Origin of the sequence: Nitrospirillum guanabarense, assembly GCF_034653355.1 — a bacterium.
Lineage (GTDB): Bacteria > Pseudomonadota > Alphaproteobacteria > Azospirillales > Azospirillaceae > Nitrospirillum.
Genome location: NZ_JAYEER010000001.1, coordinates 140001 through 601373 on the forward strand (window position 1 = coordinate 140001; position 461373 = coordinate 601373).

378 protein-coding genes, 3 tRNA genes, 1 rRNA gene, 8 pseudogenes and 2 riboswitches (1 of these 392 cut by a window edge) are annotated in these 461373 nt (G+C 67.7%); of the genes and pseudogenes, 210 read left to right on the top strand and 180 right to left on the bottom strand.

The genetic code is table 11. The annotated features are described in order from the left end of the window. Positions 1 to 47 precede the first annotated feature (47 nt). The 3 genes from UAA55_RS00555 to UAA55_RS00565 form a co-directional block, all read right to left on the bottom strand. Positions 48 to 123 (bottom strand) — tRNA-Ala (locus tag UAA55_RS00555). A gap of 28 nt (positions 124 to 151) precedes the next feature. Further along, positions 152 to 228 (bottom strand) — tRNA-Ile (locus UAA55_RS00560). 135 nt (positions 229 to 363) lie between these two features. Continuing rightward, positions 364 to 1861, bottom strand: a 16S ribosomal RNA gene (locus tag UAA55_RS00565). A gap of 702 nt (positions 1862 to 2563) precedes the next feature. Between UAA55_RS00565 and UAA55_RS00570 the strand changes: the two genes are divergently transcribed. From UAA55_RS00570 to UAA55_RS00575, 3 genes and pseudogenes are all read left to right on the top strand, one after another. Beyond that, positions 2564 to 2639: transfer RNA gene (locus UAA55_RS00570), tRNA-Glu, on the top strand. A 70-nt stretch (positions 2640 to 2709) separates the two neighbouring features. Further along, a pseudogene (locus UAA55_RS31125) lies at positions 2710 to 2916 on the top strand (DUF6538 domain-containing protein); the annotation flags it as partial. Between the two features lie 15 nt (positions 2917 to 2931). Beyond that, positions 2932 to 3312: a hypothetical protein gene (locus tag UAA55_RS00575; RefSeq protein WP_322950723.1), complete on the top strand. Its 381-nt coding sequence runs from the start codon at positions 2932 to 2934 to the stop codon at positions 3310 to 3312. A gap of 65 nt (positions 3313 to 3377) precedes the next feature. Here the strand turns inward: UAA55_RS00575 and UAA55_RS00580 are convergent, their stop codons facing one another. The 7 genes from UAA55_RS00580 to UAA55_RS00610 form a co-directional block, all read right to left on the bottom strand. Beyond that, on the bottom strand, positions 3378 to 4628 hold the full coding sequence (locus UAA55_RS00580; RefSeq protein ID WP_322950724.1) for a D-amino acid dehydrogenase: 1251 nt from the start codon (positions 4626 to 4628) through the stop codon (positions 3378 to 3380). Positions 4629 to 4668: 40 nt separating this feature from the next. Beyond that, positions 4669 to 4770: riboswitch (glycine riboswitch) on the bottom strand. Between the two features lie 2 nt (positions 4771 to 4772). Next, positions 4773 to 4861: riboswitch (glycine riboswitch) on the bottom strand. Positions 4862 to 4874: 13 nt separating this feature from the next. Beyond that, entirely contained in the window at positions 4875 to 6095 is a 1221-nt protein-coding gene (locus UAA55_RS00585; RefSeq protein WP_322950725.1) for an amino acid deaminase/aldolase, read from the bottom strand. 75 nt (positions 6096 to 6170) lie between these two features. Then, positions 6171 to 6887 (bottom strand): TetR/AcrR family transcriptional regulator, encoded by a 717-nt coding sequence (locus tag UAA55_RS00590; protein WP_322950726.1) that lies wholly within the window; start codon positions 6885 to 6887, stop codon positions 6171 to 6173. Positions 6888 to 6948: 61 nt separating this feature from the next. Beyond that, a complete protein-coding gene (locus tag UAA55_RS00595; RefSeq protein WP_322950727.1) occupies positions 6949 to 8145 on the bottom strand; it encodes an MFS transporter in 1197 nt (398 codons plus the stop codon). Positions 8146 to 8167: 22 nt separating this feature from the next. Further along, on the bottom strand, positions 8168 to 10468 hold the full coding sequence (locus tag UAA55_RS00600) for a TonB-dependent receptor (protein ID WP_322950728.1): 2301 nt from the start codon (positions 10466 to 10468) through the stop codon (positions 8168 to 8170). Positions 10469 to 10738: 270 nt separating this feature from the next. Next, entirely contained in the window at positions 10739 to 11977 is a 1239-nt protein-coding gene (locus UAA55_RS00605) for an NAD(P)/FAD-dependent oxidoreductase (protein ID WP_322950729.1), read from the bottom strand. A 48-nt stretch (positions 11978 to 12025) separates the two neighbouring features. Then, positions 12026 to 12877, bottom strand: coding sequence for an SMP-30/gluconolactonase/LRE family protein (locus UAA55_RS00610; protein WP_322950730.1), 852 nt, complete (start codon positions 12875 to 12877; stop codon positions 12026 to 12028). 208 nt (positions 12878 to 13085) lie between these two features. On the opposite strand from UAA55_RS00610, the gene UAA55_RS00615 reads away from it, so the two are divergent. Beyond that, positions 13086 to 13583 carry a VOC family protein gene (locus UAA55_RS00615; RefSeq protein ID WP_322950731.1) on the top strand — a complete coding sequence of 166 codons (498 nt, stop codon included), beginning with the start codon at positions 13086 to 13088 and terminating at the stop codon, positions 13581 to 13583. A 65-nt stretch (positions 13584 to 13648) separates the two neighbouring features. Here the strand turns inward: UAA55_RS00615 and UAA55_RS00620 are convergent, their stop codons facing one another. Together UAA55_RS00620 and UAA55_RS00625 are read right to left on the bottom strand one after the other, a co-directional pair. Beyond that, positions 13649 to 13963 carry an SCP2 sterol-binding domain-containing protein gene (locus UAA55_RS00620; RefSeq protein WP_322950732.1) on the bottom strand — a complete coding sequence of 105 codons (315 nt, stop codon included), beginning with the start codon at positions 13961 to 13963 and terminating at the stop codon, positions 13649 to 13651. 24 nt (positions 13964 to 13987) lie between these two features. Next, positions 13988 to 14815 carry an SDR family NAD(P)-dependent oxidoreductase gene (locus tag UAA55_RS00625; protein ID WP_322950733.1) on the bottom strand — a complete coding sequence of 276 codons (828 nt, stop codon included), beginning with the start codon at positions 14813 to 14815 and terminating at the stop codon, positions 13988 to 13990. A gap of 229 nt (positions 14816 to 15044) precedes the next feature. On the opposite strand from UAA55_RS00625, the gene UAA55_RS00630 reads away from it, so the two are divergent. Beyond that, the gene (locus UAA55_RS00630) at positions 15045 to 16511 is read left to right on the top strand and encodes a coniferyl aldehyde dehydrogenase (RefSeq protein ID WP_322950734.1); all 1467 of its coding nucleotides are present in this window, start codon (positions 15045 to 15047) and stop codon (positions 16509 to 16511) included. Between the two features lie 77 nt (positions 16512 to 16588). Here UAA55_RS00630 and UAA55_RS31130 read toward each other — a convergent pair whose 3' ends face one another. From UAA55_RS31130 to UAA55_RS00680, 11 genes and pseudogenes are all read right to left on the bottom strand, one after another. Next, a complete protein-coding gene (locus UAA55_RS31130; RefSeq protein ID WP_416235148.1) occupies positions 16589 to 16942 on the bottom strand; it encodes a DUF3325 domain-containing protein in 354 nt (117 codons plus the stop codon). Further along, a complete protein-coding gene (locus UAA55_RS00635) occupies positions 16935 to 18533 on the bottom strand; it encodes a PepSY-associated TM helix domain-containing protein (protein ID WP_322950735.1) in 1599 nt (532 codons plus the stop codon). Before UAA55_RS00635 ends, UAA55_RS31130 begins: the two co-directional genes overlap by 8 nt. Then, on the bottom strand, positions 18530 to 18796 hold the full coding sequence (locus UAA55_RS00640; RefSeq protein ID WP_322950736.1) for a hypothetical protein: 267 nt from the start codon (positions 18794 to 18796) through the stop codon (positions 18530 to 18532). The genes UAA55_RS00635 and UAA55_RS00640 overlap by 4 nt, the downstream gene beginning before the upstream one ends. A gap of 98 nt (positions 18797 to 18894) precedes the next feature. Beyond that, a complete protein-coding gene (locus UAA55_RS00645; RefSeq protein ID WP_322950737.1) occupies positions 18895 to 21066 on the bottom strand; it encodes a TonB-dependent siderophore receptor in 2172 nt (723 codons plus the stop codon). A 19-nt stretch (positions 21067 to 21085) separates the two neighbouring features. After that, complete coding sequence (locus UAA55_RS00650; RefSeq protein ID WP_322950738.1) at positions 21086 to 22441, bottom strand: lysine N(6)-hydroxylase/L-ornithine N(5)-oxygenase family protein; 1356 nt, start codon at positions 22439 to 22441, stop codon at positions 21086 to 21088. Positions 22442 to 22444: 3 nt separating this feature from the next. Then, a complete protein-coding gene (locus UAA55_RS00655; protein ID WP_322950739.1) occupies positions 22445 to 23509 on the bottom strand; it encodes a GNAT family N-acetyltransferase in 1065 nt (354 codons plus the stop codon). Then, positions 23506 to 25239 carry a cyclic peptide export ABC transporter gene (locus UAA55_RS00660; protein ID WP_322950740.1) on the bottom strand — a complete coding sequence of 578 codons (1734 nt, stop codon included), beginning with the start codon at positions 25237 to 25239 and terminating at the stop codon, positions 23506 to 23508. The genes UAA55_RS00655 and UAA55_RS00660 overlap by 4 nt, the downstream gene beginning before the upstream one ends. Then, complete coding sequence (locus UAA55_RS31135) at positions 25236 to 25493, bottom strand: phosphopantetheine-binding protein (protein WP_416235161.1); 258 nt, start codon at positions 25491 to 25493, stop codon at positions 25236 to 25238. Before UAA55_RS31135 ends, UAA55_RS00660 begins: the two co-directional genes overlap by 4 nt. 20 nt (positions 25494 to 25513) lie before the next feature. Further along, a pseudogene (locus UAA55_RS00670) lies at positions 25514 to 28375 on the bottom strand (AMP-binding protein); the annotation flags it as partial. Positions 28376 to 28424: 49 nt separating this feature from the next. Beyond that, positions 28425 to 29852: a diaminobutyrate--2-oxoglutarate transaminase gene (locus tag UAA55_RS00675; RefSeq protein WP_322950743.1), complete on the bottom strand. Its 1428-nt coding sequence runs from the start codon at positions 29850 to 29852 to the stop codon at positions 28425 to 28427. A 58-nt stretch (positions 29853 to 29910) separates the two neighbouring features. Further along, on the bottom strand, positions 29911 to 30129 hold the full coding sequence (locus UAA55_RS00680; RefSeq protein ID WP_322950744.1) for an MbtH family protein: 219 nt from the start codon (positions 30127 to 30129) through the stop codon (positions 29911 to 29913). A gap of 366 nt (positions 30130 to 30495) precedes the next feature. On the opposite strand from UAA55_RS00680, the gene UAA55_RS00685 reads away from it, so the two are divergent. The 5 genes from UAA55_RS00685 (at position 30496) to UAA55_RS00705 (ending at position 48003) form a co-directional block, all read left to right on the top strand. Continuing rightward, a complete protein-coding gene (locus UAA55_RS00685) occupies positions 30496 to 31536 on the top strand; it encodes a TauD/TfdA family dioxygenase (protein ID WP_322950745.1) in 1041 nt (346 codons plus the stop codon). Positions 31537 to 31561: 25 nt separating this feature from the next. Further along, the gene (locus UAA55_RS00690; RefSeq protein ID WP_322950746.1) at positions 31562 to 40291 is read left to right on the top strand and encodes a non-ribosomal peptide synthetase; all 8730 of its coding nucleotides are present in this window, start codon (positions 31562 to 31564) and stop codon (positions 40289 to 40291) included. After that, positions 40291 to 41682, top strand: a complete 1392-nt coding sequence (locus tag UAA55_RS00695) for an amino acid adenylation domain-containing protein (RefSeq protein WP_322950747.1) — start codon at positions 40291 to 40293, stop codon at positions 41680 to 41682. Before UAA55_RS00690 ends, UAA55_RS00695 begins: the two co-directional genes overlap by 1 nt. Further along, positions 41658 to 42077, top strand: coding sequence for a phosphopantetheine-binding protein (locus tag UAA55_RS00700; protein ID WP_322950748.1), 420 nt, complete (start codon positions 41658 to 41660; stop codon positions 42075 to 42077). Before UAA55_RS00695 ends, UAA55_RS00700 begins: the two co-directional genes overlap by 25 nt. Before the next feature lie 184 nt (positions 42078 to 42261). After that, positions 42262 to 48003, top strand: coding sequence for a non-ribosomal peptide synthetase (locus UAA55_RS00705; RefSeq protein WP_322950749.1), 5742 nt, complete (start codon positions 42262 to 42264; stop codon positions 48001 to 48003). Positions 48004 to 48143: 140 nt separating this feature from the next. Here UAA55_RS00705 and UAA55_RS00710 read toward each other — a convergent pair whose 3' ends face one another. After that, positions 48144 to 49085: a glutaminase gene (locus tag UAA55_RS00710; protein ID WP_322950750.1), complete on the bottom strand. Its 942-nt coding sequence runs from the start codon at positions 49083 to 49085 to the stop codon at positions 48144 to 48146. A gap of 540 nt (positions 49086 to 49625) precedes the next feature. Between UAA55_RS00710 and UAA55_RS00715 the strand changes: the two genes are divergently transcribed. The 8 genes from UAA55_RS00715 to UAA55_RS00750 all read left to right on the top strand — a co-directional run bounded on the left by UAA55_RS00715 (position 49626) and on the right by UAA55_RS00750 (position 52858). Further along, the gene (locus UAA55_RS00715) at positions 49626 to 49820 is read left to right on the top strand and encodes a cold-shock protein (protein ID WP_322950751.1); all 195 of its coding nucleotides are present in this window, start codon (positions 49626 to 49628) and stop codon (positions 49818 to 49820) included. A gap of 94 nt (positions 49821 to 49914) precedes the next feature. Continuing rightward, positions 49915 to 50172: a hypothetical protein gene (locus tag UAA55_RS00720; RefSeq protein WP_322950752.1), complete on the top strand. Its 258-nt coding sequence runs from the start codon at positions 49915 to 49917 to the stop codon at positions 50170 to 50172. Between the two features lie 30 nt (positions 50173 to 50202). Continuing rightward, on the top strand, positions 50203 to 50886 hold the full coding sequence (gene trhA / locus UAA55_RS00725; RefSeq protein ID WP_322950753.1) for a PAQR family membrane homeostasis protein TrhA: 684 nt from the start codon (positions 50203 to 50205) through the stop codon (positions 50884 to 50886). A 119-nt stretch (positions 50887 to 51005) separates the two neighbouring features. Continuing rightward, the gene (locus UAA55_RS00730) at positions 51006 to 51293 is read left to right on the top strand and encodes a hypothetical protein (RefSeq protein WP_322950754.1); all 288 of its coding nucleotides are present in this window, start codon (positions 51006 to 51008) and stop codon (positions 51291 to 51293) included. A gap of 53 nt (positions 51294 to 51346) precedes the next feature. Next, complete coding sequence (locus tag UAA55_RS00735; RefSeq protein ID WP_322950755.1) at positions 51347 to 51577, top strand: hypothetical protein; 231 nt, start codon at positions 51347 to 51349, stop codon at positions 51575 to 51577. Positions 51578 to 51657: 80 nt separating this feature from the next. Beyond that, positions 51658 to 51975: a hypothetical protein gene (locus tag UAA55_RS00740; protein WP_322950756.1), complete on the top strand. Its 318-nt coding sequence runs from the start codon at positions 51658 to 51660 to the stop codon at positions 51973 to 51975. A gap of 141 nt (positions 51976 to 52116) precedes the next feature. After that, a complete protein-coding gene (locus tag UAA55_RS00745; protein ID WP_322950757.1) occupies positions 52117 to 52587 on the top strand; it encodes a hypothetical protein in 471 nt (156 codons plus the stop codon). 28 nt (positions 52588 to 52615) lie between these two features. Beyond that, a complete protein-coding gene (locus UAA55_RS00750) occupies positions 52616 to 52858 on the top strand; it encodes a hypothetical protein (RefSeq protein WP_322950758.1) in 243 nt (80 codons plus the stop codon). 37 nt (positions 52859 to 52895) lie between these two features. Here UAA55_RS00750 and UAA55_RS00755 read toward each other — a convergent pair whose 3' ends face one another. Further along, positions 52896 to 53738, bottom strand: a complete 843-nt coding sequence (locus UAA55_RS00755) for a transglutaminase-like domain-containing protein (protein ID WP_322950759.1) — start codon at positions 53736 to 53738, stop codon at positions 52896 to 52898. A 302-nt stretch (positions 53739 to 54040) separates the two neighbouring features. On the opposite strand from UAA55_RS00755, the gene UAA55_RS00760 reads away from it, so the two are divergent. Together UAA55_RS00760 and UAA55_RS00765 are read left to right on the top strand one after the other, a co-directional pair. After that, positions 54041 to 54832 carry a sterol desaturase family protein gene (locus UAA55_RS00760; RefSeq protein WP_322950760.1) on the top strand — a complete coding sequence of 264 codons (792 nt, stop codon included), beginning with the start codon at positions 54041 to 54043 and terminating at the stop codon, positions 54830 to 54832. Continuing rightward, on the top strand, positions 54829 to 55959 hold the full coding sequence (locus tag UAA55_RS00765) for a GNAT family N-acetyltransferase (RefSeq protein ID WP_322950761.1): 1131 nt from the start codon (positions 54829 to 54831) through the stop codon (positions 55957 to 55959). The genes UAA55_RS00760 and UAA55_RS00765 overlap by 4 nt, the downstream gene beginning before the upstream one ends. A 6-nt stretch (positions 55960 to 55965) precedes the next feature. Here the strand turns inward: UAA55_RS00765 and UAA55_RS00770 are convergent, their stop codons facing one another. Both UAA55_RS00770 and UAA55_RS00775 read right to left on the bottom strand, forming a co-directional pair. After that, positions 55966 to 56931, bottom strand: coding sequence for an NAD-dependent epimerase/dehydratase family protein (locus UAA55_RS00770; protein ID WP_322950762.1), 966 nt, complete (start codon positions 56929 to 56931; stop codon positions 55966 to 55968). Then, on the bottom strand, positions 56928 to 58682 hold the full coding sequence (locus tag UAA55_RS00775) for a fatty acyl-AMP ligase (RefSeq protein ID WP_322950763.1): 1755 nt from the start codon (positions 58680 to 58682) through the stop codon (positions 56928 to 56930). Before UAA55_RS00775 ends, UAA55_RS00770 begins: the two co-directional genes overlap by 4 nt. A gap of 317 nt (positions 58683 to 58999) precedes the next feature. Here UAA55_RS00775 and UAA55_RS00780 point away from each other — a divergent pair, with 317 nt between their 5' ends. The 3 genes from UAA55_RS00780 to UAA55_RS00790 are packed head-to-tail and all read left to right on the top strand — an operon-like array spanning position 59000 to position 61722. Then, a complete protein-coding gene (locus UAA55_RS00780; RefSeq protein WP_322950764.1) occupies positions 59000 to 60127 on the top strand; it encodes an inositol-3-phosphate synthase in 1128 nt (375 codons plus the stop codon). Then, entirely contained in the window at positions 60124 to 60840 is a 717-nt protein-coding gene (locus tag UAA55_RS00785; protein WP_322950765.1) for a phosphocholine cytidylyltransferase family protein, read from the top strand. The genes UAA55_RS00780 and UAA55_RS00785 overlap by 4 nt, the downstream gene beginning before the upstream one ends. Positions 60841 to 60843: 3 nt before the next feature. Then, a complete protein-coding gene (locus UAA55_RS00790) occupies positions 60844 to 61722 on the top strand; it encodes a CDP-alcohol phosphatidyltransferase family protein (protein WP_322950766.1) in 879 nt (292 codons plus the stop codon). Here UAA55_RS00790 and lptG read toward each other — a convergent pair. After that, positions 61697 to 62806: an LPS export ABC transporter permease LptG gene (lptG, locus tag UAA55_RS00795; RefSeq protein WP_322950767.1), complete on the bottom strand. Its 1110-nt coding sequence runs from the start codon at positions 62804 to 62806 to the stop codon at positions 61697 to 61699. The two genes, UAA55_RS00790 and lptG, sit on opposite strands and share 26 nt — an antisense overlap. Continuing rightward, complete coding sequence (lptF, locus tag UAA55_RS00800; RefSeq protein ID WP_322950768.1) at positions 62793 to 63944, bottom strand: LPS export ABC transporter permease LptF; 1152 nt, start codon at positions 63942 to 63944, stop codon at positions 62793 to 62795. The genes lptG and lptF overlap by 14 nt, the downstream gene beginning before the upstream one ends. Before the next feature lie 242 nt (positions 63945 to 64186). Here lptF and UAA55_RS00805 point away from each other — a divergent pair, with 242 nt between their 5' ends. Beyond that, entirely contained in the window at positions 64187 to 64438 is a 252-nt protein-coding gene (locus tag UAA55_RS00805; RefSeq protein ID WP_322950769.1) for an acyl carrier protein, read from the top strand. A 3-nt stretch (positions 64439 to 64441) separates the two neighbouring features. Then, positions 64442 to 65677, top strand: a complete 1236-nt coding sequence (spt, locus tag UAA55_RS00810) for a serine palmitoyltransferase (RefSeq protein ID WP_322950770.1) — start codon at positions 64442 to 64444, stop codon at positions 65675 to 65677. Here the strand turns inward: spt (UAA55_RS00810) and UAA55_RS00815 are convergent. Continuing rightward, entirely contained in the window at positions 65671 to 66201 is a 531-nt protein-coding gene (locus tag UAA55_RS00815) for a DUF2141 domain-containing protein (RefSeq protein WP_322950771.1), read from the bottom strand. The two genes, spt (UAA55_RS00810) and UAA55_RS00815, sit on opposite strands and share 7 nt — an antisense overlap. Positions 66202 to 66301: 100 nt before the next feature. On the opposite strand from UAA55_RS00815, the gene UAA55_RS00820 reads away from it, so the two are divergent. The 3 genes from UAA55_RS00820 (at position 66302) to UAA55_RS00830 (ending at position 69353) form a co-directional block, all read left to right on the top strand. Continuing rightward, on the top strand, positions 66302 to 67438 hold the full coding sequence (locus UAA55_RS00820) for a glycosyltransferase (protein ID WP_322950772.1): 1137 nt from the start codon (positions 66302 to 66304) through the stop codon (positions 67436 to 67438). 70 nt (positions 67439 to 67508) lie between these two features. Further along, a complete protein-coding gene (locus UAA55_RS00825; RefSeq protein ID WP_322950773.1) occupies positions 67509 to 68252 on the top strand; it encodes a hypothetical protein in 744 nt (247 codons plus the stop codon). 66 nt (positions 68253 to 68318) lie between these two features. Further along, positions 68319 to 69353: a radical SAM protein gene (locus UAA55_RS00830; protein WP_145620647.1), complete on the top strand. Its 1035-nt coding sequence runs from the start codon at positions 68319 to 68321 to the stop codon at positions 69351 to 69353. Here the strand turns inward: UAA55_RS00830 and UAA55_RS00835 are convergent. Further along, a complete protein-coding gene (locus UAA55_RS00835; RefSeq protein ID WP_322950774.1) occupies positions 69346 to 70785 on the bottom strand; it encodes an oligosaccharide flippase family protein in 1440 nt (479 codons plus the stop codon). The two genes, UAA55_RS00830 and UAA55_RS00835, sit on opposite strands and share 8 nt — an antisense overlap. Beyond that, positions 70782 to 72068 carry a glycosyltransferase gene (locus UAA55_RS00840; protein WP_322950775.1) on the bottom strand — a complete coding sequence of 429 codons (1287 nt, stop codon included), beginning with the start codon at positions 72066 to 72068 and terminating at the stop codon, positions 70782 to 70784. Before UAA55_RS00840 ends, UAA55_RS00835 begins: the two co-directional genes overlap by 4 nt. 284 nt (positions 72069 to 72352) lie before the next feature. Between UAA55_RS00840 and UAA55_RS00845 the strand changes: the two genes are divergently transcribed. From UAA55_RS00845 to spt (UAA55_RS00855), 3 genes are all read left to right on the top strand, one after another. Then, positions 72353 to 73480 carry an inositol-3-phosphate synthase gene (locus tag UAA55_RS00845; protein WP_322950776.1) on the top strand — a complete coding sequence of 376 codons (1128 nt, stop codon included), beginning with the start codon at positions 72353 to 72355 and terminating at the stop codon, positions 73478 to 73480. 153 nt (positions 73481 to 73633) lie between these two features. After that, positions 73634 to 73885 carry an acyl carrier protein gene (locus UAA55_RS00850; protein WP_322950777.1) on the top strand — a complete coding sequence of 84 codons (252 nt, stop codon included), beginning with the start codon at positions 73634 to 73636 and terminating at the stop codon, positions 73883 to 73885. Between the two features lie 3 nt (positions 73886 to 73888). Beyond that, entirely contained in the window at positions 73889 to 75277 is a 1389-nt protein-coding gene (gene spt, locus UAA55_RS00855) for a serine palmitoyltransferase (RefSeq protein WP_416235149.1), read from the top strand. Positions 75278 to 75500: 223 nt separating this feature from the next. Here the strand turns inward: spt (UAA55_RS00855) and UAA55_RS00860 are convergent, their stop codons facing one another. The 11 genes and pseudogenes from UAA55_RS00860 to UAA55_RS00910 form a co-directional block, all read right to left on the bottom strand. Next, positions 75501 to 76226 (bottom strand): SDR family oxidoreductase, encoded by a 726-nt coding sequence (locus UAA55_RS00860; RefSeq protein ID WP_322950778.1) that lies wholly within the window; start codon positions 76224 to 76226, stop codon positions 75501 to 75503. Positions 76227 to 76270: 44 nt separating this feature from the next. After that, positions 76271 to 77416, bottom strand: a complete 1146-nt coding sequence (locus UAA55_RS00865; RefSeq protein WP_322950779.1) for an aromatic ring-hydroxylating oxygenase subunit alpha — start codon at positions 77414 to 77416, stop codon at positions 76271 to 76273. A gap of 55 nt (positions 77417 to 77471) precedes the next feature. Continuing rightward, on the bottom strand, positions 77472 to 78608 hold the full coding sequence (locus UAA55_RS00870) for a serine hydrolase domain-containing protein (RefSeq protein WP_322950780.1): 1137 nt from the start codon (positions 78606 to 78608) through the stop codon (positions 77472 to 77474). 7 nt (positions 78609 to 78615) lie between these two features. After that, complete coding sequence (locus UAA55_RS00875) at positions 78616 to 79161, bottom strand: ABC transporter permease (protein ID WP_322951908.1); 546 nt, start codon at positions 79159 to 79161, stop codon at positions 78616 to 78618. After that, positions 79100 to 80401 (bottom strand): FtsX-like permease family protein, encoded by a 1302-nt coding sequence (locus UAA55_RS00880; RefSeq protein ID WP_322950781.1) that lies wholly within the window; start codon positions 80399 to 80401, stop codon positions 79100 to 79102. The genes UAA55_RS00875 and UAA55_RS00880 overlap by 62 nt, the downstream gene beginning before the upstream one ends. Then, the gene (locus tag UAA55_RS00885; RefSeq protein ID WP_322950782.1) at positions 80365 to 80751 is read right to left on the bottom strand and encodes an ABC transporter permease; all 387 of its coding nucleotides are present in this window, start codon (positions 80749 to 80751) and stop codon (positions 80365 to 80367) included. The genes UAA55_RS00880 and UAA55_RS00885 overlap by 37 nt, the downstream gene beginning before the upstream one ends. Before the next feature lie 372 nt (positions 80752 to 81123). Next, the gene (locus UAA55_RS00890) at positions 81124 to 82350 is read right to left on the bottom strand and encodes an MFS transporter (RefSeq protein WP_322950783.1); all 1227 of its coding nucleotides are present in this window, start codon (positions 82348 to 82350) and stop codon (positions 81124 to 81126) included. Positions 82351 to 82410: 60 nt separating this feature from the next. Further along, positions 82411 to 83046: a DUF5825 family protein gene (locus UAA55_RS00895; protein WP_322950784.1), complete on the bottom strand. Its 636-nt coding sequence runs from the start codon at positions 83044 to 83046 to the stop codon at positions 82411 to 82413. A 13-nt stretch (positions 83047 to 83059) separates the two neighbouring features. Further along, the gene (locus UAA55_RS00900) at positions 83060 to 84916 is read right to left on the bottom strand and encodes a RiPP maturation radical SAM C-methyltransferase (RefSeq protein ID WP_322950785.1); all 1857 of its coding nucleotides are present in this window, start codon (positions 84914 to 84916) and stop codon (positions 83060 to 83062) included. Positions 84917 to 85106: 190 nt separating this feature from the next. After that, entirely contained in the window at positions 85107 to 85862 is a 756-nt protein-coding gene (locus UAA55_RS00905; protein ID WP_322950786.1) for a ferritin family protein, read from the bottom strand. Positions 85863 to 86139: 277 nt separating this feature from the next. Beyond that, positions 86140 to 86348: pseudogene (locus UAA55_RS00910) on the bottom strand (IS66 family transposase); the annotation flags it as partial. A 783-nt stretch (positions 86349 to 87131) separates the two neighbouring features. Here UAA55_RS00910 and UAA55_RS00915 point away from each other — a divergent pair. The 9 genes from UAA55_RS00915 to UAA55_RS00955 are packed head-to-tail and all read left to right on the top strand — an operon-like array spanning position 87132 to position 102773. Further along, complete coding sequence (locus tag UAA55_RS00915; protein WP_322950787.1) at positions 87132 to 91220, top strand: amino acid adenylation domain-containing protein; 4089 nt, start codon at positions 87132 to 87134, stop codon at positions 91218 to 91220. Beyond that, a complete protein-coding gene (locus tag UAA55_RS00920) occupies positions 91211 to 91885 on the top strand; it encodes a glycosyltransferase (protein WP_322950788.1) in 675 nt (224 codons plus the stop codon). The genes UAA55_RS00915 and UAA55_RS00920 overlap by 10 nt, the downstream gene beginning before the upstream one ends. Further along, positions 91882 to 93702, top strand: a complete 1821-nt coding sequence (locus UAA55_RS00925) for an efflux RND transporter periplasmic adaptor subunit (protein WP_322951909.1) — start codon at positions 91882 to 91884, stop codon at positions 93700 to 93702. The genes UAA55_RS00920 and UAA55_RS00925 overlap by 4 nt, the downstream gene beginning before the upstream one ends. Further along, a complete protein-coding gene (locus UAA55_RS00930; protein WP_322950789.1) occupies positions 93699 to 95321 on the top strand; it encodes an efflux RND transporter permease subunit in 1623 nt (540 codons plus the stop codon). The genes UAA55_RS00925 and UAA55_RS00930 overlap by 4 nt, the downstream gene beginning before the upstream one ends. Next, positions 95300 to 96874 (top strand): efflux RND transporter permease subunit, encoded by a 1575-nt coding sequence (locus UAA55_RS00935; protein WP_322950790.1) that lies wholly within the window; start codon positions 95300 to 95302, stop codon positions 96872 to 96874. The genes UAA55_RS00930 and UAA55_RS00935 overlap by 22 nt, the downstream gene beginning before the upstream one ends. A gap of 5 nt (positions 96875 to 96879) precedes the next feature. Then, positions 96880 to 99960, top strand: coding sequence for an efflux RND transporter permease subunit (locus UAA55_RS00940; RefSeq protein ID WP_322950791.1), 3081 nt, complete (start codon positions 96880 to 96882; stop codon positions 99958 to 99960). A gap of 13 nt (positions 99961 to 99973) precedes the next feature. Beyond that, positions 99974 to 101269 (top strand): glycosyltransferase, encoded by a 1296-nt coding sequence (locus tag UAA55_RS00945; RefSeq protein WP_322950792.1) that lies wholly within the window; start codon positions 99974 to 99976, stop codon positions 101267 to 101269. 10 nt (positions 101270 to 101279) lie between these two features. Further along, positions 101280 to 102569 carry an MFS transporter gene (locus tag UAA55_RS00950; RefSeq protein WP_322950793.1) on the top strand — a complete coding sequence of 430 codons (1290 nt, stop codon included), beginning with the start codon at positions 101280 to 101282 and terminating at the stop codon, positions 102567 to 102569. A gap of 3 nt (positions 102570 to 102572) precedes the next feature. Continuing rightward, positions 102573 to 102773 (top strand): MbtH family NRPS accessory protein, encoded by a 201-nt coding sequence (locus tag UAA55_RS00955; protein ID WP_322950794.1) that lies wholly within the window; start codon positions 102573 to 102575, stop codon positions 102771 to 102773. Between the two features lie 71 nt (positions 102774 to 102844). On the opposite strand, the gene acpP is transcribed toward UAA55_RS00955, so the two are convergent. Next, positions 102845 to 103078 carry an acyl carrier protein gene (gene acpP / locus UAA55_RS00960; RefSeq protein WP_322950795.1) on the bottom strand — a complete coding sequence of 78 codons (234 nt, stop codon included), beginning with the start codon at positions 103076 to 103078 and terminating at the stop codon, positions 102845 to 102847. Between the two features lie 46 nt (positions 103079 to 103124). Continuing rightward, complete coding sequence (locus UAA55_RS00965; protein WP_322950796.1) at positions 103125 to 103595, bottom strand: acetyl-CoA carboxylase biotin carboxyl carrier protein; 471 nt, start codon at positions 103593 to 103595, stop codon at positions 103125 to 103127. 358 nt (positions 103596 to 103953) lie between these two features. Between UAA55_RS00965 and UAA55_RS31140 the strand changes: the two are divergent. From UAA55_RS31140 to UAA55_RS01120, 32 genes and pseudogenes are all read left to right on the top strand, one after another. Next, a pseudogene (locus UAA55_RS31140) lies at positions 103954 to 104751 on the top strand (LysR substrate-binding domain-containing protein); the annotation flags it as partial. A 133-nt stretch (positions 104752 to 104884) separates the two neighbouring features. After that, on the top strand, positions 104885 to 105883 hold the full coding sequence (locus tag UAA55_RS00970; RefSeq protein WP_322950797.1) for a penicillin acylase family protein: 999 nt from the start codon (positions 104885 to 104887) through the stop codon (positions 105881 to 105883). Next, positions 105835 to 107199 (top strand): penicillin acylase family protein, encoded by a 1365-nt coding sequence (locus tag UAA55_RS00975; RefSeq protein ID WP_322950798.1) that lies wholly within the window; start codon positions 105835 to 105837, stop codon positions 107197 to 107199. The genes UAA55_RS00970 and UAA55_RS00975 overlap by 49 nt, the downstream gene beginning before the upstream one ends. A 316-nt stretch (positions 107200 to 107515) precedes the next feature. Further along, positions 107516 to 108562: a hypothetical protein gene (locus tag UAA55_RS00980; protein WP_322950799.1), complete on the top strand. Its 1047-nt coding sequence runs from the start codon at positions 107516 to 107518 to the stop codon at positions 108560 to 108562. Positions 108563 to 108611: 49 nt separating this feature from the next. Then, positions 108612 to 108764, top strand: a pseudogene (locus UAA55_RS00985) (transposase); the annotation flags it as partial. A 17-nt stretch (positions 108765 to 108781) separates the two neighbouring features. Next, a complete protein-coding gene (mgtA, locus tag UAA55_RS00990) occupies positions 108782 to 111313 on the top strand; it encodes a magnesium-translocating P-type ATPase (protein ID WP_322950800.1) in 2532 nt (843 codons plus the stop codon). Positions 111314 to 111592: 279 nt separating this feature from the next. Continuing rightward, positions 111593 to 112018 (top strand): DUF3775 domain-containing protein, encoded by a 426-nt coding sequence (locus tag UAA55_RS00995; RefSeq protein WP_322950801.1) that lies wholly within the window; start codon positions 111593 to 111595, stop codon positions 112016 to 112018. A 17-nt stretch (positions 112019 to 112035) separates the two neighbouring features. Then, complete coding sequence (locus UAA55_RS01000) at positions 112036 to 113211, top strand: patatin-like phospholipase family protein (protein WP_322950802.1); 1176 nt, start codon at positions 112036 to 112038, stop codon at positions 113209 to 113211. 9 nt (positions 113212 to 113220) lie between these two features. After that, positions 113221 to 114012, top strand: coding sequence for a polysaccharide deacetylase family protein (locus UAA55_RS01005; protein ID WP_322950803.1), 792 nt, complete (start codon positions 113221 to 113223; stop codon positions 114010 to 114012). Next, the gene (locus UAA55_RS01010; protein ID WP_322950804.1) at positions 114009 to 115271 is read left to right on the top strand and encodes a putative glycoside hydrolase; all 1263 of its coding nucleotides are present in this window, start codon (positions 114009 to 114011) and stop codon (positions 115269 to 115271) included. Before UAA55_RS01005 ends, UAA55_RS01010 begins: the two co-directional genes overlap by 4 nt. Positions 115272 to 115279: 8 nt before the next feature. Next, complete coding sequence (locus tag UAA55_RS01015; RefSeq protein ID WP_322950805.1) at positions 115280 to 117091, top strand: serine hydrolase; 1812 nt, start codon at positions 115280 to 115282, stop codon at positions 117089 to 117091. Beyond that, positions 117084 to 117551, top strand: a complete 468-nt coding sequence (locus UAA55_RS01020; RefSeq protein WP_322950806.1) for a DUF1343 domain-containing protein — start codon at positions 117084 to 117086, stop codon at positions 117549 to 117551. Before UAA55_RS01015 ends, UAA55_RS01020 begins: the two co-directional genes overlap by 8 nt. A gap of 121 nt (positions 117552 to 117672) precedes the next feature. Continuing rightward, entirely contained in the window at positions 117673 to 118239 is a 567-nt protein-coding gene (locus UAA55_RS01025) for a nitroreductase family protein (RefSeq protein ID WP_322950807.1), read from the top strand. A gap of 141 nt (positions 118240 to 118380) precedes the next feature. Then, positions 118381 to 118605, top strand: a pseudogene (locus UAA55_RS01030) (hypothetical protein); the annotation flags it as partial. Between the two features lie 341 nt (positions 118606 to 118946). Continuing rightward, positions 118947 to 119681 carry a DUF4198 domain-containing protein gene (locus UAA55_RS01035; RefSeq protein WP_322950808.1) on the top strand — a complete coding sequence of 245 codons (735 nt, stop codon included), beginning with the start codon at positions 118947 to 118949 and terminating at the stop codon, positions 119679 to 119681. Between the two features lie 28 nt (positions 119682 to 119709). Next, the gene (locus UAA55_RS01040; protein ID WP_322950809.1) at positions 119710 to 120090 is read left to right on the top strand and encodes a hypothetical protein; all 381 of its coding nucleotides are present in this window, start codon (positions 119710 to 119712) and stop codon (positions 120088 to 120090) included. Between the two features lie 83 nt (positions 120091 to 120173). Then, entirely contained in the window at positions 120174 to 120851 is a 678-nt protein-coding gene (locus UAA55_RS01045; protein WP_322950810.1) for a HupE/UreJ family protein, read from the top strand. Position 120852: 1 nt separating this feature from the next. Next, entirely contained in the window at positions 120853 to 121437 is a 585-nt protein-coding gene (locus tag UAA55_RS01050; RefSeq protein ID WP_322950811.1) for a hypothetical protein, read from the top strand. A 52-nt stretch (positions 121438 to 121489) separates the two neighbouring features. Continuing rightward, a complete protein-coding gene (locus UAA55_RS01055) occupies positions 121490 to 122689 on the top strand; it encodes an acetyltransferase domain-containing protein (RefSeq protein ID WP_322950812.1) in 1200 nt (399 codons plus the stop codon). Between the two features lie 241 nt (positions 122690 to 122930). Beyond that, positions 122931 to 125057, top strand: a complete 2127-nt coding sequence (locus UAA55_RS01060; RefSeq protein WP_322950813.1) for a TonB-dependent siderophore receptor — start codon at positions 122931 to 122933, stop codon at positions 125055 to 125057. A gap of 90 nt (positions 125058 to 125147) precedes the next feature. Further along, on the top strand, positions 125148 to 126224 hold the full coding sequence (locus tag UAA55_RS01065; RefSeq protein WP_322950814.1) for a PepSY-associated TM helix domain-containing protein: 1077 nt from the start codon (positions 125148 to 125150) through the stop codon (positions 126222 to 126224). After that, positions 126221 to 127147: a 2-hydroxyacid dehydrogenase gene (locus tag UAA55_RS01070; protein WP_322950815.1), complete on the top strand. Its 927-nt coding sequence runs from the start codon at positions 126221 to 126223 to the stop codon at positions 127145 to 127147. Before UAA55_RS01065 ends, UAA55_RS01070 begins: the two co-directional genes overlap by 4 nt. 261 nt (positions 127148 to 127408) lie before the next feature. Then, positions 127409 to 128077 carry a haloacid dehalogenase type II gene (locus tag UAA55_RS01075; RefSeq protein ID WP_322950816.1) on the top strand — a complete coding sequence of 223 codons (669 nt, stop codon included), beginning with the start codon at positions 127409 to 127411 and terminating at the stop codon, positions 128075 to 128077. An 8-nt stretch (positions 128078 to 128085) separates the two neighbouring features. Beyond that, positions 128086 to 129375 carry an NAD(P)/FAD-dependent oxidoreductase gene (locus UAA55_RS01080; RefSeq protein ID WP_322950817.1) on the top strand — a complete coding sequence of 430 codons (1290 nt, stop codon included), beginning with the start codon at positions 128086 to 128088 and terminating at the stop codon, positions 129373 to 129375. Between the two features lie 145 nt (positions 129376 to 129520). After that, positions 129521 to 130927, top strand: coding sequence for an ABC transporter substrate-binding protein (locus UAA55_RS01085; protein WP_322950818.1), 1407 nt, complete (start codon positions 129521 to 129523; stop codon positions 130925 to 130927). A gap of 3 nt (positions 130928 to 130930) precedes the next feature. Continuing rightward, a complete protein-coding gene (locus tag UAA55_RS01090; protein ID WP_322950819.1) occupies positions 130931 to 131920 on the top strand; it encodes an ABC transporter permease in 990 nt (329 codons plus the stop codon). Between the two features lie 29 nt (positions 131921 to 131949). Continuing rightward, positions 131950 to 132810: an ABC transporter permease gene (locus UAA55_RS01095; protein WP_322950820.1), complete on the top strand. Its 861-nt coding sequence runs from the start codon at positions 131950 to 131952 to the stop codon at positions 132808 to 132810. 1 nt (position 132811) lies between these two features. Continuing rightward, positions 132812 to 132973 (top strand): annotated as a pseudogene (locus UAA55_RS01100) (hypothetical protein); the annotation flags it as partial. Positions 132974 to 133028: 55 nt separating this feature from the next. Then, on the top strand, positions 133029 to 134696 hold the full coding sequence (locus UAA55_RS01105; protein WP_322950821.1) for an ABC transporter ATP-binding protein: 1668 nt from the start codon (positions 133029 to 133031) through the stop codon (positions 134694 to 134696). Continuing rightward, the gene (locus UAA55_RS01110; protein ID WP_322950822.1) at positions 134693 to 135001 is read left to right on the top strand and encodes a (2Fe-2S)-binding protein; all 309 of its coding nucleotides are present in this window, start codon (positions 134693 to 134695) and stop codon (positions 134999 to 135001) included. Before UAA55_RS01105 ends, UAA55_RS01110 begins: the two co-directional genes overlap by 4 nt. After that, positions 134983 to 136359 (top strand): FAD/NAD(P)-dependent oxidoreductase, encoded by a 1377-nt coding sequence (locus UAA55_RS01115; RefSeq protein ID WP_322950823.1) that lies wholly within the window; start codon positions 134983 to 134985, stop codon positions 136357 to 136359. Before UAA55_RS01110 ends, UAA55_RS01115 begins: the two co-directional genes overlap by 19 nt. Continuing rightward, positions 136356 to 137513, top strand: a complete 1158-nt coding sequence (locus UAA55_RS01120) for an NAD(P)/FAD-dependent oxidoreductase (protein WP_322950824.1) — start codon at positions 136356 to 136358, stop codon at positions 137511 to 137513. The genes UAA55_RS01115 and UAA55_RS01120 overlap by 4 nt, the downstream gene beginning before the upstream one ends. A gap of 22 nt (positions 137514 to 137535) precedes the next feature. Here the strand turns inward: UAA55_RS01120 and UAA55_RS01125 are convergent, their stop codons facing one another. After that, complete coding sequence (locus UAA55_RS01125) at positions 137536 to 139008, bottom strand: aldehyde dehydrogenase family protein (protein ID WP_322950825.1); 1473 nt, start codon at positions 139006 to 139008, stop codon at positions 137536 to 137538. 255 nt (positions 139009 to 139263) lie between these two features. On the opposite strand from UAA55_RS01125, the gene UAA55_RS01130 reads away from it, so the two are divergent. From UAA55_RS01130 to UAA55_RS01160, 7 genes are all read left to right on the top strand, one after another. Further along, positions 139264 to 140121, top strand: coding sequence for a GNAT family N-acetyltransferase (locus UAA55_RS01130; RefSeq protein ID WP_322950826.1), 858 nt, complete (start codon positions 139264 to 139266; stop codon positions 140119 to 140121). A gap of 32 nt (positions 140122 to 140153) precedes the next feature. Then, the gene (locus UAA55_RS01135) at positions 140154 to 141626 is read left to right on the top strand and encodes an NAD-dependent succinate-semialdehyde dehydrogenase (RefSeq protein WP_416235162.1); all 1473 of its coding nucleotides are present in this window, start codon (positions 140154 to 140156) and stop codon (positions 141624 to 141626) included. Continuing rightward, positions 141623 to 142702, top strand: a complete 1080-nt coding sequence (locus UAA55_RS01140) for a tartrate dehydrogenase (RefSeq protein ID WP_322950828.1) — start codon at positions 141623 to 141625, stop codon at positions 142700 to 142702. Before UAA55_RS01135 ends, UAA55_RS01140 begins: the two co-directional genes overlap by 4 nt. 104 nt (positions 142703 to 142806) lie before the next feature. Then, on the top strand, positions 142807 to 144219 hold the full coding sequence (locus UAA55_RS01145; RefSeq protein WP_322950829.1) for an aspartate aminotransferase family protein: 1413 nt from the start codon (positions 142807 to 142809) through the stop codon (positions 144217 to 144219). 121 nt (positions 144220 to 144340) lie between these two features. After that, entirely contained in the window at positions 144341 to 144832 is a 492-nt protein-coding gene (locus UAA55_RS01150) for an Lrp/AsnC family transcriptional regulator (protein ID WP_044559651.1), read from the top strand. A gap of 33 nt (positions 144833 to 144865) precedes the next feature. Further along, complete coding sequence (locus tag UAA55_RS01155; protein WP_322950830.1) at positions 144866 to 146017, top strand: M20 aminoacylase family protein; 1152 nt, start codon at positions 144866 to 144868, stop codon at positions 146015 to 146017. A 20-nt stretch (positions 146018 to 146037) separates the two neighbouring features. Further along, positions 146038 to 147117 carry a DMT family transporter gene (locus UAA55_RS01160; protein ID WP_322950831.1) on the top strand — a complete coding sequence of 360 codons (1080 nt, stop codon included), beginning with the start codon at positions 146038 to 146040 and terminating at the stop codon, positions 147115 to 147117. Positions 147118 to 147123: 6 nt separating this feature from the next. Here the strand turns inward: UAA55_RS01160 and chrA are convergent, their stop codons facing one another. From chrA to UAA55_RS01175, 3 genes are read right to left on the bottom strand one after another with little or no spacing between them, the layout of a single operon-like run. Beyond that, positions 147124 to 148518, bottom strand: coding sequence for a chromate efflux transporter (gene chrA / locus UAA55_RS01165; RefSeq protein WP_322950832.1), 1395 nt, complete (start codon positions 148516 to 148518; stop codon positions 147124 to 147126). A gap of 4 nt (positions 148519 to 148522) precedes the next feature. After that, complete coding sequence (locus tag UAA55_RS01170) at positions 148523 to 149494, bottom strand: chromate resistance protein ChrB domain-containing protein (protein WP_322950833.1); 972 nt, start codon at positions 149492 to 149494, stop codon at positions 148523 to 148525. A 15-nt stretch (positions 149495 to 149509) separates the two neighbouring features. Further along, complete coding sequence (locus UAA55_RS01175) at positions 149510 to 149656, bottom strand: hypothetical protein (protein WP_322950834.1); 147 nt, start codon at positions 149654 to 149656, stop codon at positions 149510 to 149512. 164 nt (positions 149657 to 149820) lie between these two features. On the opposite strand from UAA55_RS01175, the gene UAA55_RS01180 reads away from it, so the two are divergent. From UAA55_RS01180 to UAA55_RS01205, 6 genes are all read left to right on the top strand, one after another. Continuing rightward, a complete protein-coding gene (locus UAA55_RS01180; RefSeq protein ID WP_322950835.1) occupies positions 149821 to 150312 on the top strand; it encodes a chromate resistance protein ChrB domain-containing protein in 492 nt (163 codons plus the stop codon). 61 nt (positions 150313 to 150373) lie between these two features. Continuing rightward, entirely contained in the window at positions 150374 to 151267 is an 894-nt protein-coding gene (locus UAA55_RS01185; RefSeq protein WP_322950836.1) for a DUF1259 domain-containing protein, read from the top strand. Further along, positions 151264 to 152265 (top strand): YncE family protein, encoded by a 1002-nt coding sequence (locus UAA55_RS01190; protein ID WP_322950837.1) that lies wholly within the window; start codon positions 151264 to 151266, stop codon positions 152263 to 152265. The genes UAA55_RS01185 and UAA55_RS01190 overlap by 4 nt, the downstream gene beginning before the upstream one ends. Before the next feature lie 81 nt (positions 152266 to 152346). Further along, entirely contained in the window at positions 152347 to 152613 is a 267-nt protein-coding gene (locus UAA55_RS01195) for a metal-sensing transcriptional repressor (protein ID WP_322950838.1), read from the top strand. Between the two features lie 7 nt (positions 152614 to 152620). After that, on the top strand, positions 152621 to 153775 hold the full coding sequence (locus UAA55_RS01200) for a nickel/cobalt efflux transporter (protein ID WP_322950839.1): 1155 nt from the start codon (positions 152621 to 152623) through the stop codon (positions 153773 to 153775). 23 nt (positions 153776 to 153798) lie between these two features. Beyond that, entirely contained in the window at positions 153799 to 154026 is a 228-nt protein-coding gene (locus tag UAA55_RS01205; RefSeq protein ID WP_322950840.1) for a hypothetical protein, read from the top strand. 116 nt (positions 154027 to 154142) lie between these two features. Here UAA55_RS01205 and UAA55_RS01210 read toward each other — a convergent pair whose 3' ends face one another. From UAA55_RS01210 to UAA55_RS31145, 6 genes are all read right to left on the bottom strand, one after another. Beyond that, positions 154143 to 168116 carry a hypothetical protein gene (locus tag UAA55_RS01210; protein WP_322950841.1) on the bottom strand — a complete coding sequence of 4658 codons (13974 nt, stop codon included), beginning with the start codon at positions 168114 to 168116 and terminating at the stop codon, positions 154143 to 154145. Positions 168117 to 171244: 3128 nt separating this feature from the next. Then, positions 171245 to 171487, bottom strand: coding sequence for a hypothetical protein (locus UAA55_RS01215; protein WP_322950842.1), 243 nt, complete (start codon positions 171485 to 171487; stop codon positions 171245 to 171247). A gap of 339 nt (positions 171488 to 171826) precedes the next feature. Further along, entirely contained in the window at positions 171827 to 173521 is a 1695-nt protein-coding gene (locus tag UAA55_RS01220; protein WP_322950843.1) for a methyl-accepting chemotaxis protein, read from the bottom strand. A gap of 156 nt (positions 173522 to 173677) precedes the next feature. Beyond that, the gene (locus UAA55_RS01225) at positions 173678 to 174136 is read right to left on the bottom strand and encodes a hypothetical protein (protein WP_322950844.1); all 459 of its coding nucleotides are present in this window, start codon (positions 174134 to 174136) and stop codon (positions 173678 to 173680) included. A 13-nt stretch (positions 174137 to 174149) separates the two neighbouring features. Beyond that, positions 174150 to 176078 carry a TonB-dependent receptor plug domain-containing protein gene (locus UAA55_RS01230; RefSeq protein ID WP_322950845.1) on the bottom strand — a complete coding sequence of 643 codons (1929 nt, stop codon included), beginning with the start codon at positions 176076 to 176078 and terminating at the stop codon, positions 174150 to 174152. Positions 176079 to 176448: 370 nt separating this feature from the next. Then, on the bottom strand, positions 176449 to 176724 hold the full coding sequence (locus tag UAA55_RS31145; protein WP_416235150.1) for a response regulator: 276 nt from the start codon (positions 176722 to 176724) through the stop codon (positions 176449 to 176451). A 167-nt stretch (positions 176725 to 176891) separates the two neighbouring features. Here UAA55_RS31145 and UAA55_RS01235 point away from each other — a divergent pair, with 167 nt between their 5' ends. The 3 genes from UAA55_RS01235 to UAA55_RS01245 all read left to right on the top strand — a co-directional run bounded on the left by UAA55_RS01235 (position 176892) and on the right by UAA55_RS01245 (position 179894). Beyond that, on the top strand, positions 176892 to 177365 hold the full coding sequence (locus tag UAA55_RS01235; RefSeq protein ID WP_322950846.1) for a cache domain-containing protein: 474 nt from the start codon (positions 176892 to 176894) through the stop codon (positions 177363 to 177365). Between the two features lie 44 nt (positions 177366 to 177409). Then, a complete protein-coding gene (locus UAA55_RS01240) occupies positions 177410 to 178483 on the top strand; it encodes a HAMP domain-containing protein (RefSeq protein ID WP_322950847.1) in 1074 nt (357 codons plus the stop codon). Positions 178484 to 178676: 193 nt separating this feature from the next. Further along, positions 178677 to 179894: a nucleotidyl cyclase domain-containing protein gene (locus UAA55_RS01245; RefSeq protein WP_322950848.1), complete on the top strand. Its 1218-nt coding sequence runs from the start codon at positions 178677 to 178679 to the stop codon at positions 179892 to 179894. 125 nt (positions 179895 to 180019) lie between these two features. Here UAA55_RS01245 and UAA55_RS01250 read toward each other — a convergent pair whose 3' ends face one another. After that, entirely contained in the window at positions 180020 to 181468 is a 1449-nt protein-coding gene (locus UAA55_RS01250; protein ID WP_322950849.1) for a methyl-accepting chemotaxis protein, read from the bottom strand. 497 nt (positions 181469 to 181965) lie between these two features. Between UAA55_RS01250 and UAA55_RS01255 the strand changes: the two genes are divergently transcribed. The 6 genes from UAA55_RS01255 (at position 181966) to UAA55_RS01280 (ending at position 187422) form a co-directional block, all read left to right on the top strand. Continuing rightward, positions 181966 to 182190 (top strand): hypothetical protein, encoded by a 225-nt coding sequence (locus tag UAA55_RS01255; protein ID WP_322950850.1) that lies wholly within the window; start codon positions 181966 to 181968, stop codon positions 182188 to 182190. A 10-nt stretch (positions 182191 to 182200) separates the two neighbouring features. After that, a complete protein-coding gene (locus tag UAA55_RS01260) occupies positions 182201 to 183184 on the top strand; it encodes a DUF6976 family protein (RefSeq protein WP_322950851.1) in 984 nt (327 codons plus the stop codon). A gap of 353 nt (positions 183185 to 183537) precedes the next feature. After that, a complete protein-coding gene (locus UAA55_RS01265) occupies positions 183538 to 185751 on the top strand; it encodes a copper-transporting P-type ATPase (protein ID WP_463667839.1) in 2214 nt (737 codons plus the stop codon). Between the two features lie 365 nt (positions 185752 to 186116). Beyond that, a complete protein-coding gene (locus UAA55_RS01270) occupies positions 186117 to 186470 on the top strand; it encodes a Spy/CpxP family protein refolding chaperone (protein ID WP_322950852.1) in 354 nt (117 codons plus the stop codon). A 26-nt stretch (positions 186471 to 186496) separates the two neighbouring features. Continuing rightward, entirely contained in the window at positions 186497 to 186763 is a 267-nt protein-coding gene (locus UAA55_RS01275) for a DUF2933 domain-containing protein (protein WP_322950853.1), read from the top strand. Further along, a complete protein-coding gene (locus UAA55_RS01280; protein ID WP_322950854.1) occupies positions 186760 to 187422 on the top strand; it encodes a methyltransferase family protein in 663 nt (220 codons plus the stop codon). Before UAA55_RS01275 ends, UAA55_RS01280 begins: the two co-directional genes overlap by 4 nt. 164 nt (positions 187423 to 187586) lie before the next feature. On the opposite strand, the gene UAA55_RS01285 is transcribed toward UAA55_RS01280, so the two are convergent. Next, positions 187587 to 189317: a chemotaxis protein gene (locus UAA55_RS01285; RefSeq protein ID WP_322950855.1), complete on the bottom strand. Its 1731-nt coding sequence runs from the start codon at positions 189315 to 189317 to the stop codon at positions 187587 to 187589. A 500-nt stretch (positions 189318 to 189817) separates the two neighbouring features. On the opposite strand from UAA55_RS01285, the gene UAA55_RS01290 reads away from it, so the two are divergent. The 9 genes from UAA55_RS01290 to UAA55_RS01330 are packed head-to-tail and all read left to right on the top strand — an operon-like array spanning position 189818 to position 199504. Beyond that, positions 189818 to 190180, top strand: coding sequence for an STAS domain-containing protein (locus UAA55_RS01290; RefSeq protein WP_322950856.1), 363 nt, complete (start codon positions 189818 to 189820; stop codon positions 190178 to 190180). Beyond that, positions 190180 to 190548, top strand: coding sequence for a response regulator (locus tag UAA55_RS01295; protein WP_322951911.1), 369 nt, complete (start codon positions 190180 to 190182; stop codon positions 190546 to 190548). Before UAA55_RS01290 ends, UAA55_RS01295 begins: the two co-directional genes overlap by 1 nt. Next, positions 190545 to 192689, top strand: a complete 2145-nt coding sequence (locus UAA55_RS01300) for a chemotaxis protein CheA (RefSeq protein WP_322950857.1) — start codon at positions 190545 to 190547, stop codon at positions 192687 to 192689. Before UAA55_RS01295 ends, UAA55_RS01300 begins: the two co-directional genes overlap by 4 nt. Before the next feature lie 15 nt (positions 192690 to 192704). Next, complete coding sequence (locus UAA55_RS01305; RefSeq protein ID WP_322950858.1) at positions 192705 to 193205, top strand: chemotaxis protein CheW; 501 nt, start codon at positions 192705 to 192707, stop codon at positions 193203 to 193205. Between the two features lie 14 nt (positions 193206 to 193219). Further along, complete coding sequence (locus UAA55_RS01310) at positions 193220 to 194959, top strand: methyl-accepting chemotaxis protein (RefSeq protein WP_322950859.1); 1740 nt, start codon at positions 193220 to 193222, stop codon at positions 194957 to 194959. Positions 194960 to 194974: 15 nt separating this feature from the next. Beyond that, a complete protein-coding gene (locus UAA55_RS01315) occupies positions 194975 to 195556 on the top strand; it encodes a chemotaxis protein CheW (protein WP_322950860.1) in 582 nt (193 codons plus the stop codon). Continuing rightward, the gene (locus tag UAA55_RS01320; RefSeq protein WP_322950861.1) at positions 195547 to 197529 is read left to right on the top strand and encodes a HAMP domain-containing methyl-accepting chemotaxis protein; all 1983 of its coding nucleotides are present in this window, start codon (positions 195547 to 195549) and stop codon (positions 197527 to 197529) included. Before UAA55_RS01315 ends, UAA55_RS01320 begins: the two co-directional genes overlap by 10 nt. Continuing rightward, entirely contained in the window at positions 197530 to 198414 is an 885-nt protein-coding gene (locus tag UAA55_RS01325) for a CheR family methyltransferase (protein WP_322950862.1), read from the top strand. Positions 198415 to 198421: 7 nt separating this feature from the next. Continuing rightward, entirely contained in the window at positions 198422 to 199504 is a 1083-nt protein-coding gene (locus UAA55_RS01330; protein ID WP_322950863.1) for a protein-glutamate methylesterase/protein-glutamine glutaminase, read from the top strand. On the opposite strand, the gene UAA55_RS01335 is transcribed toward UAA55_RS01330, so the two are convergent. Next, positions 199482 to 200777, bottom strand: a complete 1296-nt coding sequence (locus UAA55_RS01335) for an MFS transporter (protein WP_322950864.1) — start codon at positions 200775 to 200777, stop codon at positions 199482 to 199484. The genes UAA55_RS01330 and UAA55_RS01335 overlap by 23 nt on opposite strands. A gap of 111 nt (positions 200778 to 200888) precedes the next feature. Between UAA55_RS01335 and UAA55_RS01340 the strand changes: the two genes are divergently transcribed. Then, positions 200889 to 201782 carry a LysR substrate-binding domain-containing protein gene (locus UAA55_RS01340; RefSeq protein WP_322950865.1) on the top strand — a complete coding sequence of 298 codons (894 nt, stop codon included), beginning with the start codon at positions 200889 to 200891 and terminating at the stop codon, positions 201780 to 201782. Between the two features lie 115 nt (positions 201783 to 201897). On the opposite strand, the gene UAA55_RS01345 is transcribed toward UAA55_RS01340, so the two are convergent. The 3 genes from UAA55_RS01345 to UAA55_RS01355 form a co-directional block, all read right to left on the bottom strand. Beyond that, the gene (locus UAA55_RS01345; protein ID WP_322950866.1) at positions 201898 to 203580 is read right to left on the bottom strand and encodes a GMC family oxidoreductase; all 1683 of its coding nucleotides are present in this window, start codon (positions 203578 to 203580) and stop codon (positions 201898 to 201900) included. Then, positions 203577 to 204236 carry a gluconate 2-dehydrogenase subunit 3 family protein gene (locus UAA55_RS01350; protein WP_322950867.1) on the bottom strand — a complete coding sequence of 220 codons (660 nt, stop codon included), beginning with the start codon at positions 204234 to 204236 and terminating at the stop codon, positions 203577 to 203579. The genes UAA55_RS01345 and UAA55_RS01350 overlap by 4 nt, the downstream gene beginning before the upstream one ends. Before the next feature lie 62 nt (positions 204237 to 204298). Beyond that, on the bottom strand, positions 204299 to 206587 hold the full coding sequence (locus tag UAA55_RS01355) for a TonB-dependent receptor (protein WP_322950868.1): 2289 nt from the start codon (positions 206585 to 206587) through the stop codon (positions 204299 to 204301). Between the two features lie 580 nt (positions 206588 to 207167). Between UAA55_RS01355 and UAA55_RS01360 the strand changes: the two genes are divergently transcribed. Beyond that, a complete protein-coding gene (locus tag UAA55_RS01360; protein ID WP_322950869.1) occupies positions 207168 to 207956 on the top strand; it encodes a TetR/AcrR family transcriptional regulator in 789 nt (262 codons plus the stop codon). Positions 207957 to 208001: 45 nt separating this feature from the next. On the opposite strand, the gene UAA55_RS01365 is transcribed toward UAA55_RS01360, so the two are convergent. The 3 genes from UAA55_RS01365 to UAA55_RS01375 are packed head-to-tail and all read right to left on the bottom strand — an operon-like array spanning position 208002 to position 212099. Beyond that, on the bottom strand, positions 208002 to 210404 hold the full coding sequence (locus UAA55_RS01365) for a beta-glucosidase (protein WP_322950870.1): 2403 nt from the start codon (positions 210402 to 210404) through the stop codon (positions 208002 to 208004). Positions 210405 to 210432: 28 nt separating this feature from the next. Continuing rightward, positions 210433 to 210993, bottom strand: a complete 561-nt coding sequence (locus UAA55_RS01370) for an NADPH-dependent FMN reductase (RefSeq protein WP_322950871.1) — start codon at positions 210991 to 210993, stop codon at positions 210433 to 210435. Beyond that, on the bottom strand, positions 210990 to 212099 hold the full coding sequence (locus UAA55_RS01375; RefSeq protein ID WP_322950872.1) for an LLM class flavin-dependent oxidoreductase: 1110 nt from the start codon (positions 212097 to 212099) through the stop codon (positions 210990 to 210992). Before UAA55_RS01375 ends, UAA55_RS01370 begins: the two co-directional genes overlap by 4 nt. Before the next feature lie 299 nt (positions 212100 to 212398). Between UAA55_RS01375 and UAA55_RS01380 the strand changes: the two genes are divergently transcribed. From UAA55_RS01380 to UAA55_RS01390, 3 genes are all read left to right on the top strand, one after another. Further along, the gene (locus UAA55_RS01380; protein WP_322950873.1) at positions 212399 to 213634 is read left to right on the top strand and encodes an MFS transporter; all 1236 of its coding nucleotides are present in this window, start codon (positions 212399 to 212401) and stop codon (positions 213632 to 213634) included. An 83-nt stretch (positions 213635 to 213717) separates the two neighbouring features. Beyond that, the gene (locus tag UAA55_RS01385) at positions 213718 to 214485 is read left to right on the top strand and encodes a hydroxypyruvate isomerase family protein (protein WP_322950874.1); all 768 of its coding nucleotides are present in this window, start codon (positions 213718 to 213720) and stop codon (positions 214483 to 214485) included. A 24-nt stretch (positions 214486 to 214509) separates the two neighbouring features. Next, positions 214510 to 215892 (top strand): MFS transporter, encoded by a 1383-nt coding sequence (locus UAA55_RS01390; protein ID WP_322950875.1) that lies wholly within the window; start codon positions 214510 to 214512, stop codon positions 215890 to 215892. Between the two features lie 68 nt (positions 215893 to 215960). Here UAA55_RS01390 and UAA55_RS01395 read toward each other — a convergent pair whose 3' ends face one another. From UAA55_RS01395 to UAA55_RS01420, 6 genes are all read right to left on the bottom strand, one after another. Beyond that, positions 215961 to 216353, bottom strand: coding sequence for a C-glycoside deglycosidase beta subunit domain-containing protein (locus UAA55_RS01395; protein ID WP_322950876.1), 393 nt, complete (start codon positions 216351 to 216353; stop codon positions 215961 to 215963). Positions 216354 to 216367: 14 nt separating this feature from the next. Further along, on the bottom strand, positions 216368 to 217378 hold the full coding sequence (locus tag UAA55_RS01400; RefSeq protein WP_322950877.1) for a sugar phosphate isomerase/epimerase family protein: 1011 nt from the start codon (positions 217376 to 217378) through the stop codon (positions 216368 to 216370). 237 nt (positions 217379 to 217615) lie between these two features. Beyond that, on the bottom strand, positions 217616 to 218668 hold the full coding sequence (locus tag UAA55_RS01405) for a sugar phosphate isomerase/epimerase family protein (RefSeq protein WP_322950878.1): 1053 nt from the start codon (positions 218666 to 218668) through the stop codon (positions 217616 to 217618). A gap of 44 nt (positions 218669 to 218712) precedes the next feature. Continuing rightward, positions 218713 to 219864, bottom strand: coding sequence for a Gfo/Idh/MocA family protein (locus tag UAA55_RS01410; RefSeq protein ID WP_322950879.1), 1152 nt, complete (start codon positions 219862 to 219864; stop codon positions 218713 to 218715). Between the two features lie 17 nt (positions 219865 to 219881). Further along, positions 219882 to 221309 carry an MFS transporter gene (locus UAA55_RS01415; RefSeq protein ID WP_322950880.1) on the bottom strand — a complete coding sequence of 476 codons (1428 nt, stop codon included), beginning with the start codon at positions 221307 to 221309 and terminating at the stop codon, positions 219882 to 219884. Between the two features lie 35 nt (positions 221310 to 221344). Continuing rightward, the gene (locus UAA55_RS01420; RefSeq protein ID WP_322950881.1) at positions 221345 to 221788 is read right to left on the bottom strand and encodes a hypothetical protein; all 444 of its coding nucleotides are present in this window, start codon (positions 221786 to 221788) and stop codon (positions 221345 to 221347) included. 443 nt (positions 221789 to 222231) lie between these two features. On the opposite strand from UAA55_RS01420, the gene UAA55_RS01425 reads away from it, so the two are divergent. Continuing rightward, positions 222232 to 223821: a carboxylesterase/lipase family protein gene (locus tag UAA55_RS01425; RefSeq protein WP_322950882.1), complete on the top strand. Its 1590-nt coding sequence runs from the start codon at positions 222232 to 222234 to the stop codon at positions 223819 to 223821. Positions 223822 to 223885: 64 nt separating this feature from the next. Here the strand turns inward: UAA55_RS01425 and UAA55_RS01430 are convergent, their stop codons facing one another. Further along, the gene (locus UAA55_RS01430) at positions 223886 to 225379 is read right to left on the bottom strand and encodes an HAL/PAL/TAL family ammonia-lyase (RefSeq protein WP_322950883.1); all 1494 of its coding nucleotides are present in this window, start codon (positions 225377 to 225379) and stop codon (positions 223886 to 223888) included. A 253-nt stretch (positions 225380 to 225632) separates the two neighbouring features. Here UAA55_RS01430 and UAA55_RS01435 point away from each other — a divergent pair, with 253 nt between their 5' ends. Both UAA55_RS01435 and UAA55_RS01440 read left to right on the top strand, forming a co-directional pair. Beyond that, on the top strand, positions 225633 to 227672 hold the full coding sequence (locus tag UAA55_RS01435) for a tetratricopeptide repeat-containing sulfotransferase family protein (RefSeq protein ID WP_322950884.1): 2040 nt from the start codon (positions 225633 to 225635) through the stop codon (positions 227670 to 227672). Between the two features lie 97 nt (positions 227673 to 227769). Then, complete coding sequence (locus tag UAA55_RS01440; RefSeq protein ID WP_322950885.1) at positions 227770 to 230172, top strand: TonB-dependent receptor; 2403 nt, start codon at positions 227770 to 227772, stop codon at positions 230170 to 230172. A gap of 72 nt (positions 230173 to 230244) precedes the next feature. Here the strand turns inward: UAA55_RS01440 and hutC are convergent, their stop codons facing one another. After that, entirely contained in the window at positions 230245 to 230955 is a 711-nt protein-coding gene (gene hutC, locus UAA55_RS01445) for a histidine utilization repressor (RefSeq protein WP_322950886.1), read from the bottom strand. Continuing rightward, the gene (locus UAA55_RS01450) at positions 230952 to 232328 is read right to left on the bottom strand and encodes a formimidoylglutamate deiminase (protein WP_322950887.1); all 1377 of its coding nucleotides are present in this window, start codon (positions 232326 to 232328) and stop codon (positions 230952 to 230954) included. Before UAA55_RS01450 ends, hutC begins: the two co-directional genes overlap by 4 nt. Positions 232329 to 232417: 89 nt before the next feature. Between UAA55_RS01450 and hutI the strand changes: the two genes are divergently transcribed. From hutI to UAA55_RS01510, 13 genes and pseudogenes are all read left to right on the top strand, one after another. Next, positions 232418 to 233641 carry an imidazolonepropionase gene (gene hutI, locus UAA55_RS01455; protein WP_322950888.1) on the top strand — a complete coding sequence of 408 codons (1224 nt, stop codon included), beginning with the start codon at positions 232418 to 232420 and terminating at the stop codon, positions 233639 to 233641. A gap of 1 nt (position 233642) precedes the next feature. Then, on the top strand, positions 233643 to 234467 hold the full coding sequence (hutG, locus tag UAA55_RS01460) for an N-formylglutamate deformylase (protein ID WP_322950889.1): 825 nt from the start codon (positions 233643 to 233645) through the stop codon (positions 234465 to 234467). Further along, positions 234464 to 236131, top strand: coding sequence for a urocanate hydratase (hutU, locus tag UAA55_RS01465; RefSeq protein ID WP_322950890.1), 1668 nt, complete (start codon positions 234464 to 234466; stop codon positions 236129 to 236131). Before hutG ends, hutU begins: the two co-directional genes overlap by 4 nt. Continuing rightward, complete coding sequence (locus UAA55_RS01470; RefSeq protein WP_322950891.1) at positions 236128 to 236529, top strand: HutD/Ves family protein; 402 nt, start codon at positions 236128 to 236130, stop codon at positions 236527 to 236529. The genes hutU and UAA55_RS01470 overlap by 4 nt, the downstream gene beginning before the upstream one ends. A gap of 23 nt (positions 236530 to 236552) precedes the next feature. Continuing rightward, complete coding sequence (locus UAA55_RS01475) at positions 236553 to 236714, top strand: hypothetical protein (RefSeq protein WP_322950892.1); 162 nt, start codon at positions 236553 to 236555, stop codon at positions 236712 to 236714. 91 nt (positions 236715 to 236805) lie between these two features. Beyond that, positions 236806 to 237612: a transporter substrate-binding domain-containing protein gene (locus UAA55_RS01480; RefSeq protein WP_322951912.1), complete on the top strand. Its 807-nt coding sequence runs from the start codon at positions 236806 to 236808 to the stop codon at positions 237610 to 237612. Beyond that, positions 237609 to 238319: an ABC transporter permease gene (locus UAA55_RS01485; protein ID WP_322950893.1), complete on the top strand. Its 711-nt coding sequence runs from the start codon at positions 237609 to 237611 to the stop codon at positions 238317 to 238319. Before UAA55_RS01480 ends, UAA55_RS01485 begins: the two co-directional genes overlap by 4 nt. Positions 238320 to 238324: 5 nt before the next feature. Next, positions 238325 to 238936: pseudogene (locus UAA55_RS31150) on the top strand (ABC transporter permease); the annotation flags it as partial. A 115-nt stretch (positions 238937 to 239051) separates the two neighbouring features. Next, positions 239052 to 239822, top strand: a complete 771-nt coding sequence (locus UAA55_RS01490; RefSeq protein ID WP_322950894.1) for an amino acid ABC transporter ATP-binding protein — start codon at positions 239052 to 239054, stop codon at positions 239820 to 239822. 147 nt (positions 239823 to 239969) lie between these two features. Next, positions 239970 to 241439 (top strand): sensor histidine kinase, encoded by a 1470-nt coding sequence (locus UAA55_RS01495; RefSeq protein WP_322950895.1) that lies wholly within the window; start codon positions 239970 to 239972, stop codon positions 241437 to 241439. Beyond that, positions 241424 to 242803: a sigma-54-dependent transcriptional regulator gene (locus UAA55_RS01500; protein WP_322950896.1), complete on the top strand. Its 1380-nt coding sequence runs from the start codon at positions 241424 to 241426 to the stop codon at positions 242801 to 242803. Before UAA55_RS01495 ends, UAA55_RS01500 begins: the two co-directional genes overlap by 16 nt. Positions 242804 to 242892: 89 nt before the next feature. Beyond that, positions 242893 to 243582, top strand: a complete 690-nt coding sequence (locus UAA55_RS01505; RefSeq protein WP_322950897.1) for a hypothetical protein — start codon at positions 242893 to 242895, stop codon at positions 243580 to 243582. Positions 243583 to 243604: 22 nt separating this feature from the next. After that, positions 243605 to 244855: an MFS transporter gene (locus UAA55_RS01510; protein WP_322950898.1), complete on the top strand. Its 1251-nt coding sequence runs from the start codon at positions 243605 to 243607 to the stop codon at positions 244853 to 244855. Between the two features lie 75 nt (positions 244856 to 244930). Here the strand turns inward: UAA55_RS01510 and UAA55_RS01515 are convergent, their stop codons facing one another. Next, positions 244931 to 245419 carry a MarR family winged helix-turn-helix transcriptional regulator gene (locus UAA55_RS01515; protein ID WP_322950899.1) on the bottom strand — a complete coding sequence of 163 codons (489 nt, stop codon included), beginning with the start codon at positions 245417 to 245419 and terminating at the stop codon, positions 244931 to 244933. 120 nt (positions 245420 to 245539) lie between these two features. On the opposite strand from UAA55_RS01515, the gene UAA55_RS01520 reads away from it, so the two are divergent. Then, positions 245540 to 247027, top strand: coding sequence for a S41 family peptidase (locus UAA55_RS01520; RefSeq protein WP_322950900.1), 1488 nt, complete (start codon positions 245540 to 245542; stop codon positions 247025 to 247027). A gap of 30 nt (positions 247028 to 247057) precedes the next feature. On the opposite strand, the gene hypF is transcribed toward UAA55_RS01520, so the two are convergent. From hypF to madL, 25 genes are all read right to left on the bottom strand, one after another. Further along, the gene (gene hypF, locus UAA55_RS01525) at positions 247058 to 249415 is read right to left on the bottom strand and encodes a carbamoyltransferase HypF (protein WP_322950901.1); all 2358 of its coding nucleotides are present in this window, start codon (positions 249413 to 249415) and stop codon (positions 247058 to 247060) included. Beyond that, the gene (locus tag UAA55_RS01530; RefSeq protein ID WP_322950902.1) at positions 249415 to 250869 is read right to left on the bottom strand and encodes a nickel-dependent hydrogenase large subunit; all 1455 of its coding nucleotides are present in this window, start codon (positions 250867 to 250869) and stop codon (positions 249415 to 249417) included. The genes hypF and UAA55_RS01530 overlap by 1 nt, the downstream gene beginning before the upstream one ends. Next, the gene (locus UAA55_RS01535) at positions 250866 to 251321 is read right to left on the bottom strand and encodes a hypothetical protein (protein WP_322950903.1); all 456 of its coding nucleotides are present in this window, start codon (positions 251319 to 251321) and stop codon (positions 250866 to 250868) included. Before UAA55_RS01535 ends, UAA55_RS01530 begins: the two co-directional genes overlap by 4 nt. Further along, positions 251318 to 251890: an NADH-quinone oxidoreductase subunit B family protein gene (locus UAA55_RS01540; RefSeq protein ID WP_322950904.1), complete on the bottom strand. Its 573-nt coding sequence runs from the start codon at positions 251888 to 251890 to the stop codon at positions 251318 to 251320. Before UAA55_RS01540 ends, UAA55_RS01535 begins: the two co-directional genes overlap by 4 nt. Then, entirely contained in the window at positions 251874 to 253223 is a 1350-nt protein-coding gene (locus tag UAA55_RS01545; RefSeq protein WP_322950905.1) for a sensor histidine kinase, read from the bottom strand. Before UAA55_RS01545 ends, UAA55_RS01540 begins: the two co-directional genes overlap by 17 nt. Positions 253224 to 253226: 3 nt before the next feature. Next, positions 253227 to 254717, bottom strand: coding sequence for a sigma-54-dependent transcriptional regulator (locus UAA55_RS01550; RefSeq protein WP_322950906.1), 1491 nt, complete (start codon positions 254715 to 254717; stop codon positions 253227 to 253229). A 12-nt stretch (positions 254718 to 254729) separates the two neighbouring features. Next, positions 254730 to 255758, bottom strand: a complete 1029-nt coding sequence (gene hypE / locus UAA55_RS01555; protein WP_322950907.1) for a hydrogenase expression/formation protein HypE — start codon at positions 255756 to 255758, stop codon at positions 254730 to 254732. Continuing rightward, positions 255755 to 256897, bottom strand: coding sequence for a hydrogenase formation protein HypD (hypD, locus tag UAA55_RS01560; RefSeq protein WP_322950908.1), 1143 nt, complete (start codon positions 256895 to 256897; stop codon positions 255755 to 255757). Before hypD ends, hypE begins: the two co-directional genes overlap by 4 nt. After that, positions 256894 to 257166, bottom strand: coding sequence for a HypC/HybG/HupF family hydrogenase formation chaperone (locus UAA55_RS01565; RefSeq protein ID WP_322950909.1), 273 nt, complete (start codon positions 257164 to 257166; stop codon positions 256894 to 256896). Before UAA55_RS01565 ends, hypD begins: the two co-directional genes overlap by 4 nt. A gap of 9 nt (positions 257167 to 257175) precedes the next feature. Continuing rightward, positions 257176 to 258093: a hydrogenase nickel incorporation protein HypB gene (gene hypB, locus UAA55_RS01570; protein ID WP_322950910.1), complete on the bottom strand. Its 918-nt coding sequence runs from the start codon at positions 258091 to 258093 to the stop codon at positions 257176 to 257178. Continuing rightward, the gene (hypA, locus tag UAA55_RS01575; RefSeq protein WP_322950911.1) at positions 258093 to 258434 is read right to left on the bottom strand and encodes a hydrogenase maturation nickel metallochaperone HypA; all 342 of its coding nucleotides are present in this window, start codon (positions 258432 to 258434) and stop codon (positions 258093 to 258095) included. The genes hypB and hypA overlap by 1 nt, the downstream gene beginning before the upstream one ends. Next, positions 258434 to 259396, bottom strand: coding sequence for a hypothetical protein (locus tag UAA55_RS01580; protein ID WP_322950912.1), 963 nt, complete (start codon positions 259394 to 259396; stop codon positions 258434 to 258436). Before UAA55_RS01580 ends, hypA begins: the two co-directional genes overlap by 1 nt. Next, on the bottom strand, positions 259393 to 259923 hold the full coding sequence (hybE, locus tag UAA55_RS01585) for a [NiFe]-hydrogenase assembly chaperone HybE (RefSeq protein ID WP_322950913.1): 531 nt from the start codon (positions 259921 to 259923) through the stop codon (positions 259393 to 259395). The genes UAA55_RS01580 and hybE overlap by 4 nt, the downstream gene beginning before the upstream one ends. After that, complete coding sequence (locus UAA55_RS01590; protein ID WP_322950914.1) at positions 259920 to 260144, bottom strand: rubredoxin; 225 nt, start codon at positions 260142 to 260144, stop codon at positions 259920 to 259922. Before UAA55_RS01590 ends, hybE begins: the two co-directional genes overlap by 4 nt. Beyond that, positions 260141 to 261007 (bottom strand): hydrogenase expression/formation protein, encoded by an 867-nt coding sequence (locus UAA55_RS01595; RefSeq protein ID WP_322950915.1) that lies wholly within the window; start codon positions 261005 to 261007, stop codon positions 260141 to 260143. The genes UAA55_RS01590 and UAA55_RS01595 overlap by 4 nt, the downstream gene beginning before the upstream one ends. Positions 261008 to 261017: 10 nt before the next feature. Beyond that, entirely contained in the window at positions 261018 to 261395 is a 378-nt protein-coding gene (locus UAA55_RS01600) for a thioredoxin domain-containing protein (protein ID WP_322950916.1), read from the bottom strand. A gap of 61 nt (positions 261396 to 261456) precedes the next feature. Next, complete coding sequence (locus UAA55_RS01605) at positions 261457 to 261774, bottom strand: HypC/HybG/HupF family hydrogenase formation chaperone (RefSeq protein ID WP_322950917.1); 318 nt, start codon at positions 261772 to 261774, stop codon at positions 261457 to 261459. Continuing rightward, entirely contained in the window at positions 261774 to 262466 is a 693-nt protein-coding gene (locus UAA55_RS01610; protein ID WP_322950918.1) for a HyaD/HybD family hydrogenase maturation endopeptidase, read from the bottom strand. The genes UAA55_RS01605 and UAA55_RS01610 overlap by 1 nt, the downstream gene beginning before the upstream one ends. A 241-nt stretch (positions 262467 to 262707) precedes the next feature. Next, a complete protein-coding gene (gene cybH / locus UAA55_RS01615) occupies positions 262708 to 263415 on the bottom strand; it encodes a Ni/Fe-hydrogenase, b-type cytochrome subunit (RefSeq protein ID WP_322950919.1) in 708 nt (235 codons plus the stop codon). 13 nt (positions 263416 to 263428) lie between these two features. Continuing rightward, positions 263429 to 264010: a HupE/UreJ family protein gene (locus tag UAA55_RS01620; RefSeq protein ID WP_322950920.1), complete on the bottom strand. Its 582-nt coding sequence runs from the start codon at positions 264008 to 264010 to the stop codon at positions 263429 to 263431. A gap of 18 nt (positions 264011 to 264028) precedes the next feature. Further along, complete coding sequence (locus tag UAA55_RS01625; protein ID WP_322950921.1) at positions 264029 to 265828, bottom strand: nickel-dependent hydrogenase large subunit; 1800 nt, start codon at positions 265826 to 265828, stop codon at positions 264029 to 264031. Further along, positions 265828 to 266928: a hydrogenase small subunit gene (locus tag UAA55_RS01630; protein ID WP_322950922.1), complete on the bottom strand. Its 1101-nt coding sequence runs from the start codon at positions 266926 to 266928 to the stop codon at positions 265828 to 265830. Before UAA55_RS01630 ends, UAA55_RS01625 begins: the two co-directional genes overlap by 1 nt. A 279-nt stretch (positions 266929 to 267207) precedes the next feature. Beyond that, positions 267208 to 267909 carry a GntR family transcriptional regulator gene (locus UAA55_RS01635; RefSeq protein ID WP_416235163.1) on the bottom strand — a complete coding sequence of 234 codons (702 nt, stop codon included), beginning with the start codon at positions 267907 to 267909 and terminating at the stop codon, positions 267208 to 267210. Further along, positions 267906 to 268670, bottom strand: coding sequence for a malonate transporter subunit MadM (gene madM / locus UAA55_RS01640; protein WP_322950924.1), 765 nt, complete (start codon positions 268668 to 268670; stop codon positions 267906 to 267908). The genes UAA55_RS01635 and madM overlap by 4 nt, the downstream gene beginning before the upstream one ends. A gap of 12 nt (positions 268671 to 268682) precedes the next feature. After that, positions 268683 to 269108, bottom strand: coding sequence for a malonate transporter subunit MadL (gene madL, locus UAA55_RS01645; RefSeq protein WP_322950925.1), 426 nt, complete (start codon positions 269106 to 269108; stop codon positions 268683 to 268685). Positions 269109 to 269279: 171 nt separating this feature from the next. On the opposite strand from madL, the gene mdcA reads away from it, so the two are divergent. The 8 genes from mdcA (at position 269280) to UAA55_RS01685 (ending at position 276775) form a co-directional block, all read left to right on the top strand. After that, positions 269280 to 270926 (top strand): malonate decarboxylase subunit alpha, encoded by a 1647-nt coding sequence (gene mdcA, locus UAA55_RS01650; protein WP_322950926.1) that lies wholly within the window; start codon positions 269280 to 269282, stop codon positions 270924 to 270926. An 11-nt stretch (positions 270927 to 270937) separates the two neighbouring features. After that, positions 270938 to 271252 carry a malonate decarboxylase acyl carrier protein gene (mdcC, locus tag UAA55_RS01655; protein WP_322950927.1) on the top strand — a complete coding sequence of 105 codons (315 nt, stop codon included), beginning with the start codon at positions 270938 to 270940 and terminating at the stop codon, positions 271250 to 271252. Beyond that, a complete protein-coding gene (locus UAA55_RS01660; RefSeq protein WP_322950928.1) occupies positions 271249 to 272160 on the top strand; it encodes a biotin-independent malonate decarboxylase subunit beta in 912 nt (303 codons plus the stop codon). The genes mdcC and UAA55_RS01660 overlap by 4 nt, the downstream gene beginning before the upstream one ends. After that, the gene (locus UAA55_RS01665) at positions 272147 to 272869 is read left to right on the top strand and encodes a biotin-independent malonate decarboxylase subunit gamma (protein WP_322950929.1); all 723 of its coding nucleotides are present in this window, start codon (positions 272147 to 272149) and stop codon (positions 272867 to 272869) included. Before UAA55_RS01660 ends, UAA55_RS01665 begins: the two co-directional genes overlap by 14 nt. Beyond that, positions 272862 to 273488 (top strand): malonate decarboxylase holo-[acyl-carrier-protein] synthase, encoded by a 627-nt coding sequence (gene mdcG / locus UAA55_RS01670; RefSeq protein ID WP_322950930.1) that lies wholly within the window; start codon positions 272862 to 272864, stop codon positions 273486 to 273488. The genes UAA55_RS01665 and mdcG overlap by 8 nt, the downstream gene beginning before the upstream one ends. Beyond that, positions 273485 to 274351, top strand: coding sequence for a triphosphoribosyl-dephospho-CoA synthase MdcB (mdcB, locus tag UAA55_RS01675; RefSeq protein ID WP_322950931.1), 867 nt, complete (start codon positions 273485 to 273487; stop codon positions 274349 to 274351). Before mdcG ends, mdcB begins: the two co-directional genes overlap by 4 nt. Next, the gene (locus UAA55_RS01680) at positions 274348 to 275292 is read left to right on the top strand and encodes an ACP S-malonyltransferase (protein ID WP_322950932.1); all 945 of its coding nucleotides are present in this window, start codon (positions 274348 to 274350) and stop codon (positions 275290 to 275292) included. Before mdcB ends, UAA55_RS01680 begins: the two co-directional genes overlap by 4 nt. Positions 275293 to 275509: 217 nt before the next feature. Beyond that, entirely contained in the window at positions 275510 to 276775 is a 1266-nt protein-coding gene (locus UAA55_RS01685; RefSeq protein WP_322950933.1) for an MFS transporter, read from the top strand. 64 nt (positions 276776 to 276839) lie between these two features. On the opposite strand, the gene wrbA is transcribed toward UAA55_RS01685, so the two are convergent. After that, positions 276840 to 277442, bottom strand: coding sequence for an NAD(P)H:quinone oxidoreductase (gene wrbA / locus UAA55_RS01690; protein WP_088874388.1), 603 nt, complete (start codon positions 277440 to 277442; stop codon positions 276840 to 276842). Positions 277443 to 277657: 215 nt separating this feature from the next. Here wrbA and UAA55_RS01695 point away from each other — a divergent pair, with 215 nt between their 5' ends. Beyond that, the gene (locus tag UAA55_RS01695) at positions 277658 to 278515 is read left to right on the top strand and encodes a TauD/TfdA dioxygenase family protein (RefSeq protein ID WP_322950934.1); all 858 of its coding nucleotides are present in this window, start codon (positions 277658 to 277660) and stop codon (positions 278513 to 278515) included. A gap of 116 nt (positions 278516 to 278631) precedes the next feature. Next, on the top strand, positions 278632 to 279513 hold the full coding sequence (locus UAA55_RS01700) for an oxidoreductase (protein ID WP_322950935.1): 882 nt from the start codon (positions 278632 to 278634) through the stop codon (positions 279511 to 279513). Positions 279514 to 279583: 70 nt separating this feature from the next. Here UAA55_RS01700 and UAA55_RS01705 read toward each other — a convergent pair whose 3' ends face one another. The 7 genes from UAA55_RS01705 to UAA55_RS01735 all read right to left on the bottom strand — a co-directional run bounded on the left by UAA55_RS01705 (position 279584) and on the right by UAA55_RS01735 (position 288981). After that, on the bottom strand, positions 279584 to 280297 hold the full coding sequence (locus UAA55_RS01705; protein ID WP_322950936.1) for a cysteine hydrolase family protein: 714 nt from the start codon (positions 280295 to 280297) through the stop codon (positions 279584 to 279586). Continuing rightward, entirely contained in the window at positions 280297 to 281127 is an 831-nt protein-coding gene (locus UAA55_RS01710; RefSeq protein WP_322950937.1) for a TauD/TfdA dioxygenase family protein, read from the bottom strand. Before UAA55_RS01710 ends, UAA55_RS01705 begins: the two co-directional genes overlap by 1 nt. A gap of 6 nt (positions 281128 to 281133) precedes the next feature. Next, a complete protein-coding gene (locus tag UAA55_RS01715) occupies positions 281134 to 282243 on the bottom strand; it encodes an LLM class flavin-dependent oxidoreductase (protein ID WP_322950938.1) in 1110 nt (369 codons plus the stop codon). Positions 282244 to 282261: 18 nt separating this feature from the next. Continuing rightward, on the bottom strand, positions 282262 to 284565 hold the full coding sequence (locus tag UAA55_RS01720) for a TonB-dependent receptor (RefSeq protein WP_322950939.1): 2304 nt from the start codon (positions 284563 to 284565) through the stop codon (positions 282262 to 282264). Between the two features lie 252 nt (positions 284566 to 284817). Next, positions 284818 to 286098: an MFS transporter gene (locus UAA55_RS01725; protein ID WP_322950940.1), complete on the bottom strand. Its 1281-nt coding sequence runs from the start codon at positions 286096 to 286098 to the stop codon at positions 284818 to 284820. A gap of 187 nt (positions 286099 to 286285) precedes the next feature. Next, positions 286286 to 287683 carry an amidohydrolase family protein gene (locus tag UAA55_RS01730; RefSeq protein WP_322950941.1) on the bottom strand — a complete coding sequence of 466 codons (1398 nt, stop codon included), beginning with the start codon at positions 287681 to 287683 and terminating at the stop codon, positions 286286 to 286288. Next, on the bottom strand, positions 287680 to 288981 hold the full coding sequence (locus UAA55_RS01735) for a zinc-binding metallopeptidase family protein (RefSeq protein WP_322950942.1): 1302 nt from the start codon (positions 288979 to 288981) through the stop codon (positions 287680 to 287682). Before UAA55_RS01735 ends, UAA55_RS01730 begins: the two co-directional genes overlap by 4 nt. Before the next feature lie 274 nt (positions 288982 to 289255). Here UAA55_RS01735 and UAA55_RS01740 point away from each other — a divergent pair, with 274 nt between their 5' ends. From UAA55_RS01740 to UAA55_RS01755, 4 genes are all read left to right on the top strand, one after another. After that, entirely contained in the window at positions 289256 to 290335 is a 1080-nt protein-coding gene (locus UAA55_RS01740) for an acetamidase/formamidase family protein (protein WP_322950943.1), read from the top strand. Between the two features lie 65 nt (positions 290336 to 290400). Further along, complete coding sequence (locus tag UAA55_RS01745; RefSeq protein WP_322950944.1) at positions 290401 to 291588, top strand: aromatic ring-hydroxylating oxygenase subunit alpha; 1188 nt, start codon at positions 290401 to 290403, stop codon at positions 291586 to 291588. A gap of 146 nt (positions 291589 to 291734) precedes the next feature. After that, on the top strand, positions 291735 to 292526 hold the full coding sequence (gene ygiD, locus UAA55_RS01750; protein ID WP_322950945.1) for a 4,5-DOPA-extradiol-dioxygenase: 792 nt from the start codon (positions 291735 to 291737) through the stop codon (positions 292524 to 292526). 15 nt (positions 292527 to 292541) lie between these two features. Then, positions 292542 to 293522 (top strand): PDR/VanB family oxidoreductase, encoded by a 981-nt coding sequence (locus UAA55_RS01755; RefSeq protein ID WP_322950946.1) that lies wholly within the window; start codon positions 292542 to 292544, stop codon positions 293520 to 293522. An 80-nt stretch (positions 293523 to 293602) separates the two neighbouring features. Here UAA55_RS01755 and UAA55_RS01760 read toward each other — a convergent pair whose 3' ends face one another. Continuing rightward, positions 293603 to 294628 carry an AraC family transcriptional regulator gene (locus UAA55_RS01760; RefSeq protein ID WP_322950947.1) on the bottom strand — a complete coding sequence of 342 codons (1026 nt, stop codon included), beginning with the start codon at positions 294626 to 294628 and terminating at the stop codon, positions 293603 to 293605. Positions 294629 to 294874: 246 nt separating this feature from the next. Between UAA55_RS01760 and UAA55_RS01765 the strand changes: the two genes are divergently transcribed. From UAA55_RS01765 to UAA55_RS01780, 4 genes are all read left to right on the top strand, one after another. Beyond that, on the top strand, positions 294875 to 295228 hold the full coding sequence (locus UAA55_RS01765; protein ID WP_322950948.1) for a hypothetical protein: 354 nt from the start codon (positions 294875 to 294877) through the stop codon (positions 295226 to 295228). A gap of 107 nt (positions 295229 to 295335) precedes the next feature. Next, positions 295336 to 296607 carry a TolC family protein gene (locus UAA55_RS01770; RefSeq protein ID WP_322950949.1) on the top strand — a complete coding sequence of 424 codons (1272 nt, stop codon included), beginning with the start codon at positions 295336 to 295338 and terminating at the stop codon, positions 296605 to 296607. Then, entirely contained in the window at positions 296604 to 297878 is a 1275-nt protein-coding gene (locus UAA55_RS01775) for an efflux RND transporter periplasmic adaptor subunit (protein ID WP_322950950.1), read from the top strand. The genes UAA55_RS01770 and UAA55_RS01775 overlap by 4 nt, the downstream gene beginning before the upstream one ends. Further along, complete coding sequence (locus tag UAA55_RS01780; protein ID WP_322950951.1) at positions 297875 to 300991, top strand: efflux RND transporter permease subunit; 3117 nt, start codon at positions 297875 to 297877, stop codon at positions 300989 to 300991. Before UAA55_RS01775 ends, UAA55_RS01780 begins: the two co-directional genes overlap by 4 nt. 76 nt (positions 300992 to 301067) lie before the next feature. Here the strand turns inward: UAA55_RS01780 and UAA55_RS01785 are convergent, their stop codons facing one another. From UAA55_RS01785 to UAA55_RS01795, 3 genes are read right to left on the bottom strand one after another with little or no spacing between them, the layout of a single operon-like run. Next, positions 301068 to 301295 carry a hypothetical protein gene (locus UAA55_RS01785; protein WP_322950952.1) on the bottom strand — a complete coding sequence of 76 codons (228 nt, stop codon included), beginning with the start codon at positions 301293 to 301295 and terminating at the stop codon, positions 301068 to 301070. Positions 301296 to 301298: 3 nt separating this feature from the next. Further along, a complete protein-coding gene (locus tag UAA55_RS01790; protein WP_322950953.1) occupies positions 301299 to 302888 on the bottom strand; it encodes a phytoene desaturase family protein in 1590 nt (529 codons plus the stop codon). A 29-nt stretch (positions 302889 to 302917) separates the two neighbouring features. Continuing rightward, positions 302918 to 303760 (bottom strand): SDR family NAD(P)-dependent oxidoreductase, encoded by an 843-nt coding sequence (locus tag UAA55_RS01795; RefSeq protein WP_322950954.1) that lies wholly within the window; start codon positions 303758 to 303760, stop codon positions 302918 to 302920. 148 nt (positions 303761 to 303908) lie between these two features. On the opposite strand from UAA55_RS01795, the gene UAA55_RS01800 reads away from it, so the two are divergent. Then, a complete protein-coding gene (locus tag UAA55_RS01800; RefSeq protein WP_322950955.1) occupies positions 303909 to 304397 on the top strand; it encodes a winged helix-turn-helix transcriptional regulator in 489 nt (162 codons plus the stop codon). A gap of 120 nt (positions 304398 to 304517) precedes the next feature. Here the strand turns inward: UAA55_RS01800 and UAA55_RS01805 are convergent, their stop codons facing one another. Next, complete coding sequence (locus UAA55_RS01805; RefSeq protein ID WP_322950956.1) at positions 304518 to 305471, bottom strand: helix-turn-helix domain-containing protein; 954 nt, start codon at positions 305469 to 305471, stop codon at positions 304518 to 304520. 266 nt (positions 305472 to 305737) lie between these two features. Between UAA55_RS01805 and UAA55_RS01810 the strand changes: the two genes are divergently transcribed. From UAA55_RS01810 to UAA55_RS01835, 6 genes are all read left to right on the top strand, one after another. Further along, entirely contained in the window at positions 305738 to 306931 is a 1194-nt protein-coding gene (locus tag UAA55_RS01810) for a 4-hydroxybenzoate 3-monooxygenase (RefSeq protein WP_322950957.1), read from the top strand. A 90-nt stretch (positions 306932 to 307021) separates the two neighbouring features. Then, positions 307022 to 307474, top strand: coding sequence for a MarR family winged helix-turn-helix transcriptional regulator (locus UAA55_RS01815; RefSeq protein WP_322950958.1), 453 nt, complete (start codon positions 307022 to 307024; stop codon positions 307472 to 307474). Positions 307475 to 307501: 27 nt separating this feature from the next. Next, positions 307502 to 308218: a DUF899 family protein gene (locus tag UAA55_RS01820; protein ID WP_322950959.1), complete on the top strand. Its 717-nt coding sequence runs from the start codon at positions 307502 to 307504 to the stop codon at positions 308216 to 308218. Between the two features lie 380 nt (positions 308219 to 308598). Beyond that, entirely contained in the window at positions 308599 to 308877 is a 279-nt protein-coding gene (locus tag UAA55_RS01825) for an NHLP leader peptide family RiPP precursor (RefSeq protein WP_322950960.1), read from the top strand. A 141-nt stretch (positions 308878 to 309018) separates the two neighbouring features. After that, on the top strand, positions 309019 to 309777 hold the full coding sequence (locus UAA55_RS01830; protein WP_322950961.1) for a pentapeptide repeat-containing protein: 759 nt from the start codon (positions 309019 to 309021) through the stop codon (positions 309775 to 309777). A gap of 16 nt (positions 309778 to 309793) precedes the next feature. Then, complete coding sequence (locus UAA55_RS01835) at positions 309794 to 310186, top strand: GFA family protein (RefSeq protein WP_322950962.1); 393 nt, start codon at positions 309794 to 309796, stop codon at positions 310184 to 310186. Between the two features lie 57 nt (positions 310187 to 310243). Here UAA55_RS01835 and pcaG read toward each other — a convergent pair whose 3' ends face one another. Both pcaG and pcaH read right to left on the bottom strand, forming a co-directional pair. Continuing rightward, positions 310244 to 310834, bottom strand: coding sequence for a protocatechuate 3,4-dioxygenase subunit alpha (pcaG, locus tag UAA55_RS01840; RefSeq protein ID WP_322950963.1), 591 nt, complete (start codon positions 310832 to 310834; stop codon positions 310244 to 310246). Between the two features lie 3 nt (positions 310835 to 310837). Next, positions 310838 to 311566 carry a protocatechuate 3,4-dioxygenase subunit beta gene (gene pcaH / locus UAA55_RS01845; RefSeq protein WP_322950964.1) on the bottom strand — a complete coding sequence of 243 codons (729 nt, stop codon included), beginning with the start codon at positions 311564 to 311566 and terminating at the stop codon, positions 310838 to 310840. A 150-nt stretch (positions 311567 to 311716) separates the two neighbouring features. Between pcaH and UAA55_RS01850 the strand changes: the two genes are divergently transcribed. Beyond that, positions 311717 to 312661, top strand: a complete 945-nt coding sequence (locus UAA55_RS01850) for a LysR family transcriptional regulator (protein WP_322950965.1) — start codon at positions 311717 to 311719, stop codon at positions 312659 to 312661. Positions 312662 to 312670: 9 nt separating this feature from the next. Here the strand turns inward: UAA55_RS01850 and UAA55_RS01855 are convergent, their stop codons facing one another. The 7 genes from UAA55_RS01855 to UAA55_RS01885 form a co-directional block, all read right to left on the bottom strand. Next, the gene (locus tag UAA55_RS01855; protein ID WP_322951913.1) at positions 312671 to 312925 is read right to left on the bottom strand and encodes a carboxymuconolactone decarboxylase family protein; all 255 of its coding nucleotides are present in this window, start codon (positions 312923 to 312925) and stop codon (positions 312671 to 312673) included. Continuing rightward, entirely contained in the window at positions 312871 to 313059 is a 189-nt protein-coding gene (locus tag UAA55_RS01860) for a carboxymuconolactone decarboxylase family protein (RefSeq protein ID WP_322950966.1), read from the bottom strand. Before UAA55_RS01860 ends, UAA55_RS01855 begins: the two co-directional genes overlap by 55 nt. 13 nt (positions 313060 to 313072) lie before the next feature. Further along, on the bottom strand, positions 313073 to 313852 hold the full coding sequence (gene pcaD / locus UAA55_RS01865) for a 3-oxoadipate enol-lactonase (protein ID WP_322950967.1): 780 nt from the start codon (positions 313850 to 313852) through the stop codon (positions 313073 to 313075). Positions 313853 to 313864: 12 nt separating this feature from the next. Then, entirely contained in the window at positions 313865 to 315217 is a 1353-nt protein-coding gene (locus UAA55_RS01870; protein ID WP_322950968.1) for a 3-carboxy-cis,cis-muconate cycloisomerase, read from the bottom strand. Positions 315218 to 315355: 138 nt separating this feature from the next. Continuing rightward, positions 315356 to 315667, bottom strand: coding sequence for an antibiotic biosynthesis monooxygenase family protein (locus tag UAA55_RS01875; RefSeq protein WP_322950969.1), 312 nt, complete (start codon positions 315665 to 315667; stop codon positions 315356 to 315358). 8 nt (positions 315668 to 315675) lie between these two features. Then, entirely contained in the window at positions 315676 to 316629 is a 954-nt protein-coding gene (locus tag UAA55_RS01880) for an NAD-dependent epimerase/dehydratase family protein (protein WP_322950970.1), read from the bottom strand. Then, complete coding sequence (locus UAA55_RS01885) at positions 316566 to 317714, bottom strand: LysR family transcriptional regulator (protein ID WP_322950971.1); 1149 nt, start codon at positions 317712 to 317714, stop codon at positions 316566 to 316568. The genes UAA55_RS01880 and UAA55_RS01885 overlap by 64 nt, the downstream gene beginning before the upstream one ends. Positions 317715 to 318053: 339 nt before the next feature. Here UAA55_RS01885 and UAA55_RS01890 point away from each other — a divergent pair, with 339 nt between their 5' ends. Beyond that, positions 318054 to 319076: a rhamnan synthesis F family protein gene (locus UAA55_RS01890; RefSeq protein ID WP_322950972.1), complete on the top strand. Its 1023-nt coding sequence runs from the start codon at positions 318054 to 318056 to the stop codon at positions 319074 to 319076. Between the two features lie 135 nt (positions 319077 to 319211). Then, positions 319212 to 320282 (top strand): rhamnan synthesis F family protein, encoded by a 1071-nt coding sequence (locus UAA55_RS01895; protein WP_322950973.1) that lies wholly within the window; start codon positions 319212 to 319214, stop codon positions 320280 to 320282. A gap of 34 nt (positions 320283 to 320316) precedes the next feature. Here the strand turns inward: UAA55_RS01895 and UAA55_RS01900 are convergent, their stop codons facing one another. The 5 genes from UAA55_RS01900 to UAA55_RS01920 all read right to left on the bottom strand — a co-directional run bounded on the left by UAA55_RS01900 (position 320317) and on the right by UAA55_RS01920 (position 326981). Next, the gene (locus UAA55_RS01900; RefSeq protein ID WP_322950974.1) at positions 320317 to 321906 is read right to left on the bottom strand and encodes a tetratricopeptide repeat protein; all 1590 of its coding nucleotides are present in this window, start codon (positions 321904 to 321906) and stop codon (positions 320317 to 320319) included. A gap of 115 nt (positions 321907 to 322021) precedes the next feature. Further along, complete coding sequence (locus UAA55_RS01905) at positions 322022 to 323389, bottom strand: HlyD family type I secretion periplasmic adaptor subunit (RefSeq protein WP_322950975.1); 1368 nt, start codon at positions 323387 to 323389, stop codon at positions 322022 to 322024. Next, positions 323349 to 325166: a peptidase domain-containing ABC transporter gene (locus UAA55_RS01910; RefSeq protein ID WP_322950976.1), complete on the bottom strand. Its 1818-nt coding sequence runs from the start codon at positions 325164 to 325166 to the stop codon at positions 323349 to 323351. The genes UAA55_RS01905 and UAA55_RS01910 overlap by 41 nt, the downstream gene beginning before the upstream one ends. Next, positions 325163 to 325525 carry a cysteine peptidase family C39 domain-containing protein gene (locus UAA55_RS01915; protein ID WP_322950977.1) on the bottom strand — a complete coding sequence of 121 codons (363 nt, stop codon included), beginning with the start codon at positions 325523 to 325525 and terminating at the stop codon, positions 325163 to 325165. The genes UAA55_RS01910 and UAA55_RS01915 overlap by 4 nt, the downstream gene beginning before the upstream one ends. 217 nt (positions 325526 to 325742) lie before the next feature. After that, entirely contained in the window at positions 325743 to 326981 is a 1239-nt protein-coding gene (locus UAA55_RS01920) for a glycosyltransferase (protein WP_322950978.1), read from the bottom strand. A 219-nt stretch (positions 326982 to 327200) separates the two neighbouring features. On the opposite strand from UAA55_RS01920, the gene UAA55_RS01925 reads away from it, so the two are divergent. Next, positions 327201 to 329009: a class I SAM-dependent methyltransferase gene (locus UAA55_RS01925; RefSeq protein WP_322950979.1), complete on the top strand. Its 1809-nt coding sequence runs from the start codon at positions 327201 to 327203 to the stop codon at positions 329007 to 329009. Positions 329010 to 329206: 197 nt separating this feature from the next. Here the strand turns inward: UAA55_RS01925 and UAA55_RS01930 are convergent, their stop codons facing one another. Next, complete coding sequence (locus UAA55_RS01930) at positions 329207 to 330238, bottom strand: zinc-binding alcohol dehydrogenase family protein (protein WP_322950980.1); 1032 nt, start codon at positions 330236 to 330238, stop codon at positions 329207 to 329209. Between the two features lie 118 nt (positions 330239 to 330356). On the opposite strand from UAA55_RS01930, the gene UAA55_RS01935 reads away from it, so the two are divergent. After that, on the top strand, positions 330357 to 331241 hold the full coding sequence (locus tag UAA55_RS01935) for a LysR family transcriptional regulator (RefSeq protein ID WP_322950981.1): 885 nt from the start codon (positions 330357 to 330359) through the stop codon (positions 331239 to 331241). Here the strand turns inward: UAA55_RS01935 and UAA55_RS01940 are convergent. Then, positions 331238 to 331765, bottom strand: coding sequence for a MarR family winged helix-turn-helix transcriptional regulator (locus UAA55_RS01940; protein WP_416235151.1), 528 nt, complete (start codon positions 331763 to 331765; stop codon positions 331238 to 331240). The genes UAA55_RS01935 and UAA55_RS01940 overlap by 4 nt on opposite strands. 253 nt (positions 331766 to 332018) lie before the next feature. Here UAA55_RS01940 and UAA55_RS01945 point away from each other — a divergent pair, with 253 nt between their 5' ends. After that, positions 332019 to 332441, top strand: coding sequence for an organic hydroperoxide resistance protein (locus UAA55_RS01945; protein ID WP_463667841.1), 423 nt, complete (start codon positions 332019 to 332021; stop codon positions 332439 to 332441). A 200-nt stretch (positions 332442 to 332641) separates the two neighbouring features. Here the strand turns inward: UAA55_RS01945 and UAA55_RS01950 are convergent, their stop codons facing one another. Next, positions 332642 to 333682, bottom strand: coding sequence for a Gfo/Idh/MocA family oxidoreductase (locus UAA55_RS01950; protein WP_322950983.1), 1041 nt, complete (start codon positions 333680 to 333682; stop codon positions 332642 to 332644). Between the two features lie 324 nt (positions 333683 to 334006). Between UAA55_RS01950 and UAA55_RS01955 the strand changes: the two genes are divergently transcribed. From UAA55_RS01955 to UAA55_RS01970, 4 genes are all read left to right on the top strand, one after another. Next, on the top strand, positions 334007 to 334363 hold the full coding sequence (locus tag UAA55_RS01955) for a DUF4870 family protein (RefSeq protein ID WP_322950984.1): 357 nt from the start codon (positions 334007 to 334009) through the stop codon (positions 334361 to 334363). A gap of 268 nt (positions 334364 to 334631) precedes the next feature. Beyond that, entirely contained in the window at positions 334632 to 335966 is a 1335-nt protein-coding gene (locus UAA55_RS01960) for an MHYT domain-containing protein (protein WP_322950985.1), read from the top strand. Beyond that, positions 335936 to 336694, top strand: coding sequence for an ATP-binding protein (locus tag UAA55_RS01965; RefSeq protein WP_322950986.1), 759 nt, complete (start codon positions 335936 to 335938; stop codon positions 336692 to 336694). Before UAA55_RS01960 ends, UAA55_RS01965 begins: the two co-directional genes overlap by 31 nt. Continuing rightward, entirely contained in the window at positions 336684 to 337748 is a 1065-nt protein-coding gene (locus UAA55_RS01970) for an HD domain-containing phosphohydrolase (protein WP_322950987.1), read from the top strand. Before UAA55_RS01965 ends, UAA55_RS01970 begins: the two co-directional genes overlap by 11 nt. Before the next feature lie 61 nt (positions 337749 to 337809). Here UAA55_RS01970 and UAA55_RS01975 read toward each other — a convergent pair whose 3' ends face one another. Continuing rightward, complete coding sequence (locus tag UAA55_RS01975) at positions 337810 to 339384, bottom strand: hypothetical protein (RefSeq protein ID WP_322950988.1); 1575 nt, start codon at positions 339382 to 339384, stop codon at positions 337810 to 337812. 366 nt (positions 339385 to 339750) lie between these two features. Continuing rightward, positions 339751 to 341376 carry a fumarate hydratase gene (locus UAA55_RS01980; RefSeq protein ID WP_322950989.1) on the bottom strand — a complete coding sequence of 542 codons (1626 nt, stop codon included), beginning with the start codon at positions 341374 to 341376 and terminating at the stop codon, positions 339751 to 339753. 236 nt (positions 341377 to 341612) lie between these two features. Here UAA55_RS01980 and UAA55_RS01985 point away from each other — a divergent pair, with 236 nt between their 5' ends. From UAA55_RS01985 to UAA55_RS01995, 3 genes are all read left to right on the top strand, one after another. Continuing rightward, positions 341613 to 343328 carry a thiamine pyrophosphate-dependent enzyme gene (locus tag UAA55_RS01985; protein WP_322950990.1) on the top strand — a complete coding sequence of 572 codons (1716 nt, stop codon included), beginning with the start codon at positions 341613 to 341615 and terminating at the stop codon, positions 343326 to 343328. Between the two features lie 276 nt (positions 343329 to 343604). After that, positions 343605 to 347918: a beta strand repeat-containing protein gene (locus UAA55_RS01990; RefSeq protein WP_322950991.1), complete on the top strand. Its 4314-nt coding sequence runs from the start codon at positions 343605 to 343607 to the stop codon at positions 347916 to 347918. A 130-nt stretch (positions 347919 to 348048) separates the two neighbouring features. Next, positions 348049 to 349020: a hypothetical protein gene (locus tag UAA55_RS01995; RefSeq protein ID WP_322950992.1), complete on the top strand. Its 972-nt coding sequence runs from the start codon at positions 348049 to 348051 to the stop codon at positions 349018 to 349020. Positions 349021 to 349032: 12 nt separating this feature from the next. Here UAA55_RS01995 and UAA55_RS02000 read toward each other — a convergent pair whose 3' ends face one another. Continuing rightward, positions 349033 to 349734: a hemerythrin domain-containing protein gene (locus tag UAA55_RS02000; protein ID WP_322950993.1), complete on the bottom strand. Its 702-nt coding sequence runs from the start codon at positions 349732 to 349734 to the stop codon at positions 349033 to 349035. Between the two features lie 317 nt (positions 349735 to 350051). On the opposite strand from UAA55_RS02000, the gene UAA55_RS02005 reads away from it, so the two are divergent. The 10 genes from UAA55_RS02005 (at position 350052) to UAA55_RS02050 (ending at position 360213) form a co-directional block, all read left to right on the top strand. After that, positions 350052 to 352262, top strand: coding sequence for a TonB-dependent receptor (locus UAA55_RS02005; protein WP_322950994.1), 2211 nt, complete (start codon positions 350052 to 350054; stop codon positions 352260 to 352262). A gap of 37 nt (positions 352263 to 352299) precedes the next feature. Further along, positions 352300 to 352980: a Fe2+-dependent dioxygenase gene (locus UAA55_RS02010; protein WP_322950995.1), complete on the top strand. Its 681-nt coding sequence runs from the start codon at positions 352300 to 352302 to the stop codon at positions 352978 to 352980. Between the two features lie 4 nt (positions 352981 to 352984). Then, complete coding sequence (locus UAA55_RS02015; protein ID WP_322950996.1) at positions 352985 to 354193, top strand: PepSY-associated TM helix domain-containing protein; 1209 nt, start codon at positions 352985 to 352987, stop codon at positions 354191 to 354193. Between the two features lie 68 nt (positions 354194 to 354261). Further along, entirely contained in the window at positions 354262 to 355071 is an 810-nt protein-coding gene (gene exbB, locus UAA55_RS02020) for a tonB-system energizer ExbB (RefSeq protein WP_322950997.1), read from the top strand. A gap of 5 nt (positions 355072 to 355076) precedes the next feature. Beyond that, on the top strand, positions 355077 to 355502 hold the full coding sequence (gene exbD / locus UAA55_RS02025) for a TonB system transport protein ExbD (protein ID WP_322950998.1): 426 nt from the start codon (positions 355077 to 355079) through the stop codon (positions 355500 to 355502). A 19-nt stretch (positions 355503 to 355521) separates the two neighbouring features. Then, positions 355522 to 356226 (top strand): energy transducer TonB, encoded by a 705-nt coding sequence (locus tag UAA55_RS02030; protein ID WP_322950999.1) that lies wholly within the window; start codon positions 355522 to 355524, stop codon positions 356224 to 356226. 129 nt (positions 356227 to 356355) lie between these two features. Continuing rightward, a complete protein-coding gene (locus UAA55_RS02035) occupies positions 356356 to 357132 on the top strand; it encodes an FCD domain-containing protein (RefSeq protein WP_145616531.1) in 777 nt (258 codons plus the stop codon). 160 nt (positions 357133 to 357292) lie between these two features. Beyond that, positions 357293 to 358684 carry a hypothetical protein gene (locus tag UAA55_RS02040; protein ID WP_322951000.1) on the top strand — a complete coding sequence of 464 codons (1392 nt, stop codon included), beginning with the start codon at positions 357293 to 357295 and terminating at the stop codon, positions 358682 to 358684. Between the two features lie 96 nt (positions 358685 to 358780). Continuing rightward, entirely contained in the window at positions 358781 to 359551 is a 771-nt protein-coding gene (locus tag UAA55_RS02045) for a hypothetical protein (RefSeq protein ID WP_322951001.1), read from the top strand. Positions 359552 to 359643: 92 nt separating this feature from the next. Then, the gene (locus UAA55_RS02050; protein ID WP_322951002.1) at positions 359644 to 360213 is read left to right on the top strand and encodes a histidine phosphatase family protein; all 570 of its coding nucleotides are present in this window, start codon (positions 359644 to 359646) and stop codon (positions 360211 to 360213) included. Between the two features lie 27 nt (positions 360214 to 360240). On the opposite strand, the gene UAA55_RS02055 is transcribed toward UAA55_RS02050, so the two are convergent. Then, positions 360241 to 361113: a DUF2306 domain-containing protein gene (locus UAA55_RS02055; protein ID WP_322951003.1), complete on the bottom strand. Its 873-nt coding sequence runs from the start codon at positions 361111 to 361113 to the stop codon at positions 360241 to 360243. A gap of 167 nt (positions 361114 to 361280) precedes the next feature. Here UAA55_RS02055 and UAA55_RS02060 point away from each other — a divergent pair, with 167 nt between their 5' ends. Beyond that, complete coding sequence (locus UAA55_RS02060; RefSeq protein WP_322951004.1) at positions 361281 to 363188, top strand: acyl-CoA synthetase; 1908 nt, start codon at positions 361281 to 361283, stop codon at positions 363186 to 363188. Positions 363189 to 363376: 188 nt separating this feature from the next. Here the strand turns inward: UAA55_RS02060 and UAA55_RS02065 are convergent, their stop codons facing one another. Further along, positions 363377 to 365026 (bottom strand): lactate permease LctP family transporter, encoded by a 1650-nt coding sequence (locus tag UAA55_RS02065; protein WP_322951005.1) that lies wholly within the window; start codon positions 365024 to 365026, stop codon positions 363377 to 363379. A gap of 497 nt (positions 365027 to 365523) precedes the next feature. Between UAA55_RS02065 and UAA55_RS02070 the strand changes: the two genes are divergently transcribed. The 6 genes from UAA55_RS02070 (at position 365524) to UAA55_RS02095 (ending at position 373675) form a co-directional block, all read left to right on the top strand. Further along, positions 365524 to 366315 carry a (Fe-S)-binding protein gene (locus tag UAA55_RS02070; protein ID WP_322951006.1) on the top strand — a complete coding sequence of 264 codons (792 nt, stop codon included), beginning with the start codon at positions 365524 to 365526 and terminating at the stop codon, positions 366313 to 366315. Continuing rightward, positions 366305 to 367540, top strand: coding sequence for a LutB/LldF family L-lactate oxidation iron-sulfur protein (locus UAA55_RS02075; RefSeq protein WP_322951007.1), 1236 nt, complete (start codon positions 366305 to 366307; stop codon positions 367538 to 367540). Before UAA55_RS02070 ends, UAA55_RS02075 begins: the two co-directional genes overlap by 11 nt. Further along, positions 367537 to 367785, top strand: a complete 249-nt coding sequence (locus tag UAA55_RS02080; RefSeq protein WP_322951008.1) for a lactate utilisation protein LutB domain-containing protein — start codon at positions 367537 to 367539, stop codon at positions 367783 to 367785. Before UAA55_RS02075 ends, UAA55_RS02080 begins: the two co-directional genes overlap by 4 nt. Next, complete coding sequence (locus UAA55_RS02085) at positions 367782 to 368450, top strand: LutC/YkgG family protein (RefSeq protein ID WP_322951009.1); 669 nt, start codon at positions 367782 to 367784, stop codon at positions 368448 to 368450. Before UAA55_RS02080 ends, UAA55_RS02085 begins: the two co-directional genes overlap by 4 nt. Before the next feature lie 164 nt (positions 368451 to 368614). Further along, positions 368615 to 371308, top strand: a complete 2694-nt coding sequence (locus UAA55_RS02090) for an FAD-binding and (Fe-S)-binding domain-containing protein (RefSeq protein WP_322951010.1) — start codon at positions 368615 to 368617, stop codon at positions 371306 to 371308. Between the two features lie 171 nt (positions 371309 to 371479). After that, positions 371480 to 373675, top strand: coding sequence for a malate synthase G (locus UAA55_RS02095; RefSeq protein WP_322951011.1), 2196 nt, complete (start codon positions 371480 to 371482; stop codon positions 373673 to 373675). 230 nt (positions 373676 to 373905) lie between these two features. On the opposite strand, the gene UAA55_RS02100 is transcribed toward UAA55_RS02095, so the two are convergent. Next, complete coding sequence (locus UAA55_RS02100) at positions 373906 to 374661, bottom strand: hypothetical protein (protein ID WP_322951012.1); 756 nt, start codon at positions 374659 to 374661, stop codon at positions 373906 to 373908. Next, on the bottom strand, positions 374658 to 375254 hold the full coding sequence (locus UAA55_RS02105) for a hypothetical protein (RefSeq protein WP_322951013.1): 597 nt from the start codon (positions 375252 to 375254) through the stop codon (positions 374658 to 374660). Before UAA55_RS02105 ends, UAA55_RS02100 begins: the two co-directional genes overlap by 4 nt. A gap of 389 nt (positions 375255 to 375643) precedes the next feature. Between UAA55_RS02105 and UAA55_RS02110 the strand changes: the two genes are divergently transcribed. From UAA55_RS02110 to UAA55_RS02135, 6 genes are all read left to right on the top strand, one after another. Further along, positions 375644 to 376285, top strand: coding sequence for a GNAT family N-acetyltransferase (locus UAA55_RS02110; protein WP_322951014.1), 642 nt, complete (start codon positions 375644 to 375646; stop codon positions 376283 to 376285). 327 nt (positions 376286 to 376612) lie between these two features. Continuing rightward, a complete protein-coding gene (locus UAA55_RS02115) occupies positions 376613 to 378865 on the top strand; it encodes a TonB-dependent receptor (RefSeq protein ID WP_322951015.1) in 2253 nt (750 codons plus the stop codon). Between the two features lie 29 nt (positions 378866 to 378894). After that, a complete protein-coding gene (locus UAA55_RS02120) occupies positions 378895 to 380292 on the top strand; it encodes a tetratricopeptide repeat protein (protein ID WP_322951016.1) in 1398 nt (465 codons plus the stop codon). Between the two features lie 13 nt (positions 380293 to 380305). After that, positions 380306 to 382864 (top strand): ABC transporter substrate-binding protein, encoded by a 2559-nt coding sequence (locus UAA55_RS02125; protein WP_322951017.1) that lies wholly within the window; start codon positions 380306 to 380308, stop codon positions 382862 to 382864. Then, positions 382861 to 383709 carry an ABC transporter permease gene (locus tag UAA55_RS02130; protein WP_322951018.1) on the top strand — a complete coding sequence of 283 codons (849 nt, stop codon included), beginning with the start codon at positions 382861 to 382863 and terminating at the stop codon, positions 383707 to 383709. The genes UAA55_RS02125 and UAA55_RS02130 overlap by 4 nt, the downstream gene beginning before the upstream one ends. A gap of 4 nt (positions 383710 to 383713) precedes the next feature. After that, positions 383714 to 385315: an ABC transporter ATP-binding protein gene (locus UAA55_RS02135; RefSeq protein ID WP_322951019.1), complete on the top strand. Its 1602-nt coding sequence runs from the start codon at positions 383714 to 383716 to the stop codon at positions 385313 to 385315. Here the strand turns inward: UAA55_RS02135 and UAA55_RS02140 are convergent. Then, a complete protein-coding gene (locus UAA55_RS02140; protein ID WP_322951020.1) occupies positions 385303 to 386331 on the bottom strand; it encodes a P1 family peptidase in 1029 nt (342 codons plus the stop codon). The genes UAA55_RS02135 and UAA55_RS02140 overlap by 13 nt on opposite strands. Before the next feature lie 112 nt (positions 386332 to 386443). Here UAA55_RS02140 and UAA55_RS02145 point away from each other — a divergent pair, with 112 nt between their 5' ends. Then, the gene (locus UAA55_RS02145; protein ID WP_322951021.1) at positions 386444 to 387319 is read left to right on the top strand and encodes an alpha/beta fold hydrolase; all 876 of its coding nucleotides are present in this window, start codon (positions 386444 to 386446) and stop codon (positions 387317 to 387319) included. Here UAA55_RS02145 and UAA55_RS02150 read toward each other — a convergent pair. The 4 genes from UAA55_RS02150 to UAA55_RS02165 all read right to left on the bottom strand — a co-directional run bounded on the left by UAA55_RS02150 (position 387316) and on the right by UAA55_RS02165 (position 393530). Beyond that, the gene (locus tag UAA55_RS02150) at positions 387316 to 387792 is read right to left on the bottom strand and encodes a Cif family virulence factor (protein ID WP_322951022.1); all 477 of its coding nucleotides are present in this window, start codon (positions 387790 to 387792) and stop codon (positions 387316 to 387318) included. The genes UAA55_RS02145 and UAA55_RS02150 overlap by 4 nt on opposite strands. Positions 387793 to 387860: 68 nt before the next feature. Continuing rightward, positions 387861 to 388640 (bottom strand): winged helix-turn-helix domain-containing protein, encoded by a 780-nt coding sequence (locus UAA55_RS02155; protein WP_322951023.1) that lies wholly within the window; start codon positions 388638 to 388640, stop codon positions 387861 to 387863. 39 nt (positions 388641 to 388679) lie between these two features. Beyond that, the gene (locus UAA55_RS02160; protein WP_322951024.1) at positions 388680 to 391103 is read right to left on the bottom strand and encodes an ABC transporter permease; all 2424 of its coding nucleotides are present in this window, start codon (positions 391101 to 391103) and stop codon (positions 388680 to 388682) included. 12 nt (positions 391104 to 391115) lie between these two features. After that, the gene (locus UAA55_RS02165; RefSeq protein ID WP_322951025.1) at positions 391116 to 393530 is read right to left on the bottom strand and encodes an ABC transporter permease; all 2415 of its coding nucleotides are present in this window, start codon (positions 393528 to 393530) and stop codon (positions 391116 to 391118) included. Positions 393531 to 394122: 592 nt separating this feature from the next. Between UAA55_RS02165 and UAA55_RS02170 the strand changes: the two genes are divergently transcribed. Further along, positions 394123 to 394287 carry a hypothetical protein gene (locus UAA55_RS02170; RefSeq protein WP_322951026.1) on the top strand — a complete coding sequence of 55 codons (165 nt, stop codon included), beginning with the start codon at positions 394123 to 394125 and terminating at the stop codon, positions 394285 to 394287. Further along, positions 394284 to 395657, top strand: coding sequence for a helix-turn-helix domain-containing protein (locus UAA55_RS02175; RefSeq protein WP_322951027.1), 1374 nt, complete (start codon positions 394284 to 394286; stop codon positions 395655 to 395657). Before UAA55_RS02170 ends, UAA55_RS02175 begins: the two co-directional genes overlap by 4 nt. Here UAA55_RS02175 and UAA55_RS02180 read toward each other — a convergent pair. From UAA55_RS02180 to UAA55_RS02240, 13 genes are all read right to left on the bottom strand, one after another. After that, on the bottom strand, positions 395644 to 398088 hold the full coding sequence (locus UAA55_RS02180) for a hypothetical protein (protein WP_322951028.1): 2445 nt from the start codon (positions 398086 to 398088) through the stop codon (positions 395644 to 395646). The genes UAA55_RS02175 and UAA55_RS02180 overlap by 14 nt on opposite strands. Before the next feature lie 117 nt (positions 398089 to 398205). Next, positions 398206 to 398874, bottom strand: coding sequence for a hypothetical protein (locus tag UAA55_RS02185; RefSeq protein WP_322951029.1), 669 nt, complete (start codon positions 398872 to 398874; stop codon positions 398206 to 398208). A gap of 19 nt (positions 398875 to 398893) precedes the next feature. Then, positions 398894 to 399943 (bottom strand): hypothetical protein, encoded by a 1050-nt coding sequence (locus UAA55_RS02190; protein WP_322951030.1) that lies wholly within the window; start codon positions 399941 to 399943, stop codon positions 398894 to 398896. 23 nt (positions 399944 to 399966) lie between these two features. Beyond that, positions 399967 to 400317 carry a hypothetical protein gene (locus UAA55_RS02195; protein ID WP_322951031.1) on the bottom strand — a complete coding sequence of 117 codons (351 nt, stop codon included), beginning with the start codon at positions 400315 to 400317 and terminating at the stop codon, positions 399967 to 399969. Positions 400318 to 400367: 50 nt separating this feature from the next. Continuing rightward, positions 400368 to 400940: a RebB family R body protein gene (locus tag UAA55_RS02200; protein ID WP_322951032.1), complete on the bottom strand. Its 573-nt coding sequence runs from the start codon at positions 400938 to 400940 to the stop codon at positions 400368 to 400370. Continuing rightward, the gene (locus UAA55_RS02205; protein ID WP_322951033.1) at positions 400937 to 401164 is read right to left on the bottom strand and encodes a RebB family R body protein; all 228 of its coding nucleotides are present in this window, start codon (positions 401162 to 401164) and stop codon (positions 400937 to 400939) included. The genes UAA55_RS02200 and UAA55_RS02205 overlap by 4 nt, the downstream gene beginning before the upstream one ends. Positions 401165 to 401239: 75 nt before the next feature. Then, positions 401240 to 401518, bottom strand: a complete 279-nt coding sequence (locus UAA55_RS02210) for a RebB family R body protein (protein ID WP_322951034.1) — start codon at positions 401516 to 401518, stop codon at positions 401240 to 401242. Positions 401519 to 401593: 75 nt separating this feature from the next. Continuing rightward, positions 401594 to 401860, bottom strand: coding sequence for a RebB family R body protein (locus UAA55_RS02215; protein ID WP_322951035.1), 267 nt, complete (start codon positions 401858 to 401860; stop codon positions 401594 to 401596). Between the two features lie 92 nt (positions 401861 to 401952). Then, positions 401953 to 402222, bottom strand: a complete 270-nt coding sequence (locus UAA55_RS02220; RefSeq protein WP_322951036.1) for a RebB family R body protein — start codon at positions 402220 to 402222, stop codon at positions 401953 to 401955. Between the two features lie 168 nt (positions 402223 to 402390). Further along, on the bottom strand, positions 402391 to 402684 hold the full coding sequence (locus UAA55_RS02225) for a RebB family R body protein (protein WP_322951037.1): 294 nt from the start codon (positions 402682 to 402684) through the stop codon (positions 402391 to 402393). Positions 402685 to 402988: 304 nt separating this feature from the next. Then, the gene (locus UAA55_RS02230; RefSeq protein ID WP_322951038.1) at positions 402989 to 404017 is read right to left on the bottom strand and encodes a LacI family DNA-binding transcriptional regulator; all 1029 of its coding nucleotides are present in this window, start codon (positions 404015 to 404017) and stop codon (positions 402989 to 402991) included. A gap of 197 nt (positions 404018 to 404214) precedes the next feature. Continuing rightward, the gene (locus tag UAA55_RS02235; protein ID WP_322951039.1) at positions 404215 to 404688 is read right to left on the bottom strand and encodes a DUF1203 domain-containing protein; all 474 of its coding nucleotides are present in this window, start codon (positions 404686 to 404688) and stop codon (positions 404215 to 404217) included. An 86-nt stretch (positions 404689 to 404774) separates the two neighbouring features. After that, the gene (locus UAA55_RS02240; protein ID WP_322951040.1) at positions 404775 to 405011 is read right to left on the bottom strand and encodes a hypothetical protein; all 237 of its coding nucleotides are present in this window, start codon (positions 405009 to 405011) and stop codon (positions 404775 to 404777) included. A gap of 184 nt (positions 405012 to 405195) precedes the next feature. Between UAA55_RS02240 and UAA55_RS02245 the strand changes: the two genes are divergently transcribed. From UAA55_RS02245 to UAA55_RS02260, 4 genes are all read left to right on the top strand, one after another. Continuing rightward, the gene (locus UAA55_RS02245) at positions 405196 to 406134 is read left to right on the top strand and encodes a LysR substrate-binding domain-containing protein (RefSeq protein ID WP_322951041.1); all 939 of its coding nucleotides are present in this window, start codon (positions 405196 to 405198) and stop codon (positions 406132 to 406134) included. Between the two features lie 82 nt (positions 406135 to 406216). After that, complete coding sequence (locus UAA55_RS02250) at positions 406217 to 407047, top strand: class I SAM-dependent methyltransferase (protein ID WP_322951042.1); 831 nt, start codon at positions 406217 to 406219, stop codon at positions 407045 to 407047. A 352-nt stretch (positions 407048 to 407399) separates the two neighbouring features. Continuing rightward, positions 407400 to 410432 carry a TonB-dependent receptor domain-containing protein gene (locus UAA55_RS02255; RefSeq protein WP_322951043.1) on the top strand — a complete coding sequence of 1011 codons (3033 nt, stop codon included), beginning with the start codon at positions 407400 to 407402 and terminating at the stop codon, positions 410430 to 410432. Positions 410433 to 410565: 133 nt separating this feature from the next. Continuing rightward, positions 410566 to 411081, top strand: a complete 516-nt coding sequence (locus UAA55_RS02260; protein WP_322951044.1) for a hypothetical protein — start codon at positions 410566 to 410568, stop codon at positions 411079 to 411081. Between the two features lie 70 nt (positions 411082 to 411151). On the opposite strand, the gene UAA55_RS02265 is transcribed toward UAA55_RS02260, so the two are convergent. Next, complete coding sequence (locus UAA55_RS02265) at positions 411152 to 412744, bottom strand: S10 family peptidase (protein ID WP_322951045.1); 1593 nt, start codon at positions 412742 to 412744, stop codon at positions 411152 to 411154. Positions 412745 to 413205: 461 nt separating this feature from the next. Here UAA55_RS02265 and UAA55_RS02270 point away from each other — a divergent pair, with 461 nt between their 5' ends. Both UAA55_RS02270 and UAA55_RS02275 read left to right on the top strand, forming a co-directional pair. Continuing rightward, positions 413206 to 414018, top strand: a complete 813-nt coding sequence (locus tag UAA55_RS02270) for a MipA/OmpV family protein (protein WP_322951046.1) — start codon at positions 413206 to 413208, stop codon at positions 414016 to 414018. 132 nt (positions 414019 to 414150) lie between these two features. Continuing rightward, positions 414151 to 416595 (top strand): S8 family serine peptidase, encoded by a 2445-nt coding sequence (locus tag UAA55_RS02275; protein WP_322951047.1) that lies wholly within the window; start codon positions 414151 to 414153, stop codon positions 416593 to 416595. Positions 416596 to 416604: 9 nt separating this feature from the next. Here UAA55_RS02275 and UAA55_RS02280 read toward each other — a convergent pair whose 3' ends face one another. Together UAA55_RS02280 and UAA55_RS02285 are read right to left on the bottom strand one after the other, a co-directional pair. After that, positions 416605 to 416943 carry a P-II family nitrogen regulator gene (locus UAA55_RS02280; protein WP_004271938.1) on the bottom strand — a complete coding sequence of 113 codons (339 nt, stop codon included), beginning with the start codon at positions 416941 to 416943 and terminating at the stop codon, positions 416605 to 416607. Between the two features lie 152 nt (positions 416944 to 417095). Then, the gene (locus tag UAA55_RS02285; protein WP_416235164.1) at positions 417096 to 418475 is read right to left on the bottom strand and encodes an ammonium transporter; all 1380 of its coding nucleotides are present in this window, start codon (positions 418473 to 418475) and stop codon (positions 417096 to 417098) included. Positions 418476 to 419183: 708 nt separating this feature from the next. Here UAA55_RS02285 and UAA55_RS02290 point away from each other — a divergent pair. Both UAA55_RS02290 and UAA55_RS02295 read left to right on the top strand, forming a co-directional pair. Further along, the gene (locus tag UAA55_RS02290; RefSeq protein WP_322951050.1) at positions 419184 to 420512 is read left to right on the top strand and encodes a porin; all 1329 of its coding nucleotides are present in this window, start codon (positions 419184 to 419186) and stop codon (positions 420510 to 420512) included. A gap of 301 nt (positions 420513 to 420813) precedes the next feature. Continuing rightward, positions 420814 to 422022 (top strand): PAS domain-containing sensor histidine kinase, encoded by a 1209-nt coding sequence (locus tag UAA55_RS02295; RefSeq protein WP_322951051.1) that lies wholly within the window; start codon positions 420814 to 420816, stop codon positions 422020 to 422022. A gap of 23 nt (positions 422023 to 422045) precedes the next feature. Here UAA55_RS02295 and UAA55_RS02300 read toward each other — a convergent pair whose 3' ends face one another. The 3 genes from UAA55_RS02300 to UAA55_RS02310 form a co-directional block, all read right to left on the bottom strand. Further along, complete coding sequence (locus tag UAA55_RS02300; protein WP_322951052.1) at positions 422046 to 424889, bottom strand: response regulator; 2844 nt, start codon at positions 424887 to 424889, stop codon at positions 422046 to 422048. Further along, the gene (locus tag UAA55_RS02305) at positions 424873 to 425265 is read right to left on the bottom strand and encodes a response regulator (RefSeq protein WP_322951053.1); all 393 of its coding nucleotides are present in this window, start codon (positions 425263 to 425265) and stop codon (positions 424873 to 424875) included. The genes UAA55_RS02300 and UAA55_RS02305 overlap by 17 nt, the downstream gene beginning before the upstream one ends. 215 nt (positions 425266 to 425480) lie before the next feature. Next, entirely contained in the window at positions 425481 to 426239 is a 759-nt protein-coding gene (locus UAA55_RS02310; protein ID WP_322951054.1) for a response regulator transcription factor, read from the bottom strand. A gap of 179 nt (positions 426240 to 426418) precedes the next feature. Here UAA55_RS02310 and UAA55_RS02315 point away from each other — a divergent pair, with 179 nt between their 5' ends. Beyond that, complete coding sequence (locus tag UAA55_RS02315; RefSeq protein ID WP_322951055.1) at positions 426419 to 428764, top strand: S9 family peptidase; 2346 nt, start codon at positions 426419 to 426421, stop codon at positions 428762 to 428764. Positions 428765 to 428872: 108 nt separating this feature from the next. On the opposite strand, the gene UAA55_RS02320 is transcribed toward UAA55_RS02315, so the two are convergent. After that, a complete protein-coding gene (locus UAA55_RS02320) occupies positions 428873 to 429073 on the bottom strand; it encodes a (2Fe-2S)-binding protein (RefSeq protein WP_088874301.1) in 201 nt (66 codons plus the stop codon). Between the two features lie 146 nt (positions 429074 to 429219). On the opposite strand from UAA55_RS02320, the gene UAA55_RS02325 reads away from it, so the two are divergent. Further along, the gene (locus UAA55_RS02325) at positions 429220 to 430479 is read left to right on the top strand and encodes a hypothetical protein (RefSeq protein WP_322951056.1); all 1260 of its coding nucleotides are present in this window, start codon (positions 429220 to 429222) and stop codon (positions 430477 to 430479) included. Beyond that, positions 430451 to 430897: a hypothetical protein gene (locus UAA55_RS02330; protein ID WP_322951057.1), complete on the top strand. Its 447-nt coding sequence runs from the start codon at positions 430451 to 430453 to the stop codon at positions 430895 to 430897. The genes UAA55_RS02325 and UAA55_RS02330 overlap by 29 nt, the downstream gene beginning before the upstream one ends. A gap of 51 nt (positions 430898 to 430948) precedes the next feature. Here UAA55_RS02330 and UAA55_RS02335 read toward each other — a convergent pair whose 3' ends face one another. Both UAA55_RS02335 and UAA55_RS02340 read right to left on the bottom strand, forming a co-directional pair. Continuing rightward, a complete protein-coding gene (locus tag UAA55_RS02335) occupies positions 430949 to 431557 on the bottom strand; it encodes a DNA-3-methyladenine glycosylase I (protein ID WP_322951058.1) in 609 nt (202 codons plus the stop codon). A 42-nt stretch (positions 431558 to 431599) separates the two neighbouring features. After that, entirely contained in the window at positions 431600 to 432538 is a 939-nt protein-coding gene (locus tag UAA55_RS02340) for a hypothetical protein (protein ID WP_322951059.1), read from the bottom strand. A 139-nt stretch (positions 432539 to 432677) separates the two neighbouring features. Between UAA55_RS02340 and UAA55_RS02345 the strand changes: the two genes are divergently transcribed. Further along, positions 432678 to 433223 carry a flavin reductase family protein gene (locus UAA55_RS02345; protein ID WP_322951060.1) on the top strand — a complete coding sequence of 182 codons (546 nt, stop codon included), beginning with the start codon at positions 432678 to 432680 and terminating at the stop codon, positions 433221 to 433223. A 9-nt stretch (positions 433224 to 433232) separates the two neighbouring features. On the opposite strand, the gene UAA55_RS02350 is transcribed toward UAA55_RS02345, so the two are convergent. The 4 genes from UAA55_RS02350 to UAA55_RS02365 all read right to left on the bottom strand — a co-directional run bounded on the left by UAA55_RS02350 (position 433233) and on the right by UAA55_RS02365 (position 437790). Beyond that, on the bottom strand, positions 433233 to 434630 hold the full coding sequence (locus tag UAA55_RS02350) for a carbohydrate porin (protein WP_322951061.1): 1398 nt from the start codon (positions 434628 to 434630) through the stop codon (positions 433233 to 433235). A 9-nt stretch (positions 434631 to 434639) separates the two neighbouring features. Continuing rightward, positions 434640 to 435158 carry a hypothetical protein gene (locus UAA55_RS02355; protein ID WP_322951062.1) on the bottom strand — a complete coding sequence of 173 codons (519 nt, stop codon included), beginning with the start codon at positions 435156 to 435158 and terminating at the stop codon, positions 434640 to 434642. Between the two features lie 179 nt (positions 435159 to 435337). Then, positions 435338 to 435814 carry a bacterioferritin gene (gene bfr / locus UAA55_RS02360; protein WP_322951063.1) on the bottom strand — a complete coding sequence of 159 codons (477 nt, stop codon included), beginning with the start codon at positions 435812 to 435814 and terminating at the stop codon, positions 435338 to 435340. 80 nt (positions 435815 to 435894) lie between these two features. Next, on the bottom strand, positions 435895 to 437790 hold the full coding sequence (locus UAA55_RS02365) for a potassium transporter Kup (protein WP_322951064.1): 1896 nt from the start codon (positions 437788 to 437790) through the stop codon (positions 435895 to 435897). A 300-nt stretch (positions 437791 to 438090) separates the two neighbouring features. Between UAA55_RS02365 and UAA55_RS02370 the strand changes: the two genes are divergently transcribed. Continuing rightward, positions 438091 to 439032: an ion channel gene (locus UAA55_RS02370; RefSeq protein ID WP_322951065.1), complete on the top strand. Its 942-nt coding sequence runs from the start codon at positions 438091 to 438093 to the stop codon at positions 439030 to 439032. 13 nt (positions 439033 to 439045) lie between these two features. Here UAA55_RS02370 and UAA55_RS02375 read toward each other — a convergent pair whose 3' ends face one another. Next, on the bottom strand, positions 439046 to 440719 hold the full coding sequence (locus tag UAA55_RS02375) for an alkaline phosphatase family protein (protein WP_322951066.1): 1674 nt from the start codon (positions 440717 to 440719) through the stop codon (positions 439046 to 439048). 218 nt (positions 440720 to 440937) lie between these two features. Here UAA55_RS02375 and UAA55_RS02380 point away from each other — a divergent pair, with 218 nt between their 5' ends. Together UAA55_RS02380 and UAA55_RS02385 are read left to right on the top strand one after the other, a co-directional pair. Beyond that, positions 440938 to 441687 (top strand): ABC transporter ATP-binding protein, encoded by a 750-nt coding sequence (locus UAA55_RS02380; RefSeq protein ID WP_322951067.1) that lies wholly within the window; start codon positions 440938 to 440940, stop codon positions 441685 to 441687. Continuing rightward, positions 441684 to 443168 carry a hypothetical protein gene (locus UAA55_RS02385; protein ID WP_322951068.1) on the top strand — a complete coding sequence of 495 codons (1485 nt, stop codon included), beginning with the start codon at positions 441684 to 441686 and terminating at the stop codon, positions 443166 to 443168. The genes UAA55_RS02380 and UAA55_RS02385 overlap by 4 nt, the downstream gene beginning before the upstream one ends. 137 nt (positions 443169 to 443305) lie before the next feature. On the opposite strand, the gene UAA55_RS02390 is transcribed toward UAA55_RS02385, so the two are convergent. Continuing rightward, a complete protein-coding gene (locus UAA55_RS02390) occupies positions 443306 to 444634 on the bottom strand; it encodes an MFS transporter (protein ID WP_322951069.1) in 1329 nt (442 codons plus the stop codon). Between the two features lie 408 nt (positions 444635 to 445042). Here UAA55_RS02390 and UAA55_RS02395 point away from each other — a divergent pair, with 408 nt between their 5' ends. Then, positions 445043 to 445210 (top strand): YdcH family protein, encoded by a 168-nt coding sequence (locus tag UAA55_RS02395; protein WP_081486311.1) that lies wholly within the window; start codon positions 445043 to 445045, stop codon positions 445208 to 445210. 105 nt (positions 445211 to 445315) lie between these two features. Here the strand turns inward: UAA55_RS02395 and UAA55_RS02400 are convergent, their stop codons facing one another. The 5 genes from UAA55_RS02400 to UAA55_RS02420 all read right to left on the bottom strand — a co-directional run bounded on the left by UAA55_RS02400 (position 445316) and on the right by UAA55_RS02420 (position 450856). Beyond that, positions 445316 to 446221, bottom strand: a complete 906-nt coding sequence (locus UAA55_RS02400; protein WP_322951070.1) for an alpha/beta fold hydrolase — start codon at positions 446219 to 446221, stop codon at positions 445316 to 445318. A gap of 11 nt (positions 446222 to 446232) precedes the next feature. Further along, the gene (locus tag UAA55_RS02405) at positions 446233 to 446763 is read right to left on the bottom strand and encodes a DUF2087 domain-containing protein (RefSeq protein ID WP_322951071.1); all 531 of its coding nucleotides are present in this window, start codon (positions 446761 to 446763) and stop codon (positions 446233 to 446235) included. A 227-nt stretch (positions 446764 to 446990) separates the two neighbouring features. Continuing rightward, the gene (locus UAA55_RS02410; RefSeq protein WP_322951072.1) at positions 446991 to 448532 is read right to left on the bottom strand and encodes a malonate--CoA ligase; all 1542 of its coding nucleotides are present in this window, start codon (positions 448530 to 448532) and stop codon (positions 446991 to 446993) included. Between the two features lie 51 nt (positions 448533 to 448583). Then, the gene (locus UAA55_RS02415) at positions 448584 to 450083 is read right to left on the bottom strand and encodes a malonyl-CoA decarboxylase (RefSeq protein ID WP_322951073.1); all 1500 of its coding nucleotides are present in this window, start codon (positions 450081 to 450083) and stop codon (positions 448584 to 448586) included. Between the two features lie 50 nt (positions 450084 to 450133). Further along, positions 450134 to 450856, bottom strand: a complete 723-nt coding sequence (locus tag UAA55_RS02420; RefSeq protein WP_322951074.1) for a GntR family transcriptional regulator — start codon at positions 450854 to 450856, stop codon at positions 450134 to 450136. A gap of 388 nt (positions 450857 to 451244) precedes the next feature. Here UAA55_RS02420 and dctP point away from each other — a divergent pair, with 388 nt between their 5' ends. From dctP to UAA55_RS02435, 3 genes are all read left to right on the top strand, one after another. Next, positions 451245 to 452315 carry a TRAP transporter substrate-binding protein DctP gene (gene dctP, locus UAA55_RS02425; RefSeq protein ID WP_322951075.1) on the top strand — a complete coding sequence of 357 codons (1071 nt, stop codon included), beginning with the start codon at positions 451245 to 451247 and terminating at the stop codon, positions 452313 to 452315. 97 nt (positions 452316 to 452412) lie between these two features. Further along, entirely contained in the window at positions 452413 to 452907 is a 495-nt protein-coding gene (locus UAA55_RS02430) for a TRAP transporter small permease (protein ID WP_322951076.1), read from the top strand. After that, positions 452894 to 454240, top strand: coding sequence for a TRAP transporter large permease (locus UAA55_RS02435; RefSeq protein WP_322951077.1), 1347 nt, complete (start codon positions 452894 to 452896; stop codon positions 454238 to 454240). The genes UAA55_RS02430 and UAA55_RS02435 overlap by 14 nt, the downstream gene beginning before the upstream one ends. Positions 454241 to 454393: 153 nt before the next feature. Here UAA55_RS02435 and UAA55_RS02440 read toward each other — a convergent pair whose 3' ends face one another. Further along, positions 454394 to 455890, bottom strand: a complete 1497-nt coding sequence (locus UAA55_RS02440; protein ID WP_322951078.1) for a methyl-accepting chemotaxis protein — start codon at positions 455888 to 455890, stop codon at positions 454394 to 454396. Between the two features lie 142 nt (positions 455891 to 456032). Further along, complete coding sequence (locus UAA55_RS02445) at positions 456033 to 456380, bottom strand: ribbon-helix-helix domain-containing protein (protein ID WP_322951079.1); 348 nt, start codon at positions 456378 to 456380, stop codon at positions 456033 to 456035. 195 nt (positions 456381 to 456575) lie between these two features. Here UAA55_RS02445 and UAA55_RS02450 point away from each other — a divergent pair, with 195 nt between their 5' ends. Continuing rightward, positions 456576 to 457364 carry a helix-turn-helix transcriptional regulator gene (locus UAA55_RS02450; protein WP_322951080.1) on the top strand — a complete coding sequence of 263 codons (789 nt, stop codon included), beginning with the start codon at positions 456576 to 456578 and terminating at the stop codon, positions 457362 to 457364. Between the two features lie 156 nt (positions 457365 to 457520). Here UAA55_RS02450 and rfbA read toward each other — a convergent pair whose 3' ends face one another. The 3 genes from rfbA to rfbB are packed head-to-tail and all read right to left on the bottom strand — an operon-like array spanning position 457521 to position 460438. Beyond that, positions 457521 to 458405, bottom strand: coding sequence for a glucose-1-phosphate thymidylyltransferase RfbA (rfbA, locus tag UAA55_RS02455; RefSeq protein WP_322951081.1), 885 nt, complete (start codon positions 458403 to 458405; stop codon positions 457521 to 457523). 57 nt (positions 458406 to 458462) lie between these two features. Beyond that, positions 458463 to 459332 carry a dTDP-4-dehydrorhamnose reductase gene (gene rfbD / locus UAA55_RS02460; protein WP_322951082.1) on the bottom strand — a complete coding sequence of 290 codons (870 nt, stop codon included), beginning with the start codon at positions 459330 to 459332 and terminating at the stop codon, positions 458463 to 458465. 35 nt (positions 459333 to 459367) lie between these two features. Continuing rightward, a complete protein-coding gene (rfbB, locus tag UAA55_RS02465) occupies positions 459368 to 460438 on the bottom strand; it encodes a dTDP-glucose 4,6-dehydratase (RefSeq protein ID WP_322951083.1) in 1071 nt (356 codons plus the stop codon). 412 nt (positions 460439 to 460850) lie between these two features. Between rfbB and UAA55_RS02470 the strand changes: the two genes are divergently transcribed. Beyond that, positions 460851 to 461081: a hypothetical protein gene (locus UAA55_RS02470; RefSeq protein ID WP_322951084.1), complete on the top strand. Its 231-nt coding sequence runs from the start codon at positions 460851 to 460853 to the stop codon at positions 461079 to 461081. Positions 461082 to 461093: 12 nt separating this feature from the next. Here UAA55_RS02470 and UAA55_RS02475 read toward each other — a convergent pair whose 3' ends face one another. Next, positions 461094 to 461373 carry the end of a methyl-accepting chemotaxis protein gene (locus UAA55_RS02475; RefSeq protein ID WP_322951085.1) on the bottom strand. It continues 1388 nt past the right edge of the window, so the window shows 280 of its 1668 coding nt (coding positions 1389–1668); its start codon lies off the right edge, out of view — the gene reads right to left on this strand; its stop codon occupies positions 461094 to 461096.

Genomic DNA, 461373 nt, shown 5'->3' on the forward strand with positions numbered 1-461373 from the left:
GTCTTATCAACAGACCCTTGCTGCTCTCTCCCGGCCTCAACACCAGATGGTGGAGGCGATCGGGATCGAACCGACGACCTCATGCTTGCAAAGCACGCGCTCTCCCAACTGAGCTACGCCCCCGATCTGACATCGGATGCTGGGGATAGAGTGGTGGGCCAGGCAAGATTTGAACTTGCGACCTCACGCTTATCAAGCGCGCGCTCTAACCAGCTGAGCTACTAGCCCACGGGACCGAGGGTTAACCTCGTGCCGTTCAAAGGGTCTGGAGAAGGGATGCGCCGACGGCGGCTCCTGCGGGCCGGTTAAAGCCACGCTCGTCTATGATTAGACAAGCCGTGGACCCAGCGCGGGCGTCCTTAGAAAGGAGGTGATCCAGCCGCAGGTTCCCCTACGGCTACCTTGTTACGACTTCACCCCAGTCGCTGACCGTACCGTGGTCGGCTGCCTCCTTGCGGTTAGCGCACCGGCTTCGGGTAAAGCCAACTCCCATGGTGTGACGGGCGGTGTGTACAAGGCCCGGGAACGTATTCACCGCGGCGTGCTGATCCGCGATTACTAGCGATTCCAACTTCATGCACTCGAGTTGCAGAGTACAATCCGAACTGAGATGGCTTTTGGAGATTAGCTCCCCCTCACGAGGTCGCCGCCCACTGTCACCACCATTGTAGCACGTGTGTAGCCCAGCCCATAAGGGCCATGAGGACTTGACGTCATCCCCGCCTTCCTCCGGCTTGTCACCGGCAGTTTCTCCAGAGTGCCCAACCAAATGATGGCAACTGAAGATGGGGGTTGCGCTCGTTGCGGGACTTAACCCAACATCTCACGACACGAGCTGACGACAGCCATGCAGCACCTGTCTTACCGTCCCCGAAGGGAAAAGTGCGTCTCCGCACCGGTCAGTAGATGTCAAGAGCTGGTAAGGTTCTGCGCGTTGCTTCGAATTAAACCACATGCTCCACCGCTTGTGCGGGCCCCCGTCAATTCCTTTGAGTTTCAACCTTGCGGCCGTACTCCCCAGGCGGAGTGCTTAATGCGTTAGCTGCGACACCGAAGTTCTAAGAACCCCAACGTCTAGCACTCATCGTTTACGGCGTGGACTACCAGGGTATCTAATCCTGTTTGCTCCCCACGCTTTCGCGCCTCAGCGTCAGTATCGGTCCAGTGAGCCGCCTTCGCCACCGGTGTTCTTCCCAATATCTACGAATTTCACCTCTACACTGGGAATTCCACTCACCTCTCCCGAACTCAAGCCGCTCAGTCTCAAACGCAATTCCCAGGTTAAGCCCGGGGATTTCACGCCTGACTTGAACAGCCGCCTACGCGCCCTTTACGCCCAGTAATTCCGAACAACGCTAGCCCCCTTCGTATTACCGCGGCTGCTGGCACGAAGTTAGCCGGGGCTTCTTCTCACGCTACCGTCATCATCGTCGCGTGCGAAAGAGCTTTACAACCCTAAGGCCTTCATCACTCACGCGGCATTGCTGGATCAGGGTTGCCCCCATTGTCCAATATTCCCCACTGCTGCCTCCCGTAGGAGTTTGGGCCGTGTCTCAGTCCCAGTGTGGCTGATCATCCTCTCAGACCAGCTACCGATCGTCGGCTTGGTGAGCCGTTACCTCACCAACTACCTAATCGGACGCGGGCCCCTCCTTCGGCGATAAATCTTTCCCTGACAGTCTCCACAACCATCAGGCTCATCCGGTATTAGCTCCAGTTTCCCGGAGTTATTCCGAACCAAAGGGCAGGTTCCCACGCGTTACTCACCCGTGCGCCACTAAGGCCGAAGCCTTCGTTCGACTTGCATGTGTTAGGCATGCCGCCAGCGTTCGTTCTGAGCCAGGATCAAACTCTCAGGTTCAATGCGGTTCCGGTAGCGGGCTCGCGCCCACCAGAACCTCGACGGAAACCAACCTCAGTCGGCACCTCAAACCCAAGTCCGTTCCTGTTCCCCTCATCGCTGAAGGGACATATTCAGAGCATGTTCTTAAGATGCGCTTCGATCGTTTCCATGTTGTGCCCGTACTGGACCCAGCATCGGAACCGCCGTCTGCGCATCCCTTCTCAAGACGTTCACTTGTTCAAGAACCCGTGGCCCAAACGCGAACAGCGCCCAAGGCCACAACCCCGTCCCCGGCCGATCCCCCGTGAGGATCAACCCAAACCCGGACAGGAAGGGCGAATTCCATGTCGTCCAGCGGCCTCGCCGCCAGAACCGCAACCCCTCAGTCCCCAACGTCAACCGCCAGAACTCAGGGATCGCTTCGCCGTCGCGCCGTTCGTTGTTGCCCGCCGCGTCGGTGAACGGGGTTATAGTGACCTCACCCCGGGGCTGTCTACAGGAATTTTGCAGTCACATGACGTTTTTTACCAAACCCCAGGAGCCCCTATGTATGCTCGCGCACACGCGTGGATAAGAGGGCCCGCCACCAGATTTTTTGCCGGCCCGTGCCAGCCGCCCGCCCCCGCCCGCCCGCAGGCCACCCCGCCTCGCCCCCACACCCCAACAAACCCCTTGACCTCCCCCCGCCGCTCGCGTACATCACCGCCCTCACACGGCCTCGTCCCCTTCGTCTAGAGGCCTAGGACACCGCCCTCTCACGGCGGTAACAGGGGTTCGAATCCCCTAGGGGACGCCATACTTCGGCTTAAGTGTTTGAGATAATTGGCAAAATAGGCACCTAGCCCGGATCGGTGTGACACACGTCTGTGACACACAAGGGCGACGCCATCTTGGCCAGCATCCCATACATCGTCCAACGTCGTCAGCGACTCTACCTGCGCGTCCGTCAACCCGCCGACGTCGCCGCCCTCACCGGCCGAACCCATTATGTCCGATCGCTCCGCACCACCGACCCTCGCCAAGCCCGGGCCACCGCGGCTAAACTCCTGGTCGGGGCACACCACCTTTGGGGCGAGGTCAGGCGGACCATGCTTGCGGCGCTGCTGGGCAAACCGGTCGAGGACCTGACGGTCGGCGACCTCCAGGCCATGGACATGGCGCAATACGCAGCCATGGTCGGCCAGATCGAGGCGCTGCCCGAAACCGAACGCCAACGTGTCGTCGCCCACTGCAGCAGCCTTTACGCACAGTGGGAACTGGCGCGGAAGCAGGGCGAGTTGGAGGTGGACCGGACGGAATTCAGGGCCGAACAGCTCAACCACAGTACGCGCTCCCTCCAGGAGGCGATGGATGACTTGAACCACAGCCAAGCCGCCAGGTGTAAATCGGCGCGATCAATTGACTCCGCCGACTTCAATAGAATCAAACGGATACCGCGCCGATCGGCGTCCAAGCCGCACGCCGATTAATAGTCCAATGGTTTCGTGTGGCACTGTCTGGAGTTCCAGTTGGATGCTGTTTCACACTGGAGCCCTCACCTCCCCTCACGATGCGCCGCCACAAGCTGAGCCGTCATCCACGCCGTCATGGCCGACAAGGTCCAACCGAGATGCCCGTGGCCTGTGTTGTAGTAGACGCCCGCGCGTCCGCCGGGTTGAACGCGCGGCATCATGTCCGGCATCATGGGCCGCAGCCCGGCCCATGGAACCACGCTTTCCACGCTGACCCCAGGGAACAAAGTACGGCACCAGCGTATCAGCGGAGCGATGCGATCGGCCCGGATATCGCGGTTCTCCCCATTGTATTCCGCGGTGCCGGCGATACGGAACCGTCCGACGCCCAACCGGCTTGTCACAATTTTCGTGGCATCGTCCAGCAAGCTGACCCAAGGGGCCGCCTGTTGGCTCTCGGCATCCGGCAGGTTGACGGTGATGGAATAACCCTTCACCGGATAGACGTTGACACGGTCTCCCAACTGCGATGCCAGCCATCGCGATCCCACGCCTCCGCACACGACAACCCGGTCGAAGCGCCCCTCCTCTTCGCCGACCGCCCCTCGCCACCGGAGTTCGACACCATCGCGCCGCGGCTTCAGGCCGGTAATGACGGTTTCAAAACACAACTGTCCACCGCGCCGGGCAACAGCCTGGGCCAAGCCGGTGGTATAAAGGTGGATGTCCCCGGTAAAGTCGCTAGGCGTGTAGAATCCGCCTAGGAAACGCTGCTGTAGAGCGGGTTCCAACGCCTGGATTTCGTCGGCGTCGACGGGCCGCCGGTCGAGGCCACCCTCGCGTAAGAGGGCGTTGACACGGGTTGCGTGCGTCAACGCCGGCACATCCCGGTAAATGTGCAGAATACCACGCTGCTCCAAGGCGAAATCGATGCCTTCCCGATCAGCCATATCAAGCAGGTGCCGGCGCGCCGCGATGGCCAAGCGGGTGGTGGCGATGGTGTTGTCACGGTAGGACGGCAGGGCCGCCAGGAACTCCGCGAACCAGCTATATTTGTGCCAGGACGGTCCGGGATTGACCAGCAAAGGCGCATCCCGGCGCAGCATCCACTTAAGGCCTTTCACGACCGTGCCCGCCTGGTTCCAGACCTCGGCGTTCGAGGCGGACAATTGCCCCCCGTTCGCGTAGGAGGTTTCCATGGCGGCATAAGGATGCCGGTCGAATACGACGACGTTCTCCCCGATTTCCTGCAACTGATACGCCGTGGTGATGCCGGTGATGCCGGCCCCGATCACGGCGGTGCGCGATGATGATGTTTCAGCTGTCTGGGACATGGTACGGCTCCATCCGCCGGGCATCCGGCGGAATACGCCCCATCCGTGTTTGGGCCTGAGAGCTTCACGGGCTTTCCCCGGGATGGGGGTCCGCTTTCTCCTGCGGCGGGCCGGTTCCAAAAGGATGGCCACTCTTCGGATGTTGGGCCTGGCGCGGTCCGGGTGCCTGAGAGATTCCGGGGCGGTTGCTCCTTCGGCGATGGCCCTTGGCCATGCTCTCCCGCGCGAGGCACAATGAAAATTACTCTACAGGAAGCAGTGGCCCTGTCCACGATACGTTTTGGCCCGCTCCACCACCTGCCCGTTCTCGATCAGCAGCAGTTCATTGAAGCGCTCGCACAGTTCGCCCGCTTTGGCGTGCCTGAATAATACCGGGTCGCCGATCCGGAGTTCTTCAGGTCCATCATAAACCACAGGTGTCTGAACCTCACCGGCCCCCTCGTCGGGGATCAGCCGGCTTCCCTCCGGCAACCAAGGGATCGGGGCCCGGTTCAAGCCACTGGGGCCGGAGGCCGGGTAACCGCCCCCGCTACAGGTGAAGACATCCCTTTTGGGCTGACGGGCGATGCGGACGGCAAAGCCTGCGGCAGGCTCAAGCTTGAAATCACGATAGTGATCAAAGAGGGCGGGTGCGTAGAGCGCCGATCCGGCCGCCAATTCCGTCACGCTGGGATCGGTCCGCGTGCTTTCAAAGCTGCCCGAGCCCCCGCCATTGACAAATCGCAGGTGGATCCCGGCCTTCTTCAACATGTGCACGCTGTCGTCCCGGCGGGCGTTCACCTGGGGGCCCGACCGGGCTTTCAGCCTGCGCAGGATCAGATTTCGCAAGCCCTGTCCCGGAACGTCGTCCATAAGTCCGGCGATTTGACCTTCGTAGCCCATCAACCCCATGAGGCGCACCCCGGTACATCCATCAATGCGGCGGGCCAGGGCCAGGACATCCGACGGCGTCCTCAAGGGAGAACGACGGACGCCGAAATGAAGCCCCGGCAAGTCCGATGACATGTCCAAATCGATGGCAACCCGGAAGACAGCGGCGCTTTCCCGGGCCATACGGTCCAAGTGGTCCACCTGCACCGGACTGTCGACCATCAAGACGATGTTCCGACCGAGCCGCAATTGCCGGATGACCCCCGCTAGGTCGGCGGCTTCCGCGGACGGATAGGCGACCAGGAGATCGTCGAAACCCTCCTCCGCCAACCAGGCCGCTTCAGCGGGTGAATAGCACATGAGGCCGGAGAGAAACGGGCCCTTGCCATAATATCGGCGCAGGATGGAAAGGCATCTCACCGACTTTGTCACCAACCGGATGGGTAAGCCCGCCGCCCGCTTGGCCAGCGCGTCAACATTGCGCTGCATCACCTCAAGGTCGACGAAGGCCACGGGCAGCCGTTCCCGCGCCAATATCGCCTTGTATCGTTGGTATTGATTGCCGGCCGTATTGGCCGCCGCATGAAAACCATCCATGAGCATTCCCCGTTAAGCGCCAGCACAGGACTGGCGTCTCCGGGAATGTTACTCTGGACAGAAAAATAGTAAATACTATATTTTTGTCTCTTCGGTGCGGACCAACCCATCCATCAGACCGCTGATCAGATACGCAGCTTCCCGGAAAAGAACGTCCGAAGGCAGGCGATCCTCCTCCAATGCCAATTCGTCGATGACATAGCCGAATTCGGCGCCAATGCGCAGGCGATACCAGAGAAGGTCGGGAGGAACCTGTGGCCATAACCGGCGCGCGAGCTCGCACATTTGATCCGTGAATTGCCTTTGAGATTTCAAACGGATATGCGCCAGATTTGGCAATGCGCGCAGGGCGCGGATGGTCCAGATTCCTCCGGGCTCTTTGGCGACAATATCGGCAGCGGTCCTGAACCAGGCTTCAAGGGCAGCCACGCGATGCGCGGGCTCCCCCCAAGCCCCACCACGGAAAAGCCAGACGGCAAAGGCGTCATTCTGCTTCTTCAGCAGACGCTCCGCCAGTTCCTCCAACACCTCGTATTTATCGTTGAAATATCGGTAGAAGGCCGGCGGCGTCACCTGTACCCGCGCGCAGACGGCGTTGGACGTCAGGCGCTCGAAGCCGACTTCAGCCAGCAGCTCTCCCGCCGCCGCCACCAGCTTCTCATATGTTTCCAACGCCCGCCCGGCGGTGGGGCGGGGCGGACGGGGCTTCGCTTCCAGGGCTTCGCGCCTTTCCGCGGACTTGATGCGGCGGGAAACAGGGCCAGCGGATTCAGTATTGCTCACGTCGATCATCGTAAAGCTATGGACGGCGCGAGATAGTAGACATTATCGGCGCCGATCCCAAGCGCTATCCTCAGGCGGCACGCCGCTGGGACCAGGCGAAAAGAAAAAATGTCACACCCAGGCCTGCCATCCCGAGAAACGCGGCGGGCCGCGCATCCACGTCGCCGACCAGGAATGAGGCCAGCAACGGCCCGCCGGCGCTGCCCAAAAGCTGGGCGGCAGGGAGTTGCAACGCCGCCCGGCGGCTATCATCGACCTTCACCAGAAGAAGCAGTTGGTAGGGCAACGCGAACAACCAGACGAAGCCGAAGATGGCCGCCCCCGCCAGGAAGGCCCCTGGTGATGGCGCGTATGCGAGGATGAGAAATCCGAGAATGCCAAGCAGGCTCGCTCCCCCGAGGACTGGCAGTAGTGGCGGACGCGACCCCAGCCATGTCGCACCGGCCCCACCCGCCACCTGGAAAGCGAGAAATACGGACATCGCCGTTCCCACGACCGTTGCCGGCAAATTCAACTGGGCCCCCAGCTGATCCAGATAGACCCAGGTGGCGCTCATCGCGGCCAGAAAAACAAACACACCCAACAAGGCAATCAACGGTTCCATCGGCAGACGACTACCGGGGATCGCATGCTGCGGCACAAGCGGAGGGTAGTTATCAAGGTTCAGTGAACTGGACAGCGCGGCCATGGCCGAGAGTACAGCCATGCCAGCCAGGGCGCCGTTCGCACCGAAGCGCGGGACGACCAAGGTGGACAAGGTGGTCACGACGATAAGCTGGAAAAGCGTTTCACCTGTCAGGAACGAGCCGGACCATCGTTCCGGCTGGCTGGTTCGCGTTATCATGCCCATGGCTATCCACAACAGGATGCCCGCGGCAAGCCCAGCGATCGCCCGGCTGATGACGATCTCAAGACCAGACGCGGCCATGGCGGCCACGCTGGCGAGCGCGTGGACGATGCCCGCCGCACCGCCGATCATGCGCAAATATCGAGGCTTGAATATCCAGCCCGCGACGGCCGCCCCAATACCGACCATCAGCAGTTCCGCCATGGCCGTCAGCCCGATCTCGGAGGCCGTCAGGCGCCCCTCTTGCTCAAGTTGCCCCAATACCAAAGGCTGCAAGCCGGTGATCAGCAACGCGATGGCGCCACCATAGAGCGCGGCAAACGCTTGTAACGGCTTGGGACGTACAAGGGCCATATCCTCCCGCCCCTCCATCTCCGAAACGTCGATTGCCGCAGAGTCCCGCAAAGGTAAATCCGCCATGTTGGTAACCCCGCCCATGAAGCTAGAAATGGAGGGTGGCTTGAATGCCAACCGTCCGGGGGGCGCCCGCGACCTGCTGGATGAAGCCGAAGGGATTGGACAGGTCAGCACCATAGGTTATGTATTTGGTCCCCGTCAGGTTCTTGGTGAAGACGCCCAAACTCCAGCGATCGCCGGGGCTGGAGTAACGGACTTGAGCGTCCAAAAGCCAATAGGCCCCTTGCACCAGCAATGGATTGTTACGAATATCGAAGAACTGCCGCGTGCGATACGAGGCTGAAGTCCCGATGGTCACCGTCGCTTGGTTTGCCAAGGGAATGGCGTAGTCAGCCATCGCAATCGCGGTGACCCGGGGTGACGAAGGCAGGCGATTACCGGTCAGGTTCTCCAAACTGGTGGTGACGCCGCCGAGGTTAAAGTTCCCCATACGGGCGTCCAGATACCCAAGATTCACGCTGGTGGTCAGGCCGGCCAAAGGCTTCGCGCTCAGTTCAAGTTCCACCCCCTTGATGGTTGCCGTGGGGGCGTTCACCAGGACGGAAACCGGCAGGTCGCCGGGACTGCTGGCCGGGGTCAAGTTATAGACCTGCATGTTGGTGTAGTCATAATAGAAGGCCGCACCATTGAACCGCAGGCGACGGTCCAGCAAATCGGTCTTGAAACCCACCTCATACGCCGTGACCTTCTCCGGTTGGATAGGCCGCAACTGGATTGCCGCGTCCACCGGATTTGATGCCAGGAACCCGCCATTGTAGCCGCCGCTTTTGAAGCCGGTCGCAACGCTGGTATAGACGTGGATGTCAGGCTCCACCTCATAATCGAGAGCCGCGCGCCACGAGGCCGCGTTATTCTCCAGCTTCTCGTTCGCCGCATAAATCGGCGTGGCGGCGGGAAACGCTCCATTCGTCTCCAGACTGAGCGCCCCGACCGTGGCGAAGGTCTTTTCCTCGTGGGTAAAGCGTCCGCCCAACGTAAGACGGAGCCCGTCGGCGACATCGAAGTCCGTTTGCCCGAACGCGGCGTAGGCCGATGTCCGCTGCCGGCTTGTATCACCGCCCACCAGCGCCACCCCCTCGCCAGCGCCGGGGCCAAAAACCAGATCAAGATCCTGGAAAGCACGGCTGGTCTGGTTCTGCCAAAGTATCTCATTCATGTAATACAGGCCACCGACCCAATGCAGCGCGGCATCCCCGCCAGCAGCACGAAATTCCTGCGAGTAGCTCTTGGATGTGACACCCCAGTCGATCTCCAGCAGGCGCAGCGGCTCACTGTCGGAGTCCTCCGGATCGGTCCGACGGCTGCTTTCATAGGCCGTGATCGAGGTCAGGGTTACATCTTCCAGGGAGTAATCGGCCCGCAATGATGCGCCGTTGGCAGCGACCGTCGTTTCCTCGGTGCGGTTGTAGTTACCCTTATAGAGGTTGGATGGACCATGGTAGCCGTAGGCGTCGACACAACTGCTCGCCTGCACTTGGGCCGTGGAGCAAAAGCCTCCCGTCGAAGGATCAAGCGTCCCCACCTCATGATAAGGGGTTGCCAGTGTCTGCTGTCGCCCCCAATGAAGGTTCAGCAGCAGCGTCAGGTCATCAGACGGTTTGATTTCAAACAAAGTTCGCACCGCATAATCATCAGTGCCCCCCTGGCGCTGGCCGGTTTGGAGATTCTTCATGAATCCATCCGAACCGTTGTGATTAAAGGCGATCCGGGCGTTTACACGATCGTCCAATGGGCCATTCACAAATCCATCGACTTGGTAGGTATTGTACGATCCGTAGCTGGCATGAACACTGGCGCTTGGCTCATCCGTCGGCCGGGCCGAGATATAGCTGATGGCGCCACCGGTGGTGTTCCGGCCATACAAGGTTCCCTGGGGGCCTTTCAGCACCTCCACCCGCTCCAAGTCAAAGGTCTGGAAGCTTTGAGAAGCGGGAGAGCTCATATAGACATCATCAATATAAACGCCATTCGGTCCCGCGTTATTGGTACTCACGTCATTCAATCCGACACCTCGGATTGTTATGATGGGCTGACTGCCGACGCCATAAGGTAAGCTGATCTGCAGATTAGGGATGAATTCCGCAATATCCTCGCTGGAATTCACGCCACGATTTTTTAAAGTCTGGCCATCAAGCGCGTTAACGGCAATAGGAATATCCTGAATGTTCTCGCTGCGATGCTGGGCTGTCACCACAATATCCTGCAGAACTTCTTCCGAGCCGGATCGAGCCTCGCCCGAGGCTGCATTCTGAGCTTCCGCCGAGTTCGCGGCAAGCAACACCCCCAGCGCGACCGTGCGCATCAGCACATCATTGTACCGCATCATCTCTCTCCCAGGCCCCCTGTCGTGGCCTATCGTGGTTACATTGTTATTTTACTTGCATGCGATCGAGCACATTCTTGACGTTGCTTCCGATCGCGAAATAAAATATGGGGATCGGGCTTGTGTGCCCTTAGCAGGCCTTCACTATTTCTAAATGGTGGACAAGCTGCGGAAAGGACAAAGGGCAGACGGGGCCGTTCCGCCACGGCGTAAACGCACCCTGCGAGCCGAGCGCGAGTTAGCCTTGCTGTAATCAGGCCGAACCCCAACCATTCAAAATGATCGAGAGTCGGCGTCCCTGGGTTGCCCGGTGTAATAGTTGGCGTACTGCAACCGGCACCGCTCCAGCAATTCGAGCGTCGGTATTCCTTGGGTAAAGCGGGCTGGAGACATTACCGACATATCCAGGTCCGGCGATTCACCTTCAGCAATCCAGTCCGCCAGTACTTCTCCCAACGCGGGAGAGACTGACAAACCGCCGACATTGCAACCGCCGATGATATACAGACCCGAAATTCCGGGGGCCGGGCCCACAAGATGGAAGCCGTCCGGGGTCATCGTCGGTAGGCCACCGCGATGCTCGCGTACTGGCGCGTCCTTCAGTAACGGAAACTGACCTTCGACTGATTTTATAAGCCGTCGCAGAACAGCTATATCCAACGCTAGGTCATCAATCCGGAATTTCGGTCCTCGTTCGGCCAAATCCACAGTTACCGGATCTTGCTCGTATCCCCCGAACATCAAGCCGCCCCTGCAGGGACGCACATAGGCATTGGCGTCAATGACCCGCGCGGTGGGCATGTCCGGGCGTGCGGCCCGCATGGGTTCGGTGATTAGAAGCTGATGGCGAGTGGGCACCACCGGAAGCGATACACCGGCCATATTTCCCACCAGGCGCAGCCAGCCGCCGGCCGCGTCCACCACGGCAAGGGCGTGCAGCTCACCACGTTCAGTGAGCACCCGATTGACGCGGCCGCCTTCCACCACGATGCCCGTCACCCTTGTATCGGGCATGAGGGAGCACCCCAGCGACGCAGCCGCGTTGGCGTAGCCCAAGGCGATCTGCTCCGGCTCCAGATGGAGGTCCGTGGGTGTGAATGAAACGGCATGAATGCCGTCCATCTCCAGAATGGGCATACGGTCCCTGGCCGCCTCCGGGCTTATCATCGCCACGTCCAGACCAAAGCGCCGACCATTCTCGACAGCCAAGTTCAGTCCGGCCGCATGTTCAGGGGTCCGCGCGATGATCAAACTGCCGGCCTGGACATACTCGATGGGCAGCCCCGTTTCCGTTGTGAAGTGCACCATCTTGTCGACGGAACGGCGGGCGAGCTCCATCATGATGTCGGTACGGCGCAACTGACCCGTCAAGCCTGCAGCCCGCGGCGACGTCTGTGACCCCAAGGCCGCTTGGTCCACCAACGCCACGCGGCGCCCCGCCTTGGCGAGATGGAACGCGGTACTGGCACCAAAGGCCCCCGACCCAACGACGACGACATCGAACGTGTCCATTTCAACCCCTTTTTATGCTACGTCAGCGGCAATAATGATCCTTGGGGCTTACGGCCAACCCGCGCCGGGGACATCGACGTTTATCGCCAGCAGGCGCGCGGTATGGTGCTCCCGGCAAAATGCGGGTTCGGTACTCTCGGCGGTAAAGACATACAGCGTCTTGCGGTCGACACCGCCCAAGACACAGGCAATCGCTTGCTGATCGGTGGCGATGCGCTCCAGCACCTCGCCGCCCTGTCTTATACGCAGCACCTCATTGGTAGGTGGCGAGGCCACCCAGATCGCCCCTTCGGCGTCCAGACAAATTCCATCAGGAAGCGCGCCATCACCAAGAGCCGCCCATTCCGTGCGGTTGCTCAAGCCACCATTGTCGGCGATGTCGAAAGCGGTCAGGCATTGCCCCCCACTCTCCCCCACAATTAAAGTCCGGCCATCGGGAGTGATGACCATGCCGTTGGGGAAGAACAAGTCTTCCGCCGCGACGGTGACGTGACCGTCGGGTGCCACCGCCGCCAGCACCGCCAACTTGGGCGGTTCCGGGGGAAAGAGGGAAAAGCCGAAGTTTCCGACATAGGCCACCCCTGTCGGCCCTACGATCATGTCGTTGGCGGGGCCGGTCGCCAGTTCGGAGAGATCGGCATGGACCGTCGTCGCACCGTCCGGCTCCAGGCGCAGCACACGCTTGTCCAGCATTGAAACCACGAGCATCCGCCCATCCGGCAACCAGCCCAGCCCCGAAACCGGCCCCGAGGCGCTCATGGCGGTTTCGAGGCGCCCGTCACCTCGCAACACCATGACCCTGTCGGCATGAACGTCGGAGAAGTAAAGCCCGTCGGCACGCCAGCGCGGCGCTTCACCGAACGATAAGTTATTAATAACTATATTCTGATCTCTCGCCACGTCATGGCCTCCCGTCCGTTATGTCTAGAAGCGGAGATTTTCCAGGCAATTCCTCGCCCATCGTCCCGCCACAGACACCAGCTCGCCTTCGATGTTATAGGATAGTTATTGCTATGCAAAGTGCATTGTTGGATAGTCCCCCGCGCTATCCCCACCGCAGGTGCCAAGGGGTGATTTCCAACAATCTTTGAGAACGAGGACTCCGGGTATGGACGAAACCACGAGTGAAATGACCGATCCTGAGCAAAGCGCCGACAACGCGCTGGTGCGCCCTTTAGCCTTGTCCCACGTCGGGATTCACGTAAGCGATTTGCCGCGATCCATCGATTTCTACAGCAAGGTGTTTGGATTCAGAGCGCTCTATGACAATCAGGAAGGGCCCGGGAAAGACCGCGTCGTCATTGGATTGATCGCCAATATCGCGGTGGAACTCATTAAAAAGGCCAAACCGACGGCAACGGAGCCGGATGGGGCGTCGGTCGGCCAAACTCCGCCGTCCACCTACGTCGCCCTTACCTTCAGCGTGCCCGATGTCGATATCGCCTATGGCGAATTATTGGCCGCAGGCCTGGCGAACATGGGTCCGCCCACGGCCATGCCGCCGGACATCCGCATGGTCTTTTTGCGTGATCCGGATGGAACCCTGCTGGAATTGATCGACCTCGGGGGCCCAAAGTCACTGGCGGAGATGGTTGGCTTGGCCTAATCGCCGGGGCGCGAGGATTTGGCCCCATTCCAGCAGTCGGCCGGGAATGGGGCCGGAACCAAATATTAAGAGACCTTCCCCTGAATAAACGGCAGCCACTGCAGGGCGGCGGCGGGATCGCCCTCGATCTTGATCTTGCCCTGCAGATAGGCCATTTGAGGATTTAGCTTTCCCGACGCCAGATTTTCGAAGTCTGAACGGGACACGGTGATGACGGTATCCGCCGCCCCCTCTTGGGCCTCGACGGTCGCGGCATTCGCCAGCACGATACCGACATCCTTGATCTTTATCTTGAGACTCTTGGCAGGCGCAGGCTTTGCTGCTATCGCCGTTTTCAGTTTTCCAACGACGCTTTCGATGAAATCTTCGACAGGTACCATGTTTTATTCCTTCTATTGTACAGATTAGTGAGAGTTAGGATTGTGGGACTGGCGACGCTCATGCTGAGCACTGCGCCCAATTTCTTCCATCTGGGCATAAAGTTTACGCATCCGCGGGGCATCTGTTCCCAGCAAACGGATAACCTTCGCCTGCTCCGGCGGCATGAAGACTTCAATCGATTTCCGCCGGATTGCCGTCACCACCGTTTCAGCGACAACCTCGGGCGATACCGGGTCGGCAAGAAAAGCGAAGCCGCAGGCGTCGTCCCTTTCCTCCTGCTCCAGCATCGGCGTTTCGGTGGCCGTCGGGTGAACAATGGTGAAGTCGACACCCGAATTCCGCTCCTCGAATGCCAGGGCGTGATGGAAGGCTCTCAAAGCCTGTTTTGAGGCGCCATAACTGGCGATGCCAGGGAAGGGCATGAAGGAGGTCATGCTACAAACGGTGACGACGTGGCCGTGCCCCTGTGCACGGAAGCGCTCCAGCGCCGCCAGAGAGCCGGTCAGGGGGCCCATGAAGTTGATATTGATGGTGCGCTGGTGGTGCGCGACCGGGACATCGCGCGCGTTCCCGGTCACCACAATGGCCGCGTTGTTGATCAGCACATCCAAGGTGCCGAAACGGCTGTAGGTGAGGTCGAGCGCCGCCTCCCAAGCGGCCGGTGATGTGATATCCAAAGCCACCGCATCGGCATTGGGGCCGAGGCTGGCGGCCACGTCCCTGACACCTTTCGCGTTGATATCCGCCAGCATGACGGCATGGCCTTGACTGGCCAGCAGCCGGGCGGTGGCGGCACCAATGCCGCTGGCTGCTCCGGTGATGAAAAATACCTGTGGCTTTTTCTTTTTCATGATCGCCCCGAGATGCAAGCCGGCCCTCAGCCGGATAAAATAGTAATGACTATATTATCATTGTCGTCAAGCCCCGGCTGAGACCAAGGCGATGGAGCCGGGAAGTTGCACATTCCGGGCAATCCAGCGCGAGCAAGGCGCATGATCCAGCGCTAGACAGTTCGCCATATATAGCTAATATTATATTCCGAACAGAAACAAAGCCGCCGGCAAGAATGGGAGAATCTCAATGTGCAGCGACACCTTAGCGCCGACCAGGGTCCCCGAACCCGACAGCGCCGACACGTTGCGGGCATTGCTCGAAAGGCAGCGAAGCGCGCAAATTCAAGCGGGGGCGCCCTCCGCCGCGACGCGGATTGACCGCCTGAGCCGGTGCATCGACCTTCTGCTGAGCAACACCAAGGAAATCACCCAGGCCTTGGCACAGGATTTCGGAACGCGATCGACGGAGGTCAGCCTGTTGATGGACCTTGCGGGGCCGCTGGCGGCACTTAAATTCGCGCGCCGCAACGTCACGCGCTGGATGAAGCCGGAAAGGCGGTGGACCAGCCCTTGGATACTATCGCTGCTGGGGGCGAAGGCGACCCTTCATTATCAGCCGAAGGGCGTTGTGGGCATTGTCAGCCCATGGAACGTCCCATTCCATTTGGTGTTCGCCCCTCTTGCCGGAGTGCTGGCCGCCGGCAACCGGGCAATGATTAAGCCTTCCGAACTGACCCCGGCAACCTCCCTGTTGATGGCGCGGTTGGTCGCCAATGCCTTCTCACCGGATGAGGTGGCGGTATGCACCGGCGGCCCCGACGTTGCCAAAGCGTTTTCTCATCTCCGATTCGACCATCTGGTTTTCACGGGTGGTGGCACCGTCGCGCGTGATGTTATGCGGGCGGCGGCGGAGAACTTGGTGCCACTAACTCTGGAGTTGGGTGGCAAGTGTCCAGCGATCGTCTCCTCCACCGCCGATATTTCTTTGGCGGCGCGACGCATCATGAACGGCAAGCTGCTGAACGCTGGCCAGACTTGCTTAGCCCCGGACTATGTATTGGTGCAGAAGGACAAGTTGTCAGTCTTCGTCCAGGAAGCCGCAGCGGCGGTCCAGCAATTCTTCCCCACCCTCCGGGACAACCCAGACTATGGCTCAATCATTTCCGACCGGCACGCCAGTCGTCTGCGCGGCTATATTGCTGATGCGCGGGTGGGCGGCGCCACGGTGCTGGAACTGATCCCGCCGGGCGAAGCCCCACTACCGCTGCCTAGCCGGAAAATCGCCCCCACCTTAATCGTCAACCCAAGCCAGGATATGGCAGTCCTCCGTGAAGAGATATTTGGCCCGATCCTCCCTATCCTCCCCTACAAGGCCCTGGATGACGCCCTCCGATATATCAATCAACGGGAACGACCGCTTGGCCTCTACTGGTTCGGAACAGACGCAAGCGAGCAGGAGACGGTTTTGGCGAATACCACCAGCGGCGGCGTGACCGTCAATGACGTCCTCTACCATGTCGCCCAGGACGAGCTTCCCTTTGGGGGCGTTGGGGGATCCGGCTTCGGCGTCTATGGTGGACGGGAGGGGTTCCTGGAATTCAGCCACCGCAAGGCTGTCTACCAGCAACTTGGCCGGGACATTGCCCCGCTGCGCGCGTTGCGCCCACCGTATGGCCGTGGAATCCGCGCCTATTTGGCAAGCCAAATCAAATAGCCGTCCATGAGGAGATGTCGGGGGGGGCCATGAACTCGCGGAGACACTGGCGTCTCCTAACGCCAGTTGATCAGCCTTTATTCGTCACACCCGGAAGCCATTCCGTTCGGCGCCTCCGCCACTCGCTGGACAGGTCGGCGCGGCTTCCGCATGGACAAGATCGCAAGTGTAAGGGTGACCGTGGATGCGCCGACGGTTAGAGCCGCGATTCCGAGCAAAGTACCAATGCCTGCTCCCTCTTCCCGTACCGCCAGGATGAACGCACCGCCCCAGCAAGCGACGGCAATCAAACGTAGGGTCTTGGTCCAGGGACGGCTGGCAGCCCAACGCGGACCCACGAGATCGCGCCAGTGGCGGTCCAGGCCCAATGCCGCCGAGGCCATCCCCAAGGTAGCCAAGGCGAATACGCCGACCTCCGACCCATTAGCCATTTTCCAACCCCGTCGAGACGACCGCCAAGCGATCGGGCCCCCATGCCTTGCCCCGACGGCCCTGCGCCCGGCGTGCCAGCCGCCACGCGGCGAAGAAAGCCGTCAGGGCCGTCACCGCCAGGCCGGCATCCACGCCCAGCACGGCGCCATGGCCGGCCGCCCAGGCATGGAAGGGGTGGTCGGCGGTGGTGATCCAGTTGGCGACCATGGCCGTCAGCGCCAAGCCCCCCACCAGAACCGCCTGGGCCCGCCAGGGTGGCCCCGGATGCCGGCGCAGGTGCAGGCCGGCGTGCAGGGCCGTGCCGATCCAGCTCAGAAAGAACACCGCCACCTCCGCCAGCTCACGGCTGGGCAGTGCCGCCGGCAGCAGGCGGTTGGCCACCAGCATGGCCAGGGTGGCGATGACAACCCCGGTGGTGGTGGCGCAGGCCGTGGCCGCGACCACCCGCCACCCTCGGCCCCCATGCCGGACCCGCCGCTTCTCCAGCCAATACAGCAGGCCGGTGGCGATCAGCGCGCAGCCCCCCAGCCCTTGCAGAAAGTAAAGCCAGCGCAGGGTCCAATGGTCGAACCGGACCTCATGCAGCCCGGCGATGACGCGCTGCGCCCCCACCACTGGCCCTGGCAGCCCCCGGGCCAGCAGGACGCCGGTGATCCCATCGAAGTAGAGCGGGTCGTTGTGCAGGGTCACCCGGTCGTCGTTGACACGGGTGACGCGGACATAGGCGCCGGCATCGCCGGGATGGACCACGCCGATCTGCGCCACCGCCACCGGCCCGCCCGTCTCCGCCGCCCACAGCTGGCGGGCACGCTCCACCAGCGGGTCCAGCGGCGACAGCGGTACCGCGACGCCCGCCGCCGGCCGGTCGTAGGTGGCGACGGCGTCGGCGTAGAAGCGGTTCATGTCGCCGCCGTACAGCAGCGTGGTTCCGGCGGGAAAGACCACGGGCAGGACGATGACGACGCCGCTGAACGTGATCATCAGATGGAAGGGCAAGACCAGCACGCCTATGAGGTTGTGCAGATCCAACAGCGACCGTTGCGGATGGGCCCGGGGGCGGAAGGTGAAGAAGTCCTGGAAGATGCGGGCGTGGATGACCACCCCGGACACCAGCCCCGCCATCATCGCCACCGCCGCCAGGGCCACGATCCAATAGCCGACGAAGCCCGGACGCAGCAGCAGGCAGTAGTGCAGCGGATAGAAGAAGGAGGAGGCGCCCAGGGTCCCGGCAGGCGGCAGGCGCCGGCCCGTCGCGGTCGCCATCATGCCGGCGGCGCCGGCACTGGTACGGACGCGCAGTTGCAGGACGGGGGTGCGGGCATCCGGCATTTCCACCAGCCAGTCGCGCACCGTGGCGCCCCCGGTCGCGCGCTGAGCGGTCAGCTGCTCCAGCAACGGCCGGGCGACGGCGTCCAGCGACACCGGCGCTTCCGGCACGGCCACCCGGGTGGCCGGCATCATCCAGCGGTCGATCTCCGGCATGAAGACGGTCAGCGATCCCATGAAGAAGATGACGATCAGCAACCCGCCCAAGGCCACGCCCATCCAGGTATGGGGCCACAGTAGGGCCGCGCGCAAAGCCCTGCTCATGTCCCGCTCCCCGGGACCAGGCCCCGCACCAGATAAGCCAGCGCGACCTGGACCGTGGTCCCGACGGCCAGCGCGGCCCAGACCCGGCCGACACGGCCCGCAGACAGCGCCCACAGGGCGATGACGGGCATGGCCAGCAGCGCCAGCAGGCCGAACAAAGTTGAGGCTTCCGCCGGGGCCATCCCCAGCCGCGTGCCGACCACGGCCCCCAGGGCGCCGAAGCCCCAGGCCAGGGCGTAGGTGCCGATGATGGCGGCCAGCACCCGGGCCAGGATGTGCCATCGCCCCCGCGGTGGAGCGCCGGCCCCCCGTTTGGGGGACCGGGTCCGCCGTGACGACCCAGGTGGGAACGCTGGCGCCGTCACAGCTTGGCCTGCAAGGTCACCAGCACCGACCGGGGCTCACCATAGATGTTGCCGGACTGCGGGGTGCCGACGCGCTGATAATAGGTGCGGTCAAACAGGTTCTTCAGGTTGGCGGCGACGCTGATCCTCTCCGTCACGTCGAAGCCGACGCGAGCGTCGAACACGGCGTAGCCGCCTTGGGTCAGCACGGCGTTGCCCAGGGTGGGGAAGGTGTTGGACATGGACGACTGCACCGTGGCGCCGCCACCGACGGTCCAGCGCTTGTCCAGGCTTTCCGGCAAGCGGTAATTGGTCCACAGCTTGAAGGAATGCTTGGGCGCGATGGCGCTGAAGGCGCTGCTGTCAGACACGCTGCTGTCCAGGTTTTCCGCGAAGGTGTAGGCGTAGCCGGCGGTGACGGTCCAGCCGGGCAGCACCTCGCCCGTCAGGTCCAACTCCACCCCCTCGCTCTGCGCCTTGCCCTGGGCCAGATAGATGGACTGGTTGGGATAGCGCGTGTCCGCCTGGGCGCGGTTTTCCTCATCGACATGGAACAGGGCCAGGCTGCCGTGCAGGCGGCCGTCGAGGAAATCCACCTTGGTGCCGACCTCGTACTGCATGCCCTGCAGGGGCTTCAGCACCTTGCCGCTGGCATCGGTATAGGACTGCGGCTGGAAGACCTGGGTGACGCTGGTGTACAGCGCCACGGCCGGGTCCACCTCATAGACCAGGCCGGCGTTGGGCGTAACCTTGCCATCGATGGAGGCCGTGCTGCGCGGGGTCTTGGCCGGGACGACGGTGTCGACCGCCGTATCCCACCAGGTGGCGCGTACACCCGCGATCAGGCGCAGCGGGTCCAGCAGACGCAGGCGCACCGCGCCATAGGTGCTGTAGGTCTGGGTCAGGGTGGTGTTGTCCCGCTGCCACGGGGCCCACACCGGCTCCGCCGCCGTCGCCACGGGGGAGTAGACGTTGACGGTGGACGACCAGGTGCTGCCGTTGGCGTTGTAGCCGTTGGCCGACCGGGCACGGAACTCCGTCCGTTCATAGCTGGCGCCGATCACCGCCTCATGCACCTGCCCGAACAAGGTGAAGGGACCGGAGGCGGAAAGGTCAGTGCCGGCCTGCGACTGGTCGTATCGCACCTTCTGGGCGTACAGGGTGGTGGTGTTCTGGCCCACGACCACGGGGGTGTAGGCGTAGGCCATGACCCGGTCCATGACGTTATCCAGGTACTGCGTGCCCAGGTTGACGTGCCAGCCGTCGCCGAAGCGATGCTCCACATTGGCGAAGGCGCCGGTGGTGGTGAACTCATCCTCGTTCCACTTCTCCCCCAGAGAGGTGGAGCGCGGCACGTCCAGCAGGCTCAGCACATACTTGCCGCCCACCACATTGACCCGGCCCGGCAGGTTCCAGCCGCCCTTGTAGTCGTTCTCCTGCCGGTACACGCCGATGGTGGCCGTGGTGTCGGGCGTCAGGTCGGCACCCACGGTGCCGTAGCCCAGCAATCGCTTCTGGTGCGTCCAGTCCTGGAAGGTGTCGCGCTCCTGGAAGGTACCGACCAGACGGCCACGCACGCTGCCGGACTGGTTCAGGGGGCCGGTGAAATCACCCTCCAGGCGATAGTTGTCCCACGACCCGACGGTCAGGTTGGCATAGCCTGCCGTGGTGCTGAGCGGCACCTTGCGCACGAGGTTGATGGCGCCGCCCGGGCCGCCAAAGCCGGCCAGCAGGCCCGCCGGGCCCTTCAGCACCTCCACCTTGTCGAACACCACCAGGTCGGGCGGCGAGAAGATACGGTCATCCATGGTGGTGGGAATGCCGTCGAACTGCAAGTTGGTGATCTCGAACCCGCGCGAATAGAAGTTCACCCGGTTGCCATCGATGGGCTCCACGATCACGCCGGGGGTCTGGCGCAGCGCGTCATCCAGGGTGACCAGCTTTTGCTCCTGCAACTGCTCCGATCCCAGGACCGAGAGCGACTGCGGCAGCTCGTGCGGCGTCATGGGCAGCTTGGCCGTGACGGTTCTGTCCTTCTCCCGATCCGCTGTCACGATCACCGTGGTGGCGGTGTCGCTCTCGGCAACGGCGCCATCCGGCGCCGCCCAGCCCGCCGCGGGCAGCAGGGCGATCATCGCCACGGTCCCCATGAGTTCCCACAGACGCGCCGGATTCCCGACCTTGTTCATTTCTCGATGTCTCCAGTTTTCAGAAAGCGTGCGCCACGGTCCGGCGCTCCGGCGCCCCCGCGCCGGAATAGGGGGCGGCCAGGGCCGCCGTGATCTCGCGCGCCCTGATGGGCAGGACGGAAAGCAAGGTGTCGCTGAGGCCGTGCGTCGGTTCGCAGCAGCCCTGAAGGAAGATGCCGGCCGTGCAGGCGTCGGTGGTGGCCAGGCGGTAGTCGCGGCGCACCCCCTCCCCCGTCTGCCAGGCCCCCGTCAGCCAGGGCGTCAGCGGTTCCAGCAGGCGGTGGTGTTGCTGACGGTGATATCCGGTGGCCAGGACCACGCCGCCATAGCGGCGGATGTGCCGCTCGCCATCATCCAGGGACAGAAGATCCAGCAGCACGCCCTCCGGCCCGCTGGCCGGCCCGCCGGTCAGGCGCACCTCGCGCACCTCATGCCGGGGCAGCAGGCGGTGCCGATCCACCCGCTCCACCCTCTGCTGGTAGAACAGGCCGTAGACCGTCTCGATCAGGTCGGGGTCGACGACGGCGTAGTTGGTGTTCTGGAATTCCCGCAGGATGCGGTCCCGCTCCTCCGCCCGCCGGCCATAATGATAGTCGGTGTAGGCGGGGTCGAAGATCTGGTTCACGAAGGGGCTGCTGTCCGCCGGCCGCATGGCGGGCGACCGGGCGATCAGGTCCACCGCCACGCCCCGGGCGTGCAGGTCCAGGAAAATCTCCGCGGCACTCTGACCGAAGCCGATGACCGCCACGCGGCCCGCGCGCGCCAGGGTTTCCACCGCCGCCAGATAGGTGCTGGAATGGATGACGCGAGCATCCGTCAGGGCGCCGGTGAAGGCGTCGGGGACGCGCGGCGTGGCACCCACGCCGATGACGACGTTGCGCGCCAGCCAGGCCCGTTCCCGCCCCGCCCGGTTGCGGGCGCGCACCCGCAGACGATGGACCCGGCCGTCCTGCACGTCGGGCTCCAGCGCCACCACCTCCTCGCCATAGTCGCAGCGGTCGCTGAAATGGCCGGCCACCCAGGCCAGGTAGTCGTTGAACTCCCGCCGGGTGGGATAAAAGGTGCGCAGGTTGATGAAGTCCTGCAGCCGGCCATGGACGTGCAGGTAGTTCAGGAAGCTGTAGGGACTGGTGGGGTCGCGCATGGAGACCAGGTCCTTCACGAACGAGATCTGCATGCGGCTGCCGTCCAGCAGCATGTTGCCGTGCCAGACGAAACCGTCTTGGCGTTCCAGGAAGCGGCAGGCGAGATCCGGCCCGCCTTCACGCCCCACCTCACGCAGCGCGATGGCCAGCGCCAGGTTGGAGGGACCGAAGCCGACGCCCAGCACGTCCAGCGGGCGGGACGCCTCGTTCAGGCTGACGGTGGCGCCCATGGCTCAGGCCCCCGCCTTGGGGGCCGGGTCCGCGCGGGGCAGCCACAGCCGGTCATCGAAGAAGCGCTCGCGCAGCAGCATCACCAGCAGGGCGCGCTTGTGGGGAAAGTTGAATTCCTTGACCTTGGCGAAGCCGGAACGGTCCAGGTTCCGGATCTGCTGATGATGGTCGGCCCTGGGTTCACCCACGATGCGCTGGGTGCGCACGTCGTCCAGGAACATGAAGTGAACCAAGGACGGCAGCCAGGCGCTGACATAGGCTTTGCCCCGGATATTTTCGTCGCCGATCAGGACGTGCCAACCCCGGTCGTAGTCCTGGGCGTCGTAGAAGGCGCCGATGCGGTTTTCCTTGGCCCAGTACACCTCGAAATAGCCGAAGGACGCGCCATCCAGGCTGGCGATCAGCGGCAGGGTGTGCGGATCCTCCAGCTGGTTTTCCAGATAAGCCCGATGCTGGGCGAGGTCGCCCTCCTCCTGCCAGAAGGCGGCCACGCGGGGGTCGTTCATCCAGGTGTGGAAACGGGTGAGGTCGCGGTCCATGTCGGCCAGACGGAAGGACAGAACCCGGTCCAGCCAGGGGATGCGGCGTTCGTAGAGGACGCCCGGCGCCTTGGCCGGCCGGCGCGGGTGGTAGCGCCCGTGGCTGAGCGTGTGGATCTGGGGATGCCGGCTGCCGCCGGGCCCACGCAGCCACAGGTCGGGCTTCTGGTACAGGGCGGCGGCCAACACCCGGACCACGCCGCCGGGCGCCATCACCAGGACGCCCTCCGCCTCCAGTACCGTTTGCAGGTCGGCGGGCAGCGACAGGCGCAGGGCCGCCGGATCGCCGGCGCGGGTCAAGGCGCCGTCCAGCGCCGTAAGCGCCGCTACGGTGCGGGAGCCCGTTCCGCCGCCATCGTGCGTGAAGACCAGGACGGGCTCGCCATCCGTCCGTTCCAGCACCCAGCGCTGACGGACGGTGCCACCCACCTTCACGACCAGGGTGTCGCCTTCCCACAGGCAACGCGGCGCGGTGCCGGACAGATAGGGAATGGTCTCGGCGGAACGGTTCTGGGTATCGCCTGTCATTGCTGTCGCCCTCCCGGCGGCGCCGACACGCGCGGCGCCCCGTCGTTGAAAGTGGGGCCCAGGGAATGGGCGGGGCCGGCATCGGCCGGCGTTGCCTGCCAGGGGGTCAGCACGCCGGCATCGCAGCGCAGCACCCTGTCGGCAAGGTGGAAGAAGCGGTCGTCATGGCTGACGGCAATGATGGTGCGGCCGCCTCGCTTCAACTCGGGCAGCAGCTCCTCATAGAAAAAGCGGCGGAAGGCCGGATCTTGGTCGGCGGCCCACTCGTCCAGCAGCAGGATGGGCCGCCGCTCCACCACGGCGGACAGCAGCGCCAGGCGCTTGCGCTGCCCTTGGGAGAAGCGGGTGTCGGAAAAACGGTCCTCGGCGATGGTGACCTTGTGGTCCATGCGCAATCGGCGCAGGAAATCCTGGGCCAGATCCTGGTCCAGCCGGCCGTCCGGCCCCACCAGATGCTCGAAGACATAGGCCGGGGACAGCACGGCGCTGATTTGTTCACGGTGCCAGCCGCGCAAATCGTCCGTCACCTCCACCCCGCCCAAGCGCAAATGGCCTCCGGCCGGGCGGCGCAGGCCCGCCAGCAGGGCCAATAGCGTGGACTTGCCGCCGCCATTGCCCCCGACGATGAACAGCGTCTCCCCCACCGGCACGGTCAGATCGACGGGACCCAGGTGGAAACCCGCTTCACCATCCTGACCGGGATGGTCGTAGGTGACGCCCGACAGGTCGAACAAGGGCGGCGGCACGGCGGTGGCGCCGGCCGGGGCGGCCGTCACCAGGATGGGGCCATCAGGCACATCGAAACCGGCGCGGTGCGGCGCCAGGTTCAGACTTTCCACCTTGGCCAGCGCGACGCCGCCCGCCATCAGGATAGGCAGCGTGCCCACCAGATCATTCAGCGGCATGCGCAGGAACAGCAGCACCAGGACGAAGCCCGCCACCTGTTCCCGCGCCAGGCCCAGGCCGGTGCCGACGATGAACAGGCCGACGATCAGCCCCAGGATGACCAGGGACGTCCAACTGAGGCTCAGCACCCAATAGCGGTCGGCACGGGTTTCGGTGGCGCGGGCGTGCTCCGCCGCCGCCTCCACGTCCAGGCGGTGGAAGACGGCGCGGCGGGCGGCGTTCAACGCCAGCTCCGCCCGCCCCTCGATGGCGCCCCGATAGCCGGCGAACAGCCGGTCGTCCGTGGCGCGCACCTCCATCATCAGGCGGCGCATGGCGAAGACCCAGCCCTGGGCGCAGACCACCGCCAAACCCAGGACCACGGCGCTCATCAGGAACAGCTGCCACGACAGCCAAGCCAGGTAAGCGAAGCCGCCGCCCAGCAGGATGCCGTTGTAGAAGATGAAAGGCAGGCGGTTGAAGGCCTGGCCCACCGCCGTGATGTCCTTGGTCAGGGTGGCGTAGAGGGCCGGCGCGCCGATGCCCTCCAGCCGGTCGATGTCGGTGTCCAGCAGGCGCTTCACCGTGGTGGTCCGCATGTCACGCACCACGCGGTGGCCCAGCGCCGTCAGCAGGGACTGGGAGGCGAAGCCGCAGCCGAACACCAGGACCAAGGCCAGGCCCAGGCCGGCGAAGGTGGCGGCGTTGGCGGCCAATGTGCCGGCGATCAGGCGGTTGACCAGGGCGATGACCGCCAGGCCGGCCACGGCGCCGATGGCGCCCAGGCACAGGGCCAGCGGCAGGCGGGCGCCGAAGCGCCGCATCAGGGTGGACAGCAATCTCATAGCGTATCCAGCAGCTTGGCCATGAAGGCGATGTCCTCGGCCTCATCCACCGCGCCCAGGGCGTCGACGCGGGCCGCCATGGCGCCCAGGGCCGGAACCTGGAACAGCTCGGCCAGGGGGATTTCGCGGCCGAAGGCGGCGCGGATGCGGGTCTGCAGCCGCACCAGGCGCAGCGAATGGCCGCCCAGCAGGAAGAAATCGGCATCCAGGCTGGCGACCGGCTGGTCCAGCACCTCCGCCCAGAGGCCTGCCAAGGTGGCGGCCGTGCCCGTCAGAGGGGGGGCATCGGCGGCGGGCGGCGGGGCCGACAGGTCTGGCAGCGGCAGGGCGCGCCGGTCCAGCTTGCCGCTGGCGTTGAGCGGCAGCCGGTCCAGCCGGACATAAACGGTGGGCACCATGTAGGCCGGCAGGCGGGCGGCCAAGAAGGGCCGCAGATCGGGCGGGTCCCCATTGGTCACCAGGTAGGCGCACAGGATGGCCTCCCCATCCGCCGGCACATGGACGATGACGGCGGCCTGGCGCACCTGCGGATGCGCCTCCAGCGCGCCCTCCACCTCCGCCGCCTCGATGCGGAAGCCACGGACCTTCAGTTGATGATCGGCACGGCCCAGGAATTCGACGGCGCCGTCGGGCCGGCGGCGGGCGCGGTCCCCGGTGCGGTAGATACGGCTGCCGGCGGCCCCGGCGGGAAAGTCCGCGTCGGGGAAGGGATTGGGCGCGAAGGCCGCCGCCGTCGCCGCCGGCTGGCCGGCATAGCCGCGCGCCAGGCCGACGCCGCCGATCCACAGGTCACCCACGGCGCCGGGCGGCAACGGTTCCAGATTGCCATCCAGGATGAACAGGCGGTTGTTGGCGATGGCGCCACCGATGCCCACGGACGGCGCCGCCCCGTCCTCCACCGTCACCACATGGGCGGCGGACCAGACGGTGGTCTCGGTGGGGCCGTAAACGTTCCACAGGCGCACACCCCGGTCCAGCAGGCGGCGGGCCAGGTCGCCGCGCAACGCCTCCCCCCGCACAGGGCGCGCAAGCCCGGCCAGCGGCTGTCCGTGGCATCCAGCAGCATACGCCAGGTGGCGGGCGTCGCCTGCATTAGAGTGATACCCTGGTCCCGGATCAGGCCGTGCAAGGCGGCCGGGTCCAGAGCCTGCGCCCGGCTGGCCAGCACGATGGTGCCGCCGGTGGTCAGGGGCAGGAACAGCTCCAGCCCGGCGATGTCGAAGCCCACGGTGGTCACGGCCAACAGCCTGTCGTCCGGCCCCGCCGCGACGGGTGATGCCATTGCCCGCAGCAGGCTGGAAATGGCTTGGCGGTCGATCTCCACCCCCTTGGGCACACCGGTGGACCCGGAGGTGTAGAGGCGATAGGCCAGTTGCCGGGGATGGACGGGCAAACCCAGGTCGCTGTCGTCACCGTCCTGATCCGGCACGTCATCCAGCACTAGGCGGGGGCGGGCATGGGCCAGGATGGCGTCGGTGCGGGCGGCCGGCTGGTCCGGGTCCAGCGGCAGATAAGCGCCGCCGGCCTTCAGCACGGCCAGCAACGCCACCACCAGCGCGGGTCCCCGGGGCAGGCGCACGCCCACCACAATGTCCGGCCCCACCCCTTGAGCCGCCAGGCGGCGGCCCAGGCGGTTGGCGCGCGCGTTGAGATCGCCGTAGCTGAGGGGGGCGTCCTCGAACACCAGGGCGGTGCGGCCGGGCGCCTGGCGGGCCTGCGCCTCGAACCGAACCACCACATCGTCCGTCGGGCCGACATCCAGCGCGGTGTCGTTGCCTATGGTCAGCTCGTGCGCGCGGCCGGCCAAGTCCAGCAGCGGCAGCGTGTCCAGGGGAGCGTCTGGGTTGGCGAGCAGGCCGGCCAGCAGCGTGCCGAAGGCGCCGGCCAGGGCGGCGATGGTGGCCGAGCCGAACAGGTCGGTGGCGTAGTCGATGGCGCAACGGATGGCGTCGGCGGTCACCGTGACCTCCAGCGCCAGGTCGACCTTGGCGGTCATTTCCCGCACCGGCACGGCCTCGATGGCCAGGCCGGCCAGCCGCATGGCCGCCGGGGGCCCCATCTGCACGTTCACCATGGTCTGGAACACGGGCGCGCGGCCGGGGTCGCGCGGCGGCGCCAGCCGGGCCAGCACCTGGTCGAAGGGGGCCGTACCATTGCCGATCAGGGTGCGGGCGGCGTCGCGCAGGCGGCGGCATAGGGCGCGGCCGGTCAGGCCGGCCCCGATGTCGGCAGGGAAGACGACGGTGTCGACGAAGAAGCCGATCAGCCCCTCCGTCTCCTCCTCCTCACGACCGCCGAAAGGGACACCCACGGCGAAGCGCCGCTGCCCACCCCAGCGGGACAGCACCGCCTGCCAGGCGGTCAGCACCAGGGTGAAGGGCGTGCAGCCCTCCGCCCCACCCACAGCCTTGATCACCGGCAGCAGGTGAAAGGGCAGGTCGAAGGTGTGGCGGGCGCCTCGGCCGGACCAGACCGCCGGGCGCGGCCGATCGGTTGGCAGGTCCAGGGCCGGCGGCAGGCCGCCCAGCAGTGCCACGGCCCCATCCACCGCCCGCGCTATCCGCGCCTGCGCCACCGGTTCGCGCTGTGCGGTGGCATAGTCGGCATATTGCAGATCCAAGGACGGCAGCAGGCGGGCGGCCTCCTTGTCCTCATCCGCCAATGCCGCCTGATAGGCGGTCATCAGGTCACTGGCCAGGATGGGGTTGGATGCGGCGTCGGAAACGATGTGGTGCAGGGCCAGGATCAGGGTGTGGTCATTGGCGGCGGCCGTCACCAGCGTGGCGCGGATGGGCGGGGCCGCCGCCAGATCGAAGGGCCGCAGCGCCTCCGCCGTCGCCCGCGCGACCGGGTCGCCGTCTTCCTCCACCACCAGGCGCAGGGTAGGCGCGCGCTGCACCAGCTGGACCGGCGCGTCCTCCCCCTCCGTGAAGCGGGTGCGCAGGATGGCGTGGCGCCAGGCCACTGCTTGCAAGGCCCGCCCCAGCGCCGCGACGTCCAGGGGGCCGCGCAGCTGGAAGACGCGGGTCAGATTGTAGGCGGTGTCGGCGGGGTTGAAGCGGTGCAGCAGCCACAGGCGCTCTTGCGCATGCGACAACGGTGCCGTCCGTTCCACGTCACTCACCAGGCCATCCATCGCACCCACCCTATCCGCTAATCAGACTTAGTCGCGACTCTAGGTCGCGCTATTCCGCCGCCAGGGCGGCGCCCGGCCGGTCGGCCAGCGCCGCCTTCAGTCCCGCCTGGAAGCGGGCGGCGATCTCATCCACCTCGTCGGCGGTGACGATCAGGGGCGGCAGGAAGCGCATGACGGCGCCATAGCGGCCGCCCACCTCAAGGATCAGTCCCTGTTCCAGGCAGCGCCGCTGGATCGCCCGGGCCAGGTCGCCGTCGGCCGGGCGGGCGCCCAGGCGCAGCTGCGGCCGGCGCTCATCCACGATCTCCACCCCGATCATCAGGCCCAGGCCGCGCACGTCGCCCAGGCAGGCATGGTCGGCTTGCAACGCTTCCAGGCGCTGAGTCAGGCGCCGGCCCAGCAGGGCGGCCTGTTCATCCAGGCGGTCGGCGCGGATGCGGCGCAGGGTTTCGACCCCGGCCGCCATGGCCAGCTGGTTGCCACGGAAGGTGCCGGCATGGGCGCCAGGGGCCCAGCGGTCCAGGTCCTGGTGATAAACCACCACCGACAAGGGCAGGCCACCACCGATGGCCTTGGACAGCACCAGCACGTCGGGCTCGATGCCGGCATGTTCGAAGGCGTACAGGCGGCCGGTACGGCCCAGGCCGGTCTGCACCTCATCCACCACCAGGGCCACGCCATGCTCCCGCGTCAGGCGGCGCAAGCCCTGCAACCAGCGCGCCGGCGCCGGAATGACGCCGCCCTCACCCTGCACCACTTCCACCACCACGGCGGCGGGCGGCAGCACACCGGATTCCGGGTCGGCCAGGATCTGCTCGATCAGCGACAGGCCGGCGTCCACCCCCGCCTCCCCACCCAGGCCGAAGGGGCAGCGGTAATCATAGGGGTAGGGCAGCATCTGCACGTCCGCGCCCATGGTGCCCAGCGGTTCCTTGGGCCCGCGGTTGCCCATCAGCGCCAGGGCGCCCTGGGTCATGCCGTGATAGGCGCCGGAGAAACCCAGCACCACGCGCCGGCCGGTGGCGGTGCGCGTCAGCTTCAGCGCCGCCTCGATGCCGTCGGCGCCGGTGGGGCCGCAGAACTGGATGCGCGCCTTGGCGGCGAAGCCGGCCGGCAGGCTGGCGAACAGATCCTCGACGAAGCGGTCCTTGACCGGCGTCGTCAGGTCCAGCGTGTGCAGGGGCAGGCCGGAATCCAGGATGTCGCGCAGGGCCGCCACCACATCGGGATGGTTATGGCCCAGCGCCAGGGTGCCGGCGCCGGCCAGGCAGTCGATGTACAGTTGCCCCGCCCCGTCGCGGACATAGATGCCGCCCGCCTGCCTCAGCGCCAGGGGAATACGGCGGGGATAGGAGCGGGCGTTGGATTCCCGCGCCGCCTGCCGGCGCAACAGGGGATCATCCTGCAGCCGGATGGGTGGCTGGCCGCGAAAGCCGGCCAAGGTCAACGGCGCAGCACCCAGGGGGTCGCTGGACATCGTGCATCTCCCGTTGTTGCGCTAAGGCGCCGGCAGGCAAGGGCCGGCGGCGGCGAGATCAGGTCGGCTGGCCGGCGACTTCCAGCGCGCGGCGCAGGCTCAACGGCCGCATGTCCGTCCACACCGTCTCGATGTGGGCCAGGCACTCATCCCGCGTGCCGCTGACACCGACGGCCTGCCAGCCGGCGGGCAGCGGTTTGTGGTCCGGCCAGATGGAATATTGCTCTTCCCCGTTGATCACCACGTGGAAGCGGGTGTCAGGGCTATCCCAGCTCATGTGTGGTCCCCCCATGGTCTGTGGCCCACGCCGGGCCTAACAATTTCTTTAATATTGATATTGATTCTTATTTGCAAGTCGTTTCAGGCTGGGGTAGCGTTACCCACGTTCGGGGACGATCAGTACGTCAACGATCGAGAGGATGGATCGCACCGCCGGGCAGCGCCACGCGCTGGAGAAAGACCACCGGTGATAGCAACGGCGACCGGAGGTTTTACGGAAATCCGTGCCCCGGTCAACTACTGAAAGTGATTCTCATTCCTATGACATAGGCCCGGACACATCCCTTCGGCGGGACGGGGCGGGCAGATTCGAGGCATCCGCGACGATGCCCAGGAAGCAAGCAATCACACGGAATGGATTGAAATGGATACACTTCCCCCCCTCGCCGCTCCGCCCGCCACGGCCGAGGCCTCGCCCCTGCGGCTGGTCCCCTTGCTGGGGGACCGGGACGCCCCTCTGCCCTTGCTGGTCACGCCCAAGGCGCCGGGCACGGTTTGGCGGGATGTCTTCACCGACATCAAAAGGGTTGTGGCCCAGGTCCTGCCCACGGTGGGCGGTATGGTGTTTCGAGGATTGGACATCCAGGGCGACGCCCCGTTTCGCGCCTTCGTTGAAGCCTTCGGCCGCCCGCTGCTGGATTATGACTTCGGTTCCACCCCGCGATCGGTGGTCGAACGGGGGGTCTACACCTCCACCGAATACCCGGCGCACCAGTCCATCCCCCTGCATAACGAGCAGTCGTACACCCTGCAGTGGCCGGGCACGATCTGGTTCCATTGCGTGACGGCGTCGGAGACCGGCGGCGCCACCCCCATCGCCGACAGCCGCGCCATCTACCGCGCCCTTGATCCGGACGTCCGCCAGCGCTTCGCGCAGCGACGGCTGATGTATGTGCGTAACTACGGCAACGGTCTGGATCTGCCCTGGCAGCGCGCCTTCAACACCGATGATCCGGCGGCGGTGGAGCGGTTCTGCCGCGCCAACGCCATCGAATGGGAATGGAAGGAGGACGGCGAACTGCGCACCCGCCAGGTCTGCCAGGCGGCGGCCCGCCATCCGATGACGGGGGAGACGGTGTGGTTCAACCAGGCCCACCTGTTCCACGTCTCCGGCCTGCCCCATGCCGTGCGCGACACCCTGCTGGCGGTGGTGGAGGATGAAATGGACCTGCCCCGCCACGTCTTCCATGGCGATGGCGGCCCCATCGCGGAGGCCGACCTGGCCCATATCCGGGGCGTGCTGGACGCCTGCACCGTGTCGTTTCCCTGGCGGGCGGGCGACGTGATGATGCTGGACAACATGCTGGCCGCCCACGGTCGCGCGCCTTTCACCGGCGCCCGCAAGGTGGTGGTGGCCATGGCCGACCCCATCCGCGCCCCGGAATTGCCCGTCGCCGCGCGCTGACCCCGTCCCTTCTATGGATACTTCCATGACCACGACGCGCACCGCGCCCACCGCGCCGGACTGCCCGCCCGACCACGCCCCGGCTTCAGCCCATCCCCTGGGGGAAGAGCAGCGCGCCCTGTGGGCGGCCTATCGCGCCGCCCCGGACGAGGCGGGCTACATCATGGCCTACGCCGGCGCCCTGCTGCCGGGAATGGATGCCCATCACCTGGCCGCCGCCTTCACCCACATCATCGCCGGGCATGAGACGCTGGCCAGCGCCTATGGCGAGGACGCGGCCGGCACCCCGGTGATGCGCCCACTACGTACCGTCGCACCCGATGTGGCCGTCGTCACCAAGACCTTCCCGGATGACGACGCCCGCGCCGCCTGGCTGGCGGCCCAGGCTGACGCCCCCCTGGATCTGGAAGCGGGCCGGGTCTGCCGCGTGCGGATTCTGGTGGAGGATGCCGGCGCCCATCTTGTCGTGGCGGTACACCACATCGCCGGTGATTTCCTGGCCATGGAAGCCCTGACGGAACAGGCGATGGAGGCTTATGAGCGCCTGGTCCAGGGGCAGGCGCCAGCCCCCGTCCCCACCGGGCGCTATTGGGCTTGGCTGGAACGACAACGCGCCACGCTGGCGGGACCGCGCGGCCTGAAGCTGGAGGCCTTCTGGCGCGGGCTGCTGGCCGATCCGCCACCGGCATTGGAATTACCATCGGATGGCGGCGATGGCGGCGGCGCGCACGAGTCCGAGATCGACCTGTCGTCCGAAACCACGGCGGCGCTGCGGACCCTGGCGGGGCGCCTGGACATCGGCCTGTTTCCCCTGCTGACCACCCTGTACCACGTGTTCCTGGGACGCTGGAGCGGGCAGGAGCGGTTCCTGACCGGCACGCCCGTGTCCGGCCGCATGGGGGCGGCTGACCGCGACCTGATTGGCTGCACCCTGAATGTCCTGCCCTGGCCTGTTGATCTCCGGCCCGCGGACTTGGGGGACGACCCTGTCTTCGCCGACCTGGCCCGGCGGACCCAGGGCACGTTCATGGCCATGCTGCGGCACCACCGCCTGCCCCTGGCGCGCATCGCGGCGGCCATCGGCGGGGGCGGCGCCCTGTTCCAGCACATGACGACCTATGTGCCGGTGGGGGAACGCCGGCTGTTGGACCATTACATTCCCCATCTGCGGTTCGCCACCCAGCGCGGCGCCGCCAATGACCTGAACCTGCGCTGGGTGGATGACGGCGACCGCCTGACCCTGCAATGGCGCCAGGACACCGGCCGCTACCGCCCCGCCACCATCGCCCGTATGCAGCGGGGTTTCCTGGCATTGATGGACCAGGTGCTGGCGGCCCCCGACACCCGCCTGTCCTCCTTGCGCGCCCATGCCGAGGAAGACGCGGCGGCGCGGCACGGGCCGGCGGCGACACCAGACAGCGCCCTGGCCCTGTTTCATCGCCACGTGAGCCGGACGCCCGAGGCCATTGCGGTCGAACATGGCGCGGACGGCGTGAGCTACGCCGTCCTGGACGCCCGTGCCGCGACCCTGGCCGGCCGGCTGGCCGCCGCCGGCGTGGCGCCGGGGGATACCGTCGGCCTGCACCTGCCGCGCAGCATCGACCTGGCCGTCGCCATGATCGCCGCGTGGAAGGCGGGGGCCGCCTACCTCTGCCTGGATCCCGCCCTGCCAGTCGCCCGCCTGGCCTTCATGGCCGCCGACGCCGACGTCCGCCTGATCGTGGGCGAGGACGCGCCGGCCGAGTTGCCGCAGCCCCGACTGGCCGTGGACGGGCCTGAGGCTGGCGCCGCCCCGCCGCCGCCGGCGGTACCCACCCTGCCCGCCTACGTCATCTACACCTCCGGCTCCACCGGCACGCCCAAGGGCGTGGTGGTCACGCAGGGCAACCTGGCCAACTACGCCCTGGGCGTGCTGGACGCGCTGGACCTGCCCGCGGGGGCCAGCCTGGCCACCCTGGCCGCCATCACCGCCGACCTGGGCTACACCGCCTGGTTCGGCGCTCTGCTGGGGGGCCGCACCCTGCGTATCATAGCCCCCGCCCTGGCCGACGACCCGGACGCCCTGGCCCGCCACCTGGCCGAGCGGCCGGTGGACGCGCTGAAGATCGTGCCGTCACACCTGGCGGCCCTGATGGCCGTGCCCCAACCGGAACGCCTGCTGCCCCGCCGGCGCCTGGTGCTGGGGGGCGAGGCCCTGTCCGCCGACTTCGTGGCCCGGGTGCGGGCCCTGGCGCCCGGCTGCCGGGTGGTGAACCACTACGGCCCCACGGAAACCACGGTGGGCTGCCTGACCTGGACCGCCGACAATGCAGATGAGGACGGCGTTCCTGTAGGCCGGCCACTGGCGGGCGTGCATGTGGCGGTGCTGGACCGCCATCTGCAACCACTGCCCGTGGGCGTGCCCGGCGACCTGGCCGTGGGCGGCGCCGGCGTTGCCAGCGGCTATCGCGGCCGGCCAGCCCTGACCGCGCAGCGCTTCGTGCCCGACCCAGCCGTGCCTGGCGGCCGGCTGTACCTGACCGGCGACCGGGTGGTGATGGCGCCGGACGGCGCCGTCCGTTTCCTGGGCCGAGCCGACGACCAGGTGAAGATCCGGGGATTCCGCGTGGAACTGGGCGAGGTGGAGGCGCTGCTGCGCCGCCTACCCGGCGTGACGGAGGCGGCGGTGGTCGCCCGCCCCGCCCCCGGTGGTGCCGGCCTGCGGCTGGTGGCCTTCATCACCGGCCGCGATTTGGCTGAACCCGCTGCGCTGCTGCGCACGCTGGCCGGCCAGGTGCCGGACGCCATGGTGCCCGCCACCCTCGCGGTGCTGCCGTCCCTGCCCCGCCTGCCCAACGGCAAGATCGATCGCGCCGCCCTGCCGGCGGACGCACCGCAGAACATGGCACAACCCACCCCATCCACCGGTCTGTCGCCGGTGGAGGCGACCTTGGCCGCGCTGTGGGCGGAGGTGCTGGACCGGCCCACCGTGGCGGTCACGGACGACTTCTTCGCCATCGGCGGCGATTCCATCCTGGCCCTGCAGGTCATCGCCAAGGCCCGGCCCCAAGGCCTGGCCCTGACGCCCAAGATGCTGTTCCAGAAGCGCACCGTGGCCGCCGTGGTGGCGGCTCTGGCCACGGCGCCGGCCAAGGCGCCCACGAAGGTGGCCCCGCCACCGGTCGACCAGCCCTTCAGCGTGAGCGGCCTGGACACCGACGCGCTGGCGGACCTGCGGGCCGACCGGCCGGACGTGACCGACGCCTACCCCCTGTCGCCGCTGCAGCAGGGCCTGCTGTTCCACAGCCTGCTGGACCGGGAGAGCGGCGCCTACGTCAACCAGCTGGTGTTGGACGCCGCCGGTCCCTTCGCGCCCGAGGCCTACGCCCATGCCTGGCAGGCCGCGGTGGATGCCCACCCCCTGCTGCGCACCGCCTTCCGCTGGGAAGGGCTGGACGCGCCGCTGCAGCTGGTGCAGCGCGCCGCGACACTGCCCATCACGCGGCACGACTGGCAAGGGCGGAATGAGGCGGCGCAAGAGGCGGCGCTGGCCGATTTCCTGGCCACCGACCGGACCCAGGGTTTCGTGCTGGAGGCTGCACCCTTGATGCGCCTGGCCGTGATGGACCGGGGCGAAGGACGCTGGTGGCTGGTGTGGAGCCGCCATCACCTGGTGGTGGACGGTTGGTGTTCCGTCCTGTTGCTGGATGAGGTGCTGGAACGCTACCGCGCCCAACTGGCAAGCGAGGCGCCGACGCTGCCTCGGCGGCGCCCCTTCCGCGACCATATCGCCTGGCTGGCCCGCCAGGACGGCGCCCAGCCCTTGGCCTTCTGGGACGGTTTCCTGGCCGGTGTCGGGGACGCCACGCCCCTACCCGTGCTGCGCCCCACCCGGCCGGGGCCGGTCGCACCCCTGAACCGCACCCTGATGCTGGACCGGGCCGAGACGGCGCGTCTGACGGCCACCGCACGCGAGCTGGGCGTCACCCTGAACACGCTGGTGCAGGGCGCCTGGGGCCTGACCCTGGCCGCCCTGTCGGGCCGCGAGGACGTGGTGTTCGGCGTGACCTCCGCCGGACGGTCCATGGATTTCGACGGCGCAGACGCCATGCTGGGCGTCTTCATCACCACCTTGCCGTTGCGGGTGAAGCCGGCGGCCGGGCGACGCCTGGGCGACTACCTGCGGGCGGTGCAGGCCGACAACGTCGCCATGCGCGAGCATGAGCATGCCGCCTTGGCCGATATCCAGAAGCGCCTGGGCGTCGGGGCGCTGTTCGACACGCTGCTGGTCTTCCAGAACCTGCCCATGCTGGAGGGCCGCCGCCGCCGCGTGGGCGCCCTGGACCTGCGTCAGCGGGAGAATGTGGAGCGCACGCACTACGGCCTGACGGTGGAGGTCTTTCCCGGTGAGGAACTGGGCGTGGCGCTGGACGCCGATGCCCGGCGCATCGACGCCGCGGCATTGGCCCGGGTGGCGGACGGCTTCCGCGCCGCCCTGCTGGGCCTGGCGCGCGGCGCCAACACCCCCCTGGGCGCCATCCCCCGCTTAGGCGCGGCGGAGGCGGCGCTGCTGCGCGGCTGGCGCACGACGCCGGCCAATTACGCCCTGCGGCCCGACTGGGTGGCCCGGGTGGCCGACCGGGTGGCCCGCCACCCCGACCGTGTCACCGCCCGCTGCGATGGCGCCAGCCTGACCTACCGGCAACTGTGGGACCGATCGGAAAGCCTGGCGCGCGGCCTGGTGGCCGCCGGCCTGCGGCCGGACGGCGTCGTCGCCCTCCTGCTGCCCCGGGGGTTGGAGCTGCTGACCCTGATGGTGGCGGTGCTGCGCGCCGGCGGCGCCTGGCTGCCCCTGGATCCGGCCCATCCGCCTGCCCGTTGGGCCCAGGTGACGGCTCAAGCCAAGGCCTTGCTGGTGCGCGACCCGGCCATCGCCTGCGATCTGCCGGCCCTGACGCCGGTCAACCTGCTGGACCGGGCGGAGGCGGGCGACTTGCCGACATCCCCGGCGGAGGGCCGCCAGCTGGCCTATGTGCTGTTCACCTCCGGCTCCACTGGCATACCCAAGGGGGTAATGGTCACCCGCGACGGCATGCTGAACAACATGCTGGCCAAGGTGGCGCCCCTGGGCCTGGCCGAAAGCGACGTCATCGCCCAGACGGCCCCCGCCTGCTTCGACATTTCCGTCTGGCAAACTCTGACGGCGCCGCTGCTGGGTGCCGTGGTGGAGATCATTCCCGACGCCGTGGTCAAGGACCCGGATGCCCTGCTGCACCGCCTGCGCACCACCGGCGTCACGGTGTTCGAGCCCGTGCCGTCGCTGATGCGCGCCCTGGTCGACATTGGTGGGGCGGACAGCGGCCCCTTCCCCCTGCCCGCCGTGCGCTGGGTGCTGCCGACGGGCGAGGCGCTAAGCGCCAACGACGCCCGCGCCTGGTTCGCCGCATATCCCGGCATCCCGCTGATGAACGCCTACGGCCCGGCGGAGTGCGCCGATGACGTGGCCTTCCACCCCCTGCGCCAGGCGCCGGAGCCTGGCGCCGTCATCCCCATCGGCCGCCCCACCGCCAACGCCGACCTGCGGGTGCTGGACGCGGACCTGTCGCCGGCGCCCGTGGGCGCCACGGGGGAGATCGTGGTTGGCGGTGTCGGCGTGGGTCGGGGCTACAGCGGCGACCCACGCCGCACGGCGGCCGTCTTCGTGCCCGACCCCGACGGTCCGCCCGGCGCCCGTGTTTACCTCACCGGCGATTTGGGCCGCTGGACGGCCGAGGGTCTGCTGGAATGGGCCGGTCGCAAGGATTTCCAGGTCAAGGTGCGGGGCTTCCGCATCGAACCGGGGGAGGTCGAGGCCGTGCTGGAGCGCCACCCGGCCGTGCGCCGCGCCGCCGTGGTGGCGCGTGGCGACCGGCTGGTGGCCTATTGGCAGGCGGCCGGCGACGGGACGCCCGACGACCTGGCCCGCCACGCCGCCGCCCACCTGCCGCCCTACATGGTGCCGACGCGATGGGTATCCGTGACCACCTGGCCCCTGAACGCCAACGGCAAGCTGGACCGCCAGGCCCTGCCCGAGCCCCTCGCCAACGACGGTGCTGGTGAGGAGCCGGCCACGGAGACGGAACAGCGGCTGGCCACCCTGTGGCGGGAGCTGCTGCCCGGCGCCGCTGTCCACCGCGACAGCGACTTCTTCGCCCTGGGCGGCCATTCCCTGCTGGCGGCCCGCCTGGTGGCGCGGCTGCGGCGCATGGGATGGGATGGCTTGGCCCTGCGCACAGTGTTCGAAGCGCCAGGCCTGTCCCACCTGGCAGCGCGGCTGGACGCGGGCGATATGGCAGAAGGGGTCGAGCCCCTGCCCACCTTGGCGCCCGTGCCGCGCGGCGGCCCCCTGCCCCTGTCGCCGGCTCAGCGGCGCCTGTGGCTGGTCGACCGGCTGACCGGGGGTGACACCGCCTACACCATGGCCGCCACCCTGGACCTGCACGGGGACCTGGATGCCCGGGCACTGGAGGGCGCGCTGAACGCCGTCATCGCCCGGCATGAAATCCTGCGCACCGCCTACCCCGAAAACGACGCCGATGAGGACGGGGAACCGATCGCCTGGCCGGCGGCGACCCTGACGCTGTCTCTGGCCATGGACGACCTGTCCCCCCTGCCGGCGGAGGAGCGGGAGGCCTGCGCCCTGGCCATGCGGGAGGCGGAAATGGGCCGGCCCTTCGACCTGGCCCAGGGCCCGCCCCTGCGCGCCCGGCTGCTGCGCCTGGCACCGGGTCATCACCAGCTGCTCTTCGCCATGCACCACATGGTGGCCGACGGTTGGTCGGTGGGCATCCTGACCCGCGACTTGTCCACCGCCTACCGCGCCGCCCGGGCCGGTACACCGCCGGACTGGCCAGCCCTGCCCGTGCAGTACGCCGACTATGCCGTGTGGCAACAGGCCTTGCTGTCCGGGGAGGGACTGCGGTCGCGCGTCGCCTTCTGGCGCGGCCACCTGGCCGGCGCCCCGACGCGGTTGCGCCTGCCCACCGACAGGCCGCGCCCGCCTGTGGCGCAGACGGCGGGCGGCGTCCTGCGCTTCGCCCTGCCGCCGGATCTGCTGGCCCGCCTGGGCGTGTGGGCGCGGTCGCGCGGCGCCACCCCCTTCATGGCCCTGCTGGCCAGCTTCCAGGCCCTGCTGCACCAGGTGACGGGCGACGATGACCTGGTGGTGGGCACCGACACCGCCGGCCGCCCCGTGCCGGAGGTGGAGGCGCTGATCGGCTTCTTCGTCAACGTGGTCCCCCTGCGCTCCCGCCGCCGCGCGGGCATGACCCCGGCCGATATGCTGGACCAGACCCGGCACACCGCGTTGGCCGCGTTCGACCAGGATGCCCTGCCCTTCGACCGTATCGTCGAGGCGGTGGGCGTGCCCCGCGACCGCAGCCGCAACCCCCTGGTCCAGGCCCTGTTCGTCCTGCAAAACGTGCCGGAAGGCCGCTTCGATCTGCCAGGCCTGACCGTCACCCAGCTGCCCGCCCTGGAGCGGCGCAGCAAGTTCGACCTGGCCCTGTTCCTGGAGCCGGAGGCCGACGGCATGGCGGCCGACTGGGTCTACGCCGCCGCCCTGTTCGACCCCGCCACCATCACCCGCTTCCACCACGACTGGATCGCCCTGCTGCGCCGGACGGTGGAGGCGCCGGACCAGCCCCTGCCCCTTTCGACCCCGCCCGCCCAAGCGCCCGAGGCATCACCCATGACCATCCCCGCCCGCCTGGCCCCCGCCCGCCTGGCCCCCAAGCCGTCCCATGAGGCCGTCCGCCAGTCCTTTCTGGCGGCCGGCGGCACCTTCCCCGTGGTGTTGGAACCGGTAACCGGCGGATTGGATCCCGCCGCCTGGGCGGCGGCCAACCGCCCCTTCATCGACGGGCTGCTGGCCCGCCACGCGGGCATCCTGCTCCGGGGCTTCGACCTGCCCGGCCCGCAGGCCTTCGAAGGGTTCGCCGAGGCCATGGAGCCCGGCGGCCTGTTCGGCGGCTACGGCGACCTGCCCAAGAAGGAAGGGGGGCGCAACACCTATCGCTCCACCCCCTATCCGGAGCGGCAGATGATCCTGTTCCATAATGAGAGCGCCCATCTGGACCGCTGGCCGCGCAAGCAATGGTTCTTCGCCGAACAGGTGGCCCCCGTGGGCGGTTGCACCCCCATCGTGGACTGCCGGGAAATGCTGCGCCGCCTGCCGCCGGACCTGGTGGCCGACCTGGAGCGGCGCGGCCTGCTGTACGTTCGCACCTTCACCCCGCGCCTGGATGTGGGCTGGCGCGACTTCTTCAAGACCGATGACCGCGAAGTGGTGACGGCCCGCTGTGCCGCCGGCGGCATCGACTGCCGCTGGCTGGACCCGGAGACGCCGCAGACCCGCAGTCGGGGGCCGGCCGTCATCCGCCACCCCCTGACCGGCGACCGCAGCTTCTTCAACCAGGTGCAGCTGCACCACCCCTATTGCCTGGAGGCCGACGTGCGCGACGACCTGCTGGACCTGGTGGGCATGGACCGCCTGCCGCGCAACGTCCTCTATGGGGACGGTATCCCCATCCCCGACGAGGTCATGGCCCTGATCGGCGACGTGTATGAGGCCTGTGCCGTGCGCTTCGACTGGCGCGATGGCGACGTGGTGATGCTGGACAACATGCTGGCGGCCCATGCCCGCGACCCTTACGAAGGGCCGCGCCGCGTCGTCGTCGCCATGGGCGCCATGACCGACCGCGCCAGCTTGGATACCAGCGCGACCGAGGTGGCGTGATGACCACCCCCCCGCCCCTGCTGGACAAACGCGCCCGTCAAGCGCATGCGGCCCTGGACCGACGAGAAAAGGCGACCGCCGCCTCCGGCGTGGTCGATCTGCTGCTGCGATGGTCCGGCGACCAGCCAGCGGCACCGGCACTATCGGACGGCGAAACCGTGCTGAGCTATGCCGAATTCCGCCGCCAGGTGGACCATCTGGCCCGTCATATGCGCCACGAGGGTGTGGCGGCGGAACGGCGCGTGGCCCTGGTCATGCCGCGCGGGACGCCCCTGGTCCTCGCGCTGTGGGCCGTGCTGCGCGCCGGGGGCGCCTACGTGCCCATCGATCCCGACTGGCCCGAAGCGCGGCGCGAGGCCACCCTGGCGGCCGCCCAACCCCACCGGGTGATGATGGCGGCGGATGTGACCCGCCTGCTGGACCGGCCGGCGCCGGATACGGCCCTGCCCCCGCCGGATGGGCGGGATGCCGCCTACGTCATCTTCACCTCCGGCTCCACGGGCACGCCCAAGGGGGTGGTGGTGGAGCATGCCCAGCTGGCCGCCTATGTCGCCGGCGTCACCCAGGCCCTGGATTTGGCCGGCAACCGGCGCTTCGCCCTGTCCTCCACCGTCGCGGCCGACCTGGGCAACACCACCCTGTTCGGCGCGATGGCCGTCGGCGGCTGCCTGGTGGTGGCGGACGAGGCGGCCATGACCGATGGGATGGCCTTCGCCCGCTTCATCGCCGGCCAGGACATCGACTGCCTGAAGATCGTGCCGTCGCACCTGGCGGCCCTGCTGGACACAGCCACCCCCCGCCTGCCGCGCACCCTGGTGCTGGGCGGGGAACGGGCATCCGCCACGTTGCTGTCCACCATCCGGGTGCTGGCCCCCGGCGTGCGCGTCTTCAACCACTACGGCCCCACCGAGACCACCGTGGGGGTGATGGTGCACGCCCTGGAGGCGGAGGCTCCCATTCCGGACGGCCTGCCGCTGGACCGCGTGCTGCCCGGCAGCGTGGTGCGCCTGCTGAACGCCGCCGGACACCCCGTTCCGCTGGGGGCGGTGGGGGAGGTGCACATTGGCGGCGCCCAGGTCAGCCGGGGATATCTCGACCGGCCGGACGACCCCGCCTTCGTCGCCGACCCGCTGGCCCCCGGCCAACGCCTCTACCGCACCGGCGATCTGGCCCGCCTGCTGCCCGACGGCGGCCTGCGCCTGGCCGGCCGGGCGGATGACCAGGTCAAGATCCGTGGCTTCCGCGTGGAACCGGCGGAGATCGAGGCGGCGGCTCTGGCCCAGCCGGGCGTGCGGCAGGCGGCCGTGCGCCCCTGGGGGGCGGCGCCGATCTGCGGCTGGTGCTGTACGTCACCGGCGCAGTCGACGTGGATGCACTGCGCGCCGCCCTGAAGCAACGCCTGCCCGACGCCTTCGTCCCCGCCCAGGTGGTGGTTCTGCCGGCGCTGCCCCGCCTGGGCAATGGCAAGGTGGACCGGAGCAGCCTGCCGCCGCCCGAGGCGGCCCCCGTGGCAGCGCCGGAGACCGCAGGGGATGTGCTGGAGGATATGGTGGCCAGCCTGGTGGCCGCGCTGCTGGAACGGGACGCGGTGGGGCGGACGGACAACCTGTTCGATCTGGGGTTCCATTCCCTGCTGGTCATCAAGCTGGTCGCCCGTTTGCGCCGGCGCCTGGGTGTGGAGATCGCCCCAGCCCTGGTCTTCGACCATCCCACGGCGGCCGCCGTGGCGGACCAGTTGCGCACGCTGGGCGCCGATCCGGATGCCGCGCGGCAGGCCGTGGCCTGACACCCCCCTTCCCCTATTCATTGACGGTCTTGTTCCCCATGGCCCAGACGACCTTGGACATCGCCCAACGCTTCGCCCAGCTGCCGCCCGAGAAACGGCAGGCGTTCCTGGAGGCGCTGGCCGACCGGGGACTGCCCTTCACCCGCCTGCCCATTCCCCCCGCCCGAACGGGGCGCCGTCGGCGATGTCGGCGGCGCAGCGGCGGCTGTGGGCCCAGGCGCAGCTGGAACCCACGTCCACCGCCTACACCATGCCGGGCGTCTTCCGCCTGCGCGGCGCGCTGGATGTCGCGGCCTTGCGGGTCGCGTTGAACAGCCTGGCCGCCCGGCACGCCATCCTGCGCACCGTCTACCAGCCCGACGGCAATGGCGGGGCCCAGCCGGTGACCCTGCCCCCCGGCACGGTGGCGCTGGAGCATACGGATCTCAGCGCCCACGCGGACCCGGAGATGGCCGCGCGAGCAGTGGCGGACCATTTCATCGGCCGGCCGTTCGTCCTGGCGGTCGAGGCGCCATTGCGCGCCCATCTGCTGACCCTGGCGGCGGACCATCACTGGCTGGTGGTGGCGCTGCACCATGTCGCGGCCGACGGCGCCTCCCTGCCCCTGGCCATGGCGGACTTGGCGGCGGGATATGCGGCGGCTCGGCACGGAGAGCCACAAGCGGAACCAGCGGCCCTGCAGTACGCCGATGCCGCCGCCTGGCAGGCCCTGTGGCTGGAGGGGGGCGAGGCGGATCGGCAACGGACGTATTGGCGCGCCAGGATGGCGGACCCGCCCCCGCCCTTGGCCCTGCCGGCGGATGGCGCCCGGGGTGGCGGGCCGGCGGAGGGTCGGATGGCTGGTGCGGAATGCGCCGTGACCCTGCCACCAACCCTGGCCGACGATCTGCGCCGCTTGGCGCGGGACAACGGGCATACGCCGTTCACCGCGCTGCTGGCGGCCTATGCCCTGCTGCTGGCCCGCCTGGCGGGGCAGGACGACGTGATCGTGGGCATTCCCGCCGCCGGCCGCCGGCAGCGGGAGGCGGAGGGCCTGATCGGCTGTTTCGTGAACACCCTGCCGGTGCGTGTGCGCTTGGAGGACCGCGCCGGCTTTTCCGCCCTGGTGACCCAGGTGGCCGGGGCGGTGGCGGCGGCGCTGGACCACCAGGACCTGCCGCTGGAGGACATCACCGCCCTGGCGCCCGCGCGTGACAGCCAGCCGCTGGTGCAGGTCATGTTCGACCACGCCCCCGCCCCCCTGGGCGCGCTGGCCATGGACGGCCTGGCGGTGGAGATTCTGCCCCTGCCCGTCCGCACCGCCAAGTTCGACTTGGCGCTGGGCAGTGTGGAGCGGGCGGATGGCGCCATCCTGGCCCGGCTGGCCTATCGTACCGCCTTGTTCACGGACAAGTCCGCCCAACGGGTGGCGGAGCGCTGGCGGGCCCTGCTGGCCCAGGCGGTGGCATCACCCAACCAGCCCATCGGGGCCCTGGACCCGCGCACCCCGGCGGAGGTGGCGGCCATCACCGCCTGGCACCGCGATCCCGCCTGGGCCCTGCCGCCGCCTCCGGCCGTGCCGCTGCTGATCGCCCGCCATGCCGTCACCCGGCCGGACGCCCCGGCCGTGCTGTTCGGCGAGACGGTGCTGACCTTTGGCACCCTGAATCGCCGCGCCAACCGCCTGGCCCGCCGCCTGCGCGCCCTGGGCGCGGGGCCGGAGGTGCGGGTGGGTGTCTGCCTCAACCGCACGCCCGACCTGATCGTCACCCTGCTGGCGGTGATGAAGTCGGGCGCCGCCTTCGTGCCCCTGGATCCGGATTATCCCCTGGAACGGCTGCGCGCCATCCGTGCCGCCGCCGACCTGTCGGTGATGGTGGGCGCCACGCCCCTGGACGGCCTGCCCACCCTGGCTGGACCCGATGACGGGACGGAGGGCGAGGACGACGGCGACCTGGGCCTGACACCCCACCCGCGCGGCCTCGCCTACATCATCCACACCTCCGGCTCCACCGGCGTGCCCAAGGGGGTGGCGGTGGAGCATGGGGCGTTGGCCATGCACTGCGTTGCCACCGCCGCCCTTTACGACATGACGGCCGGCAGCCGTGAACTGCACTTCCTGTCGTTCACCTTCGACGGCGCGCATGAGCGCTGGATGACCGCCCTGACCCAAGGCGGCAGCCTGGTGCTGCGCGACGACAGCCTATGGACGGTGGAACAAACCTATGAGGCCATCCGCCGCCACGGCGTCACCCATGCCGGCTTCCCGCCCAAATACCTGCAGCAGCTGGCCGCCTGGGCGGAAGCCCAAGGCGATCCACCCCCTGTCCACCTCTATTCCTTCGGGGGCGAGGCCATGCCCCGCGCGGGGCTGGAGCGGCTGTTCGCCGCCCTACGCCCCCGCCGCGCCATCAACGGCTACGGCCCCACGGAAACGGTGGTGACGCCCCTGGTGTGGAAGGGGAACGGCGCCACCCTGCCCGACACGCCCTACGTCCCCATCGGCCGGCCGGTGGGCGATCGCAGCGCCCATGTCCTGGATGGCGACTTGCGGCCGCTGCCCATCGGCGTGGCGGGGGAACTGTGGATCGGCGGCAGCGGCCTGGCCCGGGGCTATGTCGGCCAGCCGGCGGCCACCGCCGCCCGCTTCATCCCCGACCCCTTTGGCGATCCCGGTGCCCGGCTGTACCGCACCGGCGACCTGGCCCGCTGGCGCGAGGATGGCACGGTGGAGTATCTGGGCCGCCGCGACACCCAGGTGAAGGTGCGCGGCTTCCGCATCGAGCCGGGAGAGATCGAGGCGCAACTGACCGCCCAGGCCGGCATCCACCAGGCTGTGGTGGTGGCGGACGAGACGGGCGGCGTCACCCGTCTGGTGGGTTATGTGGTGCCGTCCGCCGGCGCCACGGTGGACGTGGCGGCCCTCACCGTCCGGCTGGCCGAGGTGCTGCCGGCCCACATGGTGCCGGCCCGGCTGATATCCATTCCCGTCCTGCCGGTGACCACGGCCGGCAAGCTGGACCGCGCCGCCCTGCCCGCCCCACGGTGGGAATCCACCGGCAAGGTCGCCCCCCGCGACGCGCGGGAGGCCACCCTGGCCCGGCTATGGGCCGACGCCCTGGGCCAGGCCACGGTGGGCGTCACCGACAACTTCTTCGAGATCGGTGGCGATTCCATCCTGGCGCTGCAGATCGTGGCCCGCGGCCGGGCCCTGGGTTTGCGCTTCACGCCCAGGCAACTGTTCGACCGCCAGACCATCGCGGCCTTGGCCCCGGTGGTGGAGATGGTGGCCGAGAACGCACCGGACCTGCCAATCCCGGACGGTCCCTCCCCGCTCACCCCCGTCCAGGCCTGGTTCTTCGGCCAACCCATCCCCCGCCGCCGGCGCTGGAACCAATCGGTGTTGCTGGCCTGCGAGAGGCCGCTGGACCGGGATACCCTGGCGGACGCCCTGGCGGCGCTGGGCCGCCACCATGACGCCCTGCGCCTGCGCTTCCATCAGGACGCCGACGGCGCCTGGACGCAAAGCCATGCCGCCGGGGCGGGCATCGTTGTGGATGAGGGGACGGCGCGAACGGCGGCCGACATCACCCGCCTGTGCGATGAGGCCCAGGACGGTCTGGATCTGGCGCAGGGGCCCCTGATGCGAGGCCGCCTGATCCATCTGCCGGACGGCGGCCAGCGCCTGTTCCTGGTGGCGCACCATCTGGTGGTGGACGGCGTGTCCTGGCGCGTCCTGCTGGATGATCTGCGGGCACTGACCACGGGCCCCTGCCTGGACCGAACGCTGCCCGCCCGCACCACGCCCTTCGCCGTGTGGGCGCGACGGCTGGCGGAGTTGGCCCAGGCGCCGGCAATACGGGCGCAGCTGCCCTTCTGGCGGGCGGCGCTGGACACATCGCCCCTGCCGGTGGACCGGCCGGGCGCGCCCAACACCCGCCGCCACGCCGTGACCCGCACCCTGCGGCTGGATGCGAGCCGCACCCGGGCCCTGCTGACCACCGCGCCCGCCGCCTATCGCACCCGCATCGATGTGCTGCTGCTGGCGGCCCTGGCCGAGGCGGCGCGGCGCACCTGGAAGCGACCGGCCGTCACCGCGCATCTGGAGGGACATGGCCGCGAGCCCCTGTTCCCCAATCTGGATCTAGAGCGCACGGTGGGCTGGTTCACCTGTGTCCATCCCGTGCGACTGGAGGCCGATGGCGGATGGGACAGGACGGTGCGCCAGGTGAAGGAGGCCGTGCGCGCCGCGCCGAACGGCGGCATCGGCTTCGGCCTGTTGCGCCACCTGGCCGACGATGGCGCGACGCGTGACGCGCTGGCGGCCCCCGTATCCCTGTCCTTCAACTATCTGGGCCAATTCGACGGGGTGACGCGCGACGGTCCCTGGCGGGCGGCACCCGAGGATTGCGGCGCCGGCACCGACCCGGACGCCCCCTTGGGTGCCCTGCTGTCGGTGGACGGCCAAATCATGGACGGGACGCTGGCCCTGCATGTACGCCACAGCGCCGCGCTGTTCCGCGAGGACACCGTGGCGGCCTTCGTAGCGGCATACGAGGATGCGCTAACCGGCGTCATCGACCATTGCCTGGCGACGGGCGCCGGCCAAGTGACGCCGTCCGACTTCCCCTTGGTCGGCCTGACCCAGGCGCAACTGGACACCCTGCCGGCGCCGGCGCCCGACATCACCGACATCCTGCCTGCCACCCCTCTGCAGGCCGGAATGGCCCGGCATCGCCGCGACCATCCGGACAGCGACGCCTACACGGTGCAGGTCTGGGCCCTGATCGACGGGCTGAACCCGGCGCGCATGGTGGCGGCGTGGGAGGCGATGGCGGCGCGTTGCGATATCTTGCGGGCCAGCTTCGCTTGGCCGGGCGGGGGGACCGAACCACCGGTGCTGGTCGTGTGCCGGGCGGTGGAGTTGGAGGTCCAGCAGCCGGACTGGCGGAACGAAGCCGATATCGACGCCGCCTGGAACGCCCACCGCGACGCGGAATGGCGCCGGGGCTTCGCGCTGGAGCGGGCGCCGCTGATGCGCCTGACCCTGGCGCGCACGGGCGCGCGGCAATACCACTTCCTCTGGACCTGGCATCATGCCTTGCTGGATGGGTGGAGCATGTCCCGCCTGCTGGGCGATATCCTGCGGCTGTACGATGGGGAAACGCCCCCCATCCCCGCCGGCCGCCTGCGCGACGTGGCCACCTGGAAACAGCGCCAGGACGCCGGCGCCGCCGAGGCCTTCTGGAATGCCGAGCTGGCGGCCCTGCCCGCCCCGACCCGGCTGCGCGACCATCTGGCCCCGCCGGCCGCAGCCGAAGCCAATGGCGCGGTGGAGCGGGAGCTGGATGAGGATACCGTGCGCCGGCTGAACGCGGCGGCGGCGCGGGAGCGGGTGACCCTGAACACCCTGGTGCAGGCCGGCTGGCTGCGGGTGCTGTCCCGGATGACAGGTCAACGCACCGTGGCCTTCGGCGCCACCATGTCGGGCCGCACCCTGGATGTTCCTGACATCGACAGCGTCATGGGCCTGCTGGCGGGCACCTTGCCCGTGGTCCACACCCTGACCGAAGGGTTGACGGAGGGGAAGGACGCCGGCGACGCCCTGCGCCGGCTGTTCGACCAGAACCTGCGATTACGCCAGTTCGAGCACGCCCCACCGCCCGCCCTGCAATCCTGGAACGACCCGGCCGGCGCCCCCTTCGACAGCACGCTGGTGTTCGAGAACTATCCGGTGGACCAGGCCTTGCGCCACGAGGTGCGCGGCGAGGTCAGCTTCACGGATGTCGGCAACCGGGGCCGCCTCAGCTATCCCTTGGCCCTGGTGATCGTCCCGCGCGCCACCCTGGTGCTGCGCCTGGAATACTGCGGCCGGACGGTCGGGGCGGCGAATGCCTATGCGCTGGTGGACGATCTGGCGGCCGAGATCATGTGGTTCTCAAAATAAAAAATATTCAGGCCACCGCATGAAACTTCGCCTGCGTCACATGGCAAGCTGGTCCCAGCAATGGAGCAATCTCTGTGGAATGCGCCCCTTGGGGTGGACGCTGCGGGTGCGGCGCCCCTTCCGGCCGGCAGGATGCCGCGTCATCGATGTGACAGGCGACCTGGGTTGAACAGGCTCCACCCCGTGGCCTCGGCCAGGCGCTCCAGGGCGAGGCTGCCCAGCTGGGAGTTGCCGTTGGCGTTCAGGCCGGGGGACCAGACGGCGACGGAGGCCCGGCCGGGAACGATGGCCAATATGCCGCCGCCGACGCCGGACTTGGCCGGGATTCCGACGCGGAACGCGATATCGCCGCTGGCGTCATAATGGCCGCAGGTGAGCATCAGCGACAGGATGCGGCGGGCTCGTATGGACGAAATGGTGCGGCCACCCCCCGGATGGCGGCCATCCAGCATCAGGTAGCGTCCGGCGGCGGCGAGCTGGCGGCAGGTCATCTCGATGGCGCAGGCATGAAAATAGGTTCCCAACACCAGGTCGGGCGCATGCCGGAGCACGCCATAGGATTTCATGAAATGGGCCAGGGCCCGGTTGCGCTCGCCTGTGCGCTCCTCCGAGCGGGCGACCTCTTCATTGATGGCGATGGTTTCATCCTCCGCCAGATAGCGGACGAACTGGACCAGTTCGCCGATGGTCTCACGGGGCGAATGCCCCGCCAGATTCACATCCGTCACGACGATGGCGCCGGCATTGATGAAGGGGTTCCGCGGAACGCCCCGCTCCGCTTCGAGCTGGACGATGGAATTGAACGCTGTGCCGGATGGCTCGCGCCCCACCCGTTCCCACAGCTGGTCCCCCGCCTTGCCCAGGGCCAGCGTCAGGGAAAAGACCTTGGATATCGACTGGATGGAAAAGCCGACCTCGTCATCCCCGCCGGCGTGGCATTCCCCATCGACGGTATAGACCGCCATGCCGAACCTGGCGGGGTCGACCTTGGCCAGGCTGGGGATGTAGGTCGCGACCTTGCCACGATCGGGCGCGGCCCGCATCTCGTCGACGATGTCCTGGATGATACCTTTGAGATTCACGGCGCTGCCACATCACACGGCGGGAAAAGGGCCGGGGCCCCGGCGGTTGGGGCAGGTTAGCAGTCACGCCCAGCAGCGTCACGCCCGCCGCCGGGCCCGTCCGTGGATGTAATCAGGACGCGGTTTGGACGCCGATCAGCACAGCAACAGCCCGATGCTATTGAAACAGCAGGGTCATTTGATCGCGCCGATTCACAATCAGAAAATCAGCTCGAAGGGAATCCTCTTGGCAAGAGTCGCTATCTCGCTGGTATAACGCCCAAATCGATGAAAATATCATCCTCACCAAAAAAGCTTTCTGTGAAACGAAGAGACGCTTCAAAAAAGCAGCTTCTTAAAATAGATAAATAAAAATACGATAGCGCTCACAAAATATTAGGCCTTGCAATGCGGCCGACTGGAGCCCATATTGGCGAAGTCGACTTTGCCTCTGGGTCATTGACCGGCTGGCGCCGGCCTTTTCCCGTCGTGACTTTTGATGCCCGTGCCGCGCTCCTGCGCCGGGCGGTTCCGACTGGGAATATCCCCGGAGAGGCCTCCATGGCTATTGGCATCATCAAGTGGTTCAACGGTGCCAAGGGATTCGGCAAACTGGCCGAAGACCAGAAGGTGAGCTTCAACGCCGTCCACGATCCGCGCCAGGGCAAGTCTTCCGCCGAAAACCTGCGCGCTGCTTGGCCCATCCGCCAAAACGCCCGGGAGCGGATGGCATGGAAGCCTCGCCACCTTTTTTAGCTCTGCGGGAAGGCCTCGTCGGCGACAGACGGCAGGGCCGACGAAAGCCCCCCGATGGTCGTCTCAAGGACGAAAAGTCCGGTAGCACCATCGTTTGCCGCCCACCCCCAGCGCCGTCGCTGACGCCGCGCCGGCGATGAGAAGGAAAACAAGCATTTCGCGTCGTCACAAATTCAGCGTCGGTCAGACCCTGGACTTCACGCCCCACCGGTTGGAGGAGATGCCCGCCGATGGCCGCTATGAGGTGGTTTCGCTGATGCCGTCGCAAGGAAAGGAATTCCTGTACCGGATCCGCAGCACCACCAGTGGACAGGAACGGATGGTGCGTGAAACCCAGCTTCAGGAGCCATGACGCGGCCCCGACCGGATAGGAGAGCGTGCGATGAACACCGCCGTCTTACGGACGGGCAACTCCGTCCCGCGCTACGCCGGTTTGGAATACAAGGCCGACGCCGCCGTGCATGCTGTTGGCGTCAGCGCGGCGCTGGTCGGCGGCGTCTGGATTTTCGCATCCCGGGCATTCCACGGGCCCGCGTACGACGCCATCGGTTTGGCCGCCTACGCGATCGCCATGACCAGCATGCTGACCTTCTCCGCCGCCTATAATTTGAGCCGGCACCGGCGCCAAAGGGAATGGCTGCGGCGATTGGACCATGCCGGTATCTTCCTCGCCATCGCCGGCACCTATACGCCTCTGCTGTTGCGTCTTCCAGCCACGCCAACCTTCGCGACGCCCGCGATCGCCCTGACGGTGGTCTGGATGATCGCGGGGGCCGGCATCGCCTTGAAGCTTTCAACACCCCGCCGGTACGAGCGGCTTGGCCTGGCCTTGTATCTGAGCCTCGGCTGGATCGGCCTCCCGCTCATTCCCATCCTTACAGGGCGGCTTCAGGCTGGTACGGGCTCGCTGATCGGCATCGGCGCACTGATCTACACGGTCGGGGTCGGGGCTTATCTCCTGGAACGGGTGCGTTATCACAACGTGGTTTGGCACCTCATGGTGCTGGCGGCCGCGGCCTGCCACTACATGGCGATGTTGGAAGAGTTCCGGCCCGGTCTCTCCTAGAGCGGGTCGCGCGTTAGACAAAGCGTGGAGCACGGCGCGTTTCAGATTAAACGCGCCGTGCTCCACGTCCCCCACCCCCGCAACGGCCAATGGGCGTGCCGCCCCTTTCGGAGATCTGGATGCTTCCGCACAAATTCAAAGTCGGCCAGAACGCGCTCATGCGGCCAGCCGTGGCCGAAAACCGCGCCGCCAGCACCACCGTCAGCGTCACGCGCCTTCTGCCGGTCGAAGGGGGAGAGCCGCTGTATCGAATCCGGCTCGACCTCAGCGGCCAGGAAAGGGTCGTCCGCGAAAGCCAGCTGGGCACCGCGGGTACCGTGGGTGTACCGGAGCGGCCACCGACCGCCATGACGGCAATCCCGGGATCGAAGGAAGCGCGCTCCAAAGCCGGACGGAAGAAATCCTGACTTCCGATCCATTCTTCTTGGCCCCATTCCCCTGAGCCATTGGGAAACACATCATGAGCGAGATCGATCAGTCCAAGAATAATGATGAAGCCCTAGCGCCCTTATCCGACGTGCCGCTACCCGAAACGCCCAGGCCCCCCGAGGTGCGGCACCTAAAGGAATCCGATTTGTCGGAAGAAGCACGGCGGCGGATCTTCAATTGCCTGGCGGCACCGCCCTCCCCTTACCGATCCAACAGCGGCAGGCCACAGTTCCCGGCGTGGAAAAAGCACAAGCCGACCTGAGCATCGATGTCAGCGGGAATAAGGGCCCCTGACCACGAGCGCGCCCGCCACCAGCCCGGCCTCCATACAGGAAATTCGCCATGACAGACACCAAGGAGGCCCATGCCCTGGCTGAGAAACTTTATGAAGCCAGCAACACGACGGGCATCCCCTGGAACCGCCGCGGGCGCCTGGTTCACGACGCCTGGCTGGCCACCGCGATACGCCAGCTCGCCTTTCCAGGTGTGTCCAATGAACCGGCGCCTTCGGCAAAGACGGACATGGCGGCCCTTCCAACGCATGCCATCGCGGTGAATGTTGAGCGTCCCGACAAAACCGGGATCGAGCCTGCCTTGAAAAGCTCCTCGGAGCCTGGCCAACGGCCCGCTGAACATCCAGCGCAAACGCTGGAGGAATAAGGGGATGCCTTGCACGCGGGTCATCCCTGTCGCCCCGGCCTCTTCAAATCCGCAACGCATGTCCGGAACCAGCCCAGCACCCGTCATGGTACGGCGCATCCCGTTTTCGGCCAGTCAACCAACGAACGACAGCGGCCTTCCATGCCCCGCCAACAAGGAACCATCATGACAAGTCCAAATTTCCGTCAGCATGACGCCAGTTCCCACCACCGCGGCCCGGCGACACACATCTTCGCGGTGGGACAATTCGTTCATCTGAAGCTCAGATTCGGACAACCGCTGCGGTTCGCGGACATCTATCGCATTACCGGCACACTCCCGGCGCGGGATGAGTCACCGCAGTACCGCATCCGAAGCGACAGTGAACCTCATGAGCGCATGGTCGCGCAAAATGGCCTCCTGCCGGCCGGCTCCGCCCCAACCAAGGACAGCCCCTGGCCGCCGAACGGCGTCGCCTTGTCCAAGGAAAAGAGGCGCGGCAACCGGGAAATCCGCAAACCCAAGCAGCGAGAGACTCCGCTGTCCGCGCCGGAGAGGGCCGCCGGCAAGCCGAATACGGCGCCCAAGGTCCCCGACGCATCGCCCCGCAAGGGTATATATCGTCAGGCATGACGGGTTCACAGCAACCGCGGGAACCGCCATGAAAGCCGTCATTGAGTTCTATCGCACCCGGCCCCAGGACGATGCCCATGCGGTGGTCGGACGCGAAATTGTCGACGTGGTCGACTTTCAGGATGCGGTGAAATTGGCATGGTCCATGGCACGCACTCTTGATATGCCCCAGCGCCCCGATTTCCTGGCGGTTAGCGACACGGACGGCAAGACCCTTTACTCTTGCCTTATCGGCCTTCCTCCGACGGCGGGGGATCAATTCCCGCAATGAGTGGTCACGATGAAGCGGTCGCGTGGGCAGGCCGCAATCACGCCGAATGTGGACCAAGAGGCGCCGCCACCTCTTCGACCGTCACCTGGAAGCCCGTGAGAGTATGTTGGCCGAAGGTAAGCGACAGCGGCACATCCCCGGCGTCCCGGCCCCTGGCCATCAATATGCGACCGATGCGGGGATCGTTGTTGCGCGGGTCGAAGGCATGCCAGCGTCCGCCGGACGAGCCATCCAGAAAGACCTCGATCCAAGCCGCGAAATCCTGGGGGGCGTGAGGCTGCGGCAAGCCGATGTCGCTTATGTATCCCGTGCAGTACCGTGCGGGAATGTTCAGGCAACGGCAGAAGGTCAGCGCCAGGTGCGCATAATCGCGGCAGACACCGCGCTTTTCCTCAAAGGCCTCGGCCGCTGTGCGCGTGGCCCGCGAATGCTCATAACCGAAGGCGATGTGGTCATGCACATAATCGCAAATGGCCTGCACCCGCGCCCAGCCGGGGGGTGATTGCCCGAACAACGTCCAGGCGGTCTCCGACAGAAGGTCGGTTTCGCAGTAGCGGCTGCCCAACAGGAAAACCAAGGTTTCCGGAGTGAGATCCGGGATCGCGACTTGGCGGGCGTCCACGTCGGGGGTTTCCCACTGGCCGCTGTCACGGATTATGCCATCGGTCTGGATGGTGAAACGGCCGGCCGGCGCCACCAACCGCGTGCACCAGTTGCCGAAGCCATCATGATATCCGGCCATCGGCACCGGCGGGGTTGTCACCACCGTGTCCGGTCGCGTCAAATCAGCCACGCGCGACGCATGGACGTTCAGCATCAGGATTATGGGCGTCACCTGCGCGAATTCGTAGGTCATCAGGCAACCGACGCGAATTTCCACCCATTGCCTCCGGCTGAGATGCTGATCATCGCCGGAGGAGATGTGCTCCCGCCGGGATCGCCATCAGCATGGGCGCGCCTCCGATCCCACGCAACGTTTATTCCCGCCCTTTGTTGCGCCGCATCAATCATAGCGCCGCGGCCCATTTCCTGGACCGGTGGAACAACGCGCGCTGTGACGCCGCCCATAGCGGATATGCGTTGCCGCTGCGATGGATGCGGGGATTTACCCCGGCCGATTCATGACTAGAACTAGGCCGGGCGCTGAGGGTAATCGGCGTTGGGGACTTTGAGGTTAAGGAAATGGCACAGAAACTCGCCTGGGGCCGTGCCTGGCATGGGCGCAGTTACGATCTCGGCCGCATGACCCTGGCGGATCTCTGGCGGGCGTACCTCACCTATCCGGCGATCCAGATCTACGGCTTGCTGGCCGTGGCCGCCGCGGTCTACGCCATCGCCACGGCGCGGCAATGGCAGGGGCCGGCGCTGGCCGTCCTGGCGGTCTTCTTCGTCTATCCCATGGCCTGGTTCCTGATCCACCGCTACATCCTGCACGGCCGCTGGCTGTACCGGATGAAATGGTCGGCCGGCCTATGGAAGCGCATCCATTTCGACCATCACCAGGACCCGCACCTGCTGGAGGTCCTGTTCGGCTCCCCCGCCAACACACTGCCGACCATCGCCCTGGTGTCCATGCCAGTTGGCTATGTCATCGGCGGCTGGCCGGCCGCCGGCGCGGCCCTGGCGACCGGCCTGGCCACCACCTGCGTCTATGAATTCATCCACTGCATCCAGCACCTTAACTACAAACCCAAGAGCCGCTTCATCCAGAAGCTGAAGCGCGATCACCTGATCCATCATTTCCATAATGAGGATACCAACCTGGGGATCGTCAGCTTCACGCCCGATCGGCTGTTCGGCACCTATTTCGCCTCGGCCCGCGACTGCCCGAAAAGCGCCACGGTCTTCAACCTCGGCTATGACCTTGACGAGGCCCGCCGTTATCCCTGGGTAATGGAGGTGACCGGCTCGCCGCCGCGTGACCGTCCGCCAACCGCATTCGCAACTTCTGACACAGGTGGTGCGGCCTCGTGACCGCGATCGACATCGTCCCCGTAACGGGGCCCGCCCTTCTCGACCGTTTCATTCGCCTGCCCGAAAGGTTGCACACGGACGATCCGCACTACATCGCGCCGCTGCATCTGGAGCGTAAAGAGGCGTTGACGGCCAAGAACCCTTTCTTCGGCCATGCCGACGTGCAGTTCTGGCTGGCCCGGAAGGACGGGCGGGACGTGGGCCGGATCAGCGCCCAGATCGACCACCACGCCCTGGAACTGCGGCCGGATGGAACCGGGCAGTTCGGCCTGATCGCCGCGGAGGACGATCCGGCGGTCATCAAGGCGCTGCTGGACGTGGCCGCCGACTGGCTGCGGACCCGCGACATGACACGCATGCAGGGCCCGCTGAACCTGAACATCAATGAGGAGATCGGGCTGCTGGTCGACGGCTTCGGCACGCCGCCCATGCTGCTCATGGGGCACGACAAGCCCTACATGGGCCCCCGCCTGGAAGAGCAGGGCCTGCGCAAGGAAAAGGACGTCTACGCCTATCTTTACGACATCACCAAGGATCTGCCCGCCGGCGCCCGCCGCCTGATCGACCGGCCGCTGCCCAAGGGCATCACGGTGCGGCGGATGGACTTCAAGCGTTACGATGACGAGATCAAGGCCGTCACCTCCATCTTCAACGACGCCTGGCGGGACAATTGGGGCTTCGTCCCTCTGACGGAAGTGGAGACCGACTATCTGGCCAAGTCGCTGAAGCCCTTGCTGAACCCGCGCCTGGTGCGGTTCGTGGAGCAGGACGGCGAGGCGGTCGGCTTCATCGTCTGCCTGCCCAACCTGAACGAGGCCATCCGCGACCTGAACGGCAAGCTGCTGCCCCTGGGCTGGGCCAAGCTGCTGTGGCGGCTGAAGGTCTCGGGCCTCAAGACCGCGCGCGTGCCGTTAATGGGCATCCGCAAGGCGGCGTCCCAGGGCATGATCGGCAGTCTGCTGCCCTTCCTGCTGATCGACGCCGTGCGCACCGACGCGGCGGCCATGGGCTTCCAGCACATCGAGCTGTCGTGGATTCTGGAGAACAACCTGCCCATGCGCCGCATCAACGAAAGCCTGGGCGGCGTGGCCTACAAGACCTACCGCATCTATGAGAAGGCCCTCTGAAACGGCTCATGGCAGCCAGCCGGCGGACCTGTACCAGCCGACGGTGTCGCGGAACCCCCGCGCCAGGCTCACGGTGGGCTGGTAGACGCCCGCGGGCAGCAGCTCATCGGGCGTGACCGTCCAGTCGGGGTGCAGGATCTCCCGCGCCTTGCCCACGGTGAAGATGGGGGCGGTGCCGCGCACCTTTGCCCACCAGGATGACGCCTGCCCGGCCGCCAGCAGCAGGCGGCTGGGCACCCGCAGGAACCGGGGCCGCGCGTCGCCGCGCACGGCCAGGGCGGCCTGCCACATCATCTCCGCCATGGCGTACCCGGCCGGTTCGGTATCGGCCAGGGCGTAAATGCCCCCATATGGGATTCCGGTGCCGGTCACGACCGCGCTCAAGGCCCCGGCCGCGTCGCTGACGTGGACCGCCGCCAGGCGCCCGTCGTTCACCAGCGGGATGAGCGGCCGCGACGCCGTCCTGAAAATCGCCAGCGTCTCGCGGTCCCAGGGGCCGTAGATCATGGGCGGGCGCAGGACGGCCAGTTGCCCCGGCGCGTCCGCGTAAGCCTGCCGTGCCGCCTCCTCACCCGCCCGCTTGCTGGCCGCGTAGTCCGACAGCTGCGGTTCGCGCGCGGCCAGGGAGGAGACGACGATGAGGCGGGCCTGGGGCGCCAGGCGGCGCAACGTTGAGGCCACCCGGGCGGTGCCATCCCGGTTGGTGGCCATGAAGGTGTTCCGGTCCGGCGCCTTGATCAGGCCGGCGGCGTGGATCAGCACCTGCGCGCCCCCGGCCAGCCGCGCCAAGGCGTCAGGGTCCTCCAGCCCGCCCCGGACGGTCTCGAAGGTGAGGCCAGTCCAGGCCGGGTGGTCCGGCGGCCGGCGGGCCAATATCCGCAACCGTGCGCCCGACCGCGCCAGGGTGGCGACCAGATGCAACCCGAGAAAGCCCGTCGCGCCCGTGACAGCGACGATGGGCCGCCCGTTCATGCCAGGACGGGCTCCACCGGCGCGGAGACGCCCAGGATGGGCATGTCGCCCGCCTGGTACAGGGCCTTCGCCCGGCTGCGGCTGAGCTTGCCTGACGTGGTCTGCGGCAGGCTGTGCGGCGGCACCAGGACGACGCGGGCCAGCACACCATAGCGGCTGCGGAAGACCTGGCTGATTTCGCCGGCCAAGGCGTCCCGTGCGGCCTGGTCCGGGCTGCGGCACTGCACCAGCGCCACCACCTCCTCCTCGTCGCCGCTGTCGACGGAGAAGACCGCGACGTCGCCGCTGCGCAGGGCGGCGATTTCCGCCTCCGCCGTCCATTCCAGATCCTGCGGCCACAGGTTGCGGCCATTGACGATGATCAGGTCCTTGGCCCGCCCAGTGAGGACGATCTGGTCGTCCAGCAGGTAGCCCAGGTCGCCGGTATCCAGCCAGCCGTTCCCGTCCAGGACCCGGGCGGTTTCTTCCGGCGCATCGAAATAGCCGCTCATCAGGCTGGGGCCGCGGACGAAGATGCGCCCAACGTGGCGCTGCGGCTGCGGCTGGCCGGCGCTATCGCGCACCTCGATGGCGTGGTCCGGCAGGATGTGGCCGCAGAGCACGAAGGTGCGGCTGCGCTCGGCGCCTGACGCGGCCGGCACGGCGCGGTGCTCCTTCTCCAGCAGGATGCTGTCGACCACGTCGTGGCGCACGCCCTGGCCCTTGGGCGTGAAGTTCAGGGCCAGCGTCGCCTCGGCCATGCCGTAGCTGGGCACGAAAGCGCGGGCGTCGAAGCCGTTGGCGGCGAAGCGCGACGCGAAATTGGCCAGCACGTGCGGGCGAATCATGTCGCCGCCGATGCCGGCGCTGCGCCAGCTGGAAAGGTCGATCCCCTCGGTCGACAGCGTCTCCGCCCGGCGGGCGCACAACTCATACCCGAAGGATGGGCTGTAGGAGATGGTGCCGCGGTTGCGGCTGATAAGGTCCAGCCACATCAGGGGACGGCGGGCGAATTCCCGGGTGGGCAGCGTGTCCACCGATACCTGGCATGCCATGGGGATCAGCAGGAAGCCGACCAGGCCCATGTCATGGTAGAAAGGCAGCCAGGAGATGCAGCGGTCGCCGTCGTCGATGGCCAGGCCAGTGCGGCCCACGTGGGCGGCGTTGCTGAGGAAGGCGCGCTGAGTCACGGCGACGCCCATGGGGAAGCGTGTGCTGCCCGATGAGAATTGCAGATAGCTGATGCTGTCGGCCGACTGGGTCGGCAGATCGCCCGCGAACGGCGCCACGTCGTCCAGCAGGGCCAAGGTGCCGGAAATCTTGAGGCCCAGACCCTCGACCGACTGCGCCAGCCAGTCGTTGAACATGGCCGGCCCGAAGGCGGCGGTGGCGCCGCAGCTTTCCAGCATGCGCCGGATATGGGCGATGTAGGTGTCCTTGCCCCCGAACGCCGAGGGCAGCGGCATGGGCGCCGGCACCAGCCGGGCGTATTGGCACGCGAAGAAGGCGCGGACGAAATCACCGTCGCTTTCCGCGATCAGGCCGACGCGGTCGCCGGGGGCCAGGCCCATGCCCAACAAGCGGCGGGCCAGATCGATCGCCTGCTCTCGCAGCGTGGCGTAGGGCAAGGCCTCGCTGAGGACACCCTTGCCGGAATAGAAATTGTAACCCGTGGGACCCTGGGCGGCGTAATCCAGCGCGTCGGCCACGGACACGAAATCCGCATGGCGAGTCGGGAGCCCGGGATGGTGGGAGGGCGTCGGAAACGTCATTTTTACGTGTAACCCTAACTCTCTATGGCTTTACGCCGAGGGGATTGGAAAACAGGTATGCAAATTGATGACAGAAAGGCAAATGTGCCGTCGTTGAGGCTGATGCGCCGAACGCGGCGCTTGTGGCCGGCCCGACGCCCCGGTAGATGTGCAAGTGGCTTTGCAGGTTCATGTCAATGCTGTTTCCGATCTATGTCATGGGCTATCGTGACCTGTGCGGGCCAAGCTCCTTACCGCGGACACGACGGCACGGTCTGTGACCGAAGCCCGGCGGTGTGCTGAAAATTTTTTGCAACTAGCAACTCACAGGTTACGTCATGCAGAGGGCCAAAATCCGTATCGCCATCGCGGGCATCGGAAACTGTGCGAGCGCGCTGATCCAGGGCATTCATTACTACACCCCTGAGCGCTGCCGCGACGGCGTGGTCGGCCTGATGCATCGTGAGATCGGCGGCTTCCTGCCCTGCGACATCGCGGTCGTCGCCGCGTTCGACGTGGACGCGCGCAAGGTGGGCACCGACGTCCATCGCGCCATCTTCGCCAAGCCCAACTGCACCAAGGTTTTCCAGGCCGACATTCCCGACAGCGGCGTGACCGTCAAGATGGGCCAGGTGCTGGACGGCATCTCCGACCACATGGCGGACTATTCGGAAGACCGCACCTTCGTGCGCGCCGACGCGGCCGAGCTGAGCAAGGACGAAATTGTCGCCGAGCTGAAGCGCACCGGCGCCGAGGTCCTGCTGAACTACATGCCCGTGGGCTCCGAACGGGCCGCCCGCTTCTACGCGGAATGCGCGCTGGAGGCCGGCGTCGCCTTCATCAACAACATGCCGGTGTTCATCGCCAGCGACAAAGCCTTCGCCGACCGCTTCAAGGCCCGCAACCTGCCTATCATCGGCGACGACATCAAATCCCAGCTGGGCGCCACCATCACCCACCGCGTGCTGACCGACCTGTTCGCCAAGCGCGGCGTCAAGCTGCTGCGCACCTACCAGCTCAACACCGGCGGCAACACCGACTTCCTCAACATGAAGAACCAGCACCGCCTGGTCTCCAAGAAGAAGTCAAAGACCGAGGCCGTGCAGGCCGTCGCCCACAAGCGCATCGAGGACGACAACATCCACGTCGGCCCCAGCGACTACGTGCCCTGGCAGAACGACAACAAGCTGTGCTTCATCCGCATGGAGGGCCACCTGTTCGGCGACGTCCCCATGGATATCGAGCTGCGCCTCTCGGTCGAGGACTCGCCCAATTCCGCCGGCGTCGTCATCGACATGATCCGCTGCTGCAAGCTCGCCCTCGACAACGGCATCGGCGGCATCCTGGAAGGTCCCAGCGCCTATTTCTGCAAGCACCCCCCGGTCCAGTACACCGACGACATCGCCTACCAGATGACCGAGACCTTCATCCGCAGCACCACCCTGAAGCTCGCCGTCGCCAAATGAAGTGCCTCATCGTCGCAGCCGGGCAAGGAACCCGGCTGCGGGAGCGCGGCCTGCTGAAGCCGCTGATTCCCATCAAGGGCAGCCCCCTGATCGAGCGCGTGATGGAGCGGGGGCGTGCCGCCGGCGTCACGGAATTCGTGGTGGTCAGCGGCTATCGCGGCGAAGATCTGCGAGCCGCCGTGGATGTCCTGGCGGCGCGGGTGGGCGTTGCCGTCTCCCATGTCGTCAACGACGAATGGGAACGGGCCAACGGCGTCTCGGTCCACAAGGCGAAGGCCCTGCTGACGGAGCCCTTCCTGCTGACCATGTGCGATCACCTGGTGGATCCCGGCATCTTCCAGGGCCTGATGGCGCTGCGGCCGGAACCAGGCACCGTGACCCTGGCCGTCGACTTCAACATCGAACGGCCGCTGAACGACCCGGAAGACGTCACGCGGGTGAAGTGCGTGGACGGCCGGATCGTGCACATCGGCAAGGTGATCCGCGACTTCAACGCCTTCGACACCGGCGTCTTCCTCTGCACGCCGGGCATGTTCGCGGCGCTGGAGGAAAGCCAGGCCAAGGGCGACGACAGCATCTCGGGCGCCATGAATGTCCTGGCGGGGTGGAAGAAGGCCTGCGTCCACGACATCGGCGACCGGTTCTGGATCGACGTCGACGACCCGATCGCGTTCGAGAAGGCCGAGAAGCTTCTGGACGCCGGCCAGCTCTGAGCCATGCAAACCACTGAACCGGTCAAGCGGACCTCCGAAATCGAGGAGGTCACCAACCTGTACGTCATCCATCCCATCTCAAGCTGGCTGACCCCCAGGTTCGCCGCCCTGGGGATACCGCCGAACGCGGTGTCCCTGGCCGGGATGGCCTTCGGCATCGCCGCCGGCGTGGCCTACACCCATTACCAGACCCTGGCGTGGACGGTGGCGGCCTTCGTCCTGATGATCGCCTGGCACGTCATGGACGGTGCCGACGGCCAGTTGGCCCGGCTGACCAACGCGCAGTCGGAAACCGGCAAGATCCTGGACGGCATCTGCGACTACGTCACCTTCATCGCCGTCTATGTCGGCCTGGCCATGACGCTGGCGGCGGAGCACGGCGGCTGGGTATGGATCGTCATCGTGGCCGCCGGTGTGGCCCACGCGGTCCAGTCCGCCGCCTATGAGATGCAGCGCCAGTGCTACAACTTCTGGGGCTGGGGACGGAAATCCGCCGAACTGGCCAAGCTGGACACCCCGGCGGCGCATCGCCCGGGCGTGCTGGGCGCGCTCTACCGCCTGTATCTGCGCCTGCAGTACCTGACGACGGGCGTCACCGTGGATTTCCACGACGAGTTGGCGCGTGCCTTGGCAGCCGACGCGGCCCGCGCGCCGAAGATTCGGGAGGCGTACCGGGCCGCCTTCGCCCCGGCAGTGCGGCGCTGGTCCATCCTGTCGGCCAACTATCGCACGCTGGGCATTTTCATCGCCGCCGCGGCGGGCCGGCCGCTGCTGTATTTCTGGTTCGAGCTGGTGGGTTTCAGCCTGATCCTGGCCGTCCTGCTGTCGCGCCAGGCCGCCCGCTCCACCCGCTTCCTCAAGAGCTTGCGACAGGCGGCATAGCCGGCACCGGGCGCGTCCTATGCGCCCGGTGGAAAAGATAGGCGGCCAGCCCGATCAGGATCAGCGACGGGCCCAGGGCCGTCACGGCGGGGCTGAGGTTCAGCAGCAGGTCCAGGCGATCGGAAATCTGCTGCGTCAGGGAAAAGACGATGCCGATCACGGCGCCGATGGTGATCTGCTGGCCCGTGGACTGGGACCGCGGCGGCCCGAACACGAACGGCGCCGCGATCAGCGCCATGGCCAGCATGGTCAGCGGCAGGCTGAGCTTGGTCCACAGTTCCTGTTCATAGCGCACGGCGTGCTGCCCCTGCCGCCCCATCTCGCGGACATAGCGATAAAGGTCCGTCGGCGACATGTTCTCCGGCACCGGCATCAGGTCCTGCACACGCTTGCCCGGCAGGAAGGATGCCCAGGACAGGCTGTCCAGATGCTCAGTATGGATCTGCTTGGCGTCCACGGTCTTGCGCGTCACGTCGCGCAGTTGCCAGGGCCCCTCCGCCTGGATTTCGGCGCGGTCGGCATGAATGAACGTCTCCAGCCGGCCATCCTGGGAGAAGGTGTAGACGTTCACGCCGCGCAGGACGTTCTTGCTCTCGATCCGCAGCACGTTCAGGTATTGCCGCGCGCCGCCGGCCCAGAAGCTGTCGCCGGTGTCCGCCAGGGGGGAGTCGGCCAAAGCGGCGGATCGCAGGGTCAGGGCCAAATGTTGCGCTGGCGGAATGACAAATTCGGCCACTAGGAACAGCACGAGGACGACCGGCGGCAGCAGCTTGAGCACCGACCCGATGATGCGCACTTCCGATAGGCACAAGGCGCGCATGGCCGTCAGTTCCGAGCCCTTGCCCAGGCTGCCCAGGGCCAGCAGGGTGCCGATCAGCATGGCAACGGGCGCCACCTGCAGAAGGCGCGACGGGCTGGTCAGCAGCACATAGACCAAGGCGTTGACCACGTGGTATTGGCCCTCGCCCACCGACTTCAGCTGTTCGACGAACTCCAGCAGGCTGAACAGCGCCACGACTCCGCCGGCGACCGTCAGGAAAGCCTTCAGTGTCGCGCCGCCGATATACCGATCAAACTGGGTCATGGCGGACAGTGTGTTCCCGCGGCACCTCAAGGCTGCCGGACAGCCGCTTGACCAGGGCCCGGACTCGGAACTCCACGTTCCACTGCGGCCAGTACAGCGCCACGACCAGCAGCACCGCCAGCAGCGCCGGCGCCCACCAGATACCGGGAATGGCGCCGACGGAGCCATGCTGGACCCAGGTGCGGGCCGACGTGCACAGCAGGTAATAGCCGGAATAGACCAGGATGGCAGTGCCGAACTTGGCGTAGCGCCCCCCCTGCCGGGGATTGACGCGGCTGAGGGGCATGCCCAGCAGGCCCAGCAGGAGGGTGGAGAGGCAGGTGGACAGCCGCCACTGGAACTCCGCGATGTCGGCAGGATCGCTGGAGCGGGCCAAACGGGCACTGCTGACGCCTGTGGCGCTGTATTCCTGCGGGGCGATGTTGTGGTTGGCGGGATCCAGCGTGACGCTGCCCACATCCATCATACGGTCCTGGGTCGAGTTGTCGCGGCCCAAGAAATAGACGTGCGCATCATCCAGCCGCACGTTCGATCCGCCGTCCCGCTTCGGCGGCAGGGCGCGGGCGCTCTGCGCCATGATGATATCGGTGGTGGTCGGATGCTGGATCTGGATGAAGACCTCTTTCGCCGGGCCCCGGACGCCCTCCCGCCGGGGGAAGAAGATGACCCGGCCACCATGCTTGTTGAGGTAGAAGGTGCCCGATTCCATGGCATCGACGTTCATGGAAAGCTGGGCGCGATACGTGATGTCGTGCGACTTCTCATAGGCCCAGGGGCGTACGAACAGGGAAAGCGCCAGCACCAGCACCGCCAGACCGCCCGACAGCATAAACAGCGCGCGCAACACGATGCCGGGACTCACGTGCAGGGCAAACATGGCCGTGATCTCGGAGTCGCCGTAGAGCTTGCCGAAGGCCATCACCACTGAGACATACAGCGAAATGGGAATCAGAACCTCTAGCGAGATCAGGAGCTTGAGCCCGACCAATTCAGCGATGGCGCCGGTCGGCAACAGGCCGTTGACCGCGTCTGCCAGCAGGCCCGCGGTGCTGTAGCCCACGAACAGGGCCGCAAGGATGCCCAGCACGGCCGCCAGCGGCTTCGCGACTTCCCGGATCAGGTAGCGTTCGATGATCAAAGTTCCACGCCATCCCGCGCTTGGTTCGTCAGGGGATTACCCTATCCGGCCGGGTGCCCACTAACTCCCCCCGGCGTTATCGCACCGGCCGTCCGCACATGGCATACGACATCTTGCATTAATGTCTATGACAATCCGACGACAGCCTTCTATAAAGGTTACGGCGGATATATGAAGCCTTCGCTAAATTGCGAGTGGGTAGAATGGCAGCTCCGCGATGGTGGCATAGCTAATATAGAAGCATGGCTAACTCAGAAGAGCAGATCCGGTCGCTTGTATTCGACGCCCTCCGCGCCTCTCTGGAACGGCCCGTCGAATTATCGGATGATACGAACATCACCGAAGGCCTCGGTCTGGATTCGGTTGCCGTTATGGATTTCGTGATGGAGATCGAGGACGCGCTCGACATCTCCATCCCGCTGGACCGGATCGCCGAGGTGAAGACCGTTGGTGATCTTATCGCTACGGCATGTGATCTTAAGGGTGGCCGCTGACCCATGGCTCTTTTCGATAAGTTCGCGCCGCTGATGAGGCAGTTCGAGAGCCTGGAATCCACCGGCTACAACCCCTTCAACGTCAGCTTCGACCGGGTGCTCTCACCAACCGAGGGGATAATCGCCGGCCGGCGCATCCTGTTGCTGGGCACCAACAACTACCTGGGGCTGACCTACGACCCCGCCGTGATCGACGCCGCCGCCGCCGCGACCCGCAGCCTGGGCGCCGGCACCACCGGCTCGCGCGTCGCCAACGGCAGCTACGGCGGCCACCGCCAGCTGGAACGCCACCTGGCCGACTTCTACGGCCGGCGGCACTGCATGGTGTTCTCCACCGGCTACCAGGCCAACCTGGGCATCCTCTCCGCCCTGGCCGGCAAGGACGACCATCTGATCCTGGACGCCGACAGCCACGCCAGCATCTATGACGGCTCCCGCCTGGGCCACGCCCAGGTCACCCGCTTCCGCCACAACGATCCCGACGACCTCGACAACCGCCTGCGCCGCCTGGCCGACACCCCCGGCGACAAGGTCATCGTCGTCGAGGGCATCTATTCCATGCTGGGCGACACCGCCCCCCTGCGCGAGTTCGTCGAGGTCAAGCGCAAGTGGGGCGCCTACCTGGTGGTGGACGAGGCCCATTCCCTGGGCGTCCTGGGACGCACCGGGCGCGGTCTGGCCGAGGCCGCCGGCGTCGAGGACGAGGTCGACTTCGTCGTCGGCACCTTCTCCAAGAGCCTGGGCGGCATCGGCGGCTTCTGCGTCAGCGACATGGACGGCTTCGACATCCTGCGCGTCGCCAGCCGGCCCTACATGTTCACCGCCTCCCTGCCCCCGGCCGTGGTGGCGGCGGTGACGGAGGCGCTGAACCAGCTGCGCCACCGCCCGGCGCTGCGCCAGCAGCTGATGGACAACGCCCGCCGCTTCCACGCCGGCCTCGGCGACCTGGGCTTCCATGTCGGGCCCGAGGCCAGCCCCGTCGTCTCCGCCATCATGCCCGATCCCAAGACCGCCTTCGCCTTCTGGACCCACCTGCTCGAGGCCGGCCTCTACACCAACGTCAGCCTGCCTCCCGCCACGCCCAAGGGCCTCGCCCTGCTCCGCTCCAGCGTCAGCGCCGCTCACAGCCGCAGCCAGATCGACCACGCCCTCTCCCTCTTCGCCACCACAGGACGCGAACTGGGCCTCATCCCGGCAGAACCGGTCGCCCAGCCCGAAATCCGCGCCGCCGCTCAGTAGTACTTCATCAGCACGGAAACGGGATTGTCCCCGGCCTGGACGGGGATGCGCACCTTGCCCAGGTCCGGCGGCCCCAGGTACAGCGTCGGATTGTTGGAGAAGCCGTACCCCTCCGCCGGAATGCCGAGCATCGTCGTATCGAAATGGCCATTGTCGTTTTCATCATGGAACAACGCCACCGCGTAATGGCCGGCCTGGGGCAGGACGATGCAGGCCTCTGTCACGGGCAGGACGACCGGCAGGATCTGGCGGGCGACCTTGTAGGCGCCATCCAGGAAATGGTTGGCATCGTCCGGATAGATGGTGATGGTGACATTGCCCTTGCCCGAGTGCATGCCGGTGACGTTGAGCCGCAGCCGGACCTGGGCGGTATCGTCCGGGTCGCACGGCGGGCCGGGCATGGCCACCGCCTTCTCCGCCCGGGCCACCGTGGGCAGGGCCAGGACCGCCGTCACCGGGGCCGCCACCGCCGCCAGAGACCAGATGCCCGCCAGCACGGCGCGGGCGTCAAGCTTGACTCGCATCACCAACACGTCCCTCACCAGTCCTTTTTTCCGGGCGCGCCCGTACGCACCATGTACGGGCGGGGACGGACGGACTTCAAGCCCTGTGAAGACCTCGCGCATGCGTGACGTGGTCATCTTCCGGCACAACCTGTTCCGCGTTTCCGAGACCTTCATCACGGAGCAGGCGCGCTTCCTGCGCCGCCATGCGCCGCTATACGTCGGGCGCCTGCGCTACGGCCCGCCGCCGCCGGGCGCCGCCTCGCTGGCGCTGGCCGATCTCTGGCCACGCTTCACCCTGCCCCGCATCGGCTGGCAGATGCTGACCCGCGATCCGGCACCGTATGAGCGCCTGCTGGCGGGACGGCGGCCGGCCCTGGTCCATGCCCATTTCGGGGTGGAGGGCGTCTATGCCCTGCCGATGGCGCGGCGCCTGGGCCTGCCGCTGATCACCACCTTCCACGGCTTCGACGCCACGCTGTCGACCGCGGCATTGATGATGTCGCCCGCCTGGGTGAACTATCCCCTGTTCCGCGGCCGCCTGGCGCGGCAGGGGGACCTGTTCCTCTGCGCCTCCGCCTTCATTCGGGAGCGGGTGCTGGCCATGGGCTTCCCGGCGGAGCGGACGCGGGTGCACTACATCGGCGTCGACTGCCAGGCCATCCGCCCCCGCGACCCGGAGGAGGAAACGCCCACCATCCTGCACGTCGCCCGCCTGGTGGAGGTGAAAGGGGCGGAATATCTGATCCGCGCCTTCTCCCTTCTTGCGGATTGGCATCCCAAGGCCCAACTGGACATCATCGGCGACGGGCCTTTGCGCAAGCCGTTGCAACGGCTTGCGGGAACGCTGGGATTGAGCAGTCGCATACGCTTCTTGGGCGCCCTGCCCCATACCGAGGTTCTGGCGCGGATGCGCCGGGCGGCAATGCTGGTCCTGCCCAGCGTGCGCACCAACACCGGGCGCGTCGAGGGCTTGGGCATGGTCATGCTGGAGGCCGCCGCCACCGGCGTCCCCGTGATCGGCAGCCGCATCGGCGGCATTCCGGAAGCCATCGTGGAGGGCCGCACCGGCCTGCTGGCACCGGAGCGTGACGCCGAGGCCCTGGCCCGGCATATGGAAACCCTGCTGGACAACCGCGACCTGCGCCGCCGCATGGGATTGGAGGCGCGCGCCCACGTGGGGGCACGGTTCGACATCGCCCGCCAGACGGCGGCGCTGGAGGATATATACGACCAGGTGGCCGGCCATGCGGCATGACGGCGGCGCAGGCCCCCAAGGCGCGCCCGGACAGGGGGCGAGCGACCAGAGGACGGCCGGGCGGGCGGTCGTGGTCGCGCATCCGGATGACGAGATCCTGTGGCTCAGCTCCGCCCTGGCCAGTGCCGACCGGGTCGTCTTCTGCTTCGGCGATCCCTTCGGCCGGCCGGCCAAAGCGGCGGCGCGGCGGCACGCGGTGGCGGCCCTGGCCCTGCCGGGTCTGATCGACCTCCGCATTCCGGAAAGCGGTGCCGGCTTCGCCGTCGACCGGGCCAACCCGGTGACCACGCCCCAGGGGCTGCAGATCACCGACGCGGCGGCCCGCCCCCGCTATGAGGTGAACTTCCCCCGCCTGGTGGCAACCCTGCGCCCGGTCCTGGCGGGATGCGCCGAGGTCTACACCCACAATCCCTGGGGTGAGTACGGCCACGCCGAGCATGTGCAGGTCCACCGCGCCGTCACCGCCCTTCAGGCCGAGCTGGGCTTTCACGTCTGGTTCAGCAATTATGTGGACGCCAAGAGCTGGCCGCTGGCCATCCGGCTGGCCGGCGCCCCATGCTGGACGGAGCGGCGCCGCGTCCGGCCCGACGTCGCCCTGGCGCGCGGCCTGATGAAGACGTATCGGCGCCATGGCGCCTGGACCTGGACGCCATTCCATCGCTGGCCGGCGCAAGAAACACTTTACGGCCAGGCGCCGGAGGCCGAAGGTCGCCACCCCATGGCGGGGGAGGAGATGCTGGACGTGGCCGGCCTGCGCTGGTGGCCTCCGCCCTGGCGCCGGGCGCGGCGGCGCCTGACGGCCCTTCCGGTTTGATCCTTTGTCCCTTCGCTTTGAAACACGGCCTGCTGCGAAACACGATCTGCTGCGCGGAATGTCCCTATGACCTCGACGACTGACACCACCCGTCCCGGCCGCCTGGAAAACCTGGCCGCCGGTCTCCGCTTCGCCGCCCGCGCCGTCGGGCAGCGGTACACGCCGCTGCTGGCCCAGGTGGTGGTGACGCGCCGCTGCAACCTGGCCTGCGGCTATTGCAACGAATATGACGACTTCTCCCCGCCCGTGCCGCTGAAGGACTTGCTGGCGCGCGTCGACCATCTGGCGGCGCTGAAGACGTCCTCCATCACCTTCACGGGCGGCGAGCCCCTGCTGAACCCCGACCTGGACAAGGCCGTGCGCCATGCCCGGCAGAAGGGGATGATCGTCACCACCATCACCAACGGCTTCCGCCTGACCAAGGAATGGATCGACCGCCTGAACGCCGCCGGCCTTCAAGGCATGCAGATCAGCATCGACAACCTTGAGCCCGACGAAATCTCGATGAAGAGCCTGAAGTCGGTCGAGGGGAAGCTGGAGCTGCTGTCCAAGCATGCGCTGTTCAAGGTGAACGTGAACTCCGTGCTGGGCGTCACGGGGGAGCGGACGCAGGACGTGGTGACGGTGGCGGAAACGGCGGCCAAGTTCGGCCTGCAGCATTCCGTGGGCGTGCTGCATGACGGCAGCGGCACGCTGAAGCCCCTGAGCCCGGCGCAGATGCTGGCCTATGAGAAGGTCACCCAGATTTCGCCGTCCCTGGTGCACACCCTGAACTACCGGCTGTTCCAGAAAAACCTGATGAACGGCCAGGCCAACGACTGGCACTGCCGCGCCGGCGCTCGCTACCTGTACGTCACCGAGGACGGGCGGGTGCATTGGTGTTCGCAGCAGCGGGGCTATCCCAACAAGCCGCTGCTGGACTACACGCTGGAAGACATCAAGCGGGAATATCACACCGAAAAGGGCTGCGCCCCGACCTGCACGCTGAGCTGTGTGCATCAGATGAGCATGTTCGACCGGCGGCGCCAGTCCATTCCGGACCCCACGGCCCGGCCCGCCGGCGCACCGCCGGCGGATGGTGCGGCCAAGCCGGTCAGTTGACCGGCTTTTCCCGGTCGTACCGGAACAGCCCGCCATAGGCGACCGCCATCGCCACCGCGACGATGGCGACGCTGACGGCGGGCCGGTCGCCCCCGGGCAGCAGGCGCAGGGTCCAGACCACGGCGGCCATGACGGCAACGCCGGCCGCGGGCAGCAGGAAGGCCCGGACGACGCTGGCGGCGCCGATGGCCCATGTCCGCTCCAGATAACGGGCGCCCCACGCCAGCAGCGGCGGATAGATCGCCAGCCACACCGCCGCGACGGCGATGATTCCGCCCTCGGCCGGCAGCAGGGCGCCCACCGCCACGATGCCGGCGCTCAGCAGGGTCAGCGTGGCGGCCGACAGCTGGGCCGCCAGCCCCGGCCGGCCCGACGCCATCATCAGCGGCGTCAGCAGTTGCGAGGTCACCCGCAGCAGGGCGGCCGCGGCCAGCAGCTTCAGCGGCAGGGCGGCGGCGGCATAGCTGAGGCCGTGGTCGTCATGGATCAGGGCGGTCAGAGGATCGGCCGCCAGGATCAGGCCCACCATCAGGGGGGCCGTCAGCAGGGCCAGCCGGCGCAAGGACCAGGTCAGCGATTGGGTCAGCCCGGCCCTGTCGCCAGCCAGGCGGGCGAAGACGGGCAGCGCCGTGCGGTTGATGAGCGTGCCCACCGCCATCACCGGTTCCATGGCGATGTCGAAGGCGACGCGGTACAGCGCCAGGGGGGCGGGGCCGTAGAACCAGCCCACCAGCAGGAAATCGATATTCTTGAAGATCTGCTCGAACAGGTTCACCGCCGCGGCGCGGAAGCCGAAGCGGACCAGGCCCCGGATGTCGTCCAGCCGGAAGTGCGCGCCAGGGCGGAAGGGGCGCGCCAGCGTGGCGCCGATCAGCGTGTAGAGGCCGCTGGAAACATAGCCCGCCACCAGGGCCCAGGCCCCGGCGCCGGCCATGGCCAGGCCCAGACGCGTCAGCGCCGCCCCCAGCGTGGCCGCCACGTTGACGACGGCGATCCGCTCATATTTCAGGTCGCGGTTGAGCAGCGCCAGCGGGATCACCGCGGCGGCGACCATCGGCTGCTTGGCGGCCACGGCGGTGAAGTAGGCCGCCATCCCGGTGACGCCGTACAGGGCCTCCAGCCCCGGCGCCACCGCCAAGGTCACGGCACCCATGAGGAAGGCGGCGCCCAGGATGAACCAGAAGAGGCTGTCCAGCTGACGCTTGGCCATCGTGGGGGCCTGGACCAGGGCGTCGCCCGTGCCCAGCCCGTCGAAGGCCTCGATCACCATGCCGGTGGAGATGACCAGCGAGGCCACGCCCACCTGTTCCTTGCTGAGGAAGGTCAGCACGGCGAGGATGGTGGAGAAGTCAATGATCTTGGCCAGGACGGTGGCGCCGCCCAGCCAGTTGAAACCCCGGCGCAGATGGCGCTGATGGTCGCCGTCGCTCACGTCGTCCTATCCATTGTCCTATCCATTGTCCTATCCATTCCGAGGGGGGCCTCGGGACGGGGCGGCAGCACCCAGGCGCCCTTGTTGACCAGGTGGGCCAGCCAGTGGCGCGACTGCTGGCGCCACGCCCGGAATTCCCGCCCGCCCCAGGTGCCCGCCCTCACCGGGGCGGCATTCATGCGCTCCTCCACCAGGGCATGGATGCGCTGCGCCCGCTCGGCCCAGGTGTAGTCGCGGCTGTCGGCCAGGGCCGTTTCCGCCAGGCGGGCGGCACGGGCCGGATCGCCCAGCAGCGCGTCGATGCCGGCGACCAGGTCGGGCACGGAATCGGGCGGGCAGAGATGGGCGTTCTCATCGTGGCGCAGGACCTCGCCCACGTCGGGCGTGCGCCCGGCCAGGATGGGCCGGCCGGAAGCGAGGTAGAAGAACACCTTCAGCGGCAGAACCGTCGACCCGAACTCCGCCAGCGGCAGCCAGGACGGCGGAATCAGCAGGATGTCGGCGGCGTAGACGTAGTCGGCCAGCTTGTCCGCCGGCTGATAGGGGACGATGCGCACATTGGGCACGTCGCGGGCCATGGCCTCGATCGGCCCTTCCCCATACGATCCCACCAGGATGAACAGGACGTCCGGCCGCTCCTTCGCCGCCTCGACCGCCAGGGCCAGGCCCTTCTTGTGATTCACCCGGCCGGTGTAGACGACCGTCTTCTGACCGGGCTCGACGCCGATCCGCCGCTTGGCCTCCTCAAGGGGGATGCGGGCCTGGAACCGTGCCGGCTCATAGCCGTTGCGGATGCAGCGCACCTTGTCCTCGGGAATTCCCAAGGCCAGGTATTTGCGCCGGGTGTAATCGGAATGGCAGATCTTGACGATGAAGCGCGGGTGGCAGAGCAGGCGGTACAGCCAGAACTGCAGCGGCGGGATTTGGTCGGGCCACGGGCGGTAGTGATCGAAGGCGACCTTCTGCCCGAACAGGATGGCCATCCAGGCGACCCAGAGGTTGCGGGTGTAGACCACGTCGGCCCGGCGAAACTCTTTCCGGAAAGGCAGGGTGAGCCCGCAGAGGAAATGCCGCAGCGCCGCCGGCGTGATCGGAGCGCGCGCGTCGACCACCGGCATGCCGGCCAGGGCCGCCGCCGCCGCCCGCCCCGCCGCGTCCTTCAGGGGGACGTGCAGCCACGCCCCTTCCGTCAGCGGGGCCAGATACCGGGCCGTGGTGGTAAATACTTCAGCATCCGCTTCGGTGCTTGGTAAAGGGTTCTCGAAGGTGAATAATATTCGCATCGAAAACTGCACCATGGGAGGGCGGAGGGGTGCCCGTTTCTTTCATAGGTGACAGCCGGATTCAATAGCGACGACCCCCACCGTTCCTCTCACCGGGCATGCTGAATGGCCGGTTGGAATCCGGCCCCGGCACACCGTTTATGGGGCTGCGGGCGGAAATGGCGCCGATATGGTGTGTCGGCCATCATTTCCGTCACAAAAGTGTGAGGGTGCTCACATCCTTTTGGCGCGCCTTGCCCGACTTTCATCTACTATTTTGCAACCAGCAACTCACAGGTTATGTCATGCAGAGGGCCAAAATCCGTATCGCCATCGCGGGCATCGGAAACTGTGCGAGCGCGCTGATCCAGGGCATTCATTACTACACCCCTGAGCGCTGCCGCGACGGCGTGGTCGGCCTGATGCATCGTGAGATCGGCGGCTTCCTGCCCTGCGACATCGCGGTCGTCGCCGCGTTCGACGTGGACGCGCGCAAGGTGGGCACCGACGTCCATCGCGCCATCTTCGCCAAGCCCAACTGCACCAAGGTTTTCCAGGCCGACATTCCCGACAGCGGCGTGACCGTCAAGATGGGCCAGGTGCTGGACGGCATCTCCGACCACATGGCGGACTATTCGGAAGACCGCACCTTCATGCGCGCCGACACGGCCGAGCTGAGCAAGGACGAGATCGTCGCCGAGCTGAAGCGCACCGGCGCCGAGGTCCTGCTGAACTACATGCCCGTGGGCTCCGAACAGGCCGCCCGCTTCTACGCGGAATGCGCGCTGGAGGCCGGCGTCGCCTTCATCAACAACATGCCGGTGTTCATCGCCAGCGACAAAGCCTTCGCCGACCGCTTCAAGGCCCGCAACCTGCCTATCATCGGCGACGACATCAAATCCCAGCTGGGCGCCACCATCACCCACCGCGTGCTGACTGACCTGTTCGCCAAGCGCGGCGTCAAGCTGCTGCGCACCTACCAGCTCAACACCGGCGGCAACACCGACTTCCTCAACATGAAGAACCAGCACCGCCTGGTCTCCAAGAAGAAGTCAAAGACCGAGGCCGTGCAGGCCGTCGCCCACAAGCGCATCGAGGACGACAACATCCACGTCGGCCCCAGCGACTACGTGCCCTGGCAGAACGACAACAAGCTGTGCTTCATCCGCATGGAGGGCCACCTGTTCGGCGACGTCCCCATGGATATCGAGCTGCGCCTCTCGGTCGAGGACTTGCCCAATTCCGCCGGCGTCGTCATCGACATGATCCGCTGCTGCAAGCTCGCCCTCGACAACGGCATCGGCGGCATCCTGGAAGGTCCCAGCGCCTATTTCTGCAAGCACCCCCCGGTCCAGTACACCGACGACATCGCCTACCAGATGACCGAGACCTTCATCCGCAGCACCACCCTGAAGCTCGCCGTCGCCAAATGAAGTGCCTCATCGTCGCAGCCGGGCAAGGAACCCGGCTGCGGCGCACAGGGCCTCCCCTCTACTCCCGTGCCGGACCATTGATCCTGATCACGGGCCGCCCAAGCGATCGAGTCCCTCGTAGCGTCCCCCCCATAACGTTTCCGATGCCAAGATATGCAGAACTCAGCAGAGCAGATCCGGTCGCTTGTCTTCGACGCCCTCCGCGCCTCGCTGGATAGACCTGTCGAATTATCGGATGATACGAACATCACCGAGGGCCTCGGTCTGGATTCGGTCGCCGTTATGGATTTCGTGATGGAGATCGAGGACGCGCTCGACATCTCCATCCCGCTGGACCGGATCGCCGAAGTGAAGACTGTCGGCGATCTTATCGCCGCGGCGCAGGACCTTAAGGGTGGCCGCTGACCCATGGCTCTTTTCGATAAGTTCGCGCCGCTGATGAGGCAGTTCGAGAGCCTGGAATCCACCGGCTACAACCCCTTCAACGTCAGCTTCGACCGGGTGCTCTCACCAACCGAGGGGATAATCGCCGGCCGGCGCATCCTGCTGCTGGGCACCAACAACTACCTGGGGCTGACCTACGACCCCGCCGTGATCGACGCCGCCGCCGCCGCGACCCGCAGCCTGGGCGCCGGCACCACCGGCTCGCGCGTCGCCAACGGCAGCTACGGCGGCCACCGCCAGCTGGAACGCCACCTGGCCGACTTCTACGGCCGGCGGCACTGCATGGTGTTCTCCACCGGCTACCAGGCCAACCTGGGCATCCTCTCCGCCCTGGCCGGCAAGGACGACCATCTGATCCTGGACGCCGACAGCCACGCCAGCATCTATGACGGCTCCCGCCTGGGCCACGCCCAGGTCACCCGCTTCCGCCACAACGACCCCGACGATCTCGACAACCGCCTGCGCCGCCTGGCCGACACCCCCGGCGACAAGGTCATCGTCGTCGAGGGCATCTATTCCATGCTGGGCGACACCGCCCCCCTGCGCGAGTTCGTCGAGGTCAAGCGCAAGTGGGGCGCCTACCTGGTGGTGGACGAGGCCCATTCCCTGGGCGTCCTGGGACGCACCGGGCGCGGCCTGGCCGAGGCCGCCGGCGTCGAGGACGAGGTCGACTTCGTCGTCGGCACCTTCTCCAAGAGCCTGGGCGGCATCGGCGGCTTCTGCGTCAGCGACATGGACGGCTTCGACATCCTGCGCGTCGCCAGCCGGCCCTACATGTTCACCGCCTCCCTGCCCCCGGCCGTGGTGGCGGCGGTGACGGAGGCGCTGAACCAGCTGCGCCACCGCCCGGCGCTGCGCCAGCAGCTGATGGACAACGCACGCCGCTTCCATGCCGGCCTCGGCGACCTGGGCTTCCATGTCGGGCCCGAGGCCAGCCCCGTCGTCTCCGCCATCATGCCCGATCCCAAGACCGCCTTCGCCTTCTGGACCCGCCTGCTCGAAGCCGGCCTCTACACCAACGTCAGCCTGCCTCCCGCCACGCCCAAGGGCCTCGCCCTGCTCCGCTCCAGCGTCAGCGCCGCCCACAGTCGAAGCCAGATCGACCACGCCCTCTCCCTGTTCGCAGACACTGGACGCCAACTGGGCCTTATCCCGGCCGAGCCGGCGATCCCCACCTGGGTCAAACGTCCCGCAGCGAACCTCGCCCACGCCGAGCCGCAGGACGCCCTCGCCATCGGCTTCCGCGGCCAACTGCTGGCGCGGCTGGCCGCCCCCAGCAAGGCGGTGGCAAAGTGCTATTCCGCCTTCCGCCGCCAGTCCCCCGGCCGCACGCGCATCGTGGGCGAGAAATAGGGTGCGCCTGAAAGCCTGGCGGGCCGGCCCTAATCCTCGAGCATGGTGGGGCCCCCGTCCAGACGCAGGTTGACCACGGGATCAACCGTGGGAGACGGCCCCGGGCCGGTGGCGTCCGCGGCGGCGGGCGTCCTCACGCAGAGGCCCGCCTGGGGTGAACCGCCATGAAGGCGAGGTTCCATCTGCTATTCGCATCCGATATGTGATGACGTGCAAATAATACTCAAACACCAAGATGATGTCCGCCATTTACCATTAAATTTACACCCGTGATAAATGCCGCTTTCTCGTCCGCCAGGAACATCACCGCGTGCGCGACCTCCTCGGGGGTGCCCAAGCGCCCGACAGGAATGTTCTGCCGGATACGGTCTAGAATCTTGTCCGGCACGTTTTTGATAAGGCCCGCGTCTATATAACCGGGCTCCACGACATTGGATGTGATGCCGAAGGGCGCGCCTTCCATGGCGATCGCTTTGGAAAGCCCATTAATCGCGGCCTTGGAGGCGACGTAATTGCTTACTCCAATAGCACCGGCCCTTCCAACGACCGACCCGATGTGGATAATTCTGCCGAACCGCCTTTCTTTCATCTTACCGAAGACGGACTTCGTCATATTGAAACAGCCGCCGGTGTTTGTCGCCATCACTTCGTTCCATTGTCGGGGCTGCATTCTCAGAAGCGAATTGTCCGAATTTATCCCCGCATTGTTGACCAAAATATCGCAATGCCCAATCTCGGCAGACAGCCTGCCCATCCCTTCCTCACAGGCCTCCGCCGACGACACGTCCCACCGCCGTATCAGACACCCGGTTTCATCGTTGAATCTTTGAGCCGCGTCGTCGTTGCGCGCATAAATGGCGACGACGACGTGTCCAGCCCTCGCAAGCGTCTTGCTTATTTCCGCGCCAATCCCGCGCGTTCCCCCAGTGACAACCGCAAGACGTGCCATTGCTTTCCCCATATGCCCGGCCCCATATGCCCGGATCGTCGGTATCAGATTTTTTCCACCGTATGACCGGCGAGCGCATCGACCAGCCATCGCTGCCACAGCCAACTGCCGCGTTCAGAGGAGGCGAAAGGGCCCGGTCGGGCTCCCCCTGCCCTCAGTCCGGCCCAAACCGTTTCGAAACTTTCCTGGTCTTCCCCCTCCACCCGGAGCACGCCGTTCCGCACGCCCAGGACCTGGGCTGCAAAATTGGGAAGTTCCTTCACAGCGGGATGCCCCAGAACCCACATGACGTTTGTGCAGCGGTCGTAGCCGTGGATCAACTGGTGCTGCCAGACGACGAAGTCGTCCGTGACCACGAAGATGTGGTTGGGAAATAAGTTATAGGACCAGCTTCCGTTGAAACCCGCCGGCACCCAGGCCGGCCGCTCACCGAACACGGGTTGAATGGCACCGCTGGCGGAAGGGAATTCCGATTTCACATAGGTCTTCAGATCGGAATAGAAGGCGGAATCCTGCGGCCTGACATAGGGGGCGACGGACTGCGCGTGGGGCCCGATCAGATGATAACTTTCCCCCTGGTTGTCGCAGACGATCTTCCAATTGTAGTTCCCCTCGAAGACTATGGGGTCGCACAGGGGCACCATGGCCCCGATATTCCAGGGATTGATTTGGCCGGAGATTTCGGCCGTCGTTTCGGCCAACGGCGGCGCCCTGCCATCCAGGTTCACCATGATCCAGCCGTGCCAGATTTCGCAGGCGAAACTCTGGAGATCCAGATCGCGCGCCAATTCTCCCTGAATTGCCATCAGCGGGGTGGCGATCAGCCGGCCCTCAAGATCGTAGACCCATTTGTGGTAGGGACATTGCAGGCGCGTCACGGTACCGGTTTCGCAGGTTATGAGGGAACCGCGGTGACTGCAGACGGGGGACAGCACGCGGATGGCGTCATGGCGCGCGCGGATGGCGATCAGCCGCTGCCCCAGCAGTTCGACGCAAAAGTGGTCCCCCACCTGGGCCAACTGGCTTTGCCTGCCGATACAAAGCCACTGGTTACGGAAAACCCGTTCCAGCTCAAGGTCAAAGACAGCGGGGTTGGTATAAAGGTCCGGCGACAGGGAGCGAGCGCCGGGCAATTCATTCCCCAATAAAATTCGCGAGCGCTTCACACTGTCGACAATGTCATGGCTCATGAACACCCCCGGTTCAAGTATTTTTCCTTTTGAAAATAGGAGAACGGCGCCACCCTTAATAGTCCAAGGCGGAATAGGACAGGAATTTTACCGATTCAATAATTTCACGGCTCTCATCCGGCCGCTGCATCATCAGAACACCGGCGATCCGGTTCGCCGGATCGCCCCAGAACGCCGTCCCCCAGCTGCCCCACCAACCGAACTCCCCCACCGCCGCAGGGGCCGTCGAGAGCCCAGGCTGGACGCGCGTGTAAACCCCCATGGCATAGCTGTAGGCGGGCTGCAAGGGAAAGCCCGGCTCCATCCTCAGACGGCCGATATGGTCGCTCAGCATGTAGCCCGCGGTGTGTCGGGAAATTATTCCAGGGTTTCGCCGCAGCGAGAGCACATGGTCGACCAGGCGCCCCCAGTCCTCCGCCGTCGACGTCAGTCCCTCGCCTCCTGACAGGAAGTCCTCCTGCTCGCCGCTGTCGCCCTCATGCGTCAAAATCTTGTGATGCCGGGGAATCTGCACCAGACGGTCCTGAGCCCTGGCGCCGGGACGGAAGCTGGTGCTTTCCAGACCCAGGGGTCCCAGCACGGTATCGGCGAAAACCGTATCCAGTGGCGCATCATGGATGATCTCGAGCACGGCCCCCAGGACATCGCTTCCCCAGCTGTATGCCCACCGGGTCCCAGGTTCGAACGCCAGTGGCAGGGTCGCCAAGCGCGCCGCCAGCTCCTGCGCCGTCAACGGGGTCTTGAAGTCGATGTCGAAATAAAGCCCCGCGTCCTTATAGTGCCGTGTCACGATCGGATGCCCCTGGCCATAGGTCATCCCGGAGGTGTGGGTCATCAGATCGTAGATCGTGATGGGTCTGCCCGCCGTGGAATAATGAACCTCTTGCCCGTCGTCACGCAGCACGCGCGGGTTGGCGAAGGCGGGAAGATAGCGGGCCAACGGCTCCAGCAGTCCCAACCGGCCGGCCTCCACCGTCCGCAGCACGGCGAGCGTGGTCACCAGCTTGGTCATCGACTTGACGCGGAACAGGGCGTCGGTCCGCATCGCCCGGCCGGTGTCCACATTGCTGAACCCATGGGCTTCGAAGAACAACGGCTCGCCATCGCGAGACAGTCGGAACACGGCTCCCGGCACATGCCCACTGGCGCATATGGTTCGTAAGTAGGTTCGCAGGCCGTCGAAGGCAGGCATGTCCGCCTCAGTCGTGGCGCAGCATGAGGATGGGCCGGGAGCGCGCCACCTTGAGCGTCTGCAGGCCGATGGCGGCGGCGGCCACCGCCAGCGCGGCCAGGCTGGCGCCAATGAAGGCGAGAACGGGGATGTCGATGCGATAAGCGAAACCATCCAGCCAATGGCGGGCCAAAACCCAGGCGACCGGCCAAGCCGCCAGATTGGACAGCAGCACCGGCTTGGAAAACTGCCAGGCCAGCAGGCCAAGGATGTCGCGGTTCCGCGCCCCCAGGACTTTGCGGATGGCGATTTCCTTGCGTTGCCGCTGGGCCGAGAAGGCCGCCATGGACACCAGGCCCAGGCACGACAGGACGATGGCGACGCCGGCGAAGATCCCAAGGGCCGCGGCTTCGCGCTCCTCACGGTTGTAGAGCGTGGCCAGCGTATCAGCCAGGAACTCGCGATTGGGCGGGGAATCCGAGATGCGGACCCTCCAGCTCTCGTCTATCGCCTCAAGGACCGATTTGGAGGCGCGCGCGTCCAGCCGGACCGTCAAGGCGGCGCCAGGTGTCATGCTCAAGGCGTACAATTCGTCGCGAATGGGCTGATGGATCGGCCGATACCGAATATTTGGAACGACGCCGACGATAAGGAAGGCCTTGGTCCCCGCGGGTCCGAATGGTCTGTCCCACCGCGCTCACCGGCGAGGAAAAGCCCAGGCGCGTGACGGCGGCCATGTTGATGACGGCCGGCTGAACGGGGAGTGCCGCCTCGGCCTGGTCCGCCGTCAAGGTCGCCGTCACCCGCCCGGCCGAGGGGGCGACGCCATAGGTGGCGAAGAAATCGGCATCCACGACGTGGTAACCGACCGCCACTGGCTTGGCCGCCCCCGGCAACGCGATCGATATATTGTCCTCGGCGGGGTCGAAGGGAACGGCCGAGGACAGGCTGGCGTCGGCCACACCCGGGATGCGGGCCATGGCCTCCTTCAACGCCAGGCCCACATGGGACCGGTTGGCATCGTCGGGAACCCGCAGGATGACGAGGTTGTCGGGTCTAAAGCCTAAATCCACGTTGCGCGCGAAATGAAGCTGCATGGAAACGGTCGCCGTGATGGCGATGAGGGCGATGGACACGGCGAACTGGCCGATCACCAGGAGGCTGCGGACCGAATTCGTGCGCCGCCGCCCGGCCTCACGATTCAAGGCCTGGGCCGGCTTGGTCCGGGAGACCGCCGCCGCCGGGTACCCCCCCGACACCAGCGCGGTGAAGGGCACCAGCAGGCCAACCCCAGCCCACAGGCGCCAATCGGTCAGACGCAGGGCGGCGGACTCCAGTCCCAGGCGGGCCGTCAAAGTCGGCCGGGCCAACTCGATGGCCACCAGACCGACGAAACAGCCGATCACGGTCAGCAACATGGCCTCAACCAGGAACTGGGCCATGACCTGGACGGCGGACGCGCCCAGGACCTTGCGCAACGCCACCTCGCGTGTCCGGACCATGGACCGGGCCATGGCCAGGTTCGCGAAGTTGATGGCGGCGATCGCCAGGATCAGCAGCGCCACCACCGTAAGCGCCAGCAGCGTGGCGCGGCTTTCCGGCGGCTTCATCGCACCGATCTCGCCACCATCGAAATGCACGTCCGTCACCGGGATCAAGCGGAAGCGGTAAAAGTCATGTGGGGCCCCCTTCAGAAGCCGGGTCAGCGACGACGGCAGCGTGCGATCAACGAAATCCGGCAGGCGCTCCTCGATGGACGCGGCGTCGGCCCCCGGCTTCAAGCGGACATAGGTGAAGAAATAGGATCCCCCCAATCGTCCGGTATGGCGCGAATCTCATCGGGCCCCGAAGCGAAATAGGCGTCGAACGGCACAATGACGTCAACGTCCATATGACTGGTTTCCGGCAGCGTCTCGAACACGGCCTGGACGATGAAGTCCCGGGCTTCCTGCAGGCGCACCGTGATGCGTTGGCCAACTACGTCACGCCGGCCGAAGTACTTCTCCGCCATGCGGACGCTGAGCGCGATGGAACCCGTTCCATCCAGCGCATCCGCGGCGGTGCCGGACACGAGGGGAAGGCGGGTCAGGCTCAGGAAGTTGGCATCCGCCACCAACACCTTTTGAGTGAAGGGCGTGCCATCGCGCAGAACGGTTCCCGGCACCGGGAAGGCGCGCGATATCCCCCCACCTCGGGAAAGGCCGCAGCCATCGCCTGCCGCATCGGGCCCGGGGCCCGCGCTATCTCCACCGCCTCGCGGCCAGGCGTCGTCTCCGTCGTATCCAACTGGAACAGGGTTTCATGGCCAGGCAGCCAACGGTCGTAGCTCAGCTCATGCGCGACGTGCAGCAGCAGGAAGCAGACGGACGCCATGCCGACGGAAAGGCCCAGGAGGTTGACGCCGGCAAAAAACCGTCCGCGAGAAGTGCGCGGATGCCGGTTTTCAAATAATGCTGCAGCATATCGTCTCCTTCAGTTCGGCCGGGGATGCCGCGCAGGTTCCGCCGTTACACGTCCAAGGGCGTCGCCGCCCGTCTCAATCCGACTGGGAAAGCTCGGCCGCCATCACGGCTTCGCCTTCCTTGCGACCAGTGGCGCCAGCCCACACGGTTAGCACCGATAAAGTCGACAGCACACAGCCGACGACGACGCCCCGCTCCGGGGAAAGCGTCGTCAGGCTGGCCATGACGCTGCCGGATATCATGGCGAAATATCCGAACACGGAGACCATGGATGCGGCGCGCCCCTGAAGGGTCGCGGGGGTGATGTTCTGCCGCATCGTGGTCAAGCCCACGCTGAAAACCGCGAAGGAGAAGCTGAACAGGGCCTCATAACCAAGCAGCAGCGGGACGGGAGGGCCGAACCGCGCGACCACCAGCAGCCAGGTGGCCGCAACGGATACGCAAAGGAAAAGCCGGGTCATCGCCCATAGCCCATGGGCCCGTGTCAGCCGCGGGGAGAGCATCGCCCCCAAGGTCGAGGCGATGTGGCCGCAGGCGAGCATCAGGCTGATCTGGGCGGGGCTGACCATCAGGACCCGGTAGGCGTAAACGAGGAAGAACGCCACGATGAACGCGCCGGCGAAACTGGATATGCCTTGGGCGGCCAGGAATTGGAGGAGGATAGGCCGCTCCCGCAACAGAAGGAGGAAGACCCCTGGCGTGTCCCGCTGGCCTGTCCCCTGGGGGGGCGCCTCGGCCTTGAGGCCGCCGGGACTCAGACGTAGGATCACGGCGGCGCGCACCAGCCGGAGGACGCCGTCGGCGGCCACGGCCCCGGCACCGGCGGCCAGGCCGATCAGCCGGCTGCAGACGAGTTGCCCGGTGGCTTCCGCCGCGGCGCGCGACACCGCCAATCGCGCATTCGCCTGATGCCGCCTGGGGGGCGGCAGCACGTCCGGTATGATGGTGGCGGCGGCAACCGCATAGAAACATCCGGCGGTGGCCGCGGTGATCAGCAGGGGATAAAGCGCCGCAGTCGTCAGGCCGCGCCGCAGCATGCCGACGACCAGGACGGCCGCAACCGCCGCCGCCGCCAGATCGGCCGCGACCATCAACCGCGTGGCCCCTTGCCGATCGGCGAAATGACCAGCGGCAAGCCCGAACAGGAAAGGGGGCAACCACTGGCTGAGATAGATCAGGCTTACCCCGCCGACGGACATGCCCATGACTTCGATGGCATAGGTCGGCACCGCTATGAGCGACAATTGCGCCCCGAAGCTGCCGGCGAAGTCACCGATCAAGAAGCGACGAAAGGTGGACACGGGCAGCATGTCCGGCGCGCGCGCGGAAGGGGGGGACCAGGACCGGAACATCGCTGCCCCTCAAATGGCGGTGAACGGCACAGGCCAATGCCGCATTCGGAAGGGCAAAGCCAACGCGGAGCCATGCAGGACAAGGACGAGTTTTTCCTCCACCAGTTCCGTCAGGGCGTCCTGTTCGGCGGCGTCGAAGCCATCCAGGGGGGCAACCGATTGACATTTGCGGAACGCACTTTCGTGCGCGGTCCCCTCAAGCAGGAACTCCGCGCCATTTTCGGGATCGCGGCGGTCCTTGATGAGGATGAAGTTCGGTCCGAAACGGCTGTAGCAGGTGCCGAACCGATGCAGCACATGCCAGCGGTCGAAGGCCCCGGCCTCTTTCCGGGGCGGCACGATATGGCATAACTGCGCCACCCGGCCGGCCAGTTCCGCGGCCGCCGGCCAATCGACCACCACGCCGCAGGCGGTGAAATCCCGCAGGCATTCGATCCAGCGGAGAGTCCTTTGGCTTTCTGCGGCATCGGCCGGCTCTGGCAACGAAGGGCCGGTCAATTTAGCGAAGGACAAGCCGCTCTGGCAGAACGCTTCGATCTCCCGCAGGGAGGGCGGCGGATCGTCCAGCAGCCGCAGGTGGAGCTCCCTGGCGGAGAGGGAGGGTGCCCCATCATCGGGGAAAAAGCCGTCGACGGGAGCAAGCATCGGTGTCGTCCCCTCAAGCCGCCAATCGAAGGCGGAACGGAATTGGCCGCGTCGCCAGGGCGATGACGACACCAGCGTCTTCGAAGACCAGCCCCTTGTCCAACCAGTCGCCGACCAGCGCATCCACCACCCCGCGCCCCTCCCCCATGGCGGCCGCCCTTTGGGCAAGGTCCTGCCGTTTCATGGGACGGTCCAGCAAGGCGTGAAGGTTCCGTTCAAGCCGGCTGGCCAGCATATGGTCGCGGGGGGGCCAGCCATGCCGACGATCTTCGATGAGGATGCCGTCCCGGCTCTCGGACCAAGTCAACGTGCTGCCCCGCAGATAAGCATCTTTCCAAGACACGACGGCCGCTTGCATGTCGTCGATCACGTCGTCTGCCACGCCATATTTCCCGTCGTCGAAGATGTAGACGATGTCCATCAACTCCGCTTCCGGCAGCCCGTACGCGATCGCATAGGGAAGGGCCGGGCGCCTTTCAACGAAGCCAAGAGACAGATCGTCGAAGAAGGGGCTGAAACGCTCAAGGGCCAACCGCGTGGCGCCCGATGGCGGCTGCAGATGGGCCAAAGCGGGAATCTGGTGTTGCACCGCCCGGTAATCCTGGTCCGTTTCACCGGGAAAGCCGGCCAGGATGTTCCAGGTCGTGGTGAGGTTCAGTTCCTCGCACTCGCGCAGAAGCCGCACATTCTGGGGACCGGTGATGCCTTTGCGCATCAGACGCAGCACGTTGGTCGACAGGCTTTCGATGCCGGGCTGGATGTGCCAGACACCGGCATCCCTCAGCGCCGTCAACTGGGCGCGGTTCAAGTTTCCTTTTATTTCGTAATGCAGGCGCACATCCCAGTTCTTAGCGCTCATTTCCGGTATGAACGTCTTGAGGTAGGACATCTCAAGAATATTATCGGCCAGAACGACATCAAGGGACCGGTGGCGCCGGACGAGGTATTCTATCTCCGCCATGAATTGGTCGGCGGGTTTGCTTCTGAAAGACATGCCCATTCCGTTAAGACCGCAGAAGGTGCAATGGTGTTTCTGTCCCCACCAGCATCCGCGGGCGGATTCGGCCACGATGTTCGGCTCGATGTGCCGGTTCATGGGCGAGGCCTGTATTTGATCGAAATAATGGTCGTGCATCGGCACGACGAAGTCCTCTCCTTGAGGCAGGGGGCCGGGTGGGTTGCTTGCCGTGTGCCCATCGCCCCGCCGCCAGCTCAGGCCCGCGACGTCTTCGGCCGGGATCTCCCCATCGACATGCCGCAGGAATTGCAAGTAGGAGTAATCGGCCTCTCCTGAGATCACGAAATCCAGGCAGGGGAAGTTCCGGTGAAGGGCCGGCCCCTGCACCCCGTCGCAATTCGCGCCGCCCATGATGGTGATGAGCGCGGGTCGAATTTCCTTCAGGCGCCGGGCAAGCGCGAGGCACGGGATGTTCTGCTGGAACACGCTGGACAGGCCAATGACGTCCACGTCCATTTGGGCGATCCGCTGCGCCATTTGGTCGATGAAGCCCGGGGCGTGGCTTTGGGCCTCCAAAGCCAATTCGAAACTGGCGGCGTCCCCCTGGAACGCGTCCCGATATCGGTCGACCTGATACTGGGATACGCCGTAGAGGGCGGAGGAGAATATCCATTCCCCCGTCGCCTGGAAAAAAAAGTCCTCGCCGAGAAGCGTGTACTTGTCCGGCGGTATACGGCCCCCGGTCGCCGTTTCCAGGTATTCCGCCCAAAGGATGTTGGCATACAGCGCCTCTGCCCGCCATGCCGGTGCGCCGTTCCGCGTCAGCTCAATTAACAGACCCGATGCCAGAGAAGGAAGGTGCAGGGAATGCCAGGGCATCACCACAAACAGAATTCGCTTCTCTTTGGACATCAAACACACTCCATCGTGTCACGAATTGTTTATGTGATGCCCTGGGTCAGGTTATTACTTCACAATTTGCCCTTCTTCTGGGCGATTTTGATCAATTTCTACTTACTGACCTTTTCCGGCGCCTCGGGCTGGGACGGCGGCTTAATGTACATCAGGCCGACTTTGCAACCCGGGGAAATTTCACGCTTCTTCATTGTCGAACTCCTTTCCAAATGCGTTGGAGGCGTGCTTGATGATTTTTCTCAAACACGTGGGCGATGTCGGCGGCAGGCGCTCCCGAAATCTCCGATAACCAGGTCATCAATTCAGAATTGACGAAACCGATCATGCGGATATTTGCTTCGCACCATTGAATTTCATTGAGAGCTTGCTCCGACAGTCCTTGATGCAAAGCAAATACAAGGTATTCAATACCTAAATTAATGTGCCTTACCTCATCTTTTAAAACATATTTATATATGTCATGAAGAGTATCGCCACGAAAAGCGCGCATTAAGAAGGAAAACTGATCGCTGGCGAACCCCTCCAGAGCGGTATGGACAAAAAAAAGCGCCTCTGGAGTACGGATGGAACTCAAATCATCGGAGATTTTTTTGATACTCTCCGTCGGAGGGGGCGGCTCCTCACCGAAATTGACATGTATGTAACGTGTAAAAACTTCGCTATGCTTCGCCTCATCCGATATTTGCAATGCCAACGCATAACGTGCCGGCAAGTCATCAATTTCCTGCAAAAGTCTCGCGCAAACAAATAGACCTATCTCTTCCGTGTAGGTTCCAGTACAAGCTATTTTATGCGCAAGCTCTCTTTTATTGCCCTTTAGGATACTTGGTTTTTCCCAGTCTATATCAACATCCGGCCGCCAAGTTGATTTAGACCTAGCCTTTTCGTACAGGCGAAGCCGTTCTGTGAAATCTCTTGCAGCACGGCCTCGTCCAAACTTCATGGTGCCCCCCGCGATAGAGGTGATTGCCATATATGTGGTTGCACATGCTATCCCGACAAAGTTTGCGCGGGATAAATTTATAGTCAATGAGTATTTTTTGGATCAAATCGCGTCTAGATCTTTGGCATACCTAGGTATGCTGAATGTTCGATCCAAGGCATCGCTGTAAAATAAGCGCCGCCTGATGGCCGCGTTGTAAAGGGGGGGCGATCCCCGAGCTTGGGTCAGGATGCTTGGTCAATATACCAGGGCAGCAGGTCGGTGATGCGAGTGATTGGCGTCTTCCGACGACCAAGGGTCTAACAGTCCGCTCCGCAGCGTTGTTGGAGAGTTCCAGCCGGCCACCGTCCGCATAGCGCGTCAGCGCGCCGCCCACAGCGAGCGGGCGTAGCGGATGGCCGCAGCCAGATCGCCTTTGCCGGGGATGCGCAGGAGCGCGACATCGAGGAAGACTGCCAGTTCATCCAGGGCCGGCCGGGCCTTGACCGGGCGGAGCGGGCGCTTCGCTGAGGCAAAGGCATCGGTTTCGGGCCGTCAACGAGTGGACTCTCCGCAAGCGGCGCGCGAAGGGGCAAGGTCCAGGACATACCCCCTCTGTACATGCCAGGGGGAACCCCACCCTTCTTTTGATAGGGGGTGTATTAAATAATAATGCAATCATGAAGGGCGCCTACGAATCCACTGGCGGCGGCGGATTGGGTGGATGCCAGGGAAATTTAAAAAAATTCCTCAATAATATGATATTGTTCCATATTTCTCGTATATCACCCAACGCGGACAGCAAGCCACTCCTCAGTCGGATTGCATTATAGATTTAAATTACATCAATTAGGCTGATTGACGCCGTCAACACTTCTCACTTGTTGCGGCTATGAAATTTTCTGAATAATCCGGTTAATCCGAACCGCCCCCACCAAGCCGGCCGGTCACAGAAAAAATCAAGCATCACCAATAACAAGAACGGCAAGCCCGCTATCCATTCTGCGGCTATCGCCTGGTGCGCAATCAAAGGGAACAAATCAGCGCTGTCTTCAGCGCTCGCCTCATCCTTTCCTTTTTTTGACGGGGTTGGACATGAACATACACCTATCTCCCGACGGCAAAATTCCGTCATCAGACGGCATCATCCACGGCAAAGACAATAATTCGAAAATTTTAAAAGAAATATATGACAGTTTAAAAATAGATCAGTCAGCGTACATTCCCGTCGGTATCACCGCAGAGCCCGGAAGCGCAGACATACGCGCCTTTGCCGCCGACCAGGGGGGCGTGGGCGCCAAGGATGCCAAGGATGCCAAGGATAAGGCGGCAGCCCCCTGCGAAGGGGTCAAAATACCGCTGACCACCGCGCAGCGGGGCCTGTGGTTCGGTGAAAAAATGGGCCGTGCCGGCACTGTGTTCAATCTGGGCGAGGCCATTGAGATCCACGGCCCGGTCAATCCCGCGCTTTTCCTGAAGGCCCTGCGCCAGCTGACCACCGAGGCTGAAACGATCCGCGTCAAGATCGTCGAGGACCAGGATGGCCCGGCCCAGATCATCCGCCCCACCTTTGACGACGTCTTCCCCTATATCGACGTCAGTGACCAGCCCGACCCGCGCCTGGCGGCGGAACGCTGGATGATGGAAGAGCTGAATTGCCCGGTCGATTTCGACCGCGACCCGCTCTGGGTCTCAGCGCTTTTCAAAGCCGCCGATGACCGCTTCTTCTGGTACCACCGCGCCCACCACATCATGCTGGACGGGTTCACGGGCGGCATGGTGGCGCGCCGCGTCGCCGAAATCTACAGCGCCTACGTGGAAGGTCGCGAGCCCGCGCCCCACGGCTTCCTGCCCTTGGTCGGGCTGGTGGACCATGAGGCCGCCTATCGCGCCTCAGACCGGCTGGAAAAGGACCGGGCGTTCTGGACCGAGCGGCTGGCCAACCTGCCCGACGCCGTTTCATTGGCCAAGCGCCGGGTGCAGGGCCCCAATGGGCTGTTCCGCCAGACGGTGCACCTGTCCCCGTTGACCAGCACGCGCCTGCACGAGATCGCCAAGGGCGCGTCCGCCAGCCTTCCCCAAATCCTGATCTCCCTGGCCGCCGCGTTCTACTACCGCTCCACCGGAGCGGCGGACCTTGTGTTCGGGCTGCCGGTGACGGCCCGGCCCAACGGGCAGTTGCGGCGCACGCCGGGCATGGTCGCCAATGCCGTGACCATCCGCCTGGACATGTCCCCGGATCTGACGCTGGAGGAATTGGTCCAGCAGGTGTCCGGCGTGATGCGCCAGACCCTGCGGCATCAACAGTACCGGTATGAGGATCTGCGGCGGGACATGGGGCTGGTGGGCCATAATCAGCAGATCGCGTGGATGAGCGTGAACATCGAGCCGTTCGACTACGATCTGCGCTTCGGCGGCCATCCCGCCACCACGCACAACCTGTCCAACGGATCGGTCGAGGATCTGACCATCTTCATCTACGACCGCGACGACGGCCGCGGGCTGCGTGTGGATTTCGACGCCAACCCCGCCTTGTACACCCGGGACGAGCTGGCACGGCACCAGGCCCGCTTCCTGCGCCTGGTGGATACCATCATGGAGGACCCCACCCTGCGCATCGGCCGCATCGACCTGCTGTCGGCGGACGAGCGGCGGCAGGTCCTGACCGACTGGAACGCGACAACCCAGCCCCCCTCATCCGCCAAGCTGACCGAATGGTTCGAGGCCCAGGCCGCCGCGACGCCCGACGCCCCGGCCATCGGCTTCGCGGGCGAGGTCGTTTCCTACCGCGTCCTGAACGCCGCCGCCAACGCCTGGGCGCGGGCCCTGATTCAGCATGGCATCGGCCCCGGCCAATTGGTGGCGGTGGCGACCCAGCGTAGCGCCCTGTTGCCGGTCGCCTTGCTGGCCGTGCTGAAAACGGGGGCCGCCTATGTGCCGATCGATCCGGACATGCCGGCCGCCCGTCTGGCCTTGGTGTTCGAGGATGCCCAACCCGCCGCCCTGCTTACCACGCCGGACGTCGCGCCCGGCCTGCCGGACAGCGCCATTCCCCGCCTTATGGTGGATCTGCCGCCCGATGGCGTGGACCTGGACTGGCTCAACTCCCTGGACCCGACGCAGCGGGAACGGCGGCGCCCGTCGCGGGCCTCCGATCCCGCCTACGTCATCTTCACGTCGGGATCGACCGGACGGCCCAAGGGCGTCGCCGTGTCCCAGGGGAACATCGTGAACTTCCTCTCTGCCATGAAGGCGGCGTTCCCGTTGACCCCACGGGATCGCCTGATGGCCGTCACCACGGTGTCCTTCGACATCGCCGCGCTCGAACTGTTCCTGCCCCTGCTGGCGGGCGCGCGTATCGACATCGCCCCCCGCGCCGTCGTGCGGGACGCCCCCGCCCTGGCCCAGGCGATGCGTATGGCCGGCACCACCATCATGCAGGCCACGCCGTCCCTCTGGCAAAGCCTGGTGGAACAGGCGTCGGACATCTTCCCCGGTTTGCGCGTGCTGGTGGGTGGCGAGGCCCTTCCCCCCTCCCTGGCCCAGGCCATGATGGATCGCGGGGCCGTCGTCACCAACCTGTACGGCCCCACCGAAACCACGGTGTGGTCCACCGCGCGGACGCTGAATTGGGCGGACCTGGATGCCCCGCCCATCGGCGGGCCCATCTGGAACACCCAGGTCTATGTCCTGGATCCGGCCCTGCAACCGGCGCCCGTCGGGGTGGCGGGCGACCTGTACATCGCCGGCGACGGTGTCGCCATCGGCTATCTGAACCGCCCCGGCCTGACAGCCGACCGCTTCGTCGCCAACCCGTTCGGCCCGCCGGGAAGCTGTTTCTACCGCACCGGCGACCTGGCCCGTTGGCGTGAAGACGGCATGCTGGAGTTCCTGGGCCGAACCGACCACCAGATCAAAATTCGTGGCTTCCGCGTCGAACTGGGGGAAGTCGAGGCCGCGCTGGCGGCCTGCCCCGGCGTGGCGCGGGCCGTGGTCGCGGCTTGGGACGATCCCTCGTCGGGCGCGAAGCGGCTGGTGGGGTATGTCGTCCCGGCGATGGAGACCTCCCTGGATGCGGCGGTCCTGCGGCGCGATCTGGCCGGGCGGCTGCCCGATTACATGATCCCGGCGCTTTTCGTGACGCTGGACGACCTGCCCCTGACGGCGAACGGCAAGGTCGACCGCCGCGCGCTGCCGGCACCCGAACGCGCTGCCGTGTCCAGCTATGCCGAGCCACGGACAGCCACCGAACAAGCCCTGACCATTCTTTGGGCCAAGGAATTGGGCGTGCAGCGCGTGGGAATCCACGACAATTTCTTCGATCTGGGCGGGGACTCCCTGATGGCCACCCGCCTGCTGACCCGCATACAGAACATCTTCCCCGGCAAGATATCGCTGGGCACCTTGTTCGAGGGGGCGACCATCGCCGAACTGGCGGCCCAGCTGGAACACAATTCCACCGGCGATCCGCTGGGCGTCCTGCTGCCCTTGCGCACGCAGGGCCAGGGCGCGCCGCTGTTCTGCGTCCACCCCGTGGTCGGCTTGGGCTGGGCCTATGCCGGACTGCTGCGCCACATCGGCCCCGAGCATCCCGTCTACGCCCTGCAGGCTCGGGGATTGGCGGACGATGCCCCCCTGCCCCGGTCGGTGGAGGAGATGGCGGACGAATACCTGACGCACATCCGGCGGGTGCAGCCGCACGGTCCCTATCACCTGCTGGGCTGGTCTTTCGGCGGACTGGTGGCGGTGGCGATCGCCCACAAGCTGCAACGCGCGGGGGAAAAAATCGAGCTGCTGTCGCTGCTTGACGCCTACCCCTTCGTGCAGAACCACGCCGGCCAGGAGCCGTCCGAAGCGGAACTGGCCACCGCGGCGCTGGGCTTCTTGGGATACAGCCCCACGGACGTGGCCGGCACGGGGGAAGATCGTCTCTTGGACATGGCCGCCGTCGCCGATTTCCTGTGTCGTGAATACGACGTGCTATCCATGCCGCTGGTCGAACAGATGAGGCAGGAAAACAAGGACATCGTCTCATCGGTCCTGAGGGTCATCCAGAACAACCTGACCATCGCGCGGAAGTTCAAGCCCCAACCACTGAACACCGGCCTGCTGTTCTTCAGGGCCACCCACCTGACCGGCCCGTCGCTGAAGGGCCTGCTGATGCATGAGACCGAGGCGTGGACCCCCCACGTGCGCGGCCCCATCCAGGAACACCGCCTGGCCTGCCACCACCAGGCCATGATGGACCCGGCGCCGTTGGAGGAAATCGCCCGCATCGTGACCCGTGAATTGGCCGCCGGCGGGAAGGAGCCCCCCGTCCCCGGCCCTTCCGGTCACCGCATGACGCGGCAGGAATTCGAGGTCGTCCCGTGCGCGTGACCATCTTCACCGTCGGCACCCAGGGCGACATCCGTCCCTTCATCGCCCTGGGGCGCGGCCTGACGGAGGCGGGCCATGCCGTCCGCGTCGCCACCGGCCAAGCGTTCCAGCCCATGATCACGGGGGCCGGGCTGGACTTCGCCCCCCTGGCCCCCGACTTCCGCCACCTTATGAGCAGCGAACCGGACACGATGAACCGAGCGCTGAACCCCCTGGTGGTGGCCCGAACGGCCCGCCGCCGTTTCAGGGAAGCGGCGGCACCCTGGGTGGAGGCCGGACTGGCCGCCGCCCGGAACAGCGATCTGATCATCGCCAGCGGCATCGTCACGCGCCTGGCCACCGCCGTGGCGGAGGCAACCGGGACCGCGTACGTGCAGGCGCAGCTGTTGCCCATGACACCGGCGCCCGACCTGCCGCCCATGATGCTGACGCCCCCCGCCGGCCCCTGCCCGGCATCGTCAACCTGGCGCTTTATCACGCGCTGCGCTTCGCCACATGGCAGGTCATGGCGCCGGCCATCAACGAGGTCCGCAAGCGCCTCGGCCTGCGCGCCCTTCCCTGGTACGGGCCCTACTTCGACGACGCCACCAACAACCGCATCCTGTACGGCTTCAGCGCCCATGTGGTGCCCAAGCCCAAGTCCTGGGGCGAGGGGGAGGTGGTGACGGGTTATTGGCACCATGACGAGGCCGACTCATGGACTCCGCCCGCCGACCTGGAACGCTTCCTGGCGGACGGTCCCCGGCCGATCTACCTCGGCTTCGGCAGCATGTTGAGCCATGACGCGGAATCCTTCACCCGCACCGTCATGCGCGCCCTGGCGCTCAGCGGCCAGCGGGCCGTCCTCGCCCGGGGGTGGGGCGGCCTGGCGCCGCCGCCGGACCTTGACGACCGCGTCCTGGTCATAGACCACGCACCGCACGATTGGCTTTTCCCGCGCGTGGCCCTGGCCGTGCACCATGGCGGCGCCGGCACCACGGCGGCGGCCCTGCGCGCCGGCATTCCGTCGGTCGTCGTTCCCTTTTTCGGCGACCAGCCCTTCTGGGGATGGCGCCTGAACCAGTTGGGGGTGGCGCCACCGGCCCTGCCCCGCGCCCGTCTGACGGCCGAAACCTTGAGCGGCGCCATCACCGCCGCCAGGGGGGATGCCATGCGGCGGCGGGCCGAGGCCCTGGGCCGGCAATTGCGGACCGAGGACGGCGTGGGGCGGGCGATCCAGACCCTGAACGGCTGGGGATTGTTATCGGACCGCCGGCCTGGAAGCCGGAAGGGCGATGCCCAAAAGGGCAACGCGCCGTTGCCGCCGCGCCGGCTTATCGACGCCGCGGGGGCTGCGGCCCTGGTGTTGACATTGTCGTTGCCCGGGATCGCCATGCCCCCGATATCCGCCGGGGCGCGGGCGGCGGAGGCGTTCGGCGAGCCCGCCGTTCCCGTCGTGGTGGCCCCCGTCCGCGCGGAGGACGTTCCGCTGTATCTGGGCGGGATCGGGTCGGTTCAGGCCTACAATACCGTTGCCATCCGCAGCCGCATCGATGGGCAGCTCATGGACCTGCGCTTCCGGGAAGGCCAGGAGGTGGCGAAGGGCGCGGTGCTGGCGATTCTGGACCGCCGCCCGCTGGAAGCGAACCTCAAGCAGGCCGTGGCCACCCTGGCCAAGGACCAGTCGCAACTGATGAACGCGCAGGCGGATTTGGCGCGGTACCAGGGCATGAAGGAATATGCCAGCCGCAAGACCCTGGATACGCAACAGGCGCAGGTGGCGCAGTACCAGGCGCAGGTGACCGCCGACGAGGCGCAGGTCGACTATGCCCGGGCGCAGTTGGACTACGCCACCATCACATCCCCCATCGCCGGGCGAACCGGCATTCGCCAGATCGACCCGGGGAACATCGTCCATGCCGGGGACACGGCCCCCATCGTCACGGTCACCCAGTTGCACCCCATCTCGGTCATCTTCACCGTGAACGCCGACGACCTGCCGGCGTTCAACCTTGGCTCCTCCGGGGGCCCTTCCGGACAGCCTGCCGCCCTGCCGGTCCAAGCCTATGCCAAGGACAACAAGACCTTGCTGGCGGATGGCAAGCTGGAGCTGGTGGACAACCAGATCGACCAAAGCACCGGCACCGTGAAGCTGAAGGCAAGCTTCCCCAATGAGGACAATCGGCTGTGGCCCGGGCAGTTCGTCAACGCCCGCGTTCGCGTGTCGGTTCGCCGGGGCGGTCTGACGGTCCCGGCCACCGCCGTCCAGCAGGGGCCGGCGGGCGCCTATGTCTGGGTGGTGTCCGCCGAAGGCCGGGCCGCCATGGCGCCGGTCATCGTGGTGCGAACGGACGAAGGGCGCGCCCTGATCGACACGGGCTTGACCGCCGGCCAACTGGTTGTGACCGACGGGCAGTACAACCTGAAGCCCGGAGCCCGTGTGGCGGCGCAGCCGCCAAGGTCGGCCGACGGTCGCTCCGGAACGGGGGCCGGGCCGGCATGAACGTTTCGGGCCCCTTTATTCGGCGACCGATCGCGACCACCCTGCTGGTGGTGGGGGTCCTGCTGCTGGGGTGCCTGGGATATCGCCTGCTGCCGGTGGCGGCGTTGCCGTCGGTGGACCTGCCCACCATCCAGGTTTCGGCGCAGTTGCCCGGGGCGGGCCCGGACGTCATGGCCTCATCGGTGACGACGCCGCTGGAACGCCCGCTGGGCGCCATTTCCGGCCTTACGGGCATGAATTCGATCAGCGCCTATGGCACCAGCCTGATCACCCTGCAGTTCAGTCCCGGCCGCGACATCGACGCCGCCGCCCAGGACGTGCAGGCGGCGCTCAATGGTGCCGCGGGCCTGCTGCCCCTCTCGTTGATGCCCAGCCGCCCCAGCTACAGCAAGGTCAACCCGGCCGACACGCCGATCCTGATCCTGGCGCTGACCTCCGACGCCCTGCCCCTGAACACGGTGGGCGATTACGCCGACACGGTGCTGTCCCAAAAGCTGTCGCAGATCAAGGGCGTGGGCCTGGTGACCCTGGAGGGGGGCCAGAAGCGCGCGGTGCGGCTGCAGGTGAACCCCACGGCGCTGAGCGGCCTGGGGCTGTCGCTGGCGGATGTCAGAACCGCCATCGCGGCGACGACCGCCGATCTGCCCAAGGGCAGTCTGGACGGCCCCCGCCAGTCATACCAGATCGACGCCGACGACCAGCTGTTCGACGCCGCCGCCTATCAGGACACCATCATCGCCTACAGCGACGGGGCGCCCGTCCGCGTGCGCGACGTGGCCCGGGCCGTCGACGGGGTGGAAAACGACACGCTTGCCGGCTGGTACAACGGCAAGCCGGCCATCATCCTGGACATCCGCCGGCAGCCGGGCGCCAACATCATCGACACGGTCGCGGCCATCCGCAAACAGATGCCGCAGTTGCAGGCCGCCCTGCCACCATCGATCGGCATCGCCGTCGTGGCCGACCGCACGGAAACGATCCGCGCCTCGATCGCGGAGGTGCAGACGACCCTGGTGGTCACCATCGCCCTGGTGGTGATGGTGATCTTCATCTTCCTGCGCAAGTTCTGGGCGACGGTCATCCCCAGCGTCACCCTGCCCGTCTCGCTGATCGCCACCTTCGGTGTCATGGCCATCGCGGGTTTCAGCATCGACAACCTGTCCCTGATGGCTCTGACCATCGCGTCCGGCTTCGTCGTGGACGACGCCATCGTCATGATCGAGAACATCGTGCGGCATATGGAGGCGGGGCATCCGCCGCTGCACGCGGCGCTCAAGGGCGCCCGCCAGATCGGCTTCACCATCGTTTCCCTGACCGTCTCCCTGGTGGCCGTCTTCATTCCCCTGCTGTTGATGGGGGGCATCATCGGCCGGCTGTTCCGCGAGTTCGCGGTGACGCTGAGCGCCGCCATCATCATCTCCGCCCTGGTGTCGCTGACGCTGACACCGATGATGTGCGCCCGGCTGTTGACAGGGGGGCCGTCCGACGGGCGCCCTGCCGATGTCCCTGCCGCCGATGGCCGTCCCAACGCCCTGTTCCGGTGGAGCGAGGGCGTCTTCACCCGCGCGGTCGGGGGTATGAGCGGGGGCTGCTGTGGGTGTTCCGGCACCGGCGGCTGACCCTGGCGGCAACCCTGGCGATGCTGGCGGGGGCCGGCCTGCTCTACGGCGTGGTGCCCAAGGGCTTCCTGCCGCAACAGGATACGGGCCTGATCATCGGCGTGATGGACGCCGCGCCGGGCATGTCCTTTTCCGCCCTGTCCGACCGGCAGCGCCAGATCGCCGACATCCTGGGGCGCGACCCGGCGGTGGCGGCCGTCGCCGCCGTGACGGGCGGCGGCTCGTTGAACACCAGCGGCAATGCCGGACGCCTTTTCATCGGCCTGAAACCGCGCGGCGAGCGGCCGGCGGCGGATGCCGTGGCGCGGCGCCTGGCGGCCGCCACCGCGGGCGTCGGCAACGTGCGGCTGCACCTGCAACCGGCCCAGGACATCCAGGTGGACGACCGCGCGGCGCGCGCGGGCCATGTCCTGACCCTGCACGGGGCCGACCGGTCGGACCTGGCCACCTGGGCGCCCCGGCTGGTCCAGGCCATGGAACGCCGGCCGGAGCTGGCGGACGTGGCGGGGGAACCTCTGGGTGGCGCCCCGCAAGCCCGGCTGCGCATCAACCGCGACGCCGCCGCCCGCGCCGGCGTCAGCCTGCAGGCCATCGACGACGCGCTTTACGACGCCTTCGGCCAGCGGCAGATCGCCACCGTCTATGGCCAGCAAAACCAATACCATGTGATCCTGGAGGTTGATCCCCGGTTCCGCGATGGTCCCGCCACCTTCCAGCTTCTGCGCCTCAGGTCGGCGTCGGGGGAGATGGTGCCGCTGTCGGCCCTGGCCACGGTGGAGATGGGGGACGCGCCGCCAGCCTTGATCCATGAGGGCCTGTTCCCGGCGACCACCATCGCCTTCAACATCGGTGATGGATACGCCCTGGACCAGGCGCTGAAGGCGCTGGACCAGGCCATCGGCGTCGTTGGGCTGCCCGCCACCATCACCACCAGCCTATCCGGCGTGGCGGGTGAGTTCCGCGGCTCGCTGGGCAGTCAGGCCGGCCTGGTCCTGGCGGCGCTGGTCACCGTCTACATCGTGCTGGGCGTCCTGTACGAAAGCTACATCCACCCGGTGACCATCCTGTCCACCCTGCCCTCGGCCGGCGTGGGCGCCCTGCTGGCACTGATGATGACCGGTCACGACCTGAACCTGATCTCGCTCATCGGCATCGTGCTCCTGATCGGCATCGTCAAGAAGAACGCGATCATGATGATCGACTTCGCGCTGGAGGCGCAGCGTGGCGGGCTGTCCGCCCAGGCGGCCATCCATCAGGCCTGCCTTCAACGCTTCCGGCCCATCATGATGACGACCCTGGCGGCCCTGCTGAGCGCCCTGCCCCTGGCGTTGGCCGACGGGACGGGGGCGGAGTTGCGGCAGCCGCTGGGCATCGCCATCGTCGGCGGGCTGGTGGTTTCCCAGGTCTTGACGCTCTACTCCACCCCGGTCGTGTACCTGGCCTTCGAAAGGGTCAGGGAGGCGTTTGGACGCAAGCCAAAAGGGCGGCGGCGGGACGGTGGCAGGCCCCCCATGCCTGCGCGCCCGGCGCCCGCGCGGCAAGTGGCGGAGTAGCGGGCATGGGCTTCTCCTCCCTCTTCATCCACCGTCCCGTGGCCACCGGCCTTTTGGCCGCCGGCCTGCTGTTGCTGGGGGCCGTCGCGTACCGGTCGTTGCCGGTGGCCTCCGTTCCCGCCGTCGACCTGCCCACCCTGTATGTCCGCGCGGATCTGCCGGGGGCCAGCCCGGAGACGATGGCGGCCACGGTGGCCACACCCCTGGAACGCCAGATCGGGGTCATCGCCGGCTTGTCCGAACTGACCTCGGTGAACACGGTGGGCGGCACCACCATCGTGGCGCAGTTCGACCTGACGCGTGACGTGGACAGCGCCGCGAGGGACGTGCAGGCCGCCATCACCACCGCCGGCGGCATGCTGCCCTCCAGCCTGCCGGCCCCCCCGTTCTACGTAAAGGCCAACCCCAGCGCCTTCCCCATCCTGACCCTGGCGTTGACCAGCGACACCCTGCCGGGCAGCCGGGTCTATGACTACGCCAACACCGTGGTGGCCCAGGCGTTGATGGAGATCGACGGCGTCGCCCAGGTGGAAATCAGCGGCGCGGAGAAGACGGCGGTTCGCGTCCAGGCGAACCCCGGCGCCCTGGCCGGCCGCGGCCTGGGGCTGGAGGACGTGCGCCAGGCGCTGGCCAAGGCCACGGTCAACCTGCCCAAGGGCAGCCTGGACGCGGGCGACAGAAGTTTCCTGGTGGCGGCGAACGACCAGGTTCTGGATCCGGCGGCCTTTCGCGACCTGGCCATCGCCTACCGGGAAGGCGCCCCGGTGCGCCTGGGTGACGTCGCGACCATCCAATCCGGCACGGTGAACAACAAGCTTGCGTCCTGGTGGAACGGCCGCCCGGCCATCATCGTGCAGGTCCGCAAGCGGCCCGGGGCGGACATGGTGGCGACCGTGGACCGGATACGCGCGGCGCTGCCCCGGTTGGCGGCCTGGCTCCCGCCGTCCGTGGCGCTTCATGTCACGGGGGACCGCACGCGGGTGGTCCGCGCCGGCATCGGCGACCTGCATGTCACCTTGGGCCTGACCATGACGCTGGTCGTCCTGGTCATCGCGCTGTTCCTGCGCCGGCTGTGGGCGGTGGTCATTCCGGGGGCCACCATCGCCGCTTCCGTGGCCGGCACCATCGCCGTCATGGCGGCGACGGGCTGCGGCCTGAACAACCTGTCCCTGATGGCCATCACCGTGTCCATCGGCTTCCTGGTCGATGACGCCATCGTCGTCATTGAAAACATCACCCGCCTCGTCGATCAGGGCGTGCCGCCGCTGACGGCCGCCCTGCGCGGCACGCGGCAGATGACCTTCACCGTGGTGTCCATCACGGCGGCGTTGCTGGCCGCCCTGATCCCGGTGGCGTTCATGGACGGGGAACTGGGCCTGTTCTTCCGCGAATTCGGCATCACGCTGTGCGCCGCCATCATCGTTTCGGCGGTCGTGTCCCTGAGCCTGACACCGGCGATGTGTGCCCGCCTGCTGACGCCGTCTCCGAAGCGCGGCCAGCCGGAAACATGGGCGGAGGCCGCCAGCCGCCGGTACGGGGCGGGGCTGGAGCGGGCGTTGCGCCATCCCCGGCTGATGCTGCTGGGCGTGGGGTTGAGCGTGGCCGCCACCCTGGCCCTGTTCGCGGCGCTGCCCAAGGGCCTGCTGCCCAGCCAGGACACCGGCGTCATCCGTGGCGTGACCGAGGCCCCGCCCGACATCTCCTTCGCCGCGATGCGTGACCGCCAGCGGGCGGTCGACGCCCTGCTGCGCGCCGACCCGGCGGTTGAGAGCGTGACCTCGTCCATCGGCGTCGGACTGTGGAACGCGATGAACACCGGAACCCTGTCCATCACCCTGAAACCGCCCGGGAAGCGCCCAGGGGAACGCGAGATCGCGACTGATGAGGTGGCGGCCCGCCTGCGCCACGCCCTGGCCCGCGTCCCGGACCTGGCGGTCTACCTGTCCGCCGTCGATGACTTCGGCGTTGGGGGACGGATGGGCCGGGCGCGGTACCAATACACCCTTCGCGGTCCCCGGCTGGATGACCTGATGGCTGTCGCCAGCCAGTTGCGCGACCGCATGCGCGCCCTGCCGGAATTGACCGACGTCTCCACCGACCAGGAAGCCAACGGCCTGCAGGCCAATTTGGCCATCGACCGGGCCAGCGCCGCCCGCCTGGGCGTTTCCACCGAGGCCATCGACCAGACGCTGTACGACGCGTTCGGCCAGCGGCAGGTCGCGACCCTGTTCACGGAATTCGACCAGTTCAAGGTCGTGCTGGAGGCGGACACCGATCAGACGGACGGCCATTCCCTGATGCAGCTGCGCGTGCCGTCCAGTGCCGGCCCGCAGGTGCCGCTGTCGGCAGTGACACGGCTGGGCAGCGGATACGCCCCCCTGCTGCTGAATCATGAAGGACAGCTGCCGGCCATCACCCTGGGCTTCAACACCCGCGACGGCATCGCCATCGGCCAGGCGATCACCGCCATCGACGCTGTCGCGCGGTCCCTGCGCCTGCCTCCCGGCGTCACGGCGGGGTACGCGGGAACGGCCAAGGCCGCGAACCGGTCCAATGCCAACCAGGGATGGCTGCTGCTGGGCGCCGTCGTCGCGGTCTATCTGGTCTTGGGCATCCTCTATGAGAGCGTCGCCCATCCCCTGACCATCCTTTCCACCCTGCCGTCCGCCGGGCTGGGCGCGTTCCTGGCCCTGTGGATCACCCGGACCGAGGTGTCGGTGATCGCCATGATCGGCCTGATCCTCCTGATCGGCATCGTCATGAAGAACGCCATCATGATGGTGGATGCCGCGCTGATGGCGGAACGGGTTCTGGGCCTGGCGCCGCGCGCCGCCATCGTGCGGGCGGCCACCCTGCGTTTCCGCCCCATCGTGATGACCACCCTGACGGCGGCGCTGGGCGCCCTGCCCCTGGCCTTGGGGCTGGGCACCGGCGCGGAACTGCGCCAGCCCCTCGGGATCGCGGTGGTGGGGGGCCTGCTGCTGTCCCAGGGGGTGACCTTGTACACCACCCCCGTCGTCTATCTGGCCGTGACCCGCCTGCGGGGCCGCAAGGCGGCGCTGCCCATCCTGCAACCGGCGGCATGAGGAAGGGGGAACCATGCGCATCGCCATCGTGATCCCGGGTACGCAAGGGGACGTGCGCCCCTTGGTGGCGTTGGGACGGGGCCTGGCCGCCCGGGGGCACGCCGTGCGCGTCGTCACCGTTGGCGAATTCCGGCCCATGGTCCAGGGCGCGGGGTTGGAGTTCGGCATGCTGTCGGGCGACCTGAAGGCCACGGCCGCCCAGCACCAAGAAGCCTTCGAACGCGGCCAGGGCATCGCCACCATGCTGCGCACCGCCCAGCGGGTCATGCGCGCCATGGTCGCCCCCTGGGTGGCCGAGGGACTGACCGCCTGCCAGGACGCCGACCTGGTGATGGCCGGCGGTGGCGCCGTTCCCCTCGGGGCCTCCCTGGCGGAAGCCCTGGGCCGCCCGTTCGTCCAAGCCTATCTGCAGCCCACCGTGCTGTTCGGCCACCTGCCGTCACCCCGACTGCCCGTGCCGGCGCGTGCCCTGCCGTCCCCGGTCAACCGGTCGCTCAATCGCGTGTTGGATCTGCTGGCGTGGCAGGCGCAGCGGCCGGCCGTGAATGACGTCGTGCGGGAGGGGCTGGGCCTGGCGCCCTATCCTTGGCCAGGCCCCGGGGCGCAGATGCGCACGGCGTGGCCGATCCTGTTCGGTTTCAGCCCCACCATCGTTCCACCCCCGCCACACTGGCGGGCACGGGCCCGCGTGACGGGCTATTGGCCCCTGCCCACGGACGCGGCGTGGACGCCGCCCGCCCGGCTGGTGGACTTTCTGGAGGCTGGGCCGGCACCGCTGTATATCGGTTTCGGCAGCATGGCGAACCGGCAGGCGCCGGCGCGGGCGGAACTGGTGGTCCGCGCCCTGGCGCTGACCGGCCAGCGGGCGGTGCTGGCGACGGGATGGGGCGGCTTGCCCCCCGGCATCGATGCACCGGAAGACCGGCTGATGGTCATCGACGGCGCGCCGCACGACTGGTTGTTCCCCCGCGTTAGCGCCGCGGTGCATCACGGGGGTGCCGGAACCGTCGCCGCCGCCCTCTCCGCCGGCATTCCGTCCATCATCATCCCCTTCCTGGGTGACCAGTTCTTCTGGGGCTGGCGGATGCGGCAGCTGGGCGTCGCCCCGGCCCCCTTGTCGCGCAAAACCATGACGGCGGAGGATTTGGCGGCCGCCATCCGGTGCACGGGGGATGCCGGCATGCGGGCCCGGGCGCGGGCTTTGGGTGACCGCATCGCGGCGGAACGGGGCGTGGAGGCCGCTGTGACGGCGCTGGGCGATTGGGGGCTGCTGCCCAACGCCACGCTGCCGGCGCTGGATGTCGCGTAGGGGGACCGGAATGCCACATAACGTTCGCGAGGCCCTCATCCTGCTGGTTCTGCTGTTAGACGCCCTGGGCTGCGGGGTGGTCACGCCCGTGCTGCCCACCCTGGTGCTCAGCTTGTCGGGGGACGAGGCGGCGGCCGGGCGTGACATCGGCCTGCTCAATGCCGCCTATGCGGCGGCCTTGTTCCTGTCCTCACCCTTGCAGGGCCGCCTGTCGGACCGTTTCGGCCGGCGCCCCTTCATTCTGCTGGGCTTGATGGGCGGCCTGGCGCATTACGTCACGGCGGCATTGACGCCGTCCCTCTGGCTGCTGTTCGCCGCACGCCTGCTGGGTGGCCTCTGCGGCGCCAACGCCGCCGCCGCCAACGCCTACATGGCGGACATCGTGCCGCCGCGGCGGCGCACGGCGATGTTCAGCTGCATGGGGGCGGCCTTCGGTCTGGGATTGGGCCTGGGACCAGGGCTGGGCGGGCTGCTGGGCGGTCTGGATCCGCGTCTTCCCTTCTGGACCGCGGCGGCGCTGGCCGGCGCGACGGCCATCCTGGGCTGGGTCCTGCTGCCGGAAAGTCTTCCGTCCGGCGCCCGGCGCCCTTTCGACTGGACCGCCGCCAACCCCTTGGTCTCCCTCCTATCGCGGGGGCAGACCGCAACGGCCCGTGACTTGCTGGCCGGGATTTTCCTTTATATCGCCGGGCAAACCGCCTTGCAGACCACCTGGGTTCTATTCCTGCGCCAGATCCTTGGATGGGGTGCGGCGGAGGTGGGCTTGTCCCTCACCGCGCTGGGGTTGGTTTGGGGAGTCGCCCAGCTGGGGCTGACCCCCCTGGTCACGCGTTGTCTGGGGGACGGGCGCGCCCTGCTGCTGGGCCTGACCATGACCATCGTGGCCTACGCCTTGTATGGCTTCGTCCAGGAAGGGTGGCAGCTTTACGCCGTCATGGCGGGCACCGCGGCCGCCTTCGTCACTGGCCCCACCGCGCAAGGCGTGCTGTCACGCCAAGCCCCACCCGACCGGCAAGGCGAACTGCAGGGCCTGGCGACCAGCATGACCAGCCTGGGCGCCATCGCCGGCCCCATTTTGGGCGGCGCCAGCTTCAGCTACCTGACGGGTCCCGAAAAGCCCATGGCCATGCCGGGTGGCGCGTTCGTGGTCAGCGCCCTGCTGACCCTGATGACCCTTGGTTTCGCGATCCGCGCGCTGTCGCGGGAGCGGCGCCAGGACGGCCGCATGACAGGCGGCGATACCGGGCTGATGGAGGTCCAGTTGGCCTCCGCCCTCGATCACATCAGCAATGGGAGATAGATCATGGCGTTTGAAGACGATGCCCCGTGCCAGGTTCTGGCCAACCTGAGCGGGCGGTATTCCCTATGGCCCGTCAACCACGCGATACCGGACGGCTGGCGCGCCGTCGGCTTCTCCGGCCCCAAGGCCGATTGCATGGCCTATGTGGACGACGTCTGGACCAACATCCTGAGGAACCAGGACATGCCGGCCCCTTGCCCCTGACGGAAATGCGTCATCGCGCAAGGCAAAGCGGCTCCCGCCGCCAGGCTGGACCCATGGCGGCGGGACCGTCCTCATCGGTTCGCCGCGATGTAGGAAGCCGCGTCTCGGACGGTGATCATTTTCCGGATCGCCTCGTCCGAGATGGGGCAGCCGAACTCCCCTTCGAAGGCCAGCACCATTTCCATGGCGTCCAGGCTGTCCGCGCCCAAATCGTCCACGAAACTCATGTCATTGCTGAGCGCGTCCTCAGGAACACCCAGTTGGCGCACGACAATTCTTCTGATCCGCGCAGGAATATCGTCCATTTTCGGCCCCTCTCGTAATCAAAGGTTAAAGTGAAGGCGTTGAAGTTCACTCGATCATGAAAAGCGGCTGGTCGAATTCGACGGGCTGCCCATCCTGCACCAGGAATTGCGCCACCCGACCGGCCCGCGGCGCGGGAATGGCGCGCCGGATGGTCATCATTTCCACCGTCATGACAGTCTGTCCCCGCCGGACATGGACGCCGGTGAGGATGTGGCCGCCGGCCTCATCAGCGGGGGCCCCCAGGCGCGCCACCCCGACAAAGGGGCATTTTACCGTCATCATCGGCGCGGGCGGCGGATCGGCCATTTCAACAAGCGCGTCGGATGGCGCCGGTGCGGCAAGGGCGATCCCCATGTCCGCTTGCACTCCGTCGCGACTGATCCGCAACCGCCGATTATGCCAACTGCATTCCATCTCCCCCAATTCCGTCTGCTGCATCAGTTCTGCCATTTGGCGCACCATCGTCGAGATGACGGCCAGTTCCTGAGGCGCCGTGGCCCGATAGCTTTCAACCATATGCCCCCCTTTCCTGGCCTATTCCTTCCGGGATCGTTGATTTATGGATGAAGAAAGCCAGTTGACCTTTCGATACATCTCCATGTCGCTCAGACAAGGCTGTCACTATACTAAAGTATATAGAAGAATAAAAATTTATGCATTGTGCCTTAAGTAAAATTTACGACGGCGCTGCACGATGTAGCCGAGTACGACAGAAATATATAATCAATGTGGGTGTCAATTTTCCGAAACGCCCTCACTGGAATCGCATAAAATTTTATTTTTCTGCATTCCATGGTATGATTATTTATTTTTTTCTATTTCGCACAAGCGAAAAGAGTTGAGATGAAAGATAAGCTATGTTGATATGTCAATTATGCGCCCATCTCTCGAACTCGATCTGTTGCAAACCCTGGTCGCTATCGCGGATAGCGGTAGCTTCGCCGCGGCCGCGGCGCGGGTGCATCGAACCCAGTCCGCCGTCTCCATGCAAATGCGGCGGTTGGAGTTGGTCGCCGGCAAACCGCTGTTCGATCGGGATGGACGTCGGGCACGCCTGACGCCGACTGGCGAGACCTTGCTGGCCTACGCGCGTCGCATCCTTAACTTGCAGGATGAGGCATTCTCGCTACTGAATGAGGTGGAGATCGCAGGGACGGCGCGGCTGGGCATCGACGAGGTCTACGCCGACCCCCTGCTGCCCTTGATCCTGACGCATTTCGCGCGCAACCACCCGCTGGTGGAAGTGATGCTGCGGTGCGAACCCAGCGCTATTTTGCGCGATCTCGTCATGTCAGGCGACCTTGACATGGCCTTGGTGTCCAAGAAAAGTGCCGCCTGGCTGGATGTCGAGACTCTGCGACATGAACCCTTGGTCTGGATAGCGGCCCCCACCTTCGACCATACCGCGTCGCCTCTGCCGCTGGCCTTGCCCGAATCCGGCTGCCCCACCCGGGACCATGCCTTGAAAGCCCTGGCACGCAGCGGGCTGGCTCATCGGGTGGCCTACAGCAGCCCGAACTTTTCCGGCCTGCTCACGCCTGTGCGGGCGGGCCTAGCGGTCACGGTCGTGGCACAGTTCAGCGCCCCGCAGGACTTGCGCATCCTGGAGGAGCGGCACGGCTTCCCCCGCCTGCCGAACATAGAGATCGGACTGTTGCGCGCGCAAAACCGGGGAAGCCGGCCGACGCGCTGGCCGAGTGCATCACCGGCAATATTGAGCCACCGGTGTGGTGGCCGGAACCCCGGCACCGCGTCGCCGCCCTTCCCGTTTTCATGGACGCCATATGCAATCCGGAAGACTGAAAATGGTGGCCGATATGCTGTGGGGCGGCGGGGTCGCCGCCGCGCTGTTGGCCAAGGGGCTGTTCCAGCGGCTTCCCGCCGTATCAACGGAGGAACGTCTGGCGAGCCTGCCCACCCGCGGTTTGCCGGTCGCGCGACCCGTAACGATCCACTGGAACCAATACCAGGTTCCCTTCATCGAGGCGGAGACGGACGAGGATTTGGCGGTCGCGCTGGGCCTGGTCCACGCCCACCTGCGCCTGGGGCAGATTGAGATCATGCGCCGCGCCGCGTTCGGGCGGGTGGCGGAAATGATCGGCCCCCTGGGCGTCGAAATCGACCGGTCCCTGCGGCTGCTGGACGTCGGCCGCGCCGTGCCCAAGATCGCCGCGGCCTTGGCCCCGGACGACCGGCGCTGGATCCAGGGTTTCGTGACGGGGTTGAACCATTACCTGTCCAACGCCCCCACCCTGCCGCCGGAATTCACCTTGCTGGGCCTAAGGCCCGAACCCTGGACATTGGAAGACCTGCTGACCCTGATGCGCTTCAACTCGGCCGACATCAGCTGGCTGATCTGGGTGCGGCTGCTGCCCATCCGGGCGCGGATGAGGCAAGGGGATTGGCGCCAACTATGGCAGCGCCTGTTGGCGGGCGGGGCCCCGCCATCGCTCGCCGCGGCCACCAGCGGCCAGATGGAGCGCGCCGTGGCGGAGACGGTCCTGGCGGCCGCCACCCGTAGCGGCAGCAATTCCCTGGCCGTGGCCGCCGGCCGCAGCGCCAATGGCGGAGCCATGATCGCCAGCGACCCGCACCTGCCCCTGGGCCTGCCCAACCCCTGGCTGGCGGCGGGGTTCAAGTCCCCATCCTATCACGCCGTGGGCCTGATGATGCCGGGCCTGCCCTTCGTGGCGCTGGGCCGAAACCCCTGGATGGCCTGGGGGGAACCAGCCTGCACGCGCAGGGAAGCGATCTGGTGGATGTCAGCGGCCTGCCCGCCACCGAATTCCGCGATCGACCGGTGACGGTGCGCGTGCGGGGCGGCCGGCCACGGCAGTTGCGCCTGAGGGAAAGCCCACTGGGCCCGGTGGTGTCGGACGGGCCGCTGATGGCCAATTCCCGGGCCACGGCATTGCGGTGGGTGGGGCATCGGCCCAGCGACGAGATCGGCGCCATGATGGCCGTGGCGCGCGCCCGGGATTGGGACGGATTCTGCACGGCGCTGTCCGGCTTCGCCGTCTCGGGACTGAACATGGTGTATGCCGGGGGCGACGGGCGGGTGGGGCATTTCCTGGCGGCTCATTTGCCCCGCCGACGGGATGAGCGGCCACCGGACCTGATCATACCGCCGGACGCGGCCGACCACTGGCACGATGTCGTCGATGGCCGACAGCTGCCCCTGCGGGTCGATCCCGTCGATGGCGTGATCATTTCCGCGAACGACGCCCCCGACACTGCCCAGGATGCCGCCTCCGGTACGGGCGCGTTTCCCATCGGTTTCTTTTTCGCCCCCCCAGACCGCGCCACCCGCATTCGGCAGTTGCTGGGCGCGCGCCCGCTGCTGTCATCCCTGGATCTGCAACGCGTCCAGGGCGACGTGATTGTGCCCGGCGCTCTTTCCCTCCGCGATCTATTGCTGGCCCATGCCCCCCTGGCGCCCGCGCGCCAGGCGGTGCGCGCCCTGGTGGACACGCTGCGACAGTGGGACGGCAGTTACGATCAACGGCAACCGGGCGCCTTGGCCTTCGAACTCGTGCTGGCGGGCGTGGCCAGGGAATTGGGCAGGACGCGCCTGGTGAAGCCATACCAGATCGTCTGGCACGCCCAGTCCCTGTTGCTGGAGGATTTCCAGCGGGCGGAACCGGCGGCGCTGCGTCGGGGGGTGGAACGGTCACTGGGGCGGGCCGCCCACACGCTGGCCCGCCTTGGGACGTGGGGTCGCTTCCATCAGTTCCGGCTGCAGCATCCCTTTGGGCGGCTGCCACTCCTGGGACGGCGCTTCCGCCTGCCGCCCTTCCCGGCGGATGGGGGCAACAATTCCGTCTACAAGGCGGGGCACGCGATCACCGACAAGCCCCATGCCGTCAGTTTCGGCTCTTGCGCCCGGCATATATCGGAACTCAAGGATCCGGACGCCAACCGCTTCGTGCTGCTGGGCGGCCAGGATGGCTGGCTGGGCAGCGCCAATTACGCCGACCAGATCGGCCTTTGGCGGCAGGGGGGATATATGAACCTGCCTTTGCGCCCCGAAACAGCGCGCGCGTCCTTCCCGCACAAGACGTATTTGCGGCCCCTGTCGGCGGGCGAAGCGCCGCCCGCCCCGGCACGGCGTCCGGATTGACGTCTATTGCGTATGCGTCTGGCCCGCCCCGTCCACACGTGGTGTGACGATCCAGCCTGAGCCTTCTCCGAATTGGTGGACACCAGCCTCCGACAGTCTTTGACAGATCGCCGCGCGGAACTGTCACGCTTGCAGGCGCGATCCTTGCCGCGCGCCCAGCGAGCATGGCCAAGTTCGATACCTCTTCCTTGCGCTAGGTCAATGTCGCCAACCAACGATTGCCCCTAAGATGCTTAATGATGGCCGCCGTCGATGACACGTTGATCGGCCCCCTCAGCCTCCGCATTGCCTGCCCCTCGACCCGATGGAGGAGAGCATGCCAGAACCGTTGCCTTTGCCGCGTGACATTCCGCAGGCCGCAGGCGGCTTCGCGGAGGAAATCCTGCGGGATGGCGCGTTCGCCCGCTTGGTGCGTTTCCACGCCCCTGGCGACAACGAACCGGCGCTCCGGCCGCGCACTCTGCTGGTCGCGCCGTTGTCGGGCGTCAACCCCCGCCTCCTGTACGACATGGTCGCGGATTTGGTGGCAGGGACCGACCTGCACCTGCTGGAATGGCGGGACGCGGCGGAAGTGCCCGCGGCATGCGGAGGCTTCGGCCTGGCCCATTGCTTGTCGCAGGTGCTGGAAGCTGTCGAGGACCTGGGCGAAGAGGTCACCCTGATCGGCCTGTGCCAGTCGGCCTTGCCGGCCCTGGCCGCCGCCGCCCTGCTGGCATCCAGCCGGACCTTGCCCAAGCCGCGCAGCCTTATCCTGATCGGCGGCAAGATCGACCCCCGCATCAATTCCACCCCCGGCGACCGCTTCGCCATGGCCCATTCCCTGGATTGGTTCCGCGAGCACGCGATCACGGCCGTCACAGCCGGGCGCCCCGGCGCGGGGCGCCCGGTCTATGCCAGGACGACGCAGGAAAAGGTGCTGTGGTCCTACGTGAACCGGCATCTGGCCGACGGATGCGACATCATCACGAAGGCGCTGCACGATGATGGGAGGGATCCCGAGGGACACCCCTTCCTGCCCAGCCTGGGGTCGCTGATCGACGTGCCGGCGGAGTTCTTCCTGGACGTGATCGGCACCGTTTATCACGCCCACGCCCTGCCGGAAGGCAGGATGACCTGGTTCGATCTGCCCGTGGACACCAAGGCTATCCGCGACACCGCCCTGCTGACCGTCGAGGGCGGCCGGGACGATATCGCCGGCCCGGGACAATGCCGGGTGGCCCATGACCTGTGCCCCCGCATTGACCGGGACAAACGTCGACATCGCCTTTTGCCTGGGGTCGGGCATTTCGATCTTTTCCACGGCACTGTCTGGCGTGAGCGGGTTCGGCCGATGGTCAACGAGTTCCTGCATCAGCGCCCGTGAATGTGAGGTGGAGTTACGGTCGGTGGTGCAGGCGATCTTCTACCTGCTGGAGGGCGGTGGCGTGCGTGGCTATGACGCGGGCAAGAAGGTGAAAGGCCGCAAACGCCATATCATCACCGATACCAATGGTTTACTGGTCGGTGCCGTCTTTCATGGCGCCGATATCCAGGACCGGGATGGCACTCCCTCGGTGCTGGCGTCCGATGCTGCGGGGGACCCATGCTGAACACCCCGTCACCCACCACCTGGACCCTGCCACTGGCTGATCTGCTGGCGAGGCTTCCAGCCAATGCCGCCGGCCTCACGACGGCGGAGGCGGAGCAACGGCAGCGGCGATGGGGTCTCAACCAGGTGGTGGGCCGGCGTCGGCGGTCGGCGTGGCTGGACTTCCTGGCCCGTTTCGCCAATCCACTGGTCGTGATCCTGCTGTTCGCCAGCGCCCTGTCGGCGGCCACCGGCAACACCTCCAGCTTCGTCATCGTCTCCGTGGTCGTCTTGCTCAGCGTGGTGCTGGACTTCATCCAGGAACGGCAGGCGGAGGCGGCGGTGGAAGCCCTGCGCCGGACGGTGGCCGTGCGGATCCGGTTGTGGCGCGACGGCCAGGAGACGGCCGTGCCGCTGGAACAGTTGGTGCCGGGCGATGTGGTGCGGCTGGCGGCCGGCGACCTGGTCCCCGCCGATTGCCGCCTGCTGGAGGCGCGCGACCTGTTCGTGAACCAGGCCATCCTGACGGGAGAGCCCTACCCGGTGGAGAAACGGGCTGAAGAAGGTTCCCTACCTGCAAGCCCCCCTGGGGAGGCGACCGCCTGTCTGTTCATGGGCACGTCCGTCCTCGCCGGCAGCGCCACGGCCATTGTCTGCCAGACGGGGGGCGCCACCCTGTTCGGACAGATGAGCCGCAGCCTGCAATCAACCCCATCGCCGACGGCTTTTGAAATCGGGGTCCGCCGGTTCGGTTTCCTGATCCTGCGCCTGACCTTCTTCCTGGTCTTGTTCGTGCTGGTGGTGAATACCCTTTTCCACCGCCCCTGGTTGGATTCCCTGATGTTCGCGCTGGCGCTGGCGGTGGGGCTGACGCCCGAGTTGCTGCCCATGATCGTCACGGTGACACTGGCGCGCGGCGCACTGCGGCTGGCCAAGCGCCGGGTGATCGTGAAGCGGCTGGCCTCGATGCACAATGTCGGCGCCATGGATGTGTTGTGCACCGACAAGACGGGAACGCTGACCCAGGCCGCCATCCACCTGGTGCGCACTCTGGATTGCGACGGCGAGGACGCCCCCGGCGTTTTCGAGCTGGCCTATGTCAACAGCCGGTTCGAGACGGGCCTGCACAGCCCCATGGACGACGCCATCCTGGCCCAGGGCCAGATCGACATGACCGCCTGGAGGAAGTGCGACGAGGTGCCCTTCGATTTCGAGCGCCGGCGCGTGTCGGTCCTGGCGGAAAACCATGGAACCAAACTGCTGGTGGTCAAAGGCGCGCCGGAGGACATGGTGCGGCTGTCCGGCCAGTGGCGTGGACCGGGGGGAACGCTTCGCGCCTTGGATGAGGAAGCCCGGGCACAGCTGGACGAACAGTTCCAATCGCTGGGCCGCGACGGCTATCGCGTGCTGGCCGTCGCCACCAAGCCCCTGCCACCGGACCGCCAACACATCGACCGCGCCGACGAACGCGACCTGGTCTTCGAAGGGCATCTCGCCTTCCTGGATCCGCCCAAGGCCAGCGCCACGGCCGCCGTGACCTCCCTTGCGCGATCCGGCGTCGACATCAAGATACTGACCGGTGACACCGAGGCGGTTACCCGGCACCTGTGCGCTCAGCTGAACCTGCCCATCACCGGACTGTTGACGGGCGAGGAACTGCAGGCCCTGACCAGTGAGGCATTACACGCGCGGCTGAAGCAGGTGAACGTCTTCTGCCGCGTGACGCCGCAGCAGAAGGAGCGTGTGCTGTCGGCCTGCCGCTGGGCGGGGCACGTCGTGGGTTTCATGGGGGATGGGGTCAACGACGCCGCCGCCCTGCACGCCGCCGACGTCGGCATTTCCGTGGACACCGCCGCCGACGTGGCCAAGGAGGCCGCCAGCCTCATCCTGTTGGACCAGGATCTTTCCGTCGTGCACGAGGCCGTGCTGGAGGGGCGCCGCACGGTCCTGAACGTCACCAAGTATGTCCTGATGGGCAGCAGCTCCAATTTCGGCAACATGTTCAGCATGGCCGGCGCGGCCTTGTTCCTGCCCTTCCTGCCCATGCTGCCGGCGCAGGTTCTGCTGAACAACCTGCTCTATGACGCGTCTGAGGCGGGCATTCCCTTCGACCGCGTGGAGGAGGAGGCGCTGACGCGGCCGGTGCGCTGGAACCTGCCCCTGATCCTGCGCTTCATGCTGGTGCTGGGCCCGGTCAGCTCGCTGTTCGACTTCCTGACCTTCTACGTCCTGCTGCACCTGCTGCACGCCAACGAGGCGCTGTTCCAGACTGGCTGGTTCATCGAAAGCCTGGCGACGCAGGTATTGGTGATCTTCATCATCCGCACACCCCGCCTCCCCTGGCAGGGCCGACCTCACCCATTGTTGGCCGGCTTGGCCGTTTCCACGGCCACACTGGCCGCCCTGCTGCCGCTGACTCCGTTGGGGAGTATTTTCGGCCTGGTCGTTCCACCACCGGCCTTCTACCTGTTCCTGGTCGGCGCGGTCATGGCCTACCTCATCCTGACCGAGAGCATCAAAAGGCTGTTCTTTAAAAGGTTCTCCTGATCGCCAAATTCCGGTGTCCGCCCCTCGTCGTCGATCCTAAAGGCGGCCATGGCCACGCCCATCGCGCATCCGGCATTGAACGCCGATGCGCATCAAGACAGGCGATATCGCTGCGGGGAATTCCATGCGCTTAAGTAAAACCCCATAGATACCAATGGTGACCAGTAAGGAGAAAGAGCCATCTCTTGAGCCAAATCAAGGATATATCCCGCAAACTACTTTAAGCGTTCAAGACCACGCATACCCACGGTCGCCACCAGCCGGACAAGGGAGAGGACCATGGCCACGGTCGAGACGCCCCAGCGGATCGAGTTGAACATCAGCGTCGAGAAAGTCTTCTATATCATCGTGAAGGCGCGGGAATTCGACGTGAAGGTGGCGCCGGTGGAACCCGATCCCGGTTCCAATCCCGCCGATGACGGCGAGGGCTCCATCCTCGGCGATTATGCCGACGATCCGACGGCCATCGAGCTGCGCGCCGCCATCAACGCCCTGAACGACGATGAGGTGATCGATCTGATCGCCCTGGCTTGGCTGGGGCGTGGCGATGACGACTGGGCCGCCGTCCGGGATTTGGCCCGTGAACGCCACCACCGCCATTCCGCCTCGTACCTCATGGGCATGCCGGCACTGGGGGACTACCTCGAGGAAGGGTTGGCGGCGCTGGGCTACTCCTGCGAGGAATTCGAAGTCGGACGGCTTTGACGGGTGGGAGGAGAAGCATGCCCGACACGCCCCTGCTGAAGACCCACCGGTCCAACACGCGCCCCCCGTTCCGGCGCATCGCCCTGGTCCTGCAAGGCGGCGGCGCCCTCGGCTCTTACCAGGCCGGGGCCTACGAGGCCTTGGCCGAAGCGGAGCTGCATCCCAACTGGGTCGCCGGCATGTCGATCGGCGCCATCAACGCCGCGCTGATCGCCGGCAACCCGCCCGAGGAACGCGTCGCCAAGCTGCGGCAGTTCTGGGACGAAGTGGCCGGGGCGGCGCGGGCCCTGGATTGCCTGGAGGCGTTGGCGGCCTCGGAGATGGATGGCGAGGCGCCGCGCACCACCCTGAACCAGTTGAGCGCCCTCATTTCAACCGTGGCCGGCGTGCCCGGCATGTGCACCCCCCGGCTGCTACCCCCTTGGGCATCATGGCCGGGCAGCACGGCGGCGACCAGTTTCTACGACACCGCCCCCCTTCGGCGCACGCTGGAACGGCTGGTGGATTTCGACCGCATCAACGCCGATCCCCTGCGCTTCAGCGTCGGCGCCGTCAACATCGAAACCGGCAACTTCGTCTATTTCGATACCACCACCCACACCATCGGACCGGAACATGTCATGGCCAGCGCCGCGCTGCCGCCAGGCTTCCCGGCCATCGAGGTCGACGGGGAGTTCTACTGGGATGGCGGATTGGTGTCGAACACCCCCCTGCAATGGGTGCTGGAAGGCGATGCGCATGAAGACACCCTGGCATTCCAGGTGGACTTGTGGAGTGCCAGGGGCGACGTGCCGACAAGCCTGGCCGAGGCCATGACCCGCCAGAAGGAAATCCAGTATTCCAGCCGGACACGGGCCGTGACCGACGAATTCAGGCGCAAGCAACGGCTGCGGCATGCCATCGCCGCCCTGCTGGCCGATCTGCCCGCCGACTGTCGCGAGCTGCCGGCGGCCCGCCACCTGGCGCCCGACGCGGACCACAAGGTGTTCAACATCATCCACCTGATTTATCACGCCAAACGCCACCAGGGCAGCACCAAGGATTTCGAGTTTTCGCGACTGAGCGTCGGGGAGCATTGGGCCGCCGGCTACCAGGACGCGGTGCGGACCCTGCGCCATCCGGAGGTGACGCGGCGCCCGGAGACGGAGGACGGCGTCTTCACCTTCGACGTGGCCGTCGATGGGCGGGAATAGGAGGGGACCATGCGGTGCCGTCCGCTGTTCACGCTGATCCCCCTCCTGGTGTCCGTGCTGATGGCGCCGGCCGCGCTGGGACAAGATGCTGGGGCCCCGATCCTGGCCTATCACCGCTTCGATCCCACCTCGCCTGGCCCCACGACCATCACCACGCCCGTCTTTGAGCGACAGCTCGATTGGCTGGACGCTCACGACATCAAGGTCGTGCCCCTGCGAAGCGTGGTGGATGCGGTACGCGGCGGCCAGTGGCCCGCCCCCGGCCGGGTGGCCGCCATCACCGTGGATGACGGCCATGTCTCGGTCTATACCCAGTTCTACCCCATCATCCTGCGCCGGCACGTTCCAGTCACCCTGTTCATCTATCCGTCGGCCATTTCCAACGCCGCCTACGCCCTGACATGGGAGCAACTGGCGGAGATGGTCCGATCCGGCCTGGTGGACGTTCAGTCCCACACCTATTGGCACCCCGATTTCCGCAAGGAACGCGCCCGTCGCACGCCGGACGATTACCGCGCCTTCGTGAATTCCCAGTTGGTCCGGTCCAAGGCGACGCTGGAACAGCACCTGGGCATCAAGGTCGACCTGCTGGCCTGGCCGTTCGGAATCATCGATGCCGATCTTCAGGCCGCCGCGGAGCGCGCCGGCTACCGCGCCGCCTTCGCTTATGAGGGTGGTTGGGCGGCACCGGGGGGTCCGCCCTACGCCATTCCCCGCATTCCGGTTTCAGACCGCGCCCGCGACGCCACCTTCGCCGCGTTGCTGACGCCGGCGCCCACGAAAAAGGACCAGCCACGATGATCCGACGGTTCCTCAAGAGCGCCGTGCTCGCCGTCTGCCTGGGACTGGCGCTGGCCCGTCCGGCCGCGGCCATGGCGGGGCGGGTTGTCGATGGCGCCACCGGCGCGCCCATCGCCGGCGCCACGATCGTCGCCGGCGGTCAACTGGTGCCGGTGGACGGGATGGGACGCTTCACCGTCGACACCACGGGCCCGGTGTTCGCCCGCGCCCCGGGCTACCGGGCAGGTACCTTCAACCCTGCGGCATTGCCACCGAGAGACGCCGCGTTGCGATTGGAGCCCTTCACGCCCAAGGCGCTCTACCTCACCGTTTACGGCATCGGCTCCAGTTCCTTGCGCGATCCCGCCCTGGCCCTGATGCGGGAGAAGGGCCTGAACGCCCTGGTGATCGACGTGAAGGGGGACAGGGGGCTGGTCCCCTTCCCCAGCGCGACCGCCCTGACGGTGCCGGGCGCCCGCGCGGTCACCACCATCCCCGACCTGGCGGAACTGGTGGCGACGCTTCACGCGCAGGGCATCTATGCCATCGCCCGCATCGTCACCTTCAAGGACCCGCTGCTGGCGGCCAGCCGGCCCGACTTGGCGGTGAAGCGCGGCGATGGCGAGGTGTTCCGCGATCGGGAGCATCTCGCCTGGACCGACCCCCTGCAACAGGCGGTTGGCGATTACAACATCGCAATCGCCATCGAGGCGGCCCAGGCGGGTTTCGACGAGGTCCAGTTCGACTATGTGCGCTTCCCTGACGCGAACCAGCGCTTGCGTTTCGCCGGGCCGACGACGGAAAAGGACCGGCTGGCCGCCATCACCGGCTTCTTGGGGGAAGCCCGCCGCCGCCTGCTGCTCTATAACGTCTATGTCGCGGCGGACATCTTCGGCTACGTCTGCTGGAACCTGGACGATACCGGCATCGGGCAGCGCCTGGAGGAACTGGCGCCGCAGGTGGATTACCTGTCCCCCATGCTCTACCCTTCCGGCTTCCAGTTCGGCATTCCCGGATATCGCAACCCGGTCAGCCATTCCTACGAGATCGTACGCTTGTCGCTGGAAAACGCGCTGTCACGGCTGAAGATATCGCCCAAGCGGTTCCGCCCTTGGCTGCAGGCCTTCAAGGACTATGCCTTCGATCGCCGCGCCTTCGGCGGCGGTGAGGTGCGGCTGCAGGCCAAGGCGGCCGAGGACGTGGGGGTGGACGGATGGATGCTGTGGAATCCGCGCAACGTTTACGGCGACCTGGGCATGGAACAGCAGGCCGCGCGCTGAGAACCGGCATGTTCCCATGGCTGCATCGCCACCTGCTGCCGGGCCTGATCCTGCTGGCCCTGGGCACCACACCGGCGTTTGCCGCCCGGCCGGACTTGACCTCCCTGGCCCCCGCCATCGATACCGCCGTCCGGGAAGAGATGGCCACCGGCGACATCCCAGGCGCCGTGGTCCTGGTCGGCGACCGCGACGGCATTCTGTACGAAGGCGCCTGGGGGCTGCGCCAAGTGGTCCCGAAGGCGGCGCCCATGGCGGCCGATACCATCTTCGACCTGGCCTCGATGACCAAGGTGCTGGTGACCACCACCGCCATCATGCAACTGGTGGAACGGGGCAAGGTGCATTTGGAGGCGCCGGTCTCCCGCTATTGGCCGGCCTTCGCCGCCAACGGCAAGGCCGCCATCACGGTCGAGGCGTTGCTGACCCACACATCCGGCCTGCGCGCCGACCTGGATCTGGCCCGCCGGTGGGCCGGCGCCACCGAGGCGCGGGCCCTGCTGCTGGCGGAGACGCCGGTCAGCCCCTCCGGGGAACGCTTCCGCTATAGCGACATCAACTTCCTGGTCCTGGGTGAGGTGGTGCGGCGGGTCAGTGGCCTACCGCTGGACCAATACGCGGCCCGACACATCTTCGGTCCCCTGGGCATGGCGCATACGCGGTTCCTGCCACCCGCCGCCTGGCGCCCCCGCATCGCGCCGACGGACCTTCAGGATGGGACGCTGCGATGGGGTCAGGTCAGCGACCCGGCCGCCTATCGCATGGGGGGCGTGGCCGGGCATGCCGGCGTCTTCGGCACGGCGGCGGACTTGGCGCGCTTCGCCCGCATGCTGCTGAGCGGTGGCACGCTGGGGAAACGGCGCATCCTGAGGACCAGCACCGTCGCCCTGCTGACCCGGCCCCGGGTGCTGCCAGGCGGAATGACGCGGGGGCTGGGCTGGGACATGACCTCCTCCTACGCCGGCGGCCAGGATAGCGCATTCGGTCCGGGCTCCTATGGGCACACCGGCTACACCGGCACCTCGCTCTGGATGGACCCTAACCGCGGCTGCTACCTCATCATCCTGGCCAGCAGGCTGCACCCGGACGGCAAGGGCGACGCCCGGCCCTTGCGCCGTCGCCTGGCCGAAGCGGTAGCCGCCGCCTGGCCGCCACCGGTATTGCCCGGCATCGATGTGCTGGCCGCCCAGGGCTTCGCCCCGCTGCTGGGCAAACGGATGGCGCTGCTGACCAACCAGACGGGCGTGGACCGGCAGGGCCGCAGAACCGCCGACCTGCTGGCGCGCGCGCCGGGCGTCCCCCTGGCGCTGTTGTTCAGTCCGGAACACGGCCCGACGGGCGACCGCGAAGGGCGGATCACCTCGGGCACGGACACGGCCACCGGCGTCCCCATCCTCAGCCTCTACGGCGCCAGCCGCCGCCCACCGCCGGAAGCCTGGGCCGGCCTGGACGCGGTTGTCATCGACATCCAGGACGTGGGCGCGCGCTTCTACACCTACGCCACCACCATGGCCTATGTCCTGGAGGCGGCCGCCGCCGCCCACGTTCCGGTCTACCTGCTGGACCGCCCCAACCCGATCACCGCCACGGCGGTGCAGGGGCCGGTGCTGGACGCGGACCGCCGATCCTTCACCGGCTACTTCGCCTTGCCGGTGCGGCACGGCATGACCCTGGGGGAACTGGCCGCGCTGTTCAATGCCGAGAACAATATCGGCGCGGCGCTGACCGTCATTCCCATGCACGGCTACCACCGCGATCGCTGGTATGATGAGACGGACCTCCGTTGGATCAACCCCTCGCCCAACCTGCCGGTCCGTGACTGAGGCCACACTCTACCCTGGCGTGGCGCTCATCGAGGGCACCACCGTCAGCGTGGGGCGCGGCACACCAAACCCGTTCGAAGTGGTGGGCGCGCCGTGGATCGACGGACCGGCCCTGGCTGAAGTGCTGCAGGCGAGGGCCATCCCCGGCGTGCGGTTCGCGCCCACGACCTTCACTCCAACGACGGACCGCCATGCCAACCGGCCCTGCCAAGGCGTGCGCCTGACGGTGACGGATCGCACGGCCCTGGACAGCCCGCTGTTGGGTGTGGAACTGGCGGCGGCGCTCCACCAGCTCTACCCGCAGCGGTTCACCCTGGATGACACCCTGGGCCTGGTCGGCTCCAAGGCCACGGTTGAGGCCATTCGTTCGGGCGTCGACCCGCGCGCCATCGCCACCGGATGGGAAGCGGACCTGACGGCCTTCAAGGCGCTACGCGCCAAATACCTGCTCTATCCGTGAACAGCGGCGGCGTGATCCATCTCAAGGTGCGCGGCGCCGGGCCATAGGAAGGTGCGAACCATCGGCGCGCGCTCGGCCCGGCGTGCTGACCGACATCGGGAGGGCCGCACAGGAGGGAACCATGGATCTCTTCGACGCCTTGCATAACCGCCGCGCCATCCGCGCCTACAGTGAATCCGGCGTCGCCGCGAACCAGATCCGTTCGGTCATCGAGGCGGCGGTGGACGCCCCCAGCGGCATGAACCGCCAGCCCTGGTCATTCATCGTGGTGATGGACCGCCCCCGGCTGCGCCTGTGGTCGGACCATGCCAAAGCCTTTCTGCTGCGGTCCTTGGACGACCAACCCGAGTTGAAGCCGATGGAAAGCCATCTTGCCGACCCGGCCTTCAACATCTTCTACGACGCGCCCGCCCTGATCGCGATTTGCGCCACGGTGCCGGACGCCATGGCCCAGCAGGACTGCTGCCTGGCGGCCGAAAACCTCATGCTCGCGGCCCATGGCCATGGCCTGGCGACCTGCTGGATCGGCTTGTCGCACGCCTGGCTGAACAGCGCCGACGGCAAGGACGCCTTGGCCCTGCCGCCGACCATGCCGGTCGTGGCGCCCATCATCATCGGCCATCCCAAGGACGGCGCCCCGCCGAAACCGCACCGTAATCCCGCCCATATTTCCTGGATCGGCGGCTGAAGCCACCGCCGGAGGGCCCTCATGCGCACCTCCCTCACGGTCCTGTACTGCCTCACCGCGACCGCCTGCGCCGTCAGACAGGATGATCCAGAGGCGGTGCGACGGGGAAAAGGGCTGGCTATCACCTGATGCTCGGAATGCCATCGGGTGGCGCCTGACCAACCCACGGGCGCACGGCCCGGCCATGTCATGCCACCGCTCATGAACGCCCCCAGCTTCATGAGCGTCGCCGCGCGGTCCGACGTGGACAGGCATCATCTGAAGGACTTCGCGTCCGATCTCCACCTGCCCATGCCGATGTATCATCTGACGTTCAAGCAACAGGACGATCTGATCACCTACATCCTGTCGCTGAAGGAACGATGATGTCCGCTGGTGGAGTGGATGAGGTGCGCCCAACCCACTCGTTCGCCAATAAGCGCGAAAGGCGCCCATATCCTCCCGCCCCATGACCGTCATGGCCGACAGACAGCCAAGTCATGTTCGCCCTGGGCAAATCAGCCCATGGCCCCCTCATCCATGCGGGTGACCGACGGATGCCTATCCCGGTGGGGCGTCAAAGCACAATCAACCGCGTGCCCTGACGCCCCGACCTTTTTCTGCCGCCGGCACCCACGCAATCGGTGCCTTCCAGCCGATGCGTGGTGCTAGCCTTTTTAAAAATGGACGCCACCAGGCGGTACCGGAAACAGGACAGGGGACTAAACATGCGTCGTTTCAAGCCCGCCGCCCTCATCGCGCTGGCCACCGCCCTTTCCGCCGGCCCGGCCGGCGCCCATGCCATCTGGTATGCCGAACACGCCCGCCAGCTGGCGCTGATCTATGGCGTCGGCGCGGACGATCTGGACTCCGTCAAGCGCCTGCCGGGCTTCGAAGGCATCGCCGCCTACGACGCTAACTACCAGCCCATCGGGGCCAAGCTGCGCGTGGCCGGCCCACTGGTCGTGGTTGACACCGACCAGCGCCCCACCCTGGTGACCGGCAGCCTGCAGAACGGCATCTGGTCGCGCCTGAAGGGGGAGGAGTTCGAGAAGAAGACGCGCGAGGAAATGCCGAATGCCTTCTATTCGGAAAAGACCGTCAAGTACACGGTGGCCATCCGCGGTCCCCTGGACAAGCCCATCCCGGCCCTGCCCGGGCAGGTGCTGCAGATCATCCCCGTCGGCGCCATCCCGGAAAAGATGGGCGCGCCGATGACCTACAAGGTGATCTACAACGGCAAGCCGCTGGGCGGCGTGCCGGTCATCAACGATCTGGTGAACGACCCGGACGCCACGCCCGTCAAGACCGCGGCCGACGGCACCGTCACCCTGCCGGTGCGCAACCAGGGCCTGAACGTCCTGGAGGCCGTCTTCAAGGCGCCGACCGACGATGCCAAGAAATATGACGAGGTCGAACTGAGCGCCACGCTGTCCTTCGTCCTGCCGCACCTGCCGGAATGATCCCGCCCCTTTCAAGGAAGGCTAGCCAATGAACGCGAAATTACTCGCCCTGCCATTGATCGTCCTGGGCCTGGCCGCCGCCCAGCCGGCGCTGGCCCATGGCAACACCAGGCCGCAGCACGGCGGCGTGGTCCTGATGGCCGGCGAGACGGTGTTCGAACTGGTGACCAAGGCCGGCGCCGTGGCGCTGTACGTCACCGACGATGATGAACCGGTGAAGGCCACCGACATGAGCGGGGACATGACCATCTCCGCCGGCGGCAAGACCCAGCTGGTGCCGCTGAAGCCGGCGGATGGCAACCGCTTCGACGCGCCAGGCGCTACCATCCCCGCCAACGCCCGCGTCGCCGTCCAGGTCAAGGACAAGGCGACACAGACCAGCCTCGGCACCACCTTCACCCTCAACTAGGCATCCCGATGCAGGCTCCGCCCACCTCCCAACATCCGGTCGGCGGCGCCCCCGCCGCCCGGCGCCGGACGGCCGCGACGTTGATGCCGGCCGGCCTTCTGGCCCTCACCGCCGCCATCCCGGATACCGCCTGGGCGCATGGTGTGTCCGACGCCGACAAGGCCTTCATCACCGGTGCTGACGGCATCAACATCGTCCCCTACATCTATCTGGGCGCCAAGCACATGGTCACCGGCTACGACCATCTGCTGTTCCTGGTCGGTGTCATCTTTCTGCTGTACCGGCTGAAGGACGTCGGCCGCTACGTCACCCTGTTCGCCATCGGCCACAGCACCACGCTGTTGCTGGGCGTGCTGACCGACGTCCGCGCCAACACCTATCTGGTCGATGCCATCATCGGCCTGTCCGTGGTCTACAAGGCGCTGGACAATCTGGGCGCCTTCCAGACGGTCCTGGGCTTCACGCCCAACCCGCGCATCGCCGTCCTGGTCTTCGGCTTTTTCCACGGCTTCGGCCTGGCCACCAAGCTGCAGGAACTGTCCCTGTCGCGGGACGGGTTGATCCCCAACCTGGTCAGCTTCAACGTCGGCGTGGAGATCGGCCAGTTCCTGGCGCTGAGCGTGATCCTGATCCTCATGAGCCTGTGGCGGCAGACGGAGAATTTCCGGCGCAGCGTCGTCGCGGCCAACGCCGCCCTGATGGCCGCCGGCTTCGTGCTGGTGGGCTACCAGCTGGCGGGCTATTTCCAGCAAGGAACCTGACATGGCAAGCCCCCCCATGGACCATTACACGGTTGAGCCCCGCACCCTGACCAAGGCGACGCTGGGCGCCGGCGTGGCCGCGACCCTGATCCTGACCCTGTTCGTCCTGCCGGCTGAACGCGGCATCGACCTGACCGGCATCGGTTCGGTCATGGGTCTGACGCGCATGGGCCAAGCGGAGAAGGAGACGGCGGCTCCGTCCCTGGCACCAACCGCCATCCCCATCCCCAACCGCGCGCTGATCGAAAAGACGGCACCGCTGCGCAGCGATGAGATGACCCTGACCCTGGCGCCCCACTCCGGTGCCGAGATCAAGGCGCATATGCGCGAGGGCGACCATTTCATCTTCCGCTGGGAAGCGAGCGCGCCCGTGAAGGTGGACATGCATGGCGAGCGGGTGAACGCCGGCGACGAGTTCACCAGCTATTGGAAGGAAAAGGAACTTGCCACTGCCCAGGGCAGCTTCACCGCCCCGTTCGAGGGCACGCACGGCTGGTATTGGCACAACCGCGGCGACGCGCCAATCACCGTGACGGTTAGGACCAGCGGCTTCTACGGGGACCTGTTCAAGCCCCACGCCGAATAACCGGCGATCAGAAGTCAGAAGAACGACAGCAAAAAGAACGGGGATCGGGCACATGGTAAGTCTGGATGGGAAATCGGCCCCCTATCATCTCCCGGCCGCCACGGCACCGATGGCCAAGGCAGGCCAGCGCCTGACGGCCATCGACGCGCTGCGCGGCCTGGTGATGCTGTTCATGTTGGTCGACCATGTGCGGGAGACGCTGTTCCTGCACATGCAAGTGACCGACCCGGTGGATGCCCACATCGTGGCGCCCGCCCTGTTCTTCACCCGCCTGCTCAGCACCTTCTGCGCCCCGACCTTCATCGCGCTGACCGGCCTGTCCGCCTGGCTGTACGGCCAGTCCCACAGCCGGGCCGAGACGTCGATGTTCCTGATCAAGCGCGGCGCCTTCCTGATCTTCCTGGAACTGACCTTCGTCGGCTTCGCCTGGACCGCGCAGTTCCCGCCCCAGATCTTCTGGCTGCAGGTCATCTGGTGCATCGGCTTCTGTATGATCGCTTTGGCCGGCCTTTTGTACCTGCCGCGTCCGGCGCAGCTGACCCTGGGCATCGCCATCATCGCCGGCCACAACCTGCTGGACGGCATCGTCCTGACCCCGGCGTCCCCTTTCTTCGCACCCTGGGCGATCCTGCATCAGCGCGCCCTGATCGATCTGGGCGGCGGCCTGGTGGCCAAGACGACATATCCCGTGCTGCCCTGGATCGGCGTGATCCTGCTGGGGTACACCGCCGGCCCCTGGTTCGCCCGGGGCACCGATCCCGCGCCACGCACCCGCCGCCTGGCCCTGCTGGGTCTGTCCATGCTGGCGGCCTTCGTCGTCCTGCGCGGACTGAACGTCTATGGCGACAAGCCTTGGTTCGATGCCGACACCGGGCTGCGTACCGTCATGAGCTTCCTCAGCCTGACCAAGTATCCGCCTTCACTGCTGTTCCTGCTGCTGACGCTGGGTGTGGGCACCCTGTTGCTGGCGCTGTGCGAGCGGATGCGGGACAGCCGGGCCATTCCGCCGCTGGCGCTGTTCGGCGGCGCGCCGATGTTCTTCTATCTCCTGCATCTCTATGTCCTGAAGGCGCTGTACCTGGCGGCCTTCGCCGTCTGGGGGCCCAACAAGGGGACGACCTTCGGCGTCGACTACATATCCACCATGTGGGTCTGGGTGTTCCTGCTGGTCGTGCCGCTGTACCTGCCCACCCGCTGGTTCGCGCGGCTGAAGCAGCGCCGCAAGGATCTCGCCTGGCTGAAATACCTTTAAGGACGGCGGCAGATTCGGCTGTTTGACGGACCTGGGCAATATTCCCATCCAAAAACACCTGCGCCTTCAGGGAAATATTCCCCCGAAACGGCCCAAGATAGACATCAATAAAGCACGGGCAAGTCAGGGCCCTCCCTTCCGAAACTCCGTCCCGTGGCGAAACCTCGTCGCGTACGGATGGCCGTACAAAAAAGAAGTCTTAGGGAGCCTTCAAACCAAACAAAACAGGGGGCGAGAAAAAATGACGGGTCGTTCCAGTTTCCGTTTCTTTTGTGCCGCAAGCGCTGCCTATCTGATGTTCATGCCGGTGGCCCGCGCCGCCGATGACCAAGCCCCCGCGACGGGTGACAGCCTAGAGGAAATAACGGTCACGGCGCAGAAGCAGCAATACCGCGGCGATGTGCCGGCCCAGGCCATGCCGCAAAGCCTGCAAGTCATTTCCAGCGAATTGCTGTCCGACATCGGGGCCACCCGGCTGGACACGGCCTTGGACATGGCCGCCGGCATGGCGCGCCAGAACAACTTCGGCGGCATGTGGGACAGCTACGCCGTCCGCGGCTTTTCCGGTGATGAGAACTTCCCCAGCGGCTATCTGGTCAACGGCTTCAACGCCAGCCGGGGTTTCGGCGGGCCGCGCGACGCCTCCAACATCGACCATATCGAAATCCTGAAAGGCCCCAACTCCGCCCTCTTCGGCCGGGGTGAACCCGGCGGCACGGTCAACATCCTAACCAAGAAACCCAAGTTCGACCCTCAGGGCAGCATGACGCTGACCGCCGGCAACTATGCCGACAAGCGGGTGGAGGGCGACGTCACCGGCCCCTGGACGGACAATCTCGCGGTGCGGTTGAACGGCGCCTACGAGGACGGCCACAGCTTCCGCGACACGGTGCGGACCACCAAATACACCCTGACGCCATCGGCCTTCCTACGGCTGAACGACCAGATGAGCCTCAGCTATGAAATGGAGGATGTGCACCAGGAGATGCCGTTCGACCGCGGTGTCGTGGCGGTCAACGGCGTGCTGGGCAAAATCCCGGCCAACCGTTTCCTGGGAGAGCCCGCCGACGACAAGATGAAGATCGACGGCCTGAGCCATCAGCTCCAGTTCGAGGACAATTTCGCCAAGGACTGGAGCCTGTTGGTGGGCCTGTCCTACCGCGACACCGCCATGAAGGGTTATTCCGACGAGGCTGAACTGACCGCCAGCCGCCAGAAGCTGTACGTCGATGGCCAGACCCTGTCGCGCCAGCGCCGTTACCGCGATTATGAGACGGGCGATCTGGTCGGCCGGGCGGAGGTCAGCGGCAAGTTCGACACCGGCATCTTCACCAACCATGTGCTGGTCGGTGCGGATTGGGACCGGTTCAGCTTCGACCAGTTGCAAAACCGCTTCCGGCCGACGCTGGCCAACCCCAACGGCATCAACATCTACAATCCCGTCTACAGCACCACCCTCAAAACGGTGGGCAGCTTCGTCAACAGCCTGGAGATCGACAACTCGGGCGGCGTCTATTTCCAGGACCAGATCGACCTGACGGGGCATTGGAAGCTGCGCGTTGGCGCCCGCTACGACGACTACAGCCAGGACATCTACAACCGCCTGACCGGCACCTGGACCCGATTGTCCGACACCGCCACCAGCCCGCAGGCGGGCCTGGTCTACGAAGTGTCCGACATGCTGTCGCTGTATGCCAGTTATGGACGCGGCTTCCGCCCGAATACCGGCACGGACGCGAAGGGCGGCGGCTTCAAGCCGGAAGAAACCGAATCCTACGAGGTCGGGGCCAAGCTGGCGACGACGGATGAAAAGCTGACCGGCACCCTCGCGCTGTTCAGCATGACCAAGAACAACATCATGACCGCCGACCCGGTCAACGCCGGCTTCTCGTTGGCCATCGGCGAGGCGGAGAGCAAGGGCGTGGAGGTCGACGTGACCGGCACCCTGCCCGGCGACTTCAAGCTTTGGTTCTCCTACGCCTATACCGACGCGGAAGTGGCCAAGGATTTCCTGGATCCCAACTTCGGCCTGGCCATCCACAAGGGCGACCGCCTGATCAACATTCCCAAGCACAGCGGCAGCCTGCTGCTGACCCGGGACTTTCAAGTCGGCGAAGGCGTGGTGACCGTGGGCGGCGGCGTGAACTATGTCGGCAGCCGCCTCGGGGAAACAGGCGCGAGCTTCACCCTGCCGGACTACACGCTGACCCGGCTCATCGCGTCATACGCGCCGAACAGGAACTGGAAGATCTCGGGCGAGATCAGCAACCTGTTCGACGAGACCTATTACTCCGCCTCTTACTCCCGCCTGTGGGTGACGCCGGGCACGCCGCGCACCTACCGGGTGCACGCCAGCTATCGCTTCTGATGGCGGCACCCAGATCGTTGTTCCCCAGCGCCCGCCGGCCGGCTCTCTGCCCTCAGCCGCCGGTGGGCGCACCCCCACACGCAGGATGCCATGGTCCCTAAGCGCGTCCTTTTCCAGGTCCACAAATACGGCGGCTTGGGCGCGGCCCTGTTCATTCTGGCCCAAGCCTTGTCGGGTATCCTGCTGGTGCTGCGCCGGGGCCCCGGGCCCGCCGGGTTGACGGGGGAGGCCCCCGCGTCCGGCGTGTCCCCCGGCGATGTCCTCGCCACCCTCGCCGCCGCCCATCCCCAGGATCTTCTTCAGCGCCTGGTCTTCCCCGACCGGCCCGAGGCACCCTTCCTGGCCCATCTGTGGGAACCCGATGGCACCATCCGCTACGTCGCGCTCGACCCCGGCACCGCCCACATCCTGCGGGACGGTCCCCTCTGGCGTTTCCCGGCGGAGATCCTGTCGCATCTGCACGACCAGATGCTGGCGGGCCGGCCGGGAACAGCCGCCATCATCCTGGTCGGACTGGTCACGGTCGCGACGACGCTGGCGGGCGTGGCCCATTGGTGGCCGCGCCCCGGACGCTGGCGGCAAAGCCTGACCGTGCAGTGGCGCCAGCCCGCCCGCCTGGTCCTGCGGCAGGCCCATCGCACCCTGGGCGCGGTCGCGGCCCTCCTCGTCGGCGTCAGCGCGCTGTCAGGGCTGACGCTGGCGGTGCCCATGCTGTTGGACGCGCCTCCCCCGCCGTCATCGCCCACCACGATCATGGCCACCGACGTCGACACGGCGCTGGCGTCCGCCCGCGCGCTTTTCCCGGGCCATGCCGTCCGTGACCTGCGCTTCCCCGGCCCGAAGCTGCTGGACGTCTATTTCCACGCGCCGGAGCGCAATGCGGAAGCGGTGCACAAGGTCCGCATCGACCTGGCCGACCAACACGTCGTCCAGGTCGTCGCGGCGAACGACGATCATGCCGCCTGGGTGGTCGTCCTGCCCCTGCATACGGGCGTCCTCGGCGGCGGGCTTGGCAGGGCGCTGGCCTTGTTCAGCGGCCTGTCCCTGGCGATGATGGCGGTGACCGGGCCGGCGATGTGGTTGCAGCTCGCGCTGGCCAAGGCCCGCAATCGCCGGCGCCAAATGGCCGGCGCCCCCTCGAATGTCGCCAGGAAGGCACGGCCATGACCTTGCTCTACAAGTCGGACCCCGAGCGTGGCAGCGCCTGGCGCGCGCTGTTCGCGGACCAGGCACCCGACATCGATTTCCGTCTGTGGCCCGAGGTTGGGGATCCGGCGGCGGTACGCTATCTGGCAGCCTGGGCGCCCACCCCCGACGTCTACGCCGGCCTGCCCAATCTGGAAATCCTGTTCTCCGTCGGGGCGGGCGTCGACCAGTTGGACCTGTCACAGGTGCCGCCATCCGTCACCGTGGTGCGCATGATCGAACCCGGCCTGACCGATGGCATGGTGGAATACGCGGTGTTCGCCACCTTGGCCCTGCATCGGCACATGCTGGATTACATCGACGCCCAGCGTCAGGCACGCTGGCAGTCGATCCGCCTGATGCCGGCCGCGACGCGGCGCGTGGGTGTGATGGGCCTGGGTGTTCTGGGGCAAGCGGTGCTTCGGCGGCTGGCAACCTTCGGCTTTCCTCTGCGGGGGTGGAGCCGATCACCCCACGTCATCGACGGGGTGGATTGCTATGCCGGAAGGGACCAGCTGCCCGACTTCCTGGGGCAGTGCGACCTGCTGATCTGCCTGCTGCCGCTGACGCCGGAGACGCGCGGCATATTGTGCCGCGAGACCTTCGATCTTTTGCCGGCCGGCGCCGGACTGATCAATGTCGGCCGGGGCGGGCACCTTGTGGAAAGCGACCTGCTGGACGCCCTGGATGATGGCCGGCTGTCCGGCGTGGTGCTGGACGTGCTGAACAGCGAGCCGCCACCGGCGGCCCACCCATTCTGGTGGCATCGCCGCATCTTGCTTACGCCCCACGTCGCCAGCATGACACGGTCCGACACCGGTGCCGCCGCCCTGCTGGACAACATACGGCGCCACCAGGCGGGGCAGCCCATGCAGGGCGCGATCCGCCGGGACCTGGGCTACTAAGCCGTCCGATGGCGCAGCAAACTATGCTGAATGTCCGGGGCAAAAGGCCCGATCCTGCGCCCTCCCACCCCTCTTTCAAGGGCATGTTTTGAACCGCCTGTGGCCTAATGGCGGCATAAGAACGGTGACCGGACAGGGTAACCAGGGATGCTGTGGAAGTTGCCGACCTGAACCGGCCGCGCGACCGCCTCACGTCCGTCTCCGCCGGGACCGAAGGGTCAAATCCCGATTGCCAAATCCCGATTAATGGAAAGACGTCGCATGACCACGTTCCGGCCCAAATACATCACCTTCGACTGCTACGGCACCCTGACCCGCTTCCGCATGTCGGACATGGCCCGGGAACTCTTCCCCGATCGGGTTGCGCCGGAAAACATGGACCGCTTCGTGAAGGACTTCGCGGCCTACCGCCTGGATGAGGTGCTGGGCGCCTGGAAGCCGTACAAGGAGGTCATCCGCAACGCCGTCCGGCGCACCTGCCGGCTGTGGGGCATCGAATACCGGGATGAGGAGGCGGTGCGCATCTATGAGGCGGTGCCGACCTGGGGCCCGCATCCGGACGTGCCCGCCGGGCTGGCCAAGGTCGCCAAGGAAATCCCACTGGTGATCCTGTCCAATGCGTCCAACGACCAGATCCACCGCAACGTGGCCCAGCTGGGGGCGCCCTTCCACGCGGTCTACACCGCCCAGCAGGCCCAGGCCTACAAGCCGCGCCTGCAGGCCTTCGAATACATGCTGGATCAGCTGGGCTGCGACCCAAAGGACATCATGCACGTGTCCTCCAGCTTCCGGTACGACCAGATGTCGGCCTTCGACCTGGGCATGGGCGCCCGGGTGTTCGTGGCGCGCGGGCACGAACCGTCCAATCCCTATTACCGCACGCACGAGATCGCCGACATCGGCGGCCTGCCTGGCCTCGTGGGACTGTGACCATCCCCATGACCGCGCCCAAGCCCCTCTCCTACTGGCTTGATACCGCGCCGCCCTTCACGGGTGGCGCGGATGGCGGCCTGGCCGATCGCACCGACGTCGTCGTCATCGGCGCCGGCTTCACCGGCCTCGCGGCCGCGTTGGCGCTCAGCCGGCGCGGCGTCTCCGTCACCGTGCTTGAGGCGGACCGGGTGGTGGGGGCGGCCTCCGGCCGTAACGGCGGCCACTGCAACAACGGCTTGGCTCACGACTACGCCGCCCTGTCGGCCAAGCTGGGACGGGAGCGGGCCAGCGCCTACTACCGTGCCCATGTCGCCGCCGTCGACACGATCGAGCGGCTGGTGCGGGAAGAGGACATCGCCTGCGATTTCCACCGGCCCGGCCGTCTGAAATTGGCCGCCAAGCCGGAGCATTTCGAGAAATTGGCCAAGGCGCACGACATCCTGCGGGCGGAGGTCGACACCAACGTCCGACTGGTTCCCCCCACCCGCATCCTGGAAGAGGTCGGATCGGCGGCCTTCCACGGTGGCTTGGTCCAGACCACCAGCGCCCAGCTGCATGTCGGCAAGTTCGGCGTCGGCCTGGCCCACGCGGCGGCCCGCGCCGGCGCCCGCGTCCATGAAGGAACCCCCGCCACGGACATCCTACGGCGTCCCGGCGGCGGTTGGCGCCTGGTGACACCGGCGGGCGAGATCGTCGCCGACCAGGTGCTGGTCGCCACCGGCGGCGGCGGCGCCATCGGCCCCTTCCAGTGGTTCAGGCGGCGCATCGTCTCGGTCGGCAGTTTCATCATCGCCACCGCGCCGCTGGATCCGGCCCTGCTGGACCGGCTGCTGCCCCGCCGGCGCAACTATGTCACCAGCAAGAACATCGGCAATTACTTCCGCACCACGGCCGACAACCGCCTGGTCTTCGGTGGCCGGGCGCGGTTCGCCGTGTCCAACCCCACCTCAGACCTCAAGAGCGGACGCGTCCTGGAGGCGACGCTGGGTCGGCTCTTCCCCGATCTGGCGAACGCGCCCATCGACTATTGCTGGGGCGGCATGGTGGACCTGACCGCCGACCGCCTGCCCCGCGCCGGCCAGCACGAGGGCCTGTTCTATTCCATGGGCTACAGCGGCCATGGGGTGCAGATGGCGGCCTATATGGGCGAGCGCATGGCCGAGGTGATGATGGGCCGGCCCGACGCCAACCCCTGGGCCGACCTGGACTGGCCCAGCATCCCCGGCCACCTGGGCAAGCCCTGGTTCCTGCCCCTGGTGGGCGCCTATTACCGCATCCAGGACATCCTGCATTGACGGCCCGCCCCACCCCGCCCCTGGTCACCCGCCGCCGGCTGATGGGCGGGATGCTGGCCGGGGCCTGGTCCTGCCGCAAGCCGCATGGGCGGGCGGCCAGGGACCGGACGCACCCCGGCGAGGAGGGCGCATCCGGGTGGCGGGCATGTCCAGTTCCACCGCCGACACCCTGGACCCGGCCAAGGGCGCCCTGTCGACGGACTACACGCGCCACTATATGTTCTATAACGGCCTGACGCGCTACGGCGCCGACCTGTCGGCCCAGCCCGCCCTGGCCGAGGTGCTGGAGAGCGATGACCGGACGCGCTGGCGGGCCGTCCTGCGCAAGGGGGTCACCTTCCACGACGGCAAGGCGCTGACGCCGCGGGACGTGGTCTATTCCCTGATGCGCCACCAGGATCCGGCCACGGCGTCCAAGGTGCGGCCGATCGCGGAGCAGTTCCGGGCCGTCACCGCCACCGGGCCCGATGAGGTGATGATCGAGCTGACCGGCCCCAACGCCGACCTGCCGGCCATCTTGGCGGATTCCCACTTCCTGATTGTGCAGGACGGCGCCACCGACTTCAGCCAGGCCGTCGGCACGGGGCCTTACCGCTGCGCCGCCTTCCAGCCCGGCATCAACACCATCGCCGTGCGCAACGACAACTACTGGGTTCCCGGCAAGCCGCACCTGGATGAGATCGAGCTGATCGGCATTCCGGACGAGGTGTCACGCGTGAACGCCCTGCTGTCGGGCGACGTGCACCTGATCATCGCCGTCAACCCCCGCTCCACCCGGCGCATCGAGGCGTCGGCCGGATATCGGGTGTTGGAAACCAAATCCGGCCTCTACACCAACCTGATCATGCGGCAGGACGCGTCGCCGACGCGCGACCCGGACTTCGTGCTGGCCATGAAATACCTGTTCGACCGCGGCCTGATCCGCCGCACGCTGTACCGCAACTACGCCACCATCGCCAACGACCAGCCCATCCCGCCCGGCAATCCCTACCATCTGGCCGACCTGCCCCAGCGCGCCTACGACCCCGACCGCGCCGCCTTCCATCTGCGCAAGGCGGGGCTGGCGGGCGCGCGGCTGCCGGTCTACGCCTCGCCGGCGGCCGACGGATCGGTGGACATGGCGTCCATGCTACAGGAATTCGCAGCAAAGGCCGGGCTGCAGCTGGCGGTGAACCGGGTACCGGCTGACGGCTACTGGTCCACCCACTGGATGCGGCACCCGCTGAGCTTCGGCAACACCAACCCCCGGCCCACGGCGGACATGCTGTTCAGCCTGTTCTACAAGTCGGACGCCCCCTGGAACGAGTCCGGCTGGCGCGACGAGCGGTTCGACCAGTTGCTGCTGGCGGCGCGCGGTGAACGGGACGAGGCGCTGCGGCGCCAGATGTACTGCGACATGCAGGTGCTGGTGCACGACCATTGCGGCGTCGGCATTCCCGTCTTCATCAGCTCTCTGGACGGCTATGACCGGCGCCTGAAGGGCCTTTCCCCCATCCCCGTCGGCGGCCTCATGGGTTACTCCTTCGCCGAGCATGTCTGGTGGGAGGGCTGAGCCATGGGCCACGCCACCCCGAAACACGGGTCCAGCGGCACGATGGCGGCCGGCCGCCTGATCCTGCGCCGCCTGGGCTCGGCCCTGCTGACCCTGCTGCTGGTGTCTGTGGTGATCTTCACCATCAGCGCCCTGCTGCCCGGCGACGCCGCGGAAGAGGCCCTGGGGCAGAGCGCCACGCCGGAGGCGGTGACGGCCCTGCGCCACCAGATGGGCCTGGACCAGCCGGCACACCTGCGCTACGTGCGCTGGCTGGGCGGCTTGGTGACGGGCGACCTCGGGCAGTCGCTGGTGGCCAGCATGCCCGTGGGCCAGGTCATCGCCGGCCGCCTGCCTAATTCCCTGACCTTGGCGGGCCTGACCGCCGCCGTCGCCGTCCCCGTGGCGCTGGCCATCGGCATCCTGTCGGCGCTCTACCGCGACACGCGGCTGGACCGCGCCCTGAACCTCATGACGCTGGGCATGGTGGCGGTGCCGGAATTCCTGGTGGCCACCCTGGCGGTCCTGGTCTTCTCCGTCACCCTGCGCTGGCTGCCCTCCATCACCGTGGTGCGCGAGACCATGGGCTGGGCGGAGACGCTGCGCGGCTACGCCATGCCGGTGATGACGCTGGCCTGCGTGACTGTCGCCCAGATGGCGCGCATGACCCGCGCCGCCGTCATCGACCAGTTGTCCCGGCCCTATGTGGAAATGGCGGTGCTGAAGGGCCAGGCGCCCACCCGCGTCGTGCTGGTCCACGTGCTGCCCAACGCCATCGCCCCCATCGTCAACGCCATGGCGCTCAGCCTGTCCTACCTGCTGGGCGGGGCGGTGATCGTGGAGACGATCTTCAATTATCCCGGCATCGCCAGCCTGATGGTGAACGCCGTCACCAGCCGCGACATGCCGCTGCTGCAGGCCTGCGCCATGATATTCTGCGCCGCGTACCTGCTGCTGATGCTGGCGGCCGACGTCTGCGCCATCCTCGCCAACCCGAGGCTGCGCGGCCGATGACCCTGACCGCCCCCGCACATGAGGACAGCATGGCCAGACGCGCATCCCGGATGGCGAGCCGATGCCGGCACTGGCTGTCGGATTTGTCCGTCTCGGGCCGGGTGGGCCTGACGCTGGTCCTGCTGTGGCTGGTCCTGGCCGCCGTGGGGCCCCTGCTGGCGCCCTATGGCGTGGGCGCTTTCGTGGCGCCGGAAGTCTTCGACGGCATGAGCGCCCGGCACTGGCTGGGCAGCGATTATATGGGCCGCGACGTGCTGAGCCGCCTGCTGTCCGGCGCCCGCTACACCGTGGGCCTGGCGCTGGCCGCCGCCCTGCTGGCCAGCGGCATGGGCGCCGGCCTGGCCCTGATCGCCACCGTCAGCCCCCGCTGGGTGGACGAGGTGATCAGCCGCCTCATGGACACCCTGGTTTCCATCCCCAGCAAGGTGTTCGCGCTGGTGTTGGTCGCGGCCTTCGGCTCTTCCCTCACCCTGCTGCTGCTGATCGCGGCGGCGACATACACGCCCGGCGCCTTCCGCATCGCCCGCGCCCTTGCCGTGAACTTGTACCAGATGGACTATGTCCAGGTGGCGCGCGCCCGGGGCGAGGGCCGGCTGTACATCGCCGGGGCCGAGATCCTGCCCAACATGATCCATCCCGTGCTGGCGGATTTCGGCCTGCGGTTCGTCTTCATCGTCCTGCTGCTGTCGGGCCTGAGCTTCCTGGGCCTGGGCGTGCAGCCGCCCAACGCCGACTTGGGTTCCCTGGTGCGGGAGAACATCTCCGGCCTGGGCGACGGCGCGCTGGCCATCCTGGCGCCCGCCATCGCCATCGCCACCCTGACCATCGGGGTCAACCTGCTGATCGACGCCCTGCCGGGCCGCGGCCGGCGCATCACGGGAGGACGCTGAGATGACGGCTTCGTCCGATCACGTTCAGGTGTCGGGGCTGCGGATCACGGCGCCGGGCGCGGATGGCCGGGCCGATGACGGGAACGTCGTCATCGTCAGCGACGTGTCTTTCACCATACCCAAGGGCCAGGTGCTGGCCTTGATCGGGGAATCCGGTTCCGGCAAGACCAGCATCGCGCTGGCCCTGATGGGTTATGCCCGGGGCGGCTGCCGCATCGATGGCGGCTCGGTTCCGCATCGGCACGACCGAAATCCTGGCCTTGGACGGCCCACAGCTGCGCGCCGTGCGCGGCAACCGGGTGGCCTATGTGGCGCAGAGCGCGGCATCGGCCTTCAACCCGTCCCGCACCATCATGGACCAGGTGGTGGAGGCGGCGGTGGGTCGCGGCCTGCTGACGCGGCCCCAGGCCGAGGCCAAGGCGGTGGAGCTGTTCCGCGCCCTGGCGCTGCCCCAGCCCGAAGCCATCGGCCGTCGCTATAGCCACCAGCTGTCCGGCGGGCAGTTGCAGCGGCTGATGGCCGCCATGGCGCTGATGACCGATCCGGAACTGGTGATCCTGGACGAACCTACCACCGCCCTGGATGTCACCACCCAGATCGAGGTGCTGCACGCCTTCAAGCAGGCGGTGCGGCGGCAGGGGGCCACGGCCCTCTATGTTTCCCACGACCTGGCCGTGGTGGCGCAGGTGGCCGACGGCATCGTGGTGCTGCAACGGGGCCGCATGCGCGAGACCGGCGCCACCGCCCAAGTGCTGCACGCCCCGGCCGACAGCTATACCCGCACCCTGATGGCGGCGGCACGGCCCGACGCCCACGGACGGACGGCCCAGCCAGCTGCGGACATGGTGGCCCCGGACACGGCGGCCCCGCTTTTGGAGGTACGCGGCCTGACGGCCGGCTATGGCCGTGTGGACGCGCGGGGCGTGCCGGAGGTGCCGGTGCTGCAGGGCGTGGACCTGGTGATCGCCAAAGGCGCCACCCTGGGCATCATCGGCGAGTCCGGATCGGGCAAGTCCACGCTGGCCCGGGTCATCGCCGGCCTGGTGGCGCCGGCCAGCGGGCAAGTGCTGTTCCAGGGCCGGCCGCTGGCCCCGGGCCTGTCGGGCCGCACACGCGAACAATTCCAGCACATCCAGCTGGTGTTCCAGAACGCCGACACGGCCCTCAACCCCGCCCACACGGTGGCCCGCATCCTGGAACGCCCCCTGGCCTTCTATCACCACATGGACGGGCCGGCACGGGATCGCCGCATGGCCCGGCTGCTGGACCTGACGCAATTACCCACCGGCATCGCCCACCGGCGCTGTGGCGAACTGTCGGGCGGCCAGAAGCAACGTGTCAACCTGGCCCGGGCCCTGGCCGCCGACCCACAGCTGATCCTGTGCGATGAGGTGACGTCGGCGCTGGACACCGTGGTCGGCGCCGCCATCCTGGACCTGCTGGCGGAACTGCGGCGGGAGCTGTCGCTGTCCTACCTGTTCATCAGCCACGACATCTCCACCGTGCGCGCCATCTGCGACGACATCGCCGTGCTGTACGCCGGCCAGAAGGTGGAGATGGGTGCCGGCGCCAGCTTCGGCCGTGCCCCCGTCCATCCCTATACCGACGTGCTGATCGGATCGGTGCCGGAAATGCGCCAGGGCTGGCTGGAGGAGAAGACGCCGGCCGGCCCGCTTCCGCCCCTGGAGGCGGTCCCGGGGGCCGACCTGTGCCGTTTCCTGCCGCGTTGCGCCGTCCGCGTCGAGGGCCTGTGCAACCGGCTGCCGCCACGCCGCGGGGTCCTGAGCGGCGGCAATGAACTGCTTTGCCATCACAGCGAGGAAGACCTGATGCGCCTGCAACGGCACATCCCTGAGTCAGTGGGCCCGGAGGCCGCCGGCCGATGACGGGACGCTTTGTACGGTTGGCGGAGACCGGCCGGGCCGAACTGACCATCCATGTCGACGGCGCGCCGATCCGCGCGCTGGCCGGCGACACCCTGATGGTGGCCCTGCTGACGGCGGGCACCCACCTGCGCGCCTCGGAATTCGGAGATGGCCGCCGGGCGGGCTTCTGCCTCATGGGGGCCTGCCAGGACTGCTGGGTGTGGACGGAGGATGGCGAGCGCCTGCGCGCCTGTTCCACCCAGCCGGTGGACGGCATGCGGATCAGCACCCGGCAGCCGGAGGCGACATGGCCCAACCTCGCGTGATCGTCGTCGGCGCCGGCCCGGCCGGCACCCGCTGCGCGGAAACCCTGGTGGCCGCCGGCCTGCGGCCCGTCGTCATCGACGAGGGACGCCGCGACGGCGGCCAGATCTACCGCCGCCAGCCGGAGGGCTTCACCCGGCCCTACCGCGCGCTGTACGGGACGGAGGCGGGACGCGCCGCCGCCGTGCACGAGACCTTCGATCGACTGAAGGAGAAAATCGACTATCGGCCGGAAACGCTGGTGTGGAACATCGCCGGTGATGAGGTCCACACCGTCAGCGGCACCACCGCGCGGTCGCTGGCCTTCGATGCCCTGATCCTGTGCACCGGCGCCACCGACCGGCTGATGCCGGTCAAGGGCTGGCACCTGGCGGGCGCCTACAGCCTGGGCGGCGCCCAGGTGGCGCTGAAGTCGCAGGCGTGCAGCATCGGCCACCGCGTGGTTTTCCTGGGCAGTGGCCCCCTGCTCTACCTGGTGGCATCGCAATACCTGAAGGCCGGCGCCACGGTGGCGGCGGTGCTGGACACCTCCCCCTTCTCCCTGCGCGTCGGCGCCCTGCCCAAGCTGGCGGCGCAGCCGGGCGTGCTGTGGAACGGCCTGATGCTGGCCCTGGCATTGAAGCGTGCGGGCGTGGCGGTCCACACCGGCGTGACGCCGCTGGAAATCGAGGGCACGCCCGAGGACGGCGTGACGGGCGTCGTCTTCCAGGACATCCGGGGGAGGCGCCACCAGGTGGCGTGCGACGCGGCGGCGCTGGGCTATCACCTGCGCCCGGAAACACAGCTGGCTGACCTGGCGCGCTGCGGCTTCGCCTTCGATGAGCGCACGCGCCAATGGCTGCCCATCCGGGATGAGGATGGACGGTCGTCCGTGCCGGGCGTCTATCTGGCAGGCGACGGCGCCCATATCCTGGGCGCCCGCGCGGCGGAGGATGCCGGCCGGCTGGCCGCCCTGGCGGCGCTGAAGGATACGGGCCTGCCGGTGGACGCCGGCGAGCTGGCCCGCCTGCGCCAGGGCATGGCCGGCTACGCCCGCTTCGCCCAGGGCCTGGCCGAGGCCTTTCCCTGGCCGGCGGAACAGGCGGCCCGCCTGCCGGACGACGCCATCGTCTGCCGGTGCGAGGCCATCAGCGCCGGGGAGCTGCGCCGGGTGGTGCGCGACATGGATGCGCGGGAGGCCAACCGCGCCAAGGCGTTCAGCCGGGTGGGCATGGGCCGCTGCCAGGGCCGCTACTGCGGCCATGCCGGGGCGGAGGTCATCGCCGCCGCCGCCGGCGTTCCGGTGCGGGAGGTGGGCCGCCTGCGCGGCCAGGCGCCGGTGAAGCCCCTGCCCGCCGCCATCGAGGAGGAAACGCCATGACCGCGCCGACGACAAGCCGCGTCCAGGCCAGCGACGTCCTGATCATCGGCGGCGGCATCATGGGCTGTTCCACCGCCCTGTTTCTGCGCCAGCGGGGCGTGTCCGTCACCCTGCTGGAAACGGATCTGGTGGGCCGCCAGGCCAGCGGCACCAACTTCGGCAACGTCCGGCGCCAAGGGCGGCCGCTTTACCAACTGCCCCTGGCCAACCGGGCCATCGACATCTGGCGGCGCATGGACGCCCTGCTGGACGAGGATGTGGAATACCGGCAGCGGGGCCATATCCGCGTCTGCTACCGCGACCGGCCGGAAATGGCGGAGCGGATGGAAACCTATGCCGCCGAGGCGCGGCCGGCGGGACTGGACCTGGAACTCATCAGCGGCAACGCGCTGCGTGACCGTTTCCCCTTCCTGGGGCCGGAGGTGCTGGCGGGCTCCTACTCCGCCCAGGACGGGCACGCCAACCCGCGCCTGGTGGCCCCCGCCTTCGCCCGCGCGGCCCGCCGCGCCGGCGCCGCGATCCAGGAGAACACGCGGGTGACCCACGCCGCCAAGGTGGGGGAGGATTTCGAGGTGGAAAGCCAGGACGGCCGCGTCTTCCGGGCGCCCATCCTTCTGGTCACCGCCGGGGCCTGGGGCAACCAGCTGTCCGCCCAATTCGGCGAGCCGGTGCCCGTCACGGCGCGCGGGCCCACCATGTCGGTGACGGAGCCCGTGCCCTACGCCATCCCGCCCTCTGTCGGCGTCATGACGCCGGATGAGGTGGAAACGGTCTATTTCCGCCAGGTGGAGCGCGGCAACCTGGTCATCGGCGGCAGCACGCGGGGGCCAGCCCATCCGGAACTCTACCGCTCCTACGTCATGCCGCGGAACACGCTGAGCCAGCTGCGGCAGATCCAGCGGCTGGCGCCGGCCCTGCGCCGCCTCAACATCATCCGCGTTTGGACGGGGATAGAAGGTTATCTGCCCGACAGCCTGCCGGTCATGGGACCCAGCGGTCGGGTCAGCGGCCTGCACTACGCCTTCGGCTTCTCCGGCTCCGGCTTCCAGATCGGTCCCGGCGTGGGCGATGTCATGGCCGAACTGATCGCGACGGGCGCCACCACCACGCCCATCGACGCCTACACCATCAACCGGTTCCAGGGCGACGACTGACGCGCCGCCCTGTCCCCCTCGATCAGAACTCCACCAGCGCCGTCTTGATGCGCAGGTTGGCTTCATAGGCCTGCCGGCCCAGATCCTTGCCGATGCCGGAGCGCTTGTACCCGCCCGTGGGCAGGATGAAGTCGTCGCTTCGCCCGTAGCGGTTGACCCAGACGGTGCCGGCCTCCAACGTCCGTGTGGCGCGCAGGGCGCGGGCGACGTCGCCGGTGTGCACGCCGGCCGCCAGGCCGAACGTGCTGTCGTTGGCCAGCGCGAAGGCCTCCGCCTCGTCGGTGAAGGTTTGGACGGTCAGCACCGGCCCGAAGATCTCATCGCGCACCGCCTCGGCACCGGCGTCGACGTTGGCCAGGATGGTCGGCAGGTAGAAGCTGCCCTCCTGCGGCGCCGGCGCCCGGCCGCCGCCCGTGACCACCTCCGCCCCCTCGGCCGCCGCCCGCTTGACGACGCTGTCGATCCGATCCAACTGGGGCTCGGAGATGATGGGCGACAGCGTCGTGTCGTCCCGCCAGGTGGGGCCGGGCCGCCGGGCGGCGAAGGCCTGGGCGATGCTGTCCACCACCTGGTCCGCCACCCGCGCCTCCACGATCAGACGGGAACCGGCGACGCAGACCTGGCCGGCGTTACCGGTGATGGCCCGGGCCACGGTGGCGGCCGTGCGGCCCAGGTCGGCCGCGTCGGCGAACACCACCTGCGGGCTTTTCCCGCCCAGTTCCAGGGTGACGGGCTTGGGGCCGGTTTCCGCGCAGGCCGTCATGATGGCCGCGCCCGTGCGGGTTGACCCGGTGAAGGTCACCTTCGCCACCTTGGGGTGGCGGCTGAGGGCGTCGCCCACCGTGCGGCCATCACCCTGCACGATGTTGAAGATGCCGGGCGGCAGGCCGGCCGCGATGGCCAGTTCCGCCAGGCGGACGATGCTGAACGGCGTCATCTCCGACGGCTTCAGCACCACGGCGTTGCCGGCGGCGATGGCGGGCACCACCTTCCAGCTGGCCATCACCAGGGGGAAGTTCCAGGGAGCGATGGCGCCGATGACGCCGTAGGGTTCGGCCAGGGTGAAGCCCAGCTTGTCGGTCGACGTGGCCGCGACCTCGCCACCCACCTTGTCGGCGAATTCAGAGAAGAAGCGGATGCCCTCGGCGGTGAAGGGGATATCCCAGGTGCGAGCCTCGGTGATGGGGCGGGTGGAACCCACGGCCTCCAGCGGCGCCAACGTGTCGATGTCCGCCTCGACCAGGTCGGCCCAGCGGCGCAGCACCCGCATGCGTTCCCGGGGCGGACGCCGGGCCCAGCCGCCGGCCCGGAAGGCCACCCAGGCGTTCTCCACCGCGTCGTCCACCTGGTCCGGCGTCGCCGCGGACAGGTGGCGATAGACACGGCCGTCGGACGGCCGCCTGACCGCGATCTCCGGCCCCAGCCCCTCGATGACGCGCCCGTTGATGAAATTGCCGCCGCCGACGCTTAGCCGGTCGGGATCGAAGCCGCTCATGAGGGTCGCTCCTGATGTCCAGTCGCCGACAGGCTAGACCAGGGCGGCCGGCATTTGGCCGGAGCGAATTGAACATCCCGCGCCATAATCTTCTGAATTGGCGGCGAAGGCGGCACCCAATGCTCTGCCGGCGCTTTTATAGTCGCCGCATGAGGACGGGTCGCGAACCCGACAGCATATCATGCCGGGGCCAGGACGGACGGCCGAGGCAGGGTCCAAACAGGTCCCCACGCGGGGCCAACGAGATGACGGCCGATGGAAAAGCACGCTGATCGCCTGGTGCAATTGCGGGACATGACGCCGGACGACCTGGCCCAGGCGCATGCCCTTTCCCGCAAGCTGCAATGGCCGCACCGCCTGGATGATTGGGATTTCATGCTGCGCGCGGGCATCGGCCTGGTGGCGGAGGAGGACGGCGCCGTCGTCGGCACCATCCTGGGCTGGCCCTATGGTGCCACGATGGCGACCGTGGGCATGGTCATCGTGGCCGAGGAGAAGCAGGGGGCCGGCATCGGCCGCCGCCTGATGGACGCCATCATGGCGCGCCTGGGCGACCGCACCATCGTGTTGAACGCCACCGCCGAAGGCCTGCCCCTGTACACCCGCCTTGGCTTCACCCCCTTCGGCGAGATCCGGCAGCACCAGGGGGCGGCGTTTTCCGTCCCCATCCCCAGCCTGCGCCCGAATGAGCGGGTGCGGCCATTGAGCAGCAGCGACCATGACGCCATCGTCGCCCTGGATCGCCGGGCCTGCGGCATGGACCGCGCCAGCCTGTTCGCCGAGCTGCGCAAAGCCGCCCACGGGGTGGTGCTGGACCGGGACAGCCGGGCCATCGGCTTCGCCCTGTTCCGCCGCTTCGGTCGCGGCTACGTCATCGGCCCGGTGGTGGCCCCCGACGTGGAAGGTGCCAAGACCCTGATCTCCCACTGGCTGGGATCCAACGCCGGCATGTTCTCCCGCGTCGACATCCCGGGCGACGACGACCTGACGGCCTGGCTGGACGACCTGGGCCTGCCCTGCGTCGGCCGGGTGACCCGCATGGCGCGCGGGCCCCTGGCCCCGCCGGACACGGACGTGCACACCTTCGCGCTGGCAAGCCAGGCGCTCGGCTGACAGCACCCACCCCAAGAGGGCTTCCCATGACCATGCTTGACCTGAAGGACCCGGCGCTGCTGCCGGGCCTGGCCTTCATCGGCGGCGCCTGGCGCCCCTCGACCATCGGCCGCGCCATCACCGTCGCCGATCCCGCGACCGGCCGGCCCCTGGGCACGGCGCCTGATTGCGATGAGGCCGACACCCGCGCCGCCATCGACGCGGCGGCGGCGGCGCTCGGACCCTGGCGCGCCCGCACCGCCGGGCAGCGCTGCGACATCCTGGCCCGCTGGCACGCGCTGATCCTGGAACATGTTGACGACTTGGCCCGCATCATGACGGCGGAACAGGGCAAGCCCCTGGCCGAAGCGGCCGGCGAGGTGCGCTACGCCGCCTCCTTCGTGAGGTGGTTCGCGGAGGAAGGCCGGCGGGTGCAGGGCTATGAGGTACCGGCGCCGGAAGCTGACCGCCGCATCCTGGTGCGTAAGGAGGCGGTCGGCGTCTGCGCCATCGTCACCCCCTGGAACTTCCCCGCCGCCATGATCACCCGCAAGTGCGCGCCGGCCCTGGCGGCCGGCTGCACCGTGGTGATCAAGCCGTCCGACCTGACGCCCTTCACCGCCCTGGCGCTGGCCGTGCTGGCCGAACGGGCGGGCGTTCCGGCCGGCGTGCTGAACGTCGTCACCGGCATGCCGGACGCCATCGGCCGGGAGCTGACCGCCAACCCGCTGGTACGCAAGCTGTCCTTCACCGGGTCCACCCGCGTCGGCGCCCTGCTGACGCGGCAATGCGCCGACACGGTGAAGCGCCTGAGCCTGGAGTTGGGCGGCAACGCGCCCCTGATCGTCTTCGACGACGCCGACCTGGACCAGGCCGTGGCCGGCGCCATGGCCGCCAAGTTCCGCAACGCCGGCCAGACCTGCGTCTGCCCCAACCGCATCCTGGTGCAGGCCGGCATCCATGACGCCTTTGCCGAGCGGCTGGGCCGGGCGGTCGCCGCCCTGCGCGTGGGGCCCGGCGGGGCCGCCGGCACCACCATCGGCCCCCTGATCAACGCCGCCGCCGTGCGCAAGGTGCGCGACCATGTCGAGGATGCCCTGGCCCACGGCGCCCGCGTCGCCGCCCAGGCCGACAACGACGGCGACCTCAGCCGGTTCGCGGCCCCGGTGGTGCTGACGGGCGTCACGCCGGACATGCGCCTGGCGCACGAGGAAACCTTCGGGCCCGTGGCGCCGTTGTTCCGGTTCCACGGCGAGGACGAGGCGATCACCCTGGCCAACGCCACGCCCTATGGCTTGGCCAGCTATTTCTACACCAACGACCTGCACCGGGCCTTCCGCGTGTCCGAACGGCTGGAGGCTGGCATGGTGGCGCTGAACACCGGATCCATCGCCATGGAGATGTCGCCCTTCGGCGGCGTCAAGCAATCCGGCCTGGGTCGCGAGGGTGGCCAGGCGGGCATTGAAGAGTACCTTGAGCACAAGGCCTTCCACATCGGCGGCCTCAAGCTGGGAGCCCTGTCATGACCAAGACCGACCGCAGCTACACCATCGCCGTCATCCCTGGCGACGGCATCGGCAAGGAAGTGGTGCCGGAGGGCGTCCGCGTGCTGGAACGGGCGGCCAGCCTGTACGGCTTCACGCTGGAGCAGCGCTGGCACGACTTCGCCTCCTGCGACTACTACGCCCGGCACGGCCGCATGATGCCGGAGGACTGGAAGGAGCGCATCGGCGCGCCGGACGCCCTCTTCTTCGGCGCCGTCGGCTGGCCGGAGACGGTGCCTGACCACGTTTCCCTCTGGGGGTCGCTGCTGCAGTTCCGCCGGGAATACGACCAATACGTCAACCTGCGTCCCGCCCGCCTGCTGCCCGGCGTGCCCTCGCCGCTCGCCGGCCGCGAGCCTGGCAGCATCGATTTCTGGATCGTGCGGGAAAACACCGAGGGCGAGTATTCCTCCGTCGGCGGCCACATGTTCGCCGGCACGGAGCGCGAGGTCGTGATCCAGGAGACGGTCATGACCCGCATCGGCGTCGACCGCGTGCTGCGCTACGCCTTCGACCTGGCCAACCGCCGCCCCAACCGGCACCTGACCTCCGCCACCAAGTCCAACGGCATCGCCATCACCATGCCCTTCTGGGACCAGCGGGTGGAGGCGATGGCGGCCCACTATCCCGACGTGCGCTGGGACAAGTACCACATCGACATCCTGACGGCGCAGTTCGTGCTGAACCCCGACCGTTTCGACGTGGTTGTGGCGTCCAACCTGTTCGGCGACATCCTGTCGGACCTGGGGCCCGCCTGCACCGGCACCATCGGTGTGGCGCCGTCGGGCAACATCAATCCGGACGGCACCCACCCCTCGCTGTTCGAGCCGGTGCATGGCTCCGCCCCCGACATCGCCGGCAAGGGCATCGCCAACCCCGTGGGCCAGATATGGTCCGCCGCCATGATGCTGGAGCATCTGGGGGAAACCGAGGCCGCCAAGGCCATCATGGCCGCCATCGAAACGGTGCTGAAGGAACCCGGCCTGCGCACCGCCGACCTGAAGGGCAAGGCCGGCACCGAGGAGTGCGGCAAGGCCATCGCCGAGGCGCTGCGCTGACGCGGCATTTTGTGCTGCCGCGACCCGCAAGAAGGGTCGCGGCGCATCCCCCGGGCCGCCAACACGGCGCATCCCACCACCTGGTGTCGGCTAGGCTTCCTCCCATGGACACCATGACGAGCCAGAGGCCGATGCTGAAGCGCAACCGTTCCCTCGTGGATGTCGATCGCGACTATCTGATCCATCCCGTCACCTCCTTCCGTGGCCATGAGGCACGCGGGGCCACCCTTCTGCGAAGCGGCCGGGGCATGTACGTGACCGACATGGACGGCCGCGAACTGCTGGACGCCTTCGCCGGCCTGTGGTGCGTCAATGTCGGCTATGGACAGGAGAGCATCGCCGAGGTCGCGGCCGAGCAGATCCGCCGCCTGCCCTACGCCACCGGCTATTTCCACTTCGGGTCGGAGCCGGCGGTGCGCCTGGCCCAGCGCCTGGTGGAACTGGCGCCGCCGTCGCTGACCCACGTCTATTTCACCCTGGGCGGATCGGACGCGGTGGACAGCGCCATCCGCTACGTCATCCATTATTTCAACGCCTTGGGCAAACCGGAGAAGAAGCAGTTCATCGCCCTGGAGCGGGGCTACCACGGCTCTTCCGCCATGAGTTCAGGCCTGACGGCGCTGGCCAACTTCCACCGCAACTTCGACGTCCCGTTGCGCTGGCAGCATCACATACCGTCCCCTTACCCTTATCGCAGCCCGGTGGGCGACGATCCGGCGGCGGTGATCGCACGGTCGGTGGCCGACCTGCGCGCCAAGGTGGCGGCGCTGGGCGCTGACTCCGTCGCGGCTTTCTTCTGCGAACCCATCCAGGGATCGGGCGGCGTCATCGTGCCGCCCAAGGGCTGGCTGAAGGCCATGCGCGACACCTGCGCGGAATTGGGCATCCTGTTCGTCGCGGACGAGGTCATCACCGGCTTCGGCCGTACCGGCCCGATGTTCGCCTGCGAGCACGAGGACGTCAGCCCCGACCTGATGACCGTGGCCAAGGGCCTGACGGCCGGCTATGCCCCCATGGGCGCGGTCCTGATGTCGGATGCCGTGTACCAGGGCATCGCCGATGGGGCGGCGCCCGACTTGCCCATCGGCCACGGCCACACCTACTCCGGCCATCCGGTCAGCGCCGCCATCGGGCTGGAAGTCCTGCGCCTCTACACCGAGGGCGGCATCCTGGCCAATGGCCAACATGTGGCCGGCCGCTTCAAGGCCGGACTGGACGGACTGGCCGACCATCCCCTGGTCGGCGACGTGCGTGGTCAGGGCCTTCTTGGCGCAATTGAATTGGTCACCGACAAGACATCCAAAACGAGATTTGACGCGGCACTGAAAATTCCTGACCGGCTGTTCGCCGAAGGCTACCGCAACGGCGTCATTTTTCGCGCGTTCGGTGATGGGATACTGGGCCTGGCCCCGGCTTTGTGCTGCACGGAGGATGAAATGGACCTGATTTTTGCCCGCATCCGGCGGACGCTTGACGGGATACTTGACCAGCCCGACGTCCGGCCGGCGCTTTCATGATAGATAGTTGGCGGGCAATTGGGCCCTCGAACGGTGTAAGCTGATGGTAGGCCCGGCCGCGCCCGGTTGGCGTCAGGGCTGAGTAACTTCCATTGCCCGGGACAGGAGATCCCACCGGAACATGACGCTCGGCCCCAAACTCGACCGTATCGATCTGAATATCCTGGTGCAGCTTCAACAGAGCGGCCGCATCACCAATGTGGAGTTGGCCGACGCCGTGGGGTTGTCGCCCAGCCCCTGCCTGGCGCGGGTGAAGCGCCTGGAGAAAGCCGGGTACATCACGGGATACGGGGCCCAGATCAATTATCAGAAGCTGGGCGACTTCATGACGGTTTTCACCGAGGTGACGTTGTCGGAGCACCGCAGCGGCGATTTCTCCCGCTTCGAATCCAAGATCCGCAAAATTGATGAGATCGTGGAATGCCACCTGGTCAGCGGTGGCTACGACTACCTGCTGAAGTTCATCACCACCGGCGTCACACACTACCAGTCCATCATCGAAGGCATGCTGGAAGGTGATTTCGGCATCGAAAAGTACTTCAGCTACATCGTCATCAAGACCCCCTTCATCAAACAGCACTACCCCATCCAGGGCCTGTTCGAACGCGAATAGCCGGCCATGGGGACTGCCCGCCGGAGAAACGCCATGCCGGAAATCGACGATCTCATCGAGCCGCTGATCGCCTTCCGGCGCGATTTGCATGCCCATCCCGAACTGGGCTTCGCCGAGCATCGTACCGCCGGCCGCATCGCGGCGGCGCTGGAAGACCTGGGCATGAAGGTCCACACCGGTATCGGCGGCACCGGCGTGGTGGGCGTGCTGAAGGCCGGCGGCTCCGACCGCAGCGTCGGTCTGCGGGCCGACATGGACGCCTTGCCCATCCATGAGCAGACCGGCCTGCCCTATCAAAGCCGCCATACCGGCGCCTTCCATGGCTGCGGGCACGACGGTCACGTCTCCATGCTGCTGGGCGCGGCCCGCCACCTGGCCCGCACGCGCCGGTTCGACGGAACCATCCACTTCATTTTCCAGCCGGCCGAGGAAGGCCAGGGTGGCGCGAGGGCCATGGTGCAGGAGGGGTTGTTCCAGCGTTTCCCCTGCGACCGCGTCTTCGCCCTGCATAACTGGCCGGACCTTCCCGCCGGCACCGCGGCCACGCGGCCAGGGCCCATCATGGCCGCCGCCGACAAGTTCGAGATCCGCCTGGAAGGGCGCGGTGGCCACGCCGCCCTGCCCCACCAGACACCCGATGCGATCCTGGCGGCCAGCGACCTGGTGAGCCAGTTGAACACCATCATCGCCCGCCGCATCCCGCCCATGGCCAATGCTGTGCTGTCGGTCACCCAGATCAACGGCGGCCATGCGCATAACGTCCTGCCCGCCACGGTCACGGTCGCCGGCACGGTGCGCAGCTTCGACCCAGCCGTGCAGGACCGGATCGAGGCGGCCCTGCGCCAAGTGGCGGAGGGCGTGGCCATCGCCAGCGGCACGCGGGTGACGGTCACCTACGACCGCTATTATCCTGCCACCATCAACGATGCCGATGCCGCGGCGGAGGCATTGGCCGTGGCCGCGAGCGTCTGCCCCCAGGCCATCCTGGCGCCTGAACCCGCCTTCACCTCCGAAGACTTCGCCTTCATGCTGCAGGCGTGCAAGGGCGCCTACCTCTGGCTGGGCCAGGGGCGTGAAGGTGGCTCCGCGCCCCTGCACCACCCGCAGTACGATTTTAACGATGACATCATGGCGACCGGGGTTAGCTTGCACGTGGCATTGGCTGAACGCCTGCTGTCCGCGTAACCCGCTTGGGAGTAAGGGCCATGGCCCTTCATCGATCCGCCGCCTGGCCGGGCGTTCCGCTTGCCCTGACTTCGGCCGCGCTGTTCGGTGCCAGCACACCGCTGGCCAAGCTTCTGCTGGGGCGTTCCGATCCCTGGCTGTTGGCGGGCCTGCTGTATCTCGGATCGGGCCTGGGGTTGGGCATCGTCCACCTGGCGCGGCGCTTCCTGGGCATCGAGGCGCCGGAGGCCCCCCTGCGGCGGGGCGACCTGCCGTGGCTGGGCGCCGTCGTGCTGGCCGGCGGTGTGATCGGCCCCGTGCTGCTGATGGTTGGCCTGACGCAAACACCCGCCTCCAGCGCCGCCCTGCTGTTGAACCTGGAAGGCTTGGCCACCATGGGCATCGCCTGGCTGGCCTTTCGTGAGAACGTGGACCGCCGCCTGCTGCTGGGCGCCCTGGCGATCTTAGCGGGGGCCCTCCTGCTATCCTGGCAGGGCGGGCCGGAAGGTGTGGGCTGGGGTGCTCTGGCCGTCGCGGGTGCTTGCCTGGCCTGGGGGGTGGACAACAACCTGACCCGCAAGCTCAGTTCGGCCGATCCGGTACAGATCGCCATGACCAAGGGGCTGGTGGCGGGGATCGTCAATCTCGCCCTTGCCCTGTCACAGGGGGCCGCCTTGCCGCCCCTGGCGGTCATCGGCGGAGCGGCCGTGGTCGGCTTCTTCGGCTACGGCCTCAGCCTGGTCCTGTTCGTCCTGGGCCTGCGCCACCTGGGTACGGCGCGAACGGGCGCCTATTTTTCCATGGCCCCCTTCATCGGCGCCATCCTGGCCATCATCCTGTTCAGCGAACCGCTGACCTATCGCCTGCTGACGGCGGCCGTCCTGATGGGCATCGGGCTCTACCTGCACTTGGTCGAGCACCATGACCATGAACACGCGCATGAGGAGATGGAACATGAGCACGTCCACGTGCACGACGAACATCACCAGCATGATCACGGGCTGGGCGTCTCGGTGAGCGAGCCCCATTCCCACGTCCACCGCCATGCGCCCATGGTGCACCGGCATCCGCACTATCCGGACCTGCACCACCGGCACACGCACGAGCACTCGGAGACCTGAGGCCGGTCAGGCGACGCCGGCCAGACGCAGCGCCAGGCCGGCCAGGGAACAGGCCGCCAGCACCGGGATCATCCCCACCTTGAAGCGGAACACGGCCACGATGGCCGCCGTGGTCAGCAGCAGGGCCGCGACGTTCACGCTGGCCAGCACCGGGATCTCCAGTAGCAGGCCCAGCGCCCGGACATCGGCCACCTCCCGGAACAGGGCGTGCAGGGCGAACCAGACGGCGAGATTGAGGATCACGCCCACCACCGCGGCGGTGATCGCCGTCAAGGTGGCGGAGACGGCGCGGTTGCCGCGCAGCGTCTCGATGAAGGGCGCCCCCAGGAAGATCCACAGGAAGCAAGGCACGAAGGTAACCCAAGTGGTCAGTACGGCCGCCAGAGTGCCGGCGACCAGCGGCGGCAAGGCGCCCGGCGACCGGAACGCGGCCAGGAAGCCGACGAACTCCAGCACCATGATCAGCGGGCCGGGTGTCGTCTCCGCCATGCCGAGGCCATCCAGCATCTCACCCGGCGCCAACCAATGATAGGTGCCCACCGCCTGCTGGGCGACATAGGCCAGCACGGCGTAGGCCCCGCCGAAGGTGACGACGGCCATTTGTGAAAAGAACACGCCGACGCGGCTGAACACGTCATCCGGGCCCAGCCACAGCAGCAGTGCCGCGACCGGGATCAGCCATAACGCCAGGCAGATGCCCGACACCTTCAGGGACCAGGACAGGGAGGGGTGCGCGTGGACCGGCATCTCCTCGCCCAGCGCCGTCTCCCGGTCCGGCACCGCCTTGCCACCGGCGCCATGCCCCTTGCCCCCCTGGAAGGCCGGATGCCCAACCTTGCCGCCGGCGAAGCCGATGAGCCCCGCCCCCAGGACGATGAGGGGGAACGGCACCCGCGCCACGAAGATGGCGACGAAGGCCGCGGCGGCCAGGCCCACCATGGCCCGGTTCCTCAGGGCGCGGGAGCCCACGCGGACCACAGCCTGCAACACCACGGCCAGCACGGCGGACTTCAGGCCGAAGAACAGGCCGGCCACGGCGTCGGCGGAGCCCAGCAGGACGTAAATCCAGCTGAGCGCCAGAATGGACAGGAACCCTGGCAGCACGAACAGGGTGCCGGCGACCAGCCCGCCCCGCGTCTTGTGGAGCAGCCAACCGATGTAGACAGCCAGCTGCTGCGCCTCAGGCCCCGGCAGCAGCATGCAGTAGTTCAGGGCGTGCAGGAACCGCTCCTCCCCGATCCAGCGCTTCTCCTCCACCACGATGCGGTGCATGACCGCGATCTGGCCGGCGGGCCCGCCAAAGCTGAGCGCGGCCACCCGGGCCCAGACGCGGACAGCGGCCCCGAAGGAGATGCCGTGGGCGGGAGCCTCGGCGGAGGGGCGGAGGATGGCGTCGGTCATGGCGTCAGCTTCCCTTCTTGCGGAAAAAGCCCAGCAGATCGTCGAACACGGCCATGCCCCGGGCCAGGCGTTCCTCGTCATCCTTGGTGCCCATGCAGATGCCCGCGATCAGCACACGGATGCCATCGGCCTCCGCCCGGCCGAACTTGCCATCCTTCAGGTCGATGTCGTGGATGATCTCGGCGATGGCCTGGAGGGCGGGGTCGGCCAGGCCGACGCGGCCCAGCAGCACCTCGAAGGTGCAGCGGTCACCCTCGTGCGTGACCTCACCGTCCACCATGTCGAAGCGCACGGCGCCGGGGACGGCGTCCGCCGAGCGTGACGGGACGAAGGTAAACACCGCCCCGCCATCAATGAAACGCCGGACCAGCCAGGCCGTGGCGATGCGGTCCACATGGATGCCCTGGCGGGTGATCCACCGCAACCCCTTATAGGTATCCAGAGGGGTTTGGACCGGTTCCTTGGCTGGCATGTCGTTCCGCCCGCGTGTCGTGGTTTCCAGGACGTCGAGCACGCCCGACGCGGCCGCACGCCCGTGGGCGCCGAAGAAATCGATGGCGGCGACCTGGTTCAGGCGCGCCCGCAAGCGAACCGCCCCGGCGCGGGCCTCATCCATCTTCGCCGCATCGGCCCGCACCCCTTCCAGCAGGACACGGGCCTCGGCCGCGATGGTGGCGTAGTCCTCGTCCCGCGCCCGGTCGAACAGGCCGCGCACGTCCGCGTCGCTCAGCCCGTCGATGAAGCACGCCTCGCACAGGGTGGCCTCACCGCCGCCTTCCAGGATTTCCCGGATCAGCCAGGCGAAATCCTCCCGCGCCTCCTCCGTGCAAGGCAACACGTGAACGGCGTTCTTGATCGGCACCGCGCCCAGGGCCTGAAGACGCCGCCAGACCTTGACCCGCAGGTAGGCCGGCTTGGCCGGCAACTGATGGACCAGCAGCAGCCAATCATCCCGTGTCGTGCCGGTGTCGTTCATCCCGTCCTCATTCCTTCACCACCCCGCCCGCCGCCAACGGCGGACGCCGCCGGCATACAGGCGCTTCAGGAGCAGGACGGCAAGGAAGAAACCGAGCCCAACCAGGCCGATGGCGCCCAGGTTCTCATCACCGGAGAACAGTTCGCTGAAGAAGCTGGACATGAGGGGGGCCTCGATCCCGGCGGGTCATATGTCGATCTTGATACATCTTATCGTCGAGATTGACTTAATGCAACATATGTATCATTTTCCCCGAACGCCGACGAAGCCTGTATCGCGGCGACCAGGCATGCCGGCGCCCCGACGACGCCGAGGGAGTTCCAGCCATGAAATGGATCACGCGTGAACGCCCCAAGATCGATCGCATCGCCTGCCCCTGGCTGGTTGCGCGCTTCATCGATCCAGAACCGGAATTCCTTTACGTGCCCGCCGACATGGTTTTCCAGGTGGCAGCGGAGACAGGCGCCATCCCCTATGACTTGCCCGGCGCCGATCTTAGCCACGTGGGCGAAAGGTGCAGCTTCGACACCTTCCTCGACCGTTACGGCCTGGCTGGCGACGCCGCCCTGCAGCAACTGGCCTTGATCGTCCGGGGGGCGGATACGGCCCGGCTGGACCTGGCGCCGCAGGCGGCCGGTCTGGTCGCCGTGTCGCTGGGGCTGTCGGCGCTATTCCAGGACGATCACGAAATGCTGCGCCACGGCATGACCGTCTACGACGCCCTCTACGCCTGGTGCCGCGACGGCCAGGGCGAGCAGCACAACTGGCCGCCGGCCATCCGCCAGGCCGGGCTTCCCCAGGCCGCGCCCGCCGCGTGACGGTGGGCAGGACACACCGGCCGGGCACTGTGAACCGGCCTTATTGAAGGAGCGATCCTGTATGAATACCCACATTCTCCGCGCCATGGCGGTCGCCGCCATGGCCGCCGCCGCGACGCCGGGCATGGCAGCCGACGCCGACTGGACGGCGGTCGGCCAGGCGCTGGGCAAGGCCGGCGCCGTGCAGCCGGACGGCGTCTACAAGGTGGGCCTGCCGCGCACCGACCTTGCGGTGACCCTGGACGGCGTCGCCATAAAGCCCACGCTGGCCCTGGGCTCCTGGCTCGCGTTCAAGGAAACCGCCCAGGGCCAAGCCATGGTGATGGGCGACCTGGTGCTGACCCAGGACGAGGTCAACCCGGTGGCGAAGGAACTGGAGGACGGCGGCATCCAGATCACCGCCCTGCACAACCACCTGCTGCGCGCCCAGCCCGCCACGCTCTACATGCATGTCGACGGCCATGGCGACGCGGTCAAGCTGGCGACGGTGCTGCACGACGCCCTGGCCAAGAGCAAGACGCCACTGGCGGCGCCGGCGGCCGCACCGGCCCCGGCTGCCATCGACCTGGACACCGCCGCGCTGGATAAGGCGCTGGGCTACACGGGCAAGGTCAACGGCGGCGTCTACCAGGTAACGATCCCCCGGGCGGAGGCCGCCAAGGCCGGCGGCATGGAAATCCCCCCGTCCATGGGGGCCGGCATCGCCATCAATTTCCAGCCCACCGGCGCCGGCAAGGCGGCCATCACCGGCGACTTCGTGCTGATCGCCTCCGAGGTCAATCCGGTCATCAAGGCGCTCCGCGACAACGGCATCGAGATCACGGCGCTGCACAACCACATGCTGGATGACGAGCCCCGGCTGTTCTTCATGCACTTCTGGGCTAACGACGACGCGGTCAAACTGGCCAGGGGCCTACATTACGCCTTGGCGCAGATGAAGGTCGCCCACTTGTGACGCCCGCCGCCCGCATCGGCTGGCCCTTTCTGGTGGCGCCGCTCCTCCTCACCGGATCGGCCGGCGCGGGCGATCCTCCGTTGGTGCTGGAGGCGACGATCCCGCTGCCCGACGTCGACGGACGGATCGATCACATGGCGGTGGACTTGGCGCACGATCGCCTGTTCGTGGCCGAACTCGGCAACGGCACCGTGGACAGCATCGACATCACCAGCCGGAAACGTTCAGGCCGGATCGCCGGCCTGAGGGAGCCCCAGGGGATTGGGTACCTGCCGGCCCGGGACCTGATTGTCGTCGCCAACGCCGGCGACGGCAGCGTGCGCCTATATACGGCGACCACCTTGGCGCCGGTCGGGACCATCGACCTAGGCGAGGACGCCGACAATGTCCGGGTCGACGCGACCACCGGGCAGGTCCTGGTCGGATATGGGGCTGGCGGCATCGCCGTCATCGATCCGGCCCGCCCAGCCAAGATCGCGGACGTGGCCTTGCCCGCCCATCCGGAGGGCTTCCGCTATGACGCCACCACCGGTCGCCTTTACGTCAACGTCCCAGACCGCCAGCAGATCGATGTGCTGGATCGCAAGACGGGCCAGAGGGTGGCGGCTTGGTCGCCGCCGGAGATGCGGTCCAATTTTCCGATGGCGTTGGACGCGGCGGCCGGGCGGATCGCTATCGGCTACCGCAGCCCCGCCCGCCTGGTCGAGCTGAACACGGCGGATGGCACGATCACCGGCGGCGTCCCCATCTGCGGCGATACCGACGACGTCTTCTTCGACGCCAGGCGCGACCGCTACTACGTGAGCTGCGGCGAAGGTGCGGTGGACGTCGTCGACCGCACCGCGGCGGGGCTGGCCCACCGTGACCAGATCAGGACCGCGTCGGGGGCCCGAACGTCGCTGTTCGTGCCCGAACTCGACCGGCTCTTCGTCGCCACCCGTGCCGGCTGGTTCGGCGGTGACGCCGCCATCCTGGTCTTCCGTCCGGCTTCCCGATAGCTCCCCCCACCCCAAACGCTGTCCGGTGACGTGGCTTCTTTTGTTGCCACATCCCCTCCAGGGGGATAGGATGTGGCCATCATGAGCCACGCCAACAACCCCGACGTCCTGAACCGCCTGAAGCGCGCCCAAGGCCACCTCTCCAAGATCGTGGAGATGGTGGAGGAAGGGCGCGACGCCCTGGTGATCGCCCAGCAGTTGCAGGCGGTGGTCAAGGCCGTGGACAAGGCCAAGACCTTCCTGGTCCTGCATCACATTGAGCACCACCTCCACGAAGCCGTGGGGGCGTTGCCGAAGCGAACCCGGGATCGCCTGGCCGAAATGGCAGAAATCACCAAATACCTGTGAGCCCCAAATGACCCCGCTTTCCGACCTGCTCCAGCACGGGGCCGGCAACGCCTGGCTGTTCATTCCCAGCGCCATCCTGTTGGGCGCCCTGCATGGGCTGGAACCCGGGCATTCCAAGACCATGATGGCCGCCTTCATCATCGCCATCCGGGGCACTGTCACCCAGGCGGTGCTGCTGGGCCTGTCTGCCACGGTCTCCCACACCCTGGTGGTCTGGGTGGTGGCGCTGGCGGGCCTGCGCTTTGGCCGCAGCTGGAACGCGGAAACGACTGAGCCCTATTTCCAGATCGCCTCCGCCGTCATCATCATCGCCGTCGCCCTGTGGATGCTGTGGCGCACCCGCCAGGCCCAGGTGGCGGAGCGGGCCCACGGCCATACCCATGACCACGGGCACGACCATGATCACGGTGATCACGGCCATGACCACCACGGCCACGGGATGCGGAGCGCCGAGATCGGCCACGGCGTGATCGCCGACGTGGAGGTGTTCGAAGACGGCGTGCCGCCCCGCTTCCGCGTGCGCTTCCTTGCGGGTGGCCGTTCGCTTCCCGCCGCTTCCCAGGACGCGGTATGGATTGAAACCGTCCGACCCGATGGCGCTCGCCAGCGGTTCACCATGGTGGACCAGGGCGACCACTGGGAGTTGGCCGAGGAAATCCCGGAGCCGCACGAATTCTCCGCCCTGCTCAGCGCCAGCCACGGCCACCATATGCATCAGCACGCCTTCCGCTTCAGCGAACCCACCGCCCCGGCGTCAGGCGTGGATTTGGGGCAGACCGGCTATCAGGACGCGCACGAACTGCAGCACGCCGGCGACATCCAGCGGCGTTTCGCCAACCGTCAGGTGACGACGGGCCAGATCATCCTGTTCGGCCTGACCGGCGGCCTGATCCCCTGTCCCGCCGCCATCACCGTGCTGGTGTTGTGCCTGCAACTGAAACAGCTTCCCCTGGGTGTCGCCTTGGTGCTGTGCTTCAGCATCGGCCTGGCCCTGACCATGGTCAGTGTGGGTGCCGCCGCGGCCCTGGGCATGCGCCACGCCGCCAAACGCTTCTCCGGCACCTTCGCCGTCCTGGCGCGTCGGGCGCCCTACGCCTCCGGCGCCCTCATCATCCTGGTCGGCCTTTATATCGGCTGGCAGGGATGGAATGCCTTGCCCTGAGGGGCACGCTGGGCTTCGTGCCCATGGCACTGGCTACCGGTACGGGGGTCGAGGTGCAGCGGCCGTTGGCCACGGTGGTGATCAGTGGGCTAATCACCTCCGACGCCCTGACTTCGAGCCTACGGCGCCGTGAAACTGATCACGGTGCCCACTGCCATCGTCAACGCCGTCGCCCCAGCACGGATGGCGCTGCTATGGCAGATTGCCCACCCCTATCAGCTTGTCCTGGCAGCGTTCGAGGGATGGCCTGATGAATTGACATTGGAGTGGAATCCAGGCTTCCCTATCTCGTTAACGGCCGATGATGGAGGTGATGGCGGCCCTCGCTCGCCTCGGCTCAGAAGTCGCCCCCTCAGAAGTCGCCCCCTCAGAAGTCGAAGGTGGCACGCAACAGGCCGGCGTGGCTCTGGTAATCGCGGCGCAGTTCGCCGGAATACTCGAGCCGCAGCTTGAAGCCGTCGCCCTGGTCCAGGGTGGCGCCCACGCCGATGCCCAGGCCGTCGGCGGCGGTGCGGCCGGTGGTGCTGACAAAGCTGGTGCCGGCCAGGACACTGGTGGTGGCGATGGGTCCATTCAGATAATCGTGCACCCAGGACAGGCGCAGGTCCGGCAGCAGCCGGCCCAGGCTGGTGTCCATCTTACCAGACAGCTTGGCGCCCAGCTCCTGCGTCAGACTGTCCACCTTCAAGGCGCCCACCGCCATGTTGGCCACGCCGGCGTCGCGCTCGTCATAGGCGTGGTTGGTCAGGCGCACCGCCCGCAGGCTGGCCTGCGGCGTCAGCGTGAAGCTGGCGGAGACCGGCAGGTCGTAGCCCACCGTCACCTTGCCCAGGTACTGCTCCCCGCCATAGTTGGCGTTGGCCCGGGCGCCCAGGAAGCCGATCCAGCGGCGCTGGTCGTAGTGGTTGTAGCCGAAGCTGGCCTGGCCCTCGACCGACAGCCGCTGGTCCGCCCAATCCGGGCGCCAGACGCTGTAGGCCGTCAGCTGGTAGCTGGCCGCCTTGGTCTGGCTGCCGGCGGCGGTGCCCTCGCCGTCGACCGAGCCGTTCAGCCAGCTGAAGGCCAGGCCCGCCATCACCGTGTCGTTGGCGTACCAGTCCGCGCCGATGACCAGGCCGGCGGTGGTGCCGCTATAGCCCGCCGCGTCGGCGTTGTTGCCGCGCAGCACGCCGCCGCCCAGGATCTCGCCCCAGACCGCCCCCTGCTGGCCGTCGGAGCCGGCCGCCGCCCCCTTCCCGCTTCCGTCCATATGGGCCGCGGCATGCTGCTGGTGCTGGCTGATGGCGTTGGTGGAGGGGGTGGCCGAGAAGGTGTTGATCTGCGGCGTCAACTGGCTGGGCGACAGCTGGGTCACCGCCAGCTGCTGTTCCGCCCCCGGCAACTTGGACAGGCGGGTCAGCACCGCCGCCTGGAAGGCCTGGGCCGCGGCGCCGTCGCTGTTGGCGATCACATCCAGCGCGCGGCCGGTGCCCACCGCCGGGCCGCCCGCCGCCAGGCCCACCGCCGTGTACCGGGTGCTGGGCGTGGTGGGATTGGTCGGGCCGGTCGGGCCCGTGGGGCCGGTGGTCCCGCCGCTGCCGCCACTGAGCGTCAGGACCAGGTCCGTGGCGCCGTTGGCGGTGATGGTGGAACTGGTGACCGTGTAGCCGGCGGCGGTCAGGGTCAGGTTGCTGGTCGTCAGCGTCGACCCGGCCGACGCGATGGTGTAGCTGCCCGCCGACAGCTGGCCACCATTGACCGCCGTCAGGGTCACCGACCCGCCCGTCAGGCTGGCGCCGCCGCTGATCACCAGGGTGCCGTAGCTGGTGGTGGACGACACGCCGATCACCAGGCCGCCGGCGGTCTGGCTGTAGCCGCCGGTGATGTTCACGGCGCTGTTCACCAGCAGGGTGGCCCCGCTGTTGACCACGCTGTGGCTGCCGACGTTGACCCGGTCGTTCAGCATCATGACGCCGCGCACGAAGCGCAGATCGGACCGGGTATTGGTGATGGTGCCGCCGGTGAACACGCCCGGCGCGGCATCGGTGCCGCCCCCAGAGGCGCCACTCACCACCAAGTCGCTGGCCGACAGGTTCACCACGTTGCCCGTGATGGTGCCGCCGTTGGCCAGGGTGCCCAGCGTGCCCGTGGCGGCGATGTACAGCGCCGTGGCGCCGCCGGCCGTGTTGGCCAAGGTGCCGGTGACGCTCAGGGCGTTCAGGCTGCCGCCGACATAGTCGTTGCCCGCCACGGCCAGCAGGTTGGTCCCGCTGGTGGTGCCCGTGGCACTGAGGCCGGCGATGCCGCTGGTGACCGTGGCGCCGGCGTAGTTGGACCCCGTGCCGCCCTGGATCAGGGTGACGCTGTCGCCCACCAGGTAGTTGCCCACGGCGCTGACCCCGGCGTTGACCACGCCGCCCGTCATGTTGGCCGCCCCGCTGACCGTCAGCACACGACCGCCCGTGGTCAGCGTGCCGCCGCTCTGCGCGAAGTTGCCCGTGATGCCGACGTTGCCGGCCAGGCTGAGGCTGGCGCCGGCGTTGCTGACCGTGTGGGTCGCCACGTTGATGGCGTCGCCCAGGCTGACCGCACCGGACGCGAACACCACGTTGGCGCCCGTGCTGGTGATGGTGCCGCCGCTGAAGCGGCCCACCGCGCCGTTACCCCCACCGTTGATGGTGAGATCCCGGGCCGACTGGTTGACCACGTTGCCGCTGATGGTGCCGCTGTTGGCCAGGTTGCCCAGGGTACCGGTGCTGGCGATGTACAGCGCCGTGGCCCCGCCCGCCGTGTTCACGAGCGTGCCCGTGACGTTCAGGACGTTCAGGCTGGCCCCGATGTAGTCGTTGCCCGCCACCGCCAGTAAATTGTTGCCGCTGACCGAGCCATTGGCGTCCAGGCCCGCCAGACCGCTGGTGACCACGGCCCCGGTGTAGGACGAGCCCGTCCCACCCTGGATCATCGTCACGCTGTCGCCCACGAAGTAGTTGCCCACGCCGGACACCCCGGCGCTGACCGTGCCGCCGCTGACCAGCGCCGGGCCGCTGACGCTCAGCACATGGCCGGCGACAGACAACGTGCCGGCCGTCTGGCCAAAGGCGCCAGAGATGCTGATGTCGCTGGCCAGGATTAGGCTGGCGCCCGTGTTCGCCACCGTGTGGCCAGTCACATCGATGCTGTCCGCCAGGCTGACATTGCCAGAGACGAAGGCCAGGTTGCTCAAGCTGTTACGGATGGTGCCGCCGCTGAAGCCGCCCACCACCGCGCCGCTGCCGCCGACGACAACCAGGTCGTTGGCACTGGCATTGACCACATTGCCGATGACGGTGCCGCTGTTCGCCAGGGTGCCCAGGCTGCCGGCGGCCGTGATGTTGACCGCCGTGGGGGCGTTCAGCGTGCCGGTGTTGGTCAACGTGCCCAGGGTGCCGCCGATGTAATCACTGACCAGGGTCAGGACCAAGTCGGTGTCGGTACCATTCAGGCTGGTACCCAGCGTGGCCGTGAAGCCGCTGGCGGCCGCCGTCAAGCCGCTGGCCACCAGGCTGCCGCCCGCCTCGACGATGGTGTAACGGTCGCCCGCCAGCAGGTTGGCGCCATCCATGGCCGTGACCGCCACGGTTCCGCCGGTCAGGCCGGCGTTGCCGCTGACTTGCAGTTCCCCCGCCGTGCCGGCGCCGATGCCGGCCGTCAACGTGCCGCCCGTCTGGCTGTAATCGCCCGTCACGCTGACCACGCTGGTCATGAGGACGCTGGCGCCACTGTTCACCAGCGTGCCCGCACCGACATTGACCGCGTCCTTCAGGGCCACATTGCCCGCCGCCAGCACCACATTGGCGCCGGCGCTGGTGATGGTGCCGCCCGTCAGGGTACCGACCGTCGTCCCCACACCCCCGGTGATGGTCAGGGTGTTGGCCGACAGGTTCACCACGTTGCCGGTGATCGTGCCGCTGTTGGCCAAGCTGCCCAGGCTGCCGCTGGCCGCGATGTACACCGCCGTGGCGGCCGTCAGCGTGCCGGTATTGCCCAGGCTGGCCAGGCTGCCCCCGACATAATCGTTGCCGACCACCGCCACCAGGTTGGTGCCCACCACGCTTTCCGTCACGGCCAGGCCGGCCAGGCTGCCCTGGACCACCACGCCGGTGTAGCTGGAGCCAGCACCGCCGGCGACCAGCGTCGTGACGCTGCCGGCCAGGAAGTTGCCTGTGGACGCGAAATCCGCAAGCACGGCGCCGCCGCTCAGGCCGGCGGCACCGCTGACGGCCAGGCCGCCACCACCGGCGATGTCCAGGGTCAGGGTGCCGCCCGTCTGGCTGTAGGCGCCGGTGACGCTGACCAGGCTGTCCAGAATTACCGAGGCACCGCTGTTGACCAGCGTGTGGCCGGCCACGTCCACGGCGTCGTTCAGCAACAGATTGCCCGAGGCGAGAACCACGTTGCCGAAGGTGTTGATGATACTGCCCTGGCTGCCGGCGGCGTGGCCGGTCAGGGTGCCCACCACCGTCCCGCTGCCGCCGGTGATGCTGAGCGTGTTGGCCGACAGGTTCAGGATATTGCCGGTGACGGTGCCGCTGTTGGCCAGCACGCCCAAGCGTGCGCCCGTGTCGATGTAGAGGGCCGTGGGCGCCGTGATCAGGCCGCTGTTGGCCAAGGTGCCGATGGTGCCCGCGTTATAGACGCCGTAGGTGGCGCCCAGGATGGTGCCGCTGTTCAGCACCGTGGCGATGTTGCCGGTGTTGTACAGGCCGGCGGCCGTGGGCGCGCCGGCATCGATCAGCGATCCGGTGTTGACGAAGACGTCGATGGTGCCGGCGTTGTAAAGGGCCATCTGGCCGGCCACGGTGCCGCTGTTGCTGAGCGTGCCGATGCTGGCGCCCGCCTGGTTGCCCAGGCCGGTGACGCTGCCCATCACTGTGCCTTGGTTGCCCAGGGTGCCGATGGATCCCGCGTTGCTGATGCCGGCGACGCTGCCCAGGACGGTGCCGTCATTGCTGAAGCTGCCGACCCGGCCCTGGTTCAGCACGGCGATGGTGCCGATCAGGGTGCCGGTGTTGGACAGGCTGCCAACGGTGCCGCCGGCGGCGACATGGACGGCCGTCGGGGCGTTGATCACGCCACCGTTGCCCAGGCTGCCCAGCGTGTCGCCGACATAGTTGTTGGCGATCATCGCGACCAAGTCGACACCGCCGCCGATGGTGACGGTGCTGAGCGTCACGTCCACGCCGCTCACATTCACCAGGGCCGTCAGCCCGGTATAGCTGGAGCCGGTGCCGCCCACCACCAGGGTGCCCAGCACGGCGCCCACCAACTGGTTGCTGGCTGCCGAGACCGAGGCCGCCACCGTACCGCCGCTGAGCGCGGCGATGCCGGTGACCACCAGTTGGTTAGCGTCCAGCAGCAGGCTGCCGCTGGTCTGGCGGTAGTCGCCGGTGATGGTCAGGGTGCTGGCCAGGTGCAATGAGGCGCCGGTGTTGGACACCGTGTGGCCCGCCGCGGCGATCACGTCGTTCAACAGCAGGGTACCACCGGCAAAAACCACGTCGCCGCCCGTGCTGGTCAGCGTGCCGATGCCAGCCCCCGGCCCCGACAACTGCCCCGTCAGCGTGCCGACCAGAGTGCCGGCGCCGCCCGTGATCACCAGCGCGCCGGCGCCGCCGTTCAGGATGTCGCCAGCGATGGTGCCACTGTTGGCGATCGTGCCCAGGCTGCCCAGGTTGACCAGGGCATGGGCCGTGCCGGTCAGCAGGCCGCCATTGACCAGGGTGGCGAGGGTGCCGCTGCCGGCCACATAGACGGCCGTGGCCGCCGACAGGGTGCCGCTGTTGGTAACACTGCCCAGCGAACCGCCGACATAGTCGTTGCCCACCGTAAGCGTCACGCCGCTGCTGACGGCCCCCGGCGTGGCGGCCAAGCCGGTGACGCCGCTGATCCGCAGCTGCGCCGTCACGGTGGCGCCGCCGGCCGCCTGCAACAGGGTGCTGGTACCCATCAAATAGTTGGCGGTGGACGACAGGCTGGCCAGCACGGTGCCACCGACGGTGGCGGTGCCGCTGACCACAAGTTCAGCCGCCTGGGTGTCGTTCCGCGTCAGCACCAAGCTGCCACCGGTCTGGCTGTAATCGCCGCTGACCGTCACGGCATTGGCCAGCGCCAGGGTCGCGCCGCTGTTCACCACGGCGTGGCCAGTGGCGATGATGTCATCGTCCAGCAGCAAGGCGCCCACCGCGAAGACCACGTCGCCCTGGGTGTTGGTGATTGTGCCCCTGCCCGACAGACCCGTCAGCGTGCCCAGGATGCCGCCGCCCGTAAACACCAGATCCTGCGTCGCGTCGTTCACGATGGCCCCGCGGATCACACCGCTGTTGGCGATGGTGCCCAGGGTGCCATCGTTGTGCAGCGCGGTCATACCCGCCAAGGTGCCGCCGGCGGCGTTCATCAGGACCGCCAGCGTGCCGCTGTTATAGAGGCCGACGGGACCGGTGATGGTGCCGTTGTTGGAAACAGTGGCGATGCCGCCGCTGTTGTACAGGCCGGCGCGGGACATGGCGCTGATCAGGCCCGTGTTGCTGACCAGGGTGGCCGTACCGATGTTGTGGACGCCGTCGCGGCCGCCGGTGATGGTGCCGCTGTTGGCCAAGGTGCCCAGGGTGCCGACGTTGGCGACCGCACTGCTGGCCCCTGTGATGGCGCCGTCGTTCACCAGGGTGCCGACGACCCCGTTGTTGGCGACGCCGATCACACCGCCCGACAACAGGCCGGTGTTGGACAGGGTGCCGACGCTGCCGGACGCGGCGACGTAGCCGGCGGTGCGGACGCCAGTGATGGTGCCGCTGTTGGACGCGTTGCCGATGGTGCCGCCGATATAGTCGTTGGCGAACTGCAGCAGCAAGACGCTGGTGCCCGCCACCGTCACGATGGTGGTGTCGCCGGCGAAGCCGGCCAGGGCGGTGATGAGATTGGCGCCACCGAGGTCGATGCCGCCGCCGGCCTGCATCAGGGTGTAGCCGTTGCCGTAGAGATAGGTGCCACCGGCGCTGAGCGTGGCCTGCACCACGCCACCGCTGACGACGATGGCCTGGCTGGCGACCAGGCGGCCGGTGCCGGGGTCGATGTTGAGGGTGCCGCCGGTCTGGGTGTAGGCGCCGGTGATGCTGACCTGGCTGGCCAGCCGCAGGGTGGCGGCGTGGTTCACCACCGTGTGGCCGGTGGCATCGATGGCATCGGCCAGCAGCAGATCGCCGGACGCGAACACCACGTTGGACAGGCTGTTGACGATGGTGCCGCCGGTGAAGGCGCCCACCGTGCCGCCGGCCCCACCGGTGATGGAGAGATCGACGGCCGACAGGTTGCGGATATTGCCGGTCAGCGTGCCGGTATTGGCCAGTTGGCCCAAACTGCCGCCGGCCGCGATATAAACGGCCGTGGCGGCCGACAGGCTGCCGCTGTTGGTCAATGTGGCGTAGGCACCGCCGATATAGTCGTTCTCCGCCACCAGCAGCAGGGTGTCGCCGCTGACGGCACCGGTGCCGCTCAGGCCGATGAGGGCCGAGCTGACAGTGGCGCCGCTGTAGTTTGACCCGTTACCGCCGGCCACCAGAGTGCCCAGCGTACCCGCCAGGTAGTTGCCGGTGGCGGCCAAGGTGGCCAGGACGGTGCCGCCGGTGATGCTGGCGGCACCGCTGGCCGTCAGCCCATTGTTCACCGTGGCACCCAAGGTGCCGGCCGTCTGGCTGTAGGCGCCGGTGACGCTGACGGCACCCGCCAGCCGCAGATTGGCGCCGGCATTGACCACGGTATGGCCCGTGGCCTGGATGCTGTCGTTCAGCCAGATGTTGCCGCTGGCAAGGATCACATCGCCGCCGACGGCGATGGTGCCCTGGCTGCCCAGGGTGCTGCCGGTGAAGGTGCCCTGGGCAGCGCCGCTGCCGCCGACGATGGTCAGGGTGCCGGCGGCCACCCGGATGTCGCCGGCGATGGTGCCGCTGTTGCCCAGGGTGTCGAGGCGCCCACCCCCGGTGACCAGGATGCCGCCGCTGAGCTGGCCCTGGTTGTCGAGGAAAAGCAGCGTGCCGGTGCCGCCGATGGAAACGGTGGCGATGCCGCCGACGTTCAGGGCGGAGGCGACCACGCCGCCATCGACCGCCAGCCCGGCGGCCTGCCCCGTGAGGGTGCCGTCGTTGGCGAGGAAGGTGATGAGGCCGCCGCTGTTGCGCAGGCCATAGGCCCCGCCGGCGATTGTTCCGTCGTTCCGCAGTGTGCCGATGGTGCCGAAATTGCGCAGACCGGCGCCCTGGCCGACCAACGGGGCGCTGTTGGTCAGGGTGCCCAGCGACCCTGTGGTGGCCACGTACAGCGCCGTGCTGGCGGCGTTGACGGCGTTGGTGATGGATAGCGCGGCCAAGGTGCCACCGACATAGTCGTTCAGCGCCACGGCCTGCAGGGCGTTGTTCGCCACCGTTCCGCCCAGGCCGAAGCCGGTCACCAGGTTGGTGATGTCGAGGCCGGTGTAGTCGGACCCCGCCCCACCCTGCACCAGCGGCCCCAGGATGCTGCCGGCCATGTAGTTGGCGGTGCCCGAGGCGCTGGTGACGGTGATGGTGCCACCGGTCAGCAGGGCGGCCCCCGTGACGGACAGCATGTCGCCGCCGATGCCCAACTGCAGGCTGCCGCCCGTCTGGTCGTAGTCGCCGGTGACGGCGACCGTGCCGCCGAGCGTCAGGTTGGCACCGCTGTTCACCACCGTGTGACCGGCGGCGTCGATGGCGTCGGCCAAGCGCACATCGCCGGACGCGAACACCACGTTGGACAGGCTGTTGACGATGGTGCCGCCGCTGAAGGTACCCACCGTGCCGCCGGCCCCACCGGTGATGGACAGGTCAAAGGACGAGAGGTTGCGGATGTTGCCGGCCAGCGTGCCGGTGTTGGCCAAGCGCCCCAGGCTGCCGGTGGCGGCGATATAGACCGCCGTCGCGGCCGACAGGCTGCCGCTGTTGCTCAGCGTGGCGTAGGCGCCGCCGATATAGTCGTTGCCGCCCACCAACAGCAGGCTGTCGCCGCCGGCCGCCCCGGTACCGCTCAGGCCGATGAGGGCAGAACGGACGGTGGCGCCGCTGTAGTCGGACCCGGCGCCGCCGGCCACCAGGGTGCCCAAGGTGCCCGCCAGGTAGTTGCCGCTGGCATCCAGGGAGGCCAGGACCGTGCCGCCGCTGACGCTGGCCGCACCGCTGACCGTCAGGCCGTGGTCCATGGTCACACCGAGGGTGCCGGCCGTCTGGCTGTAGGCGCCGGTGACGCTGATGCCGCCGGCCAGCGCCAGATAGGCGCCGGTATTGGCCATGGTCGCCGCCCGCACGCTGTCGTTCAGCAGAACATTGCCGCCGGCCAGGACCAGGTTGCCGCCGGCGATGCTGAGGACACCCTGGCCGCCCAGGGTGGCGCCGGTGAAGATGCCCGTCATCGTGCCGCTGCCGCCGGTGACGGTCAGGTCGCCCGAGGTGGCCACGTCGCCGGCGATGATGCCGGCATTGGCCAGCAGGCCGATGGTGCCCGCGGAAATGCCGATGCTGCCGCCGGTGATGGTGCCCTGGTTGATGAGGGTACCCAAGGCGCCGGCCTCCACACCCGCCACGCCGCCGTCAACCAGGCCGAGACCGGTGACGGACAGCAGGCCGATGGTGCCGGCGCCGGCGATGCCGGCGTGGGTGGTGCCGAGGATGGTGCCGCTGTTGACCAGGGTGCCGAGGGAACCGGCATTCTCGATACCGCTGGCGGCACCGCTGATCACGCCGCCGACGGTGTTGATGAGGGTGCCGACACCGCCCGTCTGCTCCACATGAATCTGGGTGGCGATGCTGCCGCTGTTGGCCAGCAGGCCCAGCGTGCCCCTGACGTCGAACGCGCCGCCAATGGTGCCGCGGTTGACGGCCGTGTCGATGACGCCGTCCGCCAACAGACCGCCCAGGGTGCCGTCGTTGGTCAGCGTATGGATGAGGCCTGTGTTATGGAGGCCGACCCCGCCGCCGGTGATGGTGCCGCTGTTCGACAGCGTGCCGATGGTGCCCAGGTTGGCGATGGCGGTGCTGCCGACGCCGCTGATCACGCCGCCGGTGTTGGCCAGGGTGCCCAGGGTGCCGGTCTGGGCCACGTAAACGGCAGCGCCGTTCTGGACGCTGAGCGTCCCGGTGTTGCCCAGGCTGGCATAGGTGCCGCCGATATAGTCGTTCCGCGCCACCCCCACCAGGGCGGTGCCGGCGATGGCGCCGCTGAGGGTCAGGCCGGTGGCGTCATCGGTCACCACCACGCCGGCGTAGTCGGAGCCGGCACCGCCGGCAATCAGGGTCCCCATCGTGCCGCCCTGCAGGTAATTGCCGGTGGCGGCGCCAATCAGCTGCACCTGCCCGTTGGTCAGGCTGGCGCTGCCGCTGGCCGCCAGCTGGCCGGCGCCTGTCACCAGGACCAGGGTGCCGCCCGTCTGGGCATAGTTGCCGGTGACGCTAACGGCGCCGGTCAGAGTCAGGTCGGCGCCGATGTTCCGGACCGTGTTGCCGCCGACATTGACGCTGTCGTTCAGCAGCACGTCGCCGGATGCGAAGATGACGTTGCCCAGGGTGTTGGTGATGATGCCCTGGTTGGTCAGGGCGGCGCCGGTGAAGGTGCCGGTCCCGATGGTGGTATTGCCCAGCATGCCGCCCATGATGGTCAGGTTGGGCGTTGCCGTGGCGTTATTGATGATGTTGCCGGCGATGGTGCCGCCGTTGGCCAGCGCGAAGAATTGGCCTTGGGCGCCGATGCTCAGCGCGTTGGCGCCGCTGATCAGGCCGCCGTTGAAGTTGAGGATGGAGCCCAGCGTGCCGCCGTCCTGCACCTGGACACCGCCGCTGATCCGCCCGATATTGCCCAGCGCGAACATCGAACCGCCGCCGCTGATGGCGACGGTGGCGATGCTGCCGTCGTTCAGGGCGAACATGACGCTGCCGCCCTCCACCGCCAAGCCGGCCGTCTGGCCCGCCAGGGTGCCGTGGTTGCCGAGGAAGGTGATGGCGCCGCCGCTGTTGCGCAGGCCATAGGCGCCGCCGGCGATCGTCCCGTCGTTCTGCAGCGCGCCGATGGTGCCGACGTTGCGCACGCCGGCGTTCTGGCCAACCAGCGTTGTGCTGTTGGCCAGCGTGCCGCTGATGGAGGCGGTGGAGGCCACATACAGCGCCGTGCTGGCGGCGCTGACGGCGTTGGTGATGGTCAGGGCGGACAGCGTGCCGCCGATATAGTCGTTCAGCGCCACGGCCTGCAGGGCGTTGTTCGTCACCGTGCCGCCCAAGCCGAATCCGGTCACCGTGTCGGTGATGCCGAGGCCGCTATAGTCGGACCCCGCCCCACCTTGCACCAGGGTACCGAAGATGCTGCCGGCCATATAGTTGGCGGTGCTTGAGAAACCGGTGACGGTGGCCACACCGCCCGCGAACCGGGCCGCCCCTGTGACGGACAGCAGGTCGCTGCCGATACCCAACCGCAGGCCACCGCCCGTCTGGCTGTAATCGCCGGTGACGGCCACGGTGCCGCCCAGGGTCACGGCGGCGGCGCTGTTCACCAGGGTGTGGCCGGTCACGTCGACGGCGTCGGCCAGGCGCACATTGCCGGATGCGAGCACCACGCTGGACAGGGTGTTGATGAGGGTGCCGCCGGTGAAGGTGCCAACCGTGCCCGTGGTTCCGCCAGCGATGGAAAGGTCGACAGCCGACAGGTTGCGGACGTTGCCCACCAGCGTGCCGGTGTTGGAAAGATTGCCCAGGCTGCCGGTGGCCGCGATGTAGACCGCCGTCGCGGCCGACAGGCTGCCGCTGTTGCTGAGCGTGGCATAGGCGCCGCCGATGTAGTCGTTGCCGCCCACGAACAGCAGCGTGCCGCCGCTGAGCGCGCCGCTGCCCACCAGGCCGGTCAAGGCAGAGACCACGCTGGCGCCGTAGCTGGACCCGTTGGCCGCCGCCACCAGGGTGCCCAGCGTGCCCGCCAGGTAATTGCCGGCGGCGGCCAGGGAGGCCAGGACCGTGCCGCCGGTGATGGTGGCGGCGCCAGTGGCCGTCAGGCCGTTGTTCACCGTGACGCCCAGGGTGCCGACCGTCTGGCTGTAGCCGCCGGTGACGCTGACGGCACCGGCCAGCTGAAGGTTGGCGCCGTTGTTGATCAGGGTATGGCCGCTGACGACGACATTGTCGTTCAGCAGGATGTTGCCACCGGCCAGCACCACATTGCCGCTGGTGACGGTGATGGTGCCCCGGTTGGTCACGGTGGCGCCACTGAAGGTGCCCGCCACCGTGCCGGTGCCGCCGGTGATGGTCAGGGCGCCAGACGTGGCCTGGATGTCGCCCAGGATGGTGCCGCTGTTGTTCAGTAGATCCGGCTGGCTGGTGAGGGACAGGGCGTTGGCGCCACTGATCAGACCGCTGTTCAGGATAGTATCGAAGGCGCCGGACAAGGCCGTGCCGCCGGCGCCGGCGGCCTGGATGATGCCGCGGTTGTCCACCGTGCCCGTGGCGTTGGAGGAAAAGACGCCGTACTGGGCGCCGCTGATCAGGCCTCGGTTGACCAGGGTGCCTAGGGAACCGGCATTCTCAATGCCGCTGGCGGCACCGCTGATCACGCCGCCGACGGTGTTGACGAGGGTGCCGACACCGCCCGTCTGCTCCACATGAATCTGGGTGGCGATGCTGCCGCTGTTGGACAACAGGCCCAGCGTGCCCCTGACATCGAACGCACCGCCGATGGTGCCGCTGTTGACGGCCGTGTCGATGACGCCGTCCGCCAACAGACCACCCAGGGTGCCGTCATTGGTCAGCGTATGGATGAGGCCTGTGTTATGAAGGCCGACCCCGCCGCCGGTGATGGTGCCACTGTTCGACAGCGTGCCGATGGTGCCCAGGTTGGCGATGGCGGTGCTGCCGACGCTGCTGATCACGCCGCCGGCGTTGGCCAGAGTGCCCAGAGTGCCGGTCTGCGCCACGTAAACGGCCGCGCCGTTCTGGACGCTGAGCGTCCCGGTGTTGCCCAGGCTGGCGTAGGTGCCGCCGATGTAGTCGTTCCGCACGACGGCGATCAGGTTGTTGCCGATGGTGACGCCGGCCAGGCTGAGACCGGCGCCATCGCCGCTGAGCGTCACGCCGGCGTAGTCCGACCCGGCGCCGCCGGTCACCAGGGTCCCCATCGTGCCGCCCTGGAAATAATTGTTGGTGGCGGCCCCCACCAGCTGCACCTGCCCGTTGGTCAGGCTGGCGCTGCCACTGACCGCCAGCAGGCCGCCGCCGACCGCCACGCCCAGGCTGCCCCCCGTCTGGGTGTAGTCGCCGGTGATGTTGACGGTGTTGGCGACCGTGATGCCGGCGCCAATGTTGCGCACGACAAAGCCGTTGGTGGTGATGCTGTCGTTCAACAGCAGGCCGCCGGTGGCGAAGACCACGTCGGCGTACCTGGTGGTGATGCGCCCCTGGTTGGTCAGGTTGGCGCCGGTCAGGGTGCCGATGGTGCCGCCGGTACCCCCAGCGATGGTGAGGGCGGCCGCCAGCGTTCCCGGCCCCGCGTTGGACGGGTCGAAGTTGTTGTAGATATCGCCGGCGATGGTGCCGCTGTTGACCAGCAGGTCCACCTGGCTGCCCACGAAAATGTCCAGGGCCGTACCACCCTTTATCAGCCCGGCGTTGGCGACGGTGCCGATTTTCCCGCCATTGAAGATGCCGATGCCGAAACCGGGGCTGGTGATGGTGCCGGAATTGGCCAGGCGGGCGATGGTTCCGGAATCGACCAGGGCGAAAGACGCGCCGCTGCTGATCGTGCCACGGTTGTCCAGCAAACCGACGGTGCGGTCGTTATAAAAGCCCACCCCGTTGGTGGATATCAGGGTTCCGCTGTTGGTCAGGGTGTTGATGGTGCCGTAGTTGCGCAGGGCGACGTTGGTCCCCCCACCGATCAACCCGCTGTTGGTCAACGTGTCAATGGTGCCGCTGTTGGACATGTCCGACCGGACGGCACCAATGCTGCCGCTATTGTCGAAGGTGCCGATGCTGCCACTGTTCATCACGGCGAGCCCGGCGGTCAGGGTCGCGGCGACGGTGCCGCTGTTGGACAGCCGGGTGATGTTGCCGCCGTTATAGATCGCGTAGGACTGCCCCAGGATCGTCCCGCTGTTGTTGATTGAGCTAACGGGAACAACGGTGCCGTTGAGGTACAAGGCCGTCTTGCCGGCGATCAGGCCCAGGGTCTGGTTGTCGATGGCGCCGATGGTGTTGGAATTGGAACCGACGATGGCGGTCCAGGGCGGAAATGGTGCCGCTGTTGCGCAAGGTGCCGATGCTGCCGACACCGATGCCGATGGTGTCACCGTCGATCACACCGCTGTTGTCCAGCAGGCCGATACCCCGGTTGTTGGGAGACAGGATGCCACCGGCAGTGCCGGCCAGCGTGCCGCTGTTGGTCAGGGTGCCCAGCGTGCCATTCAGATAAAAGGCGGTACGGCCCGTGGCGGTGCCGGTATTGCCGATGCTGCCGATATTGCTGTTGATGTAATAGTTGCCGGCCACGGCCACCAGGTTGGCGCCCGCCGTCCCGATGCTGGCCGTCACACCCCCCAGCGTCCCGACAAGGGTGCCGGTCAGGCTGGAATAGGTGCCGCTGGCGGCGGAAACCAGGGTGGTGAGGACGTCGCCCAGCAGATAGGTGTTGGCATAGCTGAAGGCCACGGTGCCAGTTACCGCGGCCCCGGTGATGCTGGCGGTGCCGCTGACGGCCAGGCCGCTGCCGGCGCCCAGCACCAACGTGCCGCCGGCCTGGGTGTAATCACCGGTCACGCCGATGTTGCCGGGCAGGGCCAGGGTGGCGCCGGCGTTGACCAGCGTGTGGCCGCTGACGTTCACGCCTTCGCCCAGACGCAGGCCGCCGGCCAGCACCAGGTTGGCGATCGTGTTGATGATGGTGCCACCGGTCAGCACGCCCACCGTGCCGGCCGTCCCGCCCATGATGGACAGGTCGTGGGCCGACAGGTTCAGGATGGTGCCCGACAGGGTGCCGGTGTTGGCCAGCTGGCCCAGGCTGCCGGTGGCGGCGATGTAGACCACGGTGGCACCCGACAGGCTGCCGCTGTTGGTCAGGGTGGCCAGCGTACCGCCGACATAGTCGTTACTGGCCACCACCAGCACGCCGTTGCCGGCCACGCTGCCGGTCAGGCTGGCGCCGGTCAGCGCACCGAGGGAGACGGACACGCCGGTGAAATCGGATCCGCCGCCGCCGGCCACCACGGTGACGGGGTTGCCGACGACGTAGTTGCCGGCGGCGTTGGGGGCGATGCTGACGGCCGCGTTGGTCAGGCTGGCGCTGCCGCTGACGGTCAGCGCGCCGCTGTTGGTCAGGGCCAGGCTGCCGCCCGTCTGGGCGTAGGCGCCGGTGATGCCGATGGCGTTGACCAACGTCAGGGCCGCCCCGGTGTTCAGTACCGTATGCCCTGTGGCGTTGATGCGGTCGTTCAACAGCAGGTTGCCGCCGGCGAAATACAAATCACTGGTGGCGTTGGTGAACACACCCACGACGCTGGTGCCGCCGGGATTGAGCGTGCCGGAGAAGCCGGTCAGGGTGCCGACCGTGCCGGCGCTGCCGCCCAGGACGGTCACATTGGGCACACTAGCGGCCAGGGTGCTGGTACTGATGTTGCCGGCGATGGTGCCGGAATTCACGATGGTCAGGAACGCGCCGCTGCTGCCGGAGCCAATGGTTTGCACCATCAGGGCATCGGGCGCCGAAATCAGGCCGCTGTTGACCAGCGTGCCGATCGTGGCCGTCCGTTGCACGATGCCGTAGTTGTAGGTGCTGTTAGCGCCAAGAAGAATGGCGCCGCTGTTGACCAGCGTGCCGAGGGTCGCGCTGCTCAGGACACCGGCGGATCCGGCGCGCATGTCGATGGTGCCGCTGTTGACCAGCGTCTGGATGGTGCTGACCGTGGTGTAGATACCGATGCCGTTGGTCGTGCCCGTGATCGTGCCGCTGTTCGACAGCAGGCCGACGGTGGCGTTGAAGGCCGTGATGCCGTAGCGGATCTGCTGGATCGTGCCGCTGTTCGACAGGGTGCCGATGACCGCGTTCCTCGCGACGGCGATGCCGCTCTGCGCCATGCCGTTGAGGGAAACGTGCAGGTCGATCAGACCGGCGTTGACCAGGGTGCCGATGGTGGCGCCGGTGCCGATGCTCAACCCGATTGTGTCGCCGGTCAGGTGCCCGGTATTGACCAGGGTGCCGATGCTGACGCCACCCGCCACATAGGCGGCGACGGGCGTGGTGCCGTTGGTGTCGACCGTGCCGGTCAGCGTCAGGCTGGGCGTGCTGGCGCCGATATAGTCGTTCAGGGCCTGCGCCACCAGGTTGCCGCCGGCCGTGCCGATGGTGGCGGCCAAGCGGGCCAGACTGCTGGTGATGCTGCCGGTCAGACCGGTGTAGGTGCCGCTGCTGGCGGCCACAAGGGTGGCAAGCGCGTCACCCACCAGGTGGGTGGCGTTCAATGGCAGGGTGGGCAGGGTGGCGGTTACCTGGCCACCGGTCAGGCTAGCAGTGCCGGTGACCACCAGTTCGCCAGCGGCGCCCAGCGCCAGGGTGCCGGACGCCTGGGTGTAATCGCCGGTGACGGTGACGATGCTGGTCAGCCTGACGGAGGCGCCGCTGTTGATCAGCGTGTGGCCGCTGACGTTGACGGCGTCGTTCAGCAGGAAGCCGCCGGTCAGGATCAGGTTGCTGAGCGTGTTGGAGATGGTGCCCTGGCCGCTGAGCCCGGTGTATGTGCCCACGGCGGTGCCGCCGCCCAGGGTCAGGTCGGTGCTGCCGTTGTTGATGATGGCGCCCAGGATGGTGCCGCTGTTGCGCAACACACCCAGGGTGCTGTTGCTGGAAATGGAAATGGCGTAGCTGGTACCGCCGATCACGCCATTGTTGATGATGGTGGAGATCGACGATCCGTTGATCAGGCCGATGCCCCCCAGCCCAGTCACGAGAGTGCCGCCGGCATTGATCAGCAACGGATTGACCCGGGCGTTCTGGAACAGGGCGCCGATGGTGCCGGCACCGATCACCGTGTTGCCGTTCAGAGTCACGCCGCTGGAGGAAAAATTGCCGCTGTAGGTGGTGTAGGCGCTGTATGCCTCCGCCGGCCGGGGCGCCGCCATGCCGACGGCCACCACCGCCAGCGAGGAACCGGCCAGAAAAACCCGCCGGGCGCGAGCATGTCGCTGCCGGTGGTCGTGTTCTATCTCTTGCGGACAGGTGTCAGCCCTGCCAGCCCCGCGCGCACCCATCCCTGCCCCCACACTTTCTTGATCGCCCCCACAGAAAAGCGCTGCCTTATGCTATGGCCCATCCCCGCTAACAGGCTGTTTCTATTGGAATGTCCAGACAGTTTCTTCCTGAACCGCCACTCACATCATGTGCTATTCTTATGTAATATATGTTAGTACAATAGATAAAAACTTAGCCTTAACCAATAATACCTTCCTCATACGCATTCAGACCAAGCCAACGCCCATCCCGCTGGACGACGGTGATGGCGATCGCGAGGAAGATTGGCTGTTCCGGCCAGACGCTGAACGAATGGGGCGAGAAGGCCGAGGTTGAAGCTGATGTGAACGTATGGTCCGCCCCGTCCGCAAGCGGTTTGACGACCCAGCCTCGACCAGTCCGCTTCAACGTATCCGGCCTCAGGGCGATGCCCTCCGTCAAGATGGCGATCCGCGCGGCCCGGTCCTCATAATCGACCCAGCCTCGAAGGCCGCTCACAGCGGCCAGGTTTCCGTGCTGCCGTTCGACTGTCAGGCCGTCTCTCTACCCGCTCGCGGATATCGATGATCGTACACGGCGATTAGCGCCCGCCGATCAATGTCATCTCATGCCACCACGGCATGCGGCGCATCGAACCCCTGCCCCCGTCAGGACGGCCCGGGCGATGCGCGCCAGCTTGTTGGCCAACGCACCACGACCGCACCCGCCGTCTTTTGCATGTTCATGGATGTCGCGCACCACAGCGCCCCACCTACCATTGGCCGCTGCCGATCGATGACCTTACGCGGCGCGCAGGGAGGCGATGGCTTTCGAGACGCTGGCGCTGAGGGCCGAGGTTTCGGACCCCAGGACCTGGGAGGAGGACAGGACCTCGTCGCTGGAGCGGTGGGTGCTGTCGGCGATGGCCTGCAGGCCGGCCACGTTCTCCGCCACGACGGCCGTGCCCTGGGACGCCATCTGGACGTTGCGGGCGATCTCGCGGGTCGCGGCCTCCTGCTGTTCCACGGCGGCGGCGATGGCGGAGGAGATGGTGGTGATCTCGTTCACCGTCTGCTGGATGGCGGCGATGGCGGCGACCGCCTCGCGGGTGGCCCCCTGCATGCTGGTGATCTGGCCGCCGATCTCCTCCGTCGCCTTCGCGGTCTGGGTCGCCAGGCTCTTGACCTCGCTGGCCACGACGGCGAAGCCCTTGCCCGCCTCCCCCGCCCGCGCCGCCTCGATGGTGGCGTTCAGCGCCAGCAGGTTGGTCTGGCTGGCGATCTCGCTGATCAGGCGCACGACGGAGCCGATGCGGTCGCCCTGGTTCTGCAGCCGCTCCATCTGCTGGGTGCTTTCCTCCACCCGCACGCGGGCGTTGCTGGCCATGGTGGCGGCGCGGGTGACCTGGCCGCTGATCTCCCCGAAGGAGACGGACAGTTCCTCCGCCGCGCTGGCCACGGCCTGCACGTTGCCGTTGGCCTCGTTGACGGCGCGGTCGACCACGCTGGTGCGCTCCTGCCCCACCTGGGCCTGGTCGCTGAGGCCCCGGGCGTTGCCCGCCAGCTGCCGCACGGCGGCGGTCAGGCGCTCCACCAGGCTGTGGACGGAGCTTTCCAGGCTGTCGGCGATGCGCAGCGACGCCTGGCGCTTCTCCGCCTCGGCCCGCTTCTCCGCCTCGGCCCGCTCGGCCGTCAGGCGGTCGCGGTCGGCCAGGTTGGCGCGGAACACCGCCAGCGCGCCGACGATGGCGCCCAGCTCGTCCTTGCGGGCCAGCGCCTCGATGTTCACGGCGGTGTCGCCGGCGGCCAGGGCCTCGGTGGCGCCGGAGATGCGGTCGATGGAGCTTTTCAGGGCCCGCACGATGACGAAGGCGATGGCGGCCACGCCCAGCACCACCGCCAGCACGATGAGGGTGGACAGGGTCTGGGTGGCGGTGGCGCTGGCGTCCATGTCCTTGATCGCGGTGGCGGCGGTGGTCCGCTCATGCGAGGCGGCGGCGCTGAGGCGGTCCTGCACGCCCTGCAGGCTGGCGCGCAGCGGCTCCAGGAAGGACACGGCGGACTGGGCGTCGATGCCCAGCATGTCCTTCACGAAGCCCACCGGCTGGCCCAGCTTGTCGATGTCCTGGCCCACGGTGGCCAGCTCGGCCTTGGTCTTGCCGTCGGGCAGGCGGTCCTTGGCGCGCTCCACCGCCTCCTTCGCCTTGCCCATGCGCTGGACCACGCCGTCCAGCAGGGTGGCGGAGGCCTTCGCGTCGCCGCCGGCGGTGGCGGCCGCCAGGGCGTAATACAGGTCCTTGGCGGCGCCGTTCAGCTCGCTGGACGCGCTCAGCAACTCGGCGGTGGCCTCGAAACGGACCTCGCCCACATCCTTGGCGGTGGCGGTGATGCCGCCCACCACCTGGTGGGAAGCGATGGCCATCGCCACCAGGGCCACCAGCCCGATGGCGGGGGCCGCGAACAGCTTCAACGCCATGGGAAGATCATCGAACCGCATCGCCTTCATCCTTCCACCAATTCCGCCCACCAGTCCTGGGCCGGGCTTGCGCCCGCTGTTCTTGAATTCCCGCGGGCGGGATTCCCCCAAGGCGGCGCCGGGATGGACGGCCCAACCCAGCCGCCCACCCCGCCACCCCGGGACCCGCCCGGGTCCTTACTTCTCGGTGACCATCATCTTGAAGTTCGGGTCGAACTCGACCCCGGCGGCCGACGCCGCCGCCTTGCTGACGTAGATGGTGACCTTGGGCGTGGTCTCGACGGCGATGACGCAGCCGCCGGCGTCGACGCAGGCGACGTCGTTGCCCACGGTGACGGTGCCCTTGGCCAGCGCCTTCTTGCCCTCCGCGGCGGAGGACACGAACACGGCGTAGGCGCCGGGGGCGGCATCACCGGCGGCGACGGCGGCACCCGGCAGGGCCGCCTGCACCGCCGCCACGGGGGCGGCGCCGGCGGTCACCACCACCTTGGCGCCGGCGGGCGCCTTGGCGGTCAGGAAGCCCAGGGCCTTGGCCGCGATGGTCACCTGCTTGGCGTCCATCTCCGCCGCACCGGCCAGGCCGGACACCGACAGGGCGGCGGCCAGCACGCCGGTCTTGAGGATCATGCTGTTCATTGGACTTCCCCCCTTAGAACTTGTACGTGGCGGTGCCCCAGACACGCCGTTCCGCCTTGGGCGTCACGGCCAACTGGGTGTGGTCCTGCAGCAGGTTGCTGCCCGCCAGCGTCAGGGAGAAATCGTCGCTGACCTTGTAGGTGACGGCCGCCTGGGCCGTTAGGCCGGGGCTGACGGTGTAAAGCTGATTCCCAGCGTAGGTGAGGAAGGCCTGATAGTCGGACCGCCATATCAGGAACAGGTCGGTGGTGAAGCGGCCGAAGTCATAGCCGACGTTACCCCTCACCGTGTTCTTGGGCGTGGACTTCTGGAAGTTGGCTGTAACCGTGCCCGGGGCGAAGGTGAAATCATCGGTGGGGTTCAACCAATCCCAAGAGGCGCTCCACCGCACGGCTCCGATCTTGCCGCGCAGCTCGACCTCGGTGCCCCACTCGGAACTGCGCCCAAGATTATCGCCCAGAAAGATGGTGGGATAGCCGTTGATGAAATGGATGTTCTGGAAGTTGATGGCCTTGAAGTCCTGGGTCTTCTGATACATCACAGACACCTTGGCCGTGCCGCCGATGGCCGCCACCGCCCGCTGGTACCCCACCTCGTAATTGGTCACGACGGTCGGGTTGACGTTGGGATTGCCCGTGATCTGCACGGAACCGGGGACAGGCTGGCTGGACGCGTTGTTGCCCAGTTCAATCAGCGTGGGGGACTGGATGCCCCGACCGGCGGTCAGCGTCACGGTATCGTCCGCCGTCGGCCGCCAGACCACGCCGACATTGTACGAGAAGCTGTCGAAGCTGCGTTCGTAGTCGGCCTGCGTGAACGGCACGGGCGTGATCCCGTCATGGTTCAGCATGGTATGATCCCACCGCCCGGCAACCGTCAGCGACAGGGTGTCGTCGATCCGCCAGTCGTACATGTTGGACAGCGCGAAATCCTGGTAACCCGTGGTGGTGTTCTTGACCGACGTGGAATCGATGCTGTTGTCGCGGTACTCAATCGCCACGCGCGTGGTCAGGGTCGGCGCCAGCTTCACCAGGTCCTGCACCTGCACCACGGTGGTGTCGGTGGCGGTGGTGTAGGTGCCCGGAGCACCGCCCGAGACAAAGTGCAGGTTGAAATCCAGATGGTTGTTGTAGGCCGTGGCCTCGATCAGGCCCCAATCGGTGTCGGCCTTGACCGTGCCCTTGTAGGAATGGGTCTGGTAGATGCCCTGGTGCGGTTCCTGCAGCGCGCCCACCTCGAACAGGTCGGCACGGGCCCAGGTGCCCTCGAACCCGGCCTGCACCGTGGGACTGATCTGCGCCAGGCTGTCCAGCGAGGCCGTGCGGCGCAGGGACTGGTTATCCCGCAGATGGCGGACCAGGGTGTCGGAGGATGTCCCGTATTCATCCATGTTCCAGCCACCGGCGGACAGCCGCACGCCCACCTTGTCGCCCAGCTTCACGCTCTTGACGACGCTGACCTCCTTCTGGCCCTGCGTCCCCACCGTCACCTGGGCGGACCCGACATTGTCGTACAGCGGGTTGTAGGTGATGATGTTGACCACGCCGGAGACGGCGTTGAAGCCGAACAGGGCGGCCTGCGGGCCTTTCACCACCTCGATCTGGCGGATTTCCGCCAGCTGCACCGGGATGGCGGACCAGATGGTGACGCCGTAGTGGTCCAGGTAGACCTGGCGGCCGTTGACCAGCACCAGCAGCCGCGGGTTGTTGCCCTGGTTGTAGCCGTCGACACCGACATCGGCACCGGACACACCCCACATCTCGACATCGACGCCGGCCACCCGGTTCAGGACGTCCGGGATGGTGCGCGCGCCGGAACGGGCGATCTCCTCCGCGTTGATGATGGTCATGGGCGCCGGCGCCTCGCTGGCGCGTTGCGGCTTGCCGGTGGCCGAGGTCGTCACCGCCTCGCCGAACAAATCTTCCAGCGACCCGTAGTTCATCGACTGGGCCTGCGCATCGGATGCGGCGGCTAACCCAACCAAGGTTCCCAACAACGCCAACACCAACCGTGAGGGCGTATGCAAGAGATTGGATTTGAAGAATGCGGTGTTTTTCATTTTATCCCCAACTCGCTCCCGTAAGACCAACACGGACTTGTTCCGGTTAGCTGGCCGACTTCGCAAGCTGAGCAACACATCCTTTCGCATATTACGATGATATTGCGCCGAACCAACTTGATCATTTCCAAATCGTTAAAAACTTATTCCATCAATATATAATAATTAACGATGTATAATAATTCAGCAACCTCACGTATTCGTTAAGTATAATACCGCTATCAAAATCACCTGAACTATCTATTGAATATTATTATAGAATAATCGTAATTAACCATTTCATCTTGGAGGCGAACTCTCCTGATCTGAATGGTTTTGAAATGAAATCATCCGCGCCGATTTCCTGATCCCCGCAATAGCCTACCTCTCGGTGGCTCGTGACGATCATAACTGGCATGGCGATTAACCCATGGCCGCAGCGTACGGCCCGCAATGTCCGGAGACCGTTCTGGGCTGGCATATCCACGTCCAACAGCAAGGCGGCCGCCTCGGCCCGAAGCCACCGACACTGGCTTCCACCCGCGACCAAAGGGATAGGTCACACTTAAGCTAAATAATTCGAATATCTGCTGGATACTTAAGGTCAAGTGATCGCCACTGACCCGCCGGCACAACGATTTCTTAAGAAATCGCCGTTAAGGTGACAACTGCTGAAAAATCTAGGCCTCAGAACAGTCCGCCTCAAGAAAATCCTTAATGCCGAGGACCAAGGTGATGCACAGGCGCTCCATCCTAGCCTTCTCGCTGCTCTCCTTCCTGGCCTTCCCGGCATGGGCGGGCCAGAGCGGTACGGCCGAAGACGCGATCGCGATGACGCAGAAAGCTGTTGCCTATCTTAAGCAAACCAGTCCGGAGGTCGCGTACTCCGAAATCACGGCCAAATCGCCCCGCTTCGTGGATCGCGACCTGTACGTCGTTGTCTATGACTTGTCAGGAAACTGCCTGGCCCACGGCGCCAACCCCAAACTCGTCGGCAAGAACCTCATCGATGCCCAGGATGTGGACGGCACCTATTATATCCGAGAGCGAATTTCTTTGGCCGAGAAGAAAGATAAATTCTGGCACGACTACAAATTCACCGATCCTTCCACCAGAAAGATCTCCAGGAAGTCCACATATTGCGAACGCGCGGACAGCGTCATTGTCTGTGTGGGCATATACAAGCCATGACGACACTCAATAGCTTTTCAGCGCATGAACCGGGACGCAGAACCATGCCGCGGCTGCACAATATGCCGATATTCGCAAAGGTTGCGGCCGCCCCCGCGATCCTGCTGATCGTTCTCGTGGGCATCGGCAGCGGCGCCTTCGCCCTGCTCACGACGGACGCTCTCCATGTGACGGCGCTGGACCAGGAGGTTCTCAGACCTCAGCAAAAGGTGGCGGCGTTCGACACCAAGCTCGACACCACCATGACCTCCCTCTACAGGTTGGTTTCCGTGGCGGCGGAGGAGAGCGACATCCCCAAGATCACCCGCATGGCGCATGACGCGGCCCAGGACTTGAAGGTGGTGGATGACCTCTCCTCGACCCTGATCACTGTTCTTCCGGAACAGTCCGTGGATGGCGCCGCGCTCAGCGAAATCGAGAGCCATGCCCATCAGTTCACCAAGGCGGCCGCGTTGGTGGTCGATATGGTGGACACCGACCCTGGTACCGCGTTGACCATGATGAGCGCGACCGCCCGTACCTACGACGAAACCAAACATCTCGTCGCCAACCTGGCTTCCAAGTTCGACGCATTGGAAGAGCAGCGTATCGCTCGCCTGAAAAGCTCCATGTACGCGGGGCGGTTGGCCTTTACCGCCGCCGTGATCGCGGTGGGCATGATCGCCGTCATCCTGGTCATTGTCATCATCCGGGCGGTCTCGGCGCCGATCATGGCCTTGACCCGGACCCTGCAGGATCTTACGCGCCAAGACTATTCGGTGACCGTTCCCGGCCTGCATGCCAAGGACGAACTGGGAACGATGGCCCGCGCGGTGGACGGGCTCCGTCAAACCGCATCCCTACTGGAAGACCTGAGGCGCCAACAGGAAACGGAGCGGCAGCGCACCGAGCAGGAAAAGGTGGCCTGGCTTGAGACCATGAGCTGGGCGGTCGAGCGCGAGATTTTGACCGCTATTGAACAAATTCGCCGCGATGGTCCGGCAATCGGCGCCAGTCCTGATGCTTCACCGGAAGACGGCTCTCCCGCCACGGAGCGCTCCGCCGCCGCGCCGCGTACCGTCGCCGTGCTGGAGAACCTCGCCAAGATCGTCCGGTCGTTCTCGCGGGAAATCTATTAAGCCCGCCCGATGGCGTAAGAGGCGGCGCCCTTCGGACGGCGCCTGTCCCCCGAGAGGTTTGCCCCACGTGTCTGCTTTCCTCGACAAGATCACGTCGTGGCTGAAGGATGGCGAACCGACACAGCCGCCAGCGGCTGGTAAGGCCGGGCGCGACGCTCCGCCCCCAGCGCCGGCCCCCCCACCCAAGGTCGAGTTGAACGACCGCCTGCGTTCCATCCTGGCCGAACGGTCGCCCGTCGCCGCCGGCAGCATACAGATGATCGGCCTTGACAGTTTGAAGGTGAAACTAGGCCAACGATGGGATGCCGTCCGGAGCAAGGTGCTGATTTTGGCGGAGCGTCTGCTGGGGGACGTCCTGTCCCCGCAGGATGTATTCTTTCGCCATGGCGAGGACACCTTTGTGATCGTATTCGCGCAGCTGGGTGATCGCGAAGCGTGTCTCATATGCGGAAGGATCGTCGAAGATCTGCAGCGCTTGCTGTTGGGGGAGGCGGATACCTCCACCATACGGGTAACATCCGTGGTCGGAATGGTGGACGACACGGTGCAACTCCAGGCCGCGTCGCTGGACGAACTGCTGGACGCGGTCGCGCGCTCCATGTCCCGGCCCGAAGCGGGGCGGCAGATAGGCGGCGGCACCACATGGGCCGAACCGTGGCGGGGCAATCCGGCCGAAACGGTGGAGGTCATGTACCGCCCCGCTTGGGACGCCGCACGGCAGGTGCTGTTTCTTTATATCGCCCGCGCCCGCCGCCTGCGGGGCAACCAAGCGCTTTGGGGCACCGGGGCGCTCTCCTGCGCCACCGCCAATCCGATGGAGGTTCTGGACCTCGACCTCGTGATCATGCGGGGGGCCATTGAAACTTACCTGGAGCTATACGAGAACCGCTTCCGTTTCTTTCTTTCCCTGCCCATCCATTACGAAAGCATATCGGTCACCAGCCGCCGGCAACAGATCATCGATCTGGCGGGATGCGTTCCGGCGCACCTCCGCCCCTTCCTGAATTATCGCCTGGAGGATTTGCCGGACGGCATACCTGAGGGCCGCCTTCGGGAACTGATCAATGGCCTGCGCCCTTTCGGGCGCAGCGTGACTGTCGCGACCAAACTTCAGAGCCGCGACCTCCCAATCTTCGCGGCGGCGGGCGCCAAGGGAGTGGCGGCAACGCTGCCCGGCCCCATCCTGACGGAACGGACGGCCGTCGATCTCGCCTATTTCGCTTCCTCGGCTCAGAAACTGCGATTGGGTACCCTGGTGGAAGGCGTGGAGACGAAAGCCGCCGAGGCCGCCGCCACAGCCGCGGGAATCAATTTTCTGGCGGGGGACTTCATTGGCCCCTGGACGGCGGTGCCCGGCCACGTCATTCACAAGCCCCGCCATGAACTGGGCCGCGGGCCCGGGGTTCCATAGCGAAGCCACCGGCAGGGGTTGGGCCGGGGCCGGGACGGCGGAACGGCAACAGACGGCGCCCCGATGAGGTGAAGGACCTCAAGCGGGGCGCCGTCCCTGTCCACAGTCAACTCATTCCGGATCAATCACCGCGCCAGGATGCGGGCCGCCTCCTTGGTCGTGGCAACCGCCTGGCCGACTTGGCTGATCGCGGCCGAAATGCCGCCCAGGTTGCTGGTCACCGTCTCCACCGCGTTCGCCGTCTTCTGCATGTTCAAGGACATGTCGCGGGTGACGGCGCTTTGCTCCTCGACCGCGCCGGCCGTGGATGTCACGTACTCCCGCACGGTGACTATGGACTGCCGAATGGTGGCGAGCGCCCCGACGACATCACCAGAGACCGCCTGCATGCCCTCGATCTCGTCGGAGATCTGCTGGGTGGCGTTGGCGGATTGGGTGGCCAAGTTCTTCACCTCCGTCGCCACAACGGCGAAGCCCTTGCCGGCGTCGCCCGCCCGCGCGGCCTCGATGGTGGCGTTCAGCGCCAGCAGGTTGATCTGGCCGGCAATGCCCCGGATGACTTCCACCACGCCCTCCATCGAGCGCGCGACCTCCGCCAGGCGCTGGGTGGAGGCATCGGCCCTGTCCGCCAGCTCCGCGGCACTGTCCGCCGCGGTCCGGGACTGCGTCATGCTCTGGGAGATCTCGTGAATGGAGGCCGCCAGTTCCTCGGCACTGGACGCCATCATCTGCACGGCGCCCGAGGTTTCACCCGCCGCGTGAAGGGCATCACCCGATTGCCGGGTGGACTGATCCATCGCCTGGTCGATCTCGCCGAAGTTCTTGTCGATCATGGTCTTCAGGTCGGCCAGCATCTGCACCTGGCGGGTGATGTCGGTGGCATACTTCACCACCTTGAACGGCTTGCCGTTGAGGTCGAAAATGGGGTTGTAGGACGCCTCGATCCACACCTCACGGCCGCCCTTGCCGATGCGCTTGAACTGCGCCGCCTGGTATTCGCCCCGGCGCAGCGCGTCCCAGAAGGCGCGGTATTCCGCGCTGTCGCGGTAGGCAGGTTCCACGAACATGGCGTGCGGCTTGCCCTGCACCTCGGCCAGGGTATAGCCGAGGGTGTTGAGGAAGCCGTCGTTGGCGGTCAGCACCGTGCCGTCCATGGCGAACTCGATGACCGCCTGCGACTTGCGGATGGCGTCCATCTGGCCCCGCAGGTCGGCATATTCCATCTTCTGCGCCGTGACGTCGGTGGCGTACTTCACCACCTTCAGCGGCCGGCCGTTGGTGTCGAGGACGGGGTTGTATGAGGCCTCGATCCAGACCTCCTTGCCGCCCTTGCCGATGCGCTTGAATTGCCGAGCCTGGAACTCGCCCCGACGCAGGGCGTCCCAGAACTGCCGGTAGGCGGCGCCGTCCCGCTCCTGAGGTTCGACGAACAGGCTGTGGTGCTTGCCCTTGATCTCGCCCAGCGTATAGCCCAGCGCTTTCAGGAAGTTGGCATTGGCTGTCAGGACCGTGCCGTCCATGGCGAACTCGATGACCGCCTGCGACTTGTCCAGCGCGGCCAAGGTCGCAATCATCGTCCTGAATTGGCGCATGAAATTTGAAAACAGCATGTCGATCCCCGCTTACCTTTAGTCATCAACGCGGAACATCAGTTAATGGCGTTTGCACTCCGGATCGGCTTCCGCGACGCGATCTGGGTGAGCGCAAGCTACAGCGCCGCTATTAACGCGTCGTTTATTGACACCGGCCTCACGCCGCTCTTCAGGTTATCTAACCGAAAGGTCAGCGACACCCGCAGGCCACTGGCGTGGTGGCGACGTTAGGAGCATGAACCCATGAAACGGCGATGGGATGCCCCTATCATGGCAATTGCCGCGATTTGAAAGGAGCGGCGACCGTCCCTGCGCCACCCTCCAAGGAATAAACATAAAGCGGAAAATAAATAAATTTGGCTTAAAAATTAATTCCATCAGCCGCATAGGCACTTCCCCCGAAGTTAACTGGATATTAAGGCGGACGGCAGATAACCACGCCATCAGCAAGGCGCCTATCCGATTTAGAGGAGCTAGAAATGCTGCCTGATAAATCAAATCCCCGTTGGCGGTGTCTCGTTTCCGGCGAGCTGGACGTAACTTACTCCCTATTGGCAACAAAATTCCTGATGGCCCGCCTGAACCGTGCCGCGAAGGCCGACCCGTCAGCAGGGAATCTCTCAAAACTGATCGATGAAGCGTACGTTTTCTTCCAGACGAACGAGAGAATTGCGGCAAAGGACCTTCAGGCAATCTTCGGCTAGGAGTTTCATCATGCCCTCGATTTTAAGCACCGCGCACACGGCCGACCTTATCCGGCAAGGGCACAAGCTGCTGCTGGCTGGCGATGAGGCCCTGCTCAAGCAACTGCCGCAAGGCGATTGGATTGGTGGCACCATTCCTTATTTCATGGCGGACACGGGCGGCCTGATGACCCGCGACGGGGTCTTCGTCACCGTCCTGCCAGAGGATGTTTCCGCCATCAGCACCCGGTTCTACGATGCGGAGGCACTTCCCCATATCGCTCGCGATGAGCCGGAGAACGGCTTCTCATTCATCATCATCCCAGCCTTCTCACCGTTGCATCTATCATTCGCTGAGAATGTCTATGGCTACGAGAATATCTTCAACCGCCCGCTCATGGGGTGGGTCTCCGGTATCGACCTGGATGACTTGGGCAAGGTCACGCCCAAGGTCGTTGACGGCCGGACGGGCCGGTGGAGTGAAGGCGATGCCATCGTCATGCACGCCTCCCTTCGCCCAGGCGTGACCGCCGAAATTGGCATCGTCAATCTGTTCACCCAAGGGGACGGCGATACCATCACCTTCAGCGCTTCCGGGTTTTCCGTTCGCGAAGCCGAAATCAACGGTGTGCCCACGAACTTCGGTGAATACCTGACAAGGCAGGCGGTCTCGACGAAATTGCCGCTCGTTGCCGACTATGCTGGCGCCCTGGTCAACGTTTCCATCCAGTCGATTAATCCGGAAACCGGCGAGGTGCAGTTCTACGCTCCAGTCTTTCCGGGCGTCGAGTACAAGTTCGCGTCTCCAGTGACCGATTATGCCGGCGCCTTCGCCGACAAAATCGGGCGGATCGACTCTCATCCCACAATCGCCGTGAACTGTATTCTGAATTATCTATACGGTGAGCTTGAGGGAAAACGAACTGGCGATATCCACGGCCCAATGACCTTTGGGGAAATCGCCTATGGCCTATTGAATCAAACTCTCGTCCACCTGGACCTGAAGCATCTCTGACATCCCCTGGCATGGCGGCCCTCGCCGCCCTGCCGCTTAATTGAATACATACCCGCCTGACCCGCTCCCGACTTTCCTCCGGTCATGAGCAGGGTCTCACCGATTGTTGATCCTTCTGGGCGTTGATGGCGATCGGGTCCGGGCTTGCCCCGGACCCGATCGCGGCGCTGTTCGCAAGGCCATCTGGATGGGCGCCGCCACACCCCGGCGGGAGTGCGGCCGAGCCTGGTTGTACTTGTGCCACCAAGCCACCAGAATAGGTGTGGCGTGAGCAAGCGATGTGACGTCCTGGACAATGGACCACCCCGTCCACTGACTGTCCCGTCGGCGAGCCTTTGGCCAGGAGGAAAGCGATGCGGGAGCATGAACATGTCATCGGGCACGCCACGCACGGCCATGCCGGGCATGAACACATGACGCCTAACATTCCGGGGGACATGCCGGCGACGTCCAACGTGGTCTACACATGTCCCATGCATCCGCAAATCCGCCAGCCGGGGCCGGGCAACTGCCCGATCTGCGGCATGACGCTCGAGTTGCTGAAGGTCTCCCTTGAGGATGGGCCGAGCCTCGAGCTTCAGGACATGCAGCGCCGCTTCGTCATTGGCGGCATCCTGACCCTACCCATTCTGCTGCTGGAGATGGGCGGCCATTTGCCCGGCATCGGTTTGGCCCACCTGCTGGGCGCTCAGTTGAATACCTGGATGCAGTTCCTGTTGGGAACACCGGTCGTGCTGTGGGCTGGCTGGCCCTTTTTCGCGCGGGGGTGGACATCGATCCGCACCCGCAGCCTCAACATGTTCACCCTGATCGCCATGGGAACGGGCGCCGCCTATCTCTACAGCCTGATCGCCGTGTTGGCACCGGACCTTTTCCCCGATGGGTTCCGCAGCCCGGGCGGGACGGTGGCGGTGTATTTCGAGGCGGCTTCGGTCATCGTGGTCCTGGTCCTGCTGGGGCAGGTGCTGGAACTACGCGCCCGGGAGCGGACTGGAGGCGCCATCCGCGCCCTGCTGAATTTGGCACCCAAGACGGCCCGCCGCATCGCCGCCGGCAATGATGAGGAAATCACGCTGGAGCAGGTGCGGGTGGGCGACCACCTTCGGATCCGGCCCGGCGAGTCCGTGCCGGTGGATGGGACGGTGCTGGAGGGCCGGTCGTCCGTGGATGAATCCATGGTCACGGGCGAGTCCATGCCGGTGGAAAAGGAACCAGGCTCCAGCCTGATTGGCGCCACCCTGAACGGCACCGGCAGCCTGGTGATGCGGGCGGACAAAGTCGGAACCGACACCGTGCTGGCCCGTATCGTCCAGATGGTGGCGGAGGCACAGCGCAGCCGCGCCCCCATCCAGCGGCTGGCCGACGCCGTGTCCGGGTATTTCGTGCCGGGGGTGATCGCCGCCGCCATCCTGTCTTTCGCGGCCTGGGCGATATGGGGTCCAAGCCCGCCGCTGGCATACGGGCTGGTCGCCGCGGTTTCCGTGCTGATCATCGCCTGTCCCTGCGCGTTGGGCTTGGCGACGCCGGTGAGCATCATGGTCGGTGTGGGCCGGGGGGCGACGGAAGGGGTGCTGATTAAGAACGCGGAGGCGCTGGAGCGGTTCGAGAAGGTCGATACGCTGGTGGTCGACAAGACCGGAACCCTGACCGTGGGCCGGCCCAAGGTCACCTCCGTCGTGCCGGTGCCCGGCATGGACGCGTCCGAACTGCTGGCCCTGGCGGCGTCGCTTGAGAGAGGCAGCGAACATCCCCTGGCGGCGGCCATGGTGAACGCCGCCCAGGACCAGGGCTTGCCTTTGCAGGAGGTGGCCGATTTCGGCTCGGTGACCGGCCAGGGCGTCGTCGGCGCCATCGCCGGCCGCCGCGTCGCCCTGGGCAATGCGAAGCTGATGGCGGCGCAGGGCATCACCCTGGACGGCCTGGCCGAGGAGGCCGACGCGTTGCGCCAGGACGGGGCGACGGCCATGTATCTCGCTATCGATGGCCGGATCGCCGGCATCATCGCCGTGGCCGACCCGGTGAAGGAGAGCACGTCCGACGCATTGAAAACGTTGAAGGCGGATGGCGTGCGCGTCGTCATGCTCACCGGCGATAACAAGACGACGGCCCAAGCGGTGGCCCGCCGCCTCGGCATCGACGAGGTGGTGGCCGAGGTGAGCCCGGAGGACAAGAACGCCGTCGTGCGGCGGCTGAAGGGCGAGGGCCGCATCGTCGCCATGGCCGGCGACGGGGTCAACGATGCGCCGGCCCTGGCGGAGGCTGATGTCGGCATCGCCATGGGCACCGGCACCGACGTGGCGATGCAGAGCGCCGGCGTGACGCTGGTGAAGGGCGACCTCGCCGGCATCGCGCGGGCGCGGGCGCTGAGCCGGGCCACCATGCGCAACATCCGCCAGAACCTGTTCCTGGCCTTCATCTACAACGCGCTGGGCGTGCCGGTCGCGGCCGGGGTGCTCTATCCCTTCTCCGGCATCCTGCTGAGCCCCGTCATCGCCGCGGCCGCGATGGCGTTGAGCTCCGTATCGGTGATCGCCAACGCCCTGCGCTTGCGGACGGTCCGGTCGTAGCCACTGAACCGGGCCGGCCTCGACCGTCCGACAAACCGATCCCGGTCACCGCGACCATTGAGTTGAATCAAGGAAAGGTTGAGCCCGGTGCGGCACTGTTCATGTGCCGCACCTGCAACCGGAGAAGTCCCATGGAGCGCCTTTCGCATCGTGTCCTTCGCGGCGCCCTATTGGCCGCTTCCCTGGCATATGCCCCAGCGACGGGGGCCCTGGCCCAGGGCAATGCCGAAGACCATGCCGCGCATCATCCCGGCCAGCCCCCGGCCGTGGCCGCCCAGCCGTCTCCAGCCAAGACCGGCATGACCATGCCCGGGGGCGACACCGGGGGGACGCCGATGAACGGTGGGGGCCGGATGATGCCAGGCATGATGTCCGGCGGCATGGCCGGCATGATGACCGGCGACCACACCGAGGGGCGCTTGGCGTTCCTGAAGACGGAACTGCACATCACGGAAGCCCAGGGCAAGGTCTGGAGCGCTTTCGCCGATGCCGTCCGGGCGGCGGCGAAAGGCGCGCGGGCGATGCACGGCGGCGTGATGGGCACCGCCACGGCCACTTGGCCGGAGCGGTTGGCTCAGCACGAAAAAATGCTTTCCGCCCATCTCGACGCCCTCAAATCCATCCGTGCCGCCGCCGAGCCGCTGTATGCCGCCCTGGACGCGGAGCAAAAGAAGACGGCCGACGACCTCATGGCCGGGCCGATGATGGGCGCGATGTAACGCGGGCCAAGAGAGAGGAGGCCGCCATGGACCACATGACTGAGAATGCCCCCTGGTGGAAAACCCGGACCGGGATCGTGCTGCTTGGCTTCGCCGCGGTGGCGGCCTTCTTCCTCTTCACCGAGCATCGGGCCCATGTCTTCGGCCTGCTTCCCTATCTGCTCCTGCTTGCCTGCCCGTTGATGCACCTGTTCATGCATCATGGACACGGTGGCCATGATCACAGTGGCCATGATCACAAGGGTGTGGACGACCCTTCCCACAATTCGGCTGGCAAGGGACATCAGCCATGAACCATGACACCGCTCCCGCTTACGGACTCTGGTCGCTGGTCATCATCAACTCGGCGGTGTTCATCATCTTCGCGTTCAGCTTCACCAAGCCAAGGTCAGCCCGCGACTGGCGCTCTTTCGGGGCCTTTAGCGGCTTCATCCTGGCCCTGTTCACGGAGATGTACGGCTTCCCCTTGACGATATACCTGCTGTCCGGCTGGCTGCAGACCCGATATCCCTCCGTCGATCTGATGTCCCATGACGCTGGCCACTTGTGGAACACGATCTTCGGGTTGTCGGGCGATCCGCACTTCGGGGTTCTGCATCTCCTGAGCACTCTGCTTCTTATCGCCGGGTTCGGCCTGCTTTCCTGGGCCTGGCCGCACCTGCATGCGGCCCAGCGACGGGACAAATTGGCGGTGACAGGCCCTTACGCGCGCATCCGGCACCCGCAGTACGTCGGCTTCATCCTCATCATGGCCGGGTTCCTGCTGCAATGGCCGACCCTGCTGACACTGCTGATGTTCCCCGTGCTGGTGTTCATGTATGTCCGGCTGGCGGCTTCCGAAGAGGCCACGATGAGGCGGGAGTTCGGGGCGGACTATGACCGTTACACTGCGGCGACACCCCGCTGGTTTCCGCACCTGTCGGGTCCGGATCACCTTGAAGGGCAGGCTTGAGAGGTCTCCTTCCTGACCTCGGCCGTGACGCGGGCGACGGGCGGATGGATGCGGTATTTGGAATAAAACAAGCACCGCCTCACCCGCAGCCTGCGGATCAGCGGCCCGGGACACGTCAGGGCGGCCAAGTTGTTGACGCAGGTGGTGCATTGGCACCGGCGGCCTTAGAAGAAAATATCCTCCAGGTTCCCGGCCGCGGCCACCTGGCTGGGCGTTTCCACCGGCGGCTGGGCCCTGCCGGGAGCGTATCGGTCCAGCACCTGGCGCTCGCGGGCCATGGTGTAACTACGGGCCATCAGGCCGATCAGCGGTTCGGCCTGTACCGGAACGTCCCCGATATGGGGGCCCGGGGCCAGGACTGCCAAGTCCGTCGCGGCCTGGCGCAACACCTCGCCGATTTCACCATGCGAGGCTGTCCGGTCGACCGTTTCCCGCAACAGGCAGACCACCCTCTCGCCGTCACGCTCCAGCGTCTGCAGCGCCGTCGCGAGATTCTGGCCCGCGGCCTCCAGCCGGGCGATGGATCGCGTCATGACGTTGGCCATGGTCGCGGCATCGGCGGCGGCCGCGGCGCGCGCCTGCCCCGACAGGCTGGCCGCGATGGCCGCGACCTGGTCCAGTTCGCTCATCACGCCGTTGGCCTCCACGGCGATCTCGTTGGCGTACACGCGCAGTTCCTGCGCGATGATCGACAGCGGCCGGCCGACGGTGCCCAGGCGGCCGCAGCGTAGGCTGGTGTTCAAGCCCATGATGCGGATATCAGCCTCCAGGGCCCGCATCGTGCCGATCTGGCTGGCCAGCCGTGTGGTCGCCTCCGACACCGACGCCGCGACCTCGTCGGCTTGACGCCGCGCCGCGCCATAGCCGTTCAGCAAGGTGTCGACCTCGCCGACCTCCCCCTCCAATTCACCCACGAAAGTCCCCTGCGCGTTGCCTGAGGCACCGAAGGCGTCGCGACCCAAGCCCAGGATCTCGCACGCGTCGCGCGCCAATTCATGCAGCGAGGTCAGTATCTGCCCGATCTCCTGCGCCAGTTCGTCCGCCGTGTCATCCAATTGCGCCGCCTGCAGGCGGCAGCAAAACCGGGCCGCCGCCGCCGCGCCGTCGAAGGTGGGGCCGCCCGCGGTGTCCGTCCAGGACGGGCTGGACTGGCCCGGCATTTCCGCCACCAAACTCAGGGCGTAGTCGACATGTTCCATACGTTGCCGCGTGATGTCGCCCACCTGCAACGCCATGACCGCCTCGCCGATGCGCCTGGCGATGTCCTTTGAGCGCTGGCCGACCGTGGCGGCGATGGCGCTCCCCCGCTGGCCGCGGTCGACGACGGTGCCGATGCTGTGGGCCAGGCGCTCGGGAACGGTGCGGATGGCCGTCGCCTGACGCGCATCCAATGCGGACTGGTCGGTGGCCGCCGCCTGCAGGTGCCGGCCTACGCCCGCCAGTTCGGCGGCGAACTGGTCCAGGCTGGATTGCGCCAGGCCCAGCGTGCGGCGGATTTCCGTGGCGAAGTTCATGAATTCCGCGCTGGTATCGCCGATGACCGCCGCTGCGATCTTGGCGTTGGTGGCCAGCATTCCGACGCCCTTGATCGACTTGTCCATGCGCGCCACCCGGCCGCCGATGGCGGTGACCAGCGCCGTCAGAGTGCGGAAGGAATCAGTTTCGTCGCCCTGGATCAGCGCCGAGACAAAACGTGCCACCTGCGACAGATCCTGGGCGGCCAGGCGCAGGTCTTCCCCCTTCATTTCATCCGAGAGCGTGTCGAAGGTGCGGGTCAGCGCCGTCAGGATGTCGACCGAGGTCTCCAAGCGACGGCCGATGTCCAGGAAACGCGCGTCGGTCGATGTGGACGCGGCCCTGATCGCCTTGGCCACGGTATCCAGATCCCTGCCCATGCGTATCCTCGATCAATTATATGGCGTAGCGACGGCCACTTTTCATCAAACAGGTAAATTGGTGGTTAACCCTCCAGCGACCATTCATCCTTGGGGCGACGCGGTGCCATGATACGCTCGCCAACGTTGGGGCTTTCTGAACCAATCCCGGCCTCAAGGCGGCCCCTGGCTTTTGGTCCCAATAAGATAGTGGTACCCCCCTCGGGTGAGAGGGTAACGGCGCCATCCGTTCTATTAATTCCTTATTTACATTGTATTTTATTCAAAAATTCTCTCTGCTGAATTGATATATGTCAGTCGATATACCTATCGATATTTACACTTTATCAACCAACTACCCATAAGGTGCGACAGGCCAGCGAATTTCACTGGCGCTCGTCCTGGAAAAATTCCCCTACCGGATAACTATCTACAATATTGATAAAATATTTTTCTGTTAATTACTGGCGCCAAAGATGACCACATGTTCCCAGGAATTCAACTCAAGTGAGGGTTTCGTGATGCCGAATACTTCGGATGACGATGTCGTGAAAATCGCTCTTGAGGGCTCACACACTCTACGCAATGCCGAAGAAACACATGCCGTTCTCATGAGCGCGATGAAGGCACATCCCGTTCTGGAAATAGACTGCGGCACGCTGGACGAGGTGGACCTCAGCTTCATCCAACTGCTGCTCGCGGCCCGGAAAAGCGCCAAGAGTGCCGGGCGAATACTCCGGCTGGCGCGGCCGGCTTCGGGGGCGTTGCGCGACACATTGCACCGGGGCGGCTTCCTTATGGCCGCGGATCTGGCCGCTGGCGTTCCGGCCTCCGCCGCCCAGACCGCCGACAGCGATTTCTGGCTGCACACGGAGACACCATGATGGCCAAGACCGTCCTTAGCGTTGATGATTCCTCCAGCGTGCGCCAGATGGTGAAGCTGACACTGTCCGGCGCCGGGTACAACGTCGTCCAGGCCAGCGACGGCGCCGAAGGACTGGCCAAGGCCAAGGACACGACCGTCGACCTGGTGGTCACGGACCTCAACATGCCGGTGATGGATGGGCTGGATCTTATTCGGGCGCTGCGTCAGCTGCCCGCCTATCGCGGCGTGCCGATCCTGTTCCTGACCACGGAATCCGATGCCGGCATGAAGCAGGCGGCCAAGGCCGCGGGCGCGACCGGCTGGATCACCAAGCCCTTCCAGCAGGAACAGCTGGTCGCCGTCGTGCGCAAGGTCCTGGGCGCATGAGCGCGCTGGACCCATCCGACGTCTTCCGCCAGGAAGCGCAGGAACTGCTGGAGCAGTTGGAACAGGCGCTGCTCGACCTTGAGCATGCGCCGGACGACCACGACCTGATCAACAGCGCCTTCCGCGCCCTTCATACCGTGAAGGGATCGGGGGCGATGTTCGGCTTCGACGCGGTGGCGGCCTTCACCCATCATGTGGAGACGGCATTCGATCTGGTGCGCAAAGGCAAGGTGGCGCCCAGCCGGGCGCTGATCGCCGTGACGCTGGCGGCCAAGGATCACATGCGCCTGCTGATCGAGACACCCGATCTGGCCGAAGCGGCCGATGGCGCCGCCATCTTGCAGATGCTGAAACAGATCGTGGGCGATCCGTCGGCATCCGCGGCAGCGGCTGAAACGACCCCGGAGGGTGCGGAAGAGGACATGGCCCAGGAGGGCGCGTCCACATGGCGGATCCGCTTCCGGCTGAGCCGCGACGCCATGACGATGGGCACCAACCCCTTGCTGCTGCTGGACGAATTGCGCGGGCTGGGTGTGGCCACCGTGGTGGCGCGGACCGAGGGCGTCCCCCCGCTGGAGGAGATGGCGGCGACCGATTGTCATCTGGCCTGGGACGTGGTGTTGACCACCAGCCAGCCCCGCACCGCGATCGAAGAGGTCTTCATGTTCGTGATCGACGACATGGAGTTGTCGATCGACGCCATCGACATGACCGGTGAAGGCAGCCGTATCGGCGAAATCCTGGTGAACCGGGGGGATGTGGCGCAGCAGGCGGTGGACGCCGCGGTGGCGGCCCAGATGCCCCTGGGTACGCTGCTGGTCAAATCGGGCCAAGTCTCCCATGACACACTGGCGTCGGCGCTGGCCGAACAGCAGCATGTGCGCACCGGCCTGGGTGCCGGTGCCGGCGAGGCGGCCGCGGCTTTGCCGGGAGGCGCCCAGGGCGGGGCCAAGGGCCCAACCAAAGGGGTGGACAGCATCCGGGTGCCAGCCGAGCGGCTGGACGAGTTGATGGACCGGGTCGGCGAACTGGTGATCGTTCAATCGCGTCTGTCGCAGGTCGCGGCGTCCAGCCACGATGCCGAAGTGAAGGCCATCGCCGAAGAGATCGAGCGCCTGGCGCACGAACTGCGGGACACCACCATGGGGGTCCGCACGGTACCCATCGGGTCGCTTTTCGGGCGTTTCCGCCGGCTGGTCCACGACTTGGCCCACGAGTTGGGCAAGCGGATCGAACTGGTCACGGTGGGCGAGGAAACGGAACTCGACAAGACGGTCATCGAACGCCTCAACGACCCGCTGATCCATCTGATCCGCAATGCCATCGATCATGGCTTGGAGGCGCCGGAGGGACGCAAGACCGCAGGCAAGCCGGCGGCGGGGCGCATCACGCTGACCGCCTGCCATGCCGGGGCCGAGGTCATGGTGTCGATCAGCGATGACGGTCGCGGCCTGGATCGCGCACGCATCCAGGCACGCGCCGAGGACCAGGGCCTGATCCCGTCGGGCGCCAAGCTGTCCGATGCCGAACTGTTCCAGCTGATCTTCCAGCCCGGCTTCTCCACCGCTAAAGAGGTGACCAGCCTGTCCGGCCGCGGCGTGGGCATGGATGTGGTGAAGCGGGCCATCGAGGGGCTGCGCGGAAAGATCGACATCGCCAGCACGCCCGGCGAGGGCACCCGGCTGACGCTGCGGCTGCCGCTGACCCTGGCCATCATCGACGGCCTGCTGGTGCGGGTCGGCGCTGGACGTTACGCCCTGCCGCTGTCGGCGGTGGAGGAATGCGTCGAACTGTCGGCGGAAGAGGACGCGCGCTCACGCGGGCGCAGCTTCTTGAACATCCGCGGCGACCTGGTGCCCTTCCTGCGCCTGCGCGAGCTGTTCCAGGTATCGGAGCCACCGGATCGCTACCAGAAGGCGGTGATCGTCTCCTTCGGGGGACGGCGGGTCGGCCTGGTGGTGGACCAGGTGATCGGCAATCACCAGACGGTGATCAAGTCGCTGTCCAAGCTGCACGCGGATGTCGAGACCTTCGCCGGCGCCACCATTCTGGGCGACGGCGCCGTGGCCCTGATCCTGGACATCGCCAACCTGGTCAAGCTGGGCATGGCCTATGAGAACCGCTTCAAAGCCGCAAGCTGACGGCAGGGGAACATCATGACAGCGTGGAAAAGCGGTGCGCCGCTGGAAGTCCTGACCCTGGGCCTGCAAGGCGAGATTTTCGCCCTGGAGGCGGCGCACGTGCGCGAGATCCTGGACCTCGTTCCTGTCACCGGGGTGCCCAACAGCCAGCCCTTCGTGGGCGGACTGATCAATGTGCGCGGCAAGGTGGTGCCGCTGGCGGACCTCCGTCTGAAGTTCGGAATGGAGCTGCAGCCGCCGACCATCGACACCCGCATCGTCGTCACCGAGGTGATGATCGATGGCGACCCCGTGATCGTCGGGATCCGCGCCGACAAGGTTTACGAAATCACCCAGGTGGCGGCGTCCGCCCTGGAGGAGACGCCGCGCATCGGCATGCGCTGGCGGCCGGAATACATCCGCTGCATCGCCAAGCGGGGGACCGAATTCATCGTCGTCCTGGATCTGGAACGCATCTTCTCCCGCGGTGACGCGCGGGACGAGGCAGCCAGCCCATCCCAACGCACCGCAGCCTGACGGGAGAACTTGATATGCGTGTCACCATCAAGCTGAAGCTGGCGTTGACCTTCGCCTTCATCATCATGCTCAGCACCGCCACGGCGGGGCTGGGCATCAGCAGCCTGGCCGCCATCAACACCACCATGCGCGACATGATCGCCGGCCCGGTGCAGAAGCTGCAATGGGCGGAAGAGGTGCTGGTCGACCTGGTCCAGATGGTGCGGGCCGAGAAGAACATGCTTCTCTCGACCAGTCCCGAGCAGATCGAGAAGTACGACCAAGAGATCATGCGCTATCGCCAAGACTTCGCCGACTTGGTTGGCAAGGTCCAGGCCATCATCAGCGCGGAGGGCAAGCCGAAATGGCAGGCGCTGCAGGCGACCTGGCAGCAGTTCCTGGCCGCTGACGACAAGATGCGGGAGTTGGCCAAGCGCGGCGAACAGGCCAAGGCCGTGGAGATATCGGTGGGGCCGGCGCGCCAGCTGGTGGGTGAGGCGCAGCGGCAGCTGGCCGACATCATCGAACTCTACCGCACACAGATGGCGCGCGCCGACGCCGACGCGGTCGCCCAATACGAAAGCGCGCGCCTGATGCTGGCCGTCGCCGTGCTGGCGTCACTGCTGGTCGCCGTGGCGGCCGGGACTTGGATCGCGCTGGGCATCAGCCGCGGCCTGAACCAGGCGGGCGCCTTGGCGCAGGCCGTGGCGGATGGTGACCTGACCCGCACGGTCGAGGTCACGTCGCGCGACGAGGTCGGCGACCTCATGCGTCACATCAACACCATGGTCGAGAAGCTGCGGGACGTGGTGGGTGAGGCGACGTCGGCCTCGGAGAACGTGTCGTCGGGCAGCCAGGAGCTGTCGGCGACGGCGGAGGAGCTGTCGCAGGGGGCGACGGAGCAGGCGTCCGCGGCGGAGGAGGCCTCGGCGTCGATGGAGCAGATGGCGGCGAACATCAAGCAGAACGCGGACAATGCCAGCCAGACGGAGAAGATCGCGCGGCAGTCCGCGTCGGATGCGCAGATGAGCGGCGAGGCGGTGACGCGGGCGGTGCAGGCGATGCGGACGATCGCGGAGAAGATCACCATCGTGCAGGAGATCGCGCGCCAGACGGACCTGCTGGCGCTGAACGCGGCCGTTGAGGCGGCGCGGGCGGGCGAGCACGGCCGGGGCTTCGCCGTGGTGGCGTCGGAGGTGCGCAAGCTGGCGGAACGCAGCCAGACGGCGGCGGCGGAGATCAGCACGATGTCGTCGCAGACGGTGCAGGCGGCGCAGGAGGCGGGCGAGATGCTGACGCGCCTGGTGCCGGACATCAAGAAGACGGCCGAACTGGTGGCGGAGATCAGTGCCGCGTGCCGGGAGCAGGACATCGGCGGGGAGCAGATCAACCAGGCGATCCAGCAGCTGGACAAGGTGACGCAGCAGAACGCCAGCGCGTCGGAACAGATGTCGGCGACGTCGGAGGAGCTGGCGGCGCAGTCGGAGCAGTTGCAGGCCAGCATCGCCTACTTCCGGGTGGATGGGGCGTCGCCCGCCTCACCGTCGACCGTGCGCCGGCCGTCGCGGGCGCCGGTGGCCAGCGCGGCCAAGCCGGCGCCCTCCCCCGCGCGCCCGGCGAACCTGCGGGCCGCGAATGGGCACGGGCATAACGGCCGGGTGGTCCCAGTGCCCGTCCGCGCGGCGGTTGGCCGCAAGGGTGCCGTCGGCGGCTTCGCCCTGGACCTGACCAATGGCGCCGGCGATGCCCGCGACGCCGAGTTCGAGAAGTACTGAGTGTCGGCGGCCATCATGAACAGCCTGACCGAAACCTCCCGGGAAGCCCAGTTCGTCACGCTCGGCATCGAGCGCGAGATCTACGCCGTCCCGGTCGAAGCGGTGGTGGAAATCCTGGACATGCGGCCGATCTTCCGCATCCCGGAAACGCCGCCCTATCTTGTCGGCCTGATCGATGTCCGGGGCCGGGGCGTGCCGGTGATCGACCTGCGGCTGAAGCTGGGCCTGTCGCCTGGCATCCCCTCCGAACATACCCGCATCCTGGTCCTGCATGTTCCGATCAACGGGCGGGAGATCGCCCTGGGCCTGATCGCGGACCGGGTGTTCGAGGTCCTGCCGCTGGACCTGCGCCAACTGGAGGCACCGCCGGACATCGGGGTGTCGTGGCGGTCCGACTACATTCGTGGCGTGGGCCGCCGCGGCGACGGCTTCGTCATCGTCTTCGACCTGGCGACACTGTTCACCGCCGACGAGGCGTCGGTCATCGGCCGCAAGGCCCCGCCCGATCTGGCGGCCAGCGCCTCCGCCCAACCGCTGCCGGCGGCCGCCACCCTTCAAGACAATCCGATGATCAAGGAATCTTCGCGATGCGCATGACCATCAAGCTGAAACTGGGGCTGACCTTCGCGGTCATCGTCGCGTTGTCGACCACCAGCGCCGTCTTGGGCATACAGAAGCTAGCCGCCCTGGATGACAGCCTGCACCACATGGCCCAGGGACCGATGCAGCAGATCAAGGTGGCCCAGGACCTCTACACCGACCTCATGACCGTGACACGGTCGGAGAAGAGCCTGCTGCTGGCGGACAGCAAGGAACTGGTGAGCCAGTATGAGGCGCGGATCGCCAAGGAACAGCAGGCTCTGGAGGCGGATCGCGTCAAGCTGGATTCCCTCACCGCCGGCGAAAGCAACAAGAAGGTGGCCGCCTTTACCGCTGTGTGGAAGCAATTCCTGCCCATCCAGAACCGGGTCATCGCCCTGGCGAAGGGCGACCAGCGGGACGAGGCCGTTCGCCTGTCCCGCGTCGAAGGGCGGCAGGTGCTGGACAGCGCCGACGCGGCGCTGGACGAAGTGGTGGCCCTGGCCCAGGCGAACATGACGCAGACCGAAGCCGCGGCCACCGCACAGTATGATGCCGCGCGGACGATGCTGACCGTCACGGTCGCCGTCTCGCTGTTGATCGCACTGGCCGCCGCGACCTGGATCCTGATCAGCATCAGCCGGGGCCTGCAGGGCGCCATCCGCCTGGCCAACGGTGTCGCCCGCGGCGACCTGGACCAGTCGCTGGCCGTCAGGTCGGATGACGAGATCCGGGACATGGTGACCGCGCTGAACACCATGATGGACAATTTGCGGGCGACGGCCGGCATCGCCGACACGGTGGCCAACGGCGACCTGACGGTGGAGGCCACGCCCCTGTCCGACAAGGATACGCTGGGCATCGCGCTGAAGCGCATGATCGCCAACCTGCGGGCCACGGCGCGGGTGGCCGACACGGTCGCCGACGGCGACTTGACGGTGGAAGCCAAACCCCTGTCCGACAAGGATGTCCTTGGCCTGGCGCTGAAGCGCATGGTCGAGAAGCTGCGGGACGTGGTGGGTGAGGCGACGTCGGCCTCGGAGAACGTGTCGTCGGGCAGCCAGGAGCTGTCGGCGACGGCGGAGGAGCTGTCGCAGGGGGCGACGGAGCAGGCGTCCGCGGCGGAGGAGGCCTCGGCGTCGATGGAGCAGATGGCGGCGAACATCAAGCAGAACGCGGACAATGCCAGCCAGACGGAGAAGATCGCGCGGCAGTCCGCGTCGGATGCGCAGATGAGCGGCGAGGCGGTGACGCGGGCGGTGCAGGCGATGCGGACGATCGCGGAGAAGATCACCATCGTGCAGGAGATCGCGCGCCAGACGGACCTGCTGGCGCTGAACGCGGCCGTTGAGGCGGCGCGGGCGGGCGAGCACGGCCGGGGCTTCGCCGTGGTGGCGTCGGAGGTGCGCAAGCTGGCGGAACGCAGCCAGACGGCGGCGGCGGAGATCAGCACGATGTCGTCGCAGACGGTGCAGGCGGCGCAGGAGGCGGGCGAGATGCTGACGCGCCTGGTGCCGGACATCAAGAAGACGGCCGAACTGGTGGCGGAGATCAGTGCCGCGTGCCGGGAGCAGGACATCGGCGGGGAGCAGATCAACCAGGCGATCCAGCAACTGGACAAGGTGACGCAGCAGAACGCCAGCGCGTCGGAGCAGATGTCGGCGACGTCGGAGGAGCTGGCGGCGCAGTCGGAGCAGCTGCAGGCCAGCATCGCCTACTTCCGGGTGGATGGAGCGTCGCCCGCCGCACCGTCGGCCGTGCGCCGGCCGTCGCGGGCGCCGGTGGCCAGCGCGGCCAAGCCGGCGCCGTCTTCGGCGGCGCCGCGCCAGGGTGCCGGGCGAACCGGGAACGGCCACGCCACACCCAACGGCCGGGTGGTTCCGGCGCCCGTCCGCGCCGCGGCTGGCCGCAAGGGCGCCGCTGGCGGCTTCGCCCTGGACCTGACCAATGGCGCCGGCGATGCCCGCGACGCCGAGTTCGAGAAGTACTGAATGTTGGCGGATCAAGTGGAGGCGGCCTACAGTGCGGCAACGGCCGCTGCCGCCGATCGCCTCAGCGCCCGGGATTTTCGTCGGCTGGCCGCCTTCATCCAGGATTACAGCGGCATCAAGATGCCGGAGAGCAAGAGGACCATGGTCGAGGGCCGCTTGCGCAAACGCGTGGTGGCGACGGGTGCTGCCGATCTGGCGGACTATTGCGCGCGCCTTTTCGACGGCGGCGGCCTGGCCGATGAAGCCATACACCTGATCGACGTGGTCACAACCAACAAGACGGAGTTCTTCCGCGAGCAGGAGCATTTCCGCATCCTGGAGGATGTCGCCCTGCCGGGGCTGCTGGCCCAGCGCCATGCCGGCCCTTACACGACCCTAAAGGTCTGGAGCACCGCCAGTTCGATCGGGGCCGAACCCTACACCCTGGCCATGGTCCTGGCCGATGCCAGCCAGCGTCACGGCGGCTTTCGCATCGACATCATGGCCACCGACATCTCCACCCGCGTGCTGGAAACGGCGGCCACCGCCATCTATCCGGAGGAGATGATCGCCCCCGTGCCGCCGGAAATGCGCCAGCGCTACCTGCTGCGCTCCAAGGACCGGGCCCGGCGCCTGGTGCGCATCGTGCCCGAGTTGCGCCGCCTGGTCCGGTTCGGCCGGCTGAACCTGATGGACGCGACCTATCCCGTCGACCGTGACCTGGACGTCATCTTCTGCCGCAATATCCTGATCTATTTTGACAAGCCGACGCAGCAGGCGGTGCTGGCCCGCCTGTGCGATCACCTGCGCCCCGGCGGCTACCTGTTCCTGGGGCATTCGGAATCGCTGGCGGGATCCGGCCTGCCGATGCGGCCGCTGGGCGCCAGCGTCTTCCGGCGGGAGTGAACCCGTCGTGACCCGCAAGATCCGCGTCCTGATCATCGACAATTCCGCCTCCGTCCGACAGGTCATGACCGACATCCTGCAATCAGACCCCGGGATCGAGGTGATGGCGACGGCGTCCGACCCGTTCGTCGCCGCGCGCCGCATCCAGCAGGAGGTGCCGGACGTCATAACCCTGGATGTGGAGATGCCGCGCATGGACGGCATCACCTTCCTGCGGCGGCTGATGTCACAGCGGCCGGTCCCGGTGGTCATTTGCTCATCGCTGGCCGAGGCCGGATCGGAAACGGCCAACCAGGCCTGGGACGCCGGCGCCGTCGACATCATCCTGAAGCCCCGCGTGGGCACGGCCGAGTTCCTGCAGGACGCGAAGATCCGTATCTGCGATGTCGTGAAGGCGGCGGCCCGGGCCCAGCTGAAGCATGTGCCCGCAGCCCCGCGCGTGCGCGAGCCGGAGCGCAAGCTGACCGCCGACGTCGTCCTGCCGCCCCCGCTGGTACGCCACCACGCCATGGCCCGGACCACGGAAACCGTGGTCTGCATCGGCGCATCGACCGGGGGCACCGAATCCTTGAGGGTGGTGCTGGAGAGGCTGCCGGCCGCCAGCCCCGGCATCGTGGTGGTGCAGCACATGCCGGAGAAGTTCACCGAGGCCTTCGCCCGCCGGCTGAACGGCCTGTGCGAGATGGAGGTCAAGGAGGCGGAGGACGGGGACACGGTCATGCGCGGGCGGGTGCTGATCGCGCCCGGGAACCGCCACATGCTGCTCCAGCGCAGTGGCGCCCGTTATTACGTCTCGGTCAAGGACGGCCCCCTGGTGTCGCGCCACCGGCCGTCCGTGGACGTGCTGTTCCGGTCAGCGGCCACCCATGTCGGCCCCAACGCCGTCGGCATCCTCATGACCGGCATGGGCGACGACGGCGCGCGCGGATTGCTGGAAATGAAGGGGGCCGGCGCCCATACCATCGCCCAGGACGAGGCGACGTCCGTCGTCTTCGGCATGCCGCGGGAGGCCATCGCCCTGGGCGCCGCCGACAGGGTGCTTCCCTTGGATCAGCTGGCCATGGAAATCATCCGGGCCGGCAACCGGTGACAGTTCCCTCCGTCGCCCTGGTCGGGGCCCCGCTTTTGGCTGGCACCCCACCTCGGCGCTGTTCAGGGGATCGTTCCTCCGCCGTCCGCAGGTGGACGCGCAAGGCCAGGACCATGGGGATGATGGCCGCCGCCGTCAGGGCCGCCGCGACGACACCCGCGGTTCGGCTGGAATGGTCCGCGATGGCGCCGTAGGCGATGGGCGCCAAGCCGCCGGCACCGCTCACACCCGTATAGAACAGGGCGAAGGCGCGGCCCACCTGTCCCCTTTTCGCCAGTTCGGGCACGGTGCCGTACAGGACCGACGATGTACCGTTCAGGACGATGCCCAGCACGGGCAAAAGCGCCAGGACGGCCCAGAGCGGCACGGCCAGCGTCGTCACCATGAACAGGGCCGTCGCCACCTCCGTCAGGATCACGCTCCACACCACGCCCAGGCGCTGGCCCAGCCAGCCGCAGCAGGCCTTGCCCAGCGCACCGCCGGCGAACAGCAGGGCGAGGCCGATACCCACGGTGGCCTCCGTCCCGCCCCGGCTGTGCAACAGGAAGGGCAGGAACAGCAGATAGCCCATGCGCGTGGCGGTATCCAGGGCGCCGATGGCCAGCAGCAGGCCAAATCCCCGCCCGTCGCCGCCATCGGCATGGGACTTCGCCGCCTCCGGACACGCGGGCGCGGACGGGATGAGGATGAACAGGCCCACGGTGATGGCCAGCCCGGCCAGGGCCATGACGCCGACCACCGGCCGCCAGGCCAGAACGGGCAGCAGCAGCGCCACGGCGGCGGGCAAGATCGCCTTGCCCAAGTCGCCGGAGAAATTGTAGATGCCCAAGGGCCCGCGCGACGCCTTGCCAAAGGTCATGGTGACCAGCAGGGAGGCCCGGGGATGCTGCACGCTGGATCCGACGCCGGCCAGGACCAGGCCGAGGCACAGGCCCGGAAAGCCGAGCGGCAGGGCGATGACAAGATAGCCGGCGGCGGCCAGCAGCGTCGCCGACACCAGGGCCGCCCGCGGGCTGAACCGGGCGGTCAGCCGGTTGGCCGGCACCTGCAGGGCGCCCATCGTGCCCGAGTACAACGCCCGCACCAGCGCCAAGCCGGCGTAGGACAGTCCGAACTCCCCCTGCCAGATCGGCAGCAGGGCGTACAAGAGATCCGTATAGCCGTCGTGCACCAGGTGGGCCAGGCAGGCCCCCAGCAACGTGCGCCGTGACAGCCGTCGCGAAGCCACCGCCCCGGCCGTCGCGTCCTTCCCTGTCCATTCCGCCGCGGTCATGCTCGCGCCACCGATTTTCGCTTTCCCGGCGAAAACCCTACTCGCGTGAGTTTTTGTCGACTAGCCTCACTATCTTCACCTGTCTTGTCCAATTTCCTCACGGGTCAGCCCATGCGCCGCCTGCCGCCACTGAACGCCTTGCGCGTGTTCGAGGTCGCCGCCCGCACCGGCAGCTATGCCGACGCCGGCGCCCAGTTGGGCCTGACCCACGGCGCCGTCAGCCGGCAAATCGCGGCGCTGGAGGACTGGCTGGGCCAGCGCCTGTTCGTACGCACGGGCCGGCGCATGACGGCGACGCCCGCCGCCCGCGTCTTCGCGGCGGAGGTCAGCCTGTCCTTCGACCGCATGGTCGCGGCGGCGGAGGCCTGCGGCCGTCCCGCCGTGCGCCACATCCTGCGCGTCAGCGCGCCAACCACCTTCGCCATGCGCTGGCTGATCCCCCGGGTGGAAGCCTTCCGCACCCGGCAACCGGATGTGGAGGTGGCGATCACGACCACCACCACGCTACGCGACGAATTGCGCGGCGGCTTCGACGTCGCCATCCGCCGGGGATCGGCGGAACCTTCCGCTTGGCCGCAGTACCAGCCGGTGCCTTTCCTGGGCGAGGCCGACACGGTGATCGTCAGTCCCGCCCTGGCGGCACGACACCCCCTGCGTGAACCCGGCGACATCATCCATCATGTCCTGCTGGGCAGCGAGACACGGCCAGGCGATTGGGCCGACTGGCTGGAACGCGCGGGCGTGCCTCACCGCGCCGAGCAGCGGCGGCAGGTATATGACCATTTCTTCGTCACGCTGCAGGCCGTGGCCGACGGCCTGGGCATCGGCGTGGGCCCCTTCCCCGTCCTGGAGGGCGACCGGGACAGCGGGCGCATCCTGACGCCCTTCCCCGACATCGTGGTGCCGCGCACCGGATACGTCGCCCTTATTCCCTTCGACGCCCACAAGTCGCCCGCCCTGACGAATTTCCTGGGATGGCTGATTGAGGAGGGGGCCCCGGATTGACGACCGGGATACTGATTTTTTTATGATCCCCATGCGGGTGCTCGCCTGGCCGCCGTTTCGCACACGCCAAAGCCCCCGCCGACATTCCGCATCGCTCCACCAGCGATCCTCAAAATCAGATCTCGCCCGCGCGCAGCAACCGCACGGCGTTGTCGCAAGCGCGCGCGGTCAACGCCATGTAGGTGAGCGACGGGTTCTGGCAAGCCGACGAGGCCATGGCCGCGCCGTCGCTGACGAAGACGTTGGGCACGTCGTGCAACTGGTTCCAGCGATTGGTGACGGACGCGCGCGGGTCGTTGCCCATCATGGCGCCGCCCATTTCATGGATGGCGCTGCCACCCACACCGGGCCGGTCCAGCGACAGGACAACCTTGCCGCCCGCGGCCGTCAGCATGGCGCTGGCCTCGCGCCCGGCGTCCGCCAGGGCCTTCCGCTCGTTCTCGCCATGGGTGAAGTCGATCTTCAGCAGCGGCGCGCCGGCGGTGTCTGTCTTGACCGGATCCAAGGTCAGGCGGTTGGTGGCGCGCGGAAGGCTTTCCGCGAAGGAAACCAGGACCATGCGCCAACCGCCGGGACCACGCATCGCCGCCTTGAAGCCGATGCCGACGCCGGCCTCACGCTTGGCCCGGGTCCAGGTGCTGCGCAAGGCGCCCCCCTGGAAACTGTAGCCCCGCAGGAAATCACCCTCCTGCCGGTCCAGATTGCGGAAGCGGGGAATGACGATGCCCGTGGGCCGATTGCCGTACGTCGTACGGTCCTGGAAGCGGTCGAACAGGGCGACGGCCCCCACCGTGGTCGCATGGTCCATGATGTGGGTGCCCAGCAGGCCGCTGGAGTTGCCCAGCCCTGTCGGGAAGGCATCGGACCGTGAGCGCAACAGCAAGTGGTTGGTGTTGAAGGCGCCGGCGTTGAGGAAGACGATGCGGGCGGTGTGTCGCCGCCGCTCCCCCGTCTTCACATTCAGCACGGAGACGCCGGTCGCCCGCCGCGTCTGGGCATCGTAATCCACCCGCTCCACCACCGTGTCGGTAACCAGGGTCAGGTTGCCGGTCTTCTGGGCCGCCGGCAGGGTGGAACTCTGGGTGCTGAAATAGGCGCCGTAGGAGCAGCCGCGCGCGCAGATGGAGCGGTACTGGCAGGCGGACCTTCCCTCCTTCTCTTGCGTCAGGTTGGCGGTACGCCCGATGGTCAGCCGCCGGTCGGGCCAGCGCTGCTCGATGATCCCCTTGGCGTAGCGTTCCAGCACGTTCAGGGCCATGGGCGGCTGGTAGACACCATCGGGCAGGGAGGCCACGCCCTCCGCCTGGCCGGACACGCCGATGAAGCGTTCCACATGGTCGTACCATGGCGCCAGGTCGGCATAGCGGATGGGCCAGTCGCTGCCGTGGCCGTCCTTCTTGTTGGCGCCGAAATCATAATCGCTCATGCGGTAGGATTGCCGGCCCCAGGTCAGGGAGCGCCCACCCAACTGGTAGCCGCGCCACCAGTTGAATTCCGTGCCTTCCGCCACCGAATAGGGGTTGTCCCTGTCGTTCACGAAATGGTTCTGCGTGAACTCGGTGAAATGCCGGTTCTTGGACTGGACGGCGAAATCGCGGGCATAGAGCGCCGCGTCGCCTTCACCCCGGAAGGGCATTTCCCAGGGCGCCAGGGTTTCGGTCACATAACCGCTGCCATGCTCGATCATGCGGCCGCGTTCAACCATCAGGACCTTCAGGCCCTTCTCCGTCAGTTCCTTGGCGGCCCAGCCCCCGGTGATCCCGGAACCGACCACGATCGCGTCAAACTCAGTGCTCATCCGAAGTCCACCGCCGTCCAATCGTTAGACCAGGCCCGCGCATGGGGGCCCACCGGCACGTCCGGGTCCCAATGTCCCGGTACGAGGTCGTATTGCAGCTCCTGCGAGGCGCCCGCCTCGGAGGTGTAGTACCCCGTGACGATCAGCCCCTTCAGCAGGCGCCAGGGCGACGCGTCGCCGCCCGGGGCGCCACTGGGTGCGCCACTGGGCGCATAGGCCTCGCTATCCAGGGCCGTCAGCGCCTGTAACTGGACGGCGTGCGCCGCTGTCAGAAAGGCGCCGCCCGCCTTCAGGTCCAGCTCGAACTTCAGCCAGTCCAGCACGGTGGCGCCGGCCGGGCCCGCGCCGCCGGTGAAACGGGCGGCGGGAACAGGCGCACCGGCCCCGTGCAGGCCATGGGCAAACGCCAGGGTGACGAAGGCCGGCACCCCCACCGCCAGCGCGCCGGGCGTGTCGCTGTCGGGTATCGTCAAATCGGCCACCCGGTCCAGCAGCGCCCGCTGGGAGGGCGCCAAGGCTTTGACGGCGGACGCGTCCACGCCAGCCCTGACCTGGGCCCAAAGGGTGGCGGGTGTCAACGCGGCACCCGCCGCCGCCAGGACCATCAGGAACTGGCGCCGGCCGGCGCCCCTTCCATCCCTGTTACCGTGATCCATCGACTATCCTCCCGAAGGGTCCGGCGGCGGCGGATGAGCCCCATACCGCCACGAGCCCGGGTTCAAAACTTGGCTTCCGCCTGTATGCCCACCACCCGGCGCGCGTTGGGATCGATCACTTGCCACAGCCCACCCTTGGCGAATGCCGTCGTGGGGTAGAGCTGGGTCGGATAGACCTTGTCACCCAGATTGCGGCCAAACAGGCCCACCGACCAGTCGTCCGCTGACTTCAGGGTCAGCCGGGCGTTGAAGATGGTCTGGCCCGGAACGACGTAGGTCGGGTCCGCCGACAGGTACATGGATTGCTTGGTCCGGATGGTGGCATCAGCCCCGAGAACCAGGCTGTAGGTGTCGGACAGGGTGAACTGCCGCTCGGCCGAGATGGTCATCTTGAACTTGGGCGCGTAGTTCAGCTGCTTGTTGGACATGTCCGACCCGTCGGCGCCGATGAAGCCATCCGGGTATTCGGCGATATTGACGATACCGGAGACGTTGACCGTCGTGTCCGGGAAGGGATGGCCGAAAATTTCCCACTCGAAGCCCTTGGTGACGACGCTAGACACGTTGATGTTGGAGCAGTTCAGGCCGCTGATGCCGGAAACACACGACTGCGTCTGGAAGTCCTTCACATCGGTGTAGAAGAGGTCGGCATCAACGTAGAGCCGCCCATCGAACATGGTCTTCTTCACACCCACCTCGAACCCGATGGGCCGTTCCGCCTTGATGGGGTCCAGGGTGTGGTCGGTGGTGGTCAGCTGGTCGTTGATCTGCGGCGCCTTGTAGCCCGTGGAAACCGTGGCGTAGGCCATCGTGTCCCGGTCGAAATCGTGCTGTACGCCCCCGCGCCAGGTGGCGGCGTTGGCGTAGCCGGTCGCGGCGAAGGTGTCCGGCACGCCGGCGTTGATGGGGTCGGCCTCTTCCTCATAGACGCGGGAATGCGTGAAGCGCAAGCCGCCGATCAGCCGGGTTTCCGGTTCCAGATACCAGGTGGCGTTGCCGAAGGCGGCATAGTCCTCACCATCGGCGTGGATGACCTGCGTGCCGCTGGCCGCCGTCAGGTCCATGCCCACGGCCGCCGGGTGGATGATCAGCAGCCCCGGCTTGGACGTGGCGAAGGCGGTGCGCTGGTAATACAAGCCGCCGACCCATTCCAGGTCACGGTTGTCCGAGGAGGTCAGGCGCAATTCCTGCGAGAAGAGGGAATGGTTGCTCACCTGCGGGGTGGTGGTGGTGCCGGCGTAGAGCGCCACAACCGGAAAGCAATCCACGAAATTACAGTTCTGCATGTATTGGCGGGACACAGACGGCGTGATGCCGATGAGATCGACGGCGGTGGTGTCGTGCAGGCGGCGCCCGGCGGTGATGGAGGTCAGTGTCATGCCGTTCAGGTCCAGGTCGAACTGGCCCGACACGCCACCGATCTGCGCCCGGTCGTACAGCCCCTGCTGGTTGCATTGGCTGGTGTTGGAGGCGGAGGCCACGATGCCGCACGCGTCCAGCGCCTGGGCCAGCGGCGAGCCGGCGGTGGCCGCGCGATAGATCAGGCCACCCGGATCCCTGTCGTCGGTCTTGTTGTAGTCCCCGATCAGGTTGAACGTCAGCTTGTCGGACAGCTGGGCCAGGTAACGGGCGCGGATGCCGTAGTTGCTCTGGTCCTCATCCTTGCCTGTGACCGTGTCGTTGGTCAGGCCGGAGTTGTCATAGAAGTGCGCGGCCAGGCGCAGCGCCGAATTGCTGGTCACCGGCACGTTCAGGGCGGCGCGCACGACGTCGCGGGAATATCCCGAACCCAGGCCGGTGAGGCCGAATTCCGTGGTGACATAGCCCGACGTCTCGCCCAGGACGGGCGCCTTGGTGGTGATGTTGACCAAGCCGGCCGACACCGAACTGCCGAACAGCGTGCCCTGCGGCCCCTTCAGCACCTCCACCCGCTCCGTATCAAAAATATCCGAAACCGGCACGTTGCCCAGCACCACGCCATCCAGCACGATGCTGACGGAGCTGGCGGCCGTGGCGTTGCCCACCTGGTTGGTGCCAATGCCACGAACGAAGCCACCGCCGCCAGGTGCGGCCGTGGGCGCGGTGAATTCCAACGAAGCGCTGGCCTGTGAAAGATCCTGCACCGACTGCACGCCCCGGCGGGCCAGCTGATCGGCACCGATGACCGTCACGGAGATTGGCACCTGCTGCACACTTTCGCTGCGCTTTTGGGCCGTGACCACGATTTCCATGAGGGAGGTGTCGGCGGCGTTGGCGCCGGTGGACGCCGGTGCGGTCTGCGCCACGGCGACGCCGGTCGTCAGGAACAGCGCCGTCGAGGCGCGCAGCAGCAATTTGATCGATGGTTTCATGGACACCCTCCCCTGTGATGTCGGGAAGGTGATCGACGGTTTACCGGCCCATCCATTCCTCCCCGCATTTGTTGGGGATAATTAGAACCTGGATTATGGTTCTTGTCCAGGGTCAATCCGTCGCAATGCCCCACTCCGGACCATGTGCGGGCCGGCACGGCGCGATGCCCGTCGGAATAGAAAACCACCCACTGAGCGAGATAGAAAATAACGCAATATAATCAATTATCTGAGCCACATCTTCGTTGACATCCTACCGCGCGGCATCAGCACCCGTCACGAGGGTAAAAGATGTCCCCCGTTCCCAAAAAACTTATGCTGCGTCGCGCATATCAGAATCTCCATTATATTCTTAAAGCTATGTGGGCGGGTTTGGGTGGGCGGGTTTGGCGGCGTCGGTCGCCATGTCCAGGCGGTGATGGGCAGTCCCGGCCGGTTTGCCGGCACGCCATTTTTCGGGCATGGTTGAGCACAGGTCATTGCGGTTTCCAGTAGGTGGCCGAAAATGGTATCAGCGCTATGATTCCAAATCACCACGAGCCTTTTGGGGAAAGCGGAGCTTATGAGTGAACGGAAAGCGGTGAAGCCAGGCCCGCAGCGCGAGCCCGTGCAAAGTCGCAGCAAGGCCTCGTACGAACGGATGCTGGCGGCGGCGCAGGAACTGCTTAAGATCCATGGCAACGATGAATTCACCCTCACCGACGTCAGCCGTGTCGGGAAGGTGTCCGTCGGTTCGATCTACTGCCGTTTCGACAGCAAGGATGATTTGATCCGCGTGGTGCAGGAGCGTGTTCAAACGGACATCCAGCATGAACAGCGGCAGCTGATCGCGCGGGTGGCCTTGGAGACGAGCAACCTGCACGACCTTGTCGCGGCGCTGACCGCGGGCATGGCGGAGCACCTGCGCCATCATGCGGACATTCTCAGGGCCATGATGCTGCGCGCCAATCACGACCCGGTGGTGGCCCGCTTGGGCAAGATGTCCCATCAGGCGGCCATCGCCGACATCAAGCTGGCGATTTTGAGATACCGCGATGATATCGCGCACCCCGATCCGGAACGCGCCGTGCAGGCGGGATTCAACATCATGTATTCCGCCCTGGCCCGTGTGCTGGGGCTGGGGTCGAACCGGGAACAGGGGGACGCGTGGGAATGGGAACAGCTGAAGCGCGATCTCACCCATTCCTTCGCGGCCTATCTCATGAGCGAACCCCGCGCCACCACGGCAATCGCCCATGACGGCGGCCAGCCAGGTTCTTCGGTCGATCCCGGCCCGCAGGCCGACATGAAACACGGAACCGAAACCGCGGCACCCGTTCCCCAGCGCAAGCCGCGCGGCCGGCCCAGCTCAAAGGTCAAGGCGGGCTGAACGCCCGCCCCCACCCCACCGCCGCGCGTGCCGTCATTCGGCCTGTCAGGCGGTCTCCCGCTCAATGACCAGCCGCAGGGGCAGGTCCTGGCTGCTCCACCCCAGCATCACGTCGTGCCGGCCCGGGGTCGTCCGCCAGCCCCCCGCCAAGGTGTCCCAGTGGGCGAAGGCGCGCGACGGCAGCGTGAGGTGGACCGATACCTCCTCCCCCGCCGGCACGACGACGCTGGCGAAGCCGCGCAAGTGCCGGACACCGTCCGGCCCGGCGACATAGGCCTGGAGCACCGCCTTGCCCGCACGCGGGCCGACGTTGCGCACCCGCGCGGCCACCATGGTGCCGCCATCGGCCGTGGGGGCCAATGAGGGGTCGGATACCGTGAACCGGGTGTAGCCGAAGCCGGCCCCGAAAGCGTGCAGCGGCGCCGTGCCGGCGGCCTGCATGCCCTTGTAGCCGATGAGATGTCCCTCCCGGTAGGGCACGTCGCCCGACGCCTCCGGCTTCAGGCCGAAGGCGGGGTAATCGCCATCCTGGCGGGCGATGCTCAGGGGCAGCCGGCCGCCGGGCTCCCGGTCGCCGGCCAGCACCTGGGCCAAGGCGGGCCCATACTGCTCACCAGGGTACCAGGTGATCATCAGGCCCCTCACCTCCTCCTGCCAGGACAGGTCGAAGGCGTGGGCCACGTTGCATATGGCCACAATGTTGGGGTTGACCTCCCGCAGGCGATGCAGCAACTCAATCTGCGCGGCCGGCAGGGACGTGCCGGGGCGATCCTTGCTTTCCACGCCGGCATCCGCCGTCTCACCCAGCATCAGCAGCACAACGTCCGCCTGCGCCGCCGCGGCCAGGGCGCGCGCCAGCATCTCGGCCGGCAGGTCCGGGCCGGCCATGCCATACCACAGGCCCTGGGCCCGCGCCGGGGTATAAGCCACCTCGAAGGACAGCAGCACGGGCGTGCCGGCGGCCAGGTCCAGCACCACCGACTGGCTGTCGCCGCCCTTGAGCATGCCCATGAGATCGGACGGCGCCACCGGACCGCCGCCGCTGAACACCTCGCGGCCATCCACCGTCAGGCGCAGCCTGCCCGTGCCGCCGATGTGGATGCGGTGCGCGCCGTTCCGTTCGGGCACATACCAGCCGCTGGCCCGGATGCGACCGGCCTGTTTCAGGTGGTCCGTTCCCGGCAATCCGACGAACCATGTCAGCGAGTTGGTGTCGCGGGTCTCCGCGAACACAGGTTCGCCGTCGCCATCGCCGACAAAGAACTCCACCGTCATGCCGCGCGACGCCCCGTCGCCCAGGCCACGGGCGGGGGTGACGCTCAGGGGCGGCAGGCGGTATTCCGGCGCCACGCCCTGCTCATAGACCACCTGGACGGCGTCGCCGAAGCGTTCGCGGATGGCGCGCAGTGGCGTGACGAAGTCGGGACGCACCGCGATCTTGGCGAAGGTGCCGCCCTGCAGGCAGGGGCTGGCCGCGTTGGGGCCGATGATCGCCAGCCGCCGCACCGCGGTCGGTGCCAGCGGCAGCACGTCGCCCTCGTTCTTCAGCAGCACGAAGCCGGCCGCGGCGGCTTCGACCAGCACGCCGTCCGGGTCGGCCACGGCCCTGCCACGCGGCAGCCCGTCGATGGCCCGCACGGCCCCGGCCACACGGCCCGCCGCGTCGGCCAGGCGATCCGGGGGCACCGTGCCGGCCGCCACCGCGGCGGCGAACTTCGTCCCCAGCACCCGGTCGGGACCGGGCATGTCCAGATCCAATCCCGCCAGGGCAGAGCGCACGGTGTCGCGGCCCCCGAACCAGTCGGACACGATGAAGCCGGGATAGCGCCAGTCCCCCTTGACGATATCGGTCAGCAGCTGGCGATGTTCCACGCAATAATGGCCGTTGAGGCGGTTGTACGCCGCCAGGATGCCAACGCAGCCGGCCGTCGCCGCCATCTCGAACGGCAGCAGGTAAACCTCACGCAGGGCGCGTTCGTCGACCACGGCGTTCATGCTGTCGCGATCGGTCTCGCTGTCGTTGCACACCAGATGCTTGGCGACGGACCCCACCCCTTGGCTCTGCAGGCCTGCGATCCAGGCGGCCCCCAGGGCGCCGGCGAGATAAGGGTCCTCGCCGAACAGCTCAAACGCGCGGCCGCAGAGCGGGCTGCGTTGCAGGTTCAGGTTCGGCGCCAGGACGGCGTCCACGCCCAGGCGCCGCGCCTCATCGCCCACGATGGCGCCCACGCGGGCCACCAGGTCGGCGTCGAAGCTGGCCCCCAGGGCGGTGCCGCAGGGCGTGAGAACCGCCACGTCCCGCTCATCCACCCGGCCCGAGGCGATGCCCATGGGGCCGTCCGCCATCTTGATGGAGCGGATGCCGGGCCGTTCGGCTGTCGACCACATGTCACGGCCGCTTGTCAGCGGGGCGATGGCGACGGGATCGTCGGGCAAATCGACAGACATTCGAAAATTCCCCAAAAGGTGCCGGCGGTCAGAGGTCGGCCAGCAGCATGATTTGTTGGGCTTGGACCTGGACCTGCTCCAGGATGCCGGCGTCGACCAGGTGGCCCTCGGCATCGAAGGGCTTCTGCGCCACCGTGTTCACGGCGATGCCCAGCGGGGTGGGCCAGCCCCGCATCGCGTGGACGATCCCGCGCAAGGCGGTGAGCGTCACGCCACCCGCCTGCCAGCCCGCCGCCGTGACCGTCAGCCCGACTGGCAGCCCGTCAAAATAGACGCGGTCGTCGTCGCGCAAATCCTCCAGCAGGTCGATGGCGTTCTTCACCAAGCCGGAAACGCCGCCATGATAGCCGGGGGATCCGATGACCAGGCCGTTCGCGGCGCGTACCGCGTCCACGAAATCACGTTGCTCCGCTGTGCGCTGGCGGTTTTCAGGCGCGAAATGCGGAAGGGCCGCCAGGTCGGCGCCGCCGAACAAGCGGGTTTCGGCTCCCAGGGCCGTGGCAGCCGACAGCACGGCCGCCACCATGCGCTCTCCCGACGAGCCGGGGCGGGTGGTGCCGCCGAAGCCGACGATCAGCGGCCGGCTCATCGCCCTCCCTCCCTCAGGGCCGGAATGACCTTCCGGGCCATCAGGTCCAGCGTCTGGTTGGCATAGGCCATGCGCCGTTCTGTCAGGGGGCCGGTCAGCATGCCGCACAGGATGTTGCCGATGCCCAGTTCCTGGTAGGGCCGCAGATGTTCGATCACCGTCTCGGGGCTGCCGTAGAGGCACCAGGTGCCGATCCAGTCTTCCGTCAGGGCGTTGGGCGTCCGGTCCGTCTTCTTGTTGGCCTCCGTCGCCTCGGCCTTGGCGTTGAACGCCGCCTCGCGGTCAACGGCTTCCTGGTAGACGGTCAGGATGTCTTCCAGTTCGCGGCGGGCCTGCGCGTCGGTCTCCGCCACGTGCACGCACTGGTAGGTGTGCGTCGACCAGGACAGGGCATGGGCCACGACCTCGGGCGCGTGGCCGGCTGCCATCAGCATGTCGCGATAGGCGGTGAAATATTTGCGCACATGGACCATGGGCTCCGTCCCGCCAATCCGGGGTGGGGTGAACGCCGGAATGAAGGCGGGCCAGCCGTGCTCCGCCGCGCGCCGGGCGCTGGTCTCCTTCATGGCCACCGGCATCAGCTTGGCATGGCCCGGGGTGTAGGCCACCGGCGCGATCCGCTGCACCACCTCGCCCTTGTAATGCCCGTTGTCGAAGACGATCGGCGCGTCGTGCGCGGCCTTGGCCCATAGCGTTTCGGCAATCGCCAGGTTCTCCTCCGCCAGGCGGGAGGCTTCCTTGTAGTTCACGCCGAAGCCGATCATCTCCTCCGGCGTCGTGCCGCTGCCCACGCCAACCAGAATCCGCCCCTCGGTCAGCTGGTCCAGGATGTTGATGCGTTCCACGAACCGCACGGGGTGATGCAGCGGCACCGTGGTGACGGAGAAGCCGAAATGCACCCGCTTCAGGCGCGCCGCCAGGTAGGCGGCGAACAGGAAGGGATCGGACGCCATGGGCATGTAGCCCGTGAAATGATGATCCGGCAGGAAGACGGCATCGAAACCGGACGCCTCGGCCCGTTCGGCATGGTCGATCATGCCCAGCATCACGGCGCGGTCTTGCTCCGGCCCCATGGACCGGGCGTTCAAAAAGGTCGAGAAGCGCACTGTTTCCTCCGTTAGGTCGCCCTGTTCCGGTCGGGACCCGTTCCGTCGCGGTCCGGCCGTCGGCCATCACGCCGGCCCCGGCACCTAAATTAGAATTGTAATTCTTAATTTGTAACTGACAAAATCGCTTGCCGTCAATCGAATCCGACCACCGCCCGGCGAAACCACTCTCAGACGGGAAAAAGCAAGGGTTCCAGCGCTCAGCACTGACTTTCGCGTTGACAAAACAGTTCCCTCATCGTCATTATTTTCAAAATAATAATTCTGTTATGGCGCGCGACGCCGCAGGGAGGAAATTCATGGTGGATCGGGCGATCATCGCGCCGACAGAGGGCGCCCAGCGCAAGGCCGGTCTGGGACAGGGCATCATCCTGGTGATCAGCGGATTCCTGCCCATCCTGGCGATCATCTCGCTGGCCCCGGCCGTGCCGACCATCCTGGACCATTTCCATGATGTGGCGAACGCGTCGCTGCTGGTGCCGGTGCTGGTCTCCGCGCCGGGCTTGGCCATCGCCGTGCTGGCCCCCTTCGCCGGGCTGGCCGTGGACCGGCTGGGCCGGCGGCCGCTGCTGGTCTGGTCGACGCTGCTGTACGGCATCGCGGGCGCCCTGCCCTATTTCCTGGACGGCCTCCATGCCGTCATCGCGTCCCGCCTGTTGCTGGGCGTGGCGGAGGCGGCGATCCTGACCATCGTCAACACGCTGATCGCCGACTATTACGACCCGGCGGGCCGGCGCAAATGGCTGGTCATCCAGGGGGTCACCGGCTCGGCCCTGGCGCCGGCCGTGATCGCGGCGTCCGGTGTGCTGACCGAACTCCGCTGGAACGGCGTCTTCCTCATCTACCTCATCGCCCTGCCCATCTTCCTGGGCATGTACGCCCTGATTTTCGAGCCGGAAAAGTCCACCGCACCCCAGGCCCAATCGGCGGAAGGGGGCGGGCCCGTCCCATCCTTCCCGGTGCGTGCCGTGGCGCTGTACGGCGCCGTCACCCTGCTGGCCTCCACCATCTATTACGTCTTCATCATCCAGGGCGGCCTGGTGTTCCGCGAGGTGGGGGTCGACAGCCCCAGCAGGGTGGGCACCCTGATCTCAGTGGCCAGCATCGGCGTCCCCATCGGCACGCTGCTGTTCGGCTACCTCGGCAAACGCGCCACGGCGCTGCAACTGGCGGGCTTCTTCGCCCTGCTGGGCGTGGGCCTGACCGGCGTCGGGCTGTCGAGCGACTACAGGGTCATGCTGGCGCTGTTGCTGCTGCAGCAGATGGGCGCCGGCATGACGGTGCCGTCCCTGATCGCCTGGGCACAGGGCGTGCTTCCCTTCGCCCATCGCGGACGCGGCATGGGCATCTGGGCCTCCTGCTTCTTCCTCGGCCAATTCACCAGTCCCTTCGTCGTCGCCGGCGCCAAGGCGCTGACGAACGGAACGGTGCAGGCCGCCTTCATCATCATGGGCCTCGTGGCCCTCGCCGCCGCCGGCGCCGCCCTGGCGGCCCTGCTGAATGCCAAGCCATCCCCCCTGGACGCGGTGCCCTGACGCGCACCCCGCCGGACCATTCGGCCATGAAGCGGCCCCATGCCGGGGCGCGCGATGGCCCTTCCAAACCTAGGAGTTTCCCCATGTACCTGGCCGCCTGCATCGAGTGGCTGTTCGCCGCCGAGCACCCGTCCTTTCCCGACCGCATCCATGCCGCCAAGGCTGCGGGGCTGACGGCGGTGGAGTTCCACCTGTGGCGGGACAAACCCCTTGCGGAGGTGCGCCGCGCCCTGGACGAGACCGGGGTGCGGCTGGCCAGCATGGTCGTCGAACCGCGGCGCAGCCTGATCGACCCCGCCCAGCATGAGGAATTCCTGGCCGCGGTGCGCGACAGCCTGCGCGCCGCCAAGGAGGCGGGCGCGCCGGCCCTGGTGGTGGCGTCCGGTTTCACAAGGCCGGACGTGTCGCGCCAGGAACAGCATGACATCGCCGTCGGCATCCTGAAGCAGGCGGCCGCCTTGGCCGAACAGGCCGGCATCCTGCTGCTGCTGGAACCGCTCAACACCCGCGTCGAACACCCGGGCATGTTCCTCGACAGCACGGCCGAAGGGCTGGACATGGTGGAGGAAGTCGGCAGCCCCAACCTGCGCCTGCTGTATGACATGTACCACTCCACCGTCATGGGGGAAGACCCGGCCCAGGTGCTGGCCAGCCGCTTTCACCTGGTGGGGCACATCCAGGTCGCCGACGTGCCCGGGCGGCATCAGCCGGGCAGCGGCACGGTGGATTGGCCGCGCTATGTCGGCGTCCTGCGGGACCTGGGCTATGCCGGCGCCGTGGGCCTGGAATACAAGCCCGAGGGCCCGACCCTGGAGACCCTGGCGACGGCCCGCGCCACGCTGGGCCTGTAACCTCGCCTGGGGAGAGAAACGGCGATGTCCACGCACACCGGGGGCGGCATCGCCGCCCCGATCCCAGTCCATCCGGCCGCCGGCGACGGCTCCACAACGACCGCCGCGGGCGCCGCCCTGCCCTGGCGCGCCAAGATCAGCTACGGCGCCGGCGACTTCGCCTTCGGCCTGTGCTGGAACATGGTCGGGGCCTTCCTGCTCTATTTCTATACCGACGTGGCGCTGCTGCCGGTGGGCGTCGTCGGGACGCTGTTCCTGCTGTCACGGCTGCTGGACGCCGGCATCGACCCGGTGGTCGGCCTTCTGGTGGACCGAACGCGCAGCCGCTGGGGCAGGACCCGACCCTACTTCCTCTATGGCGCGGTGCCTTTCGGCCTGTTCTCGGTAGCCGTCTTCTACGTTCCACCCTTGGGGGACACGGGCAAGCTGGTCTGGGCCGGCGCCACCTTCATCATCCTGGGCCTGCTGTTCTCCGTCGTGAACATTCCCTACAGCGCGCTTCTGCCCATGATGACGGGGCGCCAGCGGGAACGGGTGCAGGTCAGCAGCCTGCGCTCCGCCGGCACGGCCTTGTCGGTCATCTTCGCCACCGCAGGCACCATGCCCCTGGTGACGGCGCTGGGCGGCGGCGACAAGGCCCGGGGCTTCCTCTTGACCGCCCTGCTGGCCGCCGGCGTGTCGGTGGCGCTGATCCTGAACCTTTTCGCCAACTGCCGCGAAGTCATCCATGACAGGGGGGACGAACCACCCGCCACCCTGTCCGCCGTCGCGAACATGGTCCGCAACCGGGCCTGGCTGGTGGTGTTCCTGTTCACCATCCTGAACTTCATCCGCTTCGGCGCGGTGCTGGCGGTCACGGCGTATTTCGCCCTGAACGTCCTGCACCAGCCCTGGATGATCTCCATCCTGCTGCCGGCGATCTCCGGCACGCTGCTGATCGGGTCGGCGATCGCGCCGCCCTATCTGCGCCGCTTCGGCATGCGCCAGGGCAACCGCTTGGTGCTGATCGCGGCCACCGGGCTGTACCTGGTCCTGCCCCTGGCCGAAGGCCAGCCCTGGCTGTTCCTGGCGATCTACATCCTGGCCTCGGTCCTCATCAGCGTCACCATGACGGCGATCTTCGCCATGGCGGCCGAGACCGTGGACTATCACGAAGCCCATTTCGGCGTGCGGCATGAGGGCCTGCTGTCGGCCGGCATCAGCCTGTCGACCAAGATCGGCATGGCCTTGGGCGGCGCCGTCATCGCCTATGGACTGGCATGGGTCGACTACAATCCCGCCGCCGTCAGCGACGGGGCCGTGCACATGGTGCACGCGCTCTATTATGTGCCGGCACTCCTGGTGCTGGTGCTGCAGATCATCTGCATCAGCTTCTATCCCGCCATACCCAAGCGCGGCCGGGCCTGAAACCGGCACAAGAAAAGGGCGCGGCGATCAGGCCGCCGCGCCCCCAGTACCGGCATGGAATGGAAAAGTCATGCCGGGATGTCGAGTTCCTTCGCGTCTCGCGTGGTCGGCACGAAAGGAAGATAGGAGACGCGGATACGCTCCGACAGCTGCAGGCGATGGCGGCCGGGCGCCAGGCCATTGGGGCGCAGCACGGTCACCGCCGCCTTCTCACCGAAGTTCCAGCGTTCGGTATATTCCGTTTCCATCTCGTCCAGCGTCCAGGTGCGGCCGCGGACGGAGAAGCGGACATCCCGGCGGGAAACCGGTTCGCCATCGATGACGACGCCGATGTCCTCCACCATGGAAAGGCCGATGCCGCGATAGTAGGGAAGCCGTGCCAGGAAGGTGAAACCCACCACCTGGCCGTCCTCGACCACGTTGCCGAAACCGTCCTCGCAGATCATGTATTTGTCGAACATGGTGGCCCCTCCCCTCACGCGGCGCCGACGGCGGCCTGCGGCTCACCGATCAGCTTCTTGAACATTTCCTGCTGGCGGCGGACCTGCTCGATGGAATCCACCGGGAAGGCATCCTGTATCCAGCGGTTGCCTTCATATTCGGAACAGATGTAGCCCTTATAGCCGCCCTGCTTCAGCACGCGGATGATCTCGTCATATGGGATCGACGGCTCGACCAGATCTTCCGTCATCTCATAGAACTTGGCGTGGATGTTCCAGATGCGGTCCATGTGGTCCAGCATGCGCTTGGGCTCGAACGCCGCGTTGTGGCGCAGGGTGATGGCCATGCCGATGGCGGGGCCGACACCGCCCATCTTCTCCACCTCCAGGATCACGTACTCGCTCAGGACCCGGTCTTCGTAGGCCTTGCAGATGTAATCGGCGATGTGCTGGGGCACGCCGTCGCGGATGAACTTCTCCTTCCACACGGGCGGGAAGGCGAACAAGAACATGCCCATGTCCGGCAGGAAGCCGAGGTAGTCGGAGCCCGACTTCTCGAACGCCTCGGCATGGCGGATGATCCAGGGGTGATCGAAGTGCAGCGGCGCATGCACCTCGATCAGGAGGCGCACGTTGCGGCTTTCCGCATAATCGGCGCACGCCACCAGCACCTCGGGATCGATGGAGACCAGGGCGCGGGTGTAGGGACAGCCGAGCCGGGCCGCATGGTCGATGTCGACCTTGCAGGAGGCCACCTGCTCCTCAAACGGCATCGGCCGGTCCTTGTACTTCTTATAGTCCAGCATGAAGTCGTGGCAGACGGGCGTCGTGCCGTACTTGGCCATCAGCGCGTGCCAGTTTTCGTAGACGGACGGGTCCAGGGGGTTGGGATAGTCGGGGAACGTCTGCTCGCTGATGAGTTCGATGCCCTTGGCACCCATCTCGGCGGAGACCCTGATCAGGTCTTCCAGCGACTTCTGCCGCAGAAAGTATTCTTCCTGGTAACTGTAGAGGCTGACGCCCCGCTTGATGTCGTACGTCGACATGAAGGCTGTCCTTGTCAGATGCGGCCCCGCCGGGAGCCGGTTTGGACGGCGGTCTCAGGCTGGAGCCCGATCTCTTGGATTCCCGGATGGCGAACCCGCGCCTCCCCGCGCGCGTCGCCCGGTAATGGCGGCCGCATGCGCCGGGAAACCGGCAGGACCACCATGAAACGATATTAGTACCAATATTATTATTCTTATTCTGAAAAATCAATCGTTCCGCAAATGATGCACCCCCGATCAGAGCCCGAGCAGGCGGCGGTTCAGCGCCCTGTCGCTCCCGGCATCCGCGAAATCATCGAACGCCCGCTCGGTCACGCGGATGATATGGTCCTGGATGAAGCGCGCGCCTTCGCGGGCGCCGTCTTCGGGATGTTTCAGGGCGCACTCCCATTCCAGCACGGCCCAGTTGGGATAGTCGTAGGCCGCCATCTTCGAAAAGATGGCCCTGAAGTCCACTTGGCCGTCACCCAAGGACCGGAAGCGCCCCGGCCGGTCGACCCAGCCCTGGTAGCCGCCGTAAACGCCTGACCGCCCGTTGGGCCGGAATTCCGCATCCTTCACGTGGAAGGCGCGGATCCGTTCATGATAGAGGTCGATGAAGGCCAGATAGTCGAGCTGCTGCAACACGAAATGGCTGGGATCGAACAGGATGTTGGCGCGGCGGTGATGACCCACGGCATCCAAGAAACGCTCGAAGGTGGCGCCGTCGTGCAAGTCCTCCCCCGGGTGCAGTTCGAAGCAAACATCGACGCCGACGTCGTCGAACGCATCCAGGATGGGCCGCCAGCGCCGCGCCAGCTCGGCGAACGCCTCCTCCACCAGGCCCGCCGGCCGCTGCGGCCAGGGATAAAGGTAGGGCCAAGCCAGCGCGCCGGAGAACGTGGCGTGCCCCGTGAGCCCCAGGTTGGCGCTGGCCCGGGCGGCCATCCGCATCTGGTCCACCGCCCAGGCCTGCCGCGCCGCCGGATTGCCGCGCACCGATGGGTCGGCGAAGCCGTCGAACTGCGCGTCATAGGCGGGATGGACGGCGACCAGCTGCCCCTGCAGGTGCGTGGACAGTTCCGTCACGGCCAAGCCGTGGGCGGCAAGCGTGCCCGTGACCTCCTGCGCGTAGTCGCGGCTTTCCGCCGCCAGGCGCAGGTTGAAAAGGCGGGCATCCCAACTGGGGATCTGCACCCCCTTGAAGCCCAGGCCCGCGGCCCAGGCGGCAATGCCGGCCAGGCTGTTGAAAGGGGCCGCATCGCCGGCGAATTGCGCCAGGAAGATGCCCGGCCCTTTGATGGTTCGCATGGATTTTCCTTTCCCGTCAGATCAGGTCCCGTCAGATCAGGCCTTCAGACGGCCAACTGAACCCAGCCGCCGCCGGCGGCGCTGTTGGCCACGGCCGTTTCGATGAAGGCCATGCCCCGCAAGCCGGCGTCCACGCCGGGCAAGGTGCCGTCCGGGGGCAGGCGGCCGGCATGGATGGCGGCGGCGAAATCGCGGTACAGGTTGGCGAAGGCCTCGATGTAGCCCTCGGGATGCCCGATGGGCAGGCGGGTAGCGGCCCGCGCCACCGCGCCTAGGGCTCCACCGCCGGCGTGCAGCACCTCGGCCCGGCCGTCCAGGCCGTTGATGGTCAGGGCATTGGGGGTTTCCTGGGACCAGTCCAGCCCGGCTTCGGTGCCGAAGACCCGCAGGCGCAAACCGTTCCGGTCACCGGCGGCGATCTGTGAGGCATGAAGCACCCCGGGCACGCCTGCCGCCGTGCCGTCATCGAAACGCAGCAGGATGTTGCAGTCGTCGTCCAGGCGCCGGCCCGGCACCACGGTGGACAGGTCGGCGCACAGGCGGGTAACCAGCGCGCCGGTGACGAATTCCGCCAGGTTGAACGCGTGGACGCCAATGTCGCCGATACAGCCGCCGGCGCCGGAGCGGCCGGGATCGGTCCGCCAGTCGGCCTGCTTGAGGCCCGTGTTCTCCACCGGGGTGGACAGCCAGCCCTGGCTGTATTCCACCACCACCTTGCGCAGGCGGCCGATGCGGCCCGCCGCCACCAGCGCCCTGGCCTCCCGAACCAAGGGATAACCTGTATAGGTGTGGGTCAGGGCGTAGATGCCGCGGGCCTCGCCGGCCACGTCCGCCAGGTCACGCATTTCCGCCAACGACAGGGCGGCCGGCTTGTCGCACATGACATGCAGGCCCGCCCGCAGGGCGTGGACGCTGGCCGGCACATGGACGTGGTTGGGGGTGACGATGGCCACCGCGTCGATGCCGTCGGCCCGATCCCGCTCAGCGGCGATCATGGCCGGGTAGCTGGGATAGGCCCGGGCAGAATCGACGCCGTAGATGGCGCCCCCCTGCCGCGATCTGTCGGCATCGCTGCTGAACGCGCCGGCGACCAGGCGGAAACGGCCATCCATCTCCGCCGCCATGCGGTGAACGGGCCCGATGAAACTGCCAGGCCCACCACCGATGAGGCCAAGCCGCAGAACGGGATTGGACATCCCCTCCTCCCTTCCGATCATGTCTTGTTGAAAATCCGGAGGTCCCTGGGCAGCCGCGTGACCAGCCCACCCACGACCAGCAGCAGGCCCGCCAGCACCGGCAGGGTGGCCAGGAAGCTTCGCCGCGCGTGGTCGGGATCGAGGTCGCGGGCCAGCGCGAAATACAGGCTGCCGATCAGCGCGGCGCCAGAGGCGGCGCCCAGTTGCTGGACCGCCTTCATGGTGCCTGATGCCGCCCCGGCGTGAGCCACGTCCACATCCGACAAGGTCACGGGGCCCAAGGGACCACCCGTCAGCCCCATGCCCGTCCCGGTGATCAGCAGGGCGCCTCCCACCGCGACAAGGGGCGCCTGCGCGGCGATCAAGGAGAACAGCGTTGCCAAGCCGGTAAGCATGATCACCACGCCGATGCCGATGAGGCGCAGGCCGATGCGTGGCAGCGCCCGCCGCGCGACAACACCGATCGCCACCGAGGCGCCCGCGGCGTAGGGCACATGCACCAAGGCCGTTTCCAGCGCCGAGCAGCCCAGGCCATATTGCAACGTCAAGGTCAAGATGAACAACAACCCCGCGGTCACCGCCTGGAAACAGAGGGAGATGCAGACGCCAATGGTGAAACCCCGGTTGGCGAACAGGCCGGGATCCAGCAGGGCGGTGCCGGTCACCGACCGCCGCCGGATGTGCCGCACAAACAGCCAACCCAGGACGGGCGCCATGGCCAGTGATGACAGGCACCACCAAGGCCAGCCGGCCTCCCGACCTTGCATCAGCGGCAGGATCACAGCCAACAGCGCCGCGGCGATCAGCAGCGTGCCCGGTATGTCGATGCCGCTGGCCCGTGACGACCGGCCGGATGGCAGCACCCGCCAGGCGCCGATCAGGCCGGCCACGCCCAGGGGGCCGTTGATCAGGAAGATGGGCCGCCAGCCGAGCCCGAACAGGTCGGCCTCGATCAAGAGGCCGCCCAGGATGGGCCCGAGAACGGCCGCCAGCCCGCCCAGCACACCGAAAATGGCCAGGGCGCCGATACGCTCCGCCGGCGGGTACATCACCTGGATCAGCGACATCACCTGGGGCAGCATCAAGGCGGCGGCAGCCCCCTGCGCCAGGCGCGACAGCACCAGCAGGGCCGGGCTGGCCGCCGCGCCACACAGCAGCGATGTCACGGTGAAGCCGGTGACACCCACCATGAACAGACGGCGGTAACCATGGGTATCCCCCAGCCGGCCACCCGTGATCAGCAACACGGCGAAGGCAACGGCATAACCGGCCACCATCCACTGCATCGCCACCGAGCCGGCTCCCAGATCGCGCTGGATGGACGGCAAGGCGACGTTGACGATGGTGAGGTCGATCAGGTCCATCATGAAAGCGCCGGCAACGATGACCAGCGCCAACTTCCGGCGCCGGGTGGACATCGCGGCGGCCTGATCGATGGCGGACACGGCCGTGGGTCGCGGGCCCGCCGGAGCCCCGCTGATCATTTGGCCCCCGCGCTGAACTCCGCCCACTCCTCCACGATCTTACCGCAACGCAGACGATCGTGCTGCGTAATGACGGCGCCCGGCTCACCCGCCTTGAGCTGGCCATGGAAACGCACCACCCCGACGCCGTCGTTCACGGCCAACGTTTCGATGGTGAAACGCGAGTCCGGCATGCCCGTCATCTTTTCCCATTGGACGATGGTGCTGTCGCGGGTGGCGCCAAAGGGCGGGTTGCGCTGGACCATGCCGGCGGCGGCGAAGGTCTCATAAGCCCCACGGGCGTCCTTGCGCACCAGCAACTGGTCCGCAAAGGCCTGGAACAGCGTCGCGGGCTCCACCTTTTGCCCAGCAGGACACTCATCGCTCCCCGCCGCATGCGCCGCCACCCCGGCGCCTAAAATTCCGATGACACAGAATGCGGCGGTCCAGGGCCAACCCATGTCGCTCCTCCCGTTGATTCTCGTTATGGCGCCGCCCACGTCGGCCAGCCATGCGCCGAAGGGCGGGACGGCAGGCCGGCAAGCTGTCGCATGTATCCAACGCCTATAACATGAATACATATTATTATTCTATATAATACCTTACCCGCGGCGGCGCTGAAAACCATCCATTTTCCCGCGGGGACTCCTCCGCCGGTATGGTAACGGCGCGCCCCGCCCCATTCGGACCAGAGCGTCGTTGCTGTCCACGCATCGATAGACCCTGCGGATCCGCAGGAACGATCGTTTCCATCCTCCTCCCCCGGAAGGCGTCAGGCCACTCTACGACGCGATGCCGCCCCATGCCCATACACCCTCCATAACAAGAATTATTATTCTTGTTTATTGCACCGGCGCGCACATCGTTATAAACCATCACCATTATAAAATCGGGAGGCATCCTCATGATTGCGTGCAAAATGCTGGCGGGCGCTGCCGTCGCCCTGCTGCTGTTGCCGGCCATCGCGGCGGCGCAACCGATCCTCCGGCTCGACTCCGGGGAAATCCGTGGCGCGGAAAAGGGCGCGGTCGACGAATTCCTTGGCATACCCTACGCCCAGGCCCCGGTGGGCCCGCTCCGCTGGCGGGATCCCGCGCCCGTCAAAACCTGGCAAGGCGTCCGCGACGCGACCAAAGCCCCGCCGGCCTGCTATCAGGGCCCACCCGGCGGGTTCGGTCCTTTCACGTCCGAGTTCCTGATCCAGGGCCCCGTGGCGGAGGACTGCCTTTACCTGAACGTCTGGAAACCCCACGAAGTCAACGGCAAGCTGCCCGTGTTCTTCTACATCCACGGCGGCGGCTTCGGCAGCGGATCCAACAGCATCCCGGTGTACGACGGAAGCGGCCTGGCGTCCAAGGGGGCCATCGTCGTCACCATCAACTATCGGCTGGGCGTGTTCGGCTTCCTGGCCCACCCCGAGTTGACAAGGGAATCGGCGCTGCACAGTTCGGGCAACTACGGCCTGCTCGACATGATCGAGGCGTTGAAGTGGGTCCGTGCCAACATCGCCAAGTTCGGTGGCGATCCCGGGGACGTGACCATCGCCGGCCAGTCGGCCGGCGCCGCCGCGGTCAACGACCTGGTCGTGTCACCGCTGGCCAAAGGCCTGTTCCAGCGCGCGGTGGCCCAAAGCGGCTCAGGCATGGGCATCCACATGCCGTCGCTGGCGGAAGCGGAAACAACCGGCACCAGGCTCGCGGAAAAGCTGGGCGTCCGGTCCTTGGCCGAACTGAGAGCCGTATCCGCCGAAGCGCTGCAACAGGCGTCCGACACACCCCCGCCCGCACCTGGGCCCGGCGCCAAGCCGTCATTGCCGACCATAGCGTTCGCCCCGAACCTCGACGCCGTCGTCGTCGCGGGCGATCCCGATGACCCGGCGGCCCCCGTCGCGAGCAAGGTGCCGTTCTTGACCGGTTTCAACACCGACGAAGGCATTCTGTTCGGCAACGCGGCGATGACGCCAGCCGATTTCATCTCCCTGGTCCATGAGCGCTACGGCACATTCGCCGATCGCCTGCTGGCCCTATACCCCCACGCCACCGATGAGGATGCCCAGGCTTCGTACAAGTTGCTGGCAAGGGACCGTTATATGGCCAGCCTGGTGCTGTGGGCCCAAAGACGGACGGCCGCGAGCGGGCAGTCGGTCTATGCCTATATGTACGACCATCCGTATCCGGCCAGCGGCGGCCAGGACTTCGGCGCGTTCCACACAGCCGAGGTCCCCTACGTTATGGGCGCCCTGGGCAAAGGCGGACGCGTCTTCACCGACCGGGATCGCGCCGTTTCCAATGCCCTGCAAGCACACTGGCTGGCCTTCATGAAGAAGGGTGACCCGTCCATCCCCGGCGTTCCCTGGCCGCATGTCGTCACCGGCTCACCCATGGTCATGGGTATCGGCGACACCACGGATCCTCGCCTGGGCGTTTCCACTGAGGAGCGCTTCACGGTGTTCAAGGACTATGTTCTGGCCGGTGGGAAACTGTCCCTTCTTTAATGGTCCGCCGTGCCCCGGACTTAGCCGTCTCGCCTCGAAGGGCAGCGTCATCACAGGGCATCCGTCATGTCGGCAAGCCACGCTTGATGATTTCGGCGCCGATATTGAGATGATCGGCAAGCGGCCGGTCGTCCCGGTAGCGGTCGACCCGGGCGCGCACGTGGCGGTGTATGGCGGCGGTGCCGGGCGCGCGATCCGCCGGGTCGACCGCCAGATCATGGGCCTCGACCGCCGCCAGAAGCTCGATCCCCAGGATGTATTCGGTGTTGTCGATGACGGCCAGCAGCTTGGTCGCGGCCGCCGTGGGGTGGGCCAAATAATCCTCCTGCAAGGCCGAATTGATGCCGCCATCCAGGCTGGCGGGCGCGCAGAGGCGGCGGTTGTCCGCCACCAGGGCGGAGGCGGTGTACTGCGCGATCATGAAGCCGGTGGTGGCGCCGGGATCGCTGGCCAGGAACGGGGGCAAGCCGCTGACCAGCGGATTGACGAGGCGGTCGGTATGGCGTTCGGAATTGGCCCCCAGGTGCGCGATCGCGATGGCCAGTGAATCAAAGGCGATGGCCAGCGCGGGCGCCACGGCGTGCGCCTCGGACTCCACCACCGGCGCCGCCGGCGTTCCGGAGACGATGGGGTTGTCGGTGACGGAGCGCAATTCTCGGTCGACCACGGCGCAGACGGCGTCGAAGGCATCCCGGGCGGCGCCGTGCACGTGCGGCACGGCGCGCAGGCTGAGCGCGTCCTGCAACCGGGTGCCGGCGGCGCGCGCCAGGCGGCGGCTGCCGGCCAAATGGTTCCGCAGGGCGGCGCCAGCCTGGTGCAGCCCGGTCGACACCCTGAGACGCAGGACCTGTTCCTCATAGGCGGAGGTCTGGGCGCCCAGCGCCTCCAACGTCAGCGCCGCCACCGCGTCGGCGGTGTCCAGCAGCGTCTCGATCCGCGACAGCGCATAGCCGCCCAGGCCGGTGGCGCAGGGCGACCCGTTCACCAGGCTCAGCCCCTCCTTGGAATCAAGCACCAGGGGCGACATGCCGATGGCGTCCAGCGCCGCCCGCCCGGACAGGCGCTGGCCATTGAGATGGGCCGATCCCGCGCCGATCAGCACCAGGCCGATATGGGCCATGTGGGTCAGGTAACCGACGGACCCGCGCGACGGCACCTCCGGAACGCAATTCCTGGCCAGCAGCGTCAGCAGCCCCTCGACCAACTCGGGCCGGACGCCGGACCGGCCGTGGGCGAAATTGTTGACCTGGGCGGCGATGATGCCCCGCACCGCCGCCGTCTCCAGCGCCTGCCCCATGCCGCAGGCGTGGCTCATCACCAGGTTGCGCGACAGGTCGCGCTGCTTCTCGCGGTCCACGACCGTGCTCACCAGCGCGCCGACGCCGGTGTTCACCCCATAGGCCCGGATGCCCTGGCTGACGATGGCCTCAACCAAGGCATGCGCGCTACCGACGCGCGCCCATGCTTCCGGCGACAGCACCAGGGCGGCCCCCCGGGCGACGGCGCTGAGATCACGCCAGCTCAGGGGGGCGTTCAGCAGGACGGCGGGCAGCATCATGAAGATTCCCCAGACGCGCGACAGGTCGCAAGATTCATACGGCCGGCGGGCCGGGCCAGCAATTATGTATAGACTAGTTCCGGACATGAATGTATAGACAATCTGCATGAACAGGCACCGCCGGTGATGAAAAATCCACCGGCACGGGATATACGGGCGATCCCACCCTAAGCGGGCCCAACCTGAGCGGGAGTTGGCTTCCGATGTCGGACCTTGCGTATTCCCTCCCCCACCCTTTCCAGGCGCGGCCCGCATGACCGGCGCCGCCCCTTCGCCCGCCCCCTCCTCCCTGGCCACGGTCGACGCGGCCCTGGACCATGCGGCCATGCTGGCCGACACCAACCCGTCCCTGGCCCTCGCCCAGGTCGCGGAAGTGCTGAGGGCGGCGCCCGACCATCCCCGTGCCCGCCTGATCGAAGGCCGGTCGCTGAGGCTGGCGGGGGATGCCCAGGCGGCGACGGACGTTCTGCGCCGGCTGGTGGCGGCGGAGCCCCGGTCGGCGGCGGCGGCCATGGAACTGGGCCTGTCGCTGCGCGACCTGGGCCAGCTGCGGGACGCGCTGGATCACCTGCGCCACGCCGTCGCGGCCAACCCCAACCTGGCCGCCGCCTGGCGGGCCCTGGCCGACACCCTCAACCTCAGCGGCGACCATGAGGAGGCGGAGAAGGCCCACCTGGCGGGCGTGAAGGCGTCGACCCGCGACCCCATCCTGGCGCAGGCCGCCGTCGCCCTGCTGGAAGGGCGGCTGAACGTGGCGGAGCGGGCGCTGCGGGACCGGCTGCGCGCCCAGCCGACCGACGTGGCCGCCATCCGCATGATGGCGGAACTGGCCGTGCGCCTGGGCCGCTACGACGACGCGATCAAGCTGCTGAGCCGCGCGCTGCACCTTGCGCCCGCCTTCACCGCGGCGCGGGAGATGCTGGCCAGGACGCTGCAGCGGCACAACCGGCCGGCGGAGGCCCTGGCCGAAGTGGAACGGCTGCTGGCCGCCGAGCCGGACAATCCGTCGGTGCTGATGCTGAAGGCGTCGCTGCTGGTCCGGATCGGGGAGCAAGACGCGGCCGCCACGGTCTACGCCCACGTCCTGGCCCGCCATCCCCAGCAGGCCAAGGGCTGGATGAGCTACGGCCATGTCCTGAAGGCCATCGGCCGGGTGGATGAGGCCATCGCCGCCTACCGCACCGCCCTTGAGCAGCAGCCCACCCTGGGCGAGGCGTGGTGGAGCCTGGCCAATCTCAAGACCTTCCGCTTCTCCGCGGATGACAGGGCGGCCATGGAACGCGGCCTGCTGGCCACGATGGACGACGAAAACCGGCTGCACCTGCACTTCGCGCTGGGCAAGGCCCTGGAGGACGCCGGCGACGATGACGCCGCCACCTTCCGGGCCTATGCCGAGGGCAACCGCCTGCGCCGGGCGCAGCTGACCTACGACCCGGACGAGACCCACGACCAATGCGCCCGCATCGCCGCCATGGTGGATGGCGGGTTCCTGGCCCGGACCCACGGCGGGTGCCCGGCGCCGGACCCGATCTTCATCGTCGGCCTTCCCCGCTCGGGCTCAACCCTGGTGGAGCAGATCCTGGCCAGCCACAGCATGGTGGAAGGCACCAGCGAACTGCCCGACATGATGGCCATCGCCGCGCGGCTGGCGGCCCCCGGCAAGGACGCCGCCAGGAACACCCCCCCTGGCCGCTATCCGGAATGCCTGGGCGACCTGGCCCCCGCCGCGCTGGAGGCGCTGGGCGCCGAATACCTGGCGCGGACACGGGTGCACCGGCACGACGGCAAGCCCTTCTTCATCGACAAGATGCCCAACAACTGGATGCACGTGGCGCTGATCCGCGCCATCCTGCCCCAGGCGCGCATCGTGGACGTCCGCCGCCATCCCCTGGGCGTGGGCTGGTCCGCCTACAAGCAGCATTTCGCGCGCGGCCAAGGCTTCACCTACGACTTGGCGGAGCTGGGGCGCTATTACGCGGACTACGCGACGCTCATGGCCCATGTGGACCGGGCGGCGCCCGGCGCCGTGCACCGCGTCATCTATGAACGGCTGGTGGCCGACACCGAAAGCGAGGTCCGCGCCCTGCTGGACCATCTGGGGCTGCCGTTCGAGGACGGGTGCCTCGCCTTTTGGGACAACCGGCGCACCGTGCGCACCCCCAGTTCGGAGCAGGTCCGCCAGCCCATCTTCACCGAGGGGCTGGACCATTGGCGGCGCTTCGAGCCCTGGCTGGCGCCGCTGAAAGCGGCGCTGGGCACGGTCTTGCAAACATATCCTGAGGTTGAGTTGTGACTTTGCGTATCAATTAAAAATAAAACAAAATACCAGAGGGCGGAAGACCCACAAGAACAGGGACAGAAGCGGAACTTCATGGGAAAGGGCGATCATAATGCGAGTTAAGACCAAGCGGGCCGGCAGGCTGGTCCTGCTCCTGGCCTCCACGGCGCTGGCGCCGATAGGGGGAATGCAATCCGCCATCGCCGCCGACACCACGCCCGCCGCGCCGGCGGCCCCGGAATCGGCGAATGAAGGCCTGATGGAAATCGTGGTGACGGCGCAGAAGCGCAACGAGAACCTGCAGAACGTGCCCATCAGCCTGCAGGCGCTGGGCACGGCCACGCTGGAGCAGCATCAGGTCCAATCCTTCGACGACTACGCCAAGCAGTTGCCCAGCGTCTCTTTCCAGTCTTTCGGACCAGGCCAGAGCCAGCTGTTCTTCCGCGGCATCTCGTCCGGCGGCGACGGCCTGCCGTTCGGCGCCCTGCCCACCAGCGGCTTCTACCTGGATGAAATTCCCGTCACCACCATCGGCTCTCTGCTGGACGTCCACATCTATGACGTCGCCCGGGTCGAGGCGTTGTCCGGACCGCAAGGCACGCTCTATGGCGCCAGTTCCCTGTCCGGCACCCTGCGCATCATCACCAACAAGCCGGACACGTCCAAATTCTCCGCCGGCTATGATGTCCAGGGCACCCGCTTCGACAAGGGCAGCCTGGGCGGCACCATCGAAGGCTTCGTGAACATCCCCCTCAGCGACAGGGCGGCGGTGCGCATCGTCGGCTTTGACGAACATGACGGCGGCTACATCGACAACACCTACCACCAGCGCACCTACCAGAGCCCCCATACCCTGGACGACGGCACGGTGGTCAACAGCCCCATCACCGTGGACAATGCGAAGTTCGTCAAAAAGAACTTCAACGACGTCGACACCTATGGCGGCCGTGTGGCCCTGGGTATCGACCTTGACGACGACTGGACCGTCACCCCGCAGGTCATCGCCCAGCACCAGCGGTCCAACGGCTCCTTCCTTTACGATCCCAAGGCTGGCGACCTGCAGGTTCACGACTATGCGCCGGAACGCAACATCGACAAGTGGTACCAGGCGGCCCTGACGGTCGAGGGCAAGGTCTGGGATTGGGATGTGCTCTATTCCGGCGGCTATATGCAGCGGTCGATCGACACCCACGCCGACTACAGCTATTACACCGTCGCCTACGACGCCTATCCCAACTATGGGTATTTCACGAATTCGATGGGAAAGCAGATCGATCCCACCCAATATTATTATGGGCATCAGGATCTGACCAAGCAAAGCCACGAATTGCGCTTCAGCTCGCCCTCAACCAACCGCTGGCGGGTCACTGCCGGCCTGTTCTATCAAGAGCAGACCAACCAGTTCCAGGCGAACTATTACGCGCCGGGTTACGGGTCGTCCCAACAGGGATCGCCTGTGTATGAAGACGACATCTTCCTGACCAACGTGCACATCGTCGACCGCGACTACGCGGTGTTCAGCCAGGCCTCCTACGACATCCTGCCCAGCGTCACCCTGACCGGCGGTGTGCGCGGATTCATCGCCGACAACACGCTGACCGGCTTCTCGGGCTTCGCCAGCGACGCGGCGAAGGCCGGCTGCGTGACGCCCTTCCCGTCGCTGAACAGCTGTTCCTACCTCAACAAGAAATTCAGTGACTCGGGCGAGACCCACAAGCTGAACGTGACGTGGCAGATCGATCCGGATCGCATGGTCTATGCGACATATTCCACCGGCTATCGCCCTGGCGGCAACAACCGGCGGGCGGCGGTCGAGCCCTATGGATCGGATACCCTGGACAATTACGAGCTGGGCTGGAAGACATCCTGGTTCGATCAGAAGCTGCGCTTCAACGGCGCCGTCTATTACGAGGAATGGAACAACCTGCAGTACGCCCTGGTGGCGCTCAATTCCGGCAGCGTGACCAACATCTACAATGCCGGCGACGCCCGGGTGTACGGCGTCGAGACGGACATCACCTGGGCCGTCACCCGCAACCTGACCCTGTCGGCATCGGGCGCCTTCAACGATGCCCGCTTGGCGACCGACTTCTGCGCCATCGGCGCCAACAGCAACCCCGACTGCGCCTCCGGCATCATCGCGGCGCCGAAGGGCACGCGGTTGCCGGTGCAGCCCCGGATCAAATTCAACACAACGGCCCGCTATGAATTCCTGCTGGGGGAGGTGGACAGCTTCGTCCAGGGCTCCGTGAATCACCAGACCAGCACGCGCAGCTTCCTGGGGACCACGGCGAATGACCTCGTCGGCGACAGTCCCGGCTTCACCACCGTCGACGTGTCGATGGGCGGCAAGATCGGCAACACCACCGCCGAATTCTATGTCCAGAACCTGTTCGACGAACGCGGGGGGCTGACCCGGAACACCTTCTCCGCCCCCGAAATCTCCGGGCAGTACGCGCGCATCTACCCGACCAAGCCGCGTCTGTTCGGCGTCAAGTTCGGCCAGAAGTTCTAAAAGCCAGACCAGCGGCATGAGCCAAGGGCTCATGCCGCTGTAGGCTGCGACCGCGGCCGCCTGAAGGACGCGTCAAGACCGGCTGCTGCCGAACCGGGCGACCAGATGATAGGCCGTGCCCAGGAAGTACTGGCGCACGGAGGTGATCCGTTCCGAACCGCGCCAGGTCTGGCGCTCGACCAGCAGACAGGCGGTGCCGGCCGCCACCTTCAGCAGCCGCGCCGTCTCCGCGTCCGCGGAAACGGCGGAGATTCGGGTTTCCGCCTCCGTCCACGGGACATGGCGCAGCAGCCAGGTTCCGGGCGGCTCCCTCTCCAAATCCGCGTCGGCGATGGCCGGCACCGCGGCCAGGCTGACCAGGCGGCGTTCCACCGCCATGGGCGCCCCATCGGCGGAATGCAGTCCGTCGAGTTGCAGCAGCCGGCGCCCGCCCGCCAAAAGTTCCTCCTCGGCGTTACCCCGGGCTGGCACCCGCAGCTTGCGCGCCAGCAGCTGATAGCCGTAGACGTGGCCGCGCTTGGCCACCTCGACCGACAGGTCCGGGACGTCGAGGATCATGGAATGGGCGTGCGGACGGCCGACGAAGGAGCCGGCGCCCTTGCGCCGCTCGATCAGGCCCGCCGCCGCCAAGGCGGACAGCGCCTTGTTCACCGTCATGCGCGAGCACTGGTACACCTGCATCAGCTCATGCTCCACGGGGAGCCGCTCTTCCGGCGCCAGTTTTCCCGACAGGATGGCCGATTCTATGTCCGTTCGAATGCGCTCATGCAGGGACAGCGTCACTGGGTCAATCTTTCAAGGACTTCGCGATAACGGGCGACGATGGCTTCCCGCCGCTGGTGCCGGCCAGTATTAACCACCTGCCTTCCCCGGCGCCAGACCCCGTCAATGGCCGAACGGCCGGCGGCGAAGATCAGGCCGTCCACCAGCGCCGCCCCCCGGCGACCGCACAACGCCGGGTGGCCGACATCAAGGCTGACCAGGTCGGCCGCATGGCCCACCGCGATGGCGGCCGGCGCGCCCAGGGCCACGGCACCCCCTGACAGGGCGCCGTCCAGAAGGTCCTGACCCGTCGACCGGCCCGGCGCGCCCGCGAACACGTTGCGGCTGCGGCCGGCCAGGCGCTGGCCGTATTCCAGCAGGCGCAGTTCCTCGGTGGCGTCGATCAGGACGTTCGAGTCCGACCCGATGCCGAACAGGCCGCCGGCGGACAGGTAGACCGCGGCCGGGAAGATCCCGTCGCCCAAATTGGCCTCCGTGATGGGGCACAGGCCGACCACGGCGCCACTGGCCGCCATGCCCGCCACCTCCGCCGGCGTCACGTGGGTGGCGTGCACCAGGCACCAGCGGGCGTCCACGGCCACGTTGGCCAGCAGCCATTCCACCGGCCGGGCCCCGGCCCAGGCCACGCAGTCCTCCACCTCCTTCACCTGTTCGGCGATGTGGATGTGCACGGGGGCCCCGCCCGCGAGGCCGACCACCTGCCGCAACTCCTCCGGCGTCACGGCGCGCAGGCTGTGCGGCGCCACGCCGACGACCGCGTCGGGCAACGCCCGCGCCGCGTCCCGCGCCGCCTCCACCAGGCGGGCGAAACCGTCCAGGTCATGCAGGAAGCGGCGCTGCCCATGCCCCGGGGCCGCCCCGCCGAAGCCGGAGTGCGCGTAGAACACCGGCAGGTGGGTCAGGGCGATGCCGGTCTCTTCCGCCGCCGCGACGATGGCGGCGCTCATTTCCGCCGGATCGGCGAACCGCCCGCCATCACGGTCATGATGCAGATAATGGAATTCGCCGACGCGGGTGAACCCGGCCTCCAGCATTTCCATATAGGCCAGCGCCGCGATGGCCCGCAGGTCGTCGGCCGACAGGCGATCGACGAAGCGGTACATGACCTCGCGCCAGGTCCAGAAGCTGTCGCCCGCGGGCCCGCGCACCTCCGCCAAGCCGGCCATGCCGCGCTGGAAGGCGTGGCTGTGCAGGTTGGGCATGCCGGGCAGGACAACCGGCCGCCGCTCGTCGCCGGCCTGGGGCGCCACGTCCCGCTCCAGGGCGATGATGACGCCGTTCCGGACCGTCAGCCGCACATTGTCAGCCCAACCGTCGGGAAGCAGGGCCTGGCCGAAATGGAAAGCCCCGTCCGAAGCGCCGTCGATGCCCATGTCGTATTCTCCTGTTGCGCTATATGTCTATACATTCTAAGGTGCGAACGCAACCATAGAGGCGGACCAGGGCCGCCGGGAGAACGGGCATGCGTTGCGACAAGCTGTGGACGAACGCCCATTTGGCGACGCTGGCCGGCCCGGAATTGGCCAATGGGCCGGCCAGCGGGTTGGGCGTCATTGACGACGGCGTGCTGGCCATGCGCGACGGGTTGATCGTCTACGCGGGCCCCGCCATCGACGCGCCCGATTTCGACGCCGGCGCGGTGGTGGATTGCGACGGCCGGTGGATCACCCCCGGGCTGATCGACTGTCACACGCATCTGGTCCACGGCGGCAGCCGCGCGCATGAGTTCGAACAGCGCCTGGCCGGCGCGTCCTATGAGGAAATCGCCCGGGCCGGCGGCGGCATCGTCTCCACCATGCGCGCCACGCGCGACGCCGATGTGGACGGGCTGACGGCCAGCGCCTTGCCCCGGCTGGACGCGCTGATCGCGGAAGGAACGACCACGGTCGAGGTCAAGTCCGGATACGGGCTGGACCTGGCGGCCGAACTGCGGATGCTGCGCGCCGCGCGGCGCCTGGGCGAAGCGCGGCCGGTCCGGATCACCACCACCTTCCTGGGCGCCCATGCGCTACCCCCCGAATTCCGGGGCGACGCCGACGGCTATATCGACTTCCTCTGCGACACCGTGCTGCCGGCGGCGGCGCGGGAGGGCTTGGCCGACGCGGTCGACGCCTTTTGCGAGGGCATCGGCTTCACACCGGACCAGACGGCGCGGATGTTCGCCGCCGCCGCCGCCCACGGGCTGCCGGTCAAGCTGCACGCCGACCAACTGTCCAACCTGTCCGGCGCGGCACTGGCCGCCCGGCATGGCGCCCTGTCGGCCGACCACCTGGAATATACCGACGCCGATGGCATCGCGGCCATGGCCGCCGCCGGCACCGTGGCGACGCTACTGCCCGGCGCCTTTTATTTCGTGCGCGAAACGAAGCTGCCGCCCCTTGCGGCCTTTCGGGCGGCGGGGGTGCCCGTCGCGCTGGCCACCGACTGCAACCCCGGGACCTCGCCATTGATCTCGCTGCTGCTGGTCATGAACATGGGCGCCACGCTGTTCCGCATGACGGTGGACGAATGCATCGCCGGCGTCACCCGCAACGCGGCGCGCGCCTTGGGCCTGCACCGCGAGATCGGCACGCTGGAGGCGGGCAAGTCCTGCGACCTGGCGATCTGGGACATCGAGCGGCCGGCGGATCTGGTCTACCGCATGGGCTTCAATCCCCTGCACGCGCGTGTCTGGCGGGGGAACTGACATGGTGGACTGGCTGGACATCCATCGCGGCGACGCGCCGCTGGTCGTGACCTTCCCCCATACGGGCACCGACATCCCGGACGCGTTGCTGGGGCGTTTCGTGTCGCCCTGGCTGGCGCGCAAGGACGCCGACTGGTGGATAGACCGGCTGTACGCCTTCGCCGCCGACTTGGGCGCCACCACCATCCGCACGCGGCTGTCGCGCAGCGTCATCGACGTCAACCGCGATCCGTCCGGCGCGTCGCTGTACCCGGGCCAGGCGACCACCGACCTCTGCCCCCTCACCACCTTCGACGGTGAGCCGCTTTATGGCGGGATGCCCCCCGACACCGCCGAGATCGCCGCGCGCCGGGCTGCCTGCTTCGATCCCTACCACGCCGCCATCCAGGCGGAGCTGGCGCGGCTGCGGCGGCGGCATGGGGCGGTGGTCCTGTACGACGCCCATTCCATCCGCAGCGTCATTCCGCGCCTGTTCGACGGCCCGCTGCCGCAGTTCAACATCGGCACCAACGGCGGCGTCACCTGCGACGCGGCCCTGGCGATCGCCGTCCACGACCGCTGCGCCGCCAGCGGCCACAGCCATGTGCTGAACGGGCGGTTCAAGGGCGGCTGGACGACCCGCCATTACGGCCGCCCCGCCGACGGCATCCACGCCATCCAGATGGAACTGGCCATCCGCGGTTACCTCGCCGAACCGGCGAAGCCCGACCCCGGCGCCTGGCCGTCGCCCTTCGATCCTGAATACGCCCGGCCCCTCGTCGCGGTCCTGGCCGGCATCCTCGACGACTGCCTCGCTTTCGCTCACGCCTTGGGAAGGACTTCATGAGCCGCATCGACAACACCCGCGTCATCCGCCCCGCCACCGGCACCCAGCGTTCCGCCAAGAGCTGGCTGACCGAAGCGGCGCTGCGCATGCTGATGAACAACCTGCACCCCGACGTGGCGGAGCGCCCGGAGGAGCTGGTGGTCTACGGTGGCATCGGCCGCGCCGCCCGCGACTGGCAGAGCTACGATCGGATCGTGGAGACGCTGACGCGGCTGGAGGCCGACCAGACCCTGCTGGTCCAGTCCGGCAAGCCGGTGGGCGTCTTCCGCACCCACCCCGACGCCCCGCGCGTGCTGATCGCCAACAGCAACCTGGTGCCCAAATGGGCGAATTGGGAGCATTTCCATGAGCTGGACCGCAAGGGCCTGGCCATGTACGGGCAGATGACGGCCGGTTCCTGGATCTACATCGGGTCCCAGGGCATCGTGCAGGGCACCTACGAGACCTTCGTCGAGATGGGCCGCCAGCACTATGCCGGCGACCTGTCGGGCCGCTGGCTGCTGACCGCCGGCCTGGGCGGCATGGGCGGGGCGCAGCCGCTGGCCGCCGTCATGGCCGGTGCCTCGTGCCTGGCCATCGAATGCCAGCGCAGCCGTATCGAGATGCGCCTGCGCACCGGCTATCTGGACCACGCCGCCGAGACCATCGACGAGGCGATGGCGATCATCGAGCGGGCCTGCGCCGAGAAGACGGCGGTCTCCGTCGGCCTGCTGGGCAACGCCGCCGAACTGCTGCCCGAACTGTTCCGGCGGGGCATCCGCCCCGACCTGCTGACCGACCAGACGTCCGCCCACGATCCCGTCAACGGCTACCTGCCCGCCGGTTGGACGGTCGCCGAATGGGTGGAGCGGCGGGAGCGGGAACCCCAGGCCGTGGCCGCCGCCGCGCGCGCCAGCATGGCGGTCCACGTCCAGGCCATGCTGGACTTCCAGGCGGCGGGGGTGCCCACCGTCGATTACGGCAACAACATCCGCCAGGTGGCGAAGGACGAAGGCGTGGCCAACGCCTTCGACTTCCCCGGTTTCGTGCCCGCCTACATCCGCCCCCTGTTCTGCCGTGGCGTCGGCCCGTTCCGCTGGGCCGCCCTGTCGGGCGATCCCGAGGACATCTACAAGACCGACGCCAAGGTGAAGGAGCTGATGCCGGACAACCCGCACCTGCACCGCTGGCTGGATATGGCCCGGGAGAAGATCCGGTTCCAGGGGCTGCCCGCCCGTATCTGCTGGGTGGGGCTGGGCGACCGGCACCGGCTGGGCCTGGCCTTCAATGAGATGGTGGCCAAGGGCGAGCTGAAGGCGCCGGTCGTCATCGGCCGCGACCATCTGGACAGCGGCAGCGTCGCCAGCCCCAACCGCGAGACGGAGGCGATGAAGGACGGGACCGACGCCGTGTCGGACTGGCCCCTGCTGAACGCCCTGCTGAACACCGCCTCCGGCGCCACCTGGGTGTCGCTGCACCATGGCGGCGGCGTGGGCATGGGGTATTCGCAGCACAGCGGCATGGTCATCGTCGCCGACGGCACGCCCGAGGCGGCCAAGCGCCTGGAACGCGTGCTGTGGAACGACCCGGCGACCGGCGTCATGCGCCACGCCGACGCCGGCTACGACATCGCCCAGGACTGCGCCCGCGCCATGGGCCTCGACCTACCCGGCATCCTGGGATGAGCGGTGTCAGGCCGCTGCCGGCGGCGGAACGGACGGCCAGCCCGTGGAAGAACGGCGGCGGCGTGACCCGCGAGGTCGCCCGCCAGGACGACGGCGCCGGCGATTTCCTCTGGCGCGTCAGCATCGCGGAGGTGCGGCAGGCGGGACCCTTTTCCCACTTCGCCGACACCGATCGCGTGCTGGCCGTCCTGGAGGGCCGCCTGCTGCTGGACTTCGGTGGTGGCGCGGCCCCCGTGACGGTGACGCCGGAGACGGCGGCCCACCCCTTCCCCGGCGACGTGCCGGTGTCGGGAACGCCGGACGGCGGGCCGGTCATCGACCTGAATCTCATGGTCCGCCGTGGCCGGGCGCGCGGCGCGCAGCGCCGGCTGCCCCCGGGACCGCCACCCTGCCGCTGACCCCGGCCGCCACCCACCTGCTGGTGGCGACCGGGGCGGCGGAGGTGGCGCACGGCGGCGGCATCCATGTCCTGGGCCCGCTGGACGCGCTGCTGGTCAACGCGGGAACGGCGGCGTCCATCACGGTGCGGGCGACGGCGGCCTACTGGCTGATCGAGATCGTCCCGTCGACGGAGCGGCCATGAGCGGAACCCTGCGCGGCGCCGTCTTCGGGCTTGCGGTCCTGCTGTCACAGGGGACCGCGCGGGCGGCGGACTTGCCCCCCGGGCCGTCGTCATCGGGACGGAAGGGGCGTTCCCACCCTGGAACATGACCCGGCCCGACGGCAGCCTCATCGGCTTCGAGCCGGATTTGCTGCAGGTGCTCTGCCAACGGGCCAACCTGCAATGCCGACTGGTGGCCCAGGATTGGGACGGCATGATCGGCGCGCTGCAGGCCCACAAGATCGACGTCATCGCCGACGCGCTGCAGATCACGCCGGCCCGTAAGGCCGTCCTGGCCTTCTCCCTGCCCTATGCCATCACCACCGGTGTCTTCGTCACCCAGAAGGACGGCCCGCTGGCCCGCATGGCCAACCGCGGCCTGGTGCTGGACCTGGACGCCAGCCCGGCCCCGGAGCGCCAGGCCGGGGCGCTGGCGGCCCTGCGCGAGGAGCTGCGCGGCAAGACCCTGGGCGTCGCCATTTCCAGCACCTATGACGCCTTTCTGGACAAGTACCTGGCCGGCGTCATCACCATCAAATCCTACCGCACCATGGGGGAACGGGATCTCGACCTGCTGAACGGCCGTATCGACGTCACGCTGGACGACACCACCTACCTGCGGCCCCTGCTGGCCGCGCCCGACGCGCAAGACCTAGTCCTGGTAGGCCCCGAACTGATCGGCGGGGAGCTGGGCGCCGGCGAGGGTTTCGGCCTGCGCCAGGACGACACCGCCCTGGCGGAGCGATTGAACGCGGCCATTCGCGCCGCCATCGCGGACGGCACGGTCAAGCGGCTGAGCCTGAAATGGTTCAAGGCCGACGCCACACCCGACCTGGGGCCCGACTCCGCTTCAACGCCCTCCAGGACTCCCAAGCCATGATGGACGATCTCGCGCTCCTCGGCTTCGGTCCGGACGGCTGGGCGCCCCTGCTGCTGAAGGGCTGCCTGCTCACCCTGGCGGTGTCCGCCGCCTCCATGGCCATCGGCACGGCGCTGGGCGTCCTGCTGGCCTGGGCGCGGCTGAAGGGGCCGCGCTGGCTGCGGCGCACGGCGCTGGTCTACGGCGTGATCCTGCGCGGGGTGCCGGAGCTGCTGGTCATCCTGCTGCTGTATTTCGGCCTGCCCTCGCTCATCCTGTCGCTGTCGGAGACCTTGGGCTGGGAGGCGCCGGGCCTGCCGCCGCCCTTCCTGATCGGCAGCGTGTCGGTCGGCCTGGTGTCGGCGGCCTATCAGGCCGAGATCTTCCGGGGCGGCGTCGGCGCCATCCCCCGGGGCCAGTTCGAGGCGGCGCGGGCCATGGGCTTCAGCGACCTCATGTGCTTCCACCGCATCGTGCTGCCGCAGGTGGCGCGCATCGTCCTGCCCGCCCTGGGCAATGTCTGGCAGTTCAACCTGAAGGACAGCGCCCTCATCGCCGTGACGGGGCTCAGCGAGCTGATGCGCACCAGCCTGGTGGCGGCCGGGTCGACCCGCCATCCCTTCCTGTTCTTCGGTGTGGCCATGGCGCTCTACCTGGCGCTCACCACCCTTTCCAGCACGGCATTCTACTACGGCGGCCGGCATTCCAGCCGGTGGGACAGGGGCTGACGGCGATGGGGGAATATCTGACGTTCATCGGGTCCGTCACCGCGCAACTGGCGCGCGCCGTGCCGGTGACCCTGCTGATCCTGGCGGTTTCCGGGGTCTGCGCCACGGTGCTGGCCACCGGCCTCACAGTCCTGTCGGTGGCGCGGTCGCCGCTGCCGCGGCTGATCCAGAAGGCGTGGACCTTCCTGTTCCGGGGGACGCCGCTGATCCTGCAGATCTTCATGATCTACTACGGCTTCGCCATGATTCCCTGGATACGCCACGGCATTCTCTGGACGGCGTTCCGCGACCCCGTGTTCTGCACCTGCCTGGCCATGACCTGCTGTTGCTCCGCCTATATCGGCGAGATCTTCCGCGGGGCGCTGGCCGCCGTGCCGCGCGGCGAGATCGAGGCCGGCCGCGCCTGCGGCATGACCGGATTCATGCTGCTGCGGCGGGTGATCGCGCCGTCGCTGATCCGCATCGCCCTGCCCAGCTATTCCAATGAAATCATCATGATGACCAAGTCGACCTCGCTGGCCAGCACCATCACGGTGCTGGACATCACCGGCGTGGCGCAACAGGTCATCGCCCACAGCTACCGCACCCTGGACGTGTTCTGCGCGGCGGCGGCGCTGTACCTGCTGATCAACGCGACCCTGTCGACTCTGCTGACGGCGCTGGAACGCCGGCTGGACGTCGACCGCGCCCCCACCCCGCTCGCCCCCCTCCGCTCACCCTGGAGCCGCTGTCATGACCGTGCCGCCACCCGTCCTGACCGCCACCAACATCCGCAAGTCCTTCGGCCACCGGGAAGTGCTGGCCGGCGTCTCGCTGGAGGCGCGGGAGGGGGAGGTCATCGCCATCCTGGGAGGCAGCGGCTCGGGCAAGAGCACCTTCCTGCGTTGCCTCAACCTGCTGGAAGTACCCGACGAAGGCCAGATCGTGATCGGCGACGTGCAGGCCCCATTGGCGCGGGACCGCCATGGCCGCCTGGCGGTTTCCGATGGCCGCATAGCCGCCCGCCTGCGGGCGCGGACGGCCATGGTCTTCCAGGGTTTCAACCTCTGGCCCCATCTGACGGTGCTGCAGAACGTCATGGAGGCCCCCCTGCGCGTCCACCGGCGAAACCGGGAAGAGGTTCTCGCCACCGCGCGATCGCTGCTGGAACGGGTCGGCATGGCCGACTTTCACGCGGCCTACCCCAAGCGCCTTTCCGGCGGGCAGCAACAGCGGGTGGCCATCGCCCGCGCCTTGGCGACGGACCCGAAGCTGATCCTGTTCGATGAGCCGACGTCCGCCCTGGATCCGGAACGGGTGCGCGAGGTGCTGGCCCTGATGCGGTCACTGGCGGAGGAAGGCCGGACCATGATCGTCGTGACCCACGAAATGGCGTTCGCGCGTGATGTCTCCAGCCGGGTGGTGCACCTGATGAACGGGCGCGTCGAGTCCAGCGGCCCGCCCGCCCACATGTTCGGGCCCGACGCATCCGCCGCGTTCCAAAGCTTTCTCTCCCCTGCCTGAACGGACGGGCAGTCGCCCACCTGCCTCCTCGGCCGCAACCATGCGGCACTGGGGAAGGCTGACGCGACTGGCTTTTCCAAGGCCCCACCCTATTTCTCGTTCACGCGCCGACGAGGGCGTTCGTCCATCTGCCAAGCGGCCAGACCCGTGTTCCAGTCCCTCCGTACCCGCCTGGTTGTCCTGCTTTCCATCGTGGTCATCGCCGCCTTCGCGATCGGCGTCCTGATGACGGGACTTTTCCAGCGCTCGGCGGCGGCACTGGTTGGACAAGGCGAGGCGGAGGCCGGCCAGGCGTGCGAGGCCCAAGCCGGCGCCTTCCGGTTCTACGCCAGCGGATGGCGGGGCCACGCGGCGTCAATGGACCCGATGACCATCCGCGACGGACTGGAACCGGTGGTGCGGAGCGCCCTGCGCGACCGCCCCGGCATCGAGGGAGGGATATGGCAGGAAGATGCTGGATCGCTGGCCTATTCGTACCCCACCTATGAAGGCGCCGGCCCCAAGACCGACCTGCCCCAGGCGGAAATCGCCCGGATCAAGGCGATCAACCAGGCGGCCGCCAGCGAGGGTCACCTCGTCAGCGCGCGCTACCGGGCATCGACCGAGGTCCTGATCCTCGCCGCCTGCCCGTTGCCAGGTCCCCTGCCCGGACTGACAGCCTGGACCATGACACGGGTGCGTACCCTGGGGGGCCATGGCTACCAGCAGCTCATGACCGGCCTGGGGCTGCTTCTCGTCATCGTGCTGGCCGCCGTCGTGCTGCTGACCCAACTGACCATGACGTGGTCGCGGCACATAACGCGCATCGAGACGATGCTCGCCACGCACGACGTCAACGATCTTCCCGTGCTGCCGCCGACCGGGGAACGGGAACTGGATCGTATCGTCCGCGCGCTCAATGAAGCCGGGGAGCGGCTGGCGACGGCGCGGCGGCGGGCGGAAAGCATGGCGCGGGAGGTTGCGACCAGCCAGCGCCTCGCCGCCATCGGTCGGATCACGGCCGGCTTGGCCCATGAGATCCGCAACCCCATCGCCGCGATGAAACTGAAGGCGGAAAACGCCCTGGCCGGTGATACGGCCCGCAAGGAGCAGGCGCTGGGTGCCATTCTTGAACAGATAGATCGGCTGGACACCCTGCTTCACCGGCTTCTGAGCGTCACCGAGCAGGATACGCCGGTTCGCCGGCAGGTGCCCCTGGAGGATTTCCTCGACCGCATCGTCCGGCGGCATGCCGACGTCGCCGCCGCCCGGGGCGTCGCGTTGGAGAGCGAAGCCGCCACGGCGCACGCCGGCTTCGATCCCGGCCAAGTGGAGCGCGCGCTGGACAACCTGATCCTGAACGCCCTGCAGGCGGCGCCCAGGGACAGCACCGTGCATGTCCGGGCACGCCTGACCGGTGACCGCCTGATCCTGGCGGTGGAGGACAGCGGCGCCGGGCCGCCGCCCCACCTGCGCGACGAGCTTTTCGAACCCTTCGTCACGGGCCGCGCCGACGGCACGGGCCTGGGTCTGTCCATTGTCCGGGAAATCGCGGCCGCCCACGATGGCGTCGCCCGGTTCCATCACACCGATGGCGCAACCACATTCGAGATCGTGCTCCCATGGCGACCGTGCTGATTGTCGACGACGACGCGGCCTTGCGCGACGCGCTTGGCGAGGTGGTGGCCGATTGTGGCCACACCCCCCGTTCCGCCCCCTCGGGGGAGGTCGCCTTGGCGATGCTGGCGAACGAGACTGTCGACGCCATGATCCTGGACCTGCGCATGCCGGGCCTGGACGGGCTGGAGGTCCTGCGACGCGTACGCGCCCATTCCGCATCGTTGCCGGTCACCGTGCTGACGGCGCACGCCTCGGCGGCCAACACCATCGAGGCCATGCGCCGGGGCGCTTTCGATCATCTGACGAAGCCGGTGGGCCGTGCGGAACTGGCGCGAGTGGTACGGGATATGCTGGCCCTGAACCAGGGCCGAACCATCCCGAGGGAAAAGCCGGCCGCCCAGCCGGAAGGCCTGATCGGCGTCAGCGAAGCGATGCGGGCCGTTCAAAAGACCATCGGCATGCTGGCCGACAGCGACGCCACCGTGCTGATCACGGGGGAGACGGGCACCGGCAAGGAGGTCGTGGCCCGCGCCATCCACGACCATGGCAACCGGGCCACCCTGCCCTTCGTGGCGGTCAACTGCGCCGCCATTCCGTCGGAACTGATGGAGAGCGAGCTTTTCGGCCATGTGAAGGGCGCCTTCACCGGCGCCACCGCCGACAGGATGGGCGCCTTCCGCCAGGCCGCCGGCGGCACGTTGTTCCTGGATGAGATCGGCGACATGGATATCGCCCTGCAGGCGAAAATCCTGCGGGCCCTGCAAGAGCGGGCCATCACCCCGATCGGGGGCAAGCCTTCACCGATGGATGCGCGGGTGGTGGCCGCCACGCACCACGACCTGCGCCAACGTGTCAGGGAGGGCGGCTTCAGGGAGGACCTGTTCTACCGGCTGCATGTCATCCCCATCCACCTGCCGCCCTTACGGGAACGGCGGGCGGACATTCTGCCCTTGGCCGAGGCTTTTCTCGCCCGAGCCGGAACCAAGGTGCTGAACGCCGACGCCGCGGCCCGGCTGGTGGCCCATGATTGGCTGGGCAATGTCCGGGAATTGCGCAACGTCATGGAGCGCGTGGCTGTCCTGGTTCGCGGCCCCGTCGTCACCGCGCGCGACATCGATTTCCTTGGCCGGTCGGACCATCCGCGACCTGCTGGCGGGCCAGCGGACCCGTTGGACGAGGATCTGCCCGCAGCCGTGGCCAAGCTGGAGACCACGATGATCCGCCACGCCTTGGACCGGTGTGCCGGCAATCGCACGGAAGCGGCACGCCTGCTGGGTATCCATCGCCCCCTGCTGTACGCCAAAATGAAGCGCTACGGCATCGAAGCGTCCGAAGAGCGAACGGCCACCGTCCCGAATTCGGACGCCGCGGAGGGCGCATGAGGCCGCGAACCCGCGGCCAGCCTTGATGTCTTCCATGGCACGGCCTTTGCCGAACACCTCCTGGTTCCCATAACCAGGAGTAGAGGCTCATGCCAACCCTTCGGAACGTCGGCCTTCTGGCAGGTACGGCCCTGTTGGCCGTTCAAGCCGCCAGTCACGCGCAGGTGGCGCCCCCCGCCTGGACGCCCGCTCCGGCACCGCTCTATGACGCGGCGCAACTCCCGGCGGTTCGGGGCGTGGTCCGCCAATTCACGCAGACACCCCGGGGCGACATCGATGGCCTGATCCTCGCGGACGGCACCGAGGTGAAGACGCCTCCACACCTGTCCTGCGAGATCGCCTACACCATCCGTCCCGGCAACACGGTGGTCGTGCACGGCCTGCGGGCGGTGGCGCTGCCCCTGGTGCGCGCGATGTCGATAACCAATGAGGCGACGAAGATCACCATCAGCGATGACGGACCCGGCCCAGGCCGCCGGCTGGACGCCACGGACGGTGCGCCGACCCTGTCAAGCGGCCGGGTGCGCATGCCGTTGCATGGACCGGAGGGCGAAATCGACGGCGCGCTGCTGGAGGACGGCACCGTGCTGCGGCTGCCACCCGACGCCTACCGCGCCGCCGCGGAGCTTAAACCCGGCCAGACCGTGTTCGCCGAGGGGCCCGTCCTCACCACCCCGTTCGGCCGGGTGGTCGACGTGAGCGCCATAGGAACCGGGCGGGACCGCCTGGAACCAATCGCCCCGCCGCCGCCGGCACCACCCCCGCCGCCGCGGCCATGACGGCTCCATCCCGGGTCCCCTGATGACGTTGAACCTCCCGCCGCTCAAAAAACCGAATGCCCTGGATGCGCTTAATTTCCTGCTCGCCGACGTGCGGGGGGCCTTGGGACCGTTCCTCAACGTCTTCCTGGTGACGCAGCAGGGGTGGAGCCAATCGGCCGTCGGTGTGGTGGCGATGGTGGGCGGCTTGCTTGGCCTGCTCGCCCAGGGACCGGCTGGCGCGCTCATCGACACCGTGCGCGCCAAGCGCGAACTGGTGGCCGGGGGCCTTGCCATACTGGCCGTCGGCAGCCTGGTCATCTTCGCGGTCCCGACTTTCTGGCCTGTCATGGTGGCCAACGCCACGCTAGCGGTGGTGGGTGACATTTTCGGGCCGGCGGTGGCGGCGCTGACCCTGGGCCTGTACGCGCGGTCCCAGCTGGCCGGGCGCATGGGCCGCAACGGCGCTTTCGACCATGCTGGCAATGTCTTCATCGCCGTCGTCGCCGGGGTCATCGGCCGCCTTTTCGGCCAGCGGGCCATTTTCCTCCTCGGGCCCGTCTTCGCCCTGCTTGCGATCGGGGCCGTCCTGTCCATTCCGGCGGGAGGAATTGATCATGATCGTGCCGGGAGGCATGACCAGCCGTCCCGAGGGCGGCGCCAAGCGCATCTGTCCGCCTTCATCCGGTGCCGGCCGCTCATGATCTTCGCCGGCTGCGGGTTGCTGTTCCACTTCGCCAACGCCCCGCTGCTTCCCCTGGTGGGCCAGAAACTGGCCAGCGCGAACCCGGAGTGGGCGACCGCGATGATGTCGTCCTGCATCATCGCCGCCCAGCTGGTCATGCTGCCCATGGCGCTGTTCGCCGGCCATTACGCGCGGAAATGGGGGCGTAAGCCCGTCTTGCTCATCGCGTTCACCATCCTGCCGGTTCGGGCCTGCCTCTATATCGTTTCCGACAACCCGGCTTGGCTTATCGGCGTCCAGCTTCTGGACGGGATCGGTGCCGGCCTGATCGGGGTCCTGACGCCGCTGGTCGTCTCCGACCTGACGCGCGCGACCGGTCACTACAACCTGGCCCTGGGCCTTGTCATGTCCGCCCAAGGCGTGGGCGGGGCGATCAGCGGGCTGGCGGCGGGCGCCGTCGTCGACAGGCTCGGCTATCCGCCGGCGTTCCTGGGCCCGGGGCTTGCCGCCGGCATCGCGGTTGTGGCGTTGCTGGCGTTTTTTCCGGAAACCGGCGCCCCGCCCGCATCGCCTCAGGCAGGCCAACCTGATGTGATCGGACTCTCCTGAACGGACGCGGTTCGATTTGTTCGCCGCCGCGAGCCTACCGCGATCCTCGCCAGCCCAGACGCCGCGGCGGCGATGTCAGCGCCCCTCACCCATCACCCGCCACAACCGCTCATATAATGACGACCGCGCCAGCGCCGCGTCCAGGCGATCCAGCGTGGTGATGACGCCCGCCGCTTCCGCGTCCAATTCCATGGCCACCACGTCCATGGCCGCCCACACCGGTTCCAACCGGGCATAGAGCGCCCGCCCCTGCGCCGACAGGTCGATGCGGCGGCTGCGCGCGTCGCGCGGATCGTCCTGGGTTTCGATCAACCCCGCCGCCTCCATCGACCGCCGCGTCTGGCTGACGGACGGCTGACTGATACCCAGGGCGCGCGCCAACTCGCTGACGGAGGCCGCCCCACCTTCCATCAACTGTTCCATCACGCCCCACCAGCGCTGCTCGAACGCCACGCCGAATTCGGCATAGACGCGCCGCGCGTCCTCATCGATGCGTTCGGTCAGCCGCCGCAACCGCCCACCCAAGGCGAGCGGGCCGCGCCGGCGCATGTGGTCCGTGGTCATGAGCATCGCCTCCTTGCACATACATAGGCGCCTAACTATTATCTGCATAGGCGCCTAACAAGTATCGGGGCGCGGGCCAAAAGGCCAGAACGGGAAAGTGGGAACAGGAAAGGACAAGGGATGATGAAGCGGGCCTGCGCGCGCACCATTGGCTGTTTCATTCTCGGCATGGCGATGGCCTGCGCGACGGCAACGGCCCAAATTTCGCCGGAACCGACCTACCCCGCTGCCGACGTCCGCGCCGACATGGATACGCTGTACCGGCGCCTGCAGGCGGACGCCTTCGACCTCTACGCCTTCACGCCCAAGGCCGACATGGACCGGTTGCACCGGCAACTGAGGACCGATATCACGACGCCACTGACACGCGCCCAAGCCGAAGCGCGACTGGAACTGCTGGCCGCCGCCGCCCACCAGGGCCACACCCGGGTGGAGGGCGTGTACGCCACCTGGGCCGCCTATCAGAAAGCGGGTGGGCTGGCCTTCCCCTTGGCCGTGCGGATCAAGGAAGGGCGGATATACATCGCCCGCAATCTCAGCGACAGGGCGCAACTGGCGCCCGGCGACCAGATCCTGGCCATCGATGGCGTGCCGGTCACCACATGGCTGACACGCCTGCGCCGCCACATCTCCGCCGAAACTCCGGCGCTGGCGGACAGCATCCTGGAATATGACTTTCCCCTGTATCTATGGGTCGCAACCGGTGCCAGGCCGGCCTTCAAGGTGATAGTGAAGCCGGCCGGCGCATCGGTGCCCGACACCGTCACACTGACGGCGCGGACCAAGGTGGACATGGCCTCGACCAGCCAGTCCCGTCCCCCCGCGCTGGATCTGGCGCAGCCGTTGCGCGACGCCCGGGTGCTGGCCAATGGCGTCGGTTATCTGCGGCCGGGTCCCTTTTACAACGAGGCTGCGAAAACCGGCGCGGATGAGTGGGACGTGGCCAGCTTCCGCACCTTCATCGACGGCGCCTTCCGCAGCTTCAAGGCCCAGGGCGTCACCCGGTTGATCATCGACCTGCGCGGCAATCCCGGCGGCGACAGCCTGTTCAGCGACGTCATGGTCTCCTGGTTCGCCACTCGGCCCTACCAGTTCTTCTCATCTTTCCGGATACGGGTCAGCGCCGATGCCGTGGCCGCCAACCGAAACCGCATCGCGCGGGACGCTGTGGCGGCTGGCGCCATCTCGCAACGCTTCGCCGATTTGTACGCCACGGCCACGCCGGGCGACGTCATTGCCCTGACCTTGCCCGACAGCCAGCCCAACAGGGAGGAGCGTTTCACGGGCAAGGTGTACGCCCTGGTCAACCGCCAGACCTACTCCAATGCCGTGGCGGTGGCCGCAACCATCCAAGATTACGGCTTCGGCCGGATCCTGGGCGAACCGACCACCGACATGGCGACGGCTTTTGGCGCCATGGAGCGGTTCACGCTGCCCGCCACCGGCATCACGGTCGGCTTCCCCAAGGCCCACATCATACGGCCCAACGGCGATACCCGTGCCCGTGGGGTGACACCTGACATCGCCATCCCCTTCCCCATCGTGGAGACGCCGGACGACCCGGTGCTGCAACACGCCATCCGGATCGCCGCAGCGGACGCGCCTTAACGGAAGTGTCGTCGATCGCGAGGCCCAGCGCTACCTGGCTTTCGGCCGTGATGTGCATGCTGCCGGCGTTGGAATGGATGTGCCCAGGGCGGCCAACACGGCCTGGCCCAGCGCCAAGCCGCCATCGTTGGCCGGCACCCGGGCGTGCGTCACGGGCCGGCAGCCAACGGCACGCAGGCGGGCCTGCAGTTCGTGCAGGATGATGCGGTTCTGCAGGACACCGCCCGACAGCGCCACAATGGTTCCAATACCGGCCCCCAGGCGCGCCGCCGCCGAGGCCATGGCCTCGGCAAAACCCAGATGGAAGCGGGCGGCGACCAGCCCCGGGGCCTCTCCGACACGAAGGTCGGCCAGCAGCGCCTCCCACATCGGAAGCCACCCGATCACCACGGGGTCACCCCCGCCAAGCGCCACCGGATAGGACCGGGCCGCCGCCATGTGGGGGCGCGCGAGGGCTTCCAGCGCCATCGCGGCCTGGGCCTCGTGCCCGATGCGCGCGGGGTGGATGCCCAGCGCCGCCGCGACCGCGTCGAACAGCCGGCCGGCCGAGGAACAGGGCGGCGTGTTGGTGCCTGTTTCCAGCATGCGTTCCAGCACCGCCACCTGCGCGTCAGGCGGCAGATGGTGTCGCACGGGCGCGGCCCGGGTCCGCCAGGCATCGCCAAAGGCCAGGCGCAGTTGGGCCACCAGGTTGCGCCACGGCTCACGCATCGCGGCCGCTCCGCCGGCCAGGGCCGCGGGGGCGATGTGGGCGGCGCGGGTCACGCCGTGGTACCCTCCCCGCAGGATCTCGCCCCCCCACAGCGTTCCGTCACCGCCCAGGCCCAGGCCGTCCAGGATCAGGCCGAAGGCCCCTTCCCCACCATCGCCCACCCCGATGCCGGCGTCAGCCAGGCAGGCGGCCATATGCGCATGATGGTGCCCCACGCGGACCAGCCGCGCGCCACATTCCCGGGCGAGCGCGGCGCCCAGCGTGGTCGACAGATAGTCGGGGTGGGCGTCGACCGCGACCACCGCCGGGGTGAAGTCGAATAGCTCGCGGTAAAGGCGCAGCATCGCGCCATAGTCATCGAGGGCGGCGGCGTTCTCCAGATCGCCGATGTGCTGGGACAGGATGGCCTGGCCGTCCCGCAGCAGGCAGAAGGTCGCCTTCAGCTCACCCCCCATGGCCAAGGTGGGCGGCAGGCCGTCGAAGCCCGGGGGCAGGGGCAGCGGCGCCGGGGCATAGCCCCGCGCCCGCCGCAGGATGACGGGCGCCCCCCGGGTGGCGGCGACGACGCTGTCATCCAGGCGGTTGAGGATGGCCCGGTCGTGCATCAGCCAGGCATCGGCCAGTCCGGCCAAGCGACCGCGCGCATCCTCATTGCTGATGACCTGCGGCTCATCCGACCGGTTGCCCGACGTCATCACCAGGGGTCCGTCCATGCGCGCCATCAACAGATGATGCAGGGGCGTGTACGGCAGCATGACGCCCAGATGATCCTGGCCGGGCGCCAACCCGTCCGGAAGGGGCGCGCCATCGGGTCGCCTGGCTAGCAGCACGATGGGTGCCGCGGGCGATTGCAACAGGGCGCATGTCGCGTCGTCCAGCCGGCAATACCGCCCGATCTCATCCACTGAGCGGGCCATCACCGCGAAGGGCTTGGCATCGCGCGCCTTGCGCCGCCGCAATTCCATCACCGTGGTGGAACTGGTGGCGTCACAGACCAGATGAAAGCCGCCGATGCCCTTCACGGCGACGATACCGCCGGCGCGCAGCAGCGCCGCCGCCGCGTCCAGCGGATCCGTTCCCGCCACCGGGGCGGGCTCCAGCCAAAGCCGGGGACCGCAGGCGGGACAAGCCGTCGGCTGGGCATGGAAGCGGCGGTCGGCGGGGTCCGCGTATTCGGCGGCGCACGCCGGGCACATCGGAAATGCCGCCATGGCCGTGTTGGCGCGGTCGTAGGGGATGGCGCTCACGATGGACAGGCGGGGCCCGCAATGGGTGCAGTTGCCAAAGGCGTAGCCCCGGCGCCGGTCGGCGGGGTCGAACAGCTCCGCCCGGCAGGCGGGGCAGGTGGCGGCATCCGGCACGATACCCGTCCGCGCCGTTCCGGCGACGCTGGCGGCGATGATGAAGCCGCCAGGCGGTGGGCCGCCATGGGGCGCGACCTCGATGGCGTCGATACGCGCCAGGGGCGGCGCCTCGCCGCGCAGGCGGTCCTGGAATCTGTCCAGCGCCGCCGGGGCCCCCCAAGCATGGATGATCACGCCGTCGCCGTCATTGGCGACATCGCCGGCAATATCCAATGCCTGCGCCAACCGCCAGACGTGGGGCCGGAAGCCCACCCCCTGGACCAGGCCCCGCACGCGGATATGGCGGCCCGCCATGGCGCCGGTGGTCCCCATCAATGCACCGTGCAGACCATGCAGGGGTCGAAGGAGCGGACGATGTGCTGCACGGCCACCGGTTCCGCCTCCCCTTCCCGAACCGGGGCGCCGCGCAGCGCCTGCTCCAGCGGTCCCGGCGTGCCAGCGGCGTCGCGGGGGGAGAAGTTCCAGGTGGTGGGGGCGATGATCTGGTAATTGGTGATACGGCCCCCCTCCAGATCGACCCAGTGGCCCAGCGACCCCCGGGCCGCCTCCGTCAGCCCGGCCCCCTCACCCGCCGTCGGCAAGGGCGTATGATCGATGAAGGGCGCCGCCGGATCGATGGCGCGCACCCAGCGTTCCATGGCCATGGCGACCAGGGCGACCTCCAGCACGCGCGCCACCACCCGTGCCTCGACCGTCGCACCGTCCCGCGCCACCAAGTCGCGCGGCAGCGGGTGACCGGCGACCAGTTGGCGCGACAAGGCGCCCACCTCCGCCACCTCGCCGTCCAGGCGGGGCGCCTTGCACCAGGAATAGGCGTCATCCCGCGCGGCATCGGGCGGCGCCCCCAGGTCGCGCGGCGAGCGCGGCGCGTCGTCCGGGGCAGTCCGGTACCAGGCGTGACTGACATCCTCCGTGATGCGGTCCACCGGCAGGACGCTGCCGACGCCCCGCCGGAACACGCCGCGCGGGAACAACGGCCCCTCCGCGGACGGATAGGCGCCGTAGCTCATGTGCCGCAGATCGGTGCGGCCCAAGCGGTTCAGGCCCGTCGCCTGCGACAGGATGACGAAGCGGGCGAAGTCCCCCGCCATGGCCCGTCGCTCCGCCCAGGCCAGCAAGGCGTCGCGCGTCGACAAAGCCGCCACCGCCTCCAGCCCATCGGCGAACAAGGTGCGTTCCAGGAAACGGCGGAAGGCGGCCAGCAGGGCGCCCAACCGCGCCAGTTCGGCCCGCGAGATGGCGCGCGTCGATCCACCGGGCTGGACCGCCAGGGTGTGGGGCCATTTACCCGCCAGGACGCCTAGCAGGTTCATCAGTTCCGCGCGAGCGGGCAGGAAGTCCTGCGCGGCACCGCCCCTCACCGCCGCGAACCGCGCGGCCGCGCCGGCATGCCAGGGCTCCCCCGCGTAAACGGCGCGGGCGAAGTCCGGCATGAAGAACAGGTAGAAGTGCGTCAGGTGGTCGGCGACGTTCTCGACGGCGTGGATCAGATTCACGGCCAAGCCGCCATTCGCGGGCAGCGGCACGGAACCGGTCGCCGCCAGCGCGCGCGCCGCCGCCACCGACTGCGACACGGAACAGATGCCGCAGATGCGCGGCGCGTAGACCAGCGCGTCCAGCGCCGGCTTGCCCACCAGCATGGCCTCGAACCCGCGATAGAGCGGGGAGACGACACGGGCGTCGGCCACCGCGCCGGCGCTGATGTCGAGGCGCACCTCAAGATCGCCCTCGACACGGTTGAAAGGACCGACGATCAGGCGGCTCATGCGCTGTCCTTGCGCTTGTCATGGGGAAGAAGGACCGGTGCCGGCCGCGCGGCGTTGTCGCGCAGCCGCTTGGGCGTCGCCGCCTTGGACAGGGATGCCAGCGCCACGAACCACGCCTTGGGCATGTCCGTCGGCAGGCCGATGGGTATGCCGGCCACCTTGGGTGTGACAGCGAAGGCGTGGCCCGGCTCCTCAAACCCCGGGGCCGTGCAATTGATGCATGCGTAGTTGCCGTCCAGGCAGGAGCCGCCGCCGTTCCACGGCCGGATGTTGCAGTCGGCCCGCGCCTGCGTGCCCTTGCAGCCCAAATTCTCCATCATGCAGCCCAGGTCGCCCGGCTGTTCCGCGCTGGCCTTGAACTCGTAGAACTCGTTGCGGGCGCAGCCGTGGTGGACCAGGTGGGCGGTATAGGCCAGGGGGCGCTCCCACTCGTCCAGATCCGCCCCGGTCAACGTGCCGGCGCCGATCTGCAGCAGCGTGTCGGTGAACCAGCCGGGGTGGATGGGGCAGCCGGCGATATTGATGACCGGCAGGCCCTTGGCGACCGGAACCCCGCCCCCAGCAGGCCGCCCGCCCGGGTGCCGTCATAGGCCAGGCCGCACGCCTCCACCTCGTTGCCGCCGGCGGCGGTGACACCACCGAACGCGGCGCAGCTGCCCACGGCCACGATATAGCCGGCTCGCTGGGCGATGGCGGCGATCCAGTCGCGCATGGGCTTGCCCGTCCCGGCCATCAGGTGGAAGCGGCCGGTGCCACCCGGCCCGTTGATGACAGACCCCTCCAGGCACAGGATGTCGACCGGCTGGTCGCCCGCGGCCACGGCCTCCAGGATGGCACGCGCTTCCCCGCCCGTGGCCTCGCTGAGGGACGGGTGCCACAGCAGTTCGACGTTGGCCGCCGCCAGCGCCGTCAGCAGATCCGGCTTTTCCGCCCCCAGCAGGGACAGGGTGCAGCCGCCGCAGCCGCCGGACTGCAGCCACAGCAGCCGCAGTGGGCGGGCCGGTTCAGATGCCGCGGTCATCGACCGGCACTCTCAGGGTGAAGGCGGCGCCGCCGCCCTCCGCATCGGCATGGTCCAGGCTGCCGCCCAACTTTTCCGCCATGTTGTAGCTGACATACAGACCCAGGCCGGTCCCGCTGCCTATGGGCTTGGTGGTGAAGAAGGGCTCGAAAATCTTGCTCTGGTTCTCGAGCGGGACGCCAGGCCCGTTGTCGGCGACCGTCAGGACGATCCATCCGTCCCGCTCCCCAGCCGTGATGCGGATCAGGGCGCCGTCGCGGCCCTCCACCGCGTCCACCGCGTTCTGCACCAGATTGACCAGGATCTGGTGCAGTTGGCCCTTTAGGCCCACCACCTCCAACGCGGCCGGCAACTCCAGCCGCACCTCCGGCTTGGTGCGCTGCGTCTTGATCACCCAGTCGGTCGCCGTGTGGATCAGGCGGACCAGGTTGAACGCCTCTGGCTCCTCACGCTGGTTGGAGGAGAAGCGCCGCAGATCCTGCACGATGTCGCGCACCCGCTCCGCACCCTCCAGCGTGCCGTCGACCAGGGGGCCGATGTCGGCCAGCACCTTGTCGATGCGCAGGCTGTCGCGCAGGGCCGCCAGCTCCGCCCGCGGCGTGCCGGCATCGATGGCCGCCAGATAGCCGGTGATGGCGGCGCCATAACGCTTCAGCGCGTACATGTTGCCGAACACGAAGCTGATGGGGTTGTTGAGTTCGTGGGCCACGCCGGCCACCAGCCGGCCCAGCGCCGCCATCTTTTCCGAGGTCAGCAGCTGTTGCTGGGTCTGGCGCAGCCGCTGGTGGGCCTTGTCCAGCGCACGATAGGCCCGCAGCAGTTCACCCACGGGCCGGCCAACCAGCACCATGCCGGCGAACCGACCCCGCCCATCCCGGCGGGGCGCCCCGTTCACGGACACCGCCGCCCGCTGGCCATCCGCCGCCAGCAGATGCCAGCCCTTGTCCTCGATGGCGCGCCCCTCGGCCAGACAGGCCCGGATGTCGGTATGGTCGGCGGGGTCGAACAGATCCAGCAAGGGGACCGCCAGCAAATCACCCTCCTCCCGCCCCAGGGCCACCGTCAGCGCGGCGTTGACCCGCAGCACGGCACCGGCCGCATCGCAGACGATCAGCACGTCGTTCATGGCCCCCAGGACCGAATGCATGAAGTCGCGCGCCTGCTGCAGGCGCTGGTTCTGTTCCTCCAGCGCCACCTGCGAGGCCACGAGGTCGCTGTAGACCACGTCCATGCGGCGGATGACGTCTATCCACAGCTGCTCACCCTCGCCGTCCGCATCAGCGGGCGGCAGGTCCTCAAATGGAAGCGCCGAGGTCGGATCGTGATTGCCCATGGCTCAGTTCCCCGCCGCGCGCTTGGGCGCCAGGGGATGGACGTTTTCCAGCCCATAGCGCTCCAGCTTCGCGCGCAACCCCACGCGCGACAGCCCCAGTTCCCGCGCCGCCTGGCTCTTGTTCCAGCGATGGCGGATCAGGGTTTCCCGGATGATGCGCGCCTCCATGGCGCTGACCCGTTCCCGCAGGTCGCCGGCCAGCCCGGCGATGTCGGCGAAGTCATCCTCGCGCGCGCCGCTCCGCTGAGGCTCCGCCCGCAGGATGTGCGGGGACAGCAAATCGGCCTCCAGCCGACGCCCTTCCGTGGCCCGCACCATCAGGCGCTGCACCTCGTTCTGCAGTTCGCGGACATTGCCGGGCCAGTCGTAACGGGCCAGGCACTCCAGCGCTTCCGGCGAAATTCCGGGCACGCGCTTGCCCATCTGCGCCATGGCCCGGTCCAACAGCACCTCCACCAGCATGGGCAGGTCACCCTTGCGGTCCTTCAGGTCGGGTAGGCGGATGATCATGCCGGCCAGGCGGTAGAACAGGTCGGCGCGGAAGCGCTTGGCCCGTACCTCCTCCTCCAGGTCCTTGTTGGTGGCGGCGATCACGCGCACTTCCACCTTGCGCGTGCGGGTCCCCCCCAGGGGCCGGATCTCGCCCTCCTGCAGCACACGCAGCAGCTTGACCTGGAAGGCGGGGGAAACCTCGCCAATCTCGTCCAGGAAGACGGTACCCCCGTCCGCCCGCTCGAACAGGCCGACATGGTCCTCGATGGCGCCGGTGAAGGCGCCCTTCTTGTGCCCGAACAGCTCGCTCTCCAGCAGTTCGTCGGGCAAGGCGCCGCAGTTTTCGACCACGAAGGGCTGGTTCCAGCGCAACGAGCCGTAGTGCAAGGCGCGCGCCGCCAGCTCCTTGCCCGTGCCGGAGGACCCGAACAGCAGGACCGGCACATCGAACGGCGCCACCTGGGCCAGGCTGCCGCACACGGCCTCCATGGGGCTGCCCTTGGCGCGGACGATGCCGTCATCGAAATTGTAGGCGCGGCGCAGCCTTTCCTTCCGTTCCCCCACCACGCGGGAGGCGGCGGCCGGCAGCATCTTCATCTCCACCGCCAGCAACTCGTTCTGCCGCTGCAAGGCATAGAGGCGGCAGGCGCCCTTCAACGTCAGCAGCAGGTTTTCCGGGTGCCAGGGCTTGGTGACGTATTGGAAGATGCCGGCCTGGTTGATGCCGTCGATGATGTCGTGCGCGTCGGTGTAGCCGGAGATGATCATGCGCACGACCTCGGGCCAGCGCTCCTTGACCTCCGTCAGGAATTCCACGCCGGTGCGTTCCGGCATGCGCTGGTCGCACAGCACCACCTGCACCAGATTGTCGGCCAACCGCCGCTCGGCCTCGACGGTGCTGGCGGCGGTCAGCACCTCGAAGTCCTCCTCCAGGATGCGCCGCAGCGATTCCAGGGAGCGCAGCTCGTCATCGACGATCAGGATGGTGGGAAGGTCGGCCATCGCTCCTCTCCGCTAGCAGATGCGCGGAAGCTGTTCGCCCGACAGCCAGTCGACCACGCGCTGGCCGCCGATGGCCGTCGTCATGCGGACGAGGCCGGGCTGGCCCACGGTAACATGACCGATCCGCGCCGCGTCACGGCCTTCCGCATGGTCCCGCATCACCGCCAGCAGCGTCTCCGCGTCCTCCGGCTCGCAAACGCAGACCAGCTTGCCCTCATTGGCGACGTTCAGGGGGTCCAGGCCCAGCAGTTCGCAGGCCGCCGCCACCTCCGGGCGGACCGGGATGGCCCGTTCATCCAACAGCATGCCGACATCGGCGGCCCCGGCCAGTTCGTTCAGCGTGGCGGACAGGCCGCCCCGGGTGGGGTCGCGCAAGACCGCGATACCCGGCACCGCCGCGACCATATCGGCCACCATGCGGTGCAGGGCGGCGCTGTCGGAACGGATCTCCGTGCCGAATTCCAGGCCCTGGCGCCTGGACAGGATGGCGATGCCATGGTCGCCGATGGGACCGGACAGCAGGATGGCCTGCCCCGGGCGCAACCGGCGCGGGCTGATGTCCACGGCCTCCGGAACCACGCCGATGCCGCTGGTGGTGATGAAGACGCCATCGCCCTTGCCGCGCTCCACCACCTTGGTGTCGCCCGTCGCCACCGGCACGCCGGCATCGCGGGATGCCCGCCCCATGCTGGCGGCGATGCGGTCCAGGTCCGCCAAGGGGAAACCTTCCTCGATGATGAAGGCGGCGGTCAGCGCCACCGGGCGGGCGCCGGCCATGGCCAGGTCGTTGAGCGTGCCGTGGACGGCCAGCGATCCGATGTCTCCGCCGGGGAAGAACAGGGGCGAGATGACATGGGCGTCGGTCGTCACGGCGATGCGGCCGGATCCCACATCGACGCGCGCGGCGTCGTGCCCCTGGTCCAGCAGCGGGTTCGCCAGATGACGCAGGAAGATGTCGCGGATCAGCCGCGCCATGGCCCGGCCGCCACCGCCGTGGCTCATGTCCACGCTGCCGGAAAGATCGGGAAGCGGGATCGTCATTCGGCCGCCATCTCCGCCAGGGTTTCCAGGCGCCGGTAGGTCCAGTAGGCCGCGCACGCCCCTTCGGAGGAGACCATGCAGGCGCCCATGGGGGTTTCCGGCGTGCAGGCCTTGCCGAATAGCCTGCAATCCTTGGGCTTTTTCACGCCGCGCAGGATGGCCGGGCACTCGCAGGACTTGATCTCGCGGCTCTGCTTCTCGCTGAGGGCGAAGCGCTTCTCGGCGTCAAAGGCAGCATAGTCCGCCCGAATGGCCAGCGCGCTTTCGGGAACGCTGCCCAGGCCGCGCCATTCGAAGCTGGGCCGCAGCTCGAAAACGCAATCCATCAGTTGCTGCGCCTTGGCGTTGCCGTCGCGCGTCACCACCCGGGTGTACTGGTTCTCGACCGCCACCCGGCCCTGGTTCACCTGGTGGATCAGCATCAGGACCGACTGCATCACGTCCAGCGGCTCGAAGCCCGCGATGACCACTGGCTTGGCGTAGCGGGCGGCCAGAAATTCATAAGGCCGGGAACCGATGACCGTGCTGACGTGCGACGGGCCAAGGAAACCGTCCAGGCGGGCGGCCTGGCCGGGGTCGATCTCCGGCGCCTCCAGGATGTGGCGGATGGCCGGTGGGGTCAGCACATGGTTGCAGAAGACGGAGAAATTGCCGAGCCCTTCAGCCTCCGCCTGGACGATGGCGACGGCGCTGGGCGGCGTCGTGGTTTCGAAGCCGATGCCCAGGAAAACCACCTCGCGTCCCGGGTTGGCGCGGGCGATGTCCAGCGCGTCCAGCGTCGAATAGACCATGCGGATGTCGGCGCCGTCCGCCTTGGCCTTCAGCAGCGACCGCCGCCCCGTGCCCGGCACCCGCAGCATGTCGCCATAGCTGCACAGGATCACGCCGTGCCGCTCCGCCAATTCGATGGCGTCGTCCAGGCGGCGGGCGGGAAGGATGCAGACGGGGCAGCCGGGACCGTGCACGAAACGCACGTTGGCCGGCACCAGATCCTGCACGCCGTAGCGGAAGATGGCGTGGGTGTGCCCGCCGCAGAATTCCATGAAGTTGTAGTCGCGCGCCGGGTCCGCCGCTGCGGCGATGGCGGCGGCCAGCGTGCGGGCCAGGTCCCGGTCGCGGAATTCGTCGATGTATTTCATGGCGTCACCCCCGCTATTCCCGTCATCTGGGCCATGTCCGCCACCTCGGCCTGCAGCAGCCCGGCCTCGGCCATCATGGCCAGGGTGCGCCGCGCCTCCTCCTCGCTGACGCGATGCAGGGCGTAGCCGACGTGCAGCAGCACATAGTCACCCACCGCGACCTCCTCCAGCAGCGCGGTCGAGACTTGCTTGGCGATGCCGCCAACCGAGACGCTCGCCATCGCGCCGTCATGCAGCGCCGTCACCAGCGCGGGTATGGCCAGGCACATGGTTCCCCCCTACTCCGCCGCCCGGGACGGCCGGCCGGACAGCGCCATCAGGCGGGCGCCACGGACCCAGTCCAGCCAGGCCTGCATGCCCTCACCCGTGCGCGCTGAAACCTTCAGCAGGCGCACCCGGTGATTGACCTTGCGCGCGTTGGCCATGGCCAGGTCGACGTCGAAGTCGAGATGGGGCAGCAGGTCGGTCTTGTTGATGAGCACCAGGTCGGCGGCGGCGAACATATCGGGATATTTCAGGGGCTTGTCCTCCCCCTCCGTCACCGACAGGATCGCCACCTTGTGCGCCTCCCCAAGGTCGAAGGCCGCCGGGCACACCAGGTTGCCGACATTCTCAATGAACAGCACCGACCCATCCGCCGGCGCCAGATGGTCCACGGCGTGGCCTACCATGTGGCCATCCAGATGGCATCCCTTGCCGGTGTTGATCTGGATGGCCGGGGCGCCCGTGGCGCGGATGCGGTCGGCATCGGCGCTGGTCTGCTGGTCACCCTCGATGACCGCGCAGGGAAACTCGCCCGCCAGCATGCCCAGCGTGCGGCACAGCAGCGTGGTCTTGCCGGACCCGGGGCTGGACACCAGGTTCAGCGTCAGAATGCCGGCCTCGGCGAACCGGGCGCGGTTGGCGGCGGCATAGCCGTTGTTCTTTCCCAGGATGTCGGCCTCGATCTGGATCAGGCGCGCCTGGCTCATGCCCGGGACGGACGTGCCGGCGGGGCCGCCGCCGTAATCCAGCGTCCCGCCCGCGCCATGGTGATGGTCATGATGATGGTGACCGGAATGATGGATGTGCCCATGGTCGTGGCCGTGATCATGGTGATGTCCATGATCGTGATGCCCGTGGTCATGATGATCGTGGCCGTGGGGATCGGCCTCGACCTTGGCTCCGCCCTCGCCGCATCCGCAGACCGTGCACATCACGTCACCTCCAGTTCGCGTATCTTCATCTCTTCCCCGCCCGTCACCTGTATCTGGTGCGAACCGCAGCGGGGGCATGGGTCATAACGCCGGCCGATGACCACGGTCGCGGCGCAGGGCAGGCACCAGGCGGTGCCGGCCGTCTCGACGATCTCCAGCCGGGCGTCGGCCGCGACGCCGCCGCGCATGACGACGTCGAAGCCGAAGCGTAGCGCCTCGACCTCCACGCCGGATAGGGCGCCGATTTCCAGGCACACCCGCTCCACCCGGCTGAAGTGCTGGGTCCGGGCCTGTTCTTCGATCAGGACGCGGATGTTCTCGCAGATGGCCATCTCGTGCATCAGGCCACCTCCACCGCGTAGTCCACACAAGGGTCCAGCGCCAGCATCATCACCTCGGCCCATCGCGCGCGGTCGGCCGACGGCCAGGCGTCCAGCACTTGGATGTGCCGCTCGGCCCACCCACCGGGCGCGAAAGCGCGATCCGTGGGCGACTGGATACGATAGCGGCCCACCCTCCCGGCCACCACGCCGACCTCATGGACCAGGGTGCCACGGGCACAAGGCACCGCCGCCATCCCCGAGCCCGATCCCGACGCCACGCCCCGCAAGGGTGCGGCGTCACCGGCGCGCAGGGCGGCCAGGCGCGCCGGCACGCGGCAGAGATCGATCAGCCGGGCGACATGGCAGGCCATGAGCGATCCGGCGGGTAAGGCGCGGGACAGAAGGGGATGGTCCGCATGGCGCGCCGCCAGCGATCCGGACTCCACCTCCCCCACCGGCGTCAGCATGGACGCCTCGAACAGGGTGGCGATGAAGCGCGACGCCACCGTGCGGCCCGCCCCGGCCCAGCGGGCCAGCTCGACCGTCGAGGTCATCGCCAGCCACCGTTCGGGCGGCAGGCCGATCACCGCCTCGCCGATCAGGATCGCGGAGTCATCGGCGGTGGACAGCGCCATGAAGGCGCGCGCGTGGGCCAGATCCGGCGCCTCGCCCAGGAGGCGGGCCCAGTCCAGGCTGATGCGCAGGCCGTGCTCCCGCGCCACCTCCGTCCATGTCCGGATTTCACGCGCCACCAGTTCACCGGCCGAGGCCTCCAGGCCCAGCGCCGCTTCCACCGCCAATTCCGCCGCGTGGCCCTGCGCGTTGGCGCATATGGCGAACAGCGTCCGGACCAGGGCCGGCGCCCGCTCCACCGGTGCGGCCGCCAGCAGGCCCGTGACGTCGCCGCGCGGCGCGTAGCTCAGCGCGGCCGCGCCCCCGGCGCCGGCGGGAAGCCGCAGGATGATGGCGGGCCGGGTCATGGCCCCGCCCCCCGCCCCAGGCCGAACAACGCCCGCCGGGTCGGCGGCGCGGCGGGCTCCGCCCTGACGGGATCGGAAGGGCCAGGATTTCCCGCCCAGATCATGGCCATGCCGTCGTCATCGGCGTCCGTCCCCGGCACCGCCATGATTTCCGTCAGGGCGGCGTCCGCCGTCGCGGCCGCCGTCTCCTGATCCGCGAAGTCAAACATGGGGGAGAACAAGGAACAGCTCCAATACCCGCCCAACTCGTCCTCATGCCCCCAAATTCCCTCATACCCGCCGGACGGCAACGCCAGGGCCGCCTTCTCCCCCACCCGTCGCGCGCCATGGTCCGCCACGGGCAGCAGCAGCAGGTTCATGAACCACGGGGTCACCAGCACGCCGACCCAATGCCCGCCATGGCGATGCAGCCCCCGCATCGCCACCGCCAGCGCGGGGTTCATCACCGGCACGCCCACCATGCGCGTCTCCGCGATGCGGACGAAGGTGGCCTCGATGCGGGCGGACAGGGCGGACGCGTCGGTCATTCGTCACCGATCACCATGAAGCCGGACTTGGCGCTGTCGCACTCGGGGCACGTCCAATGCTCCGGCAGGTCCGCGAAGGCCGTGCCCGCCGGCACCTGCCAATAGGCGTCGCCCACCGCCGGATCGTAGACATGCCAACAGATCTTGCACTCCAGCTTCGTCTCCGGCCCGATCTTGCTGACGTCCCCACCGAACGATCCGGCAAAAAAATGATCCTTCACCGGTAAGTCTCCATGATCTCGCTCAGTCGTTCGGCGGAATCCGCCAAATCCTCCGCCGCCGCCAGGGCGACCCGCGGAATGGCGCAAATCTCGATGCTGTTCAGGATCAGCGTGTCCTGGGAATTGAAGTACTGCGTCCACCAGCAACCCCGCGTCCCGGTCGACCGGATGCGGCAGTTGCCGTAGCCGCGCGACAGGATGACCAGGCCGCCGCGCCCCAGCGCCTCATCCAGGAAGGCCAGGTCCTCCTCGGTATGGGGCAGCAGGGACAGGTTGATGACATGGCCCGCCCCGCCGGCTTCCCCGACGCGGGGAATATGCTCGTTGATCTCGGCGATCAGGGGCGGCGCGTTGAAGATGTTGGGACGCGCCGTCTCCGGCAGGACGGCCTCGGCCCGCGCACCGTTGAAGGCGCGCTCGACCAACCCGGTCGGGAATGGGCCGCAATCGACATAGTCGCGCAGGCGCCGGCCGGCGGCGTCGCTTTCGCGCACCCGCCACACCCCGGCAAGGACGGACTCCTGCGCCTGCACGTCGGTTCCGAACACCACCGACACCTCGCCCTCACCCAGCAGCTGGTCGACGAACGCCAGGTTGGCGGCATCCAATCGCGTCAGGTCCACTTGCTGCGGCCCCGCGCCGTCCACCACGCGGGTCAAGGCCGCCAGGATGGCGTCGCCCGCCGCCACGCCCTCCGGCACCGCCCGGGCGGCGTCGGCCTCCGGCACGTTGGCGGCGGAAAAGATGGCCATGCCGTCGGGCATGACCATGTAATCCAGCCGGCCGCCGTCGAAATCCGCGGGCTGGCTGCCGGGCCCGACCAGGACGCCGCCGCCAAGGGGGGCGGCCATGGGATCAGTCATCGGTTTCTCCTCAATGCACGGCATCGGTGCCGCAGCCGGCGGGCAGGCGGAAGGCGGGGGGCACGCTGGGTTCGCGCTCCAGGATTTCCGGGATCTCGCGCATGTAATCCGCCCAGTCACGGATGCCTTCGATGGCGCCCAGGTATTCGCCCAGGCGCAAGAAGACCAGGGCGGGGAAGCGGGCGAAGCGGAAGCGCCGCTGCAGCGCGCGTTCGTCCGCCCGCGCCGCGATCAGCGGCACGACATGGCCGCCCATGGCATCGTCCAGTTCCGGCAGGATGGCGGCGACATCATCGCTTTCCGCCACCCGCCAGTGGTCACCCGCCAGGAACAGCAGGGCCAGCGGCTGGCCGGCGCAAACCTCCACCAATTCCGCTTCCCGCACCATCCGGTAGCCGCGCCGGCCGATGACGGATCGCAGCAGGGGGAAAAGTCGTCGCGCGCATCGCTCATGCTTCGGGCTCCAGGGTGGGACGCAAATGGTCGGGCAATTGGGGCTCGCGGCCGATCAGATCGGCGAAGGCCGCGTCCAGGTCGGCCGGCTGCCCCCGCATGACGGCTTCCAGGGCGGCCAGCGCCGCCAGGCACCGCTGGGCGGCCTCGGGACTCATCACCTCCCGCGCCGCGCCGAGGAAGGTCATGAGCCAGGTGCCGGGGGCGACGTCGCCCACCAGGCTGGTGTCGATGAACTGGATGTCGGCGCCGGATCGGCAGCGGGCCTGGCCGGCCCCCGCCTCCACCACCTGCATGGGAATGCCGATGCACATCAGGCGCCGGCCCCCGAAGCGCCCACAAGGGTTTGCATCTCCGCTTCGAAATCAGCCGGCCCGGTCCAGCCGCCGGCGCCCAGCACACGCGCGTCGCCGCCTCGGAAGGCCGCCCCCTCGTCCGGGCGCTCCGCCTCGTACCGTTCCAACATCATTTCCAGTGATCCGATGCCCTGCTCCACCGGCAGCGGCGTGGGGCGCGGGGCGGCCGTTATGCCGAAGCCCGCCAGATACTCCAGCGCCAGCGCGATGGCCGGCTCCACCTGGGCCTTCACCTCCGGCCGCAGGCTGCCGCCGAAGTCCTCCAGCTCAACCGGTTGCACGCCAATCAGCAGCTGGCGAGCGGGGCTGTCGCCCATCATCTCCGCCATGGCCAGCACTTCCTGGAAGCCGGTCTGGTGCAGCGAGATCTTCTTGGCGCCCAGGAATTTCGGCACCTCCGCCCCCTCCACCCGCTTCAGGGTGCCGGGCGGCAGGGCGTAATCGACGGCGTCGAAGACGACAAGGATGTCGGTCTCGCGGATTTCCTGAACCAGATAGATGCCCTGCGTGCCGCCGTCGATCAGGCGGACGTTGGCGGGAAAGACATAATGGCGGTGCATGTGCTCCACCGCCCGCACGCCGAACCCTTCGTCGGCCCACAGCAGGTTGCCGATGCCCAGCACCAGCACGCGGGGTCCGCTTGCCGTCATCACTTCCACGCCTCTCACTCCCCTGTCATCCGATATGCCGGATGTTGGAAGCCTGATTAGCAAGGGGCGTGCCAGCGCACCTTCGGCGCCGAAACGGCCGGACCCGTGGCCGACGACATTGATTACAGTCAAAGAAACCGGTTAGTTTCTTTCCAGTTTGGCGCCAGAGCGGAAAATCGGCATCCAGATGAAAAAAGGGGGCCGCGAAGCCCCCTTTTCTCCCTGGAAAGGGATATGCCGCTTACTGTTCGTCGGCCGGACCACCATCACGAAACGTCCGCCAGCCGGAGAACATGGAGGAGATGATGGATTGGCGGGACATGATGTCCTCCCGCACGGCGGCATAGATATGCACGATGGCGAAGATGACGATCACCCACATGGCCATATGATGCCAGGTATGGACCGTCTGGCTTTGCCCGAACAGCGGGATGACCCAGCTGGTGAACAAGCGATGGATCCAGCCTGGTCCCTGACCCTCGCCATAGAGGGCCAGGCCGGTGATGATCATGAACAGCGTGCCCCACACGAACAGGATGTGCATGGACAGGATGGCCAGCGGATTGTGCCCGCTATACTTCTTGGGCGCAGGCTCCAGCATGGCGTACCAGCGGATTTCATGAAGCACGCCTTGCCAGAAGCTTTTCCGCCACACCGGCGGCCGGAAGATTTCGCGGGCGTGGTCGTTGCCGACGAACGACCAGTAAAAGCGGAAGACGAAGCCGACGACCAGGATCTGCCCCGCCGAAAAATGCAGGAAGCGGATCCAGCCGAACAGGAAGTGGTCGCTGGGCTCCCCGTGTATGGCCGGCGGGGGCGAGCCGATCAGGTAGCCCGTGACGCACAGCACCAGAATGGCGGCCGCGTTGGCCCAGTGCCACAGGCGCACCGGCGCCTCGTAAACGTAGACCGCCTCTTCCTTGTGGCCTCCGAGAAGGGACTCGCTCATGGCGCCCCCTCCGTCATAGCGCGGCGAGCGCGAGGCCCGCGGCGCCCAGGGTGAGGCCGGAAGCCAAACGTCCCCAGCGGGTGGCCAGCAAACCGGCGCCCAGACGCCAGCCGGCGGCGTGGAGCAGGGCCGACGCCACCATGAGGCCGGCGAAGTAACCCGGCAGGCCGCCGCCCGCTTCCATGCCATGGGCATAGCCATGCACCGTGGCGAACAGGGCGATGAGGCCCAGGCCCACCCCGTCGGGCAGCAACGGGGCCACGACCAGCATCAGGCCCAGCAGGGTCACGGACAGCGCCGCCAGCGTGTCCACCGGCGCGAACGCGCCGCCCGCCATGCCGGCCAGCGCGCCGGCCCCCAGCATGGCCACGAACAGCGCCGGCGCCTGCCAGGCGCGCGCCACCGGACGGGTGGCCGCCCATAGGCCGACGGCCAGCATGGCGGCCAGATGATCCAGCCCCGTCAGCGGGTGGAGGATGCCGCCGACGAAGCCCCCGTCGTGGCCCGGGTGCGCCATGGCCGGCGTGGCGATGAGACCCGCCGCCAGGACGGCCGCCGAAACGCGGGGGACCGATTTCGTGATGAATGTCTTCATGGGATCAGTCTCCTTGGTTCAGCGGACTTTGACGTCGGCCAGTTCCCGCCCGTCCGGCCCCATGACATGGGTGGAGCAGGCCAGGCAGGGGTCGAAGCTGTGCAGGGTGCGCAGGATTTCCACCGGTTCTTCCGCGCGGGCCACCTTGGTGTTCATCAGCGACGCCTCGAAGGCGCCGATATTGCCCTTGTTGTCGCGCGGGCTGCCGTTCCAGGTGGTGGGCACCACGCACTGGTAGTTATCGATCTTGCCGTCCTTGATGCGTACCCAATGAGCCAGCGCGCCGCGCGGCGCCTCGGTGAAGCCCACGCCCTTGACCTCGGACGGCCAGGTCTTGGGGTCGAACTTGGTGGTGTTGGCGGTGGAGGTGTCGCCCGCCTTGATGGTGGCGATCAGCTTGTCCAGGAAATAGCGCTGCTTGCGCGCCGCCCATTGGGCCTCCAGCGCGCGGGCCGCCGTCCGCCCCAGGGTGGAAAACAGGGCGTCCAGCGGCACGTTCAGCGCCGCCAGGGTGCGGTCCACCTGGTCCTTGATCTCGGCATTGCCCTGCATGTAGCCGACCAGATAGCGGGCCAGCGGCCCGACCTCCATGGCATGCCCACGCCAGCGCGGCGCCTTGATCCAGCTGTACTTGGCGCCCTCGTCGATCTGGACGATGTTGGTGCTGGTGCCCTTGGCGTTGGGCCCCAGCTGATAGTTGGGCTCGGTCACGCCGTCCCAGGGATGCAGGCCCTTGCTCTCGTCCGCGTATTTGTACCAGCTGTGGGGCACGAACTCCTGCACCTGCTGGGGATCGGCCAGGTCGACGGGGTGCACCTCCGACAACTTGCCGTCGATGATGGCGCCGGGGGGCATCAGCAGGTTGCGGGCGCTGTAGTCGTTGGCGCGGTCGGGGATGTCGCCATAGGCCAGGACCGACTTGTTCGACAGGCCGCCGCCGTAGAGCCAATCCTTGTAGAAGCCGCCGATGGCGATGATGTCGGGGATGTAGACGTTCTCCACGAACTCGATGCAGCGATCGGTGATGGAGGAGACGTAGTTGAGCGACGCCATGTTCACCGGCGCGCCCGCCGCCATGTCCCCATCCAGGTTGATGGCGCAGGGAACGCCGCCCACCAGCCAGTTGGGGTGGATGTCCTTGCCGCCGAAAATGGTGCGGACCCGCATGATGTCCTTCTGGAAGTCCAACGCCTCCAGATAATGGGTCACCGCCATCAGGTCGGCTTCGGGCGGCAGTTTGTAGGCCGGGTTGGTCCAATAGCCGTTCTTGAACGGCCCCAGCTGGCCGGATTCCACGAACTTGCGCAGGCGGGTCTGGATGTCGCGGAAATAGCCCGGGGAACTGTTGGGATGATGGGGGGAGACCGCCTGCTGCAGCTCCGACGTGGCCTTGGGGTCCGCCTTCAGGGCGTTGACCGGGTTCACCCAGTCCAGGGCGTGGAGGTGGTAGAAATGGACCAGATGGTCATGCACCTGCAGCGACAGCTGCATGATGTTGCGGATGCTGTTGGCGTTTTCCGGAATCTGGATGTTCAGGGCGTTTTCCACCGCCCGCACCGAGGTCAGCGCGTGGGTGCCGGTGCAGACGCCGCAGATGCGCTGGGTGAAGGCCCAGGCGTCGCGCGGGTCGCGCCCTTTCAGGATCACCTCCAGCCCACGCCACATGGTGCCGGTGGACACGGCGTTGCGGATGACATTGTCGCCGTCGAGGTTGACCTCACAGCGCATATGGCCCTCGATCCGGGTGACCGGGTCGACGACGACGCGCTTGCCGCTGGTGTCGAGCTGGTAGCCGTTGGGTGTCGCAAGCGTGGGCATCAGTCCCGTCCCTCTCTCTTATCGTTCGCGCCGCTGTTTGAGCGGGCGCGCTTGACCGCGCTGGCGGCGGCGTGCACCGCGGCGGCGGCGCCGACGATGCCGGCCGCCGTGCCGCCGATCTTGTCGGCGTTGGCCTCGACCCCGAAGCCGTGGACGTCGCTCAGCCGCTCATAGAAGCCGCCCTTGTCCCAGAAGCCGTCCTCGGAACAGCCGATGCAGGGATGGCCGGCCTGGATGGGGAAACTGAGGCCCCCGTTCCAGCGCACGGTGGAGCAGGCGTTGTAGGTGGTCGGGCCCTTGCAGCCGACCTTGTAGAGGCAGTAGCCCCGGCGCGCGCCCTCATCATCGAAGCTTTCCACGAACTGGCCGGCGTCGAAGTGCGGGCGGCGGTAGCATTTGTCGTGGATGCGCTGGGAATAGAACATCTTGGGGCGGCCCTGCATGTCCAATTCCGGGAACCGGTCGAAGGTCAGGATGTAGGCGATGACGGCCGTCATGACCTCGGCGATGGGTGGGCAGCCGGGCACCTTGATGATGGGCTTGGCCGGCAGGCCGGGCACCTTGTGGATGGGGGTCGCCTGGGTGGGGTTGGGCCGCGCGGCCTGGACGCATCCCCAGCTGGCGCAACTGCCCCAGCTGATGATGGCCTTGCAGTGATCGGCCGCCTTCTTCAGCTGTTCCAGATAGGGCTTGCCGCCGATGATGCAGCTCATCCCCTCCTGGTTCAGCGGCGGGTTGCCCTCGCAGGCCAGGATGAAGTTGCCATCGTACTTCTGGATGGTCTCATCGATGATGGATTCGGCCTGGAAACCCGCCGCCGCCATGATGGTGTCGTCGTAGTCGAGGCTGATCATCGACAGGATGACGTCCTTGGCCAGGGGATGGGCCGAACGGATGAAGCTTTCCGAACAGCACGTGCATTCCAGGCCGTGCAGCCACAGCACCGGAATGCGCGGCTTGGTCTCCATGGCGTTTTCGATGGCCTGGGCGTAGGAGGGGCCCAAGCCCAGCGCCGCGGCCGTCAGGCTGCAAAATTTGGTGAAGCTTCGCCGGGTGATGCCCTGCCGGCGCATCACCTCGTAAAACGTCTCGCTCGCCATTCCGGCATTTCCTCCAACGTCCCCGGCGGGGCTGTCTCGCTCCGCATCGGCGGCATCTGGGCAAAAAGCATGCCAGGCGAAGAATTGAGGACACGAAAGGCTTTATCGCGGCGGCGCGCCCCCGCAGGATGGAAAGCGCCTTTCCAATTGTAAGCCAGCCTCACACGGACGGATGGCGGGGGTTCGACGACGACCGGCCCGGTTCCGGGCGGGGTGGGGCCATACGCGACATCATCCACGAGGATCAGCCATCCGGCCTGAAGGGCGGGCGGCCCCGGCCTATTCGGACGTGATGTGTTCGGCGATATAACGTTCCAGCGCGGTGGCCGCATTCAGCATGTGGGCGCGCATGCGGCGGGCGGCCGTCTCCCCGTCCCCCTCGGCGATGGCGGCCATGACGCTGTCGTGTTCCTGGCGGGAATGGGCCATGCGGTCGCCGTGGCGCAACTGGGTCCGGCGGAAGGCGTTCAGCCGCTTGCGCACCGCCATCGCCTGTTCCGCCATGAAGCTGTTGTGGGTGGCCCGGTACAGGGTTTCGTGGAATTCCCGGTTGAAGGCGTCATAGGCGTCGACGTCGCCCCGCTGCACCATCTCCAGGGAGTCCCCGTGCAGCCGCATCAGACGGCTGCGTTCCAGTGGCGTCATGCGATGCGTGGCGAGACGCACGCACATGGCCTCGATCTCGGCCGTGGCCTCGAACATGTCCATGATGCGTTCCGGGGTCAGCCGCGTCACGACCACGCCCCGCCGGGGACGCATCTCCACCAGGCCGCTGACGGCCAGCTGGCGCAACGCCTCACGCACGGGGGTGCGCGAGGCGCCGAACCGGTCCGCCAGGTCCTGCTCGTCCAATTGCATGCCGGCAGGCAGGTCCCCCCGGGCGATCTCATCCGTCAGCGCGTCGCGGATCCGGTCCAGAGCAGCGCCCGTTCCTCGGGCAGGCCTTCCGTCAGATCGATGATCGCGCTCATGGTCGCTCAGCCCCCCACGATGCCCCGGACGATGAGATAAAGGATCGACGGGGCGACAAGGCAACCTAGACCCGTATGGAAGGTGGCCGTCAAGGCGCCGTAGGGCACCAGCCGCCGATCGGTCGCCGCCAGCCCGCCGGAAACGCCGCTGACCGTTCCCATCAGGCCGCCGAAGACCATGGCGCTGCGCGGATTGTCCAGGCCGATGGCCTTGGCCACGATGGGCGTGCCGACCATGACCAGCACCGCCTTGAAGACGCCGGTGGCGATGGACAAGGCCATGACCGCCGAGCTGGCCCCCAGGGCCGCCCCGGTCACCGGGCCGACGATGTAGGTGACGGCGCCGGCACCGATGGTGGTGATCGACACCGCGTCGGTGTACCCGAAGGCGACCGCGATCAGGGAACCAACGATGAAGGGCAGGATGGTGCCCAGCGCCAGGGCCAGCGCGCCGACCGCGCCCGCCTTGCGCGCCTGGACCACGTCCACCTCGAAGGCCGTGGCGACGATCGCGAAATCGCGCAGCATGGCGCCACCCATGAGGCCGATGCCGGCGAAGACCGGGATGTCCACGACCCCCTTGTCCCCGCCCGTCCACAGGCCGGCGGCAAAGGCGGCCGCCAACCCGATGACGATGGCGATGGCCGAGCCGTGGACCCGGCCGAACAGAAGGTGCTTCGAAATCGCGTTCGACAGCCACATCACCAGGCCAACGATGGCGAACGCGGTCAGCAGGGCGTTGGCGGACAGGGCGTGCTTCAGGATTTCCATGACCGTCCTCCGTCAGACCGTGGGCTCGCCGGCGGCCGGCGTGCGCGCCCTGGCCTTGGCTTCGATCTCATCCATGGTCTCACCCTTCTTGCCGATACGGCTGATCAGGGCGACGGTGGCGAAGCAGACCAGCACGGCGGCCACGCCGGCGATGAGCACCAGCGGCCCGCTGCGCGCCGCCACCAGCACGTTCTGCTGGGCGGCCATGGCCACCACGATGGGAATGTAAAGGGCGCCCCAGAACTCGACCCCGAACTTGACGCCGGCGGTCATCAGCCCACGGCGGGTGAGCCACAGCCGCGCGGCGATCAGCAGCAACATGGCGATGCCGACACCACCGACATTCGCCTTGACCCCCAGGGCCGACCCCAGCAGGTCGCCCAGGAAGCCGCCCAGAAGGGTGCAGATGGCAAGCAGCGCCACGCCGGAGATGGTCATGGGCGACCTCCCCCACACACCGGTCGATCAGAACGCAAAACCATCGTCGTATCCCTCCCGTGCATGCAGACTCTCCTGGTCTGCGGATTTAAAAATACAGGATATTGAGTTTTGCGCAATTGCGGATACACTGGCCGCGCAAAATCACCCTTGCGCATACGAAGGTCGATCATGCGGGATTGGAACACCAAGGGCCGGGACAGGCAGGCGCGGCTGGAAGCGGGCCGGCGCCTGGCCACGGGCAAGACCGTCGCCGCCCAGGATCTCGTCGCCTTCCTGGAGGCGATCCTGCGCCCCGGTGACCGGGTCTGCCTGGAAGGGGACAACCAGAAGCAGGCGGACCTGCTGGCCAAGGCGCTGGCGAAGGTGGACCCGGCCAAGGTCAACGGCCTGCACATGGTGCAGTCGGGCGTGGTCCTGCCGGAGCATCTCGACATCTTTGAAACCGGGATCGCCCGGCGGCTGGACTTCTCATACTCCGGCCCGCAATCGGCCCGCATCGCGCGCATGATGTTCGGCGGCCAGATCGAACTGGGCGCCGTCCACACCTATCTGGAACTGTTCGCCCGCTATTTCATCGACCTGACACCCCAGGTGGCGCTGATCGCGGCGGTCAGCGCGGACAAGGCGGGCAACCTGTATACCGGCCCCAACACGGAGGACACGCCCACCGTCGTGGAGGCGACCAGCTTCGGCAAGGGCCTGGTGGTCGCCCAGGTGGGCGAGATCGTCGACCAGGTCCCGCGCGTCGACATCCCGGCCGACCAGGTCCATTTCGTGGTCGACGCCGGCCGACCCTTTTATGTCGAGCCGCTGTTCACCCGCGACCCCGCGGCCATCACCGAAACCCAGATCCTGACGGCCATGCTGGCCATCAAGGGGCTTTACGCCCCCTACGGCGTGCGCCGGCTGAACCATGGCATCGGCTTCAACACCGCCGCCATCGAGCTGTTGCTGCCAACCTACGGCGAACGGCTGGGACTGAAGGGCAAGGTCTGCACCCACTGGGCGCTCAACCCCCACCCCACCCTGATCCCCGCCATTGAAAGCGGATGGGTGGAGCAAATCCATTGCTTCGGCTCAGAGGTCGGCATGGAGGACTACATGCGGGCCCGGCCGGACATCTTCTTCACCGGGCCCGACGGCTCGTTGCGCTCCAACCGCGCCTTCTGCCAGACCGCCGGCCTTTACGCCTGCGACATGTTCATCGGCTCCACATTGCAGATTGATCTGGCGGGCAACAGCTCCACCGTCACCGGCGGCCGGGTCGCCGGGTTCGGCGGCGCACCCAACATGGGCTCGGACGCCCGCGGCCGCCGCCATCCCAGCGCCCCCTGGCTGCGCGCCGGCCAGGAGGCGGATCCGGACGGTCCCCCGCCCCTGCGACGCGGCCGCAAGCTGGTGGTCCAGATCGGCGAGACCTTCGGCGACGGCAACGCGCCGATGTTCGTGGAGCGCCTGGGCGCGCTGGAGCTGGCCGACAAGCTGGACCTGGACCTGGCGCCGGTCATGGTCTACGGCGACGACGTCACCCACATCGTCACCGAGGAAGGCATCGCCAACCTGCTGCTGTGCCGTGACAAGGACGAACGGGAACAGGCCATCCGAGGGGTCGCCGGCTATACCGAGGTGGGCCGCGCCCGTGACCGCGCGATGGTGGAGCGGCTGCGCGAGCGCAAAGTCATCCAGCGCCCCGAAGACCTGGGCATCGATCCGCTGGACGCCGACCGCGCCCTGCTGGTCGCCCATTCCATCAAGGATCTGATGATCGCCTCGGGCGGGCTCTACCGGCCGCCCAGCCGCTTCCGCAATTGGTGAGGCACCGCCCCATGGAAAACCTGCGCTACGAACTCAGCGCCACCAAACCCGCCGGCGGCACCCGCGCCGTCGGCCTGGTGGGCGTCGTCGCCTCCGGCAACTTGGAAGTGCTGCTGGAACGGGGCGAGGCGCCCGACCGGTGCGTCATTGAAATCGCCACCCCCGCCCATGGCTTCGCCGCCCTCTGGCAGGCGGTAACGGCGGATTTCGCCGCCCGCATGGCGGCGGGCGGGCTGCGCATCACGGTCAACGACGGCGGCGCGCGGCCGGACACGGTGGCGCTGCGCCTGGCCCAGGGGGTGCGCCTGATGGAGAAGCCGGAATGACCAGTCCCTCCCCCACCCGCCACAGCTGGTATGAGGAGTCGGCCCGGGGCCGTCTGGCCCACCTGCTCGACCCCGGCAGCTTCACGGAATTCCTGGGACCCGAACGGCGGGAGTTCAGCCCGCACCTGGGGCTGTTCAACCTGCCGCACCAGCTGGACGACGGCGTCATCGTCGGCGACGGCAGGCTGGGCGGCCGGCCCGTCCTGGCGGCCGCGCAGGAGGGCCGCTTCATGGGCGGCGCCATCGGCGAGGTGCACGGCGCCAAGCTGACCGGGCTGCTGCACGCCGCCCGCCAGTTGAAGCGGGACGTGGTCATCCTGTTCGACACCGGCGGCGTGCGCCTGCAGGAGGCCAACGCCGGCGAACTGGCCATTTCTGAAATCATCCGCGCCACGTTGGAGGCCCGGGCCGAAGGCGTGCGCGTCGTGGGACTGCTGGGCGGCCGCGCCGGCTGCTACGGCGGCGGCAGCCTGATCGCCGGCTGCTGCTCCGCCCTGGTCATCTCCGAACAGGGCCGGCTGTCCGTCTCAGGGCCGGAGGTCATCGAGACCAACAAGGGCGTGGAGGAGTTCGATTCCCGCGACCGGGCGCTGGTCTGGCGCACAATGGGGGGCAAGCATCGCTATCTGATCGGCGGGGTCGACCTGTTCGTCGATGACGACGTCGCGGCCTTCCGCGCCGGCGCGGTGGCGGCGCTGAACCGGCCCGCCACCCTTGACCATACGGTGCTCGCGGCCGAGCAGGCGCGGCTGGAACGCCGGCTGGCGCGCTTCGGCGACACCGCCGACGGCACCGAGGTGTGGGCCCGGCTGGGCGTTGCCGATCCCGCCGGGGTCCCGAACCTGGACACCGGCGCCTTCCTGACCATCGCGACCAGCAAACGGGAGGGCGCCGATGCGGCCCGCTGACATCCTTTCCTCGCTTTTCCCGGCCGGTCACCAGGTCACGGAGGCGGGCGGTCTTCTGACCGGCAGCGGCCGGCTTGATCCGCAGACCACGGTGGAGGTCGTCGGCATCAGCGGCAAGACCTACCCCGGCGTCGACGAGGCCCTAGCGCTGGCCGGCCGCATCCTGTCCATCGCCGATCGGCCGGACGCCGCCCCCCTGCTGTTCCTGGTCAATTCCGGCAGCCAGCGGATGAGCCGCCGCGATGAGCTGATGGGCCTCAGCGAAACCCTGGCCCACCTGGCCAAGGCGCTGTGGCGGGCGGATCAGGCGGGCCACCGCACCATCGGGCTGCTGTACGGCGGCAGCGCCGCCGGCGCCTTCATCGCCACCGCCCTCGCCTGCGGCTCGCTGGTGGCCCTGCCCGGCGCCTGGCCGGAGGTCATGGACCTGCCGTCCATGGCGCGCGTGACCAAGCTGTCGCTCGACGTGTTGACGGAGAAGGCGGCCGGCACCCCCGTTTTCGCGCCGGGCCTGGACAACCTGTTCGCCACCGGCGCCATCGCGGAGATATGGGACCCGGCGCGGCCGCTGTGCGATCAGCTGAAGGCGCTGCTGGCCGCCACCCGGGATGATGACGGACGGGCGGGGTGGGGTCTGGAACGGGGCGGCCGGGTGAAGGCCGCCGCGATCGCGCGGGAAGTGCAACGGTTGGCGCTGGCCCATGGTTGACCCCGCCGCCCTGCGCCGGCACGACCTCGTCTATCTGTCACCCGAGGCTTGGCGCGATCAGGTGGCCAGCGTGGTGGACGAGGTTGCCGACTGGGCGGATTTGGGCCGGCCGGCCATCTTGCGGCAGCGTGTCTGCGCCGACCCCGATGGCGTCGTTCCCCTGGGCCTGCCGCTGCCGCCGGGCATGGGACGCAAGAGGCTGACCCTATCCTGTTCCCCTGCCGCCGTGGCCCGGGTGGCGTCGCCGCCATCGCTGCGCGACGCCCGGTCTTCGGCGCCCGCCGGGTGGCGGCCGGTGATCGAGGCCTTGCTTGGCGCAGATCCGTCCTGGCGCTGTTTCGGCAGCCTGGCGTGGCAGCACGTGACCCGCCTGTCCTACCTGACCGACGCGTCCGACCTGGACCTGCTGATCACCTGCGTCAGCCACGCGGAGGCGACGCGGGTCGCGGCCGCGCTGGGCGGCATCGCCGCCTGGGCCCCCATGCGCCTGGACGCGGAACTGGTGTCCGAAGGGGGAAACGCCGTGCAATGGCGGGAGTGGCTGTCGGATGCCCCCCACCTGCTGGTCAAGACCCGATCCGGGCCGGCCCTGGTCGCGCGGGAGGCGCTGTTCCCATGACCCCGCCGCCCGTGGGGCAAGCCCAGCCGCATCCGCTTCCCCGTCCCGAACACAGGGCCAGCCCGGACTGGATCGGCCGGCAGGCCGCCCAGGCCCTGATCCTGGAAGTGGAGACCTGGCCCAAACCCGGCCTGGTCAGCCATGTCGACAACGGCGCGCACCGGGACATGGATGCGGCCTTGTTGCGCCTCAGCGCCCGGACGCTGGAGCCGTATTTCGTCGCCCTGGCGGAGGCGGGCGCCGCCGACGCCGGCATGGACCGCCTGCGCCTGATCGGGCTGGAGGCGGAGGCGGCGATGCGCCAGGCCACCGGCAACGTGAACACCCACCGCGGGGCGATTTTCGGCCTGGGCCTGCTGGCGGCGGCGGCGGGGCTGGCCGGGGCGTGTGCCTGGCGACAGCCTTTGGGAACCCTGGTCGCCACGCGCTGGGGCCGCGAAATAACCGAGAAGCCGCAGGAAACCGCCAGCCATGGCGGCATCGTGGCGCGCCGCTATCGTGTCGGTGGCGCCCGCGAGGAAGCGGCCGCCGGCATGCCGTCCGTCTATGACGTCGCGCGGCCGGCCCTGCGCGACGGGCGTCGCCTGGCGGCGGGCGATGAGGAGGCCGCGCGCGTCCATGCCTGCATGGCGCTGATCGCCGCCGTGGACGACAGCAACCTGCTGTATCGCGGCGGTGTCGAAGGGTTGGCCTTCGCGCGGACGGCGGCCCTGCGCTTCCTGCGGGACGGCGGGGTCGGGTGCCGGCACTGGCGCTGGGGGGCGAAAGCCATCCATGAGGATTTCGTCGCCCGCAATCTCAGCCCCGGCGGATGCGCCGACCTGCTGGCCATGGCGCTTTTCACGGAGGCGTTGGAATCGTGAGCCTCGCCCTGCTCTGCTCCGGCCAAGGCCGTCAGGATCGCGATGCCTTCGTCCTGCTGGCGGAGGATCCGGCGGCGCGTCCCGTCCTGGACGCCGCCGCCGCCGTTCTCGGCAAATCCCCCGCGGACTTCTGCCGAACGGCGCCGGAGGAGGCGCTGCACGCCAACCGGGCGGGGCAAATCCTGTGCGCGACCCGCGCCTTGGCCGCCGCAGCCGCCCTTTTCCCAGACGGGGCGCCACCGGAGACCATCGTCGCGGGTTACAGCGTCGGCGAAATGGCGGCCTGGGGCATCGCCGGCGTATGGTCGTCCGCCGACACCCTGGCGCTGGTCGACCAGCGGGTGGAAGCCATGGACGCCGCCGGCGGTCCGGACGACCAGCTTGCCCATGTGCGCGGGTTGGCGCGGGAGACGGTGGAACGCCTGGCCCGGCGTTTCGACTGCGCCATCGCCATCGTGAACCCCGACCGGCTGTTCATCGTGGGCGGATCACGGCCAGCGACGGAGGCCTTCTGCGCTGCCGCCCTGGACGCCGGTGCCGCGCGCGCCGCGCCGATGGGCGTGAGGGTCGCCTCGCACACGCCGCGCCTGGCCGGAGCGGTGGCGCCCTTCGCCAAGGCTTTGGCGGCGGTGCCGGCCAAGGCCCCCGCCCTTCGCCTCATGACCGCCAGCACGGCGACGCTGGTCACGCGTCCGGGGCAGGCGCTGGCCGGATTGGCCGCGCAGCTGGCACAGGCCATCGACTGGGCCGGTGTGCTGGAGGCCTTGGGCGAACGCGGCGTGACCACGGTCCTGGAACTGGGGCCCGGCCGGGCCCTGGCGGAAATGGCGGCAACGGCCCTGCCCACCGCCGAGGTGCGCGCCCTGGACGACTTCCGCAGCCTGGCCGGCGCACGGACCTGGCTGAAGGGCCACGAAGCCGACTTGCCATACGGGCGCTGACACCGCTCGACCGAACGTCGGCGTGACGGTGACGGGCCCCGCAAGCAAGTGCCTGGGCGCCCCCGGTCAAGATCGCCGGCCCGCATTTGTTATGCTGCACCGCAACGCATGAGCCCCACCCCTCGGGCGGGCTTAAGAAAACGCGACGGGCAGTTGGGTCCTTGCCGGACCGTGGGCGGCGTCACCGCCGGCACACTTCATATAGGGGAATAACGCCATGACCGTCCTCGGCCCCCTGGCGGAGCGAATTCCGGCCGCGCGCATGACGCCGGTCCAGGCCCGTGTGCTGTTCGCCGCCACCATGGGCAATTTCATGAGCGCCACGCCGGTGCTGTACACCGTGTTCGGCATGGTGCTGATCCCCATTTCCCAGGAATTCGGCTGGCCCCGGGCGCAGGTCGCGGGCGTGCTGGGGCTGGCCGCGCTGTGCGCGGCGGCGATGGCCTTCGCCACCGGACCGCTGGTCGACCGCTACGGCCCGCGCCGCCTGATCCTGATGGGCAGCCTGTCGTTCGCGGGGGCGCTGGGCCTGTTCTCGCTGGCGCCCGCCCGCGTGCTGCCCTTCTACGGCCTGTTCCTGCTGGCCGACATCGCCGCCGCCTTCGCCTCGCCCATGACCTACAGCAAGGCGGTGTCCGGCTGGTTCGACCGGGGGCGCGGAGCGGCGCTGGGCTTCGCCGGCGGCGTGGGCAACGGCCTGGGCGCCACGGTCATCCCCATCATCGGCGGCGTGCTGTTGTCGCGTTTCGACTGGCGGGTGACCTATCAGGGCATGGCCCTGATGGTGGGGGCCATCGGCTTCCCCATCCTGCTGCGGTATTTGCGCGACCCGCCGCCGGGCGGCCTGCGGGACGCGGAGCCTGCGCGGGCGGAGAAGGGGACGGCCCCGGCCAACGACCTGACCCTGCGCCAGGCGGTCGGCACCCGCGCTTTCTGGATCACGGCCCTGGCCATCGGCCTGTGCGCCGCCTGCATGACGGCGATGTTCACCAACGTCGTGCCGGTGCTGACGGAGCGGGGCTTCGCCCTGGCCGACGGGGTGACGGTGGTGACCGTCTTCGCCCTGGTGTGCGCCGTGGTGCAATGGCTGATGGGCCTGGTGCTGGACCGCATCGCCACGCCGCTGATCCTGGTGCCCTTCTACCTGCTGGGCCTGGGCGGCCTGCTGCTGCTGCAATATGGGCCCAACATGCCCTGGCTGGTGGCGGCCGGGGTCATGATGGGCTTGGGCCTGGGCGCGGAGTACAGCGCCCTGCCCTTCCTGGTGTCGCGCTATTTCGGCTTCCGCAGCTATGGCGCCATCGCCGGCGTGCTGTACGGCGGCATCAACGTCGGCATGGGGCTGATCCCCTTCGCCATGAACGGCATCTTCGACGTATACCGGTCCTACGATCCGGCGCTGCACCTGATCCAGGGCCTGATGCTGGCCGCCACCACCGCCTTCCTGTTCCTGCCATCATACGACAGGCCGCTCAGGGGCTGACGCGAGACCCCCGGGGCATGAAAAGGCGGGGCGTGAACCCCGCCTTTTCATTTCCGCCAATACCTCAGCCGAACAGCTTGGCCGCCAGCGTGGCGACATGGGCGCCCTGGAAGCTGGCGATGCCCAGCTCGGCTTCGGACGGCTGGCGGGAGCCGTCGCTGGCCGACAGCGTGGTGGCGCCGTAGGGCGTGCCGCCCTGCACCGCGCCCAGCTCACCCAGGCGGGGTTCGGCGTAGGGCACGCCCACCACCACCATGCCGTGGTGCAGCAGGCTGGTGTGGAAGGACAGCAGGGTGCTTTCCTGGCCGCCATGCTGGGTGGCGGTGGAGGCGAAGACGCTGCCGATCTTGCCGATCAGCTTGCCCTGGGCCCACAGGCCGCCCGTCTGGTCCAGGAAGTTGCGCATCTGGGCCGCCATCATGCCAAAGCGGGTGGGCGTACCGAAAATGATGGCGTCATAGTCCGCCAGCTCTTCTGGGGTGGCGATCGGCGCCTCCTGGTCCAGCTTGGCATAGGCCTTCTCCGCCACGTCACGCGGCATCAGTTCCGGCACGCGCTTCACCACCACCTCGGTGCCGGCCACGGACTTGGCGCCGTCGGCCACCGCGTAGGCCATCTTCTCGACATGGCCCCAGGTGGAATAGTAAAGGACAAGGATCTTCGCCATCGTTAGTCTCCAGGCGGGTTATGGGTGGCCGGCATATGCCACGGGCCCCATGGCCCGCCAAGGCATGGGCCGCCTGAGGCAAGTTCCCGGGCAGTTCTGGACAAGACGGGCCCGATGGCCTTCCCTACCCTCACACTCGCGACGGACCTGGTGTCGTGGATGCTGGGACATCCCCATCGGACGGTTCGCGAGACAGGAGTAGTGAGGAGAGGTTGGTGGAAACCCTCGAAGCCCTGCGCACGCGCCCCCTGAAGCCTGGTTTCGGCGCGGAAATTCTGGATGTGGATCTGAAAACGGCGGCGCCGGCGGAAGTGGACCTGGTGGTGGACGCCTTCCATCGCCATGGCGCCATCCTGCTGCGCGGCCAGGATCTGGACCCCGCCGGCCTGAAGGCCTTCCTGGGCCGCTTCGGCCCCCTGGAGGGCCACACCCAAAAGCAGTTCACCCTGCCTGGCCACCCCGAGGTCTACGTCCTGTCCAACAAGGTGGTGGACGGTAAGCCCATTGGCGCCCACAACGACGGCGTGGGCTGGCACACCGACTATTCGTACAAGGCGGAGCCGGTGATGTGCACCATGCTGTATGCGGTGGAGGTGCCGGCCGAAGGCTCGGACACCCTGCTGGCCGACCTGTGCGCCGCCTACGACGCCCTACCCGAGGAGCGGCGGGCCCAGCTGGACGGGCTACAGCTGCACCACAGCTACGAATACTTCATGACCAGCCGCCAATACCTGCGGGTGGACCAGCTGAGCCCGGAGCTGAAGGCGGAGAATCCGGACGTCATCCACCCCCTGATCCGCACCCACCCCGCCGACGGGCGCAAGGCCCTGTGGGTCAGCACCGGCACAGTGAAGGAGGTGGTGGGCATGCCCAACCCGCAGGGGCTGGAACTGCTGGACGAGCTGGTGGCGTTCGTGACCCAGGACCGCTTCGTCCATGCCCACAAATGGCAGGTGGGCGACATCCTCATCTGGGACAACCGCTGCACCCTGCACACCGGCACCCTGTACGACGACAAGAAGTACACCCGCCTGATGCACCGCATGTGGGTGAAGGGCGACCGGCCGTTTTAACTTCCCTCAAGCGCCGGGGCCGGCGGTCGCCGGCCTTTGGTTCAGGATTGGTTCGATCTCCGAAGACTGGCCGTGGGCATGATCCCACGGCCACTTTTTTACCGATGGGGCGTTTGATGACGACGACAAGACCGCGCACCTGGCTGATCACCGGCGTCAGCTCGGGTTTCGGCCGGGCGCTGGCCCAAGCGGCGCTGGACCGGGGCGAGCGGGTTTGGGGCACCGTGCGGAGCGAGGCCGACGCCGACGCCTTCCGCGCCCTGGCGCCGGACCTGGCCCGCGCGCCCATCCTGGACGTGACGGACGAGACGGCGGCGCACCGCGTGGCTGCGGCGGTGGAGGCCGACAGCGGTGGCATGGGTGGGGGCGGCGGCATCGACATCCTGGTCAACAACGCCGGCTATGGCCTGGTGGGCGGCGTGGAGGAAACCAGCCTGGCCGACGCCCGCGCCCAGTTCGAGGTCAACGTCTTCGGCGCGCTGGCGATGATGCAGGCCGTGCTGCCCTATATGCGCGGCCGCCGGGCCGGCCACATCGTCAACATCACCTCCGTTTCCGGGCTGGTGGGCTGGCCCAGCCTGGGCCTTTATTCCGGCAGCAAGTTCGCGCTGGAGGGCATCACCGAGACCCTGGCGCAGGAGGTGGCGCCCCTGGGCATCAAGGTGACCATGGTGGAGCCCGGCGGCTTCCGCACCGACTTCGCCGGCCGCTCGCGCAAGCGCAGCGAGGCGGACACGGACCGCCCTGACCTGGCCGCCGACTACGACGCCACCGTTGGCGAATGCAAGCGTATCCTGGCCAGCCATGCGGGTCAGGAGCGGGGCGACCCCGCCCGCGCGGCGCGGGCCATCCTGAAGGCCCTGGACGCGGAAACCCCGCCCCTGCGCCTGCTGCTGGGCGAGGACGCCGTGGGCTACGCGACCATGAAGCTGACCGGCCAGCTGGCCGAGATCGAGGCCTGGCGGGCCGTGTCGATGGACACCGATTTCCAGGCGTGATGCCATGACGGAAGCCAAGCGCGTTCAACCGGGAACGCGCTTGGCTCCAGCCCCTTGTTCAATGCACGGGTCACGCCTCGATGCGCGCCGGGCCCCAGGCCGCCGCCACGTCCGCGCTTTCCACCAGCAGGGCGCAGTTCTTGGACAGGGCGTGCAGGGCGCCCCAGTGCAAGGCCGGCTCATACGCCGCGCAGGCGTCGGCCACGATGAAGACGTGGAAGTCGCGGTGGAAGGCGTCGCGCACCGTGCAGTCGACGCAGCATTCGGTGGTGAAGCCGCAGACCACCAGGGTGTCGATGCCCCGGGCCCGCAGCCGCGCCTCGAAATCCGTGCCGGCGAAGGCGGAGAACAGCACCTTCTCCACCTCCATCTCCCCGTTCTCCGGCGCCACGCCGTAATAGTCGGCGCCGGGGGTGCCGGCGCGGCAGATGCCCACCGCCTCTGCCGGCCAGCCCCGCCGCTCATAAAGGGCCTTCAGGGCCGCGCCGTCCGTTTCCGGCCGGGTGATGACGCGGATGAAAACCGGCGGCACGCCGGCGGCGCGGGCGGCGGCCAGCAGCGGGCGGATGCGGTCCAGCGTCGGCTCGACCACGCCGAGATCCAGGCCCGCCTGGCCGATGGCGCCTTCGGGCGCGATGAAGTCCACCTGCGGATCGATGACCAGCAGGGCCGTGCGATCCGGCCGGATCATGGGCGCCAGCGCCGCCGCCGGCACCGGCGGGTCCAGCGTCAAGGTGATGGTCACGGCCCCGGCTGGGACGCCTTCTTTCAAGATGGTGGGCATCAGTAGGGCCTGTCCCCGGCGACGGTGACACGGAAGCCGGAGCGGACGTTGGGGAAATAGTCCCACACCGCCAGATGCTGTACGGCGCGGTTGTCCCAGAAGGCCACCGAATGGGGTTCCCAGCGGAAGCGGATCTGGAAGTTCGGGTTCTTCACATGGTCGAACAGCAGGCCCAGCACGGCCTTGCTCTCCTCCTCCGGCACGCCCTCGATGCGGGTGGTGTAGGAGGAGTTCACGAACAGGCACTTGCGCCCCGTCACCGGGTGGGTGCGCACCACCGGGTGGCTGTTGCAGGGGTAGCGCTTGTCATAGTCCTTGAACAGCGCGTGATAGACGGGGTTGGCGTCGTGCACCGCCGTCAGCCCGTCCAGATAGGCCTTCATGCGGTCCGACAGCGCGTCGTAGGCGGCATACATGCTGGAGAAGCAGGTGTCGCCCCCCACCGGCGGCAGGGTGTGGATGTGGAGAATGCTGCCCAGCGGCGGCTCCGCGTCGCAACTGAGGTCGCTGTGCCAGTTTTCCCCCGCGACGTACTTGGAATTGGCGTCCCCGTGGATGGCCACGATCTCCGGATGGCCGTCGATGCCGGCCACGGCGGAATGGATGGCGAGGTGGCCGAAGTGCCGGCCGAAGGCCTTGTGGGCCTCATGCGTCAGGGCCTGCTGGTCGCGGAAAAAGATGACCTGATAGCGGGCGAAGGCGTCCTTCACCTCCGCCACCTGCAGGTCCGTCAGTGGCTGCGACAGGTCGATGCCCAGCAGTTCCGCCCCCAGCGCCACGGCGCTGGGCTTCACGCGGAAGCTCTGATACTCGCGGATGCCGTTGTCCATGGCGCGTCACACCTTAGCGGGAAAAGCCTCACGGATGGCCGGCAGCACCTCTTGGGCGAAGCGCGGCACACCGGTGATGTAGTCGGGGAAGATCAGCATCATGCCGTCCAGGTCGCAGCCGCCCAGCATGTCGATCAGCTTGGCGGCGATCGTCGCGGGCGCCCCCACCAGGTGGCTGGACATGAAGCCGGACTTGGCCTTGGTGGTGAAGTCGTTCTGGCGACCGATCTCCACGTCCAGGAAGCCGTAGGCCTTCATCATGCCGCGCCAGGCGCCTTCGTCGAAGCCTTCCACGTAACGGGCGGCCAGGGCCTCGGCCTCCGCATCGGTGTCGCCCAGCACCAAGGTCATCATGGAATAGGTCTTGATGGCGCGTCCGGCCTCTTTCGCCATGGCCTTGGCCATGCCGCTGTTCTTGGCCAATTCCTCCTTGCTGGAACCGGACAGGAAGATGGCATCCATCTCATTGATGGTAAAGGCCATGCCCCGCTTGCTGGACCCGGCGCAGACCAGGAAGGGCCGGGAGAACGGCTTGGGATCGGACTGGCAGTCCGTCAGGGTCACGTACTTGCCCTGGTAATCGACCGTATCCTCGGTCCACAGCCGCTTGATGGCGTGCACCCACTCCTCGGCGAAGGTGTAGCGCTCGTCATGGTCCAGTTCATCCCGCCAGGCGCCCATCTGCTCGAACTCGCCCTTGTACGAGCCGTTGACGACGTTCAGGCCGGCGCGGCCCTGGCTGATGTGGTCCAGGGTCATGATCATCTTGGCGGTCACGGCCGGATTCTGCAGCAGGGTGTGGACGGTGGCCCACACCTTGACCTCCTTCGTCACCTCCGCCAAACCCGCCATCATCATCTGGCTTTCCATGGCGTAGCGCCAATGCTCGGTCGCGCCGCCGTAGCCGCGCCACTTGGCCATGGCCATGATGAAGTCGTAGCCGGCACCGTCGGCCAGTTGGGCCACCTGGCGGTTGTAAGCGTAGGAGCCGTCGATGCGCGGGGCGGAGGAGGACAGGATCCAGCCGCCGTTGGCGATGGGCAGGAAGATGCCCAGGTCCTTGCCGCCCGCGTCGGAGGGCAAGGGCGCGCGCTTCAGTTCGGTCGTCTGCGTCATGATGGAACCAGGCCTCCCTTAGAACGAGTAATTGACGCTGAACAGCATCTGGCGCGGCGGGATGTACTGGTTGCTGACCACGCCGCTGCCGTAAGGGTCGGTGTAGCGCCCGGAGATACCGGCCCGGTCCAGCAGGTTGGTGACGGTGAAGGTGGCCCGCCACGGCCCGCTTTGCGGGGTGTATTCGAAGAACAGGTTCACCTGGCTGTACGACGGCACGTGATCGGTCCCGGCCTCGTTGAACACCCGCGCCTGGTAGTCGCTGCGGAACAGCAGCTCGGCCCGCGACACCAGGGTACCGTATGCGCCCAGGGTTTGCTGCCAGCTGGCGTTGACGCCACCGGCGGCACCCGGCATGTCGGGCGGGGTGTTGCCCTTCACGTTGATGGACTGGGCGGCGCGGATGGCGAACCACTGAGCACTATAAGGATATGTCACGCCGGCGGCCACGGCCTTGGCGGCGGCGGCGTCGGCCAGGCGGCGGTCCAGCGCCAGGTAGCTGTCGGGGATCTCCCCGTCCATCAGGGTCAGGTTGGCGCCCAGTTCCAGCCGGTTGTCCAGCAGGCGGTACTTCGCCTCGACCTCCGCACCCCACATGTTCACCTGGGGGATGTTGCCGATGCCGCCGCTGTAGGGCACCGGATCCTCCTCAATGTACTGCATGTTGTTGTATTTGGAGTAGAAGGCCGACAGGTTGACGTTCAGGTGGTTGGCCAGGAAGCGGTTCTTGGACCCCAGCTCGAAGCTGTCCACCGTCTCCTTGTCATAGCTGCCGGAGACGACCATGGCGCTGCTGGTGCCGGTGTTGACGCCGCCGGGCTTATAGCCGCGCGACCAGCTGGCGTAGACCATGTTGTCCGGCGTCAGGTCGAAGTCGGTCTCGGCCTTGCCTGTCAGGGCGTAGACGTTGGTGGAGCGGGGCGACGGCTTGCCGTAGTAGTCGGAGCCCCAGCCGTCATACTGGTCGACATTGTAGCGCACGCCGCCCGTGAGCCGTAGGCGGTCGGTCAGGTGATAGGTCGCCTGCACGAAGGGCGCCACGCTGTCGCGGTCCACCGACGACAGGTTCTCATAGCTGAGGTTGGCCGGCAGGGCGGCCGGCGAGGTGTTGGTGGGCAGCACCGGCGCGGGGTCGCTGGCGCTGGTGCCCTTGTATTCCACCACGTACTGGCTGCTGTGGGAATGCATGTAGAAGACACCGCCGATCCAGTCCAGGTCGGTTCCGGGGTTGGAACTGAGCGTCACCTCCTCCATGATCGCGCGGCTCTTGGTGTTCCAGGCCGCCACGGTGTCGTAGCCGCCGAACAGCGCCACGGTGCTGCGGTCGCTGTCGAACGACTGCTTGGCATCCATGTACTGATAGCTGCTGATGGACTTCAGGTTGGCGAACGGCAGGGAGTAGTTGACCGTCAGCGTGTCGACATCCATGGCCAGCTTGAACTTGGCCGGATAGTCCTGGGACACCTGGCGCGGGTCGCTGTTGGGATCGTCCAGCGCCTTCAGGGCGGCCCCATGGTGGTCGTCGTCGAAATGCTGGCCCGTCAGGGTGATGGTCAGGTTGTCTGTCGGCTGCCACAGGCCCGACAGCTTGTAGTTCACATTGTTGGCGTCATCCAGGTCATAGCCGCCGGGCACGCCCGTGGCGGTGGAATAGCCGTCGTGGCTGGTCTTCTGCACCACGGCGCGGATGGCGGCCGTGTCCCCCACCGGCACGTTCAACGCGGCCTTGCCCATGGCGTAGCTGTAGTTGCCGAAGGTGGCGGTCGCGTCGCCTGACAGCTTGCCCAACTCCGGCTGTTTGCTGATGACGTTGATGGCGCCGCCGGTGGAGCTTTGCCCGAACACGGTGCCCTGCGGTCCACGCAGCACCTCGACATGGTCCACGTCCAGGAAGCCCAGGTTCAGCGCGATGTTGTTGGGGATGTAGACGTTGTCGATATGGAAGGAGACGCCCGGCTGGGTGAAGAAGTTCTCCGGCGTCTGCGAGCCCACGCCCCGGATGGAGACGATGACCTCGGACCCGCCGCTGGGGGTGATCTGCAGGCCGGGGACATAGCCGTTCAGGCCCAGCGGCCCGGTGACGTTGCCCTTTTCCAGCGTGTCGGCGGAAACGGCGGTGACGGACAGCGCGGCCTTCTGTAGGTCGACCTGGCGCTTCTCCGCCGTGACGATGATGGGTTCCAGCGCGTCCAGATCGGCGTCGGCGGCACCGGCCGGCGCATCCACGGGGGCCGGTGGGGTTTGGGCGTAGGCGGAGGCGGCCGTCATCATCGCGGCCGCCAGGAACCCCTGCCAATAGCGCAGCTTCACATCTCTCAACATGCCCGACCCCCATTCTTTGGTAGATGACGATAAGCATCGTCTTGAGGTCAAGCATGCGGGCATCCCGCGAAGTATTCTTGTTATAGGACGCCCGGGAATTTGCCTGAATTCACCATTCCCCATGCCCACCATGCAGCCCTGCCACAGTCCATTATTTTGCTTTTACCGCCAGACGCGTGGGCACCACCCGCAGCCTTTGCCACGGATGGTGCCCACCTCGCCAGATTTGATGTTGTTATTGTTTAAACGTGTTCAGCTTACGGGCACTTGGACGGCGGTGCCCTGGGACCCGTCATCCGGCGCGGCCGCGCGCCGGGCGAAAGGGCCGGCGCCGGCCAGCACCGGCCGCCCCAGCAACGCCAGGGGCACGATGGCCGCCACCATCAGCACGGCGTAAAGATAGAAGATGGGGGCGAAGGTGCCGATCTGGTCGGCGATGGCGCCGGCCGCCACCGGCCCCGCCGCCGCCACGGTGGTGATGGTCCACACCATGCCCAGCACCTGCGACCCGATGTCCTTGCCGAAATATTCCAGCAGCAGGACGCTGGCGGCCAGGTAGGCCACACCCCAGCCGATGCCGAAGGCCACCGCGAAGGCACCGATGCCGACCAGGGTGCCGGCATGGGCGAACAGCGCGATGCCCACGACCTGCAGCGCCAAGCCCAGAACCAGCAGCCGCCGGGTGGACATGATCTCGCACAGCGGCCCGGCCACGCCCTTGGCCACCGTCATGACCAGGGCCATGGCGGCCAGTGCGAAAGCCGCCGTGTCGGGCGCCACGCCCAGGATGCCCAGATGGTTCAGCGCCACGCTGTTGATGGTGGTGACACAGGCCATGGTCATGGTCATGGAGGCGGCAACGGCCAGGAACTGCGGCGTGGCGATGGCGCTGCGGTAAGTCCAGCCGGTGGCGGTGGCTTCAGCGGGGCTGACGGGCGCCCGATCGGCGACGGCCGGCGCCTCAGCCTCGATGGCGCGGTCGCGCAGGCACAGCAGGTTGATGAGGGTGACGGCCACCGCCACGCCGGCCATTTCCATCCAGTAGACGCGCCAGTCGGCGCTGAACGAGACAATGGCGCGGGCCAGCGGCGGCCCCACCACGCCGCCGAAGGCGCCGATCATGAGGTAGAGGCCGATCATGCGGGCCGAGCGGCGCGGGAACCAGCAGGCGATGGCGTAGATGGCCGGCACGTTGCCGGTCAGCGAATAGCCCAGGCCCAGCAGCAGCATGGCCGCGTAGAAGGCCAGCAGGCCGTGGGTGTATGAAGCCAGCATATAGGCCACCACCAGCACCAGCCCGCCCAGGGTCATGGTGTAGCGGGGGCCGATGCGCTTCATCAGCGTGGTGGGGAAGACGCTGGACAGGCCGCAAGCGATGCCCAGCAGGGAAAAGCTGAAACCGGCCGCTTTGAAGGACCAGTGCAGTTCGCCGACCATGGTGTAGAGCACCACGCCCAGCGAGGCGAACGTCGCGGCGTTGAGGAAAAAGAAGCTCAACGACACCGCCGCCAAGACCAACCACTCTCGCCGCATCAGGAAACTCCCGGGCTCATGGGTGTAAGTCATCGCCGAAACGCTATCAGCCGATGCGGTCGCCGCGCTTGCCAACAGGCGAACAAATTCATGCCGAAAACGTTCGCCCACTGTGATGATAGGCACACTTAACGGTTCTATCGCCTAAAAAAACAGCGATATTAAATTTGCCCAATAATTAACCAAATCAGCGCACGGGCCACACCGGGCGCGGGGCCAAGCCGGCGCGGGCCAACAGCGCGGCCTGGGATGCGCGCGCCTGCCGCCGCAGGGCGTCCTCATCCACCGTCAAGCAGCGCCCGTCCCGCACGACGACGCGGCCGTCGACCACCACGTCGCGGACGGAACGGCCGTCGGTGCCCCACACCAGGTGCAGGGCGGGATCGCCCGCCACCATGAAGGGGGAGGAATGGGGATCGTGCACCACCAGGTCGGCCCGCTTGCCCACCTCCAGCGAGCCGATGCGGTCGGCCATGCCGATGGCCCGCGCCCCGTCGATGGTGGTCAGAGCAAAGGCCGTATCGGCCCCGAAACGATGGGCGTCCAGGCTCATGTCCCGGGCCAGGCCGGCGGCCAGGGCGGCGGCACGGTGGATGTCCGGCAGGTCGCCGGCGTTGGGCGCGTCGCAGCCCAGCGCCACCCGCCCACCGCGCAAGACCATCTCCGCATGGCGCCCGGCCCGGCTGACGCCCTGGGCCAGGCGCAGGTAGGCCCAGGGGCAATAGGCCACCGCCGTGTCGCTGGCCAGCAGGGCGTCCATCTCGGAATCGTCCAGCCAGACGGCGTGGGACAGCAGCAGGTGCGGACCCAGCACGCCCAGGTCGGCCAGGTGCAGCAGCGGCCGCCGCCCCGACCGGCGCAGATAGGCCGTCACGTCGGCCTCGGTCGGGGAGATGTGCATGGTCATGCCCACGCCCCGCCGGCGTGCCAGCTCGGCGGCACCGGCCAGCAGGGCGTCGCTGGCAAGGTCATGCCCCACCAGGGTCACCCACCCCTCCACCAGCCCGCCTTGCGGCAGACCATCCAGCACGGCCGCCTGGCGGGCCAGCACCTCATCCGTCGGCGCGGCGTAGGGGGCGTCGGAAACGTCCCAGCCCCAGCAGCCCACCGCCGCCCGGATGCCGGCGCGCGTCAGGCCGGCGGCCACGCGGAAGGGATGGGCCACGGTGCCGGCCTCCACCAGCGTGGTGGTGCCGTATTTCAGCGATTCCACGGCGGTGAGCGTGGCTGACAGCTCATCATCTTCGGCGGTGTGCGCGCCGTGGATGGGCACCGCCCAGCCGAAGATGGACTCCTCCGACGACTGCCGGTCGGGGATCAGGCTGCGCACCAGCGGATCGCCCGTCAGATGCTGGTGCGCGTTGATCAGGCCGGGCGTGATCAGGCCGCCGTCGGCCTCCAGCGTCGGCGCCCCTGGCCAACGCGCCCGCAGAACCTCCGCCTTATCCACGGCGACGATGGCGCCGCCGGCGACGGCCACGCCACCTTGGCGCCAAACCGTGCGGCCGGCATCCATGGTCACCACGTCACCGCCCAACACCAGCAGGTCCGGCGTCGGCAAGTCGGGGGCCGCGTCCCGCGTCATGGCGCCCGGCCGCACAGCGCCAGGGCCGCCATGGCGTACAGGCGCGTGCAGTCCACCAGGTCATCAATGCTGGGTCGCCAGCGCCGCGGCCCCATGGTCACGGACGGGATGCGGTTCATGTTGAAGACGTTGTGGTCGCGCCACATGCTGGAATAGACGGAATTGCTGATGGGCTGCGGCCCCCCGCGCACGCGGTCATGGGCATGGTCCAAGGCCAGCTGCAGCGGCCGTACCGCCACCGGGTCGGCGGTGAAGCCGTGGCGCACGGTGTAGGGCTGGATTTTGACGTCGCCGAAGCCGGCCTCGCGGAAGGCGCGCTTCAGGTCGCGGTCCACGGCGGCGATGGTCTGCACCGGGGTCAACGCCACCTGGACGTAGACGTTGCACACCTCGCTCGCCGCCCCCATGGCCTGTGGGGTGCCGCCCCGGATGGCGCCGATCTGCACCTTGGGCACGGCCGTGCCGCCCGGCCCCTCGTACCGGTGCTTGACCTCGTACTCCCGCGCCCAGCGCTGGATGATCCCGATGGCCGGCGCCACCTTGACCAGGGGGCTGGGATGGTCGGCCAGGGCCTCGGGATGGGTCAGCAAGGGCGTGAACACCCCCTGGCCGTAAATCGTGACGCGGAAGTCGGCGTAGCCACAGGCCGTCCAATTGACGCCGAAGTCCGTGCCCTCGGCCGAGATGACGTAGTCCGGCGCCACCCCGCCGTGGGACATCAGGTAGCAGGCGCCCAGTTCCTTGCCCAGATAGTCGACGCCGCCCCGCTCCTCCGCCGGTTCGGGGCCAATCTCGCCCGGGCAGGCCGTCAGGTACATGAGGCCGCTGAGGTCGATGCCGGCCTTCCTCAGGGCCTTGGCCGCCATCAGGAAGCAAGCCATGGGCCCGCGGTCGTTGCCCACGGCATGGCCGAAAAAGGTCTCCCCCTCCAGCCAGGCACCCAGCCATTGCGGGTCCGCCACCGTTTCCGGACGATAGGTGTACCGATCCGTCTCGTCATAGAACGGGCTTTCGGTGTCGAGGTGGCTGGTGAACAGCAGGTTGGGTCCGTCGCCCTTGCCGCCATAGGTGCCGATGACGTTGAAGCGGTGCTCCAGCAGCCCGGCCTTGCGCGGGGCGAAGCCGTTCTCCGCCATCCAGCCGTGGACGAACTCGCCCGCCCGGCGCTCCTGGCGCATGGGCGAGGGGATGCCGCACAGGTCCAGCACCAGTTTCACCAGCTCATCCCGGTCGATGGCCTGGGTGATGGCGGCCGCCTCTTCATCGGAAACCTTCAGCGCCACGTCATGCGTCGTCATGCCCTATCCCCTGCCCCATGCATTGCCTGGATGCGTTACTGGGCCCCGCCCCTGTGCGCGGGTGCCGTCAGGGGATCATAGGCGGCCCTGTTCCCCTCGCTCTTGCCGATTAACGCATGAAAGCTTGCCCGGGCGGAACCATGGGACGGCGGCGGCGTGCTGGCGAAAGCGGCCATGCGCGTGCAGGCAAGATCGCCGCATCGGGCGGCCCTAAGGTTTTCCCCATGAGGGCGCCCCCGGCGGGGCCGCCCGGATGCTTCAACCAGGGGGACCCATGACCGTTCAATTGGATCGCGCCGCTGCGGCGGAACGGCACAAGATCCGGCCGACGCTGCACCTGCTGCCGGCCACGCCGCGCACCGTGCATTGGGGCTATTTCACCCCCGACCAGGCGCCGGCCCTGACGGTCAAGAGCGGCGACATCATCCAGGCGGAGGCCATCACCCACCATGCCGGCGACGCCCCGGACCTGATGATGGACGAGGCGGTGGCCCGCATCTTCAAGGAAATCCCGGAGGCCGACCGCAACCCCGGCGTCCACATCATGACCGGCCCCATCCATGTCGAAGGCGCCAGGCCCGGCGACATGCTGGAGGTCCACTACCTGAAGATGACGCCCCGCACCCGCTACGGTTCCAACCTGGCGGCCAACTGGGGCCACCTGTTCAAAGAGATGGGGGAGAAGGAGCGGGTCACGATCTACGAGATCGACGCCATGAGCCAGCAGGCCCACGCCCTCTACGCCTATGACTTCCCCGGCCGCTATGACGTGCCGGGCAAGATCACCAACTGCCCGGAATGCGACCGGCAGAAGGCCCTGCCCGGCGTGCGCGTGCCGGTGCGCCCGCACCTGGGCACGGCCGGCGTGGCACCGGACGTGGCCGGCCGGGTCAGCACCATCCCACCCGGCCTGCACGGCGGCAACATCGACAACTGGCGCATCGGCGCCGGCGCCACGATGTACTATCCCGTCCAGGTCGACGGCGCGCTGTTCTCCATCGGCGACCCGCATGTCTCGCAAGGCGACGGCGAGTTGAGCGGCACCGCCATCGAGGCGTCGCTGAACGTCATGTTCCAGGTCTTCCTGCGCAAGGACTTCCGCTTCCCGTCCCCGCTGCTGGAGACGCCGGACTGCTGGATCGTCCATGGCTTCGACCCGGATCTGAACGTGGCCATGCGCAACGCCTCGGTCGACATGCTGAAACTGCTGACCGAGCAGCAGAACCTGAGCCGCGATGACGCCTATTCGCTGATGAGTATCGCGGCCGACTTCGGGGTCACGCAGGTGGTGGACGGCACCCAAGGCATCCACGTGCGCATCCCCCGCGGCGTGTTCCCGCCGCGCGAGGATTGACGCCGCGACGATCAGACAAACAAGGGCATGAGAGGCCCGAGGGGCATGGCGTGGGGGTTCAAACGATGAAGCACTCTTTCCTGAATGACGCCTTTTTCAGTGGCCTGGACAGTTCGGCCCTGGGCGTGGAGGCGGCGGAAACCTTGCCGCCGCTGTGCTACACCGACCGCGAATTCTATGAGTTCGAGAAAGAGGCGCTGTTCAATCACGAATGGCTGTGCGTGGGCCGGGAATCCTGGGTGAAGGAGGCCGGCGACTACTTCACCACCAGCATCATCGACGAACCCATCGTGGTGGCGCGCGGCCGGGATGGCGTCATCCGCGCCATGTCCAGCGTCTGCCAGCACCGCGCCATGCTGGTGGCGGAGGGGCAAGGCAACACCCGCGCCTTCCTGTGCCCCTACCACCACTGGTCCTACGGGCTGGACGGCCAACTGATCGGCGCGCCGGCCATGGAGAAGACCTGTAACTTCGACAAGAAGGACATCAAGCTTCCCCAGTTCAAGGTCGAGGTCTGGCACGGCTTCGTCTTCGTCAATTTCGACCTGGACGCTGCCCCCCTCGCCCCCCGGCTGGCGGCGCTGGAGGGGGTGATGGCGCCCTATTCCATGGCGACGCTGAACGGCCCAGCGCCGGACCGGGACATCAAGTTCCCCTGGAACTGGAAGGTGATGTTCGAGAACAACAATGACGGCTATCACGCCAACCGCCTGCATGGCGGCGCCCTGCACGACTTCGTGCCCTCGCGCCTGGCTGCCTTCCCAGACGACCTGCCGGCGGACACGGCGGGCTATTACCGCACCAACGGCACGCTGCACGCCGACGCCAGCTTCAACCCCACGCAGAAGGCCATCCTGCCGATCTTCCCCGCGCTGGGGGAGGCGGAGCGCAACCGCATGCTGTTCGTCAACGTGCCGCCCACCCTGTCCCTGGTCATCACCAGCGACATGGTCATCTACCTGATCCTGCGGGCGGACGGGGCGGAGACGCACCTGATGGACCAGGGCTATCTGGTGGCGCCGGGTGCCCTGGAGGACCCGCTGTTCGACGACAAGCTGGCGATGAACAAGCATTCCACCACCGCCATCATCGCCCAGGACCTGCATGTGGACGAGATGGTGCAGGTGGGCCTGCGCTCCCGCCACGCCATCCGCGGCCGCTATTCCTGGCAAGAACAGGCGCAACGGGAGTTCAACGGCTGGCTGGTGCGGCGCTACCAGGACACCTGGGCCCGCGTGAAGCCGACCGCCTGAGCCTGATAAAGCGCGGCACGAGGCCCATCTCGTGCCGCTAGGCTGCGACCGCAGCCGCCGGAACCTTTCGGGGAGCGTAGCGGACTGAAAGGTGAAGATAAGGCAAGCCGGCGGACGCCGGCGCCTGCCGCCTGAGGGACTAAAAAATGACCACTAACCGCCTACCCACCATCTTCTTCGGCCATGGCAGCCCCATGAACGCCCTGGAGGACAATGTTTGCACACGGGAATGGACCAGGATCGGGGGGCTTCTGGGCGCGCCCAAGGCCATCCTGGTCATCTCCGCCCACTGGTACACCCGGGGCACGGCCGTGACGGCCATGGAACGGCCGCCCACCATCCATGATTTCGGCGCCTTCCCCCAGGCCCTGTTCGACGTGCGGTATCCCGCACCGGGCAGCCCGGAACTGGCCAAGCGCGTGGCGGAGGTGCTGGCGCCCCTGCCCGTGATCCAGGACCAGAAGTGGGGCCTGGACCATGGCACCTGGTCGGTGCTGGTCAAGGCCTTCCCCAAGGCCGACATTCCGGTGGTGCAGCTGAGCATGGACGGAACCCAGCCAGGCGCCCATCATTTCGAGGTGGGGCGGCGGCTGGCGGCCTTGCGTGACGAGGGCGTGCTGATCGTCGGCACCGGCAACGTGGTCCACAACCTGGGCCGCATGAACTGGGACCCCAGCACCCCGCCCTATCCCTGGGCGGCCCGCTTCAACGACCTGGTGAAGCAGTGCATCGCCAGCGACACGCCCCAGCCCATGATCGACTTCCAGAAGGCCGGGCCGGACGCCGCCGCCAGCATCCCATCACCCGACCATTTCCTGCCCTTCCTCTATGTGCTGGGCACCCGTCAGCCGGGCGACGCCGTCACCCTGGTCAACGATCGGGTGGAACACGGATCGCTCAGCATGCTGACCGTCGCCTTCGGCGACCTGGCCGCCTGACGGGGGTATGGGACGATGACCGGCGCCGACGACTGGTTCCCCGTGCGCGTCACCGCCAAGGTGCGGGACGGGGGCGACGTCTTCCTGTTCGACCTAGCCGACCCGGCGGGCGTCCCCCTGCCCGCCTTCCAGCCCGGCGCGCACATTGATGTGGCAGTGGAGGGGGCGGTGGACGGCACCGGCATGACGCGCCAATACTCCCTGTACAGCGCACCGGCCGACACCTGCCGCTATGGCATTGCCGTGCAGCGGGAGGCCAAGGGACGCGGCGGATCGCGCACCCTGTGCGACACGGTCGCGGCGGGCGACACCGTGCGCATTCGCCGGCCCCGCGCCCTGTTCACCCTGGCGGCGGATGCAACGTCGCATGTCATGATCGCCGGCGGCATCGGCATCACGCCCCTGCTGTCCATGGCGTCGCACCTGGCGGGGGAAGGCGGCGTCACGCTGCACTACCTGGTGCGCCGGCGCGACCGCGCCGCCTTGCTGGACGCCGCCCGCCAGGCGGTGGGGCCGGATAACCTGCACCTGCACGTGACGGCGGAAACGGGGCGGCCCGATCTGGCCGTCCTGATCGGCCCACCCGCCCCGGGGCGCCATCTCTATCTCTGCGGTCCCGCCGCCCTGCTGGACGCAGCCACCGCCACGGCCGAGGGCCTGGGCTGGCCGGGCGACCATATCCACCTGGAACGCTTCGCCGCCGAGCCTGGGACTGATGCCGGGACCAACCGCCCCTTCCTGCTGCGCCTGCGGTCCACCGGCGCCGTCATCCCAGTCATGGCGGACCAGACGGCGGCCGAGGCCCTGGCCGCCGCCAAGGTGGAACTGCCCATCTCATGCGCCGAGGGGGTGTGCGGCGCCTGCATCACCGGCGTGCTGGACGGCACGCCGGAACATCGCGACTGCGTCCTGACGGAGGCGGAGCATAAGGCGAACCGCCTGTTCACCCCCTGCTGCTCCCGCGCGGTCAGCGAGATGCTGGTGGTGGACCTTTAAGAGGCCCTGCCTAGACCACAACGCCGCGAGGTCCAACGGCGCCCCGCAGATGGGGCGCCGTCGCCGTTTATAGGCCGGCCCTATTCCGCGAACTGCCGGACGGCGGCACCGCCCGCGCCAGTGCCGGGTGGCACCTGGAAATCACCGTTGTCGTTGTCGGCCATCCCAGCCGACTGGCGGTAAGCCCGCGGCGTGGTGCCGTACCGGTCGCGGAAGGCGCGGCTGAAGTGCGCCGCCTCGTTGAAGCCCCAGCGGAAGCAGATCTGGGAAATACCCAGATGGGCGAAGGTGGGGTTGATCAAATCATGCCGGCAGCGTTCCAGCCGGCGGTTGCGGACATAGCCGCTGAAGGTCTGGTCAACCTCCTTGAACAGCTTTTGCAGATAGCGGGCGGAGCCGCCATATTCGTTGGCCACGTCCTCCAGCGTCAGGTCGGGATCGCTGAGCCGCGTCTCGATGATCTGGCAGATACGCTGCAGCGCCATGGAGCGTATGCCGGCCGCACCCCGCGCCGTCTGCACCTGCGGATTGTCGGCCAGCGCCGTCATCAGGAACTCCGACAGCGCCATATCGATGGGCCGCAGCGGCCCTTCGGTCAGCGTGCCGAATGTTTCTGCCAAAGCCTTGAGCATTCCCGAAAGCACGTGCCCAATTCCTGACCGCCCCGGCAAATGCAGAACACCGAAAGACAGCGGCGTGATCAATCGTGGGTTGACCGCCGACTTGGGAATTAAGGCGTAAAGGACTTGGAATTTGGTGCTGAACGACAACGAGGCGGGAATTCCCGTCTGGCCGTAGATGATATCCTGCGGCGCCAGTTCCAGTTTACCACCTGGATGGGTCAAGGTGGCGCTGCCCTCGATCAAGACGATGAGCCAGACGGCATCCACCTTCTTCATCAGTCGGCCGGATATTTCCTGCGGAGAGGAAGTGATACGGGCGAATTCAATGCCAAGAGGCGACTTCAGGCACAACAATTTGGCGAAGAAGTCTTCATCTTCCGGCAAATGGTCCAAGGGAAGCTTCAGTTTCTCCAGCGCGTCGCGCCAAACGTCGCGACGCTGCTCGACGGGGAATTGATCGGTGATCAAGTGCCATGCGGTCATCGTAACCCTCGCGCCCCCGTGATTATCAGGCGACAGGCCACCAGGACAGATGGCCATGACTACTGGATTAGCGCAACATCCATACCGTTAAGAATCAAAATCATTTAGCCGACAGGCGACCGTAGACGTTTTCCCGTCGCGGCATTGCATTCCTGATCGGCGAGGCTTACTTCTAGGGGCATGCCGCGCCGCCAATTCCCCTCTTCGCGGAAGACGCCCCGCTTTCCAGCCTTTGGCCTGGGGATCGTGGCGGCGTGCCTGCGCGGCGTCGTGACCGTCCTTTTCCTGCTGTCCTTCCTGGGCGCCACCACGGTCCAGGCCATGCCTCAGGACCCACCCCCCGGCGCGACGGCCGTGGCCATGCCCGACGACTGCCCCATGGCGCAGTCCGCCGGCGCGCCGTCCAAGGATGGGCCCTGCCATGGGCTGAGCGCGGCTTGCCTCAAGCAGATGGGTTGCCTGGGCATCTCGCTCTTGCCGGAACGGTCCGGCCAGCCGGCGGCGCCGGCGGTCTTCGGCAAGGCCTTCTTCCGTCAGCCCTCCGCATCCATGGCCGGCCTATCCATCACGCCGGAACCCTTCCCTCCCATCGTCGCGTGACCTGGACGCCGTGAGGCGTCCTCGCCTGGGGCACCGACGCCCCAGGGCCCGTCCGCGCCGCCGGCCTCGCACGCCGGCCCCGACACCCTTTCGGGAGGGAAACCTTCATGACCCGATACACCCATGCCCGCACGGCGACCGCCGCGGCGGCGCTGGTCCTCATGCTCGCGTCCGGCACGCGGGCGGAGACCATGCCCAACCCTGACGCCCCGACGCTGGGCGCCGATCTGGACGGCCTGCTGGACGCCGCCCGGCATCTGAACCCATCCCTTCAGGCCGCCGCCCTGGAGACGGCGGCCGTGGACGCCGAGGCCTCCGCCGCCGGTGCGCTGGAGGATCCGACCTTCCGCGTCAATTCCGATGAGGTCGACCGTACCAGCGGCCCGCGCATCAACAAGACCTACATCACGGTGGAGCAGGAGTTCCCCCTGTGGGGTAAGCGCGACCTGCGCCGCAGTGCCGCCCTGGCGGCGGTGGACGCGGCACGGGGCCGGGAACGGGCCCTGGGCCTGGAACTGGCGGAACGTATCAAGGGCACCTTCGCCCTGTACGCCGCCGCCTCGGCCGCCTTGGCCGTCAACGATGATGTCCTGCGCCTGGACCGCCAATTGGCCAGGAACGCGGCCGACCGCTATGGCCAAGGCCTGGGCGGCCAGGGGGATGCGCTGACGGCCGCCGCCGAAGTCGCCCGCACGGAGGTGGAGAACGCGCGGTTGACGGCCGATCGGACCGCCGCCGCCGCGCGCCTGAACGCCCTGATGGCCCGTCCGGCGGACGCGGCCCTGGCCATCCCGGCCGGCGGCCGCCCCCTGCCGGCATCCACCCCACCCCTGACGGTGCTGGCCGACCGGGCCCTGGCGGACAATCCCAGCCTGGCCGCCGGCGCCGCCGAGGTGCGCGGCGCGGAGGAGGAGCGCCGTCTGGCCGCCAAGGCCTGGTACCCCGACCTGACGCTGGCGGTGGGCGCCATCCAGCGCGACAACGGGCCCACCGGCTACACCGCCACGATCGGCTTCAAGATCCCGCTGCAGGCGGAGCCTAAGCGGGCGAAGGAACGCCAGGCCGTGGCCAAGGCCAACGCCAGTCGGCAGAGCCTGGCCGCCACGGCCGCGGACATCGAGGGAGACCTGGCCGAGGCGCTGGCGGCGCTGAACGCCGCCCGCCAGCAGGCCGGCGTGTACCGCGCCCAACTGCTGCCCAACCTGGGCGGCGCGCACGAGGCCGCCCTGGCCGCCTATGGCCGGGGACAGGGCAGCCTGGCCGCCGTGCTTGAGGCGGAGCATCGCCTGCATCAGGCCCGGCTGGACCTCCTGCGCATCGAGGTGGAGGGGCAGAAGGCGGTGGCCGCCCTGGAACGCCTGGTGGGAGGACCGCTATGACCCGCGCCCGCGTCGCCCTGGGCTTGAGCCTGGCGCTTCTCATCGCCCCCTTGGCCGTCCCTGCGGCCCAGGGCCAGACCCCGCCAGCACCCAAAGCCGATGGCAAGGGCCCCAATGGGAAGGACAAGATTCTCTACTACCGCAACCCCATGGGACTGCCCGACACCTCGCCCGTGCCCAAGAAGGACGCCATGGGCATGGACTACCTGCCGGTCTACGCCGATGGCGCGGAACCCGCGGGCACGGTGCGGGTCGCACCCGGCAAGCTGCAGACCCTGGGCGTCAGGTCCGCGCTGGTGGAGGAAGTGCCGGCCCTGATGGGCTCGGTGCAGGCAACCGGCACCGTCGCGCTGGATGAGCGGCGCCAGGTGGTGGTGACCACCCGGGCGGAAGGCTGGGTGGAGACGCTGGCCGTGGCCGCCACCGGCGACACCGTGCGCCGGGGACAGGTCCTGGCCCAGCTTTACGCCCCCGACCTGCTGACGGCGGAGAAGGAATATCTGCTGGCACGGTCGCTGGCGTCGGATGGCCACGCCGACATGGGCCACGGCCAGCCCGCCGATCTGGTGGCCGCCGCGCTGTCGCGCCTGCGGGCCCTGGACGTTCCAGCGGAGGAGATCGCCCGGCTGCAGCGCAGCGGGGAGGTTGCCAGCCGGATACCGATCCGGGCGCCGACGGACGGCGTCGTCATCGACAAGCCGGTGGTGGCGGGCATGCGGGCGGCGCCGGGCGAGCCGCTGTACCGCATCGCCGACCTGTCCAGCGTGTGGCTGGTGGCCGAGGTGCCGGAGCGGGAAGCGGGCTTGGTCCGGCCGGGCCAGGCGGCCCACGCCACGCTGACGGCCTATCCCGGCCGCCGTTTCGACGGGGTGGTGGATTTCATCTACCCCGCCCTATCGCGGGAGACGCGGACGGCGCGGGTGCGCATCGTCCTGCCCAACCGCGACCGCGCCCTGCTGGCCGACATGTACGCCAGCGTGACCATAGAAACGCCCCGCGCCGGCGGTGACGGCCCCACCCTGCTGGTGGTCCCGGAGTCCGCCATCCTGGACGGCGGCGCCCGCCAGACCGTTCTGCTGGACCTGGGCGAGGGTCGCTTCCAGCCCCGCGCCGTCCATCTGGGCGCCCGGGGCGATGGCAAGGTCGAGGTACGCGACGGCCTGCGCATGGGCGACCGCGTGGTGGTCGGCGCCAACTTCCTGATCGACGCGGAAAGCAACCTGAAGGCCGCCCTTCAAGCCTTCACCTCCAACAAGGAGGGCCAGCCATGATCGCCCGCCTCATCGACTGGTCGGCGGCCAACAAGGTGCTGGTGCTGGCCGCCACCCTGTTCATCGCCCTGCTGGGCGCCTGGTCCTTGCGCCACACGCCGCTGGACGCCATCCCCGACCTGTCCGACACCCAGGTCATCGTCTACACCGACTATCCGGGCCAGGCGCCGCAGGTGGTGGAGGACCAGGTCACCTACCCTCTGTCCACCGCCCTGCTGGCCGTGCCCCGGTCCAAGGTGGTGCGCGGCTTCTCCAACTTCGGCGTCTCCTTCGTCTATGTGGTGTTCGAGGAGGGGACGGACCTGTACTGGGCCCGCTCGCGGGTGCTGGAATACCTGAATGTCGCGCAAAAGCGCCTGCCGGCCGGGGTGGCACCATCGCTGGGGCCAGACGCCAGCGGCGTGGGCTGGGTCTACCAGTACGTGGTCCAGGGTGCGGGCCGCACCTTGGCCGAGCTGCGCGGCCTCCAGGACTGGCTGGTGCGCTATCAACTGGCCAAGGCCGATGGCGTGGCCGAGGTGACGGCGCTGGGCGGGTTCGAGCGCCAGTACCAGGTGGTGGTCGATCCCCGCAAGCTGCAGGCCTACGGCATTCCCCTGTCGGCGGTGTCGGAGGCCGTGCGCGCCAGTAACCGCGACGTGGGCGGCCGCACGCTGGAGATGGCGGAGACCGAGTACATGGTGCGCGGTCGCGGCTACCTCCGCGACGCCGGCGACCTGGAACGGGTGGTGCTGAAGGCGGACGCGGCCGGGGCGGCGCCCGTGCTGCTGGGCGACGTGGCGCGGGTGGAGCTGGGACCGGATGAACGGCGTGGCATCGGTGAATTGGACGGCCAGGGGGAGGCGGTGGGCGGCATCGTGGTCAAGCGTGACGGCGCCGACGCCCTGACCACCATCGCCAGCGTCAAGCGACGGCTGGCGGAACTGCTGCCCTCATTGCCGGAGGGCGTCTCCCTCAAGGCGGTGTACGACCGGTCCGACCTCATCGGCCGGGCCATCGAGACGCTCAAGCACACCTTGCTGGAGGAAAGCCTGATCGTGGCGGCGGTCTGCGTGCTGTTCCTGTTCCACGTGCGCAGCGCCCTGGTGGCCATCATCACCCTGCCCATCGGCATCCTGGCGGCCTTCGCCGTCATGCGGCCGCTGGGCATCGGCGCCAACATCATGAGCCTGGGCGGAATCGCCATCGCCCTGGGCGCCATGGTGGACGCCGCCATCGTCATGATCGAGAACGCCCATAAGCATGTGGAACGGCTGGCCCCGGGAGAGCCCCGGGGCCCCGCCCTGCTGGCGGCGGCGCGGGAGGTGGGGCCATCGCTGTTCTTCAGCCTGCTGGTCATCGTCGCCTCCTTCCTGCCGGTGTTCGCGCTGGAGGCGCAGGAGGGCCGGCTGTTCAAGCCGCTGGCCTACACCAAGACCTTCGCCATGGCCGGCGGCGCCCTGCTGTCGGTCACCCTGGTGCCGGTGCTGATGCTGTTCTTCGTGCGCGGCCGCATCGTGCCGGAGGCGCGCAACCCCCTGAACCGCATGCTGATCGCGGCCTACCGGCCCCTGATCAGGCTGGTGCTGCGCTGGCCCAAGGCGACGGTGGTGTTGGCCGTCCTGGCCCTGGCGGCGACGGCCTGGCCGGTGTCCCGGCTGGGCTCGGAGTTCATGCCGGACCTGAACGAGGGCACGCTGCTGTTCATGCCGGTGACCCTGCCCGGCATTTCCGTCACCAAGGCGGCGGAGCTGCTGCAAACGCAGGACCGCATCCTGAAATCCTTCCCCGAGGTGGCGTCCGTCTATGGCAAGGCGGGCCGGGCGGCGACGGCCACCGACCCCGCCCCGCTGGAGATGAGCGAGACGGCGGTGACCCTGAAACCGCAGGCGGAGTGGCGGCCCGGCCTGACCCTGGAGGGCCTGGTCAATGAGATGGACCAGGCGCTGCAACTGCCCGGCGTCAGCAACGCCTGGACCATGCCCATCAAGGCCCGCATCGACATGCTGTCCACCGGCATCCGCACGCCGGTGGGCATCAAGGTGTTCGGCCCCGACCTGGCGGTGCTGGAACGGCTGGCCACGGCGGTGGAGAGCGCCGTGCGCGGCGTGCCCGGCACCACCAGCGCCTATGCCGAGCGCCTGGGCGGCGGCCATTACCTGGAGATCACGCCCGACCGCGAGCGCATCGCCCGCTACGGCCTGGGCATCGACGCCGTGCAGCAGGTGGTGGCCACGGCCCTGGGCGGGGAGACCGTGACCACCACGGTGGAGGGGCGGGAGCGCTACGGCGTCATCGTCCGCTATCCCCGCGACCTGCGGGGCGATCCCCAGGCCATCGCCACCCAGGTGCTGGTGCCGGTATCATCGGGCGCCATGGTGCCGCTGGGCGACCTGGCCGGCGTGGCCATCACGCAAGGCCCGCCCTCCATCCGGACGGAGAACGCCCAGCTGGTCGGCTACGTCTATGTCGACATGCATGGCCGCGACGTGGGCGGCTATGTGGCCGAGGCGGCGCGCGCCGTGGCGGCCCAGGTGACCCTTCCGCCCGGCTATCGCCTGGAATGGAGCGGGCAGTTCGAGTACCTGCAGCGGGCCAAGGCCAAGCTGGCCCTGGTGGTCCCGGCCACCTTGGGCGTGATCTTCCTGCTGCTGTACCTGAACTTCGGCCGCCTGGCGGAAACCCTGATCGTCATGCTGTCGGTGCCCTTCGCCCTGGTGGGCGGCGCCTGGCTGGTGTGGGCGCTGGGCTACAACCTCAGCGTCGCGGTCGCCGTGGGCTTCATCGCGCTCGCCGGCGTGGCGGCGGAGACGGGGGTGGTGATGCTGATCTATCTGGACCACGCCTGGTCGGCCGCCCAGGCCCGCCGGGCGCGGGAAGGAACGCCGGTCTCGCCCGCCGATCTGCGCGCCGCCATCCTGGAGGGGGCGGTGGAGCGGGTGCGGCCCAAGATGATGACCGTGGTGGCCATCATGGCGGGCCTGCTGCCCATCCTGTGGAGCGCGGGCACGGGGTCGGAAGTCATGCGCCGCATCGCGGTGCCCATGGTGGGCGGCATGGTCTCCTCCACCGTCCTGACCCTGCTGGTGATCCCGGCGCTGTACACCCTGGTGAAACGGCGTTCGGCCTCATAAAAGGCCGTCGCACCCAAAGCCGGTCCCGGGCCTTGGGCCCCGGGACCGGCCAGGGTGGGGCCTTTGATTTTCACACTTACTGCGCGGACTTCCCCGCCGCCGGCTTGAAGAGGAAGGCCAGCAGGAACAGCACCAGCCTCGGGTTCAGCATCTTCAGCAGGGCCCGCGCCTCCTCCGGCCGGATCTTGGCGGTCATGGGCATGGCGCCGAAGATCTTGCCCTTGATGACCAAGGTATCACCCTCCCCCTTGATGCTCGCCACGGTCATCAGTTCCTTGTTGTCGGCCCCGTAGATCTTGACCATGGCTCAGGCCCCCACCGCGCGGTCGAAGTCGATGCCGAGGTCGTCGAACATCTTGATGGCGGTGGCACGCCCAGCACCATAGACGCCGCCGCCCGGATGCATGAAGGGACCCACCAGGTACAGCCCGTTCACGCCCGGCACCGTCAAATTGCCCAGGTCCGGCGTGGGGCGGTGGGCCATGGTCTGGTACATGAAGGGGGCCGCCCCATGCATGTCGCCATTCACGAAACTGTTGGGGGAGCTGCGCTCCATATCCAGGGGCGACCAGGTGGTGCGGGCGATGATGTTGTCGTCCGTCAGGCTGGGCGTGAACTTGCGGTAGAAGCTGAGGTTGTGGTCCGCCACCTCCTCCTTGATCTCGTCCCAGCGGGCGGCACCGCCCTCCTCCAGCCTGTACGGCGCCATGGTGATGGCGTGCCAGATACCGGCGCCTGGCGGGGCGCGCGTGGGATCGGCGTGGGTCTCATCACTGCCACCAGTCAGCGGCCGCTTGGGCAGGCGGCCGCGGCGTAGGCAATCGAAGTCGTCCAGCATCTCCGGCAGGCTATCGAAGGTGTAGTATTCCAGCATGGTGGCGGTCGCCACCTCCGGCCCGGCGTAGAAGGTGGCCCGCTTCTTCAGGTCGTAATGGCTGACGAACAGACTGAAGGTGGAGGTGTTCACCCGCTCCGCCCGCCTTACCACCTTCTCTTCCACGGCGGCCCCGAGGAATGTGCGGATGCGGTGGGGGTGGATGGCGGCGATGACGCCGTCCTTGCCCGAAACGACCTCGCCATCCGCCAGCATCAACCCGGTCGCCCGGCCGCCGGAAATGATGACCTTGCCGACTTCGGCATTCAGGCGGATTTCGCCGCCATAATGCTCGACACAGCGCACCAGGGCATCGGTCAGGCCGCCGCTGCCGCCCACGGGCTGGGAAACACCATAGGTGTGGATGATGCCCGGCATCAGGTAGATGCCCATACCGGTGCCCAGTTCATCCGGCATCTGCAAATTCTCGGTCACCAGCTTCAGCAGGTGCATCTTCACCCGTGGGTGTTCGAACAAATTGTCGATGATGTCGACGGAACTGCGGCTCATGGCGTCCAGCATCTCCCGCCCTTCCTCGCTCTGGTCCAGCATGGCGATGAAGGCGCCCATGGGCAGCGGCGGGGCGTAGAGGCCGGAGACGAACATGGGCAGCATTTCCATGCTGCGCTGGGCGAAGACGCGGTAGGTGTCGGCGTCCTTGGCGGAGAATTTGGCGATCTCGGCGCAGGCCCGGTCCAGATCCTTGTAGGTGATCAGGAAGCTCTGGTCGGCGAAGATGCTGGCGTAGGGCACGTCGGAGTAGTTGTACTTCAGCCCGAACCTGGCAAAGAGGCCCAGCTCGTCCTGTGTGATCATGGGGTTGCCCTGGATCATGATGTGGACGCTGGAATGCAGGTCGTGACGGTAGCCGGGGGTGTTCAGCTCCCGCGTCACCACCCCGCCGCCGGGCCAGGCTTGGCGTTCCACCACCAGCACCTTCTTGCCCGCCTTGGCCAGGTAGGCCGCCGCGACCAGGCCGTTATGACCGGCGCCCATGACGACGACGTCGTATTTGTCCGACATCTCACGCTCTCCCTAATAAGGAACTGATTTTATTGATGCTGTTCCGCTACCATGGCGCGGAAGGGGGCGATGCCCGGCACGTGGGTGCTGGTGCCGCCGTCCACCACCAGGCACTGGCCGGTGACGTAGCGCGCCTCATCCGTCGCCAGGTAGGCGACGGCGTGGGCGATATCCTCCGGCCGGCCGAGATAGGGGGTCAGCGTTTCCGCCTCCACGATCCCGCGCAGGCGAACCGGCAGGTTCTCCAGCGCCGCCGGCGACAGGGTCAGGCCGGGCAGCACGGCGTTGCAGCGCACGCCGCGCTTGCCGTGGCTGGCGGCGATGGAGCGGGTCAGCTGGATCATCGCCGCCTTGCTGGCGCTGTAGGCCGCCTGGATGATGTGGCCCTGCAAGGCGAGGTTGGAGGCGGTGTTGATGATGACGCCGCCGACCGTCCGGCCCTCACCGGCCGCCACGAGGTGCGGCAGGGCGTGCTTACAGGCCAGCATGGCGCCGCGCAGGTTGACGGCGAAGGTGCGGTCCCACACCGCCAGGTCCATGGTCTCGACATCGCCGTCGCGCAGGCCCATGGACAGGTCGGCGGCGTTGTTGTCCAGGATGTCCAGCCGCCCGTAGGTGGCCATGGCGGCATCGATCATGGCCCGGATGCTGTCCTCATCGGCCAGATCCAGGTGCACCGCCAGGGCCTGGCCACCGGCATCGGTGATGCGCGCCGCCACAGTTTGCGCCGGCGCCAACGCGATGTCGGCCAGCACCAGCCGGGCGCCACGTTCCGCCAGCAGCAGGGCGGTGGCCGCGCCGATGCCGCCGGCGGCACCGGTGACGATGGCGACCTTGCCGGCCAAAGGGCTGAAATTGTTCCAGGTTTTCATCAGTCGCCGCTCCCGCCGGCCATTCTTGATCTGATGGGCGGCAGGCTAAGGGCAGTGGGGAACGCGCGGAAGACGGCACCTTTTTGTGCCCTCCCCCTTTCTGGCGATGGCTTGTAAAACAGCGGGTAAGCACTGCCGGGGGGATGGAATGGCGGATGTCGATGCGGAGTTGGCCCAGATGGCGCGCGTGCTGAACGTGGCCGATCTGGATAACCATCCCGGCGGCGCTCGACTGGCCGCCATGGTGCGCAGCATGGCGGCCGATGGCCGGGGCCGCGGGGATCCCATCCGCGAGATCTTTGGCCGCCTGGGGGACAAATGGAGCACGCTGCTGCTGTTGCTGCTGGGTGCCGGCCCGTTCCGCCACGCCACCCTGCGCCGCCTGGTGGGCGCGGTGGCGGATGAGGCCCGCATCTCCCAACGCATGCTGACCCTGCGCCTGCGCTCGCTGGAGCGGGACGGGCTGGTCGACCGGCGGGTCACCCCCACCGTGCCGCCGCAGGTGGAATACGCCCTGACCGCCATGGGCCAGGATTTGCTGGCGCAGGTCGAGGGGCTGATGGACTGGGTGCGGCGCCACCACGCCGCCATTCTGGCGGCCCGCGCCCGCTTCCATGACAGCGGACCGGAGGACTGATTATCCGGTGGCCTGGACCGGCGGGTCCGCAGCCGCGTCCCGCGCCGCGCCTACGGCGTCGTGCCGCATGCCAAGTTTTGATGGGGCCGCTGAAGGCGCCGTCCCGCCAGGTGGCGCCCGTCACTCCTCGACCACGGCGGCCAGCGGGTCCGGCGGCTCCAGCGAGGCGGTGTCGGCCACCGGCCATTCCGCCATCAGCCGCCGGCGCCAGACGCGCGGCGCCTCCCCGCTCTGCCTGTTGAAGAAGCGGGAGAAATAGGCCGGGTCCTCGAAGCCCAGCTCATAGGCCACGGCGGCGATGGTCTGGCCGCTGTAGAGGATCAGGCGCTTGGCCTCCGTCATCAGCCGGTCCTGGATCAGGCCGATGGCCGGCCGCCCCGTCACCGCCAGGCAGGCGGCCCGCAAGGTGGAGGAGGAGGTGCGCAGCTCCGTCAGGTAGGCGTCCAGCGGCCGGTGGCTGCGGTAATGCCGCTCCACCAGGGAGCGGAAGGCCGCCACCAGCGCCACCTGGCCGGAGCGGCCGCCGGCGCCCGCGCTGGGCGCCATGGCCGGGCGCGCCACGCGCAGCATGGCCGCCATCAGCACCAGCATGTGCCCCTCCGCCGCCGCGCGATGGCCGGCGTCTTGCCCGCGCAACTCCGCCAGGATGCCGTCGGCGGCGGCCAGCACGGCGGCGAAAGCGTCCTCCTGTCCCTCCATCTCCAAACACGCGGCCTCCCGCGCCAGGACGGCGAAGGCGGGGTCGCGTTGGGCCAGGCCGCGCGGGATGCGGTCCGACAGGGTGACGACCCAGCCGATGGTGCCACGGGCGAAGGCGAAGCCGTGTACCACCCCCGCCGGTATCAGGATCAAGGTGGGCCCATCGAAGGTCCAGGTGCGCTGGTCCGCCTGCACCCGGCCAGCCCCCTCGCGGATGGCAAGGAACTGCACCAGGTCGCCATGTTGGTGCGGGCGGATGCGCCAGTCCACCAGGCTGCTGCGGTCCTCGATCAGTTCCACATGCAGGAAGCGGTCTTCGGCGGTCGCCGGCGCCTCTCCATACAGGGAAAAGACGGGAATGTCGGGGCGGCTCATGACCACCACGCCGACACGGCGGAAAAATGCCAAAAGCGGATCGATATGGCCGATAACATCTATCGATGAATTCGATGGGTTCCGTTCTCGCACCCAGTGAGGTGGGCGGATGGTTATCTTGGGCGATTGTTGCGAAAAAATCCAATTTTTGTGGATCTGCGTCCATTCCGGGCAAGGGCGTCCCGCCCCTATCGTTTCGGGGTCGGCCGGCCTGACGCGCGCAGGCGGCCAGGATAAAAAACCCCAGGCTCGGGAGGGCCCGCCCCATGTCCGCATCACCCAGGATCCGTACACAAGTCGGCATCATCGGCGCCGGTCCCGCCGGTCTGTTCCTGTCGGAACTGCTGCACCGCCAGGGCATCGCCAGCGTCATCATTGAATCCCGCACCAGGGCCGAGATCGAGGGCACCATCCGCGCCGGCGTGCTGGAGCAATGGACCGTCGACCTGATGCACCAGTTGGGCGTGGGCGGGCGCATGGCCCGCGAAGGCCACTTCCACACCGGCATCACCCTGCGCTTCAAGGGACAGAGCCACCATCTGGACATGGAGGAACTGACCGGCGGCAAGAAGGTGACGGTCTATCCCCAGCATGAGGTGATCAAGGACCTGGTGGCGCACCGCCTGGCCCAGGGTGCCGAAATCCATTTCGGCGTGAAGGACGTGGCGCTGCACGGCGTCGAGACCGGCCGGCCGTCCATCACCTTCGCCCAGGCCGACGGCACGCCGGCCGCGCTGGACTGCGATTTCATCGCCGGCTGCGATGGCTTCCACGGGCCCAGCCGCCAAGCCATCCCGGCGGCGCGGCGCACGGAATTCCAGAAGATCTATCCCTATGGCTGGCTGGGCATCTTGACGGAGGCGCCGCCGTCCCACCATGAGCTGATCTACGCCCGCCACGATCGGGGCTTCGCCCTGCTCAGCATGCGCTCGCCCGAAATCCAGCGCCTGTACATCCAGTGCGACCCCAAGGACGACATCGCCCTGTGGCCCGACGCGCGCATCTGGTCGGAGCTGCACCAGCGGCTGGAGACGGTGGACGGCTGGACACTGACCGAGGGACCCATCATCCAGAAGGGCATCATCGCCATGCGCAGCTTCGTCTGCGAGACCATGCGCCACGGCCGCCTGTTCCTGGCGGGCGACGCCGCCCACATCGTGCCGCCCACCGGCGCCAAGGGCCTGAACCTGGCCGTGGCCGACGTGCTGGTATTGTCCCGCGCGCTGGAGAAATTCTACACCAAGGGCGACGGCGCTGGCCTGGACGGTTACGCCGCCGCCTGCCTGGCCCGCATCTGGAAGGGGGAGCGCTTCTCCTGGTACATGACCACCATGCTGCACACGGACGAGGCCGCCAGCCCCTTCGAGCATCGCATCCGCGAGGCCGACCTGGAGTATGTCGTCAGCTCCCGCGCCGCCGCCACCGCCCTGGCGGAGAACTACGTGGGACTACCCATCTGACCTGCGCGCTCGCGGAATGGGGGAAAAAGCGGCTGCCGTGGCGGCCGTCTTTTTCTTGACTAATAACGTTGGTATCAACATTATTAACCCATGTCTCGACAGCCCATAGAAGCCGTCCCCTACGCCACCACGCTGCACGTGCGCGACCATTGCCTGTGCCTGCATCTGCAGCGCGCCGCCCGGCGGGTGGCCCGGCGGTTTGACGAAGCCCTGCGCCCCGTGGGCCTGACCAACGGTCAGTTCTCCCTGCTCATGGCGCTCAACCGGCCCGTACCCGCCCGGCTGGGGCCCGTAGCCGATTTGCTGGCGGTGGACCGCACCACCCTGACGGCGGCGCTGAAGCCCCTGGAACGCGATAGCCTGCTGACGGTGGCCGTGGATGCCGAGGACCGGCGCGGCCGCGTGCTGGCCCTGACCCAAGCCGGGCGCGACCGGCTGGCGGCGGCCCTCCCTATCTGGCACGCGACCCATGCGGAGGTGGAGGGCTGGCTGGCCCCCGCCGCCCCCGACCGCTTGCGCGAAGATCTGATCGCCCTTTCCTAGACAATAGACGACGGAGGAGTAGCGACCATGGATGCCCCCACCCTGATCCCGGCCCAGCAGCTGGCCCGTGACAACCCCATACGCTTCCCCAACGAAAGCGCCGAGTACCGTGCCGCCCGCACCGCCCTGCTGGCGGAGGAGATCGAGTTGCGCCGCCATCTGGAACGGGTGGCGGCGCAGCGCCGTGCCCTGCCGCCCGGCGGCCCGGTCACCGGCGATTACCGCTTCGTGGGCGAGGACGGCGCCACCACCGACTTCGCCGGCCTGTTCGGGACCAAGGACACCCTGGTGCTCTACAGCTACATGTTCGGCCCCCAACGCCAACGCCCTTGTCCCATGTGCACCAATCTGCTGGGCGGGTGGGAGGGCAACGCCGCTGACATCGGCCAACAGGTGTCGCTGGCCGTCATCGCCCGATCACCCATCGACAAGCTGCTGGCCTGGAAGCGGGAGCGCGGCTGGCGCCACTTGCGGCTCTACAGCGACGCCGACGGCGCCTACTCCCGCGACTATTTCGGTGTGCTGGCCGACGGGTCGGAAATCCCGGCGCTGAACGTCTTCACCCGGCGCGACGGCACCATCCGCCATTTCTGGTCAGGCGAGATGACCGGTGCCACCGCCGACCCCGGCCAGGATCCGCGCGGCGCACCCGACCCGGCGCCGTTGTGGATGGTGCTGGACTGCACCCCAGGCGGCCGGCCGCCGCACTGGTATCCCAAGCTGGATTACATGCCCCACGGGTAATTCGGCTGATACCGGAAGGACGGGTGCATTGGCGAACACACGGCGGGTTCTACTTCAACATCCTCCCGCCCCCAGCCGATGTCCGCCCCATGTCCCGTCTCCTCCGCCACGCCGCCACCGGCTTGTTGCTGGCACTGGTGCTGACCCAGTGCGCCTTGACGGCGGTGGTGCGCAATGAGCCACCGCATCTGGTGCGAAAGGGGCGCTGAAAACGGTCGTTCCCCTCTGTTCGGCTGTCGCCGACCGGTGTCGCGCGTTTGTTCTACAGACAAGAATTGACCCCAAACCTACCCTCGTACGGGATGGGCGGCCTTGCGCAGTATACGGAACGATGGCGGCCCGTACTTGTCCAAGCCGATCAATAAAAGAGGAGTGGGAATATGACGAACGAGGAAAAGCAGAAGACGACCAGCCGGATCATCGCCAAGGCCTGGGCCGATGACGCTTTCAAGGCCCGGCTGCTGGCCGACCCCATCGCCGTCCTGAGGGCCGAAGGCGTGGAAGTGCCGGCCGGCATCACCTTCAAGGTGGTGGAGGACAGCGCCACGGTCCAGACCCTGGTGCTGCCGCCCAAGCCGGCGGATCTGTCCGACGAGGACCTGGACAAAGTCGCGGGCGGCGCGGGCGTATGGTGCATGTTCTGCGTGATGTGCCTGTAAATCCGCGTCGCGGGCCGGCGTGGTGATTGGGCGCGCCGGCCCGCCTGGGCACGATCTACCGAGATACGCCGCCGGAAAAACGATATGGTCGGCCCGCCCGCGTCATCGTCGGGTTGCTCCGCTTGATGAGGCCGGCCTGACATGGACATCGACACCCTGGAGGACACCATCGCCACCGGCCTGGTCCGCGACGCCGGCTTCACCGCCATGGACTGGCGTGACCTGGACGCCGCCGGCTGCCGGTTCGAGGACTGCGTGTTCGAGGACGTGCGCTTCACCGCCGTCGATTTCAGCGACGCCCGTTTCAGGAACTGCCAGTTCATCCGTTGCCGCCTGTCGCACGCCAAGTTGCGCGACGCGGTGCTAGAGGACTGCCGCTTCGTCGACCCGGATGACAAGACCGCCGGCTGCACCCTGGCCTTCAGCGACCTGCGGGCGGCCCGCCTCACCCGTTGCGACCTGTCGTTCGCCACGCTGGACCGCTGCGCCCTGTTCGAGATGGAGGCGGAGGGCTGCGCCTTCTTCGGCGCCCGCTTCCACCTGGTGGACTTCCACCACGCGCTCAGCCGGACACAGACCGTGCACCGCGCCACCTTCCGCGACTGCACCTTCGAACTGGCGGACCTGTCGCGGCTGTCGCTGCGCGACGCCGTGATCACCCGCTGCCGCCTGCGGGAAACCGACCTGCACGCCGCCGATTTGACGGACGCGGATTTGCGTGACAGCGACCTGTTCCAGGCCGTCGTCACCGATGCCAAACTGGATGGCGCCGACCTGCGCGGGGCGGAGGTCAGCGGCCTGGACATCCGGCAATTGGCGGGGTTCAACGGCCTGAAGATCGCGGCCGACCAGCAGCACCTGCTGCTGGCCGCCGCCGGCATCGAGGTGTGCGAACGCTAGCTCAAGGAGGGAAGATATGGAGCGACACACCGGCGGCTGCCTGTGCGGCGACGTGCGGATCGAGGCGACAGGACGCCCCTACCGCGTGGGCCTGTGTCATTGCCTCGACTGCCGCAAGCAGCATGGAGCACTGTTCCATGCCTCCGCCATCTTTCCGCAGGACGCGGTGACCATCACCGGCGAGACCGGCGACTATGCTGGGCGGTTCTTCTGCCGCCGCTGCGGCTCCTCCGTCTTTTCGCGCACGGGGGACGAGGTCGAGGTGAACCTGGGCAGCCTGGATGCGCCGGACCAGTTCAAGCCCACCTATGAGAACTGGATCATCCGGCGCGAATCCTGGCTGCCACCCTTCCCGCTCACCCGGCGGTACGACCGTGACCGGGACCCCGGCAGCCGCTTCGAGGAATAGGAACAGGAAAGGCCCGGTCGGGCGGACCGGGCTTTCCTGCGCCTCGACAGCTAACCGTCAGCAGTCGAAGAACACCGTTTCCCTGTCGCCCTGCAGATGGACGTCGAAGCGGAAGGTGGGCACACCATCCCCCGCTTTGCGCGTGGCGATCAGCGTCTGGCGGCGGTTCGCCAGTTCGATGGACAGCAATGCGGGGTCGGCGGCGTTGGCGTCGGCCCGGTCATCGAAATAGATGCGGGTGTGCAGGTGGATGTTGATGCCGCGCGCGAACAGCAACAGGGAGCAATGGGGCGCCTGCGGCCGGCCGTCGACCCAGGGGGTGGCGCCGGGGCGGATGGTCTCGAACCCCCACAGGCCGGTCTGTGGGTCGGCACCCACGCGGCCCCAACCCCGGAAGCCGGGCGCGTTGTAGGTGCCGGTGCTGTCGGCCTGCCACAGTTCCAGCATCACGTCGCGCAGCGGATGGCCGGAACCGTCCCAGACCACGCCCTCGATGCGGATCGGCTCCCCCGGCACGCCGCCGCCCGCCAGGATGTGCAGATTTTCCTGGGTGCGCAGGTTCAGGCCGGCGAAGTGGGGCAGACAGCCGATGTGGACATAGGGACCACCCGTCTGCGAGGGGGTTTCCTTCAGATATTGGACAGGCATGGCTCAGTTCCCCTCCGGCCGGTTCTCGAAGAAGGTGGAGCGGCGGCCGCGCAGCACGATGTCGAAGCGGTAGACCAGGCTGTCAAACGGCACCATCTCGTTCAAATCCAGCTTGGCCACCAGCATGTCCACCGCCGCCTTGTCGCGAATGGTGCCGATGATGGGGCACAGCGGGATCAGGGGGTCACCCTCGAAATACATCTGGGTGACCAGGCGCTGGGCGAAGGCGGTGCCGAACAGCGAAAAATGGATGTGCGAGGGGCGCCAGTCGCTGTTGTGGTTCATCCAGGGATAGGGCCCCGGCTTGATGGTGCGGAAGAAATAGCGCCCGTCGTCGTCGGTGACGCAGCGGCCGCAGCCGCCGAAATTGGGGTCCAGCGGCGCCAGGTAGCGATCATTGCCATGACGGTAGCGACCACCGGCGTTGGCCTGCCACACCTCCAGCAGGGTGTTCCTGACCGGCCGGCCCATCTCATCCACCACGCGGCCATGGACGATGACGCGCTCGCCGATCGCTTCGCCGCCGGTGGTGTTGTAGTTGCGGATCAGGTCGTTGTCCAAGGGGTCGAGGTCGCCGTGGCCGAACACGGGGCCGGTGCGCTCTCCGATCGACTGCCGCAGGGAGACCAGCGCCTTGCCCGGGGAGCGCAGGACGGACGTCTTGTACTGCGGCGTGAAAGCCGGCGGATGCCAGGCGCGGTCGCGCCGGGTGAACTCTCCAAAGTCACTCATCTCAGGTCCCGTCCTCCCGGGATAGTTTTTCGCGAGGGCGCGGGCGCGTCATGCGGGACGCCCGCCCCTTTCATCCCCAGCCTAGACCAATCGACGGTTCAGGAAAGTGCATGCGTTGGCATATAATCCATCGATGTGATTCATGGATGGGTGGGGACATCGTTGGGCGGCTTCGATCATCTGGGCGTGGACGGCCATCTGCTGCGCCTGTTCGTCACGGTGTATGAGGAGGGCTCGGTCTCCGCTGCCGCCCGGCGCCTGGACATGGCGCAGTCGGCCGTCAGCCACGCGCTGAACCGCCTGCGGCGCCTGGTGGGCGACCCGCTGTTCGTGAAGTCCGGCCGGCGTATCGTCGCCACCCAGCATGCGGAGCGCCTGGTGCCCCAGGCGCGACTGCTGATGGACGGGCTGAAGGCGCTGACGGCCGGCCACGGCTTCGACCCGACCCAAGGCCGCCTGTCCTGGACGGTGGCGGCCAACGACTTCCAGCGCGACCTGCTGCTGCCCCGCTTCTACGCCCGGGTGGCGGGCCAGCTGGCGGACTTCCGCCTGCAGGTCGTCCCGGCCGGCCGGCCGACCAACGAGATGCTGCGCGAGGCGCGCTGCGACCTCTTGATCTCCCCCACCCCGCCGGAGGGGTTGGACATCATCCAGAAGCGGCTGTTCGACGACCGTTATGTCTGCGTCTTCGACGGCGCGCGGCGGGCCGCCCCGGCCAGCGCCGCCGCCTTCCTGGCCGGCCGTCACCTCACGGTTGTCCACCCCTCCGCCGACCCGCTGAACTTCGACAAGGCGCTGGAGGGGCTGGGCATCCACCGCGACGTGGTGGTGTCGGTGGCCAACTTCTCGGGCCTGGCGCCCTTCCTGCGCGGCACCGACCTGTTGGCCTGCATCCCCGGCCGGCTGCACGCGCTGGAGTTGGCGGACTTCCAGACCGCCCCCCTACCCCTCGATCTGCTGGCCGCCGCCCCGCCGGGCACGGACGTCCTGCGCATGTACATGGCCTGGCACCTGCGCGGCCAGCACGACCCCGCCCAGGCCTGGCTGCGTGGGCAGTTGGAGGTCGTGGCGCGGGAGATGGAGGATGGGGTTTAAGCCGCCATTTCAGGTTCCGGGCGCTTCCAGGGCCGCGAACACCTCCGCCGCCTGGTGGAAGGCGGTGTTGGCCGCCGGCACGCCGCAATAGATGGCGCTCTGCAGGATCACTTCCTTGATCAGATCCTTGGACACGCCATGCTGGATGGCGGCGCGGACGTGCATCTTGAACTCCTCCCCCCGGTTCAAGGCGATCATCATCGCCAGGGTCAGCAGGCGGCGGGTGGGATGGTCGATTGCGGGCCGTGTCCAGATCTCCCCCAGGCATAGCGGGTGATTAGGTCCTGGAACTCGGTGTTGAACGCCGTGCGGCCGGCGAGCGCGCGGTCGACATGGGCCTCGCCCAGCACGGATTTGCGGGTCGTCAGGCCGAACTCGAAACGCTCTTGCTCATCCACGGAATGATACTCCTCAGACCAGGAAGTCCAGCAGGGCGGCGGTGAACGCGTCCGCCTGCTCGACATTGGACAGGTGGGCGGCCTCCAGCATCACCAGCGTGCTGCCCTTGATGTTGGCATGCAGTTCCTCCGCCTTTTCCGGGGGGGTGGCCGGATCGCGGGTGCCGCCGACGATCAGGGTGGGCACGACGATGGCCCCCAGTTGTGGCCGCTGGTCCATGTCACGGATGGCGGCACAGCAGCCGACATACCCCTGCGGCTTGGTCGCCAGCAGCAGCTGGCGCACCCGGTCCACGGCGTCGGGGTTGGCGGCCACGAAGCCGGGGGTGAACCAGCGCTGGATCACCGCCTCGGTGACGGCCTCCATGCCCTGGGCCGTCACGAGATCCATGCGGCCCTGCCAGCTTTCCGCCGGGCCCATGTAGGCGGCGGTGTTGGCCAGCACCAAACGGTCCAGCCGCCGGCCAGCGTTGATGCCCAGCCACTGGCCGACCATGCCGCCCTTCGACAGGCCGCAGAAGCGGGCGCGATATATATCCAGCTCATCCAGCAGGCCCAGCACGTCCTGACCCAGCCGCTCCATGGTGTAGGGGCCGGCGGGCGCATCGCTGGCGCCGTGGCCCCGGCTGTCATAGCGGATGACGCGATAGTGCCGGGTCAGGGCCGCCATCTGCGGTTCCCACATCGCCACGGCGGTGCCCAGTGAATTGGACAGCACCAGGGGCGGCGCGTCGGCGGGACCGTCGACGCGGTAGCTCAGGTGACAGCCATCATCCAAGGTGATCAGCGGCATGGTGCGTTTTCCTCATGCATCGCGGGAAGGTTCGCGGGCGGCCAAGGCCCTGGCAACGAATTCGGGCGCCATGCCCAGATATCCGGCGGGTTCCAACGCCGCGGCCAGTTGCCCAGGCGACAGATGGGCCGTCACCTCGGGCAGGGTGGCCAGGACATCGCCCAGGCCGCGGCCCTCGGCCACCGCCTGGCGGCTGGCCTTTTCCACCAGGCTGTGCGCCGGGCCCCGGCCCAGGGCCTTTCCCAGCGCCATGACCACGGATTCCGACATCAGCAGGCCGCGGGTGATGTCCAGGTTGGCGCGCATGCGGTCGGCATCCACCTCCAGCCCGGCCATGGTGTCGGCCATGACCCGCAGGCTGCCACCCACCAGGCGGAAGATCTCCGGCAGCGTCTCCCACTCCGCATGCCAGCCGCCCAGGCCGCGCTCCTGCTCCTGCGGCATGGCGGCGAACAGGGTGGCGACCAGGGGCGGCACACGGGTGGCGGCCGACAGGGCCACCGCGCAGGCCACCGGATTGCGCTTGTGCGGCATGGCGGACGACCCGCCCTTGCCGGCCTCCGCCGGTTCGAACGCCTCGCCCACCTCGGTCTGCATCAGCAGCGACAGGTCACGGGCCATCTTGCCCAGCACGCCGGCCACCAGGCCCAGCGCCGCGCCCAACGCCACCAACCGGTCGCGGTGGCCGTGCCAGGGCAAGTCGGGCAAGGCCAAGTCCAGCTCCCGCGCCAGGGCCGCCGCGACATCCAGCCCCCGGTCGCCCAGGGCGGCCAACGTGCCGGCGGCACCACCGAACTGCAGCACCAGGCAGTCCCGGCCGGCCGTGGCCACGGCCCGGCGGGCGCGGCCCACGGCGGCCATCCAGCCGGCGGCCTTCAGCCCAAACGTTGTGGGCAAGGCCTGCTGCATCCAGGTGCGGGCGGCCAGCGGCGTCTCGGCATGGGTCTGCGCCAGGCGGGCCAAGTGGTCCTCCAGGGCGACCAGATCCCTGTCCACCAACGGCAGCGCCTGGCGGATCTGCAACACCAGCCCGGTATCCATGATGTCCTGGCTGGTGGCGCCCCAATGGACGAAGCGGCTGGCGTCGCGGTCGGCCGTCGCCACCTGCGCCGTCAGGGCCTTCACCAGCGGGATGGCGGTATTGCCGGCCTTGGCGGCCGACTGGGCCAGGGCGTCCAGGTCGAAGCGGTCAGCCTGGCAATGAGCGGCGATGGCCACGTCGGCACCCGGGGGAATGACGCCCACCCCCACCTCCGCCCGCGCCAAGGCCGCCTCAAAGTCCAGCATGCCCTGCACGGTGGCGGCATCGGCGAACGCCGCGTCCACCGCGCCGCCGCGGAACAGCGGGTCCAACAATCCAGGCATCAGCATTCCTCCCGCCTTCGCAAGGGCAGCCTTTCAAGGCACAGGATTCACGATAGCATCGGATCGGCGGGAATGAGCCATGCCGCGCGTCAGGAACAGCCGTGCAAACGCGAACATAAGTTCGCCTAGCGAACGCTGTCAAACACCGGTTACAGGCGCATGGTGCTGAACCAGGGGTGGGGCCGCGAAGTACGGCCCGATCAGCGCCCGCCACTGGGCAAAGCGCGGGGAATTGCGGAAGCCATCCATATGATCGGCCAGGCCGCGCCATTCCACCAGCAACAGATAGCGGTCCGGATCCTCCACGCAACGGCGCAGGCGGTGGGCCACATAGCCCTCGGTGGCGGCCAGAAGGGGCAGGGCCTGGGCGATGGCGGCCTCGAACCCGGCGCCCTTGCCGGGCAGGATGTCGAAGGTCGCCGCTTCCAGGATGGTGTCGCCGGTGAGCATGGGGAACCTCAGGAGGGTGTCAGGGCGTTGCGGATCAGGTTGGCGATGGTGCCGTCATGGCGGAAGCCCAGCGCGCTGGCGATGGGCGTGCTCAAGGGCGGAAAGCTGGCGAACTGCGCCTCAAGATCGGGGTCGGGGCGGTAGGTGACGCGCGTGGAGCTGTCGGGATAGGACCGCGCCAGGCCCGCCATCAGATCAGCCAAGGTGACCCGCAGGGCCGGCAGAGTGAAGGCGCGGCGCTGCATCAGGCCCCGGGGCAGTCGGGCGGCATGGATCAGATTGTCGACGCAGGTGGTCAGGGACATCAGGCAGGTGGCGCCGCCGGCGCTGACCGGCAGTTCCAGTGATTGGCCGCCGGCATAGGCGTGGAACAGCCGGTTCAGGAAAGCCGCCCTTTGCCGGGCGTCCGCGTCGGCGCGGGCGACGATGCCGGGCAGGCGCAAGGCATAACCGTCGATCCAGCCCCGGCGGGTGAACTGCTCCAGCGCCTGCTCCATCATCAGCTTTTGGACGCCATAGGTCATGACGGGCTGCGGCGGCGTGGCATCGTCGATGTGCGGCGGCAGCGGCGCGCCGAAAACCGCGATCGTGCTGCAGAACACCACCCGGGGCGCCGGGCCGTCCCGCAGGGCCAGCACTTCCTCGAACAGCGAGAGGGTGGCGTCCACGTTCACGCGGCGCGACAGGGCGTAGTCCGCCTCCGCGGCACCACCCAGCACGCCGGCCAAGTGGATCAGGACGTCGACGCCGCCCACCAGCGCCGACCGCCGCACCTCGGCATCCCCGAAATCGCCCACCACCGGACGCAGACCCGGCTGATCGGGGGAATTGGGCGCAGCCAGATCCACGGCCGTGACGGTGGCGCCGGCGAAGACGGGGTCACCCGCCGCCGCCAAGGTCAACAGCCGGCGGGTGACGGCGCGGCCGACATAGCCACGGGCGCCTGTGACGACGATACGCATGTGGCAGTCCCCCAACGTCTTCTTTCCCCACCGCGGGCCTCGGCCGATCGGGTCGGCTGCGAAATTATTCGCGGAGGAAATGGCGATGACAAATCGGGAGTGCGGGATCGACCTATCGTGGCGGCCAATAGATTCGGAAGATCAGGCCCCGGAGGGATCGGTCGGGGCACGCCCGGCTTGGGCAGCGTGGCGGCATGGTCCCGCAAGGTGCGTTGCAGCCACTGCACCCCCGGATCACGCCGCTTGAACTTATGCCACTGCACCATCTCCCGCACCGTGGGGATGTCCAGGGGCGAGGGCAACAGGCGCAGCGGCAGGAACCGGGCGTAATGCTCGGCATGGCGGCGGTGCATGGTGGCGATCCGCCGGGTGCCCAACACCAGCTGCGGCACCAGGCTGAAATTGGGGGAGAAGACCTCCACCCGCCGGGTGCGGCCGAAACGCTCCAGGAACCATTGGTCGAAGGCCGGATGGCGGTTGCGGCCGTGCTGGACCGCCACATGCGTCAACTCGAAGAACTGGTCGAAGCTGACCGCCTCCCCCACCAGGTCGTTTCCGGTCCAGGCCACCAGGACGAAATCATCCTCGAACAGCAGTTCGCGGGGGTGGAAGGGCGCCAGATAAGGTTCCAGGTTGATCAGCAGATCGATCTCGCCCCGCTCCAGCCGTTCCGACAGGGTGTCATCGGGCAGCAGCACCTCGATGGAGATGCCGGGCGCCTCGGCATGGGTGCGGCGTAGCGCGTCCGCCAGCAGCACGTCGGCCACGTAGTCGGACGCGATGACGGAGAAACGCCGGTCCGAGGTGGCCGGGTCGAACTCAGGCGGGGTGGTGATCATCGTCTTTACCTGCAGCAGCATCTCCGCCACCGGCTCGGCCAGCGATTCCGCCCGCGGGGTCAACACCATGCGCCGCCCGATGTTGATCAGCAGTTCATCCTTGAAGAACTCCCGCAGGCGGTTCAGCGCGCCACTCATGGCGGACTGGCTGAGGTGCACGCGCTCCGCCGCCACCGACACGTTGCGCTCGGTCAGCAGGGCGTCCAGCGCCACCAACAGGTTGAGGTCCAGTTTTTCAAACTTCATGGCGTCGCCCACATTCCATCCCTGGCGCCGGATCTGTCGCCCGCGTCGCCGTGTTCGTCAGCCCCGCACCTGATGGGAAGGGCCCATGCCTTGTCACGATATATGGCGCGGGCAAGTATTTGAAATGGAAAGGATTGATCGACCGCACCGATTCCTGGCATTGGCGGGAATGATCGCTGGGCGTGCCCGTGGCGCAGGCCCCCCCGGTTCTCGACGTTGTTTGGCCGCACCGCGTGGGGCATAAAGGGGCTGGCGTGTCCCTTGTTAATCAGGCCCATGGCAACCGGCGCGCGCCAGCCCGACAGAAGCCAGCCGGATGTGTGGTTAGGATGTGTTTGAGTGCGTGACCTGTTTCGCCGGATCGTCCGACAAGTCGCCTACCGCAGCCGGCTGCTGATGACGCGCACCGCCGATTACGCCGAACTGCTGCTCTTTCCCCCGCGCCCCGCCGTGGGCCTGATTGAGAAAAGCTGGACGGGCCAGGTGCCGCTGGATGGGGCGGCCCGGGTGGCCGTCTTCATGCACTTCGCGCGCACCGACAGCATCGCGCCCTATGTCCGCTATCATGTCCGCAAGCTGCGGGAGGCGGGCTTCGCCGTCGTTTTCGCCAGCAACACGCCATGCCTGAGCGACGAGACGGTGGCGCCCCTGCTGCCGGACGTGGCGCTGGCCTTTTCCCGGCAGAACATCGGCTGGGATTTCGCCGCCTACCGCGAGGCCATTTCCCTGGTGCCGGCGCTGGAAAAGCGCGAGATGCTGCTGATCACCAACGACAGCGTCTTCGGTCCCCTTTACGACCTGGAACCCTTGATCGCCCGGGCATCCCCGGCCGAGGCCGACATCTGGGGCAGCACGGACAGTTGGGAACGCCACTATCACCTGCAAAGCTTCTTTCTGCTGTTCCACCAACGGGCGCTGAGTTCCGCGGCCTTCCGCCAGTTCTGGGATGGCGTCCGCTGCTTCCGGCGCAAACACTGGATCATCGAGAAATACGAGATCGGGCTGACGCGCACGCTGCAGGGCGGCGGCCTCCGCTGCAAGGCGCTGTTCCCTTACGACACCGTCACCGAAACATTCATGCGCTCGCACACGCCGCGAACCGCCCCGGTCAAAACGGACAGGACCTCGCGGGCCGGGTACGCGCAAATGCTCGCCAGCCGGATCAAGGCTTCCATTCCCATCAATCAGACCCATTTTTTTTGGTACGAGCTGACGGTCAGCCTGGGCTTCCCTTTCATCAAACGCGAATTGCTACAGAAGAATCCGGCCAACATTCCCAACGTTGCCGATTGGGAACACGTTGTATCCAGGGTTTCGACTTATGATCCCGGTCTGATCCGCGAGCACCTTTCACCACGATAGCGTAGAAGTAGCGGGGGTTTTTTCATCAGTCGACCTGCCGGATCTGGCGCCGGCGCGGCCATCGACGGCTTTGCTTTCAGAACTCCAGCGCATCGCCTATAGTGGACGTTCAAGGCGGGGGGATTTAGCGGTTTCATGTCTGACACGTTCCTTAAGATGCTCAAGAAGGGTGTCGGACTGCCGATGCTGCTGGTTGATGGCGCGGACCTGATCCGCTGCCTGCTTGGCCCGGTGCTGCCCCGGCTGACCACGGTCAAGGCCAGCCTGCCCGGCCACCTGCCGCTGGACGGGGCCCGCAAGGTCGCCGTCTTCAACCACTATGACCCGCGTGGCATCGTCCATGACTATGTCGTCTATTTCGTCGCGAAGCTGGCGGAAGCCGGCTACGCCGTCATCTTCGCCAGCAACTGTCCCAAACTGCCGGCCAAGGAAACCGACAAGGTGCTGCCGCACGTCGCATGGGTGCTGAAACGGCGCAACATCGGCTGGGATTTCGGCGCCTTCAAGGACGCGATCGCCCTCATCCGCGACCCGGGTGCGCTGGACCAGCTGTTGATCACCAACGACAGCATCTATGGTCCCCTGCAGGACCTGGGTGACGTGGTCCGCCAGGCGGACCCGGCCCAGGCGGGCATCTGGGGCCTGACCGACAGTTGGGACCGCCATTTCCACCTGCAAAGCTACTTCCTGATTTTCCATCAGGCCGTCCTGCGGCATCCAAGCTTCGCGAAATTCTGGAAGAAGGTCCGCTATTACCGGCGCAAGCGCTGGGTCATCCGTGATTATGAGATTGGTATGACCCGCTTCTTCCTGCGCGCCGGCATCCAGTGCCGGGCCCTGCTGCCCTACCGCAGCGTCGTTTCCGAGATTTCCAAGCCACTGAATGAAGCCCTGGACCGGACCAAACAGGCGGACGCGGAGGTCGACAACCATGGCAACAGCCAAGGGCAAATTCTTCCCTATCTGCGGCAGCTGCAGAAGGCCATCAACCAGGGCCGTCCCCTGAACCAGACGCATTATTTCTGGGATTACCTGGTGGCCCGCAAGGCCAGCCCCTTCATCAAGCGCGATCTGCTGCAGCGCAATCCCGTGGGCATCCCCTGCGTGCAGCGCTGGGAAGAGGTCATCCGGGCCGCCTCCCCCTCATACGACACCAGCCTGATCCTGCATCATCTGCAGTTGTCGATGCGCAACCGGGTGCATTGAGCGGCGGGGCCCAGCGGCGCGACCTCATGGCCCGCTAGCGGACATCCCCGTGAAAGGCGCGGGCCTCCAGGGCTTCGATCACCTGGGAGGCGCGGGGGTCACCCGCCTTGGCCCCCCGGCGCGCCCATTCCAACGCCGTTTCCACGGCCGCCGCACCGTCATGGGCTGCGATCAATTCCGCCAAGGTGCTCATGGCTTCGCCGCTGCCGGCGGCCACGGCCTTTTCCAGCCAGGCCCGGGCCTCCGCCACAGTGGCGTGGCCTTCCGCCTCCTGTCCCCGGGCCAGCAGCATGCGCGCCAGGTTGACCTGCCCTGGCACATGTCCTTGTTCCGCCGCCCGGCGCGTCCACAGCAGGGCGGCCTCGACGTCTTGCGGCAGGCCGGCACCGGTGGCGTAGGCCCGCCCCACCCGGAACTGGGCCGACGCGCTGCCTCTCTCCGCCGCCTGGCCGTACAGGACCATGGCCTGGGCCTCGTCCTTCTCCAGGCCATAGCCGTGATAGTGCAGCACACCCAGGTTATAGAGGGCGTCGGCGTGGCCGGCGTCGGCCGCCATGCGGAAGTACTGGGCGGATCTGGCATAGTCCTGCGGCACACCGTCACCGCCCAGGTGGCAGATGCCCATGCGGAACTGGGCCGGAACGAAGCCGTTGTCGGCCGCCTTGGCGAACCAGCGCACCGCCTCGAACACGTCTTTGGGCAGGCCCCGCCCGCTGGCGTAAGCCAGCCCCAAGGCCATCTGCGCCCCGGCATGGCCGCGATCGGCCGCCGCCTGGTACCACTGCGCCGCCTCGATTTCGCTGGGAACGCGCGCCAGCCCACCGGCATGCAGATCCCCCAGCAGCGCCATGGCCTCGACATCGCCCTTCAGGGCGGCGCGGCGCAACCAAGTCTCCGCGGCCGCCCCATCCTGGGCGACGTTCTGGCCGCGCATGTACATGACGCCAAGCGACCGCTGCGCACCCGCCACCTGCAGCTCCGCCGCCTGCTTCAGGCGGGCCAGCCCACGATCCGGATCCTGGGGCGTGCCCTCGCCCAGCATATGGGCCATGGCCAGGTAATAGATGGCGGTGGGGTTGCCGACGGCGGCGGCCTCCTCATACAGCCGCACCGCGCCCGCCGCGTCCGGTTCCCCCAGATCACCGCTGGAGAGGATCATGGCCAGCCCCACCTTGGCCGCGGCGTTGCCGGCATCGGCGGCACGCCGGTACCACTCGGCCGCGCGCCCGGGATCGCCCTCGGCCCCGCTGCGCCGGGACAGCAGCCAACCCAGCAGCACCTGAGCCTCGACATGCCCCTGGGTCGCCGCTTTCTCCGACCACAGGCGGGCCAGCTTGACGTCCACCGGCAGATGGAAGACGCCGCGGGTGTCACCGTCCGCCGGGGCACGGCCCATGCCATTGGCGTACAAGGCCCCCAGGCGCGCCTGGGCATCGGCGTCGCCCGCCTCGGCCGCCGCCGTGATCCAACGGACCGCCGCCGCCGGGTCGGCCAGGACGCCGCGCCCCTGGATCAGCGCGTCCGCCAGCCCCCGCATGGCCTCGACCGAGCCCGCGCGGGCCGCGGCGGCCAGCGCCCGTGCCGCGGCGACGTCATCGCCACGCGCCGCCAGGCGGCGGGCCATGGCCAGGGACCATTCGGCCGATGACTGCCCGACCCGCCACGTGGCGGCCCGATCTATCAATGTCGAAAGGCCGGCCATGATCCACCGCGTGCCCGGTTGGGGTCGTGGGTGCCGCTCAAGGCTCGCGCATCCCCTCGGACGCCTGGCGCAGCACCGACTCCATGAGATACATCAGGATGGTGCGTCGCCCGACCATGATGTCGGCGGTAAGCGGCATGCCCGGAACCAGGTGCACCCCCTCCTGTCCGACATTGTGCAGCTTGACCTCGGTGATCTCGATCCGGCCCCGGAAGAAGCGCCGCGAGGTCGGCTGGCCGTTGTCCTGGCGGGTGAAGCTGTCGTCGCTGACGCTGCGCAGGATGCCCTTGGCCGTGCCGTGCTCGATGAAGCGGTAGGCGTCCAGCTTGATCTCGACCTTGTCGCCCAGCTTGACATGGCCCTGGTCGGCGCCGTCCAGATCCACTTCCGCCTCCAGGGGGGCGTTGGCCGGCACCAGGGTGACCAGCATGTCGCCCGACTTGGCGACGGACCCCACGGAGATGTCGCCCACGGCCAGGATGGAGCCGTCCTCGATGGCGCGCATCTCCACCAGGTCGTTGCGACGCTCCGCCTTGGACAGGTCATCTCTCGCCTTCTGCAGATCCGTCCGCTTGCTGGACAGGTCCTGGGCCAGGTCCGCCTGCCACTGGTGGAGGAAGGACTCACGCTCCGACCGCAGGGCCTCCAGGTCGTGCGACGCCGACCGCGCCTGCTGCTCGGCGCTGGCCAGGTTGCGCATCATCTCGGTGCGGCTGTCCTGCGCCAGCAGGGTGTTCAGGCGGCTGCCGTACTCCTTCTTTTCCAGCTTGGCGCGCATATCCTCGATTTCCGAGGTCACCGCCACGCGGGACTTGAAGTACTCCATGTCACGCTGGCTGCGCACCATGGTGGACTGGGCGGATTCGATCTTCTGATCGTAGTTCGCCAGCTTGGCCTTGTATTCCGCCTGGCGCGACCGCCAGACGGACAGCTGCAGGGCGGCCTGTGTCGTCGGCTCGGCACCCGGATCATAGATCCCCTTGGCCTGTTCCGCCTCCAGGCGGGCGACCTCGGCCGTCAACGAGGCCACCTGGTCGCGCAGCTGCGAAGCGTCGGCCGACGCGAAGGTCGGGTCCAGCGTCACCAGCAGGTCGCCCTTCTTCACCTCTTGTCCCGGCCGCACCATGATGGAGCGGACGACGGAGGTGTCCAGCGGCTGCACCACGATGCTGGGCGTGCGCGACACGACCTTGCCCGGGGCCGTCACCACCTCGTCCAGCTTCACCACGGAAATCAGGACGAGGGCGACGGTCACCATGGCCGACAGGGTGTACAGCGTGCTGCGCACCGGCTTGGGATACGGGGCTCCAACGACCGCGGCGATCTCGGACTGGAAGTCGTTGATCGCCTGGGCGACGACGGCGTCACTCCCGCGGGGCGTCGGGACCAGAGAGCGCACGCTCATTGGGAACTCCGGAAGATTGATGGCGATTCTGCTGGAACCAGAGGTGACGGTAAATATCGCACCGCTGGAGCAATTCTTCATGGGTGCCGACGTCGTAAACCCGTCCGCGCTCCATCACCACGATGATATCGCAATCCACCAGCGAGGTCAGGCGATGGGAGATGATCACCATCGTGCGGCCTTCGGAGATGCGCTGGAGATTGCTGTTGATGATGGCTTCGCTGTCCGGATCCAGGGCGCTGGTGGCTTCGTCCAGGATCAGGATGGGCGGGTCCACCAACAGGGCGCGGGCGATGGCGATACGCTGGCGCTGGCCACCGGAAATATTGGTGGAGCCTTCAGCCAGATAGGTGTCGTAGCCGCGCGGCAGGCGCTCGATGAACTCCTCGGCGCCGGCCATGCGGGCGGCCTCGATGATCTCCTCGAACGAGGCGTCGGCCCGGGCGGCACCGATGTTCTCGCGCACGCTGCCGCTGAACAGGAAGTTGTCCTGCAGCACCACACCCAGGTTGGAACGCAGGTGGCTGATGTCCATCTGGCGCAGGTCGACACCGTCGATCTTGATCAGCCCCTCATAGTCCTGGTGCAGGCCCTGCAGCAGGCGGGTCAAGGTGGTCTTGCCCGAGCCGCTGCGCCCCATCACGCCCACGACGCTGCCGCGCGGGATGTCAACGGTGACCCGGTCCAGCGCCTTGTTCTGGGAACCGGGGTAGCGGAAGCTGACGTCGTCGAAGCTGATGTGCCCATGGAAACGGGGGCGCAGGCCGTGGTCCGACCGCAACTCCTCCGGCGGGATGTTGACGATGGAGGCGACCTGGCTGACGGCGCCCCGCACCTCCTGCACCTGCTGCAGCATGCCGGCGATCTGGACCAGCGGCTGGGTGGCGCGGCTGGCCAGCATCGTGAACGCCACCAACGACCCGGCCAGCGCGGCCTGGTCGGACGACAGCGCCATATAACAGCCCAGCAGCAGGGTGCCGGAATAAGTCAGCTTCTCCAGCGGCTGCAGCAGGGTCTGCGGCTGGTTGGCGGCCAGCGCCAGGTTGCGGTGGGCCTTCACCGCCTGGGCACCTCGCATGTCCCAACCACGCCGCTTGCTGCCTTCCAGCGCCAGCGACTTGATCGTCCGCATGCCGTGGATGGTCTCGATCATGAACGAGTTCTTGCGGGTCTCCGCCTCCACCACCTTGGCGTGGTATCGGCCGATGACCGGCATGTACAGCAGGACGACCAGGAACATGACGCAGGCGATTCCCAGCACCCACAGGGTGAGGATCGCGTTCATGAAGAACATGGCCGGGATGATGACGAACAAGGTGATGGTATCCAGCGCGGTGCCGAACAGCTGGCCGGTCAGGAAGTTGCGCACGCGCCAGATTTCGTTCAGGCGGTGGTTGATGAGGCCCGTTGGCAGGCCTTCGAACACCTCGATGGGCAGACCCAGCAGGCGGTCATAGACGAAGGCCGTCAGGCGGCCGTCGATCCGGGCGGTGCCTTCGGCCACCAGGTAGCGGCGCAGCCAGCCGAACGCGGTGTCGAAAATGATGACGAACACCACGCCGAGGAGCAGGACCACCAGGGTGGAGACGCGTTGGTGCACCAGAACGCGGTCGACCACGACCATGTAGACCAGCGGCGGCACCAGGGCGAAAAGGCTCATGATCAGGGCGGCCAGGCCCACGTCGCGGAAGATGCGACGCTCGCGCAGCACCTCGCCCAGCAGCCAGCCCAGCCCGAACAGGCCCCGTTCCTCCGCCTCGGTGTTCTTGGGCTTCACCAGGACGACGTCGCCGGCCCAGATCTCATCCAGCGCGATCTCGTCCAGCGGGCGGATCTGATTCGCATGGTTCGGGTCGCGAACATAGGCGATTGGGGGGAAACGCTGGGTGACACGCCGGTCAGCACCAGGGCGGTCCCGTCCTTCAGGCACAGGATGGCGGGAACCGCCCGGCCCAGGCGCATCAGCTGCCGCCAGTTCATGCGGACGGCCCGGGCCTCGAAGCCCTTTTCGTCGGCGGCATGGACCAGGATGGCCCGCTTGACCTCGCCTTCCCCCTCGGCATAGGTCCGGACCAGTTGCTCCCGTGAGAGATGGACGCCGTGGTGCTGCGCCACGAGCAGCAATGCGGTGAGCATCGTGTGATCCACGATGGCCCCGTTCATGGTCGATGAATCTGCGCTCACGTCATCCGCCGTACAGAACCCCATTGTGCCGGCCTGTTCCCCTTTCGGGCAGGGGCCGGTCCCCCTTTGCGCGCGACCTTAGCGCACTCATAAAAGAAACGGCAAATTCTACATATGCCCGGCCCGGATTTTCTGATGGGTTAATGCGTCATTTAAGTGAAACGACGAATTAAACTCTTGCCGGCCATGGGCAGCCAAACCGCGCCAGGGCCTGGCGCCAGGCGGGGACGGCCCGGGTGCGCGCGTCGAATTGCGCCGTCACCGTCTCTCGCGCCTTTTGCCGCAAGGGCGCCAGCGCGGCCCCGTCACCCAGGGCCCGCACCACCCGGTCGGCCAGCATGCCCGTGTCGAAGAAGGGGAACAGCAGGCCGTTCACCCCATCCCGCACCACCTCCGCCACCGGCGGCGTGTCCGAGGCCACCAGCAGGGCGCCACACGCCATGGCCTCCAGCATCGACCAGGACAACACGAAGGGATAGGTGAGGTAGACGTGCGCGCTGGACAAGCGCATCAGGTCCAAAAATCGGCCGTGGTCCACCGGCCCCAGAAAATGGACCCGGCCCGCCTCCAGCGACGGCCCCACCTCCGCCAGCATCTGCTCGCGCCAGCCGCCTCCACCGGCGGGGGGCGGGCCGTAGCTGACGCCGTCGCCGCCGGCCACGACCACCCGCGCCCGAGGGCGGCGCCTCAGGATTTCCGGCAGGGCGCGCATGAAGACATGGAAGCCCCGATAGGGTTCCAGATCCCGGGCCACGTAGGTCACCACCTCGTCCCCCTGCTTGAGGGCCGTGCCATCGGGCAGGGCGAAGGCCGGCACCGGCCCTGGACGGGCCAGGTCGGTGTCTATCCCCTCATGCATCACCTGCAGACGCTCGCGGAAGGCGGCGGGATGCAGCGAGCGCTGCCATTCGGTCGGGCAAACACCCAAATCCGCGGCCTCCAGCCCCAGCAGATTGACGGCGTTCAGCGTGCGCACCCGGGCGAGGTCATCCAGGGTGACCGGGAACAGCGGATCGAAACCCACATCCGCTCCCCGGCTATGATAATAAAACTCGAAATAACCGACCAACGGAACGTCCGGCCACAAGTCTTTCAAGTAAAGAGTATCGCCAAAACCGCAATGGCCGACGATCAGATCGGGGCGATATCCTTGCTGCGCCATTCCCACGGCCTCCAGCAGGGCGCACTGGCCGCGGATGACATAGTCGGCGGCGCTACGCAGATAGGGATGGGTGTCGGCCGCCGCCGCGGGCATGTCCCGATAGAGATGCGGCCGCAGGCCCGGCACCTGCCACTCCTCCCGCTGCCCCAATCCCCGCACCTCCACCCGCGCATCGGCCAGCAGTGACAAGGCCAGCGGACGGAACTGGCCGGGAAAGTCCTTATGCACCAGCAAAACCCGAAACATCCCCGTCCGCTTTCCCCATCGCTCCGGGGCCTCGAGCCCCGGGGGCATTCTCATGGATGGCCATCCGGCTTGTCCACGCCCATCGGATCCGCGCGGCTCCGGTCCAGGCCATGGCCGGCGGACGGGCTGGACAAATCCGCCGGCGCTCGGGCACAACCGGAGGGACAGCCCCGGTGACACCATAGGCGGGGCGCCGCTTGCAGCACGGAAGCACTTCGCATGGATATCCGCTGGCCCTCCGCCGACGCCCCGACCATCGCGGCCCCTTGCCCGGTCTGTGGCGACGCCGGCCCCCATGCGCCGGTCCTGACCGTTCCGTGGGGCGGTCCCCATGATCCCGATTGGGTGCTGCTATGCTGCCGGCAGTGCACCGTCCGCTTCTCCACCGACCGCACGGTCGGCGACTACAGCCACGACACCGGCATCTTCATCGCCGCCACCGACCTGTACCTGGAAATGGGCGCCGGCCTGGACGTGATGCTGGAGCCCATGGGCTGGCTGAAGCCGGGCGAGGGCTGCCTGCTGGACATCGGCGCCAACATCGGCTTCATCAGCGACTATGCGGAGGTGGCGCTGGGCTGGAAGGCCAAGGGCTATGATCCCTCAAGGTCGGCGGAGCTGGGCCGCACTTGGCTGGGTCTGGACATCGTCCCGGACTATTTCACGGAAGACACGCCCCTGCCCGTCACCTATGACGTGGTGGCCGCCTTTGAACTGCTGGAACATGTGCCGAACCCGGTGCCGCTGCTGAAGACCCTCAGCCGGGGCTTGAGCGACACCGGCGTGCTGGTGCTGACCACGCCGGACGGCGGCGTGCTGAAGCCGGAGACGCCGGCCTCCATGATGTGGCCCATCATCAGCCCCGGCTCGCACCTGATCCTGTTCACCGCCGCGTCGATGGAAACGGCGCTGCGGGCCGCCGGCTTCACCCACGTCAGCGTGACGCCCGTGGCCGGCATCCTGCGCATCCACGCCTCGCGCGTGCCGCTGCCGGCGGGGGTGGGGGACGGCTGTGATCGTGCCCTGTTGCGCGAATACCTGCGCCGGCGCCTGACGCCCGAGCGCATGCCCAAGTATGACCGGCTGGAGAATGGTTTCCGCTACCGCCTGTTCAAGGAACTGGTGAACTTCGGTTTCCCTGACGAGGCGCAGGAGGTGTTCAAGCGGATGGTGCCGCAGGTCCGCGCCCGCTTCGGCATCGACCTGGATGACCCGGAAAGCCTGATGGTGCCGCCCAACCCGGTGGACCTGGAGGAATTCACCCGGCGTGAGCCCGGCAACCTGATGGCCACGCTGCATTTCAAGTCCATCCTGGTCAACAATGCCGACAATGACGCCGCCCGGTCGGCCTGCTACGCCGCCGCCGCCGTGCTGGCCGGCGTGACGCTGCGCCAAGTGCTGCAGCGCCTCAGCATGGACAATGGCGAAGCCGGCACCGCCATCCCCGCCGCCTTGCGCCTGGCCTTGCAGAACCTGGCCGTGCAGGGCGCGGACATCCGCCCCCTGCTGACCCTGGTGGAGGCGACGGATGCCACCACCGGTTTCATGCTGACGCCCACGGACCGCGACAAGCTGCGCGGCGACCTAAAGGCCACCCTGACCACCCTGGGCATGCGCGAGGCGGAGACCCTGGACCAGCCGGTCGCGGTGGCGCCGGGCGACGACTGCGTCACCCGCCTGATCAACCTGGCCCGCCCCGCCGCCTACCAGGCGGCCCGGCAGACGGCCATCGACACCATCGGCAGCAATCGCAAACCGGCCAAGGTCCTGGCCTTGCTGGACCAGGCGGTGGGCGACCCGTTGCTGCGCGACTGGCCGGCCACGGTGACCCTGTGCGCCAAGGTGGCCCTGATCCGCCTGGTGCGCCTGCGGGCCCATCGCCTGGCCGCCCGCGTCTATGAGCGCTGGGGCGACCCGTCCTGGCACGGGGACGCGCCCGTGGCCGCGGCCCTGGCCCTGATGGCGGAGTCCCGCTACCCCCTGCCCATCCGGCTGTACCGCCGGCTGCGGCAGCGGCTGGCCGCCTGATCCCCTTCAAACAGGCGGCCACAGCTCCGCCGGACGGCGGACGGACCAGCGCCGGCCGGCCAGCATGAAGCCGTGGAAGATGCGGCGGGCGACGCTCCGCCATGCGGGGCCCCGATCCATGGCCGGCCTCCTGATGAACAAGCGATGGTTTTGCGAAAGCCGGCTGGCCTGGGGTTACCCAGGCCAGCCCCGGACGTTTAGAAGCCCGACAGGACCAGCTTGCCCCGGGTCGTGCCGCTTTCGACCAGGGCGTGGGCCCGGCGCAGGTTGGCAGCGCTGACGGGTCCCAAATCCTGGGTCATGGTCGTGCGCAGCACGCCCGCGTCCACCAGGCGCGACACTTCAGCCAGGAGATCATGCTGGGCGATCATGTCCGACGTCTGGAACATGGAGCGGGTGTACATGAACTCCCAATGCAGGGAGATGCTCTTGCGCTTCAGCAGGGTGATGTCCACCGGCTGGGCGGGATCGTCGATCAGGGCCAGTTTGCCTTGCGGCGCCATCAGGGCGGCGAGGGCGGGGAAGTGCTGCTCCGTCGCCGTCAGGCTCATGACGTGGGTCGCGCCACCCGGCGCTATGGCCCGCACCTGGGGCTCCAGCGGCTGGCGGTGATCGATGACGTGGTGGGCGCCCATGGCGAGGCTCCACGCCTGCGTTTCAGGGCGCGAAGCGGTGGCGATGACCGCCAGGCCGGTCAGCTGACGCGCCAGCTGGGTGGCGATGGAACCGACGCCGCCCGCGGCACCCACGATCAGCAGCACGCCGGCGGCACCGTCGTTCTCCGCCCCCGCCGGCAGCCGCGCCACACCCATGCGGTCGAACAACATTTCCCAGGCGGTGATGGTGGTCAGCGGCAGGGCCGCCGCCTCCGCCACCGTCAGGCTGGCGGGCTTGGGACCCACCAGGCGTTCATCCACCAGATGGAATTCCGCGTTGGTGCCGGGTCGCTCCAGCGCGCCGGCGTAGAACACGGCGTCGCCCGCCTTGAACAGCGTCGCCTCCGACCCGGCGGCGACCACCGTGCCGACGGCGTCCCAGCCCAGGACGCGGGGGGCCCCTTCGGCCGGCGCGGCGTTGCGGCGAACCTTGGTGTCCACGGGATTGACGGAAACGGCGTCCACACGGACCAGCAGGTCGCGGCCGGTGGCCACGGGAGTGGGCAGTTCCAGATCCACCAGGCTGTCGGCCTGGTCGATGGCTTGGTTCCTGTAGTAACCGACGGCTTTCATGACAAGTGACCTCGTTGGGGTGGGCCGCCGTCAGCGGCGGCGAACACCCTGACGGTCCCCTATTCCGTTCTGATCATCAATTGACATGATAAAAGACACATTATTCAAATATGAATAGATGTCGAGAGGAGTGGACCCGGTGGATTGGGACGACCTGCGCTATTTCCTGGCCATCGCACGGCAGGGCACCCTGTCGGGCGCCGCGCGCCAGCTGGGCGTCAGCCAGCCCACCGTGGGCCGACGGCTGGAGGCGCTGGAGACCCGGCTGGGCACCCGCCTGTTCCACCGCACCCCCGCCGGCTATGTGGCGACGGAGGCGGGCACCGGCCTGGTGGCCGGGGCGGAGCGTATGGAGACGGAGGCCCTGGCGGCGGAACGGGCCGCCACGGGCCTGGACGTGGGGCTGGAGGGCACGGTGCGCGCCACCTCTCCGGAATGGGTGGGGCAGTGGCTGCTGGGCCCGCAATTGGCACGCTTCCATGACACCCACCCCGGCATCACCATCGAATTGGTGACCGACGCCCGGCTGTACAGCCTGACGCGGCGGGAGGCGGACGTGGCCTTCCGCTTCCATCGCTTCGACCAGAACGAGATCGCGCAGCGCCGCGTGGCCACGGTGGGTTTCGGCCTCTATGCGGCGCCGGAGTACCTGACGCGGCATGGCACGCCCGATTTCGCCCAGGGGGCGGTCGGCCACGGCCTGATCCTGATGAACGAAAGCTTTGGCGGCCTGCCCGACTTGCCCTGGCTGCTGGCCCTGGCGCACGGCGCCCGGCATGCCCTGCGCACCAACAGCCGCGACCTGCAGGCCGTGGCCTGCGCCGGCGGGGCCGGCCTGGCCGCCCTGCCCCACGTCATGGCCCAGGCGCGCGGCCTGGTGCCCGTGGACACGCCCACGCCGGTCCCGCCGCGCGAGATCTGGGCCGGCGTGCACCGCGACGCCCAGCGCACGCCCCGCATCCGCGCCTTCCTGGACCATATGGCCCAGGCGCTCGCGCGTTAGGCATCAACTTCCTCGCCCGCTGGGCCCAGGTTGGCCTCCAGGCCGGCGCGCAGCCCATCCACCTGGGCCTTCAGCGCCTTCAGCCCATCCAGGCTGAGGCCGGTGGCGCACAGGATGGCCTCCTGCACCGTGCCCAGGCTATCCTGCAGCTTGCGGCCGGCCCCGGTCAGGGTGACCCGCACCAGGCGCTCGTTCTGCGGGTCGCGCCAGCGGCTGACCAGGCCCGCCGTCTCCAGCCGCTTCAGCAGCGGGGTCAAGGTGCCGGAATCCAGGTCCAGCTGTTCGCCGATGGCCTTCACCGTCAGGCCGTCGCCGGACCACAGCACCAGCATCACCAGATACTGCGGGTAGGTGAGGCCCAGCCGGTCCAGCAGCGGCTTATAGGTGCGGTTGAACAGGTGCGCGGCGGAATAGATGCTGAAACACAGCTGGTCGCGCAACAGGGCGGCCTTGGCGGAAGAGGCCTTGCCGCCCCCCGCCGCCCCCATACCTTGATGCGTGGTGTCCTGATGGTCCTGGGCCATGATGACGCCCTCACTTCTCCAGCGGCGCGCAGGGGAATGGGCGCCCGAACTACGCATGCTAGCACCAACAAACGAATTGCGCGCAATCTATTTGTGCATGGCAATTATGCCAACTGACAAATTGTGCACAATTCGTTATCGCGCAATTCTAATCTCACCGGCGCCGATGATCCAGGCCGAGACCCGGCCGGATCGGCGCTCCCGAGTTGAACAGACCAGTTGAACCAACCCAGTTGAAATCATGGAGATGATCATGCCCATCCTCTACACCACTTCCGCCACCGCCACCGGCGGGCGTGAGGGCCAGGCGACCTCTGTCGACGGCATCCTGGACGTCAAGCTGACCACGCCCAAGGAACTGGGCGGCGCCGGCGGCAACGGCACCAACCCCGAGCAACTGTTCGCCGCCGGCTATTCCGCCTGCTTCCTGGGCGCCCTGAAGTTCGTCGCCGGCAAGGCAAAGGTGAAGGTGCCGGAGAATGCCACCGTCAGCGCCAAGGTCGGCATCGGCCCGCGTGAGGACGGCACCGGCTTCGGCCTGGACGTCGCCCTGACCATTACCCTGCCGGGCATCGACAGCGAGACCGCCAACAGCCTGGTGCAGCAGGCCCACATCGTGTGCCCCTACTCCCACGCCACCCGCGGCAACCTGGACGTCCGCCTGAACGTCGCCTAATCCCAAAGGGCGGTCGCGTATAGGCGAAATCGCCTTGGAGCGCGAGGCCGCCCGCTGGCCCTGGATCGAGGTCCGACCGCGTTTCCGGTTAAACGCGGTTGGGGCCAAGGCGCCGGCCCCCTCCCGGCGCCGAGAGAAAGGCCGACATCGCCCCCCTTCGCGATGCCGGCCTTTTCCATTTATATCGGTGCCTCGCGCGCTTATTCGTAAGCGATATCGCAAGACAGGCCGGGCTGGCGCGCGGCCTCGATGGCACGGTGGACCAGGGCCAGGGCCTCGAACGCCGGCTCCGGCCCGAAGGCCAGGGGGGCCCGGCCGGCCAAGGCGTCCGCCACGTTGCGGTAAAAGTCCTGGTAGCGCCCAGCCTCCAACGCGACCTCTTCCCGCACCACCGCGCCCGCGCGTTCGGTGTGCAGTAGGGCGGGCGTGGTCACCACGGCCCAGCCGGCGTCGCCTGGCTTCAGCCCCGCAGCCATTTGCGCCTCCTGCACGTCCCCCTTGGGGATGACCAGCGAGCCCTTGTCGCCATGGGCCACCAGCACCGGCCCAGCCTCCCGCACATAGGTGCTGGACCGCAGGATGACCCGGTGGTCGGCATAGCGGAAACGGACGTCGAAATAGTCCGTCGCCCCCTCCGCCCGGCGCAACGACCGCATCTCCGCGGCCACCGACAGAGGCCGGCCGAATTGCCGCAGCATGCCGTCCACCAAGTGGATGCCCAGGTCGAACCAGGTGCCGGCACCGGGCTGCTCGTCCTCCTTCCACGCCTTGTGGGTGACATGGGCGCGGTAGCGGTCGTAGTGCCATTCCACCTCCACCAGGCGGCCCAGGTCGTCGGCGGCCAGATGACGGCCCAGGGTCAGGTACTCGGCGTCCAGGCGCTTGTTGTGGAACACGGCCAACAGGCGGCCCGCCGCCTTGGCCTGGGCCATCAGTTGTCGTCCCTCATCCAGCGTGATGGTCATGGGCTTTTCCAGCACCACATGCTTGCCCGCCGCCAGCGCCGCCTGGGCCATGGGGCAATGCAGGGCGTTGGGGGTGTTGACCACCACCAGCCCGACGGCCGGGTCGTCCAGGATGGCCTGGAAATCCGCTACCACGCGGGTACCCGCCGGCTCCGTCCCGTCGGCGCCGGAACGCCGCAGGATGGTGTGCAGCGACAGGGCCGGTTCCGCTAGGATCAGGGGGGCATGGAACACCCGGCCGGACAGGCCGTAGGCGCACAGGGCAGTGGCGATCATGGGTTACGCTCCTTCTTACAGGCCAAGACGCACTATATTAATTTGCGATTTACAGTATCTGGCGCCAGATCAGCAAACAGAATTGCCCATTAATGAATTAACACTGCAACCTAACCCATAATTTCCAATCAAAATTCTCAAATCCGGTGGCGCGATCCTGAGTCAGCCCTATATGACTTTTCCATGAAGTGCGTCGTATGTATCGATATTGGAAAGGCGGTGATCATTCCGCCCCTTTCATCAAACGCCTACTCTGAAGCCATATCTCCGAATTCCTGGTCCGAAGCCCTAATTCTGTAGCCACCCAATTCTGAAGGACGCGTGATGAGCCTTGCCGGGACGCCCGCCACCGCTCCCGCCCAGGGCGACAAAGCCCGGCTGTGGTCCATCCTTGTTCATCTGCTCTATTTGGTCGGGGCGTTTCCACTGGGCCTGGTCATGGCCTACGTCAAGCGGCCGGACTTCGCGGGCACCATTTACGAAGGCCACATGACCTTCGCCATCCGCACCTTCTGGATCTGCGCGCTGTTCGCCATCTGCGCCCTGGCGTTGCGGGTGGTGGGGATGGAATTCATCACCTTGTTCATCGGTAGCATCTGGGCCGTCGTGCGGGTGGTGGTGGCCTTGACCCGCGCCATCGACGCCAAACCCATCCTGAACCCCCAGGGCTGGGTGATCTGACCATCGCGCGGTACAGCCATGGCGGGTGAAGAGGCCGGCAACGGGCCCGGACACCACCCCATGGTGGTAAGTGCCGGTAACGCTTTGTATACCCTTCCCCAGCCATAACGTATTTCAAACCGTGGTGCCGGTAGACACAATGGTATAATCCTATAACGTTTTTCCAGCCGAACTATGGGTTTCGGGGGCCGTCGGCGTCGCGCGCATGGTTTCGCCGGAACCGGCACAGCCGACCGCGTCGGCCACGCGGGGCTTTGGGGGCATGTCGATGCGGGTGGTTTTCCCGGGCTTATGCTTCAGCACCGATGAACAGGGCATCGCCTTCAGTCACAACCCGTGGCTGGTGCTGCTGTCATACCTGACGGCCGTCTTCGCCTCCTTTGTCGCCCTGAATATGGCGGAACGCATGACCGGCTCCACCGGCCGGTCACGCTTGGCTTGGCAGTTGGGAAGCGCCTGTGCCCTGGGCGGCGGCATCTGGGCCATGCATTTCATCGGCATGCTGGCCTTCCAGGTGGCCCTGCCCGTCGCGTGGGAGCCCACGCTGACCCTGGCCTCGCTGTTGACCGCCATCCTCTTCGTGGCCCTGGGCTTGGAAGCCGTGCGCCACGGCCGCAACAGCGTCATCCGTTTCATCCTGGCCGGCACGGTGGTGGGCCTGGGCATCGCCGTCATGCATTACACCGGCATGGCCGCGATGGAGGTGCCGGGCCAGATCGCCTACCGCCCCGGGCTGTTCGCCCTGTCCGTCCTGATCGCCATGGCCGCCGCCACGGTGGCCCTGATGCTGTCCGTCACGCTGAAGCAGGGCTGGCACCGCGCGCTGGCCGCCCTGATCATGGGCGTCGCCATCTGCGGCATGCACTACACCGGCATGACGGCCACGGTGCTGACCCTGGATCCGTTGGCCCCGGCCCCCGCCGATGTGGATCGCGGGCCGCTGGCCATCATCGTCGCCGGCGCCACCTATGGCCTGCTGATGCTGGCGCTGGTGACCGCGTTCGCCGACCGCCGCCTGAACGCCGCCGCGGAACGCGAGGCCCAGCGCCTGAAGGCCGCCAACCGCGCCCTGGAGGCGGAGGTGGAGGAGCGCCGCCGGGCGGAAGAGGAGCTGCTGCGCGTGCGCGAGGGGCTGGAGGAAGCGGTGGCGGAACGCACCCGCGACCTGGCCGCCGCCCGTACCCGGGCCGAGGCCGCCAACCAGGCCAAGTCTGAATTCCTGGCCAGCATGAGCCATGAACTGCGCACGCCGCTGAACGCCGTCCTGGGCTTCGCCCAGCTGATGGAATACAACAAGGCGCGCGAGCCGATGACGCCCAAGCAGGAGCGGGGCGTCCAGCAAATCATCAAGAATGGCAACCATTTGCTGCGCCTGATCGATGAGGTGCTGGACCTGGCCCGCATCGAGGCCGGGCAACTGACGCTGTCGCTGGAGCCGGTGGATCCCCGCCTGGTGGTGGAGGATGCGCTCAACGCCCTGCAGCCGGTGGCGGAAAAGGCGCGGGTGACCATCGCCGCCGTCCTGCCCGAAGCGGCCCCCCCGTCCTGGCCGACCGCACCCGCCTGGTCCAGGTGGTCAGCAACCTGCTGTCCAACGCCGTGAAGTACAATCGCCCCGGCGGCACCGTGCGCATCACCTTGGGCGCGGCGTCCACGCCTGGCCGACTGTCGCTGTCCGTACAGGACACCGGCGAAGGCATCGCGCCGGACAAACTGGGTGAGCTGTTCCAGCCCTTCAACCGCCTGGGCCAGGAATACGGCGACATCCCGGGCACGGGCATCGGCCTGACCATCACCCGCCGGCTGCTGTCCGCCATGGCCGGCACCATCGAGGTCGCCAGCGTCCTGGGCCAAGGCAGCACCTTCACCGTCAGCCTGCCGGTGGCCCTGAATGCGATCCCCGAGCCGCGCGCGCCCGGCGCCGAAAGCAATCCGCTGGCCCAGACCCGGCCCCGCACTATGCTGTATGTCGAGGACAACCCATCCAACATCCAGTTGATGCGCGACCTGATGGAAACCGTGCCGGACACCAAGCTGCTGATCGCCGCCGACCCGGTGACGGGCCTGGACCTGGCCATGGGCCACCAGCCCGACGTCATCGTCCTGGACATCAACCTACCGGGCATGAGCGGCTTCGACGTGTTGGCCCGCCTGCGGGACCGGGAGGAAACCCGAGACATCCCCGTCCTGGCGCTGAGCGCCAACGCCCTGCCCCGGGAAATCGAGAAAGGCCTGCGTGCCGGCTTCCGCCGATACCTGACCAAGCCCCTGAACGTGCAGGAGTTCATGGAGGCCCTGGCCGATGCGATGGAGCCCGTCGATGCCGTTTGACGCCACCGACCTGGTCAAGAACGCCCGCATCCTGGTGGTGGACGACCTCGCCGCCAACGTGGAGCTGATGGAAGGCGTGCTGACCGCGGCCGGCTACACCAACATCACCGGCACCTGCAATCCGCGCGAAGGCCTGGCGCTCTATGGCTCGATGACGCCGGATCTGATCCTGCTGGACTTCCGCATGCCGGGCATGGACGGCCCCGCCTTCATCCGCGCCGCGCACGCGCTGAGCCCCGGCCAACGCCCGCCCATCCTGGTGGTGACGGCCCAGGGTGATGAGCAGACCCGCCGCACGGCACTGGAGGCCGGTGCCCGCGACTTCATCTCCAAGCCCTTCGCGCTGTGGGAGATGCTGGCCCGTGTGCAGAACCTGCTGGAACTGCAGATGCTGTTGCGGGACAAGGAAACCCAAGCCAACCGCCTGGAGGCGGCCGTGGCCCAGCGCACCCGCGACCTGGAGCACACCCACCTGGAGGTGGTGCGCCGCTTGTGCGCCGTGGGCGAGTTCCGCGACGATGAGACGGGCCGCCACGTCAACCGCATCGGCGCCCTGTCCGGCCGCATCGCCCGCCTCGCCGGCTGGCTGGGGCCTGACGCCGAACTGCTGGCCAGCGCCGCGCCCTTGCACGATATCGGCAAGGTCGCCATCCCCGACGCCATCCTGCTGAAGCCGGGCAAGCTGAGCGATCCGGAATGGCAAGTGATGAAGACCCACGCCGACGCCGGCGCCAGCATCCTCAGCGGCAGCAAAATCCCCGTCCTGGACCTGGCGGCGGAGATCGCCGCCAGCCATCACGAGAAATGGGACGGCAGCGGCTATCCCCGGGGCCTGGCCGGCGAAGCCATCCCGCTGTCCGGCCGCATCGTCGCCGTGGCGGACGTCTTCGACGCCCTGCTGTCCCACCGCCCCTACAAGGAGCCGTGGACGGCGGACCAGGTGGGGGACCATCTGCGCGCCCAGTCCGGCCGCCATTTCGACCCCGCGCTGGTCGAACTGGTGCTGGCCAACCTGGATGAGCTGCTGGCCCTGCGGGTGGAAATCGGGGTGTGATACGGCGGCGCGCGTCGTCCGCGCCGTTCTTCATTCCGACGGGACGCCCCGGATGGATCGCTCAACGGTCCAGCGGCACGTCGTTGTCCAGGACGTCGGAGCGGGACAGGCGCGTGGCGTGGCCGGGAACGTCCACCCAGGGGCCGATCAGCTCGCCGGTCATGAAGGTGCAACCCGCCTCTTCCGCCACCCGTTCCATCTCGGGCGTGTCGATGCCGTCGACCATCATGAGAAGCCCGCGCCGTCGGGCTTCCGCCCCCGCCAGATACAGATCCTGGATCAGCCGGCCGCGCGGGACGACGGAGCCGCAGAGGGAAACGTTCACCCCCTTCACCCCGGCGGCGGCGAAGGTGGCCTGGGCCTGGGGCGCCAGGTCGGCGCTGACCGTCACGCCGCGCCCCAGGGGCCGCAAGGCGCTGACCAGTTCCGTCAGGCGGCCCACCGGCACGCCATCCGGTACCCCCATCAGCTGATAGGTGATGAAGGGCCGCAGATGAGCAGGGATGTGGCCAGCCAAATCCAGGTAGGCGCGGCGGCGGGTGGACCCCGCCAGCGTCTCGAAATGCACCGGCAGCGCCAGGTAATAGCGGAAACGGTTGTCGTACAGTTCCAGATAGGCGTCCACCGCCTGGCGCAGGGTCTCGCGGTCCAGGTCCAGGATTTCCTGCAGTCCGTTGGCGGTGCCGGCGGCGGTGACACCACCGACCGGCGGCGTCAGCGTGTCATAGCCGTAGACATACTGGCGCCCGCCCACCCGTTGGCGGCGGGCGCTGGCGATGTATAGGCTGAGCGCCTGGCCCCGCACATCCCAAACAGGGCGGTAGACCACCTCGAGGGGACCCAGCACCGGGCGTAGATGGGCCCATGGGTCGTCCTCCCCACCCCTGGCGGCGGCGGCGACGTTGACCACCACCGCCTCCCCACGCCCGACTTCGGCCAGTGCCGCGGCGGCCTGGGCCTGCGCCAAGGGGGCCTGCGCCAGGGGGGCCGGCGACGGCGACGCGGCGGCCGGGGACCGGCGCGGGGACGCGGACGGTTCCGGCGCCTCGACAGTCGCGGCGGCCTGCGCCAGCGGCGCCGTCGGCTGGGCGCGGGCCACCATCTTGGCCAGCAGGTCGGCCAGCCGCTCGGGCTTCAGGATCAGGTCACCGGAGGCCTCGCGCGCGGCCGTCCGCACGACGATGCTGGCGAGATCGGGCTCGCCCAACAGCAGGCGCTGCAGTTCCTGCATGACCTTGGCGCACACCAGGCCGGCCTGGGTGGGGTTCAGCCGGGCGAAAACGACGACGTAGGTCTCGCTGCCATAGCCGTAATAGACATCCTCCGCCCCCAGGTTCTGGCGCAGCAGCTTTTCGATCATGCCGTGCACCCGGGTCTGCACCGCGTTCCAGCGCGGGCCCAGCTTTTCCTTCAGGCTTTCGAGACCAACGAACTGGACGCAGCCGGCGGCGGCGGCCTGGCGCGGGCCCAGCACGGCCTTCAGACGCTGGCGGAAGACGGTCTCCTCGGGGGGGCGGCCGCCGGCGTCCAGATCCAGGGTGGCGGGGTTGGGAACGATCATGCTGCGCCGCCCGCCGGCACCGGGCGCCCACTCTTCCGAAAACCAGGCGATGATGCGGCTCAACAATTTGGGCATGGCAACTGCCTCCATGCTGTCCCGACCCATTTTTCCCAGCTTAGAAGGCCGTGGTTAAGAAAAGGCTAAGACTACGCCGATGGGCATACGCCCAATGGTGGAAACCCCGAGGCGTGCAATCGAGAGCGGGTCACGTAAAAGCGAAATCGCTTTGAAGCGTGAATCCGTTCGGCAAACAAAGGCTTAGAGCATTAACGGATTTCGAATTAAACGCGTTAATGCTCTAAGGTCACCCCGCGCCTATCTTGTAATAACTCCCGTACAGGCCCGTAGGTTTGCGTGGCCAAAGAAAAAAGGCCGAACCCGATGGGACCGGCCTTTTTTCAATCGCGATCACGGACCGAGGGGCGGAAGGCCCCTGCAGGATCAGGTGAATTCCTGGAAGAAGTCGTTGCCCTTGTCATCGATGACGATGAAGGCGGGGAAGTCCTCCACCTCGATGCGCCAGATGGCTTCCATGCCCAGATCCTCGAAGGCGATGCATTCCACCTTCTTGATGCAGTCCTGGGCCAAGCGGGCGGCGGCACCGCCGATGCTGCCCAGATAGAAGCCGCCGTGCTTCTTGCACGCCTCGCGCACCGCCGGGCTGCGGTTGCCCTTGGCCAGCATGACGAAGGAACCGCCCGCCGCCTGGAACTGGTCGACGAAGCTGTCCATGCGGCCGGCCGTGGTGGGGCCAAAGGAACCGGAGGCGTAGCCCGTCGGCGTCTTGGCCGGGCCGGCGTAATAGATGGGGTGGTTCTTGAAGTAATCGGGCAGCGGGTGCCCGGCCTCAAGTGCGGCGCGCAGGCGGGCATGGGCGCTGTCGCGGGCCACGATCAGGGGACCGGTCAGCGAGACCCGGGTGCGGATCGGGTAGCCGGACAAGGTCTCGCGGATTTCCGACATGGGCCGGGTCAGGTCGATCTTGACCACCTCGCCCGCCAGCTGGCTGTCGTCGATCTCCGGCAGGAAGCGGGCGGGATCGTGCTCCAGCTCCTCCAGGAAGATACCGTCGCGGGTGATCTTGGCCATGGCCTGGCGGTCGGCCGAGCAGGAGACACCGATGCCGATGGGCAGAGAGGCGCCGTGGCGCGGCAGGCGGATGACACGCACGTCGTGGCAGAAGTACTTGCCGCCGAACTGCGCGCCGATACCCATGGTCTGGCTCAGCTTGTGGACGGCGGCCTCCATCTCCAGGTCGCGGAAGGCATGGCCGCTTTCCGAACCCTGGGTGGGCAGGCCGTCGTAGTAGCGGGCCGAGGCCAGCTTCACGGTTTTCAGGTTCATCTCGGCGCTGGTGCCGCCAATGACGATGGCCAGGTGATAGGGCGGACAGGCGGACGTGCCCAGCGACTTGATCTTTTCTTCCAGGAAGGGCAGCAGCCGGTCGGGCGCCAGCACCGAGGGCGTGGCCTGGAACAGGAAGGTCTTGTTGGCCGAGCCGCCGCCCTTGGCCATGAACAGGAACTTGTAGGCGTCGTCGCCCTCGGCGTAGATGTCCACCTGCGCCGGCAGGTTGGTGCGGGTGTTCTTTTCCTCATACATCGACAGCGGCGCCACTTGGCTATAGCGCAGGTTGCGCTTGGCGTAGGCGTCCAGCACGCCGCTGCCGAGGGCGGTCTCGTCCCCGCCCTTGGTCCAGACGCGGCGGCCCTTCTTGCCCATGATGATGGCGGTGCCGGTGTCCTGGCACATGGGCAGGATGCCCGAGGCGGCGATGGAGGCGTTCTTCAGCAGGTCCAGCGCCACGAAACGGTCGTTGGGCGAGGCCTCGGCATCGTCCAGGATGGCGCGCAGCTGGGCCAGATGGCCGGGGCGCAGCAGGTGGTTGATGTCGATGAAGGCCTGTTCGGCCAGCAGGCGCAGGCCTTCGGGCTCGACCTTCAGGATCTCTTCCCCGTCGAAGGTCGTGGTCGACACATAGTCGCTGGTCAGCTTGCGGTAGCTGGTGGCGTCCTTGGCCACGGGGAACAGCGTGAACTCCCGGCTTTCACCGCCGACGTCTGGCATTGGGGCTCTCCCGATAATCCGGCCCGGCCGGTGCGTTCCGGCGGGCCCTGGTCACGGGCGGCTCCCGTGGCCGGCGGGGACCTTACGCCACCCATCCGGCCCTGTCATCTGCGCCGCGCGCAACTCCTGCCCCCTCTTATGTTGACACCCCAACCAGCATGCGCGGGTTCGTCGCACTCCGGAACCTTCCCGCCCCCCTCCGGCGTTGTCTTCCCATCCGAGCAGGAGGAAAAGGCATGAGCCGCATCGTCGCCGACATCATCGTGGAAACCTTGTTCGACGCCGGTGCCCGGCGTTGCTATGGCGTGCCGGGAGATACCCTTAACCACGTCACCGACGCCATCCGCCGCAGCGAGATGCGCTGGATTCATGTGCGGCATGAGGAGGCCGGCGCCATGGCGGCCGGGGCCGACGCCCTGCTGACGGGCGAACTGGCCCTGTGCGCCGGGTCTTGCGGCCCGGGTGGCCTGCACTTCATCAACGGCCTGTACGAAAGCCACCGCAACCGGGCCCCCGTGGTGCTGATCGCCAGCCAGATCACACGCGACGAGCTGGGCTTCGACTTCCCGCAGGAGGTGGACTTCAAGGCGGTGTACAAGGCGGCCAGCGTCTTTTGCGAGGAGGTCCGCACCCCAACCCAGGCGCGGCGCATGACGGCCATGGCGGCCCAGGCGGCGCTGACCAAACGGGGCGTCGCCGTGCTGATCGTGCCAGTGGACGTCTCCAGCGCCAAGGCGCCGGAGGAACCCGCCTTCGCCGCCCACCGCACCCGGCCGGTGGTGCGGCCCAGCGACACCGAACTGGACCGCATGGCCGAGTTGCTGAACGCCGGCGGCAAGATCGCCATCTATGGCGGCGCCGGTTGCGAGGATGCGCACGACCAAGTCGTTGCGCTAGCGGAACGGTTGCAGGCGCCGGTCGCCCGCACCTCGCGCGCCAAGGACTTCCTGGAGCCGGCCAACCCCTATGACGTGGGCATGACCGGCATCTTCGGCACGGCCGGCGGTTATCAGGCCCTGATGGACTGCGACACCCTGCTGCTGTTGGGGTGCGACTTCGCCTGGCGGCAGTACTATCCACAGAAGGCGACCATCATCCAGGTGGACATCGACGGCGCCCACCTGGGCCGCCGCCACCCGGTGGATCTGGGCGTGGTGGGCGATGTGGCGCCGACGCTGGAGGCCTTGCTGCCCCGCCTCGTCCCGCGCCAGGACCGCGCCTTCCTGGACGTGGCGCTGGGCCATGCCGCCAAGGCCGACGCCACACTGGAAAAACGCGCCGTGGCCGGCGAAGGCGACACCATCCACCCGCAATATCTGACGGAGACGGTGGCCCGCCACGCCGCGGCCGACGCCGTGTTCACCGCCGATGGCGGGTCGCCCATGGTGTGGTGTCTGCGCCATGTGCCGGCCACTGGCCAGAACCGCACCGTGGTCAGCCTCAGCCACGGCACCATGGCCAACGCCATGCCCCAGGCCCTGGGCGTCCAGGCCGCCTTCCCGAACCGCCAGGTCATCTCCCTGTCCGGCGACGGCGGCCTGGCCATGTTGATGGGCGACCTGCTGACCACGGTGCAGGAGAACCTGCCCATCAAGGTGGTGGTCTACAACAACAGCTCGCTGGGCTTCGTCGAGTTGGAACAGAAGGTGGAGGGGCTGCTGGATACCTATACCGACCTGAAGAACCCTGATTTCGCCCGGGTGGCGGAGGCCATCGGCCTTTGGGGGCGCCGCGTGGAACGGCCGCGGGATCTGGACAACGCCGTGCGCGACTGGCTGTCCACCCCCGGCCCCGCCCTGCTGGATGTGAAGGTCGACCGCTATGAGCTGGTGATGCCGCCCAAGGTGGAAATGGCCCAAGTGGTGGGCACCGCCCTCTATTCCGCCAAGGGCATCCTAGCCGGCCGGGGCGGTGAGGTCCTGGACCTGTTGGAGGGCGCGGTCCGGCCCTGATCCCGACGCATCCAGAGGTTGATTGCCACCGGTTGGTCACAGGCTGGCCGGTGGCCGCGCGACTACTATCGCAGGCAGGGAGCCACGCCCAAAAAGGCCACCGCCACCAGCGCGCGCACGCGCCTTCTTTGAAGAACCACCCAATCCGCGACCACGCCGGCGGCGCCGGTGCGGTCAACACGCGCACCGGCCCGGCCCTACGCCCTTGGCCCCGTGTCCTCCCCCGCGTCAGCCCGCCGGCGGCACCAGGCGGGAGGGAACACTGAGGGATTCGCCATGAGCGACCTGCGTCTCCAGCCCACGCCTGAACGCCTGGCCCGTCTGCGTTTGTTGCTGTTGGCCTCCGCCGCCTTGTGGCCAGCGGCGAGCCATGCCCAGACCGCTCCCAACGCCCTGCCCAGCGGCGGCAGCGTGGCGGCGGGCAGCGCCAGCATCAGCCAGTCCGGCGTCAATATGACGGTCAACCAGACCAGCCAGCGCGCCGTCATCACCTGGCAGGATTTCAGCGTCGGCGGCAACGCCGGCGTCACCTTCCAACAGCCAGGGCCGGCCTCCGCCGCGCTGAACCGTGTGCTGAGCGGCATTCCCTCGGAAATCCTGGGCAGGCTGACGGCCAACGGCCAGATTTTCATCGTCAACCCCGCCGGCATCACCTTCGGCCAGGGCGCCAGCGTCAATGTCGGCGGCTTGGTCGCCTCCACCCTGGATATCGCCAACCAGGACTTCATGGCGGGCACCTACACCTTCCAACGCAACGGCAGCACCGCCGCTGTGGTCAACCAGGGCGCCCTGACGGCGGCCACCGGCGGCTATGTCGGCATGCTGGCGCCAGAGGTGATCAATGACGGCGTCATCACCGCCAAGCTGGGCAGCGTGGTGCTGGCGGCCGGTGAGAAGGTGACGCTGACCTTTGACAAAGGAAGTGTCAGCGTGGCGGTGGACCCGGCCGCCATCCGCGCCCTGATCGTGAACCACCAGATGATCGCCGCCCCCGATGGCCAGGTCGTGCTGGCCGCCAAGTCGGCCGACGCCCTGCTGGGCGGCGTCATCAACAACACCGGCGTCATCGAGGCCAGCGCCCTGACCAGCCACGGCGGCGTCGTGACGCTGGAGGCCTCGACCGGGATCGACAGCGGCGGCACCATCGCGGCCGATGGCACAGGCACAGGCGACGGCGGCACCATCCGCCTGAAGTCGGATGGGTTGACGACCCTGGCCGGCAGGTTGAGCGCCAAGGCGGGTGCGGCCGGCGGCGACGGCGGCACCGTCGAGACCTCAGGCGCTACCCTCTCCATCGCCGACATCCATGTCGACACCACCGCCCTGCGCGGCCACACGGGTACCTGGTTGCTGGACCCGTCCGACCTGATCGTGGGCCCCGGCGGTCCCGGCGCCGTCAGCAGCGGCACGGTGGAAACGGCGCTGGCCACCACCAACGTCACCCTGCAGACCGGGTCCACCGGCAGTGGAAACGGCGACATCCTGGTGGCGGGCGCCATCGCCTGGACCGGACCCAACAGCCTGACCCTGAACGCCTACCGCGACATCACCGTCAGCGCCGATATCAGCCACGGCGGCGCCACGGCCGCCGGCCTGGCCCTGAACCCCGCCCAAGGGGGCAGCGGCGGCCTGGAGGTGAATCAGGGCGCCAGGGTCACCCTGGCCGCCCCCGGCGACGGCCTGTCCATCCAGGGCCAGGCCTATACCCTGGTCAATAATCCCGCGCAGCTGCAGGCAATGGCCGGCGACCTGGGCGGCCACTACGCCCTGAATGCCGATTTGGACATGTCCGGCTTCGCCTACACCGCCGTGGGCGATGGCGCCACGCCTTTCTCCGGCGCTTTCCAGGGCCTGGGCCACGGCATCGCCAACCTGACCGTGGGTGGCGGCGGCTTTAGCTATGTCGGCCTGTTCGGCGGCAATTCCGGCACGCTGAACGACGTGTCGTTGACAGCGGTCAACGCCAGCGGCACCCAGAATGTGGGCGGCATCGCCGGCTGGAACGCCGGCACCATCACCAACAGCCAGGTCACGGGCACCATCGCCCTGACCAGCCTGTGGTCGGAGCGGGTGGGCGGGCTGGCCGGCACCAACGCGGGCACCATTGCCTCAAGCCACGCCGCCGTGGCGGTCAGCGCCGGCGACCACACCACACGCATCGGCGGCCTGGTGGGCCAGAACGACGGCCTGATCAGCGCCAGCTATGCCCTGGGCAGCGTGACGACGGGCACCCGCACCGGCGGCGACAACGACCTGCCGGACGACGGCACCGTCCTCAACATCACACCGCCACCCATGCCCGGCAGCGGCATCGGCGGCCTGGCCGGCGGCAACAGCGGCACCATCATCGACAGCTACACCGTGAACCGGGTGACCACGGGCAGCCTGTCCGCCAATGTCGGCGGCCTGGTGGGCGACAACCAGGGCCGCATCTTCGGCAGCTTCTCGCTGGGCACGGTGGCAGCGGGTCCCAACGCCAGCCAGGTGGGCGGCCTTGTGGGGCAGAACGGCTTCGTCCGGTTGTTCGACCCGCATTGGCCGCCGCCCCTGTCCCTGGCCGGCACCATCATCGACAGCTATTCGGCCGCCACCGTCACGGTGGCGGACACCGCCTACAGCGCCGGCTGGGGCGGCTTGGTCGGGCTGAACCAGCTGGGCGCCATCACCAATTCCTATGCCGCCGGCGGTATGCTGGGCAATGGCGTGGCCGGCCTGGTGGGCGTGAACGACGCCCTGATCACCGGCAGCCATGCCAGCGACGCCGTCACCAACGCCGCCGGCCTGGTCAACACCAACGGCACCTATGGCACCATCGCCGGTAGCTACGCCACCGGCGACGTCACAGGCACCGGCAATTTGGGCGGCCTGGTGGCCTATAATTTCGGCACCATCAGCGGCAGCCACGCCACCGGTAGCGTCATCGCCCGCTTCGCCGGCACCATCGCCGGACCGCAGACGGTGGGCGGCCTGGTGGCCTACAACAGGGGTGTGGTCACGGACAGCTATGCCACCGGCAGCGTGGAGGGCACCAGTTCGACCGGCGGCCTGGCCGGCGTCAACTACGGTGTCATCACCACCAGCCACGCCAACGGCGCCGTCACCGCCCGTGACGACAGCGGCCTGGTGGCCGGCACCGACATCGGCGGACTGGTCGGCCTCAACAGTGGCGGGACGATCGGGCAGAGCTATGCCACCGGCCGGGTGACGGCGGGCAACCGGGGCCAAGCCCTGGGCGGCCTGGCGGGCGGCAACACCGGCACCATCACCGACGCCTACGCCACCGGCGCCGTGCAGGTGGGGAACAGCGTCAGCGGCGTCGGCGGGCTGGTGGGCCAGAATGGCGGCCTGGTCAACCACAGCTTCGCCCTGGGCGCCGTGACGGTGGGCAACAGCGTCACCGGGGTCGGCGGACTGGCCGGAACCAACGGCGGCACCATCACCAGCAGCTACGCCACCGGCCTGGTCAACACCGGCACCCTGGCCCAAGGGGTGGGCGGCCTGGTCGGCACCAACAGCGGGCTGTTGGGCGGCGACCAGGCCGGCGCCACCATCAGCGTGGCGGGCGGCGCCGGCACCGGTGGTCTGATGATCGGGGGCCTGGCGGGGTCGAGCAGCGGCACCATCACCGACAGTTCCGCCACCAGCGCCATCATCGCCCAGACGTCCGGTACCGTCGGCGGGCTGGTCGGGCTGAACAGCGGCGAGATCCGGCGTTCCTGGGCCAGCGGCGACGTCAACGCCAACTATCGCGTCGGCGGCCTGGCGGGCGTCAACAGCGGCACCATCAGCGACAGCCACGCCACCGGCACCATCAGCGACACGGTGGCCGGCGTCACCACCTTCCCCGGCTATGCCGGCGTCTATGTCGGCGGCCTGGTGGGGCAGAACCTGGGACTGGTCAGCAACAGCTACGCCACCGGCGCCATCAGGGACAGCGGCTACGGCAGCTATGGCCTGGGCGGCCTGGTGGGGTCCAACAGCGGCACGGTCACCAACAGTTACGCCCTGGGCACCGTGCTGGGCAGCGCCCGGGGTGACGCCGTGGGCGGCCTGGTGGGTGAGAATTTGGGCTTGGTCGCCGCCAGCCACGCCGGCGGCACCGTCTCCTCCGGCGGGCGGGATGGTGAGATCGGCGGGCTGGTCGGCACCAATGAAGGCACCATCACCGACAGCTACGCCACCGGTGACGTCTTCAACGCCCCGGAAAGCGGGGCGATCGGTGGCTTGGTGGGCAGGAACAACGGCCTGGTCAGCCACAGCTACGCCACCGGCAACGTCAACGCCCAGACCGACAATTCTGTCGGCGGCTTGGTGGGCACCAACGCCGGCACGGTCACCGACAGCCGCAGCAGCGGTACCGTCTCGGGCCTCAGCTTCGTCGGCGGCCTCATCGGCAATAACAGCGGCACGGTGGTGAACAGCGGCAGTGTCAGCGACGTCCTGACCAGCGACCCGCCGAACTATGCCGGCCTGCTGATCGGCTACGAACACACCAGCGGCACCATCGTCAACAGCGCCGGCGCCGGCACCATCACCACCGGCACCATCGTCGGTGGCTCCACCGCCCAGATCGGGGGCACCGGGTTCTGATCCTGGCGGGCCGGCGCCTGGGCAAGGGGCGCCGGCCTGGCCTTTTCCGAGAAAATAAATCATTGCTGCTACCCCACGTTACGCCTAGCCTCGTGACCAGGGAACGGTTGCGGCGGATCGGGAGGCGGCTATGGGTCATGGCCAAGGGGACAAGCGACGCAACGCGATCGCCTTCGCCGTCGCCCTGGTGCTCGGGCTGGCAGTGCCGCCACCCTTGGCCCTGGCCCAATCCGGTGGGGACTACTCACCCCTGGCCGGGGACGCCGGTGTTCCGGGGGCCGGCATGCCGGAAAGCGATGCGGACACCGCCGAGACCGTCGTGGTCACCGGTATGCGCCTGAGGACGGAGAGGCTGCAGGAAATCATCGGCGATTTCGTGCGGGACCATGGGAAGCGCGCGCCGTACAGCGACCAGATCGCCCGGTGGGACAGGGCGGTATGTCCCCAGGTGCAGAACGTCCCGGCGGATATCGGCGCCTTCATCACCACGCGCATCCGCGCCATCGCGCAAGCCGTCGGGGCGCCGACCTCCCGCGCATCCTGCAAAACCAACGTGGACATCTTCTTCACCGACCAGCCGCAGATGCTCATGGACACGGTGGCGGATAAATATCCCCGGCTGCTGGGCTATCATTTCGTGCACCAGGCCAAGGCGCTGTCCCAGGTCACCAGACCCATCCAGGCCTGGTACGTCACCTCCACCAGCAACGGCATCCTGACCGCCATGGACGATCCATACCAGATGAGCTTGGGCGGCGGTTTGGGCAGCCGGCTTTCCACCGGTGGCCTGCGCCCGGTGCTGACCCACGTCCTGATGGTGGTGAACACCGACCGGATCCTGGGCCTGAAACTGGGCGCGGTCGCGGATTACCTGGGCGTCCTGGCGCTGGCTCAGCCTAAGGTCCTGGGCCAGTGCGGCGACCTGCCCAGCATTCTGGACCTGTTCGCGGCCAATTGCGCGGACGACCAGAAGCCAGCAACCTTGAGCGCGGCGGACAAGGCCTATCTGGAGGGCCTTTATTCCATGGACCCCTGGGAGGTCGGCACACTGCAGCGCAGCAGCATCTCCCTGCACATGCGGCAGAGCTTCGGCGCGCCTTAGAAAGCGGCCCCGTCAGCCGAGCGGCGGTGGCGCGGTGAACCGGGCGATGTCGGCCAATCCCAGGGCTTGTTCGATGTCCGCGATCTGGTGGACCGCGTCGTCAAACCCGTCCTTGCCGAATTGCTGGTGCTCGATCTCCTCGAACTTGTCCCCCATTTCATCCAGCTCGTGCCCGGACAGGGCCTGTTTCCATGCCGTGAAAACCACGGTGTCCTCATGCGCGGCATGGGCCCGGTACATCCGGACCAGGGTCTCCATCGCGCGGGCCATCGGTTCCCGGTTGGCGGTCCCAATCGCCCCCTTGCCGGTCACGCCCAGGATGTAGTCCGTGATCTCCCGCCCGCGCTGGTGCTGGGCCGTCAGCACATCCGGATAGGCCGCCACCGGGCCGTGGAGCTTACGCACCGCCGGAAAGATGTGGGCTTCCTCCAACAAGCGCTCATGGTAGTCCTCGCCGAAGGTGCGGAACAAGGTCGCCGCACGCCTGATGGCCCCGGCGTCGACCGTGGCGGCCCCGCGCAGTCCCGTGGCGGCTTCCGTATAGGCGAACAGGGCCCGGCGCAGCACGCCGTGCTCGCGCATCAGGTCTTCCACCGCGCCGACGTCCTTTTCGCTTCCCGTCCCACATCCCGCCAAGGCCAGGCCCGCGGCCGTGACGACACCGGCTGAACCGGTGTGAAGGAACGAACGGCGGCGCTGATCCACGGTGTCCATCGGCTTCCTTCCCTTCACCAACGGCCCCTTCGCCAGCGGCGGCCGGCAAGCCCGCCACCCCCAGAACGCCGGTATGGCGGAGCGGTTCCGGCCGCACATCGCCCGATCGACTTTATCGCATTTTGATGCACCGCAACGCAGCCATGCGGATTTTCTGCGATGGATTCTGATAATCAGTCTCAGGCCACCGTTGACAGGTCACAAGTCGGCAAATAAGAGTTGCTCGCAATCTTAACTAAAGGTATAACCGCAAAGCTCGATAGCCGGGATCCGCGCGGGGAGCCAACCACATAGCGTGGCATCAGGTGGGGACCGTCATGTCGAGCGACCGCAATATCATCATCGCCAGCCGGGCCAAGGCGCCCCGCACGCTGGCGCGTACCGCCCTGGGCCTTGCGGGCGTGGGCCTGGCCGGCGGCGCCCTGCTTTCCCTGGGCGCGCAAGCCCAGACGGCGACGGCGCCCGCCACCCAGGGCGGCACGGGCCAGTTGCCCACCCTGTCGGTGCAGGACCAGGACGCCGCCCCGGTGCCGGACTACCGCGCCGAGCGGTCTTCCAACGTGAAGCTGACGGAAAAGCTGCTGGACACGCCGCAATCGGTCACCGTCATCTCCGGTCAGGAGATGAAGGACCAGGGCGTCACCACCCTGCGCGACGCGCTGCGCAACGTCGCCGGCATCAGCCTGGCCGCCGGTGAAGGCGGCGCCCAGGGCGACAGCCTGACCCTGCGCGGTTTCAGCGCCCGGTCGGACATCTTCCTGGACGGCCTGCGCGACTTCGGCAGCTATTACCGCGACAGCTTCAACTACCAGTCGGCCGAGGTGCTGAAGGGCCCGGACAGCGCCATGTTCGGGCGCGGCTCCACCGGCGGCACCATCAACCAGGTGAGCAAGACGCCCACGCTGGAGGCCATCACCGCCGGCACGGCCACCCTGGGCACCGACGGCATGAAGCGCCTGACGGCCGACGTGGACCGCGCCATCGACGCCACCACCGCCGTGCGCCTGAACGCCATGGGCACCAGCAGCTTCGTCGAGGGGCGCGACGGCGCCAAGAACGAGCGCTACGGCTTCGCGCCCTCCGTCGCCTTCGGCATCGGCACGCCCACCCGCGTCACCATCAGCTATCTGCACCAGTCGGAAAACGACCGGCCGGACTACGGCATCCCCTTCCTGCTGGGCCAGCCGGCGCCGGTGGACTACCGCACCTACTACGGCTTCCACAGCGACTATCTGAAGACCGACGCCAATGTCGTGACCGCCGACGTGCAGCATGACCTGACGTCCGCCATCACCCTGGAAAACCAGTTCCGCTACGGCAACTACTACCGCAACGTCCGCATCACCGAGCCGCAGCTGGTGAACGCCAACGTGACCCCGGCCACCGTCGGCCCGCTGTCGGGCGTGGCCATCAAGCGCAACGCCATCACCGTGCGCAGCGTGGAAACCACCCTGGACGACCAGGCCACGGCCTCGGCCCGGTTCAACACCGGCTTCCTGGAACACCATCTGGTGACCGGCGTGGAACTGTCGCGCGAGACCTCGGACCCGACGCGCACCGCGTGGACCGGCGTTCCCACCACCACCCTGCTGAACCCCAACGAGTACCAGGCCTTCGCCGGCGTGGGCACCATCTCGTCCCGCGTCAGCACCACGGTGGACACGGTGGCGGTGTTCGCCGTCGACACCATGAAGTTCAATGAGCAGTGGTCGCTGGTCGGCGGTTTCCGCTACGACCACCTGGACACGGACTACAAGCAGACCGTGGCCCCGGCCGCCGCCTTCTCCCGCACGGACAGCCTGCCGTCCGGCCGCGCCTCGCTGGTGTTCAAGCCCACGCCGGAAAGCAGCCTCTACGCCAGCTTCGGCACCTCGTTCAACCCGTCGGCCGAGCAGCTGTCGCTGTCCGCCGCCACGGCCAACCTGGACCCGGAAAGCAACAAGACCTATGAGGTCGGCGGCAAGATCGACCTGCTGCACGACGCGCTGAGCGTGCGCACCGCCCTGTTCCAGACGGAAAAGGACAACGCCCGCGTCACCGACCCCAACAACTCCGCCCTGAACGTGCTGGGCGGCGACCAGAAGGTGAAGGGTGTGGAGCTGGAGGTGACCGGCCGCATCACCGAGGACTGGCAGGTCAATACCAGCTACGCCTACATGGACGGCCGGGTCATCAAGTCCACCACCTTCAGCCAGGTGGGCCGCGGTCTGCCCAACGTGCCGCACCACACCTTCAACCTGTGGACCACCTATCAGGTGACGCACCAGTTGCAGATCGGCGGCGGCGCCAATGCGGTGTCACAGCGCATCGGCAGCTCCAGCCCCGTGGCGGCCACCAACCTGATCAACACCGTGCCCGGCTATGTCACCTTCAACGCCATGGCCAAGTACGACATCACGGAAAAGATCAGCATCCAGGCCAACATCATCAACCTGACCGACCGCGACTACGTCGACCAGATCCACCCGGCCCACCTGGTCCCGGGTGAGGGCCGCACGGTCCAGTTCACCGCCAACTTCGCCTTCTGATCCACCCGTCAACCCCAGACCATCCAAGGCGGCACCCATGCTTCTTCACATTCCCGGCGTCCTGACCCAGGAGCAGGTCGCCTGGTGCCGCCAGCGGATGGAGACCGCCGACTGGGTGGACGGCCGCGTGACGGCCGGCCACCAGTCGGCCATGGCCAAGAACAACGCCCAGATCCCGGCCGACCATCCGGCGGCCCGGGCCATGGGCGACATGATCCTGGCGGCGCTGGAGAAGAACGCCCTGTTCCTGTCGGCCGCCCTGCCGCTGAAGGTGTTCCCGCCGCTGTTCAACCGCTACGCCGGCGGCCAGTCGTTCGGCATCCACGTCGACAACGCCATCCGCCAGATCCCCGGCACGCCGCACCGCGTGCGCACCGACCTGTCCGCCACCCTGTTCCTGGCGGGACCGGAGGAATATGACGGCGGCGAGCTGCTGGTGGAGGACACCTACGGCGAGCATGAGGTGAAGCTGCCGGCCGGCGACATGGTGCTGTACCCGTCCACCAGCCTGCACCGCGTGGCCCCGGTGACCCGGGGCGCCCGCATCGCCTCGTTCTTCTGGATGCAGAGCATGGTGCGCGACGACGGGGAACGCACCCTGCTGTTCGACCTGGACACGACCATCCAGGACCTGAACCGGGAGGCCGCCGGCCAGCCCGCCGTGGTGCGGCTGACCGGCATCTACCATAACCTGCTGCGCCGCTGGGCGGAGGCCTGACGCCATGATGAAGACGCTGCGCTTCCTGCACCTGTGGGTGGGCCTGATCCTGGGCCTGCCCCTGTTGGCGCTGGGCCTGTCGGGCACCGTGCTGGTGATCGAGCCGGAGCTGCGCGCGGTATTCACCCCATCATTGCCGGCGTCGCCCGCCGATGCGGCACCGCATGGCGTGGCCGAGGTGGTGGCCGCCGCCGCCGCCGTGGCGCCATCGGGCGCCAAGCCCGCCAGCTACGCCGCGCCATCCGCGCCGGGCGGAACCGCCACCGTGCGCTTCCAGGCGCAGCGCCGCATGCCGCAGGGTGGGGAGCACGCCCACGGCCAGGGTGGCGCCCCCAATCGCGCCCCCGGCGGCGGCATGCCGGGCATCAGCGTGCACATCGACCCGGTAACCCTGGCGGTGGTCAGCACCCCAGGCCTGGACGCGACCATCGGCTGGATCCACCGCCTCCACGGCAACCTGCTGATCCAGGACCGCAGCGGCCGCGACCTGGTGGGATACCTGGGCGTCATCATGACGGCGCTGGGCGTCACCGGCCTGGTGCTGTGGTGGCCCCGGCCCGGGCAGTGGCGCCAATCCTTCATCGTGCGCAAGGCGGCCAAGGGCGCCCGCTTCCATCGCGAGCTGCATGGCGCCGCCGGCATCTGGGGCCTGGCCGTGTTCCTGGTGGTCAGCGTCACCGGCGTCGCCATCGCCTTCCCCCAGACCATCGCCGCCGGCATCGGCGCGGTGCTGCCCATGGCGGCGCAGACCCAGGGCTTCGCCCTACCCAAGGTGACGCCGCACGACGGCGTGGACCCCGCCGGCGTGGATGAGGCCGTGACCATCGCCCTGGCGGCAGCGCCCCGCACCGGCCTGGCCCTGCGCGGCGCCAGCCTGCCGCAGAGCCCCGACCAGGCCATCCGCGTGGTGCTGGCGCCCCTGGGCGGCGATGCCCCCAGCGCCGTCACCCTGATGGTGGACCCCTGGGCCCGCCAGGTGGTGGAGGTGCGCGATCCCTCCGCCCAGGCGGCCGGCAACAAGGTCACCGGCTGGATGCGCCCCCTGCACGAGGGCGAGGGGCTGGGCCCCATCTACCGTGTTCTGGTGGCGCTGAGCGGCCTGCTGCCCACCCTGTTCGCCATCACCGGCACGTCCATGTGGTGGATCAAGCGCCGGAACCGCAAGGCCGGTGCCGCCCGCGCCGCCGCCATCCTGCAATCCGCCGCGGAATGACCGCCATCAACCGTCACACGACGCGTCAGGCCAAGGACGCACCGATGTCAAAGAGGGGCACGACCATCATGGCTACCAAGTTGCTGAAGCAGACGGCCGCCGCCAGCCTGACGGCGGCATTGAGCTTGGGGGCGACCAACGCCTGGGCGCAGGAGGGGGCGGCCCGCACCGCCGCCGCCACCGTCCCGCACGACCTGTCGGCCATGGGCATGTTCCTGAACGCCGACGGGGTGGTGAAGGCCGTCATCCTGGGCCTGCTGGCGGCCTCCGTCGTCACCTGGACCATCCTGCTGGCCAAGGGGCTGGAGCTGCGCGCCGCGCGCGGCCGCCTGCAGGGCTCGCTGGACACGCTGGATGATGCCCCGTCCCTGGATGTCGCGGCCAGCCAGCTGACGGGTGAGGCCGATGCCCTGGCCTTCGCCCGCGCCGCGGCGGCAGAGCGCGCGCTGTCCGACGGCCTGCCGGCCGAGGGCGTGAAGGAACGCGTGGTGCTGCGGCTGGAGCGGCTGGAAGCCAAAGCCCGCCGGGCCATCGTGCGCGGTACCGGCGTGCTGGCCACCATCGGCGCCACCGCCCCCTTCGTCGGCCTGTTCGGCACCGTCTGGGGTATCATGAACAGCTTCATCGGCATCTCGAAGACGCAGACCACCAGCCTGGCCGTCGTCGCACCCGGCATCGCCGAGGCGCTGCTGGCCACCGCCACCGGCCTGGTGGCCGCCATCCCGGCGGTGGTGGTCTACAACGTCTTCGCCCGCAAGGTGGACGGCTACCGCGTGCTGCTGGCCGACGTGTCGGCCGGCGTGCTGCGCCTGGTCAGCCGCGACCTGGACCGGGAGCAGGCTGGCGTGGCCCAGGTCCGCAGCCGCGCGGCGGAGTGACCGGGATGGCTGCCCGTCTTTCCCACGGCGGCGATGAGCTGGCCGAAACCCACGAGATCAACGTCACGCCCTTCATCGACGTGATGCTGGTGCTGCTGATCATCTTCATGGTGGCGGCCCCCCTGGCCACCGTGGATGTGCCGGTGGACCTGCCCTCCTCCAACGCGCCGCCCCGGCCGCACCCGGAAAAGCCCGTGACCTTGACCATCCGCGCCGACCTGACCCTGGCGATCAACGGCGCCGACGTGACACGCGACGGCCTGGCCGCCGCCCTGGACCAGGCCGCCGCCGGCGATAAGGACCAGCGCATCACCCTCAGCGCCGATCGCGTCGTCTCCTACGGTGACCTGACGGCGGTGATGAACAGCCTGCGCACGGCGGGATACCTGAAGGTCTCGCTGGTGGGGCTGGACGGCGGCGGGGCCCCGTGACGCCATGGCGATGGCATCGATGACCAAAAACGGCGGCGACCTTCCTGGCGAGGACAGGCGCGGACGCCTGGTCTGGGGTGGCAGCCTGGCCCTGGTGCTGGCCGCCCATGCCCTGGCCCTGCCCTGGCTGATGGCGCGCTCCACCCTGGAGCCACCGCCCCCGCCGCCGCCGCTGCAGATCGACCTGCCACCGCCGCCACCGCCACCCGCACCGCCCAAGCCCGAGCCGCCGAAGCCGGAGCCGCCCCAACCCACGCCCAAGCCGCCGCCGCCCAAGCCGGTGGCGGTGAAGCCCCTCCCCCTGCCCCCGCCGCCGCCGGTGCCGCCGCAGCCCGCCCCGGTTGCGACGCCGCAACCCGAACCGCCGCCGCCCAGCACGGCGGTGCAGACGGCCACCGCTGCACCGGAGGCGCCACCCGCCCCGCCGGCACCGGCCAGCAAAGGCCCGGACAGCTATGAGGGCCGGCTGATGGCGCATCTTTACCGCTATCTGCGCTATCCCGCGCAGGCGCGGCAGCGTCACCAGATGGGCACTGCCTTGGTGCACTTCACCCTCGACCGGACGGGCCACGTGCTGAGCGTGACGCTGGAGCGCGGCTCGGGCTTCGCCCTGCTGGATGAAGAGGCGGTGGCCACGGTGCGGCGGGCCGACCCGTTGCCCCCCGCCCCGGACGACAAGCCCCTGGATTGGACCATGCCGGTGGACTTCAGCCTGCTGCGCTGATCTCCCCGGCCCGTCATTTCCGTTGCGCCCCAAGGCGCCACTGGTCAATTATTTTGACCGCACCACCGCGCCGCCGCCGCAAGCAGGCGGCCGGAGACGGTGGGGCAGAGGAAACGCTGACGGGACCCCATGAAGGACAGCATCCGGCCGGCCAAGCTGGCCGACACCATCGCCGAGCATCTGGAACAGCTGATCGTGGAAGGCAGCCTGCGCCCCGGCGAAAAGCTGGTGCCGGAGCGGGAACTGGCCGTGCGCTTCAACGTCTCCCGCCCCTCGCTGCGCGAGGCGCTGGAGAAGCTGGAGCAACGCGGCCTGCTGCGCAGCGGCCGGGGCGGCGCCACCTTCGTCGCCCCCTTGCTGGGCCCCACCTTCACCGAGCCGCTGCACGCCGTGCTGGCCGCCCGGCCCGAGACCACCCTGGATTACCTGGAGTTCAGGACGGAGGTGGAGGGGGCCGCCGCTTACTACGCCGCCCTGCGCGCCACCGACGTCGACCGCGCCCAGATCCAGGCCCGGTTCGAGGCCATGGAGGCCGCCCACGGCCATGACGAGGCGAAAGAAGAAGCGGACGCCGATGCGGAGTTCCACCTGGCGGTCTATGAGGCCACCCATAACGTCGTGATCCTGCACATCATGCGCGCCCTGGCCGAAATGCTGCGCCAGGATGTCTTCTTCAACCGCGCCAAGCTGTACCAGCGCACGGGCGTGCGCCAGCTGCTGCTGAGCCAACACCGCGCCCTCTATGAGGCGATCATGAAGGGCGATCCGGCGGCGGCGCGCGCGGCCGCCGAGGCGCACATCAACTTCATCCGCGACGCCCTGGTGGAAATCTCCCGCGCCGACGCCCGGCTGGAGGCATCCCTGCGCCGCATTGCCGGCGGCGACATCGTGGCGGCCGACAAGTGACGGGTGGCGAGAACCGCCGTTGATTGGCGGATGTGTTCATTTTTTGACGATCAACACCATCGTCTTTCCGAGCCTAGACGGTAACCAATTGATAAATAACAATTAACCAATCTGGCATGCCGTTTGAGTAAGCCCCCGCGACGGAACAAGGGGAAAACTCATGTCGTATAAACGGCTCATGATCGCGATCATCGTGCTGGTCGCCGCAGCGGTGGCGCTGTGGTTCAGGGCGGAGTGGCTGGTGGGCACTGCCCTGCGCGCCCGCTTCAGCCCATCGGTCACCCTGGCCCCCAAGCCTTCGCCCACCAGCATCGCCGACGCGCGCGGCCAGGACCTGGACGATCTGCTGGTGCTGCTGGACCTGGATCGCAGCTTCACGGCGGAGGGGCGGGCCGCCTTCACCCAGGGGGTGGCGGACCTGCGCGCCCGCGTAGGCGAGATGGACGCCCCCACCTTCGTGATGGAGGTGGCGCGGCTGGTGGCCCTGGCCGGCAACGGCCACACCGCCGTGCAGCTGTTCCCCAAATACGTGGAGTACGGCGTGGCGCCGGTGCGCCTGGCCTGGTTCGACGACGGCCTGTACGTCATCGGCGCCGCCGATGCCCAGGTGGGCCTGCTGGGCCGCCGGGTGGTGGCCATCGACGGCCACCCCGCTGACGACATCCCCGCCGCCGTGCGGCCCTATCTGACCGGCACTGACGAGCATGCGCGGGCCCAGGGCATCAACCTGCTGGTCTGCCCCGCCCTGCTGCGCGCCGTCTGGCCCGAGACGGACGGCCGCACCCTGGCGCTGACCCTGGCGGATGGGACGGGCCAGATAATGCGGGCATCGCTGGATGCCGGCCCCTTCGCCAGCGCGGACAGCCTGCGCTGGCTGCCGCAGAGTGCGGCCTTCACCCACCTCTACGGCGGCAAGACCGCCAGCGTGGAGACCCGCCCGCTGGACCATCGGGGCCTGTACCTGCGCCTGAACGCCGTGATGGACGATGACAAGGGCCCCCTGACCCGGCAGTTGGACGCCCTCGCGGCCAGCGCGCCGCCGGGCGGCTGGCGCTGGATGGTCATCGACCTGCGCTATGACGGGGGCGGCGATTACACCAAGACGGTGGACTTCACCCGCCGCCTGCCCACGCTGCTGGCCCCGGACGGGACCCTGTGGCTGCTGACCGGCAACGCCACCTTCTCCGCCGCCATCGTCACCCTGGCCCGCGCCAAGTACTACGCCGGCGCCCGCGCCCACATCATCGGCCAGCGCGTGGGCGACCGCGACACCTTCTGGGGTGAGACGGGCGCGCCCCTGGTGCTGCGCAACACCAACACCACCGTGGGCTATGCCACCGGTATGCACGACTGGGTCCACGGCTGCCACGACATCACACGGTGCTTCTGGCTGAACTACGCCTTCGGCGTCGCCGCCGGCGACCTTAGCCCCGAGCAGGAAGTGGGCTGGCGTTTCCCCGACTTCGCCGCCGGCCGCGACACCGTGATGGAGGAAATGCGCGATCTGCAGGAGGCCAAGCGCGGCGGTGGGGAGAGGGCGGCGGTGCCGTGAGGGGAGCATCACTATCCATTTGCCAAACCAGCAACCACCTCTTTACTCTTCGCACCACAACCGGAAGGCGTCACTCCTCCACCCCTCAGGATTCCCATGGGCACTGGCTACGAGGTCTCTCCCCTGCATCGGATCGCCTATTTGGATACGGCCGCCATGGAGCGCCAACAGATGGCGGCGCCCACGCCCAAGAATGATGCCGGTGAGCAATATGTTATTGATCTTCTGACGGGATTTCCGGGTGCCGGCGCCGGCGGCAAGCCCAAGGTCATCATCGGCGCGCCGGTATTTCGCTATCCGGCTACCGATGCCGTCATTCCCTGGCGCGACCGGCTGGCGGCCAAGTACCGGGGCCAGTTGGGCGAGGCGCTGACTTGGGACGAAGGCAGCGACTTCGAGGACGGGGACGATGTCGCCACCAGCGCCGATGTCATGCTGCGCTATGTGACGGCACTGGTGGATGAAGGCGGCCCGGGAGCGCTGCCGCGCCTGGTCGGCACCGGGCGGCCGCCGCAAGCGGACCTGGAGCGAACCCTCACGCGGGCGGAACAGCGGGGCTATACCGGGCATTACCCGCAGTTGCTGCTGGTGGAACAATATTGGCTGCCCTTTCGCCGCGACATGATCATTGAGGAAGCGGATTGGGAGGGGCACCCGGGCCGCTTCGGCTCCGTCAGCAACCTGCTGCGCGAGGTGACGGAGGTGCGCGCCCTGATCCGCCGGGCGGATCCCAAGATCGTGCGATGGACGGTGGACGACGACGCGCCGGAGCATGTGCTGGACGCCGCCTGGCAGGCCAGTGAGACCGTGTATCGCCTGGCCAAACTGGCGGTGGCGCATCATCTGCCGCTGTGGTGCACCACCTGAGCCCCACCTGAGCCCCACCTGAGCCCCACCTTCGGTATTGTCATTGCGCATCTTTACTCGCGTAATGAGTAAAACCTACCGGAGGGACCCTCATGAGCAAGCTGACGCTGTACTTCATCCGCCATGCCGAAAAGCCTGAGGGCAGCTGGCCGGGGCCGGGCCTGACCCTGGACGGGACCAAGGACAAGGAGTCCCTGGTCATCCGCGGCTGGCAGCGGGCGGGGGCCTGGGCGGCGTTGTTCGGGGCGGGGCTGGAGGGCGGCACCTATGCCAAGCCGGCGGCGGTGTACGCGGCGACACCAGGCACCATGGCGAACAAGGGGCCCAGCAAGCGGCCGTTCGAGACGGCCTCGCCCCTGGCGGCGCGCCTGGGGCTGGAAGTGCCCAACACCACCTATGGCAAGGGGCAGGAGGCGGCGCTGGTCAAGGAGCTGCTGACCCTGTCCGGCGTGGTGCTGGTGTGCTGGGAGCATCAGGCCATCGTGGAGAGCATCATCCCCCTGCTGCCCGTCCGCCGGGGCAAGCCGCCCACCGTCTGGCCGGAGGACCGCTTCGACGTCGTGCTGCGCTTCAAGCGCAAGGAGGGCGGCAAGGGCGACGGCTTTGCCTTCAAGGAGCTGTATCCCCGCCTGCTGGCCGGGGACTCCGATACGCCCCTGTGAAACGCCTCACCGTACAGGGCGCGCCCATCAGAGGGACGCGCCGGTGATGCCGGCCACGATGCCGGGCCACCAATAATCAGCGGTGAAGGAGCAGGTGGCGACGATCACGAAAGCCGCCGTCGCCAGGAGCACGACGGTGGCGGCGTAGGCCAGCGGCCCGTCGGCCCGTGACCCGTTATTGGATTGGGCGCGATAGGAGCGGATGGCCAATTCGGCCACCGCCAGGTTGGGCACGTAGAAGAAGAACACCATCACCGCGTCGAACCAGCCGGTGAAATGGCTGGTGTGGCCCAGCCGGCCCATGGTCAGGAACCAGAAGCCGTATTCGATGCGATACAGCCAGGAACCGACCGTCAGCGCGAACAGGCGGATGGCCCAGGCGCGGTGCTGGTCATACCGGCGGGCGCGGGCATGCGTGTAGGCCAGCACCGCCGCCAGCGACATCAGCGCGCCGTAGGTGCCGAACCCCAGGTTCATCATCGTGCCGCCGAGCGTACCGGTGGTGAGGACGTAGGCCAGGCCGCCCAGCCCGGCGAAACCGGCGCACGTCACGTACAGCCGCCCCAGCCAGCGGTGCAGCCCCGGCACCGCGCGCCGAACACTGCCCATCAGCTGGATGGGGCCCAGCAACAGCAGGATGCCGCCGGCGATGAAATGCGCGCCGATGGCGGCCGTCGCCACCGGCGCGCCAGCATCGTGCAGGGCCGGCAGCGACTCATTCCACCGGGCGGCCGTGCCGTTGACCGCGGTGCCACCGAAGAAGGCCAGGATGTAGGCGCCGAAGATGGCGCCGCTGACCCAGGTGGCCGCGACCAGCAGCCTCATGCTCCAGCGCAACGCCCGGCCCCCAAGTCCAGCGCCCGCCCCCCGAACGGCGATCGCGTCCAATGCCGCTGTCATGGTTCCCCTCCCCCAATCAATCCCCGCGCTCGCCCGAAGCGCCGAGCCAGCCGAACATTCCTCTTTTCCGTGTATGGATAGGCTGTCAAAAGTCAAGCCTGGGCCGTCATAACGACGGCGTTGGTCCATCGCCCGATGATGTCCACCCACGGATGAAGGTTTAACGCATGAGCATGGGGATTTCCTGCCTGGCCGATGTCGAGCGTATCGAGGCGGTCCCGCTGGCCGAGCGGAACCTGCCGGCGAACAGCTATGAGATGATCGCCACCGGTGCCGCCTTGAACCCCGATGCGCCCGCCTTGTCCTTTTTCCTGCGCACCCGGGACCAGGCGCGGCCGTACACCTTGACCCATCGCGCGCTGCTGGCCCGGATCACCCAGGCCGCCCACATGTTCCGACACCTGGGCATAGGCCGGGGCGACACCGTGGCCATCCTGCTGCCCAACCTGATCGAAACCCACCTGGCCATCTGGGGGGCGGAGACGGCGGGCATCGCCTTCCCCATCAACCCCCTGCTGGAGGCCGACCAGATCGCCGCCCTGCTGCGGGCGGCGGACGCCAGGCTGCTGGTCACCCTGGGCCCGGCGCCGGGCAGCGCCCTCTGGGAAAAGGCCTGCGCAGCCCTGGTGGAGGCGCCCTCAGTGCGCCAGATCCTGACCGTCGATCCCCTGCGCTATCTGCGCTCCCCCCTGGCGCCCATCGCCCGGGTGCTGGCGGCCCGGCGGCGGCGCGCCGCGCGCCTGGATGTGCCCGTCCGGGACATGACGCGCGCGCTGAAGCGCCACGAGGGCGGCCGGCTGGCCTTCGCCGCCCCCGCCGCCACGGACATCGCCTCCTACTTCGCCACCGGCGGCACCACCGGCCTTCCCAAGATCGCCCGGCGCACCCATCACAGCGAGGTGTTCGACAGCTGGGCCATGAACCAGGTGCTGGGCGGGACCGCGGCGCAGCCGGTGTTCTTCTGCGGGCTGCCCCTGTTCCACGTCAACGGACAGCTGGTGACGGGGCTGGCGCCGCTGGGGCGCGGCGGGCATGTCGTCATCGGCACGCCCCAAGGCTATCGCGGCGAGGGCGTGCTGCGCCACTTCTGGGAGATCGTGGAGCGGCACCGCATCGCCTTCTTCTCCGGTGTGCCGACCGTCTATTCGACGCTGCTGGAACAGCCGGTGAAGGGGCATGACCTGTCCAGCCTGGAACTGGGCATGTGCGGGGCCGCGCCCATGCCGGTCGAGCTGTTCCGCCGTTTCGAGCAGGCGACGGGCGTGCGCATCCTGGAAGGCTATGGCCTGACGGAGGGGGCCTGCACCTCCAGCGTCAATCCGCCGGCCGGGGAACGCCGCGTCGGCTCCATCGGCTTGCGCCTGCCCTATCAGCGGATGAAGGCGGTCATCCTGGACGACCAGGGCGGTTACGTTCGCGATGCCGCCGTGGGTGAGGTTGGGATCATCGCGCTGAACGGCCCCAATGTCTTCGAGGGCTATACCGACCCCGCCCGGGAAGGCGGCACCTGGCTGGTCATCGCCGGTGAGCGCTGGCTGAACACCGGGGATCTGGGCCGGCAGGATGCCGACGGCTATTTCTGGCTGACCGGCCGCCGCAAGGAACTGATCATCCGGGGCGGCCACAACATCGACCCCGGCGTGATCCAGGAGGCCCTGGCCGCACATCCGGCGGTGGCGATGACGGCGGCGGTGGGCCGGCCCGACGCGCACGCCGGTGAGCTGCCCGTGGCCTATGTCCAGCTGCGCACCACCGCGACCGCCACCAGCGAGGAACTGCTGGCCCACGCCTGCGCCCTCATTCCGGAACGGGCCGCCTGGCCCAAGGCGGTGCGCGTCCTGGACGCCCTGCCACTGACCAGCGTCGGCAAGGTCTTCAAGCCGACCCTGGTGGGGTACGAGATCGCCGACGTCGTCCGGCAGGAGGGCAAGACCGCGGGCCTGGACCATATCGAGGTCGACGTCGTGCTGGATCCGGATCGCGGCCTGCTGGCCCGGATCCGGGCCCAGGGTGATAGGCAGGCGCTCGGCCGGCTTCTGGGTCGTTATACCTTTGCCCATGAAATCACGGACTGATTCAAAGAAAAACCCCGGCGGTCGCCCGCCGGGGCCAGGAGGGTACGGGGATAATACGGACTTATACGCGCGGCATTTGAACGTGAACGTTCAAATGCACCCTCACGCGCCGGGCGCCGGACATCCGTCCGCCTAGGCTTGTCCTCGCTGCGCCCTGCGGTGCTCGCTCCGGCGGCCCCGGTCGGGGCCTACAGCGGGATCATGCCGGTGAAGACGTAGGCCTGCAGCAGGGTGATCACGCCCACGATGCAGACGAAGAAGAGGCTGTGCTTCAGCGTGAAGCGCAGCAGGTTGAACTCGCTGCCCACCAAGCCCACGGCGGCGCAGGCCACCGCGATGCTTTGCGGGGAGATCATCTTGCCCGTGACGCCGCCGGAACTGTTCGCGGCCACCAGCAGCAGGTCGGACACGCCCAGCTGCTGCGCCGTCGTGGCCTGTAGTGCACCGAACAGGGCGTTGCTTGATGTGTCCGACCCGGTCAGGAACACGCCCAGCCAGCCCAGAATGGGGGAGAAGAAGGGGAAGCCCTTACCCGCCTCCGCCAAGGTCAGCGCCAGGGTGGAGGACAGGCCGGAATAGTTGGCGATGTAGGCGAAGGCCAGCACGGCGCCGATGGTGTACATGGGCCATTTCAGCTCCACCAGCGTCTCCCCGAACGTGGCCAGCGCCTTGCCCGGGCCATAGCGCAGCACGATCATGCTGAGGATGGCGGAGATGAGGATGGCGGTGCCGGTGGCGGCCAGCAGGTCCAGCTTGTACTGCGCGGCGTAGGGCGTGGCGGCCTTGACGATGGGGGCCACCTTGGTCACGGCGTTGTGCAGGCTGGGCACGTCGAACAGGAACACCGTGTCCACCAGGGTGCCGCCCTTGGCGAACAGGGCCTTGAAGGGCTTCAGGCTCCAGATCGTCACGATGACGGTGAGGATGAGGAAGGGCGACCACGCCTTCAGGATCTGACCGCCGGTATAGGCGTGCGCGCCGCGCTCCTCCGCCGTCTCCTGATCCTTGAAGCGGAAGATGGTCTTGGGCTTCCAGAACTTCAGGAACACCGTCAGGCACAGCAGGCTGATGAGGGCGGAGATGATGTCCGGCAGCTCGGCCCCGATGTAGTTGGAGGTGAAGTACTGGCTGACGGCGAAGCTGAGCCCCGTCACCAGGATGGCGGGCCAGGTCTCCTTCACGCCCTTGGCCCCGTCCATGATGAACACCAGCCAGAAGGGCACGAAGACCGACAGGGCCGGCAGTTGCCGCCCGGTCATGGCCGCCACCTTGTAGACGTCCAGGCCCGACACCTGGGCGCCGACGATGACCGGCGTGCCCATGGCGCCGAAGGCCACGGGTGCCGTGTTGGCGATGAGGCAGAGGCCGGCGGCGTAAAGCGGGTTGAAGCCCAGGCCGGCCAGGATGGCGGCGGTGATGGCCACCGGCGCGCCGAAGCCGGCCGCCCCCTCCAGGAAGGCGCCGAAGGCGAAGCCCACCATCAGCATCTGCAGCCGCTGGTCCTCGGTGATGGAGATGACGCTGGCGCGGATGATGTCGAACTGCCCCGTCTTCACCGTGATCTTGTACAGGAAGACGGCCGCCACGATGATCCAGGCGATGGGCCACAGGCCGTAGAAGAAGCCGTAGACCACGGCGGCGATGGCCGAGGACGCCGGCATGCCGTAGGCGGCGATGGCGATCACCAGGGCGATCAGCACGGTCAGCGTGCCGGCGACATGGCCCTTCAGCCGCAACACCGCCAGCGCCACCAAGAAGAAAACGATGGGCAGCACCGCGACCAGCGCGGACACCACCATGTTCCCAAACGGGTCATAGACCTGGACCCAAGGCTGCATGGCCTTCCCCCTTATTTGTTGTCGTGTCGAAACCAGGCGGAACGCGTAAGGCGGCGCGGGTTGGGGATGCCGCCGGTGCCCGCCGGCGTTCTGTCGTCCTCCCCACGCGGCTGGTATCGGTCAGGCGCGCATATTCAGGCGTCCCGGGTATTGCCCGGGTTGATGTCTCCTTGGTCAAATTACTGTACCATGGACATAATGATGGATAACCCGCGCGCCGGGCGGGCGCAAACGGAAAAGATGGCCCTAATCCAAGGTCTTGGTTAACCCGGTTACGTGTCGGCCGATCCGCCTAGGGGACAAGGCCGGCCAGGGCCGCCGGGATTAAGCCGCTGAATGATTTGGCCTTCCCTTGCACCGGAGGGGTGGCCACCGCCGGCCCCTGTTTGGTAAAATGATTTGACCAAAACTGGCCGCTGGTAAAATATGGCGCCGGCAATTTCCCCAGGGCGAAGGCAAGCCGCGTCCAGGGGTAGCATCCTGGGAGGAACGGGCTTTTGACCACCACGAACCTGGCCGCCACGAATACGGCCGCCGCCGCGACCCCGGCGGCCCGGCCGGACACGGTCTATTTCTTCGGCACCTGCCTGGTGGACATGCTGTACCCCGAGGCCGGGCTGGCCGGCATGGACCTGCTGCGCCACGCCGGCGTGACCGTGGTGTTTCCGGAGGGGCAGAGCTGCTGCGGCCAGCCGGCGCGCAACTCCGGCTATGTCGAGGAAGCGCGCGAGGTGGCGCGGGCACAGCTGGACGCCTTCCCCGGCGACATCCCCATCGTGGTGCCCTCCGGCTCCTGCGCCGGCATGATGAAGACCCATTACGAACACCTGTTCGAGGGCGACCCCGACCAGCCACGCGCCATCGCCTTCGCCGCCCGCATCCATGAGCTGACGGCCTTCCTGGTCAACGTGCTGGGCGTCACACTGGCGGACAAGGGTGCGCCCGTCACCGTCACCTGGCACCCGTCCTGCCATTCCCTGCGCGAGATGGGCGTGCGCGAGGAACCCAAGGCCCTGCTGCGCCAGCTGGCCAACGTCACCCTGGTGGAGAACAGCCGCGAGCGGGAGTGCTGCGGCTTCGGCGGCACCTTCGCCGTGCGTCAGACGGCCGTGTCCACCGCCATGGTGTCGGACAAGCTGGCCAGCGTGCGGGAGACCGGCGCCGGCACCCTGCTGTCGGGCGATTGCGGCTGCCTGATGAACATCGGCGGGCATGCCGAGAAGGTGGGCGACGGCACCCGCTGCCGCCACATCGCGGAATTCCTGATGGAGCGCTGTCATGGCGCCTGATGGAGAGAACCACGGCCCCCGTTTTGCCGAGCGCGCGCCCGACGCGCTGAACAACCCGCAGCTGCGCCGCAACTTCCGCCGGGCCATGGACGGCCTGATGGCCAAGCGCGCCGCCCAGTTCCCCGACCCGGCCTATTGGGCGGAACTGCGGGAGCGGGGGGCAGCCGTGAAGGCCCGCGCCCTGGCCAAGCTGCCGGACCTGCTGGAACGGCTGGAATCCCGGCTGACCGCCAACGGCGTCCAGGTGCATTGGGCGGAGACGACGGAGGAGGCCAACGCCATCGTCCTGGGCATCCTGCAACAGGCCGGCGCCCGCACCGTCATCAAGGGCAAGTCCATGGTGTCGGAGGAGATGCACCTGAACGCCCACCTGGAGCGGCACGGTATCGAGGCGGTGGAATCCGACCTGGGCGAATACATCATCCAGCTGGCGGGGGAGACGCCGTCCCACATCGTCATGCCCTGCATCCACAAGAACAAGGACGAGATTTCGGACCTGTTCGCGGAGAAGATCCCGGGCCTGGAACGCACCGGCGACGTGGATGAGCTGACCGCCGCCGCCCGCCGCGTCCTGCGCGAGCGCTTCGCCACCGCCGACGCCGGCATCTCCGGCGTCAATTTCGCGGTGGCGGAGACGGGCACCCTGGTGCTGATCGAGAATGAGGGCAACGGCCGCCTGTCCACCACCCTGCCGCCGCTGCACATCGCGGTGACCGGCATCGAGAAGGTGGTGGAGACCCTGGACGACATCCCGCCCCTGCTGGCCCTGCTGCCCCGCTCCGCCACCGGGCAGCCCATCACCACCTACGTCAACATGATCAGCAGCCCCCGGAAAGCCGGCGAGAAGGACGGGCCCACGGCCGTGCACCTGGTGCTGCTGGACGGTGGGCGCAGCCGCGTCTATCAGGATGTGGAGCTGGCGGACACGCTGCGCTGCATCCGCTGTGCCGCTTGCATGAACCACTGCCCGGTCTACACCCGCGTGGGCGGCCACACCTACAACGCCATCTACCCCGGCCCCATCGGCAAAATCCTGACACCGCAGCTGCAGGGCCTGGACGCCGCCGGCGACCAGCCCCACGCCTCCACCCTGTGCAACGCCTGTGCGGAGGTCTGCCCGGTCAAGATCCCCATCCCCGACCTGCTGGTGCGCCTGCGGCGGGAGGCGGTGCGGCCCACCGAGACGCCGGCCACCCACCTTCCCCCCTCCATTCAACAGTGGTGAAGGACGGCGGGGCGGAGCGCTCGTGGAAGGAAAGCCTGGTCTGGGCCGGCTGGCGCCTGGTCTACACCCGGCCGCTGCTGTACCGCATGGTCACCCGCGCCCTGGCCTGGGGCGGCAATTGGGTGCCGGCCGGCGCCCCGCTGATGCGCGATTGGACCAGGGCGCGGGCCAAGCCCCGCTTCAAGCCGCGCACCCTGCATGATCTGGCGCGCGAGCGCGGTTACCTGAACGAGGTGCCGAAATGAGCGCCGCCTCAAACACGGCAAGGGCCAATATCCTGGGCCGCCTGAAGGCCGCCCCCGGCCGGCCGGGTCCCGACCTCGCGCCCTGGACGCCGCCCACCTATACCGACAAGCTGGCCCGCTTCCGCCAGATGGCGGAGGCCAACCACGCCGAGATCCATGACGTGACGGCGGAGACCTGGCCCGAGCGGCTGGCCACCCTGCTGAACAACCGGGGCGTGGACCGCCTGATGGTCGCCCCCGGCACGCCGCGCGGCGACGCCCTGCTGCGGGCGGCGGCCCAGGGCGTGCCCCTGCCCACCCTGGTGCCCTATGACCAGTCGGTGGAGGTGTTGAAGGATGCGCTGGTGCACCGGGTGGATGCCGGCCTGACCGGCACGCGCGGCGCCATCGCCGAGACGGGCACCCTGATCCTGTGGCCAACGGCGGAGGAACCGCGCCTCTTGTCGCTGCTGCCGCCCCTGCACATCGCTGTGCTGGAGGAGGACACGCTGCACGACACGCTGGCGGCGGTGGTGCGGGACCAAGGCTGGGCGGCGGGCATGCCCACCAATGCCCTGTTGATTTCCGGCCCGTCCAAGACATCCGATATCGAGCAGACCTTGGCCTATGGCGTCCATGGCCCCAAGGAACTGATCATCCTGCTGGTGCGAAAAGAAGGGGAGTGACGGGTCATGCCGGACAGCATCGTGGGTCCCGTTGCGGACCCTGCCGCCCTTCGTGATTACGACGCCCTGCGCGCCGAGCTGGCGGGCGTGGTGCCGGCGACCGGCTGATCACCGACCCGCTGCGCCGCCTGGCCTATGGCACGGACGCCAGCTTCTACCGCCTGGTGCCGAAGCTGGTAGTGCGGGTGGACAGCGAGGCGGAGGTGAGCGCCGTGCTGGCCGCCTGCCGCCGCCACAACACGCCCGTCACCTTCCGCGCCGCCGGCACGTCGCTGTCCGGCCAGGCCATCACCGACAGCCTGCTGATGGTGATGGGCGACGGCTGGCACCGCTCCGTCATCAATGACGACGGCAGCGTCATCAAGGTGCAGCCCGGCATTATCGGGGCGGAGGTCAACCGCCGCCTGGCGCCCTACGGCCGCAAGATCGGGCCGGACCCTGCCTCCATCGAGAGCTGCAAGATCGGCGGCATCGCCGCCAACAACTCGTCGGGCATGTGCTGCGGCACCCACGAGAACACCTACAAGACCATGCTGTCGCTGCGCTTCATGCTGGCGGACGGCACCCTGGTCGACACCGGCGACGCCGCCAGCGTGGCGTCCTTCCGCGTCAGCCACGCCGACCTTTTGGCCAGGCTGGACGAGATGGGCCGGCGGGTGCGGGAGGACGAGGCGCTGGCCAACCGCATCCGGCGCAAGTTCGCCATCAAGAACACCACCGGCTACAGCCTGAACGCCCTGGTGGACTATCAGGACCCGGTGGACATCCTGGCCCACCTGCTGATCGGGTCGGAGGGGACGCTGGGCTTCATCGCGGAGGTCACCTACCGCACCGTGCCGGAGCTGGCGGACAAGGCCAGCGCCCTGCTGCTGTTCCCCGACATCGTCGAGGCCGGGCGCGCCGCCTGCCTGCTGAACGGCGGGCCGGTGGCGGCGGTGGAGCTGATGGACCGCGCCAGCCTGCGCAGCGCCAAGGGCCAGCCCGGGTTGCCGCCCGAGATCGACAGCATGGGCGAGGATGTCGCCTCCCTGCTGGTGGAAACCCGCGCCGTCAGCCCGGAGGCCTTGCGTCAGAACATCGCCGCCATCGAGGGGCTGCTGGCCGGGGTCACCCTGCTGCGACCCCCGGCCTTCACCACCGACGCGGCCGAATACACCAAGCTGTGGAAGATCCGGAAGGGCCTGATCCCCACCATCGGCGCCATGCGCCAAACCGGCACCAGCGTCATCATCGAGGACGTGGCCTTCCGCATCGAGGATCTGGCCGACGCCTGCCACGACATGCGGGCGCTGTTCGACAAGCACGGCTACCCCGACGCCATCCTGATGGGCCACGCCTTGGCCGGCAACCTGCACTTCGTCTTCGCCCAGGACTTCAGCACCCAGGATGAGATCGACCGCCACGCCCGCTTCATGGACGAGATGGTCCACATCGTGGTGGAGAAGTACGACGGATCGCTGAAGGCGGAGCATGGCACCGGCCGCAACATGGCGCCCTTCGTCGAGCTGGAATGGGGCAAGGCCGCGACATCCCTGATGTGGGAGATCAAGCGCCTGCTGGACCCGGCCAACCTGCTGAACCCCGGCGTGCTGCTGAACACCAACCCGCGCCTGCACCTGGAGAACCTGAAGCCCCTGCCGCCGGCCCACGCCATCGTCGACACCTGCATGGAGTGCGGCTTCTGCGAGAAGATGTGCCCCTCGCACGGCATGACGCTGAGCCCCCGCCAGCGCATCACCGGCCTGCGCGAGATCGCACGCCTGACGGCCCTGGGGGACCCGGCGACGGAGCTGCGGGACCTCTACGACCACCACGCCATCGACACCTGTGCCGCCTGTGGCCTGTGCGCCACCGCCTGCCCCGTGGGCATCGAGACGGGGCAGCTGACCAAGGCCCTGCGCGGCAAGCGCCACGGGCCAAGGGCCCGCACCGTGGCCGGCCTGATGGCCCGCCACTACGGCACCGTGCTGGCCGCCACGCGCGGCGCCCTGAACCTGGCCGCCTTCGCCGCCCAGGCCGTGGGGCCGAAGAAGGTGGCCAGCCTGGCGGCCTATGCCCGCACACTGTCCGGCGACCGCCTGCCCCACGCCGGCCCCAACCTGCCGGAGGGGGCCAGCATGGCCTGGCTGAAGGACCTGCCGCCCCCCACCGCGACGGGCGAGCCGGTGGTGTACCTGGCCGCCTGCGCCGGGCGTACCTTCGGGCCGGCGGTGGAGGATGGGGAGAGCGATCCCCTGCCCGCCGTCACCCTGCGCGTGCTGGAGCGCGCGGGCTTCCGCGCCATCGTGCCGGAGGGCCTGCCCAACCTGTGCTGCGGCCTGGCCTTCGAGTCCGAAGGCATGAAGGAGGCTGCGGACGCCAAGGCGGCGGAGATGGAGGCGGCGCTGAAGGCCGCCAGCGACAATGGCCGCATCCCCATCGTCATGGACGCCAGCGCCTGCACCCAGCGCATGAAGACCTACCTTTCCGGCCGCCTGCCGGTGAAAGACCTGGTGGAGTTCCTGGCGCAGGACGCCCTGCCCCGCCTGACGCCGACCCCGCAGGCGGAACCGGTGCTGCTGCACCTGAACTGTGCGGCCCGCAAGATGGGCATCGATCCGCAGGCCGCCACCGTGGCCAAGGCCTGCGCCGCCACGGTGGTGGTGCCGGAGCGCGTGGGCTGCTGCGGGTTCGCCGGTGACAAGGGGTTCGTGGAGCCTGAGCTGAACGACCACGCCCTGCGCTTCCTGGCCCCCCAGGTGCCGGCGGGCTGTGAGGCGGGATACTCCAGCAACCGGACGTGCGAAATCGGCCTGGCCGACCATGCCGGCGTGCCCTATCGCCATCTGGTCTATCTGGTCGACCGGGCCACGCGCTGACGGATCGCCGATGGGCCCGCCAATGCTCCTATGCCGGCCCCGGCACTTCCGCACCGTTGACGGCGACCCCGGCGACCCCTACCCATATCGGGCGTCGAAAAACAGTGCGTCATAAACCCGCGATGGCCGGCCAAGGCCACGCATGAGCGAGAGAAATCAGGGGAGAGGACCATGACGGCACGGGTTACGGCCGGGCATCTTCAGGTGGCGCAGGAACTGTTCGACTTTGTCGAGAACGAGGTCCTGCCCGGCACCGGATTGTCGGTGGAGGCCTTCTGGCAGGGCGTGGATGTGTTGGCGCACGAGCTGACGCCGCTGAACCGCGACCTTCTGGCCAAGCGCGACGCCCTGCAGCAGCAGATCGACGACTGGCACCGCGGCCAGAAGGGACGGCCCTTCGACGGCGCCGCCTACCGCGCCTTCCTGTCGGCCATCGGCTACATCCAGCCCGAGGGGCCGGACTTCAGCGTCAGCACCGCCAATGTGGATGCGGAGATCGCCACCATCGCCGGCCCGCAGCTGGTGGTGCCGGTGATGAACGCCCGCTATGCCCTGAACGCCGCCAACGCCCGCTGGGGCAGCCTGTACGACGCCCTGTACGGCACCGACGCCCTGCCGGAGGATGACGGGGCGGAGCGGGGCCGGGGCTATAACCCCATCCGGGGCGCCAAGGTCATCGCCTTCGGTCGCACCTTCCTGGACCAGTCCTTCCCCCTGGCTGAGGGCTCGCACCGCGACGCCACCGGCTATGCCATCGTGGACGGCGCCTTGGCGGTGACGCTGGAGGGCGGGGCCACGACGGGCTTGGCCGACCCCAGCCGCCTGGGCGGCTGGCAGGGCGACGCCGCCGCCCCCACCGTGATCCTGCTGTGCCGCCACGGCCTGCATGCCGAGATCCACATCGACGCCGGTCACCGCATCGGGCGTGAGGACAAGGCCCATGTGGCCGACATCGTGCTGGAATCCGCCATCACCGCCATCATGGATTGCGAGGATTCGGTGGCAGCGGTGGATGCCGCCGACAAGGTGCTGGCCTACCGCAACTGGCTGGGCCTGATGAACGGCACCCTGACCGCCCAGTTCGAGAAGGGCGGCCAGACGGTGGACCGCCACCTGAACCCGGACCGCGTCTACACCGCCCCGGGGGGCAAGACCCTGACCCTACCGGGCCGCAGCCTGATGCTGGTGCGCAACGTCGGCCACCTGATGACCTCGGACGCCGTGCTGCTGGCCGACGGCAGCAACATCCCCGAGGGCATCCTGGATGCCATCATGACCAGCACCATCGCCCTGCACGACCTGCGGCGCGAGGGCGTGGGCGACACCCCGGCCGTGCGTAACAGCCGCGCCGGCAGCGTCTATATCGTGAAGCCCAAGATGCACGGGCCGGAGGAGGTGGCGTTCGCCAACCGCCTGTTCGGCGCGGTGGAACAGCTGCTGGGCCTGCCCGCCAACACCCTGAAGATGGGCATCATGGATGAGGAGCGGCGCACCACCGTCAACCTCAAGGAATGCATCCGCGCCGCCCAGCACCGCGTGGTGTTCATCAACACCGGCTTCCTGGACCGCACCGGCGACGAGATCCACACCTCGATGGAAGCCGGCCCCATGGTGCGCAAGAACGACATCAAGGGAACCGCCTGGATCAAGGCGTATGAGGACTGGAACGTCGACACCGGCTTGGCCTGCGGCCTGAAGGGCCGGGCGCAGATCGGCAAGGGCATGTGGGCCATGCCCGACCGGATGGCGGACATGCTGGCCACCAAGATCGCCCACCCCCAGGCCGGCGCCAACACCGCCTGGGTGCCCTCCCCCACCGCCGCCACCCTGCACGCCCTGCACTACCACACCGTGGACGTGGCCGCCCGCCAGGCCGTGCTGGCCGGCCACCGCCGCGCCAAGCTGGAGGACATCCTCACCCCCCCGCTTGCCCAGGGCACGAATTGGTCGGAGGAGGAAATCCAGCAGGAACTGGACAACAACGCCCAGGGCATCCTGGGCTATGTCGTCCGCTGGGTGGACCAGGGCGTGGGCTGTTCCAAGGTGCCGGACATCAACAACATCGGCCTGATGGAAGACCGCGCCACCCTGCGCATCAGCAGCCAGCACATCGCCAACTGGCTGCACCACGGCATCTGCACCAAGGAACAGGTGCGGGCGACCCTGGAGCGCATGGCCGCCGTGGTCGACAAGCAGAACGCCGGCGACCCCGCCTACACCCCCATGGCTCCCAACGTCAGCCACAGCATCGCCTTCCAGGCCGCCTGCGACCTGGTGTTCGACGGGGTGCGCCAGCCCAACGGCTACACCGAACCGGTGCTGCACCGCCGCCGGGCGGAGGCGAAGGCGCGGCAGGCGGGGGCGTAGGCGCGAGGGTTGGGTTTGGAGTGAGGGTTGAGAAGGGGCGGGACCGTGGGGTTCCGTCCCTTCGGAATCTATGGCCAGGGCTTTAAAAGCGCAGGTGGTTTATGTCTCTTATGCGCCCTAAAGTCAGTCGTAATGCGCTTGGGATCGGTAACCCCAAACCCGCCGCACGAAGCGCATGCTTCTGTTCCACTTCATCGCGGCGCCCGTCTGAGCGGCAAGACGCTCGTAAGCTAGACCGGGAATTTCAGGATGACGTTATCGACGAGGTCCTCGATAAAATCGATCACCTTCGACTTGTTGACAGTCACACCGGAAGGGTGCGCACACGAGTTCCGCGTGCCGAGTTTCTGATCGAGAATCTTTCGCACGTCATTTGAGACGATGCCCGCCGCTCGGCACAGCTCGATGAATTTGGTTTCCTTGATTTCGGTGAAATCATCGCGCTGCGACACCGACGTGATTTTTACGCCCTTGTCCTTGGATAGGGCCGCGTTGAAGTCCGTTAGCTTGTGCGCGAGGATGTACGCGAACAGGTGGTCCATCGCCAATATCCAGGTCATGATAATCGCTGCGCGATTTGCACCAATCTCGAAGCAGTCGATCGCCTCCTTCAAGAACTCTTTGTCAGCGCCAACGGGCAGCCTGTGTTCGAGACCCCGAAGCGTGGCACTGGTCTGAGCCGTCACAGTCTCGGCACCGAGTTTCTTCGACAATGCTTCTCGCATATGGCGTTGGAGTTTATATGTGCCATTAGTCCTAATGTACTTGGGAGGTTTGCTTCTCAGCCCCTCGGCTAGCCGTGCGCTGACGTTCGCAGGCACCGTCAGGTCACACGCCTCAAAGCAGTCGATGATTTGCTTGGGTGAGGCAGCTTCCTGTCCCAGTTCCACCGTCAAGAAATAGACGAACAGCTCGACCAAGCCGCTCTGGCTCTGGCTGGCCGCACCTTCGATGGAATTGTAGAAGCGATTGACTGCGTTGTTCATTCAGCAGCCTTCCGCTTCATGGTGTGATTAAAGTGGTTGTCGCCGGCGATGGTAATTGGGAGGTCGGTGGACGATCTAAAATCGATGTAACCGAGTTTGCTGCTGGTATCGTAGAACGCCTGTGCGAACGCCTTTGGTATCTTGTTGCCGGTGGCCCTAAAGCAGGTATAGACCTGATCCGTGTTCGGACTTTCGATATGCAGCGACTCAGTCATGAACTTCAGGAAGATGAGAATCTTCTCTGCGTTGTTCTTCGGCGCGAACTGGCCATAGAAACTGCCGAGGCCAGATGTGTCCAAATTCTTATCGAGCTTGGGTGAGTCTGCGAGCACACCGCTGCCACTCTCGTCACCGTTGGTCTTCTTCTTCGCAGTGGAGCGACGCTTCGCCCTCAACTTGGGTGCGGGCGGGGTTTGTTCATTGATGTCAGCCCCGCTAGGCGCGGCAGGCGGAGCAGGAGGCGCGGGTTGAGCGAACTTCACTCCTGACAGGAGGTGGATCTTGAAGTCAGCGTAGATTTCGCGGACCAGTTCGGGATCGCCCTCAATGTCGATAAGACCCTGGGAAACGTCGATGCGCAATTTAGTGGTCATAGGTTCTTCCCTGTTCGACAATCGCGCGGCTTGTCCTGGCCAGCGCTTCTTCAATCCAAGATACTCGGGCGGACTCTTCAAGAGAAGCGCCAAGAAAATGGTTGCGGTGGTGCAACGCCCCGGTCAGCCACCAATGTCGCGCGCCGTTACAAAAGGCGAGGCCCCGGCGCGATCAGCAAAATTCTCTCGTCGGTGATGCTCGTGCGCCATGCTTTGCAGCGGCTGGTTTCCCATTTGCCGTTCAAGGCCAGCCAGTCCGCAAAAGTCCCCAAGCTCGATATTCAAAGTGCTTGGGGCCCCCCAAACCTTGTCCCCCAGACAATCCCGCCCTTGCCCCGGCCGCCCGCCGCCCGTATCGAACCAGGAGCCCCTGTCCACGGAGAGCCCCCATGGCCGAGATCGACACCCGCCCCATGACCGTCAGCCCCGTCACCCTGACGGGGGCCGTGGTGCGGCTGGAGCCGTTGAGCCAGGACCATCTGCCGGGGCTGATCGCCGTGGGGCTGGACCCGGTGCTGTGGCGCTGGGTGCCGACGCAGGTGACGACGCCGGATGAGATGCGGGCCTATGTCCACACGGCGCTGGAGGAGCGGGACCGGCATGTCAGCCTGCCCTTCGCCATCGTGCACAAGGCCTCGGCCCAAGTCATCGGCAGCACGCGCTATGGCAACATCGACCGCGCCAACCGGCGGGTGGAGATCGGGTGGACCTGGGTGGCGCGGTCGCACCAGCGCACCGGCGCCAACACCGATGCCAAGCGCCTGCTGCTGACCCACGCCTTCGAGGTGTTGGGCGCCCACCGGGTGGAGTTGAAGACCGACGCGCTGAACCAGCAGTCCCGTGCCGCCATCGCCCGCATCGGCGCCACGCAGGAAGGCATCTTCCGGTCCCACGTCGTGGTGCCGGCCCGCGTGGGGCCGGAGGGCGAGACCATCCCCGCCCGGCTGCGCGACAGCGTCTATTTCTCCATCATCGCCGCCGAGTGGCCGGCGGTGAAGGAGCGGCTGGCCGCCCTGGCGCGGCCGGACTGAGCGGGACCGACCGTCCTATCGCAGCCGCGAACGCCCCGCCTGCAACCGATGCCATACTTGCGCGGCCCGCCCGTCCACCTTAAGGCTGTGACGGCGCTCATTGCGTGAGCAGGCGCAGCATGACAGATATGCGCTGCCTATCCTGGTAATCACCACCCGCCGGCCATTTACGCGATTGACCGGAGCGTTATTCCCCGTGCTAACTGTCGTTAGTGTGCTATTAATATTTTGCACATCCATTGAACAGTACAATTCGGCGGCCGGCGTCACCCGGTGAACGAGCCCAGCCAAGGGCCACGCCGGGGAACGATGGGGGAGTGGCTGAGGATGAAGGGACCACGCGTGTACGCGGCCGCAGGTCGGCTGTTACGGGGCCAAGCGGTATGGGGCCGGGCGCTTTCCGGTATCCTGCTGATGGGCGGCGCGCTGCTGGGCGGCGGCGCCGTGGCGCAGGAGCAGGACGGCGGCATTCCCGACATCATCGTCACCGCCCAGCGGCGCGCGCAGTCGGTGCAGGATGTGGGCCTGTCCGTCTCCGTCCTGTCGGCGGGGGATCTGGCCACGCACCATGTCACCTCGGTCAACGATCTGCAGAACATGACGCCGGGGCTGGAGGTCACCAACGCCTTCGGCGGCGGGCAGCCGCAATTCCGCATCCGGGGCGTGGGCTTCAACGACTATGCCTCCAACAACACGCCCACCGTGGGCGTGTATGTGGACGAGGTCGCCTACCCCCTGCCCATCATGACCCAGGGCCTGGTCTATGACGTGGACCGGGTGGAGGTGCTGCGCGGGCCGCAGGGCGTGCTGTACGGCCGCAACACCACCGGCGGCGCCATCAACATCCTGACCGCCAACCCCACGGACAGCGCCAGCGCCGGCATCACCGCCGACTATGGCAGCTATGACGCCGCCAAGGTCGAGGCCTATGTCTCCGGCCCCGTCAGCGACACGGTGAAGGTGCGCCTGTCGGCCATGACGCAGCAGGGCGGCGCCTGGCAGACCAACCGCCTGACCGGCCAGGATTTGGGCAACGCCAACCGCACCGCCGTGCGCGCCAAGATCGATTGGGCGGCCACGCCGGACACGGACGTGAGGCTGAACCTGCATTACGGCCGCGACCTGTCGGACGGCACCGGCGGCTATCTCTTCAACCCCGCCGTCCAGCCGGGCGTGGGCACCCTGCCGGCCGACACCGACCCATCGAAGACGGGGTGGGGCTTGTCGCCCGCCTTTGCCAAGGTCATCGGCGCCGACCCCAATGCCAAGCCCTTCCGCAACAACACCAGCGGCGGCGCCGACCTGACGGTGCTGCACCGCTTCGAGGATGTGACGCTGACCAGCATCACGGCGTGGGAGGCGCTGAACCGCAAGGAGTTCAACGACTGGGACGCCACCGCCTACCGCGACGCGGATGAGTATTTCAACAGCCGCGCCCAGGACGTGTCGCAGGAGGTGCGCCTGGCCTCCAGCGGGGCGGGGCGGCTGCAATGGGTGGGCGGCCTCTATTACTCGCACGAGACGTTGCGCGAGGCCTTCCTGTCCGACTTCACCGACATCTACGGCTTCATCGCCAACACCCGCTATGCCCAGACGGCGGAATCCATCAGCGGCTTCGGCCAGGCCGACTACGCCGTCACCGACCGGCTGAAGCTGGTCCTGGGCCTGCGGGAGGAGCATGAGGACCGCACGCTGCGCACCTTCCGCACCATCACCATCCCCGACACCGGCATCGGCGTTTCGGCGGACAAGGTGCCCACCGGCTTCACCCAGACCACGGGCAAGGCGGGGGTGGAGTTCAAGGTGACGGACGACGCGCTGCTGTACGCCAACGTCAGCCGGGGGGTGAAGTCCGGCGGCTTCACCGCCTACAACACCCTGGCGCTGGGCGGCCTGGCCCCCTTCCGGCCGGAGGTGCTGTGGGCCTATGAGGCGGGGGTGAAGTCCGACCTGGCCAACCACACCCTGCGCCTGAACGCCTCGGCCTATTACTACGACTATCATAACCAGCAGGTGCAGTCGGTCATCATCGACCCGACCTTCGGCGCCATCGGAAAGATCGTGAACGCCCCCCGGTCGGAGATTTACGGCGCGGAGCTGCAGGCCGACTGGGCGCCCCGCCCCGGCCTGCTGATCACCCAGGCGCTGGGCCTGTCGCATGGCGAGTTCAAGGAATTCAACGCCGTGGACACGGCGGCCTCGCTGGCCACCTGCTATCCCTGCCGCCCCGTCTACACCAACCAGGCGGGGGAGGATCTGGGCTTCCCCCGCATCACCTATAACGGCGGCGTCAGCTATGACTGGGCCCTGCCCGGCCACACGCTGAAGACGGAGGCCGACTACAGCTATCGCAGCAGCGAACGCTCGCTGCTGGGCAGCCGCTACAATGTCGCCGGCTATTGGCTGGTCAACGCCGCCGTCACCCTGACGCCGGACCAGGGGCCGTGGACGGCCACGGTTTACGGCCAGAACATCCTGGACAGGCGCTACGACCTGCTGCGCAACTTCTTCACCAATGCCGACATCGCCATCCCCGGCCGGCCGGCGACCTGGGGCATCCGCCTGGGGTACCAGTACTAAACGCCCGCAACAGCCTGGCCGAGAGCGTCATGGACGAAGACTTCCTGGGCAACCCCATCACCACGGACGGCGCGCACAGCGCCGGGCTGATCGACGATTTCGTCGGCGGCCTGCTGGCCTATGAGACGCGGGCCGTGAACCTGCTGGCGGTGGCGGATGAGGCGGTGGACCTGCCCCTGGTGCAGACCTACGCCGGCATGCTGTGGATGTTCCTGGAATCCACCGACGGCCCCGGCCGCGCCGCCCCCTATGTGGCGCGCGCGCTGACCGCCGCCCGCCACGGCACGCGGCGGGAACAGCTGAACGCCGCGATGCTGGAGGCCTGGTGGCGGGACGACATCCCCGCCGCCCTGGCCCTGGGCGACCGGATCGCCGAGGAATTCCCTCGCGACCTGGCGGCGGTGAAGGTCCACCAGTACCTGAACTTCAACCGGGGCCAGTCGCCGGACATGGTGCGCATCGCGCTCAAGGTGCTGCCCCGGGCCGGCGACGTCGCCTATCTGCACGGCATGCTGGCCTTCGGCTATGAGCAGTGCCACCTGCTGGATGAGGCGGAGGCGGCGGCCCGCCGCGCCATCACCCTGAAGCGCAAGGAGCCCTGGGCCCATCACGCCCTGGCCCATGTCATGCTGACCCGGGGCGAGATTGACCAGGGGGCGGCCTTCCTGCGCGGCGTGCATGACAGCTGGACCGACCTCAATTCCTTCATGTCCACGCACCTGTGGTGGCACTACGCCCTGTTCCTGTTGAGCCAGGGGCGGGCGGCGGAGGCGCTGGCCACCTACGACGCCCGGGTCTGGGGCGTGGACAAGGGCTATTCCCAGGACCAGGCCGGGGCGGTGCAGTTGCTGAGCCGCCTGGAGCTGGCCGGCGTGGAGGTGGGCGACCGCTGGGCCGACCTGGCCGGCCACCTGGCCGCCCGCGCCACCGACACGGCCCAGCCCTTCCTGGCGCTGCTGTACCTCATGGGCCTGGCCCGCGCCGGCCGGGCGGAGGCCGACACCCTGCTGGACGCCATCCGCACCCAGGCGGGCACGGCGCCGGAGCACAGCCGGGAAACGTGGACGGACGTCGCCGTGCCGGCGGCCGAGGGGCTGGTGGCCTATCACCGGGGCGACGGACGCACGGCGGTGCGCCGCCTGGGGCCGGTGCTGCCCCGCCTGGTGGAAATCGGCGGCAGCCACGCCCAGCGCGATCTGTTCGAACAGGTGGTGCTGGACGCCTATCTCAAGGACCGGCGCTGGGCCCCGGCGCAACAGATGCTGGAGCTGCGCCGGGCCCATGATCCGGGCGGCGTGCCCCTGAACCGCGCCCTGGCCCAGGTCTACGACGCGCTGGGCCTGCCCAGCCTGGCGCGCCAGGCGGCGGCGCGGGCCCAGGCCACGGCGGAGACGCACCGCCATGACACCAGCTTGCTTGTGAGCTGAGTCAATGGCTTGCATGACCCTCCTCACGCGCCTGGTTAAATCGGCGGTGGTGCTGGCGGCGGTGGCGGCGGCGCCCGCCGCCTGGGCGCGCGACACCATCACCCTGGGCCTGCAGCTGGAGCCGCCGGGCCTGGACCCGACGGCGGAGGCCTCGGCCGCCATCCCAGCCGTGGTCTTCCCCACGGTGTTCGAGGGGCTGGTGCACCTGGGCGTGGGCGGCACGGTGCAGCCCCTGCTGGCCACCGACTGGACGGTGGCGCCGGACGGCCTGACCTACACCTTCCACCTGCGGCCGGGCGTGCGTTTCCAGGACGGAACTGATTTCGATGCCGAAACGGTCAAGTTCTCGCTTGAGCGCGCCATAGCGCCGGGCAGCACCAATCCGCAAAAGGTGGCGCTGTCGCACATCGACCATGTCGACATGGTCGACCCGCTGACAGCCGCCATCCACCTGAAGGCGCCCTACGGCAGCCTGTTGCAGGTGCTGGGCTGGCCGGCAGCCGTCATGGTGTCCCCCGCCAGCGCCGCCGGCAACGTCACCCATCCGGTGGGGACCGGCCCCTACACCGTGGCCGACTGGCAGCGGGGCAACGCCGTCACCCTGGCGCGCAACCCGGCCTATTGGGGGGCCGCGCCGCACCTGGCCAGCGTCACCTATCGCTTCATCGCCGACCCGGCGGCGGCCACGGCGGCGCTGAAGGCCGGCGACATCCAGGGCTTCCCCGCCTTCCCCGCCCCCGAGGCCATCGCCGCCCTGAAGGCCGACAAGCACTTCACCGTCAACGTCGCCCCGTCGGAGGGGGAGACGCTGCTGGCGCTGAACAACCGGCGCCCGCCCTTCGACAATGTGCTGGTGCGCCGGGCCCTGTCGCACGCCGTCGACCGCCAGGCCATCATCCAGGGCGCCATGTTCGGCTACGGCGATCCCATCGGCAGCCATTACCCGCCGCAGAACGCCGGCTATGTCGACCTGACGGGCCTCTACCCCCACGACGTGGCCAAGGCCAAGGCCCTGCTGGCGCAGGCAGGCTATCCGCACGGCTTCACCGCCACGCTGCGCGTGCTGCCCCTGCCCTATGCCAAGCGCGCCGCCGAGATCATCGCCGCCCAGCTGGCAGAGGCCGGGGTGACGGTGGTGCTGCAGGACGTGGAATGGGCCACCTGGATTTCCCAGGTCTATGGCGGCCATGACTACGACATGACCATCGTCGCCCATGTCGAGCCCATGGATTACGACATCTACGGCCGCGACGATTACTACTTCGGCTACCGCAACCCGGCCTACAAGGCATTGCTGGCCAGGCTGGACGCCACGGTGGACCAGGGCCAGCGCCTGACCGTGCTGGGCGACATCCAGCGCACCCTGGCCGACGATGCCGTCAACGTCTTCCTGTTCGAATACCCCTATTTCGGCGTGTGGGATGCCGGATTGCGCGACATCTGGCTGCCCACCCCGGTGCAGCTGGTGGACCTGGCCACGGCGCGGTTCGACGAGGCGGGCGCAGGCGCCGCCGCCGCTGGTGGCCTGTCCGGCGCCGGAGTCCTGGCGTGGCTGTTGGGCCTGGCCGTGCTGGGCGCCGTGGCCCTGGCGGCCGCCAAGGTCGGCCCGCGCTATGTCGCCGGGCGCCTGGCCGTGCTGCTGCTGACCCTGCTGGCCGCCAGCCTGGCCATCTTCCTGGTGCTGCAGGTCATCCCCGGCGACCCCGCCCGGGTGATGATGGGCCTGAGCGCCGACCCGGCCGCCCTGGCCGTCCTGCGCCACCAGATGGGCCTGGATGTGCCCGCACCCCAGCGCTACCTGGCCTGGCTGGCCGGCCTGGCGCGGGGCGATTTCGGCCTCAGCTACACCTACCGCGTCGATGTCGGCCGCCTGATGGCGGAGCGGCTGGCCGTGACCCTGCCCCTGACCCTGTACGCCGTGCTGCTGTCCACCCTGCTGGCCGTCGCCCTGGGCACCCTGGCGGCGCTGGGCGCCGTGCGCGGGCGCCAGGGCAAGGTGGTGGATGCCCTGCTGAACGGTGTGGCGCAGCTGCTGATCGCCGTGCCCAACTTCTGGGCCGGCACGGTGCTGGCCCTGGTCTTCGCCGCCGGCCTGCACTGGTTCGCCGCCGGCGGCTTCCCCGGCTGGGGCGGCGGCCTCCTGCCGGCGTTGAAAGCCCTGACCCTGCCGGCCATCGCCCTGGCCGCCCCGCAGGCCGGCATCCTGGCGCGGGTGCTGCGCGGCGAACTGGTGGAGCAGATGGGCCAGGATTACATCCGCACCGCCCGTGCCAAGGGCCTGAGCCTGCGCCAGGCCCTGCTGCGCCACGCCCTGCCCAACGCCTTCGTGCCGGCGCTGACCATCCTGGGCATGCAGTTCTCCTTCCTGCTGGCGGGCGGAATCATCATCGAGAACGTGTTCTTCCTGCCCGGACTGGGGCGCCTGGTGTTTCAGGCCGTGGCCCAGCGCGACCTGATCGTGGTGCAGGGTGTGACCGTCGGCCTGGTGTTCGCCGTGGTGGTCGTCACCTTCCTGGTCGATCTGGCCAACGCCGCGGTGGATCCGCGCCTGACACGGGGGCGGCGCCCATGACCGTCATGATCACGCTGGAGGCGGCCCCCACGGGTACCGGCCGGGGCAAGGCCCTGGCCGCCGGGCTGCTCCTGACCGGCCTGGTGGTGGCCGCTGCCCTGCTATCGCTGGTGTGGACGCCCTACGACCCCACCGCCATCAACGTCGCCGGACGTCTGGCCGCGCCCTCCGCCACCCATTGGTTCGGTACCGACGCCTATGGCCGCGACGTCTTTTCCCACGTGCTGGCGGGCGCGCGCAGCGCCCTGGGCGTGGCCCTGGCCGCCGTGGGCGTGGGCGCAGGAGTCGGCGTGCCGCTGGGCTTGCTGGCGGCGGGCCGGCGCGGCTGGGTGGAGGAGGGGACGATGCGCGGCAGCGACGTGGTCTTCGCCTTCCCCGCCCTGATCACCGCCGTGCTGATCGCGGCATTGTGCGGCCCGGGTGCCGTGGACGCCATCGCCGCCATCGGCCTGTTCAACATCCCCGTCTTCGCCAAGGTGGCGCGGGCGGCGGCGCTGGGCGTCTGGGCGCGGGATTACACCCTGGCCGCCCGCCTGGGCGGCAAGAGCGGCGGCCGCATCTCGCTGGAGCATGTGCTGCCCAACATCGCCGGGCTGCTGCTGGTCCAGGCCACCATCCAGCTGTCGCTGGGCATCATCGCCGACGCCGGCCTGTCCTTCGTGGGTCTGGGCACCCAGGCGCCCCGGCCCAGTTGGGGCCGTATGCTGGCGGACAGCCAGACCCTGGCGGGCCAGGCGCCCTGGCTGGTGCTGTTCCCCGGCCTGGCCGTGGTGGCGGCCGTCCTGGGTTTCAACCTGCTGGGCGAGGGCCTGCGGGCCCGCCTGGCGCCCAAGCGGGGGGCGTGATCCCATGGCCCTGCTGGATATCCGCGACTTCAGCCTCTCGGTCGACGGCCGCGCCATCCTGAACGCCGTGTCGCTGACGGTGGAACCGGGCCAGATCGTGGCCCTGGTGGGTGCCTCCGGCTCCGGCAAGTCCATGACCGCCCTGTCGGTGCTGGGCCTGGCGCCGGCCGGCGCCCACGCCCAGGGCAGCATCCGCCTGGACGGGCGGGAGCTGACCACCCTGACCGACCGGCAGATGGACGCCGTGCGCGGCCGCGACGTGGGCCTGGTGTTCCAGGAACCGATGACGGCGCTGAACCCCGTGCTGTCCATCGGCGCCCAGGTGGCGGAGACGGTACGGGTGCACGGCACCGCCGGCCGCGCCGAGGCCGCGCGCGTCGCCGACGCCATGCTGGCCCGCGTGGGCCTGCCCGCCGACCGCTTCCCCCGCAGCCGGCGCCCGCATGAGCTGTCGGGCGGCCAGCGCCAGCGCGTGGCCATCGCGGCGGCCCTGGCGCTGAAACCCAAGCTGCTGATCGCGGATGAGCCCACCACCGCCCTGGACGTGACCACCCAGGCCCGCATCCTGGGCCTGCTGGTCGATCTCGTCCGTCAGGACGGCCTGGGCCTGCTGCTGATCAGCCACGACCTGGCCCTGGTATCGCGCGTGGCCGACCGCGTGGTGGTCCTGCATGAAGGCGCGGTGGTGGAGGCGGGCGAGCCCGCGACCGTCTTCGCCGCCCCGCAGCATCCCTATACCCGCCGCCTGCTGGCGGCCACCGAACCGGCGCGGCAGCGGCCGGACGTTCTCCCCGCCCCCGTACAGCCGCCCCTTTTGGTCGCCGAGGGCATCGTGCGCGACTATCCCCTGCCCCGCGCCGGCTGGTGGTCCAAGCCGGCGCACTTGCGCGCCGTGGACCAGGCCAGCCTGGCCGTGCACCGGGGGGAGAGCGTGGGCATCGTCGGCGAGTCAGGATCCGGCAAGTCCACCCTGCTGCGCACCCTGCTGGCGGCGGACGCGCCGCAGGCGGGCGCGGTGCGCCTGCTGGACCAGCCCTGGTCGGCGGCGCCAGAGGCCGCCCGCCGCCCCCTTCGCCGCCATGTGCAGATGGTGTTCCAGGACCCGGTGGGCAGCTTCGATCCCCGCTGGCGGGTGGAGCGCCTGGTGGCCGAGCCCCTGGCCCTGCTGGATGCACCGCTGACGCCCGCCTTGCGCCGGGCGCGGGTGGAGGAACTGCTGACCCAGGTGGGCCTGGCGCCGGCGGACGCCGACCGCCATCCGCACGAATTCTCCGGCGGCCAGCGCCAGCGCATCGCCATCGCCCGCGCCCTGGCGGTGCAACCCGACCTGATCGCCCTGGATGAGGCGACCTCCGCCCTGGACGTGCTGACCCGCGCCCAGATCCTGGACCTGCTGGGTGACCTCTCGCGGCGCCTGGGCCTGGCCTATCTGGTGGTGTCGCACGATCTGGCGGTGGTGCGGGCCCTGACCGACCGGCTGCTGGTCATGCGCCAGGGCCACATCGTCGAGGAGGGGCCGACTTTGCAGGTGCTGAGCCAGCCCCAGCATCCCTACACCGCCAGCCTGCTGGCGGCCACGCCCACCCTGGCCGCTCAGGTCGCCTGATGGCCGCCATCGTCCCGCCCATCCCCGGCATGGAACACGGCGCGGGCGATGGCGCGGGCCAGGCAATCGGCCGCGGCGGAACCAATGCGCGCCACCTGGGCCCAGCGGCTGCCGGCCTCCGCCGGCAGGGCGGGCCCCCGCGCCACGGCGAACACGGTGTCGCCGTCGAAAGGCGTGTGGGCCGGACGGGCGGCGCGGGCGATGCCGTCCTGCGCCATCATCGCCACCCGCTTGCACTCCGCCGTGCTGAGATCGGCGGAGGCGGCCACCACGGCAATGGTGGTGTTGGCGCCCGCCGTGGGCTGGCGGTGCACGCCCAGCCGCGACAGCTCGGGCACTGGGTCGCTGGTATCCACGGGGCCTTGGGGCGTCCGGCCGCCAAACTCACCATCGATCTCGAAAGGCCAGGCCCAGTAGGTGCGGCCATCGGGCATGAAGACCGATCCCACCGGGTTGGCCGCCACCAGGGCGCCCACCACCAGCCCACCGCCCAGGTCCAGCGAGGCGGTGCCGATGCCGCCGGGAATCAAACCCGCCATGGCGCCGCGCCCGGCGCCGACGGGACCTTGCGCCACCTCCGGCCCGGCGGCCTCCACCGCGCGCAGGCCCAGGTCGCGATAGGGCGGCGTCAGGCTCCAACCCTTGTCGCCGCCGTTGGCCAGGTCATAGAGCACGGCAGCCGGCACCAGGGGTACGGCCGGGGTGCCGGGACGCAGGGTCAGGCCGATGCCCCGGTGCGACAGGGCCGCGGCCACGCCGTCCGCCGCCCCCAGACCGAAGGCCGATCCGCCGGACAGCACGATGGCATGGGCCCGGCCCACCAGGTTCTCGGGCGCCAGCGCCTCCGTCTCGCGGGTGCCGGGGCCGCCGCCGCGCACATCCACGCCGCCCATCCAGCCCTCGATCCCCTCGCACAGCAGAACGGTGACGCCACTGCGCACCCCCTCGTCAGTGGCGTGGCCCACCGCCAGGCCAGGGACGTCGGTGATGGCGTTGCGCGATCCGGGGGCAGGCATGATACGGTTTTCCAGCAGCTTGATGGCCAATCCACGATATCGGCCACGACAGCGCGGATAGTCCCCCTTCGCCCTGGCACCTTCAATGGGAAACACCCAAAGGGGAAATGTGATGCCCGACGCCGCTGACCTGCCGCTCGCCGCCACCCGCCTGGTGGTCACGCCCGACACGGTGACGGTGCGCGACGGCCGGCCGCCCTTGAGTTTGCTGGTGCATGAGGGCGGGGCGCGCGCCGACACTACCGTCTTCCTCTGCCACGGCAGTGGCGGCAACAAGAACCAGTGGCGCCACCAATGGGCCGCCCTGGTGCAGGCGGGCGTACGCATCGTCGCCTGGGATTTCGTCGGTCATGGGCAAAGCCCCCAGCCACGCGACTGGGCGGCGTATCAGGGAAGCCACCTGGTGGCCGACTACCGCCAGATCCTGGATAGTTATGGGCCGCCGGACGGTCAAGGCCGCATCATCCTGGCCGGCCATTCCTACGGCTGCCGCCTGACCTTGAGCCTGCTGCAGGGCCTGGCGGCGGAGGGGCGGCTGGACCGTGTGGCGGCGGCCCTGCTGCTGGGCCCGCCCAGCCCCGCCGCCCAGCTGGGCGCCAACCCGCTGGGCTGGCTGCCGCCCTTCATCCTGGAATGGATCCGCCCCCTCATCTCCGCCAAGTTCCGCGCGCTGGCCTGGCATCCCGACACCGACGCCGCCCTGATCGCGTTCGAGGAGCAGGCGACCAAGGGCAACAGCCTGTTCATGATGAAGGCCCTGATGAGCCAGGCCGCCCGCCCCGACCCGGCGGCGCTGTCCACCCTGACCCTGCCCATCACCGTGGTCGCCGGTGCCAACGACGGCCTGACGCCCCCGGCCGGCGCGCGCGACCTGGCCACGCGCCTGCCCAACGCGACCTATGTCGAGCTGGAGCGCTGCGGCCACCAGATCATGCTGGAGAAGCCGGCCGAGACCAACGCCCTGCTGCTGGACCTGGTGAACGGTTAAGGCTTCTGGGGGCTGGAGGAATAGGTGATGGCGGCGATGCGCCAGCCATCGACCGCCTTCACCAGCTGCCACATCTCCAGCCCTCGGTTGGTCTCCACCCCATCGATGAAAAAGTGGAAGTCGAAGGTGACGGCGGCCACGGTGCCGTCGCTGACGATGCGGATGTTGCTATGGCGCGGATCCAGCGCCGACTTGGTGGTGGTGACGAAAGTGGCGAAGTCGCGGTAGCTGCCGGCACGCACCTTGGGCTTGACCCCCGCCACCGGAGCATAGGCCTCATCTGTCAGGACGTTCAGCCAGGCACCACCCTCCGGAATGAACAGCGCGGCCAGACGATCACCGGCATGGCCGACCACGGCGGCATGGAAGGCGTCCATCACCTGGCGGATGCCGGCCTCGCCGGGCACCTCGGCGTCGGCCGCCGGGGCCAGGCACAGACTGAAGATGAAGGCGGGAATGATCAGGGCGCGCATGGGGCCTCCGGTCGTTGGGGATGCCCCTACCTGACACGGCGCGTCGCCCTTTACCGACTAAAGAAACGCTAAAGCCGCATAAAGACGCGCCTCAGCCAGCCCCCCGGCCGCAGCCGAGCATCCAGCCCATCCAGCCGCGCCGCCGTGGCCTTGGCCAAATCGCCCGCCGGGCCGGCGGCGAAGGCGGCCCACACCACCCGCCCCGTCACGGCATCCGTCGCCGTCAGCGACAGTTCCGGCTTGCCGTTCCACAGGATCAGACGGGGCGTCAGCGTCAAGCCATCCGCCGGCGGCGTATCCGATGCCGTCACGGCCACGGCCGTCACCTGCGCCAGGCGATTGGTCACCACCGTGTCCAAGGCGCGCGACAGGGCATCGTAGCCAGCCTCGCCCATCTCATTGCGCACCGGCGCCACCGCCACCGTGGGCCAGGGCGTTGATCGGGGTGCCAAGCCCCAGCTAGCCAGGGCCACCAGCGCCACAGCCGAGCCCGCGACCACCCACCGGCCCCAATGGCTCTGAACCGCCCCGCCGCCGGTAACGGGTGACTCCAGGTTCAGGCGGTAGCCCCGTCGCGCCACGGTGACCAAGTGCACCGGCTCGCCCGCGTCCTCGTCCAAGGCGCGTCGCAGGTCGCCGATGACCACGGCCACGCTGTTGGCGCTGACGGCCCGGCCCCGCCAGACCTCGGCCAGCAGGGCGTCGCGGCTGACCACTTCACCGCGTCGGACGCACAGCGCCGCCAGCGTCCGCGCGGCGCGATCCTCCAGTCGCCGCTCCGTCCCGTCGGCATGACGCAGAGATACGCCGTCGAAAGTCCAATCACCGATGCGGTGCGTAGGTGTCATATCGCTGATCCCTGCCTCGTTGGCCCAGGATAGCAGGCCTCACTCGTACCGCAACGCCGCCACCGGCCGGGCGCTGGCGACGCGGATGACATGGATGGCCACGGTGGCCAGCGCCACGGCCAAGGCCACGGCGCCGGCCGCCAGGAAGGTCAGCGGCGCCTGGTCCACCCGCACGGTGAACTGTGCCAGCCAGCGGTGCAGCGCCCACCAGGCGACAGGCCACGCCACCAGGTTGGCCAGCAGCACGGGCCGGGTGAACTGCCAGGCCATGAGGCGCAGGATGTCGCCCACCCGGGCGCCCACCACCCGGCGAATTCCGATTTCCTTGGTGCGGCGGGCGGCCGTCAGGGCGCTCAGGCCGAACAAGCCCATATTGGCCAGTACGATGGCCAGCCCCCCAAAGGCGGCGAAGACCCTGGCCTGGCGCCGTTCCGACTGGTACAGCCCCTCGATCCGCTCGTCGGCGAAACCGCGATGCAGATATTCGGCGTCGGGAAAGATTTTATCGACCAGGGCATTCACGGCATCGACGGTGGCGCGCTGGTCACCGGCCGCCAGGCGCAGGGTCAGGTCACGGCCGCCGGCCTTTATGTAGAACATCAGCGGCTGGTCGGCGCGGCGCGCGGACTGGAAGCGCATATCGGCCACCACCCCCACAATCTCGGTGAAAAGCGTGTGCGCCTCATTGGCGTACAGCCGCTCGCCCACCGCGTCCTCTGGCCTGCGGTAGCCCATGCGCCGCGCCGCCGTCTCCGTCAGGATGGCATAGCGTGGCGTTTCCTGATCCACGGCGTCGGGCTTCCACCCCCTGGGCAGGCCTTCGCCCGCCACCAGGGTCGTGCCGTATGTCGCGAAAAAGTCCTCGTCCGCCGTGAACGTGGCGATGCCGCGCGCCTCCTTCTGGGTGCTGCGCGTATTTTCCGGCAGGTTGAAACTGGACAGGCTTTCCGAATGATCGGCTGGCACCAGGGTGGAGAAGCCCAGGTTTCGTACGGCCGGCAAACGCCCCAGCTCCGCCTTCAAGGCCGCCGCCCGGACAATGTCGGTGGGAAGGTTGGTGAAGACGTAAAGGCTTTCGGGGCGATAGCCCAGGCTGACCACCTGCACATGCGCCACCTGGCGCTGCACCGTGAACGTCGCCACCATGAGCGCGACCGAGATGGCGAACTGGGCCACGACGAGGACGCCGCGCACCCGGCCGGCGCCGGGCGTCCGTGTCCTGCCCTTCAGCACTTCCATCGGTCGGTATCCGGACAACACCAAGGCGGGGTAAAAACCGCCCAGCACCCCCACCAGCAGGGGCGTGGCCAGCAACAGGGGCAGCAGCCAGCCCCGCGTCAGGGGAGCCAGGGACACCTCACGGCCCACCAGGCCCTGGAACGCCGGCAACGCCAGTTCCATCAATGCCAGGGCGGCCGCCGTGCCGATGGCGGCCAGCAACACCGCCTCCCCCGTGAACAGAGCCGCCAGTTGACGGCGCCGGGCCCCAGCCAGCTTGCGGACACCGATTTCGCGGGCCCGGTTGATGGCCTGGGCGGTGGCCATGTTGGTGTAGTTGGCGATGGCGATGCCCAGGATCAGAAGGGACACCCCACCCAAAATCCGCAGCGTGCCAACGTCCCCACCGGCGGCGACATCACCGAGAGCCTTGATATGCAGGTATATATCCGGCACGGGGTCCAGCCGCAGGCTGACCATGTTGTCCATGCCGCCGCCCGCCTGATCCGGGTTGGGCGGATTGTGCCGGTTGACGAACGCGGGCAGACCGCTGGCAACCGCCGCCGCTGACACCCCCCTCGCCAGCCTTATGTAGGTCGCGACGCCGGCGATGTCGGACCAAGGGGACGCTTTTTGGCGCGCCCAGGACTTTTCCCCGCGCGCGGCATCGGCGGCGATGGCGCCGAAGACAAGGTGGCTTTGCGGCACGGGGGCCAGGATGCCGGTTACCGTCAGCACCGGTCCATGTCGCACCTGGACCGTGCGTCCGACAGGATCGGCATCGCCGAACAGGATACGGGCCAAGGCTCGCGTCACCACCACACCGTCCGGCCGGGCAAGAACAGTGGCGGCGTTCCCTTCCTCCAGCGGATAGTCCATCACCTGCAGGAAGTTGGGATCCGCCCACTCTATTTGCTGCTCGAAGAACCGCGTGCCGCTGCCCAGCATCACCTTGTCGTTTTCCGCGCGGGCGGCGGCCTCGACCTCCGGAACCTCCTGCAGCAGGGGACCGGGCAGGTCGGTGGGCGCGAACGTCAGCTTGATGGACTGGCCACCCACGTTGAGTTGGCTGCCCACGCGATACAGACGATCGGCGTGGCTGAAGCCACGGTCCACCGACAGCTCTTCCGCCACATAGAGGCTGACCAGCAGGAAGGCGGCGATCCCCACCGCCAAACCCAGCAGGTTCAGCAGCGTGAACAGCAGGTGGCGGCGCAGGAAAACGGGCAGTGCGAGCATGGGCATCAGCCGATCCCCTCACTCATACCGCAGGGCGCCGGCGGGCGGCGCCTGGATCACGCGCACGACGTGGACGGTGACGGTGGCCAGCGCCACGACCAGGGCGGCGGCGCCGGCCGCCAGGTAGGTGCCCGGCCCCTGGTCCACCCGCACGGTGAACTGCCCCAGCCAGCGGTGCAGGCCCCACCAGGCCACGGGCCAGGCCACCAGGTTGGCCAGCAGGACGGGCCGCGCGAACTGCCATGCCATCAGCCAGGCGATGTCCCACGCCCGGGCGCCCACCACGCGGCGGATGCCGATCTCCTTGGTGCGCCGCGCCGCCGCCAGGGCCGTCAGCCCGAACAGCCCCAGATTGGCCAGCACGATGGCCAGCGTGGCGAAGGTGGCAAAAACCTTGGCCTGCCGCTCTTCCGTCCGGTACTGCGCCTCCAGCCGTTCATCGGCGAAGCCACGCGGCGCGCGGTGCGCTTCGGGGTACAGCGTGTCCACCAGGGCATTGATGGCGGTCACGGCGGGGCGTGGGTCGCCGGCGGCCAGGCGGATGGTCAGGAAACCGCCGGTGGCGCCGATGGTGAACATCAACGCCTCGTCCGCGTCGCGGGCGGTGCGGAAACGGACATCGCCCAGCACGCCCGCGACCTCGACCGGATGATCCTCCTCATCGGTGTAGCGGTCGCCCACGGCGTCCGTGGGATGGGCATAGCCCAGGCGCCTGGCCGCCGCCTCGGTCAGCCAGACGTAGCGCCGCCCGCCTTCCGCCTCCGCGCGCCAGCCGGGCGGCAGGGCCACGCCAGCCTTCAGGTCCAGGCCATAGGTGGCGACGAAGTCCGGGTCCGCCGAGAACTCCGGCATGAAGGCCTTGCCCGGGGTGGCGCCATGGGTGTCGGCGGGCACCGTGAGTTGGGTCATGAACTGGCTGATGTCGGCAGGGACCAGGCTGCTGAAGGCCGCGCCCCGGACACCGGGAAGCTTGGCCAGTTCCGTCTTCAGGGTGGCCGCGCGCTGGGCGTCACGGGGCAGTTGGCTGACGATGTAGAGATTCTCCGGCAGAAAGCCCAAGGCGGCCGTGCGGGCGTGTGCCACCTGGCGCAGCACCGTCACCGTGGCGATGATGAGGGCGATGGAGATGGCGAACTGCGCCACCACCAGCACGGCGCGCAGGCGGCCGGCGGTCGGCGTCGCCCCGCCCTTCAACACCTCCGCCGGGCGATAGCCTGACAGCACCAGGGCCGGATAAAGGCCGCCCAGCACACCCACCACCAGGGGCGTGGCCAACACCAGGGCCAGGAAGCCGCCATCACGCGCCAGGGAAAAGCCCAGCGGCCGGCCCACCAGCGCCTGGAAGGGGGGCAGCAGCACCTCCACCACCGCCAGGGCGGCCAGGGTGCCAGCAATGGCCAGCGCCACGGACTCGCCGGTGAACAGGGCCACCAACTGCCAGCGCCGGGCGCCGGCCAGCTTGCGGATGCCGACCTCACGCGCCCGGTGGATGGCCTGGGCCGTGGCCAGGTTGGTGTAGTTGGCGATGGCCACGCCCAGGATCAGCAGGGCGGCGGCCGACAGGATACCCAGGGTGCCGACGTCGCCGCCCGGCTTGGACTGGTTGAAGGTCTTGATGCGCAGGTGGATGGCCGGCACCGGGTCCAGGCGCAGGGTCATGAAGCCCGTGCGCACATCGTCCGGCAATTGGGTCAGGACGGCGCGGCGACGTACGAAATCCGCCAGCCGGGCGTCCACCGCCTCGGCCGACGCGCCGGGGCGCAGCCGGGCGTAGACGGCGGTTTCCCCGATGTGACTCCACTGCTCCCCGACCATATGGGCCCAGTTCTTGTCCCCCCGCCCGCTGTCGGCGGCGATGCCGGTGAATTTCAGATGGGTTTCGGCCAGCGGCTTCAGCACGCCCGTGACGGTCAGCGTCTGGCCGTTTCCCCCTTGGCCGCCCGCCACCTGGACGGTGCGACCCATGGGATCGGCGTCGCCGAACAGGGTGCGGGCCAGCGCGGGCGTCACCACCAGCCCGTCGGGCCGGGCGAGCGCCGTGGCGGCGTCGCCCCGCGCCAAGGGATAGTCCAGCACCTGCAACAGGTTGGCATCCGCCCACAACAGCGGCGTGGTCAGCACGCGATCCCCATCCTGGAGATCCACCTCTTCCTCCGAGGCGCGGGTGACCGCCTCCACCTCTGGGAAATCCTGGGCCAGCGGCTCGACCAGCAAGGGCGTGGTGGCGCCCAGCACCACCTCGTTGCCGCCCACCGACAGCCGGGTTCCCACCCGGTACAGCCGATCAGCCCCGGTGAACCCCCGGTCCACTGTCAGTTCCCCCGCCACGTACAGGCTGACCATCAGGAAGCCGGCGATGCCCGCCGTCAGCCCGAACAGGTTCAACAGGGTGACCAGCGCGTGGCGGCGGAAGATGGACGGCAAGAGGTTCATTCAACGGTTCCCCCCGGTTGCGGAATGAAGCCTTTGCCTTAAGCAAAAGGCGTGCCCGGGGCTAAGAAGTTGTTTTTGCTTGAATCATCGAGGGAATGTCCTTGTCCGGTCCCGAACAGTGTCCGCAGGCGGACACCCTGAAGGCGGGGAATGGACGATTGTTGGACGATCCGCACCGACGCTGTCCAAATCGTCGCATGACCATTGAAGCGCGTGCCTGTCGTCCAGCGGGGCGGCCAGCTGCCGCGCGGATCCATATGCAACCTACTATATATAAAACATCTGTATTTTCTACTTATTACCTGATAAATAGCGTCTTCTGCTGGCGCGGCCCTGCCGCAAGCCTGCCGCGCGTCCCTGAATGCAAATATAGCCGCCACCACAATACCACCCACAGAGACCACCAGATCCATGCCTTTTCAAAAATTGAAGGATGGAACAGGGAATGATTCCGAGTCAGTCTGTAAGCATTGACGACATATTTACCCCCATAACAGGACAGAATTTCAGCGATGTACGATGCATACTAGAAGGCATCATGACATTGCTCGGAGATTTCATTCCTGTTTCAAGCGGGTCCCTTCATATATACATGGTCGGCAGGCTTGAACTGACAGCGACGGACGCGGGCTGCACCGTCCGTTGGATCGATGCGGGCAGCCCCTCCCGCTCCTCCGTCGATGACGCCGTCCGCGCGGCGGAGTGGACCTCCCTGCCGGCCGGCCACACCCCACCGCAGGCGTCGGGCTGCCCGTGACCTCGGCCTTTCCCATCCTGTATGCCGGCACCACCATCGGCGAGTTGCGGCTGGCCTGGCGCGCCGGCGTGACCTGGCGTGACGACACGGCGACCCTGCTGGCCGAGGTGGCGCGGCAATGCGGGTTGTTGGTCAAGCGTTACGAGGTGCGACGCTGGACGGAGCAGCACCTGGGCCGTTCCGTTCTGTTGCTGGGCATGAGCCGGGCGCTGCGCGAACTGGAAGGCTTCGTGGAGAAGGCGGCGCAGAACGACCTGCCCGTCCTGTTGGCGGGAGAGTTCGGAACGGAGAAGCCCTACCTGGCGGCGGCCATCCATTGCTGCAGCCGCTGCCGCGACGGGCCTTTCGTCCAGGTCAACTGCGCCGAACCGGTGGGCACCCCGGCGGACTGGTTCCGGCAGGCGGCGGGGGGCAGCCTGTTCCTCAGCGACATCGACCTGCTGGCCCCCCATTACCAGCACCAGGTGCCCCAGTTCATGTATTCGCGGCTGGGACACTGGCTGGACCTGTCCAAGGCGCCCAAGGTGCGTCTGGTGGCCTCGACCACCGACGACCTGCGCCTGCGCGTGCGTGAGGGCAGCTTCTCGCGCATTCTGCTGGCGGAATTGGATTTCCTGTCGGCCACGGTGCCGCCCTTGCGCGAACGGTCCAGCGACATCGAAACCCTGGTGGCCGCCGCCCTCGAACGCCATGGCCACCGGGCGCAGGACAAGTTGACCGACACGCTGGTGGAATTGTGCCGGGCCTACTCCTGGCCGGAAAACCTGTTTGAACTGGACCGGGTGGTGGCCCGCCTGGCGGTCATGACCGACCGCGACCCCATCCGGGGCGAGGACGTGCGCCGCCATGCGCCCTGGCTGCTGTCCCTGCCCATGCATCTCGACGACACCGACCATCCCGTTCCCCACGGTCCCGACCCCGACGGCCCCGACCCCGACGGCCCCGATGACGGCGAGGGCCGGGACGAGGATAGCGCCCCGCCGCTGGCCGACGACTGGGCGCGTCGCGTCCTGCTGCGCGACTTCCGCGACCTGGGGCACCTGCATCCCGGTTTGCGCCGGGCCTTGGCCTATCTCGCCGACAACTATGCCGAACCGTTGCTGCTGGGGGATTTGGCCCGGCGGGTGAACGTCAGCCAATCGCACCTGAGCTTCCTGTTCCGCAGCGGCCTCCAGCAATCATGCAAGGCCCTGCTGAACCGCATCCGCATCCACCGCGCCCAGGACCTGCTGGTGGAGGAGCCACGCCTGCCGGTGACGGAGGTGGCGCTGCGCGTTGGCTACACCGACCTCAGCCACTTCGAGAAAAGCTTCCGCCGCCAGGTGGGCCAGAACCCTCGCGCCTTCCGCCGGGCGGTCACGGGACAATGACGGGCAATCGCTGCATTTCTATCAGGGCGCCGATGGTTTGCAGCAGGCGATTGCGGCTGTCGAATTCCTCCGTCTGGGCGGCTTGTTCGCGAAACTCGGTTATCAGGGCCGCGAAACCCGCCACCGGACGGTTCTGGATCAGGACGGGGACATGGTACGCCGCTGGCGGCGGTTCGACCGTCACGGCCAGCAATAAGGGCTGATAGGCCTGGTCGACCAAGGTCACGGTCCGGGCGTCGAACACCAGGATCACGGTCCCCCCCATACCGTCGGGACGTTCGATGATATCGCTTATGGCGTCAGGATGGTTGTCGCCATACTCCCTCAACCGCCGCGTCACGTTGTCCGCCGTGGTTTCCCCCGCGCCAACGACATGGGCGCCGACGAAGCGCAGGTAGTCCAATTCATTGGGACCGCGATAGTTGGTCCACCGTTTCAGCCGTTCGGCGGCGGCGATGCCGGTGATCTCAGCCAGCAACCCCACACGGGGCAGCAGTTCCCCGAATATCAGATCCTCCCGTGCCCGGACATGGTCGCCCCGGGCCGCGAAATGGCCCTGCATGATCCCGGACAGGGCGCCCGCCCACTGGAACACGACGTTCATCTGGTTGACGGCCACCAGGTCGGCGGGCTGATCGACATCCGCCTCCAGCGCGATCCGCAGCGTTTCGGTCGCCAAATTGGCGAAGGGTCGCGCCATGTTTCGATCCCACAGCAGGTTATAAGCCTGGGAAAACTGGACCAACAGGATGGTGCTGAGGCGCCACGGCGCGGTGTCCAGCATGCCCCGCATAGCCTGCGACGCGTCTTGGATGGCCGGGGGCGCATCCCTGAGCATGGCGTCAATCCCCGGCTGCGGATCGACCCCTTCGCCATTCAACAAGCTGAACAGGCGGCCCAGCCGTTTTTTGTACTTGGCGGTGGCGTTCGCCTGCTCACCCAAGGGCAGCGCCTGATACTCGCGGCACATCAGTATGTATTCGTTGATGTAATAGTCGCAGTCGGGAAAGGGAATCCCCTGGGCGTTCTTCAAATGCGGCCGCACGTGGAGCCATTGGTCCAGCAACTCGACGGTCGTCCGACGGGGCAAGCCGACATCGATCAGCTCGGCCTTGCAGCTCTTATTCTTTTCATCATTCCGCCCATCCCAGATCTTATCGAACAGACGGATGATCTCCCCATCGACGTCATCGGGTTCATCCAGGGCGACAACGGCCGGATCCTGCTTTTTCGCCAAGTGGTTGGCGAAGTCGGGCTGGTGCAGCTGCAGGTATTGGGTCAGCTCCGCCTGGCTGGCCTCCAGTTCCGCATAGACCACGGCGCAGACGGTGCTGAAAACACCTTCCCACTCCGCCGCCGGCAGATAGGGATTGATCAGCACCTGTGTATCCCAATCGTTTTCGCCCCTGGCCGGATCGCCCTTCAGGAAAGCCAGGGCCCGTCCCCCCTTCAGGAAAAACGACACATTGGGGATGGACACGAGGGCGGCGGCCAGCGAAGCGATGCGCCGCAGCAACCAATCGTACAGCCACCGCTGATCCGGCCCATTGTTCAGCAGGCCGGTCAGCTCAGAGCTGACCGGCGCGGTCTCTTCCGCGAAAGCGCCCCGACGCGGACGATCCAGCAGGCGGATCTCCGCCTTGAAGTTGAGCATCAGCCGGAACAGGTAGAATTCACAGATACCGCAATTCATCTTCACCGCGGCGAAGCCGGCTGCGACGCGCGCCAGGGCGTGCGTGACGACTTCCAAGTCGGCGATGCCCTGGCTGATGCTCGCGACGGAAACCACCTGCTGCGCCGTGCCCAGGCGTTCGCAGGCCAAGGCGTAGATCCGCACGATCCACCGGTTGTCCGGCAACGCCGCGTAGCGGGCCGCGGGACTGGCCGGGTCGGCATCGGGCCCGGCCGTTACGAAATAGGCCAGCATCACCCGTTCCTGCAGGGACCGCGCCGTGAGGGTCGCGTCCCGCAAGACCTGATAGTCGACAACCACGCCGCCGGCGATGGCGGCCCGCGCCCGATCCAATTCCGCCTCGATCCGCGCCAGGATGACGCCGATCTGGCTGTAGACCGTGGCGTTGTTGTCATCATCGATACCAGCGAGGCTGTCATCGACCACCGCGCGGGCGTCATCGAGCGCCACGAGTTCAAACTCGTTGTTCAACTCGCCGGTTTGATAGTCGGAGCGCCCCCCCATGGACGGAATGAAACGGCTGGTGAAGACCAAATCCTCCATCAGCCGTCCGGGGCCTACGCCTGACGCGGGATTGCGGTTCACCCACAGGACGCTGTTTTCCACCGCCACGTACACAGGTTTGATCGCCCTGATCAGCAGGTCCGGCTTGGCGCGGTCGACGGCGATGCGGGCCTCCTGGGCCATGATGTCCAGGCACTGTTCCACGGCTTCGATGGTTCGGTCGGTGGGGGGCATGCGTCATCACTCCCGGACGCTGAGGTCCAAGGCCAGGTGGGCCAAAGATTGGAAGGGGCCGCGGGGCGCCCTCGGGTGGGTCGGCTGAAGGCGCCCCGCGGCGGCGGGCGGCGGCGCCTAGACGGGGGCTGGCGTCTCCGGCGCCGCGGCCGCAAGCTGGCCGTCGGCGTAGCGTAGCGCGGCGGCGGTGGCCCGCTGTGCCGCGGCCATCGCTTGCTCCACACTGCGCTGGGCCGCGGCCAGGGCCTGTTCCTGTTGTTCGGCGGCCCGCCGCAACAGCGGACTTTCACCGGCCGGCGTGGTCTCGGCGACGTCGGGCGCCGCCCCCAGGGCCGCCGCCGGGGCGGCTGGCCGCTGGGTCGCGAGGGCCAGTCCCGCCTGCAGGCTGCCGCTGGCGTCCAACACGGCGGCCTGGGCGGCAACCATCTGGCCGCGCAGGGCGACGTTGGCGTGGCCGACGGCGGCGGCCACCGCCGCCTCCGCCGCCGCGATGGAGCGCGCCACCCGGTCCTCGGCCATGGCCAAGGCGCCGGACGGCGCCGCGTCCGCCACCAGGGGGCCATCCGGTTCGGGGGCATCCAACTCGGTACCGTCCGGTTCAGGCCCATCGACGGCCCGCGCCGGTTCAGGAGCCGGGCGCAGGACATCGACCGGCACCGCCAACGGCACCTCATCAACCGGCGCCGGGTCGGCCGGCTGGCCGTCCCGCGCCTGGCCCTCCCGTGCCTGGATCGTTCCTGGAACGGCTCCCTTGCCGGGGCCGCCCCCCTTTCCGGAACCTTTCATGTCGCCCTCCGTTCAGCTGTCAGGATTTGGGTGGGGTGCGCCGGAATTGGCGCAAGGTGATGGTGCCGGTGGCACCCAGTTGCACCTCGGCTTGGGTGGTGCCGTCGGTCACCGGGAAGAGGCAGGTGGCGCCATCCTGGCCCATGAGGCCGCGGGTGGGCGCATGCGCCGTCAGGAAGGATTGCGCCGACGACAGGTAGGCGTCGACCAGGTGCCGCGCCGCCACCCCGGTCTCGATGGTGAGGACCGTGTCCTCGGCGATGCGGCACACCCCTTCCGAAAGCCGGGCGAACCCCAGGCGGTTGCCGCGGCGCAGCCAGTCGGTGATGGCCCGCGCCACCTCCGCCGGTGAGACCAGGCCGTCCACCTGCGGGCAGTCCAGCGCTCCGAACATCAGCGGCAGCAGGGTCGTCATGGTGGCTTCAGCCCGTTGCCGACGTTCTTCCGCCGACAGGTTCCAGGCCTTCAGGTTGGCGATCTGCGCCAGGTAGAAGCGGTAGTAGTCGGCGAATTCGGTCGGGGTGCGCGCCTGCTCCGCCGCGAAGGCGGCCGCGCCGCCCCGCAGGTCGACATGGCCGTCGCCCGCCAGCGTCGGCAAATCGATCAGCCCGTGCAGCACCCGCAGTTCCTGCAGCTCCAGGGCCTGGAACACCGGCTGGCCGCCCACCCCCAGGGACTGCAAGAAGGCCGGCACGGCGGCCAGCTGGCGCTGGGTCAGCAACGCGTGCGCCGCCATCGTCGCCTCGGCATGGCGGAGGACCAGATCATCATCCAGCCCGCTCTCGACATGGGCCAGGGTGCGCAACTCCTCCATACCCAGTGTCATCAGCTTGGCCGGCGCCACCAGCAGGCCCAGGCGCGGCAGCAGCGCGTAAGGGGCGCCGTGCAGCCCCCGCTGGACCTCCCCCACCAGATGCGTTTCATCAGGGAAGGCGTAACGGGCGACAGGGTCCCGCGCCGCCCAGTCCAGCCATTCCATTCCGCCGTCGATAAAGGCGAGGACCAGGCGGCTGGGGGCGGACAGGTCGGATACCGTGCGGAGCACGCGATCGGCGACGATTACAGTCATTTGGATACCTCTGCGTCGGAATATCAACCGGAAGGGAAATTCTTTAGCACGTTGGACGCGGCGGTACCGATGTCGCTGAAATCCTCCGACGCCGTTTTCAGCAGGCCCTTGGCCTGTTCCAGCGCCGCGGCGTACTTGGGCTCACCCGTCGCGATGAACTGGGCGATGGCCACACCGGCGGCGGTGGTGGCGATGGTGGACAGGTTGCGCAGGGTGTCGGTGGCGTCCTGCACCGCGATAGCCGCCGACTGGGCGACCGACTGGTAGGCCTTGCCGGCGCCGCTGGTCAGGACGACCTGGGGACTCATGGTCGCCGACTGGACCTGGTTGATGACGTCGATGACCTGGGGATTGACCGTTGCCGGGACGGACATGGGATCTCCTTAAACTGGCTGGGGCTGCGGGGACGCGGCACCCGGTGCTGTCAGATCGACTTCTTCGGGGTGTGCGCGGCCGGTTCCTGAACATCGTCGGCGTCCGGTGCCACGTTGACCGCCCCGATCTGCGGCCCCGGGGCGGAAACCGCCGGGACCAGGGGGGCCAGCGCGTCCTGGCTCAGCGTCTGCAGGTCCTGCTCCGCGCTGGCCGCCACGCTGCCCGCCGCGGCGGCCTGGCTGCGCAGGGCGTCGATGGCCTGCACCCCCTGGGCCATGGCGGCGGCGACGATGGCCGACGGCGGCAGATTGGGCGGCGGGCTGGGCAGCGGGGCCACGACGGGCGGCGGCGGCGGATCCTGGGGCGCGGGCGGCGGTGGCCCCGGGGGGACGGCGATGGGCATCGACAGCAGGCGGGCGCAGGCCGCGGCCACCGCCGCCGATCCGATCATGCCGGCGCCCTGTTGCCGGTTGATGGCGTTGTGCATGGCCATGCCCATCGTTTCGACCATCACGGCATCCAGCATGCCGAACGCCTGGGACGGGGCCTGCCCTGTCAGCAAAGTGACAACGTCGGCGACGCTGTCCACCACCTGGCTGTTGACCGTGCCTTGTTCACTCATTTCCCGGTTGCTCCCTTGGCGATTATGAAGGTCAGGACCTGGGCCAACGCCGCCTCCGCGAGGACTTGGCCGCGTTGCTGATTGGCCACCGCGTTTTCCATGGCGAGGCCGATGCTGTCGGCCATCGCGGTATAAGTCATGGCCATGGCCAGCGAAGGCGCGGTGCCGATCTCCAGCACCGTCGCGTTGGCGACGGCCGAAAGGGGGCCTTTGATGCCTGCCACGTTCGCCCCGGCTTCGGCTGGTCACGGAACCTCTCGGGGAAGGAGAGGCGCGCGAACGCGCCCCTCCCCGCCGGATCAGACCAAGCCGGTGGCCAGGATCTCCCGGGTGGCGACACCCGTGGAGGCCGTGTCCAGCGTCAGCAGGGTGGACACGGCCTGGGCCGTGGACGCCTGCATGGTGACGTAGGACTGGTTCTGGTTGTTCGTGGCATTATGCGCCGCGTTCGACAGCGCTTGGCCGGTGGCGACGAACAGGTTGCCCATGGCGATGGCCGGCGCGTCACCCAGGACCTTGGTGTTCACCTGGCTGACGCTGTCGGTGATCTGGCTGTTCACAGCGGTCGGAAAGGCCATTGTTCCACTCCTCTAATTGAAGCCGGCCACGGCATGCGACCGGCCGGTTGCGTTCAGGATTGCGTGCGTCCCCCGTCATTTCAGGACTTTGGCGACGGCCACGCCGGTTGAGGCGACATCCAGCGAATACAGCAGGGCCACGCCCGCCGTCGTCGCCGCCTGCGCCGTTACGTACATCTGCTGCTGCGCCATGGTCGCGTTGTGGGCGGCGTTGGCCAGGGCTTGGGCCGTCGCCTGATACAAATTGCCCATGGCGATGGCCGGGGACGACCCGACGACCATGACGTTGCTCTGGGAAACGGAGTCCGTGATCTGACTGTTGACAGCCGTTGGAAAAGCCATCGCACGATCTTCCTTGGGCGTGGGGTCATTGCCACCGGCGCCGGATCAACGCCGGGGAAGCAAAACCCCGGCGTTGATCCGGCGGGCCGTTCTTAGACGGACAAGACCTGCTTGGTGGCGACACCGGTGGTGGCGGTATCCAGCGAATAGAGCGTTGCCACGCCCATGGTGGTGGCGGCCTGGGCCGTCACGTAGGATTGCTGCTGGGCATAGGTGGCGTTATGGGCGGCGTTGGCCAGGGCCTGCGCCGTCGCCTGATACAAGTTGCCCATGGCGATGGCCGGGGCGTCGCCCAGGACCTTGGTGTTGGCCTGGGTGACGCTGTCGGTAATCTGGTCGTTGACGGAAGTGGGAAATGCCATCTCATCGCTTCCTTATCGAAAAGTGGGTCGGTCGCCCCGGCCCCGAACCGGGAGGGCCGGCTACGCCGGTGGCGGGGCGCGCGTCCCCTGACCCGGAAATCCGCGAGGGGACCGGGGCGGATCGGAACGGCGCTGGTTTCTTGGGAGGGGGCCGGATGGACCGGACGGTCAGGGCGTGCCCAGGCCTTTGACGCCGGTGCCCAGGATCTGCTTGGTGGCGACGCCGGTGGTGGCGGTGTCCAGCGAGTAGAGCGTGGCGACACCCATGGTGGTGGCCGCCTGCGTCGTCACATAGGACTGCTGCTGGGCGTTGGTGGCGTTGTGGGCGGCGTTGGCCAAGGCCTGCGCCGTCGCCTGGAACAGGTTGCCCATGGCGATGGCCGGGGCGTCGCCCAGAACCTTGGTGTTGGCCTGGGTGACGCTGTCGGTGATCTGGTCATTGACGGACGTGGGGAATGCCATATTTCCTCCTCGGATCATTACGGCCGCGGGCAACGCGGTCCGATGGTTGCGAGATCGGGTCGGCCCACGTCGAACACGCCGGCCATGTCGCCCAGTTTGCGTTTCGGGTTGTGTGTTCCGACCACGAAACCACTATAAGGACGCGCCTTCTGGGGCGATTGGTCTTTCGAATGGAATAACCGGCAGGATCGACGCGAATTCGGCGGCATCAGACCAGCGGATTTGCGCGGTTCGGCGTTTTGTCCGCATCCCTGAAAACAGGGCCGGGCCCGGATATCGGGCGGCCATCAGGCGTCACACCACTTTACGCCGGACGGACGGATCCACGCTCCACCAAGGTGAAGTCCAGCACAACGTCGCGCGGCGCGGGGGTGACACCGTCCACCATCCCCTTAGCCATGGGGCCGCCCAGCGCCTCCACCAGCAGGTCGATGGCGCGGATGGCCATATCCCTGATGGGTTGGCGCACGGTGGTCAGCGCCGGCCAGACCCGGGTGGCGACCAGCGTGTCGTCGAAGCCGGTGACGGCCAGGTCACGGGGTAGCGTCAGGCCCCGCCGGTGGGCGGCCCACAGGGCGGCGGCGGCCATGTCGTCGTTGGCGGCCATGATGGCGTCCGGCGGCGGGGCGAGGTCCAATAGGCCGCCGGCGGCGAGAAGGCCCGTTTCGAAACTGAAAAGTCCCTCCACGCACAGCTCCGGCCGGTAGGGGAGGCCGTGGGCCGCCAGCGCGGCCTGGTAGCCCTGCAGCCGGGCGACGCTGTCGGAATGGCCGCCGGGACCGGTGACGATGGCGATACGACGGTAGCCCCGGGCGATCAGCAGTTCCGTCACCGCCCGGCCCGCCGCGTGGTTGTCGATGCGCACCGTGGCCATGTCAGGCAGTGGGCCCGCCGTGGCGATGGCCGCCGCCGGCACGCCCAGGGCGCGCAGGGCCGGCACCCCGCTCAGCAGTTCGGCGAAAGGCGGGATCAGCAGCAGCGCGTCGGCGCCCGAGCGCACCAGCGACTGGGCCACGGCCACCGCCGTGTCGAAGGTGGCGTCGCCGGCGCGGCGCACCATCAGCTGCAACCCCTTCTCGGCCGCCGCGGCCGACACCTCGCCGTGCGCCAGGCTGAGGAACATGCTTTCGACGTCGAGGTAGATCAGGCCGATGCGGGCCGGCGCCGCGCCCACCAGGTAACGGGCCGCCTGGCTGGGGACGTAGCCCATTTCCTCGATGATGGCGCGAACCCGGACGCGGGTGGCGTCGCCCACCTTGCCGGTGCGGTTGACGACGTTGGACACGGTCATGGCCGACACGCCGGCGCGCTGGGCCACGTCCTGGATGGTCACCCTGTCCCGCTGTCGCCGCGACCGCCGCATCCGTCCGCCGATCCGTATCCCGATCGCCGACGGCAAGACGGCGGCGCCCCCGCCAGGCTGGCGGAGCGCCGATATTCCCTTGCCCAGGGATGGTGACGCAAGGGCCACGCCGCCGAGACGGCCGTGCCAGCACCGCCCATCCCATGGAATGTTCGCGGCGCTGGTGATCAGGCCCGGTCGATCCGCGCGGCATAGCAGCCATATTTGGCGTAATGCGCGTGGATATAAGCCACTTCCGGCCATTCCAGCAGCCGGCGGATGACGGGGATGGCCTCCGCCCCTGCCACCAGGTCCGCCGTCACGATCATGTGGCCCGAGTCAAAACACCGTAGGGATAGGACGCGACGCGCCAGCGCCAGCGGCACGGCATCCACTGTGCGACGGGCCTCATCCACACCTTCGCGCACATAGATCGCGTGGGCGGAGCGATAGGGGGTGAAGGCCGGCTGGTGCTGATGGTTCACCAGCACCACGCGCTCCCCCGGCAGGGCATCATCCAGGCTGGCACGGCAGGGGAAGGCGCCAGGGGCGTCCACGACTTGGCGGCGGGCGCCGGCGGCCAGCAAGCCGGCCTCATCCAAGGCGAACAAGGGGGCGAAGGGGGCCGGGTCCAGGCCGGTGACGGTGAAGGACAGGGTCATGATGGCAACCGATCGTCAGGTGTCGATGTCCCACCCTGCCCCGCCCCACCGCTTCAGCCATCCCGTTTCCTGCGGCCGAATGAGCCTCAGTCGCCATAAGCGTCCGGGCCGAAGGACGGCGGCCCAGGCTTGGCCACCTCCGTGGGTGGCATCTGGTCGGGATCGGGCATCACCTGCACCAGGGTGCAGGGGCTCCCCTGACTGTCGAGCGCCACCGGCGACGCCAGACGCTGCATCAGCAGGAGAATGAAGGCGAGCAGGAGCAGCCCCAGCAGCGCGCGCGACAGCGCGCCGCCGGCGCCACTAGAAAGGCGGCCGGTCATGATGGAGTCCTTCAAGGTTTCGGGGGTGCCGCCCGGGGATGCGGGCCCCGGGCGGAGGGGCGTCCGACTGCGGGATCGCTCCGTCACTGGCGAAGTATCGGTCACCAAACCCTTGGCAACAATGTGTATTGCGCGCAGTCTGCCTTCGCCGATGGCGAAGGGTTATCCGTGAAGGGGGCTTCCCATGCAATTCGACCTGATCGACCTGGCCCTGTTCCGTGACGTGGTGGAGGCGGGCAGCATCACCTGGGGGGCCGAGCGGGCGCACCTGGCCCTGGCGGCGGCCAGCACCCGCATCCGCAACATGGAGGTGTCGCTGGGCGCCACCCTGCTGGACCGGGGACGGCACGGGGTGACACCCACCCCCGCCGGCCGCGCCCTGCTGGCCCATGCCCGCGCCATCCTGGACCAGACGGAACGCCTGCGCGAAGATCTGAGCGTCTACGCCGGCGGGGCGGCCGGCAACGTCCGCATCCTGTCCAACACCAACGCCCTGACGGAATTCCTGCCCGAGTTGCTGAGCAGCTTCCTGAACGCCCATCCCCTGGTGTCGGTGGATGTGGAGGAGCGGTTGAGCGATGAGATCGTGGCCGCCATCGCCGACGGCACCGGCGACATCGGCATCGTCGCCGGCACGGTGGAGACGGGCGACCTGGAAACCTATCCCTTCCGCCAGGACCGCTTCGTCCTGGTGGCGGCCCCCACCCATCCCCTGGGCGGGCGCGAGACCGTGACCTTCGCCGAGGTGATGGACCACGACCTGGTGGGGCTGGACCGAGCGGCGGCGCTGCAACGCTTCCTGTCCGACCGGGCGTCCCGGGCCGGCCGGCGCCTGCGCCTGCGGGTGCAGCTGCGCAGCTTCGACGGCATCTGCCGCCTGGTGGAGGGCAATGTCGGCATCGGCATCGTGCCCGAAACGACGGCGCGCCGCGCCGCCCAGACCATGGACATCCGCTGCGTCACCCTGACCGACAGCTGGGCGGTGCGCGACCTGAAGGTCTGCACCCGCGGCCGCGCCCGCCTGCCCCGCTTCGCCAAGCTGCTGACCGATCATCTGCTGAACACGCCGCCCCGGGGGCCGCTTCACACCGCGGCCATGGAGCCACCGGCGGCGGCCCCGTAGCGCCCGGGTGCGCTTTTCCCTACACTTCCGCGTCCATGACGACGGGCCGGCATAACGGCCCCCAAACCCCGAGGAAAGCCCCATGCGTCTGCGGCCCTTGCTCCAGCTGGCCGTCCTGGCCGGCGCGACCGCCTTTAGCCTGCCCACCCTGGGCGCCGAAGAGGCCAAGCCCGACCCCGTCCTGGCGCAGACGGTGGCCTCGCCCGCCCGTTCGCCCCAGTTCCAGGCGCGTGACGCCGCCCGGCATCCCCTGCAGGAGCTGGCCTTCTTCGGCCTGGCGCCCAACCAGACGGTGGTCGAGATTTCGCCCAGCGGCGGCTATTGGACGGAAATCCTGGCGCCCTATCTGCACGACCGGGGCACCTACTACGCCGCCGCCAACCCCCGGGGAACGGACAACGCCTACGCCAACCGCGAAAACGCCGCCTTCGACGCCAAGCTGGCCGCCGACCCGGCGCGTTATGGCAAGGTCAAGGTGACGGAATTCGGCCGGGGCCATTTCGACATCGCCCCCGCCGGCAGCGCCGACCTGATCGTCACCTTCCGCAACCTGCACAACTGGATGGACGGCGGTTACGCGGATGAGGCCATGGCGGCCTTCTACCGGGCGCTGAAGCCCGGCGGCGTCCTGGGCATCGAGGATCACCGCGCCAGCGACGCCCAACCCCAGGATCCGAAAGCAACCAACGGTTACGTAAGGCAGGATTACGCCATCGCGCTCGCCAGAAAGGCCGGCTTCGAACTGGTGGGCAGTTCCGAGATCAACGCCAATCCCAAGGACAGCAAGGATTGGCCGGAAGGCGTATGGACCTTGCCCCCAACCCTAGCGCTTAAGGATAGAGACCGGGAGCGCTATCTGGCCGTGGGCGAGGCCGATAATTTCGTGCTGAAATTCCGGAAACCTCCGCAATAAGCTGATTAGTTTATACAATATTCAGATAACAAACGAGTCTCGCGCCGTGCCGCCTTTGGCCGCGGCGCTTTTTCGCGCCAGCGGGGCGGGAATGCGGCGATCCGCCACGGCATAAGCCTTAAGCAATAACATTTCCATTTTTGACACCTTGGCATTTCTGCCGTTATCAAAAATGTGACAAAATTCGCACACTTATCGGTTGATACCGATTGTTACAAAATCCGCCGTTTACTCGATCGCACTTCTGCAAAAGAAATTGGTCGCAATCCTGCCCCGGTATGGGCGCGGGGCTGGCTGGGCGCCGATGGGGGGCCGGCCAACGATCAAGACAGAAGAGAGATTGAGGAGAGGCATGAGGGAGATTTCCGTCGCCGCCCGCCGCAAGGTGTGGCGCCATGGCATCGCTGCGGGCGCCCTGATGGCGCTGGCCGCGACCACCGCCCAGGCCCAGCAGAAGCAGCAAGCCGCCGCCGATGATTCCCTCGAGGAAATCGTCGTCACCGGTTCGCGCATCGCGCGCCCCAACCTGACGCAGCCCACCCCCGTCCAGGTCATCAATTCCGAGGCCATCCAGGCCACCGGCCTGACCTCGACCGTCGACGTGCTGAGCCAGCTGCCGCAGACCCAGAACGACATGGGTCCGTCGACCAACGCCCGCTTCATCAACGGCGCCGGCGTGAACTTCGCCAACCTGCGCGGCCTGGGCGAATACCGCACCCTGACGCTGGTGGACGGCAAGCGCCATGTGGGTTCGCTGTCCGGCCGCAACGGTTCCGGCGGCACCTCGCTGGTCGACTTGAACAGCATCCCGCCGGCCCTGGTCGAGCGCATCGAAGTGGTGACGGGCGGTACCTCGGCCGTGTACGGCGCCGACGCCGTCGCCGGTGTGGTCAACGTCATCACCAAGAAGAACTACGAAGGCGCTGAAGCCACCATCCAGTACAACTGGTCGGACGGGGACGGCTACCAGTCCACCGACGTCAGCGCCATCGTCGGCCACAACTTCGACGGCGGCCGCGGCAACATCACCCTGGCGGTCGACTACAACCACGACCTGGGCCTGCACGGCAGCGACCGGCCCGAAGCACTGTACAACTACACCCTGGTGGCCAACCCGGCCAGCAAGAGCGCCAGCGACGGTATCCCCGACCGCATCACCATCTCCCCGACCGTGTCGTCGGTGCTGGCGGCCAGCGGCGCCCCCGTCATCCGCACCTGGCTGGACGCGGCCCACCCGCAGTACAGCTACACTTTCAAGCCCGACGGCTCGGGCATCATCCCGTTCAACCGCGGCACGCTGATCAACGGCATCCCGGCCGGCAACAAGACCAGCGCCGGTGACGCCAACTCGATCGGTGGGGATGGCTACAACCCGTCCAAGTACCTGACCCTGCGCACCCCCAACATCCGCGAAGTGGCCGACACCCTGGTCAACTATCGCCTGGCGCAGGACCTGGGCCCAATCGACACGGTGAACTTCTTCGCCGATCTGAAGTATTCCGACAGCCGCGGCACCAGCCGGTCCACGCCGTTCACCAACGGCACGGGCACCCCCGCCACCGGCACCAACGGTCAGTTGGGCTCCGGCGCGCTGACCATCCAGGCCGACAACGCCTACCTGCCGTCCGACCTGAAGGCGCTGCTGGCCACCGACAAGGTGTCCAGCTTCACCATCACCCGCGTGAACGACGATTGGTATGGCCCGCGCGAATACGCCTACGAGTACGAGGTGATGCGCGGCGTGTTCGGCCTGAACGGTGACCTCACCAACGGCTGGCATTACGAGGCCTATTACGACTACGGCCGCAACCGCACCAGCTTCGTGAACACCGACAAGGTCGTCAGCCTGTTCAACCAGCAGCTGGACGCCGTGAACGTGGGTGGCAAGATCGTCTGCCGTGACGCCACCGCCCAGGCCAACGGCTGCGTCCCCATCAACCCCTTCGTGGTCGGCCCGCTGACCGCGGCGCAGAAGAACTACGCCTACACCTACACCAAGGAAATGGCGACGCTGCAGCAGCACGACGCCGCCTTCAACCTGAACGGCGACCTGTTCAAGTTCCCGGCGCTGTTCAGCGGCACCGTGGCCCCGGTCAGCTTCGCCGCCGGCGTCGAGTACCGCAAGGAAGAGTTGGTGGACAAGACCGACTTCCTGCAGAACCAGCCCACCGGCACCATCTATGGCAACCAGAACGGTTCCGTGTCTGGCAGCTACGACACCACCGAAGTCTACGGTGAGTTGAGCGTCCCCGTCCTGCGCGACCTGCCGTTCGCCAAGGCCGTGGACCTGGACCTGGCCTATCGTTACTCCGACTACTCGCTGGCCGGCCCCGCCAGCACCTGGAACATCCAGGCCGGCTGGGCCGTCAACGACGACGTGAAGCTGCGCGGCGGCATCGCCCGCGCGGTGCGCGCGCCCAACATCGACGACCTGTTCACCCCGGCCGGCGATAACTTCCTGGGCGTCAGCGACCCCTGCTCGGTCGAAAACATCAACGCCAACGCCACCCGCGCCGCCAACTGCGCCAAGGTGGTGCCGGCCGGCTACAAGTCCAGCGACTTCGGCAACCCGTCCACCCGTACGGGCGGCAACATCAACCTGAAGCCGGAAATCGGCCGCACCCTGACGGCCGGCGCCGTGTTCACGCCGACCTTCATCCCGGGCCTGAACGTCACCGCCGACTACTGGCTGGTGAAGATCACCCAGGGCCAGGCGGCGCTGACCTCCAACTCCATCCTGACCAACTGCTATGATCTGAGCGCCGCCGCGCAGTGCGGCCTGATCAACCGCCGTGCGGACGGTTCCATCGCCACCATCTATGGCAACACCGTCAACATCGGTAAGGAAGTGGTGCGCGGTCTGGACTTCCAGGTCGACTACGCCTTCGAGCTGGACAAGGTGGGCCTGCAGAACATGGGCGGCCTGAACCTGGGCTTCACCGGCTCCTGGGTTCCGGAAAGCATCATCATCCAGGACCCGGCCCACGCCGAGAACAAGCTGTACCGCGCCGGCACCGTCGGTTACCCCCACCTGAAGGGCCGTTTCACCGGCACCTGGGATTGGAACAACCTGACGGTCACCTGGTCCAGCCGCTTCATCGGCGAGTCCGAGACCTTCCCGAACTCCACGGCCGAAATCGCGGATTTCAACAAGATCCCGACCTACTGGTACCACGACATCTCCGCCCGCTACCGCTGGAAGAACATCACGGTGTTCGGCGGTATCAACAACCTGGCGGACAAGATGCCCCCGGCCGTGCCCTTCCTGTACCAGGGCTCGTACCAAGGCGGTTCGTACGCCACGTTCCCGGTCACCACGGGTGGCGGCGGCTCGTACGACATCGTCGGCCGTACCTTCTTCGTCGGCACGACGGTGAAGTTCTGATGAGTGCGGGGGCCGGGCGGCGATGCCGGGCCCCCACCCTTCGAGAAGTCGGGGCCGCGATCGGGAAACCGGTCCGGCCCCTTTTCGCGTTCGGCCCCGCGCGGCCATCGCCGCCGGGCCTTGGGAGAAATGGATGAACCACATCCGCATTGCCGCCCCAGCCCTGGCGGCCGCCTTCCTGGCCATGGCCTTGCCGGTGGCCGTCCGGGCGGCGACCACCCCCAACGCCGCAAGCGAGGTGGTGGCCTGCAAGAAGATCGCCGACCGGGACCAACGCCTGGCCTGCTTCGACAAGAGCAGCGATGGATTGGAAGCGGAGATGAAGAAGGTGGAGGCCACCTTCGGCAGCCCGCCCAGCGTCAAGGCCGACCAGACCGAGGCCACGTTCGGCAAGCATGAGCCGCCCCCGCCGCCGGTGGCGGCGGAACTGGACAACATCCAGTCCCGCATCGTCTCCATGCGTCCCGATCCCGCCGGCCGGCCCGTCTTCACCCTGGAAAACGGCCAGGTTTGGCGCTCGCAGGAAAACGCCCGCATCCACCTGAAGGGCGGCGAGAGCGCCACCGTGTCCCATTCGATGCTGGGCATGGGCTACCAGCTGCAGGTGGGCGACATGTCCTACAGCCTGAGCGTGGTGCGGGAGCGCTGACGCCGGCAGGCCCCAATGGAAACGGGCGGGATCGTTTCCCGCCCGTTTTACTTTGCAAACATGCCGCTGTTTAGTTCTGCGCCGGGCTGCCGGCGACGATGAACTTGCGGATGTCCTGGGTCAGCTTCTCGATGGCCTGGGGCTGCACGTACATCATGTGGCCGCCGGGGTAGTAGTTGAACGATACCCGGCCGGTGGGCACGCCGCCGGCGTTGAAGCTGTTCTCGGTATGGAAGAACGGCGTCGCCAGGTCATAGTAGCCCATGGCGACGAAAGCCTTCATGCCCTTGTTCTGGCGCATGGCGTCGCCCACGAAGGGGCCGACGTCGGTGCCGCGGTAGGGCTCGCCGCCGCCGCCATCCACCTGGGCGTAGTTCCAGCGGCGGTAGAGGGAGCCCAGCACCTTGTACTCCCGCCCGCCCATGTCCAGGCCCAGGTCGTTGCGGAAATAGGTGTTCACCACGGCGCTGAACGCCCCGCTCATGCCGTTCAGCGAGGGGTCGTTGTCCGGCCGCTCGCCCGAGCTGTCGTAATCCTCGCCCAGGTAGCGGCCGTCGATGCGGCCGATGCTCTTGCCCTGGTCGCGCAGCAACTCCTTCATGAAACGGTGGTCCTGGATCTTCAGGTTCGACTGCTCGATGAAGGCCGGGGACAGGCCGGTGAAATGGGCCAGCTTGGCCACCACCGCCTTGTGCTGCTCCGGCGACAGCCGGTTGCCCTGGATGAGGGCCGAGGCGTACTCGGTCGCCGCGAACTGGCGGGCGTCGGCCAGGAACTTGTCGAAGCCCATGGAGGTGTCGGCCACCTTCTTGTGGTACCAGGCCGTGGCGGCGTAGCTGGGCAGGAAGGACCAGTAGGGCACCAGGTTGCCCCGCGTGAAGGTCAGCGAGGTGTAGTCCATGGCCGGCGAGATCAGGATGATGCCGTTCAGGGACACGGTGGAGGTGGTGCCGCTCAGTTCCGGCAGCATGGCGCCGGTCCGGATGCCGCCATAGCTTTCACCGCCCAGGAACTTGGGGCTGTTCCAGCGCTTGTTGTTGCCCAGCCAGACGCGCACGAATTGCGCGACCGACTTCGCGTCCTCCTTCACGCCGAGGAAGTCCTTCTCCTCCCCTTTGCCGACGGCGTGGCTGTAGCCGGTGGCGACCGGGTCGATGAACACCAGATCGGTCACGTCCAGGATGGAATAAGCGTTGTCCACCAGCGGGAAGGGCGGCGGGCCCGGATTCTCGGCATCCGCCGGGATCTGCACGCGCTTAGGGCCAAAGACGCCCATGTGCAGCCACAGGCTGGCGGAGCCAGGGCCGCCATTATAGAGAAAGGTCACCGGCCGCGTGGCGGGATTGGCGCCCTTCTTGGTGTAGGCGACGGAGAAGATGCTGGCGACGGGTTCACCCTTCTCATCGCGCAGATAGGTCTCTCCGGCCGAAACGGTGTAGTCGATACGCTTGCCGTTGAAGGTGCCCGAGCGGTCGACGGTGACGCGCTTGGGCGCATCCACCTTGGACGCCCCATCGGGACCGGCCTTCTGTCCACCGTCCTTGTGATCCTGCTTGTCGTCCTTCCTTTCCTGCGCGATGCCCATCACGGCAGGAGCCATGACCGCCGGCACCGTCACGGCCAGCACGGCCGCCACCAGCAGTCCCCAACGCCTATTCTTCACTGGAACCCCCATTCTTCATTATGCGGACCATAAGCCCGTGTCCCGGACCCCGCTTCCGTGACACCGCCCGCCCCGTTTCTGCCAATGGGGCGGCCCGATGGGCGGCAGCGTAACAAAAGCGGTGGTGAAATGGGGCTCTGATAAAAGTTTTAAGCGGGGGCATAGACTGCGGCTCCATGAACGACCGCCGATGGGATGCGAAGCCGCCGCCGAAGGCTCGCTGAAGGCCGCCCCGGGTTGGCGTCCTCAACCAGGCGGGATGGTCGCCCGCGGCCATTTTCCGCGCCACGGGAACCTTTGGACCATTTCCGCGTTTCAGGGTTGGCGTGGTTCCGCGCCGATCCCCCGGCCCAAAAAACCCCTCTCCCTGGAGGCAAAAACAAATCATGGACGTTCCCGGCGCCCCGTACCCGCGGCGGAGCATCCGTCGCCCCGCCCGTCGCCCCGCGCTGATCCGCCTTATGCTCGGCCTGGCGCTCTGCCTGCTCTGTCTGACGCCCGGCAAGGCGCGGGCACAGACACCCTCCCCCCTCAGTGAATGGCAATATTCGGCCGGTGTGCTGTTGCGGTCGAAGTTCGAGAATCCGCTGCCCACCTGGGATGTCAGCGTCGGGGCCGCGACTTCGTTCCAGCCGCGGTACGTCGGCTCCTCCGAATACCATGTGCAGCCGGGCATCAACCTGGATGTGCGCTACAAGGACATCGCCTTCTTCTCCATGGGGGAAGGTGTCGGCGTCAACCTGCTGCGCGGGGAGAATTTCCGCGCCGGCCTCGCCCTGGGCTTCGATGTCGGCCGCGACCAGGATGACAGTTCCCAGCTGCGCGGCCTGGGCGACATTTCGCCCGCGCCGGAGGCCAAGGTGTTCGCGGAGTACACCATCTTCCCCGTCGTGCTGCGCACCGCCGTGCGGCGCGGCTTCGGCGGCAACAACGGCTGGGTGGGGGACATCAGCGCCTATCTGCCCGTCGCCGGGTCGGAGCGTTTCTTCGTCTTCGTCGGCCCGACCGCGACCTATGCCGACTCCTCCTACATGCGGCGCTATTTCGGCATCAACCCCAACCAATCCATCCGCAGCGGGTACCGGCAATACACGCCAGGCAGCGGTTTCAGCAGCGCCGGCTTCGGCTCCAGCGCCGTATGGTTCTGGACGGAACATTGGTTCATGACGGCGGACGGCGCCTACCAGAGGCTGCTGGGCGACGCCGCCGACAGCCCCATCACCCGCGCCCATTCGCAGCTGACCCTGAACCTGAGCGTCGCCTACCGGTTCTGACCGCACGATATTCACGCCTATGCGGTTGGCGGCGCGCGCCCAACCACCCTAAGATGGTGGCGACAGAGGAAATACAGCCCTGGCGGGGTTGGCGCATGCCGAGCCCCGCCAGGGCCTTGGGGGAACCGCACCATGCCACGCGTGATCAAGGTTTTCGATGCGTCGGCGCAGGCCCTGGCGGCGCTGCCCGGCGTCCGCCTGCTGCAGGACTATCCGGCCTTCCGCATCGTGGAGGTGGACGGCGATGCCGCCGCCACGGCGGTGCTGGCCACCGGCCTGACGGAGGACATCAGCGCCCTGTACACGCTGACCATGGCAAACACGGGCGCCGCCCCCATCGACACCGGCATTCCCCGCGTGGCCGCCGACGGCAGCCATGAGGCCCACCCCGCCTATGGGGACCAGGCCGCCTTGGCCCCGGGCGCCCATCACTACATCGTGCAGTTCGTCGGCCCCATCCAGGACGCGTGGCTGGCCGCCGTGGCGGCCACCGGCGCGGAGGTGGTGGAGCCCTATCAGCACTTCGCCATCATCGTCCGCGCCACCGCCGACGAGGCGGGCCTGCTGAGCCAGTTGGGCGCCGTCCGATGGGTGGGCCATCTGCCCTATGCCGCCCGCCTGATCCACGAGGTCGACACGCTGGCGGCCCCGCCGGCGCCGGGCGCGCAACACGGCCACGCCCTGGCCGACGCCTACACGGTGGAGTTCTTCGGCGCCGCCCAGGCCCACGGCCGGCAGGGCGACGTCGCCGCCGCGGGCTTCACCGTCGTGGAGGAGGCGCCGGGCAGCGCCCTGCTGGTGGTGGAAACGGCGGCGCCGGGCGAGGGTAGCCTGCGCGACAAGCTGCTGGCCCTGGCCCAGGTGCACGGGGTGAAGCGCATCGGCCGCCATGTGCTGCCCATGCCATCCACCGACCAGGCCACCCGCATCATCGGATCGGCCAGCGTGTTGACCGACGCCGCCGGCCTGGGGCTTAGCGGCGCCGGGGAGGTGGTCGCGATGTGCGACACCGGTTTGGACTCAGGCGACCCGGCCGCCATCCATCCCGATTTCGCCGGCCGCGTCCTGGCGCTGGAAAGCTATCCCATCAGCCCCAGCTACGCCTCGCGCATCAACAATCCCGGCGCCGACGACGGCCCCGCCGACCGCAACCGCGGCCACGGCACCCATACCGCCGGGGCCCTGCTGGGGGATGGCACCGCCAGCGCCGAACTGCCCAACCTGGCCGGCCCGGTGCGGGGCCTGGCTTACAAGGCCCAGGTGATCATGCAGGCGGTGGAACAGTACCTGGACTGGAAGCCGGTCGAAGGACAGACCACCCCGCCACCCTATTCCCTGGCGGGCCTGCCCAGCGACCTGAAGGTGCTGTACAGCGCGGCCTACGGCAAAGGCGCCCGCATCCATTCCAATTCCTGGGGCGGCGGCACCAAGCAAGCCTACAACTCCTACTGCACGGACATCGACACCTTCATCTGGAACAATCCGGACTTCTGCATCGTCTTCTCCGCCGGCAACGACGGCAGCGACGGTGACGGCGACGGCCGAATTGATCCCGGCAGCGTCACCCCGCCCGGAACGGCCAAGAACTGCATCACCGTGGGCGCCTGCGCCAACAACCGGCGGGACATCAACATCACCAACGGCGCCAAGTGGGGCAGCAAGGCCGCCCCCGTCGACGCCTTGGTGGCGGGTGGCCCGGACCAGATGGCGCCCTTCAGCAGCCGGGGTCCCACCCAGGATGGGCGGATAAAGCCGGACGTGGTCGCGCCCGGCACCTTCATCCTGTCGACCCGGTCGCAGCGTCTGGCCAGCTACAATGGCCAGACGCCCTATTACGCCCCAGCCACGCCCTTTTACATGTATGAGAGCGGCACCAGCACGGCGGCCCCCCTGGTCGCCGGGGCCATCACCCTGATCCGCGAGTATCTACGCACGCAGGTGGGCCTGCCCTCGCCGTCGGCCGCCCTGCTGAAGGCGGCGCTGATCGCCGGCGCGGTCCCCTTGGGCGGCACGGCGCCGGGGGTGGAAGATGGCCCCCTGCCGGACATCAACCAGGGTTTCGGCCGTGTTCACCTGGACACCATCCTGGCGCCGGCGCCCCCCCTTCGCGCCACCTTCCTGGATGGCAACGGCGTCGCCACCGGCGACCTTTACCAATACAGCCTGCAGGTGGCGGCGGATGGCAGCCCCCTGCGGGTGGTGATGGCCTACAGCGACTATCCCGGCGCCAGCCTGGTGAACAACCTGAACCTGGTGCTGCGTGGGCCCGACGGCTCCACCCTCACCGGCAACGCCGGCCTTGGCGGGCAAGGCTCCAATGGGCAAAGCTTGGACAGCGCCAACAACGTGGAGGCCATCGCCGTGTCCTCGGCGGCGGCCGGCATCTGGACCGTGCAGGTGGTCGGCGCCAACGTGCCCCACGACCGCAGCCCTTCGCCCTGGCCCTGCTGGCCGCCGGTTGAAAAAAGGCGGCGCCCCCAAGGCCGCCGCCCTTCTCTTTCAACGTGTCCGGACAGCACCGTTCCCAACACCAGCCCGGGGTCTGATCGCCGGGGTGGCCGGTGCCGCGCGTTCTGACCGGCGGCGTTACAGCGCGTCGGTGTCGGTCTCACCCGTGCGGATACGCACGGCTTGCGCCAGTTCCAGGACGAAGATCTTGCCGTCGCCGATCTTGCCGGTGTTGGCGGCGGCCTGGATGGCCTCCACCGCCTTGTCGGCCAGGTCGTCAGGCACGGCCACTTCGATCTTCATCTTGGGCAGGAAACTGACGGCGTATTCAGCGCCCCGGTAGATCTCGGTCTGGCCCTTTTGCCGGCCATAGCCCTTGACCTCGGTGACGGTCAGGCCCTGGACCCCCAGGCCGGTCAGGGCGTCGCGCACCTCATCCAGCTTGAAGGGTTTGATCACCGCGATAATGAACTTCATCAGACCACTCCCTGATTGGATATTCGTGATCGCCGGGGGCGGGTCGGCCGGGTCAGTCTAACATCGCCGGCCGATTTCTGTTCCCACGGATCCGCTTGGACTTCAGTCCCTTAGGGATAGCTTGGCCATCCCCAAGGATACGCAACCAAGGCTCAGTGGATGGACTCGCCGTGCAGGGCGATGTCCAGGCCGTCGCGCTCGACGTCCTCATCCACGCGCAGGCCGATGACCAGGTCGATCACCTTCAGCAGGATGAAGGTGATGACGCCACACCACACGATGGTGAAGGCCACACCTTCCAGCTGGGTGATGACCTGGGCGGCATTGCCCTCGATCAGGCCCAGCTTCGTGTCCGGCGCGTCCTTCAGCGTGGCGGCGAAGGCCCCCTCGCTGTTGGCCACCGCCATCTTGGCGAACACGCCGGTCAGGACGGCGCCGACGATGCCGCCGATGCCGTGCACGCCGAAGGCGTCCAGGCTGTCGTCATAGCCCAGGGCCTTCTTCAGCGAGGTGGCGGAGAAGAAGCAGATGATGCCGACGGCGATGCCGATGGCGAAGGCGCCCACGGTGTCGACGAAACCGGCGGCCGGGGTGATGGCCACCAGGCCGGCGACGGCGCCGGAGATGATGCCCAGGACCGAGGGCTTGCCCTTCACGGCCCACTCAACGAACACCCAGGCCAGCGCGGCGGCGGCGGTGGCCACCTGGGTCACGGTCATGGCCATGCCGGCGCGCGGACCGGCCGTCAGGGCCGAACCGGCGTTGAAGCCGAACCAGCCCACCCACAGCAGCGAGGCGCCGATGAGGCTCAGCACCAGGTTGTGCGGGCTGAAGTCGGCATTGGGGTAGCCCTTGCGCTTGCCGATCACCAGGCAGGCCACCAGGCCGGCGATGCCGGCGTTGATGTGCACCACCGTGCCGCCGGCGAAGTCCAGCACGCCCAGCTTGGCCAGGTAGCCGTTGGGGTGCCACACCGTGTGGGCCACGGGGGCGTAGACGACCAGCGACCACAGCGTGATGAAGATCAGCATGGCCGAGAACTTCATGCGATCGGCGAAGGCGCCGGTGATCAGCGCCGGCGTGATGATCGCGAAGGTCATCTGGTACATCATGAACACCGGCTCCGGGATCGTCGGGGCCAGGGCGTGGGTGCCGGTCGGGTCCATGCCCGCCAGCAGCACGCGGCTGAAGCCGCCGATGAATTCCTTGGCGTCGGCGGCGTCGCTGGCGGCGGAAAAGGCCAGGCTGTATTCGACCAGCGCCCACAGCACGGTCACCAGGCAGGTGATGGCGAAGCTCTGCATCACCATGGCCAGCACGTTGAACTTCCGGACCATGCCGCCGTAGAACAGCGCCAGGCCGGGAATGGTCATCATCAGCACCAGCGCCGTGGACGTCAGCATCCACGCCGTGTCGCCCCCACTGATGGTGGGCGCTGCGGGCGCCGCAGCGGCGGCCGCGGCCGCGGCGGGGGCCGCGGCGTCCTGAGCGAAGGCCAGCGCCGGCGCCATGCCGGCCAGCGCCATCACCATCAATCCAAGTAAACGGTTCCCAAGCAAACGGTTCATCTGGCTCCCCATTCCCGTTCGTTTAAGCCGGTTCCGGCACCCCCAGGTCTGCCCCGGGAACCGGTCCGGCCATCAGCCAACCGTCCACTCCTTTCAAAGTTCGTGCCGCAGCGCGAATGGGGCCCGCGGGCGGCGGGAACGCTGGCCCGCATCCCCTTGTCCGCCACCCCCATTTGTTGCCGAAAGGTTAAAAAAATCGCACGCTTTTCGGGCCGACCGCCCGGCATCATCGAGCAATGCCTATATTTCAGGCATTTCACGCTTTGGCACAGCTTGTGGTTTCAGCTTATTTTTGAAGCTGTTTCAAGCGGCTGGGCCTATTGGTTGCGCCAACCGTTTCGGAGGGAAACGTAGAATTTCGTTCCACGCCTAAAAATCGTGCACATTTTTTCAAATTCCGCCACATCGGCACAACTTATGGAAACCAGTTTCACTGAATAAATGGTTTCTCACAACTTCTCAGCGTAAAAAACACGCATCGGACCCGGGGCTTGGCAAATCAACCTTTTGTGGCCGTGTCGTCCACCCTGCGGCCAAGCGACCCAGGTCAGGAACGCCGGAGCGGCGCCTTATTTTCAGGCAGCCAGTCGCGATTGGCACCGATCTTGCTGCATCGCAATACGCAGTCATCGCCTACATAAAACAATCAACAAGCCTCACGGAGAATAAACAATGGCCTCAGTTCGGGAGATTGAAGTCGACTGTCCGCTTGCCACTCGCGCGCCGGCCCCGCGCGGACGCACCACCAAGACCGTTCTTCTGGCGGCCACCGCCGCCGCCGCCATCAGCCTGATGGTGGGCCTGTCCGCCATCGCCACCCCGGCGCTGGCGCAAGAGGCGGCCCCCGCCGAACCGCCGGGCATCAAGTGGTCCGCCTATGTCGAGGCCGGCGCCACCTTCAATAGCAACGGCCCCACCGGCGGCACCAACTACGGCCACCTGTTCACGGACAAGACCAACCAGCTGGTCCTGAATCAGCTGTCGGGCACCGTTTCCAAGGATCTGGACCCCAAGGCCGAAGGCTTCGACTGGGGCTTCAAGGTGCAAGGCTTCTACGGCACCGACGCGCGCTACACCCACTTCCTGGGCATCCTGGACACGGGCATCAAGGAACGCACCCAGTTCGACCTGGTGGAAGCCAACGTCCTGCTGCACTTCCCCAGCCCCGGCGCCGGCGGCCTGGACCTGAAGGTGGGCGCGTTCTCCACGCCGCTGGGCGCGGAAGTGATCGCCGCCCCGTCCAACCTGCTCTACAGCCACAGCTACATCTTCAACTTCGGCCTGCCGCTGAAGCACACCGGCGCGCTGGCCACCCTGCACCTGACGCCGGACATCGACCTCTATGGCGGCATCGACAGCGGCGTGAACACGACGCTGAGCGACGGCGACAACAACAGCGCCGCCGCCGGCATCTTCGGCATCGGCCTGAACAACCTGGCGGACGGCAAGCTGACCGTGCTGGCCCTGACCCATGTGGGTCCGGAGAACCCCAGCCTGAAGGCGCCGCTGGGCTATGCCGACGCCAACAACGAGAACCGCTGGATCAGCGACATCACCGCCACCTTCAAGGCGACGGACGAACTGACGCTGATCACCGAGTTGAACTACATCAAGGACGACCTGTTCAACGTCGACGGTGGCGGCATCGCCCAGTACGTCAGCTACACCCTGTCGCCGGAGCTGACGGCCACCCTGCGCGCGGAATGGTGGCGGGACGGCCACGGCTTCTTCGTGGCGGCCTTCCCCGGCAACCGCGATTTCGTCTTCCTGGAGAAGGGTGAGCCGCTGGAGAAGGGCGCCATCGGTCCGGGGGTCGGCACCAGCTATGGCGAGCTGACCCTGGGCGTGACTTGGAAGCCGGCGGATCTGGGCCTGCTGGACGGCCTGACCTTGCGGCCCGAGGTACGTTACGACAAGGCCAACCACGCCGCCTACGACAACCTGACCAAGGACGACCAGTTCACGTTCGGTGTTGATTTGATCCTGCCTTTTGGCGGGTGATCCGCTAGTATGGGCGCGGGCGGGCGGTTCCCTGGGACCGCCCGCCCCTCTTGATTAAAATGAATGAGGTTGGACGTCGGCCCAGACCGGCGCCTCTGTTATTTTCGCATTTTTGATCTGGCCGCTTGTGGACGTGGGTACGCCCGTGCGCTTCTGCCGTGCATCCTGCGGGATGCCCAGGGTCACCGGATGGGCGCACCAGGTCCTTGAATGTCCTTGTGGACGTCATGAGGGGTCGCCCGCGGAGGCGTGTTTGCTGACAGGTTTGCCGGTTTCCTTGGCTATCGAGCCCCCACCCGCCATGACGGTTCCCGCCCCGGCCCCGCTGGACACGTCCACCGCCCCCGGTACCTCTGCCCCAGAGTCCCCCTTGGTTGAGGAGGCGCCCGCAGAGGCCGATGCCGCCCATCCCGAGGATCGCTATCGCCGCCTGTTCGAGCAGGCGCCCTGGGGCTTGTTCCAGACCACCGTCGACGGGCGCTATCTGGACGCCAACCCGGCGCTGGCCAGGCTGTACGGCTATGACAGCCGCGAGGACATGCTGGGCGCCCTGACCGACATCGGCGTGCAGCTCTATGTCGATGCCGGCCGGCGCGAGGCCTTCGTGGCGGAGATGCGGGCGCGCGGCGTCGTCCAGGGCTTCGAATCCCGCATCCGCCGCCGCGACGGCACCATCATCTGGATTTCCGAGACCTGCCGCGAGGTACGCGACGCCAACGGCCAGCCCCTCTACTACGAAGGCACGGTGGAGGAGATCACCACCCGCAAGGAGGCGGAGCAGGCCCTGCGCGCCGCCAATGAGAAGGCGCAACGCGCCAACGAGGCGAAGGAGCGTTTCCTGGGCCTGGTGACGCATGAGCTGCGCACGCCGCTGCACGCCATCCTGGGCTTCGGCGACCTGATCGGCCAGCTGGACCAGGACGAGGTGGCGGAGCGCGACGACTACCTGCGCGAGATCACCAGCGCCGGCAACCGGCTGCTGCGCACCATCAACCGGCTGCTGGACTACACCCGCCTGGCGTCGGGCTCCACCGCCAGCGAGCTGCAGCTGATCGAGCTGGAACCCTTCATCACCCGCCTCATCCGCCAGTTCGGCGGCGGGCGGGACAAGCGCGTGCGCATCCAGCATGACACGGAAACGACCGCCCCGTGCGTGCTGGAGATCGACGGTAATTTGCTGAACCGCGCCCTGACCGAGCTGCTGACCAACGCGCTGACCTATTCCCCGCCAGAACAGGCGGTGGTGGTGGAGATCGGCCAACGGCGGGAGGGTGTCATCCTGCGCGTCATCGACCAGGGCCGCGGCATGTCGCCGGAGGAGTTGCAGGCCGCCGCCGTTCCCTTCGGCAGCGTCATCCTGCAGGCGCGCTCGCGCCAGCAGGGCTTGGGCCTGGGCCTGCCCATCGCGCAGAGCATCGCCAGCATGCTGGGTGGCCACCTGGACCTGGCCAGTTCCCTGCTGAACGGCACCGTGGCCACTCTGTACCTGCCGACACCAGCGGGGCGTTAGGGTTTCATGCGGACCCTAAGGGCCTAAACCGATGCCCCCGCCCGGGCGGCGCACAGCGCCTCCACCTTCGCGGCCAGGCGTTCCACCACCACCGGCTTCAAGAAAAAGGCGTCGGCACCGGCCGCCAGCACCGCCTTTTCATCCGACCGCTCGCTATAGCCGGTATACAGCACGCAGGGCAGGTCGGGCCGGCGGGTCTTCAGCAGGGCGATGAGGGCCAGGCCGGTCATGCCGGGCATGGTCTGGTCGCTGACCACGGCGTCGAAGGCCAGCGGGTTCTCCTCGAACACCTCCAGCGCCTCGGCCGGGGTTTCGCAGATGGCGACCTCGTGTCCGCGGCGTGACAGGCCTTCCAGCAGCATGTCGCCCATCTCTGCCGCGTCGTCCACCACCAGGATGCGCAGGCGGCGGTGCGGCGCCGTCTTCACGGCGGCGGGCGCCAACAGGGGGGCCGCCATCGCCCCGGGTCCCCCCACCGGCAGCAGGACGCGCAGCAGCGACCCCTCGCCCTCCGCCGACATCACCGTCATGCCGCCGCCATGCGCACGGACGATACCGTAGACCACGGGCATGCCCAGGCCGGTGCCCCGGCCCTTGCCCTTGGTGGTGAAGAAGGGTTCGAACAGGCGGGTCATGACCTCCATGGTCATGCCATGGCCCTCATCCTCCACCTCCAACACCACATGCGGCCGGCTCTTGTCGAAGGGCAGGGCCTCGTGCTCCATCCAGCGCCCCTCCGCCACCCGGGCGTCCTCCGGCGCGGGGCCGGGGTAAAGGCGGATGCGGATGCGCCCGCCCTCGCCCCGGCGGGCGTCGTGGGCGTTGATCACCAGGTTCATCAGCACCTGGACCAGTTGGGTGGGGTTGGCGCGCACGTTGGGCACCGATCCCGCGATCTGGAAGCTCATCTCCGTCGTAGCCGGCACGGTGGAGCGCAGGATGCCGCGCGCGTCCTCCAGCACCGCCACAGGGGAAACGGCCTGCAGCTCCCCTTTGTCCGAACGGGCGAAGGTCAGGATCTGGCCCACCAGGTCCTTGGCGCGCTTGCCCACGGCGTTGATGCGGGCGACGTAGCTGTGGGCCTTGTCCTGCGGGTCCAGGTCGTCCAATAGGAACTCGACATAGCCCAGCATGGCGCCCAGCAGGTTGTTGAAGTCGTGCGCCACGCCGCCGGCCAGCCGCCCGATGGCCTCCATCTTGTCCTGCTGCAGGACCTGGCGCTGCAGTTCCTCCCGCTCGCGGGCCACGCGGCGGGCGGCGGAGACGTCGCGCAGAACCATGACGATGTCGCCATTGGGCCGCAGGCTCAGCGTCGTCTCGTATGTCTCCATGGTGCGGCCCCAGACGCTCTCCCACGTCTCGCTCACCATGTGGGCGTAGCCGGTGGACATGAGGTCGGCGCGGCGGCGCTGATGCTCTTCCTCCGACAGGGCCGCCGTCGCCGGGGTCAACAGGTCGCGCCAGCACTGGCCGATCACCGCCGCCTCGTCCGGCGCGCCCAGCAGCGATATGGCCGCGGGGTTGGCGTAGAGCACGGTGTCGTCCCGGTCGAACAGGACGATGGCGTCCTTGGCGGCGCCCACACCGGCCAACATGCGTTCCAGCGCCGTCGTCCGCTCCTGCACCTGGGCGCGCAGGCGATCACGCTCCGCCAGCGTGCCGCGGAAGCGATCCAGCGCCCGGGCGATGCCGCCGATCTGGTCCTCACGTCCGGTGTCGGGCACCGCCACGGCCTCGCCCTTGTCCAGCAGGTCGATGGTCCGCGCCATGCGTGTCAGCGGCACGCCGATGATGGAGCGGACGGCCGCCACCAGCACCAGGCTGATCAGCAGGCCCGCCGCCAGGGCCGCCAGCATGATGGCGGTGCCGATGCCGGCGAAGGGCGCGCTCAGGCCCTGCACCGGCACGTCCAGCAGCAGCAGCCGGCGGCTGTCGCCCTCGAAGAACACCATGGGCACGGCATAGCGGCGGATGCGCAGGCCGTTCCTGTCCAGCCGTTCCACCTCATAGGGCTCGACCTTCAACACCCGGGCCAGCTCACCCGGGCTCAGCTGGAACTGCGGCCCCTCGCCCACCGTGGCCTTGGTGGCCAGCAGGGCATGGTCCGGGTGGTAGGTCCAGTTGGCCTCGCGGTTGATCATATAGATGTTGCCGCCCAGCGGACGGCGGCTGTCCAATTCCTCCGCCCGCGCCTCCAGCGCCAGATCGGTGCCGGCCACGCCGACCAGGCGCCCGTCCACGATCACGGGAATGGTGTAGGAGACCATCCAGATAGGCCGGCCCAGCACGGTGTAGAGATAGGGCGGAATGGCCTGGCGCGCCCGGGACCGGGCCGCGCGGGCGTAATATTCATCGTGATAGAAGTCGGACCGGATGTCGCCGGCCTTCACGCTGCCCTGGCCGTCGGCCACATAGTAGGTGGCGAAGCGCCCGCTTTCCGGCAGGCCCAGGGTGGGATCGCCGTTCCTGAAATTCTGGTCCGGCCCCATGAAGTCCGGTTCCGCCAGAAACCAGAAGCCGACCATGTTGGGATGGGCCTGCGCCGTGCGCTCGATATACTTGGCGACCACCCGCCGGTCGTTGTCGCCGGTGGCGACCATGCTTTCCACCTGGCGGGCCAGGCCTTCGACGAAGGCGATCTTTTCACGGGTGATGGCGGCGATCTCGCCCGCCTGCTTGTTGGCCAGGTCCTGGCCGTAATCCACCGCGAACCGTTCCACCACCGCGCGGCTGGTGCCGACCGCCACGAAGGCCGTGCCGGCCGCCGCCAGCAGGACCAGCGGCACCAGGATCAGCAGCAGGCGGGTGGTGATGCTGCCCTGCGCGAGGGGGCCTCGCGCGGAAGGGGCGTCAGGCGGCAGGCTCACACGCCTCCTTCCCTGGCCGGGCCAGAAAATCGGCCAGCGTGGTGCCCAGGCCGCCGTCGCTCTTTTCCGAGATGGCGGCCCCGTAGATCAGCTGCGCCGCGCGCAGGCAGGGCGCCGTGATGCTCTCCGGCCCGTCGCTGAGGATCAGCAGGGGCATGCGGGGATGCTGCGACCGGATCGCCCGGGCCAATTCCAATCCATCCATCTGCGGCATCAGCAGATCCGAAATGACGGCACGCACCGGCTGGGTCGCCAGCAGGGAAAGACCCTCGCGGGCCGAGGCGGCCATGATGGGGGCGTATCCCAGGCGCCGCACCGCCTCGCACAGATAGTCGCGGAAATACGGGTTGTCGTCGACGATCAGGATGGCGCTCATTGGGATAGGCTTTCGGGCGATGAACAGGAAGTGGCGGTCCAGGTTGTGGGCCGCATATCACCGCAACCGTTCGTCCACCGCATCTGTCGCGAAGGCTATCGGTCCTGGGAATAGGGATAGCGGGGGATAGCGCCGCGCTATCCCACAACCCTGCATGGTGGCCATGCCCCGCGCCGGGCGCCATGCGTCCCTGCGTTTCCTTCATCGCCAGAGACTTAAGGCCCGCCCAACAGGCCCTGGTCGCGCGCGCGCGTCACCGCCTCCACCCGGTTCTTGGCGCCCAGCTTGCGCAGGATGCGCCGGGTGTGCAGTTTGATCGTCACCTCCTGCAAATCCAGCATCCGCCCGATCTCCTTGTTGGTGGCGCCGCCGGCCAGATGCTCCAGCACCTCGCGTTCCCGTTCCGTCAGCAGGCCGCCGCCGTCGGGGGCGGCGCCGTGCGGGCCCAGCGGCGCCGGCAGGGCGCCCGCCATGCGCAGGGCCACGTCGGCCGGCACCACGCTGCCGCCCACCGCCACCACCTTCAGCATCTGCACCAGGGCCACGCTGGACAGCGTCTTGGGCAGGAAGGCGCAGGCGCCGCGGGTCAGCGCCTCGCGCGCGATGGCGGCGTCATCATGTCCCGTGACCACCGCCACCGGCGAGTTGATGCCGGCGGCGTCCAGCCGGTCCAACCCGGCGCCGCCCTCACCCCCCGGCAACTGCCAGTCCATGACCACCAGGTCGAAGTCCCGCCCCTCCGGCCGCTGGGCCAGGGCGTCCAGTTCCTCCAGCGAGCCGACGGCGGTCAGGCTGGCCTCCGGCCAGTCGCGCATCAGGTACAGTTCCAGGGCATCGCGGTACATCGGGTGGTCGTCGGCGACCAGCACCCGCATCGGCCTATTCGCGGCACGTTCCACGGCATCCCCCTCCGCCCCGACCCATCCCCCGAAGATGGCGTCCGTTGCCCGGGCGCCGTTCTTGCGTGCCATCATCCGCCCACACCCCGCCCAAAACAACAATTTCAAAACAACGCTTTGGCACAGGGTGCCGCCCGCCGGCGGCGGCGGCGTTTACAGCCGTCGGGCGCATCAGATACGGTGCCGGGCAGCTTGGGTCTAAACCAGCGGCGCCGGCCTGCAATGGCGCGCCGCATCGGGAGGTCGATATGGGAATGGTGGGGCGCGCCGGCCGCGGCGGCGCGGGCATGGGCGCTTGGCGCCGGGTGATGGCGGGAACCGTGTTGGCCGGCGGCGTTCTGGCGGGCGCGCTGATGGCGGCGCCGGCGCAGGCGGCCGACGCGCCGACGGACGGTGGCCCCGCCCTGACGGTGGAGCGCATGCTGGGCAGCCCGGCGCTGAACGGCCCCCGGGCGCGCGGCGTGAAATTCTCCCCCGACGGCACGCTGGTGACCTACCTCAAGGCCAAGGCCGACGACGCCAACAAGACCGACCTGTGGGCCTATGACATCAAGGCGGGCACCGACCGCCTGCTGGTCGACAGCAACCAGTTCAGCGCCAAGGAAAGCGAGGAGGAACGCGGCCGCCGCGAGCGCCAGCGCATCCGCGACACCGGCATCGTCGACTATGGCTGGGATGAGGAGGGACGCACCCTGCTGTTCCCCATGGCGGGCGACGTCTTCGTCATGCCGCTGGGCGGCGCGCCCCGCCGCATCACCGACAGCGCCACCACCAAGGACGCCGCCATCGATGCCCGCTTCGCCCCCGGCGGCAAGCTGGTGACCTATGTGCGCGGCAATAACCTGTATGTCTATGACCTGGCCCAGGGCCAGGAGCGCACCCTGACCCACGACGGCGCCGGCACCCTGTCCTACGGCACGGCGGAGTTCGTGGCGCAGGAGGAGCTGAAGCGCAACACCGGCTATTGGTGGTCGCCCGGCGCCCGCTACATCGCCTATACCCGCGTGGACGAGTCCGACGTGCCGCTGGTCAGCCGCTACGACTATGGCGCCGAGGGCGTGACGGTGGTGCCGCAGCGCTATCCCTTCGCCGGCGGCCCCAACGCCAAGGTGACGCTGCGGATCATGGACGCCGGCACCGGCAAGGTCGCCAGCGTCAACCTGGGCGATCCCGCCGGCTATTACCTGGCGCGCGTGGACTGGCGCCGCGACGGCTCGGAAGCGCTGGTGCAGCGCCTGAGCCGGGACCAGAAGCGCCTGGACCTCTTGGCCGTGAACCCCGCCACTGGCGCCGTGCGCACCCTGCTGACGGAAGAGAGCAAGACCTTCCTGAACCTGCATGAGGATCTGCGGGCGCTGGCCAACGGCAAGATCCTGTGGGCGTCGGAGCGCACGGGCTTCAAGCACCTCTACCTCTGCGACCATGAGGCCGCCAACTGCCGCGCCCTGACCAAGGGCGACTGGATGGTGGACGCCGTGGCCGGGGTGGACGAGGCGGGGGGCCGCGTCTTCTTCACCGGCTTCCGCGAGGGGCCGCTGGACCACCACGTCTATTCCGTGGGCCTGGCCAAGGGCGACGTGAAGGCCCTGACCACCGCGGACGGCTGGCACGGCGCCGTCATGGCGGCCAAGGGCGGCAGCTGGCTGCACAGCTATTCCGGCCCGCACCAGCCGCCGCAGCTGTCGGTGGAGGACACCAAGGGCAACCGCGTGACCTGGCTGATCGAGAACAAGCTGGACGACAGCCATCCCTTCGCACCCTACCTGGCCGGCGAAATCCAGCCGGAATACGGCGTGCTGAAGGCCGATGACGGCAGCGACCTGCACTACATGATGCTGGTGCCGCCGGGTGCGAAAACGAGCGGCAAGAAGTATCCCGCCATCGTCAACGCCTATGGCGGCCCGGCGGCGGCCCTGGTGACCCATGCCTGGGGCGATGCCCAGACGGGCTTCACCCAGGTGCTGGCGCGCAACGGCTACGTCGTCATGGTGCTGGACAACCGGGGCACGCCGCACCGGGGCCAGGCCTTCCTGTCGGCGACATACCACCACTTCGGCTCGGTGGAGGTGGCGGACCAGGTGAAGGGCGCCACTTACCTGAAGTCCCTGCCTTTCGTGGACGGTCAGCACCTGGGCTTCTTCGGCCACAGCCACGGCGGCTTCATGACCATCATCATGCTGACCCGCGCCCCGGGCGTTTTCGCCGCCGGTGCCGCCGGCGCCCCGGTGACTGACTGGCGCCTCTACGACACCGCCTATACCGAGCGCTACCTGGGCGATCCCAAGGACGGCACGGCCTATGAGGACTCCAGCGTCTTCAAGGATTTGAAGAACATCAAGGGCCGCCTGATGGTCATCCACGGCATGGCCGACGACAACGTCTTCTTCGACAACACCACCAAGCTGCTGCGCGCCCTGCAGCAGCAGGAGACGCAATTCGACCTGATGACCTACCCAGGCCAGCGCCACGGTTTCTACGACACCTACGCCAACATCCACCGCTACAACACCATGCTGGACTTCTTCGACCGCACCCTGCGGCCGGCGGGCAGCCCCGGTGCCGTGACGGCGGGCGGCGCCCCGCAGGCCGGAACGCCGTAAGGGCGCCTGGGCGCCCAGCCCCGGAAACGACAAAGCCACCGATCCCGCCGGGTCGGTGGCTTTTCCTTTGAGGCGCCTTTGCAGGAAAGGCGGAAGCGTGAGGCCCGCTTATTCCGCCGCGCGCAGCACAGGCTCGGACATGTTGGCCGGCTGACCTTCCTGGATCATCTCACGCATGGTGTCGAAGCATTTGCCGCAGCGGGGCGAACACCCCTGGGCCTTGAACACCGCCCCCACGCTCTGCGCCCCTGCCCCGATATGGGTGCGGACGGTACGGCAGTTGATGGCGTTACAGACGCAGACGTACATGGCGCAGGCATCCACCCAGAGGCTGATCTGGGGGATAAGATAGTGAGAGGCGTTCGCAGAGGCAAGGATGATTCTGCGAGGCATTCGCGTATGGGTGGGGCGCGTTTTCACACATCTCCCACCCACAAGGGAAGTCTGCCGTCCTGATGCGGTTGAGCAACCTGTTCATGATTAAATTGACAAGAACAAAACAAGAACATACATTGCCTTTCCATCAACACGGGAGCATGGCCATGGACGGTTGGCAGCGTCGGTATCGTTTGAGCAACGGGCCGGGCGGCCTGGGTGTCAGCTGTACGGCGGAGGGGCTGACGCTGGCCGGTGTTCCCCTACTGGCTAAGGGCACCGGCGGCTTTCAGCCCCGCCCGGCGGCGGAGGTGGAAAAGTTGCTGAAGCGCGCTTACGCGGGCGCTGAATTGAATACCGCGATGCTGCAGCGCCTCGCCAAGATCGCCGACGCGCTCAACCGGGGCGATCTGGCCCAAGCCATGATCCGCGCCGTCCATTTGCGTCTGCCCGACCTGGACTGGGACGGCGCCGTCCGCTTGGCTCAAGCCAACGACAATTTGGCGAAGTACAGTCCCGACCAACCCCGCGACGAGGATGGCCGCTGGACCGACACCAATGCCAGAGATGTCAGTGCGTCCATTGAACCGAAGCCGAAGGAGCCCCAAGGGGTCGGGCCGACCATGCCGAACAAGACGCAAGTGACTCCTCCAGGAGTCCGGGCGCCTTTTCGGGCTGCCACTGCAGTCGATTTTGCCCTGCCGGCCACGCCGAAAGATGCTCCACCGGTGGTGAACTTCGCTGACGCCTTCCAGCAAAACATCGACACCTACTGGCGGGAAGGTTTGGCCCCCTTGCTGAACGCGCATGGTCGCCGACCTCCCGACGGTCAAAAGGAATGGGTCATTGAACAGGGCGCCACCGTCGTCGCGAGGAAAGATGGCGTCTTGGAACTGCAAAACAAAGGAGGATTGCCGCGCACGGCCGCTGAAAAGAGTCGGGAATTCCATCCCGATCTTACGGTGAAAGATCCCGAGAACTTCACGCTGCTCGGTACCGTCCATATTCATATTTATGATGATGGTCTGACGGACATGTCCTTCAGCGGTGGCGACGCTAAAACCCTGATGGACAACGGCATCAATTTCTCCTTAGTCCAGAGCGGTGAGAAGCAATTTCTTTTCATCAAGACCAAGGAAACACGACGCTCGGAGAGTTATGAAAGAGGCGGGTCGGGCTTTGTCGAAGGATTCCAAGATAATAGGGTTCGCCAGCTGGCCGGCCGAAACACGAAACTCTGGCCGGCAGCCAGCACACAGGCCAACATAGAAGCCGCCAAGATGTACCATCTAGCCTATTATGAGGGCCGCAATGGGACGCTGTATCGCGTTTATCCGTAAGGTGGCATTGGGAGCGGCAGTCATCACGCTGCTCCTGATTTGCGCGCCCCAAAATGGCGAGGCGGGAGTTTGCTGGACCGACATGTTCGGATATCGAAATGAAAAGGGTGCCGCCCCTACGATAGATGCGAGCCGCTTCAATCAAGCCCTTAACTTGTGGGCCTTCGCGCGGCGATTACTACATAACCACGAATATCGCGCCGCCAACCAGGATTTCCTGAGAGCTGCCGGAGCCCTCGGAACCTGTTCCTCTGGCAATAAAAATCCCGTCTTCGACAATTCTCATTTCGCCGAAGCGGATGCAGATTTCCTCGAGCTGGATGGGAAAATAGTAAAAGCCGCCCGCAAGCGGGATATACTTCTCTGGGCCGGATTCTCAGACTGCATGGGCGCTTTCCTTATGCGCAATGAGTGGTGACACGGTATCCCTGGCGAAACTCATTACCTTGGCAATGGGTCTCGGAGATGGCTATTCCGGCCGCCTGAACCCCGCCCGCACCCGCTTCACCTCCTCCCGCACCACGCATCCTTCGGCGTGGTCGTTGATCAGCCCCATGGCCTGCATGAAGGCGAAGACGGTGGTGGGGCCGACGAATTTCCAGCCCCTTTTCTTCAGGTCCTTGGATAGGGCGATGGAGGCGGGGGAGGTGGAGACGGTCTGGGGTGGGGCGCAGTCCTCCGGCCTAGGTTCGAAGCGCCAGAGGTAGGCGGCGAGCGAACCCTCCTGGCGCACCAGGTCCTGGGCGCGGGCGGCGTTGTTGATGACGGCCTCGATCTTGCCGCGGTGGCGGATGATGCCCTCGTCCCGCAGCAGGCGGGCGACGTCGGCCTCGGTGAAGGTGGCGACGCGGTTGAAGTCGAAGCCGTGGAAGGCGGCGCGGAAGTTCTCGCGCTTGGCCAGGATGGTGCGCCAGCTGAGGCCCGACTGGAAGCCTTCCAGGCACAGCTTCTCAAACAGCCGGCGGTCATCCCCCACGGGGAAGCCCCATTCGTGATCGTGGTAGTGCAGGAACTCCGGCGCCCCCGCGCACCAGCCACAGCGCGGGCGGCCGTCGGGCGCGGATGTCGTGAGGCTCATCGACGTGGGTTTCCTTTCGGCAAAGACAGGGTCGGGACGTCCTCACGCCGCGGCGCAGAGGGGGATGGGCCGGGGTGGCGGCGGGGGGTGGTCGCGGCGGTACCGGGCGATCAGCGGCGCCAGCGCGCCCTGGGGCCAGTAGGCGGGGGAGCCGATGGCCCGCAGGCAGGCGGCGTTCCAGTAGGCGCCCGCCTCGCCATGGGCCACGGCGGCAATGTCGGCGGCCTCGGGATAAAGGTACAGGGTGGTGGGCGCGTCCTTCACCGAAGCCACGAGGGCGGCGGCGTCGGTGGGCGACCAGCTGGTGCAGCCGTTGCTGCGGCCGCCGGTGTAGTCCACCAGCGTGCCCTGCAGGACATAGCCGCCGTCATCAGCGTGGGGGTCGTGCGGGTCCCGGCGCCGGCAGAGGCCCTTCAGGGTCAGGGCGGCATGGCCGCCGATGGCGCGCAGGCGGGCGTTGGCGGCATCGCCCTCCCCCTCGAACTGCACGAAGGACCGCACCAGGGGCAGGTCGCCGCCGCCGGCCGCGCGATAGAACCCCTTGAAGCTGTCCTTGATCTCGGCCGTGACATAGGCGCCGCCGGCGGTCAGTTCCGAATCCTGGGCGTTGCCGAAGTTCCGGGCGCAGTCGCGGCCATTGGCGAAGTCCGCCAGGCCTTCCAGGCGCCGGCCGGCGCCGTGGCCGGCGGGGATGGCCTGAAAGGTCCGTGCCGCCTCGCAGATCACATAGAAGCGGCGACCGGGCCCGCCGTCCTCGGCGGTGTTGGGTCGCGTCGCGTCCATGGCGAAGTAGCAGGGGTTGCGCACCGCCCCCTCCGCCACCTTGCGCCGGTAGAGCGCCCGCGCCCGGGCCAGGACCAGGGGCGCGATCTGGCCCTCGCCCTCCCCGACATGGGCGGCCAGCCAGGCGGGAACCTCCGGGGCATCGTCCGCCCGGGCCGGCGCCAGCCCCAGGACCAGGGCGCCGAGCAGCAACACCATTCCCATCCGCGCCAGGCCCACGCTTCCCACCCTCTCTTCTCCTTCGCTTCGGCCGCCGCCTTGGCGTTCGGCCCGCTGGGTAGGAGTATAGCCGCATCAGGCCGCGCGGGCCTACCGCCGGCCAGGCGGAATGGAGGGGATGATGGAGGTTCTACCGCTCAGCCGGGCATTTACCCTGATCGAGCCGGGGCCCGTGGTGCTGGTCACCACCCATGACGGCCACAAGGACAACGTGATGACCATCACCTGGACCATGGTGCTGGATTTCTCCCCGACGTTCGCCATCACCACCGGCCCCTGGAATTATTCCTATGCCGCCCTGGTCGGCACCAAGGAATGCGTACTGTCCATCCCCACGGCCGACCTGATCGACACCGCCGTCGGCATCGGCACCTGCACCGGCCGGGATACGGACAAATTCGCGAAATTCGGCCTGAGCCGGGCACCGGCCCGGCATGTCCGGCCCCCCTTGATCCGGGAATGCCTGGCCAACATCGAGTGCCGTGTCATCGACATCGTCGGCCGGCACGGCATCCTCGTGCTGGAGGGTGTCGCCGCCCATATCGACAACGCGCGGGAGGAGCGCCGCATGCTGCATGCCGTGGGCGACGGCACCTTCATCATCGATGGACCCACGCTGGACCGGAAGGAGATGATGCGGTCCAAGCTGCCCGGCGGACTATAGGGGCGGCCCCTACAGGCGCACGCTGGTGCGCAGGCCCAGCACCAAGCCGTCGGCCACCGGGGTGGTGCGGCCGGGCGCCAGGATGTTGCCGCCGGGATGCGCGACATACTGCACAGTGGGCTGCAGCGTGGCCCAGCCGGCCACCACGGCCTGGTAGCTCGCCTCCATCAGCAGCTCATGGTCCCGCACCGGATAATAGGGCCGGCCGTAGTGGCGGTAGTCCTGGTCCAGGCCGACGGCGGCGGAGCCGATCTGGGCGTAGGCCACGGCCAGGCCGGCGGTGTCGTCGGCCCGGCCGGGCAGCAGGCCCTTCCAGGTCAGGCCGCCGTCAGCGTAGAAGGCGATGAGGTTGCGGTCGGCGGGCGCGCCAGCCAGGCGCAGGAAGGCGGCCAGGCCGCCGTCGGGCTTGTCGCCCCTGTGCCACAGCGGCACGTCGGCCACGCCATAGACGCCCCAGTCGTTCCGCCGGGCCACCGGCACGCCGCCGGAGCGCGGGTCGGCCAGGGTCAGCCCGCCCGCCGCATGGTGTTCGTCGCTGAAGGGGCCGCCGTGGAACCAGGCGCCCAGCTTGAAGGCCGGGGCCAGGCCGTCCCCCTCCGTCGCCGCCGGCTGGTACTGCGCCTCCACAATGGAGAAGACGTCGCCGGAAAAGCTGAAGGTGGTGCCGCTGGGGTCCTGGGCCTGAGCCTCGCCCACCGCACTGCCGGCCGGGTCGCCAGAGAAGACGGCCCCCAGGACGGTCAGTTCCGGCGTGGCCGAGACCTGGACACGGACACCGGGGGTCGCCAGGGGATAGGCGGGGCCGCCACCAGGCAGGTCGGCGCCGGTGATGGCCTGCCAGCCGAAGGTGCCGTTGACGAACAGGGCCGCCCCCCGGCTGGTGACGAATTCATCATCCGCCGCCAGTTGCCCCAGGCGGACGGAGACCTGGCCGTCCCACAGCGACTGCTGCGCCCACAGGGTGAACAGGCGGGCGCCGGGCAGCGCCTCGATATTGCTGACGGTGGCGATGTTCTGCAGGCAGCAGCGGCTGAGCCCGTGGCCGTGGATGCCGTAGGCGGTGGCGTGGAACAGCAGGCCGTGCCAGTCGAAGGCCGTCTGGGCGTCCAGCTCCACCGTCGCCTCGAACCGCCCCTCCCCCACCGTGTCGCTTTTCACGCCGCCCTGGGTCAGGCCGAACACCTCCCCCACATACACCAGGTTCAGGGACAGACCGTCGTCCAGCAACCGGGTGCGCAGACCGCCCCAGTCGCCCGTCAGGCTGTCGCGGTCCCGGAAGCCGGGCGGGGCGCGGTCGGGCGCGGCGGTGGCGGGCGCCTCTTCCTGGGCCACGGCCGGCGGGGTCAGGGCCAAGAGCGTGAGGGCCAAGAGCGTGGCGGCGGACAGCAGCGTGGCGCGCAAGTTCATGGTCGCCCCCTACGGCGCCACGGCATCGAGTATGCGCCGGGTCATATCGCTCACGAAGGTCTGCAGGTCGGCGTCCCTGCGGCCGCCCTGCACCTCCACCTGGCCGAAAACCTGGGCCTGGTAACGACCGCCGCGATAAAGCCGCAACTCAACCGAGATCAGGCGGTGCGTGCCGAACAGCCGGGCGGAGGCCGGACGGGGCGGCCCCAGGCTGCGCGAGGCGCCGCCGGCGTAGGGGTTGGGGCGAAAGGTCCATTCCACCCGGTCAGGCGCTGGAGAACCGGCGGCGATGAAGGACTGCCCGCCCCCGGGCGTGTTCATGCCGGCGGTGTTCATGACGATGGCCAGGAAGGGCGCCACCTCTTGCGGCAGGAAGCCCGGCAAGTCGCCCACGGCCGTCACCGCCAGGACACCGCCCTGCGCCAGGACGGGAACCGCCCAGCCGGCCAGCGCCATGCCGCCCAACCCCAGCACCACCGCCCGGCGGGACGGCGACGGCGATCGGGGGAACGGCGGGCGGTGGGGCATCACGGCATCTCGAACAACACCCAGGACGGGGATGAGATAGCAGACGCCGGGGCCCCACGCCGCCGCAACCCGCCGCTGTCACAAAACAACAACGAAGCCGGCGGCCCGGCATCCAAGAAAAAGGCCGGGCGCATGACGCGTCCGGCCTTCCCCAGTTCTCCGCGCGATGTCGCGGTGTCTTACGACCCCGACCCCATCTGTTCCTGCTGGTAGTTCTGCAGGCCCACGCGCTGGATCAGATCCTGCTGGGTCTCCAGCCAGTCGATGTGTTCTTCGGTGTCTTCCAGGATTTCCCGCAGGATTTCCTTGCTCTGGAAGTCACGCACCAACTCGGCATAGGTCATGGCGTCCTGCAGGCAGGTGCGGTTGTGCCGTTCGATGGAGAGATCGCCCTCGAACATCTCCGGCACATCCTCGCCGATCTTCAGCTTCAGCAGATCCTGCAGGTTGGGCAGGCCTTCCAGGAACAGGATGCGCTCGATCAGCTTATCGGCGTGCTTCATCTCGCCGATGGATTCCTCATAGACCTTCTTGGCCAGGCGCATCAAGCCCCAGTTCTTCAGCATGCGCGCATGCAGGAAGTACTGGTTGATGGCGGTCAGCTCATTGGTGAGGATCTTGTTCAGGTGAACGATGACCTGCGGATCGCCCTTCATCACTTATTCTCCTTATAGGCGGGTCCAATCCCGGAACGGGTCCATGACACCGGCTGCCGCGCGGCGTTCCCGACTGGGGATTAAACTTCGACTTGGGTCCCCAATTCCACCACACGATTGGGCGGAATGTCGAAAAATGTCGTTGCGGACAAGGCGGTGGCCGACAGGGCGATGAAAACCTGCTCCTGCCAGCGGGTGAGGTCGGAGCGGCTGGATGGCACCAGGGTCTCACGCCCCAGGAAGAACGAGGTCTCCGCCAGGTCGATGGCCAGGCCCAGCGGACGGCATTCGGCCAGCGCGCGCGGCACGTTGGGCTGTTCCATGAAGCCGAAATGGGCGGTGACGGAGAAAAAGCCCTTGCCCAGCTTTTCCACCGACACGCGGCGCTCACGCGTCACCCACGGCACCTCTTCCGTCAGCACCCGCATCAGCACCACGCGCTCATGCAGCACCTTGTTGTGCTTCAGGTTGTGCAGCAGGGCGTGGGGCACCTTGTCGACGCTGCCGGTCATGAACACGGCGGTGCCGGCCACGCGCACCGGCGTGCGATCCGCCCGTTCCAGGAACAGCGACATGGGCAGGGCGTCGCGGTAGATGCGGTCGTACAGCACCTTGCGCCCCAGCCGCCAGGTGGAGACCAGCACGAACACGCCCAAGCCCACCGTCAGGGGAAGCCAGCCGCCCTGGGGGATCTTCAGGCAGTTGGCGGTCAGGAAGCTGAAGTCGATGAACAGGAAGAAGCCGAAGACGACGGCGGCGCGCGGCCGGCTCCACCCCCACACGTCGCGGGCGGTGAACAGCGCCATGATGGTGGTGATGGCCATGCTGCCCGTCACCGCCAGGCCGTAGGCGTCGGTCAGCTTGGCGGAACTGCCGAACATGATGACCAGCGCCACCACGGCCACCAGCAGGGCCCAGTTGATGCGCGGCACGTAGACCTGGCCGATCTCGCTTTCCGAGGTGTGGCGGATTTCCATGCGGGGCATGTAGCCCAGCTGCACCGCCTGGCGGGTCAGGGAGAACACGCCGGAAATGACGGCCTGGCTGGCGATGATGGTGGCCGCCGTGGACAGCACCACCAGGGGCAGCAGCAGGAAGTCCGGCACCAGCAGGAAGAAGGGGTTGTCGATGGCCTCGGGCCTGCTGAGCAGCAGGGCGCCCTGGCCGAAATAGTTCAGCACCAGCGCCGGGAAGACCACGGCCACCCAGGCATGGCGGATGGGCCGGCGACCAAAGTGGCCCATGTCGGCGTACAGCGCCTCGCCACCGGTGAAGGACAGGACGGCGGCGCCCAGGATGTAGAACACCGACCAGCCGTGGTTGAAGGCGAGGTCCAGGGCGTAGCGCGGATCCAGCGCCTTCAGCACATGGGGAACCTGCAGGATGTGGACGACGCCCATGGCGCCGAGGCAGGCGAACCAGAAGCACATCACCGGCCCGAACAGCCGCCCGACGGTGTTGGTGCCGCCGCTTTGGATCAGGAACAGCCCCACCAGGATGACCACGGTGATGGGCACCACCCAGTGCTGCACGTCCGGGGCGGAAATCTCCAGCCCCTCCACCGCCGACAGGACGGACACCGCAGGCGTGATCATGCCGTCGCCGTAGAACAGCGCCAGGCCCAGCATGGCCAGCACGGTCATCAGCCGGCGCTGGGACCGCGACCGGTCCTTGCCGCTGAGCGCCAGGGTGGACAGGGAAAGAATGCCGCCCTCGCCCTTGTTGTCGGCGCGCAGGATCAGGACGACGTATTTCAGCGTCACCACCAGCACCAGCGACCACACCACCATCGACAGGAAGCCGAAGATGTTGGCCTCGTTCAGCGGCATGCCCGTGATGGCCGGGTCGAACGCCGTGTGCATGGTGTAGAGGGGGCTGGTGCCGATGTCGCCGTAGACGACACCCAAAGCCCCGAGGGTCAGGGCCCAGTGGCGGCGACCGGCGTCGTGCTGGTCGCTAGAGTGGCTGGATTGCATCGGTGGGGATCGGCGTGGACTGCGTTAGGATGGCGTGTTCTGCGACTGGTCGGGGCACATGGCTAAAAGAGATAGGTATCCGATAGCAACGAAACGACAGTTGAAACACGACATCGGTGGCAAAGCGGCCGGATCGACCACGTCACCACCCTGGGACGGATTACGACCGCAGTCAACCATGACATCGCAGGTGCAGCATGGGGCGGGTCCGTCCGGCGCTTGAAAAAACGACATTTCGCGCCACTTGGGCTATGGTGGCGGAAGCCCTGCAACCCCCGCTGAACAAACGGTTTTTAGCCCGTGCCACCCCATCGCCCACTGGCCCGCCTGCACCAACGCCGCATCACCGTCGACGGCCGCCCCTTCGCCACCCTGAAGGGGGTGCCGGCCCTGCGCTGGCAGGATCCCTACCACTTCCTGCTCAGCATCTCCTGGGGTGGATTCTTTGGCCTGGCGCTGGCCATCTACCTGATTGCCAACCTGATTTTCGCCGGCCTGTACCTGATGGAGCCGGGCGGTGTCACCAACGCCCGCATCGGGTCCTTCACCGACGCCTTCTTCTTCAGCGTGCAGACGCTGGGCACCATGGGCTATGGCGTCATGGCGCCCAACACCGTCTACGCCAACAGCGTGGCGGCGGCCGAGTCCTTCACCGGCATGCTGGGCGTGGCCCAGATCACCGGGTTGATCTTCGCCCGCTTCTCCCGTCCCAAGGCGCTGATCCTGTTCAGCCGCAACATCCTGTTCACCCAGCATGACGGGCACCCGGTGCTGATGCTGCGGGCGGGCAACACGCGCGGCAACCAGATCCTGGAGGCCGAGGCCAGCGTGTCGTTCAGCACCATGCGCATCACGGAAGAGGGCACCATGATGCGCGGGTTCGAGGAGCTGAAGCTGGTGCGGGCCAAGTCGCCCCTGTTCGCCCTGTCCTGGACCATCGTCCACCGCATCGATGAGAGCAGCCCGCTATATGGCCAGACGGAATGGACCCTGCGGCAAAGCCAGGCGACTTTCATCGTCCTGCTGAGCGGCACGGACGAAAACTATTCGCAAAAGGTCTACAGCCGCAAAACCTACGAGGCCAGCGACGTCCTGTGGGGCCAGCGCTTCGTCGACATCATCAAGGTGCACGATGACGGCCACCGCCTGCTGGATTTCGGCCGCTTCCACGACACCGAGCCGCAGCGATTGCCCAAGCCGGAACCGGACGGGGAGCCAAGTCGACCGCCCGTGGGCGCGTAAACCGGCCAGCGTTTTACTGGGTGATAACCGGGCAGGTATCGCCGGTGCCGCCATCCAGGTCGAGGCAGCGGCCATCGACATCCCCGGGGGCCAGCTTGAAGCCCACCAGGGCCGCCAGCGTCGGCATGATGTCCACCGTCTCGACGGAAAGCGGCTGCTCGAAGCCCGTCATGCCCTTGCGCCAGAACAGCATGGGCACGCGCCGGTCATAGTCCCAGGGGCTGCCATGGGTGGCGATGTAGCTGGCGGGCTTGGACGGGATGGCGGTGATGCGCGGCTTCAGGAAGACGACCAGGTCGCCCGACCGGCCGGGGTCGAAGGAGGCCCGCGCGCGATCCAGCAGGCTCCAGGCGTCCGGGGCGCCGGTCGGCACCGGCGCCGCCGCCACCTCGGCCGCGGTGTAGACGGCCGCCACCTGCGGGTCGGCGCGGTACAGGGCCAGCGTCTCGTTCAGCACCTTGGTCCGCCAGGTGCCCGCGACCGTCGGCCCCACCCAGACGTCGCCGTTGGTGCCACCGAACAGCAGCTCCGCCCCGTCCACGCCCAGGGGTGCCACCTTCTTGCCCAGGTTCTCCGACACAAGGCCGTCGTCCACGCGCGCCGCCATGGGCATGCCGCGCAGGCGCTCACGCTCGGGGATATCATTGCCGCCGTGGTCGGCCGATAGGGCCAGGACGTAGTCCACGCCGGTGGCGTCCAGGGCCGCGACCAGCTTGCCCAGCGTGCGGTCCAGGTTGGCCACCTGGATACACATCTCGGACCCTTCTGTGCCGTAGCTATGGCCGATATAATCGGTCGCCGAGGCGCCGACGGTCAGCACGTCGACGGACTTGCCGTGGCCCAGCCTCATGTCCTTGATCAGGCGGACGGCCAGGTCGACGATGGCGGCGTCGAAGGCGGGCGACGCCCGCCACTGCGCTTCCGCCTTGGGGCCGGGCTGGCGCGCGAAGCGGCCGTCGCCGACCGTCAGGACGTCGTCCTTCCTCTCCACCGCCACCGGCATGTCGATGGCCTTGCACCATTCCGGCTCGGCGTATTCCTTGGCGGGCTTGGCGATCTCGGCCATGGCGGCCTCGTTCACGGCCGTGACGGCCGCCGGCGCGGTGCGGCCTTCATAGGAGATGAAGCCCTGGCCGTCCTTCCAGAACCACAGTTCGTCCACGGCGTGACCGCCCATCATGATGGCCGCCCGGTCCTTGCCGGCGACGGAGACGGTACGCACGTCGGGATCGGCCGCCTTCATCCGTTCGCCCAGCGTCGGCACCTTCAGGTGCACGTCGGAGGGGACATAAGCTTTGTAGCTGCCCTTGCTCTCGTCCTCGGCGCAGTAAATCTTGCCCGGCCGGGGGCCCTTGAAGCTGTACCAGTCGTTGGCGATGATGCCGGTGCGGGCCGGGTGGTCGCCGGTCATCAGCGTGGAATGGCCGGGGCAGGTTTCCGTGGCCGCGTGGCTCTGGTAGCCGTTGGGGAACACCGCCCCCTCCGTCAGCCGGCGCAGGCCGCCGGTGAAATGGCCGCGGTATTGCTGGAACAGGTCGGTGGAGAACTGGTCGACCGAGACCAGCACGATCAGCTTGGGCGCAGGCGCCTCGGCATCCGCCGCAACGGCGGGCACGGCCATCAGGGTGGCCACGGCGCACAGCGACCCCATCAGCGGCGCCACCATCCTGGAATACCAACGCGTCATCACATCCCCCTGCTCACCCCTTGCGACCGGCGGGCCCCGGCGACCGGTCCCCATGCGACCGGGCGACGCAGGCCCGCACCGTTGTTTTCCATTGGCGGCCCGATCGCAACAGATGTCTGGCGTTGTCGTTGAAATGTCATGTGTTTCGCCCCCGCTTGTTCCCTCGGGGCGCCTGACTTAAGGTGGAAATGCTGCGGTGGCGCCACCTTGGGGGATGCATGACGGCGTTGGAAGTGCGGGGACTGGCCAAGGCGTTCAGCCGGCCGGCGGTGCGGGGCCTGGACCTGACCATCGCGCCCGGCGAGTTCTACGGCCTGCTGGGCCCCAACGGCGCGGGCAAAACCACCACGCTGCGCATGATCGTGGGCCTGTTGCGGCCCGACGCCGGCAGCATCCGCATCTTCGGCGTCGACGCCCTGGCCGATCCCATCGCCGCCAAGCGGCAGGTCGCCTGGCTGCCGGATGAGCCGCTGATTTACGACAAGCTGACGCCGCTGGAGTTTCTGGAGTTCGTGGCCGGCCTGTGGGGCGTGGCAGCCCGCGACGCCAGCGCCCGGGCGGAGGAGCTGCTGCACCGCCTGGACCTGTGGGACCACCGGGCGGAGCGGTGCGAGGGCTTCTCGCGCGGCATGAAGCAGAAGGCGGCCCTGGCCGGCGCCCTGATCCACGACCCGCGCCTGCTGATCCTGGATGAGCCGCTGACCGGCCTGGACGCCGCCATCGCTCGCGAGGTGAAGGACATCCTGGTGGAGCGGGTACGCGCCGGCGCCACCATCATCCTGACCACCCACATCCTGGACGTGGCCGAACGGCTGGTCAGCCGTATCGGCATCATCCAGGACGGCCGGCTGCTGGCCGAGGGCACGCTGGCGGAGCTGCGCGGCCGGGTGGGCCGTGACGACAGCACCCTGGAAGACGTGTTCCTGGACCTGGTGGCCGCGCCCGCCGTCGAGCGGGAAACGGCATGACCGCCGGCACCCTGGCCTGGCTGTTGCGGCATGAACTGCGTCTGACCGCGCGGGGCATCAAGCTTTCCTCACCCGCCGCATGGCTCACCCTGTTGGGCATGGTCATCCTGTTCCACGTCCTGGGCGCCTTCTTCGCCCTGGACGCCGACCAGGGGAGCGCGGGCGCGGGTGCGGCCGACATGCAGCCGGCGATCGGCGCCATGGTGGCGGCGCTGGCCTGCTGCTTCATGATGGGCACGGCGATCTACCGCGCCATGGACACGATCTATGCCCGGGGCGACTACGACTTGCTGCTGTCATCCCCCTTGTCGCCCGCCATCATCCTGCCGGCCCGCGCCCTGGCGGTGACGGCCGGGACCCTATTGTTTCCCGCCGCCTTTATCCTGCCCATCGCCAACATGGGCGCCATCTTCGGCCACCTCAACTGGCTGGCCGCCTACCTCGTGCTGCCCGCCCTGGCCCTGGCCGTGACGGGCGTCGCCCTGCTGGTGGCCTTGCTGCTGGTGCGCTGGGTGGGGGTGCGGCGCGCCCGCGTCGTGGGCCAGGGCGTCGCCGCCTTCACCGGCATGCTCATGGGGCTGGCGGGGCAGATCCCCCGCCTACTGGGTCCGCACCTGGACTGGATGGCCCGCACCGACGGGCTGAGGCACGGGCCGTTGGCGGCCCTCGCGCTGTTGCCGGGCCACGCCCTGCTGGGTGATCCCTTGTCGCTGGCCGTCCTGGTCATCGCCTGCGTCAGCATCTTCGCCGGCGTGACCGTGCGCTGGGGCCCCACCTTCATCGCCACCGCCTCCGCCGCGGCCGGCGCCACCACCGCCGCAGCCAGGGCCCCGGCCAAGGCCCACCACTTCCAGGACCGTCTGGGCCCCCTGCTGCGCCGCAAGGAATGGCGCCTGATGCGCCGCCACCCGCAACTGCCCCTGCTGCTGTTCCAGCAGATGAGCGGTGCCATCATCCTGGTCATCTCCATGCAGGATCAATGGCGCACCGACCCACTGGCCCTGGCCGCCCTGGTGGTGCCCATGGCGGCGCTGACGGCCGGCACGCTGGCCAAGCTGGCCCTGGCCGACGGCGCCGCCGACCTGATCAACGCCGCCCCCGTCACACCCAAGCGCCTGCGCCAGGCCAAGGTGGAGGCCGCCGGCCTGCCGCCTCTGGCGGCGGTGGTGCTGGTGGCGGCGCTGGCCGGCGGCATCAGCCTGTGGGGCACGCTGACCATCCTCAGCTGCGGCATCGCCGCCATCTTCTGCGCCGTGGTGGCCAGCCTGTGGGTGCAGCCCGTCAGCGGCAGCGCGGTGGACCAGGTACTGAAGCCGCGCAAGGGCGCCACCGGCAAGCTGGTGGGCCGCACCCTGCTGGAAATGATGATGAGCTACGGCTGGATGGGCGCCACCGTCCTGATGCTGCACCACAACCCCTTCGCCCTGCTGGTGGCCGGCGGCCTGCTGGGCCTGGTGGCCATCCTGCGGGCGCCTTTATAAGTCGCTTCAGGCGCCAGCGGGGCATTCGCCCCTCGGCTGTCCTCGCTGCGCCGCCCTTTACATTAACTGGGCGGTGCTCGCTCCGGCGGCCGCAATCGCGGCCTATCGGCCTTTATCGGAGAGCGGTTCGCCCGGCGCTACTCCGCCGGGGCCAGCGTCGCGCCGCTGCGGCGGCGGTTAATGAACAACACCATGACGGCGGTCACCACGCAGGCCAGGCCCGCGACCTGGAAGGCGGGGAAGTAGCTGCCCCATTCGGTGCGGATGATGCCGGTGCCATAAGCGGCCAAGGCCGCGCCCATCTGGTGGCCCGCCCCCACCCAGCCGAAGACCACGGGCGCGTCGCGCCGGCCGAAACGGTCGGTGACCAGGCGCACCGTGGGCGGCACGGTGGCGATCCAGTCCAGGCCGTAGAACGCGGCGAAGACAGACAGGCCATACAGGCTGAAACCCGACAGGGGCAGGTAGAACAGGGAGAGGCCGCGCAGGCCATAGTACCAGAACAGCAGCTTGCGGCTGTCCACCCGGTCGGACAGCCAGCCGGACCCGGTGGTGCCCACCAGGTCGAACAGGCCCATAAGCGCCAGCAGGCTGGCGGCCATCACCTCGGGAATGCCCTGGTCGAAACAGGCGGAGATGAGGTGGGTGCCAATCAGGCCGTTGGTCGATAGGCCGCAGACGAAGAAACTGCCGAACAGCAGCCAGAAATCCACCGATTTCGACGCCCGGGCCAGGGTGGTGAAGGCGATGACGATGGGGTTGCCGCTCCCTTGCGGCAGTTCATCCTCCAGCGTGCCGCCCAGGGGCGCCAGGCCCACGGCGCGCGGGCTGTCGGGCAGCAGCAGGCCCACCAGGGGCGCCAGCACAAGAGCGGCGGCGCCCACGGTCAGGCCCACCGCCTGCCAGCCGAAATGGGTGGCCAGGGCGGCCATGCCCGGCAGGAACACCAGCTGGCCGGTGGCCGAGCTGGCGGTCAGCAGGCCCATGACCAGGCCGCGCTGCTTGATGAACCAGCGGTTCACCACCGTGGCCGCCAAGGTCATGGAGGTGAGACCGGTACCCAGGCCCACCAGCAGGCCCCACGACAGCATCATCTGCCAGGGTTGGGTCATCAGGGTGCTGGTGATGGTCGTCACGGCCAGCAGCCCCAGCCCTGTCAGGATGGTGCGCCGGACACCGACCGCCTGCATCAGGGCGGCCGCGAACGGGCCCATGAAACCGTAGAGGAAAATGTTCAGCGACACCGCGGCCGCGATGGTGGCGCGGTCCCAGCCCAGCGCCTGTTCCAACGGAACGAACAGCACGCCCGGCGCCGCCCGCACCCCCGCCCCCACAAGCAGCGTGGTGAAGGCCAAGGCCGCCGCCACCCAGCCGTAATGCATGCGCCCATCCACCTGCCGGGCCAGGCGCCGCGCCAGGGTTGGGGCGGATCCATAGGAACTTTTGGGGGCGGTCGCGTCGGTCATGGCGCACTTATCCGATCGGGGTACGAGGGCGCTCCATAATACGGGCAATTACCCATATTTCAAGAACCCTTGAAACACGGCGCCTTTCGGGTGTCATATGGCTGTCACCGACCCGTCATAGCCGGCCGGACACTGGCTTAGCGCGCACCTGCCCTTCGTCTAGCACTACCCAATTTTGTTGCAGACTTCGGCCTATGAGGAGCGTAAGCTTTTGAAACGCGGCATGACCGCTTCAAGGCGGCGATCGTCGCCCGATGACGGGTGCGTCAATAAAAGAAAATATATGCCAGCGCCAATGGTGTTGCGCTGGCGACAAGCGGGATGGAAATACTGCCAGAACCGGACCATCGTCTAAGGCACACAAGGCACCGTCGCCCTTATCCCTTGAACAGATAGCTGGAGGGAACTATGGCCACTGACAATTTCGTCGAAAGCCTGCGCCAGAAGCATGCCAGTCTGGAAGACCGCATCCACAGCGAACTGGCACGCCCCTATCATGACAGCGCCCTCGTGCAGCGCATGAAATTCGAAAAGCTCAGGCTGAAAGAGAAGATCGACGAACACACGCGGCATTAAGCCGCCTGCTGGCCACCGGTCCTGTGCACGACACAGCCGGGCACCCAAGGTAAGGATAAGCCGGATGGGCGCCGTCCCATCCGGCTTTTTTACGCGCGGCCCCCCTCACCCCTGAGCCAGGAAGGCGGCCACGGCCGCCCGAACCTGCCGCAGGTGCGTGAACAGCGCGACATGCTCCCCGCCCGTGATGTCCAGCAGGCGCGCCCGCGGTGCCCGCCGCACGACGGCAAGGCCATGACTGAAGGGCACGATCCTGTCGTCAGTGCCGTGGATGACCAGCACCGGCATGAGCAGCCGCTCGAACGGGAAGTCAGGCGGATTGGCCAGGTGGACCATGTCGTTGCCGGTGCCGGGCAGGCGGTTGCCCAGATGGTCCATCACACCGGTCAACAGCGCCACCAGCAGCGGGCCCGCCTCCGGGTCGTGCAACGTCCGCTCCAGGACGTCCGGGTCGTGGATGGACCGGGCGGCGGCCACACGCGGGTCGCGGGCGACGCGCCAGCGCAACAGCGCCGGCAAGCCGGGAAGCTTGGCCAGAACGTTCATGGCGCGCAGCCGGCCCATGATATCCCCGCCAATATCCAGGCGCCCCGTTGCGGCCGAGACCAGGATCAGGGCCCGGCAGCGATCCGGGTGGCGCAGGGCGAACTGAAGGGCGGGCGGGCCGCCTGCCGAAACCCCGGCCACCACCGCCTGCGGCACACCCAGGGCATCCAGCAGGGCCGCCATGGCGTCGGCCTGCTGTTCCGGCGCGCCACCGGCGGTGAGCGGGGTGCGGCCATAGCCGGGGCGGGACGGCGCGATGATCCGCCAGGCGCCCACATCCGGCACCAGCGCCCGCGCCAGTAGCCAGGATTGGTCATAGCCGCCCATGCCGCCGTGCAGGGCCAGAAGGGCCGGGCCCTGGCCGGCATCGATATGCTCGATGGGGCCACGGGCGGTGGGCGTGCGGATGGAGGCCGGCAGGGCGATGACACCCGCCCCTGCCGGCGTCTTCTGAAAAACCATCATCACCTCGCGCTTCAGGCGGCCGCGGGGCCGCGCAAGACGGCCAGCAGGGGGCTGAGTTCGGCCACCGGCTTGCGTTCAATGCGGCGGTATTCCCGGCCGTCGCGACTGCGATGGACCAGGCCGGCGCTGAACAGGGCCCGGCGGAGCAGGGCGGTGTCGCCGAACAGGTGCCAGCGGGTCAGCAGATCCCCGAACGCGCGTTCGGTGAACACCTCCCGCGGCGGAATACGGGCCCACAGCGCCCAGAGGCAAAGCTCTTGCTGGCTGGCCTTGGCCGGCCAGCGCACAAGCCTGCCCTCACGATCGAAATGGCGGGCCGTCTTCTCCACACGGGCCTGGTCGGCCACGGGCTCAGCCGGCCGCGCATCGGCGGCGGCCAGGACCCGGAACTGCTGGAAATTGCGGAAACCGGCCGCGCGGCACAGGATATTCAACGTCTCGACGTGCCCGGGCGGGTGATCGAGTTTGCCGTATTGTTCCCGGACGGAACGGGCGAAGGCCGCGAGGTCATTGACCGCAAGCGGAAGGGCGGATCTGGACATGTCTCATCCTCGTCTGCGCCGGATGGAACGTCGATGGTCGCCGTCTTTCGACCCGGCACGGGATAAGCGCGTGTCAGATGGGCAAATGCAGGTTTAGCTCCCCTCGCGGGGCGGCAACGCCTCGGTGAACTGCGGACCGTGGCGCGGTTATACCATGCCGCACCCGCTGGTCAAGGCGTGGCAAACCGGGGGGCCGGAGCAGCGGATGACCGCCCCGGCCCGGCCTCTCATTTCTTGTAGAGGGCCTGATATTCCTGGCGCAGCAGGTTCTTCTGCACCTTGCCCATGGTGTTGCGCGGCAGGTCGTCCACGAACAACACGCGCTTGGGCTGCTTGAACTTGGCCAGGCGACCATCCAGCGCCGCCAGAACGGTCGCCTCGTCCACCGTGGCGCCCTTCTGGCGCACCACCACGGCGGTGACGCCCTCACCGAAGTCAGGGTGCGGCACGCCGATGACGGCGCTTTCCACCACGCCGGGCAGGCCGTCGATCTCCGTCTCGATCTCCTTGGGATAGACGTTGTAGCCGCCGGAGATGACCAGGTCCTTGCCCCGGCCGACGATATGGACATAGCCCCGGGCGTCGATCTTGCCCAGGTCGCCGGTGATGAAGAAGCCGTCGGGCCGGAACTCCGCCGCCGTCTTCTCCGGCATCTGCCAATAGCCCTTGAAGACGTTGGGGCCGCGTACCTCGATCATGCCGATTTCCCCCTGGGGAACAGCGGCCCCCGTTTCCGGATCCACCACGCGCAGGGCCACGCCCGGCAGGGGGAAGCCCACGGTGCCGGCCACCCGGTCGCCGTCATAGGGGTTGGAGGTGTTCATGTTGGTCTCGGTCATGCCGTACCGTTCCAGGATGGCGAGGCCGGTGCGGGCCCGCCAGCTGTCATGGGTCTCGGCCAGCAGGGGGGCGGAACCGGAGATGAACAGCCGCATATGGGCGGTCGCCTCCTTGGTCAGGCCGGCATGCTGCAGCAGGCGGACATAGAAGGTGGGCACGCCCATCATGGTGGTGGCGCGCGGCAACTGGCGCATGACCTCGTCGGCATCGAAGCGGCCCAGGAAGATCATGGCGCCACCGGCCAGCAGCAGGGTGTTGGTGGCCACGAACAGGCCGTGGGTATGGAAGATGGGCAGGGCGTGCAGCAGCACGTCGCGGCCCGTGAACCGCCAATAGTCCACCAAGGTCAGGGCGTTGGAGGCCAGGTTGTCATGGCTGAGCATGGCGCCCTTGGACCGGCCGGTGGTGCCGGAGGTGTAGAGGATGGCGGCCAGGTCGTCCGCCCCCCGGTCCACATCCACGAAGGTGCTGGCCTGCTCCAGCGCCGCCGCCAGCAGGGTGCCGGCATCGGCCGCTCCTTGGCCACCCAGCGTTTCCACCTCCGCCACACCCTTGGCGTGGGCCAGTTCCTTCATCGGGCCGGCCTTGGCCGGATCGCACACCACCAGGTGGGGCGTGGCGTCGCCGATGAAATAGTCCAGTTCCGCCAGGGTATAGCCGGTGTTCAGCGGCAGGTAGATGGCGCCCGCCCGCACGCAGGCGAGATAGAGCATGATGGCCTCGGCGCTCTTCTCCACCTGCACCGCCACGCGGTCGCCGGGCTTCACCCCCCGGGCCACCAGCAGGTTGGCCATGCGCGCCGACAGGGTCACCATGTCACCGTAGGTCAGCGTCCGCTCGGCTTGGCCCTTGGTCTCCGGAATGATGATGAACGGCGTCTCCCGTGCCGGCATGCGGCCCTGGATCAGGGAAAAGAGATGGTTGGCCATGACAGTCACACTCCGGGATCTTCTTCTTGGGGGCGTTATTATCGTTGAGGCTTAAACGGGGGGCTGGGCGTCGGCGACGGGCTGGCGGGGGTGTTTGGACGCGACCTCCGCCTTGGGCTTGGGCGGCGGTTCGTCCTTACCGGTCTCGGGCTTGGGCTCGGCCTTCAGGTGGCGGCGGACGGCGGCGGCGGCCACCACCTCACCCTTGTCGGCGTAACGCTCGTGGTTGGTTTCGATGTCGTCCAGCTTATAAAGGTAGTTGACCATCAGGCCATGGGATTGGGCCAGACCCTTGGGCGACAGATCGCCCAGGAAGTTAAGGCGTTCCAGCCGGGCGCCGTTGCCCAGGTGGAAGCGGGCGACCGGGTCCACCGGCCTGTTGCCCCGGGCTTTGGCCTTCAGGAAATAATGCGCCGCCGCCTGCAACAGCACGGGTGACACCGTGGCGGCCGTGCCGGGATCACGCTGCCAGTCCGGCTGGTCCAGCGCCGTCAGGATGGCCTTGTCCGCCGGTCGCAGAACGATGGAACCGTCGTCTTTCCGCTCCCGCGCCAGCCATTTGGCGAAGGCCGGCACGGGCGACAGGGTGACGAAGGTCTTCAGGTTGGGCAGTTCCCCCCGCAAATCCTCCACCACCTGCTTGATCAGGAAGTTGCCGAAGGAGACGCCGCGCAACCCCTCCTGGCAGTTGGAGATGGAGTAGAACACGGCGGTGGTCGCATCCTCCTCCGCGATGGGCGCGCGCCCCTCCGCCAGCAGGGCGTCGATGCTGGCGGGGATGTCGGGCGCCAGCGCCACCTCCACGAAGATCAGCGGGTCGTCCAGCAGTTGCGGATGGAAGAAGGCGAAGCAGCGGCGGTCGGACGGCGCCAGGCGGCGGCGCAGGTCGTCCCAGTCACGGATGGTGTGCACCGCCTCATAGCGGATGATCTTTTCCAGGATGTTGGCCGGCGTCGTCCAATCGATATGACGCAGCACCAGGAAGCCACGGTTGAACCAACTGGCCAGCAGGTGGCTGAAGTCGGCGTCCACCGCCTCCAGCGCCTGCTTTTCCACGCCCTGGGCGTCGGCCATCACCCGGAACAGGGCCTCGCGCATGCGCACCACCGCCTCCGTCCCGCCGGGGGCGAGGTTCAGGCGGCGGAACAGCTCCTGCCGCCGTGCTTCGGCGGCATTGTGCAGGGTCAGGGCGGTCCCGGCGCCGGGGGCGGCGCGATAGGCGTCGATGGCCTTGTCCAGCCTGATCGGATCGGGACCGAAACGATAGGCCAAATCCAACAGGAAAGCTCGTTGGCCGGCGGCATTCAAGGTCGCCCACTGGTCCAGGATCTGCTCCGCCAGCGCCACGCCCGACGCCTCGCCCCGGCCCGACAGCAGGGTGTCGCACAAGGTGGGCAGGTCACGCTTGGGCTGGCCCTTGGCGGACAGCGGCATCAGCTTGGCCGCGTCCTCCAGCAAATCCTCCACCATGGGGCCGTGGCGGCGCAGCAGGGCGCGGCCGCGGTCGGCGATGGTCGTCAACATGGACCGGAAGAAGGTGCTGCTGCTCATGAACTGGGCCTCGCGGGTTGCGAACCAGGGGTCGAGATAGCGGCGAACCGTCACCGCACGATGGTAGGCCGGCTAAGCGCGCCCGCCAAGGCCGGCTGGGGGGATGCCGGTGCGGCTTGGGGCATCGACATGTTGGACACGAAGTCGGACAGGCTGTCACCCTGGATGCCGATATGGCGGCGCATCAAGGTTTCCGCCCGGTCCGGGTCACCTTCCAGCAGGGCCCGCACCACGTCGTCGTGCTCCTGCACCGACTTGGCGACGCGCCCCAGCTGGTGCAACTGGTTGCGGCGATAGGGCGAGAGGCGGTTGCGCACACGCCGCGTCTCCTCCTCCAGTTGGCGGTTGTGGCTGCCGGCGTAGATGACCTCGTGAAAACGGGTGTTCATGGCGTAATAGACATCGGGGTCGCCGGCGGCCGCCAGGCGCTGGCATTCGGCGTGGACGGCCAGCAGATCCGCCCGCTCCGCCGGTGTCATGCGCCGGGCGGCCAACCGGGCGCACAGGCCTTCCAGCACGGCCATGATCTCGAACAGCTCCAGCACCTGGCGCACGTCCAGTCCCACCACCACCGCCCCCTGGCGCGGGCGGATTTCCACGAAGCCCTGGGCCGCCAACATCTTCAACGCCTCCCGCACCGGGGTACGTGATGTGCCGAAGCGTTGGGCCAGCACCTGTTCGTCCAGCCGCACGCCCGGCAGGGCGCGGCCGGCGCAGATGTCGTCCTCCAGCGCGCGGGCCATCTGCTCGGAACGGGTTTCGGGAAGGGCCATGGGTCACCTCATCCGGGGCTGGGCCGGCGCAGGGGCGGCGGCGGGCACGGGCGTCTTCTCCCTCAATTTACGCATACACCAGTGATCTTCGTGCATGCAAGATGGATGGTCTTGCGTTTCAGAGATTGACGCCCCTAGGTTGCTCTGACATGCTTCGCCTGCCCAAGCATCTGCAAATAAAGACATATTTCGCAATCGCAGCATTTATTGAGCAGGTGCGTGAGCCGGGAGGATCCGGGCGCCCGACGTGGCGCCCATGTGCTTGAAGGACCCGCCACGTCCCGGTCCCACCTTTATCCGTTTCCTTGTCAGAACCGACGCTTCAGGCCCAACCCCAACGCCGGACCAGAAGAAGACCGGCGCCTGCCCATGGTGAGGAACACGCCCCATGTCGACCGACCAGACGTCCCCCCTGTCGCGCCGCGCCCTGCTGGGAGGTATGGCGGCCGGCCCCATCACCCTGACCCTGGGCGGCACGGTGCTGAGCGCCGGCGGCCTGCTGCCGGGCCTGGCCCAGGCGCAGACCACCCTGAAGATCTCCCACCAGTTCCCTGGCGGCACCCTGACCGAAGGCGATTTCCGCGACCGGCTGTGCCGCAAGTTCGCGGCGCAGGTGGAGGCGGAAACCAAGGGCGCCCTGAAGTTCGAGATTTACCCCGCCTCCTCCCTCATGAAGACGGTGGCGCAGCTGCAGGCCCTGCGGAAGGGCGCCCTGGACTTCACCCTCTATCCCATGCCCTACGGCGGCGGCGAGATTCCGGAGATGAACCTGGGCCTGATGCCCTGCCTGGTGACGACGTATGAGCAAGGGCTGGCCTGGAAGAAGAAGCCCATTGGCGAGGCGCTGACCAAGGCGCTGGAGGACAAGGGCGTCAAGATCCTGAGCTGGGTGTGGCAGGCGGGCGGTGTGGCCGCGCGCGGCGCCCCGGTGCTGCACCCCGCCGACGTGAAAGGCATCAAGATCCGCGGTGGGTCACGTGAGATGGACATGATGTTCAAGGCGGCCGGCGCCGCCGTCTCCTCCATCCCGTCCAACGAGATCTACGCCGGCATGCAGACCGGCGCCCTGGACGCGGCAGTCACCAGTTCCACCAGCCTGATCTCCTTCAAGCTGGAGGAGCAGAGCAAGAGCCTGACCGCCGCCCGGCAGAGGAGCTTCTGGTTCATGCTGGAACCGCTGATGATGTCCAAGATCGTTTTCGACGGCCTGCCGGCCGCCCAGCAGAAGGCCCTGCTGACGGTGGGTGAGTTGCTGGAGCCCTTCGGCCTGGAGGAGGCCAAGAAGGACGACCAGCGCGTGGCCGAGATTTACGCCAAGGCCGGGGTGAAGGTCGTCGACATGGACGACAAGGTGATGGACGAATGGCGCGCCATCGCCCGCGACACCGCCTGGAAGGACTTCGGCGAACGCTATCCCGAGGGCGCCAAGCTGCTGAAGTTGGCCGAGGATGCGGCATGAGGGCCGCTGAGTTCGAAACCAATACGCCCGAGGGCGGCCCCGGGGCGGCGCGCCTGCCCCGGGAACGGCGGCCCCCCTCCGCTGGGCGGGCACGCTGTTGGCCTGGGCCAACAGGGTGATCGCCACCGTGGCGGCGGTGGCGGTGGTAGCCGCCGGCGTCGTCATGACGGAAGAGGCCCTGGTGCGCTATTTCCTGCACCAGGCGGCCGACTGGCAGGATGAGACCGCCATCTTCCTGCTGGTGGGCGCCACCTTCCTGTCGGCCGCCTACGTCCAGTCCCGCCGGGGTCATGTCGCCATCGAGGCGGTGGGCGGCCTCCTGCCCGCCCCGGTGGAGCGGGCGCGGCGCTGGGTGGCGGACCTGATCTCCTTTCTTTTCTGTGGCTTCTTCTCCTGGAAATCCTGGGTGTTGTGCCATGAGGCCTGGGTGGAGGGTTACGTCACCTTCTCCTCCTGGGCGCCGCCCTTGTGGATCCCCTACCTCGCCATGTCGGTGGGCATGACCCTGCTGACCCTGCAGATCGCCCTGCAACTGCTGGCGCCCCAGCCGGCGGACGCCCCCACGGAAGGACGCGCCCATGGGCACGGTTGAGATCGGCCTGCTCTATGGCGGCGCCACCCTGGTGACCCTGTTCGCCGGCCTGCCCATCGCCTTCGCGCTGGGCAGCGTCGCGGTGGTCTTCATGTATTTCTTCATGCCGGTGGCCTCGCTGGATACCGTCACCCAGAATGTGTACGAGGAGATGGCCAGCATCACCATGCTGACCATTCCCCTGTTCATCCTGAAGGGGGCGGCCATCGGCCGCTCGCGCGCCGGTTCCGATCTCTATTCCGCGCTGCATGTGTGGATGGGCCGGGTGCCGGGCGGCCTCGGCGTGGCCAACGTCTTCGCCTGCGCCCTGTTCGCCGCCATGGCCGGCAGCAGCCCCGCCACCTGTTCCGCCATCGGCAGCGCCGGCATACCCGAGATGCGGCGGCGCGGCTATTCCCCGGGCTTCGCCGCGGGGATCATCGCGGCCGGCGGCACGCTGGGCATCCTGCTGCCCCCGTCCATCACGCTGATCCTCTACGCCGTGGCGGCGGAGCAGTCGCTGGGCCGCCTGTTCCTGGCCGGCATCGGGCCGGGCATGCTGATGGTCCTGCTGTTCGCCATCTACGCCGTGGCGCGCTATCGCCAGGAAAAGGCGGCGGCGACGGCGGCCTATACCCAGGGCGGCACCTGGTCGGAGATCCTGCGCACCGACACATTCACGGCGCGGGAGCGCTTCGCCGCCATCCCGCGCGTGCTGCCCTTCGTCATCCTGCTAATCGGCGTCATGTTCGCCCTTTACGGCGGCATCGCCACCCCATCGGAGACGGCGGGATTGGGGGCGGTGCTTGCGCTGCTGATGGTGGCCGGTATCTATCGCGTCTGGCGGCCGGCGCAGGTGGGCCCCATCCTGATGTCCACCCTGCGCGAGTCCACCATGCTGATGATGATCATCGGCATGTCGCTGCTGTATTCCTACGTGATGAGCTACCTGCACATCAGCCAGGGGGCGGCGGAGTGGATCGTGGGCATGCACCTGTCGAAATGGGTGCTGCTGGCCGCCATCCTGCTGCTGGTGGTGGTGCTGGGCTTTTTCCTGCCACCGGTCAGCATCATCCTGATGACCGCGCCCATCATCCTGCCGCCGCTGAAGGCCGCCGGCTTCGACCTGATCTGGTTCGGCATCATCATGTCCATCGTCATGGAGATGGGTCTGATCCACCCGCCGGTGGGCTTGAACATCTTCGTCATCAAGAACATCGCGCCGGACATCCCCCTGCGCGACGTGGTCATGGGGGTGCTGCCCTTCGTGGGCCTGATGCTGGTGTCCATCCTGGCGCTGTGCTTCGTGCCGGGCCTGGCCACCTGGCTGCCGGCCGCCGTCTACGCCGGCTGATCTCTGCGCCACCAAGCAGTGGCATGAGAGGTTCTCATGCCACTGTAGCCTGCGACCGCGGGCGCCGGAGATTTCCGGAGAGCATCAGCGGACTGGAAATGGAGGACAAGCCAAAGGCGCGGATGCGCCTGCCGTCGCCTGAGGAACACTCAATCAAGCGACGTCCGTACGAATCTCGGCCACCACGCCGTCCACGACGGTCTGCAACTTTTCCACCCGGCCGGACAGCAGCTTGGACAGGTCGGCGATGCCGTCGGCGGAGCCGTTGGTGTCGGTCCAGGCCGACAGCGTCTCCTCACACCCCCGGGCGGCGGCGCCGGCGCTCTGCACCGCCTCGGCGGCGCTGCGCGCGATCTCCTTGGTGGCGGCGTCCTGTTCCTCCACCGCCGCCGCGATGGCGGAGGTCGCGGCGTCCACGTCGAAGATGACGGTGGCGATGGATTCGATGGCGTCGGCCGCCTCCTGCGTGCTGTCGCGGATGGCGGCCACCTTCTGCGCCACTTCCGACGTCGCCAAGCCCGTCTGGCCGGCCAGGTTCTTGACCTCGGACGCCACGACGGCGAAGCCCTTGCCCGCAACGCCGGCGCGCGCCGCCTCAATGGTGGCGTTCAGCGCCAGCAGGTTGGTGCGTTCCGCGATCTCGCTGATGGTGGCCAGCACGCTGCCGATGCTGGACGCCGCCTCCGAGAGGCCGCTGATGATGGCCTGGGCGGAGCGCGCGCGCCCCGCCGCCTCGCGCGTCACGCCGGAGGAGCGGGCGACCTGGCTGCTGATCTCGGCGATGGCTTCCGACAGCTGCGAGGCCGCGTCCGCCACCTGCGCGGCGCTGTCCAGCGCGTCCCCGCCGGAGGCGGCGATGGCACCGGCGTTATCCGATCCACGCCGCACCAGGGCGCGCAGGTCATCGGCACAGCCGCGGGCGTCGGTGGCGGCGCCCGCCACCTCTCCCGCCAGGCCACCGACATCGCTTTCCAGGCGCCTGGCCAGGGCCAGCATCAGGCGGTTGCGCTCGTCCCGCGCCTGGGCGGCCACGGCCTCACGCGCGGCCGTCGCCTGTTCCAATTCCTCATGCGCCTGGCGGGCGTCGGCCAAGGCCTCGTCCGAGCGCTGGAAGGACCGGGCCATGGTCTGTGCCAACCAGGCCAGCAGGGCCCCCTCGAACACCACCAGCCAGACGTACATCAGGATGCGCAGGTACTCCCCGCCCCGCACCCCAGCCGATTCCGGAACCGCCAGCCCGCCGACGATGAAAAACAGCGCCACCGCCGCCGCCGAGGCCGCCAGCGTGCGACCGTCGCAGAAGCCGGCGGAGACGGCCACCAGGATGTAGACGTAGATCTGCATGCCCGTCTGCCACGGGTTGCCGGCGAAGGCCCAGATGGACAGGGCGCCCGCCAGGGGCAGGCAGGCGGCCAGCACCAGGCGGCTGGCTGGCGGCGGCAGGGTGACCCAGGCGACAGCCGCCACCAGGACCACCAGCAGGGTCGCCGCGGGCTGGCGCCAATCGAACCCGCCCAGGACCACCTGTTGGGCGGCCAGAAGAACGAAGATCTGCGCAGCCAGCAGCGTCAGCACCAGCAGGGTGGTGGTGCGGCGGACGCGATCCAGCGGCGGCAGGTGTGCAGCAGAGGCAAGCGATGCGACAGGCATGGGCCAATCTCCCGGAAAAGGTTTTCCCAGATAACCGTTCCCGATACGCCCTGCCTTGACCTGGATCACTAATATGCGATGAAGCGGGGCCCCGCTGGGGCCCCGGCGGCCGGAGACCGGCGAATGGCGCGGGCGGCGGCGATCAGAAGAACGCCTGGCTCAGATTCTGCTGCGGCGCCTGCACGGGGGTCGACAGGGTTTCCACGGACGCCAGCCACTGGAAGTAGCTGACCACCACCACGCGCACGGCGCTGGACAGGCTGGTCTCGTCATCGCGCGAGCGGTCGATGACATCCAGCAGTTCGGCGATCTGGCACCCTTCCTGGCGGGCCAGCAGGTCCAGGCCCGTCCAGAACTGCGGCTCCAGCCGCATGGAGGTGCGGCGGCTGCCCACGCGGACGCTGCGCGGCACCAGGGATCGCGGCGCCGTCGCCTGATGCACGGCGGCCAGAACCGGGAATGGAAGGCGATGGCTGGTCAATACGGTCATGTCCGTGCTCCGAGACAAGGACCCGGAAGCGCTATCAGCGCGGGTCATCCGGGGGTGTGATGGCGGTCCTTATCAAAGCGGGGGAAATGTAGTTACATAACTGTAGACTTATACAGGGTTAGGCGCCTTTGACGCGAAAGTGGTGCCCCGGCCCGTCAACGCACGCCCTGCCCGGGGCCTCTTGGATGCTTTCCCATGATCCTGGACGAAGCCCTGAACCGGTTGAGCCAGCCTGACAACCCTGAAGATTTATTCAGCACATTCAGTGAGTTGTCACGCGACCTCGGCTACGCCGCCGTCAGTTACATCGACAGCCGTCCAGGCCCCGCGCCGGGCGAACCGGACCTTTTCGTGCGGACGACGGTGCGGGAGGATTTCCTGCATACCTACCTGTCCGAAGGGTATATGAGCCATAATCCGCTGATGCTGATGGCGCGGCGGCAGGCCGCCCCCCTCACCTGGGCCGACGTGCCGGAGTTCCACGCCAGCCTGCAAGCGCCGTCCAAGCTGGATGTGCCGGGCCGCGGACGGGCCAAGCAGGACGCCCAGCGTGCCATCGCCGTCATGACCTCCGCCGCCGACCATGGCTACACCCAGGGCTATGTCATCCCCACCCACACGGTCGATCCGCAGGGCCGCTTGGCCTCGGCCGTCGTCAGCCTATTCTGGACGCAAAAGCCGGAGGGCCTGATCAGCCCCAATTCCGCGCCGGCCTGGTTGCGCCTCAGCGCCCTTTATTTCCACGAACGGGTGGTCAGCATGCGCCTGACACCCGTGGCGCCACCACCGACGCTGACCCAGCGTGAGCAGGAGGCCCTGATGTGGGCCAGCCGGGGCAAGACGGTGGAGGAGACGGGCGAGATCATCGGCGTCTCCGGCCGCACCGTGACCTTCCACCTGCAGAACGCGCTGGAGAAGCTGGGATGCTATTCCAAGATCCACGCGGTGGCGAAAGCCATCCAGATGGGCTTGATTCATCCCTAGCGTTGCCTGGGTGGCCGTCGGGCATCCGCCCCTCGGCCATCCTCGCCGCGCCCTAAGGGGCTCGCTGCGGGGTTTACAGTCGCAAGCCTGATGAAAGGCAAAGAAAAAGGCGCCGGGGATCTGCCGGCGCCTTTTTTTTTCCAAGGGTCGCGTGCCTCAGAACTGCGAAGCGCGGCGGCGGCTGACCAAACGCTGCAGGTACTGGCCGTAGGGGCTGTTCTTGTAGGCCTTGGCCTGGGACAGCACCGCCTCCTCATCCACGAAACCCAATTCCAAGGCGATTTCCTCGGGGCAGCCGATCTTCAGGCCCTGGCGATGCTCGATGGTGCGCACGAATTCCGCCGCTTCCAGCAGCGAATTGTGGGTGCCGGTGTCAAGCCAGGCCGTGCCGCGGCCCAGGCGTTCCACCAGCAGGTTGCCCTGCTGCAGGTAGACGTTGTTGACGTCGGTGATCTCCAACTCGCCACGGGGCGAGGGCTTGATCTCGCGGGCGATGTCCACCACCCGGTTGTCGTAGAAGTACAGACCGGTCACCGCCCAGTTGGACCTGGGCTCCTTGGGCTTTTCCACGATGCTGATGGCGCGGCCCCGCTCGTCGAATTCCACCACGCCATAGCGGTGCGGATCCTCAACCCAATAGGCGAAGACGGTGGCGCCATCCTTCACCGAGGCGGCCTTCTGGGCCTGGGCGCTCAGGCCCTGCCCGTAGAAGATGTTGTCGCCCAGCACCAGGGCGCAGGGGTCCTTGCCAATGAAGTCCCGGCCGATGATGAAGGCCTCGGCCAAGCCGTTGGGCGCCGCCTGCTGGGCATAGGACAGGTTGATCCCCCAAGGCGCGCCATCGCCCAGCAGATCCTGGAACAGCGGCAGGTGGTGCGGCGTGCTGATCAGCAGGATATCGCGGATGCCGGCCAGCATCAGGACCGACAGCGGATAATAGACCATCGGCTTGTCATAGATGGGCAGCAACTGCTTGCTGACGCTCTTGGTCAGCGGGTGCAACCGGGTGCCGGAACCGCCCGCGAGGATGATGCCCTTCATTGGAATAAGCCTTGTATCTTATAAGGTTAAAGGAAATCTTGAGGTGCGCCGCGAGGCTCAGGCCGGTAGAAGCACGTCCAGGCTGCGCGCCAAGCTGTCCGGCCAAGCCGGGGCCCGCCAACCGAAGACCCGCCCCAGCAGCGCGCAATCCAGCACGGAATTGGCCGGCCGCTTGGCAGGGGTCGGATAGTCCGCCGTGCCTATCGCCACCAGGCGCGGCACCTTGGCCCCCCGGGCCTGGGCCTGGGCGAAAATCTCCGCCGCGAAGCCGTGCCAGGTGGTCGCGCCGGTGCCGCACAGGTGATAGGTGCCGAAGCCATCGCGCTGCCCGTCCAGGATGCGGTTGCCCACCGCCACCAGGGCGTCGGCGATATCCGCCGCCGCCGTGGGACAGCCGTGCTGATCCGCCACCACGCGCAGCTCTTCCCGCTCCGCGCCCAGGCGCAACATGGTCCTCAGGAAATTGGCGCGGTCGGGGCCATAAACCCAGGCCGTGCGCAGGATGACATGGGCTGGCAAAGCCGCCCGCACCGCCCGCTCCCCCGCCTCTTTCGAGGCGCCGTAGACGCTGACGGGGCCGACGGGGTCGGTTTCCAGATAGGGCCCCACCTTGGTGCCGTCGAAGACATAATCGGTCGACAGATGCAGCAAGGGGGTGTTGCGCACGGCGCAGGCTCGGGCCAGCGCCGCCGGGCCGTCACGGTTGGCGGCATAGGCCGCGTCGGGCTCGCTCTCGGCCTTGTCCACGGCCGTGTAGGCGGCGCAATTCACCACCAGGTCGGCGGCCGTCACCGCCGCCAGGACGGTATCGGCATCGGCGATGTCCAGCGCGTCACGCCCCGGTGCGGTGACGCGCCAGTTGGCCGGCGCCACCCGCTGGAAGGCAAGGCCCACCTGACCGGCGCCGCCGAGCAGCAAGACCCGCACGTTCCCCGCGCTCCCCCCGCCATGACCCAGTCCCCTCAGCCGACGGCGGCGGCGGCGGGGGCGGCCACGCCCAGGCGCTGGCCGGCATACCTGGCCTCGCGGATGGGCTCCCACCACCAGCGGTTGGCCAAGTACCAGTCGACCGTGCGGCGGATGCCTTCCTCGAAGGTCACCGAGGGCTCCCACCCCAGCTCGCGCTTGATCTTGGAGGCGTCGATGGCATAGCGCTGATCGTGGCCCGGACGGTCGGTCACGAAGGTGATCAGGTCGCGGCGCTTGGTGCTGCTGGGCAGGCGTTCGTCCAGCAGATCACAGATGGTTTCCACCACATGCAGGTTGCGCTGTTCGGCGTTGCCACCGACGTTGTAACGCTCACCCGGCACACCTTTGCGCACGATCAGCACCAGGGCGCGGGCGTGGTCTTCCACGAACAGCCAGTCGCGGACGTTATCGCCCTTGCCATAAACCGGCAGCTTCTTGCCCTCCATCCCGTTCAGGATCATGAGCGGGATGAGCTTTTCCGGGAAATGGAAGGGGCCGTAGTTGTTGGAGCAGTTGCTGAGCAGCGTCGGCAAGCCGTAGGTGTGATACCAGGCGTTGACCAGATGGTCGGACGCCGCCTTGCTGGCGGAATAGGGGGAGTTGGGGGAATAGGCGGTGTCCTCGCGGAACAGCCCGTCCTCACCCAGTGAGCCATAAACCTCGTCGGTGGAGATGTGGTGGAAGCGGAAGGCGGCCTTGCGTGCCTCGGGCAGGGCCTGCCAATACTCCCGCGCCGTTTCCAGCATCACATGGGTGCCGTTGATGTTGGTGCGGATGAAGATGCCCGACCCCTCGATGGACCGGTCGACATGGCTTTCCGCCGCCAGGTGCATCACGGCGTCGGGCTGGTGGCGCTTGAAGATGTCGCGCATGGCCTCGACATCGGCGACGTCGGCCTTTTCCAGCACGGCCCGGCCGCTGGCCAGAACTTCACCAATGGATTCCAGGCTGGCCGCGTAGGTCAGCTTGTCCACGCACACCAGGTCATCCTGGCCTTCGGACACCAACAGGCGGCACACAGCGGACCCAATAAAACCGGCCGCACCCGTCACCATTATCTTCACGCGCCAAACTCCTTGAAGACCACGTCCTGCCATCCGGGGCGGCAGGTTTGAGCAATGCGCCCGAAAATACAACTCCGTCCCCGGCAAATGCAAACCCGGCGATGCCGGCAGCCGCATCCTTTCAATACGACAGGCCGGCGATCGCCCGCGAAGTGCTGCCGAAAGTGCGATGCCCGGCTGCAGGTCGTATCCCACTTCGACGATAACCTTAGGGTGACACAAGTAAATGACAGGAAAAAAGCCTACGCTATAGGTCTGGGTCGTAAAATCACGACCGGTATCAGCCATGATAATGACGTACGACCAAAGCATCCATGACGAGTTCGCCAGATACGATAATGATGAGGGCCTAGAAAATACCCGTCAATACAAAGTATGACACGACCAAAAGGACGTGAGAACGGAGAGAGAAATGGCTGGAAAGAGCGGACTATTGATCACCGGCGCCGTCATCGTGGTCCTGGGCGTGCTGGCCCTGGCCGTGCCCATGTTCACCACCAAGGACACCAAGGAACTGGCCAAGATCGGCGATCTGCAGGTGACCGCGAAGGAGGAGAACACCCATGTCGTGCCCCCCTTCGTCGGTCCCGCCGCCCTGATCCTGGGCTTGGTGCTGATGGGCGCCGCCCTGGTGCGCCGTTAAGCCGATGCGTCGTCAAGCGGACTGGCGCAACGCGTCGGCGAACTGACCCACATGGCTTTTCAGGTCGCTGGAGCGGGCGGCGATTCCGCCGGCCACGTCTCGCACGGTGTCCGCTGCCCGCCCGGTGTCGCGGGCGGTGCGCGCAAGGCCGACAACGTCGGCGGTGATGGCATCGGTGCCGTTGGCCGCCTCCTGAACGTTGCGGGTGATTTCCGCGGTGGCGGAGGCTTGCTCCTCCACCGCGGACGCGATGGATCCCACCATGGCGCTGATGGCGGTGATCATCTCCACG

What these genes read in the sequence shown, in the direction of transcription:
- UAA55_RS00575 (WP_322950723.1), top strand. Translation starts at nt 2,932, where the DNA reads ATGCTTGCGGCGCTGCTGGGCAAACCGGTCGAGGACCTGACGGTCGGC.
- UAA55_RS00580 (WP_322950724.1), bottom strand. Translation starts at nt 4,628, where the DNA reads ATGTCCCAGACAGCTGAAACATCATCATCGCGCACCGCCGTGATCGGG.
- UAA55_RS00585 (WP_322950725.1), bottom strand. Translation starts at nt 6,095, where the DNA reads ATGGATGGTTTTCATGCGGCGGCCAATACGGCCGGCAATCAATACCAA.
- UAA55_RS00590 (WP_322950726.1), bottom strand. Translation starts at nt 6,887, where the DNA reads ATGATCGACGTGAGCAATACTGAATCCGCTGGCCCTGTTTCCCGCCGC.
- UAA55_RS00595 (WP_322950727.1), bottom strand. Translation starts at nt 8,145, where the DNA reads ATGGCGGATTTACCTTTGCGGGACTCTGCGGCAATCGACGTTTCGGAG.
- UAA55_RS00600 (WP_322950728.1), bottom strand. Translation starts at nt 10,468, where the DNA reads ATGATGCGGTACAATGATGTGCTGATGCGCACGGTCGCGCTGGGGGTG.
- UAA55_RS00605 (WP_322950729.1), bottom strand. Translation starts at nt 11,977, where the DNA reads ATGGACACGTTCGATGTCGTCGTCGTTGGGTCGGGGGCCTTTGGTGCC.
- UAA55_RS00615 (WP_322950731.1), top strand. Translation starts at nt 13,086, where the DNA reads ATGGACGAAACCACGAGTGAAATGACCGATCCTGAGCAAAGCGCCGAC.
- UAA55_RS00620 (WP_322950732.1), bottom strand. Translation starts at nt 13,963, where the DNA reads ATGGTACCTGTCGAAGATTTCATCGAAAGCGTCGTTGGAAAACTGAAA.
- UAA55_RS00625 (WP_322950733.1), bottom strand. Translation starts at nt 14,815, where the DNA reads ATGAAAAAGAAAAAGCCACAGGTATTTTTCATCACCGGAGCAGCCAGC.
- UAA55_RS00630 (WP_322950734.1), top strand. Translation starts at nt 15,045, where the DNA reads ATGTGCAGCGACACCTTAGCGCCGACCAGGGTCCCCGAACCCGACAGC.
- UAA55_RS31130 (WP_416235148.1), bottom strand. Translation starts at nt 16,942, where the DNA reads ATGGCTAATGGGTCGGAGGTCGGCGTATTCGCCTTGGCTACCTTGGGG.
- UAA55_RS00635 (WP_322950735.1), bottom strand. Translation starts at nt 18,533, where the DNA reads ATGAGCAGGGCTTTGCGCGCGGCCCTACTGTGGCCCCATACCTGGATG.
- UAA55_RS00645 (WP_322950737.1), bottom strand. Translation starts at nt 21,066, where the DNA reads ATGAACAAGGTCGGGAATCCGGCGCGTCTGTGGGAACTCATGGGGACC.
- UAA55_RS00650 (WP_322950738.1), bottom strand. Translation starts at nt 22,441, where the DNA reads ATGGGCGCCACCGTCAGCCTGAACGAGGCGTCCCGCCCGCTGGACGTG.
- UAA55_RS00655 (WP_322950739.1), bottom strand. Translation starts at nt 23,509, where the DNA reads ATGACAGGCGATACCCAGAACCGTTCCGCCGAGACCATTCCCTATCTG.
- UAA55_RS00660 (WP_322950740.1), bottom strand. Translation starts at nt 25,239, where the DNA reads ATGAGATTGCTGTCCACCCTGATGCGGCGCTTCGGCGCCCGCCTGCCG.
- UAA55_RS00675 (WP_322950743.1), bottom strand. Translation starts at nt 29,852, where the DNA reads ATGTCCAGCGACCCCCTGGGTGCTGCGCCGTTGACCTTGGCCGGCTTT.
- UAA55_RS00680 (WP_322950744.1), bottom strand. Translation starts at nt 30,129, where the DNA reads ATGAGCTGGGATAGCCCTGACACCCGCTTCCACGTGGTGATCAACGGG.
- UAA55_RS00685 (WP_322950745.1), top strand. Translation starts at nt 30,496, where the DNA reads ATGGATACACTTCCCCCCCTCGCCGCTCCGCCCGCCACGGCCGAGGCC.
- UAA55_RS00690 (WP_322950746.1), top strand. Translation starts at nt 31,562, where the DNA reads ATGACCACGACGCGCACCGCGCCCACCGCGCCGGACTGCCCGCCCGAC.
- UAA55_RS00695 (WP_322950747.1), top strand. Translation starts at nt 40,291, where the DNA reads ATGACCACCCCCCCGCCCCTGCTGGACAAACGCGCCCGTCAAGCGCAT.
- UAA55_RS00705 (WP_322950749.1), top strand. Translation starts at nt 42,262, where the DNA reads ATGTCGGCGGCGCAGCGGCGGCTGTGGGCCCAGGCGCAGCTGGAACCC.
- UAA55_RS00715 (WP_322950751.1), top strand. Translation starts at nt 49,626, where the DNA reads ATGGCTATTGGCATCATCAAGTGGTTCAACGGTGCCAAGGGATTCGGC.
- trhA (WP_322950753.1), top strand. Translation starts at nt 50,203, where the DNA reads ATGAACACCGCCGTCTTACGGACGGGCAACTCCGTCCCGCGCTACGCC.
- UAA55_RS00730 (WP_322950754.1), top strand. Translation starts at nt 51,006, where the DNA reads ATGCTTCCGCACAAATTCAAAGTCGGCCAGAACGCGCTCATGCGGCCA.
- UAA55_RS00735 (WP_322950755.1), top strand. Translation starts at nt 51,347, where the DNA reads ATGAGCGAGATCGATCAGTCCAAGAATAATGATGAAGCCCTAGCGCCC.
- UAA55_RS00740 (WP_322950756.1), top strand. Translation starts at nt 51,658, where the DNA reads ATGACAGACACCAAGGAGGCCCATGCCCTGGCTGAGAAACTTTATGAA.
- UAA55_RS00745 (WP_322950757.1), top strand. Translation starts at nt 52,117, where the DNA reads ATGCCCCGCCAACAAGGAACCATCATGACAAGTCCAAATTTCCGTCAG.
- UAA55_RS00750 (WP_322950758.1), top strand. Translation starts at nt 52,616, where the DNA reads ATGAAAGCCGTCATTGAGTTCTATCGCACCCGGCCCCAGGACGATGCC.
- UAA55_RS00760 (WP_322950760.1), top strand. Translation starts at nt 54,041, where the DNA reads ATGGCACAGAAACTCGCCTGGGGCCGTGCCTGGCATGGGCGCAGTTAC.
- UAA55_RS00770 (WP_322950762.1), bottom strand. Translation starts at nt 56,931, where the DNA reads ATGAACGGGCGGCCCATCGTCGCTGTCACGGGCGCGACGGGCTTTCTC.
- UAA55_RS00775 (WP_322950763.1), bottom strand. Translation starts at nt 58,682, where the DNA reads ATGACGTTTCCGACGCCCTCCCACCATCCCGGGCTCCCGACTCGCCAT.
- UAA55_RS00780 (WP_322950764.1), top strand. Translation starts at nt 59,000, where the DNA reads ATGCAGAGGGCCAAAATCCGTATCGCCATCGCGGGCATCGGAAACTGT.
- UAA55_RS00785 (WP_322950765.1), top strand. Translation starts at nt 60,124, where the DNA reads ATGAAGTGCCTCATCGTCGCAGCCGGGCAAGGAACCCGGCTGCGGGAG.
- UAA55_RS00790 (WP_322950766.1), top strand. Translation starts at nt 60,844, where the DNA reads ATGCAAACCACTGAACCGGTCAAGCGGACCTCCGAAATCGAGGAGGTC.
- lptG (WP_322950767.1), bottom strand. Translation starts at nt 62,806, where the DNA reads ATGACCCAGTTTGATCGGTATATCGGCGGCGCGACACTGAAGGCTTTC.
- UAA55_RS00805 (WP_322950769.1), top strand. Translation starts at nt 64,187, where the DNA reads ATGGCTAACTCAGAAGAGCAGATCCGGTCGCTTGTATTCGACGCCCTC.
- spt (WP_322950770.1), top strand. Translation starts at nt 64,442, where the DNA reads ATGGCTCTTTTCGATAAGTTCGCGCCGCTGATGAGGCAGTTCGAGAGC.
- UAA55_RS00815 (WP_322950771.1), bottom strand. Translation starts at nt 66,201, where the DNA reads ATGCGAGTCAAGCTTGACGCCCGCGCCGTGCTGGCGGGCATCTGGTCT.
- UAA55_RS00820 (WP_322950772.1), top strand. Translation starts at nt 66,302, where the DNA reads ATGCGTGACGTGGTCATCTTCCGGCACAACCTGTTCCGCGTTTCCGAG.
- UAA55_RS00830 (WP_145620647.1), top strand. Translation starts at nt 68,319, where the DNA reads ATGACCTCGACGACTGACACCACCCGTCCCGGCCGCCTGGAAAACCTG.
- UAA55_RS00840 (WP_322950775.1), bottom strand. Translation starts at nt 72,068, where the DNA reads ATGCGAATATTATTCACCTTCGAGAACCCTTTACCAAGCACCGAAGCG.
- UAA55_RS00845 (WP_322950776.1), top strand. Translation starts at nt 72,353, where the DNA reads ATGCAGAGGGCCAAAATCCGTATCGCCATCGCGGGCATCGGAAACTGT.
- UAA55_RS00850 (WP_322950777.1), top strand. Translation starts at nt 73,634, where the DNA reads ATGCAGAACTCAGCAGAGCAGATCCGGTCGCTTGTCTTCGACGCCCTC.
- spt (WP_416235149.1), top strand. Translation starts at nt 73,889, where the DNA reads ATGGCTCTTTTCGATAAGTTCGCGCCGCTGATGAGGCAGTTCGAGAGC.
- UAA55_RS00860 (WP_322950778.1), bottom strand. Translation starts at nt 76,226, where the DNA reads ATGGCACGTCTTGCGGTTGTCACTGGGGGAACGCGCGGGATTGGCGCG.
- UAA55_RS00865 (WP_322950779.1), bottom strand. Translation starts at nt 77,416, where the DNA reads ATGAGCCATGACATTGTCGACAGTGTGAAGCGCTCGCGAATTTTATTG.
- UAA55_RS00870 (WP_322950780.1), bottom strand. Translation starts at nt 78,608, where the DNA reads ATGCCTGCCTTCGACGGCCTGCGAACCTACTTACGAACCATATGCGCC.
- UAA55_RS00875 (WP_322951908.1), bottom strand. Translation starts at nt 79,161, where the DNA reads ATGACACCTGGCGCCGCCTTGACGGTCCGGCTGGACGCGCGCGCCTCC.
- UAA55_RS00895 (WP_322950784.1), bottom strand. Translation starts at nt 83,046, where the DNA reads ATGCTTGCTCCCGTCGACGGCTTTTTCCCCGATGATGGGGCACCCTCC.
- UAA55_RS00900 (WP_322950785.1), bottom strand. Translation starts at nt 84,916, where the DNA reads ATGTCCAAAGAGAAGCGAATTCTGTTTGTGGTGATGCCCTGGCATTCC.
- UAA55_RS00905 (WP_322950786.1), bottom strand. Translation starts at nt 85,862, where the DNA reads ATGAAGTTTGGACGAGGCCGTGCTGCAAGAGATTTCACAGAACGGCTT.
- UAA55_RS00930 (WP_322950789.1), top strand. Translation starts at nt 93,699, where the DNA reads ATGAACGTTTCGGGCCCCTTTATTCGGCGACCGATCGCGACCACCCTG.
- UAA55_RS00940 (WP_322950791.1), top strand. Translation starts at nt 96,880, where the DNA reads ATGGGCTTCTCCTCCCTCTTCATCCACCGTCCCGTGGCCACCGGCCTT.
- UAA55_RS00945 (WP_322950792.1), top strand. Translation starts at nt 99,974, where the DNA reads ATGCGCATCGCCATCGTGATCCCGGGTACGCAAGGGGACGTGCGCCCC.
- UAA55_RS00950 (WP_322950793.1), top strand. Translation starts at nt 101,280, where the DNA reads ATGCCACATAACGTTCGCGAGGCCCTCATCCTGCTGGTTCTGCTGTTA.
- UAA55_RS00955 (WP_322950794.1), top strand. Translation starts at nt 102,573, where the DNA reads ATGGCGTTTGAAGACGATGCCCCGTGCCAGGTTCTGGCCAACCTGAGC.
- acpP (WP_322950795.1), bottom strand. Translation starts at nt 103,078, where the DNA reads ATGGACGATATTCCTGCGCGGATCAGAAGAATTGTCGTGCGCCAACTG.
- UAA55_RS00965 (WP_322950796.1), bottom strand. Translation starts at nt 103,595, where the DNA reads ATGGTTGAAAGCTATCGGGCCACGGCGCCTCAGGAACTGGCCGTCATC.
- UAA55_RS00970 (WP_322950797.1), top strand. Translation starts at nt 104,885, where the DNA reads ATGGTGGCCGATATGCTGTGGGGCGGCGGGGTCGCCGCCGCGCTGTTG.
- UAA55_RS00980 (WP_322950799.1), top strand. Translation starts at nt 107,516, where the DNA reads ATGCCAGAACCGTTGCCTTTGCCGCGTGACATTCCGCAGGCCGCAGGC.
- mgtA (WP_322950800.1), top strand. Translation starts at nt 108,782, where the DNA reads ATGCTGAACACCCCGTCACCCACCACCTGGACCCTGCCACTGGCTGAT.
- UAA55_RS00995 (WP_322950801.1), top strand. Translation starts at nt 111,593, where the DNA reads ATGGCCACGGTCGAGACGCCCCAGCGGATCGAGTTGAACATCAGCGTC.
- UAA55_RS01000 (WP_322950802.1), top strand. Translation starts at nt 112,036, where the DNA reads ATGCCCGACACGCCCCTGCTGAAGACCCACCGGTCCAACACGCGCCCC.
- UAA55_RS01005 (WP_322950803.1), top strand. Translation starts at nt 113,221, where the DNA reads ATGCGGTGCCGTCCGCTGTTCACGCTGATCCCCCTCCTGGTGTCCGTG.
- UAA55_RS01010 (WP_322950804.1), top strand. Translation starts at nt 114,009, where the DNA reads ATGATCCGACGGTTCCTCAAGAGCGCCGTGCTCGCCGTCTGCCTGGGA.
- UAA55_RS01015 (WP_322950805.1), top strand. Translation starts at nt 115,280, where the DNA reads ATGTTCCCATGGCTGCATCGCCACCTGCTGCCGGGCCTGATCCTGCTG.
- UAA55_RS01025 (WP_322950807.1), top strand. Translation starts at nt 117,673, where the DNA reads ATGGATCTCTTCGACGCCTTGCATAACCGCCGCGCCATCCGCGCCTAC.
- UAA55_RS01035 (WP_322950808.1), top strand. Translation starts at nt 118,947, where the DNA reads ATGCGTCGTTTCAAGCCCGCCGCCCTCATCGCGCTGGCCACCGCCCTT.
- UAA55_RS01040 (WP_322950809.1), top strand. Translation starts at nt 119,710, where the DNA reads ATGAACGCGAAATTACTCGCCCTGCCATTGATCGTCCTGGGCCTGGCC.
- UAA55_RS01045 (WP_322950810.1), top strand. Translation starts at nt 120,174, where the DNA reads ATGCCGGCCGGCCTTCTGGCCCTCACCGCCGCCATCCCGGATACCGCC.
- UAA55_RS01050 (WP_322950811.1), top strand. Translation starts at nt 120,853, where the DNA reads ATGGCAAGCCCCCCCATGGACCATTACACGGTTGAGCCCCGCACCCTG.
- UAA55_RS01055 (WP_322950812.1), top strand. Translation starts at nt 121,490, where the DNA reads ATGGTAAGTCTGGATGGGAAATCGGCCCCCTATCATCTCCCGGCCGCC.
- UAA55_RS01060 (WP_322950813.1), top strand. Translation starts at nt 122,931, where the DNA reads ATGACGGGTCGTTCCAGTTTCCGTTTCTTTTGTGCCGCAAGCGCTGCC.
- UAA55_RS01065 (WP_322950814.1), top strand. Translation starts at nt 125,148, where the DNA reads ATGGTCCCTAAGCGCGTCCTTTTCCAGGTCCACAAATACGGCGGCTTG.
- UAA55_RS01070 (WP_322950815.1), top strand. Translation starts at nt 126,221, where the DNA reads ATGACCTTGCTCTACAAGTCGGACCCCGAGCGTGGCAGCGCCTGGCGC.
- UAA55_RS01075 (WP_322950816.1), top strand. Translation starts at nt 127,409, where the DNA reads ATGACCACGTTCCGGCCCAAATACATCACCTTCGACTGCTACGGCACC.
- UAA55_RS01080 (WP_322950817.1), top strand. Translation starts at nt 128,086, where the DNA reads ATGACCGCGCCCAAGCCCCTCTCCTACTGGCTTGATACCGCGCCGCCC.
- UAA55_RS01085 (WP_322950818.1), top strand. Translation starts at nt 129,521, where the DNA reads ATGTCCAGTTCCACCGCCGACACCCTGGACCCGGCCAAGGGCGCCCTG.
- UAA55_RS01090 (WP_322950819.1), top strand. Translation starts at nt 130,931, where the DNA reads ATGGGCCACGCCACCCCGAAACACGGGTCCAGCGGCACGATGGCGGCC.
- UAA55_RS01095 (WP_322950820.1), top strand. Translation starts at nt 131,950, where the DNA reads ATGGCCAGACGCGCATCCCGGATGGCGAGCCGATGCCGGCACTGGCTG.
- UAA55_RS01105 (WP_322950821.1), top strand. Translation starts at nt 133,029, where the DNA reads ATGGCGGCTCGGTTCCGCATCGGCACGACCGAAATCCTGGCCTTGGAC.
- UAA55_RS01110 (WP_322950822.1), top strand. Translation starts at nt 134,693, where the DNA reads ATGACGGGACGCTTTGTACGGTTGGCGGAGACCGGCCGGGCCGAACTG.
- UAA55_RS01115 (WP_322950823.1), top strand. Translation starts at nt 134,983, where the DNA reads ATGGCCCAACCTCGCGTGATCGTCGTCGGCGCCGGCCCGGCCGGCACC.
- UAA55_RS01120 (WP_322950824.1), top strand. Translation starts at nt 136,356, where the DNA reads ATGACCGCGCCGACGACAAGCCGCGTCCAGGCCAGCGACGTCCTGATC.
- UAA55_RS01125 (WP_322950825.1), bottom strand. Translation starts at nt 139,008, where the DNA reads ATGAGCGGCTTCGATCCCGACCGGCTAAGCGTCGGCGGCGGCAATTTC.
- UAA55_RS01130 (WP_322950826.1), top strand. Translation starts at nt 139,264, where the DNA reads ATGGAAAAGCACGCTGATCGCCTGGTGCAATTGCGGGACATGACGCCG.
- UAA55_RS01135 (WP_416235162.1), top strand. Translation starts at nt 140,154, where the DNA reads ATGCTTGACCTGAAGGACCCGGCGCTGCTGCCGGGCCTGGCCTTCATC.
- UAA55_RS01140 (WP_322950828.1), top strand. Translation starts at nt 141,623, where the DNA reads ATGACCAAGACCGACCGCAGCTACACCATCGCCGTCATCCCTGGCGAC.
- UAA55_RS01145 (WP_322950829.1), top strand. Translation starts at nt 142,807, where the DNA reads ATGGACACCATGACGAGCCAGAGGCCGATGCTGAAGCGCAACCGTTCC.
- UAA55_RS01150 (WP_044559651.1), top strand. Translation starts at nt 144,341, where the DNA reads ATGACGCTCGGCCCCAAACTCGACCGTATCGATCTGAATATCCTGGTG.
- UAA55_RS01155 (WP_322950830.1), top strand. Translation starts at nt 144,866, where the DNA reads ATGCCGGAAATCGACGATCTCATCGAGCCGCTGATCGCCTTCCGGCGC.
- UAA55_RS01160 (WP_322950831.1), top strand. Translation starts at nt 146,038, where the DNA reads ATGGCCCTTCATCGATCCGCCGCCTGGCCGGGCGTTCCGCTTGCCCTG.
- chrA (WP_322950832.1), bottom strand. Translation starts at nt 148,518, where the DNA reads ATGACCGACGCCATCCTCCGCCCCTCCGCCGAGGCTCCCGCCCACGGC.
- UAA55_RS01170 (WP_322950833.1), bottom strand. Translation starts at nt 149,494, where the DNA reads ATGAACGACACCGGCACGACACGGGATGATTGGCTGCTGCTGGTCCAT.
- UAA55_RS01175 (WP_322950834.1), bottom strand. Translation starts at nt 149,656, where the DNA reads ATGTCCAGCTTCTTCAGCGAACTGTTCTCCGGTGATGAGAACCTGGGC.
- UAA55_RS01180 (WP_322950835.1), top strand. Translation starts at nt 149,821, where the DNA reads ATGAAATGGATCACGCGTGAACGCCCCAAGATCGATCGCATCGCCTGC.
- UAA55_RS01185 (WP_322950836.1), top strand. Translation starts at nt 150,374, where the DNA reads ATGAATACCCACATTCTCCGCGCCATGGCGGTCGCCGCCATGGCCGCC.
- UAA55_RS01195 (WP_322950838.1), top strand. Translation starts at nt 152,347, where the DNA reads ATGAGCCACGCCAACAACCCCGACGTCCTGAACCGCCTGAAGCGCGCC.
- UAA55_RS01200 (WP_322950839.1), top strand. Translation starts at nt 152,621, where the DNA reads ATGACCCCGCTTTCCGACCTGCTCCAGCACGGGGCCGGCAACGCCTGG.
- UAA55_RS01205 (WP_322950840.1), top strand. Translation starts at nt 153,799, where the DNA reads ATGGCACTGGCTACCGGTACGGGGGTCGAGGTGCAGCGGCCGTTGGCC.
- UAA55_RS01220 (WP_322950843.1), bottom strand. Translation starts at nt 173,521, where the DNA reads ATGCGGTTCGATGATCTTCCCATGGCGTTGAAGCTGTTCGCGGCCCCC.
- UAA55_RS01225 (WP_322950844.1), bottom strand. Translation starts at nt 174,136, where the DNA reads ATGAACAGCATGATCCTCAAGACCGGCGTGCTGGCCGCCGCCCTGTCG.
- UAA55_RS01230 (WP_322950845.1), bottom strand. Translation starts at nt 176,078, where the DNA reads ATGAACTACGGGTCGCTGGAAGATTTGTTCGGCGAGGCGGTGACGACC.
- UAA55_RS01235 (WP_322950846.1), top strand. Translation starts at nt 176,892, where the DNA reads ATGCCGAGGACCAAGGTGATGCACAGGCGCTCCATCCTAGCCTTCTCG.
- UAA55_RS01240 (WP_322950847.1), top strand. Translation starts at nt 177,410, where the DNA reads ATGCCGCGGCTGCACAATATGCCGATATTCGCAAAGGTTGCGGCCGCC.
- UAA55_RS01250 (WP_322950849.1), bottom strand. Translation starts at nt 181,468, where the DNA reads ATGATTGCGACCTTGGCCGCGCTGGACAAGTCGCAGGCGGTCATCGAG.
- UAA55_RS01255 (WP_322950850.1), top strand. Translation starts at nt 181,966, where the DNA reads ATGCTGCCTGATAAATCAAATCCCCGTTGGCGGTGTCTCGTTTCCGGC.
- UAA55_RS01260 (WP_322950851.1), top strand. Translation starts at nt 182,201, where the DNA reads ATGCCCTCGATTTTAAGCACCGCGCACACGGCCGACCTTATCCGGCAA.
- UAA55_RS01265 (WP_463667839.1), top strand. Translation starts at nt 183,538, where the DNA reads ATGCGGGAGCATGAACATGTCATCGGGCACGCCACGCACGGCCATGCC.
- UAA55_RS01270 (WP_322950852.1), top strand. Translation starts at nt 186,117, where the DNA reads ATGATGTCCGGCGGCATGGCCGGCATGATGACCGGCGACCACACCGAG.
- UAA55_RS01275 (WP_322950853.1), top strand. Translation starts at nt 186,497, where the DNA reads ATGGACCACATGACTGAGAATGCCCCCTGGTGGAAAACCCGGACCGGG.
- UAA55_RS01280 (WP_322950854.1), top strand. Translation starts at nt 186,760, where the DNA reads ATGAACCATGACACCGCTCCCGCTTACGGACTCTGGTCGCTGGTCATC.
- UAA55_RS01285 (WP_322950855.1), bottom strand. Translation starts at nt 189,317, where the DNA reads ATGGGCAGGGATCTGGATACCGTGGCCAAGGCGATCAGGGCCGCGTCC.
- UAA55_RS01290 (WP_322950856.1), top strand. Translation starts at nt 189,818, where the DNA reads ATGCCGAATACTTCGGATGACGATGTCGTGAAAATCGCTCTTGAGGGC.
- UAA55_RS01295 (WP_322951911.1), top strand. Translation starts at nt 190,180, where the DNA reads ATGGCCAAGACCGTCCTTAGCGTTGATGATTCCTCCAGCGTGCGCCAG.
- UAA55_RS01300 (WP_322950857.1), top strand. Translation starts at nt 190,545, where the DNA reads ATGAGCGCGCTGGACCCATCCGACGTCTTCCGCCAGGAAGCGCAGGAA.
- UAA55_RS01305 (WP_322950858.1), top strand. Translation starts at nt 192,705, where the DNA reads ATGACAGCGTGGAAAAGCGGTGCGCCGCTGGAAGTCCTGACCCTGGGC.
- UAA55_RS01310 (WP_322950859.1), top strand. Translation starts at nt 193,220, where the DNA reads ATGCGTGTCACCATCAAGCTGAAGCTGGCGTTGACCTTCGCCTTCATC.
- UAA55_RS01315 (WP_322950860.1), top strand. Translation starts at nt 194,975, where the DNA reads ATGAACAGCCTGACCGAAACCTCCCGGGAAGCCCAGTTCGTCACGCTC.
- UAA55_RS01320 (WP_322950861.1), top strand. Translation starts at nt 195,547, where the DNA reads ATGCGCATGACCATCAAGCTGAAACTGGGGCTGACCTTCGCGGTCATC.
- UAA55_RS01325 (WP_322950862.1), top strand. Translation starts at nt 197,530, where the DNA reads ATGTTGGCGGATCAAGTGGAGGCGGCCTACAGTGCGGCAACGGCCGCT.
- UAA55_RS01335 (WP_322950864.1), bottom strand. Translation starts at nt 200,777, where the DNA reads ATGACCGCGGCGGAATGGACAGGGAAGGACGCGACGGCCGGGGCGGTG.
- UAA55_RS01340 (WP_322950865.1), top strand. Translation starts at nt 200,889, where the DNA reads ATGCGCCGCCTGCCGCCACTGAACGCCTTGCGCGTGTTCGAGGTCGCC.
- UAA55_RS01345 (WP_322950866.1), bottom strand. Translation starts at nt 203,580, where the DNA reads ATGAGCACTGAGTTTGACGCGATCGTGGTCGGTTCCGGGATCACCGGG.
- UAA55_RS01350 (WP_322950867.1), bottom strand. Translation starts at nt 204,236, where the DNA reads ATGGATCACGGTAACAGGGATGGAAGGGGCGCCGGCCGGCGCCAGTTC.
- UAA55_RS01355 (WP_322950868.1), bottom strand. Translation starts at nt 206,587, where the DNA reads ATGAAACCATCGATCAAATTGCTGCTGCGCGCCTCGACGGCGCTGTTC.
- UAA55_RS01365 (WP_322950870.1), bottom strand. Translation starts at nt 210,404, where the DNA reads ATGTCTGTCGATTTGCCCGACGATCCCGTCGCCATCGCCCCGCTGACA.
- UAA55_RS01370 (WP_322950871.1), bottom strand. Translation starts at nt 210,993, where the DNA reads ATGAGCCGGCCGCTGATCGTCGGCTTCGGCGGCACCACCCGCCCCGGC.
- UAA55_RS01380 (WP_322950873.1), top strand. Translation starts at nt 212,399, where the DNA reads ATGGTGGATCGGGCGATCATCGCGCCGACAGAGGGCGCCCAGCGCAAG.
- UAA55_RS01385 (WP_322950874.1), top strand. Translation starts at nt 213,718, where the DNA reads ATGTACCTGGCCGCCTGCATCGAGTGGCTGTTCGCCGCCGAGCACCCG.
- UAA55_RS01390 (WP_322950875.1), top strand. Translation starts at nt 214,510, where the DNA reads ATGTCCACGCACACCGGGGGCGGCATCGCCGCCCCGATCCCAGTCCAT.
- UAA55_RS01395 (WP_322950876.1), bottom strand. Translation starts at nt 216,353, where the DNA reads ATGTTCGACAAATACATGATCTGCGAGGACGGTTTCGGCAACGTGGTC.
- UAA55_RS01400 (WP_322950877.1), bottom strand. Translation starts at nt 217,378, where the DNA reads ATGTCGACGTACGACATCAAGCGGGGCGTCAGCCTCTACAGTTACCAG.
- UAA55_RS01405 (WP_322950878.1), bottom strand. Translation starts at nt 218,668, where the DNA reads ATGCGAACCATCAAAGGGCCGGGCATCTTCCTGGCGCAATTCGCCGGC.
- UAA55_RS01410 (WP_322950879.1), bottom strand. Translation starts at nt 219,864, where the DNA reads ATGTCCAATCCCGTTCTGCGGCTTGGCCTCATCGGTGGTGGGCCTGGC.
- UAA55_RS01420 (WP_322950881.1), bottom strand. Translation starts at nt 221,788, where the DNA reads ATGGGTTGGCCCTGGACCGCCGCATTCTGTGTCATCGGAATTTTAGGC.
- UAA55_RS01425 (WP_322950882.1), top strand. Translation starts at nt 222,232, where the DNA reads ATGATTGCGTGCAAAATGCTGGCGGGCGCTGCCGTCGCCCTGCTGCTG.
- UAA55_RS01430 (WP_322950883.1), bottom strand. Translation starts at nt 225,379, where the DNA reads ATGATGCTGCCCGCCGTCCTGCTGAACGCCCCCCTGAGCTGGCGTGAT.
- UAA55_RS01435 (WP_322950884.1), top strand. Translation starts at nt 225,633, where the DNA reads ATGACCGGCGCCGCCCCTTCGCCCGCCCCCTCCTCCCTGGCCACGGTC.
- UAA55_RS01440 (WP_322950885.1), top strand. Translation starts at nt 227,770, where the DNA reads ATGCGAGTTAAGACCAAGCGGGCCGGCAGGCTGGTCCTGCTCCTGGCC.
- UAA55_RS01450 (WP_322950887.1), bottom strand. Translation starts at nt 232,328, where the DNA reads ATGGGCATCGACGGCGCTTCGGACGGGGCTTTCCATTTCGGCCAGGCC.
- hutI (WP_322950888.1), top strand. Translation starts at nt 232,418, where the DNA reads ATGCGTTGCGACAAGCTGTGGACGAACGCCCATTTGGCGACGCTGGCC.
- hutG (WP_322950889.1), top strand. Translation starts at nt 233,643, where the DNA reads ATGGTGGACTGGCTGGACATCCATCGCGGCGACGCGCCGCTGGTCGTG.
- hutU (WP_322950890.1), top strand. Translation starts at nt 234,464, where the DNA reads ATGAGCCGCATCGACAACACCCGCGTCATCCGCCCCGCCACCGGCACC.
- UAA55_RS01470 (WP_322950891.1), top strand. Translation starts at nt 236,128, where the DNA reads ATGAGCGGTGTCAGGCCGCTGCCGGCGGCGGAACGGACGGCCAGCCCG.
- UAA55_RS01485 (WP_322950893.1), top strand. Translation starts at nt 237,609, where the DNA reads ATGATGGACGATCTCGCGCTCCTCGGCTTCGGTCCGGACGGCTGGGCG.
- UAA55_RS01490 (WP_322950894.1), top strand. Translation starts at nt 239,052, where the DNA reads ATGACCGTGCCGCCACCCGTCCTGACCGCCACCAACATCCGCAAGTCC.
- UAA55_RS01500 (WP_322950896.1), top strand. Translation starts at nt 241,424, where the DNA reads ATGGCGACCGTGCTGATTGTCGACGACGACGCGGCCTTGCGCGACGCG.
- UAA55_RS01505 (WP_322950897.1), top strand. Translation starts at nt 242,893, where the DNA reads ATGCCAACCCTTCGGAACGTCGGCCTTCTGGCAGGTACGGCCCTGTTG.
- UAA55_RS01510 (WP_322950898.1), top strand. Translation starts at nt 243,605, where the DNA reads ATGACGTTGAACCTCCCGCCGCTCAAAAAACCGAATGCCCTGGATGCG.
- UAA55_RS01515 (WP_322950899.1), bottom strand. Translation starts at nt 245,419, where the DNA reads ATGACCACGGACCACATGCGCCGGCGCGGCCCGCTCGCCTTGGGTGGG.
- UAA55_RS01520 (WP_322950900.1), top strand. Translation starts at nt 245,540, where the DNA reads ATGATGAAGCGGGCCTGCGCGCGCACCATTGGCTGTTTCATTCTCGGC.
- hypF (WP_322950901.1), bottom strand. Translation starts at nt 249,415, where the DNA reads ATGGGGACCACCGGCGCCATGGCGGGCCGCCATATCCGCGTGCGGGGC.
- UAA55_RS01530 (WP_322950902.1), bottom strand. Translation starts at nt 250,869, where the DNA reads ATGAGCCGCCTGATCGTCGGTCCTTTCAACCGTGTCGAGGGCGATCTT.
- UAA55_RS01540 (WP_322950904.1), bottom strand. Translation starts at nt 251,890, where the DNA reads ATGACCGCGGCATCTGAACCGGCCCGCCCACTGCGGCTGCTGTGGCTG.
- UAA55_RS01545 (WP_322950905.1), bottom strand. Translation starts at nt 253,223, where the DNA reads ATGGGCAATCACGATCCGACCTCGGCGCTTCCATTTGAGGACCTGCCG.
- UAA55_RS01550 (WP_322950906.1), bottom strand. Translation starts at nt 254,717, where the DNA reads ATGGCCGACCTTCCCACCATCCTGATCGTCGATGACGAGCTGCGCTCC.
- hypE (WP_322950907.1), bottom strand. Translation starts at nt 255,758, where the DNA reads ATGACGATCCCGCTTCCCGATCTTTCCGGCAGCGTGGACATGAGCCAC.
- hypD (WP_322950908.1), bottom strand. Translation starts at nt 256,897, where the DNA reads ATGAAATACATCGACGAATTCCGCGACCGGGACCTGGCCCGCACGCTG.
- UAA55_RS01565 (WP_322950909.1), bottom strand. Translation starts at nt 257,166, where the DNA reads ATGTGCCTGGCCATACCCGCGCTGGTGACGGCGCTGCATGACGGCGCG.
- hypB (WP_322950910.1), bottom strand. Translation starts at nt 258,093, where the DNA reads ATGTGCACGGTCTGCGGATGCGGCGAGGGCGGAGCCAAGGTCGAGGCC.
- hypA (WP_322950911.1), bottom strand. Translation starts at nt 258,434, where the DNA reads ATGCACGAGATGGCCATCTGCGAGAACATCCGCGTCCTGATCGAAGAA.
- UAA55_RS01580 (WP_322950912.1), bottom strand. Translation starts at nt 259,396, where the DNA reads ATGACCCGGCCCGCCATCATCCTGCGGCTTCCCGCCGGCGCCGGGGGC.
- hybE (WP_322950913.1), bottom strand. Translation starts at nt 259,923, where the DNA reads ATGACCGACGCGTCCGCCCTGTCCGCCCGCATCGAGGCCACCTTCGTC.
- UAA55_RS01595 (WP_322950915.1), bottom strand. Translation starts at nt 261,007, where the DNA reads ATGACTGATCCCATGGCCGCCCCCCTTGGCGGCGGCGTCCTGGTCGGG.
- UAA55_RS01600 (WP_322950916.1), bottom strand. Translation starts at nt 261,395, where the DNA reads ATGGTGCGGGAAGCGGAATTGGTGGAGGTTTGCGCCGGCCAGCCGCTG.
- UAA55_RS01605 (WP_322950917.1), bottom strand. Translation starts at nt 261,774, where the DNA reads ATGTGCATCGGCATTCCCATGCAGGTGGTGGAGGCGGGGGCCGGCCAG.
- UAA55_RS01610 (WP_322950918.1), bottom strand. Translation starts at nt 262,466, where the DNA reads ATGACGGCAAGCGGACCCCGCGTGCTGGTGCTGGGCATCGGCAACCTG.
- cybH (WP_322950919.1), bottom strand. Translation starts at nt 263,415, where the DNA reads ATGAGCGAGTCCCTTCTCGGAGGCCACAAGGAAGAGGCGGTCTACGTT.
- UAA55_RS01620 (WP_322950920.1), bottom strand. Translation starts at nt 264,010, where the DNA reads ATGAAGACATTCATCACGAAATCGGTCCCCCGCGTTTCGGCGGCCGTC.
- UAA55_RS01625 (WP_322950921.1), bottom strand. Translation starts at nt 265,828, where the DNA reads ATGCCCACGCTTGCGACACCCAACGGCTACCAGCTCGACACCAGCGGC.
- UAA55_RS01630 (WP_322950922.1), bottom strand. Translation starts at nt 266,928, where the DNA reads ATGGCGAGCGAGACGTTTTACGAGGTGATGCGCCGGCAGGGCATCACC.
- madM (WP_322950924.1), bottom strand. Translation starts at nt 268,670, where the DNA reads ATGGAAATCCTGAAGCACGCCCTGTCCGCCAACGCCCTGCTGACCGCG.
- madL (WP_322950925.1), bottom strand. Translation starts at nt 269,108, where the DNA reads ATGACCATCTCCGGCGTGGCGCTGCTTGCCATCTGCACCCTTCTGGGC.
- mdcA (WP_322950926.1), top strand. Translation starts at nt 269,280, where the DNA reads ATGCGGGATTGGAACACCAAGGGCCGGGACAGGCAGGCGCGGCTGGAA.
- mdcC (WP_322950927.1), top strand. Translation starts at nt 270,938, where the DNA reads ATGGAAAACCTGCGCTACGAACTCAGCGCCACCAAACCCGCCGGCGGC.
- UAA55_RS01660 (WP_322950928.1), top strand. Translation starts at nt 271,249, where the DNA reads ATGACCAGTCCCTCCCCCACCCGCCACAGCTGGTATGAGGAGTCGGCC.
- UAA55_RS01665 (WP_322950929.1), top strand. Translation starts at nt 272,147, where the DNA reads ATGCGGCCCGCTGACATCCTTTCCTCGCTTTTCCCGGCCGGTCACCAG.
- mdcG (WP_322950930.1), top strand. Translation starts at nt 272,862, where the DNA reads ATGGTTGACCCCGCCGCCCTGCGCCGGCACGACCTCGTCTATCTGTCA.
- mdcB (WP_322950931.1), top strand. Translation starts at nt 273,485, where the DNA reads ATGACCCCGCCGCCCGTGGGGCAAGCCCAGCCGCATCCGCTTCCCCGT.
- UAA55_RS01685 (WP_322950933.1), top strand. Translation starts at nt 275,510, where the DNA reads ATGACCGTCCTCGGCCCCCTGGCGGAGCGAATTCCGGCCGCGCGCATG.
- wrbA (WP_088874388.1), bottom strand. Translation starts at nt 277,442, where the DNA reads ATGGCGAAGATCCTTGTCCTTTACTATTCCACCTGGGGCCATGTCGAG.
- UAA55_RS01700 (WP_322950935.1), top strand. Translation starts at nt 278,632, where the DNA reads ATGACGACGACAAGACCGCGCACCTGGCTGATCACCGGCGTCAGCTCG.
- UAA55_RS01705 (WP_322950936.1), bottom strand. Translation starts at nt 280,297, where the DNA reads ATGCCCACCATCTTGAAAGAAGGCGTCCCAGCCGGGGCCGTGACCATC.
- UAA55_RS01710 (WP_322950937.1), bottom strand. Translation starts at nt 281,127, where the DNA reads ATGGACAACGGCATCCGCGAGTATCAGAGCTTCCGCGTGAAGCCCAGC.
- UAA55_RS01715 (WP_322950938.1), bottom strand. Translation starts at nt 282,243, where the DNA reads ATGACGCAGACGACCGAACTGAAGCGCGCGCCCTTGCCCTCCGACGCG.
- UAA55_RS01720 (WP_322950939.1), bottom strand. Translation starts at nt 284,565, where the DNA reads ATGTTGAGAGATGTGAAGCTGCGCTATTGGCAGGGGTTCCTGGCGGCC.
- UAA55_RS01725 (WP_322950940.1), bottom strand. Translation starts at nt 286,098, where the DNA reads ATGCGGCGAGAGTGGTTGGTCTTGGCGGCGGTGTCGTTGAGCTTCTTT.
- UAA55_RS01730 (WP_322950941.1), bottom strand. Translation starts at nt 287,683, where the DNA reads ATGACGCGGGACGCGGCCCCCGACTTGCCGACGCCGGACCTGCTGGTG.
- UAA55_RS01735 (WP_322950942.1), bottom strand. Translation starts at nt 288,981, where the DNA reads ATGACGACGCATGACGTGGCGCTGAAGGTTTCCGATGAAGAGGCGGCC.
- UAA55_RS01740 (WP_322950943.1), top strand. Translation starts at nt 289,256, where the DNA reads ATGACCGTTCAATTGGATCGCGCCGCTGCGGCGGAACGGCACAAGATC.
- UAA55_RS01745 (WP_322950944.1), top strand. Translation starts at nt 290,401, where the DNA reads ATGAAGCACTCTTTCCTGAATGACGCCTTTTTCAGTGGCCTGGACAGT.
- ygiD (WP_322950945.1), top strand. Translation starts at nt 291,735, where the DNA reads ATGACCACTAACCGCCTACCCACCATCTTCTTCGGCCATGGCAGCCCC.
- UAA55_RS01755 (WP_322950946.1), top strand. Translation starts at nt 292,542, where the DNA reads ATGACCGGCGCCGACGACTGGTTCCCCGTGCGCGTCACCGCCAAGGTG.
- UAA55_RS01760 (WP_322950947.1), bottom strand. Translation starts at nt 294,628, where the DNA reads ATGACCGCATGGCACTTGATCACCGATCAATTCCCCGTCGAGCAGCGT.
- UAA55_RS01770 (WP_322950949.1), top strand. Translation starts at nt 295,336, where the DNA reads ATGACCCGATACACCCATGCCCGCACGGCGACCGCCGCGGCGGCGCTG.
- UAA55_RS01775 (WP_322950950.1), top strand. Translation starts at nt 296,604, where the DNA reads ATGACCCGCGCCCGCGTCGCCCTGGGCTTGAGCCTGGCGCTTCTCATC.
- UAA55_RS01780 (WP_322950951.1), top strand. Translation starts at nt 297,875, where the DNA reads ATGATCGCCCGCCTCATCGACTGGTCGGCGGCCAACAAGGTGCTGGTG.
- UAA55_RS01785 (WP_322950952.1), bottom strand. Translation starts at nt 301,295, where the DNA reads ATGGTCAAGATCTACGGGGCCGACAACAAGGAACTGATGACCGTGGCG.
- UAA55_RS01790 (WP_322950953.1), bottom strand. Translation starts at nt 302,888, where the DNA reads ATGTCGGACAAATACGACGTCGTCGTCATGGGCGCCGGTCATAACGGC.
- UAA55_RS01795 (WP_322950954.1), bottom strand. Translation starts at nt 303,760, where the DNA reads ATGAAAACCTGGAACAATTTCAGCCCTTTGGCCGGCAAGGTCGCCATC.
- UAA55_RS01800 (WP_322950955.1), top strand. Translation starts at nt 303,909, where the DNA reads ATGGCGGATGTCGATGCGGAGTTGGCCCAGATGGCGCGCGTGCTGAAC.
- UAA55_RS01805 (WP_322950956.1), bottom strand. Translation starts at nt 305,471, where the DNA reads ATGAGCCGCCCCGACATTCCCGTCTTTTCCCTGTATGGAGAGGCGCCG.
- UAA55_RS01810 (WP_322950957.1), top strand. Translation starts at nt 305,738, where the DNA reads ATGTCCGCATCACCCAGGATCCGTACACAAGTCGGCATCATCGGCGCC.
- UAA55_RS01815 (WP_322950958.1), top strand. Translation starts at nt 307,022, where the DNA reads ATGTCTCGACAGCCCATAGAAGCCGTCCCCTACGCCACCACGCTGCAC.
- UAA55_RS01820 (WP_322950959.1), top strand. Translation starts at nt 307,502, where the DNA reads ATGGATGCCCCCACCCTGATCCCGGCCCAGCAGCTGGCCCGTGACAAC.
- UAA55_RS01825 (WP_322950960.1), top strand. Translation starts at nt 308,599, where the DNA reads ATGACGAACGAGGAAAAGCAGAAGACGACCAGCCGGATCATCGCCAAG.
- UAA55_RS01830 (WP_322950961.1), top strand. Translation starts at nt 309,019, where the DNA reads ATGGACATCGACACCCTGGAGGACACCATCGCCACCGGCCTGGTCCGC.
- UAA55_RS01835 (WP_322950962.1), top strand. Translation starts at nt 309,794, where the DNA reads ATGGAGCGACACACCGGCGGCTGCCTGTGCGGCGACGTGCGGATCGAG.
- pcaG (WP_322950963.1), bottom strand. Translation starts at nt 310,834, where the DNA reads ATGCCTGTCCAATATCTGAAGGAAACCCCCTCGCAGACGGGTGGTCCC.
- pcaH (WP_322950964.1), bottom strand. Translation starts at nt 311,566, where the DNA reads ATGAGTGACTTTGGAGAGTTCACCCGGCGCGACCGCGCCTGGCATCCG.
- pcaD (WP_322950967.1), bottom strand. Translation starts at nt 313,852, where the DNA reads ATGCCGCTGATCACCTTGGATGATGGCTGTCACCTGAGCTACCGCGTC.
- UAA55_RS01870 (WP_322950968.1), bottom strand. Translation starts at nt 315,217, where the DNA reads ATGCCTGGATTGTTGGACCCGCTGTTCCGCGGCGGCGCGGTGGACGCG.
- UAA55_RS01875 (WP_322950969.1), bottom strand. Translation starts at nt 315,667, where the DNA reads ATGCTCACCGGCGACACCATCCTGGAAGCGGCGACCTTCGACATCCTG.
- UAA55_RS01880 (WP_322950970.1), bottom strand. Translation starts at nt 316,629, where the DNA reads ATGCGTATCGTCGTCACAGGCGCCCGTGGCTATGTCGGCCGCGCCGTC.
- UAA55_RS01885 (WP_322950971.1), bottom strand. Translation starts at nt 317,714, where the DNA reads ATGAAGTTTGAAAAACTGGACCTCAACCTGTTGGTGGCGCTGGACGCC.
- UAA55_RS01895 (WP_322950973.1), top strand. Translation starts at nt 319,212, where the DNA reads ATGTCTGACACGTTCCTTAAGATGCTCAAGAAGGGTGTCGGACTGCCG.
- UAA55_RS01900 (WP_322950974.1), bottom strand. Translation starts at nt 321,906, where the DNA reads ATGGCCCGCCGCCTGGCGGCGCGTGGCGATGACGTCGCCGCGGCACGG.
- UAA55_RS01905 (WP_322950975.1), bottom strand. Translation starts at nt 323,389, where the DNA reads ATGAGCGTGCGCTCTCTGGTCCCGACGCCCCGCGGGAGTGACGCCGTC.
- UAA55_RS01915 (WP_322950977.1), bottom strand. Translation starts at nt 325,525, where the DNA reads ATGCTCACCGCATTGCTGCTCGTGGCGCAGCACCACGGCGTCCATCTC.
- UAA55_RS01920 (WP_322950978.1), bottom strand. Translation starts at nt 326,981, where the DNA reads ATGTTTCGGGTTTTGCTGGTGCATAAGGACTTTCCCGGCCAGTTCCGT.
- UAA55_RS01925 (WP_322950979.1), top strand. Translation starts at nt 327,201, where the DNA reads ATGGATATCCGCTGGCCCTCCGCCGACGCCCCGACCATCGCGGCCCCT.
- UAA55_RS01930 (WP_322950980.1), bottom strand. Translation starts at nt 330,238, where the DNA reads ATGAAAGCCGTCGGTTACTACAGGAACCAAGCCATCGACCAGGCCGAC.
- UAA55_RS01935 (WP_322950981.1), top strand. Translation starts at nt 330,357, where the DNA reads ATGTCGAGAGGAGTGGACCCGGTGGATTGGGACGACCTGCGCTATTTC.
- UAA55_RS01940 (WP_416235151.1), bottom strand. Translation starts at nt 331,765, where the DNA reads ATGGCCCAGGACCATCAGGACACCACGCATCAAGGTATGGGGGCGGCG.
- UAA55_RS01945 (WP_463667841.1), top strand. Translation starts at nt 332,019, where the DNA reads ATGCCCATCCTCTACACCACTTCCGCCACCGCCACCGGCGGGCGTGAG.
- UAA55_RS01950 (WP_322950983.1), bottom strand. Translation starts at nt 333,682, where the DNA reads ATGATCGCCACTGCCCTGTGCGCCTACGGCCTGTCCGGCCGGGTGTTC.
- UAA55_RS01955 (WP_322950984.1), top strand. Translation starts at nt 334,007, where the DNA reads ATGAGCCTTGCCGGGACGCCCGCCACCGCTCCCGCCCAGGGCGACAAA.
- UAA55_RS01960 (WP_322950985.1), top strand. Translation starts at nt 334,632, where the DNA reads ATGCGGGTGGTTTTCCCGGGCTTATGCTTCAGCACCGATGAACAGGGC.
- UAA55_RS01970 (WP_322950987.1), top strand. Translation starts at nt 336,684, where the DNA reads ATGCCGTTTGACGCCACCGACCTGGTCAAGAACGCCCGCATCCTGGTG.
- UAA55_RS01975 (WP_322950988.1), bottom strand. Translation starts at nt 339,384, where the DNA reads ATGCCCAAATTGTTGAGCCGCATCATCGCCTGGTTTTCGGAAGAGTGG.
- UAA55_RS01980 (WP_322950989.1), bottom strand. Translation starts at nt 341,376, where the DNA reads ATGCCAGACGTCGGCGGTGAAAGCCGGGAGTTCACGCTGTTCCCCGTG.
- UAA55_RS01985 (WP_322950990.1), top strand. Translation starts at nt 341,613, where the DNA reads ATGAGCCGCATCGTCGCCGACATCATCGTGGAAACCTTGTTCGACGCC.
- UAA55_RS01990 (WP_322950991.1), top strand. Translation starts at nt 343,605, where the DNA reads ATGAGCGACCTGCGTCTCCAGCCCACGCCTGAACGCCTGGCCCGTCTG.
- UAA55_RS01995 (WP_322950992.1), top strand. Translation starts at nt 348,049, where the DNA reads ATGGGTCATGGCCAAGGGGACAAGCGACGCAACGCGATCGCCTTCGCC.
- UAA55_RS02000 (WP_322950993.1), bottom strand. Translation starts at nt 349,734, where the DNA reads ATGGACACCGTGGATCAGCGCCGCCGTTCGTTCCTTCACACCGGTTCA.
- UAA55_RS02005 (WP_322950994.1), top strand. Translation starts at nt 350,052, where the DNA reads ATGTCGAGCGACCGCAATATCATCATCGCCAGCCGGGCCAAGGCGCCC.
- UAA55_RS02010 (WP_322950995.1), top strand. Translation starts at nt 352,300, where the DNA reads ATGCTTCTTCACATTCCCGGCGTCCTGACCCAGGAGCAGGTCGCCTGG.
- UAA55_RS02015 (WP_322950996.1), top strand. Translation starts at nt 352,985, where the DNA reads ATGATGAAGACGCTGCGCTTCCTGCACCTGTGGGTGGGCCTGATCCTG.
- exbB (WP_322950997.1), top strand. Translation starts at nt 354,262, where the DNA reads ATGGCTACCAAGTTGCTGAAGCAGACGGCCGCCGCCAGCCTGACGGCG.
- exbD (WP_322950998.1), top strand. Translation starts at nt 355,077, where the DNA reads ATGGCTGCCCGTCTTTCCCACGGCGGCGATGAGCTGGCCGAAACCCAC.
- UAA55_RS02030 (WP_322950999.1), top strand. Translation starts at nt 355,522, where the DNA reads ATGACCAAAAACGGCGGCGACCTTCCTGGCGAGGACAGGCGCGGACGC.
- UAA55_RS02035 (WP_145616531.1), top strand. Translation starts at nt 356,356, where the DNA reads ATGAAGGACAGCATCCGGCCGGCCAAGCTGGCCGACACCATCGCCGAG.
- UAA55_RS02040 (WP_322951000.1), top strand. Translation starts at nt 357,293, where the DNA reads ATGTCGTATAAACGGCTCATGATCGCGATCATCGTGCTGGTCGCCGCA.
- UAA55_RS02045 (WP_322951001.1), top strand. Translation starts at nt 358,781, where the DNA reads ATGGGCACTGGCTACGAGGTCTCTCCCCTGCATCGGATCGCCTATTTG.
- UAA55_RS02050 (WP_322951002.1), top strand. Translation starts at nt 359,644, where the DNA reads ATGAGCAAGCTGACGCTGTACTTCATCCGCCATGCCGAAAAGCCTGAG.
- UAA55_RS02055 (WP_322951003.1), bottom strand. Translation starts at nt 361,113, where the DNA reads ATGACAGCGGCATTGGACGCGATCGCCGTTCGGGGGGCGGGCGCTGGA.
- UAA55_RS02060 (WP_322951004.1), top strand. Translation starts at nt 361,281, where the DNA reads ATGAGCATGGGGATTTCCTGCCTGGCCGATGTCGAGCGTATCGAGGCG.
- UAA55_RS02065 (WP_322951005.1), bottom strand. Translation starts at nt 365,026, where the DNA reads ATGCAGCCTTGGGTCCAGGTCTATGACCCGTTTGGGAACATGGTGGTG.
- UAA55_RS02075 (WP_322951007.1), top strand. Translation starts at nt 366,305, where the DNA reads ATGGCGCCTGATGGAGAGAACCACGGCCCCCGTTTTGCCGAGCGCGCG.
- UAA55_RS02085 (WP_322951009.1), top strand. Translation starts at nt 367,782, where the DNA reads ATGAGCGCCGCCTCAAACACGGCAAGGGCCAATATCCTGGGCCGCCTG.
- UAA55_RS02095 (WP_322951011.1), top strand. Translation starts at nt 371,480, where the DNA reads ATGACGGCACGGGTTACGGCCGGGCATCTTCAGGTGGCGCAGGAACTG.
- UAA55_RS02100 (WP_322951012.1), bottom strand. Translation starts at nt 374,661, where the DNA reads ATGAACAACGCAGTCAATCGCTTCTACAATTCCATCGAAGGTGCGGCC.
- UAA55_RS02105 (WP_322951013.1), bottom strand. Translation starts at nt 375,254, where the DNA reads ATGACCACTAAATTGCGCATCGACGTTTCCCAGGGTCTTATCGACATT.
- UAA55_RS02110 (WP_322951014.1), top strand. Translation starts at nt 375,644, where the DNA reads ATGGCCGAGATCGACACCCGCCCCATGACCGTCAGCCCCGTCACCCTG.
- UAA55_RS02115 (WP_322951015.1), top strand. Translation starts at nt 376,613, where the DNA reads ATGAAGGGACCACGCGTGTACGCGGCCGCAGGTCGGCTGTTACGGGGC.
- UAA55_RS02120 (WP_322951016.1), top strand. Translation starts at nt 378,895, where the DNA reads ATGGACGAAGACTTCCTGGGCAACCCCATCACCACGGACGGCGCGCAC.
- UAA55_RS02125 (WP_322951017.1), top strand. Translation starts at nt 380,306, where the DNA reads ATGACCCTCCTCACGCGCCTGGTTAAATCGGCGGTGGTGCTGGCGGCG.
- UAA55_RS02130 (WP_322951018.1), top strand. Translation starts at nt 382,861, where the DNA reads ATGACCGTCATGATCACGCTGGAGGCGGCCCCCACGGGTACCGGCCGG.
- UAA55_RS02135 (WP_322951019.1), top strand. Translation starts at nt 383,714, where the DNA reads ATGGCCCTGCTGGATATCCGCGACTTCAGCCTCTCGGTCGACGGCCGC.
- UAA55_RS02140 (WP_322951020.1), bottom strand. Translation starts at nt 386,331, where the DNA reads ATGCCTGCCCCCGGATCGCGCAACGCCATCACCGACGTCCCTGGCCTG.
- UAA55_RS02145 (WP_322951021.1), top strand. Translation starts at nt 386,444, where the DNA reads ATGCCCGACGCCGCTGACCTGCCGCTCGCCGCCACCCGCCTGGTGGTC.
- UAA55_RS02150 (WP_322951022.1), bottom strand. Translation starts at nt 387,792, where the DNA reads ATGCGCGCCCTGATCATTCCCGCCTTCATCTTCAGTCTGTGCCTGGCC.
- UAA55_RS02155 (WP_322951023.1), bottom strand. Translation starts at nt 388,640, where the DNA reads ATGACACCTACGCACCGCATCGGTGATTGGACTTTCGACGGCGTATCT.
- UAA55_RS02160 (WP_322951024.1), bottom strand. Translation starts at nt 391,103, where the DNA reads ATGCCCATGCTCGCACTGCCCGTTTTCCTGCGCCGCCACCTGCTGTTC.
- UAA55_RS02165 (WP_322951025.1), bottom strand. Translation starts at nt 393,530, where the DNA reads ATGAACCTCTTGCCGTCCATCTTCCGCCGCCACGCGCTGGTCACCCTG.
- UAA55_RS02170 (WP_322951026.1), top strand. Translation starts at nt 394,123, where the DNA reads ATGGTCGGCAGGCTTGAACTGACAGCGACGGACGCGGGCTGCACCGTC.
- UAA55_RS02180 (WP_322951028.1), bottom strand. Translation starts at nt 398,088, where the DNA reads ATGCCCCCCACCGACCGAACCATCGAAGCCGTGGAACAGTGCCTGGAC.
- UAA55_RS02185 (WP_322951029.1), bottom strand. Translation starts at nt 398,874, where the DNA reads ATGAAAGGTTCCGGAAAGGGGGGCGGCCCCGGCAAGGGAGCCGTTCCA.
- UAA55_RS02190 (WP_322951030.1), bottom strand. Translation starts at nt 399,943, where the DNA reads ATGACTGTAATCGTCGCCGATCGCGTGCTCCGCACGGTATCCGACCTG.
- UAA55_RS02195 (WP_322951031.1), bottom strand. Translation starts at nt 400,317, where the DNA reads ATGTCCGTCCCGGCAACGGTCAATCCCCAGGTCATCGACGTCATCAAC.
- UAA55_RS02200 (WP_322951032.1), bottom strand. Translation starts at nt 400,940, where the DNA reads ATGAGTGAACAAGGCACGGTCAACAGCCAGGTGGTGGACAGCGTCGCC.
- UAA55_RS02210 (WP_322951034.1), bottom strand. Translation starts at nt 401,518, where the DNA reads ATGGCCTTTCCGACCGCTGTGAACAGCCAGATCACCGACAGCGTCAGC.
- UAA55_RS02215 (WP_322951035.1), bottom strand. Translation starts at nt 401,860, where the DNA reads ATGGCTTTTCCAACGGCTGTCAACAGTCAGATCACGGACTCCGTTTCC.
- UAA55_RS02220 (WP_322951036.1), bottom strand. Translation starts at nt 402,222, where the DNA reads ATGGCATTTCCCACTTCCGTCAACGACCAGATTACCGACAGCGTCACC.
- UAA55_RS02225 (WP_322951037.1), bottom strand. Translation starts at nt 402,684, where the DNA reads ATGGCATTCCCCACGTCCGTCAATGACCAGATCACCGACAGCGTCACC.
- UAA55_RS02235 (WP_322951039.1), bottom strand. Translation starts at nt 404,688, where the DNA reads ATGACCCTGTCCTTCACCGTCACCGGCCTGGACCCGGCCCCCTTCGCC.
- UAA55_RS02240 (WP_322951040.1), bottom strand. Translation starts at nt 405,011, where the DNA reads ATGACCGGCCGCCTTTCTAGTGGCGCCGGCGGCGCGCTGTCGCGCGCG.
- UAA55_RS02245 (WP_322951041.1), top strand. Translation starts at nt 405,196, where the DNA reads ATGCAATTCGACCTGATCGACCTGGCCCTGTTCCGTGACGTGGTGGAG.
- UAA55_RS02250 (WP_322951042.1), top strand. Translation starts at nt 406,217, where the DNA reads ATGCGTCTGCGGCCCTTGCTCCAGCTGGCCGTCCTGGCCGGCGCGACC.
- UAA55_RS02255 (WP_322951043.1), top strand. Translation starts at nt 407,400, where the DNA reads ATGAGGGAGATTTCCGTCGCCGCCCGCCGCAAGGTGTGGCGCCATGGC.
- UAA55_RS02260 (WP_322951044.1), top strand. Translation starts at nt 410,566, where the DNA reads ATGAACCACATCCGCATTGCCGCCCCAGCCCTGGCGGCCGCCTTCCTG.
- UAA55_RS02270 (WP_322951046.1), top strand. Translation starts at nt 413,206, where the DNA reads ATGCTCGGCCTGGCGCTCTGCCTGCTCTGTCTGACGCCCGGCAAGGCG.
- UAA55_RS02275 (WP_322951047.1), top strand. Translation starts at nt 414,151, where the DNA reads ATGCCACGCGTGATCAAGGTTTTCGATGCGTCGGCGCAGGCCCTGGCG.
- UAA55_RS02280 (WP_004271938.1), bottom strand. Translation starts at nt 416,943, where the DNA reads ATGAAGTTCATTATCGCGGTGATCAAACCCTTCAAGCTGGATGAGGTG.
- UAA55_RS02285 (WP_416235164.1), bottom strand. Translation starts at nt 418,475, where the DNA reads ATGGTGATGGCGCTGGCCGGCATGGCGCCGGCGCTGGCCTTCGCTCAG.
- UAA55_RS02290 (WP_322951050.1), top strand. Translation starts at nt 419,184, where the DNA reads ATGGCCTCAGTTCGGGAGATTGAAGTCGACTGTCCGCTTGCCACTCGC.
- UAA55_RS02295 (WP_322951051.1), top strand. Translation starts at nt 420,814, where the DNA reads ATGACGGTTCCCGCCCCGGCCCCGCTGGACACGTCCACCGCCCCCGGT.
- UAA55_RS02305 (WP_322951053.1), bottom strand. Translation starts at nt 425,265, where the DNA reads ATGAGCGCCATCCTGATCGTCGACGACAACCCGTATTTCCGCGACTAT.
- UAA55_RS02310 (WP_322951054.1), bottom strand. Translation starts at nt 426,239, where the DNA reads ATGATGGCACGCAAGAACGGCGCCCGGGCAACGGACGCCATCTTCGGG.
- UAA55_RS02315 (WP_322951055.1), top strand. Translation starts at nt 426,419, where the DNA reads ATGGTGGGGCGCGCCGGCCGCGGCGGCGCGGGCATGGGCGCTTGGCGC.
- UAA55_RS02320 (WP_088874301.1), bottom strand. Translation starts at nt 429,073, where the DNA reads ATGTACGTCTGCGTCTGTAACGCCATCAACTGCCGTACCGTCCGCACC.
- UAA55_RS02325 (WP_322951056.1), top strand. Translation starts at nt 429,220, where the DNA reads ATGCGGTTGAGCAACCTGTTCATGATTAAATTGACAAGAACAAAACAA.
- UAA55_RS02330 (WP_322951057.1), top strand. Translation starts at nt 430,451, where the DNA reads ATGGGACGCTGTATCGCGTTTATCCGTAAGGTGGCATTGGGAGCGGCA.
- UAA55_RS02335 (WP_322951058.1), bottom strand. Translation starts at nt 431,557, where the DNA reads ATGAGCCTCACGACATCCGCGCCCGACGGCCGCCCGCGCTGTGGCTGG.
- UAA55_RS02340 (WP_322951059.1), bottom strand. Translation starts at nt 432,538, where the DNA reads ATGGTGTTGCTGCTCGGCGCCCTGGTCCTGGGGCTGGCGCCGGCCCGG.
- UAA55_RS02345 (WP_322951060.1), top strand. Translation starts at nt 432,678, where the DNA reads ATGATGGAGGTTCTACCGCTCAGCCGGGCATTTACCCTGATCGAGCCG.
- UAA55_RS02350 (WP_322951061.1), bottom strand. Translation starts at nt 434,630, where the DNA reads ATGAACTTGCGCGCCACGCTGCTGTCCGCCGCCACGCTCTTGGCCCTC.
- UAA55_RS02355 (WP_322951062.1), bottom strand. Translation starts at nt 435,158, where the DNA reads ATGCCCCACCGCCCGCCGTTCCCCCGATCGCCGTCGCCGTCCCGCCGG.
- bfr (WP_322951063.1), bottom strand. Translation starts at nt 435,814, where the DNA reads ATGAAGGGCGATCCGCAGGTCATCGTTCACCTGAACAAGATCCTCACC.
- UAA55_RS02365 (WP_322951064.1), bottom strand. Translation starts at nt 437,790, where the DNA reads ATGCAATCCAGCCACTCTAGCGACCAGCACGACGCCGGTCGCCGCCAC.
- UAA55_RS02375 (WP_322951066.1), bottom strand. Translation starts at nt 440,719, where the DNA reads ATGACGCGTTGGTATTCCAGGATGGTGGCGCCGCTGATGGGGTCGCTG.
- UAA55_RS02380 (WP_322951067.1), top strand. Translation starts at nt 440,938, where the DNA reads ATGACGGCGTTGGAAGTGCGGGGACTGGCCAAGGCGTTCAGCCGGCCG.
- UAA55_RS02385 (WP_322951068.1), top strand. Translation starts at nt 441,684, where the DNA reads ATGACCGCCGGCACCCTGGCCTGGCTGTTGCGGCATGAACTGCGTCTG.
- UAA55_RS02390 (WP_322951069.1), bottom strand. Translation starts at nt 444,634, where the DNA reads ATGACCGACGCGACCGCCCCCAAAAGTTCCTATGGATCCGCCCCAACC.
- UAA55_RS02395 (WP_081486311.1), top strand. Translation starts at nt 445,043, where the DNA reads ATGGCCACTGACAATTTCGTCGAAAGCCTGCGCCAGAAGCATGCCAGT.
- UAA55_RS02400 (WP_322951070.1), bottom strand. Translation starts at nt 446,221, where the DNA reads ATGATGGTTTTTCAGAAGACGCCGGCAGGGGCGGGTGTCATCGCCCTG.
- UAA55_RS02405 (WP_322951071.1), bottom strand. Translation starts at nt 446,763, where the DNA reads ATGTCCAGATCCGCCCTTCCGCTTGCGGTCAATGACCTCGCGGCCTTC.
- UAA55_RS02410 (WP_322951072.1), bottom strand. Translation starts at nt 448,532, where the DNA reads ATGGCCAACCATCTCTTTTCCCTGATCCAGGGCCGCATGCCGGCACGG.
- UAA55_RS02415 (WP_322951073.1), bottom strand. Translation starts at nt 450,083, where the DNA reads ATGAGCAGCAGCACCTTCTTCCGGTCCATGTTGACGACCATCGCCGAC.
- UAA55_RS02420 (WP_322951074.1), bottom strand. Translation starts at nt 450,856, where the DNA reads ATGGCCCTTCCCGAAACCCGTTCCGAGCAGATGGCCCGCGCGCTGGAG.
- dctP (WP_322951075.1), top strand. Translation starts at nt 451,245, where the DNA reads ATGTCGACCGACCAGACGTCCCCCCTGTCGCGCCGCGCCCTGCTGGGA.
- UAA55_RS02435 (WP_322951077.1), top strand. Translation starts at nt 452,894, where the DNA reads ATGGGCACGGTTGAGATCGGCCTGCTCTATGGCGGCGCCACCCTGGTG.
- UAA55_RS02440 (WP_322951078.1), bottom strand. Translation starts at nt 455,890, where the DNA reads ATGCCTGTCGCATCGCTTGCCTCTGCTGCACACCTGCCGCCGCTGGAT.
- UAA55_RS02445 (WP_322951079.1), bottom strand. Translation starts at nt 456,380, where the DNA reads ATGACCGTATTGACCAGCCATCGCCTTCCATTCCCGGTTCTGGCCGCC.
- UAA55_RS02450 (WP_322951080.1), top strand. Translation starts at nt 456,576, where the DNA reads ATGATCCTGGACGAAGCCCTGAACCGGTTGAGCCAGCCTGACAACCCT.
- rfbA (WP_322951081.1), bottom strand. Translation starts at nt 458,405, where the DNA reads ATGAAGGGCATCATCCTCGCGGGCGGTTCCGGCACCCGGTTGCACCCG.
- UAA55_RS02470 (WP_322951084.1), top strand. Translation starts at nt 460,851, where the DNA reads ATGGCTGGAAAGAGCGGACTATTGATCACCGGCGCCGTCATCGTGGTC.